This window comes from Herminiimonas sp., from assembly GCF_030655415.1.
Genome location: NZ_JAURVN010000014.1, coordinates 230312 through 691684 on the forward strand (window position 1 = coordinate 230312; position 461373 = coordinate 691684).

Below are 461373 nucleotides of genomic sequence, written 5' to 3' on the forward strand. Positions count from 1 at the left end.
AAGGAGGGGTAAAAATCGATCGCTAAGGACGTGCATACAAGCTCCATAAATCTGCCTACGCAGAATGATTAATGCGCGTGGCGCATCCCGCATAGTTTACCTAAAGCCAGGCCTTTGCAGGCGGCAGCTAATTCGGTGTGACAAATTTTTTCATCTTTGCCGCTGATCAGGCATTGTGCTGCTGCTTGATGCGCAGCTGCCATGGCCTGATGTTGGGCGATGGTTTCTTTCTTGTGCTCTTCTTTGCTTTCAGCATGTGCATTGAACGCTAACAAAGTGCTGATGAGTACTAATAGAGTCTTCATGTTTTTCCTTTTCGTAAAAATCAATGCGAAAGCGTGTTGGCGATATCGGTGCGATAAGCGCGTATCGCTGGTAGCAATGCGGCAATCAAGCCGATACCGAGTGCTACAAGAATTAACCAGAATTCTTCTGCAAGAATGATCAAGCCAGAAAGCGAGATGTTTTGATCAGCGGCAAGAATGTGTCCAAAAATCTCAACCGCGACATGTCCGATCAACCAGCCGAGCAGAGCGCCTGCCAATGCCAACACACAGCCTTCAATCAACAAGAGAACGAACAGTTTTCGCGGTGACGCGCCGAGCATGCGCAAAATGGCGAGATCAGCTTTGCGTTCTTCCAGCGCGTTATACAGCGCAACAAACATCGACAAGGCAGCTGACAGCAAAACGATGATCGCGATGCCGCGCAACACGTCTATCCCGACACCCATCAAGCGAAATAGCTTTGCTGCTTCCAGCGCAGGTTGCGCAGCCTGCAACTCACTTTGACTATTGATAAAACGCGGCATCGTCACTGCGGCCAGCGGCGATGCGTATTGAACCAGTAACGCAGTGAGCTCGCGCGATTCTTCCATCGCTTCTTTTTCTTCTGGATCGCTAGCGTCCAGCCCATTTGTCTTTTCGTGCACTGCCCATACTGACGCGACCGGCGTAACCACTAATCGGTCCAGCACGCTGCCGCCAGGTTTAAGGATGCCGACCACTTTGTATGGCACTCCATCATGTACTTCGCCACCACTGGTCAAACCATGCGAGCCATATAAGTCCTGACCTAATTTGATGCCGGTTCGTTTGGCGACCTGCGCACCAATCACCGCTTGCATAGGTTCTGCAAATAACTGACCTTGGTCAATCACGCCTTGGTAATGTTCGATGTAGCCAAGCGAAGTTCCAACTATGCGAAAGCCTTGATAACTATCACCCAAAGCCAAAGGCATGACGTTCTTGACCATGCGGTTTTTCTTCAAAAGATCTTCGGATGAAAGCGGAATATTGCCGGTCGGCGTATCCACTTGATAGATGGATGACAGTATCAGTTGCAGCGGCGAGCCTTTGGCACCGACCACCAGATCAATTCCTTCGGCATCGCGTGTCGCGCTGTCAGCAAGTTGCGTCGATACCGACAGGATGAACGTCATCATCGCGATGCCGACCGCCATCAACAGCATATTCAACGCCGTCGAAAGTGGCTTGTGACGCAAGGACTTGAGGGCGAGGGTAATCGCGTTGATTTTCATGCTGCTCATTTGCTGTCACCTCGCGCTTGATGCGAAGCTAAATGCGTAGCTAAACGTAGCGTTTTTGCTTGCGGTAATGCCGCTAAGACACGCGCATCATGCGTTGCAATGACCAGCGATGCGCCGATTTCTTCCGCTTGCGAGGTTAATAATTTGATCGCCGCACCACAGGATTCATCATCAAGATTTGCTGTTGGTTCATCGGCCAATAGCAACTGCGGCTGGTTAAACAAGGCGCGTGCAAGCGCTACGCGTTGACGTTGTCCCTGGCTGAGTTCATGTGGTTTGGAAAGCTTCTTTTCTTGCAGACCTAGCGCAGCCAGCAATTGATCCGCACGCGCATGACTTTGATCCCGATTGCTGGCATACGCTGCCAGCAAGATATTTTCCTGCGCGTTTAACGCTGGAATGAGCGCCAGTTTTTGTGGAAGAAAGCCTATTGTTTTGCCGCGCCAGCGATCCGAATCTTGCGGTGGCAGCGCAGATACATCGGTGCCAGCAACCATAATGCTACCTGTTTGAGGCCTCAAGATTGCCGCGATTAAATGCAGCAAGGTCGACTTACCGCTGCCAGAAGGCCCGACGAAAATCCCATGCTCGCCTGCAGCGAGGCCGAATTCAACCTGACTTAATTGGTCGATATTGGAACGAGGGTAGCGATAGCTGATATTTGATATTTGCAACATGGTTGCATATTACGTAAAAAGCTGGAGCCTGCATAGAGTCATCTGAAAATCATCTTCGTTTTGAATGTGGAATCAAGTAATCAAGCATGCAGTAACTCTACGAACGCATTTTTAAGATCGCTATCGTTTGCCCAAACATTGTATTTATAGTTATTGTATAAATTGAACGAAGAGGTTTCTTCTATGGATCACGCCATGCCAGTTAACTGAGCAAGCCAAAAGGAAAACAAGCATGACTATCAATTGGATAGACTTCACGCCATGGGCATCACTCGCAGGTGGTTTGCTAATAGGTTTGGCGGCCGCGCTGTTAATACTATTCAACGGCAAAATTGCGGGTATCAGCGGAATAGTGGGCCGTTTGCTGCGACCAGTGCGGCACGACATCGCTTGGCGCATCTTGTTTATCGTAGGCCTTATTTCCGCGCCTTTGTTTTACCAATTGATCGCGCCATTGCCATCCGTGCAGATCGATGCCAGCACCACAATATTGATTCTTGCGGGTCTGCTAGTTGGCATTGGTAGCCGCTACGGTTCAGGCTGTACTAGCGGTCACGGCGTGTGCGGCCTGTCGCGTGGTTCATTGCGCTCGGTCGTAGCGACCGTGAGTTTCATGCTGGCTGGCTTCGCGACGGTGTTCATCGTGCGCCATCTTTTCTTCTAAGAGGCTCTATGCAAATACTCATAGCGTTCATAGCCGGATTGATCTTCGGTCTTGGGTTGATCTTGTCGGGCATGGCAGATCCATCCAAGGTTTTGAATTTTCTGGATTTGAGCGGCGACTGGGATCCTTCGCTGGCATTCGTCATGGGCGGCGCGATTTGCGTTGGCGTTATCGCATTCCATTTTGCGAAGAAGCGTCAAAAGTCATTGCTAGGTGACGCGATGTCTTTGCCTACCAACACCCGCATCGATCGCCGACTCGTATTAGGTAGTCTTGTTTTCGGTATAGGTTGGGGGCTGGCCGGATATTGCCCTGGCCCTGCGCTTGTGTCGCTGAGCAGCGGCAATTCCAAAAACATCATTTTTGTCATCGCAATGCTTGCCGGCATGGCGATGTTTGAAGTGCTTGAGCGCGGGCGTTCAAACGCAAAGCAATCGTCGTAGCGTGAAGCGCATCTTGTAGCCCTGAATCGAGAGATATGAATGAACCTGAAACCCATACAGTTGTTCGACCCCAAGTCATCCACCTTCACCTACATACTCAATGTTCCAGGTAGTCCTGATGCAGTCATCATTGATCCGGTCGATGTGCATTGGGAGCGTGATTTATTGCATCTGCAAAGGCTGAACCTGAAATTGACATACGTGATGGAAACTCATACGCATGCAGACCATGTGACATCGGCCGGCAAGTTGCGTGAGATGACAGGCGCCAAAGCAGTGGTGCCCAGCGGTTGCGGCATTTCCCCAGCGGATATCCAATTGCGCGATGGCGACGTTATCCACTTTGGCGCTCACGAAGAAATCCGCGCGCTGCATACCCCGGGACATACCTCTGGCAGCATGAGCTACATATGGCGTGGCAACGTTTTTACAGGTGATGCGCTATTGATTAACGGCTGCGGTCGTACCGACTTTCAAGGTGGTAGTGCCGAAGCACTGTACGACAGCATTACCAAGAAATTGTTTGACTTGAATGAGACCACGTTGGTGTGGCCGTGCCATGATTACAAGGGCCAGTCGGTATCGTCGATCGCTTGGGAAAAACGACACAACGCGCGGGTCAGCAAATGTGACCGTGCCGCGTTCGTGAACTACATGAATAAGCTGGATCTACCCAAGCCTAAACTGATTGATATCGCAGTACCTGCTAATCACAATCTAGGATTGCCGCATGGGGTATAAGTGACACGAGTGACAACAGATTAAGCAAACTCACAACATACGAAGGAAGCAAATATGCAAAGCATAGCGACCATTGCGACAGGGCTTGTAGCCATCCTGCATGTCTATATTTTGTACCTGGAGATGTTCTTGTGGGATACGCCTAAAGGCAGAAAAGCGTTTGGTCTTACAGCAGAATTTTCAGCAGCGTCAAAAGTGTTGGCTGCAAATCAAGGCTTGTACAACGGCTTCTTGGCGGCTGGCCTGATTTGGGGAATATGGCTAGGTTCTGCAGGCGATTCAATCAAACTATTCTTCCTCGCCTGTGTTGTGGTGGCGGGAATCTTTGGTGGAGTGACATCCAGTAAAAAGATCCTGTTTGTTCAGGCACTGCCTGGAGCAATCGCTCTAGGATTCGTTTTTTTGTCTAGCGTGCAGAGCTAGGCCTATAAACAAACTCTTGAACCCAGACTGAGGAATTCAGCTCTTGTATGAACAAGGCGTTTTCCGCATAACTCGGAAAACGCCTTTATTTTTATTACGCTGTCAGTTATACGACAGTGAAATCAACGATCAAATTATCGACGTCCCACTCTGTTGCTAGCGAACAATCAAGACAGGAACCTCTGTCGTTGCCAGCACTCGGCTGGTCACGGATCCAAGCACGATAGATCCAAGTGCGCTATGACCATGCGAACCCATCACGATTAAATCTATTTTGTGCTTCTTGGCATATTTTCCGATCTCGAAAGATGGATCGCCTATCTTGTAACCAGCTTGAAAAGCCACGTCTTTTTTGTGCAGTATTTTTTCTGCAACGGCGAGAGCTGCCTCTGCATCCTCTTTGTAATAACCGTCTACTACATCACTACCAAGAAGGGCGCGTGCCCGATGGGTGCTCAAACCAACGGGGATCGGTGCTTTGACATGCAAGAGATGTAGATCAGGTAGCTCTTTACACGAGTCTATGTAGCCAATTAAAAATTGGGCGGCTTTAACTGTAAATTCCGAACCATCTACGGCAAAAAGAATGTTCATGATATCTCCTTGAGTTTTAAAAACTGGCTTTGACTTATAGAGCTATTTCAGACATTCATCGTGACGCGTTTAACTAATAGTGATTTGATTTACATCAACTTTTCTCTCGTTACAGAAAAGTCACGGATGCCAGATGGTGGGCTTGCATAACTTCGGTCTCTATTTGATGTAGATCAATAGTTCGGTGTCGTTCTGCAATAGGATGGATTTGCGGTACTTAGAAGTAACCATCTTTCTAGAGGAGACAATCATGTTCAAGAAAATTTTACTTGCCACCGATGGTTCGGAACTTTCGAACAAGGCAATTCAATCCACTTTGCAATTCGCGAAAGAGCATGGGAGCAAGGTGGTTGGTTTGTCGGTCGCCACAATTTATCCGTATTACCCCGTATATGGGATGGAAGGCATAAGCAGCGAGTTCGTCGTAGCCATCAATAAGGAAGCAACGAAAAACGTTCAGCAAATCGCACTTTCCGCAGCCACATTGGGCGTCGACGTAGAAGTACATGTTGTGGAGGGAACGAATCCCCACGAAGAAATCATCAAGGCGGCTGACGCTTACCAATGTGATGCCATTTTTATGGCGTCACATGGCCGAAAAGGGCTCGATAAATTTTTGCTTGGAAGTGAAGCACAAAAGGTCCTTGTTCATAGCAAATTGCCGGTCACGATATTCAAGTAATTTGAATAAAGTAAAAGTTTAAGGAAGTCCATGTTCAAAAATATTCTGCTCGCAAGTGACGGATCCGATCTTTCCAGGCAAGCGATGCACGAAGCTGTTCAACTAGCAAAAAGCACGGGCGCAAAGATGATTGCTTTGGCGGTGGCGGTCGACTTCAATCCTTATCTTGCGACCGAACTGGTGATGAGCAACGATGAGATGCAGCCGCTATCAGAAATTTTGAAAGACGCAGAAAGCCACGTCAAGGAAATCGAGGAGTTGGCAAAGTCATCTGGCGTTGCGGTTCAAACACATGTCGTTATGGGATATGAGCCGGCGGAAGAAATCTTGAAGATGGCAGAAGAGAAGAGCTGCGATTTGATTTTTATGGCATCGCATGGACGACGTGGTATCGATAAAATTTTTCTCGGCAGCCAGGCTGAGAAGGTTTTGAATAACAGCAAAGTTCCAGTTCTGATTTTCAAATAGGTTAAGCGGAGCAACCCATGCGTTGTTAACCTGGGAGCAGCCGCTACGGAGGGTGTAGTCTGAATCAAAGACGTGACATTGCTGCAGTATCCACCCCATGAGGTTCACACGATGCTAGTTCTGGTACTTAACGCTGGCAGCTCATCGCTTAAATGTAGCGTGTTCGATACGGTCGCCGATCTGCAGCTATTCAAGACATCTTTTGAGCGGCTGGACAATCTCGAAGATGCTTTGCAACAGATACCGGGCTTGCTGGAAAAGGCGGGCGTTACCGATTTCGAAGCAATTGCTCATCGCGTGGTGCATGGCGGCGTCAAATTCCGCGATGCTTGTTTGATTACCGAAGTTGTGATCGAGACAATTGCGGAATACAGCAAGCTGGCTCCCTTGCATAATCCTTGCGCGCTCACTTGTATTAAAACGGCAGGCCAGCTCTGGCCTAAACTCCCGCAAATTGCGGTGTTCGATACCGCATTTCATCAAACTATTCCCGAAAGGGCATTCGTTTATGCCATCCCTAAACCATGGCGGGATACAGGTCTGCGTCGTTATGGTTTTCACGGGACGTCTCACAAGTATGTGATGGAACACGTGGCTGCAGCGCTGCATGCCACGCCGCAGGATATTCGCCTGATCAGTTGCCACCTCGGTAACGGAGCGAGCGTTTGTGCGATCGATAGAGGCGTTTCGGTGGACACTTCCATGGGAATGACTTCTCTGGAAGGACTGGTGATGGGCACTCGCTCGGGCGACGTCGATCCCGGATTGTTTGCTCATTTGGAGCGCACTCTTGGACTTTCCGCTGACGAAATTGAAGACGGCCTCTATCACCGCAGCGGCCTGGCCGCGCTTTCCGATGCGGGCAACGACATGCGTGACATTGAACAACGGGCAGCCGCAGGCGACCGAAATTCACAGCTTGCGATCCAGGTTTATGCATACAGGGTACATAAATACATAGGTGCATATGCTGCCGTGATGGGTGGTGTCGATGTCATCGCGTTTACCGGTGGCATAGGTGAAAATTCGGCGTCGATGCGCAAACGTATTTGCGAAAGATTTGACTTTATCGGCCTGGCTTTTGACGATGATGCCAATACATCCATCAAGCTTGCGGGACATGAGGTCGCAGCTATGCATCAGCCCCATTCGCGATTGAAGGTAGTGGTAACCGCTACGCGCGAACAATGGATGATCGCGCGCGAAGCTGCGCGAGTGCTTGAGAAGGCAAGTACCTTAAGCATCGCGCAGCGCACTGTTCCTATCGCCGTTTCCGCGCGCCATGTTCATTTGACGGAAGCAGCATGTCACGCGCTGTTCGGCGAACCGTACGCGCTTCAAATACAAAAGAACTTGAGTCAACCCGCGCAGTGGGCCACGGAAGAAACCGTGGATATTATCGGACCGCGCGGCGAGCTGAAAGGCGTGCGCATCCTTTGTCCCTATCGTGAAGCAAATCAAATTGAAATTTCCGAAACAGATGCGTTTGTGCTTGGAGTCGATGCGCCACTGCGCTTGTCCGGAGACATACAAAATACGCCGATGGTCAGCTTGCGAGGTCCGTCGGGCACCATAAGCTCACATGGAATAATCGTCGCACAACGTCATCTTCATACGCATGTCAAAGATGCTGCTTTGCTAGGTCTGTCTAACGGACAATTTGTTGATATTGAAGTTGATAGCGCTGGGCGATCCCTGATATTCAAGGACGTCGCAGTGCGCGTAAGCGATCGTTTTGTGACGGAAATGCACATCGATACCGATGAGGCTAATGCAGCACATCTGGAACATGGCGGTAGCGGTGTGTTGATGCTTTAGGAAAGGCGTACTTCCGCTTCAATCTGTTTTGTATCGGATCTGGGTGTCAAAGCGTTCTACCAGAAAATCAATGAAAGCTCTGGCACGCGCCGTTTGATTACGTCGATTCGCGTAATAGACAAACAGATCTGCGGACGGCAGATTGAACTCGGGCAGGATGACTTTCAGTCGCCCGCTTTCAAGATACTTCGCCAAATCCCATTCTGAGCGTATCAAAATCCCATGACCGTCCAGCGCCCAACCGAGGACGATATCGCCGTCATTACTCGACAATGCCCCTTGGACTTTCATCACTTCGTTTTGCTGATTCCGCGTGAAGCGCCAGATGCCGTAGGCTTCGTCATTTTGTCTGTGAATGATGCAGCGATGCTGCGTCAGGTCGGCGAGGGTAGTGGGTGTGCCGTGTTGTTCCAGATAAAGCGGCGATGCACATAAGAAGCGCCGGTTCGTCATCAGGCATCGAGCGTTGAGTCTTTGATCTGGCAGCGCGCCAAATCGTACCGCGATATCAAACCCACCTTCAACCAGATCCACCGGCTTGTCGGTTAATTCAACCTGTACTTCAACATGCGGATGCAGCCGTGCGAATTCCGAGACCAGCGGTGCGATGGTGGTACGGCCAAACCCCAGTGTGGCGTTCACCCGCAACAAGCCGCGCAAATCCGTTTTGCTGCTGGATACGGCGTCTTCCATTTCGCGCAATTGTTCAAAAATGCGCGTCGCATGCGACAGGTAAGTTTCACCTTCCTTGGTCAGGCTGATGCTGCGTGTGGTGCGATTAATAAGGCGCACGCCGAGCTTGGCCTCCAACTGAGCAAGTCGTTTGGTGGCGGCGGGCGGCGTGATGTCCATCGCGCGCGCGGCGGCAGACAGATTGCCATGACGTGCAATCAGGATAAAGAATTCGAGTTCGGAGGCGAGATCGTTTTTCACAGCAAGTTTTTGTCTGGCTATTCACCAAAAGTTAATAATCAACTGATTTTTGGTGAAGTATAAGCGCACTTTGGGCAGATATGCTGGCGTCTGCTTGAAACATGCCGCAGCAGTGAAGTCCCAGAACACTTAGGAGAACCAATGAGAGTCGTCGAAATCCGTGAAAAAACCTTGCCTATCAGCTCGCCCATCCGCAACGCCTATATCGACTTCAGCAAAATGACACTGAGTCTGGTCGCCGTGGTTACCGACGTGATTCGCGATGGCAAGCCGGTGGTCGGTTATGGCTTCAACTCCAATGGCCGTTACGGCCAGGGCAAACTGATGCGCGAGCGCTTTATCCCACGCTTGCTGGAAGCCGATCCTGATTCCCTGATCAACGACGCTGGCGACAATCTCGATCCGCACAAGATCTGGAACACGATGTTCACGAATGAAAAGCCGGGTGGTCATGGCGAGCGTTCAGTGGCGATCGGCACCATCGATATGGCTGTGTGGGATGCGGTGGCGAAGATAGAAGGCAAGCCACTGTTCCAGTTGCTGGCTGATCGCTACGGCAACGGCACGCCAAATCGCGAGATTTTTGTCTATGCGGCTGGCGGTTATTACTATCCCGGCCAGAATCACGACAAGCTCAAGGACGAAATGCGCAGCTATATCGATCGCGGCTATACCGTGGTCAAGAAGAAGATAGGCGGCGAATCGCTGGACGAGGATTTGCGTCGTATCGATTCGATCCTGAGTGTCTTGCAGGATGGGCAGAAACTGGCGGTCGATGCGAATGGCCGTTTCGATCTGGATACCGCGATCCAGTACGCCAAGGCCTTATCCCAATACGACCTGTTCTGGTACGAAGAGGCGGGCGATCCGCTGGATTTCGAGCTGCAGGCAACCTTGCGCAACTATTACAAGAACCCGATGGCAACCGGCGAAAACCTGTTTTCGATGCAGGATGCGCGCAACCTGATACGTTACGGCGGCATGCGCCCTGATCGTGATTACCTGCAATTTGACTGCGCCTTGAGTTACGGCCTAGTTGAATATCTGCGCACGCTGGACATGCTGAAAGAGCACGGCTGGTCGAAAGAGCGTTGCATTCCACACGGCGGCCATCAAATGTCTTTGAACATAGCGGCTGGTCTTGGACTTGGCGGCAACGAATCGTATCCGGATTTATTCCAGCCTTTCGGCGGTTTTCCGGACGGAGTGAAAGTGCAAAACGGCTACATCACGATGCCGGATTTGCCGGGTATCGGTTTTGAAGGGAAGGCCGATCTGTATCAGGAAATGCAGAAGCTGCTGGCTTGAAGTAGTAGGGCACTATGCTGAGATTCTCGGCTTGGCGTTTATAAAGAAGATGAAGATGGTGTAGTGCCTTCAAGAAAGACGCCTATTTTTGATGAATAAAACAGTGATTTAAAACAAGAGAAAAATTTAAAGTGAATTGATTGAATTAGATTATAAGTCTATGATTATTAGATAAATACTATCTTAAAAATAAATCACTTTAAGTATTCATCATCCTGAATACTGATGCTTTTTCGGCGTTGCCTTCAAGTACACATCTTTGATGCAACTACGTGTAGAACATTACGATACGGCTGGCAAAATTGTTGGCAGAAAGTAAAAAGGCTTGCGGATCGCAAGCCTTTTTACGTGGATAAATCCAAGCGACCGACAAGGTCGCGCTATTGATTTTTAAGCTTTGGAAATGTCTGCGACCTGTTGCTCGAGCTTGGCCTTCAGATCTGGATCGAGTTTCAACTCTTTTGCCAATTGATCCAGATAGGCGCGCTCCATGAAGCTTTCATCATCCACGATCAGCAAGCTGGCCAGATACATCTCGGCTGCCATTTCTGGTGTAGTCGATGCACGCGCTACCGCAGAAGGATCGAGCGGACGGGTTAATTCTTCATGCAACCAGCGTTGATCGGCGGCATCGGCTGAAAGCTTGGCCATTTCCTGTTCGAGCAATTGCGTTTCTTCCGCGCCGATATGACCATCGGCCTTGGCCGCGCCTATCATCGCAATCAGGATCGCCGAACTGTGTTGTTCAGCTTGTGGGGCAGGTAAGCGATCCAGGGTTTGTGGTTCGCCAATAGGAGCATTGCCGGTTTGTTTCGCCTGATCACGTTGCCAATCGCCATACGCCTTGAATGCCAAAGCACCCAGCGCCGCCATGCCGCCGTACATTGCGATATTGCCGCCGATTTTGCGGGCCTTCTTGTTACTGAGTAGCATCGCCAACGCACCACCGCTGATTGCGCCGCCGCCAAATCCCGTCAGCAAGGACGACAGACCACCACCGCCTTGACCGTTATTGGCTTGACCACCGCCTAACAGACCGCCAAGTTTGTCCTGCAAGCCACCCAAAGCGCCGCCACTTTGCTGGCCGTTCTGGCCATTGCCCCATTGTTTGGCCAAATCCTGGCCGGACTTCAAAAGTTGATCCAATATAAGACGTGTGCTCACCGAGGGTCCCTTTTAGATGTTGGTCGTGAGTACCATTGACCGAAAAATCGCCGCTTTGTTCAATTATAAAAACTGCATGCGATAGTAAATCTCATCAGTTCTATAGCCGCGAGTTTCCGCTCGTCAAACAAGTTTCTAATCAATCGCGACTCGACACCTCAAGCGCCAAGATCGGTCGTTTCTTCAAGCTGGGTCGGCTACCGGATCGGCGTCCTGCGCCAAACCGGCGATATCGGCCTTGACCTTCCTGATGTCCGGAATGCTTTTGTAGCGCAGGTTTTTATAACCAGCTCTTTGCAAAATCATGTCATGCCTTGCCTCGACTGCTTCCTTGCCTTTGTAGCTGGGGACGTCCGACGTAACGATCGCAATCACCTTGAAGGATTTGTCGCAGATTACAAAGTTGGCTACTTTGCTCTCAAAGGCATTGCGAGTTGCGCGTTTGTCCGCAGCCATCAACGCGGAAAACGCGACCTGCGGTAGCACGATGTGTTCAGGTAATGCTTCCATCAAGCGGAAATACAGGGCCTGTTCTTGCTCACTCAATGGAGATTTCTGGCTGATATTGCCGCCCAGTTTTCTGTTTTGTTTGGTTCCTTCACGCGCCGCCAGCACGGCTGCTATCAACGCCAGCCCCAATATTGCAAAAGTCCAGATCATCACTAGTCCCAGGAAAAAAGCAGAAGGGTAACGTAAAAAACGCTTCTTGTATGCGAAGCTCATGCTCCTCTGTCTGCGCAAAAGAGCACTTTACGCCTGATAAAAAGTCCCAACAAAAAACCAAAAACTGAATGGGTAGTAAAATCTCACCTGTTGTATTGCCAAGAGTTTCCTCTTTGCAAAGTAGTCTTCTGATCAATCACGACTCATCGCATTTAATCTCGCAACATCAGCGCCCCCAACCGGTCAAGCTGTGTTCTTGAATTCTGCTATGCCCACCACCTCGGTGCATAGCGAACATGAAAAAGCGCATGTCATCTTAATGAACATATGGATTAAATAATGTTGAAAAAAACCCACCTAGCTTTACTCGGTTTTGTTTTATCGCTGACGCTGATGCCTTTGCATGCAGCCGAAATCAAAAAAGTAGATGTCATGCTGGTCGGCGGCGGCATCATGAGTTCGACCTTGGGTATTTGGCTCAATGAACTCGAACCGACCTGGACCATGGAAATGGTCGAACGACTCGACGGCGTAGCGCAAGAAAGCTCAAACGGCTGGAACAATGCAGGCACCGGTCACTCCGCCTTGGCCGAGTTGAACTACACGCCAGAAAACAAGGATGGCAAGATTGAAATCGCTAAAGCGATCGAAATCAATGAGGCCTTCCAGATATCCCGCCAATTCTGGGCCTGGCAAGTCAAGAACAGTGTCTTGAAAGATCCACGCTCATTCATCAACTCGACGCCGCACATGAGTTTTGTATGGGGCGATGAGAACATCAAGTACCTCAAAAAACGTTACGAAGCATTGCAAGCAAGCCCATTATTCCGCGGCATGCAGTACTCGGAAGATGCTGAACAAATCAAGAAGTGGGTTCCACTGATGATGGAAGGCCGCGCCGCGAATCAAAAAGTCGCAGCCACCTGGACGCCAATCGGTACCGACGTCAACTTCGGCGAAATCACACGTCAGTTTGTCGGTCATCTTCAAACCAAACCTAATTTTTCTCTGAAGCTTTCGAGCGAAGTGCAAGACATCACACGCAACAAAGATGGCACCTGGCGCATCGCTTACAAGAATTTGAAGGATGGTTCTAAAACAGAAACCGACGCCAAGTTTGTGTTTATCGGTGCGGGTGGCGGTGCCTTGCATCTGCTGCAAAAATCCGGCATTCCTGAAGCGAAAGAATATGGCGGCTTCCCAGTCGGTGGCTCCTTCCTGGTGACTGACAACCCTGCGATTGCCGAACAGCATTTGGCCAAAGCGTATGGCAAGGCATCGGTAGGTTCGCCTCCAATGTCGGTGCCGCATCTGGATACCCGTGTGCTGGATGGCAAACGCGTTATTTTGTTTGGCCCGTTCGCTACCTTCTCGACCAAGTTCTTGAAAGAAGGCTCGCACATGGATCTGTTCACGAGCACGACGACAAGCAATGTTTGGCCGATGGTGCGAGTGGGCGTTGCCGAGTATCCGCTGGTTGAGTATTTGGCTGGTCAGTTGATGCAATCAGATGATGACCGCTTGAATGCATTGAAAGAATACTTCCCGAACGCGAAAAAAGAAGACTGGCGTTTGTGGCAAGCAGGTCAACGGGTGCAGATCATCAAGCGCGATGAAGACAAGGGTGGCGTACTGCGATTGGGTACCGAAGTCGTGGCATCCAAGGATGGCACGATCGCTGGTTTGCTTGGCGCATCGCCGGGCGCATCCACTGCTGCACCTATCATGTTGAACGTGCTTGAAAAAGTATTCAAGGACAAGGTCGCAACGCCAGCATGGCAAAGCAAGATCCGTCAGATTGTTCCAAGTTATGGCACCAAGCTGAACGATCACCCAGAAAAAGTGGTTCAAGAATGGGCGTATACCAGCCAGTTGCTGAAGCTGACGCCGCCACCTGTTATCGATTTGAAAGTAGTGCCGCAAGCACCAGCCAAATCCGGTGCAAGCAAGCCTAAGCGCGAAACAGCCGATCTGGCACTGTAATGTAAGTCGTATCGAATATTGAATTTCGATACGCATCGCTAAAAAGAAAAGGGCCTGGTATAAAAACCAGGCCCTTTTTTCATTTGCTAAACATGACTACATTTTATTCACTTCCTTAGTCACTTTGACATGCAGCATCCTGCGCTGCAGGACTCTCAGCTTTAGTAGTCGGACGAATCCCATTTTTGACCGCAATGATTTCAGCCATTACGCTCACTGCGATTTCCGCTGGCGTTTTGCTGCCGATGTGAATCCCGACCGGGCTATGCAAGCGTGCCAACGATGCATTGGTTTCGTTGAAATGAGTCATCATCCGTTCACGTCGGCTTGCGGCGTTACGAAGCGAGCCGATTGCGCCCACGTAAAAAGCAGGGCTGTGTAAAGCTTCCAGCAAAGCCAGATCGTCCAGTTTTGGATCATGACTGAGCGCGACTATGCAACTGCGTTGGTCAGGCCTGAACGTGACAACGGCGTCGTCGGGCATCTCGGTAACGATCTGCACGCCGGACACAGACCAGACCTTTACGTACTCGGTGCGTGGATCGCACACGGTCACAGCGAAGCCATTAAACACCGCCATCGTTGATAAATACTCGGCCAGTATTCCGGCGCCAATCAACAACATTCGATACTCAGGTCCCAATGTAGATGTCAGATGCTCGCCATCAAAATGCAACGGTTGCGCAGTATCAGTTGGTTCAAGGACGACGCTGCCATCGGCACAAGACACGGTACGACGCATCAGCAAGCCTGACTCCAACCTTTGCACCAATGTATTCAATGCGTCGGGCTCGGGATTGAACTCCAACAATAATTCCAAAGTACCGCCACAGGGCAGGCCAAAACGATAAGCTTCATCGGCACTGACGCCATACTTAACTAACTCAGTGGTTTGCGACGACATGGCAGCTACGCTTTGCGCGGTGGCATACCGCGAGATCAAGTCATCTTCTATACAACCGCCGGAGATGGAGCCGACCGTAAGTCCGTCGTCACGCAAAGCCATCATTGCGCCCACGGGTCTGGGTGATGATCCCCATGTTTTGATAACCGTTGCCAGCAATGCCCGGTGACCGGCGGCGCGCCAGTCACGCAAACTACGTAATACGGTGATGTCTATGCTGTCCATTTTTTCTCTCAGGCGGGATGGTCTGTTCGCACGAATAATTCCTCGGCCTTGGCCAAGTCGTCGACGGTATCAATATCTGTCACCAGCCCCGCGTCATCCAAAACCAGATCGAAGACTTCATGCGACGCACGATATTTTTCCACGACCGTTTTTGCGCCAGCATCGCCAGATAAACCGCACAGCGCCTCAAAACATTCATGACGAAACGCGACCGGATGTCCTTGCTGTTGGCGGTAATGCGGCACGACGACTTTTTGTAAAAGCAGGCCATTGGCTACCAACTGCAAACTTTTGGCCTGAATCATAGGCAAGTCGCCGGGAAGGATTAACCATCCTGCAGCGTGCGGCGTGGCAGACACGCCGGCGGCGATGGAGTCGGCCATGCCGCCGCTGCCCGGCGAGTGCTTGACGACATGCAAATCCAGACCTGCTAATTCAACCGCGCGAAGCACGCGTTCCAACACCGTCGCACCGGCCAAGGATGCGGCTAGCTTGTGCGTCTTGCCGCCGGAGGCGTGGAAGCGTTCTCCTTTTCCAGCAGCAAGTACGATGACGACGGGTTTGGCGGTCATAAGCGTTTAGATGTAAGCAGGCATCTTGCTGATCAGCTTGTCGAGCGTAACGGGGTAGTCCCGCACGCGCACACCGGTTGCGTTGTACACCGCGTTGGCAATCGCCGCGCCGACACCGCAAATACCCAATTCGCCTACACCTTTTGCCTTCATAGGCGATGACATCGGATCGGTTTCATCGAGAAAGATCACCTCTTGATGCGGAATATCCGCGTGCACCGGGACTTCATAGCCAGCCAGATCATGATTCACGAAAAAGCCGGATCGCTTGTCGACGACCAACTCTTCCATCAACGCCGCACCGGCACCCATCGTCATCGCACCGATCACCTGGCTGCGCGCTGATTTTGGATTGAGAATACGGCCGGCAGCGCACACTGCCAGCATGCGTCGGATGCGCGTTTCACCAGTGGCGATGTCGACACCGACTTCGACAAAATGCGCGCCGAAAGTCGATTGCTGATACTTCTTGTCGAGGTCGCCATACTCCATAAAATCTTCAGCAACGATTTCGCCAGCTTCGGCTGCATCGCCTAACTTCACGGAGCGACCGCCCGAGCGTACCAAGCCATCTGTGAACTCAGTATCAGCAGCATTGAAGCCGAATTTTTTCGCGACGATTTCGCGCATTTTCACGCACGCTGCATACACGCCGGCGGTTGAACTATTGCCGCCCCATTGACCACCAGAACCGGCAGAAACAGGGAAGGCCGAATCACCCAGGCGCACCACGACTTTATCCAAGGGCACGCCCATCATTTCAGCAGCAGTTTGCGCGATGATGGTGTAGCTGCCGGTACCGATATCGGTCATATCGGTTTCGACAGTGACCACGCCGTTGCGATCAAGACGGATACGTGCCGCCGATTCCATGACGAGGTTGTTACGAAATGCCGCGGCCACGCCCATGCCGACCAGCCATTGGCCGTCACGCGTTTGGCCGGGCTCGGCATTGCGCTTATTCCAGCCAAAATTCTCTGCACCGGTACGCAGGCAATCAATCAAACGACGTTGCGAAAAGCGTCGATCCGGGTTTTCTGGATCCACCTTGGTATCGTTGAGGATGCGGAAAGTTACCGGATCGATCTTGAGTTTTTCCGCCATCTCATCCATTGCCACTTCAAGCGCCATCAAGCCAGGCGCTTCACCCGGCGCGCGCATTGCATTTCCTTCCGGCAGATCGAGCACCGCCAGACGCATGGCTGTCATTCGATTCGCTGCGGCATACATCAGGCGCGTTTGCGCTACTGCGGTTTCCGGGCCGCCGCCAGGAAGATCGCCCGACCAGGATTCGTGACCGATCGCCGTGATTTTGCCATCACGTGTCGCACCAATGCGGATACGTTGAATGGTCGCGGGTCTGTGCGTGGTGTTATTGAAGATGAAAGGGCGGGGCAGAGCGACTTTTACGGGACGCTTCGCTGCGCGCGCACCGAGTGCAGCCATCAAGGCTTCTGATCGGACGAATAATTTTCCGCCAAAGCCACCACCGATATATGGCGAAACAAGACGGACATTTTCCTTGGGAATGCCTAAGGTTTTTGCCACATCACCGCGACCCCAATCGATCATTTGATTGGATGTCCATAGCGTCAACTTGTCGCCATCCCAGGATGCGATCGATGCGTGTGGTTCCATCATCGCGTGTGACTGGTCTGGCGTACTGTAATTGGCGTCGAGTCGCACTGGTGCGGTCGCAAATGCGCCAGCGAAATCACCCGTTTTACTGTCTTTATCCTTTTTTGGCATGACGGCTGAATCTTTCGCCTTCGCCAAATCGTAAGCACCTTTTGCCGGCGCATACTTCACACGCACCAGATTCGCTGCTGCACGCGCTTGCTCAAAAGTCTCTGCAACCACGACCGCAATCGCCTGATGATAATGCTGGATGTCTGGTCCACCGAGTAACTTTGCAGTATTGAAATTGCCCTTGGCGAGCTTGCCCGCAGTTTCCGCAGTGACGATAGCAATCACGCCCGGCGCCTTGCTGGCTTCGCTCAAATTGATCGATGTGATTCGACCTTTGGCAATCGCAGATCCGACCACGTAACCATACGCGGCGTTCGGTGCAGCTGCATGCTGCTCATAAGCGTAAGGTGCGGCGCCTGTGGTTTTCAGCGGGCCATCAATACGATCAACAGGACGGCCAACAAACTTGAGTTGATCGATAGGATTTGTCGTGGCTGGTGTAGTGAATTTCATGTCTTAGCCTTTCTTTGCTTCAGCCAGCACAGCGGCGAGCGTGCGGTGGACTAAATGAATCTTGAAGGCGTTTTCATGCGTCGGTTTGGCACCGGCCAGCAGTTGATCCGCAACGGCCTTTGCACCATTCGGCAATTTTTTCTCAGCCGCTTCGACCCGCCATGGTTTATGCGCGACGCCACCCAATGCCACTCGACCATTGCCGTCGGGCTGGATGATTGCAGCAACCGACACCAAGGCAAATGCATACGAAGAACGATCGCGAACCTTGCGATAAATATGTTTGCCACCGATAGGCTTGGGCAGATTCACGCTAGTGATCAATTCACCTGCTTGCAATACGTGTTCAATGTGCGGTGTATTGCCCGGTAATGCATGGAAATCAGCAATTGGAATTGTCCGTATCGAGCCATCCGGCTTTACAGTTTCGACCTGTGCATCCAGCACGCGCATGGCGACAGCCATATCGCTAGGATGCGTTGCGATGCAGGCATCACTCACACCAACGACAGCTAGTTGACGACTGAAACCACCTATCGCAGAACAACCGCTACCGGGAACGCGTTTATTGCAGGGCAGGTTGGTGTCGTAGAAATATGGACAACGCGTACGTTGCAGCAAATTGCCCGAGGTCGTCGCCTTGTTACGCAACTGAGCTGATGCGCCTGCCAGCAAGGCGCGTGAAAGGACACCGTAATCACGTCGCACCCGCACGTCAGCCGCAAGATCGGTGTTGCGCACTAGTGCACCGATACGCAGACCACCGTCAGCCATCACTTCGATTTTATCGAGCGCCAAACCATTCACATCTATCAGATGTGCGGGCGTCTCGATTTCAAGTTTCATCAGGTCTAACAGGTTGGTACCACCGGCGATGAACTTCGCGCCGGGTGTGCGCAATGCGGCTGCGGCAGCTTCCGCTGGCGACTGCGCGCGCTGATAAGTGAAGACCTTCATGCTGGCCTCCCTGCGACTTCGGTAATGGCATCGACAATGTTCGAATACGCGCCACAACGACAGATGTTGCCGCTCATGCGCTCGCGGATTTCTTCTGCAGTGATCTTCGGACTTGCGTTGAGATCGCCGCTGACATGACTAGGAATGCCTTGCTTGATTTCTTCCAGCACCGAGACGGCAGAACAGATTTGACCAGGTGTGCAATAACCGCACTGGTAGCCATCATGTTTAACAAATGCTGCCTGCATCGGATGCAATTTATTGACGTTGCCCAGACCTTCGATGGTCGTAATGTTCGCGCCTTCGTGCATCACGGCGAGGCTGAGACAGGAATTAATTCGTCGCCCATCTACGATCACGGTACACGCACCACACTGGCCGTGATCGCAACCTTTTTTCGTACCGTTTAACTGAAGATGCTCACGTAAAGCATCCAGCAAAGTAGTGCGGGTATCAAGATCGAGTTTGTGGACTTCGCCATTAACCTTGAACGAAACGCTGGACGTAACAGGGGACGGACTTGGGGTAGTTTCCATAGAAGTTTGGGCTCCCGCTACTGACGGCACGGCCATCGCAGTTGTGGATACCGCACCTGCAATCAACAGATTGCGGCGGGTGATTTTGATATCGCTGAATTGATTCATTTTGCGCTCATCCTATTTGGCTATAAATACTGGCTGATAGAGATCGACCTGACTTGGCAAGGAACACCGGACTTAATGATCCTCTGAAGACTAGGTTAAGGCCCTAGTAAGATACTCGACTTAAGAAAGACTCGCTGGCGGCGGAATAATTCCCTGTGAAAACAGGAATCTACCCAAAGTGCTTATTCAAGTACGTGATGTGTTGCATTAATACTGTCTTGTTCGAATACGAATTGCACAAGCTCAAGCTTGATTGGGATTTCTCATTCAACGTAACGGATCGCGTCTATCACCAATTGAAATGCGCGGGTCGAATGACGACGGCTTGAGTAGTACGCGTGCAAACCTGGGAACGATGGACACCAATCCTCCATTACGCTGACTAGACGGCCATCCCAGACTGGGTTCTCCGCAAGATCGGCCGTCAAAAATGCCAAGCCTGCTCCACTGAGTGCCGCATTCAACATTTGGTAAGCGCCGGTGCAGATGACCTGGCCGTCAACGCGAGCCTGAATTTCGCGCTCGCCATCACGCAGCTCCCACGCATAAATCCCACCGTTGCTGGATAAGCGCAAGGTAATGCAATTATGTTTAAGCAGGTCTTGCGGCGTTTGCGGAATCGGATGGTGTAAAAAATAGCTAGGCGCCGCGACGATCATCAGACGCATATCCGGCGTCAAGCGAACCGCGATCATGTCTTGCTCGACTTGATCACCATATCGCACACCGATGTCGTACTGCTCCGCTGCAATATCCACCAAGCGATAGTCGGAGTTGATTTCCACTCGCACGCCAGGATTGTCGGGTAACACTTTTGATAACCGTGGCCACAGAACATTGTCGATCACGTGATCAATCGCTGTGATGCGTATTGTGCCAACGGGCTTTTCACCTAATTCACTCGCCGCCGCAATCTGGCTTTCGATTTCATCAAAATGGGGCGCAACGCTATCCATTAATTGTTGACCCGCTGCAGTCGGCGACACGCTCCGCGTTGTGCGCGCCAAAAGACGTACACCCATGCGTGCCTCGAGTGTACTTACAGCGCGGCTCAGTGCCGACTGTGACATCCCGAGTTTAGCTGCAGCGCGCGTGAAACTCCGCTCTTTTGCTACCGCCAAAAACAGCATGATTTCGTTGATATTGTTTTGCACCAAGGTCAGTCCTAAGCTAAAGGTAGTCTGAGGATTCTATCTGCGAATGATCCTTTACTGCTTCGCCATTCTGCCTGTTTCAGCCCTTTATGAATGTCCTAAATTACCTCCTCTGGCGCATAAGCCCATGCATCTGACGGTGTTTTTCTGCAACGAAATTAGCACTAACATCTACGGTGTTCAAATAAGTCATCAAGCGTCCAAGCCTTGCCGGCTCTATGTTTGTCACGTTTTCCAGTCACAGAAAATGCTGGAATCTTGTTCTTGAAAGGACTTTTCGACAGACAGCAAACTAATACTCGCTGATGCGATTAATGATGCACAAGGACTAATGCAAGTCGGGGCGTGCCCTGATTCCTGCATCGTCCATGCGTCAAATATGGGCACGTCTTTTTTACAGATGATTGGTCGTAGCACCCATCGCTTTGAATTCGCTGCTTTTGTGTACTGCCAGCAAGTCATCAACAGAAAAGTGGAGATAGAAAATGATCAAAGCTGCATGGTTGGCATGCGCGTCCCTGGCGATATTTTCGGGGCAACCTGCTCAAGCTCAGGAAAGTCGCGTGAAGATCAGCATCACCATCAACAACGACAGGGTTATCACGGCAACGATGGAAGATAACGAGACCGCACGTGATTTCGTCGCTCTGCTACCGCTGACCTTGGCGCTGGACGATTACAACAAGACAGAAAAAGTCAGCGACCTTCCAAAGAAGCTGACGAAGCAAGGTGCACCAGCGGCCAGCACGCCACAAACGGGCGACATCTCTTATTACGCACCGTGGGGAAACCTGGCGATTTTCTATCGTAATTTTGGCCATTCCCCAGGTTTGATAAAGCTTGGACGTATAGATTCGGGCGTTGATGCTCTGAATATTTCTGGTCCGATTAAAGCAAGCATTGAAGTGCTGAAACAGCCACGCAGATAAATTGAAAAATATGGAAACACTGACGCAACAATCTCTACATAACTCTGAGGCCATCAATAAACAGCCAGCATGGGGCGCAGTACTTGCGCTATCGCTAGGTGCGTTCGCGTTGATCGCATCAGAGTTCATGCCTGTCAGTTTGCTTACGCCGATCGCAACAGATCTGCACATCAGCGAAGGTCAGGCAGGGCAGGCCATCGCGGTCTCCGGCGCGTTTGCTTTACTGACAAGTCTGTTCATTTCATCACTGGCAGGGCAGCTTGATCGCAAGATTGTTCTTTTGGCGCTGACGCTGCTAATGATTGTTTCGGGAACAGTAGTGGCAATCGCGCCAAACTATCTGACATTCATGATCGGCAGGGCGCTGATCGGCGTAGCCATTGGTGGCTTTTGGTCTATGTCGGCAGCGACGGCGATGCGCTTGGTGCCGAATCATCAAGTACCGCGTGCGATGGCAATCGTCAATGGCGGGAATGCGTTGGCTACAGTTATTGCCGTACCTTTGGGAAGCTTTCTTGGCGCCATCATAGGCTGGAGAGGTGCATTCTTTTGCATCGTTCCGATTGCAGCAATTGCCTTCGCCTGGTTAACGATAAGTCTGCCAGCAATGAAGCCCACGATAAAGCCAGAAGCGGGCAATCTATTCAAGCTGCTGAAGCGTCCATCCGTTGCTTTAGGCATGGTGGCGGTCAGCGTTTTCTTCATGGGTCAGTTCTCACTGTTCACCTATCTGCGTCCATTTCTTGAATCGGTGACGCACGTTAATGTTTCCACGCTTTCGTTCATATTGCTTGTCATTGGCGTCGCCGGCGTTGTTGGCACCACGTTGATCGGCGGATTTCTGAAAGAGGGTTTGTACCGAACACTGATCATCATTCCATTGCTGATGGCAGCCATCGCAGTGGCGCTTATTTTATTTGGCGGTTCGGTAACCATGACGACTATTCTGTTGGGCGTTTGGGGACTGATCTCAACCGCCGCTCCGGTAGGGTGGTGGACTTGGTTAGCCAGAACACTACCGCAAGATGCGGAGGCGGGTGGTGGACTCATGGTTGCGATTATTCAGCTTGCGATTACGCTGGGCGCAACTCTTGGTGGCACCTTGTTCGACCAGATTGGCTATCAAGCGACATTCGGTATGAGTTCGGTGCTGCTTGTTATTGCGGCAGCTCTGACTGTGATGGCGGCACGCTCCAGCTCGCGTAACTTGTCAGCATGATCGCCTGTGATTTTCGACGAGTGAGTATGTTTGGTTTGAACTTCAAGTCATTCTGCTGATCAATTACAAAGCGGTATCGCTTAAATGTAGACAGAAAGGCTACGAAGTTTTTGTAGCCTTTTTGTATTTCAAGGAAAGGTAAAAACGTGTTTCATGCTGTCTCTTGTATCATCGCTTTGTATGTCATCTGGCGGCTTGTCCTGCCCTTATCGATACCTAAAGTATTCAAGCTCGTATTAGCGGCGATTGTTCTGTTGGGAGCCGAGCATCAACTAATTACACGGAATTTTTTCGGCAGTATGGCATCGCCGGAAATTCCGTTTGCCTTGTTGATTTCTCTAAGCTGCTTGTATGGGGCGATCTGCTTTACCGGACTTTTGCTGATGCTAAAAGATGCCATCGGCGTGTTGAGCTATTTGCCGTTCAAGACATTTGCAAAACGTCTACTGTCATCAAAGCAGATTCCAGTAGCGATTGCCGTGATTGCTACATCGCTATCCTTAATCGGTGTGTGGCAGGCGGCGCGTGTTCCCGACGTCAAGAAGATGGAAATAGTATTGCCGAATCTGCCGCCGCAACTGGATGGATTCCGGCTAGTGCAGTTGACTGATCTACATGCGAGCAAACTGTTGCAAGCGTCGTGGATGAATGAGGTTGTGACGAAGACAAATGCCTTGGATCCTGATCTGATTGTGATCACCGGCGATTTGGTTGATGGCACACCCGAGGCGCGGCATGACGATGTGCAGCCGCTACGCAAACTTCAAGCGAAGCAGGGTGTGTATGCAATTCCCGGCAACCATGAATACTATGCAGACTACGCAAGCTGGCTACAGAAGTTCGATGAACTCGGCTTGCCGATGCTATTGAATGCGAATGTAAAAATCAGCCATCAAAACGCATCTTTTGTTCTAGCCGGCGTGACGGATACGATAGCGCCGAACTTTCAACAAACTCCGCCAGACTTGGCTGCAGCACTGAAAGATGCGCCAAAAAATCATCCTGTGATTTTGCTTGCGCATCGGCCTATCGATGCAATTGCCAATGCCGCGGCAGGCGTATCGCTGCAGCTTTCTGGCCATACGCATGGCGGGCAGATTCTTGGATTTCATAAACTAGTACAGCGTGCCAATCAGGGATTCGTCTCGGGTCTGTACCAGGTAGATGACATGCAGCTGTATGTAAGTAACGGCACCGGTCTGTGGGCTGGCTTACCGATTCGTCTTGGTCGGCCATCCGAGATCACGGAGATTACATTGCGAGCGAAGTTATAAAAAGGGTAATCGCTAGTCGTAACAATCTGCGTTCAAGAAATAAAAAAGCCTCCGAATCAGGAGGCTTTTTATTTGAGACGCGCTTAATGCACCGTCTAGAAAACATAGTGCAGATTCAGCACCAAGTCAGACCTTGTTTTCAATTCATAATCGACCGAGATATTGCGTGATTAACGCAGGCCAGTAAATATATTTTGTAGCAGGGCGCTTGAGGCAACTAAGAACGCGCCTTTATTACGGCCTTCGACATCCTTCCTTATCCAGAAAATAATTATCTAAGGTTTGTGCAAACTGACGTACAAGACGAAGTCGAAGGTGAGGGTGGAACCAAATTTGTCTAACCAATCAAGCCGAAACGGCGCTTTAGCCCAGTGTTCAGAGATGGACTGCTTGTCACTAACTGAAATCCGATGCAACAGATTGTTCGTCTTACCAGGGAATTTCTTGTCCTTGATAGTCAATGAAATGCGCTCCTTTTTTTGGAGTAAGCATCTTCAGAGCGGTTAGCATTCCACTGACGGATTCTTCAGGTTCAAGCAGGTTGTCAACGTGCGCAGAAAAGGGGTTCGACAATCTTGATCTGACTGTTCCTGGTTGCAAGGCGACGATCATCGCCTCTGGGTTTTTTCTTTGGAGTTCAAGTGCAGCTGTCTGGAGGATCATGTTCATGGCCGCCTTGGAACTTCTATAACCATACCAACCGCCCTTTCTATTATCCGTAATACTGCCCACTCTAGCTGACAGCTTTGCATAGATGCAAGGCCCCGCGGCCAGGAGTGGGGCGAATTGCTGGAGCACTAATGCAGGCCCGATAGTATTGGTTTGAAACGTACGCATCAGATGGTCGTACTGCAGTCCGGCAAGCGATTTTTCTGGTCCGATGCCATCGATGTGCAAAGCTCCGGTTGCATCCACGATGATCTGGTAAGGGCCTCCGGCCTTGCTGATAGCGGCATGCTTAACGATGCTAGAAGGTACGGAAAGATCAAAACGATCTTTCTCGAATCGGGGATCTGAACGCGATATTGTCTCTACATGCAAGCAAAACAAATCCTTCTGAAATGCATCAAAAAAAGCGTTTCCTATAGCACCACCTGAACCAATGATCAGTGCTTTGTAGTCGGTCGATAACATGTTTCCGGTCATTAGCAGACAATCCGGGATGAGTTGGCGTTAAGGCTTTGCCACAAAAAATCTGACAATTTTTTGTAATGCGGGCCGTACGACAAGGAAGCTGCGATATACCAGCTCCATTAGAAACATCATTCCAGGTAAGCGAGAAGTCAGCCCAAGCCAGCGCCAACCAGGCAATCGATTCCAGACAAATACAAAAGCTTCGGCGCCACTGATTATCTCGCCGTCAGGAGTAATCAAATGAAAGCGCCGCAGCAATTGTTCTTTGCTGGTGCCGACTGGAGGTTGAAACTCATCGGCAGAGACATCTATCCAGTTGATTTCTGCCTTCGTCTGTAGTTTTCGATAAATATCAATCTCCAAGCGACAAAGAGGGCATGCGCCATCAAACATCACCTCTGTAGGTCTACCGTCTTGACCAGCCGCGCAGTCTTCCATATCTATTCCTTTCAACAGCAACGACCGAAAAAGACCTAAGACGTGAGTTTGAATATACCTATAACGCTGACCAGTCGCCGGACCTGCTCGCTGAGTGTTGCGGAGATGGCTGACGCCTCTTCAACCATGCTCCTGTTCTGATGCGTCACGGCCTCAATTTCCAGTACGGCCTGATTGACATGCTCAATAGCTGAACTTTGTTCGCGTGCGGCTGCACGGATTTCCGCCATCGTTGCCGTCACACTGCGGATGCTGGCGACGACATCTCCCATGGTTTTCCCTGCTTGCGTAACCAGAATGCCGCCGGTATCAACTTCCTGTGCTGATGCATTGATCAACTGCTTGATCTCTTTCGCCGCTAATGCCGCGCGCTGGGCTAGGCTGCGCACTTCACCCGCCACGACAGCAAAGCCACGCCCTTGTTCTCCGGCGCGGGCAGCTTCCACTGCGGCATTGAGCGCGAGAATATTGGTCTGAAACGCAATGCCGTCAATGACTGAAATGATATCGACGATTTTTTGCGACGACTCGTTGATGGAAGCCATCGTAGCAACGACTTTCCCTACTTCGGCGCCGCCGCGTTCTGCAACTTCCGCAGCAGTTTTTGCGAGCGCGTCGGCATGATTCGCATGTGAAGCACCATTCTTTAAGGTCGAGGTAATCTCCGCCATTAAGCTCGCGGTCTCGGTAAGAGAGCTGCTTTGCTGCGCCGTACGTTCTGCCAATGCATTATTGTTGTTCGCAATCTTTGCGGATGCAGAGTCAATAGTGCTGGTGCCATCGCGGACATCGATAATGGCTTCGCGCAATTCGACCATCATCAGTTGCAAGGCTTTACCGGCATGACTCATGGGTGCTTCTGCCGCGAGACGCAAATCGATGCTGCCGTCGCCAGCACCGGTCATGGATGCGACACGTGTGCGTAGCTCTCCAGCCTGTACTGCATCGCGATAGAGTAGTTGTGCAAGATAGGCGAGCACGGCAGATTCAATCACCACAAATAAAGCGTGCAGCACAACGTTGCCCAAGCCAGGCTTAGTAAAACAAATCACGCCATATCCCCATTCTTGTAGATAGCTGAAGCTGAGGTGATGAATAGCAATGACGACTGCCGCGACTAGGATTACTTTCCAATCTCGGTAGCAAAGTAGAAACGCCAGCAAGACGAAGATGGCGAAATGCATTTCAGTCAATCCAGCCGCTTGATGAATGAAGAGGGCCGCGAAGATCATCAGCGCTGACGCGACTAGAGCGCGGGTAGAAAAAGCCTCGGGTGCACGCCAGATGAAGAGTGAAGGTACGATGGCTGTTGGAAGTCCGATGAGAAGCGCCCAATGCCAAGTTCCGTGTAGTGTGGACAATCCGAGCCCACATAGAAAAAGTAGCCACAATAACGGCAGCATGAGGCGATGAGTCTGCTTGTAATATTGGTATAAAAAGAGCGGCATTGGTATCGAAAGTTATGTGAGCACCCAATACGCTTGCGCGAAAGTTTGCGGCAAAGCGATGCTCGGGACCGAATTTACGCCACCGTAGCAACAATACCTTTGGCTTATTTAGCTGTTTGCAAGCAATGAGCCAGAGCCTACAGTGGCAAGCATATAGTCGATAAATATACCAGAATGAACCATTATTGAACTGTATAATTAAGTTAAATGTCGGTTCAAAATTAACTTAAGAGAAATTAATTTTTAATATTGTCGGTTCAATATAGGTTCATCGTATTTAGTAAATATGCAGTTTCTTGTAATCTGTCTTGCTGACAGTTTGCGCCGCAGCCCATTTCCGCGGTGCTCGATAGCTTGCGGATTTTTTCAGAACGCGTAGCGGCATTTTTATTACCCTTTGATAAGGCTCCCTACATGTCAGATGATAGCGCTGTTGAAATTTCCTCCGTTGCACTGCCGGTATCAAAACGTATCCGCAACCGTTTGGTGGCGAGCAAGGTACGTTTTCATGCAAATGACAATATCGCGCGTTTTATCGAACCGGGCGAGCTCGATGCACTGCTGGTTGAAGTGAGTGAGAAGCTTCAAGGCGTGCTGGAAAGTCTGGTTATCGACACCGCGAGCGACCATAACACTCAGGACACGGGCCGCCGCGTGGCCAAGATGTTTATCAATGAAGTTTTCCGTGGGCGTTACGTCGACATGCCAGCGGTGACCGAATTTCCAAATGCCTCACACCTGAACGAGCTGATGATCATCGGTCCGATCACTGTGCGAAGCGCTTGTTCCCACCATTTGTGTCCGGTCATCGGCAAAGTGTGGATTGGAGTTATGCCGAACCAGCACTCGAATCTCATCGGGCTGTCCAAATACGCACGTATTGCCGAGTGGATTATGAGCCGTCCGCAAATCCAGGAAGAGGCGGTCGTGCAACTGGCCGATCTGCTGCAAGAAAAAATGCAGCCCGATGGTCTTGCCGTAGTGATGGAAGCGGACCACTTTTGCATGCAGTGGCGCGGGGTCAAGGACATGGGTGCCCAGATGGTCAACAGTGTGATGCACGGCTCTTTTCTGAAAGACTCGGCGCTGCGTCGCGAGTTTCTTTCACTGATCAAACGCTAATATTTTTAGAGAGAACAACATGCTAATTCGACTCTTGTACGCCAGTCGCGCCATCGGTGAAAATCAGTGTGGCGATCTGAATGACATCATGCAACAGTCTCATGTTCATAATCCTCATAAAGGTATCACTGGCATTCTTTGCCATAGCGAGGGAGTGTATATGCAGGTGCTCGAAGGCGGTCGCGATCCCATCAACAGGCTTTACGCCAAGATCATCGCCGATCCTCGCCACACCGATGTGGTGTTGCTGCACTACGAAGAAATCAACGAACGTCGTTACGCCGGCTGGACCATGGGCCAGGTCAATCTAGCCAAGGTTAATGTCGCGATCTTGCTGCGGTTTTCAGATCTGCCCGCGTTGAATCCGCACGCGATGTCGGGCAAACATTCGTTGGCACTCATCGACGACCTGATCGCCAACGCTGCGATCATCGGGCGCAAGTAAAACCGCATTTTGTTGAGCGCATGCGGCATGCCTAACTAGTGGGTAGTGGGGTGCTGCGAAGTTCAACATGCTTTAGCAGCTTTGAAAGCGTTCGATAACCCGCCAATGCAATTTTACATAATATAAAGTGAAGCATCCTGCGAAGCGAGTAGCGGTGCGGCTTTCGCGGGTGTTGGTGTCAAAAATAAATTGACAGCGATGAATCCTGTTACCAGAGAGGCAATTGCGGGTCTGAGAAAAGAATGCATTTTTTCAGGTCGCAATTCAGCTTTTTTTTGCGCTACTGCTACCACCATTTCCTCTATCGATACTCCTGCTGCTTTAGCCAAGATTATTGCGGTTGCGCAGTCTGGTAAGTGTTCGCCTTTCATATAGCGATCTAATGACTTCTGAGGGATATCAAGTTCTTTCGCTTTTGCATTGACGCTTGAGTTTCCTAAAACTTTTTTCATTAAATTGTCGTATTTCATCATTTACCCCTTGCGTGTTAAGTCGGTTCTGACTAATATCCATTTTGATTAGTCGCATCCGACTAAGTCTGATATGTCCAATGGCTCCAATGTAGCCGAATATGACTAACTCAACAAGTAAACAAGGGGTACTGCCATGCCTTTCTCACCGTTTGTAACTGCTCATCTTCGTGAGCTACTGGATCAAAACTTTTATTCAATGCGTCTCGCCGATTCTGAGCGTGACGCCTCTATGTACTTTGCCTCGTCCTCTGGTGCTGCTTATTGCATACATGTTCTTGGTGGTATGGCAGGGCAGTGGTAATGCCACGCGCTCAAAAGCAGGACTACACCGTTTGGGTCTATCGCCCTAACGGCTGGCTCCTAACCAAAATTACCGAATCTGCGACACGTTCCGAAGTCGCTGTAGCAAGGGCTAAAAAAGCCATCCAAAAGCAAGGGCGTCTTGCCCATTTTTATACATACGTTCCAAAAACTAATTAAGGAAACTGCCATGTCCGCTGTCGATAACAAACACCTAATCGAAATCATCGCTGTTAATAAAGAATCCGGCATTGCAAAGCGCACCGGCAACCCGTGGGAAATGCATAAGGCGCAATGCGTCGTGCGTGGTCCCGGCAACAGCGTCCAAATCGGCGAATTGATCTTGCCGAAAGATTTAGCCAACACCACGCCCGGTACTTACTTGGCAGAGTTTGAACTGGCTGTGAGTTTTGAACGCATCGTTGTCCCACGCATCACCGTCCTGCACCCACACGGCAAAACAACTGCCGTTCCTGCACCTCAAAAACAAGCTGCTTAAACCGAGGGGGTTGTATGGGTCGCATTTGTGATTTCTGTAGTTTCTCTGTAGAGGAAAACGGCGATTTTGACGAAGGGCCGGATGGTTCGGTCATTTGTTATACCTGCCGCGATGAACTCGAGGAGGGCGCTGATAAGCAATGCGAGATATGCGGCGACTTCAAATATCCCGATCAGTTTGATGATCTGACAACCCCATTGGTTTGCTCTGAGTGCTTGCACGCTTCTGAACATCTGAATTCGCCATAACGGCAAATCCGCTGCCTGTCGGTTACAGGCGAATACCTTAAAAGGAAATTTAAAATGAGCAAACGTCTCTTGAAAAAACTGGCCATTGTTGGCTCGGCATTGCCTCTGGCAATCGTTTCGCAGTCTTCGCATGCTGCTGTAGATGTGACTGCGATCACGGCAGCTGTGGCTGAAGCTGCAACCGGCCTGACTTCGGTTCAAATGGCCTTCATCAGTTTGTCTACCGGCATTCTGGCGTTGGCAATGGTCTACGCGTTCATCCGTCGTCGCGCAGGCGCGTAATGTCGTATCAGGTCGGTCTCTTCTGCTATGCAACTCCTGTTGAGGCAGGGGCGGCTACCTGTGGTCGTTATGACCCGGTGTCCTCTGTGACATCGGGCGGCGATCAAGTAATGACTGTGAGCTGTGAGGGTGTCAATTCTGATACCGGCGCTCTGCTTTTAAAAGTCGCTTCAACGCCTACTAATGGCTCCGCTTCTACATACCGAACAGTCGAGCAAATTCCTGTATTCGCGCCGTGCCAGCAAGCCGATCTTATGGCGGCTGGTATGGAAATATTTTGGGCGTTAGTTGGGCTCATCGTTGTCCCTTACTGCCTCTATAAATTTTTCATGCGCTTGATTGACTACCGTAATTCTCACAGAGGCAATGACAATGCGTAATTTCTTTTATTTCTGCGTCGGTCTGCTCATTTCGGTAGGTCTTTTTTTTGTGCCTTATGCAAACGCTCAAACTTATGTTCAGTGGAATGCAGCGGGAAGCATTGAAGGTACTCTTGCGAATAGCACTCGGCAAACTGTCGTTGACGCCTTTGGTGTCGTTGATAAAACAACTGGCCATATTGTTTTAAAAGGTACTGAAGTCCCTGTATCTGTTGGTGCTAAAGTGAGTAAGGCTGCTATCGCTAAGGCTGCTGGAAAAATTGCAGCTAAAGCTATTCCTGCTGTAGCGATGGCTGAAGTTGTTGTTGAGTTGTGTGATTTATTGTGTCCAAGCGGCGACTATAAAATAAATCCAAACGGCGATTTTCAGCAGAAAGAAAAGCCAGGTATTCCAACTGATTCTCCAGGTACCGGCTATGGCTATAACGCTCCTCCATACGCTGTTAAAAAATCACCTTCTGAAGCTTGTACTTTCCTCGCTAATCACTGGGCGTCTACAGTTCCCAATTACACTGCTCAGGGTACTTTAAACGGTGCTAATGCTTGTACTGTAACTGGATATACGACTGGATATAGCGGCGTTGTTTATAACCAGTTGACTCTTCAAAGAACAACTAATTTTTATGTTCCTGATTACATTCTCGCCACCGAAGTGCAAACCGAAACGGATGTACTTTTAAGGGCGGAGCAGCAAGCTAAATTTAAGCCTCTGTATGACGCGATGATGCGCGATGGTGCTATCTCCGGTCTGCCTGAACCTTATAGTCCTGTAAAAACCAACACGCCAGTTGAGGTCAATGCCCCTCCTGTGACGACCCCTGAAAAAGTCGTCAGTACTACAACCAAAACAAATCCTGACGGTTCCTCCGATACGACGACGAAAACGGAAAAGACAGTTATTACTCCTACTACGACTGGCACCACTGTAGGCGATTCAAAAACCACTTTTCCAAGTCAGACAATAACCACCTCAACGACGATAAATAACGTCACCAACAATACGAGTACTGAGACAACTACTGTCAATCATCCCGGCTCTGCAGATCCCGCTGATCCGTCAGAAATAGAAGATCCCTGTTTGGCAAATCCCTTGCGGGTAGGGTGCGCAGTACTCGGTGATCCTCCTCCTGCAGAGGACATCCCAAAGCTTGATGTTCCAGTGACTGTTACGCCTGTTGTCTTTGCATCTTCCGCTGGTTGTCCCTCGCCTATCACCTATGAGTTATACGGCCTTCGCACTATCTCTTATCAGCCGTACTGCGATCTCGCTGTGTTTCTGCGCTCTATCTTTTTAATGATCGCTGCCGTCACGTCTGCATACATATTTATGGAGGCGTTCAAGCCATGAGCATTGCAGTTTGGTTAGTTAGCCTCGTAGGGCCGCTAGTAATCCGGGGAATCATCGCTCTCGGTTTTACTGCAGTAACCCTTACCGGTTTAACCGCCGCCACTAATGCACTTGTCCAGTCTGCCCAGCAAAGTTGGTCAACTCTTCCTCTCGTTGTTATGCAGCTTGCTTCTCTCTCTGGCGTTCCTGAATCTCTCGGCTTAGTCATGGGTAGTTACGTCGCTCGTATCGCTATTTTCGCGAGTTTGGGCGCTTCCAAATATGTCTTTAAAAAGTGAGGCCGTTATGACGCAAGTAGAAGTCGACTTAATCTTAAATTTAATGCTGCAGACAATCGCTGTGTGTTCGTTCGTCGGCTTCATCTTCGGTTACGCAATGCACGACTTTATTTTTCACTGGCTTGACGTGGCGTTTCGCTTTCTTCGTCGTCGTACCTTCCGCGCTAGTCGTATTCAAAAATGATTATTCTCCGCACTGGTGTACCGGGAGCGGGTAAAACTCTATCGATGGTGCAAGCACTGGCAGAGTTGGTCGCCCGTTGGAAAACACATCCTGAAGAAGCGCGTCCGATCTTCGTGCTTGGCATTCCTGATCTCGCGTTGCCTCATTCTTTGCTGCCGACAAAATCAGTAATCATAGGCAGGGCGCTTGCACCACAAATTGTTCCCGATCTGGAAGCGATCCCAGATGGCTCCTTGATCTTGATCGATGAAGCGCAAGGGTGCTATCCGCCTCGCTCGTCCGCTATGGCACCGCCTGACCACGTTTCAGAGCTAAATACGCATCGCCATCGCGGAATAGACATGTGGCTGACCACACAGCATCCAAAGCTCGTTGATCACGCTGTACGTGCCCTTGTTGGCAAGCACATGCATTACCGTCGTCTCTTCGGTGGCATGCGTGCAATGGTCTACGAATGGGATGCATGTAGTGATTCACTTGCTGGAACAAAAAACGCAGTTGTTAGCTATTGGTCGTATCCTAAAAAAGTTTTCAATTGGTACAAATCTGCCGAGATACACACAAAGCAAAAGTTTAAATATCCTGCGTGGGTATGGCTTCCAGTGATCGCTTTCGGTCTCTGCATTTATACATTTCCCGGTGCTTACGATTCCCTCTTCGGTTCGAAAAAAGCTAAGCCTGAAACAAAGCAATCATCGTCAAGCGCTGTTACGGCCAAGTCATCTCCGCCGCCTAGTACTTCAACTGTGGTTACTCAATCGTCGCCTGAACCTGTTCCCGTTCAGATTGAATACGTAGGGTGCGTTGCTAGTGAGACTAAATGCACGTGCATGACATCTTCCGGCGTAACTATCATTGAGCCGCCGCAATGCAGAGAGTCCGCAAGTGGCTTCGGCTATCTAATCAAGGTTTCTATGACTGCGCACGCGGCACAGCCTTCATACGCCCCTGCCTCATTGGCTGCACCTCCAGCTAGCAAAGAAACTGCGCATACGCCTGTTCAAACGCTTGCTGCTGACGGTTTTGGCGTGCTTGGCGCTCGTAAAGACGGTGTACGTCAGCCAGGTTCTTAATTGGCGGGGTATGGGCTGCAAGGCCCATGTAGACGGTGACTATCAATGGCTATTTTCCTAGTAATGCGCGCACCGGGCACAGCAATGATGCTCACGTTGCCGCGCCATGCAAAACCGCTTTTGAATTCGATGCCGCCGGCCAAGGCGAAGCCGGCCGAGCGGCGCGAAGCGCCGCTTAACTTGTACCTAGGACACTTAAGGAACAACAGAGTGGAAACAAGAAAGAATTAGAAAAATACGGACGTAAAAATGCCGCGTTAGGTCTGCCAACCTTCGCGGCTCGCACATCACCCGCTTAGAGGTATCTGACATGCTTGAAAAGATAGTATCGCAGTTTCAAGATCGTAACCATCCATCGTGTCCACAATACGACGCAGTAGAGTCGAAAGTCTGGAAAACAGTAACGATTCATCAGTTTCCCGATGGTGTTGAGGTCTTCATTGACGAAGCCAAGCGCACCTGGTCGGATGGTGCTGATTTCGATGACCTTGATTTACCTGCAAAGGCGGAGCGCGGGGAAGGGGACAGAGACAGATCGATCGATCGCGCTGCACGTCGTGCAAAAACACAAGTCCGTCGCCGTTGCAAAATGATTCAAGCAAACTGCATGATGACTTTGACTACACGTGAAAATATCCAAGACGAGAAACGCATGCAATCGCTGTTTAAAGCCTTTCGCAAACGTTTAGCTACTTTGGGTAAGTTTCAATACGTTGCCACGCTGGAGCCGCAAGCAAGGGGCGCTCTGCATATCCATATCGCTTGCCAACAGTTCCCAGCATATCTGCGCAATGAACATGGTGTGCGAGTCAAAAGCTACGGACTGATATCGTCAATGTGGTCGCGTGTTATTGGCCGCGGGAATGGTAACGTCAACTTCACGAAACCACGTGGCCGCAATAGCTCTCACCGCATTGCTAGCTACATCGCGAAGTACGTATCTAAGAAAGTCAGCGAAGCCGATTTGAACGCCAAGAGCTACTGGTCTAGCAAAGATATAACTATGCCTAAGCCGGAGCGCATTTGGTACGACGGTGACACGTCCACCTATGACATCGTTGTGCAGCTAGCTAAGCAATTCGCGTTGAATGGTTATTCAGATATTGCGCAGTACGCTGACTCAATGAACCAGTTTCATTGGTTTTCCGCTTCTAAGCCTCCGGTGTAAAATCGCCCTCGTAAATACGGGGGAATGCTTGAATAAACATCTTATTTTTGCTTGCTTAATGCTCGCCTTAGCTCTGTTCTTTCTATGGCTCTATGGTCTCTATACATCTCCATCTGCACGTGTCAAAAGGCTAGCTCCCTTTGATGGGCCATTTGTGGTCGCTAGGCGCAAGCTTATTGTCTCGCTGTTCGGTGACTACAAAGCTGCTGATCGCTTGATCGCGTTTGAACAGTCGAAGGGTTCATGCACATGGCTTGAGGCTGCTATTCGTGCTTGTGAGTCATTAGAGCGTGATCGTTCTCGGAGTTGAGGGCCAATGCAATTAGAGTTGTTTCCGTTCGATACGATTTCTCCCGCTGATCGATATAGCCTCTTGCAGCAGGTTCGGCAAGGGTATTGGCATTTGCGGAATCTTCGTGGCGGACGTTTCGGACTAGCTGCTCGACGTAGACATTACAGATTCATAGCGCGCATAAAAAAACGCCTGCAATTAGCAGGCGTCTCAAGTAGGGATATTTTGGATTTTTTAGCGTGTTGCAGGGGTCAGCGTCTTTGCCAAAAATGTCTTCAGTGCATACCAGAATCTACGGATTCTATTTGACATAATATAAATTATACGAATGCCTGGTAGTTTTCATAGTGTTGCATGTTCTTGAATAACTACCGCAACAATCGCCTGTTAAATGGTATCTTTTAGCGTTGCATATTATTCCACGACTGAATGATTGCTCAACTTTCAGACCCGCTGATTCCATCAAGCTTGTTAGGTCCTGTTCTATTGGATCAACTTGGCTTGCCTCGATACTGGGCGACAATTTGGTCCATCGCTACGGCTGGACATTTGGCGGAATCGACCCATCTCAAGAAACTCAGATACCTAAATAATCTGTATCAACACGCTGATGAGCTCAAAGGTCATGGTGCTTTAGATTTAGCGCTAGGCACGTTAGACGATCATGCGTTAGCCGAGATACTGGAATCTTGGTTCATCTCAATCCGCAACCAACCCGAAACAACCGACGCCGATGAAACTCGTTGGCAAGCAGGACTTAGCTTTGTCATTACGGTCGTCACGTGGATCACGAAAGGCAATTCTGACCAACGATTACGGCCGATCGAAATTCGACTACAACAACTTTCCATACTTTATCGCCAGTTAAAAATAAATAAGCGAAACTCAGCAGAGCCCATTAGATCGCTGCCTGCATCAACTATTGAGACACTATATAAAATTCTCGATCCTGAATCAGAACAAAATCCATTTCCCAGGATTGGAACTCGCTGGCGAATTTACGTTTCATTCATCCTGATGCTTCATCAAGGCTTAAGGCGAGGTGAAATTCTGCTTTTACCCGCCGATGCAGTTAAGAGTGCATACGACATTAAGCTAAAGCGAGTTCGCTATTGGATCAACATTCAAGAAAACGGTTACGAAGATGCGATCAACGATCCACGCCATTCAAAGCCAGGCATCAAAACAAAAGCCTCTATTCGACAGATTCCGGTTGGCGAAACAACCGCACGAATTATTGAGACTTACTTACAAAATTACCGCGCAAAACCGAATCACTCATATCTCCTCAATTCTCAAAATAACAAACCTTTATCAACCGAAGCGTTGACAAAGGCATTTGCCCAAATATCTGAACACATACCAAAGACAGTAATTAAGGATCTTGAAGCAAGAACCGCAAAAACATCTATTACGCCACATGATTTACGTCATACCTGTGCCGTTGTTCGCCTTCAACAACTGCTTGAACAAGGTGATTCGATGGATGAAGCCATTCAAAAGATACGCACTTTCTTCGGGTGGTCTAGGGAATCGACAATGCCCTCCCGCTATGCTCGAGCAGTATTCGAAGATAGGCTTTCAAGTGTTTGGAACAATGCCTTTGATGATCGAATTACATTGTTACGAGCACTTCCAAAGGGGCATTAGATGGATCAACACCCTGCCGATTCTTCATCAGAACTTGCCTGTGCCAAAGATATATTAGGTAAATTCTGTGCTGCTTTGCCTCTGCTGCCGTCCGTTCTCCGATACCGCGACGAGTTCTCCGACACTATTCATTCGATTCGCCACCCAGAGGAGAAAAGTAGCTTTGAATTAATGGTTCATGGAGATTCGCGAACTCTGGACTTCTCTAAGCTCGACTCTGATTGTGCACTTATATTTAAGCATGTGTTCGCGTTCCTCATTGTGCAGAATTTGAGTATAGGAACGGCTTATAACTACATCTTTTATGCTCATCAATTTACCCCCGCAGACGTTGCATTAATTTTGGAGGCTCAGCCATCTGGTATTGCTAATGTCTGGAAAAACCTACGGGGACGTGAATTACAACCACAAGCATACAAAGCCGCAAAATCTTTACTTTATTTACTATGCGCATATAGGTTATACGGTTGGTCCAATGACTATCACGTATTTCTGAGTACTACCCTTCCCCTACCAGTTGTTGATAAATATGCCGCCGTACGGGCTGGCGATGTATTTTTATCGACAGATGAGGAGGCTGTGATTGTTCGCTATATAGATGAGATAGCTCAGCAACCAGGCATCGTCTCGTACAACACCTTGGTAAATACGGGAATGCTAATTTGTGCTTACCAATTTGCAATGCGGCCATTTCAAATCGGAATGCTGGATCAACGTCACGTGAGGATATGGAATGATGAAATATCCAACGAAACCACCGTTCATTTGTCATTTCACATGGCTAAACAGCGCGGTGGAAAGAACCGTATTCTATTAACACGAAGAGTGAAGCGAGAATGGGTACCTATTTTCACACTCCTAAAAACGAAATTAGAGTTGAGCGGTACTGATGGGACTACGAAATTTTTCCAAGCGAAGTCCAGCATGGAAGTTGGTAATCGAATCTCGACATTTGTGCGCAATCTGATTGATTCTGACGATATTGGAACGGCAACTGACTTACGTCATACAGCCGCTCAGCGCTTAGTCGATGCTGGAGCCAGTCATGAGGAGTTAGCAGAGTTCATGGGGCATGCGCAGACAGATACTGGCCTAGTGTATTACGCAACGTCTGCCTCGCATGCCGAACGTGTTAATAGAGCTTTGGGCGCGTCGGAAGTATATCGGCGCGTAGAAAAAATCGCACATGATAAGTTCATCTCAAACGAGGAGCTAACTCAACTAAAGGAAGAGCAGCAGATTGCCGCCGTACCACATGGAATATCTATTGCCGGAATTGGAGGGTGCCAGTCTGGCCAGCCTAGCTGTCCTTACAATCCCATCACGTCTTGCTATGGGTGTCATAAATTCATGCCAGTGAGAGACATTGTGCTTCACGAAAAGGTGCTTGATAACATCCGAGAAATTGTATTGTTCTTTGAACGTAGTTCGCGGGCTGACGTAAAGTCACCAGCGTATATGCAACTGCAACGTACGATCGCAGAAATACAAGTAGTCATCGATGAGATTGAGAAAAATTCACGATGAACCAACATTACACTTCATTCATTAAACTTGGAAAATCGCTCGCCAGCGACAAGGGATTAACATGGGATTTTCCTATTAGTGACGAAGGAAATGCCGTTGATGGAATTGGTTGGAATCTAACCGCATGTATCGGTGATGTCCCACCACCGACGTTCTATTTGCGTGATCTTGGTTATGAGTCGAAGGCAATTCAGCAAATCAATGCAGAACGCGCCGCAGAAAATCTCCCCGTTTTACCTCGGCAAAGGCTCTCCCCTGCGTGGCAAGATTTGATGAAGGCAGCAGTTTCTGAACAATTGTTCTTTAAACGCAATTCGGCAGCACACGTCGCCTCACAAATTGCAAGACCTCTACGTATTTTGGCGACCTGTACTCAGAAGGAGCCTTGGGAGATAACGCTCGATGACCTTCAATATTCAGTTCGCATTGCGTCAATAATTCAAACCTCCGGCAAACTTTCCGAAGTTGTAGCGGGCATAGTCAAGGTCATCTTAGATCAATATCACATCTGTGATGCAGGACAGATGTACAGCATGCTCAGCGTGAAACGTGTTGCATTAAAAAACGTGAAGTCTAAGCACACTATGTCGGAAGATGAACTTCGCACCAACCTTGAAGATCGCAAGCGGGCGGAAAGATTGCCTTCTAAACAGGCGTTCTGGGAATTAGTTCGAATAGTAATGACTGAGCGCCCCAGAACATTCATGGATGAATTACGCTTCGCTGCAGTAAAAACGATGATCTTCACCGGTTTACGTGCTGGAGAAATTGTTCTTCTGCCCATAGACTGGAAACGTGAACGCACTTATCTTGATGCCAAGAAACAACCTGCGGGAAAAGCCGGTGGCTTTTCATCAGCATTGTTGTTGCGTCACTTTGCAGAAAAACAGCAGGAAGAAGAATCGGATAGCCGGATACTGAGGGTAAATGTGCAGCCGATCCCTGAAATGTTTCGTGAGTTACTAACTGACACATTGGAACGAGTTGCCGACATCACCGCCCCATTGCGCGAAACATTGAAACTGCAATGTCAGTCCGGGAGATTGCTTCCGTGGTATCAAAAAAACGAGCTCGTTCCGTTCACCCAACTCTATACGCATATCACTGGGAACCCATTCTGGTTGGCAATCAAGCGAGAACCATTTTTAGACGAATATCGCTTAAATTTTGATGCTGCAATACTGCACAAATTACATGATTTCCAGAAAACGCAATACAGCGTATCAATCAAACAGTTGGACATGTCAATTTACATGTTCGGTAATCGTCTGCAGAAGCAAATGGATAGTAAAGCCACTCTCCTCACTTACCGCACTTCGGATGGCCATCCTATTAGTGCTAATGCTCGAAAATCTTGGGGCGAAACCTATTTGCATATTGGCGAACTGGAAGATCATATTAGGAAAATGACGCCAACCAAAATCTCTGACACATTGCCTCTACCTGCAGAAACTGGAGCAATTCAACCATGGGAATTGCTGTTCATGCATCCCAAACGATCCCTCGCCGAAGAGCGCAATGAAGGTCTTTGCGACATCACTCGATACATCGCCGTGAGTCGACCTGACCCTACTCTAATAGGCTTTGCTCTTGGAGGCCAAAATCAGACACCCTCTTTATTTGCTCAATACGGTGCGACAGAAGAAGATCGAAATCTGAAATTGGAGTCTCACAAACTACGGCATCTACAGAACACTGAGCTTTTTCGGTTAGGGGTCGCAGACACGATTATTTCAAAACGTTTTAATAGAAGAAGCGTTGCACAGAGCTACGAATATGATCATCGCAGCTTGGCTGAAGATCTTGAGCAAATATCCATTCCGGAAGAGATTGAGTTAATGCTCGGTGAAAAGGCGACGACCGTGGCTAAGATGATCAAAGCCGGCAAGGCTAACGGCCCTATCGTTGAGGCATTTCTCCGAATACAAGAAAAAGATGGCGACACTTCTGCTTACGAATATTTACGTGTTGAGGCTGATGGTTTCCACGCGACACCTTATGGGCACTGTTTGAATTCCTTCACAGTAGACCCCTGCCCCAAGCACCTGGAATGCTTTGCCAATTGTCGGCATCTATCTGCCACGGACCTACCTGAGAACAAGAAAAATCTCGTGCGTCTTGAAGAAAAGTTCAAAGTAGCCATCGAAACAATACGATTACGGCCATCGACAAGTATTGGCTGGCGTAATCAGCTTCAACATGCTGAAGAACGTCTTTCTGGAGTTCAAAAATTGCTTGCTACTTCTCCAGGGGAGCTAGTTTTTCCGGATGGTGTTGACCTCTCTAAGCCTCATTCGAGAACGGTTGTCGACGAGTAAACGAGGAGAAATAATGGAAGAAGTTGATTCGCAAATGAGGATAATTCTGGAGACGTTACTCGCGGAAGATGTGAACATTACAGCACGCGCAGTTGCACGTTTACATCCTTCAATTAAGGCAGCCTCATCGATTACTCGCAGTGAAGCTAGGAGTAAGCTTTTAGCCGATTACCAACGACAGCAATTAGCATATCGAGGTTGGCGAAGCCGTGCTGGCAAACAATCTCATCACAGCATGGCGGTTGCCCTTGCCCAAAAAGAGCAACAGATCGCAGAACTTGAAGCCAATCTACGACTTCTTACTGCTTCCCACGTCGCTATGTTGCGTGCAGTAGGGGCTATGGGAGGTTTTAATAAATGGGCACAGTTTTTCGAAAAACATCAAGAAGTACGAACTAAACTAGTAGAGTTAGGAGCTATTCCAAACAATGTTACAGCGATGTAGGGAGAGCCAATCCCGATGAAAGGATTTCGCGCCCGCGAAATTATTGATTAACAAGGATAAATTGAAAAATCATCGTAAGACAGCAATTGAATCTGCGATAAATAACAACGCGATTAGTGGGCTAACGCCGAGTCCGTTTGCGATTTCCATTTTCGAGCAGTGGATATTGGGACATTGGACAACAAATGAGGCCGTGGAATTATTACGCCAATATCATATAGAACTCGAATTAACTTCGGCACAAAGCGATCTACAAGCGTCGCCCAATATGCTTGGAATTACTGATACGACTCGTATGAGACAGGCTGAAGCAGATCTAACAACATTAAGAATGGCTGACATGACTAACTAGGTCGACCGATGGGAGAGCTGCTACATAATCAGCAAAAGTAATATTGCATTGAACAGTCATAGTGATGCGAAGCATGTCAGCGCAATGCTCAACACCTGTTGGCGCGGAAACACACCCGAACAACGTAATCAAGAGGAAGTAACCTCGCAGGTAACGCTAGAAGAATCTGCAGCACTTATTTCTATAACCTTATACCAAAAACTCGCTGGCATTGGGTTCTTGAAATGTCTACAAGCGACGAAATCAAGTGCCCATAAACCTATGGCTAGAGTTTGAGAATTTTTTACCCAATCGTAACGCTCAAGTTGCATAAAATCTTTAACCCTTTGATTCAATAATTCAGAATTTTCGGGAAGATGAAACGGTGCTTCCGCATCCCCAGTCGAAAACTGGGCATTTTCGTAATACCAACTGGATGACCAATCCTGTGTCGGATGCCAAAGTTGACCACACACATTTGAGTAGTCTGTATTACTACCATTTGAAAGCACTTGATATTGCTCACTCAAACCTCTCAAGGAACACCAAGTGGCGATCGTGGGTAAGGTCCACGATGTGCTCATCAATTTTTCTGCGGTATCGGCATCGCCAAATACTTCTAAGTCAATTAAATCATCCGTTGAATCTGTGCTTATTGGAAATGCTCGCTTACGCAAAAAATTAAAGTTAAGCCTATGTGCCAAATCATTCAACCAAGCGTCCAACTGTTTATAGCGTTTGGTAACGACCAGTAAGGTCAGCGCAAGATTGATTTCGACAATATGACGATCAAGCCTAGGTGAAGCCGTAGCATCATGATTGTTAAGCAATACAACTAGTGCATCTGCAATGATCAAAGCATTGCGTTCTTTTTGTTTCTCATCTTCGTCGCTGATTGCCGGCCTAAATGCTTGGCATAGGCCAACGGTTGCCACTAGGCCTATATGTTCAAAAAGTACCAGGGTATATTCGGCATTCTCTCGACAGTAACCGCTCATTCCATCACGAACTGAAAAATGCTTTTGCATTTTTTCAAAATATTCCCTTGAAACTTGCAAGTATGCCTGCCACATATCGGCTAATGCGCTAAAAAAAACCTTTCTATCATCACTTTCATAAAATTGAATACGATGCCATGACCACAAAAGTCCTCGCTCTATTACCCATAGTGCTTGCTTAATATCCCCTTCATTTCTTGCCCAATGTGAACAAACTTGCGCAGCCAAATTTACGCGACGCATGGCCTTCAACATCTGCGTCTGATTGCTAGGTGACGCAATCACGGAACCATCCTCCTGCAAACCAAGCTGCCGCCTTAAAACGTTTAAATAGTCACCAAATTTGTAATCGCGATCACCGCAAAGAGCCAGCGCCTTACGCAAATCTTGCCGATCATCTGATGCGAACAAAGTTTCGTCTAGAAGATATTTTTCTAAAAGCTCTGCTACCTTGTCACCGTGCCAAAAATGAAATGATGCTTTATCGCGATTTTTTTCTACATAACCTGTCCAATTAGGTAGCAACTCTTGCTTCAATTCCCCTGTGGTTGCTACGACCACAACCCTTCGGAGCAATACATATTCATTCGGAATATGTGAAGAAACAAAGACATCTAAAACTTCGTCGAGGCTGGGGCGCAAGTCAGCAGGTTCCGATGCACTCCACTCTCTTCGTCCAATGTTTCCCTGTTTAATTACAAAGAGCAGTATTTCCTTGATGCCATCATCAGGGGAGTGACCAACAGCCGCGAAGTCAACGCCAAATTGTCGGATTCCAGCTTGAGGTTTAGATAATGGCACGTAACCCATTGCAACCAAAAGCTCAGGCAAAAGGCGATCAAATTCGTCTCTCTCCCGTAGAGTCCTTAAGTAATGAGAAAGAATCAACCTCATATAAAAGTCTTCTTAAGCGTGCGATAGTAAAAACCGCGATGATCATTACCAACGGAATCTAATGTATTTCGCCTTGGTAGCTCAATTGAGTATGAAACTGTATGCATGGTGCTAGGCTCACTATACTGCCCATGCGAATGATTAAAGAATCCGCGTCCTGCCTTCACAGGAATTTGAGTTGCAATCTGCCGCATAATGGATTTTTCGGATGCTTTTTCGCGAGCTTGATTCATTTGCTTATTTCTCGCGGCCTGAAACTTTCGCTGTAACTGTGCAGGGGGGCGAAGTTCATTGAGGCGAGGTAGCGCGTCCAATTCTTGCTGCAAAAGTTCTATTTCGACTCGCCATTCCTTAAGAACTAATTGAATACTTGGTCGTGTCTCAGCCTGCTCTGCTTGCTTAAGTGCGTCGACAGTCGTTCCAGGGTAGTCATATCCAATCTCCTCAACTAACAACCATCGCAGGATGGGAATGGTCTTAACCAAGGCGCTATCTTCTACCTGGAGAAACGAAAAAGCGATTGAAATCAGATATTTTGTGCTGTGAACAAATCCGAGAATGCGGGCAACCAAAAATCTCAAGTCGTTTTCGTTCATTTCAGCTAATCTGTCCGCATCTAATTGGATAGTTTCGTAGCCATATACTTCAAGTTCCGAAAGCATGCTCGCGGCAGCACCTGCCAATTGACGGTCATCGTGCGAAAACCAATCTACTACGAGCTTTGCCAAAATAGCTGGTTTACCTGAAATCTTAACCATGCATTCATTAAAATTTTCAGAGAATGCGCTCTCCAATGGCGAGCTTCCGCTGTTGCGCAATGTCCAGGCTGTTAGAAACTTGATTACATCTATTGAGTGAGCACTGTCATCGGCTATATGCTGAGCAAGTACGTAGTCAATTCCGCCGAGGGAATCTTCACCGCTAGGTTTAAGTGCGACTAATAAGGGGAGCCAAATAAAAAAACGATTTTGCGACTGCAACTCGTTTGATCTTTGGAAAAGAGCATTTCCAATTAAAGCAAGAACCTCCTGATCTTCATTTTTTGCAAGTGCAATCAATGCATCATCAAACGTAGTGCAAACATGAAGTACGTTTGTAGTGGCGCGTATCGCTTGCGTCCTTAAAATGCCGGGCCCTTCTTTCAAAGCTGCAAGAATATAGCCCTCAATTTCATTACGCTGCTCAATGGCCAATTCTGTTCGTTGTAGAAGCTGGCCAGCCATCCATCGGCCAACACCTTGCAATCGAGGCTTTGCAGCGTTTATGAGGCTCACACATAGAGACGCGGCCTTATTGATATCGGACTTCGAGATGGCATAAAGGGAAACGCTGATAAAGCTAGCCGTTATATCATCCGTTTCTTCTATCGCTCGTTGATACATTTCGTGTGCGATTTTTGGGCGCAGAGTAATCCATTTTTCGATCGCGTTGTATAAAGTCCCAGACATCAAGTCATTTTTTGTTTTTTCGTGCTGTTCACGAGCAAGAAAAAATAAACTCTCGATATTCAAACTATCTGCATGATGCAAATATGTTTCTAGTACATGGAGAACTCGAAAAGTATTTGGCCCCTCGCCTAGAAACTTCCCGGCAAGTAAAAAGACGTCTGCAATTTCAGATACTTTTAATAATAATCTACCCGCTACAAAATCTTCTCGACCAAATTCTCGGTTATAAAGATCATTAGCAACCGAAAACAGCTCTTTGAAATTTTCAATTTTTCCACTGAAATACTCAGCATAAAGAAATTCAGCCAACAGTTGGTTACGATGTTTTAGTGACTCAAATTTTAGAACCCCAGACACTACTTCGTAACCGTCGCCCACATTCGAGAGAGAGCCATCCCAATTATCAGGAAACGGGATGCTCAATTCTGTGTTCCCTGCCATATGCAGAACCAAAGCTAAATGAGCTGGAGTCACTCGAGATGATGCCAACGATTCGAGGATGAATGAATGTTTCACGTTGAGCCTTCTTTTTTTGAGTGGGGCGTGCCTAGTGCAGCGCTATTACGCTGGATGGCTTACATTCAAAGAAACTCGTACGCGCTTTCGCATTACAAAATAATAGATGCGTCAACTAGAATAAACCTATCAAAGTAATCGATCGCTGTAGTTGGTCAGGAAATGAGAAATCGCTCTTGCAGATACCGACGCAGCGTATTCTTGAAAATCATCGTTCTTCTGCAAATCACCTTTGTCGCATACTGCTTTAAGACTAATCACAGTAATGTGGGGGGCGCAAGATTGAACCGCAGCATAAACACCGTACGTTTCCATATCAAGCCCGACCACGTTCTTGTGCTGTTGTAGTTTAATTCGAGCAGTAATCCGTTCGTCAGCCAAAACAGATGATCCAGTAGCCATCGGTCCTATCACGAGCTTCGGAATCGTTGTTTTATGTTGCACAGCGTCCATTGCAAAAGACTGCCAAAATTGGTTGTCTTTTTTAAATAAAATTAACGGACTACGTAGGCTTTCGCCAATATCAAGTTGATGGGGGGCAATCTGAAATGCATCTTCTCCTGCGGAATCAACGAACTTCCCGCTTTGCCAATCCCAAGAAACATCCGCAGCCACGACATCTCCAATTTCGGTTTTTCCAGGAAGTCCTGCACATATACCGCCCATGATTACGAGCTTTGGATTCAATAATACTAGGCATTTAGTAGTTAAAATCGCAGCTTGGACAGGTCCCATTCTGAGACAAAAAACTGCGACAACTTCCTTCGTTATGCCGGCAGTCTGGAATGTGCCCCTGCGCATAAGATGCTGCTCATCTAAAGGTTCGTATGCTCCCCAAGCGAGAGGTAAAGCTTCAATCGCAGTAAATTCCGGATCGATTAGAGCAGTAATGATCAGCACGTCACATTTCGGCAATACTGAAATGTGACTTTGGGATGATATAAATGCAGCCACCTTCTGTATGCTTTTTAATGCGTTGTCGTCTGTATCGTTGTAAGGAAGAATTCCCCATGGCCGGCCAATAAAATAGCCGTGCGCCAAATCGCTCAATTCTAATGACGAACTTATTGGCAAAATGAACCTAGGCACATTTGCCGAGGTGGCTCTTTCATCTAAGCTCTCAAGTAACGCAATACTGTTACGTTCATGCTTTTCTCCAGCGAGCGACTTTGGTACAACAATGTCTACAATAAATAAGTCATATGTATGTTCACAAAGGAACCTCTCAGCATCATCAGTACAGATCGCCGTATCTATTCTTTCTATAAAGTCACTAGATTCTTGAAGAAATTTTAGTAGTTTTATTTTTTTGGACGGGTCGTCCTCTAGAAGAAGTACTTGCAGGGACATAATTTTATTTGCTCTGATTAATGGACTTATGGATTAATTCGACGAAATTAGATTCCCACGTCGAATACGCTGAATCGAAATATACGGACCCACAATAATTCAATGGAAATTGCCGTTTGAGACGATCGCTAAGCTGTTTAAGATTTAATGCATTTTCACCGTCACCTAATGACGGATATGAGGTGACGACAATGACAGGAGTGTTCAGATCGAACCGGTCCAAATGTTCGAACACCTCGATACCTCCAAATGGTCGAGGAGTGCCACCGCGCTCGCGTCTATCGATGTCAAACGTCGGCAGCGACATATCAGCAACAATCAGGTCTGGTCCCGGTTCTACAATCGAATCTATAGCCGATCGGACAGAGTAGGCAACGCTTGTTTTTAAGTCCGGAATCTCTCGTTTTAAAATGGCTCGAATACTTTCTAACTTTGCATCGCTATCTTCGATAATTAAAATGTGCACGCTCATTCCTTTACTGCGCTATCAACAAATGGCACATAAGAAAGTTCGAATTGAAGATTAAATTTATCTTTTTGAATGAAATCAAAAGAGAGATTGGTATTCTTCGATTGGTGCACCAAGGCTGCCAGTTTGTACAAGCCAGAGTGCTTATTTCGCCTAGCACCATCTACAAACGTTTTTCTCTGAATATCCGCTTTAATAGATTGAAATCTTTGCAATTTATCGGGCTTCCTAGCAGAAGGTGCCGTTTCGCTTGTTATGTCGAACGTCAGTAATGATCGTTCTCGGTCGAAATCAATTAGAAAAGAGATTTTGTTATCCATTTTCTTACCCGAATGTTGGGCGACATTATCGACCGCAACATATAAAGCATCAGAAACGATTGCAAAACCTCTACTGTCAAGCGCAATGTCCGTCTTTATGCATGGCTCTACAATGGGCTTGAACCCTGGCACCTGTCCAGAAACTACTGCTACAGCAATATCAATCGTTTTCCTCAATTCGTGATACTGAGTTTCAAGGAGTAACTTTGGTACACCAACCCAGCTGGCAATCGTGATTGCTCGACGTTCCAGCTCTTCAGCTGCTCGTTGCACAGTAGAGATTACTGTTATATCTACGCCTTGGGTTGTGAGTTCAAGTGAAAATTTTTGGAAAGAAAGTCGCAGAATGCGTAATATTTCTGCTTCAATATCAGGACGAGTCACTTCCAGCTTAAATGATAAAAACATCCAAAATGACGAGATGCACTCTCGCGTAAATTGTTCAAGATGAGTGCAAGTTTGAGCAGCGGATCGAACCAGTGCAATCAACACCGAGTTGATCGATAATTCGAAAACACCACGCGGCTTGGTTCGAGATTTCACATTAAAATAATGATCACGCAAGACCGCAACAAGCTGGTCAATGGACTCTGAAAACCGTGCATTCGCGGCAAAAACGATTTTTTTTTGCTTCGCATTCATTTGCGAACATGCACGCATAACAGTACCAGCAGGCTGATATATTCCGTGATGAATCGTACCAATTAGGTCATCCTTTTCAAGAACTCCGCGTAACTCACTTGAAATAGTGTTGTGCCGGATACGCCGTCCAATAATTATGTCCAATCCAGAAGCGGGGTCGTAAAGAAAACGCTGAAGAATGTTGTTTGTTAATTGCACCAACAAATCATCCGCGTCGTTTTTAGGTATCTGGAATATGCGTGCGGAAGGAGTGTCTATGTATTTCAAAATGTCGTTAAGCGACTCCGCTTGCCCAATGCCACTTGCGACCAATTTTTTGTAACGTTGAAAATCTGCTTGATATTCGGTCGAAATATAGTTGACTACCGCCTCTTCATCGACGTGAACTTTACTGTCATCTAGAACTGAAAGACCATCATCAACCTGAAGCGCATCCTCTAAGCTTTGTGCTTCTGTTTCAAATAAAACGGCACGATTTGTATGAAGTGCTGCAAGGTGTCTCAATAGCGATACGCGAACCCGTCTGACATGGCGAGATTCACCCATTCCAGGAAGCAGTTCTATCGTCGCGATATCACAGACGTTGTATCCAAAGTAGGCAACTACCTCATGATCTATATCTGTCGCTAATTTGGGTATAAGCTCGTCTATTGTTAAACAGCTGTGTTTTGTTAGCAGTTCTTCTGTAGCAAATCGTTTAAAAGTGCGTAATTTTTCGTCGTCAATAACTTTACAAGCATGAGTCAGTGCTATAGCTAGTTCTACTGATGGTCCGAATGTTCGAACCTTTACCCAACGTTTTCCTATAAATAAGTCGCTAAAAGGAAGTAAGGGGAGCAACCGTTCATTGGTCTGCCCTGCAGCTGCGCATATGGACACACATTCTTGCAGTTCGCCCGTTTGGAAAAGTGCATCAGCATAGAGAATCGTCAAAGCATCTTCTACATCTCCACCAACCCCTGTTTTTAGTTCCACTCTTAAGAATTCAACTAACTCTTCTATACGTTGTTCATTACGTAGTTCATAGATACGCCAAAATTTTCGAAGAGCTTGAACTGCATCTTTTGAAAACGGATCTGTATTTTTTGATGTTAACTTCGTATGAAGTCCAATAAGAAATGGGGTGGCAAGTACCGCAGGATCATTAAATAATACGAGTTCGGGCAAAGTTGGAATATTTTGTATTTCACCAATTGCATTCGCCACAGGCAACCAACTCATATTAATGAAAGCCTTCGAAGCTTCATCTGCCTGTAATTCATTGCCTCTTGTAGATAATTGCGCAGCTACTGCGCTCACAGCTTGAACGTCTTCGCAAGAAATTGACCCCTGCTCTGGAGATTGGAAAAAATAATTTAGTACGTTAAATGCGAGATCACTAATCTCATCACATTTTGGTTCAGTGCCAGATGTTTTAAGAGCAAAAGATTTTATCGCCTCGGCAAGAAGTGTAAGTCCCTCTTTCGCCAAATCGACCGTCCTCCCAGAAAAATGGCGACTCTGAGAAAGTACAAGGTTACAAACCTTCGTGAATGTAAAAAACAGGTCTACAAGAGTAGTAGATTGTTCGTATGCAATGATCTCAGCTAAAACATCTGAGCGAGGCTCAATCCATCCATACAAACGAAACTTAAGGTAAGACTTAAGTGAATTGGAAAGCTTGCTATCGTCAATAACTTTTTTGACGGACGATCGAAACCGTAAAGAACTTTGTGCTGGTTCGTTGCGCACACCAAAGTAATAGAAAAAAAACCGCTGGTGTCCTTGACCACCAATTGACAATTTCTCTACCTCACTTTTAAGCTTTTCCACGCCACAGTTCAGTCGCGTTAAAGCCAATTTGCTTTCAACGTACCAGAAGGAGTAGCCCTCTGAATTCTTCACTTCCTCTAACGTACTCAATGCATCTGAATACTGACGTCGTCCGACATTTTCAGCGATTCGTTTTGCCACTTTAGAAAATGAAATAATTTCAGGAATGCAAGTTTTTAAGCGTCGAATACTTGCTTCAAGCTCTTTATCTAAACCACTTGTTAATAACTCTTGTGGCAGCATCCCTAAAGATGGCAAATGTACTCCTAATCCTCCAGAATCTAAATCCAAGGACGGAATAATACTGTCAAGCCACTTATTGAATTTCTCAACATCAGCTTTCGTTAGTCCACTTCTTGCGGATTCAATCGCTTTATTCAAGCGATGAGTTCTGGTTTGCTGAACGTCCCAAATTGAGGTGCGCTCAATTGGAGCAACGTCACCACGTCGCTTAAGAGTTTTTACAGCAGGTTGTAAACTTGCAAGAGCCCCACGAGCAAGGTTTTTCGCATCGTTTAATTTTTTTGGGTGTGCTTTGATATGGCGCATTTCGACTTAGACAATCATTACGTATGCCAGGACATTGAAACATATGCCCTTGGCAGGCTAGGTTTTTTGCAAATTGCGCCTAATCGGCGTTCACCAAGCTTCTTCGTTTAAGGAATTAATCAAAGTGAAATCTGACTGGCACACTATTTTTAACAGCAACATGTCCAGCACTGAAAATGCTAATTGATGTCATCACTTAGAACCGCTGAGCCCAAGTTAGAAAATCCTAAATAGTTATTCTAATAAGATCGTTCGTAGGATTGGTGTACATCGTTTTTAGCCAGCTTATTCTCCTAGGGAAGGATACAGTAGGCCATCCCATGAATATGGTACGGAAACTAGTTTGAATAGGATCGATGACTCAATAGTTTTATCAACTTAGCTAGTGGCTTTAATGAAAATTAATTTATATCAGGGGGACGCCTCAACAAATTGAAGCCAGACCAGTCCGTTACGCGCGATACGAGCAATCCATCATCATTATCGATATACCTTCGAAAATGAGACGCAAGACCTTGGCAAGTTAGATCAGCAACGACTGGCTTAATGGCCCAAAGGGACTTTAGGATACGAATTCCGCCCATTTTTTCTAACTCTTCAATAAGCTTTGGATAATTTCGATCCTTACGAAGATCGTATTCAACAAAAAATATCGCCATTGTGGTCCCCTTAAAAAGAGCCAATCAATTCCCTAAAAACTCCACGTTAATATTCGTGATTCTCTAGCAACGATTCTAAGAACTAAATTGGGACATCGCAAGAAATAACTGTATTTACATACAGGGTTGTTGTTTTGAAATCAAAACTAATAATAACTTTTGAAAACGCTACTCTGTGGCCCCCTTAAGGAGAGATCGGACTCTAACAGCAGGCCTCTTCGGTATAACCAAGGCTCGATAAAATGAAAAGGCCTCACCAGTTGGTGAGGCCTTCGAATACTGGTGGGATTCGAACCCACAACTCCAAGCTTGCGAAGCCCGGCCGGAATCCAATCCGCAGTCGCCCGATCATATTAGCACGGAGCCCCACTTCGATCTCCCCAATGTTGTTAGTACACAATCGATTAACAAACATCTGGAGCAATCAATTTCATTTTGCGGTCAAATTTACAGAATCAAATGACAACAAAAGCTCTACACTTATAATAAAAATCACATCCGCATAAATTTATGCTAAGGTATGCATAAATTTATGCGGAGGTAACTATGTCTATGCAAAACTTAAACTTGCCTAATCTTTTTCAAACGATGTTTCGGCAAGGATCTGCCGAGAATAGCGAGCCTACCGCAGCGGTCGATAGTCGATTGGATGGAATGGTATCCATGACAATTCGCGTTCCACCTGCTCTTCGTAGCTATTATGAAATCCAGGCCAAGGCGATTGGCGCCGCAAGTCCTTCCGCACTCATAGCTATGGCATTGGAAGGTGTACGGCATGAGACCAATGCCTTATTTTCTTCCGATTTGACTTCTAAAGTTTCGCAAGATGCACGCGTAGTTAGAGAACGCCTTTTACATTTGTTTGATGCACATAAATTCAATGCGTTAATGATTGCAGATTTTTTAAAGGAAGATGGATTCACACTAGAAACACTTCAAAACCCTAGCGCATTTACAAGCCTTCTTTCTATCCCGATGCTGGAAAGAATTGCTGATTCTTTTAACGTAAATCGCGCTTGGCTAACAAATACTGTCGATAGTAGTTCGGGACCCAGTACCTGTGTTTGCGAGTGGTACAAAAGACCCGGAGCTGCATGCAAACGCATAGCCGAACTTTACAAACAAAATCTTAAACTACGTATTATTTTTTTGAGAAGGCATCGCGCCAAGTTCCCTCAAGCATTCAAAGAGTCGGAAGATGCCCAATGGGAACAAATTGGCATAATTTGTCAAACCGAACATTCCACTCCATCAGGAGCTAAATATTATAAATATGAACGATGGTCTTTTGATCGCTGGAATAACCCGCGAGGGCGAGAGTCGTTTAAAGCAGTTGCAATGTGGATTGCACAAGTGCGCTTGGTCTTGCACTCTGGAATTTCGCTTGATTCTATCGAAGTTGATGAAAATTTATTAACTGAGCTGGCGAATGGGAAAAGTTTGCCTGCCTTAATTTACGTTGAAAAGAATAAGAAAGGCAGCTGGGACATTACAGATTACTTGCCAGATCCTAGATGGGAGGCGGAACATGAAAAAGATGATGTTCTAGCTGTTGAGAACCATTATGAATTCCATAAGTTGGATCAATATCTAAATGATGTTGGTACTGATAAAGAAAGTGTTGATGCCATGAAAAAAGATTTAGCTCAACGCCGTATTAAATAGCGCAACAGCTATTATTTCCCACGCGCCCTTATCGATTTCCTGTTGCGTCCCAGAGCAGTGATTGCGCAACAATTGGTCGAATGTAGCAAAGCAACATCCAGCAAAGAAAATTTCTTCGCAAAACTGTTTTTTGTCGAGTAAATTGCAGCGACAACGTGACGCAACACGGTGCCGCAAGTACCAAGATTGCGAAGTTAATGATTGTGGATCGGACCTATATAGTGGATACCTCGCACTCTCAAATCGATTACTTCCACCTCCCGCCAGAGCCTCAGAATCAACCACGACAAAGCTTCTAGCGAATACACTCACGATGGTAACGAAGTTGATTGGCTTCAAGTTGATTGACCAAGGAAGTCCGTAACAAAGTAGATCCAGGCGATACAGAATAAATAATGTCTGAATCGTAGCGGGCTATGGAGTTTCTCGTATTGGTAATGGTGTCCTTGATCGCACCGCACTGTTTTGGAGTGATATTGATGTCTTGAATTACGGCTTCATCTTTCATACCAATCTTTGCGCACTCATAGTCAGTAAAGGTCTTTTTACCTTTGCTGTCGACACAAACCTTAACTTGAGCGATTGATTGAAGAGGAAGTAAGACTGCTAGAGCAACTACCAAAAGCGGAAAATTCATATTGTGATTTTGTATTTATAAGTATTTAGTTCACACGGGACCGATTGTTCTGCAACCCGACAAATGCACGTTCGATAGCTTCAAGCTTACCGCAGCCAATTTTGCCAGCTTTAGTATGTTCTAAGGCAATCAATCTATCCGCAGTCTTATCATCGCCACGCAATGCCTTAATTAACCTTTTTCTAGCTTTAACCGCAAGATAAGCCGTTGAAGTATTACGACTCCCCCTGGAATCACGCCTAAAGAATGAAACTAGGGCAGAAATAACGAAAATAGCTATGCAAAGTGATATCCAAAACGTGGATATATCCGTAACCCATTCAGGTAAATCGTGGTGACCTCCTCCCCCTCTTCGCGGCATCTACTACTCCAATTTTTATATTAAGCAGCCAATAAATTGATTATTTATCAGCTTTACCAAAACCCTCAAACAAACCAAGCACCGGCCCGTCCAGCATTATGGTCAAAGGATGATCGCTTGCCGAACTGATCAAACCAACCGCATCCAAATTATCAGACCCTTTATTCACGGGCGCGTCGACTACTGGCGTTAAAAAGTTGGTGGCGCGTGCGATCTCTAGTGAACGTTCGCGGTCGTCTTTGTCGTGATAACCCTCGGCGCTGGTGAAAATGATTTTTCCATTGGCCCAAAATCGCCACCGGTATTTACCTTGGGACGCGGCTAAAGGATCATCCAGCGCGGTTTGCTCGTATCTTTCAAAATACATGATGAGTTTCCCTTTTGAAGACGGCATGCAAATAGCAAATCATTGATCGGCGCTTGGAACAAGCGCGTGCAGGGTAAACCAATATAGCGCATGAACAATACAAAACAAGCGTGTTTAATTGCTTTGATTACTCAGCGCAATTCTGCCAAATGACAGGTATCTGAGGCCATACCATATATATGTGAGCCCTCATTCTGCTTGGCTCCCCATGAGAATGCTCTGAAAAGACTGTCAGCGTCCGTTCTCAGTTAAACGAGCAGACAAGCAAATCAGCGATAATGCAGACCATCCTGCATATTTTTGAATGCGAATATTACAAATGAAGTACCCCGCCGTACTTTCCTTTAGCGAAATCCTGCCGCAACTTGCACAGTTCGACGCCATTATTGATGTGCGCAGTCCCGCGGAATTTGCTGAAGATCATTTGCCTGGCGCGATCAATTGCCCGGTTCTGGACGATGCTCAGCGCATTCAAGTTGGGACAATGTACAAGACCATCAGCGCGTTTGAAGCTAAAAAGCTGGGTGCTGCGTTCGTGGCAAAAAACATTGCGCAGCACATCGAAAACCAGTTCCTCAGCTATCCACAGGACTGGAAACCGTTGGTGTATTGCTGGCGTGGCGGTAATCGTAGCGGCGCGATGGCACTAATTTTTGCGCGTATCGGTTGGCCAGTGACGCAACTCGATGGTGGATATAAAACCTATCGCAATCATGTGAATGCGGAATTGGCTGTGCTGCCGCAGAAATTCAATTTCAATGTTTTATGCGGGCCGACTGGCAGTGGCAAAAGCCGTTTGCTGCAGGTGCTGGCAAGCCAGGGCGCGCAAGTGCTTGATCTGGAAAAGCTGGCCGCACATCGTGGCTCGGTTCTCGGTGATTTGCCTGCAGCGCCCCAACCTTCACAAAAACGTTTTGAAAGTCTATTGTGGGAGCTGTTGATCAAGTTCGATCCGTCGCGGCCGATTTTTGTGGAGGCCGAAAGCAAGAAGGTAGGCAAGCTGCGTGTGCCGGATCTGTTGATGGAAAAAATGCGTGCATCGCCTTGCACTGCGGTCACGCTGTCGATTACTGATCGCGTCGCGTTATTGATGCAGGACTATCCGCACTTTGTCGCCGATCCAGGACTTCTAAATACACAACTCGATTTTTTGACTCATTTGCACGGAAAAGAAAAAATCGCGCACTGGCATCAATTGGCATTAACCGGCAAAACGTCAGAGCTGGTGGACGAGTTGCTGCGCAAGCATTACGATCCGGGTTATCTGCAATCGATACGACGTAATTTCGTTCGCTTGGATCAGGCTAGGTCCCTGAGCTTGCCGGATATTTCGGATGAGACTTTTCAGCAGGCTGCTCGTCAGTTGAATGAAGCCGCGAACAGCCCCCTCCTCGCCTGAATCACCAATACATTTTCAACCCAGGATGCAGATGACGACAGTAATTCCTCCAGCTATTACACCCCCAGCGATTCGATTGACTGAGTTCTCCCACGGTGGTGGCTGTGGCTGCAAGATTGCGCCTGGTGTTTTATCACAAATATTGAAAGGCACGGGTGGCTTTCCGTTGCCGAAAGAACTGCTGGTCGGGATCGAAACATCGGACGACGCTGCAGTCTACAAACTCAACGATGAGCAGGCCTTGATTGCGACAACGGATTTCTTCATGCCCATCGTTGACGATCCTTTCGACTTTGGCCGGATTGCTGCAACCAACGCGATCTCTGATGTGTATGCGATGGGCGGCACGCCTATCATGGCACTGGCGCTGGTCGGCATGCCTGTCAATCAGTTGCCATTAGAAGTGATCGCAGAAATTCTCAAAGGTGGTGAAGCGATCTGCGCACAGGCAGGTATCCCGATTGCTGGCGGCCATACTATCGATTCCGTCGAGCCGATTTATGGGCTGGTTGTGATGGGCCTTATCCATCCCTCCAAAATCAAACGCAACGCCGATGCACGCGCCGGCGACAAACTGATTCTGGGCAAGCCACTAGGTGTTGGCGTCTTGTCCGCGGCATTAAAGAAAAATGTCCTGGACGCAGATGGTTATGCGTCAATGATCGCCAATACAACCAAATTGAATACGCCGGGCAAAAAGCTGGCGCAGATGGATGGCGTTCATGCCTTGACGGATGTGACCGGCTTTGGCTTGTTGGGACATTTACTTGAGCTAACGCGTGGCGCAAAACTGTTGGCCAAGCTGGACATGTCTGCCATTCCATTTTTACCGCAAGTGCAAAAACTCGCAGAGCAAGGTTGTATCACCGGCGCGTCCGGTAGAAATTGGCAAGGCTACGGTCATGAAGTGACATTAGCCGCATCGATCAGCCCGTTGCAGCAAGCACTATTGACCGACCCTCAAACTGCGGGCGGGCTATTGGTGTCATGCGCGCCAGAGTCGGTAGATCAAGTATTGGCCTTGTTCAGGGAAGAAGGTTTTGCCGAAGCCGCTGTCATAGGCGAAATGCATAGTGGCGTGCCGGGTATTGAAGTCGCATAAATTTACATCAAACCGCCCTACTTTTGGGCTCCTTATTAATCAGTTTTCTTTGCATACAAGAATGGGCACTACATGACTCGTTTTTCAATCCCTAAACTTCCTGCCTTGATGGCAGCTGTACTGGCAACACTCACACTGAGTATGGCGAGCTTCGCGCATGCACAGCAAGTCTTGCGCGTATCGGCCATTCCTGATGAAGCGCCAACCGAGTTGCAGCGCAAGTTCAAACCACTTGGTAATTATCTGGAACAAAAACTAGGGATGAAGGTTGAATTTACGCCTGTAACCGATTACGCCGCATCAGTTGAAGGCCTGATCAACAACAAGCTTGATATGGTCTGGTTTGGAGGCTTTACTTTCGTGCAAGCGAATGTACGCAGTGGCGGCAAAGTCGTCCCTTTGGTGCAACGTGAAGAAGATGAAAAATTCAAATCCGTTTTTATCACCACTGATAAATCGATCGCCAAACTCAGCGACCTTAAAGGCAAGAATTTCAGCTTTGGTTCCGAGTCATCGACCTCGGGACATTTGATGCCGCGTTCGTTTTTGCTGGATGCAAAGATCAATCCTGATCTCGACATGAAGCGCGTGGCATTCTCTGGCGCGCATGATGCAACAGTGGCAGCCGTAGCAGGTGGCAAGGTTGATGCCGGCGTGTTGAATATTTCGGTATGGGAAAAACTCGTTGCGTCGGGCAAGGTCGATCCGCAACAAGTCCGCGTGTTCTACACCACACCTGGCTATTACGACTATAACTGGAGTGTGCGTTCGGACATGAACCCTGTCGTGCGTAAAAAATTGACAGATGCTTTCCTTGCACTGGATGCCAAAAATCCACAAGACAAGGAAATTCTGGATCTGCAACGTGCCACACGTTTCATTCCAACCAAGCCGGACAATTACAAGGCCATCGAAGCAGCGGCACGTAATGCCGGTTTGTTGAAATAACAGTCTTGAAATGCTGCTCTGCAATGGTTGCAGAGCAGCGTTCAGGCAACTCTCATTTCCACGGATGACATTTCTTCTTCAACATATCAGCACGCGCCATATCGGCGCAGCCAAGTCATCCTTTGCCTTGCGCGATTTGTCGCTATCGATTCAACAAGGCGAACAAATTGCATTGATTGGTCCATCGGGAGCGGGCAAGACTAGTCTGTTGCATACGCTTGCCTGCGCATTGAAGCCGGAACAAGGCGCACTTCAAATATTCGGCAATGATCCGTGGCACATCAGCAGTGCCGAACGGCATGCGATGCGTGCGCGTTTATTCCTCGCACCGCAGACGCCGCCTTTGCCACCCCGTCAACGTGTCGTGAATGCTGTACTTGCCGGTGCGCTGCCTCAATGGAGCGTGTGGCAAGCCATTCGTTCATTGATCAAACCGGTAGAGATTGATGCTGCATATCAGGCATTGCTACCGTTTAATCTGCAAGACAAGTTGTATGCGCGTGTCGATCGTTTGTCTGGTGGCGAGCGTCAACGCTGCGGGATGGCGCGCGCTTTGGTGTCGAAGGCAGAAGCTTTTCTGGTGGATGAACCGCTGTCCGCGCTTGATCCGACGCTGGCATTGCAAACGCTGACAGTCTTGCAACAAGAAGCACATAAACGCAATGCGACGCTTATCTGCAGCTTGCATCAGGTCGAGTTGGCACGAGCGAATTTCTCGCGCATCATCGCCTTGCGGGACGGTCGCATCGTGTTCGATGCCAACAGCGCCGAGATAAGCGATGCGATGATTGCAGCGCTGTATCAAAATGCGCATGATGATTCCAATTCGAATATCGACAACGCCATCGATCTTGGTGTCAACGATGCGGTTCCACGTTGTTGATGTCCAAATGGGCGCAGTCGTGCGCCTTCTGAACATTCAAACAATATCTATTACTTACCAAGACCAGCCTAATGTCGAGCGCCCCTCTCCTCAGCAAAGCCACAGCAGATCCTGCATGGCGTGGCCGCGTGCTCGGATGTGGTGCCGTGCTGCTGATCCTGTGGCCGATGCTGGTTCAGGCTGAATTCAAGCCGTGGATACTATTCGACAAACAGAGCTTGCGCGCTACGTGGAATTTCGTTTCCAGTTTTTTTCCGCCAGCGCATACGCTGGAATTTTTGCAGATGGTACTGGCTGCAACCTGGGAAACCTTTGCCATGGCGACCGCCGGTATGACGCTGGCATTGCTGGCCGCAATCCCGATGACATTGCTGGCTACCGAGCGCTTATCCATTTCTCGATTAGGTAAAGGTCGTGCATCTTTAGTCTCGACAGCATTTCGTAATCTCATACGCTGGTTGCTGATTCTGTTGCGCAGCGTGCCTGAACTGGTATGGGCTTTGCTGCTGGTGCGCATCGTTGGTCTCGGCCCAACCGCCGGCGTCGTCGCAATTGCGCTGACCTACAGCGGCATGCTGGGCAAGGTCTATGCCGACATCCTCGAATCATCCGACGCGAGCGCATGCAATACCCTTTTGCAAAATGGCAGTGGTCGTCTCGCTGCCTTCTTTTATGGTGCCTTGCCAGAATCCGCGGCCGAGCTGGTTTCATACACAGTTTATCGTTGGGAATGCGCGATTCGCGGTTCGGTCGTGATGGGCTTTGTAGGTGCAGGCGGACTGGGACAACGGATGGATGAATCGATCAAGATGATGGCCGGCGATGAACTGTCGACCATGCTGATCGTCTTTATTTTATTGGTCGCCGCTGCTGATGGCGTATCCGGCATGTTACGCAGGCGGCTGGAATGACGCCGGCACAAACCTACACCTTGCCGCAACGTCCTCGCATGCGATGGTCGACGGTGGCGCTGCTGGCGGGCATCGTGTTGCTGGTGCTTGCCAGCTTTGCTTCTTTACCTTTGAAACTGCATGAGTTCTTCGGTGCAGAAGCACTTCGTACCAGCATTGAATTTCTGCGTGGATTTTCACCGCCTGAAATGGCGCCAGCATTCCTGAAGAAGATCGGGATCGCCACCTTTGAAACCTTGGCAATGTCTGCAGTCGGGACATTGATCGCTGCATTCTTCGGCGTGTTAATCGGCTTGCCTGCCAGTGGTCGATTCGGTGTCACCGCGCGACTTGCGACACGTGCGGTGCTGAATTTTCTGCGTTCTATTCCCGAACTGGTATGGGCATCGATTTTATTGATCGCCGCCGGCCTCGGACCATTTGCCGGAACACTGGCTCTGGCCTTGCATACGATAGGTGTGTTGGGACGGCTGTTTGCCGAGGCATTTGAAAACTGCTCGCCTTTGCCAGAGGAAACCTTACGCACCAATGGTGTCAATCCGATCGCGGCTTTTTTGTATTCGACCTTGCCGCAATGCAGTCCGCAAATGATGTCCTACACGCTATATAGATGGGAAAACAATATTCGCGCAGCCGCAATATTGGGTGTGGTCGGTGCAGGTGGTCTTGGTCAGATGTTGAAGTACCACTTGTCGCTATTTCAAATGCAACAAGCCGCCAGCGTGATTGTTGCGATGCTCTTGATGGTTGCACTTGTCGATGCCGTGAGCTTTATGCTTAGACGGATGATGACGCGATAAGAATACTATTTATGCGGCAACGAAACCTGCATGCTTGTATGACTAAAAAGTGACGAGATGGAGATGCGATGACCTGGATTATTACAAAGTATTTTATTACTGCAGGTGTGGTGGTTCTGATTTCTGAACTTGCCAAACGTAGCGATAAATTGGGTGGCTTGATCGCGGCTTTACCAATGATCACCATATTGACTTTGATATGGCTGTATATCGAAAAACAGCCAGAAGCAAAAATAGCGAATCACGCTTGGTATACGTTTTGGTATGTGATCCCTACTCTGCCCATGTTTCTTATTTTTCCGATGTTGTTGCCTCGTATCGGCTTCTGGCCAACATTGTTGGTATCTGCGGCAATCACGATTTTCTGCTTTTTTTCTTTTGCTTTTCTTGTACGTCGCTTCGGTATCGAGCTGCTGTAAAACAAAAAACCTTTCTTAAAAATGCACTTATCAATGCGCAACTAATACTGCAAGCCAACTGTTGAAATAACGCGGTTGTATTAGTTTCGTAAGTCATTGTAACGTCTGCATAGTGCCGGCTTATGCGTGTTACGTTGAGCATTCAAGAAGGAGAACACCATGCTCAAAATCGAATGGCGAGATAGATGGATTAATACCCTGATCGATGGAGGAATTTCTTCGGTAAAAGCGAAAGATACTTTTCTCCTGCTGTATGGTTTGGATGGTTTTGATAACACGCAAAATCCAGCGCATTCCGCGCACGAGACACTGTTGAAAATTGCAAAAGATAAAGAGCAATAAACGCACTTCACGTAATTTTTCTGAATGGATTTACGCTTGATGCCATTATTATTAAAGTAATAGCATTTACCTTGTTTCAAGCGTAAAAGGATAAAACAGACATGATTAGTGAGTCTAACTCAGTCCTTTGTAGAACCATCCATTCATACAGGAGAATCCAGACATGAAGATCATCCCAATCACTCTCTTGAGCGCTGTTGCTGTGCTCGCAGGTTGCACCGGCTTTTCTACACCGCCGACCACTGCAGAAGCCATCATGAAACCGACGCAGGGTAATACGACAAGTGGTGTCGTGAGTTTTTCGCAGGATGGCGATAAGATTGTCGTGGATGCGCGCATACAAGGTTTGTCGCCAGGCTTGCACGGTTTTCACATTCATGAAAAAGGCGATTGCAGCGCACCTGATGCGATGAGCGCTGGCGGACATTTCAATCCGGCCGGAACAAAACATGGCGCGCCTTCCAATGCCGAACATCATGGCGGTGACTTTGGTAATCTGACAGCCGACGCTGCGGGAACCGCAACGCTGTCCATCGCGATTCCTGCCAGTCAAATCACCTTATCTAAAAGCGGTGCCAATAGCATCATCGGTAAAGGCTTGATTGTGCATGCTGACCCTGATGATTACGCGACGCAGCCGACCGGCAATTCAGGCAAACGCTTGGCTTGTGGCGTCATCAATCTGAATTAGTTGTATTAATAGGTGGTTGAAATTAGCCACCGCTAAGCCAATTTGGAATTTCTTGGCACGACATGAAAAAGCACTCTCGCAGAATGAACTGCCAGAGTGCTTTTTCTATTTGAGCCGTCGGATTAATTGCGATGTTTTAAAAGTACTCCACAGGCGACTACTCGCTTGCCTAGCTTCGGCACTTGGTTTTGTGATTGCTTACAAAAGAAATTATTGCTCTACCTGCAGCGATTTCACGACGAATTCTCCACCAACTTTATCCGCAACAAACTTGATCTTGTCGCCCTCTTTGATTTGATCGATCATCGTCGGCGGCTCGAGTAGAAATAGCATCGTCATGGCCGGCATATTGAGGTTCTTCAAAGGCCCATGCTTGATCGTGACCTTACCGGTTTCCTTATTGATTCTTCTGATTTCGCCTTCACTCATGGCTGCAGTTGCCGACGTAGTAGCTTGTGCTGCTTGATCTTGAGCGTGATCCAGATGCGTGTTATCACCTTGTGAAAACGCCAGCATCGGTGCCATCAACATGGCCACTAAAGCCAATTTTGCTTTATTCATTTTTCATTCCTTGATTTAAAAATATCTAGATCGACGATTTAACGTCGAATGATGGGTCACTTATTTCAATTCGTAAGCCACGGTGCCTTTAGGATGCTTGTACCAACCAGGATCTTTATAGTCGCCAGGCTTTTGATCCTTGCGTATTTTCACGGTCGTGAACATTCCACCCATTTCTATCGGACCATACGGCCCATTACCGCTCATCATCGGCAGCGTGTTATCGGGCAAAGGCATTTCCATAGAGCCCATATCAGCCATGCCGTTCTCGCCCATCGCCATGTAATCAGGAATGATGCGGATGATTTTTTCGGCGATCTTGCGTTGGTCGACGCCTATCATGGTCGGCACGTCATGTCCCATTGCGTTCATCGTGTGATGTCCTTTGTGGCAATGGAAAGCCCAGTCGCCGACATCAGTCGCATCAAACTCTATCGCACGCATCTGCCCGACTGCGACATCCGTCGTGACTTCAGGCCAGCGCGCCGACGGCGGCACCCAACCACCATCGGTTCCTGTCACTTCAAACTCATGTCCGTGAATGTGAATCGGATGATTCGTCATGCTCAAATTGCCGAAGCGTATCCGCACGCGATCGCCCTGCCGACAAACCAGTGAATCGATGCCGGGAAACACGCGGCTGTTCCATGTCCATAGATTGAAGTCGAGCATCGTATTCACTTTGGGTGTGCTGCTACCCGGTTCGATATCGTAGGAATTCAGCAAAAATACAAAGTCACGATCAACTTTATGCAGCTCCGGATTCTTCGGATGCGTGACCCAAAATCCCATCATGCCCATTGCCATTTGCGTGACTTCATCCGCGTGCGGGTGATACATGAATGTGCCCGGCCGCTTGGCTACAAACTCGTAGACATAGGTTTTACCCACCGGGATTTGCGGCTGCGTCATCCCGCCGATTCCATCCATACCATTCGGCAGACGTTGGCCGTGCCAATGGATCGTCGTGTGCTCGGGCAGTTTGTTGGTTACGAAAATACGTACCTTGTCACCCTCCACTACTTCTATCGTCGGCCCTGGGCTCGATCCGTTGTAACCCCACAAGGTCGCCTTCATGCCGGGTGCGAGTTCGCGAATTACAGGTTCGGCGATCAGATGGAATTCCTTCCAACCGTTTTTCATGCGCCACGGCGCGCTCCAGCCGTTAAGCGTCACCACTGGATTGAATGGGCGGCCGGACGAAGGTGCCTTTGGCGGCAAGGTTTGCGCATGTTGAATAATTTGCGCTTCGGGAATCGATGCGGCACCAGCCTTGCTGACAAAACCTGCCCCCAATATCGTGGTCGCGCTTGCGAGAAAATTTCTGCGAGAAATCATGTGTTTTCCTATTTATTCTTGATCAATGTTCGGCTGGCGTTGCCGACGTAGACATCGCGCTTGATGCAACACCAGCGATCGGTGCGACACCGCTGCCATTGATTGCCATCTGTAGATCGGACTCTGCTATCCAGTAGTCGCGTTGAGCCGAGATGGCCGCATTGACCGCGCCGATCTGCAAACGCGCATCGGCCAATAATTCAAAAACGCTGGCCAGCATGCCGTTGTAGCGTAATAGCATTTCTTCCGAGATTTGCTTGCGAAGTGGTACCAGCTTATCGCGGTAATGTGCCGACAGATCGTAGGCGTTGCGATAGGCGGCATAGCTTTTGCGTACTTCGGACCGAGCGCGAACCGCGATGTCGGTGGTGCGATGTACCGATTGCATGTAGAGCGCTTCTGCCCTCGCCGATTTCGCGCTGCCCCAGTCGAACAAGGGAAGTTCGATGCTGATTTCGTAACCGTTGCTGCGCGACTTGCCGGTTTCGCTCTTGTTCATGTAACCGGCATCAATCACATTGATGAAGCGCGTGGCTTTACTTAAACCGAGTGCGCTCGCTGTCGCTTCGGCATCACGCTTGGCCATTTGCACATCCAGCCTTTTCTGCATGGCCTGCGCTTCTAGATCAGCAATCTCCATCGTTGTCTTGGGCAGATCAGGCAGCTTTGAAGGCAAGGTGAATGTATTGTCTGATTGCAGCAGGCCTAAGGTGCGCGTCAGGTGTTCACGCGAGCTGACTGCGCTTTGGCGACTGCGCGCAACTTGTGCGATCGCATCCGCATAAAACATTTGCTCGCGTGCCGTGTCCAGCTTGTTCCAGTTGCCCACCTTGCGCATGGCTAGTGCGAGCTCGGCACCAGCTTCTGCTGATTCTCTGGCTTGTTCCATGAACATTGCGGTCTGTTGCGCGGCGACGGCATTGAAAAATGCACGGCGCGTTTCGGACACAAGAGCGACGACATCCATCGCCGCTTGCAGCTTTGCCTGTTCAAAGCGACCTTTTTCAATTCCGCTACGTAGCGGAATCGTCAGCAAACCGATCAAATCAAACGTCACGCTGCGCTCGATTTCGACATCGCCACCGCCACTCAAGCGGCCGAATGAAAATCCCGGATTACGCATGCGGCCAGCTTGTACCAGGTCGGATTCGGCGATGCCTAAGGCGCTTAACTTGGCTTGCAAGCCTGGATTATTGATCAAGGCAATGTGAACTGCGCTGTCTGCTGTAAGCGGCCGCGATAGCAAATCGCGCACTGTTTTATCTTTCTGAAGACGTTCTTGATCCGTGCTTGTGCGTTGCGCAATTTGACCAGTGCGATCCTTGGTCAGCGCGGCGACATCGTTCATGCCGCCATCTGCTGAAAAGCTGGCGCAACCTGACAGCAAGGCAAGCGACACCAAGACTGCAATTGGAGAACGGCGTTGCAAGCGAATGTGCGAGTTAAATAGAACTCTCATGAAATTCTCGTTTAATAAATGATGAGGAATCGGCGTACGCAAGGCGCACGCACATCAATCGCAACTTGAACAGCAATGCCATTCAAGCAAATTGATTACCGCGATTTAAACGAGAGAAAACTTGGGGGGACGTTTGAGCCCGTCAGGAATATGACCGGGAAACAAGGAAGAAAGCGAAGCAACAATCGGCGTTGAAGCAAGTGGGAAAGTAGGCAATTGCGGCATCACAGGCAACATGGCGATACCAATACAGCATGTTGCGCAGGCACTGCACTTCACGTTGGCGTGCGAATTGGTTTGATGATCTGGCGCTGCGCTCGTATCGACGTTGGCAGCATGCTCAGCCTGCACATTCATCTGATGATGTTGATGTTCCGCGGAAGCACTTTGATGATGAGACTGCACCGAGCTTTGCATCACTGCAGGCTCTGCAAACACATGTTGCATCTGCGGCGCGCAAGACGATTGCGTTACCGCAGCAAAGCCCTGCACTGGCAAAGCCAGCGCGAGCAGCCACAACATCGCAGTCTTGAAAAGTCGGTTCATGGATAAAGTTTAGCACGGCTTGTTTGCCGAGTTGTTGCTATGAATAAGCCCCGCATGCGAGGTAAGGCTGTTACTTCAGGAAAAACTCTACTGCCAATTCCACGATAGGCGGCTGTATCGAATGATTGCCGGCGAATTCGAGGAAAGTCACATCGTAGCCAGCCGCTTTCAACTTCTCTGCATGCGGACGGCCGCTGGTTTCTATCGGCAATTGTTCATCCGACAAGCCATGCGAGATGAATATTCTTGGTGCGCCTTCTTGCATGAAAACTGACATGAAGCCGCCTGAAAACACGATCACGTGCGTGATCAAATCGCCATTCGTAATACCGTTCGACAAAGCATAACTACCGCCATCCGAGAAGCCGGCAAAGCCGAAATGATCTGGATCGATAAAGTAATGTGCCGTTACCGCCGTCAGTGCTTGATTCAAACGCTGCAGATCAGGACCGTTGCCGCCAATAACGATATCCCAGGTTGGATAAATCGATTGCGGCACCAGCAGCAAGAATTGATTGCGCTCTGCGTGCTCTTGCAGGAAAGGCAGCACTTTTTCTGCGCTACCGCCGCCGCCATGAAACATGACAAGTAAAGGCACGGCCACTTCTTCTTCGAGGCCGGTTGGAACATACAGCATAGCATCGCGTTCTTCGGCTATGCCGAGCGGATGCAGACCAGGCTGTAACGGTGATTTGGTAGGAGCTGTCGGCGTAAAGGAAAGCCTGCCCATCAGTGAAGGATCTATCATGCCGTCATCTTACCTTCTTCATTAAAAATTGAAAACGGCCGAGGCTGCACGACGACCAAATTTCGGCCATGTTTTTGCTGTTAAAAATAGGATCTGAATATGAAAAAGCAGGATGCGACTGTAATTAATCGCACCCTGCTTTGATGGTTCAATCAAATAAAACCAGCGCTTGCCTCGCCCACTAATACAAAACGAGGCAAGCAAATGGCTATTACTGAATGCTGCGTTTAACTGGCGGCGTCCATTGATACAGCCAGGTTTCAGACAAGGTTTGTCCATCTGCGGTCAGATATAAACGCAAGTCGATCGGCCCCTGAATATCGTCAGCCACTTTGACGTCGAACATCGCGCGATAGCCTTTGATATCGTCCAGCGGTCTAGCCGATGTGATTTCAATCTCACCTTTGCTCGCAGTGACGACCGCTTCAACTTTGGTATCGCGGCCCAGCAAAGCCAGATCGCCACCGGCGAAGTCCACCGCAAAACGCCACGAAAAATACGAGCGCTGCTTGCCGATCACGCCACCGATACCGGTACGCGTTGCCACGACTGTCGCGGCTTGCGGGCTGACTGGCATCTTGGCGCCCCAATGCAGCTTGTAGCCAAACAATAATTCCTGGCCGGGCTGCGGCGTTGCTTCCGGATTCCAGAAGGCGACGATGTTGTCGAAGGTTTCATCCACAGTTGGGATCTCAACCAATTGCACCGAGCCTTTGCCCCAACCCGATTTAGGCTCCACCCACAAGCTAGGACGTCTGTCGTAAAAGACACCGTCATCCTGATAGTGATCGAAATTACGATCGCGTTGCATCAAACCAAAACCGCGCGGACTTTGATCGGCATAAGCATTGAAGCGCAGGTTTTCTGGATTAACCAAAGGCCGCCAGATCCATTCACCATTGCCCGACCACATAGACAGACCATCGGAATCATGAATCTCTGTACGCCAATCGTTGCCAATGCGTCTGTCGTTTTCTGCGGTCAGGAACATGCTGGTCAATGGTGCGATGCCCATGCGCTCGATCGCTTTGCGCGGATAAAGCGCGACGTCGATATCCATCAACATGGTCGCGCCTGGCATGATTTCAAAGCGATATGCGCCGGCCACACTAGGCGAATCCAGCAAGGCATACACAATCAACTTGCTTGATTGCTTGGCCGGGCGTTCCAGCCAAAACTCAGTAAAACGAGGGAATTCTTCAGGCCGCGACATGCCGCAATCGATCGCCAAACCGCGTGCCGACAAACCGTATTGCCAATCGCCACCGACTGCACGGAAATAGCTCGCGCCCAAAAATGCCGCAATATCGCGCACCAGATCAGTATGGAAATTTACGCGGAAACCCGCAAAGCCAAGATCCTTAGGCAAGTCCGAGCCCTTCAATCCGCTCTTGCCGTAATTGAACATCTCGGGATCGTAGGCCAGCTCGCGTGCCTTGCCATCTTCCAGTTCATGGATTTTGACCGACTGTGTCGCGTACATGCCGAGATGGAAAAACTTGGTTTGAAAGCGCAGCTTCTCCTTGCCCCACAATGCGTGGTCGTCGCGATAGCCGATCGATTGGTATTGATCCCAATCCAGCGCCTTGACCTTGGCTGGAACCTTGTCGACAGTCTGCTGATAAGGCTTGCCCGCCATGTCTCGCGCGCGACCTTTCAGGAATGCGTAATCGAAGAGTTCCGACTTGCCTAGTGTTTTGAGTTTGGCGGGAGCGTTACCAGCGGCGTACAAAGACGGTGCAGAAAATCCGGCCAGCGCGAGCGCGGCGGATGCTTTGAGTAGGTCACGACGTTGCATCAGACTCCTTTATTGATTTGTTGAATGTTGGCAATGAATCACAAACTCTTGGGCATAGGCAAACGAATAACGTTCAATATTCGTGCCATCGTTTGTGCATCAAATCTGCGCACGCTACGTTGAAGAATTTTTTGAAAAAACTGTTTAATCCAATCCATCTTCATAAACCACTGTTAATCTAAATTATTTTATTCAAATAAATCATAAACTTAAATGGATAATTTAAAGCTATACATGCAAATAAAATTAGGGTGATGACGCTATGTAAATTCTATGACATCTTGCAGCTATTTCTGACTTGCAAGAATTAAAACAAATCACACAGAAGACAATTTATCTCATGTTAGTTATCATTTCGGCTTCAGCCACTGAATGGAAAAGGAAGCATCAATGAGCGACACGAATACAAGCGCAGCACCAGTAGAAACCGTTAGCAAAAGTGAAGTTGCTTCATTCTGCCGTCACCTTGGCCGCAGCCTGAAGGGCATCACCACCAACGATACCGCCCTCGCCGTCCATCTGATGCGCGAATCCGAATACCTGGAACGCAATAAATTTAAAGCCGCGTCTGAAATGTTTGCCGCAGTTGCGAAATCTATCGATCCAAATCTGCCAGCTAGCCCTGACGCTTCTTAAGCCAAGGCGGACGATGCGAGATCTTCTTTGCATCGTCCAAAATCCCTCAAAATAAGCTTTTCATACAAACAAGTTATCAGCATTACTGAGCACTGATCGTTAAGGATTATCTTAATTACGCATACGATTTACGCGACGTATTTTTTCTGTTTTCTTGTTCTGTTTACATCTTGTCAGCGTCACCTGCTTAATCAATTTGCATCGGTTACAAAAAATATCGCCGTTGCGACACGATAACCACATACAAGCCCCGCAAACGACGCTATGATCAGCGCCCGTAGCAACTATTTTTTCGAGCGCACATGATCAAGTCTTTTCTCTTTGCCGCACTGGTTACGCTTACCGCATCAGCCTCGGCAATGTCGCTGGCTTCCAAGCACGCGATCGTGATTGATGAAGCTACTGGCAAAGTGCTGTTCGAGAAAAACTCCAGCGATATCGTGCCGATTGCGTCACTGACAAAATTGATGACCGCGATGGTCGTACTTGATGCGCATCTGGATATGCATGAACATATCGTCATCACCGAAGAAGATGTTGATGTATTCAAGTTCAGCTCATCGCGCGTACCAGTCGGCGCCATCTTGACCCGCAACACCTTACTGGAACTTGCCTTGATGTCGTCGGACAATCGCGCAGCACACGCACTCGCTCGTACTTATCCAGGTGGCATTGAATATTTCAAGCAGGCGGTACGCAACAAATCGCATGCACTTGCTTTGCGTCGCACCAATATCGAAGAGCCGACTGGCCTCTCCCCTTTCAACACATCGACAGCAAGTGATTTGGCCAAACTGGCGATGGCTGCTTCGCGCTACCCAGATATCGAAAGAATCACAACCGTATCCGGTGATCTGATCGATGTCGGCGGTTCAGCGCGCCACTATCACAACACCAACAAACTGGTGGGCGACAAAAACTGGACGATCTCGCTGTCCAAAACTGGCTATACGCAAGAAGCTGGACGTTGCATCATCATGCGGGTACGCACTGCCGGGCGCGATGCGATCATGGTTTTATTGAATGCACGTGCCAGTGCCAATCGCACAGCCGATGCCATCAGCCTGCATCGCTTCTTGATGGCGGAACGTCAACAGCCAGTCATGGCTGGCTTGAATATTAAATAAAAGTATCAAATAAGAGTTGGATTTATCTTCAGCGCGAGATCACATTTATGTGTGCGCTGAATGATGGATGAATTACTTCTGGAGCTAACAATCTGCTTCAAATCAGCGAATGCCGACTTAGATATGACGTTGAAACTCTAGAGGTTTAGTTTCCACTTTTGCATCAAGCTTTTTTTCGCTCTTGTCTTGCGCTACAGGCTCGGAACCGCAGCTGGAACAACTGCTGCAGCCGCTACCACAGCCACCACCGGACGAATCGTCGGGCGTCATAAAACTTCCCAACTTGCGCACCAAAAATGAATGCGATGGCTGATTCAGCATTGTTGCGAATGCCAGTTGTCGGCCGCGTACCCATTTCGGCATCAGCTTGCGCAGGACGTACAGAACACTCAGCAAGACAACCAAGCTGATAATCGCATCCTGTACAAATCCATACATCGTCATGAGAGTGCCTTTGAAATGTGATACGTCAAAAACGCCGCTAAATAAGCCAGACCAAACAAGTAGCCGGCTGAAACCGCCACCACACGCCATGAGTTCGTTTCGCGGCGTATCACGGCCAGCGTCGACAGACATTGCGGTGCAAATACATACCAGGCCAGTAATGCCAGCGCGGTCGCTAGTGACCATTGTGCCGCAATTACAGGCCCGAGTTGCGACGCAACTGCTTCTTCACTACCCGACATTGCATACACAGTACCCAAAGCAGCCACCGCAACTTCGCGTGCAGCAAGACCGGGGATCAAGGCAATACAAATTTGCCAGTTGAAACCGATAGGTGCAAATACCGGCTCAATAAATCGACCTATCATGCCGGCCAAACTGTAATCAATCGCCGGTAACGTCGCGCCTTCTGGCGGCGATGGAAAGGTCGATAGAAACCACAATATCACTGTCAAGGACAGGATGATGGTAGTCACGCGGCGCATAAAAATATAAGCACGTTCCCACAAACCAATCACGATATTGCGGGGATTAGGCAAGCGGTAAGATGGCAATTCCATCAACAAAGCATGCTCACTTTTATCCTTGCGCATGCGCTTGATAAACCACGCAACCGCCAGCGCACTCGTCACACCAGCGACATACAGTACAAACAATACGATGCCTTGCAGGTTGAAAAGGTTCCAGACTGTTGTGTTTGGAATAAACGCTGCAATCAACAAGGTATAGACCGGCAAACGTGCCGAACATGTCATCAGCGGCGCGACCAATATCGTTGTCAAGCGATCGCGTGGATCCTGAATACTGCGCGTTGCCATCACCCCTGGAATCGCACAGGCAAAGCTGGACAACAATGGAATAAATGAACGTCCGGTCAAGCCAGCCTTAAACATCATGCGGTCAAGCAAGAAAGCCGCACGTGGCAAGTAACCGGATTCTTCCAATACCAGAATGAACAAAAACAGAATCAAAATCTGCGGCAGAAAAACCAGCACAGCGCCCAAGCCTGCAAATAAACCATCAACTATCAAGCTGCGCAACAAGCCATCCGGCAAAGTCGAAGCGAACCATTCGCCAGTAAACGTCACGCCTTCGGTGATGCCATCCATCAGCGGTTCTGCCCACGAGAACACCGCCTGGAAGATAAAGAACATCACGGCAGCAAGTATCATCAGGCCGAAGATCGGATGCAAAGCCCAGCGATCGATTGCATCATCGACAACCGCCGTTGTGCGCGGCATCGTGACTGCAGAAGCAAGGATGGCGCGCACTTGTGTGTGCAGATCGGCATCGCTTTCGTGGGTTGCCGCATGGACTTCCGGCACAGCCATCTGATCAATATGCGCCACCAGATTTTTTGCGCCATCGTGTTTAATCGCAACCGTCTCGATCACGTCCATGCCGAGTTGACGTTGCAGCTCTTCACGATTGATCGTGATACCACGCTTGCGCGCCGCATCCATCATGTTCAGCGCGAGCACCATAGGTCGGCCAAGACGTTTTACTTCAAGCACAAAACGCAAATGCAAACGCAGGTTGGTGGCGTCGGCCACGCAGACGATCAAGTCAGGTAATTCTTCGCCAGGAATACGTCCCAGACAAATATCACGCGTCACCACTTCATCCGGACTGGTTGCTTCGAGACTGTAAGCGCCAGGCAAATCAAGCAGTTTGAAGACGCGACCAGATGGCGCAGTAAAGCGCCCTTCCTTGCGTTCAACCGTGACGCCAGCATAGTTCGCGACCTTCTGGCGGCTACCTGTCAGCTGATTGAATAAAGCGGTTTTGCCGCAGTTTGGATTGCCGACCAGCGCAATGCGTGAAATACCTGAAATAGCCATGGAATCTAAAAATTAATTGTCGAGATGGATGCTGACGCGCTGTGCTTCTGAACGGCGCAAGGCAAAACGTGTAAAGCCGATTTGGACCAGCAAAGGATCGGCGCCTATCGGCCCACGCGCAACAATACGAACCGGTTCGCCAGAAACAAAACCAAGTTCACGCAAACGTTTGGCAATTGGATCATCGCTCTCAACGTTTGTTACTTGATCGACAACGGCAGAAGTAAAGGGAGGGAGTTCAGAAAGATTCACAGAAAACCAATTTAAATAACAATGATTCTCATTGTATTCTAATTTGCTCGAGCGTTCTACCCGCTCACTCTGAATCAGACGAGAGCGCAGGCTGTTTCAATCCAGAGAAAGTCGCATAGGAAGCATGTCAGATACGACAAAGCCTTGTTTAGCGTAGAACTGCTGCGCCAAATTATTGCTGCCGTCTGTCAGCAAGGTAATGCGCTTGCAAGCACGAGTGCGTGCGAGCGAAATGGCTTCCATCAAAAGCTGCGTACCGATATTTTCGCCACGTGATGCCGAGGCAATAATCATATCTTCCAGCAATGCGACGCGCGCACCAAGCGCAGTGGAAATAGTGAATAGAATATTCACCATGCCGACGATTTTTTCATTTTGGCGGGCAACCAAAACGGCGCCTGTATCCGGATTATTAATGATCATTAACAAGCCTCTGGACTGCGCCTCGCTGTTTGGCGTGAACTCTTGTTCTTGCGAAAACAGTTCTGCTAGCAGTTCATTCAGTGCCGGAATATCAGACGAGATTGCTGCTTCGATGTGCATGTAAAGTTAATACCGAGGTTGAAAACTGATTTCTATCTATTAAAAAATGATCGGACTGTTTCAAGCACAACTGGGCGCCTGCAGTCCGACCATAAAATTTAACGACCAGTTATCAAACTGCTGCGTGCTTCTTCACCCAAGCCACATACAAATCCATCCAGCCTTGCAGGAATTTTTTGCTGCCTTCGCCGATATTGCCGTCTGCGTCGAACAAACCATCTTTGGCTTGAATAAATGCTTCCGGCTGGCCGAGTGTAGGCACATCAAGGTAAGCGAGAATATTGCGCAGATGCTGTTGTGCCAGCGCCGTCCCGATTGCACCGACAGAGACGCCAAGCACGCCAGCCGGTTTGCCAGCCCATGCACTTTGACCATAAGGACGCGAGGCGTGATCGATGGCGTTTTTCAGCACGCCAGGAATTGAGCGATTGTATTCAGGCGTCAAAAACAGCAAGCCTTGCGAGGCTGAAATATCTGCCTTCAAGCGTTGCACTGCTGCAGATGGATTGCCATCGTCGTCTTGGTTATAGAGCGGTAAATCGCCGATCTGCACGTGCTTGAAAACGAAGCCGGTTGGTGCGAGCTTGGCAAGCGCGTTTGCCATTTTGTGATTGAAAGAATCCTTGCGCAGACTACCGACGACCACTGCAATTTGATATTGACTCATGCTGTTCTCCATATTCGACATGTGATTTAAATTTACATTGTTGGCCAGGATGTAGCCGGGAAACGGTATTGCATGCAGGCTAGCAGCATACCCTTATTGGCAAACCATCGCAGCGCTGTAGCAATTCAATTTTTGATCAACAAAGGCAACGCGGCTCGTTGGCGGTTTATCATTTGCCCTTATATAGAACAACGCAAATGCCAGAAATGAATCCAGAACACCTGTCACTGCTAGTCAGTCGCACCATGCCATATGGAAAATATAAAGACCGCCTGCTGGCGGATCTGCCTGGACATTACCTAGGCTGGTTTGCGCGCGAAGGTTTTCCAAAAGGTGAATTAGGCAGTCTGATTGCCCTGATGTACGAGTTGGACCATAACGACTTGCGCCAGTTGCTCGACCCGCTGCGTTCACGCTGAAATGAAATTTTGGCTACGATATTAGACTGAGTAGTACGACAAGATTATCAACTAACCTTGCGAAAAGTCAGATTGATGCGATGTTCTCCGACCAAGGGATGCGTTGCCGTCTTGAGTGCCAACACGCCGTGATAGCGCAATCTTGCACTGCCACCCCACACCACCACATCGCCATGCGCCAACGGTACGCGGATGGCTTTGTCTGCACGTTGCATGCCGCCGAATAAAAACATCGCGGGAATGCCAAGAGAAACAGAAACAATCGGTTGCGTGAAATCGCGTTCGTTCTTGTCTTGATGGAGAGACATGCGTGCGCTGGCTTCATAGCGATTGATCAAGCAGGCATCAGGCAAAAAATCTTGGTAGCCGGCTTGCGCTGCAGCCTCTTGCGCCAGCTTCATAAAAAGCTCCGGCAGCGCAGGCCATGCTTGTCCCCGCTCAGGATCAATCTTAGCGTAGCGATAACCGCTTCTATCCGTCACCCAACCATACGTGCCGCAATTACTCATCGCCACCGACATGCGGAAGCCGCCGGGCGTGACCATGTGATGCAATGGTGATTCAGTCAGGATGTTTTGCAGCGCCGCGAGAATAGCGACGTCGTGTTCAAGCGCGAAACCACGCAGTACGAGTGCACCTTCACACAAGGGCTCTTGCCATGTGCGCCTGTTTTCTTCTTCATCAAACAAGCTCAAGGTCATCATATTGTCAGCCGCTATTTACTTGACGCGTTGCTTTTCCAGCTTGCGCGCCAATGTGCGTCTGTGCATGCCGAGGCGACGCGCCGCTTCTGAAATATTGAAATCTGTTTCTACGAGGACTTCATGGATGCGCTCCCATTCCAGCGTCTTGATCGACGTTGAACGGGCTGTCAATTCAATTTCATTTGCGCCAGCCACGTGGCCAAACGCTGCTTCGATATCATCGGTATTCGACGGCTTTGCCAGATACTGGCAAGCGCCCAGTTTGATCGCTTCAACTGCCGTATTCAAACTGGCGAATCCAGTCAGTACCACGATCAACATCGTCGGGTCATGTTTGTGCAGCATTTGCACGCAAGCCAGACCGGATGTATTTCCTTCCAGCTTGAGATCCACCACTGCATAACCCGGTGAATGTTCACTCAACAAGGCAGTCGCCGCATCCAGGTTCGCCGCCAGCAAGACGGTATAGCCACGGCGCTCGAACGAACGACCTAATGTGCGCGCAAAAGCGGCATCATCTTCTATCAATAACAACAATCTATCAGTCGACATTTATTCTTCCTCGTGCAGACTGATTGCAGTAAGCGGCAAGGTCAATTCAACCAGCGCGCCGCCCTCTTCCCGATTGCGCGCTTTGACGGTGCCGCCAAGTTTGCGCGCGACATTCACTACCAAAAACAAGCCAAGCCCACTACCCGGGCGCCCTTTGCTGGACTGATACGGCTTACCTATTTGCGACAGCATTGCAGGTGCAAAGCCGGGGCCTTTATCTGTGATGTGCATCGTCAAAGTATCGCCTTGACGCGATACATCGAGACTGACGAATTGCGGCGACGCTTCAAATGCATTGTCGAGGACGTTGCAGATCATCTGTTTCAATACCGAGTCAAATACCACCGGGACGTCATACGCAATCCGATTGGTGTATTCAAACGATGCCACTGGTCGGCTTTTACGCCACTCGGTCGCGAGATCATCTAGAAAGGTGCTAAGCGTGGTTTTGACTGATGATTCGCCACGCGCTTCACCAGCAGATAACAGGATGCTGCTGACGATGCTTTTGCAGCGTTGCAACTGGGTTTCCATCTCGGTGATTTCTTCCAGCAGCACTTTGTTATTGGTGAATTCCGGCATGTGCTTCCAGTCACCAAGAATTACGGACAGCGTCGCCAATGGTGTGCCCAATTCATGCGCGGCACCGGACGCCAGCAAGCCCATACGGACGATGTGTTCTTCTTCCAGTGCGCGTTTGCGGAACTCTGCAAGGCGTGCATCGCCAGCGCGTAGATTGCGGCTGATACGCGTCATAAAAAAAGCCAGCAAGACGCCATTCAAGGTAAAGCAGATCAGCATGCCCTGCACATACAAGCTGAAAAAACGCAGCTCGTGGTCGTAAGACAAAGTCAGCGGACTGGAAAAAAGCGTCAGACCAACGAGACAGACACTGGTGATCGCCACAATGCTCCAGGTCGACCAAGCTTCGAGCAACATCGCGCTCAAAATGACCTGCAGCAGATACAGGAAGATGAAAGGATTGGTCGTGCCACCGCTCAAATAAAGCTGTGCGGTCAGGATGCCGACATCAACCAGCATCGCGAGGAACAACTCTTTGTTGGATACGTAAGGCCGCTCGTGCCAGCGCAGATGGCTGGCAATGTTGAAGGCAACCAAACAGACGAGCACTTCCAGCATGTGGCGCACTGGAAGATCGATACCGAAAACAAGAGTAACAACAGCGATCGTGGTGATTTGACCAACCACGGCGATCCAGCGCAGCTGTATCAGTTGCTGCATGTTTTTGTGGCCAGCGGAATTTTCGCCGCGCACAGCGGTGCTTCGAATTTTGAGGTCTTCTTTAACCGAAGGAGTTTCAGTTTTTCCCAGCATCTTCAGTTTCTCGGTCTATACAATCGGCGCGGCTGGCGGCGCACAAGGCACAATTGAATCAACTAATGAATCAACTAATTGAGTCAACCGGCTCGCGCTCGTTTTGCCCTGCGCTCTTCGCGCGTTACCCAAAAGGCCGCGCCTGCCACCATCAAGGCAAGAGCATACCAAGTAAGTGCATAAACCATATGGCTATTGTGAAACGCGATCACCGTGAGCCCCGCGACCGGGCGTATGGTTGATGTATCTGCAGTGCTGGAAGGATTGCTTTTATCGACTTCTGCATCGATAAAGTAAGGAGCAACATTGGTCAGTTTATGCGCTTGTGCCAGTGCTTGAACGTCGCGTGAATACCAGCGATCGCCGACTGGATCATTGCTACGCAAAAAGCCGCCACCTGGCTCATTGATGCGCAATAAACCAGTAACAAGAACGCGCTCGTTATTCCCCAGCAATGTTGAATTTACTTTTGACGGATCGGAAAAAATTGCCTGGCTTTGCGCTTCTGTGATGAAGCCGCGATTGATGAAAACGACAGTGCCATCTTCTGCACGTAATGGTGTCAGTAACCAGTAGCCGGCACCAAGTGCAGTGACTGCTTGAACTTTGCTCGACAATTCATGCAGAAAGACGCCACTGGCATTGACGTGACGGTATTCGTCATTAGCAGCACTGACTTGCGACCAGCAATCCGGTGCAGGCGCAGCAATCGCTGCGGCGTGCACGCGCTGATCTACCCGTTCAATCAGAGCGAGCTTCCATTGCAGACGATAAACCTGCCATGTGCCTAGTGCGACAAAACCGGCAAACAACAGCAGCGCACATACCGCCAATACGATACGGGTTGTGCGTGAACGTAAAGACGGCTCGGTTTCCTGCGAAACCGAGCCGTCCTTGTTTTGCAACTCATGCACCATTATTTATGGTTCATGTGAGGCGTAACAGCTGGATTAGCCGATGGCATAAGCATTTCGCCAGTCGGATCAGCCATGTGCGGCATCATATTGGTATTGAGGTGATACATGACCCAGATCGAACCGACCAGCATGATGACTACCACCATGATGGTAAAGACCAGCGCCAGCATCGACCAGCCACCTTCGGATTTGGTATTCATGTGCAAGAAGTAAATCATGTGAACCACGATCTGAACTGCTGCAAAACCAAGAATAACGAATGCGGTGGTGCTGGAGTTATTGATCACTTTACCCATGACCAACCAGAATGGAATCGCTGTCAGGATGACCGACAGAATGAAACCAATCGCATAGGTTTTCAGGCTGCCGTGATCGACATGAACTTCGTGGCCGTGGTGACCGTCATCGGCACCATGTGCGGTATTTGCGTGATGATCGCTCATGGCAAGACTCCCATCAAATAAACAAAGGTAAATACACCGATCCAGATCACGTCCAGGAAATGCCAGAACATCGACAAGCACATCAGGCGACGTGTATTTTCAGGAATCAGACCGTGACGTTTGAGTTGAAACATCAAGGTGACCAACCACACGATACCAAAGGTAACGTGCAAACCGTGAGTTGCCACCAGCGCGAAGAACGCAGTCAGGAAGCCGCTACGATGTGGACCAGCACCTTGGTGAATCAGATGACTGAATTCATACAACTCCAACGCCAGAAAGGCTGCACCGAGCAAACCAGTGATGCCTAACCAGATCATGGTGGCACGCAGGTTTTTCTTCTGCGATTCCAGCATGGCAAAGCCGTAGGTAATCGACGACAACAGCAGGAAAGCCGTGTTCATCGCCACCAATGGCAAGTCAAACAAGTCGGCACCAGTTGGGCCGCCAGCGTAGTTACGACCCAATACAGCGTAGGTGGCGAACAGACAAGCGAAGATCAGGCAATCGCTCATTAAGTACAACCAGAAACCCAGCAAGGTGCTGCTTTCTGGATGATGTTCATCCACGTAATAACGCGCGCTCGGATCAGCGCCAGCATCAGCGCTTATTGCGCCAGGATAATTTGCAGTAATTTCAGACATGGCTTTCCAGCAAACGTGTGCGAGCTTCTTCAGTACGGGTTACTTCTTCCGCCGAGATGTAGAAATCGCGTTTGTAATTAAAGGTATGAATAATGATGGCTGCCATCATGACAAGGAACACGACGCCAGCACCCAACCACATGTGCCAGATCAGGCAGAAGCCGATCGCTGCGCTCAATGCAGAAATGATGAAACCGGCTGCCGTATTTTTTGGCATGTGAATCGCGGTGTAGCCTTTCAGTGGACGCTTGTAACCGTTCTTCTTCATGTCAGCCCATGTATCATTGTCATGAACACGTGGTGTGAATGCGAAGTTGTAGTCCGGCGGTGGCGACGAAGTCGACCACTCCAGCGTACGGCCATTCCATGGATCGCCTGTCACATCGCGCAATTCCTTGCGACGTTTGAAGCTGACATAGAACTGCATGAACATCGAGCCGATACCTGCGGCGATCAGTACTGCACCAACAGCGGCGATCTGGAACCAGATTTGCAACGATGGATCCTGGAACTGACTCATACGACGCGTCACGCCCATCAGACCCAACACGTACAACGGCATGAACGCCATCCAGAAACCAACCAGCCAGAACCAGAACGAGCATTTACCCCAGAACACGTCGAGCTTGAAGCCGAATGCTTTCGGGAACCAGTAGTTGATCGCGGCGAATACACCGAATACGACACCACCGATAATCACGTTGTGGAAGTGAGCAATCAAGAACAGGCTGTTATGCAACACGAAGTCGGCTGGTGGAACTGCCAGCAACACGCCGGTCATACCGCCAATTACGAACGTGATCATGAAACCCATCGTCCACATCATCGGCAATTCGAAACGAATGCGACCGCGATACATCGTGAACAACCAGTTGAAAATCTTCGCGCCGGTCGGAATCGAAATAATCATCGTGGTGATACCGAAGAACGAGTTGACACTCGCGCCGGAACCCATTGTGAAGAAGTGATGCAGCCAAACCAGATAAGACAGAATCGTAATCACGACAGTCGCGTACACCATCGAGGTGTAACCGAACAAGCGCTTGGCCGAGAATGTCGAGACGACTTCCGAGAACACGCCGAACAGCGGCAGAATCAGAATGTAGACTTCAGGATGACCCCAGATCCAGATCAAGTTCACGTACATCATGGCATTGCCGCCCATGTCGTTCGTGAAGAAGTTGGTATCAAATACGCGATCCAGTGACAACATCGCCAGCACAGCGGTCAAGATCGGGAACGCTGCAACGATCAACACGTTGGTGCACAAAGCAGTCCACGTGAAAACCGGCATCTTCATCAAATCCATACCTGGTGCGCGCATCTTGACGATGGTTGCAATCAGATTGACGCCAGACAGCAAGGTCCCTACCCCGGCCACCTGCAGTGACCAGATGTAGTAATCCACGCCGACACCCGGGCTGGCCAAAATGCCTGACAGCGGCGGATAAGCCAACCAGCCAGTACGTGCAAATTCACCGACGAACAGCGAAGCCATCGTCAACATAGCGCCGAAAGTCGTCATCCAGAAGCTGAAGTTATTCAGGAACGGGAAAGCAACGTCACGTGCGCCGATTTGCAAAGGCACGACATAGTTCATCAAACCGGTAACCAGCGGCATCGCCACGAAGAAAATCATGATCACGCCATGCGCGGTAAAGATTTGATCGTAGTGATGTGGTGGCAGGAAGCCAGGATTGTCGCCAAAAGCGATCGCCTGTTGTGCACGCATCATCAACGCATCGGCAAAGCCGCGCATCAACATGACCAAACCGAGGATCATGTACATGATGCCGATTTTTTTGTGATCGATACTGGTAATCCAGTCGCGCCACAAAGTGCCCCACACGCGGAAATAAGTCATAGCGCCCAGCACTGCACCGCCACCGAGCAATACCATGCCGAAAGTCAGCAGCAGGATAGGTTCATGAAACGGGATTGCGTCCCAGGTCAGACGGCCGAAGATAAGCTTCGTCAGATCAATATGGTCTAGCATCAATTACTCTTCAATAAATTGGTGGACGAGGTACATACCGCCGCGTCGATTTCGGCAACACGTGAGAGGTTTCCTTTACTTTGGAAACTTCTCGCAGCAGCTTCAACCTTCATGCGGTTTGCATCGTCATGCATCATTCTGTCCATGCAGACAGTGCCTTCAGCGACGCAACGATTCAAGATTGCGCCGTACAAGTCTGGAGCGACTTTGCCGTAGTAACGTACAGGCTCGCGTTCGCTAGGCGCTTCCAGCGCGGTGTAGCTTGTGCGATCCAGCGAGTTGCTTTCGGCTTTGACTTTTTTAACCCAATTGTCGAAGTCCACTTCATCCATGCCGTGATACTTGAAGCGCATGTGCGAGAAACCGTCCCCACTGAAGTTAGCGGAGAAGCCGTCGTAGACGCCCTCTTTATTAATAACTGCGTTCAATTGCGTTTGCATGCCTGGCATGGCATAGATCTGACCAGCCAATGCAGGGATGTAGAACGAATTCATCACGGTCGAAGCGGTAATCTTGAATCGCACAGGAACGTCAATTGGCGTAACCAATTCATTGACGGTCGCAATACCTTGCTCAGGATAGATAAACAACCACTTCCAATCGAGCGCAACCACTTCAACGATCATCGGCTGAGACGCTGATGAGATCGGACGATCGGCATCCAGTCGATCCAGCGGACGATATGGATCCAGCTTGTGCGTGCTGACCCAGGTAATTGCCCCAAGAACGATAATAATAAGGAGCGGCGCGCCCCAAATAATTAGTTCGAGCTGTGTGGAATGATCCCAATCAGGATCATATTTGGCTGTTGTATTACTTTGACGATAGCGCCATGCAAAGAAAAAAGTCAGGAAAATCACCGGAACGATGATCAACAGCATAAGTAGCGTAGAAACAACGATTAGTTGTCCCTGCTGAGAGGCTATGTCACCGGAAGGATTGAGCACCACCAAGTCGCAGCCTGCAAGCAACATGAGTGGTAACAGCAATAATCCGCGACGAGGTATCAAAGAAGTCATTCAATGCATTACGGAGGTTGTGGGATCGTGATAATGTAATACAAACAGCGTGCGTTGCCGATAGGACGTTTTGTCCCACCCCTAGAAACTTTTGATGCGGGCAAATGTCAGTACGTTGTTAATAACAATGATCGATATGGAGGCCAAGATTATGGACAGCACTTATAACACTGAACTTCCACCCGATTCGAAACTTGCCTCACCTGGCAATGGCCCTCGCCTATTAAACACCCGACATAGCCAGATCGCCCCTGGCGAAATTGCTATCGGCGTTGTCATAGGCCGCGCTTCCGAGTATTTCGATTTCTTCGTCTACGCAATTGCGTCAGTACTGGTCTTCCCGGCCGTGTTCTTTCCGTTTGCCGAACCGCTAGAAGGCACACTTTACGCTTTTGCCATTTTTTCGCTGGCATTTATTGCACGGCCATTTGGCACCATTGCCTTCATGGCAATTCAGCGCCATTTCAGTCGAGAAGCAAAACTAACCTTGGCGCTGTTTTTGCTAGGTTTCTCTACTGCAGGGATTGCATTCCTGCCAACTTATGCGCACATGGGCGTCACCGCGATTATCGCGCTGTCACTATTACGTATCGGTCAAGGTATAGCACTTGGCGGCTCATGGGATGGCCTACCTTCCCTACTCGCGCTGAACGCACCAGCTAACAAGCGTGGCTGGTACGCGATGCTGGGGCAACTCGGCGCGCCGGTAGGTTTCTTCATTGCTGCAGGTCTGTTCGCGTATCTGATTTCGACAATTTCCAGAGCTGACTTCCTCGACTGGGGATGGCGTTATCCTTTCTATGTCGCATTCGCCATTAACGTCGTAGCGTTATTTGCCCGGCTGCGCTTGGTATCGACACCGGAATACAGCCGTTTGTTGGATGAACAGGAACTGGAGCCAACCGGTGTCGTGGAAATCACTCGCTCGCAAGGTCGTAACCTCGTCATCGGTGCTCTGGCAGCGTTGGCAAGTTATGCGCTGTTCCATCTTGTGACGGTGTTCCCACTGTCCTGGATCAACCTCTACTCGGCGCGTTCCATTAGCGTCTTCCTGCATGTACAAATGTGGGGTGCAGTATTGGCTGCAGTCGGCGTCGTTGCTTCGGGTCTGATTGCTGATCGCTTGGGTCGTCGTACTACACTCGGCACGACTGCTGTATTGATCGCGATCTTCAGCGCCTTTGTACCTATGCTGATGGACGGTGGACCTGAAGGTCAGGATCTGTTCGTGATCCTTGGCTTTGGTTTGCTGGGCTTGTCTTACGGTCAAGCAGCTGGTGCGGTTTCGGCAAACTTCCCTGCCAAATATCGCTACACAGGTGCAGCGTTGACGTCTGATCTGGCATGGCTGGTTGGCGCCGGTTTTGCACCGCTGGTCGCGCTTGGTTTGTCAGCACACTTCGGTCTCGGCTACGTCAGTCTGTATTTGCTGTCAGGTGCATTTGGTTCGCTGGCAGCCTTGAGTCTTAACCGCTCACTGCAGATTCGTAATTAATTTTCTACATTAGCGATTAGCTTCGCAAATAAAAAGGGCAGACACTTTAGATGTGTCTGCCCTTTTTTATTCTGCCAGATTTTGATTGTATGAGTTCTATCGTGATTAAAAATTTAGATGAAATTCAACAGCTTGTCCCCAACGATTGAGCAGTCTGTCCGCTTACGGATTTTTATCACCATGTTTTTGAATGAAAATTGGGCAAGAATGAATAACCATGAAGCTTTCCAAGCAGATAGCACCTTCGTGCATACCGGCTTTTTGCTGTTCATATCAGACAGTTCTGTCCGTATAAGTAACAGTGGGACGACGCGATGAAAAAGGGCTTTGGAGAAATCCGCTGCAAGTTCTGCATGACTTGGCAGCGGTCTGAGGTACAGCACTACGATGAGGAAAGTTTCTTGGCGATCGCGCCGGGAACCGAAGGACAGGAATGCATCAACCCCTGGTGCCTGCAGTGGATTCCGGCGGATAACGACAACTTTCGCTGGCGCACGGTAAAAGTGGTGGAACCGACTTAGCCCTGAGGCTATTCGTCGCACGGCAGGTCATGTCTGCATTACTGTTGACTCGTTGACTGAAGTCGCGTGGCTAGATGACGCCCAATCTATAGCTCCAGCATACGGCTTTCGGCCGTCGCTGAGCTAACAGCTTAGATTCACCATTCTTCGCTTTGGGTCGTAAGCTGACTTCGTATAACTAAACAATCTTCAATAAAAAATCCCGCTAAAGCGGGATTTTTTATTTCAACTTTCATATCGGCATTCGCAACTTAATGAAACAAACCCCGACATGACATACGCTGATTTATTGGTTTGAATTTACTTGTTAACCAACGACTTCGGTTGCAACAATGCGAGAACCGCACCGAGTACCAAAGCGCCCGCAACAAAGTACATACCCGCGTTGGTGCTGCCGGTTACGTCTTTCAACCAACCTACGATCGTTGGGCTGACAAAACCTGCCAGATTACCGACTGAGTTGATCAAGCCGATACCAGCGGCTGCTGCAGCGCCACCCAAAATTGCACTTGGGTACGTCCAGAACACTGGCATCGTCGACAACATGCCGGCGGTACCAAGCGACAACGCCATCAGCGCCAATACGACGTTATCGCCATACACCGTGCTCAGGAACAGACCGAGGCCGCCGAGCGCACTGGCGATGGCAAAGTGCCAGCGACGCTCACGCATACGATCCGCGCTGCGTGCAACCAGCAAGGTAGCAATCACGCCGCAGGTGTATGGAATTGCAGTCAACAAACCGACATCCAGCGCATCCCTGACGCCTGATGCTTTGACCAGTGTCGGCAGATAGAAGCTGATGCCGTACAAGCCCATCATGCAGCAGAAATAGATTGCTGCCATCAGCCAGACTTTAGGATTGGTGAACACGCCAGCGATGGAATGCGATTTGGTTTCGCTGCCATCTTTAGCAATGTTTTCTTCCAAAATCTTTTTCTCATCGTCAGCCAACCATGTCGATGCACGGATGCTGTTAGGCAGATAGAAGAAGGTAACCACACCGAGGATCAATGATGGAATGGCTTCCAGCAAGAACAGCCATTGCCAGCCGTGCCAACCGTTAGCGCCTGCGAAATGATTCATGATCCAGCCGGACAAAGGACCGCCGACCACACCTGCGATTGGAATACCGATCATGAACAATGCGTTCATTCGGCCCCGACGCGATGCCGGAAACCAGTAGGTCAGATACAGCACGATGCCTGGGAAGAAGCCAGCTTCAGCCACGCCCAGCAAAAAGCGAATCACGTAGAACATGGTCGGCGTGGTGACAAACATGGTTGCGGCAGAAAGTATCGACCAGGTCACCATGATGCGGGCGATCCAGACGCGCGCGCCGACTCTATGCATGATGATGTTGCTTGGTACTTCAAACAGGAAGTATCCGATGAAGAAAATACCTGCACCCAAACCATAAACGGTTTCGCTGAATTGCAGATCGTTCAACATCGTCAGCTTGGCAAAGCCTACGTTGACGCGATCGAGGTAAGCCGCGACGTAGCAAAGGAAAAGGAAAGGTAACAAGCGCAGAGTTACTTTTGCGTAGATGCTGTTTTCAAGCTTCTCGCGTGCGCTGAGTGTATTGCTAGGATGAATGGCGCTCATAAAGTAGTGATGTCTTATTCAGATTGTCAGGCCGAGGACCGGAGAAAGACGCTAGTCCTGCCTCCGGTCATGCCGGATGATGCCTCGCCCTAGCGGGCAAGGCCTATATTAATGCTGCAAATGCTGGATAGTCAGATATTTGCTGGGCGCCGATTCGGGATAAAACCGGGCATAGATAAAGACCGGTTTTGCCGGTTTGGGAAATCATAGCACCCGACATTTATCACTACACATGCAAAAAATTCATCCACAGATGAAAATAATGCTGCTTCGCAGCAAAGCGATCTTAGATTATTTTCATGACGAAAACAATCTTCACGCAGACATCTCCAAACCAGATTTCCCTACAGAAATTTATCCCACGCCGGCTCAAGCGTAAAACGCTCTGCCAGAAAATCCATCATCGTGCGCAAAGTCGCCGGCATGTGCTTACGTGAAGCATAGACACCATAAATACCGAATTCCTGCGGATGATAATCAGGCATCAACGCTAACAATTCACCCGAATGAATGAAAGGCGCGACCAGATAAGTTGGCAACAATGCGATGCCCGCTCCTGCCAGCGTTGCCTGCAATAATGAGGTCGCATCGTTCGCACTGATATTGCCTTTCACGGCAACGTTAGCAGGCAGATCGTCACGATCTAATTGCCAGATGCTGCCGTAATACAAGTGAATCAAGCAGTTATGCTGGCTCAATTGCTCGGCTTGCGTAGGCGTCCCGTGCTTGCTCAAATATTCAGGTGAAGCACAAACTATAGAACGACAAACGCTGAGTTTGCGCGCAATCAAATTGGGATCGAGCTCTTTACTGACACGGATCGCCAGATCAATCCTCTCCTCGACTAGATTGACGACGCGGTCCAGCAATAGCATTTCCACATCCACCGCCGGATAACGCTGCACATATTCAGACACTGCTTCAGCCAGATGTGCTTGTCCAAATGAAGTGCTCACCGTGATGCGCAACAGCCCTTTCGGGCCATCTTCAGGCGTCGCCACCGCCGTTTTCATATCGGTAGCCAGCCCCAATAATTGACGACAGCGCGGCAGCATTTCAGCCCCCGCTAAGGTCAAACTTAGCTTGCGTGTCGTGCGGTGCAACAAACGCGCGCCGGCCCATTCCTCCAGCTCGGCGAGGTAGCGAGAAACCACCGGGCGCGACATGTCGAGCTTGTCCGCCGCGGCAGATTGACTACCGCCATCCACAACCTCAACGAACACCTGCATTGCAATCAATCTATCCATAATTCGACCGTTTTTAGAAACAAACTATGTCAAATAATACGCTTTTTCGTATCGCTTTAAGCAACTAAGCTGAAGCCTCATTCAAATCATCAGGAGCAAACATGAGCAAGATCGCCATCATCGGAGCCACCGGTCGCGCCGGTAGTCAGTTACTCGAAGAAGCATTGCGTCGCGGCCATACCGTAACGGCGATTGCACGCAAAGCGTCATCGTTGGGTGCGCGTGCCGGTGTGACCACCAAGGATGTGGATGTACTAGACGCGGCAGCACTGGAAAGCGCAGTCGCCGGGCACGATGCCGTCTTCAGCGCAGCACACTTTTCCGGCATTCCAGCCAGCACAATCATCAATGCTGTGAAAAAAGCAGGCGTAAAACGCTTGTTGGTAGTCGGTGGTGCAGGCAGTTTGTTTGGCGCACCCGGTTTGAAATTAATTGATGCGCCAGGCTTCCCTGCTGAGTACAAAGCTGAGGCGACAGCCGGCAGCCTGTTTCTCGATATCTTGCGTCAGGAAAAAGAATTGGAATGGACCTTCCTCTCGCCATCAGCCGAGTTCGTTGAAGAAGCTCGCACCGGCAAATTCCGTCTAGGTAAAGATGACTTGCTGGTTGATGCCAATGGCAGAAGCTGGATTTCGTTCAAGGATTTCGCAATTGCGTTTATCGATGAGCTGGAAAAACCTGCACACGTTCGTGAACGCTTTACCGTCGGATACTAAATGGCGCGGGCGGCTCGGTGAAGCATTTAAGGTATGAGCGATGATGCTTGCGATCAACCCGAAAACACACTCGGCAAGATCGATCACCATCAACGAGCATCATGAGCAGCATGCATAAAAAAACTGCATCCGGTCTTATAAACCGGATGCAGTTTCTAGCATCACAGAACTAACATATTCTGCCAATGCTCTCCCCTATCTTTCTACCTGTTCCAACTTCCAGTACATCGCAGCAACCAGCATGCCAAATATCACATGCGCGACGACCGTCGCCCAGCCTCGCATTTCAGCAAACCACGAGAAGAATCTGACCATGCCGTAAAAATTAAACAGATACATCACAACTCCGAATACTGCGCCGCTCAACAAGACCATGCCAATACTTGAATCAAAGCGGAACGACACAATCATCGCGGACAAAATCAACGCAAATGCGATCCCAAGCACATAGTGCGTAATCAACGCGACCGCAACAATCATCAAATTGAAGTCGGTAGATTGCAAGGCATCTTGTCCCATCACGATTGCCGCGACCATATGCGATGTTTCCCATGGACTGCTGCCCATGATGATGGTCGACCACAGCAATTCCAGCACCATTAACACTGCACCTGCGGCAAATCCGGCGACAGCAGCTACCGTCCAGTCAGGACTACGTTGTACCCATCGATGGGTATGCATATGAAGTTCCATATCAACCTCCATAAAGAAGCAACATCGAGCTCGTCACCTGCGAACACTGCTCGATTATTGCTGCACAACGGACATCTGATCTACGCAATTAATTTACGCAATGAGCTTAATCGAGCCAATTTTTCGAGTCAGGGAAAAACCGGAATATGTGGCTCTTCACCACCGAACTGCATTTCAGGATGACGCCCAGCCAGCATTTTCTCGATCTCTTCCACACGCCTTGCCGGCACATCCACGATCATCAATATCCGACCTTTTTCCAGATCCGGATAAAACGCTTTCAACTGTGAGTTAGGCACCGCCGCCGCGGCCATGCTCGAAGCCCAACCACCAAATAAAATACCCATCAAGGTTGTGACCAGTACAGTCGCCTGGCCTAATTCGTAATACACGATCAGCAATGCACCAAACGCCATACCAAGAATTGCGCCAACGATCATGCCGGCTGCAGCACCATGCAATACATCTGTCTTGAGTAGGAAGCTGGCCTCCGGCATATCGGGAGGCAAAGGCGCGCTGGAAATAAAGCGAATATGTTGCTGCTCTATACGACTCAGCAACATGTCATCGAAGCTGCGACGTGCGCTGTCGATATCGGGCAGGAAGTAATACAGTCTGTGTCTCATGACGGCTCCTTTACGTTGCCTGTGCATGCTTCAGTATAGGAAGTATGTATCGACTTTCAATGTGTAAATTTATGCTCTAGCCAAGGTTTAGAAGATGGCGAGACGCGATTCAATGCGTCGAGAAAAATTGCCATACTGCATGGTGATTTGCTGTCTAAATCAACCTGCTGGCTAATACTTTCAACTAGATAAAACACGGGGCCAAGATTGAAAAAAGGCGTGTACGACACGCCTTTTTAATCAACATTAACTTAGCAACACTCGATATTTAGAAATCCAATGTGGTCTTCAGCATCACCGCACGCGGATTACCAACCGGGACCCAATTGGCGTTAGAAGCACCCGCGAGATACTCTTTGTCGAAGACGTTCTTGATGTTCAACTGCACGCGATAACCTTGGCCTTGATAACTAATATTGGCATCAGCAACCGTGTACGCTGGCACGATATAGGAAGCACTAGTAGTCGTTTTATCTCCGACATACCGTACACCTACGCCGGCGCCCCAACCTTGAAGCGCTCCATCGAATCGATAGTTCGCCAAAATATTTGCCGTTTTACGCGGCACATTCGACAGCCATTGTCCGACGGTCGCAGCCTGCGATGCTGAGGCTTCAGTGATAACCGCATCCAGCAGTGACAATGCACCCGATAACTGCCACCCATTCTTGAGGTCTGCAGCAATCTCTGCTTCATATCCTTTGGTTCTTTGCTCACCAATCGCGACTTGGAATCCAGGATTTAAATCGTCAGTCTGAGCTAGATTTTTGCGAGTCAAATCATAATAAGCAAAGCTCGCACTGAATCGCTTGTCGTCAGACAGAAACTTCACACCTATCTCCGACTGCTTGCCTTCTTCGGGAGCTATTGGACTACCCCCGACTGTAATCCCGGTCTGAGGAAGAAATGAAGTGGCATAACTGATGTAAGGCGCAACGTTCTGCGTTGCTTTGTAAACGAAGCCAACATGCCCAGTATTCGCACTGCTATCAGTATTTGTCGCAGAACCGGTTTGTACATTAACCGTTTTCAAACTAGCGCTATCGTGACGCAGCGACATACTCACACTCAATTGGTCTGAGAAATCGATGTAATCACGAACATAGAGTCCATTCTGTGCAAGTGTCGTATCAACGATAGACGTGATACCACAAGCTGTAATCGGCCGCCCGAAAACAGGGTTGTAAATATTCTGGGCAGCGATTGCGCACCGTCTGCTATCTCTGTAAAGCTTGTCGTTCATTGCATCGAAGCCGACCATTACATTGTGTTTGAGCCCGCCCCAATTGAATGTCTTTGCTACGTTGGTGTCGATGCCATCAGAACGACCGCTAAAATTTTGGCTCAATACATTTTGGTTGAAATTGCCAGTCGATGCATTTACAGCGCCGGTTGTATTTGCCAGCTGACCAGTAAGGTCCATTTCCAGATGACGATAGGTTTGATTCAATGTCCAACCACTATCAAACCGGTGTGTCAGCGTATAACCTATCGATTTTTGTTCTACATCGTACGGTGCAATCGAGTAGTCACCGCTATTAAAGCTTGTTGGTACTGATATGCCGTTATTTACCAAGGAGCTAGCGGCAAGGGGAAGTCCTTGCTGCCGTACGTAGTTACGTTGATTGATTGCAGTCAGAATGGTGAAATCTGTTCTAGCGCCAAAATCCAGTGACACCGACGGCGCAATGTAGCGATTTTTAAACCAAACATTATCTGTCGGGTCATCGGAATTCATCGCCATACCATTAACTCGGAAGGCAGCTTTTCCGTTTTCTGATTCAATTTTTCGTCCAAAATCGAACGTCCCTTGCAGGTATCCGTAATTTCCTACTGTGAATCCGACCTGATTAAATACTTCGGGACGCGGGCGCTTGCTAATTATGTTGACGGTTCCACCCGGTGTGACTTGTCCAAAGTAAATGGAAGCCGGACCTTTTATGACTTCAATGCGTTCCGCCCCGTAAATTTCTTGAGCAATCCAATTGGCCTGCCCTATTCTTAGTCCATCGAGATACATCGTATCGGATGCACTTTGCCCACGGATGATGAAGTCATCCCAGCCCCGACGACCAAGTGTTGACGAAGTTACGCCTGCGACAGTTTCAATCGCTTCATCAAGGGTTGTAGCCTGTCTGGCATCCATCAGCTCTCGCGTCACAACCGAAATCGATTGCGGTGTTTCGAACAGAGGCTTATCAGATTTAGTGGTTGAAACAGTCTGAGTAGAAAATCCATCCTGATTGACGCCAACCACTTGAATCTGCGGCAGGACATTCTGCTCTGCTGCGGATTTTTGGGAGTTGCTCTCCTGTGCGCTTGCGGTAGAGATAACACCCGAAGTAGAAAGAAGGAAAAGTGCGAGCCGAATTGCAGCGACAGAAGGACGAAGTTGGGTGCTAGAAACGTACATTCAAAATCCAAATAATTGATAACGATTCTCATTATTGTTCATTTGGAGACTTCCGGAAAGCAATTTAGACCATCAGTTGCAGCTCTTCGCATTATTTCTGCGCGCCCAAGATACTTCCAAAAATTTTATAAATTACGCATTGTTGAAATGTAATGAGCCTGCTGTGAGGCAGGCCCATTTTCACTCTTAAATGTTCGACTCTCAAAATTACGCTCCAAAACCACCATCAATCGTCAAGCTAGCGCCGGTAATATAAGCCGCTTCAGGACCGGCAAGATAAGCGACGAAAGAAGCGATTTCTTCTGCTTTGCCATAGCGTCCGACAGCCATCAAACCTTTCAAGCTATCGGCAAACTCGCTGTCAGCTGGATTCATATCGGTGTCGACTGGGCCTGGCTGTACGTTGTTCACCGTGATGCCGCGTGGGCCTAAGTCGCGTGCCAGACCTTTGGTCAAACCGACGATTGCTGCTTTACTCATCGCATATGCCGCGCCGCCTTGGAACGGCATGCGGTCAGCGTTGGTGCTACCGATCGTGATGATGCGACCGCCCGTGCCCATATGACGTTGCGCTTCTTGTGTCGCGACGAACACGCTACGTACATTCACCGCGACCGTGCGATCAAAGTCTTCCAGTTTGAACTCTTCAATTGGACCTAAAGCCAACACACCTGCGTTGTTCACCAGGATATCGATGCCGCCGAAGGTCGCTGCAGCTTGATCGATTGCTTGCTTGACTGCGGCTGCGTCGCTGCTGTCGGCTTTGATTGCCAATGCGCGGCCGCCGCTTTGCTGAATCGCGTAGACCACTTCATTTGCCTTGTCCGGCGAGCTGACATAAGTGAATGCGACTGCAGCGCCATCACGAGCCAGACGTTTGACGATGGCGGCACCAATACCGCGCGAACCGCCTTGAACGAAAGCTGTTTTACCTGCCAATGTTTGTTGTGTTGTGTTCGACATAATTATTCTCCGTTTGGTTAATTAGACTGCAATGAATTGCGAGACGACGGAGTCAGTATCGGACATGAATTATGTTGTGACTAGATAGTAATTCTTATATTCTATTGAAACTAAAAGTTTCAAATTGACGGTCAATCAGATACGCGGAATCGCTATGGAATCAATGAGCAGCATTGAATGTTTTGTTCGCAGTGCCGAGGCAGGAAGCTTCTCGGAAGCCGCACGCCGCCTCAGTCTGACCTCTGCCGCTGTCGGCAAAAACGTAGCCAAACTTGAATCCAATCTTGGCGTCCGATTGTTCCAGCGCAGCACCCGCAGTTTGAAATTGACCGAGGCCGGCGAACTGTTTCTGGCAGAGGTCAGCGGCGGCCTCGCGACCATCCAGTCAGCCGTCGCCAATCTGGCTAGCGCAGATGGGCAACCAGCCGGCACTTTAAAGATCAGCATGGGCACCGGATTTGGTCGTACGTATATCGTGCCGTTGCTAGCCGATTTTTTGCAGTTGTACCCAGCCATCGTCCCTGACTGGCATTTTGATAATCGTCGCGTTGATATGGTGGCGGAAGGATTCGATGCGGCTATCGGTGGCGGCTTCGATTTGCCGCCTGGCGTGGTCGCGCGCGCACTGGCGCCATCGCATGGTGTGCTCGTTGCAGCGCCCAATTACTTTGCCGATAAAACCATCCCACGCGTGCCGGAAGATCTGGCGCAATGCGATGGCATTCTGATTCGGTCCCCGCAGACTGGTCGCGTCCGTTCCTGGCCCTTGCGCAATCGCGCCAATGAGCAGAGGCCGATTACTTTGCGTACACGCATGACGATGAGCGATCCGGATGCGGCTTGTGAAGCCGCGCAAATGGGCTTGGGTATCGCACTCATCTCGATGCCGAACGCACTCTATTATCTGGAAAATAAAAAGCTGATACGTGTCATGCCGGATTGGTACGTCGATATGGGCACGCTCTCGCTCTACTTCACCGCACAGAAATTATTACCTGCGAAAACGCGCGCCTTCGTTGATTTTGTCGTTGAGCATTTCCGTAAAGAGAAACTCGCTAAACGCTTCTCTGCAATTTAAACACACACGCAATGACTTCCACCAAACGAGCACTTTGCACAAAATGTCTGCGTCCACAGCGCACGTGCATTTGTCTGTGGATTACACCGACAGAGAACGAGGTCGAGGTGCTTTTTTTGCAGCATCCATTAGAGATCGACAATGCAAAAGGAAGCGCACGCCTGCTGCATTTAAGTTTGCCGCATAGCCAAATAAAGACAGGCGAAGTATTTGCGGAAGATGAGTTAGGTGAGTTGCTGTACGCACCCTTCCGTCATCAAGATGGCAAGGAACAAACCAACAAAATAATTCAGCCGCTGTTGCTTTACCCCGATACAGCGGAAGACGGCAACATCGTTATTCCGCCAGTACTCGCGCTCGCGCCAGACAACTCAGCCTTTCAATATCGTCTGATCGTACTCGATGGAACCTGGCGTAAAAGCCGAAAAATGCTCTACCTCAATCCGCTACTACAACAGTTGCCGAGCCTGCCTTTAAGCGACCCGCCCGCTTCGCATTACCGTATACGCAAAGCGCACAAAGCAGATCAACTCTCGACCTACGAAGCAACGTGCTATGCCTTGATGCAATTGGAAAATGAAGTGGAGAAGTATCTGCCACTACTCGCAGCATTCGATGGCTTTGTTGAGCAAATCGGTAGCTATGATCCAAGCTCAAAGAAAAGCGAAATCTGAACGAATGAATCTCTGGCTTGATAATCCACTTCCAACCTAAGAGTATGCGATGTAGCGCAACAAGCTCACCCTCACACATCGAACCCAATCGTTCGTCCAATAAAATTCATTCCCTACGAGCAGCCAATTCTTTGTGCTGCTATCAAGTAGGTAAAGGTGTAGCCACAGCAATGGGCAATGACTACACGGGATACTTCAGCACAAGACTGTCTCTTAAAACTTATAGTTTGCCGTCAGCATAACGTTTCTGCGTTCCCCATAGCCGCAATCCTGGCCAACACCGCGACACCAAGAGACGTATTCCTTGTCCGTCGCATTTTGTATGCTGAGCACCAGGTCCCATGGACCCGTCGTATAACCTAGCATGGCGTCTACCATGGTGACGGAAGGTACAACCGGACGCCCGCCAGTCCCCGTAACGTTGCCGACATATCTGCCACCCAGTCCGGTGCGCCATCCCGATGGGAACAAGTATTGAGCCCAAGCCGAAGCGGTTTTTTCAGGAACCGAAGCAAGTCTTTGTTTCGTTACATTATTGATTGCATCAAGAGATGTGTAATTTGCCAGCAGTTCTAACTGACCTACACGCTGGCGCAACGCAAGCTCCCAGCCATCTGTCTTGGCACCTACTTGTTCTAAGCCGCCAGGCGTCGCACCGTTTGCAACGCGATTTTTTTGTTCGATATCAAACCAAGCAAACGTTGCTGACGTCTTTCCAGAAGCGGACAGATATTTCACACCGGCCTCTTTTTGTTCACCGGTAGTCGGTTTAAGAATGCCTGCCGCGGCAGTTCCATCATTCCCCAAATTCGGAGAAAAAGCAGTCGACTTGCTGATATAGGGAGAGATGCCGTTTTCGAAGCGGTACATCAGCCCCAGACGTCCGGTCGTTTCATTGTTGCGTGCCACCGTACTAGCTCCAGTAATGCCAAGTAATGTATTTCTGGCGCTGTCATTTCGTACCGCGCCCGAAACTACCCACGGCCCCCATTCAATGTGATCCATAGCATAAATACCTGTCTGCACAATCTTGTTATCTGGCCTGTCGCCTGTAGGCAGTGCAGCAGGATTAACTAAACCATATACGGGGTTATAGACATTGAACGTTCCCGGAAGAGCAGTTGACATATAGTTTGCCTCTTCCCAAAAGGCATTTTGATAATCAACGCCAATAGAAACGGTATGTTTGGTTGGACCAAAATTCAGGATGCCTTCAAGCCGTACATCCGAAGCGAACACATCGGTCTTCCGATCCGCTGAAGTAGCCGTGCGTGCAATGTTGCCGGCGTTATCCGGCACTTGACCAACTGTCGTATAGATCTCTTTGGTAACGCTGGACGAATTTGTTTGCCTTACGCTCGCAGCAAGTTTCCATGCGTTGGATAATTGCTGATCCCAGAACAAGCTAACCTCGTTCTTTTTTGTGTCATAGCGATCCCAGTTCGGTTCGCCAGCAAATCGACTGCTCGGAATTTGTCCAAGCGGCGCAGGATCGATAGTGCCCTTAGATGGCAGAAACTGAGAAGATACTTTGGATTCGTTCTTCTGGTAGATGTACTGCAGCGTCAGACTTGTGTCCTTATTTGGCTTCCAGGTTAGCGAAGGCATAAATACCATCGCGTCGTCGTTAACATAGTCCACCTGGGTTCCGCTGTCGCGCTTGAGCGCAACGATGCGATAGAGGAAGTCGCCAGTCTCGCTGAGCAGCCCTGTCAAGTCGGCGGCAATCTGTTTGCGGTCATGCGAGCCATACTGGACTTCGATTTCCCTAGCGGCTGTTTTTTGAGGACGTTTGGTCACTACGTTGACGATGCCACCAAGGTCAGCTTGACCGTACAGCACCGAAGAAGGTCCCTTGAGTACCTCGACACGATCCAATGTATATATTTCGGAGCGGACATTATTGTAAGAACCGTATATAGAACGGAGCCCGTCAATATAAGTCGATGGGGACAAGCCTCGGATAGACGCCCAGTCGCCACGCGTATCAAAACCGTACTGGCCTGAGTAAACGCCTGCACTGTAGAGCAGCACATCCTGAACGTTTTTTGCGCCGGCTTCTTTAGCCTGTTTGACGTCAATCACACTCATGGAAAATGGCGTGTCTTGAATGCTTACGGAGCTTTTACCGACAGTTGCAGCTCTGCCCTGCGTCACCAGGCGATCATTTCCTGCATCTGTGCTTACATTAATTGAAGGCAGCGTTGCAGGCGCGGTAGCAGCAACTTCCGCGCTTTTCGTTTCAGCAGGAATGGCTTGAGCATATGAAACGATCGGTATCGCGAAGGCACCCGCAAATATTGCAGAGCAAGCCAAATGAACTGCAACGGCAACAGGACGAAGTTTTGGCTGATTCACGGAGACAGAAATATAAGGCTTTGGCATGATTGGATTTAATTAATTTTTGAAGGAAGACCTAGAAATACAAATGAGAATGATTTGCATTATACAAATAATTAATTTCAATACAAGTTTATTTAAAGCTGATTCGTTGGATTAACTGAAGTTGATACCAAAATGAAACGCATCGTGAATAGCGGCGACAAGGAAGAACTCAGCCGCTATACATAAATGCGTCCGACCTTCAATCAACATGCAAATACGTGAATTTTTCCAGTTCCATAGATGCTCACAACGCATCTTTGATTTCCTGCATATAATCGCTGCACGTTGCTCCGCTGTTTCGGCGTATGACCTCGCTAGACCCTTAGTAACACACACATCAAGGAATTCTCATGACCATTTCTCTGCACGCCGCTTCTGTTCCTGTTCTCAAACAAATGCTTAACAGCGTCAGCGCCCTGCTCACAAAAACTGAAGAATATGCGACCGCTAAAAACATAGATCCGAATGCTTATCTGCAAGCGCGTCTGTATCCAGACATGTTCCCTCTGATTCGCCAAGTGCAAATCGCTGGCGACTTCGCGCGTGGCGTATCGGCTCGTCTGGCTGGACTGGATGTACCGAAAGTTGATGACAGTCTGGCGACCACATTCGCAGATCTGCGCGCAATGATTGCAGAAACGGTCGCGTTTATCGACGGTATTCCTGCAGACAAAATCAATGGTCAAGAAGCGCGCGAAATCATTCTGCGTCCAGGCACTGCAAAAGAAAGAAAATTCACCGGTCAAGACTATCTGGTGCACTTCGGTCTGCCGCAATTCTTCTTCCACGTGACAACGACTTACGCGATCCTGCGCCATAACGGTATTGAAATCGGCAAGCGCGATTTCATGGGCAATCCTTAATCACTGCATTTTTAAACATCGTAGCTAAATGATGTTTAAAGCAAGTAGGATACTGCTGGCGCTGTCGGCTTTTTTTATGGCTGGCAGCGCCAGTAGCGCATTTGCAGATGCAGGCAATGTCGATGTCAAAATCATTGCCTTCAACGATCTGCACGGCCATCTCGAACCACCACGTTTATCCTTGTTCGTTCCTGGCAAAAACAGCGTCGGCAATTATGTCCCGGTCGGCGGCGCGGCTTATCTGGCCAGCGCAATCAAATCACTAAAGCAAGCCAATCCCAATCACGTCGTTGTTTCTGCTGGAGACATGATCGGTGCGTCACCGCTGGTCTCTGCCCTATTCCTCGACGAACCAACGATCGAAGCAGTCAACGCATTCGGTATTGACTTCAATGCAGTCGGCAATCATGAATTCGATAAAGGCTCGGCCGAGTTGCTGCGTATGCAGAACGGCGGTTGCGCCAAGTTCACGCAGCGCGAACCGTGCGCGCTCAACAAACAATTCGCGGGTGCGAATTTTGGTTTTCTGGCGGCGAATACTTTCAAGCCAGACGGCAAAACCTTGTTCCCTGCTACCGGCATCAAATCGTTCGGAAGCGGCGCGCAGCAAGTAAAAATTGGTTTCATCGGCTTAACGCTGAAGAACACGCCGCACATCGTCACACCGGCCGGTGTTGCCGGACTAAGATTCGCAGATGAAGCAAAGACCGCGAACGCATTAGTACCCCAATTGAAAGCGCGAGGTGCCGATGCCATCGTCGTTGTGATCCATGAAGGCGGCATCACCAATGGCAGCAATGACGAATCCTGTCCCAGCCTGACCGGCGATATCGTACCAATACTTGAACAGCTAGCTCCGGCCATCGATGTCGTGGTGTCCGGCCATACGCATCGCTCCTACATTTGCGATTACGGCAAACGCAATCCGGCCAAACCATTCCTGTTAACCAGCGCCGGTCAATACGGCACCTTGCTTACCGACATTAATCTGAGCATCGATACACGCACACACAAAGTCATCTCAAAATCCGCGAGTAATGTCATCGTGCAGGGAGACGGCTTTGTCAATAATGCAGGCGTGACGATCAAGCCATCGGCAGACTATCCACGTTTTACGAAAGACCGCGAGGTCGATGTGATCATCACTCGCTATGCTGATGCCGCAGCCTCATTGACCAATCGCATTGTTGGTCGATTGACGACCTCTATCTCGCGCCGGCAAGTAGCGTCGGGCGAAAGTCCGCTAGGTAATTTGATCGCCGATGCGCAACTCGCTGCAACGCAATCTACAGAACATGGTGGAGCGCAGATCGCCTTGATGAATCCTGGCGGAATACGTGCTGACTTGCACGTACCGAATGGCGGTGGTGAGATTAGCTATGGTCAGATATTCAGCGCTCAGCCATTCGGTAATAATCTTGTCGTAAAAAGTTTTAGCGGCGCGCAATTACGCGGCGTGCTGGAGCAGCAGTTCAAAAGACTCTCAAATAGCGACGACAGTCCACGCATATTATTCCCATCGGCTGGCTTTACGTATTCCTACGATCTGCATAAACCTTCCGGCGCACGTATCAGTGGGATGCGGCTGCATGGCGCGCCCATTATCGACAAGCAAATCTATCGCGTGACGATGAATAGTTATCTCGCGAATGGTGGCGATCAATTCAGTCTCTTCAATCAGGGCGCGCAACTATCTGGCGGCGAGATGGATGTCGATGCGCTGGAAGCCTATCTGCGCAGTCAGTCGCCGATAACGCCACCTGCAACCAATCGGATTACCCGCATAAACTGACGCGGTTTTTAAAGTAGCTTAAAGATTCTGCGGCAAAAACTTGGAACGTCGACTGATCGTGCTATCAGAAACCTTGAATACTCCATCGCCGGTGTAATGAACAGTGGCAGGATATTTAGGCGTGGTCGCCACATGCGCCTTGACGACCTCGAATATGAAATAGTTGTATTTTCCAACCAAGCTTTTATCGAACAAGCAACATTCCAGATTGGCAAAGCATTCTGTGATTAACGGCGCGCTGACCTTCTCTGCTTTCGCAGCGGTCAGGCCAAAACGGTCGAACTTATCCACCTCAGCACCTGAGCAATTACCAATACCGACAATCTGATCGACCAACTCCACAGTTGGTATATTGATGACGCACTCGCCGCTTTTGCGGATCATTTCAAAACTGTGATTGCCGCTCGCGATAACGCAACCGACCAGCGATGGCGTGAATTCCATCACCGTATGCCAGCCCATCGTCATGATATTGGTCTGCTGCTTCCAACTTGATGTGACGAGCACAATCGGCCCCGGTTCAAGGTGACGCCGGATTTCCGCGAGTGGGAGATTCTTCTTTTTGTATGTCTTCATATGGCAGCCTTTGAAAAACGAAAAAATGGACTTGCTAACTTTTCGACTGCGGACTACGCGCATAGTTGCCTAAGTTTCATCAAAATCAGACTGATTGAACGTATTCCGATTTATTTTTATAGATGATGAATAACATCTATTGCATTTATGACGACTAACATCTATTATTCGAGCAAGTTCAATTTTCAAAGTCTGCCATGCCACGCGTATCCAAAGAACAAACTGATCTCAACCGCTCCGCCATCGAAAACGTTTCTGCGAAACTGTTTCGTGAAAAAGGCTTCAACGGCGTCAGCGTCTCAGACCTGATGGCTGCTGCCGGTCTAACGCACGGCGGCTTCTATGGGCATTTTTCGTCCAAGGATGAATTGGCAGCTGTCGCTTGCGCGAATGCCTTCGATCACGCAGTTGAGCGTTGGAAGAAGCGCGTTGAGAGCGCGAAGGATGAAAAGACTGCATTGAAAACTATCGTCGACAATTACTTGTCGTCGAAAAACGTACTGGATATTGGTAACAGCTGCCCCGGCCCGGCCCTTGCAGTAGATGTCGCACGAGAGGCTCATGACAAGCCGGTGCGCGCAGCCTATCTTGCCGGCACCACGGAACTTGTAGAAATACTGGCGTCGCTGGTCGCGTCCACAGATCCAGCAACCCGCAGAAAAATCGCACTGGCGCAATGGAGCACGATGGTCGGCGCCATGATGCTGGCGCGCGCTACGCATGACGATGCGATCGCGGAAGAAATATTGTCTGCCGCTCGCGCGCAATTGCTGGCCGATACAAATGCCTGACGCATCACCTGATACTGCGCTAAACAAATTCTTGCCGAATCACATATAGGATATTCATGTTCGCTCAATCATTGTCCAGATGGCTGGACCGCAAAGGTATCCATTTTTCCTGGGTGATCGTCGCCATCACCTTCCTGACGATGCTGACTTCCGCCGCCGCGCTCGGATTGCCAGGCGTGCTATTACAACCACTTAGCAGAGAATTTGGCTGGACTACCGACCAGATTTCATCCGCAATCGCGCTACGCTTTATTTTGTTCGGGCTGATCGGCCCTTTCGCCGCAATCTTCATGGAACGCTTTGGCTTGCGTAATGTGATAACCACGGCATTGACGCTGGTTGCGTTGTGCCTCGCTTTGTCGACGCAAATGACGCAACTCTGGCAAATGTTTTTGCTGTGGGGCTTGGTGCTCGGGATTGCGACTGGTATGACGGCCTTGGTGTTAGGTGCGGTGGTTGCCAATCGCTGGTTTGAGAAACGCAAAGGCTTGGTGATTGGATTGTTGACCGCAAGTTCAGCCACCGGGCAATTGATCTTCTTGCCGGTCGCTGCTTGGTTAATCGAACATCACGGCTGGCGTATGGCTGTCGTACCCGTATTTTGTTGCTGCGCTTTGGTGGCAGTGCTGGCCTTCATATTTATCCGCAATCGCCCGAACGATATGGGCATCGTCGCTTACGGCGCTGATCCTAGCGTGGTATTGCCTATACAAGCCGCCGCGGCACACATGACCATGCTTGAACCCTTGAAAGTATTGGCCAGTGTTTCGCGCAACCGTACCTTCCTGGTTCTTGCAGGTACTTTCTTTATCTGTGGCCTGTCCACCAGCGGGCTGATCCAGACGCACTTTATTTCTCTGTGTGGCGATTACGGGATGGCTGCGATTCCAGCGGCAAGTATGTTGGCGATGATGGGCGCCTTCGATTTTGTTGGCACCATTTTGTCGGGCTGGTTATCGGACCGCTATGACAATTGCAAACTTTTGTTCTGGTACTACGGTTTGCGCGGCTTGTCGCTGCTGTGGTTGCCGCATTCGGACTTCACTCTGTATGGCTTGTCGATCTTCGCAATGTTCTACGGACTGGATTGGATTGCGACCGTGCCACCTACCGTCAAGCTGGCGGGTGCAGCATTCGGCAAGGAACGTGCGGGTATGGTGTTCGGCTGGATATTTGCGGCGCATCAAATCGGTAGTGCGATTGCTGCGTACGGTGCAGGTTTGTCCCGCACGATGTTGTTGACTTATACGCCTGCCTTGTACACAGCCGGTGCTGCGTGTCTGTTTGCTGCAGGGATTATTTTCTTGATACGCAAACCGACAAAAGCAGATGTATTAGCTAAGGCCTAGCGTTTGCGCCAGACCGATGCAAGCCAGGGTTGCTGCTCACGCGACAATCCTGGTGGTCGGTAGTAATGTTCGAGTTCGATAAATCCGGCATCCGTCAAAAATTGACGCCAGGCCGGTAATTCAAAGTAAGCACCGTAGCGATCGCCATTCCAACCTTCACGATTTTCACCACGCGGATTGGATGTGAAAAGCACCCCACCCGTTTTGAGTGTCGAATTCAACTGCAACAGCACGCGCGGTAATTCCTGACTTGGCACATGAAATAGCGATGCATTGGCGAACACACCGTCGAATCTATTTGCAGGCAAATCAAGTTTTAAAAAATCCTGTTGCCATACTTCGCACTTCGCATAATCGCGTGCCATCTCGGCAAATTCTGCTGAGCCGTCCAGCCCTACCGGCTGATGGCCAAGCTCGATAAACGTTTTCAAATCACGTCCAGGACCACAGCCCACATCCAGAATATGGAAAGGCGCGGCGACTTCTATGTGCTTTAACAACGATTGAATATTCTGGCTGACGTCATGCGTGCGCGTGCCTTCCCAAAAAGCTGCGGCGCGCTGATTGTAATGATCCAGCGTGACATCGGTGATGTGTCCGAGCTCTTGCGCGTTTAGTTTTTGATCGGGATTTGGCATGCGAATATTTACGTTTCAGCTAGCGATTAACGACGATGGATCTTCATGATCTTTTGATGTTCACGCTGCCAGTCGCGATCTTTCTCGGTGTTGCGCTTGTCGTATTCCTTCTTGCCCTTGGCCAGTGCAATCTCGCACTTCACACGGCCTTGCACCCAGTGCAAATTAACCGGCACCATCGTGAAGCCGGATTGATCGACCTTGCTGGTCAAGCGCTTTATCTCGGCTGCGTGCAGCAAGAGCTTGCGGGTGCGTATCGCTTCTGGATGATCGAAGGCTGACGTACTGTTCAATGCGCTGATGTGCGCGCCGAATAGATAAATCTCGTTGTCGCGCGCGATCACATAGGCTTCTTTCAGTTGCACGCGACCAGCGCGGATTGCTTTGACTTCCCAGCCTTGCAATACGATACCGGCTTCGTATCGATCTTCGATGAAGTAATCGTGAAACGCTTTTCTGTTGTCTACTATTGTCATGGCAATCAGTTTGCTAATGCGAGTGGCGCAGCTTCGATCTGGCTTTCCATCGGTGTCAGCGTACGAATCAGCATGATACTCATGTCGCTGAATTCCTTCTGCATGCATTCGGCCAACGTGCCGTGCCATTCAGCTTCAGCGCGCGTCAGGTTTTCCCAGACTTCGGTCGGATGATCTGGCGACACGCCGTTTTCCAACAAATACGCGGCGATATGCGGCGGCATGAACGAACGTGCTGCGTCCCATGGACAAGGTATGACGATCGCGTTGCGTGCGTCGTTCAACACATGCACAAGATGTTTTTTGAATGGTGTTAGATCACCACGACGATGGAAGGTAATGAAGGTGGTTTCATCGAAACAAACCTTGGCGCGCGAAGCGAGAATTTGAGCCGACGAAATACCAGGCAAGCTTTCGACCGGATGGCCGCAAGCGCGCTCGACACGTTCAAGATATTGAAAGCCGCTGAAGTGAATGTCGCCCATGAAGACAACCACGCATTTTTTGCCTGCATGATGGGCTGCCGCGACCAGATCCAGTTGCGCAACTTGATCGCGATAATTCATCAGTACCACTTCAGCGGTAGCCGGGATGACACTTTCCACAACCTTGATGACGGCATTAAAGCCAGCGACAACATCCGCGTCGCGGATCAATTCCGCGCCACGCTGCGTCAGGTAACCGACGTCGCCGGGACCGGCACCTATACAAATGATCATGCTTGTTTCTTCCTTTTTATACAGCTTTAGTTCTGATTGTTTGTTGCGATGCATGCGCCTGATATTGGCGACAAGATCCTAAGCGCCCAGCTATTCCAGTTGCAGGTCTGCTGCACCGAATGCCCGGGCAGTTGCAGAGCGCGGCTGAGGCGCAGATAATACCGGCAGTGTAACGGTCTGCAGAACATTCTGCACTGACTGCCAATGCACACACACTCCACGCGCATGATTTCTTATCTCTTTGTACTTATCGCCGGCTTGATTGCAGGCAGCATCAGCGGGGTCATCGGTACCGGTGCATCGATCATTCTGCTGCCAATATTGGTGTATACCTTCGGCCCCAAAGCGGCAGTACCGATCATGGCAGTCGCCGCCGTGATGGCGAATCTGGCGCGTGTGATCGCGTGGTGGAAGTTAATCGACTGGCGCGCATTTGCCGCTTACTCGATCACTGGGATACCAGCGGCGGCGATGGGCGCTCGCACCCTGCTCGCCTTGCCTGCGAATCTGATCAATATTTTCCTGGGCGTCTTTTTTATTGCGATGATCCCCGTGCGCCACTGGCTGATATTGCGCAACTTCCGCATGCGCTTGTGGCAACTTTCGGTATGCGGCGCTTTCATCGGCTTTCTTACCGGCTTGGTGTTATCTACCGGACCACTTAGCGTTCCAGCTTTTACTGCATACGGATTAATCAAAGGCGCCTTCATTGCAACAGAAGCGGCCAGCTCCCTCTTTCTTTACGTCAGCAAGGTCATCACGTTTGGTGAGTTCGGCGCGATGCCGCCGGATATTTTCATCAAAGGTTTGCTGGTAGGTGGATCCTTGATGATAGGCACCTTCGCGGGCAAATTCTTCATGCTGAAGTTGAGCGATCAGGCACATAGTTACTTGTTGGATGCTTTGCTACTGTTTTCCGGCTTGTCTTTACTGTGGGCTGCGTACAGTAATACGGCCCAGTCCTTTAGTCACTAGGCACCCCTTCACGATCTAGGTTTGCATATACGATGCAGAGAAATTGCCCAAGACTTTGAACCCGTTAAAATTTGTACTTGCCCTCTATTTTGCTAATAGCAAGATAATAAAATCTTAACATTTGAAAGGTGTTACAGTCGGGAAGCATTCTTATCTGCACATCCCCCTGAAGCACCGCTAGCCCATTCCGTTGGAGGATTTTTTTGAACGACCCTGTATTCGGTCTGGCACGCTTGCGACAAGCTACGCAAGAAATTCATGCAGCATTTGAAGTTGAGTTAAAGGTGGCCAAACCAGCCGCCGGGAAAAACGATTACCGAATTTTCATACAGGCGATGTGGGGTTGGTTATCTCCATTTGAAAAAACCTTGTGGCAAGCAGAATGGCCACACGAAATTGATGCCACCAGCAGAACCGATAAATCGTCATGGTTGCTTAGCGACCTGCGCAGCGCCGGTTTGCAAGACGCCGATATAGCCGCTCTACCACTCTCCTCCTGCAATCTAGATTTGACTTCGCCAGCGGCGCGCTTTGGCGTGGCTTACGTACTTGAAGGCGCGCAACTGGGATCGCAAGTTTTGGCGAAGCGTTTAGGACCGGTCTTGCAACCTTGGCCTGCACGCTGGCTTGCAGGTTATGGCAATGAGTCATCTGCCAAATGGCGCCAGTTTATGCAAAGCGCAGAATCCAATCTCGGCAATGAGGAAGCAAGTCGCATCGCGGCCCAATCGGCACGACAGACATTCAGCTCGTTGCAAACCTGGTTTCATTTGCAAGGCGCAGCGTGATTACGCCTATTTCTTTTACCGGCGGCAATGTACCGGTTGATCAGCAACTGCGATCGCGAGCCGATTCACATCCCAGGTTCTATCCAACCACATGGCGCCTTATTGGCATTCCATCGCGATGGCATATTGGCTATACACAGCGACAATGCCAGCGACTTGCTGGGCTTATTGCCAGGCATAGGCGAAGCGCTGGATCAACGCCATCTGAATCCTCAGGTGCGCGAGGCCTTGCAACATGCGCTCGACTCTGACGATAGGCATGATGATCTGTTCAACATCGATCTGGGTACCGGTACCTTCGATGTTATTTTCAGCTTGTCTGGAAATCTGCTGGTGGTTGAGTTCGAGCAGTACCGCAATACGACCGTATCGCTGGAAGCTTTTCCAGCATTGGCGCAACGCGCAATCGAGCGTATTCAGCGCCAGCAAGCTACTCAGGAATTGATCAATGTCGTCGTCAAGGAAATTCATTCATTGACCGGTTTTGACCGCGTCATGGCGTATCGTTTCTTGCCTGATGACAGTGGCGAAGTGATTGCAGAACGCAAGCGCAACGATCTTGAATCCTTCGTCGGCCAGCGGTATCCGGGTGGTGATATTCCAGCGCAGGCGCGTCGCCTGTACGTGCTTAATCCGCTGCGTCTGATTGCCGATGTCGCCTACAAGCCAGTACCACTATTCCCTAAGAACAATCCATTGACGCAAGCGCCGCTGGATTTGAGCCGCAGCGTATTGCGCAGCGTATCGCCGATTCATATCGAGTATCTGACCAATATGGGCGTCGCCGCTTCGATGAGTATTTCCATCGTGGTCAACGGCAAACTGTGGGGGATGATTGCCTGTCACCACACCTCGCCTTACCTGGTACCGCGCGCAGTGCGCATGTCGTGTCAGCTGTTATCGCAAATCGTTAGCGTGCTGGTCGAGCGCACATTGTGGCAAGAACACGTACAGGCGATCGAGCACTCAGCCACCACGCGTATCAAAATCACCGAGCGCATGATGCAGGCGGGCGATATTCTTCATGCACTAGCGGAACAAGAACCTAACTTCATTGATCTGATGGCTTGCCAAGGTGGCGTCGCGACCATCGATGGTCGTACGGAAAACTTCGGTAAAGCGCCAGAGCCGGCGACTATCACCGCGTTGATTCAGTGGCTGGAAGCAAATCAGGTTGCAGATATTTTCGCCACCGATTCCATCCTGCGCGATGCACCTGCGCTGGTAGAAAAAGGCCTCAATGCATCCGGCGTTCTAGCTGCGCGTTTTCATCGTGAACGCAAGGGTTACATCTTCTGGTTCCGCGGCGAACAAATAGAAAACGTACGCTGGGGCGGCAATCCTGAAAAAATCTATACCACCGGCCCACTCGGCGATCGATTGACGCCGCGCGGTTCATTTGCAGAATGGAAGCAGGAAGTTAAAGGCAAGAGTAGTTCATGGCTAGCTAGCGAAATCGAAATCGCAGGCCAGTTCAGAACCGGTTTGCAGGAAATTGCCTTGAGCAAAAGTACGATGTCAGAACGCGCTCGCGATACCTTGTTTGCGACCTTGGGACACGATCTGCGCGATCCTCTGCAAGCCATCATGATGGCTGCGCAAATGCTGGAGCTGCAGGACGATAGTAATCCGACTAAATCTTCGCTGAGCAAACGCATCGTCAATTCCGGCGGCAGGATGAAACGCTTGATCGCAGAAGTGCTGGATGTCAGCCGCATTCAAAGCGGCCAAGGCTTGAATGTCATACCGGTAGAAACCGATATTCACGCGCTGCTGCACGATCTTCGACGTGAAGTGATGACCGCGCATCCAGGCTTGCAGATTGATCTGGAGTGCGATTCGGCTGGTATTGCGTTGATTGATCCGGATCGTCTGAGCCAGATTATTACCAACCTGCTCAGCAATGCACGCCATCACGGTGATAGGGAAAAACCGATAGGCGTACATGCATCAAGTACTGATGAGATGCTGACGATTTCTGTCTCCAACCACGGCGCGGAAATCGATCCGCACTTATTGCCGAATCTATTCAATCCTTTCAAGCCAACTTCACACAATAATCAACGGCATCCGCAAGGACTGGGGCTGGGTCTGTATATCGTTAGTGAAATCGTCAAGGGTCATCAAGGCAACATCGACGCGAGCTACGCAGATGGAAAAATCACCTTCACGATGAGCTTTCCTAAATAGAAAATCGTTTGCTCGTTCTCGGCATTTTGTCGCTTGAGAGTCGTCGATGAAACAAGAATTTTTCATCGCAGATGCTTCGCATTGGCAAGTGATGAAACTTGCACAAGGTTGACGTATATCTGCAAACAGCTATACTCGACCATGTGCGCAACGATTGCGCATACTGCTTAATTTTTAATCATTATCAAAATGACCATCGCGCCAACTTTCCTGTCGAAACGCATCAGTTCTGCGCCGAACGCGGAAGCCTTGCGCGCGAATTTTCTGCTCGCAATGAGCGCCTCTGCCATCGCACACGGTGTGGCAGAGATCTACACACCATCGTCTTTCACAAGAGACCTCGCCTGCGTCTCTTAGGCTCGGCGAGTAACAGCAGGAACGAAATTTCGTTCCCACACATCACTCCCGAGCCACCCGCCTGAACCTTTCCGTTTGTTGATGCTTGCGTAGTCACGCGCATCGATATTGCATTGCCAATTTTGGCCTGCCTTTGATGGTCGGCCATGGAGAACTATTGCCATGAAAAATCAACGTATTCTGAAACAAAACGATGCCGCCATCCTGAGCCGGCTTGCCGAACAATTACTCCGAGTGGGTGACGTTGAATTCAACGCCGGCGAAGAATTGCAAGACATGATTGCGACCTCGAAAATACTCGCGACCAATACGGAACGTAAAGATTGTGCTGCACTGTATTCAACGGTGACCTATACACCAGCGAACATCGACGACAAACGCACGCTGACGATTGTGTGCCCGCACGAAGCTAATCTGCAGTTAGCACGCGTGTCCGTGCTGTCGCCTATAGGCTTGGCGTTGATAGGGAGAAAATCGTTACAGATCATCGACGTTGTCCTGCCCGGCAATCGGTTGGAAAAAATCAAAATACTTGAGTTGAGTAATGCAGACTTTTTGAACAATGCAGATTTGACTAGCGAGGTGGCGTCATCATGAAACGGGCGAACACACTTTATCTGATTGAAAGACGACGACGCATACGCAAATGCATGCTCACAATCATCGCGATATGGACCGCGTGCATTGCTGTCGTAATCACGCTTGAAGTCGCGTTGGAATAAATCGTGTGGTTCTTAAATGATGATGACAAGTCGACCTGAATTCTCTTGTCATCATCATGCAGTTCAACCTATGACTATGCCGGACTCCGCCAACAAACCTAGAATCCCCTGCCAGAGAATTTCAATACCGATGCACAGCAGAATAAATGCCGACAGGCGTAACACCACCATGGTGCCCAAGCGTCCAAGCAACTCAATCAATCTGTTAGCGGAGTTGTAGCAGAGATAAATCACCAGCGCCGTCAGCGCCGCGCCCAATGCTGCGCTGCCGATGGATACCACCCAATCAAGCGCGCGCGTCGGTGTGTTGGCACCTAGCGTGATGGCGGCAGCGATTGAGCCGGGACCAACCGTCAACGGAAAGCTGATCGGATAAAAGCTGCGAACTTTAAAATCTTCGTCCGACCACACTTCCAATTGATTGGTCGCGACTTGCGTGCGAATCGCATCGTGCGAATTGTCGTTCAACAAGCGCCAGCCGGTTGCCATCACCAGGATGCCGCCGCCTATGCGCACGATCGGTAGCGAGATACCGAAGAAGTTCAGCACATGCGAGCCGATGAACATCGCACCCACCAGCATTAAAAAACAGTTGATCGCTACTTGTCGCGCCAGTCGCTTTTGCGCAATCGGACCGATATTGCCGTGCAGGCTGGCAAAAACCGGCGCGTTACCGAATGGATTGAGAATCGGCAACAAGGTAATCGGGATTAGAATCGCTGCTTTTAAAAATAGAATCAACATGCGTGTACTTCCACTGTGTATGCGCAGCGACCAAGCATCGTCTACACAAGAATAATTAATTAACTTAATTCGTATCGACCGAAAAACCGGCCGCGACCCATGCATCTATGCCGCCGGTCAACGGACGTACGCGCGTGTAACCACGTTGCATTAATTTTTTCGCCAGGCGTGCAGCCGATGCTTCATTCGGACAGGCGCAATAAACAATCACTTCAGAATCCGTCGTGGTGTTCATCACCAATGCACTGATGTCGTCATCGGACAAAACCTGCGCGCCCGGGATTTTGCCGGTTTGACGTGACAGATCGGAACGCACGTCGATGATGGTCGGTGGATTACCAGCTTTCAGCAATTGGTCCAGCTCTTCCACCGTGATGCGCGCCATGCGAAGTTCTTTGATGAATGCATGGCGCTGCCACCATTTCTTCGCGATGTAGACCGCCAAGGCCAAAGCGACCAGCACCAGTCCCCATTTACCCAGACTGGCCAGAATATCCAGCAGATCGGCCACCGCAGAACTAAACAGCGAGCCAAGAAAAATCGCCGAGCCTGCCCATATCGCCGCACCTAATGCATCAAACACGATGAATTTTGCGGGACGCGTACCGATCGCGCCGGCCAGTGCACTCGCGACGGAAGCGAAACCTGGAATGAACTTGGCAACCAGCAATGAGGCTGGGCCGTAACGAACATAAATCGATTCGGTTTGCCGCACGCAGGAATCAGGCGATAGAGAAATACGACACAAGCGCGCCATCACGCTTGCACCATAACGGCGACCGGCTTGATACCACGCAAAGTCTGCAATCAAGGCCGCGACAACGGCAGTCAACAGCAGCATAGGGCCGGAATAGTCACCTCTATCCAGCAAGGCGCCGGTGATCACCAGCGTTGGGTAAGCAGGAACCGGCGCGCCTAATTGTTCTATCAATACATTGCCAAAAACAAACAGCAAGCCGTATTGCTCGATCAATTCCAAAAGAAAGCTCATAATATTTTTCAACAATCAGGTCAGCTTTTGCCCACTTATTTGGACAGTGAAAGCATATCAGGCAGATGTGGGGCACGCTTGTCGATTTCAAATTCGTGAGCGATGATTTAGTCTACTGATTCGGCTTTTCGGTACAACATGAATCTTTTGAAAACAGTCTGGTCTCAAAGACAGACTTTATTAACCTGGGGAGCACGAAATGAGTAACGACGGTAAAGCTTGGTTGAAGACAGATAGTGGCGAAAACAAGCCGGGGGAAACAGGCAAAGATATCAGCAAGCCCAAGCAGCCCAGACCACTCAACTCAGAAGATCTGAAGGAAGATGAAAAACTTCATGGTCTGGTGGACGAGGATCATCCATTCCCGTCCAAAGGCAATTGAATTTGAACAAAATAGACGCCCTGCGTACTGGGCGTTTTTTGTTTTAATACGACGTAACCGTAGATGCTTGAAGAAGCGCAGATCCCATAGGCTCGCCAAGTTGCACAGCGCGCTCCGCTGACCAAGCCTGATTGAAGGCCAATGTTTGGGCTGGAAACAGCATCACAACAGTAGAACCGAGCAGGAAGCGACCCATCTCTTCGCCTTTTTTCAAGGCTATGAATTGTTTGTCGTACTGCCATTCGCGCATTACACCTAAACGCTCGGCATTGACGACGCCATGCCACACCGTCTGCATGCTGCCAACGATGGTTGCGCCAACCAGCACCAGCACAAATGGACCAGCCTCGCCTTCAAATACGCAGACGGTGCGTTCATTTCGAGCGAACAAATTCGGCACGCCGCGCGCAGTAGTCGGGTTGACCGAGAACAAATCACCAGGCACATAGATCATGCGCGTCAAACGTCCGTCGCATGGCATGTGGATGCGGTGATAGTCGCGCGGGCTGAGGTACAGAGTGGCAAAGCTACCATTCTCGAATTTGGCTGCCAATTCTTGATCGCCACCAACCAGCATGGTGGTCGAGTAGTTGTGGCCTTTGGCTTGAAAAATCTGATCTTTTTGGATTGCGCCGAACTGACTGATAGCCCCATCGACCGGGCAAATGTAGGGAACATCTGCAATCGGCCGCGCACCACTGCGCAATGCGCGTGTGAAGAATTCATTAAAGCTGGCGTAGCTGCGAATATCCGGATTCGCCGCTTCGCTCATATTGACTTTGTACTTACCGATAAACCAGCGGATCAGCCCGGTCGTTATACGTCCGGCCTTCGCGCCCGCAACGAAGCCGGCGAACGTGGTCATTGCCTTTTTTGGCATCAGGTATTGCTGGAGTACTGGCAGGCGATTGGACACGGTATGGGCGATAACGGGTAAAAAAACAGTGGCGTGATTGTAGCGCTTGTTCGCGCTTATTTTGGTGCGATTACGCGCTTGACGGTAATGCGATCTATATAAAACTCACCGTCTATACATGCACGGTGAGGTACGGCCGCCAGCTCAAAGCCGCGGTTTTCATCTTCCATCCACATTTTTACGAGCGTCTCGAACTCTTCGGGCTCCAGCCGCAACGCCTGCGCCGAGATCACAAATTGCGCGCCGTCCTTTTGCTTATTAACAATATCTTCTACGAGAGCCATAGCACTTCCTATTTCGAAACAAAAACTGCCGACATCATAGCTGCAGTTTCACTTCTATTCCATCAAATGCAGTGTTTCATATCGTCGATTAGCGTTTGCCGGCTTTTGCCTTGCGTGAGAATACTTGCTGGCAAGGATCGGACTCAGGATTCGCGCCGTCCCACAATGAGGTCGCAACGACACTCAGACCGCCGGTAAAAATAGCTGCGCCGACTCTGGCGACGACACCGACGACACCCGCTTCATCCAGGCTCATTTCAGGTTTTACGACTTGTCCGGTAATTTTGACTTCGCTGGCAAAAGTGGAAACGCCTAGATTGACGCCGGAACGTGCCCGCAAGCGACCGTGCAAATCCAGGGTCTGATCGCGCAAATTAATATTGCCACGCGTCAGCAACTGACTCACATCACTACGTGCGCCAACGATCCCTTCACCTTCGGCCAAGCCTGATTGAAATGGCAAACGTGCCGCAGCACAAGCAAGATCAATGCGATCTGAATCTTTGGCTGAAAACAAACCAGTCAGCCAAAATTCCGCTTGGCCGGCTTTCGGTGAAAAGATCTTTGCCTGACTAATTTGAATATCAACCGGACCAGTCAAGGTCGCTGCAAGCTCATTCATCGTATTGCCGAGTGCGGTGATCTTTGCATCAATCTTCATCTTGCCGCCAGCAATGTTGATACTCTTGCCGGTTTGCTTGAACCACTGTTCCAGCGTCGCATCTTCCATTTGCAGATTCAGTTGCACCGCCTTGCGACTACCATCGAAAGATGCATCGCCAGCAGCTGTGCCGCCCAACAATTTGGCCGAAAATTTATTCACCGTCAGCTTATCGTCATTGAACGTCATCTTCGCACTGGCATCCGTCACCTCTATACCTGAGCGCATTTTCAATGAGGCGATATTAGCGTCAACCTTGCCTTGTGATCCATCCAGCGCAACCAGCAAATGCCATGCGAGAGGGTTATCGCGAAATAACTGTCCGGCTTTTTTCGGCGCGAATGGCGGTTGTCCGGCATCGAGGAAAGTCTGAATCATATCCACGCGATCGGCTTGCAGCTGCGCACTGAAGGTAGGCTTTTTTGCGCGAAGATTGATCTGACCTTCACCGGATAAATTCATCTTGCCTAATTGCAGCTTGAAGTCAGTGAAGTCGGTTTTTTTATTGACCGTATGCAGCGTCACGCTGGCTTTCAGCGGCGCTGGCGTGCCTTGTCTCATGCCGAGAAAGCCGAAGAATTCCTGCGTCGATGGTGCGTCGATGTTGACTACTAAATCGTAATTACTCAAAGAAATATCGAGCGGCATGTTACCGCTGACGGTCGCTGACGCTTGTCCGGATTTGGCGTGTATCACGCCGTTACTCACCGCGCCGACTTGCCCCAGAACGGAAAGATCATCGATCTTGCCGTCTATCTGCAATAAATGTTTGTCGCGCTCGAGCTCCATATCGAACTCAACATTACGCAAATCGTTTTGACTTGCAGCGCTCAATTTTTGTACGCGCCATGTCAGAGGTTCATCGTCTGCATTACGAAAACGAAGACGACTGTTTTGCGCATTCAATGAAGTTAATTCCATCGAAAATGAAGACATGGCTTTTGCACGCGGGAAATCCCAGCTGCGACGACCATCATTCGCAATATTGAAATTGGCCCGCAAGCCATCGAAATACAATCCGCTGACTACGACTTTCCCGGTCAACAAAGGCAGGAAGGCAAACTCAACCTGCATATCGGCGGCGTCAATCAGATATTTGTCGCGTGCCCAGTCGGGATTGGAAAGCATGACGTTCTTCGCATGCAATTGCGGATATGGAAAAAGCTTTAACTTGATGTCGCCTATCATCAAATCGCGCGACCACTCCTGGCGCGCCTTGTCGCGTGCCATCTCTTTCAGGCGTTTGCCGTCCATCAGTGTGGACAAGGTAATGCTTGCGATCACGACCACCAGCGCGAAGCCGGCTATGATCCACAGTAACGCTTTACGGCGTTTGTTCATGCCACTATCCCTTGTATGGAAACTCTGTCTTGCAGCAAATTTCAGCTGCAAGTCATTCCAAATCGCCTGCGTGTTTAGTCCGCAGGGATCAGGCAATAAAAGCTATTGATAGTGGACGAGGATATAACAGATAGCACGCGTCGTCACCTCAGACATGACGCGAGCTAGCGTAGGACAAAAGGACTTTAGGCTAAAGAACCGTGCTGTCAGGCGCTTAAGTTCAGCTTGCAGCAAGCAGCGTCGGATTGATTCCATTCAATAAATAATCGATCAATTCACGCACTGGCCGTATCGCGTTACCGAAAGGCAGCGGCTCCGAGCCACGGAAGAACAAGCCGCGCTCAACATCGCCTTTCAATGCAAAGCCGAGTTGGGTATCGATGCAGAACTGCCCTGCCTTGGCGATCCCATCACGCAAACCGCATTGATGCAGGCAATCGAAACCGACTGTGCAATCTTTCGGTCCTGCCTTGCTTTGCAACTTGGCTTCCTTGTCGAGATAATTACTCAGCCATTGTGTCTTCACTGCGCGCGCTGGCAAACCTGCGCAACTCATGAAGGTAACGATATCTTCAGGCTGCGCACCGGTCAGCACATGTTTGAAGTTGATATGCGCATCGCCTTCTTCCGACACCGCAAACGCGGTGCCAAGCTGGACCGCACTCGCGCCCATGCCAAACAGTTCAGCTACTTGCTGAGGACTGTGTATGCCGCCAGCGACGATCAGTGGAATTCTTCCAGGCTCTATGCCTAGTTCTTGGAACAGCTTCAAGGTGCCTTCGAGCACAACAGAAAAAGCAAAGTGCGGATCATTGACGCTATCTATCCCAGCCGCGCCAAGATGACCGGCAGCATATTGTGGGTTCTCGATGACGATGGCGTCAGGCAGACGATTGCGACGCATCCATTTTTTCAATATCAATGCGATGCCGCGCACATCGGACAAGATCGGGATCAATGCCACATTGGGATAATCAGCCGTCAGTTCCGGCAAATCCATAGGCAGACCGGCGCCAACCACGATGGCATCGGCACCGCTCTCGCACGATTGCTTTACGTAGGCTGCATATTCGGCAACTGCGCGCATCACATTGACGGCGATCATGCCATTGCCGGCTGCGATTTCTTTCGCGGCCTTGATTTCTCTATCGAGCGCAATCAGATTCACTGCATCGATCAATTTTTTATCACGCGACTTCTCGGTTTGTTCCATCAGATCGGGATGATGGCGACGCAAATCTACGCTTGAAATCGTACCAAGAGCACCCAATTTCGCGACATTGCCTGCCAGACTGTGAGCAGAAACGCCGACGCCCATACCGCCCTGCACGATGGGCAGCAGTAATTTATTTTTCAGCTTTAATTTCGGGAATGCAGTATCCAGCACGGTCTTCCTTCGCTAGCAATAGAGTTGATCGACTGTAGCAAACGGCGCTGAGAACAAATTGACATGGATCAAAAATGATTCGAACTAAGATGAGATGCTGAATAAGAAAATCGTCTTCATCAACACATGTTTGCCACACTAGAATGCTAAAGTGCAATCAGCATTTAATATAGATTGAGAGATAGCCATGAGTCGCCAGCATCACTCCGAAAACCATCGCAACGATCGTATAGGCTGGTTACGAGCAGCCGTTCTTGGGGCAAATGACGGCATCATTTCGACGGCATGTCTTATGTTGGGGATAGCTGCATCGAATGCTGGACGTAACGAATTGCTGGTGGCAGGTATTGCAGCGCTGGTTGCAGGAGCCATGTCGATGGCCGCGGGTGAATATGTGTCTGTGAGTTCTCAATCGGATACTGAAGAGGCGGATCTTGAACGCGAACGCGGGGAACTACGCGATCAGCCTGATGCCGAACAGCGAGAGCTGGCATCGATTTATGTAAGGCGCGGCCTCACACCAGAATTGGCGACACAAGTTGCGCAACAGCTGATGTCGCATGATGCGTTAAGTGCCCATGCTCGCGATGAGCTCGGCATCCACGAGATAACGGCGGCACGTCCCATTCAAGCTGCCGTCACCTCGGCTCTGACGTTTTCGGCGGGTGCCGCATTGCCTTTGATAACAGCAGTGCTTGCCCCGCCACATTTGCTGACAGTGCTGCTTGCAGCAACCTCACTGTTCTTTCTGGTTGCTCTCGGTGTATTGGCTGCAATGGTCGGAGGCGCACCAATGATGCGGTCCGCTCTGCGTGTTGGTTTCTGGGGCGCACTTGCAATGGCCGTTACGGCAGGAATAGGCCGAATTTTCGGAACTATCATTTAAGCTATTACATGCATAAATACGCATGACGAACACCTGCATTTTTCCTTACATCAGACACACAAGGTTGCAGACATGAAATTCAAGGATTACTACGAAACACTGGGCGTCAAACGCGATGCGACGCAAGACCAGATCAAGAGCGCCTATCGCAAACTGGCGCGCAAATTTCATCCCGATGTATCGAAGGAATCTGACGCAGAGGCGCGCTTCAAGGAGATGGGCGAAGCCTACAAGGTATTGAAAGATCCTGAGTCACGCGCATCCTATGATCGACTCGGAGCAAATTGGCAAAACGGGCAAGACTTTCAGCCGCCGCCAAATGCAGATGCCGGCTTCGAGTACGGTGGTCGAGGTGCTCAGGCAGGTTTCGGTGATGCTTCAGATTTTGGTGAATATTTCGAACAGATGTTTGGTCGTCAAACCGGTTTTGGCCAAGGTCGACGCCGTACCGTGCATGCACAAGGCGAAGACCATCATGCCAAGGTAGAGATCGATCTGGAAGACGCTTATCGCGGCGCAGAGCGCAACATCTCGCTGCGCATGCCGGTCGTCGATGACAACGGCCATGTCGTGACCAAAGATCGTACCCTCAGTGTCAACATTCCAAAAGGAATACGTGCCGGACAAACCTTGCGTCTATCCGGCCAGGGCGGTCCCGGCGTGGGCGAAGGCAAAGCTGGCGACCTCTATCTGGAAATCGTCTTCCGTCCACATCCGCGCTATCGCGTCGATGGTCGCGATGTCTACGTCGATCTGCCGCTCGCACCTTGGGAAGCCGCACTCGGTGCCAGTGTGAATGTGCCGATCCCTGAAGGTTCGGTTGAATTGACGATTCCACCTAATTCGGTAGGAGGTCGCAAGCTGCGTCTCAAAGGAAAAGGTATACCCGGCAAGGAAGCCGGTGACTTGTATGTGGTGCTCACCATCGTCTTGCCACCAGCCGATACCGAAGCCGCAAAAGAAGCCTATCGCAAGCTACAGGAAGCCATTCCCTTCAACCCACGCGCCGTTTAATAAGGACGTTCATCATGAGTAAAACAGTGATCAACTATCTTGAATGCCAGGTCGTCGAAGAAGATATTCATCTGACCTTGTTTGAACTGTGCCAGGCATCGCATGCATCGGAAGAAACGATTACCTCGCTAGTGCTGGAAGGCGTGCTGGAACCGATAGGACAGCAGCCGCAAGAATGGCAATTTTCCGGCCCCTCTTTACGTCGCGCGAAACTGGCTCAGCACCTGACTGAAGACATGGAAATCAACACACCGGGCATCGCACTCGCGCTGGATCTGCTTGAGCGCATAGAGACATTGCAGGCACAATTGGTACGCATGAGTCGGCATTAAGTCGTTTTATTCAGCTGCTTGATTCGAGTAGATGTTTATTCAGGATCAAGCAAGCGCGGACCAGCGCCCTGCGCCGCAAGTACATCCATAGGATTACGCAGCCTGCAATTTTCTATCGACAGGCAACCGCAACCTATGCACTCATTCAACTGATCGCGTAGTTGCAACATCTTTTCAATTCGTTGATCGAGATCCACTTTCCATTTCGCAGAAAGTCGCGCCCAATCCTTCGCTGTTGGCGTGCGTGATTGCGGCAAGGTTGCCATCGCCACGCCGACATCTGCCAATGGTATTCCCAGGCGCTGCGCCACCTTGATGATCGCCACGCGACGCAAGACATCGCGTCCATAGCGACGTTGATTGCCTGGATTACGTCGACTCGTGATCAAGCCCTTGGCTTCATAGAAGTGAATCGCCGACACCGCTAAACCACTGCGACTGGCGACCTCACCTACTGTCAATTCCTTATGTACTTCCTCAACATCGATCGCCATAAATCCTTCTTGACCTTAACTTAAGTTGAGGTTTTACACTGCCTTTCAAGATGAGGCAAGAGGCTGTGAATTTTTAATCACATTCAAGCAAGCTGCGATCAAGGTTCAACAGGTTTCATAAGCATTTCAATTTTGATGGAGAGCAGCAAGAATGAGCGACACAATCAATATGGTCTTGATCTATGGCAGTGTGCGCGACGGACGTTACTGCGATACGGTTGCCAAATGGGCGCATGCCCAAGTCGCCGCGCACAAGGGATTTTCAATCGAAATTGTTGATCCGGCAGAACTCACGCTACCCGCCAAAATGTCACGCAATGAAAGCGGCGATTTGGATAAGTTGAAAGGACTTATCGATGTTGCCGATGCATTCCTGATCGTCACGCCTGAATACAACCACGGCTATCCGGCTGCGCTCAAACACTTGATCGATTCCATCTATAGCGAATGGCAAGCCAAACCGGTAGCCTTCGTCTCTTACGGTGCAGCTTCAGGCGGCTTGCGTGCGGTCGAACAACTACGTCAGGTATTTGCAGAACTGCATATCGCGTCGATGCGCAGCACAGTCAGCTTTGCCAATGTGTGGGAACAGTTCGATGAACACGGCAGATTGCATGCGCCGGACAGGCCAGAGAAAGCGATGTCGATGATGCTGGCTCAATTGCAGTGGTGGGCCAACGCATTGAAGAATGCGCGTGCGCAGATTCCTTATGATGCGGTGGCTAATTAAGGCGAACTACTTTTTTGTCGTGTTATTTTTTTTGCGATTTGACGATCACCGTGCATGTCGTACCGGCTATCAGCTTATGTTCTTTATCCAGATCATCAATGCGTATGCGCACAGGCACGCGTTGCGCCAATCGTACCCAGTTGAACGTTGGATTGATATCGGCCAGCAATTCCTTACCAGTCGCAGCATCCCTATCGGTAATGCCGCGTGAGATACTTTCGATATGGCCTTTCAATGCTGGGCCCCCACTCATCAAATGGATTTCAACTGGATCATTGACGGACAGATAAGGCAATTTTGTTTCTTCAAAATAGCCACTGACATGATAAGAATTACTGTCTATTACCGCCAATTGCGGAACACCTATCGCCGCAAAATCTCCCGCATACACATGCAAATTAGTGACGTAGCCATCAACTGGCGCTTTCACTTCGGTGCGCTCCAGATTCAGTTGCGCGGTTTCCAGCTCTGCCGCTGCAGCCTGGTATTTTGCGCCGGCGATAGAAGACAGTGACGCGGCTGCTTCACGGTTTTCACTGGTGACTATCGATGCATCGAGGCCGCTGCGACGTGCGGCTTCCTTGCTGCGCATGCCCTTCTCTGCTTGCTGCGCAGCCAGCGTTGCTTCTGCCTGCGACACTACATGCGCGTAACGACGTTTATCTATGCTGAACAAAATATCGCCTTTTCGCACGAACTGGTTATCACGTACTGCGACATTGATCACGATGCCAGATACATCCGGTGCAATGTGTATGGTATCGGCCTTGACGCGTCCATCGCGCGTCCATGGCGAGACCATATTGTCATTCCACAAGTAGGCACCGAACAGAATGGCAATCAATAAAAGTGCGCCGGTAATGATGTAGCGTGAGTAGGCAGATATACGCATGAGCGTGATCCTTAGTTTCAGTAAATTATTTTAACAAGTTGCTTTTTAGTACAGCAAGAACGCAAGTGCACCAAATATACAAACCAGCGTACACAAACGAAACAGCGAGCGATGCCATACGTATTGGTAGACACCAAAGTGACCACACAACCAGTCAACGCCGATATTAATTAATACGCTGGCAAAGAAAACGATTAACAGCGATGGCATCAAGATGCCGAACATGGCAATTTCACGCGGCATGATCGAGTGCTCCATTCTGTGTTTCTTCAGTTACAGAATTATTCAATGATTGATCCAGCAAGGACGTATGAATTAAATGCAGGTCAGTTAATGCGCGCTGCAGTTGTGCCGTTTCCTGCGATAACAGATTGGGCTCACCCTGCTGCAACTTGAGCAATAATTCACGCAGCATCTTGCCAGCGAGTTTTGTTTCCGCAATGGCACGTTCACGTTGCGATGCTTCCGGGCGTCGAAAATATTCGGCCAAACTGGCAACGCATTTTTCCTTGGCAATCCGCGCTGGATGCCCAACTTCAAGACGCGCGCTTAAATCGCGCAAATCGATAATCGCGTGACCGAGTTCCAGCAAGGTAATCGCCTGATTCAAAGTCATGCGCGTCGCGGCATCGGCAGTGCCACGTATGCTCATGTTCAACTGATTTAACAGATCGCGGACACGGCTTTCAAAATGATGGCGTAAATATGCGGTATCGCTGCTGATGCAAAGACGTAAAGCTTCACCCCACAACGCGTCCGCGATATGCCGGCGAGAACCTTGTTTGTGCTCAGGCAAAATCAGCGCGAACATCAAAGCGGCAAGTACCAGTCCCAAAACTTGCGCCATGCTGTCATTGAAGAAGCTGACTACATTGAAGCGCATCATGTTCTCGGGTGCGATCATTTGCGCAAACATCAGATTGAAACCTACGCCTATCCCCGCCACCTTGCGCCATGTGCTGAGATACGCACCTGCCATCAAAAACGGCAGCATGGCCAACACCAGCATCGCATACCCTTCAACATGATTCAGCATGAAGAAGGCGCAAACAAAAGCAAACGGTGTTGCAATCGCGAAGCCCAACGTGGTCTGCCGTATCAAGGTTGACGGATCTGGCGACGACGCGGCCAGGCCGCAAAAAATGACCGCAATGATGACCGCGCCACTCGCACTCGGCCAGTTCAATGCATGCCAGGCCAACGCAAGCAGCAACAAGGCCGCAGCGCTGCGCAAGCCTGCCGCAATCGCAATCATCGGCGGTGTCTTGGCGCTATACGACAATATCTTCGCCTGATTTTTTTGATTGATGTTCGAAAGTCGTTTTGGCAAATCGTGATAAATCGATACCAGTTGAAAAAGCTCATCACTGAAGCGCTGCATCAGCTCCAATGCGGTATCCAGATCCAGCCTTTGCTGATCGTTGAATCGATGCTGCGAGAATTCATGCCGTGCATCCAAGATTAATTGCGGCAAGGCCTGATTCAATGCAATCAGCTTTTCGCGCGTCACACCGGCTTCAACCGCATTACGTGCCGGAACATCCGTCACCATCAGCGCCGTCGAAAACGCAGCATACAAAGGCAGCATCACATCCGGCACCAACATGTCACCGCGATTACGCGAGCGTTGCATCAGTTGATGCAAGGTATGGAAGGTCGTCAGGCCGATCATCGCAGCAGAGTTGAACGCATGCAGTTGTTGATTGCGCGTACGCACATCGCCAGCTTCAAAAAAAGCCGCAGCGCGTCCCGATTCCAGCGAGGCAACTTCGGTAGCAAACTGCAGATGCAAGCGTTCTAGCTGTTCAGGGCTAAGACGTCCTTGCATCGCGTCGTGGAACAATTGCGCCATATCGCGATACAGCTTGCGTACAGCAAGTACCAATTGTTCACTTTGATGTTTAGGAAAAATCGCATCATTGATCAGCGCAGCGCACAAGATGCCTAGCGAGATTTCCGTCACGCGCGACACTGCCAGATCAAACACATGCAGCGGCATATCAATTGCCGGCACTGCAATCATGCAAGCGGTGTAACCGGCCAACACAAAACCATAGGAACGCGCGTTGCGCATCAAGGCCGAACCGGCTGTACACAAACCTACCCACACTGCGAGTGCAATGAAAAGCAACGTCGCTTGTTGCGGGAACAAGGCAAGCAAAGTCAGCGCCGCGACACAGCCAATCAAGGTTCCAAGCAAACGATAAATACTTTTTTCCAGCGCCATGCCACTACTAGGCAAGGCAACGATAAACACCGTCATCATCGCGCCGCGTGGCGAATCAAAACCTAGGCGAAATGCAATCCACAAGGCGAGAAAAGCCGCCAACATGGTTTTCAACACGAAGACCCAACGCTGCCCTTCTGTATCTATCCAATCCTGCGCAATCATGCGTGCACGGCGAACTCGTCTAGCCGACGGTCCTTTTGGCAAAGACGGTTCAGAGTTGGCTGAAGCTGATTCGGCAGTAGTGCTCACGACTCAGATGCTTTCGTCCAGATTGATCAACTGTTGCTTGAGCAAGGTCTCATGCGATGCAAGATCCTTGGCATTGATACCTGCATAAGTCTGCTGCAGAATCTTCCAGTACTCAGGCGACACTTGCTCGACGCGCTTGCGACCTGCGCTGGTCAGCGAGATCACAACGCTGCGTCTGTCTTCCTGACTAAAGCGGCGTTTGATCAAGCCTTGTCTTTCCAGATCATTGCAGATGCGCGTCAAATTGGCAGGCTTTTCGGAACAGGCATCGCCCAGATCAGAGGCGCGCTGCGTCTCTTCATCGGAACCGTACAACACCATCAACGCGGTGTAGCTCACACTGGTCAAACCATGATTTTTCATCACGGCATTGAGTTGATCTTGCGTGCGTTTTTGTATGTGATACGCGAGACGGCTCAGCGACACCAATTGCTTGGGATGATCCGGCATGCGCACACCACAACGTTCTATACGGCGAGCGGTACTATCAAAATTACTCATGGTTGCTTACCTCGCGTGTTTTGCGTTTGCGATGATGTCGCGGCGGCAGATGATTCAACTTGTTCGGGGCTGTAACCACCGCCCAATGCCAACATCAGTGCGGCGTGGCTTTCCATCATGCGTGCGGTGATCTGCGCTTGCTGCTGTTGTTGGGTTAATAAAGCGACTTCGCTATTCAGCAGCACCAGGAAGTCTGTCATGCCCGCTGCGAAACCTTTGCTAGCCAGCATGCGCGCTCTACCGGCGGTGGCCAATGCGCCATCGTTCAGATTTTTTTGCTGCTGCAAGGATTGCGCAACGATCAAGGTACTGGCGACGTTTTCCAAAGCATGGATCAATGTGCCGTTATAGCTCTCTACCGCGATATCGTATTCAGCAGTATGCGCGCCCAGGTTGCTACGCAGGCGGCCGCCATCAAATATCGGCAAAGAAATCGCAGGACCGATGCCCCGTATCGCCGATTCACTATTCAGAAATCGACTGAAGCCTATAGATTGAAAACCGACGAACGCCATCAAATTAATATTCGGATAGAAAGACGCTTTGGCGACTTCAATCTTCTTGGCGGCGACTTCAACACCCCAGCGTCGTGCGGCAACATCTGGGCGACGACCAATCAAATCCGCAGGTAATGAAGTTGGTAATTGCAGCCATGTATTACTGTTGAGCGCCAAAGTTGGAAGCGCAATCTTTTCACCCGCTGCCCGACCTTTGCCAGTCAAGGCAGCGAGTTGATTGCGTAAGAGCGTAATCGATTCTTCATGCTGTTCTATCTGCATATGCAAAGGCGGTACTGCGGCTTCGAGTTGTGTGACATCGACCTCAGTGGCCAGACCTGCAGCAAGGCGCTGACGCATTACATGCAAGGATTTTTCGCGATGTGAAAGCGTATCTTCCACAATGTCTTTCAATGCAAACTGCAATGAAAGCTGCACATAGCTGCGCACGATATTGTTTTCCAACGCGAGCCGCGCCATCTGCGATTCGGCAGCCGCGACTTTGACTTCATCCAGCGCTGCCGCCAACGCCTGACGCTGCTTGCCCCACAAATCAAGGTCATAAGTGGCCTCTACCGCAACTCGGTTGTACCAGGCGTAGTTGCCCGCTTCTGGCGGTGGAATGAAATCGTGTTCGGAGAAAAGTTGGCGTGTCATCGAGGTCGATGCACCCACTGTAGGCAAGGTTGCCGATTCGGCCATGCCAGCAAACGCCTGCGCCTGACGTACGCGTGCTTCTGCGATATGCAGACTTGGATTATCTGCAAGCGCGGTCGCAATCAGCATGTCAAGTTGCGGATCCCCGTAAGCGTGCCACCATTCGAGTTGCGGCCATTGCGCGGCGATGGCCGCGCTGGAACTTGCCAACTGTTTGCCGCCATCCAGCGTATTTGCATCCATCTGGCGTGATTGCGGCTTGATGTTGCCCATGTCGGCACATGCGCCAAGCAGCGCGGTTATGCAAGTTAGAGCAAGCCATGTTATCTTTTTCATCATGATGCATAAGCGAATCCGAATCCGAATCCGAAAGTAACGATGAATCTATTTTACTCCGATATAGTTTACTAATGAATTATATTTTTACGAAGGATGTACTTATTGCAAAAATGAAAATATGAATTGGTGCGTCCAATACTTGATCGCCTGGATCAAGCATAGTCTTGCAGTCAGCTAAAGCCCGCCCGAAAATACGAGGAATAGTTGCGACATCGCCGCGTATCAGCGGCGACATTATTGAGTGACAGACTCGCTTAACGACGTGAGGAAACCACAATCCCGCCGACGATCAGCACGAACGCAAACGCATGATAAAGATGCGGCACTTCGCCCAGGAAGGCCGACGACATGATCGCCGCAAACAGAGGAGTCAAATTGCTAAAGAAACCTGCGACGGTCGGTCCGACGCGTTGCACGCCCAGCCCCCAGCAACGCAAGGCGATAATCGCCGGGCCGATGGCGACGAAAGCCAAAGCAGCAATCAGCGGCCAGCCCCAGGTAATGCTTGGCGCGCCTATGCCCCATTCCGCAGCGGCAAACGCGCCCGACCACACCGCGCCGAATGCAACTTGCGCCAGCAAAAAAGCAATCCAGTTGGATCTGATTTCCACCGGATCTTTCGGCAAGGTCAGCAACCAACTGTAAAACGACCAAACGATCGCCGCCAATATCATCAAAATATCGCCAGGCACCAGACGCAATGCCAGCAGCTGACGCAGCTCGCCACGACTCAACACCAGCAACACGCCGGCAATCGACATGGCAGCACCAATCGCCTGCTTGAACGACACACGCACACCGAAAAACAATGAACCTATCATCAGCATCCAGACCGGCATGCTGGCCGCGACCAAGGTGACGTTGATAGGCGATGAAGTTTTTAAAGCGAGGTATTGCAAAGAGTTATACAGCCCGACGCCGAGCAAGCCCAGCAAGGCGAAGCGTCGCCAATGCGTCCACATTGCGCTATCGCGACGAAATATCCAGGTCGCGAACGGCAGCAAAATCAATGCGGCAATCGACCAGCGGAAAAAATTCAAGGTAATCGGCGGCACCAATCCGTTGACCGATCGGCCGACGATTGCATTACCAGCCCACATCAATGGAGCAATCGTGAGTAACAGTGCGGTCGATGGCGTTATTTTTTGATTCATTTACAAGGGTCGATTACAAACTGGCGATGGATTACATCACAAAACCGTGAGAAAACTGCTGAGGAAATATTCAGCAACGAAGGATACTTGATATGACTGACAACGTCCTGACTGAGCAATTGTCGAGCATTGATAAAAATCATTGAACATGATTTGACTTGAATCAAAGTCTTGCTCTATCACTGAATACATACTCAGCTATCGTCTGCAAAGCATGATCGTAACAATATTACGGTTACCTGGAATGCATCTTAAAACCTCAACCCAAGTTAAGGTCAAGCGAGATTTCATCAACATTGATCACGAAGAAGAACATCAGAGATTACTGGTTATAAGAGCAACTGACGCAGTTAAAAGCGCCAGAACACCATACGCACTACAATCTATGCCATCGGATTTTAAGCGGGGCTAATTTGCAATCCATCATTTCGGTCAGAAATCTGACCAAACAATATGCATCCGGTTTTCAGGCGTTAAAAGGAATCGACCTCGACATACGTCGCGGCGAGATCTTCGCCCTGCTCGGCCCTAACGGCGCCGGCAAAACCACGTTGATCAACATCATCTGCGGCATCGCCAATCCCAGCACAGGGACGGTACACGCTGACGGTCATGACATCATTAACGACTACCGTGCAGCACGAGCCAAAATCGGTTTGGTGCCACAAGAACTTTCCACCGATGCGTTTGAGACCGTGTGGGCTACAGTCAATTTCAGTCGCGGCATTTTCGGCAAGCCACGCGATCACGCGCACGTCGAAAAAGTCTTGCGCTCGCTGTCGTTGTGGGACAAAAAAGACTCCAAGATTTTTGCATTATCAGGCGGCATGAAGCGTCGCGTGATGATCGCCAAAGCGCTGTCACACGAACCGCAAATTCTGTTTCTAGATGAGCCAACCGCCGGTGTGGACGTTGAGTTGCGCCGCGATATGTGGGAAATGGTGCGTGGTCTGCGCGAAAGCGGCGTCACCATCATCCTCACCACGCACTACATTGAAGAAGCCGAAGAAATGGCGGATCGCATAGGCGTGATTCGTAAAGGCGAAATTATTCTGGTTGAAGAAAAAGCCGTCTTGATGGCCAAGCTCGGCAAGAAACAATTACGCCTGCATCTGCAACGTCCGCTGTTAGTCATTCCGCAAGAGCTCTCAACATATCAACTGGAACTGACACCAGACGGCAACGAATTGATTTACACCTTCGATGCACAAAGCGAACAAACCGGCATCGCCGAACTGCTGAAGAAGCTGGGCGAACACGGTATCGACTTCAAGGATCTGCAATCCAGCCAAAGTTCGCTGGAAGAGATCTTCGTTAGTTTGGTTCATAGCAAAGATTAACAGCAAAGATTAAGAAGACAACCATGAACCTATACGCAATCCGCGCCATCTATCATTTTGAACTGGCACGCACCTGGCGCACGCTAATGCAAAGTATCGCCGCGCCGGTCATCTCAACCTCGCTTTATTTTGTTGTGTTCGGCGCTGCTATTGGTGCGCGCATGGTGGAAGTCAACGGTGTCAGCTATGGCGCATTCATTGTGCCTGGCCTGATCATGATGGCGCTGATGACTGAGAGTATTTCCAACGCATCCTTCGGCATCTTCATGCCCAAGTACGCTGGCACCATTTATGAAATTTTATCCGCGCCCATCTCATATGTAGAAATCGTCATCGGTTACGTAGGCGCAGCCGCGACCAAATCCATCATCCTCGGCGTGCTGATCCTGGCGACCGCGCGACTGTTCGTCACATTCGAGATCGCTCATCCATTCTGGATGCTGACCTTCCTGATTTTGACGGCAGTGACGTTCAGCTTGTTCGGCTTCATCATTGGCATCTGGGCGACCGGCTTTGAGAAATTGCAGATCATTCCCATGTTGATCGTGACGCCGCTGGCTTTCCTGGGTGGCAGTTTTTACTCGATCAGCATGTTGCCGTCGGTATGGCAAAAGATCGCGCTGGTGAATCCTGTGGTGTATTTGATCAGTGGATTTCGCTGGAGTTTTTATGGCGTGTCGGACGTCAGTGTGGTCATCAGCATGGCGATGACATTGGTATTTTTGAGCTTGTGCCTGTTTGCAGTCTGGTACATTTTCAAAACTGGTTATCGCTTGAAGGTCTAACAGCGAGCGCACAACTGCGGCAGAGAGGAACTGCCCATGTTGACGTTGGGTAAAATATGAAGCAAGCTATCACCGCAAGTTTGCGTAGTTAATTGGCATCAAGCTGACGTCAAACTTACTCGAACGCGACGCCACTCTTATTCATTCTTTTTCGAAAATATAAAATGAAAAAAATCACCTTACTTTTCCTGACCTTGCTTTCATCTTCCGCATTCGCGCAGCAAGTTGATCCTTGCATAGGCAAAGGTTCAGCGCAGGAAATGGGTGCATGCGTAAAAGCCGAATACAAAAAATCCAGTGACAAACTTGACGCTACCTACAAAGCACTCGACGCGCAAATGCCAAGCAAGGATATTGATGGCATTCCTTATCCAGCGGTCAAAAAGCAAATGAAGGTTGCGCAACAAGCGTGGAGTGGATTTGTAGAACAGGACTGCAAAACCATCAGCGTCTACAACACCGGCAGCGCGCTGAAAGAAGTTGAGTACTACAGCTGCTTGCGCTTGCACACCGAAACGCGCAATCAGGAATTGGCTCAATTCCTGGACAACAGAAAAAAATCGAAAACAAAATAAGAAGCTACATCCCGCGACGCAGGCATGAAGATTACGCTAGCTAGAATCAGCGATCCTTCATGCCAGCTCGCATACTGCCGTACGGATCGTCGATGATGTAACGCCACGATCCATCTTCCTGCTTCCGCAAGACTTCCAGCGTATCCACATTCGTTTGCACCAATTGCCCATCAGGCTTGGTGAACGCTAGTTCAGCTTTCATACGATTAGTTGCCAGCGTGCCGTCGCCACTCAAGGTGGCTTTGATAAATGCAATAGTGAACTTCGGCTTCAAGGCAATGACGCCCGCATTGTTTTCACGTATCGCTTCCAGCCCTGTCATTACTTCGCCTGACTTCTTGAACAAGACGGCGCTGGTTTCATACAAGGCAACCGACAATTCGATGTCGCCAGATTCAAGTGCGGCAACCAGCACGCGGCTACAATCTTCCGGTGTACGCACCAGCTTGTTGAGCTCAGCATTCATATTTTTACCTGGCACGAGTGGCCTCCGAATAAGTAATGTTCAAATAATTAATGCAGACAAAATAATTGTCTGCATTAATTTTGCCATGAATGAATTCTACGCATGCACTTGCGGCACTAATCTTCGTCATCGTTTGCTATTTATTTACGCTAGTACATTTGGATGGCGCGCCTGTCGAATGTTGAATGCGCATACGTACCACTAGGCGCAACGTTGGCAATATAGGTTTTATGTTTGCAGACGGAACAGATGAAGTAAGTTCCTTTGGAATCATTCAAGCATGTGGTCGTCGCCTTTTGAGTAACACACATACATTTTTCGTTTTGGCATTGGTATGACATCGCGCTATCCTTCACAGAATGAATCTTCATTCTGTGCTCATGAGATCTCACGTCAGCTTTCACCAGAGACTGTTACAACTTAGGGAATACCATGCACTGAGGAAATGTTGTTTAAATAAGCATCAGTTCTAAAGTAATGCGCCAGACGAAGCGCTATCTTTCGCTTCAAAAGCGGTAAGGTCTTCCACAAAAATCTAGTCGACAAGATAAAATTCGTACGTCTTGCGTAGAATCTTTTCCATCATTGAAAAACATTCTGCTCCCTTGCTCTTCATTCTACTTTTGCTAACAACATGAAACACGTAACACCACAAGAAGACACCGTCCTCCAGCGTTACGAATGGATAGACGATAGCGGTCTGATCGGCTTTGTGGATTACTACGTCTTTGATGAGGTGTGCATGATCATGCACACGGAAGTCTTACCTGCGCTTGCAGGTCGAGGATTAGGTTCACAACTTGCAGGAAAAATGATTGAACACGCCGAAGAATCAGAAAAAAACATCGTACCTATCTGCGGATTTTTTGCGCAATATCTACGTAGAAATTCGCAACATCATGCTTTGGTCACACTCGAAACTCGGCGCATTTTTAATATAGCTGCATAGGCTAATTCAAAAAAGTCGGGCGAAAAGTATTGAGCTTTTCACCCCACTATTTCAATCGGCATCTCTTTGCAAAAACTCAGCGCCGCAAGCTAACTGGATTCCCGCCTACGCGGGAATGACCAGCATCAAGCCAGCGCTGGATAATCCGTATAGCCTTGTGCACCGCCGCCGTAGAATGTTTCTGCATGTTGTGGATTCAGTTCCGCATCCTTGTGCAAACGTGCCGGCAAATCCGGGTTAGCGATAAAAACACGACCAAATGCAGCTGCGTCAGCTTCGCTTGCCAGCACAGCCTGCTCGGCAGATTCTTTCGACAAACCATCGTTGACGATGTACACACCACTGAACAGTTTCTTCAATTGTGGACCAAGACGATCGGCGCCGAGCACTTCGCGGATGCAGACGAAAGCGATGCCGCGACGGTCCAGTTCCTTCATCACATAACCAAAAGTGGCGAGTGGATTGCTGTCGCTGATTGAGTGCGATGCGCCACGTGGCGACAAGTGAAGACCGACACGATCTTTGCCCCAGACGTCTACACACGCGTCTATCACTTCCAGTAACAGACGTGCGCGATTTTCAATCGAACCACCGTATGCATCGGTGCGCTTGTTGGTACTGTCTTGCAAAAATTGATCGAGCAAATAACCGTTCGCACCGTGAACTTCGACGCCATCAAAGCCAGCAAGTTTGGCATTCTCTGCACCCTTGCGATAAGCCGCGACCACGCCTGGGATTTCCGCCAGATCGAGTGCACGCGGTACGACATATTCTTTCTTCGGACGCACCAAACTGACATGCCCTTCCGCCGCGATTGGGCTAGGCGCAACAGGCAACTCGCCATTCAAATAGAGTGGATCGGAAATGCGACCTACATGCCATAACTGCAGATAAATACGACCACCAGCCTTGTGTACGGCATCGGTTACCAGCTTCCAACCTGCGACCTGTTCTTCGGACCAGATGCCTGGTGAATCAGGATAGCCCACGCCTTGTGGAGTGACAGAAGTGGCTTCGCTGAGAATCATTCCAGCTGATGCGCGTTGCGCGTAATACTCGGCCATCAGTGCATTCGGCACGCGGCCTTCGCTGGAACGCAGACGTGTCAACGGTGCCATGAAAACGCGATTAGGTAATTCAAGATCACCAACTTTGATAGGTGTAAAAAGTGTAGTCATGACATGCTTTCTTCAGAATTGGGAAAAAACTGCTTTTACTTCTACTCAATACTTAATATCTATACTTTGCAATTTCTATACTTCAGTTCAAGCAGCGGCAACAGCCGGCACTTGCGCAGCGCCCGCCGCACGGTTTACAAAATGCAGAGAGATACGGATAGCCACTACGGCGCCCAGCGCAAGTACCGCTGCCGCTACAGGAACTGCCTGCAGGCCGAAACCTGCACCGATGACAGAACCGCCCACCCACGCACCGAGCGCATTGCCAACGTTGAACGCGCCTATGTTCAGCGTCGCCACTAAATTCGGCGCGGCTTTGCCAAAGATCATTACGTTGACTTGCAAGCCCGGCACTGCAGCAAACGACACCAAGGCCCACAGGAATAAATTGATTTCAAGCGGGATCAAATGCGGACTGGTCCAGCGCACGATCGCACTGACCACCGCCAGCACCACGAAGATGCCAGTCAACGCAGTGCCGAGACGCCAATCAGCCAAGCGACCACCGATGTAATTACCAATGGTCAAACCAAGACCGATCAAGAACAGCGTCCAGGTAACTGTGCGTGGCGAGACATGCGTGACGTCTTCCAGCAAGGGAGCGACGTAGGTGAACAGTGCAAAGACCGCCGCAGAGAAAAGCATGGTGGTCGCCAACGCTGCCCATAAACCGGCATTGCGCAATTGGCCTATCTCGGCACGGATATCAGTTTTTTCTTCGTCATGTCGCACCGGCATCACGCGCCACAAACCGATCAGCGACAACACACCGAGTACCGCGACTGCCCAGAACGGTGTTTGCCAACCTGCGGCTTGACCGAGCGCAGTACCTAGCGGCACGCCCAATACATTTGCCAGTGTCAAACCGGTGAACATCAAGGCGACTGCGGATGCTTTACGATTCTCGGGCACCAAACTTGCAGCGACGACAGAACCAATACCGAAGAACGCGCCGTGGCACAGCGAAGTGATAATGCGCGCCACCATCAGGAAGGTGTAATCGGTGGCGACCGCGCACAGAATATTTCCGATGATGAAAATCCCCATCAACATCAGCAGAGCGCGTTTGCGTGGGAAGGATGCCGTAGCGACCGCCATGATAGGAGCGCCGATCGCGACGCCGAGCGCGTAACCGCTGATCAGCCAACCTGCGCTAGGGATAGACACCGACAAGCTGCGCGCGACATCAGGCAGCAAGCCCATGATGACAAATTCGGTGGTGCCGATGGCAAAAGCGCTTAGCGCCAAAATGAGTAAAGCTAAATGCATACAGTCTTTCTTGAATATTTTTTGATGAGTGTTCGGACTTGGAAAACAGCGTTACAGATCGTCGTGTATAGCTTCGAGAAATGCCTGAATCGTCGCTTCATTCCGTTTGAAAAATACCCACTGGCCGACGCGTCGTGTTGTCACCAATTCCGCTGCTTGCAAGGTTGCGAGATGAGCAGACACTGTCGATTGCGACAAGCCGCTGCGTTTATCGATCATTCCGCAACAGACGCCAAAATCGAGCGGATGCTCTTGCTCGGCGAAATAGACTTCCGGCGTTTTCAGCCAGGCCAAAATCTGGCGGCGTACTGGATTAGCCAAGGCTTTGTGTATGACATCGTTATCCATGCAGTTTCCTTTTCGACATGTTTCGTTGATATCCGAAACTAATATCGGGTTACTTAGAATTTAATATCGTAATTGTACGATATTAAAAATAAACGTGCTGGCGACGCATTTATCCTGCTTTCAGGAAATTGGAATTAGGTATTTCTCAGAGAGAAAAGAAGGCAATAGCAGCCGAATGTCAATACGGTTTCAGCGCATATCCGGCTAACGAGAATCACATCCGACGTCTGAACCATCCAGCCAATGAGATGCGATCGCGCGTGGCGGGCAGCACTTCATGCAGCATGTCGGCCGACATGAACAACACAAGTCGACTGCCTGTAGGCGTGATGTCTTCGCTAGATTTGCCATCAGGATGCAGACGCAAAGCACCGCCCTGCGCTGGCAACCAATCCGGATTCAGATAGATCACGACGGAAACGGTACGACTGTCATCATCCCGAAATCGATCCAGATGCTTCACATAAGACGCGCCCGGTACGTAAAAAGCAAAGTGACTTTCATACTCATCAAGGCCGAGAAACAGCGTGCGATTCAGTGCGACGCGCAAGTTTTCCATGATTTGCAGATAGCGATCGCAGGCAATTGATTGTCCGGCTTTGAGCCAAACAATCTGGTCGCCGCGCATCGTCGGCCTTACCGCTAGATCATCACCACGCCCGACGCCTGCCAACTTCATTTCGCCGCCATCGTTCAACAAATGACATTCTGCAGCGAGCACAATCGTCAACTCTTCCGTCAGAAAAAAGTTTTGCTGCGACCAGCCGTGCTCAGTCAAATCGTCGCCGATATTAAGGCGCAAGACTTCGCTGAAGTATTCGGGATCAAAGGGAGTTGCTGTAAGCATCGTTCTAGTCTTTTCTGAAAACGTGCTCAAGGTGATCTTAGGCTGAATGCCTGGCCATTGTATTGAGATGCGCTATTGCAATAATCATCGTCGGCCTTGGAGGTGACGCATTATGCGCCGAGAACCTTGAACCAGTTGGAAAATACAAGATGCGCAAATTATAGTTGCATAGCGAACTAAATTATCCTACACTCGCTTCATGTTTGATCACTGCCTCTATTTCAATACGACTGCCCTCGCCCGCGTTCTCGAACGCGAATGGAGCAAGGCATTCAAGCCGTTTGGCCTGACGCCTTCGCAAGCGTTCATGCTGCGCGCGGTATTGAAAAAGCCGGGCATGCTGCAAAGCGAGTTGGCCAAAGAATTGGCGATTTCGCGCTCTACCGCTACGCGCTCGCTGGATGGTTTGCAGCAATTGGGATTGTTGTTGCGACTGGCCACCGGCAACGACGGTCGCGAATCAGCAATTCAAGCAACCGCTGCCGGCATCGCATTGCAAGAACAACTAGACACAGCAAGTGGCGAAGTAACGAAGCGCTTGAAGAAAGAACTTGGTTTGGCCCACTTTGATGAAACCGTCACCAAAGTGAAACAAGTACGCTCAACGATAGCTTGAGCTTTTTTTTTAATAAAGTAGTTGCATAGCAAACTAATTGGAGATTCACATGCCTATCCTCAACGTCAAAGTCAGTGCCGAAAAATCCCCTGAAATGGTCAAGCAAATATCCGACTTACTGCTCGATCTCACTAGCCGCATCCTGAAAAAGAAACGCGAAGTAACCGCCATCGCCATCGACTTTGTAGGACGCGATAGCTGGGTGGTTGGCGGCCATCTTCTCAGCGAGCAAAACAAGAACAGCTTTTACTTCGACATCAAGATTACCGACGAGACCAACACTAAGGATGAGAAGGCGCTTTATATCAAGGAAGCTTTCGCAGGCTTTGAACGTATCCTGGGTAATCTGCACGATGAAAGTTACATCTATGTGCAGGATGTCAGAGCCGCATCGTATGGTTATGGCGGCTACACGCAAGAGTACCGCTACCATCATTGAACTCTAGAGTACTGGCGCGTGATGCGGTCGAAACCAGGTCGCATCACATTAATAAGCGCAACAGAAAAAGTGATATTTTTGCAATTCAGACTGTCAAAAAATACTCGCACAACGGTATGATGAGTGAATTCTCCACCTCACATACACATGGCCACCATCCTCAATAGTCGTCTTGCCAAACTGCGCGCACTCGTAGTCGATGATTTGCAGACCATGCGGCAAAACATTCGTACTCAGTTGGGACAATTGGGTATAGAACAGGTTGATCAAGCCGCCACGCCGGATGACGCAATCAAGTTCATACGCAACGTCAATTACGATGTCATCGTTTGCGATTACAACCTAAACAAAGAAACCAACGGCCAGCAAATGCTGGAATTTTTGCGTTCGAACAAAATGCTGTCGCCGACCTCGATGTTCTTTATGGTCACGGCAGAAAGCAGTTACGACAGCGTCGCCAGCACCGCAGAATTTCAACCGGATGCTTACATGGTCAAACCGCTGACCGGCGGCCGCATCGCAGATCGCATCGAACGCTTGCTCGATAGACAGCATGCGCTCAAACCAATCACCGACAGATTGGATCGCAAAGATCTGACCGGTGCGATTGCCGAGTGCGACAAAGTCGCGCAAAGCGATCCGAAGTGGATAGTCGATGTATTGAAATTGAAATCATCTGCTGCACTTGATCTTGGCGATGTGGAAGCCGCACGTAAAGTCTATGCAGAAGCATTGAACCTGCGGAATGATTTGGTCTGGGCCAAGCTTGGACTGGCACGTTGTCATCAAGCTACAGGCAAACTCGATGAAGCCAAAGTCATTGTCGAAAGCGTACTCGAAAAGAATAATCAATTCATCGGCGCCTATGATTTGCTCGCGCAAATCGCCGAGTCGCAAGGCAAGGATCAAGAGGCGCTTGATGCATTGAACAAGTCGTATGAAGTCATTCCATCCGCACGTCGCAGTCGTCTGGTTGGCGATGCCGCCTACCGTGTCGGTGATCTGGAGCAGGCACGCAGCGCTTTCACCAAGGCCGTCAATCACACCCGCGGCTCGTTGACGGCGCAAGCGTCCGACGCGCTGTCACTGGCGCAAGTGCATGTGGATACGCGCGAGCCGACTTTGGCTTTGACTGTCTTGAGCGTGGCGGCCAAGGACTATCACGACGATCCTTATTTTTCTACCAAACAGGCGATTATCGCCGCGCAGGCTTTTGCCGGTCTGGGCGATATGGAATCTGCCAAGGCTGCATTCGCATCTGCCAAAGAAGCCGCAGGCGAAGTGCGCGCCGATGCCGATACACTCGCTTTGGCGAAGGCCGCATTCTGCATCGGATTGAATGAAGAAGGTGCACGCATCATGACCAAGGCCATCAAGGCCGATCATGAAAACGAACGACTGGTGGCTTTTGCACGCCGGGTGTTGAAAGACACTGGCAACGAAGCGATGATCGAAAAGATCGTGGAAGAGTCGATTAGTGCAGGCGCATTGATCGTCGACGAGGCGACCAAACTGATGCGCAACGGCCAATTTGACGATTCACTCGCCAAGTTGGAAGAAGCCTTGATTGCCACGCCCGACAATACCGGCGTGTTACTCGCCGCCGCCCAACTTCATTTGTTATGGATGAGTCAAAAAGGTTTGGATAGATCGTATGTAGAGCGCGTGAACGGCTATCTGGCGCAACTGGACGGCTTGATGCCGAACAGCGAACGTGTCGCGAAGATGTATCGCTTCCTGCGTGAAACGCTGGTTAAAGTCGCGCGGCAGGCATAAGCATGAATCCACAAATGACCGCAATCATCGTGCACGATTTAAAGAATGCCTTGGGCGTGCTGGAAGGCCAACTATCTGCGTTAACTGCAGATCTCGATCATAAGCAAGCGGTGCAAGCGCATACGACGTGTGTCGCACTGCGTGAAAAGTTAATCGGATTCTTGACGCTATACAAAGCTTCCGAACACGCTTTGACCGCACGTGTTGAAGCAGTCAGCCCGGATGATTTTTTGCAGGCATTGGTGCGTAATCATTTGGTAGAACATTCTGCCGAAGCTCCACAAATACAGATCACCATCAATGACGAAGCCATGCCGGCCATCGCATTCTTCGATGAGTATTTAGCGGGAATGGCTTTGGATGCAGCACTACAAAATGCGTTGCGCTTTGCGAAATCGGAGATCAGTATCGCCTGTGAGAAAAAAAATGGCGAGATCGTTTTCACGATTCAAGATGATGGGCCAGGTTTGGGAACAACAGAGGAAAAACCATCTACCGGTTTAGGCATGGCCTTGTGCGAAGCCATCGCCCGCGCGCATCAAAATGAAGGCCGATTCGGCAGCACGCAATTGCAATCACTGCCGGCAGGCGGCGCGCTTTTTACTTTACGCTTGCCTTAAAAACAAAGCGCTTCATCAAGCACGCTTTTTTAGTGCTGCAGATTAATCTCTTTTACTTCCAGCGTACCGTCACGTATTTTCAAACGCTGCACGCCCGGCAATGCAATCAAGTCTCTATCGTGACAAGCCATGATGACACTGCTGCCCTCGCCTACCAATGTTGGAATCAAGGCGATCACCTGCTCGCGCGCAGCACCATCCAGATTGGCGGTCGGTTCATCGAGCAACAACAATTTCGGCGCCAATACACGCGCCCGCGCTAACGCGACGCGCTGCTTTTCGCCACCGGATAAAAATGTCGGAATACTCTTGCGCAAGTGCGCGATGCCGGCCCACGCTATGGCTTCCTCGACCTTTTCAGCAATGATATTTTTCGCTACACCGCGCACCGTCAAGCCATACGCAATATTGTCGGCAACGCTGGTGGAGAACATCACTGGATGCTGGTGCACGTAGACGATGGCGTCGCGCATCACGCGCGGATAAGGCGACAGAGCGACGGCCTCACCATTAAATTTCACTTCACCCGCATCGGCCGATTCCAGTCCTGCCAAGATGCGCATCAAGGTACTTTTTCCTGAGCCGTTGGCACCAGTCAGCACATAAGCTTGCGCTGCTGCAATCGATAGATTTTCAATGTTCAGCAATTGACGCTGATGAAATTTCTTTTGCAGATTGTGGATAGTTAATAATGCGTCCATCACATATTCCTCGCAGGACGTGTGTCACCTTGCAATAGCATCATGCCGGCGTTGATCAACAAGGCAAACGCTACCAAGACAATTCCCAACGCAATACCTTGAGCGAATTCGCCTTTGCTGGTTTCCAGCGCAATTGCGGTTGTGATGGTGCGTGTTTCGCCGGCGATATTCCCACCAACCATCATCGCGCAACCCACTTCAGAGATGACGCGTCCGAAGCCATTGATCACTGCAGCCATCACACCAAAGCGTACTTCGTGCAAAACCGTCAGCATCACGCGCCATCTGGAAGCGCCATGCACGATTGCCGTTTCAGCCAAACGCGGATCAGCTGCTTGCACAGCCGACAAAGTGAATGCAATCAGCACCGGCAACACGATCAGGATTTGTCCGAGGATGACGCCTGATTGCGTGAACAACCATTGCAGCGAACCGAAAGGCCCTTGACGCGACAACAGCAAGTAGAGCAACAAGCCAATCAAAACGGTAGGCAGAGATAGCGCGGCCTGCGCGATCCAGATCACAATGCGACGCCCGGTGAATTCGCGCGTGGCAATCACATAACCGATCAACACAGCGACCGGCGCTGCAATCAGCAAGCCAACGATCGAAGTTTTCAGCGAGATCCAGATAATTCGCCATAGCACCGGGTCGCCCGAAAAGAGCAAACCGAAAGCAGCCTGGGTGGCGTCAATTAATGGCATGGAGAATGAGGAAGTAAGGCGACGAAACTCATCGCGATTTATTATGCTGGCGCAATTTTAACGCACTCTAAATGTGCATCGGTAGAAGACTTTAGTTTGCGCGGCAAATAAGGTCAGAAGCTGGCGTCAAACGGCGTCAGGCGACGTGTAGTGGAACGTCCAGCAATTCCGGTTCGTAGATCAGACGTTCTTTGCCAGTCACCAGTAAAAAGTGTTTGCCGGTGCAGCGTGCCAGCAAAGTCATGTTGACCTTTTCTGCGACCAGATGTCCCATCTGCGTCGTGCCCGATCGCGAAATCAAAAATGGCATGCCCATCTGCGCGCCCTTGATCACCATCTCTGAAGTCAAACGGCCAGTGGTGTAAAAGACCTTGTCAGCACCGCTGATATTTTCCAGCCACATGATGCCTGCGATGGAATCGACCGCATTGTGGCGACCGACATCTTCGATGAAATACTGCAGTTCACCTTCGGATGAAAACAAGCCGCAACCATGTACTGACCCGGCTTTTGCATAGACCGAATCCTGCGTGCGTATCTTGTTGACGATTTTATACAAGGTGGATTGCTTCAACCTGGCGTCAGGTGGCAAAACTATCGTATCGACTTCATCCATCAAACCGCCAAACATCGTGCCTTGGCCGCAACCTGTGGTCACCACGCGCTTGGCGGTACGTTCTTCAATGTTCTCGATTCCGCCGCGCGTTGTTACCTCAACTGCATGCTTGTCCCAGTCAACATGAATGGACACAACTTCTTCTATCGCGTGCACCAAACGTTGATTGCGCAAATAGCCCAGCGTGAGTGCTTCGGGTGCTGCACCCAAGGTCATCAGCGTGATCAACTCACGACCATCAACGTAGACCGTCAACGGACGTTCAGCGGGAATCGCAATTTGCGAAACCTGCGTAGTTTCATCGACGACGTTAACGTCGTATGTCAGCTTGATAGGCGTACTGGTAAATTCTGGGCGATACGACATGGCGACTCATTTTGGACAGGCGAAAACCCCTGTTCATTATCGGATTCATGTTTTTACATGATGCTTGGCGCGCGACAAAAGGCGAATGTCATATGAACATCGCACTTATTGTTGGCACAGGAGGGATTATAACGGCAAGAGGTTCTCAGGGTTCAGAGCAACCTGCGGCAATCCACCTTGAAGAGATGGATTGCCTATTACGAATGACTGATTATTTTTTTGCGCCAGCGGCAGGAACCGGTTTTGAATCAGCTACACCCACAGTAGATGTCGCGACCTGCAATGCCACATACGGGCCCGGATTGGTACACGCAGGTACTTCAACCGCTGGTTTTGGTTTGCCTTTTTGCTTCAAGTAACTCGCAGCGACTTTATCTTGAGCTTGGCATAACTGATAGGCAGCGACCTTGTCGCTCCAGGCTGTTTTGTTTTTGGTTTCGTCGGCTTTCGCTTTGGCTTCATCGCTCAAGGGCGGCAATTTCGCCGACGCCACGCCCATCACCATCAAGCCCATTACCGCGATCAGCAACTTATTCATCTGTATTTTGCTCATGTTTATCTCCTTAGACAGCCTTGGCCGGGATGCCCAATTTATCCGCGCCTTTTTCAGTACGAACGCGTGGCACTTTTCCACTTTCAATTTCCGCATACCAAATGTCGTGATGCTCTTTCGCCCACGCATCGTCGACATAACCGGTCGACATTGCCTCGTAAGCGCCTTCCATCCCCAGCGTACCGATGTAGATATGCGCCAGCGACGCGCTGAACACAAGTACCGCAGCAACCAGATGAATGATGTTGGCAATCTGCATATTGCCGCGTGTGTACAGAATGCCGGGCACCAGCATGTCGAGCACAAAACCAGATACGCTAACGATCAAACCAAGGAAGACCAGTCCGCCCCAGAACCATAATTTTTCACCGGCATTGAAGCGGCCCGCGCTGGCATGGCCACGTGCACCGCCCAGCTTCACCAACCATTGCCAATCAGCTTTTGTCGGAAAATTATCTTTTACAAAAATCGCGAACATCACTATCAGCGACACAGTGAAAACCGGCCCTACAAAATTGTGGACGTTCTTGCAGGCATACGCGAGCCAGCCGAAAGCCGTATGCCCGAATACCGGTAGCACAACATATTTACCGAACAACATCAGCAGACCGGTAAATGCCAAGGTCAGGAAGCTGATCGCAACCGTCCAATGCGAGATGCGCTCGAAGGATGTAAAGCGCTCGATCAGCCGACCAGTACGGCCACTTTTCAATTTGATCGTGCCAACCGCCAGATAAAAAGCCGCGATGCCTACGACCGCAACAATGATCAACCAACCACCGTAAAAGGTCAGCGGGCCATTGCGATATTGACGCCACGCTTCACCCGCAGTAGTCGCACGTGCTTGCCCGGGGAATTGTGCTTTCGGTTGAATCAAGACGCCGGATTCCAGCGCAGGCAGGCTGGAATAATGTTCCTCGCCCTCTTTGATTTGACGATAAACCGGCGCCATATTACCGCGCTGAACTTGAGTCCGCTCAGCCTGATTTTGCTTCATGTAGAGAATATCGTCGGATTGAATATTCGACATATTCTGTACAGCGGGCGGTGTTGCTTCCGCTTTGGATTCTGCTGCTTTATTTGCAGCAGGTTCAGTCGCTTGGGCCATCGCAAGACCGTTCATCGCAAAGATCAGCGATGAGGCTAAAGCGAGTTTGGCGAACCATTTATTCATGATCATTCTCCTTGCGAATGCATCAATTGGTTTTCACATACTCGTTCTGCGATTGAGCACGGTTGCGCATTTGCGTATCCCATTCGGTCTTGTTGCCAGCGGTCCAGCCCTTGATCACATAGGGATCATTAGCTGCGCCCTTGTATGGCGGAACATCGCCAGAGACGCGCTCTTTGTCTTGCGACTGAGTTTTTTCGCTGCAGCCGAACACTGTCAGCGCAAGTACTGAGATCAACAGAGCGCGCATCATGATTTTTTCTCCGCTGGCGCTTTTGCCTCTGGATTATGCGATTTGCCATATGCAGTGCCCCAACCCCAGACTTCGCTACCTTTGCCACGACGCAGTACGCGAGCGCGGAAGATATCGGCAATCACATCGCCATCACCACCCAGCAAGGCTTTGGTCGAACACATTTCAGCGCAGGCTGGCAACTTGCCTTCAGCCAGACGATTACGTCCGTATTTTTCAAACTCTGCTTTCGATCCATTCTCTTCCGGACCACCAGCGCAGAACGTGCACTTGTCCATTTTGCCGCGCAAGCCGAAGGTGCCGTTGGATGGGAACTGTGGCGCACCGAACGGACAAGCATATGAGCAGTAACCACAACCGATGCAGATGTCCTTGTCATGCAAGACCACGCCTTCATCGGTGCGATAGAAGCAATCGACCGGACACACCGCCATGCAAGGCGCATCGGAACAATGCATACAAGCGACGGATATGGTTTTTTCCTGTCCGATCACGCCATCGTTGATTGTTACTACACGTCGGCGATTCACACCCCACGGGACTTCATGCTCGTTTTTGCAAGCGGTCACGCAACCATTGCATTCGATACAGCGCTCTGCATCGCAGATGAATTTCATTCGTGCCATTTTGATCTCTCCTTAGCTGTTCTTATCAACGTTCAACGATTTGTACTGTCTGATTTCACTAGATGCTTCATTGCTGCTTTCATCCCCGTTACTTTCATCGCTATTAGTTCAGTTGATAATCACGCCGTTGCTTTCTCGATATTGCAAATCGTGGTCTTGGTTTCCTGCATCATCGTGACCGAGTCATAACCATAAGTTGTCGCCGTATTCACAGCTTCACCGCGCACGATAGGTGCCGCGCCTTCTGGGTACGAATCGATCATGTCCTTGCCCTGCCACCATCCAGAGAAATGGAACGGAATAAATGCCGTGTCCGCCCCTACCCGCACTGTCACCAGGGCCTTGACCTTAATGCGCGCGCCGGTCGGCGTACTGACGATCACGTAATCACCGTTGCGTATGCCGCGATCGGATGCTGCTTTTGGATTGATCTCGACAAAGTTCTCTTGCTGCAGTTCGGCCAGCCAAGGATTGGAGCGCGTTTCTTCACCGCCGCCTTCGTACTCAACCAGACGTCCTGAAGTGAGGATGATAGGAAACTTCTCGTACAACTTGGCTTCGATATTTTTGTCTTGCAGCGACTTATACAAAGTCGGCATGCGCCAGAAACCTTTTTTATCCTCATGCGTTGGATATTTGGCGACCAGATCCGGACGTGTGCCGTACAGAGGTTCGCGATGCAGAGGTACCGGATCAGGAAAGTTCCACACCACGGCGCGTGCTTTCGCATTACCCCATGGATGTACGCCATGCACTTGCATCGTTACGCGCTGAATCCCGCCAGACAAATCGGTCTTCCAGTTCTTGCCTTCAGCCGCTTTTTTCTCGACATCGGTAAGGTCGTCCCACCAGCCGAGTTTTTTCATCAGGATGTGATCGAACTCTGGATAACCGGTAGTGATATCGGCATCCTTGCTGTGCGAACCATCTTCCGCCAACAGACTGACGCCATCTTTTTCAACACCGAAGTTGGCGCGGAAATTACCGCCACCTTCCATCATTGTTTTTGATGTGTCATACAGATTAGGAGAGCCCGGATGTTTCAATTCTGGTGTGCCGTAACAAGGCCATGGCAAACCAAAATAATCGCCGGTCATGTCGTAGCCGCTGACGGCATCCTTGCCGCCTTTGCATTTGAGCGTTTTCACATCGAACAAATTCATGTTGCGCATGTGCGCTTTCAAACGCATAGGCGACTGACCGGTATAGCCGATCGTCCATGTGCCGCGATTGATTTCTTCCAGCATCGATTCAGGTTCCGGCTCCATCATGCCGCCCTTGCCTGGAACCAGTTTGATCTTGGCGACCAACTCTTTGCCGAAGCCAAGCTTTTGCGCCATTTGATACATGATCATGTGATCGGTACGCGACTCGAACAATGGCTCGATTACTTTTTCACGCCATTGCAAAGAACGATTCGAAGCTGTCACCGAACCCGATGTTTCGAATTGCGTCGCTGCAGGTAATAGATACACAGCACGATTTGGATTGAGTTCTTGTCCATCGACTTTCATCGCTGCCATCGCTGCGGTAGCAGATGGATATGGATCGATCACGACCAGTAGATCAAGTTTGTCGAAGGCCTTTTTCATATCCAGCCCGCGTGTTTGCGAGTTCGGTGCATGGCCCCAGAACAGCATGGCCTTGACCGTATTTTCCTGGTCTATGTGCTCGCTTTTTTCAAGTACGGCATCGACCCAGCGTGAAACGGTGGTGCCGGATTTTTCCATCATGGCTTGCGAAGCAAACTGCTTTTTCACCCATTCGTAGTCAACGCCCCAGACGGTGCACCAGTGTTTCCATGAACCGGTCGCCAGACCGTAATAACCAGGCAGTGAATCAGGATTAGGACCGACGTCAGTCGCGCCTTGTACGTTATCGTGGCCGCGGAAAATATTCGTGCCGCCGCCGGATTTACCAACGTTACCCAAAGCCAGTTGCAGAATGCAGGATGCGCGCACCATCGCATTACCGATCGTGTGCTGCGTCTGTCCCATGCACCAGACGACTGTTGAAGGACGATTCTTCGCCATTGTTTCTGCGGCTTTGTAGACTTCGGCTTCTGGCACACCGCAGGCTTCTTCGACTTTTTCCGGTGTCCATTTCATGACTTCGTCTCGGACTTTTTCCATGCCGTAGACGCGGTCGTGTATGTACTGTTTGTCTTCCCAGCCGTTTTTGAAGATGTGATACAGCACGCCCCACAGGAACGGAATATCAGAACCTGAACGTATGCGTATGTATTGATCTGATTTTGCAGCGGTACGTGTATAACGCGGATCGACCACGATCATTTTGCAGCCGATTTCTTTCGCATGCAGCATGTGCAACATTGAAACCGGATGGGCTTCAGCGGCGTTCGAACCGATGTACAACGCAGCCTTCGAATTCTGCATATCGTTGTAGCTGTTGGTCATCGCGCCATAGCCCCAGGTATTGGCGACGCCGGCCACAGTGGTCGAGTGGCAGATACGGGCTTGGTGATCGGTATTGTTGGTGCCGAAGAAGGAAACGAACTTGCGTAGCAACGCTGCTTGCTCATTATTGTGTTTGGAAGAACCCACGAAGAAAACAGAATCCGGCCCGCTGACTTTTCTAATATCGAGCATCTTGGCTGTGATTTCGTTCATGGCTTGATCCCAGCTGATGCGCTGATATTTACCATTGACTAATTTCATTGGATATTTCAAGCGGTACTCCCCATGACCATGCTCGCGTAGTGCTGCACCTTTGGCGCAATGCGCGCCAAGATTAATCGGCGAATCGAAGACAGGTTCTTGACGTACCCACACGCCATTTTCGACGATCGCATCAGATGCGCAGCCAACTGAACAGTGCGTACAAATGGTACGTTTGACTTCGATCTTGCTGCCACCGGCTGCGGCTTTTCCGCCTTCTGCAGCTTTGGCTTTTTGAATAAGTCCTAGCTGTGCCGCAGCAATGCCGGCGCCGATACCGATGCCAGAGCGTTTGAGAAAGCCGCGTCTATCCATAGTCGGCAATGCGCGCGACAGGCTATCAGCAAGACTGGATGTGAAGCGGGCAGGCGAACGCTCTGCAGCGTTGCTTTTGCGAGTTAACAGCATGACGTCACCTCGTGATTAAATTGTGGTGGTGCGGTAGTATTTTTTGATGTGCTCCGTCAAACGGTAGCTGTCGCCATCAGGCTCTTGCGGGGACAGTACGTTTTCCAGAGCGGAAGTTGCAGATTCGGGAGCCAGTTTGGCGGCGACGCCAGCTGCGGCGACCATGCCAAGGCCTGCGAAGAAAGTACGGCGGGGAATACGGGATTGCTCGGACATGATCGTCTCCTGTAATTGGATCAGGACGTAATATGCTTTTTAATTCCTATGCACTATATATGCAAAGTTAGCATACCTTTTGGCAACTTGCACGCCCTAAAAGGCTGAAACTGCACCTTTCCAGGGCAAAACAAAGCTATAACTTAAAAATATTGTCGATTTTCTTAAATATATAAATCTGACATGGCTCAGCCATATCAATTAGGCCATATCAAAAGCCTGCATTTCGACTTCAAAAAATATGCGTGCCAAACGTGCTACCGGTTTGTAGAACTTTGCATTCGAACTGGCTTCAATCGCGTTACAGCAATCAACCACCCATGCCCGCATATGCGCATTGAAAAACTTTTCCTGTGCAGCTAGATTCGCGTGCACCACATCGTCCGAAGCAATCAGATAACGCATTACTTCACACAATGAGGCCAGATGATCTTCGCTCTCGACCACATCGTCTGATCGCTGCAAGCCTAGCAGCGACAAATCAGTACGCAGTTCCGCCAGCGGTTTTTCCATCAAAAACCCCGACAGATAAAACGAGCCATACAACATCACTTCCGGCTTGCCGACGCCTACAAACAGCAATTCATATTCTTCACGCACAGCTTCTTGCTGCGCAGTTTTGCATGCGGCGACCAGATCGGCCCACGCATGCTCCAACACACTGTCGCCTGCCAATACAGAATTACCTATCGTATCCAGCAAGGCTTGCGGTGGCGGCGCATACAGCAGCGTCGCCAGCAAACCGTAAAGATCGGCACGCGCAGTTTCTTCACCTTGATCCTGCGATTCAAACTTGATGGATTGCGTGCTTGTCATGTGATCCTGTCAGTACGTTATTCAATTGAATGCTCATTACAAATCGATTGCGAGCTCGCGTTCGCTTACTTCAAATCTGCGATCGACGATTCTGTTTTATTCGCCATCATGTCGACCACGCGGCAATCGGAACACATCTTGAGTCTGTCGATATTGCCGGAGAAAGCGCCATGCAAAGAGAGCTTGGCGACCATGTTCTCAATCATCTTTGCGGTGCCGAATGGTTTCTGGCAACTGATGCAACGATATGGTTCCGCTTCATACAAAACCTGCAGTTCTTTCACCGCATCGGTCAGCAGTAAACGTGGAGCCAAGGTGATAGCATTTTCAGGACAGGTCTTTTCGCACAACCCGCATTGGACGCAATTTTTTTCGATAAAGCGCAGTTGAGGAGAATTGGCGTTATCAGTCAACGCAGATTCAGGACATGCGCCTACGCATGACATGCACAAGGTGCACGCATCCTTGTTCACCATAACCATGCCGTATGGCGCACCGGCCGGCAGCGGAATTTCATCTACCTTGAGTGGAGCGAAACTCTTCAGATGATCGATTGCCAGTTCCAGCGTATTGCGTTTATCTGCGGCTACATTAAATAGTCCACGCTTGGCTGGTACTTGTGCGGGTTCGATTGCAGCCAGCTCAGCATCAAGTTGCGCGGCGCTGGTTGCCTGAATCAGCGAAAAATGCACGCCTTCATAACCGAGACCACTCAATATGGTTTGCGCGATATCGATTTGCTGCGTCAAAGCATTGACGTATTGCGGCGCATCTTGCGTCGTCGTGAGTATCGCCACATGGGTAGCGCCATAAGCAATGGCGGCGAGCCAGATATCGATACCGGTCGATGCTGCGTGATGCAATTCAAACGGGATCAACCGCGCTGGCATACCTTTTAGTTTTCCAGTCGCTTGTGCAAGCCGGCCTAGCTCGCTAACCATTGCAGCGCCCTGCTCCTGATTATGCAAAAGCAGCATAGGTTGAACGCCACCGGCCTTGGCGAACGTGTTCAGCATCGTCTTCACGCGCGTGCCGGTATCGGTCGTGCGCGGATAAGCGTAAGCCAGTGCGCCGGATGGACAAACCGTCGTACACGCGCCGCAACCTACACAAAGATTCGGATTGACCTTGATCAGATTGCCGTTATGGCTAACTGCTTCTGCCGAACAAACATCTATGCAGGAAGTACAACCGACTTTGCCGTTGCGACCATGCGCACAGAGTTTTTCCTTGTAGAGAAAAAATTTCGGCTTGCTGAATTCGCCAACCATTTGCGTCAGCTTCAATGCTTCATCCATTTGTTTATCGATGGATGCACCTGGCGCAAAATAACCTTGTGGCGGTTGATGCAATGCGAGCAAAGGCGCATCAGACAAGTCGAAAATCAAATCAAATTCGCTACTGCGTTCCGTTGCAATGCGTGTGAAGTCGATCGCACCGATTGTGCCGCAGGCCTTCACACAGTCTCTATGCGAGGTGCATTTATTCAAATCAATCTGATAGGTCAGGTCGATTGCATTTTCCGGACAAACTTCTATGCAGGCATTACAGCGTGTACAAGTTTCCAGATCAATCGGATTGGCTTGCTGCCACTTCACTGTGAAAGCGCCCAGCCAACCATTGATTGCAATCTGATCGCCTGAGAAACAAGGAAATTCTCTATCTTGCGCAATTTCGCCAGCGGCATTCCCCGTCAACAAAACGCTGACATCCAATTGTGCGCCTAGCCGTTTCGCCCAGGACAATGCGCGATCTGCCGGCCCGACTATTAATACATGTCCGGCCGATTTGTAATCAACAGTGGGTACAGGTTCGGGATCTGGCAATGCGGCGGCGGCCAGCAAAGCGGCCATTTTTGGCAAGGCGTTTTTGGAGTCCGCGCCCCACCCGCCTGTTTCGCGAATATTCACGAAGCGTAAAGGCGCAACCGAGTTTTTTTGCTGAGCGATTTCAGCGAATAAACCGCGCTCTTGCGTACAAGCCACAACCACATCGTCCACGCCATCCAGCGACGACATATAGGCGCCGACTTCCTTCCTGCAAAGCTCTGTAGCGATGGGCAATGCACCTGTGCCAAGTGCTGCGCCCAACTGCGCGCCTGCCGCAGCGTCCAGCGGCATGGTTCGATTGCAATTACATACTTTGAATTCTGTGGTCATTGGCTGGCTTGTAGAGGCTGGCTATTCGATCAATCCTAAACGTCGTCGACGTCAGGCTTGGCTTTGGGATTTTTTACTTGTAGTTCTTCTTCGCTAGCTTGATCCAACAGGGCCTCGGAGGTTTGAGGCATCTGCTGTTCAGCATAATCTTTTTTAGGCGCTGCATCAGAGGATGCGCTATCGACCTCATCAGTCGTCGCTACCTGCTCATCAAGCGCAAGTACTTCGCCATCCACTGCGACTTCTTTTGTTTCGGGTATTTTTTCCAGCAAACGCATCAACGGCGTTTTGAGTTGCGATAAAGGATCCAGTAATGCCTTCGCGTGATTCAGCGAAGCCAGCAATGCTGGTGTGATCGGTTCAAATTTATTGTAATCATCGATGTAAATATCCAAACCATCCATGATGTTGAAATGTGGATCGGTGAATAATTTTTTCATCGCAGAACGCTTGACCGACTCATCCACCCCTTGCGACATGAAGGCTGAATAATCAGAATCGTGCGTCAGCTTGTCGACGTCTTCTTGCGTAGGCAAGCGCTTGACTTCAGCTTCAGAAGTTGCATGCTCTGCATCATTCGTCCGCGTCTCTGTCGATGGATGCGTTGCGATATCAGTGGCCGCAACTTCACCGTCAACCGTGCTCGGGGCATCGGTTTTCTTTTTAGCCCAACGCGTGAAAAAATCTTCAGCTGCCATTGGGTTCACCTTCGGCGCGCGCCATCTTGTCTACGCCCTCACCGCCTTCAAACGATGGCTTTTTGTGTTTGCGTTTAGGCTCGGGATGATAATAGTCGCGCGTGAATTCGCTCAGGCGTTCCAAGATTTCAGCGGAGGCTGGCAAGGTATCAACGCGCTCGCCGCCATCCATCAAACGTGCGGCTTCGTTGTAAGACAAGGTGACTGATTTAGGAACTGCGAGTTCGACGCCATCGACTTCTTCGATGCGCCACATGATGAACCAGCACGGCGTAGGCGCACTGATATTGAGAAAATAGCCTTCGGATTCACTGCTCGACAAGCTGACGTCGATACCATTGAATAACCAGCGTGTATCGGTCGGATCGTTACGCAGGCAACGCGGTGCGCTCTGCTCCGATACCTGACCAACGATTTCAATCGGCAGCCATTGAAACGGCTGCCAACGATTTGATAATGGTGTGCATTGCATGATGACGCCAATGCGAATTGCTTCTGTCTCCATGTCTCCTCATTTCGGCAGATTTCTGCCTGTCGTTGTAACGATAGCGACGCGTTGACTATTGTGCGCCGAAACTGCAAATCGGATTTCATCTCTGAAAGTCACGTTGCAAACGATGAAGGAAAATCATGAAAAAACTGCGTGAGCAGCTTTTGCTCACGCTTTTATACTTACTTTTATTTACTACCAAGCATTCATACTTTAGGGCAACCATACGCGTAAACACGTATTACATCAAGCCCGCAAGCTTAGTCGTTCTTGACCACGATGGTCGGGAACTTGGACGACATGTCTTTGGCTTTTTCTGCAACCTTGATCGCAATTTTGCGTGCGATCTGTTTGTAGATAACCGCGATAGGTCCATCAGGATCAGCGACGACTGTAGGCTTGCCGGAATCCGCTTGCTGACGAATTGACATCGTCAACGGCAAGGCACCGAGGAAATCCACGCCATATTCGCCGCACATTTTTTCGCCGCCACCTTCACCGAAAATCGCTTCGGCGTGCCCGCAGTTCGAACAAATATGCGTACTCATGTTTTCTACAATGCCGAGAATCGGGATGCCAACTTTCTCGAACATTTTCAAACCTTTGCGCGCATCCAGCAATGCGATGTCTTGCGGCGTTGTCACGATCACAGCGCCGGTAACCGGCACTTTTTGCGACATCGTCAATTGAATATCGCCGGTACCTGGCGGCATGTCGACGATCAGATAATCGAGGTCGCGCCAGTTGGTTTGTTCCAGCAATTGCGTCAATGCTTGTGTCACGATCGGGCCGCGCCAAACCATAGGTTCATCAGGATCGATCATGAAACCGATACTGGAAACTTGCAGGCCGTAATTCTCCATCGGCTCCATGGTTTTGCCATCGGCACTTTCCGGGCGACCGGAAATACCCATCATCATCGGTTGCGAAGGACCATAAATATCCGCATCCAGAATACCGACTTGCGCGCCTTCTGCTGCCAATGCCAACGCAAGATTGACAGACGTCGTCGATTTGCCGACGCCACCCTTGCCTGATGCAACCGCAATAATATTTTTAACGTTGGCCATCAACTTCACGCCGCGTTGCGCCGAATGCGCGACGATGACGGAATGCACGTTGGCAGTCGCGCTGCCTATGCCTTCAATTGTTCGTACCGCAGCAATCGATGCTTTGCGGATACCGTCGATCTGACTTTTAGCTGGATAACCAAGCTCAACGTCGAATATGACGTTGGTGCCATTAATTTGGATGTTTTTTGCAGAACGGCTACTGACTAAATCTTTGCCGGTATTCGGATCTATGACTGTGGACAATGCTGCCTTGACTGCTTCTATCGTGATACTCATTGGTTCTCCTGAATTTTATAGCGCAAGTCTAAACTAATTGCCTGCCGCTCGCTGGTGACTTGCAGCTAAACATTGTCATATTTTCCATATTTTCTCTTGCAAAAACGGCGCGTACGCACCATTTAAGCTAAGTATGCAGCTCGGTAAACCACCAGTCTCAATTCGACAGCCTGGGCATGAAACACTTACAATGTCGGTACTTATACGACTTCCGCCATGACTGAAAAAATCATTCCGCTCGCAGACTTGCGTTATCTGAACAAGATACCGGTCATTCCCGCTCGCCTTGAAGCACCCAACGGCTTGCTGGCGGATACCCTCGCGCGCCCACTGCAGGATTTGCGCATCTCGATCACCGATCGCTGTAATTTTCGTTGCGTGTATTGCATGCCGAAAGAAGTGTTCGACAAGGACTACGCTTTCCTGCCGCAGACATCTTTGCTGTCATTTGAAGAAATCACTCGCATCGCTTCTCTGTTCGTTGCGCATGGCGTAGAGAAAATTCGTCTGACCGGCGGTGAACCACTATTGCGCAAGAATGTAGAAAAGCTGATCGAAATGCTCGCCGCATTGCGCACGCCGGATGGCCGCGAACTCGATTTGACCTTGACGACTAATGGCTCATTGTTGGCACGCAAAGCACAGGCTTTGAAAGATGCCGGCCTGAAGCGCGTCACGGTTTCGCTCGATGCGCTGGACGACAAAGTATTCAAGGAAATGAACGACGTTGATTTTGCTGTCTCCGATGTGCTGGAAGGCATAGAAGCAGCGCATCGCGTCGGCCTCGGTCCGATCAAGATCAATATGGTCGTCAAAGGCGGCATGAACGATCAGGAAATCGTGCCGATGGCGCGCCATTTCAAAAACACGCCTTATATCTTGCGCTTCATCGAATACATGGATGTCGGTGCATCGAACGGCTGGAAGATGGATGAAGTGATTCCATCGTCAGAAGTTGTACGCCGCATCAATGCCGAGATGCCACTCGTAGCTGTCGCACCGAATTACACCGGCGAGACAGCAGGCCGTTGGCGCTACGCAGATGGCGGTGGCGAAATCGGTGCAATTTCCAGCGTGACGCAAGCGTTCTGCAGCGACTGCAGCCGCGCACGTCTATCAACTGAAGGCAAGCTCTACACCTGCCTGTTCGCAACCGGCGGTCACGACTTGCGTGCACTGATGCGCAACGATAAAACGGATGAAGAAATTTCCACCGTCATCGCACATATCTGGCGCGCACGCGGCGATCGCTATTCGGAATTGCGCACTGCAAATACCGACGGTTTGAAATCTGATCGCAAAGTCGAGATGTCTTACATCGGCGGCTAAGTATTTCTTAAGCATTCACTCAACTGATCACACAACTGATATCGGAATAATTCACAATATGGATACCAGTCAAATTACCGGACTCATACTCGCAGGTGGACGCGGTACTCGTATGGGCACCGTCGACAAAGGTTTGCAACAATTTCGCGACGCTCCGATGGCCTTGCACGTATTGATGCGCTTCGCCCCCCAAGTCGGCTATGTGATGATCAATGCAAATCAAAACATCGCGCCGTATGAAGGTTTTAGCGTACCGGTTTGGCAAGATGAAATACAAGGATTCGCCGGGCCACTGGCTGGACTACACACCGGCATGATCCATTGCGAAACCGATTATCTGGTGACCGCACCATGCGACTCGCCTTTTTTACCCAAGGATCTGGTTGCGCGTCTGGCTACAGGACTGGAAGAAGAAGATGCCGACCTCGCCGTTGCTGTCACTGGCACCGATGAAACGCGACAGCCGCATCCGGTGTTTTGTCTGGTAAAAGCTTCACTGCTGCCGCACCTGACTTTGTATTTGCAAGAAGGCGGACGCAAGTTCGACAAATGGTATTCATCGCTGAATGTCGCTGAAGTTCACTTCGACGATGAAGATGCCTTCCGCAATATCAATACGCTGGATGATTTGAAAAAATACGAAGCGAGCGCGTAATGAATCTGCGTTACTCACACATCCTGCGCGACGCCAACCTTTTAGATGACGACGATCCTATGTCCAACGATGTTGATTCCAATTTGAATTCAGATACAAAGCCAGTCGGCAACACGCTGTCCAGCGTAATCAGCTGCCTGTCGGATTACGATCCCGATGCATTGCCGGTCGCAGATGCACAAGCCATTATTCGTCAACTGATACAACCTATCAATGCAGTCGAAAAAATCGCCTTGCGCAGCGCGCTGGATCGCATTCTCGCAGCCGATATCGTCTCGCCTATCAATGTGCCGTCGCATGACAATTCAGCGATGGATGGTTATGCCTTGTACGGCAACGATTTAAGCAAAGATCAAGATTTAAAACTCAAGGTCATCGGCACTGCCTACGCGGGCCGTGCTTACGATGGCGTAGTCAACAGCGGCGAATGCGTGCGCATCATGACCGGCGCGGTGATGCCGGCGCAATGCGATACGGTGATTCCACAAGAATTCGTCATCGACGTCAGCGATACCGGCATCACGATTCCAGTCGGCACGGTAAAGACCGGCGACAATCGCCGCCTCAAAGGTGAAGACCTCAAAGTCGGCACACCGGCACTGCAAAAAGGCAAAATTCTGCGTCCGGCGGATCTCGGATTATTGGCATCGCTAGGCATAGGCGAAGTGCCGGTGCAACGTCGCTTGCGCGTCGCCTTTTTCTCGACCGGCGACGAGTTGCGCTCGATAGGTGAAACACTGGATGAAGGCTGCGTCTACGACAGCAATCGCTACACCTTGTACGGCATGTTGAAGCGCCTCGGTTGCGACGTCGTCGATATGGGCGTCATCAAGGATGATCCCGATGTACTCGAAGCTGCGTTCCGCACAGCTTGCGAAAACGCCGATGCCATCATTACCTCCGGCGGCGTATCAGTCGGTGAAGCGGATTACACCAAACAAATGATGGCGCAACTGGGAGATGTCGGCTTTTGGAAAATCGGCATGCGTCCTGGTCGTCCCATGGCCTTCGGCAAAATAGCATCGAACGGCAAAGAGGCGTATCTATTCGGTTTGCCCGGCAATCCGGTTGCGGTGATGGTGACCTTCTATTTCCTCGCACGCCAAGCCTTGCTGCACATGATGGGCGCATCGGCAGTCGAAGCGCCGCCGCTAATGCGCGTCGTATCGCAAGCAGCCATACGTAAACGCCCAGGCCGCACTGAATATCAACGCGGCATCTTGAGCCGCAACAGCGACGGCATACAGCAAGTACGCATCACCGGCTCGCAAGGTTCGGGCGTATTGCGCTCAATGTCAGAAGCCAACTGCATGGTGGTACTGGAACACGATAGAGATGAAGTTAAAGCCGGCGATCTGGTTGATGTGATTCTGTTTGATGGTTTGGTCTAGGTCGCATTAAGCGCTGCGATACAAATTTGCCGAAAGGACTGGCATGAGCAAGAACAAAAGCAAGAGCAAGAAATGCTGCGAGAGCAAAAAGCAATGTAAGAATTGTCCGCTTAGAAAAAAGGCAAACTGAAGCAAGCAAACACCACGTTTGCCTTTTTATTTCCCTCAAGCAAAAGCATGCATTTTCATTTGAGAAATGCAGGCTTTTTCATGCTAAAAAGCAATAATAATTGCATTAAGCAAATCTTCTTTTTGAATTCACAAAAGATCACATTCTTCTTCTCGTTTTTCCAAAATTTCACATGCAAAATGGCAAGACTAGGTCTACTCTAATCATATAAGAAATAAATAACATATCTGTCATCCGCCTTCTATTGCTTTGTGGAAGCACGAACCAAGGGTCGTACCCAATCTTTCATTGAAGCTTGGCAACGCATACAGCACGGATGATTTGGGGAGAATATTATGCACGAGCCCAAGCCTACACACAGCCATCAAGGAACTACCGCTGAGCTCGCCCGCCCGGTCAACATCCCTCCTCGCCCCGCCTTACTTATTGCACTGCAGCGTGAAATCGCGCACGAAGATCCATCCATTAAAAAAATCGTACAACTAGTCCAACGCGATGCCGCTATCGCAGGAAATTTGCTGGCGATTTCAAATTCGGCCATGTTCAATTTGAATCGACACATTGAAAATGTGCAGGACGCGATTACGCTGATCGGCTTGAACAATTGCAACGCGGTGATCACGCGCTTGATGGCCAGACGCGCATTGGCGCATGGCAGGATGATGATGCCGCGCTTTTGGGATGTTTCAGAAAAACGTTCGTGGGGCATGATGTACGTCGCACGTCAGACCACCAAAGTTGCACCTGAACTCGCATACAACTTCGGTCTGTTTTGCGATATCGGCATTCCCCTGATGATGGCGTCTTTCCTCGATTACGGTGACACACTTACCGTCGCGAATCAGCTCGAACACAACGGCTTTATCGAATTGGAAAATTCACGCCACCGCATCAATCATGCGTTGGTTGGCGCGATGCTGGCAGAACACTGGCACGCAGATCCACTGGTCGTGCTTGCGATTAAAAAACATCATTCGTACGAGGTCATGACCGACTCGGCTTTTGCGCCGGCAGTACGCGAAATGATTGCGGTGTTTTGTTTGGTAGATCAGGCGATACAACAGCACAGACATGCGGTGTCGATCGAGTGGCTGGAAGGGGGCGAGATCGCAACCGAAACCTTGGGTTTAACGACTGCCGATGTAGATGATCTTTGTGAAAATCTGAGAGAAAAATTCTTGCTGCCGAATGCTGCTTGAAAACGATTAGGCTCAAGCCATTTGTTGCGTACAGTCTGATTCGATGCACGCAACAAATAGCTTATCTGTTGAGTGATTAAAGCTTGCCGGCTTTCTTCAAGCGATAGTTCAAACCTTCAACGATATCTTTGTGCCCACCTTGCTGTGCAAAATCGACAGCCGTCATTCCCACATCATTCTTCAACGATGCATCTGCGCCCGCATCGAGCAAGGCTTTGACGGTGTAAATATGACCGCCACGTGCGGCCATCATAACCGGCGTGGTTTTGTTTGGTGACGGCGCATCCAGCACAGCGGATTTAGCCAACAACATTTTCACGATGTCGTTATCGCCTATCGCTGCGGCGTAATGCAAAGCCGTCCAGCCTTCCTGATTCACGTTCGCGCCTTTGGCGAGCAAGGCTTCGACCGCAGGCTTGTTGGCTGAATAAGCAGCGATCATTAAGGCTGTGTCGCCGTTATTCGCTCTCAAATTCAAATCGATGCCACGCGCATTCAACAACACAGGAAATACCTTCATCGACTTTTCGCGCAAGGCGAGAATCAGACCGGAATCACCGCGATCAGGCTCAACCGTGTTTGGGTCAAAACCACGCTGCAACAAGGATGTAATCGTCGCCACATCATCCAGCTTGGCCGCCTTGAAATAATCGTCGTAGGCGCCTGCACGGGCCAGCGTCGGCAAACTTGCCATCGCAACCAAGGCAGCCATCGCTTGCAAAACAAGTCTGCGCATGGAATTCGGCTGACCAATCTTTATGTTCATCATTTGTTCACCGCGCAATCTTGAATAAGTTGAAAAAGTTATCAGTCGTTTGCTGCGCAATCTGCTCTACCGGCATGCCCTTCAATGTTGCCAGATATTCCGCCACATGCTTTACCAACGCCGGTTCATTCACTTTGCCGCGATGCGGCACTGGCGCCAGATATGGTGAGTCAGTTTCTATCAACATTAGTTCCAACGGAACTTCGCGTGCGACCGCTTGCAAATCTTTCGCACTCTTGAAAGTAACGATGCCGGAGAACGAAATATAAAATCCCATTTCCATCGCTGCTTTTGCCACGTCCAGTGATTCGGTAAAGCAATGCATCACGCCAGCCGCACCGCCGGCATTCGTACCCGCACCTTCTTCGCGCATGATGCGTATCGTGTCTTCAGAAGCAGCGCGGGTATGAATAATCAGCGGTTTGCCAGTCGCGCGTGAGGCACGAATATGCGTACGGAAGCGTTCGCGCTGCCATTCCAGATCACCTTCCAAACGGTAGTAATCCAAACCGGTTTCACCTATCGCGACGATCTTTGGTCTATCCGACAAGCAAATCAAATCATCGACGGATGGCTCAGGCGTATCTTCATAATCCGGATGCACCCCGACTGAGGCATAGATATTTGGATGGCGTTCAGCCAATTCCAAAACGCTAGGGAAATTGGGTAAATCAACCGACACGCACAAAGCATGGCTGACTTCGTTTTCGGCCATTTTGCCGAGGATTTCCGGCATGCGCGCGGCAAGCTCGGGAAAATTGATGTGACAGTGGGAATCGATATACATAGGGCTGAATTGTACGCGCCAGAAGGTTTTGCTGCGAGCGCCCGTCCTGAAACGAGATCAGCTCGGACAGAATTACTTATGCAAGACGCTTGCCAACGATCACCAAATCGCGCTCAACGCCATCCAGCGTCGCGACGCGCGGCATATTAGCCCAGCGCTCAAAACCGAAACGTTCAAACAGTTTCAAGCTCGGTTCGTTGTGACCAAAAATCAAACCGACCAGCGTATGAACATTCAGAGTTGGTGCAAAAGCAATCGCTGCAGTCAGCAAATAAGCGCCCAAACCTTTGCCACGCGCCTCTTGCGCCAGATAAATTGAAATTTCTGCCGTATGCGAATAAGCAGCGCGTGCATGGAAATTTGAATAAGAGAGCCAACCCAGCATCTGCCCATTTTCTTCCACGACCCAGATAGGCCGTTTATCTGCCGAATGTTCGTTAAACCAGTTCAGGCGTGACGCGACGGTGACAGGCTCAACATCTGCAGTGACCTGACGTGATGGAATGGTGCTGTTGTAGATAGCGACGATGGCTGGCAAATCGTCCAGAGTCGCAAGACGGTGGGAATACTGCACTGCGGATGCTTGAACCGATGACTGACTAAACGACGGTTGAAGAGACATATGGAAAAGCGACGATTCGGCGTTGATATTTCAGTTTGGATACTGCAGTTTTACAGCGTATGCGTAGCTCGCGACGAACCCAGCGCTGCACCGAGTAATTCTTCTATACGCTGCTTGATGCGCGCACCGCTTTCGTCAGCCGAAAACTGCACACCTATACCCTGCGCCTTGTTATTGTTGGCACCAGCGGGGGTGATCCAGGCGATCTTGCCAGCTATCGGATATTTGGTCGGGTCGTCCATCAGCGTCAGGATCAGATAGATTTCGTCTCCGATTTTGTACTGTTTGGTCGATGGCACGAAGATGCCGCCGTTTTGCAAAAATGGCATGTAGGCGGCGTACAGCGCGGATTTTTCCTTGATCGGCAATGACAATACCGACGGCCGACCCACTGCGGGACTTGCTGCTGCGATCGGGGTATCTGCCATCACTAACCTCTCAGGAAAAAAGCGTCGAATAATCCAGCAACATGTCTTCTATGAACAGCTTGGGTGCCAGCGGATGATCAGCAATTACACGCCGCTCATTGACGCTCTTGATTGCTTGCAGCAGCTTGTCGACCTCGACCCTTGCTGCCAAGGCACCCAGTTCTTTTTTGTAACGTGGATAGTACCGGATTGTGCCGGAAAGTTTGACGGAAAGCACGTCATACAGCCAGCGTTGCAACCAGGAGACTAATTCAGGCACTGGCGTTTTCTGCAAACGGTCAGCTGCTTTCAACGCGCCATCGATGCCGGGCTGCGCCAATTGCTGCAAGAATTCATCCATGGTTTCGCGCGTACCGGCTTGCGACGCATCCAAAGCCGTCAGCGGTGCGCCGCCCTGCTCGGCCAGCCAGCCATCCGCATCTTTGACCTGTTGTTCCTTGAGCCACGCCAGCGCTTCGTCTTTGCTTGGCATCGTCAACGCAAATTTACGGCAACGCGACAGGATGGTTGGCAGCAAGCGATCTATGCTATTCGTCACCAGCAAAAACATTGTGCGTGGTGGTGGTTCTTCCAGCATTTTCAGCAAGGAATTTGCGGCTGCAGTATTCAAGGCTTCCGCTGGATACAAAGTAATGACGCGCATGCCGGAGCGATGCGTAGAAATATTCATGAAATCAGACAAGGCGCGCACCTGATCGATCTTGATTTCTTTCGATGGCGCTTTGGTCGATTTGGCTTTCTTGGTTTCCGCTTCGCCCTCCTCGCCTTCTGCACCTTCGCCTTCATCCAAAATTTCCGGACGTACGCGACGATAATCGGGATGACTGTATTGGGTGAACCAGCCGCAAGCGTCACATGTGCCGCAAGCATGTCCATCTGCCGCAGGCGTTTCGCATAGCAGCGATTGTGCGCACGCTTCCGCAAATGCAGTTTTACCTATGCCTTCCGGGCCGTGAAATAAAATTGCGTGCGGCAGTCGTTCGCGCAGTAATTGCCACTGCTGCCAGGATGCGCCTTGCCAGGGTAAAAGAGTATTCAATGAGCCAGTCCTGCAATGATGTCGCGCAACTGATTCTGTATCGCAGCGATAGTTTGCGTTGAATCAATGATGCGAAAACGCTGCGGGAATTCTGCTGCACGGCGTAAATATTCCGCGCGCGTCGCTGCAAAAAAATCCGCTTTCTCTTGCTCGAATTTATCCAGCGTACGGGTCGCATCCAGACGGGCGCGCGCCACATCGAGCGGCACATCAAACAGCAAGGTCAAATCCGGCTGCAGATGCGGATGCACCCATTGCTCCAGCGCGGCGAGCTTTTGTAAATCCAGCTTGCGGCCGCCACCTTGATAGGCAAACGTCGCATCGGTAAAGCGATCCGAGATAACCCAGTCGCCACGTTCCAGCGCCGGCTCTATCACTTGCGCAATATGTTCGCGTCTTGCGGCAAACATCAGCAAGGCTTCCGTTTCCAGATGCATTTTTTCATGCAGAAGAATTGTGCGTAGTGATTCGCCCAAGGTCGTACCGCCGGGTTCGCGCGTCACTACTACGGTCTTTTTGTGCTCACGCAGCAGGTCGGCCACAAACGACAAGTGCGTGGATTTACCCGCGCCATCGATACCTTCAAACGTAATGAATTTTGCTGTCGTCATGCCACTGCCATAAAGATGATTCGAATGTTTATATTACTGATTGCGCTAATAAAATGCTGGCAAAAACTACTTGCGCTGATACTTGTTCACCGCATTATTGTGTGCGTCCAGCGTTGCAGAAAACTGGCTACTGCCATCACCACGTGCGACGAAATATACCGCATCAGTAACTGCCGGATTCATCGCTGCATGCAAGGACTCAGCACCCGGCAAGGAAATCGGCGTAGGCGGCAAACCGACGCGCGTGTAGGTATTGTGTGGTGTATCGGTTAGCAAATCGCGCTTGCGGATATTGCCTTGATAGCTATCGCCCATGCCATAGATAACCGTCGGATCAGTTTGCAGCAACATGCCTTGGCGCAAACGATTGACGAATACGCCAGCGATCATCGTGCGCTCAGACTTCTTGCCGGTTTCTTTTTCGACGATGGATGCCATGATCAAGGCTTCATACGGCGATGCATACGGCGACTTTGGATCACGCGCTAGCCACGCTTCATTCAGGCGCTTGAGCATCAAGCTATGCGCCTGTTTATAAATTTGCAAATCACTGGAATTCTTCGCGAACATATACGTGTCCGGCGCAAATAAACCTTCCGGCTTGGTGTAATCGCTGGATATCTTGGCCATCAGTTCTTGATCGGACAACGCTGCGGTATCGTGTTTCAGCGAAGGATGCGCGTTAATCGCTTGACGCATTTGCTTGAAGTTCCAGCCTTCGATGACGGTCAATGCTTCTTGTGCAAACTCGCCACGCACCAGCTGGCTGACCAAACCACGCGGCGTCGTGCCCGGCTTCAGCTCGTAAGTCCCGGCTTTCAATTTGGTGCTATTGCCCGTCACTTGCGCCAGCACCACCATCAACATGGGCTGCACCGGCACCAGGGCTTCATCGATCTGCTGCATGCTGCTTCTCAGACTACTGCCTGGAGCAATCGTGAATTCTATCGATGGATGGCCTTCGTCAATGATGGGTTTCTCTGCCCAAAACATGAACGATGCGCCAGCAATGATTGCCAGCAGAAAAGTCCGCCTTAATAATTTTTTCATTAAAACAAGGTCTCGCTAGAATCAAACGCAAATCGGGAATGATCGGACGCGTTTTTCTCACGCCACTATAATCAAAGGCTAATGATAATGGCTGAAGCAGTTTTTGCCTTGATTTTTTGCTCTAATTTATTGATCGAATCTATGACTACATGGTTGAAATTTCTTGCTGAACAGGGTGCGCAATTGAGTGCACCTGCCAGCGAAGACGCGGCATCCGAAGTACTGTTCTTCGGCACGGATGCCTCCGTAGCAACGGCTAGAGACAATTTTGTCGCGCCGCTTACCCACCTAGGCCTGATCGCCGCGGTCGGCGACGATGCCGCTCATTTTTTGCATAGTCAACTTACTAACGACGTCGAACATCTCAGCATTGATGAAGCGCGTCTGGCCGGTTATTGCTCACCCAAAGGTCGTTTACTGGCGAGTATGCTGATCTGGAAAACTGCTGACGGCGTCATGCTGCAATTGCCACGTGAAATCCAGGCTACGGTACAAAAACGCCTGCAAATGTTTGTAATGCGCGCGAAAGCCAAACTGAGCGAAGTCACGCAAAATCAAGTCATGCTTGGTTTATCCGGCCCTGCGGCAGCGACCGCTTTGATGCCTTGGTTCCCGACTTTGCCGATCGCAATTTACGGCAAGATAGAAACCGAAGCCGGCACGCTGATCCGTCATCCAAATGCGTTTGAAGTCCCGCGTTACCAATGGATCACGACCGAAGCGCAAGCTATCGAAGCATGGCCAATGCTGACAAAAATTCTGCAAGCCAGCGGAGCAGCAGCGTGGCGTCTGGCAGAAATCGATGGCGGCGTGCCGCACATCACGACAGTGACGCAAGAAAAATTCGTCCCGCAAATGATCAATTTTGAATTGATAGGCGGCGTCAATTTTAAAAAAGGTTGCTACCCGGGCCAGGAAATCGTCGCCCGCAGCCAGTACCTCGGCAAGCTCAAACGTCGCATGATGCACGCTAGCGTCACGGCCGAAAATGCGGTACCAGGCACAGAAATTTTTTCGATTAACGATCCAGAACAACCATGCGGCATGGTCGTCAATGCCGAGCGCAGCAATGCGCAGGAAATTGATTTGCTGGTTGAGATCAAACTGGCTGCAGCCGAATCTGAGGTCCGCCTCGGCTCGGCGACTGGTCCGGTATTGTCCTTCCAAGCTTTGCCGTATCTACTCACGGATCCGGTTTAATTTCACGGTACGAGCGCTACGCACATGGATCTCTACGTTTATTACCGAGTGCAAGTTGCAGACGCTGCGGTGTTCCTGACAAAAATTACCGAGATGCAGGATAATCTCAGTCGTGAATACGGCGTCCGTACCGCGCTCAAGCGCCGCCCTGAAGAACAGGATGGTTTGCATACGTGGATGGAAGTATATCTGGAGGTCGCGGAAGGTTTTGAAGCGACGCTGGAACAAACCGTTGCGAGTAGTCAGTTACCGAGCATGATTGCCGGCAAACGCCACGTGGAACATTTTCTGGATTTAACTTTATGTGCTTGATCGTTTTTGCCTGGCAAGTCATACCGAATATGCCGCTGCTCGCAGCAGGCAATCGTGACGAGTTCTACGATAGGCCTGCCAGTCCTGCCGATTGGTGGCACGACCATCCGCAAATTTACGCAGGTCGCGACTTGCAAGGTGGCGGCACCTGGATGGGCGTAACGCGCGAAGGACGCTTCGCAGCAATTACCAATATTCGAGCACCATCTGAAATGCGCAGCGATGCACCGACACGCGGCAATCTGGTGTTGAATTATCTGGCGGGTGAAATGACACCGGCCGACTACATCGAGGAAATTTCTGCCTACGCCGCTGACTACAATGGCTTCAATCTATTGGTCGGCAATACCAGTGAGTTGATCTGGTATTCGAATCGCGGTGAAAAAGATGAGCGCAACGGCAAGCCGCTCAAACAAGGCATGTACGGTTTATCGAACTCGCTACTTGATTGTGCATGGCCCAAGGTTGTCAGCACCAAGGCAGAATTTGCCAGTTTGTTGTGTCAGGGCGCGCCTGAAGATGCTTTCTTTGAAATGCTGTCGGATACAACCTCTGCCTCCGATTGCCGCTTACCAAAAACTGGCGTGAGTCTGGAACGTGAACGATTGCTATCGGCAGTCTGCATTGAATCGGCTGATTACGGCACGCGCGTTTCGACACTCGTCAAACTGCAAAACGGCCAGCCACCGGTGTTGATTGAACGTCCTACAGTGGCGATGCCACCGATGCCAGAACGTGCACCGCATCGCGGACAATGTACTAAGGGATTTTGAAGCGCACTTGTCTGTATCTGATAAGCGGCGACCGCACTTTAGTTAGTATTTCATCTTGATCACCGACCAGGCTTTGCTCCTTTCGTCGGCACATCAGAACCCTACAATTATTTCGCCAGTTTCGCCTTCAGCAACTCTCGTATGTGTGGCACTTCCTCGTACGGATCGTAGGGATTACGCTGTTGCAGAATATCTTCCATCCGCTTGCGCGCATTGATCAGTGATGCCGGTTCGGAAAAAATATAAAACTGATCATCGCGCACTGCATCGAAGGTCCATTCAGCAATCTGTGCCGCTGAAATTTTTCCCGATATCACTGCTTTTTCAGAAAATGATTGTGCCGCTCGCTGGCTGACTGTCGGCGCTGCTTCGTTATGCATTTCATCCGGGCGATTGCGCTCTGATTGATGAATAGCAGTCGGCACAAAAAATGGACATAACACTGAAGTACTGATCGCCGACGTCACCAAATGCAAGTCTTGATACAAGGTTTCTGTCAGCGAAACAACGGCATTTTTGGATACGTTATAAATCCCCATCGTCGGTGCATTCTGCAAACCGGCGACCGATGCGGTGTTGACGATATGACCTTCGTAGGATGGATCGCGCTTCGCGCATTCCAGCATCAGCGGCGTAAAGATACGTACACCGTGAATTACGCCGAACAGATTAACGCCCAGTACCCAATCCCAATCCGCTTCAGAGTTTTCCCAAATCAGACCGCCACCAGCAACACCTGCATTATTAAATAACAGATGAACCGCGCCGAAGCGTGCCGTCGTCGCGTCAGCCAAGGCTTGCATTTGTTCAGCATTGCTGACATCGCAATGCACTGCCAACACTTGTGCGCCTTGCTCCAGCAATTCCGCCTCAGCCTTTTGCAAGGCATCTTGCTGTACATCCGCCAGCACCAGCTTCATGCCGAGGCGCGCGCCCAGATTCGCGAACTCGCGACCAAAGCCGCTAGCCGCGCCGGTGATCACGGCAACTCTGTCCTGAAATTGTTTCATGCCTGCTTTCGATTTACAGATGGAGAAAAACTTGGATAAAAATAAGAGTTAAGTTGAACTCAATTTTTTTGCGACATCGGTGCGACGCAGGAACTTGAAAGTACCCGAAGCTTTGGCCACCAGCTTGTCGCCATTCCACAATTCGCCTTCGCAAAAATAAATGCTGGTCGACGCATGCGCGACCTTGCCCTTTGCGATCAGACGACAGCCTTCGTAACCGCCGGGCTGCATGAAGCTGGTTTTCATTTCTATCGTAACGCCACCGCGAATATCCGGTTCCATCGAACGTCCTGCCAGGGACATGACGTTATCCAGCATCGTCATGATCACGCCACCATGCGCAACTTGCCAGCCATTCAGATGGCAAGCCTGCAAGATCAATGCGACTTGCGCCTGGCCACCGCCGGATTCAATCACTTGAATACCCAGTTCTTGCAAAAACGGGATGGTTGGTAAAGCAGCGGATGTGCTCAATGGATTCGTCATCTGGATTTCTTCTATTACAAATGGCGTCATTTTAAGCCATCCGCGTTTCGCTTAAGGATTGTTCTTCAATTAGTCAGTGTTGATAGCCACAGCAGACAACGTTAAAAGAACTTCAAGCACACTATTCATGATCATCTTCATTACATACGCAATGTATTCATTCCAATTTTTTTTATGCTGCAATGCAAAATCGATACATGGAATATGTAAGCGCTATGTAAGCTTGCGCAAGCATCGCGTAAGGTTTGGGTCGCACACTCGGGACGCTTAGCCAATACAAGGAATGTGCCACTGCATTCTATTAATAATTTTAAGGAGACGAGCATGGCCACAGTATCTACAGCCGGTCGCAGCATCACTCCAGAAGAACGGAAAGTTATTTTCGCTTCTTCCCTGGGGACCGTATTTGAATGGTATGACTTTTACCTGTACGGTTCGTTAGCTGCCATTATCGCCAAGCAGTTCTTTGCTGGCACCGATCCAAACACCGCTTTCATTTTCGCACTGCTCGCCTTCGCGGCCGGCTTTATCGTGCGACCGTTCGGCGCGATCGTCTTCGGTCGTCTGGGCGATATGATTGGTCGCAAATACACTTTCCTCGTCACCATCGTGATCATGGGCGCATCCACGTTTATCGTTGGTCTGCTGCCTAATTACAACTCGATCGGTATTGCTGCTCCTATCATCCTGATCATCCTGCGTATTTTGCAAGGTCTGGCTCTGGGTGGCGAATACGGTGGCGCAGCAACTTACGTCGCTGAACATGCACCGCACGACAAGCGCGGCGCGTTCACATCGTGGATTCAAACCACAGCAACCATGGGTCTGTTCATGTCGCTGCTGGTGATTCTGGGTACACGTACTGCAATCGGCGAAGAAGCATTTGCTGATTGGGGCTGGCGCATTCCGTTCTTGCTGTCGATTTTCATGCTGGGCATTTCGGTCTGGATTCGTTTGTCCATGGCTGAATCACCTGCCTTCCTGAAAATGAAAGCAGAAGGCAAAACTTCTAAAGCACCTTTGACCGAAGCATTCGGCCAATGGAAAAACTTGAAGATCGTTATTCTGGCGCTGGTTGGTTTGACAGCTGGTCAAGCGGTCGTTTGGTACACAGGTCAGTTCTACGCATTGTTCTTCCTGACGCAAACGCTGAAGGTCGATGGCCCAACCGCCAACATCCTGATCGCAGCATCCTTGTTGCTGGCAACACCGTTCTTCGTGATCTTTGGTTCGCTGTCCGACAAAATCGGCCGCAAACCTATCATCATGGCTGGTTGCCTGATCGCAGCGCTGACTTACTTCCCTATCTTCAGCGGCTTGACACACTATGCCAATCCAGCACTGGAAGCAGCATTGAAAAATGCACCAGTGGTCGTGACAGCTGATCCTGCAACTTGCCAATTCCAGTTCAACCCAACCGGCACCAAAAAATTCACTTCGTCATGCGACATCGTGAAGGGCAAACTGGCTGCAGCTTCGGTTGCTTACTCGAACGTAGATGCACCAGCAGGGACAGTTGCAACGGTTAAAGTTGGCGACACAGTGATCACGTCTTACGACGCGAACGGCTTGTCGAAAGCAGACGCTGATGCAAAAGGTAAAGCTTTCTCGAAAGAGTTGGCTGATGCGATCAAGGCTGCCGGTTATCCAACCAAGGCTGATTCTTCGCAAATCAATTACCCTATGACCTTGCTGTTGCTGTTCATCCTCGTGATTTACGTCACCATGGTGTATGGCCCGATCGCAGCGATGCTGGTGGAAATGTTCCCAACCCGCATTCGTTACACATCAATGTCCTTGCCATACCACATCGGTAACGGCTGGTTCGGCGGCTTGCTGCCAACCACAGCGTTTGCTCTGGTTGCATTCAAAGGCGATATTTACTACGGCCTCTGGTATCCAATCATCATCGCGTTGATCACCTTTGTCGTCGGTATGCTTTTCGTTAGAGAAACCAAAGACAACGATATCTACGCAAACGACTAAACGCATAAGTATTTCGTTCGAGAAATTCTCGAATAAAGAACTGCCAGATAATTTCTGGCAGTTTTTTTTTGATCAGTCGATTAGCGTTATTTACTCTTAAAAAACGCAGCTAGTATGTAATTTGCCCTGTCCAAACTGATCAAGATTTGTTATTGTCTGTATGCCAATAAAGACCTTCTCAAAAACAATCAGAACGCCCTTCACGTTCACAGAATCCCGTCATGATTAAAAGCAATAAAACTCCTCGCATCGGCACGCCCTTATCTTCCACCGCCACCAAAGTCATGTTGCTCGGCTCTGGCGAACTCGGCAAAGAAGTCATTATTTCTCTGCAACGTTTGGGCGTTGAAGTGATTGCAGTAGACCGTTACGCCAATGCGCCCGGCCATCAAGTCGCGCATCGTTCTTTCGTGATTGATATGACAGACGGCGTTGCTCTCGCAGAATTGATCAATCAAGAAAAACCGGATTTGATCGTGCCGGAAATCGAAGCCATCGCGACCACTGCTTTAATGGAAATGGAAAATGCCGGCATCGTCCGCGTGATCCCCACCGCACGCGCTGCATGGCTCACGATGGACAGAGAAGGCATACGTCGTCTGGCCGCTGAAGAACTCGGTGTCGCCACCTCGCCCTATCGCTTCGCCGACAGCTTGAAAGAACTCAAAGCCGGCGCAGCAGAAATCGGCTTCCCTTGCGTCGTCAAACCGGTGATGTCTTCGTCCGGCAAAGGTCAGTCCAAACTGAACAGCATTGATGATGTGGAGGCAGCGTGGGATTGCGCTGCATCCGGTGGCCGCGTCGACTCAGGACGCTTAATCGTCGAAGGCTTCATCGATTTCGATTATGAAATCACCTTGCTGACAGTGCGTGCAATCGGTGCCGATGGCGAAGTTCATACGCATTTCTGCGAGCCTATCGGCCACGTACAAGTCAATGGCGATTATGTCGAATCATGGCAGCCGCAAGTCATGCATCCAGGCGCATTGCAAAAAGCCCACGACATCGCAAAGAAAGTTACCGACAATCTCGGTGGCTTGGGCCTATTCGGTGTCGAACTATTCGTCAAGCACGATATGGTTTGGTTCTCGGAAGTCAGCCCGCGTCCGCATGACACCGGCATGGTCACCATGGCCAGCCAGGAACAAAGTGAATTCGAATTACACGCCAAAGCCATCCTCGGCTTACCCATCAATGTAGCGATGAAAACGCCGGCTGCTTCAGCGGTCATTTACGGTCAGCACGATGCCAAGGTTGTCGCTTTCGAAGACGTGGCAGAAGCGCTATGCATACCCGGCACCGACGTGCGCCTGTTTGGCAAACCTGAATCGTTTGCACGCCGTCGCATGGGTGTAGCGCTGGCTGGCGCAGCAGATGTAGAGACGGCGCGTACCAATGCCAAAGCTGCCGCAGCGAAGATCAAACCGGTAGTGCCAAACTAATGAAGGAAACACGCCTGCGTGCCATCAACGTATTCGCAGGGAGCGATATTTTTCGTACCGCATCCCTGCTGTTGTATGCCACCTTGGTGTTCCATGTTGTCCTGCTGATTTACGCCAAGCATCTGTCTTTATCACAGAGTGGCATGCTGGCCGCAGTACTTCTCACCGCACTACTCTCGCTCGCCTTCATACGTTACTTTTGGCTGCGTACAGCAATTCTGCTGGATGAAAAATTCCTGCTGTGTGAAGTGACGGTTGCCACCTTCGCCATCGCAACGCTCTCTACACAAAATGCTGCAATGCCGGCTTTACCTATGCCGTGGTTGATTGCGATTGCTGGCGTTTTTCCCTTGGTTTTGCGCAATCGCATTGCGATGGTCGTGATTGCAGTCCTGGCTTTTATCGGTTACCGTATCAACGTGCATCTGGGCGTCACGATAGGTGACTGGTTGCCCGAACTATTTGCGACTATCTGCATAGGCTGGCTCGCCTTGGTACTCGCAAAAACACTGGACATCAATCGCGCTGCCTTGAGTCAGGCACGCACCAACGAGCGCCGCTTCAATGCGATTGCACGCGTAACTCGCCACATCTTCATCATCACCGACGCCGATTATCAAATCAAGTTTGCCAATCCTGCACTGCAGGAAGTCATAGGCTACGATCAGGAAGAAATCATCCGTGATGGTTTGCAAGCAGTACTGCATCCGGACGATGAAGAAGAACACAAGAAAAAACTGCGCCATTTGCGTGACACGCCACACAGCACGATATTCTCGCGCCATCGCACTCAGCATAAAGATGGTCATTGGGTCTGGCTGGAAACGCGCGGCTATAACATGCTGCACGATTCAGCCATCAACGGACTCATATTCAGCCTGGAAGACATTACGCTGCGCAAAGACGTTGAGCTGAAGTTGCAGGAAGAAACCGCCATGCTACGCGCAGTGCTTGATCTCAATCCATCGATGATTTACGTGAAGGATAGAGATGGTCATTTCACCATCAGCAATCAGGTTTTTCAAAAGCATTTTGGCTACGCTAGCGAAGATGAATTGCGCGGCAAAACTGTCTACGATATCTGTCTGAAAATGGCGAATGCCAATGACGAATTCAGTCCCCAGCAAATCGCTGACGACCTTCAGCAGCAAGATTTGCAAGTTATGCAAACCGGTGTGCCATTGCAGGATATGGAAATGCCAGGCTTCTGGCATAGCGATATGCATCTGTGGTTCCACACCAGCAAATATCCTTTACGCGATGCCAAGGGCGAAATAATCGGTATCCTCGGCGTTACTCGCGACATCACCAAACGCAAGACTACTGAAACGCAAATCGAATATCAGGCAATGCATGACATGCTGACCGATTTGCCGAATCGTCGCTATCTGGTCAACACGCTTGCTGCGGCAATGGAAGTCAGTCGCCAACGACAATCCAGTCTGACCATGCTGTTCTGCGATCTGGATTTCTTCAAGAGCGTCAACGACACGCATGGCCACGACTTCGGCGATCAATGTCTGATTGAAATCAGCAAGCGCATCATGAGTGTCTTGCCGGCCACCGATTTCGTTGCACGTTTTGGCGGCAATGAATTCGTCATCCTGACCAACTCATCTCTGGCCGAAGCCAGCGTCAAGGCCAACGCCATCACGCGTGCTGTTTCCGAACAACTGATCTTCGACAATATCGCGGTCAAGATTCAAACCAGTATCGGCATTGCGCAGTTGAGCCCTGATCATGTCGTGCCTGCTGACTTGATACGTGACGCAGATGCAGCAATGTATCAAGCCAAAGAACGCGGTCGCAATCGCGCAGAAATTTACGATGCAGCATTACAAAGCAAATCTGCCAAACATGCGCGTATGGATGTGGCTTTGCGTTTTGCGCTGGAACGTAATGAGCTATCGGTCGCCTATCAACCGAAGGTCTCGCTGGCTGATGGCAGCGTCAAGGGATTTGAATTACTGCTGCGCTGGAACAGTCCTGAGTACGGCGTAATCTCGCCTAACGAGTTCATCCCGATTGCCGAAACCTCAGGCATGGTCGTGCCTATCGGCATGTGGGCGATGGAGCAAGCTTGCAAACAACTCGCAACGTGGCAGGCTAGTTATCCTGCGATGGGTGACATCACCCTTGCAGTGAATGTCTCGATGCGGCAATTGCTGCACACTTCTTTCTTCACTCAAGTACGCGACATTCTTAATAGCAGCGGCGTGATTCCGCGCACGATAGAACTTGAGCTGACCGAAACGTCTGCCATGGCGAATCCTTTGCAAACGATAGAGAATCTATCGCTGCTGAAAAAACTCGGCTTGCGTTTGGCACTAGATGATTTTGGTACGGGCTACTCTTCGCTGGCTTATCTGCAGAAGTTACCGATCGACATATTGAAAATCGACAAGGCCTTTGTGCATGGGCTGGATACCAAACAAAGCGATAGAGAAATTATTCGTCTAGTGATGGCGCTGGCACAAACGCTGAATCTGCAAACCATAGCCGAAGGCGTAGAGACGCCAGGCCATATTCGTGAATTGAAAAAATTGGGGTGCAATCTGGGACAAGGCTTTTTGTTCTCGCCACCGCTGTCAGCCGAAGAAGCAGAAACGCTGATCTGTTCTTCTCACCGCTTCCCGCTAGACTGATCTTTAGTGCATTCAAGATATGAATACGAAGCTGCAATACGAAGTCTGCGAGATGAAATTGTAATGCGAAATTTCTAATACGAAGTTTGTAATGCAAATCTTGTAAAACGTTAAGCAAAAAAAGCGGCGCTTAAAGATGAATTTCCATCCCTAAGTGCCACTCGTACTAATCAAACATCCAGCTTGGTATTCGTCAGATCAAGTATCTTCTCCGGCTCGCTTGCAGCTACCGCAGTTTCGTTATTCAACTGCGCCTGCAAGACATCCATATCCAGTTCATTGACCCACTTCGCAACTACCAAAGTAGCAACGCCGTTGCCGATGGTATTGGTCAACGCGCGTGCTTCTGACATGAATCTATCTATCCCCAATATCAATGCAAGCCCTGCAACCGGCACGTGACCAACGGCCGATAAAGTTGCCGCCAATACGATGAAGCCACTACCAGTAATCCCCGCAGCGCCCTTGGAGGTCAGCAGCAGAACCCCGAGCAGAGTAACTTGCTGCATCAAGCTCATAGGCGTGTTGGTTGCCTGCGCGATAAACACGGCAGCCATCGTTAGATAAATTGCTGTGCCATCGAGGTTGAAGGAATAACCAGTTGGAATCACAAGGCCAACGACTGACTTCTTAGCGCCCAGATTTTCCATCTTGGCGATCATGCGTGGCAAAACGGATTCCGATGAAGAGGTACCAAGCACGATCAGCAATTCTTCCTTGATGTACTTAACGAACTTCCAGATGCTGAAGCCATGCAGACGCGTGACGATACCCAGTATCACGAAGATGAAGAACAGACAGGTCAGATAGAACGCACCCATCATCTTGCCCAGCGACAGCAAGGAACTGATGCCGTACTTGCCGATGGTGAATGCCATCGCACCGAATGCGCCTATAGGTGCAGCCTTCATGATGAAGCCGACGATCGCAAACAGAACGTGCGAAATTTTTTCGATGAAATCAAATATCATCGTGCCGCGCCCGCCGAATTTATGCAGCGCAAAGCCAAACAAGACAGACACCAATAACACTTGCAACACATCGCCCTTGGCAAATGCATCGACCATGCTGACCGGAATAATGTGTAGCAAAAAGTCAGTGACGGTTTCCAGTTTGCCTGGGGCTGTATAGCTGGCAATGCTGGCAATATCAAGTGTATTGACATCGACGTTCATCCCCACGCCCGGCTTCAAGACGTTGACGATGATCAGGCCGACTAACAAGGCTAGCGTACTCATGATTTCAAAATAAAGTAGCGCGAGACCGCCCGTCTTGCCGACTTTTTTCATGTCTTCCATGCCGGCAATACCGATCACGACCGTACAAAAAATCACCGGTGCGATAATCATTTTTATCAGTTTGATAAAGCCGTCGCCGAGCGGCTTCATTGCGGTGCCGCTTTCCGGGTAAAAATTACCGAGCAATACCCCGACAACGATGGCGAAAATAACTTGTACGTACAAGGATTTATAAAATGGCTGCTTATGCATTTTTCTACTCTTTAATTAACAGGATCGTCAGCTGTCCAGGCAGACATCCCTTTGTTGATAGGCAGCCTTTAAATGCGACCTTTACGTGCCTATAATCCTCGTATGCTAGACCTTTTTTCAGAGCGATACACAAGCTAAAAATCATGTTTTGCGACAGCTGAAAATTCAACTATTCTTAACGTTTTTCTCATGCCTTCTGCTGTAAAAGGCCCGTTTTCCTTGTGCAAATTGCGCAGCTTGCCGCTAAATCGAATATAGTCATGGGCAAACTTTTTCTTTAATACGAAACTCTATGAAATTTGATGTCGCAATTGTCGGCAGTGGACTAGCCGGCCTCTCCGTCGCACTCCATCTGGCCGAAACCCGCAAGGTCGCAGTTATTTCCAAACGTTCGCTGCTTGATGGCGCCAGTAGCTGGGCCCAAGGCGGCATCGCTGCCGTGCTCGATTCGCACGATAGCTATGACGAACATGTAGCCGACACCTTGGTGGCTGGCGGCGGTTTATGTGATGAAGCCGCTACTCGCTACATCGTCGAACACGGCCCGGAAGCAATCGCATGGCTGATCAAGCAAGGCGTGCCATTCACGCCCGACTCGACCGCAGAACTCGGTTTCCATCTGACGCGTGAAGGCGGTCACAGCCAACGTCGCATCATCCACGCAGCGGATGCAACCGGCCACGCGGTACAAGTTACGCTGGAAGAAAAAGTCCGCAATCATCCGAACATCACCTTGATGGAGCATCACTACGCCATCGACGTCATCTCTTCGGAAAACCTGGAACGCAAAAAACACGGCCCGCGTTGTCTTGGTTTGTATGTACAAGACGTAAAAAGCGGCAAAGTCCTGACGATTTCAGCGGAACACACAGTCCTCGCGACGGGCGGCGCTGGCAAAGTTTATCTGTACACGACCAATCCCGACACCGCGACCGGCGACGGTATTGCAATGGCATGGCGCGCAGGATGCCGTATCGCGAATATGGAATTCATCCAGTTCCACCCAACCTGCTTGTATCACCCATACGCAAAATCGTATCTGATCACCGAAGCTGTTCGTGGCGAAGGTGGCGAACTGAGATTACCGCCAAATTCCGGCAAAAATTCAGGCAAACGTTTCATGCCTGCGTATGACGAACGCGCCGAACTCGCACCACGCGACATCGTCGCGCGTGCCATTGATGCAGAAATGAAAAAGCACGGTGTCGATTACGTCAATCTGGACATCAGCCACAAATCGACTGAATTCCTGAAAGAACATTTCCCGAACATCATGGAGCGTTGCCTGCAGTTCGGCATCGACATCACGAAAGAACCAATCCCGGTCGTACCAGCAGCGCATTACACCTGCGGCGGCATCATCACCGATCTGGCCGGCCGCACCGACCTACCCGGCTTATATGCCGTTGGCGAGACAACCTGCACCGGTTTGCACGGCGCGAATCGCCTAGCCAGCAACTCATTGCTTGAATGTCTGGTACTCGGCCGCGCAGCTGCAAAATACATCGAAGAACAACCAAAACAAAAAGCCGTCACTCTGCCGGCTTGGGACGAAAGCCGCGTCACCGATGCCGATGAAGAAGTCATCATCGCCAACAACTGGGAAGAACTGCGTCGCTTCATGTGGAATTACGTCGGCATCGTGCGCACCACCAAACGCCTGGAACGCGCGCAGCATCGTATTCGCTTGCTTAAAGAAGAAATCGACGAGTACTACGCCAACTTCCGCATTACGCCGGACTTGCTAGAGCTGCGTAATCTGGTTGAAGTCGCATCGCTGATTGTTAATAGCGCGCTATCGCGCCGTGAAAGTCGTGGCTTGCATTTCAGCCGGGATTATCCTGAGACTTTGCCGAAGGCCTTGCCTAGTGTTTTGCAACCTGATCGGAAATAGGTAGACGATTCTCAGCTAGTTCTTAGCCATTAAAAAGCCGCCGATTGCGAAATTAGCGGCTTTTTAATTGTTGGATGCTTATTTTAGGTTGCTGTTGTTGATGTTTATATTTCTTCGTAGTCGTTCAGTTGCCAGAGGTGGCCCGGCAACTAACCACAAGAGAGAAAAGCATCAGTAACAATAGTTCTTTAGGCTCGCTCCCCACGAATGACAAATCGCACAATAAAAAATGCCGCCCAGTCATAAACCGAACGGCATTTTTAATTAGCAACGCTACTAACGCAAGCTGCAAACTACCAAATCAACCCACCCACTTACGTGCATTCCTGAACATCCGCATCCAAGGCGAATCCTCGCCCCACGAATCTGGATGATAGGACTGCTGCACGCTGCGGAACACGCGTTCTGCATGTGGCATCAAGACCGTAAAGCGACCATCCGGCGTAGTCACCGATGTAATACCTTCTGGCGAGCCATTCGGGTTGTACGGATAGGTTTCGCTTGCATGACCTTTGTTATCAATAAAGCGCATCGCTACGATCGCCTTGTCGATGTCACCGGTCAGCGAGAAGTCGGCATAACCTTCACCATGTGCAATCGCTATCGGCGCTTGAGTACCCGCCATGTCATTGAAGAAGATCGATGGAGAATCGGCCACCTCGACCATCGAGAAACGCGCCTGGAATTGTTCTGCCTTGTTACGTGTGAACTTGGGCCAAGCTTGTGCACCAGGAATAATCGATTTCAGATTACTCATCATCTGGCAGCCGTTGCAAATACCCAAAGCAAACGTATCAGCACGATCAAAGTAAGTGGCGAACTCTTCTGCCAATTGCATATTGAACAGGATCGTTTTTGCCCAGCCCTCGCCTGCGCCCAATACGTCGCCGTACGAGAAGCCGCCGACTGCGATCAAGCCTTTGAAGTCGCTCAGCGAAGCGCGACCGGTGATCAAATCGCTCATATGGACGTCGACTGCTTCGAAGCCCGACTTGTGCATCACATATGCGGTTTCAACTTGCGAGTTGACGCCCTGCTCGCGCAAGATCGCTACGCGCGGACGCGCGCCTTTGGAGATGAATGGTGCAGCGATATCTTCCTGTGGATCGAAAGTGACGACTGGTGTAATGCCTGGATCGAGTTTATCGAGAATGCAATCGTACTCGGCATCGGCGCAATCCGGATTGTCACGCAGACGCGCAATGCGCCAGCTGGTTTCACTCCAGAAGCGATGCAAATCGATGCGCGACTGGCTATAAATAACTTTCGCGTCACGTGTGAATTCGATCATGTCGTCGTCGCTCAACTTGCCGACGATGTGACTGCATGCGCCCAGATTATATTCACGCAGCACATTCATGACATCTGATTTTTCAGCAGCACGTACTTGAATCACAGCGCCCAGTTCTTCATTGAACAAAGCGCGCAAAGTCATGTCGTTGCGGCGTTCTGCAATCTGGCTGGTCCAGTTTTTCGCATCGCCGCCATCGCTGGCGTGTTCGCCTTCCAGCGTCAGAATATCGAGGTTGACCGACAAACCGCTGTGACCGGCAAAAGCCATTTCACACAAGGTCGCAAACAAACCACCATCGGATCTATCGTGATACGCCAGCAGTTTTTGCTCTTTATTCAAACGCTGGATCGCGTTGAAGAATCCTTTCAGATCCTCTGCGCTATCGACGTCCGGTGTTTCGTTACCGATTTGCTGCATGACTTGCGCAAAGCAAGACGCACCCAAACGATTTTTGCCGCGACCCAAATCGATCGCGATCAGTACTGTGTCGCCAGCATCGGTGCGCAGTTGCGGCGTCAGCGATTTGCGAATGTCGTAGACCGGTGCGAAAGCCGAAACGATCAGAGAGACCGGCGAGATAACCGACTTGTCCACGCCGTCGTCCTGCCAAGTTGTACGCATGGACAGGGAATCTTTACCAACCGGGATGCTGATGCCCAATGCTGGGCACAATTCCATACCAACTGCTTTAACGGTATCGAACAGCGCAGCGTCTTGGCCCGGCTGACCGCAAGCAGCCATCCAGTTCGCCGACAATTTGATATCCGAGATATCGGCAATCGGTGCAGCTGCAATATTGGTCAGCGCTTCGCCCACGGCCATACGGCCGGAGGCAGCTGCATTGATCACGGCCAGCGGCGTGCGTTCACCCATCGCCATTGCTTCACCAAGGTAGCCTTCAAAACTCATCGCTGTGACGGCGCAATCTGCAACCGGCACTTGCCACGGACCGACCATTTGATCGCGCACTGTGGTGCCGCCGACTGTACGATCACCGATCGTGATCAGGAAGGATTTATCTGCAACGGTAGGCAGGCGCAAGACACGTATCGATGCTTCCAGCAAATCGATGCCGGTGACATCGACCGCAGGCAATGTTTGTTTAACGTGGCTGACGTCTCTGTGCATTTTCGGCGGTTTGCCGAGCAAGACGTCCATCGGCATATCGACAGGTTCATTGCCGTGTTGCGGATCGATGACCTTCAGTTGACGCTCTTCGGTCGCAGTGCCTACTACAGCAAACAGGCAGCGCTCGCGTTTGCACAGGTATTCGAATTGAGGCAGGCTGTCCGGCGCGATCGCCAGGACATAACGCTCTTGCGATTCGTTGCTCCAGATTTCCTTCGGTGCCATGCCACTTTCTTCGAGCGGCACTGCGCGCAAATCAAAGATCGCGCCGCGTTTGGCATCGTTGGTAATTTCCGGGAAGGCGTTCGACAAGCCGCCTGCGCCTACGTCATGTATAGACAAAATCGGATTGTCATCTTGCATCGCCCAGCATGCATTGATGACTTCTTGCGCACGACGTTCCATTTCTGGATTGCCGCGTTGTACCGAATCAAAATCCAGATCAGCAGTGTTCGCGCCAGTCGCCATCGACGATGCAGCGCTGCCGCCCATGCCGATGCGCATACCCGGGCCACCGAGCTGGATCAACAAACTACCGACTGGCAGATCATTCTTTTTGGTGTGCTTGGCAGAGATACTGCCGATACCGCCGGCGATCATGATCGGCTTGTGATAACCGTTGACTGCGCCAGCGACGTTTTGCTCGTAGGTCCGGAAATACCCACCGAGATTTGGACGACCGAATTCATTATTGAAAGACGCTGCGCCGATTGGGCCGTCAATCATGATTTGCAAAGCTGAGGCGATGCGATCAGGTTTGCCGTACACGTTGGATTTAGTTTTGTCGGTTACCGCGATGGTGACATCGTGATCGTTTTCCCAATGCTGCACGGCATCCGGCAACATCAAATTGGAAACGGTAAATCCACCCAAGCCAGCTTTCGGTTTCGCACCACGGCCAGTTGCGCCTTCATCACGAATTTCACCACCAGCACCAGTCGACGCGCCAGGGAATGGCGAAATCGCGGTTGGGTGATTATGCGTTTCAACCTTCATCAAAATGTGCGTCAACTCTTCCGACGATTGATACACATTGCCGTTCGCTGCGCCACGTGGATAGAATCGCGAAACCGTTGCGCCTTCAATCACCGATGAGTTATCGCTATACGCAACCACGGTACCGCGCGGTGCCAGTTGATGCGTATTTTTGATCATGCCAAACAGGGATATATCCTGCTTTACGCCGTCGATAGTCCAATCAGCGTTGAAAATTTTATGGCGGCAATGTTCGCTGTTCGCTTGCGCAAACATCATCAATTCGACGTCGGTCGGATTGCGTTTGGCTGTGGTGAACGCTGCCAGCAAATAATCGATTTCATCGTCAGACAAGGCGAGGCCGAGCTCCCTATTGGCGCTCACCAATGCCGCTTTTCCGCCTTGCGTGATATCGATGAATGCCAAAGGCTTGGCTTCGAGTTCGCCAAATAAACCTGCAGCGGCTTCTTGGCTGCGCAAGACCATTTCTGTCATGCGATCGTGCAGTAAGGCCTGGACTGCTGCGATGCCTTCGTCGGATAATTTTCTCGCGCCGCCCAGCAAACCTGATTTCAGGTGCACGACATACAAGATGCCGCGTTCGATACGACGAATGTCCGTCATGCCGCAATTGTGCGCAATATCGGTCGCCTTGCTGGCCCATGGGGAAATCGTGCCGAAGCGTGGAATGACGACAAATTCATCGCCTTCGATCTTGCCGTCAAACGGTTCGCCGTACGTCAGCAATCCATCCAGACGTTTGACATCGTCAGGCGCGATAGGCGCAGCGGAATCGATAAAATGCAAAAAACGTCCGGTGACGCTGACGATCGCATGATCGATTTCTTGCAGTTGCAGTAAGAGGCGTTCGGTACGAAAAGCAGACAGGGCGTTGGAACCTGGCAAAATCAGCATGGCGAGAAGGTAGTTGATGCAGAAAAGCAGAGTAAATCGGCTGCCGTCCTGCGAGTTCAGAAAGCGTGATTATACAGCGACAGAGCAGGTTTTAACTGCCCGCTAAGCGCCTAAAAACTGCCTGAATGGCAAGGATGGCTACGCCAGAAATGCAGAAGGGACGCATTTTCATGCGTCCCTTAATTGATACCACGTAGATAAAGCTGCTACTGGATGATGCTCAGGCTAGCTCGCCATCAATTCCACTTGCCGCCACGGCCACCGACGCTGAAGCGACCCGCCCCCAGGAAAACCAGCGCCAGCGCGGTCACCAGGAACATGCCTTGCAGTTCCAGCGCCCAGCCGCCTTGATCATTCAGCGAGGCCAGTTGTTTCATATGGACCAGGAAAATCGCAAACGCCATATTGCCGGCAATGACCAACGCCGCAGGCCGCGACCAAATACCAACGATTAAAAGGATAGGCGCCAGCACCTCGCCTACGTAGACCAGATAAGCCAGTTGCGCCGGTAATCCGGCCGCCGTCACTGAGCTGATGATAAAAGCCGGACCAGCCATGATCTTAGCCACGCCGTGCAACAGGATCAAAATTCCCAGCACTAGCCGCAACAGCAACTTGCCGAAGTCGTCAGTATTTTGCATAGTGTTCATCCTTGAGTATTTGTGTTTGATAGATAGTCGGGTAGCAAGAAAATATACCAACCCACTTTATTGCCAGACACATAATACGCCCGCTGGCAAAAAGCGGGAATGGCCTGTACCGTAAAAACCAAGTAATCAGCAGCGCGGCCTGTTTGCCCTATCCTACTCGCCCAATAATTCAGCAATAACCTGCCAGCCATCTATGTGCTCCGAAATCACTTTGATGATCACGATGATGGGAATCCCGAGCAGCATGCCCCACACACCCCACAGCCAAGTCCAGAACAATAGCGACACAAATACCGCCACGGTATTCATGCGTGCAATGCGGCCTGTCATCCAGGTGGTCACAAAAGTCCCGACGATGGTGGCGACCGCAAGCGTCGCGCCGGTAACGGCCAACACGGACGCGAAGGTGCCAAATTGCATGAAAGCCGAGACGCTGGTAGCCGCAACAATCAGCAAGGGACCGAAATAAGGAATGATGTGCAGGAAGCCAGCAGCAACCGCCCAAGCGCCAGCATTCTCAAGTCCGATCCAACGTAAGGCGATCCACATCATCAAACCGAAAATCACATTGGTGATCAATAACATCAACATGTAATTCTGGATGGACGTATTGATCGCATCCAGAATATGTACGGTGATCTTGCGGGATGAAAGTGAATGGCCGCTGATTCTTACCAGCTTGCGCTTGAACATGTCGCCGGATAGCAAAAAGAAAAACACCAGAAAAATCACCATCAGTGCCTGGCTGGCGAAAGCTACAATCCCCACCGAGCCCGACAATAACCACTGGCTTAAATTAAACACCGACTGATCGCCGCTGGTACTTTTGACTATCGGTCTGGCACCGGTCGCCTGATTGGTCGCTTTTTCAATTTCGGAGGCAGCAACCTGCATTTGCTGAATCGTGCTGGTCTGGTCGCGCTGTAATTGCTTGATGGAGCGCGACAATTTTTGCGTCGCAGTCGGCAAACTGATCAGGATGGAGTTGAATTCATCCCGCAGATTATTCGCCGTCCACAATGCACTACTTAATATCGCCGTAATCACCAATATGGTCCCGACTAGGCGCGGAATACGCACACGCTCCAAGCGAACCACCAAAGGGTTCAAGGTATAGGCAATGAAGATGCCGAATATCAGTGGGATGAAAAATTTATGCGCGGCTGATAGTGCGAAGACAAACGTCACAGTCGCCATAATCGTCAGCGCGACACCGCGAGCATTTACTGGAATATGGATGCGCGCCGTTTCGCCAGTGCCGGAAGCACTGACATCAACGGTAAGTTCATCCGACGCACTCAAGTCATCTTCTTTATCTGTTTTTTTATTATTCATGATTGTGTGCCTGAAAAATTGACTGTTAGATGGCGACATCGATATCGCTGGTCGCCTCTCGTTACAGTCTTTGAAACAGCTGATTGCAAGGAAATTAAAGTGAAGCGATTGTCCCATATGCATGTCTATAAATCATCGTAATTCAGACGACAATTCCTATTGGTGTTTTTATGTGCGCTAACGTACAGATCGGGTTTTGAGAGCAGAGATACACTTGACGTAAAGCTGATTGCAAATCTGTTGGATTGCTGCGATCGCCATTTTTATCGTTGTATCCAAACGATCCCGGCCTAGTTTGCCGGCGATAAAAATGGGAGCTTAACGGTGCCGTAAGCAAGCATTCCAAAATTAACCATAACTCGAAAGGAAATTGCCATGCTCTATACCATTGCAGTCGTACTCGTAATCCTGTGGCTGGTCGGTCTGGTCAGCTCTTATACCATTGGCGGTTTCATCCATATTCTGTTGGTAATCGCTATCGTGATCGTCCTGTTGCGTATCATTAGCGGCCGTAAGCCCTTGTGATAATCGCTTGAAAGCTAGCCCGATATTGGCTGGCTTTTTTGAGAAACCGCGCCGTCTGGCGCGGTTTTTTATTGGCGAATCGACATTAAATTTGCAAACTTTTTCATAACGCAGCCACAAGCTATCGCATTTCAGTCAACTTATTAGCGTTTTACCTTCGTTGTGCTGGCGTATTTACACACCGGCTTGGTAACATTGCACGCTAATTCCAAGAAGGGTAGAAGTAATGCAAGTAGCAGTTGTTGGTGCAGGTGTGATTGGTGTCTGTACTGCCTATTTTTTAGCTGAAGCAGGACATGAAGTCGTGGTCATCGAACGTCGCAATAATGTGGCGGAAGAAGCCAGCTTTGGCGACTCCGGCATCCTTGCTCCTTCCAGCATCGCACCTTGGGCCGCTCCCGGCGTTCCAAAAGCCTTCTTCTCTCATCTGTTCAAAGCAGAATCGCCTTTATTCTTCAATCGCGCACTCGACCCTGCACTGTGGAGCTGGGTGCGACGCTGGGTGAAGGAATCCGACCTGGCGCGCTATCAAGTCAATCGCGAACGCATGCAACGGATTGCTTTTTACAGCAGCGACATCATGCAGCAGCTGCGCGACCGTCATCAGCTGGATTACGAACAAGCCGCTGGTTACCTTCAGTTGTTTCGTTCAGAACGTGACCTGCAACTCGCAAAACCTGGTTTCGACTTTTTGGCAGCGCAAGGTATTCGACACGACTTGCCAGATGCAGATGCATTGCATGCGATCGAACCGGCACTGAATACCAATACGCCGCTGGCTGGTAGTTTGCATTTGCCAGCAGATGAATCCGGCAACTGCCCTCTATTCACGCGTCAGATTCGGCAACTTGCGCAAGCGATGGGCGTGGAATTTCATTTCGGTTGTGACGTTAAATCGATACGCCAGATTGCACGTGGCGTTGATATCCGGATTGATGACTACAGTTTTTCTGCAGACAAAATCGTGCTTGCCAGCGGCGCCGACAGTGCCAAGTTACTGGCACGTATGGGACTGAACCTGCCGGTTTATCCGGTCAAAAGCTATTCCGCTACGGCGACTATCCGCAACTTTGAATCCGCACCGATCGCTTCAGTCGTCGATGAAGCGTACAAGGTTGCGATCACGCGCATGGGCAATCGCATTCGTCTTGCCGGCACCGCAGAATTTGGCGCACGCTCATCAGAACTGCGTCAGTCTGCGTTGAATACTTTGTTGAAAGTTGGCTACGACTGGTTTCCGGATGCGTGCAATTACAATACCGCATCGTTCTGGTCGGGTAGCAGTTTGATGATGCCGGACGGTCCGCCACTGCTGGGGGCAACGTCGGTGAGAAATGTCTATGTCAATCTCGGTCACGGCTCTACCGGTTGGGCGATGGCGGCAGGTTCAGGCAAAGTGCTGGCTGATATCGTTTCTGGTCGCGCGACGGATATCGATCTCGATGGTTTGACTGCAACGCGCTTTAGCTGATCGCGACTTACTGCCGCTGATCTTTTAGTATCTCTTGCAGTACAGCGATGGCCGCCGGAGGCGAATGGAATAGAATCAAGTTAATCTGTGATTGCACCCTGCTTTCACTTGTTTTCCTGATCGCGCCATCCGATGCCAAGTAGCTTCGCACTTTATACCGTCGCAGAAATTCGCCAGATCGAACAAACTGCGTTCGCCACACTCCCCTCTTACACCTTGATGCAACGCGCAGGAACTGCGGCGGCTGATTGTGCGCAGCAGTTATTGGCAGCGCATGCGCCCAATGCTGCAATACTGGTTCTAGTCGGTCCCGGCAATAATGGCGGCGATGCATTGGAAGCAGCCAGCCAACTGGCGCATTGCGGTTGGGATGTAAGCATCCATTTTTCCTGTGATCCAACACGCTTGCCAGCAGATGCGCAACAGGCATGGGCGCGCGCTCAAGCTAGTCCAGCGCACTTCATCGGCGACAACGTTGCAGTGCAAAACCATTGGGCATTGGTCATCGATGGCTTATTCGGCATCGGATTAACACGCGCAATTACGCGTGAAATATCCCTGTTGATCGAACAGATCAACGCTCTTCACTGCCCAGTTTTAGCGCTTGATGTACCAAGTGGATTAGATGCCGATACTGGTGTGATTGTTAGCGCCGATGTCGATGACAAAGGCATTGCCATTCGAGCGACATACACCGTCACCTTCATCGGCGACAAAGCGGGCTTGCATACCTGCGAAGGCCGAGATTATGCGGGCGTAGTGCATGTGAGTGATTTGGATCTCAATGCCGATTTATTTCCAACGTCGTCTTCAAACTTGAATCACATTGAGTTGTTTGCAAACGCGCTGCACTTGCGACGACACAATTCACACAAAGGTAGTTACGGCGATGTCGCAATACTCGGCGGCGCGCACGGTATGGTCGGTGCAGCAGTGCTTGCCGCCAGAACCGCAGCCAAATCCGGCGCTGGCCGCGTTTTCCTTGCATGCAGTGCAGAGTCCTTGAGCTATGACAGCGCCCAACCCGAACTGATGTGTCGTCAGGCTGCCGACTTCAACTTCAATAGCGCCACCATCGTGGCTGGGCCAGGATTGGGCATGTCGCGCGATGCGCATGACTTTCTGGCCAAGGCGTTGGCTGCGCATACGCCTTTAGTGCTGGATGCAGATGCGTTGAATCTCATTGCCGTCGAAGCAGGTTTGCAGCAAAAACTCTTTGCGCGTAAAGCGCCAACGTTAATAACACCACATCCATTGGAAGCAGCTCGCCTGCTTGGCCTAACGACGCAACAGATCCAAGCTGATCGTTTGGCAGCGGCACGCGCTCTTGCAAAAAAATTCAATGCAACAACAATACTGAAAGGTTCAGGCTCAGTTATTGCTGCACCGGACGGCAAAGCTGTGATCAATACGACCGGCAATCCAGCTCTCGCGACTGCAGGTGCTGGGGATGTCTTATCAGGATTATGTGGTGCACTGCTGGCGCAGAACTGGCCAGTGTGGGAAGCGGCGCTTGCCGCAGTTTGGTTGCATGGCAAGGCTGCCGACAATCTGGTCGCAAACGGCATAGGCCCGATTGGGCTTACTGCCAGTGAATTGATTCCAGAAATACGTGCCGCCTTGAATCAACTGGTGTCAGAGCAAAATTTATTGCAGCAACGATAGCCGCGAGCACGCCTTATACCAGCCGGCCCGCGGAAATGGTGATCGTTCGTTTGCACAGCGCCGCAATCGATGGATCATGCGTCACCAAGACCAAAGTCGATTTGCGTTCCTGGTTCAACTCAAACATCAAATTGATCACCGATGCGCCAGTCGCCGCATCGAGACTACCGGTAGGCTCATCCGCAAACAGTAACGGTGGTTCGCTGACGAAGGCACGTGCGAGCGCCACACGTTGCTGCTCGCCACCCGAAAGATACTTTGGATAATGTTTAAGTCGACTCGACAAACCTACTCGTGCCAACATCGCTTCGGCTTTTTCTCTTGCCTTGCTGTCGTTACGTAACTCGAGCGGCAACATGACATTTTCAACAGCGTTCAAATGTCCGAGCAATTGAAAGGACTGGAAGACAAAACCAAGTTTTTCTTTACGCAAACCGGCGCGGCCATCTTCATCCAACGCAAAGATATCCACGTTATCCAGCTTGACCGTGCCGTCGGATGGCGTATCCAAGCCGGCCAGCAAACCAAGCAAGGTGGACTTGCCCGAACCGGAGGCGCCGACGATGGCCAGCGTATCTCCCGCTTGCACGGTAAAATCAACCGCTTGCAGGATGGTCAGTTCACCCGTTGCATCGGCCACGCGTTTAGTCAGATTGATTGTTTCAATTGCAGGATAAACAGTAGAGGATTCAGGCATGCGGATTGATTTCAGGTTTTCGTATCAGATGGGAAATAGAGTAAAAACGATATTAAAAACGCCATTGCGTGCAGTGATGCTGGTCGCTTTAATGTCATTCGGAACGAGCGCTTATTCTGCATCAAAAACCATACTCGTGCTCGGCGACAGCCTGTCCGCAGAATATGGTTTGGTACGCGGTGAAGGTTGGGTTAATCTGCTGCAGAAAAAACTGGAAGCTGAAAAGATCACCGCGCCCATCGTCAATGCCAGTATCAGCGGCGAAACCACCAGCGGTGGCAAGGGACGTCTGCCAGCGCTACTCGCCAAACACCAGCCAGCAATCGTCGTGATCGAACTCGGAGCCAACGATGCACTACGCGGCTTGTCACTGTCTGCGACGCAAGACAATTTGCGCAGCATGATCAACAGTGCCAAAGAGATAAAAGCAAAAGTTTTATTGGTCGGTATGCAAATACCGCCTAACTACGGTGGCGATTACACCAAACAGTTTGCTGCGCTTTTCCCGAAGTTGGCGAAAGAAACCAAATCATCGCTAGTGCCATTCATGCTGCAAGGCGTTGCAGAAAAGCCTGAACTGTTTCAAGCCGATCGCATACATCCAAGCGCAGAGGCTCATCCCACAATACTCAACAATATCTGGCCACAACTTAAACCCTTGATTACCAGTTCCAAATAAAAAAAGCCGCTAATAACTAGCGGTTTTTTTTATTTTTAAAACGTCTGATCAATTATTCAGCAGTGTCTGATTTCTCAACAGCTGGTTTCTTGATTTCGACTTTAGCTTTTTTCTTCAATGCTTCGATATACGCATGTGTTTCTTGCTGTGCCAGTGCGGCGGCGATTTGCTGATGTTCAGCCTGACGCTTTGCGGTGTCTACATTTGTAGGTTGCACCACACGAATCACACGCAGAACAGCGTAACCTTGCGGCGCTTCCAAACCAACATACGATGGCAACTTGCTGGTGTCAGCTTTCATCACAGCCAAAAATGCGGCTGGATTCAGGCCCTGGCTTTTAGCACGTGAAACAACCTGAGTAGCTGAGAAACCACTTGCATCGTCTTTTTCTTTCAATGCTGCCAGTTTCGCTTCGCCAGCTTTTTTCGCCAATGCATGCGCTTCTGTTTGAATCACACGTTCTTGTACTTGGGCTTTAACTTCATCGAAAGGACGCTTGGTCGCTGGCTTGTATTCAATGACACGACCTGCGATCAAGGTATTCGGTGCAACTTCAACTGCTTCTGTATTGCGTTTGTTTTTCAGAGATTCGTCCGAGAACAAAGCCGTCAGGAATTTTTGATTGTTGTAAGGAGCGGTAGGCGCAACAGCAGGATTCACCTGACGCGTCAAAGTACCGGTCGTTTCAATTTTCAATTTCAGTTTGTCTGCAACCGCTTTCAAACTATCTGCCTGCTCGTACACAGTGTTGTTAAACACGTCAGCAGTTTCAGTATATTTTTTGACGACCAATTGCTTTCTGATGTCGCTGGCAATTTCGTTTTTGACTTGCTCCAGCGGCTTGATCGCTGCTGGTTTGATCGCCGTGACTTTGATGATGTGGAAACCATAATCAGATTGCACCAGGTCGCTTACTTCATCCTGTTTCAATTTGTAGGCCGCATCTTCAAACGGTTTAACCATCGTTCCTTTGCCAAAAAATCCAAGATCACCACCGCGCTCTGCAGAACCGGTATCAACTGAATTTTCTTTTGCGAGCTTGGCAAATTCCGCAGGATTCTTGCGCAGGCTTGCCAGCAACTTTTCAGCTTTCGCTTTAGCTGCAGCTTTGTCAGCATCCGGTGCATCCTTGTTGACGCCAATCAGAATGTGGCTGGCACGACGTTGTTCTTCCGTGCCATATTGTTTTGAGTTTTGCTCGTAATACGATTTGATGTCGGCATCGCTTACATTGATTTGTGATGCGAGTGTATCTGCAGTCAGCACGACATATTCGGCTTTGACTTGCTCAGGTATATTGAACTGGTTGCTCTTATCGTAATACGATTTGAGCATGTCATCAGTGACTTTGACTTGCGAAACATAATCCGATGCGCGGAACGCCAATTGCTGTACTTCACGTTCTTGCTCGCCCAATTCGGACAAACGTTTAGCCAGTGAGTCTGGTGCAAATGCCGTGCTTTGAATTGCAGCATTCACTTGCTGCGACGTCAGCTCTTGACGCAGGCGCGCTTCGTAAGTGGTTGGACTCATACCTTGCGCGGCAAGGATAGTTTTATAACGCTCAACATCAAACTTGCCATCTGCAGTCGTCAACCCACCCATATTGATAATGGTTTGCTGCAAGGATTGATCTGATATTGAAAGCTTGCTGCGTTTGGCTTCTTCTGCCAACACGCGTTGCGCGATCAAATTGTTCAAGACTTCTTGTTTGGCTTCAGGCGTATCAAACATTTTGGCGTCGAATTGTTCGCCAAACATTTGACGGAAACGTTCCATCTGTTCGCGTTGTGCCGCATCCCATTCAGGTTGCGTAATCGTTTGACCGCCAACCTTAGCAACTGTATTTGAAGCGTCGCCCATACTAGTATAACTTTCCAGTCCGACGAAAGCGAACGAAGGCAGAATAATCAGCAGTAACAAAAACTGCATCAGGCGTCGATGGGTGCGGATAAATTCAAACATGGCTAACCAATCACAAACAAATTAATACGTCGCATATGAAAAAAGGCGAACTCTCGTTCGCCTTTTTTGCTTTTTTGGCGGAGTGGACGGGACTCGAACCCGCGACCCCCGGCGTGACAGGCCGGTATTCTAACCAGCTGAACTACCACTCCTAAACTACTTGATGATTATTTGCGAGTTTGACTGATGGTGGGTGCTGACGGGGTCGAACCGCCGACCTACGCCTTGTAAGGGCGCCGCTCTACCAACTGAGCTAAGCACCCAAATTGCGCATACTGCTCGCACTTGCTTAATTCAGCCAAACATACAGCGTTGTCACCACGCCGCAAAGGAATTATTTTACAACATCTTGACGCAATTTGCACTACGCTTTTACGCGAACAAATTGCATCAGGTATTTACTTAGTTAACTGCGTCTTTCAGAGCTTTACCTGGTTTGAACTTAGGTACTTTAGCAGCCTTGATTTTGATCGCTTCACCGGTACGTGGGTTACGGCCTGTACGTGCTGCACGTTTGCCAACTGAGAATGTACCGAAACCAACCAAAGTAACTGTGCCACTTTTTTTCAATGTGGTTTTAACTGCGTCGATAACAGCATCCAGTGCGCGCGTTGCAGCAGCTTTGGAAATGTCGGCGGAACCGGCGATGTGTTCAATCAATTCTGTTTTATTCACTTACGTCCCCTCACAAAGGTTAATGCCGCAATATCGCTCTTGCAGAGATGAGCAAAACGACATGCGGTAGCAGAAAAATCTGCAGCAGGTATTAAACAAGCCGCAAAGCCTTGTGTCAAGCGCTTTGCCGTGGTTTTCCCTCTGAAAATTAACATTTGATGCGCTATTTCGATGTGCATCTGCAGCACAATAGTTTGATTGCAAAAAAAAGCGCTCCGAAGAGCGCTTTTTTAAATGCAAGCAACTTAGTGCTTTACAACACCAGAGTCACTTGGTGTCGCTGGTTTGGCAAGTGCTGCTTCAACCACTGCAGCCTCTTCATCGGTCAATGGCACAGGTGCACGTTCCAATGCGATCTCAAGCACTTTGTCGATCCAGCGAACCGGAACGATTTCAAGTTTGTTTTTCACATTGTCAGGAATCTCAGCCAGATCCTTTACGTTTTGTTCAGGAATCAAAACAGTTTTAATTCCGCCGCGATGTGCTGCCAGCAGTTTTTCCTTCAAGCCACCAATCGGCAAGACTTCACCACGCAAGGTAATTTCACCCGTCATCGCAACGTCAGCACGAACTGAAATTCCCGTGAACACTGACACCATCGCCAATGTCATCGCCACACCAGCCGACGGACCATCTTTCGGTGTAGCGCCTTCAGGAACGTGAATATGGATATCGCTCTTCTCGAAAATATCGGCTTTGATACCGAGTTTTCGCGCACGGCTGCGCACAACGGTGCGTGCCGCTTCGATCGATTCCTTCATCACATCGCCCAAAGTACCGGTGCGGATGATACCGCCCTTGCCTGGCATTGCCATGGATTCGATGGTCAGCAAATCGCCGCCAACTTCTGTCCATGCCAAACCGACGACTTGGCCGATTTGATTTTCTTTTTCAGCTACGCCGAAATCGAATTGACGCACGCCGAGGAACTTGTCGATATTTTTCGAAGTAACCGCAACTTTTTTCTCCTGCTTTTTAAGCAGCAGCATTTTTACGACCTTGCGGCAGATTTTCGAAATTTCACGTTCCAGTGAACGCACGCCAGCTTCGCGTGTGTAATAACGAATGATGTCGCGAATCGCTGATTCCGCCACACTGATTTCGCCTTCTTTCAGACCATTGTTCTTGATCTGCTTTGGCAACAAGTAACGCTGCGCGATGCTAGTTTTTTCATCTTCGGTGTAACCCGACAGACGAATCACTTCCATACGATCCAGCAATGCAGGCGGGATGTTGTACGAGTTTGAAGTCGCAACAAACATCACATCCGACAAATCGAAATCGACTTCGATGTAGTGATCGGAGAACGTGTGGTTCTGTTCAGGATCCAGCACCTCCAGCAAAGCTGACGATGGATCGCCACGGAAGTCGGCACCCATCTTGTCGATTTCATCCAGTAGGAACAATGGATTGCGCACACCGGCCTTGGCCATACTTTGCAAAATCTTGCCTGGCATCGAACCGATATAGGTACGACGATGACCGCGAATCTCTGCTTCATCACGTACGCCACCGAGTGCCATACGAATGAACTTGCGATTCGTCGCACGTGCAATCGATTGACCGAGCGAAGTTTTACCCACACCTGGAGGACCGACGAAGCACAGGATCGGCGCTTTCAATTTGTCGACGCGTTGTTGCACGGCGAGGTATTCCAGAATGCGTTCTTTAACCTTGTCTAGACCGTAGTGATCGTCTTCCAATACTTTTTCAGCATTGCTCAGATCGTTGTTCACTTTGGATTTTTTCTTCCAAGGCAAACCAACCAGGGTATCGATGTAGTTACGCACGACGGTTGCTTCGGCTGACATCGGCGACATCAGTTTCAGTTTTTTCAGTTCATTTTGTGCTTTGGCAAGCGCCTCTTTCGGCATCTTGGCAAGCAACACTTTTTTCTCGAGTTCTTCGAGATCCGCGCCCTCTTCGCCTTCGCCCAATTCTTTTTGAATCGCTTTGACCTGCTCGTTCAAATAGTATTCGCGCTGCGATTTTTCCATCTGGCGTTTAACGCGGCCGCGAATACGCTTCTCGACTTGCAGAATGTCGAGCTCGCCTTCCAGTTGTCCGAGCAGATGTTCGTAACGTTTGGCGACGTTGAAAATTTCCAGAATGACTTGTTTCTGTTCCAGCTTCAGCGGCAAATGTGCAGCAATGGTGTCGGCCAGACGACCGGCATCATCAATCCCTGCCAATGAGGTCAGAATTTCTGGTGGAATTTTTTTGTTCAGTTTGACGTATTGGTCGAACTGCTGAACGATCGCGCGACGCATCGCTTCGACTTCAGATTCATCGCCGGCTTCAGATTCAATCGGCGTCAAATCGGCCACGAAGTGCGTGTCGAGTTCGCTGATGTGATGAATACGCGCGCGCTGTGCACCTTCGACCAGCACCTTGACGGTACCATCGGGCAGCTTCAGCATTTGCAGAATGTTGGCGACGCAGCCGATTTCGTAAATATCGTCGGCTGACGGTTCGTCCTTGGCGGCGGCTTTTTGCGCAGCAAGCATGATGCTCTTGCCTTGCTCCATCGCGGCTTCAAGCGCCTTGATGGATTTTGGACGACCGACGAACAATGGGATCACCATATGCGGGAATACGACAACATCACGCAATGGCAACAGCGGCAGTTGGGTTTGTTCAGTGGAAATAGTAGTCGTCATGGCGAGCCTTATCGATAAACGTGTTAATGATGTTGGCGCTAACGGCCAAAACACAAGCCCGGACAGCAACAAAAATCAGCCTGAAAAACAAAAAAAGCCACCCGCGAAGTTGTCTTCGAAGTGGCTTTACGATGTAAGCCTGAATGATCTCTGCTGACTTTATTGTACTGCGTTTTAAATGAAAAACAGGCTCAAAAGAGCCTGTTTTTTGATATTTCCTGCTGTTTTTGCAGAAATTTACTGTTTTGCGCCTGAAACCTTAGGTTGCTCGTGATAGATCAGCAATGGTTTTGCACCGTTGGTAATCGTGCCTTCGTCGATGACAACCTTGGAAACGTTTTGCTCGTTTGGCAATTCGTACATGACGTCGAGCAATGCGTGTTCAAGAATCGAACGCAAACCACGCGCACCAGTCTTGCGTGCAATCGCTTTCTTCGCAATTGCTTGCAAGGCGGCTGGACGGATTTCCAACTCAGCGCCTTCCATTTGCAGCAATTTGGAATATTGCTTGATCAAGGCATTTTTTGGCTCAAGCAAGATCTGGATCAAGGCTTCTTCATCCAGTTCGCGCAAAGTCGCTACGACTGGCAAACGACCTACCAATTCCGGGATCAGACCGAACTTGATCAAATCTTCTGGTTCAGTATCCAGCATGACCTGGCTTGCCGTACGTTCTTCGCGACTCTTAACCGTTGCAGAAAAGCCGATACCGCTCTTCTCGGAGCGCTCGGAAATGATTTTTGCCAACCCGTCGAATGCGCCACCACAAATAAACATGATGTTGGTGGTATCGATTTGCACGAAATCCTGGTTAGGATGCTTGCGACCACCTTGTGGTGGTACCGACGCCATCGTGCCTTCGATCAGTTTCAGCAAAGCCTGTTGTACGCCTTCGCCCGAAACGTCACGGGTAATCGACGGATTGTCCGACTTGCGTGAAATCTTGTCGATCTCATCAATGTAGACGATCCCTTTTTGCGCGCGCTCGACTTCGTAGTTACAGTTTTGCAGTAACTTTTGAATGATGTTTTCTACGTCTTCACCAACATAACCAGCTTCAGTCAGCGTGGTTGCATCGGCGATGACGAAAGGCACATCCAGCGTACGCGCCAGAGTTTGTGCCAGCAAGGTTTTACCGGAGCCAGTTGGACCGACCAGCAAGATGTTGCTCTTGGCCAGTTCGACGTCGTCTTTTTTACCGAGATGCTTCAGGCGTTTGTAGTGGTTATAAACCGCTACAGACAAAATGCGCTTGGCGGAATTTTGGCCGATGACATATTGATCCAGCAACTCGCATAATTCCTGCGGTGTTGGCAGATCCGTACGTGGGCCGGTGCCCAATGTTTCTACACTGGAGGCTTCATCACGAATGATGTCGTTGCACAAGTCGATACACTCATCGCAAATGAACACGGATGGTCCGGCGATAAGTTTTTTAACCTCGTGTTGGCTCTTGCCGCAGAACGAGCAATAGAGCAATTTTTCGCCGCTTGAGGATTTTTTCTCTGACATGGTGCGCGTTATCTATGGTTGATACAGATTGATCTTGGTTGCGGATTGATATTACCTGCGAATTACGGATTCGTCACGTCGTGCACGAAAAGCAACGCCACCGCTATAAGATCACAATGTAAAACGCCCGAACGTTTAAGCGCCCGGGCGTCAGTTTGTACAACAAATACAATACTATCAGGCGCGTGTTGCTAAAACACTATCAATCATGCCGTATGCGACAGCAGCGTCGGCAGACATGAAGTTATCACGATCTGTATCTTTACTGATTTCATCTATCGATTTGCCGGTTCTTTCAGCAAGAATCGCATTCAGACGTTCACGCAGATACAAAATTTCGCGCGCTTGAATTTCGATATCAGAAGCTTGTCCTTGTGCGCCGCCCAGGGGCTGATGAATCATGATGCGTGAATTAGGCAAGGAAAAACGTTTGCCTTTTTCACCAGCAGCCAACAGGAAAGCACCCATCGATGCAGCCAGACCGGTACACAAGGTCGATACATTCGGTTTAATGAATTGCATCGTATCGAAAATCGCCATGCCTGCCGAAACAGAACCGCCTGGCGAATTGATATACAAGGAAATATCCTTGTCCGGATTTTCGCTTTCAAGGAACAGCAACTGCGCAACAATCAGATTCGCCGAATGGTCATTGACCGGTCCGACCAAAAAGATAATGCGTTCTTTCAACAAACGCGAATAGATATCGTACGCGCGTTCGCCGCGACCGCTCTGCTCGATCACCATTGGGACCATACCGAGCATGTCGGTATCTAGAGCGGAAGTACGAGTCATGCTAGTGGTCATGTGCTTTCCTTATGGAGCGCACAAAGCGATTAGCCTTGTGCGTTATTGCCCATCAATTCATCGAACGCAACCGACTTGTCGGTCACTTTGGATTTACCCAACACGTAATTGACGACGTTTTCTTCCAATACAAGAGCTTCTACTTCGCCCAAACGATTACGGTCACTGAAATAATACTTCAGAACCTGAGTTGGGTCTTCGTAGCTCTGTGCGAACTCTTCAACTTGCGCTTTGACTTGTTCTGGCTTTGCTTGCAGGTCGTTAGCTTTAACAACTTCGGCCAGGATCAAGCCTAAACGTACGCGACGTTCTGCTTGTTCGGTGAACAATTCAGCAGGGAAAGGCAAGTCGCTGACTTTCATGCCGCGCTGTGTCATGTCTTGACGGGTCGATTCCATCAAACGTTGTGTTTCTTGGTCGATCAGCACTTTAGGTACGTCGAATTCGCTGATTTTGATCAACGCATCCATGACGCTGTCTTTGGTACGCGCTTTTACGCGGTTGCTGACTTCACGTTCCAGATTTTGTTTGACGTCTGCACGCATTTTGGTCAGATCGCCGTCTTCGATACCCAGCGATTTTGCAAATTCTGCGTCGACTTCAGGCATGTGCGCCCATTCGATTTGTTTCAGGGTGATCGTGAACTCGGCAGTTTTGCCAGCTACATCTGCACCGTGGTAATCGGCTGGGAACGACAATGGGAAAGTTTTGGATTCGCCGACTTTCAAGCCGATCGTGCCCGCTTCGAATTCAGCCAGCATGCGGCCTTCGCCCAATACAAAAGCGTAGCCTTCTGCTTTGCCGCCTTGAAATTCAACGCCGTCGATAGTACCGACAAAATCGATAGTCACGCGGTCGCCGTTTTTAGCGGTCAGATCAGAGCCGCCGTCGCCGTGCGCGCTTTGCTCGCCTTTGACGTGGTAATGCACGCGTTGCTTGCGCAGGATATCGATGGTTTTGTCGATTTCAGCATCGCTGACTTCAACAGTTGTCTTTTCGATTTCTGCTGTAGCCAGATCGCCTACTTTGATTTCTGGGTAAACTTCGAACGTAGCGTTGAAAGCCAGTGTGCCTTCAGCGACATCTTCGTTCTTGGCTTCAATTTTTGGATAACCAGCTACGCGCAGCTTGTTTTCGTTGGTTGCTTCGCCGAATGCCTGACCGACTTTATCGTTCAGCACTTCGTTTTCGATTTGATAGCCGTATTGTTGCGCGACCATTTTCATCGGCACTTTACCGGCACGGAAGCCTGGCGCCTTGACGGTACGAGCACGTACTTTCAGGCGTTTTTCAACTTCTGCTTGTACATCAGCCATTGGCACGGTGATCGTGATACGGCGTTCAAGTTTGTCCAAAGTTTCGACTGCAGTTGCCATGTGAATCATCCAAAAATAAAGAATTCTGTGGTGCGAGGAGGGGGACTCGAACCCCCACACCATTGCTGGCGTCAGGACCTAAACCTGGTGCGTCTACCAATTTCGCCATCCTCGCGGGAATGTGCACTAAGTGCGCGAATACAAAAGCAAAGGGCGACCTGGAAGTGAAACTGTGGGTCGCCCTGCACTGCCTTTTGTATAGGCCGTTCAACTTCAACCCGGGATTTTACTGGATTTTGCAGCGCCTGCGCAGATTTTGACAGTTTGCCTATTTTGAAAGCTACGGTGACGTCCTGAAAATGCCTTATTGCTTTGCTTATCGGCAATTTTGAAGCTTGATTTCAAGATAAACCTCAGCTTTTCGCAAAACGCTTATTTGCTAGCCAGACATCATTTTCATTTACTATGCGGGCTGGCTTTCTGCTCCGTTATAAATATTTTAATAATAGTTTTACGAAGCGATCATCTCTACGCGCACCGAGTCTTTCCATCCATGGCTGTCGATCACTACGAAAATTTCCCTGTTGCCTCTATTTTGCTGCCGGCAAAATTGCGTCCAGCCGTCGAAATCATTTATGCATTCGCGCGTAGCGCCGACGATTTGGCAGATGAAGGCGACGCCAGCGACGATCAACGTCTCGCAGCATTGAATGCATACGAAGATGGACTAGACCAGATCGAGGCCGGAAGCACACCAAACACCGCACTGTTTCGCGATCTGGCAAAAGTCATTGCCGAGTATCAGCTGCCCTTGCAACCATTCCGCGATTTGCTATCCGCGTTCAAACAAGATGTTGTCACAACGCGCTACGTCGTTTTTTCAGCATTACTGGATTACTGCCGTCGTTCCGCCAATCCGGTTGGCACGCTGATGCTGCATTTATACGGCGCGGCCAACGAAGAAAATTTGCGTGATTCGGACAACATCTGCTCTGCCCTGCAGTTGATAAACTTCTGGCAAGACGTCGCGATAGATATTCAAAAAGCGCGTATTTATTTACCGCTAGCCGACATGCAACAATTCAATGTCAATGAAGATCACATCACAGGCCAACTGATTGATGATGCATGGCGCAAGCTGATGCAATTTGAAGTTGCGCGTGCCCGCAGCATGCTGTTATCAGGCGCACCGCTGGCATTGCGCTTGCCGGGTCGCATAGGTTGGGAATTGCGTTTGGTAGTACAAGGTGGCTTGCGGGTCTTGGAGTGTATAGAAGCCGGCGATTACGATGTATTTCAACGTCGTCCCAAATTGGGGAAAAGCAATTGGCTATTGTTGGTATGGCGAGCACTTAGTATGAAAACAAACTTGAGATCCGATTCTGCAAAGTGAGCGCAATACCAAATTCTTTTGCCGCCAGCTTGTATGCGTATCAAAAAATCAGACACGAGACAGCAACATTATTTGTCCCGATTGCCTTAGTCGGCTAGCATAGCGGCTTCATCAGCGCCAAGCGCTCTACCTGCCCTACTTGCCCTACTTTTATGTCACCCGACGATTACTGCCAACAAAAAGCCGCACAAAGTGGCTCCAGCTTTTATTACAGCTTCCTTTTCCTGAAGGCGGATCGCCGTCGTGCCATCACTGCTCTCTACGCCTTCTGCCGCGAAGTCGATGACACGGTTGATGAATGCACAGACGCTGCAATCGCACGTACCAAATTGAGTTGGTGGCGTAGCGAGGTTGCTGCAATGACAGCCGGCACGCCTACGCATCCGGTTGCGAAAGCACTGCAACCACATCTGGCGACATTCTCGCTTGATACGCAGCATTTACTTGCGATCATCGATGGCATGGAAATGGATCTGGATCAAACACGCTATCTCGATTTTCCTGGCTTGCAAAAATATTGCTGGCATGTGGCGAGCGTAGTCGGCATTTTGTCTGCAAAAATTTTCGGCGTCACGAATCCGCAGACATTGGAATACGCAGAAAAACTAGGACTCGCATTTCAACTCACTAACATCATTCGTGATGTTGGCGAAGATGCCCGCAAAGGTCGTATCTATTTGCCGGTTAATGAACTACAACAATTCAACGTCACCGCTGCCGATATCTTGAATGCGCGTCATAGCGAAAATTTTGAAAAGCTGATGCAGTTCCAGGCAGCGCGCGCGCAAAAATATTATGACGAGGCATTTGCCTTGTTACCGAAAGAAGATAGACGCGCACAGCGTCCCGGCTTGATCATGGCGGCGATTTATAGAGCCGTCTTGAATGAAGTCGAACATGACGGCTTCCATGTTTTGAATCAACGTATTTCGCTGACGCCGATACGCAAACTCTGGCTCGCATGGATTACCTATGTGCGTGGTTAATGCGGTTAATGTCTAGCGCACTCTCCATCGCATGAGCAAATCCATTGCTGTCATCGGCGCGGGTTGGGCGGGATGCGCAGCGGCGGTCGAGCTGGCCGTTGCCGGCCACAAAATCACACTATACGAATCGTCACGCACCTTAGGGGGTCGCGCCCGCGCGGTCGAGATTAACGGCAAGCTGCTGGATAACGGTCAGCACATTTTGTTAGGCGCTTATTCAGAAAGCTTGCGTATGTTGCAGCGAGTGGGCGTCGATGAAGAAAAAGCGTTACTGCGCCTGCCCTTGCAAATGCGCTATCCAAATAATGCCGACGGCATGGACTTCGTTGCACCCCGGCTTCCAGCGCCATTTCATTTGATTGCAGCCTTGTTGCGCAGCACAGGACTTGCGGGTGCGGACAAAATGGCGCTGGCTCGTTTCTCATCAGCCGCGCGCTGGATGGACTGGCGCATGCATGACGATTGCAGCGTCAGCGAGCTACTGCAACGCTTCGATCAAACCGATAGGCTGATTAAATTAATGTGGCGGCCGCTCTGTATCGCTGCGTTGAACACGCCGCCTGAACGTGCGTCTGCGCAAATATTTTTGAATGTATTGCGCGATAGCCTGGGCGCGAGTCGCGCTGCATCAGACATGTTGATTCCACGCGTGGATTTAACCGCACTATTCCCGCAACAAGCATCTGCGTTTGTTGAACAGCACGGCGGGCAAATTAAACTAGGCGCAGCTGTTCAAAAAATTGTGCAGAACGATGATCGTTGGATCGCTATGCAAGATAAAACAGAAAATGAAATTTACGACGCGATTGTCGTTGCGACTTCTGCAAGCCAGGCAGCTTCGTTGCTAGGCGATGTAACTATGCCGCCAGATATTCCGTCTTTTGAATACGAACCTATCACCACTTGCTATCTGCAATATCCCGCCGGTACCAAACTAGCTATTCCGTTCTATGCGTTGAATGATGATCCTGCGACTGGATGCTGGGGGCAGTTTGTATTTGATAGAGGTCAGTTGGAGGCGACGCAAAATGGTTTATTCGCGGTCATAGTCAGCGCGTCGACAGAAGCGATTGAATTGGGACATGAAGCTTTGTCTGCTGCAATTGCGGCGCAACTTGCCAACACTCTGAATACGCCACAATTGGCAATGCCGGAATGGAGTCGCATCATTACCGAAAAGCGCGCGACGTTTTCATGTACACCTGCATTGCAACGTCCGCAAGAACAGACCGAGTTTCCTCATCTAGTCTTGGCCGGCGATTACCTGGCTAGTGACTATCCTGCGACGCTGGAATCAGCTGTGCGTAGTGGTGTGAAAGCAGCAAAATTATTAAACGAGAGTTTTACTTAAGTCTGAATAAAGAAAGTTAAAGCTTCTTTATTCATGCTCGCGCACGCGGTTCAACGCTTCATCAATTCGTTCTACCGCAATGATGGTCAGGCCTTCAATTTTTTGCTTGGGCGCATTCGATTTTGGAATCAATGCAATTGAGAATCCAAGCTTGGCCGCTTCGCGCAAACGTTCTTGTCCGCGCGGTGCTGGACGAATTTCACCTGCCAGCCCTACTTCACCAAACACCACTAAACCACGCGGCAAAGGTTTGCTGCGCATCGACGAATGAATCGCCAGCAATACCGCAAGATCGGCCGCAGGCTCGGTGATTTTGACACCACCAACCGCATTGATGAAGACATCCTGATCAAATGCAGCGACACCAGCATGCCTGTGGATCACTGCAAGGAGCATTGCGAGACGATTCTGTTCCAAACCGACTGACAATCGACGTGCATTTGGCAAATGCGAGGTATCCACCAAAGCTTGAATTTCAACCAGTAAGGGACGCGTTCCTTCTTGCGTCACCATCACGCAAGCACCGGGCACAGGATTGTCATGCTGCGACAAGAACAAGGCAGAAGGATTGGATACGCCCTTCAATCCTTTTTCCGTCATCGCGAATACGCCCAACTCATTCACCGCACCGAAGCGATTTTTGATTGCGCGCACCAGACGGAAGCTGGAATGCGTATCGCCTTCGAAATACAAAACTGTATCAACGATATGTTCCAGCACACGCGGACCGGCCAACGCACCTTCTTTCGTCACGTGACCGACCATGATGATGGTGATACCAGTTTGCTTGGCAACGCGCGTCAGTTGGGCTGCACATTCGCGTACTTGGGCAACAGAGCCTGGCGCTGAACTAAGCGCATCCGAATAAACAGTTTGAATTGAATCGATGACCGCCACATCCGGCTTATGCTCAGCCAGAGTATTAAGAATTTTTTCGAGCTGGATTTCGGCTTGCAGCTTCAAGTCTTTTGCATCGACTGCAAGGCGCTTTGCACGCAAGGCGATCTGCGCGCCTGACTCTTCACCACTGACGTACAAAACTTTTTTGATCTTCGACAGATTTGCCAACGCTTGCAATAACAGGGTCGACTTGCCGATGCCGGGATCGCCACCGATCAAGACCACGCCGCCTGCAACCAAACCACCACCAAGTACCCGATCAAACTCTTCTATACCTGTGCCAAAACGCGGTACGTCGGTCGCCTCGATATCGGCCAGACTCAATACGGGGGCTGATTGCGTCAAGCCTTGATGTTGTACTGAAAAGCGATTCGAGCCAGTTTCGACGACTGTTTCCACCAAGGTATTCCATGCGCCGCAAGCTGGGCATTGGCCGCCCCACTTATTGGTAATACCGCCGCATTCGCTACAGGTGTAATTGGTTTTGGCTTTTGCCATCAGGATCTATTTCAAATGGAATGGGTTAAATTATTCAGGGCTGTCAATTTCAGCAATCTGCACGCGGGGCGCGATCGCACACATCAATTCATAGCCGACTGTGCCTGCCGCATTGGCGACTTCGTCAATTGGCAAATCTGCGCCCCACAACACAACTTTGCTGCCAACACGAGCGCTTTTAATTTGCGTTAAATCGACGGTGATCATATCCATCGAGACACGCCCTACCATCCGTGTCTTGATGCCATCAACCACGACAGGTGTGCCGCTGGTCGCATGGCGCGGATAACCATCAGCGTAGCCACATGCCACGACGCCTATCGTCATCGGTTTATCAGCGACAAAGCTGCTGCCGTAACCAACTGCATCGCCAGCGACGATATGCTGGATACCGATAATTTCGCTACGCAAGGTCATCGCAGGTTTCAACCCAAACTCCGCTGCAGTCGTATCTGCTGGCGTTGCGCCATACAGCATCACACCAGGACGAACCCAATCTGCTGCACACTCAGGATGCATTAGATCGGCGGCAGAGTTCGATAAACATCTGTCACCTGGCAGGCCTTCAATTGCTGTTTCAAAACGCTGTACTTGCTGCTGCAGCGAAACACGAGCATTGCTCGCATCTTCTGCATTGGCGAAATGTGTAAGGAAGGAAATATCCCGTACCGCAGATATTGCACGCAAGCGTTTATAAACACCCTTGCAGACAGATGGCACAAATCCCAAACGATTCATGCCGCTATTGATTTTGAGATGTACATCCAGCTTGCCGTTCAGCTTCGCATTTTCCAGTATTTCAAGTTGCTCTATGCAATGCACAACGGTATCAAGTCGGTGTTCAATGATTCCCGGCAGATCAGATGCATCAAAAAAACCTTCGAGCAACACTATCCGTTTTGTCCAGCCGAGCTGACGCAATCTTGCGGCGCTATCGATTTCGATCAGGCCCAAGCCATCGGCTTCAGCAAAACCGCGCATGCTGCGTTCCAGTCCATGCCCGTATGCATTTGCTTTTACTACTGCCAAGACTTTTGAATTCGGCGCACAACGTTTTGCAACGCCTAAGTTATGGCGCAAAGCAGCAATATCGATGGTGGCAACGAGCGGTCTAGGCATAAGCAAATGTAAAGAAAGTTAAATCACAAGCTGGAATCAAGAAGAGTGCCTTATTTTACCGGACGCGTCTCAATGAATGAGGGGCAATTCGTTCGAAGTATTATATTTTCATGGTATAAAGCAAGCCGAAGACACATAGACATTGACATAGATAAGTAGATCAATACGTATGAATCGCGGTTTTTACACCATCATGGCGGCGCAGTTTTTTTCATCGCTCGCCGACAACGCCCTCCTCATTGCGGCTATCGCCTTGTTGACAGTAATGAAGTCGCCCGATTGGATGACGCCATTGCTGAAGCTTTTCTTCGTCCTTTCGTATGTATTGCTCGCCGCTTTCGTAGGCGCATTCGCGGATTCCTTGCCTAAAGGACGCGTGATGTTCGTCACCAATCTGATCAAGATATTCGGTTGCGGCATGATGTTCTTTGATGTGCATCCATTGATCGCCTACGCAGTCGTCGGCTTTGGTGCAGCAGCTTATTCCCCCGCCAAATACGGCATCTTGACCGAACTTTTGCCTGCAGAAAAACTGGTGGCGGCAAATGGCTGGATCGAGGGACTCACAGTTTCTTCTATTATTCTCGGTACGGTGATTGGCGGTGCGTTAATCAATCCAAGTATTGCCGCCAAACTATTGGCTTTCGACATCCCATTTATTGACCTCGGTATTAATACACCTGCAGAAACTGCGCTGTGCATTATTGCCGTGTTCTATATCTTGGCAGCACTTTTCAATCTAAAAATTCCTGACACTGGCGCGCGTTATCCGCACCAGCAACGTAATCCAATCAAATTAATCGGCGACTTTGCACACTGCTTTACGACCTTGTGGAAAGACCGACTCGGTCAAATTTCACTCGCTGTCACGACTCTGTTCTGGGGCGCAGGTGCGACCTTGCAGTTCATCGTCTTGAAATGGGCCGGCAAAGCTTTGGGCATGCCGCTGGATAAAGCCGCCATTCTGCAAGGTGTGGTGGCTGTCGGTGTTGCCATTGGTGCCGTCGCAGCCGCCCGCTTTGTCCCATTGAAAAAATCATTATCCGTGATGCCTTTAGGCGTCATCATGGGCTTCGTCGTCGTCATCATGACGATGGTGCACACGGTTTGGCTCGCGTATCCATTGCTGGTACTGGTCGGTGCTTTGTCAGGTTATTTTGTGGTACCGATGAATGCGCTGTTACAGCATCGTGGTCACGTCTTGATGAGCGCAGGCCATTCGATTGCAGTACAGAATTTCAATGAAAATCTGTCAGTGTTGACGATGTTGTTGCTCTACGCATTGATGGTCAAACTGGATCTGGATATCAACATTGTTATCGTCATGTTTGGCTTGTCGGTATCCGGCATCATGTTCCTGATCATGCGTCGCCACGCGGCAAATCAACGTGAGCATGATTCGCTGTCCTTGATCGGCGAACACAAGCATTAATTAGTTTTAACAATCTGAATCATCGTCCGATTATTCAGATTATTTAAAACATCACTCCAGTAGTTTTATACCGATGGGTGTGCGAGCTTTACTCTTTGTCCAGCGCGCGTGCGCCAGTCATCTGGCACGATAAATCCCCTACTCGCCTCTAGCGCAACCTCTCCACTTATTTCCAGCAAGGCCACCAGTACCGGCATCGTATCGTCGATGAAGTATTCGGCCAGATAATTTTGCAGCTCTTGTTTGTCCATCGTCTGCTGTGCAGGCAATTTTGCAGGAGCGAGCCACTGCAAGCGCGGCAAGATTGCGTAGCACTCGGCGCCTAAATTCATGGTTTCAGAAAGCGTGCACCAGAAGCCTCGGCAATGCGCGGCAGATGTACCGAATAAAGATGTTTGCTGTAATTCATTCTCAGGATAAAAAAGCCACCCTTTCACCAAGGCCTGCGCACGGCTAACAGGTTCGGGCAAATGAATTTGTGCGGCAGGATGTGTGGAAAGAAGTAATTGCCGATCGAGTATCTTGTGCATTTTTGCACCCAGCGTATCTGCCAGATTCGGCCCGACAAAATAATCCGCATCGTCGCCAGCACCGCTGGATTCCAGCAAATAAAATTTGGTAGCAAATTCCCAGTGGATTAGTTGCTCGTTGATCCACAACAAAAAATCGAACTCGCCTATCGTGCTGTTTTTTCCTGCGCGTACTTGCACACCATGTGCAAATAGCACGCCCTTTTGCTCAAGAAAAAACGCCATCAACTTCTCGGCATAACGTCCTAGTCGGGCGAATGGTTGCAGATCAAGATAGTTGTGTAAGGTTTCAGGCTGGCGATCCAGATTTTGCAGCCACTCATCTACGCCATCCAGCAGATATGCGGGTAGCGTCGCGATCTTGTCGTTCCATTGCGGCGCATGCGTATCAAGCAAATCGGGAGCCAGTAATAGCCAGGCCAAGGCGCGCACGTGCGCATCGTTCAACCCGCCGCAGCGCTGGTGGAATTGAGTGTGGAAATTATCCGCAGATTTAAGCGTCTGCACTGCCGGTGTAGGTTTGCATGGCAAGACACAAGTCAGCCCATGCCTTGCCCTTGTCCGCTGGGCTGCGCAACAAGTACGCAGGGTGATAAGTGACGATGACAGGTAGGCCAGCATAACGATGCACGGTGCCGCGCAACTTGCTTACCGGCGTTGCAGGATCAAGTTTCAATAGAGATAAGGCGGCAGTTTTGCCAAGTGCGACGATGACTGTTGGATTGATTAATGCAATTTGCCGCTCGAGATATGGCATGCAGGAGCGCGACTCTTCTCCTGCAGGTGGGCGATCGCGTTTGTTCGAATCCGTCGGGCGACACTTCACGATATTCGCGATGTAGGTATTCTCGCCACGCTTCATGCCCATCGCGACGAACATATTGTCGAGCAGTTTTCCAGCTGGGCCAACGAAAGGTAAGCCTTGGAAATCCTCGTTGCGTCCAGGGCCTTCGCCAACAAATAACCATCGGGCTTTTTGATCACCGACACCGAATACTGTTTGTGTACGGCTTTTGCATAAATCACATTGCGTACAAGTCGAGACCACAGACTTGAGCTGTTCCCAATCCATTTGTGCGACTTCGGTAACCGGGATAGTCGGTTTCGTTACAACAGGCGAAATTGCAGCGATTTTGGCGGGCGCCACATCAGCCCAAGCCGATGACGTATTCTCCGCAACACGTAATTCTTTTTCTACGGGAGCGCTGGCCGTGACGGATGAAATGACAGGCACAGGCGCATCAGCTGGAGCATCATCCTGCTCCAGCAAAGTCGCAGCGCCACGTCGCGACCAGACGGGACCCAAGCCCATTTCATTCAGAAATGCCACACGACGGTTTTGATCGCTCATAGATCCAACTTCATCACAATTGCGTCTTCTCTTTGATTATTCGGCGCTGGATAATATCCTTTGCGAACGCCTATGCGCGCAAATCCATAACGCTCATAAATTTTTTCAGCACGCGTATTCGATGGACGCACTTCCAGTAAAAGTGCATGCAGCTTTCTATCCGACGTAATGGCTTTTGCCTTATCCAATAGTAAAAGTCCAATGCCCTTACCTTGCAAATCACGATGCACAGTGATGTTCAGCAAATGTGCATCATCCACTGATGGCATCAACAAAAAATATCCATTCAATACGCCTGCACCGTCACGCAGTATCCAGGTTTCATAGCCGCTGTTGATGGAATCCATGAAATTTCCTCGGGTCCATGGAAACGGATAAACGTCGTTTTCAATCGCCAGCACATCGCTGATATCCGACGACTGCATACGATAAAAATACAGTTTGAGCGGACGTGGTGGCGGTGATGCCAACGGTGGAATCGGACTTTGCACTGAACTCATGCGGCTGCCTTTGCTGCCTTCTCAAGACGTTCGCTTGTCGTCAATGCAATCTTGTTACGTAAATACAGTGGCTCAGCAGACTTGGCCGGCACGGCCAGTCTTTGTGCAAATGCAATCGCACCCAAATGCGCAATATGCGTCGCGTGCGGTACCCAATCTTTCAGCTCTTCACTGTAAAAAGAACGTGATGAAAAATCGGCTGCATACGCATTCAAGCCATTACCACAAGCGACAACCTCACTGACCGGCACTACGTCCGCTGGCGCTGACAAAGTCGGCGGCACGACTATTTGCCACGTTTGATCAAATCTATACTGCGCCCAATACACTTCGCCCATGCGTGCATCCAGCATCGCCAATACATCGCGTGCACCAGTTTTCTGATAACAAGCTTGCGCTAGAGCCAGCAATGTCACCGTTGGCAAAACCGGAAGATTGGAGCCATAAGCAAGCCCTTGTGCAATTCCGCACGCAGTGCGCACACCGGTAAACGAACCCGGTCCCGAGCCGAACGCAATCGCATCGCAATTTGCTAATTTAATGCCCGCATCAGCGAGTAGTCTCTGCACCATAGGCAAGATGCTTTGGGAGTGCGTCACAACGCCAGCCGCCTCTGCTGACGTCACGACGCCGTCACGCAACAAGGCCGCGGAGGCTAGTTCAGAAGATGTTTCAATAGCGAGAATAATAGACATGGCGGTATTTTACAGCGCGCGCGCTGGAAGACGCTTGGAACGCATACAACTTGATAGAGAAATAATGAGAAGTACTACAGCGCACGAGTGATTCACTCGTCGCCCGAGAGAAACCGGTAAAATACTGTCATGCCAAGTATCACACTACAGCCCGAAAACCAGCGCCAGTTAGCGCAACTCATGAAAGATGACACTTGGGTCGTGGCGTGTCTGTGCGCGGCGTGGTGCGACGTATGCACTAGTTATCGCCCAGGTTTTGATGAACTGGCCGCGCAACATCCGGACAAGCTTTTTGTTTGGATAGATATTGAAGATCGCGCAGATGTAATCGGCGATTTTGATGTCGAGAATTTCCCTACACTTTTAATTCAACGTGGTGACGACGTGATGTTTTACGGAACGATGATGCCTGATCATCGCATAGCGCATCGTTTGATTACATCGCATGCAGATAAAACCGAATCCGAGTTAAAGCTGCAGACACAAAGCAGTGCTGAACATAAAGAGTGGCAGTTGGAACGTAATCTTCGCAAGGCGTTGATGCAAGACTGAGTCTTGGCAACGACACTTCGTCGCTTTTATTTTTTTATTCGCGAAATTTTGGACAAAAAAAATCCCCGGCGAACCGAGGATTTTCTATTTCGCTTGATTCAGCTTAGATAGGCTGAATGTTCGAAGCTTGCTTGCCTTTAGGGCCAGCAGTCACTTCAAAAGAAACGCGTTGGTTCTCTTGCAGTGATTTGAAACCACTCGACTGAATAGCCGAGAAGTGAGCGAACAGATCTTCGCCGCCTTCGTCAGGTGTAATAAAGCCGAAGCCCTTCGAATCATTGAACCATTTTACGATACCAGTTGCCATTGCAATTCCTAATTTCAGTTAAGTTGGGCAGTTGCCCGTTAGATCGTTTCAACCAAGACAGGAATGACAGACATACTGCACCACTAGCTCGAATCTCAACGATGAATGATTATATACCGAAAAAAAATAAAATAGTTAAACTTTGATAATTACGCAATGTTGCATGAAAGCACCTGTGATTTGAGGTATTTAACGAACATTGTTTTTATGAAAATTTGATGATTTTTAAACCACTTCGAATTCTTTGCATTCACTAAATTCAGATCCAACATTGTTGTCAATTTGAATGTGCCCGTTCTTTTTCGGCTTTTTTCTCCAGAATCTCTTTTTGGCGAGCTTCTGAGGCTTTTACTTTTTCCTCGTATTTTTTGATGTTTTCCGCCCGCTTTTGCTCTTCAGCAGCTTCATTTTCTTTCAAATTCTGTTGTTTCTCTGCGTACTTGGCATTTTTATCGGCATAAGCATCTGCTCTAGCCTTGCGTGCAGTTTCCTTGGAAGCGCTATTTTTTTCGCTTTCCAGATTTTTAGCATCGGTTGCCGCTTTGTTCTCACCTGGTGTTTCAGTCAACATCGGCTTGCCCGAATTCTCGGCGGCTTTTTCTGCTAAACGTTTGTCACGCTCTACAACACGGGCTTGTCGTACATAGGCATTTGCTTCAATTTCTACCGGCTTGACCATCAGTAACTCAAGACGGCGACGCTCGGTCGCCTTATTCAAGCATGAAGTCGTAAAGAATTTGGGATAACAAGTACGTTGATCGACCTTGTAACGCGCTTCGATATTGGCACGCGCAGTCGTCACCATCTCGAGCGCACTGGCCGCAGCTTCGTGTGATTGAATTGAACCTGCGGGATACTTGGCGACATCATCTTGCACAGAATAAAAGTGCAAGGCGGTTTCATCCAGAGGCGCAGGAGTTTGCGCCCATGCAAACTGACTGGACAAAAGTACCGAGCCGGCGACTAACATCTTCAAAAACAATTTCATAAATTACAATTTCAATTAAGTTTAATTACGTTCTTGGTGGATTACAGAATCGCATTGCCGCTATGACGACGTTCTGCTTCCATGTATTCGATAGATTGCATCTCGATCAAACGCGAAACGGTGCGCTGGAATTCCATCAGCAACGCACCATCTGTATAGAGCTTATCCATTTCAACCGCTGCGGATATTAATAATTTGACTTTGTGATCGTAGAGCACATCGATCAACCAGATAAAGCGGCGCGCTTCTGAGCCCATGCCGACCGACATCGCAGGCATATCGGACAATACAACGGTGTGAAAACGACTGGCGATTTCCAGATAGTCATTTTGCGAGCGGGGCCCACCACATAATGTCGCGAAGTCGAACCATATTACACCACCCGCCCGTCGTAAGGCCTTGAGCTGGCGCCCTTCAACATTGATGAGTGGGTTTTCATCACTGGTTTCTGCAATCCGTGCAAATGCCGTGCGCAAAGCTTCATCTGATTGCGCGCCTAGTGGTGTGTGATACGCATTAACCTGCGTCAATGCGCGCTTGCGGTAATCGTTGCCGCCATCGACATTCATGATGTCGAGCTTTTCTTTTAGCAGCGCAATTGTCGGCAACATGCGATCTCTATGCAGGCCATCCGGATAAAGCGTATCAGGCTCGAAATTCGAGGTGATGATGAACGACACGCCATTCTGAAACAAGGCCTTGAACAGGTTGTACAGAATCATCGCATCAGCAATATCGGTGACATGAAATTCGTCAAAACAAATCAGTCGGTATTTTTTTGCAAGTCGCCGCGCCACTTCATCCAAGGGATTGGCAATCATTTTTAATTCGTCGAGTTCTCTATGCACGCTGCGCATGAATTCATGAAAATGGACACGCGTCTTGCGCACAACTGGCACGACGGAATAAAAACTGTCCATCAAAAACGATTTGCCGCGACCAACACCACCCCACATATACACGCCACGTGGAATCTCCGGCGGTTTAAGAAACCGCAGAAATGCATTGGCGCGCTGCGCCTTGTACTCTACCCATTCATCGTATGCTTGCTGCAGTCGAACAACCGCATTTCTCTGCGCTTCGTCCGCACTGAATTCACGCTGCAACAAGGCCTGGTCATAAAACTCCTGAACATTCATCCTGTTCAAATCCAATTCTCTTCAGTTTTAATAAGCAAAGTAATGGTCTTGCGCACAGATAAAAATGGGCGAGTCGTGACTCGCCCAAATAATTTCATTGCAGTGCTCTTACTGACCGCAAACACTTATTGCAAACGTTTACTGCGGATACATGTTCACCACAACCCGTGGCGGATAACTGCCACCACCCGTCATGATAGGCAGGCTGAAACCGAGACCTACTCCAACACCGCCGCTACCGCCGCCCAAACCAACGCCCATATTGGAGCCAGAAGCTTGACCCAGCGGCGGCAATCTTAACTCAGACGTGCGATAACCGAAGCGGTTGCAGACTATGCGAAGCTCTCCATTCGCGCTACCCAATTGCAAGGTAGCCGGTGTCGTGATGTTCCAGCTACCTGCACCGGTCATCACAGCACAATTTGCACCGCCAAATTCCTGACCATTGCTGGCGGTCGCAATCGAGACGCGCCCGTCACCTTGCCCGCCGGTCGCACATGCGCCCAACAACAATGATAGAGATAAAGCAGAACAAGTGATCAAGCGCATAAACTGCTCCTAAAAATTCAAAGCCCGGCCATCGACAGCGAGCGCTGCTTCTTTTACCGCTTCTGACAAGGACGGATGTGCGTGGCAAATACGTGCAATATCTTCCGACGAAGCACGAAACTCCATTGCAACAACCGCTTCCGAAATCAACTCAGACGCCTGCGGCCCGATAATATGTACACCTAAAATTTCATCGGTTTTTGCATCAGCCAAAAACTTGACGAAACCCGTTGTGTCACCCAAAGCACGTGCACGACCATTTGCCAGGAAAGGGAAAGAGCCGGCTTTATAAGCGATTTTTTCTGCTTTCAATTGCTGTTCGGTTTTGCCGACCCAGGCGATTTCCGGCGATGTATAAATGACCCATGGAATCGTATTAAAGTTCACATGGCCATGCTGACCGGCAATACGTTCTGCGACTGCAACGCCCTCTTCTTCTGCCTTGTGCGCCAGCATAGGACCGCGTACCACGTCACCGACTGCCCACACGTTTGGCAAGCTGGTTTTGCAATCACCATCTACGGCAACGAAACCGCGCTCGTCGAGTTTTAAACCAACTGCTTCTGCATTCAAGCCGATGGTGTTTGGAATGCGACCAATCGATATGATCAATTTGTCGAACACTGCTTTTTGTGCGGCGCCCTTGTCATCGACATAGTTCACCGTCACATCATTCTTGCCAGCCGTAATCGCACCGATTTTTACGCTGAGGTTAATCGCCAGACCTTGCTTGGTGAATTGCTTGAGCGCTTCTTTCGCGACTTGCTCATCCACTGCGCCAAGGAAGGCTGGCAATGCTTCGAGCACGGTTACTTCAGAACCGAGGCGACGCCAGACGCTGCCCATTTCCAAGCCGATTACGCCCGCGCCGATCACGCCCAAACGTTTAGGTACGTCCGCGATAGCGAGCGCACCCGTATTCGACAGTATCAATTTTTCATCAAAATCTGCGCCTGGCAGTGAGCGCGGATTAGAGCCAGTGGCCACGATCACATGTTTAGCGATGATGCTTTCTTCAGTCGCACCAGCGATCTTGATTTCGTGTCCACCATCGACCGCTTTGACAAACGATCCACGCCCGTGGAAGAAAGTCACTTTATTCTTTTTGAACAGGTACAAGATGCCATCGTTGTTTTGCTTAACGACCGTGTCTTTGCGCCCCAACATTTTCTTCATGTCCAGCGACAGACCTTTGACTTCGATCCCGTGTTCGGAAAATGCATGACCTGCGTGTTCATAATGCTCCGACGATTGCAGCAAAGCCTTGGATGGAATGCAACCTACATTGGTACATGTTCCACCTGGTGCTGCGCCGCCCTTGGCATTTTTCCATTCATCGATACAGGCCGTTGAGAATCCTAATTGCGCTGCACGAATTGCCGCGATGTAGCCACCTGGGCCACCACCTATTACCACCACATCAAAATTTTTCGACATATCTTTATCCCGCGAAGTTTTTCACATAAACAAAAAGACACGGAGGCATGGAACATAAAACTCGATGCGCTCGCGTGTCTTTTTATCTGAGCTATCTTAGAGATCCAGCAACAAGCGAGCTGGATCTTCCAGTGCTTCTTTAATCGCGACCAAGCCCAATACCGCCTCGCGCCCATCGATAATGCGGTGATCGTAAGACATCGCCAAATAGTTCATAGGACGAATCACGATCTGACCGTTTTCAACAACCGCACGATCCTTGGTTGCATGCACGCCCAGAATCGCCGATTGCGGTGGATTAATGATAGGTGTCGACAACATCGAACCGAAAATACCGCCGTTCGAAATCGAGAACGTACCGCCGGTCAAATCATCCAGCGTCAACTTGCTTTCTTTAGCTTTGGCACCAAATTCACCGATTTTCTTTTCAATGTCGGCAATCGACATTTGATCTGCATCGCGCAAGATAGGCACGACCAAACCGCGTGGTGAACCGACCGCAATACCGATATCGAAATAGCCGTGATACACGATGTCATTGCCATCAACGGATGCATTGATGATCGGATATTTCTTCAGTGCAGCAACCACTGCCTTGACGAAGAAAGACATGAAGCCGAGTTTGACGCCATGCTCTTTTTCAAACTTGTCTTTGTACTTGGTACGCAAGTCGATCACTGGCTGCATATTGACTTCGTTGAACGTCGTCAAAATTGCGTTGGTCGCTTGAGATTCCAGCAAACGTTCTGCGATACGTGCACGCAAACGGCTCATCGGCACGCGCTCTTCCGGACGATTCGCAAGCGAGGCTGGCGAATTTGGTGTGGCAACTTGTTGCAATGCTGGTTTGGCGGCCGGCGTTGATGCGGCTGGTTTTTTCTCCAACTGATTGATGACATCACCTTTGGTAACGCGACCATCTTTGCCAGTACCAGCAACATCTGTTGTAGCCAATTTATTCTCGGCCAACATCTTGGCAGCAGCCGGCATCGCAATGCCGCTGGCGTTTGAAGATGCAGGCGCACTTGCAGTAGCAGGAGCGGCGACAGACGCAGCAACAGATGCTGGTGCAGCAGCCGGGGCTGCTGCGGCAGGAGCGGCAACTGCCGACATGTCTGTATCGAGCAAGGCAATGACTTCGCCAGCGACGACAACACTGTTGTCGTCGCGAACGATTTGCGTAATTACGCCAGCGGCTGGTGCCGGCAACTCAAGCACGACTTTATCGGTTTCGATATCGATCATGTTTTCGTCACGGGTGACGGTCTCGCCTACTTTTTTATGCCATTGCAGTAAGGTTGCTTCTGCAACGGATTCCGACAGTTGCGGAACTTTGATTTCTAGAATTGCCATTTAACTCTCCGTTTCGGTTTGTTCATACAACATGCCAGCCTCTGGAATGTCGCAGGGTCATTATTTAGTTTGGATAAAACCTTTTAACTTGCTGAATGCTGTTTCTATCAGCGCCTTTTGTTGCGCGTAATGCTTATCGTAATACCCCACGGCCGGTGATGCACTGGCAGGACGACCTGCGTAAGCCAGCTTTTGCCCATCAGCTAGGTTTTCAAGAATGTTGTGCTGAATCTGGAACCATGCACCCTGATTTTGCGGCTCATCCTGCGTCCAAACCAAATCAACTGCGTTCGGATATTTTTTGAGCTCGGCCGTAAATGCCTTGTGCGGGAACGGATACAACTGCTCGACGCGAATGATGGCGACATCGTTTTGCGCGCGTTCCTTGCGTGCAGCGACCAAGTCGTAATACACACGGCCGGAGCAAGCAATGATGCGTTTCACTTTTTTCGCATCGATGGTCGTATCAACTTCACCGATCACGGTTTGGAATGAGCCTTTGGCAAGCTCTTCCAACGGTGAGCCGGCATCCTTGTTTCGCAACAAGGATTTTGGCGTCAAGATCACCAAAGGTTTGCGGAACTTGCGGATCATCTGACGACGCAGCAAATGGAAAATTTGCGCCGCAGTAGTCGGTTGTACCACTTGCATATTGTTGTCTGCGCACAATTGCAGGAAGCGTTCAGGACGTGCGGAAGAATGCTCTGGTCCCTGCCCTTCATAACCATGCGGCAGCATCATTACCAACCCTGATGCACGGCCCCACTTCACTTCGCCGGAACTGATGAACTGATCGATAACGACTTGTGCACCGTTGACGAAATCGCCGAACTGCGCTTCCCAGATCACCAAGGTATTTGGCTCTGCAGTCGAGTAGCCGTATTCATACGCAAGCACTGCTTCTTCCGACAAGACTGAGTCGATGACACGGAACCAGGCTTGCTGATCAGAGACGTTTTGCAATGGGCAATACGTACCCGCATCCCAACGCTCGCGATTTTGATCATGCAAGATTGCGTGGCGATGTACGAAGGTACCTCGACCTGCATCTTGACCGGTCAAGCGAACGGCATATCCGGAAGCAACCAATGACGCATACGCCAAATGCTCGCCCATACCCCAATCCAGATTCATTTCGCCACGGCCCATCGTCGCGCGATCATTCAATACTTTTTCCACCAGAGGATGAACCTTGAATCCTTCCGGAATCACGGTGATGCGTTGCGACAATCGCTTCAATTCCGTCATCGGAATTGCGGTATCCGCAGCGTCGGTCCATTTGCGATTCAGGAACGGCGTCCAGTCAACTGCGTACTTGCTTTTGAAGTTGGAGATAACCGGATCAATCGTATGCTTGCCGGCATCCATCGCATCGCGATACGCCTTGACCATCTCGTCGGCTTCATCTTCCGCGATCGTTCCTTGCGTCAGCAATTTGTCGGCATACAGCTTGCGTGTACCGGACAACTGGCCAATTTTCTTGTACATCAAAGGTTGTGTCAGCGCCGGCGTATCCTGTTCGTTGTGACCCAGTTTGCGATAGCAGACGATATCGACCACGATGTCTTTGCGGAACTCAAGACGATAATCCAGCGCGATCTGTGCAGCGAAAACCACCGCCTCAGGATCATCGCCATTGACGTGAATCACCGGCGCCTCAATCATTTTCGACACGTCTGTGCAATACAGAGTCGAACGTGAATCGCGCGGATCCGAGGTCGTAAAGCCGATCTGATTATTGATGATGATGTGCACGGTACCGCCTGTGCCATACCCACGCGTTTGTGCCAGATTCAAGGTTTCCATGATGACGCCCTGACCAGCAAAAGCAGCATCGCCGTGAATCAGGATAGGCAGCACTTGTTGCGATGGATCATTTTGACCACGGCGTTCAATACGCGCTCGTACCGAACCTTCCACCACTGGATTAACGATCTCCAGATGCGAAGGATTAAAGGCTAGCGACAAGTGAACCGGACCGCCTTGTGTGCTGATATCGGATGAAAAACCTTGATGGTATTTGACGTCGCCGGAAGGCAAATCTTCAGCGTGGCGACCTTCGAATTCGGCAAACAATTCCTGCGGCATTTTGCCGAGAATGTTGACCAGCACATTCAAACGACCGCGATGCGCCATACCGATCACGATTTCCTGCACGCCTTTTTCACCACCGCGCTGGATGACTTCATCAAGAGCCGCGATAAAGCTTTCACTACCTTCGAGTGAAAACCGCTTTTGGCCGACGTACTTGGTGTGCAGATAGCGTTCCAAACCTTCGGCCGCGGTCAGACGATCAAGAATGTCTTTCTTCTTTTCGCTGGAAAAAGTTGGTGTGGAACGTATCGATTCAAAGCGTTCTTGCAGCCACAGCTTTTGCGCAGGATCGCTGATGTACATGAACTCAGGCCCGATCGAGCGACAGTATGTATCGCGCAAGGCATTCAGCAAATCACGCAGCGACGCTGTTTCGGTACCGAAATGGGTATTGCTGATGTTGAACACGATGTCCATATCCGCATCGGTGAAACCATAAAAAGCTGGTTCCAATTGCGGAATCGATGGACGTTCCTGTCGTTGCAGCGGATCGAGATTTGCCCAGTTATTACCGAGTACGCGATAAGCAGCGATCAGTTGCGTGACAGCGACGCGCTTGCGTCCCATCTCGACGTCTTCTGAAGCCGTAACGGTACGAATGGGACCATGTTTGGCTCGTTCGGCAAAGGACGCAATGACCGAGGCATGCGCCACGTCAGGCTTGCTGGATCCATCGACGGCAGGCACATGCTGCATGGCATCGAAATATGCGCGCCAGTTGTCTGGTACGGATCCGGGATTGTCCAAGTACGCTTCGTACAGTTCTTCAACGTACGGCGCATTGCCTCCAAACAGATAAGAGTTGGATAGACTTTGTTGCATCATCTTGCTCACCTTTCTTCGCGTTTCGCGAGATTAGCGGGTTAATTTAACCTTCCGCGGCACGGCCTGACCGTTTGGCGGATTGCACATCAAGTTGTGGGGAAGGACTTTTTATTCGCTAGCTGTATTCGACTACTGAAATTGATAATGTAAAACTTGATATTTCAAACGAGAATAACATAAAACAAATCTGCAAAAAACGAATCATCAAACTCGTTTTTTGCTCTGTACCGCGACTATTCAAATCAGCCTGGACGCTTTTCCATATCTGGTACATCACGCGCTTTTTCGCCGATGAACAATTGACGTGGACGACCGATTTTTTGCTCTGGATCGGAAATCATTTCGTTCCATTGTGCAACCCAACCTACCGTACGTGCCATCGCGAAAATACCTGTAAACATCGAAACCGGAATCCCCAAGGCGGATTGAACAATGCCTGAATAGAAGTCAACGTTTGGATACAGTTTGCGTGAAACGAAGTATTCGTCTTCCAATGCGATTTTTTCCAAAGCCATTGCCAACTTGAACAATGGGTCGTCATGCAAGCCTAATTCTTCGAGTACTTCATGGCAGGTTTCACGCATCAACTTGGCACGCGGATCAAAGTTCTTGTAAACACGATGACCAAAGCCCATCAACTTGACGCCTGAGTTTTTGTCCTTAACTTTTTCAAGGAACTCGGGAATCTTGTCAACCGAACCAATTTCTTTCAGCATATTCAAGGCTGCTTCATTCGCGCCGCCATGAGCAGGTCCCCACAGACACGCAATACCTGCTGCGATACATGCGAATGGATTTGCACCCGACGAACCGGACAAACGAACGGTCGATGTTGACGCATTTTGTTCGTGGTCTGCATGCAGGATCAAAATACGATCAAGCGCACGTACCAGAACTTCATTAATTTTGTACTCTTCGCTAGGCGTAGAGAACATCATGTGCATGAAGTTGGCGCTGTACGACAAGTCATTACGTGGGTAGACGAAAGGCTGACCAACCGAATACTTGTAAGACATCGCGACCAAAGTAGGCATCTTGGCGATCAGACGAATTGCCGATACTTCGCGATGATGAGCATCGCTGATATCAAGCGAGTCATGATAAAACGATGAAAGTGCACCAACGGTTCCGACCAGGACTGACATAGGATGCGCATCGCGACGGAAGCCGCGGAAGAAAAATTGCATCTGTTCATGCAACATCGTATGACGCGTCACCGTAGTAACAAATTCTTTTTTCTGCGCTACGGTTGGCAACTCACCCTTCATCAGCAAATAGCAGGTTTCCAAGAAGTCACATTTAACCGCAAGTTGTTCAATTGGGTAGCCGCGATAAAGCAACTCACCTTTGTCACCGTCGATATAGGTAATAGTCGAGTTACATGCAGCGGTCGACATAAAGCCTGGATCGTAGGTGAATTTTCCGCTGGCGCCGTAGAGCTTGCGAATATCAATCACGTCAGGACCGATGGAGCCCTTATAGATAGGGAACTCCACTGATGGCGAACCGTCAGAAAACGACAGTGTGGCTTTGGTGTCAGATTGAGATTGTGGCATGGCTCTTCCTTCTAAATAACAAGGGGGTAGTCGACTTAAGAATAAATCGCTAAATTAAAAAATCTTTATTGATGCACGCAAGATTTAGCTTCAATCTTCAGCCTCAATCAGATAGCGCGCAATCTTGTCAGCAGCGCATGAACATGAGGCACATCGGCCTCGTCCTGTGGTTCATTGCGTGCCAACAGCAAATTCAGTAAATCGTTATCGGGCAATTCCAGCAATATCGAAAAAGCTTCCACTTCTTGATCTGTCAGCGTTTCTTCATGCTGATCGAGAAAGCGCGTCAGCAGCAAATCATTTTCAAGCAAGCCGCGGCGGCCGCGCCATCTCAGGCGTGCACGCTTTACGGGATCAGCTTGATGGGTAATCGACATAGCGTTTCACTCAATCTGTTTAACGCTTTTCCACGTCATTTTTGCGGGCACTACTCAGTCAACGACCGAGGAAGAAACAATGTGGAAAATCATCCGATTCGCCACTGCGCGAACACTAAACTGCCCGCCGTACCATCAATTCCTTGATTTTTCCGATTGCGCGGGTTGGGTTTAAACCTTTAGGGCAAACATCCACGCAATTCATGATTGTATGACATCTGAACAATCGGTATGGATCTTCCAGATTATCCAGCCGTTCGCCGGTTGCATGATCGCGCGTATCTGCGATGAAGCGGTAGGCTTGTAACAGACCTGCCGGACCAACAAATTTATCAGGATTCCACCAGAACGACGGGCATGAAGTCGAGCAGCATGCGCACAAGATGCATTCGTACAGGCCATCAAGTTCTTCGCGCTCTGCTGGCGACTGCAAACGTTCTTTCTCAGGCGGGATTGTATCGTTAATCAGATACGGCTTGATCGAATCGTATTGTTTGAAGAATTGCGTCATGTCCACGATCAAGTCGCGGATCACTGGCAAACCAGGCAAAGGACGCAGCACAATCGGCTCTGTCAATTCGTTCAAATTGGTCGTGCAAGCCAAGCCGTTTTTGCCATTGATATTCATCGCATCCGAACCGCACACACCTTCACGGCATGAGCGACGCAGCGCCAAGGAATCATCAACATCGGCCTTGATACGCTGCAAAGCGTCCAACAACATTTTGTCATTCGCCTGCAATTCCACCGTCACATCCTGCATGTACGGTTTTGCATCCTTGTCAGGATCATAGCGGTAAATCTGAAGTCTGAGCGTCCGTGCCATGTTCTGACCTTTTAGAAAGTACGTGGTTTAGGCTTGAAGGTATCGACCGTCAGCGGCTTCATTACCACCGGCTTGTAGTCGAGGCGATTGCCTTCGGAATAAAACAATGTATGTTTCAGCCAATTTTCATCGTCACGCTTTTCGAAATCGCGATGAGCATGCGCTCCGCGTGATTCCTTGCGCGCGGCTGCTGAAGTGATGGTGGCTTTGGCTGTTTCAATCAAGTTATCAAGTTCGAGCGCTTCGATACGCGCGGTGTTGAACACCTTGGATTTATCCTTGAACGACACGTGCTTGCGGCGCTCGTCCAGTTCCATGATTTTCTTGTAGCCGGTTTGCAGCAAATCATCGGTACGGAACACGCCGCAATACTGCTGCATCGTTGCGCGAATATCGTTGGCGACATCCTGCACGCGTTCGCCACCGGTGCTATTTTCCAGATGTGCCAAACGTGACAACGCCAGATCGGCGGCATCGGCTGGCAATGGTTTGTGCTGACGTTGTTTCAAATTACTTTGAACAATGTGATTACCAGCCGCGCGGCCGAACACGATCAGATCGAGCAATGAATTGGTACCGAGACGATTCGCGCCGTGCACCGATACGCAAGCGCATTCGCCGATGGCGTACAAACCATTCACGACGTGATTCGGATTGCCGTTCTTAGGCTCAACTACCTGCCCGTGAATATTGGTTGGAATGCCACCCATTTGATAATGGATAGTTGGCACGACTGGAATCGGCTCGCGTGTCGCATCAACGTTGGCAAATTTATGTGCGATTTCCAGAATCGATGGCAAACGTTTTTGAATTGTTTCTGCGCCGATGTGACGCAAATCCAGCATCACGTGATCTTTGTTTGGCCCGCAACCGCGACCTTCCTTGATTTCCTGATCCATCGAACGCGAAACAAAATCGCGCGGCGCCAGATCTTTCAAAGTCGGCGCGTAACGTTCCATGAAACGTTCGCCCTGGCTATTCACCAGAATGCCACCCTCACCGCGCACGCCCTCAGTAATCAACACGCCAGCACCAGCGACGCCGGTCGGATGGAACTGCCAGAATTCCATGTCTTCCAAAGGCAAGCCGGCGCGCGCCGCCATGCCCATGCCATCGCCGGTATTGATGAAAGCATTGGTCGATGCAGCCCAGATACGGCCCGCGCCGCCTGTAGCAAACATCGTGGTTTTGGCTTCCAGCATCATGACGTTGCCGGTTTCCATTTCCAGTGCTACCACGCCGATGACATCGCCTTCAGCATCGCGCATCAGATCGATGGCCATCCATTCAACGAAAAAGTGAGTACGGGCGCGAACGTTGCGCTGATACAGGGTATGCAACAAGGCATGGCCGGTACGGTCGGCTGCCGCGCAAGCGCGTTGCACCGGTTTTTCACCGAAATTGGCAGTGTGTCCACCAAACGGCCGCTGATAAATTGTGCCGTCTGAATTACGGTCGAAAGGCATACCGAAATGTTCCAGCTCGTAGACAACTTTCGGCGCTTCGCGACACATGAATTCGATCGCATCCTGGTCGCCTAGATAGTCCGAACCTTTGATGGTATCGAACATATGCCAGTACCAATTGTCTTCCGCCATATTGCCTAGCGATGCACCAATACCGCCTTGAGCAGCGACTGTGTGCGAACGCGTTGGGAATACTTTGGATAAGACTGCAACGTTCAAGCCAGCTTCTGCAAGTTGCAACGATGCACGCATACCAGAGCCGCCGGCACCGATGATGATGGCGTCAAAATGGCGTGTAGGAATGCTTGTTTTGAGTGCTGCCACGTTACGCTCTCCAGAGAATCTGTGCCGCCCATCCGGCACAAGCGACTAGCCACACGATCGTGGCGACCTGCAATGCGAGGCGTATAGAAACCGGTTTGATGTAATCCATCCAGATATCACGCATACCAACCCAGGCGTGATAAAACAGCGCGAGGAAGGCGACGAAAGTAAACATCTTGAACCATTGCTGCGCAAACAGTGAAGCCCAACCTTCGTAACTAAAATCGCTGGCAACCAGAAATGCAACCAGCAAAACCAGCGTGTACGCGATCATGATGATCGCGGTCACACGCTGTGCCAGCCAATCCTTGAAACCGTAATGCGCACCGACGACCAGGCGATGCGGGCCGATATTATCTTTTGGCATCAGAACACTCCAAACAGTTTGAGCGCGACCAGCGCGGTTAATGGCAAGCTGATTGCCAACACAACTGCCGCAGATTTTTTCGCTTGTTCTTTATTCAATCCGAAATGGATATCCATAAACAGATGGCGAATACCCGCGCATAAATGGTGCATGTAAGCCCAGCACAGCGCGAGAATGATGAGTTTGACAAACCAGTGAGAAACGACACCCTTGAAATATTCGAAAGAAATTTCAGACATCAGACTTTTATCGAGCAGCAGCAAGATGAATGGCAACAACACAAACATCAAGGCGCCACTGGCTCTATGCAAAATCGACAGTATCCCGGCCAGCGGCAAACGGTAGCGCGCGATGTCCGTAATATGAATATTGCGGAATTCCGGCTTACTGGTTTTGAGTGAATCAGACATGGCGTGACTTTCCCAAACGAGATGAACATGTAATTTTCACCGATTTTGGTGTGCTGCACCAAAATAAATCTTGCTTATTTAAATCCTGCTGAATATTTTTCATCTGCTTGCCTGTTTGACAAATAACATGCATGTGAGCACATCGCACTTCATGCTCAACTCAATTCATTTTGATAGTGATGATTATTTGTCACGTACAAAGAACGTCGTACTTCGACCGCTTTATCTCCGTACGTAAACGAAACGCGATTCACGCTCAACAATGGCGTATTCAATTTCACCGCCAATAAAGTTGATGCGCTTTCATCCGAAACTACAGCGCGGATATTTTCAACCGCGCGAATCATTTGTATACCAAACTCGGTTTCCAGCAAGGCGTACATGGGACCTTTGTATTCCAGCACACGCTCGACCGACAAGCCTTTGAAAATCGCACCCGGCAACCATAGTTCTTCCAAAATCGTAGGCGCTTCGCCAAAAGTCTGTATGCGTTTTATGAAATAAACCGAGTCACCGGTTTTAATATCCAACTGACGTGCGATATCCGCCGGCGCCCGCAAGCGTTTGGCTTCTACAATTTTGTTATCTGGGTATTGTGCGTCGCCGACATCGGGCTTCAAACGTAAGAAACGGAACTGCGCGCGCGCTTCATGATGCGTCGCAACAAATGTTCCCTTACCTTGTCGCCGTACCACCAGGTTTTCTGCGGAAAGCTCATCAATCGCTTTGCGCACCGTGCCTTGGCTAACTTTAAAGCGGTTAGCCAATTCGATTTCGCTAGGGATCAACTCGCCTGGACGCCATTCGCCAGATTGCAGACTTTGCGTGATTAATGCCTTGATTTGCTGATACAGCGGACTGAAAGTCGGCGAAGATCCCGCAGACTGTCCGCCAGGTGCTGGATGTGCCGGATTACTGTTCGACGAGGAATGGGCTGAGCTCATGGATGTGGATTTCACCACAAAACCAGCAGTGCCGTCCAGCAAAAGATTAAAATTAACATGTCTTATATAAGACATAAGATACATATTGACAGAGCAATATCGGAAGTCTAAACTTCCGAATGCATCATTTTGCGCGAGTCCGTTTATTCAGGCAACCGCAAAATCCATGATTCGCTTGTGGATAGCCACGCTGACTTAAAAGGTATTCAACTGTATTATTGCGCCACGCGGAATACTTTCCCAATACCCAATTTCGATTTCATCATACCCTTGGAGATTCAACATGGCTAAAGCCCCTATGCGTGTTGCCGTTACCGGCGCCGCCGGTCAGATCGGTTATTCCCTGTTATTCCGCATCGCTAACGGCGATTTGCTCGGCAAAGACCAACCGGTCATTTTGCAACTGCTGGAAATCGATAACGAAAAAGCACAAAACGCCCTCAAAGGCGTGATCATGGAAATCGACGATTGCGCCTTCCCATTGCTGGCAGGCGTATCTGCCCACAGCGATCCAATGACCGCATTCAAGGACGCTGACGTCGCATTGCTGGTCGGTGCGCGCCCACGTAGCGCAGGTATGGAACGCAAAGATTTGCTGGAAGCGAATGCACAGATTTTCACGGTACAAGGCAAAGCGCTGGATGCAGTTGCATCGCGCAACGTCAAAGTTTTGGTCGTCGGTAATCCGGCCAATACCAACGCTTATATCGCAATGAAATCGGCACCAAGCCTGCCAGCGAAAAACTTCACCGCCATGCTGCGTCTGGATCACAACCGTGCCTTGTCGCAAATCGCAGCGAAGACCGGCAAACCAGTTGCATCGATAGAAAAACTCGCAGTCTGGGGCAATCACTCGCCAACCATGTACGCTGACTATCGCTTCGCTACCATCGATGGCAAATCGGTAAAAGAAAGCATCAACGACGACGCATGGAATAAAGACACCTTCTTGCCTACAGTCGCCAAACGCGGTACCGCTATCATCGAAGCTCGTGGCGTCTCATCGGCAGCGTCGGCAGCCAATGCAGCAATCGATCACGTACGTGATTGGGTACTCGGCACCAATGGCAAATGGGTCACGATGGGCATTCCATCGGATGGTTCATACGGCATTCCGAAAGACACCATGTTCGGTTTCCCAGTGACTACCGAAAATGGCGAGTACAAAATCGTTCAAGGTTTGGAAATCGATGCATTCTCTCAAGAACGCATCAATCTGACCTTGAAAGAATTGACGGAAGAACGTGAAGGCGTCAAACACCTTCTGGCTTAATTTTCGCCATGGGCAAATGACCGACGGGGTCGTTTGCCCTTCCCTGCAGCCAGCCATTTAGCCAGCGCACATTACTCACCATTCATGCACCCTTCAGAAGTTCTCTTTCAAGGCACTTTGCCACCGGTTTCCATTCCGGTCTGCGATCACTATGCAGGCTCAGAAAAACTGATGCGCAAGTCGTTAGCACTGCAAAAAGAACTCGGGCCTGTGTTCGATATCACTTTCGATTGCGAAGATGGTGCAGCACATGGCAATGAACAAGCGCACGCGCATTTAATCGGCAGCTTGATTGCCGGCGAAGAAAATCTGTTCGGCCGTATCGGTGCTCGTGTACATGATGTCACCAGCGAATTTTTCGAATCAGATATAAAAATCATCCTGCAGCACGCCGCACAACGGTTGGCTTATCTAGTCGTGCCAAAAGTTGATAGTGTCGCCGATGTAGAGAACGCGATCAGCCTGATCAACCGCCACGCAAATGGTCGTACCAATTTGCCAGTACATGTTTTGATCGAAACGCATGGCGCATTGAAAGATGCTTACGCAATCGCCGCCCTGCCACAAGTCGAATGTCTATCGTTCGGCATCATGGATTTTGTATCCTCGCATTACGGTGCGATTCCAGGCAGCGCAATGCGTTCGCCAGGACAATTTGAGCATCCATTATTGGCGCGCGCCAAGCTGGAAATTGCTGCAGCCTGTCATGCACACGGCAAGACACCATCGCATAACGTCACAACAGAAATCAATGACACTTCGGTGGTTACCAGCGATGCGCAGCACGCCGCTAGCGAGTTTGCTTATACACGGATGTGGAGTATACATCCGAGTCAGATCAAACCAATTCTGGCGGCATTTGCACCACAGCTTTCTGAAGTGAACGAAGCCGCTGCGATCCTGTCACAAGCGCAAGCCACGCAATGGGGCCCAATCCAGCACAATGGCAAATTGCATGATCGCGCCAGCTACCGTTATTACTGGACGATACTGCAACGCGCACAAGCCAGTGGCTTAGCTTTACCAGCCCCGGCCAACACTATTTTATGAATACCTGTTCGTTTGCAAACCATCAGGCTGCAAACGCATTAACAAAATTTATTGGAGATTTGGAATGAAGAAACTGCTCTACGTTTTACTGTTGGCCGGTATGTCATCGATGATTAATCCTGCTTTTGCACAATCGACCAATGCCGCTCCCAAGAAAGAAGCAGCAAAAAAACCGGTAAAGAAAACCAGCAAAAAAGCTGTTGAAGAAAAAGCGGCGCCGGTAGCTGCAGGTGCCGCAGGTTCCGCTGCTGGCAGCAATGATGACGACGAAGATCTGGGTGAAGCCAATATCGAAGGCTCGACCGTTACGAATTTCAATTGCGAACTCGGCAACAAGATTACAACTTATTCCAACGTCGGCGATGACAAATACATGGCGATCCGTTGGAAAGATAAAGTGCATCGTCTGCGCAGAATCGGCACCAGCACCGGCGCCAATCGTTTTGAAAATCGCAAAGCAGGTCTGGTATGGATCAACATTCCAACCAAAGCCATGTTGCTCGACTCCAGAAAAGGCCAGCAACTGGCTAACGAATGCAGAGATCCAGAACAAACCAAAGCATTCGCCGCTAAAACAAAAAGTTAAACAGTTAAAAACGATGCTGTCATAAATGAAACGTAGCATCGCAGTGACAGCGTCGTGCATTCAGTAATTTTCGTATCGGTTATTTTGTATCAAGGAGAAATATCATGTCGCGCAACACATTGAATACACTTAAAGAATTCAATATTTCAGGCTCAAAAAAAGGCACGTTTTATTCGTTGCCTGCATTGGGTAAAAAACTCGGCGTGAATGTTTCCCGCTTGCCGATTTCGATTCGCATCGTGCTGGAATCAGTACTGCGCAATTGCGACGGCAAAAAAGTAACCGAAGAACATATTCACCAACTGGCGAACTGGTTGCCAACCGCTGCCCGCACCGATGAAATTCCTTTCGTCGTGGCACGCGTTGTATTGCAGGATTTCACCGGCGTGCCATTGCTGGCCGATCTGGCCGCGATGCGTGGTGTTGCGAAAAAAATGGGCAAGGACCCAAAAAATATCGAGCCACTGGTTCCAGTTGATCTGGTCGTCGATCACTCGATCCAGATCGATCATTTCCGTCAAAAGAACGCACTCGACCTCAACATGAAACTGGAATTTCAGCGCAATAACGAGCGCTATCAGTTCATGAAATGGGGCATGCAGGCATTCGACACTTTCGGCGTCGTGCCACCAGGCTTCGGGATCGTACATCAAGTCAATCTGGAATACCTTGCGCGCGGCGTACACAAACGCAAGGATGGCAAAAACGAAGTCTATTACCCTGACACATTGGTCGGCACCGATTCGCACACCACCATGATTAACGGTATCGGCGTCGTTGGTTGGGGCGTAGGCGGGATTGAAGCCGAAGCTGGCATGTTGGGCCAACCAGTTTATTTCCTGACACCTGACGTCGTCGGCGTGAACTTGACCGGCAAGTTGCGTGAAGGCTGCACAGCGACCGATCTGGTACTCACCATCACCGAATTGCTGCGCAAAGAAAAAGTCGTCGGCAAGTTTGTCGAATTTTTCGGCGAAGGCACAGAGTCTTTATCGTTGACCGACCGCGCCACAATCGCCAACATGGCTCCGGAATACGGCGCAACGATGGGCTTCTTCCCTGTCGACGACGCAACCATCGATTACTTCAAAGGTACAGGCCGTACCAAAGCAGAAATCGATGCATTTGAAAACTACTTCAAAGCGCAAGGTTTGTACGGCATTCCAAAATCTGGAGAGATCGATTACACCAACGTAGTCGCACTCGATCTAGGTTCTGTCGCACCTTCATTGGCGGGCCCGAAACGTCCACAAGATCGGATTGAAATCGGCAACGTCAAAGCCAACTTTGCGGAACTGTTTGCCAAACCAACGGCGGAAAACGGCTTCAATAAAAAAGCTGAAGATCTGGATGCGACCTACACCAATAGCGATGGCGTCAAAGTTAAAAACGGCGACGTACTGATTGCCGCGATCACCTCATGCACCAACACATCGAACCCAAGCGTGTTGCTGACTGCCGGTTTGCTGGCGAAGAAAGCTGTTGAAGCTGGCTTGAAAGTGTCACCACACATCAAGACTTCGCTCGCGCCTGGCTCACGTGTCGTAACTGAATACCTGCAAGCTGCCGGCCTGCTGCCATACCTGGAAAAACTTGGCTTCGGCGTCACCGCTTATGGTTGCACAACCTGTATTGGTAACGCCGGCGATTTGACGCCAGCAATGAATGAAGCGATTGTGCAAAACGACATCGTTGCTTCGGCTGTGTTGTCGGGCAACCGTAACTTTGAAGCGCGTATTCACCCGAACATTCGCTCCAACTTCCTCGCATCGCCACCATTGGTCGTTGCATATGCAATCGCTGGCAACATGACGCGCGACTTGATGACGGAACCAGTCGGTCGCGGCAAAGGCGCCGACGGCAAAATACGTGACGTTTATCTGGGCGACATCTGGCCAACTTCGCAAGAAGTTTCCAAGTTGATGAAGTTTGCGATGAACGCCAAAGTCTTCAAAGACAACTACGCGCAAGTCAAAACTGCACCGGGCAAATTATGGGAAGGCATCAAGGGCGTGGCAGAAGGTCAAGTCTACAACTGGCCAACCTCGACCTACATTGCAGAACCACCATTCTTCGATGACTTCACGATGGTACCGAAGGCAGCAGCTACCGGCATCACAGGCGCGCGCGCACTCGGCGTGTTTGGTGACTCGATCACAACTGATCATATTTCGCCTGCAGGTTCGATCAAGGACAGCAGCCCAGCCGGTAAATGGCTCGCTGCAAAAGGCGTGTTGAAAGCGGATTTCAATTCCTACGGTTCACGTCGCGGCAATCACGAAATCATGATGCGCGGCACCTTCGCCAACGTGCGTATCAAGAATTTGATGATCCCGGTCAAACCGGACGGTTCACGCGTAGAAGGCGGCATCACACGCTTCCAGCCTACTGGCGAAGAAATGTCGATCTACGACGCAGCCATGCGCTATGTCGCTGAAGGCACGCCAACCATGGTATTTGCCGGCGAAGAATACGGTACTGGTTCGTCGCGCGATTGGGCAGCAAAAGGTACGCAATTGTTGGGCGTTAAAGCAGTGATTACACGCTCGTACGAACGTATCCATCGCTCCAATCTGGTCGGCATGGGCGTATTGCCTTTGCAGTTCCTCGGCGATGACAGCGTCACGACATTGGGCATCACCGGCGCAGAAACTTTCGACCTGAAAGGTCTTGAAGGCGAATTGCGCCCGCAACAAGAATTGACTCTGGTGATTCACCGTGCAAACGGTCAATCGCAAGACGTCAAAGTTCTGTTGCGTATCGATACACCTATCGAAGTTGACTATTACAAACACGGCGGCATTCTGCCTTTCGTTCTGCGTCAATTACTGGCAGCTTAATGTCAGTCGCATAGCTGTAAAGCCAACTACGCAAAGTCAGTTGCAACAAAAAGCCACATGCAAATGCATGTGGCTTTTTTATTTGTCGCCGAACAAAATAGCATCGCATACAACAGCACTGTCAGCAAACCAGCGAATCAAAGCATCACGATCTAAATTAGATGCAGGCGTTTGTGACGCACGTAATCCACTACAATACAAATTCCATCGCCTTCTTCAGATTATTCCTTCATGCGTCGTCCATCAAAAAATACAAACCATAAACTGTCTGCCGACAGTCAGCGATTGGCTACGCTCGCACAAGCAATCATTCAAGCAGCCAGTCGGCTGGAAGAACGCAACTGGGAACGTCAGCTGGATATGCTGCTGCGCAAGCTGCTAAAGAGCAATCATCAAGACGTTGTCGATGCTGCGTTGGACCACTTGTTCAAACTGGAATCAGCCGCTTACGACGCCTTGATGGAATGCGCAGAAGCCGCCAGCGAATCGTGCCAGATCGAACAGGATGGCGTGACATACGACGCGCTACTGATCGCCCTGCCCATCCTTGCATGGACGCGATTTTCGATTGCCTCAGGCCCGATTTCCGCCGATATGGTGCTGACTTTGTCTGCACATTTGCAGGCGCATGTACTGGCTCCAGATGCAAAAATGACGATGGCACCGAATCTTTTTTCCATCGATCAGTTGCCACGCAGCCATGCAGAAACTTTCGCACTCACGCAACGGATGGGACAAGCTGCGTTGAAGGGCAGTCCATTGAAACAAATTACTCCGCCGCCAGAAACAGCGCCCTTCCTTGCGGATACGCGTTATCTATTGGCGGTGGTTACTGCTGCGGAACATGAACCATTATTTCGCTGGCAAGCATCGGCCAATATGCTTGAGCGCGATGAAGCTTTGTCGCAATGGAATACGCAAGCGATGCCTAACATCACCCGCTTGCTGCCGGGTTGCGGTATCGAACTGTTATTGCCAGAAGCTTATTTCGTCGCATGCCGCGAAGGCGACAAACAAATTCGCCCTGCCTCTATACGCGCTGCCGTGCATTATTTGACCTATACACTGGATGTTGAGCCGAACGAACTTCAAGCAATCATCGGCAGCTTTGGCGAAGAATCTGCCGACTCGCGCGTCGATGAATATCGCGTCAGCTTTGCATTGGCAGAAAACCTGGATGTGATTTACGGCATCGTGTGGCCACTGTACGGGCAGGAAGATGAAGAAGAATTGCAGTACCGCGAACTTGATGTTCCTATCGACCCGGTCATTTCTGCCGATGTAGAACGCAAATCACCAATAGAAGAAATCCTCGCGCTACTGGAGGAATGTGGCGTCACAAACGTGAAGCGCCATACCGAATTATTTGCGATGGAATTTTGTGATGATTGTGGTTCGCCATTGTTCCCGGATATGGATGCAGAATTGACCCATGCGGAAATGCCAGAAGACGCGCCAGTAGGTTCAACTCACTTGCATTAAACCGCCGCAGGCGCAGCGTGTGCTGCGCCGTATATTTCTCACCAGTCAGAGAACGGATTACGTAACAAGTTCGCGTTGAAGTAACGCGCGTCGTCCGTCACTTCTTCTGCGATCCAGTCTGGTTTGGAGAACGCTTGTTCTTCGTTTTCCAATTCAATTTCTGCCACGACCAGGCCTAGATTGTCGCCAAAGAACTCATCGACTTCCCACGTCATACCTTCGTACAGAATACGTGTGCGCGTCTTTTCTATCAAAGGCCGTTCGCATAAGTCATTCAATAATTGATCGGCTTCCGCAAGAGGAATTGCATATTCCCACTCACCACGCGTGATGCCATTGGTACGACCCTTGATTGTCAGTGTCGCCTCGTTATCTTCGATACGCACGCGCACAACGCGATCTGGATTCGTCGAAAGATATCCCTGACGGATGGCGACGCCCTGCCCCAAGGTTTTCCATCCTGATCCACGCACCAGGAATTTTCGTTCAATCTCGACACTCATCGTGCACCGCGCTCTACGTTATGCAGAATCGGCTGCAATATCTCTTTGCCCAGTTGCGCGCTACGTGCGCCGTTCCAACCTACTTTGGGATTCGGGGAACGGGCATTGTCCTTGAACGGCATTTCCAGCGTCAGCGATACGCATTTGAAGGTATGGCCGATATATTTGGATGCCAGCTTCAGCATCTCTTCACGATATTTTCCACTGCCGTAACCGAATTCCGTTTGAAAATCCTCACTGGCACGCTGAAATTGCGTGATGAATGCCTGCTGCTCGTCAGCCTGCTGTTGCGTAAATCCTTCCAGCATTTCGCTGCCAGCCAAGAAGACATAAGGCAAACCTTCATCGCCGTGAATATCCAAAAACAGATCACAGCCGGTTTCATGAATTTTATTCTTCACATGAAAAACTTCCGGGCTGTTTTCCAATGTCGGCGTCATCCATTCACGATTCAGATTGGCCCCTGCGGCATTGGTGCGCAAGTTGCCATTGACCGCACCGTCAGGATTCATATTCGGCACGATGTAAAAGACGGCATGCTTCAACAGCTTTTGTACAATTGGATTTGCCACATCCAGCAATGCATCGACCATCCCTTCCGCAAACCATTCAGCCATCGCTTCACCGGGATGTTGGCGTGCGATCACCCAGATTTTTTTACGCGCACTAGGATCACCGACCACCACCACATTCAAATCACGTCCATCCACCGTAGAACCGAGATCCTCTACACGTGCCAGCGACGACGCTTGCGCACGGCCGAGCAAGTCAAGATGACGTTCCCATGAATACGGTTCAAAGTAGGCGTAGTAGACGCTGTCGAATTGCGGCGTATGCGAAATCGTCATCACACTGCCATCGAAAGCCGTCGGCACGCGAAACCAGTTCTTGCGATCGTAGCTGGCGACCGCTTGATAATCTTTCCAGCCATCTGGATAGGTAGCGTCCCCGGCGTTCAAGAATCGCATCGTGCAGCGTTCGCCACGCGCGCCCTGCAAACGAAAGTAAAACCATTGCGCGATATCCACATGCGTATCTTTACGCAGTTTGAGTTCGATAGTCTGTGCGGTTTCTGCACGCACGATATCGATCGCACCCGCATCGAAATGGGAACTGATTTTAATAGACATTATTTATCCAGGAGATGAAGCTGATCATTGGCTACAGGATAACGTAAATCGAAGTAAGCCTGCAGCAACGTGCTTGTTGCACGCTTTTAATACAGCTTGGGAACTTGCAATGCGGAGAGAAAAAATGAGTGAGAATTTTTTCCTTGTCAGCGTTGATCTGCTGCTTAGAACAAACATGGTATTGAAGGAGTGCCGAGAATGTAATGCTGAGATGCATTACAAGAAATTGGTGCCGGTATATTTTCGAACCGCCGGCTCCGGTAATGATTGAAGTGAATCTTATAGATCATTTCACATCACCGATATCGGACTAGCGCTTAACGCGATGTAGGACAAGCGGAAGTCCGGCAACACATAAATTTTCGAATAATAAAAGATTTAAATCAAACCGAATTCTTTCATAGCAGGCAAAAGATTGGCGTTCTTGTGACCTGAGCGCGTCAGCTTGATCAGCGCAAATCGTTGTAGATCATTCAATGCAGCCCATTGCGCAAGATCTGGTAAAGGTAGTCCAAGCTCTTGCAGAGACTCAATCATGTTTCGCGGCAAAGTTGCGCTGTTCTTCCATGCTGGCGCGGCCTCTATCTCCACCAACTCGATCGCTGCATCCGGGTTATCAGCATGCTGTGCCAGCATTGCGGCAATACGTGTGCGATACAGTTCTTTGTCAGATTCTGATTCGCACGGCATGACAACCAATTCTTCGCGCTCATCGCGGCTTAAGGTTATCCACGCAGTCAGTGAAATTCTGATTCCGCACGCATCCAGATTGAAACGCATGATCATCGGAATACGACGCAAAGGATAACGGCCATCCTGCTCAAACTCAAAAAGTCCTTGCATGATTAAACGCAATCACAAAGAAAATAGCTACTCATCCTGCTTGTATTCATTTTTTTCTAGCTGAACAGATAATTAAATTTTTATAGGCAATCAATATGCGATCGACGATATTGCAAAAGTATGTGTCAGTCGAAACCATGTTTTTTCAAAATATTCTGCGCCTGTTCTTCCATTATAAAACGCACAAAATCTTTCCCGGTATTCGAATGCAAATCAGCGGCAATCCCATAATCACTGCGCACATTGATATCGTCAGCGATACGCGCCAAATTCAAGTGAGGCAAAGCCTTTTTTGTAATCAAGGCATTGGTGCAATACATAATGTAGGCATCAGCCTTGTCGTCTTCAAAAGCCGTAATGTAAGGCAGCTTTTCATCCGCAGTCGACACACTGAAACCGGACAACTTATGCGCCTTTGCATTCAGCGCTTGATAAAAACCAGCATGCGACTTGTCAGCATTTTTGAAGAACTGCCAAGTGTAATCGCCCATAGGGTCATTCACCGGCGTAGAAGTCGCCACTCGCACAGACGTATCACTCAAGACGTCCAGCATATTCTCCGTACTCAAATTCAGCTCAGGCCTCGCGATAACGCAAAGCTCGTTGTGCGTGAATACCAATGAAGGTCCTAGCAACATTTGTCGCGCTAACGCTTGTGTATGCTCGGTTGAAGCTGATGCGAATACATCGACTTTTTCACCCGCCTCTATCTCTTGCCGCAACTTGCCAGACGGACCGTACTTCGCATCAAATACGATTCCACCCTGTGCATGATAAGCCTGAATAATTTCATCCATTGCGGTACGTAAACTACCGGCCGCAACGATCAATGAAGATGTTTTATCCATAGACAAAGGCGATCCTTGTGCTTGCGAAGAGCTCAATGCGCGCCAACCTTGGAAAACAAATTAATCACAAGCACGCCCGCAACAATAAGCACCATGCCGAGAATCGCGGCGGCATCCAGCGCTTGCTTGAAAACGATCCAGCCTATCAATGAAATTAGCACGACGCCGACACCTGACCAGATTGCATAAGCAATGCCAGTCGGGATAGTCTTTAACGCGACCGAAAGGAAATAGAAAGATGCTGCGTAGCCAATGACCGTTACGACACTAGGCCATAGACGAGTGAAGCCATCAGACGCTTTCAAGCAGCTCGTCGCGACAACTTCGAAGAGGATGGCAAGACCAAGAGTGATGTAGATATTCATTTCTAAGGCCTTTTCTTACTCAAATAAAATTGCGTATGCGCTTATTCAGCCGACAGAATGAACTTCATCAAGAAGAAGTAAATCCTGAAAATAAAAAAGGGTTGCAGCCAGTTTGCTGTAACCCTTTATTTAATTTGGTCGGGACGGAGTGATTCGAACACTCGACCCCTTGCACCCCATGCAAGTACGCTACCAGGCTGCGCTACGCCCCGACTAGCGCAAAATTATAGCAGAGCAAAGCTGTATTTTTGTCATGCAAAGATCCGAAAAGCATCTCCTAGGAAAACCGGATTTACTTGAGCAGGGTCAGAATTTCTAGCAGCTCATTACGGATCGCCAGCACGGCATTCGGATCGATTGTGACGCCATCCATTGGCAGGTCGTCATCACCACGCGCATCCAGAATACGGCTGTCGAGTTTGTTGCGTGCGCCGCTGATCGTGAAGCCTTGTTCATAGAGCAGTTCGCGTATGCGGCGAATCAGCAGAACTTCATGGTGCTGATAATAGCGGCGGTTGCCGCGCCGTTTGACAGGCTTCAGTTGAGTGAATTCCTGTTCCCAATAGCGCAGCACATGTGGTTTAACGCCGCACAGTTCGCTGACTTCACCGATCGTGAAGTAACGTTTGGCTGGAATCGGCGGCAATGGCGCCAATTCAGGTTTATTGATCCGTTCGTTCATCTATCAGCTTGTGTGGACAAACGATTCTTGGCTGGACGTATCGACCATGCCTTTGAGTTTTTGGCTGGCGTGGAAAGTGACTACGCGGCGCGCGGTGATAGGAATTTCTTCGCCCGTTTTTGGATTGCGGCCAGGACGTTGCGGCTTGTCACGCAATTGGAAGTTACCGAAACCGGATAATTTTACAGCTTCACCACGCTCCAACGCGTTACGGATTTCATCAAAGAAGGTCTCGACCATATCTTTGGCTTCGCGCTTGTTCAAGCCGACTTGCTCAAACAGCAGCTCAGCGAGTTCAGCTTTGGTCAGTGTCGGCAAATTCTTTTCCGCCTGCGAACGAACCTGCGCTTCCAGCATTGCGCGGTTCAGGTCGGCTGCCAACACGGATTGGAGTTCAGCGGAATTCACATCATTCATATTCGGTATATTCACTGCGGGGCTATATGCTTTCGTATCAGCTTTGGTCTCAGATTGAGTCTTGGCTCAGATATAGCTGGTTATGCACGTAATTTGGCGCTGTGTTTTGTACCGGCGGCGGCTACAAATGCAGCCATTGCGGCGTCGACCAAATCATCTTGCAGGGTAGCTTGAGTATCTTGCAAGGTGAAGCGGAAAGCAAGGCTTTTTTCGTCTGCTTCCAATCCCTTGCCGCGATATTCATCAAATAAAACAACCACTTGCAAAATATTGCAGATTGGATTTACATGCTTTTCAGCAACAAAAACGTCGATTAACGCCTGTGTTGGAATCGCATGTTTTACCACCAAAGCGAGGTCGCGCGTTACCGCAGGGAACTTCGAAATTTCCTTGTAACTAGGCACATCGACTTGCTGCAAAGCATTGGCATCAACCTCGAATAAAACGGGTGCCAAAGGTAAATCGTATTTTTGCTGCCAACGTGGGTGCAACTCACCGATAAAGCCAACGACTTTGCCGGCTAGCAGAATATTCGCGGAACGACCTGGATGCAAAGCCGGATGTTCCAGTTTCGCAAAGGTCAGGGACTTCGGTGCAAACAAGGCTTCCAGATCAGCTTTAACGTCAAAGTAATCGACGTTGCGTGTATCCATGCCCCACTGCTCTTCCACGATAGGACCGTAGGCAATTGCAGCGACGCGCTTAGGCTGGTCGTAACCGGCAACCGACAGCGGACCATCTTGTTCGATGTTATTGCGCAGATACACCGCACCGATTTCAAACAGGCGAATACGGCTGACCTTGCGGTTCAGGTTGTAGCGCACATTGGCGATCAAATTGCCGATCATCGATGAACGCATCACGCTCATCTGGCTTGCAATTGGATTCAGCAATTTGATTGGATTGGTGTTGCCGGCGAAGTCGGCTTCCCACGCTTGCTCGACAAAGCTGAAATTGACCACTTCCTGATAGTCGGAATCAGCCAGTTGACGACGAATCGTGAACAACGAACGCGTGTTCTCAGGACGAATGCGCATTGCATTCGCTGCGACTGGCGGCAAGGCTGGAATATTCTCAAAGCCGTAGACGCGCGCGATCTCTTCGATCAGGTCTTCTTCAATTTCAATATCGAAACGATACGACGGCGGCGTCACCGAGAACACGCCGTCTTTTTGCGTAAATGGCAGCGCAAGACGCGTGAAGATATCGGCGATCTGCGCGTCAGTCAATGCCACGCCGATGACCTTGACGGCGCGAACGGTGCGCACGCTGACAGGATCGCGTTTTGGCAAGTTGATGATATGGTCGTCGATCGGGCCAACCGCAGTTTTATCTTTTTGGCCGCAGATCTCAACGATCAATGCGGTGATGCGTTCGATGTTTTCAACCGTGGTGGCAAAGTCGACACCACGTTCAAAGCGATGCGCTGCATCCGTCGAAAAATTGAAGCGACGTGCACGGCCTTGGATTGCATTCGGATACCAGAATGCGGCTTCCAGATAAATGTCTTGTGTGTCGAGTGAGACTGCGGTTGCGTCGCCGCCCATGATGCCGGCCAGCGATTCGATTTTCTGATCGTCGGCGATCACGCCTATCCACTCGTCGACGGCAACTGTGTTGCCGTTCAAGAGCTTCAGCGATTCGTCTTTTTTACCCCAGCGTACATTCAAGCCGCCATGGATTTTGTCCAGATCGAATACGTGGGTAGGACGACCCAGCTCGAGCATGACGTAATTCGAAATATCAACCAATGCGGAAATCGGACGTTGACCGCTACGTTCCAAACGTTGCTTCATCCAATCCGGCGTATTCGCTTTTGCATTCAAGCCGCGTATGATGCGGCCGGAAAAACGTCCGCATAAATCCGGAGCGGAAATGATGACCGGCAATACATCTTTGATCGTCGCTGCCACTACTTGATAAGTCGGCGCTTTTAATGGCGTGCCGGTCAAAGCTGACACTTCACGCGCGACACCGAGAACCGACAGGCAATCTGCCTTGTTCGGTGTCAGCTTGATCGTGAATTTCAAATCATTGAGCTGATAGTAATCGCGGAAATTTTGGCCGATAGGCGCGTCCGATGGCAAGTCCATCAAGCCGCCCTGCTCATCCGACAATTTCAATTCTTTTGCTGAGCACAGCATGCCTTGCGATTCCACACCGCGCAATTCGCCGACCTTGATTTCGAAAGGTTTGCCATCTGCGCCAGGCGGCAATATCGCGCCAGCCAATGCGCAAACGACTTTCATGCCAGCCCGCACATTCGGCGCACCGCAGACGATGTTCAACAAGGTTCCGGTACCGGCATCAACCTGACAAACATTCAAACGATCGGCGTTCGGGTGCTTGGCGATTTCGCGCACTTCAGCGACTACGACATTCGAGAATGGCGGCGCGACCGGTTCGACTTCTTCGACTTCCAGACCAGACATCGTCAACATGTGCGCCAATTCATCCGACGTCATGTTCGGATCGACCATCGTACGGAGCCAGCTTTCGGAAAATTGCATGATTTAAAAACCTTTTGCCACAGACACCACAAAGAAATCAGAGCACGCGCTTGTTCAGCATGCCCTGCCTTGTTACTGCTAGTTGAATTGTTTCAGGAAACGCAAATCGCCTTCGTAGAACAGGCGCAGATCATTGATGCCATAACGCAGCATCGTCAGGCGTTCAAGGCCGGAGCCAAACGCAAAACCGATGAATTGTTCTGGATCGAATCCCATATTGCGCATCACGTTCGGATGCACTTGGCCGGCGCCGGATACTTCGAGCCAGCGGCCTTTTAACGGACCGCTACCGAAGGCGATATCGATCTCGGCCGACGGTTCTGTGAATGGGAAATACGAAGGACGGAAGCGCACTTGCAGATCGTCAGTTTCGAAAAATGCTTTGACGAAATTGAGGTACACGCCCTTCAAGTCGGCGAAGCTGATGTTTTCATCGATCCACAAACCTTCGACCTGATGGAACATAGGCGAATGCGTTGCATCGCTATCCACACGGTAGGTACGGCCCGGCGCGATCACGCGGATAGGCGGTTTGTTCATGCGTGCATAGCGCACTTGCATCGGGCTGGTATGCGTACGCAGCAGCAAAGGCTTACCTTGCGTATCGTTGCCTTCGATGTAAAACGTATCTTGCATCGAGCGCGCTGGATGATTCTCCGGGCTGTTCAATGCAGTGAAATTGGTCCAGTCGTTTTCGATCTCGGGGCCATCGGCCACGTCGAAACCAATCGAGCCGAAAATCTCTTCAACGCGCTGCCATGTACGCATGACAGGGTGAATGCCACCGGTGCCGCGACCACGGCCAGGCAGAGTGATGTCGATGGCTTCCGCATTCAGGCGGGATTCCATCTGTGCATTGGATAAAGCATCACGACGCGCTGTCAGCGCAGCCTCGATCTTTTCTTTTGCGGAATTGATGACAGCGCCCTGGGTCTTGCGCTCATCCGGCGCGAGCTTGCCTAGGCTCTTCATCTGTTCAGTGATCTGTCCCGTTTTACCGAGGTATTTCGCTTTCGCGTTTTCCAGCGCGGCGGCATCATCTGCGGCGACGAAATCGGTCTGGGCTTGCGTTACAAGTTGTTCTAGGGGATTCATGCGGTTTGTTTTCGTCCTTAGCAAGGAAGCCGAAAAGGAAAGCCCAAAGGCCGTGCAAAAATAAAAACGGGACATAGGTATGAACCCTGCCCCGCTCTCGGATATTGCTGCACTGTCCGAAGACAGTGCATACGATCACAACTTAAGCAGCGATGGTTGTTTTCACCTGATTCACGATTGCCGCGAATGCTGGTTTGTCCATCACAGCCATATCAGCCAGGACTTTACGGTCCAGCTCGATAGATGCGCGTTTCAGACCGTTCATGAACACGCTGTATGTCAGACCATGTTCACGCGATGCTGCGTTGATACGGGTGATCCACAATGCGCGGAAAACACGTTTCTTGTTACGACGATCGCGGTATGCATATTGACCAGCGCGCATAACTGCTTGCTTGGCAATACGGTAGACCTTACTGCGACGACCACGATAGCCTTTGGCTTTGTCGAGGATCTTTTTATGACGGGCCCGTGCTGTGACCCCACGTTTTACTCTAGGCATGATTGCTCCTGATTAATTGAGTGAGGTTAAGCGTTCGGCATCATTGCGCGAACAGAATTCATGTTGGTGTCATGAACACCGACAGAACCGCGCAATTGACGTTTATTTTTTGTGGTTTTCTTGGTCAAAATATGACGTTTGAAAGCTTGACCGCGTTTAACGGTTCCACCTGGACGTACACGAAAGCGCTTTTTGGCGCTGCTTTTCGTTTTCATTTTAGGCATGACACACTCTATCCTTTTAGGGGACAGTTCCATTTTATATGATTGCAGGTGGCAGCAATTTCGCTACACTTGGATGCCTACTCTCACTTGTAATGCAGTGGAATCGAGTCCACTGCTATTTGTGCGAATCGCTCGTTACCGGGCGACTCGTACGAAATTCTATTACTTCTTCTTCTTAGGCGACAGAACCATAATCATCTGACGGCCTTCCATCTTTGGAAACTGTTCAACCTGGCCGTATGGTTCCAAGTCAGCTTTCAAGCGTTCCAACATGCGGAAACCAATATCCTGATGCGCCATTTCACGACCGCGGAAACGCAGCGTGATTTTGGTTTTATCACCATCGTCCAGGAATTTGATCAGATTGCGCAGCTTGATGTTGTAATCGCCATCATCGGTACCAGGCCGGAATTTTACTTCCTTGATCAGAATGACTTTCTGTTTCAGCTTGGCTTCGTGCGCCTTCTTCTGTTCCTGGTATTTGAACTTGCCGTAGTCCATCAGGCGAGCGACCGGCGGTTGCGCAGTTGGCGCAATCTCGACCAGATCGACATTAGCTTCTTCCGCCAAGCGGAAGGCATCTGCCAGACTAACGATACCAAGTGCCTCGTTTTCGACACCACTCAAACGCAGCTCAGGCGCTGTAATTTCACCGTTGATCCGATGCGACTTATCAGTAGCTATTGCAATTTCCTTTTAAAATCAAATAATTAAGCCGTGCTCTTGCGCTATGGGTTTGACCCCTCAGGCTTTGGTTTCCACCTCATTATTGAGGCGTTCTACCAATAAATCGACAGGCATGACACCCAGATCGACATTACCTCGCACTCGCACCGCCACTGTTCCTGCATCCCGCTCTTTGTCGCCAATAACAATAATATATGGCAACTTCTGAATTGAATGCTCGCGTATTTTATAGGTTATTTTCTCATTACGCAAATCGACGTGCACTCTAAACCCTTGTTTCTTCAGGTTTTGTGCAACAGCCTGCGCATAATCGGCTTGCGCGTCAGAGATATTCAACACCGCGATTTGGACTGGAGCCAGCCACAAAGGCAAGGCGCCAGCGTGATTTTCGATCAGCATGCCGATGAAGCGCTCGAAGGAACCCAAGATCGCACGGTGCAACATGACTGGAATCTTCTTGGTGTTGTCTTCGGCGACATATTCCGCGCCCAGACGCGCTGGCATCGAGAAATCGACCTGAATCGTGCCGCATTGCCACATACGGCCAATCGCATCTTTCAGCGTGTATTCGATCTTCGGACCGTAAAATGCGCCCTCGCCCGGCGAAATCTCATACGTGCAGCCGGAGCGATCCAGCGAAGCGATCAATGCAGCTTCAGCCTTGTCCCACGCCTCATCCGAGCCGACGCGTTTCTCAGGACGTGTTGCCACTTTATAAATAACATCTGTAAAACCAAAGTTGAGATAAACCTTTTGCAACAATGCAGTAAAGGCAACGCACTCATCCAGAATTTGGTCTTCGGTACAGAAAATATGACCATCATCTTGCGTAAAACCACGCACGCGCATCATGCCGTGCAGCGAACCTGACGGTTCATTGCGATGGCACTGACCGAATTCGCCGTAACGCAACGGCAGTTCGCGATACGAACGCAAATCCGATGCGAAAATCTGCACGTGACCCGGACAGTTCATAGGCTTCAACGCATACGAGCGGTTTTCCGACTCGGTCGTGAACATATTCTCTTTGTAGTTTTCCCAGTGGCCGGATTTCTCCCACAGACTGCGATCGAGAATTTGCGGAGCTTTAACTTCCTGGTAACCGTTGTCTTGATAGACGCGGCGCATGTATTGCTCTACTTGCTGCCAGACTGTCCAGCCTTTTGGATGCCAGAAGATCAAGCCAGGCGCTTCTTCCTGAAAGTGGAATAGATCCAGCGCACGACCCAACTTGCGGTGATCGCGCTTCTCGGCTTCTTCCAGCATGTTCAGATAGGCTTCTTGCTCTTCCTTTTTCGCCCATGCAGTGCCGTAGATACGCTGCAGCATTTCATTCTTGGAATCGCCACGCCAGTAAGCGCCGGCCAATTTCATCAGCTTGAATACTTTCAACTTGCCGGTCGATGGTACGTGTGGACCACGGCACAGATCTGTGAACTTGCCTTCGCTATACAGCGAGACATCCTGATCAGCCGGAATCGACGCGATGATTTCTGCCTTATAGGCTTCGCCGATAGATTTGAAATACTCGACTGCTTCGTCGCGTGGTAAAACCTTGCGGGTAACTGGCTCGTCTTTTTTCGCCAGCTCGGTCATTTTCTTTTCGATCGCCAGCAAATCCTCTGGCGTAAACGGACGCTTGTACGAAAAATCGTAATAGAAGCCGTTTTCGATGACCGGACCAATCGTTACTTGCGCATCCGGGAACAATTCTTTGACTGCATACGCCAGCAAATGCGCGGTCGAGTGACGAATCACATCCAGACCTTCAGCATCTTTGTCGGTAATGATCGCCAGATCGCTATCTTGCTCGATCAGATACGAGGTATCGACCACATTGCCGTTGACCTTGCCAGCGAGCGCAGCCTTTGCAAGGCCCGCGCCAATATTGCCAGCGACTTGCGCCACGGTGACAGGGGAATCGAATTCGCGTTGCGAACCATCAGGAAGGCGGACTGTAATCATTTTTCTCTCCGTTTCAGCGGGGACTTGCTTGCTGACGCTAGATTAATTGAACAACAAAAAATGCGGACGAAAAAAAACGCGGGCTAGCCGCGCTTTTTCAAATGGTAATGACGAAAAAGAACCCGACTTAGCGTCGCTCGGAAACCAGTGTGGTTGTCGTTCGCGGTGTCATAACCGGGTTTGCCTTTCTCGCTCTTACAGGTTTTACCAATTTTTCGTTGGTAGGCACGATTGGACTCGAACCAACGACCCCTACCATGTCAAGGTAGTGCTCTAACCAGCTGAGCTACGCGCCTAAAGAAGCGAAATTATAGCGGCAAAATATCTTCTTAGCTAGCCCCTAAATGAACTGTTTTAAAACATTCCTTGAAAATCATGCGGGGTCGCGATTTTGCATATTCATCTATAGATACAAATTCCTGCATCTTCCCTCCGCATCAATAACGATTAATCAATGACGTTTGGCTTCGACCACGCCATTTACTTCACTGATCACCGTCAGCGCCTTTTGCAATTGCGCAGTTGAGCCAACCTCTGCGGTGAACGCCATGCGTGCCTGACCTTTTACGCTCTGCGTACTGACGCCGATGACATTGATTTTTTCACGCAGAAAAATATCAGAGATATCACGTAACAAACCTTGCCTGTCGCTAGCCAGAACGAAAATATCCACTGGATAAACAGTCGATAATTCAGGACCGCCCCAACCAGTTTGAATCACGCGCTCGGGTGCCTTGCGCCGCATCTCGGCAAAATTTCTGCAAGTATCACGATGTATCGAAACGCCATTGCCGCGCGTCACAAAACCAACAATCGGATCGGGTGGTGCCGGTTTGCAGCATTTGGCCAACTGCGTCATCAAGCCATCTGTGCCAACCACCAGCACGCCCGTCTTCGCGCCTTGCACTACACTCGAGGCGCGGCTCTTGCGCGGAATCAATGCATCATCAAGCTCGGCTTGTTTCGCGTCACTCGCCTCATCGGCATGCAAAGCATGTTCGACTGTGCGCAAACTGAATTCCTCTTTACCCACGGCAAGGAGTAAATCATCAAGTTTGGAGAACCCCAGCTTGTGCGCCAGCTCTTCCAGATTGACGGCGGTTTTGCCTTCACGCTGCAGGGTTTTTTCAATCAGCCCGCGACCGGTGGAAAGCGTTTCTTGCTGATCAATCGCATTGAACCACGCACGCACTTTGGCGCGTGTACGAGAACTCGCTGCATAACCAGGCGCCAGCCAATCGCGCGACGGGCCAACCGTACCTGTGACGGTACTCACGCCTTTTGCCGTAATGATCTCTACGGTCTGGCCGTTTTTCAAAACAGTATTCAGTGGAACAAGCGTCCCATCAACACGCGCGCCGCGGCAGCGATGTCCGACATCGCTGTGCAAGTGATATGCAAAATCAATCGGCGTCGCGCCATTCGGTAATTCGATCACGCGTGCTTGCGGCGTCAACACATAGATGCGGTCATCCAGCGTAGCGGATTTGAGTTTTTCTACCCAATCGCGATGCACGTCTTCTTGTCCAACTACGGTGTCGACGACTTCGCTTTTCCATGCCAGCAGCTGACGCAGCCAGGCGATTTTTTCATCGTACTTTTGGCCGGAAAAATTCGAGTTGCCAGCTTCCTTGTAGCGCCAGTGTGCCGCCACGCCGTACTCTGCGAAGTCGTGCATGTCATTCGTGCGAACCTGCACTTCCAGCGGTCGGCCATCTTCCGCCATGACGATGGTATGCAGCGATTGATAACCGTTGGCTTTAGGGCGAGAGATGTAATCGTCAAACTCCGACGGTACCGGCGTCCAGATGTTGTGCACGATGCCAAGCACCGTGTAGCAGGTTTTGACATCCTCGACGATCACGCGGAATGCACGCACGTCATACAAATCGGAGAATTCGATTTCCTTGCCGCGCAATTTGCTCCAGATACTGAAGATATGTTTTGGTCGCCCGAATACTTCAGCCTTGATACCGGCGGCAGCCATTTCTGATTGCAGACGCTTGATTGAATTCTCGACGAAGGCTTCGCGCTCTACGCGTTTTTCTTCCAGCATGGAAGCGATGCGCTTGTAGGCTTCCGGCTGCAGAAAACGGAAGGACAAATCTTCCAGTTCCCATTTCAACTGCCAGACACCCAAGCGATTCGCCAGCGGCGCATAGAGATCAAAGGTCTCACGCGCATATTGCCGCGAACGTTCATTCTGTAATTTATTTTCGGCAAAATAACGCAAGGTCGTCACGCGCGTGCCAAGACGTACCAGCACCACGCGCATATCGCTGGCCATTGCCAACAACATCTTGCGGACAACTTCCAGTTGTGCGGAAGCTTCCTGCGCCGCGTTCTTGTTGCGCGCTGCTTCGTGCTGCACGAAAGTCACTTCGTGCAAATGCATCAACTGACGCACACCGGCGACCAGATCGCTTACTTCTTTGCCGAATCGTTCTTCTATTTTTTCTGCGGCGGCCGGATTGATGTTTTCCAGTTCAAACAGCAAGGCTGCGATACGCGTGTCGGCATCTGTTTCCAGTTCTGCGAGAACGGTTGCGACACCTTGCGCAAACTCAAAAGCATCCTGCCCACTTTCAAATGCATCCTGTCCTGCGGAAACGGTTTTGCCAGCATAAAACGGTTTGACGAACGCAAGCGCATCCATCACACGTGTGCTGTCGTGTTCTGTCAAACCGGAGCGTAGAAGCTCGTGTGTGTCACTTTGGGACGATGCTACGGAAACCATGTTGAACCTAGGAAGATGCTGCAACCACAATTATTTCAATCAAGCGCTTAGGATCCGGGAAGACCGCCCCGACAGTTGCCCGCGGCGGCGTATGTCCTTCAGGCACCCATTCATTCCACGCTGCGTTCATGCCGTCGAAATCATTAACGTCGGCAATAAAAATCTGACACGACAAGATACGTGTTTTATCACTGCCCGCTTCTGCCAACAAACGATCAATATGACCCAGCACTTCGCGTGTCTGGCCTTGAATATTTTGCGTCGTGTCTTCAGCAATTTGTCCGGCCAAGTATACCGTGCCATTGTGAATTGCGACTTCAGATAGCGTATCGCCTACGTGCAAGCGTGTGATGTTCATGGTGTTCTACATTTAAAATTATTCGAATACAAATTGGGCATCAATCCGATTCAACAAGAGTTAGCCCAGGAAAAAGTTTTTTGCGATGGTGATTTGCGCCTCACTGAGAAAGGTAGGAGCATGCCCGACACCGGCAAGTTCCACCACTTTCGCTTGCGGCCCACGCTGCGACATCGCCGCGGCAGTTTCACGCGACAATAAATCAGAATCGGCACCGCGTACGACCAAGGTAGGACAGCGAATCGCGTCATAAGCTGCCCACAAACGCTGCTCATCCAGTTGCGCGCTCTGCTCAGTCGTCGCCTTGAATGGCAAAGCAAGACCGGGATCGTAGACAAAAGTCCATTTCCCCTCTGCGTCCTGTCGCATCACATCGGATGCCAGCTTGCGCCATTGCTCATCGCTATGTGCACCGAACGACAGCGAGATCGCCCGCACGTATTGCCAAGCCTCGTCGAACGTATTGAATTGCACTTTCTGTCCAACATATTCGCCTATGCGCGCCAATGCTTCCGCATCAATCGAAGGACCGATATCGTTGAGTAACAATTTGCGCACCGGATTATTCGGCAACGATGCCAGCGCGAGACCAATCACGCCGCCCATTGATGTGCCAAGCCAATTGACCGATGCAACATCCAGACGCGCAATCAGCGTCACCATATCGCTGACGTATTGCGGTATCTGATAATAATTCGGATCACGCAAATGGTCTGATCGACCGCGACCGACTATGTCGGGACAGATCACACGATAATCATTCGACAGTGCATTGGCCAGCGCATCAAAATCATCCGAGACGCGCGTCAAGCCATGCACACACACCAACACATTTGGATTGCTGGCATCGCCCCACTGCTTGTATGCCATCTGGTGCAAACCTGCGGGAGAAATGCATAGCACTTTCTTGATCTGAGCTTTTGTCATAGTGTTCGCATGATGGTGTATGCCGCATTTTAATGGGTGTTACGCTTGCGATGTTACGCGTAAAATCTTATCAAAGATCGCAGCATCTGAACTTCAGACTGAAAGGCGCATCATGCAGAACAATTCTCTTCAAGGCAAAACAGCCTTGGTCACAGGCTCCACCTCCGGTATAGGCTTGGGCATTGCACGCGCGTTAGCCCAGCAAGGCGCACATATCGTGTTGAATGGTTTTGGCGATGCCGCTGAGATCAAGGCCTTGCAAACTGCAATTGAAAAAGACTTTGGTGTCAAAACCATTTATAACGCGGCAGACATGTTGAAGTCTGAGGAAATCACCGCGATGATGCAAGTCGCCAGCGAAAAATTCGGCGGCGTCGATATCCTCGTCAACAATGCTGGCATCCAGCATGTTGCGAACATCGAAGATTTTCCTGTCGAAAAATGGGATGCGATCATCGCCATCAATCTGACATCCGCATTCCACACAACACGCCTCGCTCTTCCTGCAATGAAAGAGAAAAACTGGGGTCGCATCATCAACATTGCATCCGCCCACGGCCTGGTTGGCTCGGCACAGAAATCAGCATATGTCGCGGCCAAACATGGCATCGTCGGCTTCACCAAAGTCACGGCACTGGAAACTGCGCAAACCGGCGTGACTTGCAACGCTATCTGCCCGGGTTGGGTGTTGACGCCACTAGTGCAAAAACAAGTCGATGCACGCGCGAGCAATGAAGGTGTATCGAATGACGAAGCCAAGAAAGGTTTGCTGGCTGAAAAGCAACCGTCGGGAGAATTTGTCACACCAGAACAGCTGGGCGCGTTGGCGGTATTTCTTTGCAGCGAAGGAGCAAGCCAGGTGCGCGGCGCAGCGTGGAGTATGGACGGCGGATGGACAGCGCAATAAATATTTAAGAACGCGCGTCGTTTAAATTTTTTAAGCGACGCGTCTCAAGGATTTTCCAACGCAATCTGTTTTGGTTTTAGCTGAAATTAATGCAGCGCACTTACATCTAGCGGCGCACCTGTATTCGCAATCACTTCTTCTTTCGTCACACCATTTGCCAATTCGACCAAACGCAATCCGCTCGGCGTGATATCGATCACGCCGAGATCCGTGATAATGCGATCGACGACGGCGACGCCGGTCAATGGCAAATTACAAGACGATAAAATCTTCAGCGAAATCGAACCGTCTTTGGCGCGAGCGACATGCTCCATTAGCACGACGATGCGTTTAACACCTGCCACCAAATCCATTGCACCACCCATACCTTTGACCATCTTGCCGGGAATCATCCAGTTGGCGAGATCGCCCTTCTCCGACACTTGCATCGCACCCAGCAAAGCGATATCAATTTTGCCGCCGCGTATCATGCCGAAAGAATCGGCCGAGTTGAAATACGATGAGCCCGGCAATGAAGTCACAGTTTGTTTGCCCGCATTGATCAAATCAGGATCAACTTCATCGTTAGTGGGAAACGGGCCTATGCCCAGCAAACCATTTTCCGATTGCAGCCAGACGTGTATATCCGCGGGCACAAAATTCGCCACCAGAGTCGGCAATCCGATCCCCAGATTGACGTAAGCGCCGTCATGTAATTCCTGTGCTGCGCGTGCTGCCATTTCATCCCGTGTCCAAGCCATATCGCTCTCCGCCTATGCTTCAATTATTTTGATTTGCGTATTGATCGTGTGTTGGTCTTGAACCGTTCATCACAGTGTTCGTATCGTGCGCTGTTCTATGCGTTTTTCAGGGTTTGCATTCAGCACAATGCGATGAATAAAAATACCCGGTGTGTGCACATGATCTGGATCGATTTCGCCAATCTCGACCAGTTCTTCGACTTCTACCACGGTGATTTTTCCAGACATGGCCGCATTCGGATTGAAGTTGCGCGCGGTGTGGCGATACACCAGATTGCCGGCCTTGTCGGCCTTGTATGCCTTGATGATTGCGACGTCTGCAATCAAGGCGCGCTCCATGATGTATTGCTCGCCATCGAATTCGCGTACGTCTTTGCCCTCGGCGACTATAGTGCCGACACCAGTCTTGGTGAAAAATGCAGGGATGCCTGAACCACCAGCGCGCAATTTTTCTGCGAGTGTTCCTTGCGGGGTAAATTCGACTTCAAGTTCGCCCGCCAGATACTGGCGTTCAAATTCCTTGTTCTCGCCTACGTAAGAGGCAATCATTTTCTTGATCTGGCGCGTCATCAGCAACTGACCCAAACCTGCGTCGTCGACCCCTGCATTATTGGAAATCGCAGTCAGGTTTTTAACGCCTGAATCGCGTATCGCAGCGATAAGTGCTTCCGGGATGCCGCACAGGCCAAAACCGCCAACAGCAATGGTTTGCCCATCCTTGACGATATCGGCGAGCGCCGTTGCTGCATCGGGATAAACTTTATTCATAGCTACCCTTCTTTGTGTAGAGTAAACCGGGTGTAGGTGCAAAGGCTACGCAAAGCGCATCTGTCAGCATAAGCTGGCGCAGACAGCCTCACAATACCGTAGAACTACTAGCGCAGTACTATCAGAACCGTGAGTCCTGACGAATCTGAACCACGAGGCATTGCATGACGATATCAGCAAGAATCGATTATGAAAGCATTTTTCAGCATGCACCTGTAGGCATGTGCATTTCACAGCATCGCGTGATTCACGCTTGCAATGATGCGTTGGCAGACATGTTTGCTTACGCGAAAGATGCGCTCAACGAACAATCCTTTTCCATCCTTTATCCAAGCTACGTCGAGTTCGAGCGCACAGGCGCGCGCATCATCCCGATCATGAATGCCAAAGGGCATTATTCAGATGAGCGCATCATGAAACGCGCTGACGGCCAGCTATTCTGGTGTCACGTCAGTGGTCGGGCCTTGGTGGCAGATGATCCGCATGCGGCTGGCATCTGGACCTTCGAAGATTTGAGCGAGAAAAGACCGGTCACAGCAGAACTAACGCCGCGCGAACGCGAAATCGCAGCTCTGCTGGTCGATGGAAAAACCAGCAAAGCGATTGCACGTCAAATTGGATTAAGTCCGCGTACAGTAGAAATGCACAGGGCAAGATTGATGCGGAAATTTGCCGCGACTACTGCCAGCGAATTGCTCAATCGCTTGCTGGGAGTATCGCGACAAATTGAAACGGCAGAGACAAATACAGAACTGTGAATCCACAATAAAAGCGACGGATTTAACTTATCAATTCAATTTAAAATTTAACTTATCAAGTGAATCAATCGTCGCCTTGAATAATTCTTAAGCGATGCTCATTCCATTATCAGCGGTCATGATTGCACCGTTAATGAAATGCGATTCTTCCGCAGCCAATAACAATAACAAACCATCCAGATCTTCCGGTTTGCCGACACGTTTGCGCGGCAGTGCATTCACCAGTTGCTGGCCTTGCTCACTGTTCAAGTAATCAAGATTCATCTCGGTACCGATATATCCAGGGCAGATTGCATTGACGTTGATACCGAACTTGCCCCACTCTACCGCCATCGATTTTGTCATGTGCACGACGGATGCTTTGCTCATGCTATACAGACCGAGTTCTGGCACAACACGCAGGCCTGCAACTGATGCGATGTTGACGATGCGATGCTGCTTGCGCGCGTCACCTTTGTGGCGGGCGATCATGCGTTTCGCAACTTCTTGCGCAACGAAGAAAGCACCGCGTTGATTGGTGTCCATCACAAATGCATATTCTTCTGGAGTGATATCGACCAAACGACCACTACCGGAAACGCCTGCATTGTTGACCAAAATATCGATCGCGCCGGCTTCTGTTTCTGCATGTGCAATCGCGGATTTGATGCTGGCGTAATCGGTGACATCCAAGGTCACGACATGCGCTGCGCCGCCTTCGGCTTCGATCTCTGCGCGTAATTCCTTGAGTCTGTCTACACGACGCGCTGCCAAAATAACTTGTGCGCCTGCCATCGCCAGCACTTTCGCGAAACGCGCGCCAAGTCCGCTGGATGCGCCTGTGATCAGGGCGACTTTGCCTTCAAAATTAACTTCAATGCCCACGAATTTCTCCTGAATTTCTCTTGATTAATTAACGCACCGAAATGAAAAGTGACGTTAGAGACGTTATGATTACACGAAAGCGCAGCAATGCGCGTTTTTGCACTTCGCATTCACTCCGAAACCGGGGACAATAACGGTTTCGCACGCAGATAATTTGACTGTTTTTACCCATGACAACAAACACATCCACAGCATCCAGCCTGCTAGAACAATACGGCCCACGCGAAGCGATGGAATATGACGTCGTGATCGTCGGTGGCGGACCCGCCGGCCTCGCTGCCGCGATTCGGCTCAAACAACTCGCAGCAGAAAAAAATCATGAAGTGTCCGTTTGCGTTCTGGAAAAAGGTGGCGAACTCGGCGCGCATATTCTTTCCGGCGCAGTAATGGATCCGCAAGCACTGACCGAGTTGCTGCCGAACTGGAAAGAGCTGGGCGCACCGCTCAACACTAAAGTCAGCGAAGATCGCTTCCTGTTCCTGACCGAAAGCAAGGCCTACAAGACGCCTAACTTCATGCTGCCGGCTTGCTTCCAGAATCACGGCAACTATGTAGTCTCGTTGGCGAATGTTGTGCGCTGGTTGGGTCAACAAGCCGAAGCGCTGGGCGTGGAAATATTCCCTGGTTTCCCTGCCGCTGAAATTTTGTACAACGACGATGGATCGGTGCGCGGCGTTGCCACCGGCAATATGGGCGTCGATAGAGCAGGCATTCCAACTGCCGCCTTCCAGCTCGGCATGGAATTACACGCGAAGTACACGCTGTTTGCAGAAGGCGCACGCGGCCATCTCGGCAAGCAGTTGATGGAAAAATTTAATCTGAACAAAGGCAAAGCACCGCAAACTTACGGCATCGGCATCAAGGAACTGTGGGAAATCGATCCAGCCTTGCATCAGCCAGGCTTGGTGATCCATACCGCCGGCTGGCCGCTTGCGAGCGACACCTATGGCGGCTCATTTTTATATCATTTGGAAAACAATCAGGTCGCGGTCGGCTACGTGGTGGGCCTCGGTTACGACAATCCTTATCTGTCGCCGTTTGAAGAATTCCAGCGCTATAAAACGCATCCAGAAATCAGCAAGTTCTTCAAGGGCGGCAAACGTTTGTCTTACGGCGCACGCGCCATCACTGCAGGCGGCTTGCAATCCTTGCCGAAGCTGGTGTTCGGTGGCGGTGCATTGATAGGCTGCGATGCAGGCTTCTTGAACGCGAGCCGCATCAAGGGCAGCCATGCCGCCATCAAGAGCGGCATGATGGCCGCAGACGCGGCATTTGCGGCCTTGCAAGACGGCCGTCAGTTCGATGAGCTGAGCGACTATCCACAAGCATTTGAAAAATCATGGTTGCATGAAGAATTGCACGTCGCGCGCAACTTCAAACCGTGGATGAGCAAAGGTTTGTACACAGGTTCATTGATGGTCGGTATCGACCAATTGATCTTCCGCGGCAAAGCACCATGGACCTTGCGCAATACGCACGCCGATCACACTTGCCTGCGCCCTGCTGCCGAGTTCCAGCCGATTGTGTATCCGAAGCCGGACAATACGCTGACCTTCGATCGACTGTCGTCTGTGTTCATCTCCAACACCAACCACGCAGAAGATCAGCCCATCCATTTGACCTTGAAGGATGCCAACGTACCGATAGATATCAACCTGGCGCAGTATGCCGGACCGGAAGCGCGTTACTGTCCTGCTGCGGTATATGAATTTATTAAAACCGATGCGGGTGAAGACAGACTGCAGATCAATGCGCAGAACTGTGTGCATTGCAAAACCTGCGACATTAAGGATCCTAAGCAAAATATCGTGTGGGTCACGCCTGAAGGTGGTGGTGGGCCGAATTATCCGAATATGTAATTTCGAAGATGCAAAACAAAAAAGCCGCTATGCGGCTTTTTTTAAGGTCATCATTTACTGCAACGGCATTAAAACTTCCGTACTAAAGCTTCCACGTTTCGTTCAAAATTTTCTCCAGCCAGAATGCGCCGATCACGGTCTTTACATCGGTGATCTTGCCCTCACGAATCCACATCATCAAATCATCAGGCGTCGCTTTAAAAGTATCGAGAAACTCTTCATCATCCAGCTGACGTTCACCTTCAACCAAGCCGCGCGCCAAATACAAATCAAGATGTTCATCAGCATAGGCGATCGCATTATGGATAGTACAAACAAATTGCCAGTCAGTCGCCGTGTAACCGGTTTCTTCCAGCAGCTCACGTTTAGCGCACGCTAGCGGAGCTTCACCAGGATCGATTTTCCCAGCCGGGAATTCAATGAATACGCGATTGATCGGATAGCGGAATTGCCGCTCCATCAGCACGCTGCCATCGTCTAGCAAGGGAATGATCACCACCGCGCCGGGATGCTTGATGTACTCACGCGTGGTCGGTTGTCCATTCGGCAGACGCACTGTGTCGCGCTGTACTTTCAGGAATGAACCGTCGTAGGCCAGTGTGCTGTCGATGCGGATTTCTTTTAAATGATTATCCATACTTCAGCTCCGAAAACAGGCCACACAAGAATGATGAATTAAATGGAAGCAGAGCAAACGAGAAACGAACTCGAACGTAAAGAACTAGGCGCTTGCGCTCTATCAGTTATGCCGCCTGCGCATGTAGCGCATAACAAAGCCCGGGTAGGCCAGCACAAGAAATAGACAACCGGTCACAGCAAAAAATTCCCAGCCTTGCGGGAAAACGCTGCCGATACGCAATTCAAGTCCGCGTGCGACGAGGCCAACTGCCAGATACAAAACGAAGAGTTCGATCAGACGCAACCATACCGGCTTGAACCCCGCAGGAAGGGGAACAAGCGCGAATAGTCGTTCATTGAAGAAAGGAAGGTTGGCGCTGAACAGCGCCAACAGAATTACGAACCAGCTTGCTAGAGAGACATCCACTCGCTCAGCAAGCAGTCATCAGGAAGCCAGTGTCTTGACGATAGCAGCAGCGCATGCTGTCATCAAAGGACCCGGTACCAGACCGAGCACCAGCAATGCAGCACCGTTGATACTCAATGCGACGGTGACATCTTTATTGGCGACAATTTTTGAATTATCGATAGGCTCGTCAAAGTACATGACTTTGACTACGCGCAGATAATAGAAAGCACCAATCAGCGAGAACAGAACCGCGATGATAGCCAACCAGATTTGACCTGTGCTCAGGACGGCCTGCAAGACCGACAATTTTGCGTAGAAACCGACCACTGGTGGCACACCTGCCAGCGAGAACATCAACATCAAGGTAACCAATGCAAACCATGGGCTGCGTTGATTCAAGCCTTTGAAGTCGTCGATATTGTCAGCTTCAAAGCCGGCACGCGACAACAACATGATGATGCCAAACATGCCCAAGGTTGTCAGCACATAGGTGATGATATAAAACATCGCAGCGCCATAACCGTTGGTAGTCGAACCATCCGCACCAACGACAACACCGGACAACACGCCAAGCAAGATGAAGCCGACTTGCGAGATGGTCGAGTAAGCCAGCATGCGCTTGATATTGGTTTGCATGATCGCAGTAATGTTACCGATTGCCATCGACAGCACGGCAAGGATGGTCAACATTTGCTGCCAATCGATCACCAAGGCTGGCAAGGTTTCGACCAACAAACGGATCGTGATCGCGAACGCAGCCAGTTTTGGTGCGCCACCCAACATCAGAGTCACAGCAGTTGGAGCACCTTGATAAACGTCAGGTACCCACATATGGAATGGAACCGCACCGAGTTTGAATGCCAGACCAGAAACCACAAATACCAGACCGAAAATCAATACAGGTTTGTTGACCGCACCAGTAGAAATAACACGTGCCACTTCAGTCATGTCGAGCGAACCAGTCGCGCCATACAACATCGAGATACCGTACAGCAGGAAACCTGAAGCCAATGCGCCCAGTACGAAGTATTTCATCGCAGCTTCAATCGCTTGCGTATTGTCGCGACGGAAAGCAACCAATGCGTACAGTGCCAAGGACATCATTTCCAGACCGAGGTAAACGATCAGGAAGTTATTGGCCGAGATCATGACCATCTGACCCAACGCTGTGAACAGCGACAAAATGTAGAACTCACCGCCGAGACGGCCATTCACCATTTCGCGATCTTCCAGATACTGGCGCGAATAGACAAAGGTCAGGCCAATCGCGATACAGGTGCAAACTTTCAGCAGGCTGGACATAGGGTCGGAGACCACCATGTTTCCGAAACCGTAGACCGTTGCGCCGGCATTAAAATCACAAAGGCTCAGGCCGCCGCAGACGATTAAAGCCGCCAGTGACAAGACATAAGTAATGTAGCGTTTCGCGTCAGACAGAAACAAGTCGATCAGCAAAATTGCGCAAATCGCAATTGCCAGGAATATTTCAGGAATGACGGATATCAGATTCAAATTATTCATTTTGTCGCAGTTAGTGTGCGTTCAGTTGCGCGATTGCGGAGCCGTTTATTAATTAAGTTTCGAAATCGAGACATGCTTCAGCAGGTCGGTAACCGAAGTTTGCATCGCATCGGTGAATGGAGCCGGATACAGACCCATCGCCAACACAGCAATCGCCAACACGCCAAGCATCAGGAATTCACGCTTGTTAATATCGGTCAGTTCCGCGACGTGATGATTGGTAACGTCACCGAAAATCACGCGTTTAGCCAACCACAGAGAGTAAGCAGCACCCAGGATCAGCGCAGTCGCAGCCAGCATACCGATCCAGAAATTGTATTTAACCGCGCCCAGAATCACCATGAACTCACCGACGAAACCGGAGGTTGCTGGCAAGCCGGCATTACCCATGGAAAACAGGATAAAGAAGGCAGCGAACTTAGGCATCTTGTTCACAACTCCGCCGTAGTCGGCGATGTTACGAGTGTGCATGCGGTCATACAACACACCGATACACAAGAACATTGCGCCGGAAACAAAGCCGTGCGAAATCATTTGTACGATACCGCCCTGCACCGCCATGTCGTTGAACATGAAGAAGCCGAGTGTGACGAAGCCCATGTGAGCGATCGATGAATAAGCAACCAGCTTTTTCATATCGGTTTGAACCAGTGCGACCAAACCGATGTAGATCACAGCGATCAGCGACAAGGTAATCATCAAGCCCGACAAGTAATGACTGGCATCAGGTGTGATCGGCAGCGAGAAACGCAGGAAACCGTAAGCACCCAGTTTCAACATGATCGCAGCCAGCACGACTGAACCACCAGTAGGCGCTTCAACGTGGGCATCCGGCAACCATGTATGTACAGGCCACATTGGAACCTTGACTGCGAACGCCATCAAGAATGCCAGGAAGATCAGAATCTGCGCATCCATCGGCAACGGCAATGTATGCCATGTCAGGATGTCAAAGCTGTGGCCGGACTTGAAGTACAGGTACAGCAAAGCCACCAGCATCAACAAGGAGCCGAAGAATGTGTAGAGGAAGAACTTGATCGAAGCGTAGACGCGATTTGCACCGCCCCAGACACCGATGATGATGAACATCGGAATCAGTGTCGATTCAAAGAATACATAGAACAGCAAGCCATCGAGTGCGCAGAACACACCGATCATCAGGCCCGACAAGATCAGGAACGCACCCATGTACTGAGCGACGCGCTTTTCAATGACTTCCCAAGCTGCCACTACGACAAAAATCGTGATGAAAGCGGTCAGCACGACAAACCACATCGACAGACCATCAACACCAAGCGAATAGTTGATATTAAAAATATCAATCCACTTGAATTTTTCGACGAACTGCATGCCGTGAGCGGCGTTATCAAATTTTGAAACGAGCGGCAAGGTCACCAGGAAACTGGCAACTGCACCGATCAACGATACGGTACGTACAACCTTGGGACTATCGTCGCGACCAAACGCGATCACGAAGATACCGAACGCGATTGGTAACCAGATCGCGAGACTTAGAAGGGGAAATGTTGACTGCATCATGATTTTTATTTGCTCTATTTCGCTAGCTTATTGGGCGAACAATGGACGTATCACAAACCAGCTCACGAAGCCGAGCACGCCCAGAATCATGAAAAATGCGTAGTGATAAATATAGCCAGTTTGCAAGGTACGAACGATGCTCGAGAACCAGCCCACTGCTTTTGCACTGCCGTTCACGATCAAGCCATCGATCAATGTCTTGTCGCCGACTTTGGACAAACCGCCGCCCAGCAAACGTGCGCCGCCTGCCCAGAAAAAGTCGTTGAACTTGTCCATGTAGTACTTGTTTTCCAACAGCGTATGAATAGCGCGGAAGTTCTTGTAGAACCAGGCCGGCACGCGTGGATTGATCATGTAGCAGTAATACGCTGCTGCCACACCACCAAACGCAAGCCAGAACGGTGCTGTCTGCAAGCCGTGGATCGCCATCGCCATCGCGCCATGGAACATTTCATTCAGTTCCGTCATTGCGCCATGCTTAGGATCGACAAAGATCACGCCTTTGAAGAAATCGCCGTGCAACATAGGCTCGATTGCAAAGTAACCGATGATGACCGAAGGAATCGCCAACAGAATCAGCGGCAAGGTCACTACCCATGGTGACTCGTGCGGTTTTTGACCTGGAGCCAGACCGTGATGTTCATCGTGACCATGATCGTCGTCGTGACCGTGCGCATCATGCGAATGAGCATCGTGGTGATCAGCGACTTTAGCGTGTGCATGATCATCGTGATGTGCATGTTCTTTACCGAAACGCTCTTCACCGTGGAATACCAGGAAGTACATACGGAAGGAATAGAACGCTGTAACGAATACACCAGCCAGCACTGCAAAGTTGGCAAAGCCTGCGCCAGTAATATGCGTTGCGTGCACTGCTTCAATGATGCTGTCTTTTGAGTAAAAGCCCGAGAACAATGGCGTACCAATCAATGCCAACGAACCCAGCAAGGATGTGATCCATGTGATCTTCATGTATTTACGCAGACCACCCATGTTGCGGATGTCTTGGTCATGATGCATGCCGATAATCACCGAACCTGCAGCAAGGAACAGCAAAGCTTTAAAGAATGCATGTGTCATCAGATGGAACACGGCAACCGAGTACGCCGATGCGCCGAGTGCAACTGTCATGTAACCAAGTTGCGACAGCGTCGAGTAAGCAACCACACGCTTGATATCGTTCTGGATAATGCCGAGGAAGCCCATGAACAGCGCAGTGATCGAACCGATGATCAGGATGAAGGACAACGCTGTGTCCGACAGTTCGAACAGCGGCGACATACGTGCCACCATGAAGATGCCTGCGGTAACCATTGTTGCCGCGTGAATCAGTGCGGAAATCGGTGTAGGACCTTCCATCGAATCCGGCAACCAGACGTGCAATGGGAACTGAGCCGATTTACCCATCGCGCCGATGAACAGGCAGATACAGGCAACGGTGATCAAGATCCAGTCAGTACCAGGCAAGGTCAAGGTCGCGAGTTGTTCTTTTTTCGCGAAGACTTCTGCGTAATCCATCGAACCAGCGTAAGCCAGCAACAAGCCGATACCGAGAATGAAACCAAAGTCACCAACACGGTTAACCAGGAAGGCTTTCATGTTTGCGAAAATCGCGGTTGGCTTGGTGTACCAGAAACCGATCAGCAGATACGAAACCAGACCGACTGCTTCCCAACCGAAGAACAGTTGCAGGAAGTTGTTACTCATGACGAGCATCAACATTGCAAATGTAAACAGTGAGATGTACGAGAAGAAGCGGTTATAGCCTTCGTCATCCTTCATGTAACCGATGGTGTAGATATGCACCATCAGCGACACGAATGTCACGACGCACATCATCATTGCCGTCAAGCTGTCGACCAGGAAGCCGACTTCAAGCTTGATGCCTGCAACGGTCATCCAGGTATATAAATTACCATTGAAGGTTGCGCCATCGAGCACCAGCGACATCGTGTGCAGCGACAGGATGAACGCGATCAGCACGCCAAGTATCGTCACGGTATGCGACGTCTTGCGACCAATGATATTGCCGAAAAATTTTGTACCAAACAAACCTGCGATCATCGAGCCGGCGAGTGGTGCCAGCGGTACGATCAACAAGAGGTTAGGGTTAAGTTGCCCCGCCATGAGTGAACCTTATCGTTATTGTTCGGAATTAGCCTTTGAGGCTGTCAAGATCTTCGACATTGATGGTATCCAGTGCACGGAACATGGAAACCAGAATGGCAAGACCAATTGCAGCTTCAGCAGCGGCTACCGTCAAGATGAAGAAAACAAAAATTTGGCCTGCTGCGTCACCCAGGAAATAGGAGAACGCGACAAAATTCATATTCACAGCCAACAGCATCAATTCGATCGCCATCAGCAAGATGATGATGTTTTTACGATTCAGAAAAATACCGACTATCGAAATCGCGAACAGGATCGCGCCGAGAATCAGGTAATGTACGAGCGATAACTCCACAACACTCCCCTTATTTTTGTTCTGCTGCAGAAGCAGCTGGTGTTTGATCGTCGCGTGCAACAGCCTTCATCTTCACGATGCGCAAACGATCGCCCGATTTGACTTTAACCGCATCGCCAGGCGAGAAATACTTGCTGTCTTTACGCTTGCGCATGGTCAATGCAACTGCGGCAACCATACCGACCAGCAGGATCAATGCAGCGATTTCAAACGCATACAGATAGTCGGTGTAGATCAGCTTGCCCAATTCCTTGGTGTTGCCGATCATCGCAGATGCTTCTGGTACCACTGAGTGCGATTTCCAGAAACCGCGGAACAGAACTGCTGCCATTTCCAGCACGATCACAACACCGATCGTTGCGGCCAAAGGCAAGTAACCCCAGAAACCTTCGCGTACCTTGCTGAGCTTGATGTCGACCATCATGACCACGAACAAGAACAGCACCATCACCGCGCCGACATACACCAGCACCAAGACGATGGAAAGGAATTCAGCTTTAAGCAGCATCCACAGCGCAGCCGCGGTACAGAACGACAACACCAGAAACAATGCCGCATGAACCGGATTGGAATCAGTGATGACACGTATAGCAGCGAATACCAAAATCGCTGAAAACACGTAAAACAGTACAGTTGTAAATTCCATAAGCAGTCAAAAAAATCAGCAAAAAGTCAGCAAAAAGTCAGCGCAAAAGTAAGCCTAATGCGACTGCCAATACTGTTAAATCAACGATAGGCCGCGTCGGCGGACCGTGCAGCTGCAATTTCAGATTCGTAGCGGTCACCAACGGCCAGCAACATTTCTTTTGTGTAGTACAGATCGCCGCGTTTTTCGCCGTGGTATTCGAAAATGTGTGTTTCAACAATCGAATCAACCGGGCAGGATTCTTCGCAGAAGCCGCAGAAAATGCACTTGGTCAAATCGATGTCGTAACGTGTAGTACGACGTGTGCCGTCTTCACGTTGATCCGATTCGATCGTGATTGCCATTGCCGGGCAAACTGCTTCACACAGTTTGCAGGCGATACAACGTTCTTCACCATTCGGGTAGCGACGCAATGCGTGCAAGCCGCGGAAACGTGGAGACTGTGGCGTCTTCTCTTCCGGGAACTGCACAGTAATTTTGCGCGCAAACATGTAGCGTCCTGTCAGGGCCATGCCCTTGAGCAGTTCACGCAACATCAAACTACCGAAAAAATCCTTAATTGCTTCCATCTTGGCTTCCTTCTTTGCTCAGCCTTGCTGCATTAATTCCAGATATTCCACGGGGTTTTGATCCAGATCGCGACGATCAACAGATAAACCAAAGTCAACGGAATGAATACTTTCCAACCCAGGCGCATGATTTGATCGTAGCGATAGCGTGGGAACGATGCGCGGAACCAGATAAACAGGGTTACGACAAACAATGTTTTTGCGCCGAGCCAGATCCAGCCTGGAATCCATGTGAATGGCGCCATGTCGATTGGTGACGACCAGCCGCCCAGGAACATCAGCGCCGCCATGATCGAAATCAACCACATATTGGCGTATTCAGCCAGGAAGAACATCGCGAACGACATACCCGAGTATTCAACCATGTGGCCCGCAACGATCTCGGACTCGCCCTCAACCACGTCAAACGGATGACGGTTCAATTCAGCCGTACCGGAGATGATGTAGACGACGAACATCGGCAACAATGGCAACCAGTTCCACGACAGGAAGGTCAAGCCCATGTCAGCGAAACGACCACCTGTTTGCTGCGCCACGATTTCAGACAGATTCAAGCTGCCCGATACCATCAGGATGATGACCAGCACGAAGCCCATCGCGATTTCATACGAAATCATTTGTGCTGATGCACGCATCGCACCGAGGAACGCATACTTGGAGTTGGACGCCCAACCTGCGACGATGACGCCGTAGACTTCCAGCGACGTAATTGCCATCACGAACAACAAACCTGCATTGACATTTGCCAGTGCAGTTTCAGGTCCGAATGGAATTACTGCCCATGCCACCAATGACGGCATGATGGTCATCACAGGAGCGATCAAGAACAATGCTTTGCTTGATTTTGCTGGAACAACGATCTCTTTCAACAAGAGTTTCACGCCATCGGCGATCGGTTGCAACAAACCAGCAGGGCCAGTACGGTTGGGACCATGACGGACGTGCATCCAGCCGATGACTTTACGTTCCCACAATGTCAGGTACGCAACCGCACCCATCAGTGGAGCAACAACCGCAATAATTTTTACCAGATTCCATACCAGCGGCCAGTAATAGCCGAGGAAGGATTGACCCGTTGCGTGGACGGATGCCAACAATTGATCCATTACGCTTTCTCCACGCTGATAGCACCAAACATCGCGCCCAAGCCAGCTGTCTCTTGACGTCCGGCAGCAACGCGCACCACATTCGCTGGCAAGTTAGCGGCAATCGCAGCAACCAGAACTGCACTGCCCTCGCCTTGTTTTACTTTGACTTGATCACCGGCAGTGACACCCAGTTTGGCAGCCAGATCAGCCGACAACCACGCTTTAGGCGCAGCTGCGTCGGTAGTTTCTTGCAGCGCTGGAGCACGACGAACGATGGCATCGGTTGAATAAATCGATACGTCAGCAACACGTTCTAGGGACAACGATGGCGCTGCAACTGCCGCTTGTGGCGCTGCTTTGCTGATGTTGTTCAAACGTGATGTCAGATTCGCGTCGGCTGGAGCATTTGTGCCCAGAATTTCATTGCGAATCGCTTCCGATGTTTCGTATTCAAAACCTTGCAAGCCAGCCAGGTTACCCAACACGCGCAGTACTTTCCATGCCGGACGTGTATCGCCCAATGGCTTAACAGTGCCATTGAAGCTTTGTGCACGACCTTCGCAATTGACGAAGGTGCCGGATGTTTCCGAGAACGGTGCGATTGGCAACAACACATCGGCGAAATCCATGCCGTGTTTGTACGGCGACAAGGCGACAACCATTTCAGCCTGATCCAAAGCACGACGTGCAGCTTGTGGATTGTGCGCATCCAATTCTGGCTCTGCGTTCAACAACAAGAATGCTTTACGTGGCTGTGCAAAAATCTGCGTAGCAGCAACGCCGTTTGCGCCTGCCAAATAACCACCAACACTGTTTGCTGCTTCAGTCAGGAAACCGAATTGTGCATCTGTATTTTGCGCGATCCATTGTGCTGCAGCGTGCAATTGCGCTGCTTGCGGATGTTGCAAGACTGCGTTACCGAGCAAGACTGCTTTGGGTTCGCCGGACAGCAGGCTAGCCGCGATTTGTTTTGCTTCTGCCGACGCTTGAATATTGTCAAAGCCTGCTGGTGCTGCAACGCCTTTAGCTTGTGCAACCGCTGCGACAACTTCAGACAACGCTGCCAACCAGTCGGATGGCGCTTTGATCATCTTGTTCGCAACCGGCATCAACAGATCGTCGTCTGTTGCGTGCAAGATGCTAACGCTTGCGCCTTGCTTGACGGCTTGACGCAGACGCGCAGCCAGCAATGGATGATCTTTACGCAGGAAGGAACCGATTACGAATGCGCGTTTCAACGCTGCGAATTCGTTGATCGACATACCCAACCATGGTGTGACCGACGCGTCCAGCGCTGCATCAGCTTGACGCAGGCGAAAATCCACGTTGTTCGAACCCATGCCGCGCACGAGTTTTTGCAACAGGTTCAATTCTTCCAGTGTCGAGCTCGGTGTCGCTACCGCAGCGATCGCATCAGCGCCGTGTTCGTGCTTGATGTTACGCAAACCGTGCGCAACGTATTCCAGCGCAGTTTGCCAATCAGTTTCTTGCCATTTGCCGTCTTGCTTGACCATCGGTGTGGTCAAACGATCGGCGCTATTCAAACCTTCGTAAGCGAAACGATCTTTATCCGAGATCCAGCATTCGTTGACGTCGTCGTTTTCCAGTGGCAGCACGCGCATAACTTTGCCGGCCTTCACTTGAACGGTCAGGTTTGCACCTAAAGCGTCATGTGGGCTGACTGATTTGCGACGTGACAATTCCCAGGTACGAGCGCTGTAACGAAATGGCTTCGATGTCAGTGCGCCTACCGGGCACAGATCGATCATGTTGCCCGACAATTCGGAGTCAACAGTTTTACCAACGAAGGATGTGATTTCTGCGTGTTCGCCACGACCCAGCATGCCGAATTCCATCACGCCGGCAACTTCTTGACCGAAACGTACGCAACGCGTGCAGTGAATGCAGCGGCTCATTTCTTTCATCGAAATCAGCGGACCGACATCTTTCGGTGCGACAACGCGTTTTTCTTCTTCGTAACGCGAAGAAGAATCACCGTAGCCGACTGCCAGATCCTGCAATTGGCACTCACCACCTTGATCGCAAATTGGGCAATCAAGCGGATGGTTAATCAACAGGAATTCCATCACGCCTTTTTGCGCCTTGACCGCTTTTTCGCTATTCGATCGAACGATCATGCCCTGCGAAACTGGCGTCGCGCAGGCTGGCAATGGCTTCGGTGCTTTTTCAACCTCGACCAGGCACATACGGCAGTTCGCCGCGATGGACAATTTTTTGTGGTAGCAGAAGTGCGGGATGTAAGTGCCGAGTTTATTGGCAGCATCCATTACCATGCTGCCCTCTTGCACTTCAACTTTTTTACCGTCTATTTCGATTTCAACCATGGCTTTGCTTTTGTTGACTTCAGTGTTCTCACTAGGTTTATTACGCTAACCAAGTGATCGGCTAAATGTAAGCGGGCACCAAGCAATGTTTATGCTCAATGTGATATACAAATTCTTCACGGAACTGCTGGATCATCGCGCGCACCGGCATCGCAGCTGCATCACCCAGCGCGCAAATTGTGCGACCCTGAATATTGTCAGCAATTGAATTCAACATGTCGAGGTCTTCAATCCGGCCTTGACCATTTTCGATACGATGCACCATGCGATACAACCAACCAGTACCTTCACGGCACGGTGTGCACTGACCGCATGATTCTTCAAAATAGAAGTACGACAGTCGCAACAATGCTTTGACCATGCAACGTGTTTCATCCATCACGATGACAGCACCAGAACCCAGCATGGAACCTGCCTTGGCGACCGAATCGTAATCCATATCCGTTGCCATCATCAGGTCGCCCTTGACGACTGGAACTGACGAACCGCCAGGAATCACAGCCTTGAGCTTTTTGCCGCCGCGTACGCCACCAGCGAGCTTCAACAACTCTGCAAATGGAGTGCCGAGTGGAATCTCGTAATTACCAGGACGCTCTACGTCGCCAGACACCGAGAAAATCTTGGTGCCGCCGTTGTTTGGCTTGCCGAGTCCAGCATAAGCTTCTGCACCCACCTGAAAGATGAACGGCACAGCAGCAAAAGTCTCGGTATTGTTAATCGTGGTTGGCTTGCCGTACAGACCATAGCTGGCAGGGAAAGGCGGCTTGAAGCGCGGCTGACCCTTTTTGCCTTCCAGCGATTCCAGCAAAGCGGTTTCTTCACCGCAGATGTACGCGCCAAAACCATGGAATGCGTGCAACTGGAAGCTGAATTCCGAACCCAGAATACGATCGCCGAGGAAACCTGCTGCGCGTGCTTGCTCCAGCGCTTCTTCAAAGCGATCATACTCAGCGAAAATTTCGCCATGAATATAGTTGTAGCCTACGCTGACGCCCATGGCATAAGCCGCAATCGCCATACCTTCAATCACTGCGTGCGGATTGTAGCGAAGGATATCTCTATCCTTGAATGTACCTGGCTCGCCTTCATCAGAATTACAAATCAGATATTTCTGACCGACGTAATTCTTCGGCATGAAGCTCCACTTCAAGCCGCTAGGAAAACCTGCACCACCACGACCGCGCAGCGTCGATGCCTTGACTTCGGCAATCACTTGCTCAGCCGTCATGCCCTCGGTCAGAATACGCTTCAGTGATGCATAGCCACCGCGCTTGACGTAATCTTCCAGACCCCAGTTATCACCGGTGAGGCCGGCCAAAATCAATGGTTTGATATGACGATTATGCAGACTGGTCATTTCTTCAATTCCTCTACCAGCGTGTCGATTTTTTCATCCGACATGAAGCTGCACATGCGTTTGTTATTGACCAGCATGACAGGTGCATCACCGCAAGCGCCCATGCATTCGCCTTCAACCAAGGTGAATTGGCCATCATCCGTTGTTTGACGATAATCGATACCGAGTTTGTGCTTCAAGTAGTGCGCTGCCTTCTCGCCGCCAGACAATTGGCACGGCAGATTTGTACACACCGAGATCTTGAACTTGCCGACCGGTTTGGTGTTGTACATATTGTAGAAAGTCGCAACTTCTTGCACAGCGATCGCAGGCATGCCCAGATAGTCAGCAATATCTTGCATGACTTCAGGCGGCAGCCAAGTTGTTTCATCCTGAGCAATTTGCAGTGCGGCCATAACCGCAGACTGCTTTTGATCTGAAGGGAACTTGGCGACCTCACGGTCGATTCTTTTATACGTTTGTTCTGATAACAGCATGTCTATGCCTCAATTATTGAGCCGCGATTAGCGGTCAATTTCACCAAACACAATATCTTGCGTGCCGATGATGGTTACTGCATCGGCAATCATGTGGCCCTTAGCCATCTCGTCCAAACCTTGCAAGTGCGGGAAGCCCGGCGCACGAATCTTCATACGGTAAGGTTTGTTCGCGCCATCGGAAATCAGATAGACACCGAACTCGCCCTTCGGATGTTCGACCGCAGCATACGCCTCACCTGCCGGCACGTGGAAGCCTTCAGTGAACAGTTTGAAGTGATGAATCAAATCTTCCATGTTCGACTTCATGCCTACGCGTGATGGCGGCGCAACCTTGTGGTTGTTCGTCATCACAGGACCCGGATTATTACGCAGCCATTCAACGCACTGCTTGATGATGCGATTCGATTGACGCATTTCTTCAACGCGCACCAGATAGCGATCATAGCAATCACCATTGGTACCAACCGGAATATCAAAATCCATCAAGTCGTACACTTCGTACGGTTGTTTCTTGCGCAAATCCCATTCGACGCCTGAACCGCGCAACATCGCGCCGGTGAAGCCCATCGCCATCGCACGCTCAGGCGACACCACACCGATACCAACGAGACGTTGTTTCCAGATACGGTTATCGGTCAACAAGGTTTCGTATTCATCGACATAGGTCGGGAAACGATTGGTGAAGTCTTCAATGAAATCGAGCAAGGAACCTTGACGGTTTTCGTTCAACTGACTGATCGCTTTTGCATTGCGAATGATCGATGCTTTGTGTTGCGGCATGGCATCCGGCAGATCGCGATAAACGCCGCCTGGACGATAGTAAGCAGCATGCATACGCGCGCCAGAAACGGCTTCGTAGCAATCCATCAAATCTTCACGTTCGCGGAACGCATACAGGAACACGCCCATTGCACCAACGTCGAGTGCATGCGCGCCCAGCCACATCAGGTGATTCAGGATGCGGGTGATTTCGTCGAACATCACGCGGATGTATTGCGCACGCAATGGCACTTCGATATTGAGCATTTTCTCAATTGACATGACATATGCATGCTCGTTACACATCATCGACACGTAGTCGAGGCGATCCATGTAAGGAACAGATTGCAGATAGGTTTTTTGCTCTGCGAGTTTTTCAGTCGCGCGATGCAACAATCCAATATGTGGATCGGCACGTTGAATGACTTCGCCGTCCAGCTCCAGCACGAGGCGCAAAACACCATGCGCGGCAGGATGTTGCGGACCAAAGTTAAGCGTGTAGTTCTTGATCTCAGCCATTATTTCGCCCCGTATTGTTCTTCACGAATGACACGCGGCACGTTTTCACGCGGGTCGATCGTTACAGGTTGATAAATAACGCGTTTTTGTTCCGGATCGTAGCGCATTTCAACATAGCCAGAGACAGGGAAATCCTTGCGGAATGGATGACCGATAAAGCCATAATCGGTCAGGATGCGGCGCAAATCGTTGTGGCCTTCGAACAGGATGCCGAAGAAATCGAATGCTTCGCGCTCGTACCAGTTAGCTGTTGGCCAGATATCGATCATCGATGCAACGACAGGCATTTCGTCGTCCGTTGCGAATACACGCACACGCACACGCCAGTTATGCTTGATCGACAACAGGTGCGAAACAACAGCAAAACGTGGGCCTTCCCACACGTCGTCGCCGTACGCTGAATAATCAACGCCACACAAATCGATTAATTCTTCAAAGCGCAAATCAGCATGGTCACGCAAGACACGCATTGCGGACAAATAGTCATGCGACTTCACAACAATGGTAGCTTCGCCCAGAGCCAGCGAAATGCTTTGAAGCTGATCGCCCAGCGCATTGCGCAGAGCAGCTTCGAGGAGTTCAAGTTTGATCGTCATATTAATTATTCTTAGCGAGCGATCGTATTGACGCGACGGATCTTGTTTTGCAACTGCATGATCCCGTACAACAATGCCTCAGCGGTTGGAGGACAACCAGGCACGTAGACATCGACAGGAACAATGCGATCACAACCGCGTACAACAGAATAAGAGTAATGGTAGTAACCACCGCCATTGGCACAGGAACCCATCGAGATTACCCAACGAGGTTCAGCCATTTGATCGTAGACTTTACGCAAAGCTGGCGCCATTTTATTGCACAAGGTACCTGCAACAATCATCACGTCAGATTGACGCGGCGACGGACGGAACACCACGCCAAAACGATCCAGATCGTAACGTGAAGCACCTGCGTGCATCATCTCTACTGCGCAGCATGCGAGACCAAAGGTCATTGGCCACATCGAACCGGTACGAGTCCAGTTGATCAGTTTATCGGCTGTCGTCGTAACGAAGCCTTCATTCAATACGCCTTCAATTGCCATGACTTACTCCCAATCCAGCGCGCCTTTTTTCCATTCGAATACCAGACCGATGGTCAGGATCCCAAGGAAAATCATCATTGCCCAAAATCCCACCATGCCAACTTCACGCATTGCAGCTGCCCAAGGGACAAGAAACGCCACCTCAAGGTCAAACAGAATGAACAAAATGGCGACGAGATAGTAACGCACATCGAACTTCATGCGCGCATCTTCAAATGCTTCGAAACCACACTCGTACGGGGAAAGTTTTTGATCGTCCGGATTATGCGGACCGAGAATGCGACCCAATATCTGTGGTGCAACACCGACGCCGATACCGACCAGGATAAAGAGTAAAACGGGGAAGTAATTTTCGAGGTTCACGATTAGCTGGCTTAAGTTGAGCGATTAATTGGCTGGCAAAAATACGTTGAATCAAATACTAAATACGGCGCATTTATCGATAAATTTCAAACTTCAATTTTGTCGATAAAAAGCCAGCTTAGGCATTCCCTTGCTGGCCTTAAATTTTTTGGTGCCGACGGCGAGACTCGAACTCGCACAGCTTTCGCCACTACCCCCTCAAGATAGCGTGTCTACCAATTTCACCACGTCGGCGCAAGACTTACATTTTAACCTGCTTTGAGGGTTTTATTCAATGTGCAATTGCATGAGAACAAGAACAAAAACAGGTTTTACATCACTTATTTTGGAATCTGATTTGATTGACCAGTTCCAGTCGCCGGTGCAGGCGCCGCAGGTGCTGCTGTCGGTGCCGCCGTCGACGCTGCAGGCACAGTTGGTTCAGCACCAGGAACAGCAGAAACTGGCAAGTTTTCCATCACACCGCCACTTACTTCTGCAGGCTTGTTGCTGATGAAGGCAAGACCCAAAGTCGCAGCGAAGAAAATCGCAGCAGCAATACCTGTGAACTTGGACAAGAAGTTCGACGATCCGGTCGCACCGAACAAACTACCCGATGCACCCGAACCGAAGGATGCGCCCATGTCGGCACCCTTACCATGTTGCAGCAATACGAGACCGACGATCGTCAATGCTGACACTACTTGAACAACAACGATGATGGTATGCAAACTATTCATTTCAATTTCCAGTCTTAGGTAATTCGTAATAAAGCTTAGCGCTTCTTAATACTTTTTTAGTGCTTACGCCGCGCGAATAATCGAGAGAAAATCCGCCGCTTTTAATGCTGCTCCGCCTATCAAGCCACCATCAATATCCGGCATGGCGAGCAACTCTTTGGCATTCTCCGGCTTCATACTGCCGCCGTACAAAATCTTTACTTCGGTTGCCGCCTGCGCATTCTTTACAGAGAGGCGTTTGCGCAACATGGCATGCACTTCTTGCGCCATTTCTGGCGTTGCTGTCTTGCCAGTTCCAATTGCCCAAACCGGCTCGTATGCCACTACTATTTTCGCCAAATCACTTTCTGCAATCAATGACAACACTGCATCGATTTGCTGACCTACGATTTGATCTGTCTGCCCTGCTTCGCGTTGCGCCAATGTTTCGCCGACACACACGATAGGAAGCAATCCTGCATTTAAAGCACGCGCTGTTTTTTGCGCTACCAGCTCATCGGACTCGCCGAAATACGCACGACGTTCCGAATGGCCAACAATCACATAACGGCAAGCAAACTCCAGCAACATGGCTGTCGATATTTCACCGGTATAAGCACCCGCTTCGTGTACCGATACATCTTGCGCGCCAAGTGCAATCGCACTATCCGACAACAAGGCTTGGCATTGCGCAAAATAAGGCGCTGGAACGCATACTGCAGCATCACACGCAGCGTTGCCAAACTCGGCTTTAATTTCCGCTAGCAAAAGAGCATTGGCAGCAATACTGCCATTCATTTTCCAGTTGCCTGCGACGAGTTTGCGGCGCATATGAAACCCAGGATTTTAATAACCCGCTATTCTATCTTGTTGCAGCGAACACGGTCAAACTAGATGCTTGACCGCGGTCAATAAAAAACCGCTCATTGCCTGCGCAGTGAGCGGTTTTTATTACTAAATCAGGCAAAGCCTGATTTAGAGGCTTACTCTTGCGCTGCGGCTTCAGGGCTTTCTTCAGCCACTGCAGCTTTCATCGACAATTTCAAACGGCCGCGGTCGTCTGTTTCCAACACTTTAACGCGAACTTGCTGGCCTTCTTTCAGGTAATCAGCAACTGCGTTGACACGTTCGTTGGCGATTTGGCTGATATGCAGCAAACCATCTTTGCCTGGCATGACTTGAACAATCGCGCCGAAATCCAGCAATTTCAAAACGGTACCTTCGTAGACCTTGCCAACTTCAACAGAAGCGGTCAGTTCTTCGATGCGACGTTTGGCTTCTTGGCCAGCGGCTGCGTCGACGGAAGCGATGGTGACAACACCTTCATCGCTGATGTCGATTTGTGTGCCGGTTTCTTCCGTCAACGCACGAATGACTGCGCCGCCCTTGCCGATGACGTCACGGATTTTTTCCGGATTGATCTTGACTGTGATCAGACGTGGTGCGAAGTCAGACAATTCACCAGTGGTGCCGCTTGGAACTGCTTTTTCCATTTCGCCGAGGATATGGATACGGCCTTCTTTAGCTTGCGCCAACGCGACTTGCATGATTTCCTTGGTGATACCCTGGATTTTGATGTCCATTTGCAAAGCGGTAATACCGTTTGCTGTACCAGCCACTTTAAAGTCCATGTCGCCGAGGTGATCTTCGTCGCCGAGGATGTCGCTCAAGACTGCGAACTTGCCGCCGTCTTTAATCAAGCCCATTGCGATACCAGCCACGTGTGCTTGCATGGGAACGCCAGCATCGATCAATGCCAGGCAACCGCCGCAGACCGAAGCCATCGACGAGGAACCATTGGATTCGGTGATTTCCGAAACCAGACGAACCGAGTAGCTGAAATCTTCTGGAGCTGGCAATGCAGCAACCAATGCACGTTTAGCCAAACGGCCGTGACCGATTTCACGACGTTTAGGTGTACCGACACGACCTGTTTCGCCAGTAGCGAACGGAGGCATGTTGTAATGCAACATGAAGCGATCTGAGTACTCGCCCATCAATGCATCGATCTTTTGTTCGTCGCGTGCTGTACCAAGAGTTGCGATTACCAAGGCTTGTGTTTCGCCACGGGTAAACAATGCCGAACCGTGGGTACGCGGCAAGACGCCGGTACGAATCGTGATTGGACGCACAGTGCGTGTGTCACGACCATCGATACGTGGTTCGCCATCAAGGATTTGCGAACGAACGATTTTTGCTTCCAGATCAAACAAGATGTTGCCGACTTCGGACGAATCCGGAGCAACGCCGCCGACTGAAGTAGCTTCTGCAGCAAGTTCAACATTCACTTCAGAAACTGCATCTTTCAACTTGGCAGTACGTGCTTGCTTGTCTTTGGTTTGGTAAGCAGCGCGCAATTTTGCTTCAGCAAAATGTGCAACACGTGCGATCAATGCTTCGTTCTTAGCTGGAGGCGCCCATTGCACTTCTGGTTTGCCGCCATCACGCACCAAGTCGTGAATCGCATCGATGACTGCTTTCATTTGATCGTGGCCGAAAACGACCGCGCCCAACATGACTTCTTCCGACAATTGTTGTGCTTCTGACTCAACCATCAACACTGCAGTTTCGGTACCTGCAACTACCAGATCCATTTGCGATGTTTTCAGTTGTGTTGAAGTTGGATTCAATACGTATTGGCCGTCGATATAACCGACGCGTGCAGCACCCAATGGGCCTGCAAATGGAATGCCGGAAACCGACAAGGCTGCCGATGCACCGATCATTGCAGCGATGTCCGGATCGATCTCAGGATTGACCGACATGACGTGAATGATGATCTGAACTTCGTTCAAATAACCTTCTGGGAACAACGGACGAATTGGACGATCGATCAGACGCGATGTCAGTGTTTCTTTTTCGGAAGGACGGCCTTCACGTTTGAAGAAACCGCCTGGAATACGACCAGCAGCGTAGGTTTTTTCTACGTAATCAACAGTCAATGGGAAGAAATCCTGACCTGGTTTTGCATCTTTGCGTGCGACTACCGTTGCGAGTACGACCGTATCTTCGATCGAGACGAGTACGGCACCGGAAGCTTGACGGGCGATTTCGCCGGTTTCAAGCGTGACCGTATGTTGACCATACTGGAAAGTTTTAGTGACTTTATTAAACACGGTGATCCTTTCTAATTTTACCGACAGATTTTCAGGCGCTGTCGTTCACCTCACCACAAACGTTCCATCAAGATGATGGTTCGCTTTATTACTCAACTCAGAATTACTGGGTGCTGCATTACTGAAATACGAAACTACAAACTGCCAAAAGACAAAATGCCCGCATCAGAAAACTGACGCAGGCATTTTTACTATGCAAGCCGGATAAAATAACGCAATGAATTACTTGCGCAGACCGAGCTTTACAATCAGATCACGATAACGAGTCGCGTCTTTACTTTTGAGGTAAGACAACAGGCTCTTGCGGCGGTTAACCATCATGATCAAACCGCGACGGGAATGGTGATCCTTCGAGTGTGCTTTGAAGTGACCGTTGAGTTCGTTGATACGTGCGGTCAACAGAGCAACTTGCACTTCTGGTGAACCTGTATCGTTTTGGCCACGTGCGTTATCGGCGACGATAGCGGCTTTGCTTGCTTTTTCGAGAGACATGAGACTTACCTTTCACATGCGATGCGTAGAGTCTTCACCCCACACACCGTGAACAACGATTAATAAAACGGGTCAAATCGACCAGCCCCGGAGTATAGCGGAAATGCCGTGGCGATTCAAACACTTAGCGCAGTTATTTTGAGGAAAGCCCTATGAAACGTATCCAAAAAGCAATATGGCGCGCATTTTTGCTCTTGAGCGTAGTTCTGACCAGCGCCTGCTCAGTCTTGACGCCTGCACAATTAAGCGCTGGCGAGACCGAAGCTGAAGTGGTTGCAAAACTAGGCCAACCGACCGCGCGCATTCCAGACAGCAATGGCTATCTGCTGGAATATTCGCGTAATCCTTGGGGGCAAGCGATCGATATGGCGCGCTTCAGCAACGACGGTCGTTTGATTTCGTACGAACAAGTTCTGACCACCGCGAAGTTTGCCACTATCAAACTCGGCATTTCCAACAAAACCGATGTACTGCGTACCGTCGGCCATCCATCACACACCTCTTACCTGCCCCGCCAGCAACTCGAAGTCTGGACTTATCCCTACAAGGAAAGTGGCGCATGGAATTCATTGATGCATATTCATTTCGACAATGACGGCATCGTTAGAAAAATGGAAAACGGTCAGGATCTGCGTTTTGATCGCGATAGCAAATTCGGCTTCGGCGGCTGGTAAGCTGGTAAATCATCGCTACATACAGAAAAAGGGTTGATGCTTGTGGCATCAACCCTTTCGATTAGTCCATTAGTATGGACTAATTCACTCCGCAGATATTAAGTCCCTGACATCAAGCATCAGGGACAAATCTTAATTATTACGCTGTGACGCGCGCATCCTCTGCTTGCGTAGCTTGTGCAACATTGTTTGCTTGCATGCGTTTGCGCATAGGCGACAAGATCAGTTTGGCCGACAAGCCAGCCAAAATCGTGATGATCGCGGCAACCACAAACACACGGCTCCAGCCGCCGCCTGCAGACAATACCGATGCCAATGGCACCAGCAATGCTGCCGTACCTTTTGCGGTGTAGAGCGTGCCCGAGTTCCCTGCGGCAAATTTGCTACCAAAAGTATCGGCGCAGATCGCAGGGAAAATCGAGAAAATCTCACCCCAGCACAGGAACACCATTGCAGCAAACGCCATGAATGCGTATGGGTTATGACCGTATTTCATCAAGCCCAACAAAGCCAAGCCTTCGCCGATAAAGACGATGAACATGGTGTTTTCGCGGCCGATTTTGTCGGAGATAAAACCGCACAAAGGACGTGTCAAACCGTTAGCAACGTTGTCGATCGACAAAGTCATGGTGAGCAAAGGCAGCGTTGCGCCGAACAAGGTCATAGGCAAGGCAGCGATACCGAAGTCATTCGCGATCGGGCCGATTTGCGCAGTCGCCATCAAACCACCCGAAGCAACCAACACGAACATCACATACAAGACCCAGAACACTGGTGTTTTCAACATTTGCTTGGTGGTGTAATCAACATTCACTGCTGAACCGGCTTTTGCCAATGCAGATTTAGGCGCAACAGGTTTGATCAGCAACATGGACAAAACGAGAATACACACGCCCTGGATGATGCCGAAGGTGAAGAATGTTTTTTCGTAGCCCGACGTTTGAATCATGTTCGCGATAGGAATCACTGTGATCGCAGCACCTGCACCGAAGCCGGCTGCAGTCAAACCAGCCGCCAAACCGCGACGATCAGGGAACAGTTTCAAAGCGTTACCAACGCAGGTACCATATACACAACCCGCGCCAACACCTGACACGACTGCGGCAAAGTACAGCATCGCCAAAGAATCAGCGTAACTATTCATGACCCAACCGAGGCCGGCGCAAATTGCACCGACGGCAACAACCGGACGTGGGCCAAATTTATCAACCAGGTAACCTTCAATCGGCACCAACCATGTTTCGGTCACGATAAAGATCGAAAACGCGAGTTGAATTGCCGCTTTACCCCAATGATGCGCATTGTCGATAGGCGTGACGAACAACGTCCAGCCGTATTGCAAGTTAGCCATAAAAGCCATACAAGCAATACCAATGATGAGTTGCATCCAACGATTTTTGTAACCTGTTGCGCTCTGAATATTCGATGCGCTTGTTTGATTGTTGTTCATTTCTAACTACCTCTCAAGAAGTCATAAAACGTTGAAACGATCAAGGCAATGTCGTGGACAAGCCGATCAGTTTCGAATGTGATTTGTGACTGCAGGCAACGGCAGGACTAACCAGACGTGGTCAAAATCATCCAACGAATATTGACTCGTTGTACATCGTGTTTTTGTGATGACGTTGACCTGCGAGGCTAATCAATGCGCACATAAGCGCACGCATCGTTCACCAAATGCCTGCTACAGGAGAGGTGGAGCGCGAGAGAAGTAGTACGGAGAAACAGCAGAGAAAAATTGCGTGAACGAAGCTTGAGGCTGTTCAATTGCAAGATTAGGTAATTCGAGTAAAGAGAAAGAAGTGGTCAGCCCATTATCGAAATCATCGAAGACCAAATGCGAAACCGCACCGCCATCGAAACAAGCACCATCGTCATACATACACTGATAGTCAACTTGCGCACGCTTGATATTCGTTAACGTATCGGCGAACGCCAGCTGCTGCGCGAACAGCAGAGCAAAGGCAAGCCAAACATTAATGAGAAGACGCGATTTCATTTGAGGTAATGAGGACAACGCTAAGCAAAAGTGAATTACTTGAGCAGAGAGCGGCCTGAATAATTACTGGGGTGAATGAATTATAGATCGATTTTTAGAACCACGTTCGGCAGATATTAATTTTGCGGCTAACTGATATTCGTTTGCCACATATCTTCTTGATTTATTGCTTATTCTTTTGTCTTTTTAAAAAGATTTGTGACTGCACGGATGTAATTTTTGTCTAAACAACATCAGAAAAAAGCAGATGCCATTGATAATGAAATTACAGAAACAAGCTGTATCTAAAGACTTCTAGTCAAAGACACACAGCCAACTTCATTCAATCGCACCCGCTTTTTTCGATCACTGAACCATCATTTGCTAGAAATAATGGCTAGCTACTTACCTTTTATCTTTGCCAACTTCATTACCGATAACACCGCCAACAGCAGCGCCACCCACTGTACCTAGCGTGCTACCGCCGGTGAGAACTGCCCCACCAACTGCGCCAGCACCAGCGCCGATGACAGTACTTCTATCTTGTCGCGACATACCCTCACAACCTGCTGCACTGAATAGCACTGCAGCAGCCAACGTGGAGAACGCAAATTTTTGTATCGTTTTCATGGAAACACCTCATTTTCACAGTATCGATTAATGGGAAATCTCTTTACCCAATACAAAATAATCATGACGAAAACCTGAGTCAGTGCGATAGCCCACTTAAATATCCTCATAGAAATTTAAGCATTTAGAAAGAAATCTAAGATAAGGTAATGAACAAGAAAAACATTGCAGACAAGAATAAAACCGTTGGTTGACACTAATTATTGGGCAGCTTAATTTCATTCAAAATATTAATGCCATGCCATTCGCATTGGAAAAAATATGAAGCGCATAAAACACTTAATTGCATGGATGCTCGCAATGACGGTGCTCGGTTCTGTCATCGCTGCAGAGCCTGCGCCTGAACATATCAAACAGGAAGTAGCGCAAGCACGTTTGGCGGGACAAGGAAGTTTCCGATGGTTTGGGCTGAAGATTTATGATGCGCAATTGTGGGTTGGTGATAAAGGATATCAAGCACAAGCCCCCGCCTCCGCGCCACTGGCTTTGGATTTACGTTATGCACGCAACTTGCAAGGCAAAAAAATTGCCGAAGCCAGTGAAGATGAAATGCGCAAACTGAATCTGGGTTCTTCGCAACAACGAGCAAGTTGGCTGGCTGCGATGGAAAAGATTTTTCCTGACGTGAATGAAGGCACGCATCTGACCGGCGTTTATCTACCCAAGCAAGGTGCGCGTTTTTACCTGAATGGAAAATTCATTGGCGAAATCATGGACGCTGCATTCAGCGAAGCATTCTTTGCCATCTGGCTAGATTCTAAAACCACTGCATCTGGGTTACGAACAGCATTACTGACAGATGCAGGTCCGCACTAATGACCAAATTGACTTCGTCTTCGTTTGTCGCCTATGGCTTATTTGGGCTGCCTCTCGCACTCGTCGCATTACCTATCTATGTATACGTGCCGCAGTTTTACGCGGAACGCTTCGGCCTTTCGTTGACTTTGATAGGCGCCGCATTATTGGCCGCGCGCGTATTCGATGCGTTTATCGATCCCTTGATAGGCTTGTGGATAGACCGCACAAAAAGTCGTACTGGCTATGGCGGCTTCATACTGATTTCCCTGCCATTTTTATCACTAGGATTTCTTGCATTATTCCATCCGCCTGCTTTATTGCACGATGCAGCATTGCTTTGGTTCTTGGGCACGCTGCTGTTGGTCTATGTCGGATTCAGCCTCGCCAGCATTGCGCATCAAAGTTGGGGCGCCGCATTAACGCAGGAATTAGCAGAGCGCTCGCGCCTTACGGCGACGCGCGAAGCTTGCGGTTTAATCGGCGTAGTACTGGCCGCGTCGCTGACTGGATTGCTCGGCTTCGACTGGTTGATCGCGATCTTCGTAATCACACTTTCTATCAGCGCCGCCGTATTAATTAAATTAGCACCCCAGCCTCCCCTCAGCTTCGCTTTGCATGCAGGCTGGTCCGCAATGATCGAGCCATTTCATAACCGACGCTTTCGCTGGCTATTTTCAGTATTGATCGTCAACGGCATTGCTGCATCGATTCCAGCTACGCTATTCTTGTTTTTTGCCAAAGATCAACTGCAGTTGGCCCAATACGCAGGTCTGTTTCTGGTTCTGTATTTCGTCGCAGCAGCATGCTCGATGCCTTTGTGGGTCGCACTGGCGAAACGTCATGGCGAAGCACGTATCTGGCTGATCGCCATGCTGTTATCAGCAGCTGCTTTTATATGGGCTTACGGTCTATCTAGTGGCGCTGCCATTCCTTTTGCAGTGATCTGTGTAATGTCAGGATTGACGCTAGGTGCCGACCTGGCTTTGCCGCCGGCCTTACTCGCAGCGGTCATAGCACGAGCAGGACACAGTGGTCAGCGCGAAGGCGCATATTTTGGCGCATGGAGTTGGGCGACCAAGATGAATCTGGCACTGGCAGCAGGCATCTCGCTACCATTGCTCGAGCAACTAGGCTACGTTCCAGGCACTGTAAGCGGAGCCGGGACGCATGCGCTATCGGTCGCTTACGCTTTGCTGCCTTGCGTACTTAAGCTGGTAGCGGCAAGCATTCTTTGGCGCGCGCCTTTACATGATGTGTGAGTTGCGCTTTACCAAACCCGAGCACGGCAGCAAAGTTTATGGGCTCAATTCACGATTGCTTAAAGCAATACAAATGTAGGGTGGACGCGCCAGCTTTTAAACCACTGGGTCAAATTTTGAGGGATAAAACAGGAAAACTTCTTTAGAAAGCAAAAGGGGTTACGTCTTTTGAACGTAACCCCTCTAATATGCTGGTGCGGCTGGCAGGAATCGAACCCACGACCCCTTGGTTCGTAGCCAAGTACTCTATCCAGCTGAGCTACAGCCGCGAAAAACAAAATTATAGCACCAGTGCAATTCATTTGGGAAGCCCTATTCGCAGACTTTATTCAAGATAGTTGATTATCTGCGAAGCAAGTATGCGTAGTCGCATAAAAACACCAATTGTCTTGCGCCTCTACATATCGTTTTACGAAAAACTTGTGCCCAAGTCAGGCAATAACTTTTACACTCAAACAACTGACAGGCATTGCCGCTCACAAGCACATCAAATAAGTGCGGCCTATTCCACCTTTGCACCGTTGCAACTGCATACTAATCAATCAATGAAACCTGAAGCAAATATCATCAACAAGATGCATGCAGAATGGTTGCCTACCATTCTGCGAGGATCGTTCAGTGAAATTTATGTATTGAATTGCGACACGCTGCGCTTTGAATACGTTAATCCGACTGCAACCAATAATCTGCAATACAGCACTGCCGAGTTGGCAGAGATGGCGCCTACCGAGATCGCTAAAGGCGTAACGAATGAAGCGTATCTACAATGCTTTGAAGAATTGCGCGATGGCAAACAACCTTCTGCCGCTATTAATACTGTTCATACGCGCAAAGACGGCTCGACTTATCCAATTGAGTTTCAATTGTTTTATTTAGCGTCGGATACTGGCCCGGTAATTATTGCCATCGGCAATGACGTCAGCTCGCGCGACAAATCGGACAAGGCATTGCGTGCCAGCGAATCGAGACTCAGTGCGATGGTGTCGAATACGCCGGGCTTGGTTTATCAGTTTTTGTTAAGCGGTGGCGGGCAATTCTCATATCCGTATCTGAGTGATGGTTGCGAAGCTTTGCTTGGGATCACCGCAGAAGAACTACGTGCCGATCCTGCGATGTTCGTCGAATTGATCTTGCCCGAAGACAGACAATCTTATCGGGCTACGATGCTGACTTCCATAGAACAAATGAGTAACTGGAACTGGGAAGGACGCATCTGGATCGAGAAATGGAAAGACGTTAAATGGATCAATCTTCGCGCCACTCCCCGCACGCTGGAAGAACAAGCCGTGCAATGGGAAGGCATCATGACCAACATCACTGCCAGCAAACAAGAGCAGGAAGAAATTGTCAGGTCACGTGCACAATTGGCAGAGTTGTCTGCGCACATTAATACAGTTAAAGAAAAAGAGCGTACGCATATCGCGCGTGAAATTCATGATGATCTGGGTGGCAATTTAACTGCCATCAAGATGGCATTGGCAATGTTGACGCGGCGTATGCCGGGTGACAATCCCGAGTTGATTGAAAAAGCTGATTACGTCGAATCACTGGTTGATCGCACGATAGAAACCGTACATAGAATCGCCGGCAATCTGCGACCAGGCATTCTCGATTTCGGGCTGGTTGCCGCTATCGACTGGCAAGCCAAGGAATTTGAAAAGCAAGTGGGCATTCCCTGCAAATTTTCATCCAGTCTTCCAGATATCGATCTGGATCTGGATCATGCAACCGCCCTCTTCCGCATTTTCCAGGAAGCGCTCACCAATATCGCCAAGCATGCAAAAGCCAGCGTCGTGGATGTCAATTTAATCCATACAAATCAGTATGTGCGGCTGGAGATTATTGATAACGGCCTGGGCATCAAGATGGCAGATCGCACAAAGACAAAGTCGTTTGGCATACGCGGTATGGTGGAAAGATCCATCGCCATGGGCGGCAGTCTGTCGGTCAGTACTGCGCCAAAAGGTGGCACAATCGTTGCTATAAACGTACCGCTGTTAGCACTACCCCACACAAGGGAGCAAAATCAGCATTAAAAACGGATAATATTGGAAAATACCTGACCGAATTTGCCTGTACTGGCCTTTAGCTATCCAGAATTTGTCACATCTAAAAGAACAGCAAGCTGGCATCTGACGCCGCGCAGATCCTTTAAAGCAAAACAATGACAACGAAAAATGTAATAAAAGTCCTGATTGCCGACGATCACGCGATCGTGCGCGAAGGCCTAAAACAAATTTTGGCGGACACCAAGGATATTGTCGTCGCCGGCCACGCAGAAAACGGCAATGAAGCCATCAAGTTATCTCGCGAAGGTTCGTGCGATGTGCTGCTACTGGATATCTCCATGCCCGATCGCAGCGGGATCGAAGTACTCAAACAGGTCAAGAAAGAAACTCCCAGCATTGCCGTCCTCATGCTTTCGATGCATAGAGAAGACCAATATGCGATTCGCTCGCTGAAGGCTGGCGCTTCCGGCTATTTGAACAAACAAAGTGCGCCAGCAGAGTTGGTCAACGCGATTCGCCAGGTTGCCAGTGGCCGTAAATACATCAGCGCAGCATTGGCACAAGAGTTAGCCAACCAGATCAACGACAATCACGAAATGCCGCTGCATGAGACTTTGTCAGATCGTGAATATCAAACCCTGACCATGATTGCATCAGGCAAAACCGTCAGCGATATTGCAGCCGAGCTGGTCTTATCTGTCAAAACCATCAGCATGTATCGATCGCGCCTGTTGCAGAAAATGAAACTTCGACACAACGCCGAGTTGACGCATTACGCTATCAAAAACCATTTGGTTGATTGATTGCCATCACTCTTGCGGCCAGAGCTTGCGTTATTTGCATCCTTTTACTAAATGAATAACAAAGCAGCAAAGTAACAATAATTTGCCACGCTAATTCAATTAACAAATCCGCCTGCCTTGCCCTATTATTCAAAGATAGGTCGATCTCCGGCCATCAACAATAAAGCGCCCGCGCAGTCATGTCAGACAATAAACCAGCACAAAATCCGGCGGAACTTGCTCGCGAAGCATTTCGCCAACTTGCCATACGCAAGATCGCTCCAACACCTGACGCCTACCGCAAGATTTACGACGAAATCGCCGGTTATGCGCAAGAACCGACGCCAGAAGAAATCCTCGGCGAATTTGCCGGCACTCTCGTTACAGCACCTGATGGCGTCGCCCCTATCGGCAAAGCGCTACAAGTAGCCGCTGCGACGCCTTACTGGCCCGATTACGGCAAAGGCCTCGCCGAGCTGGTCAAGCATTATCAAACGCAACTTGCAGCACGTGGCAGTAGTATTGCGAGTCTGGGCACATCGTCATTAATCGACGATCCGCAACCTGCCCTCTTGCGCGACTTGTTAACGCGCACCCTTACCTTGGCGGTTGCGTCGCTCTTGCAAGGCGTGCCAGCGCTTGCTGAAGAAGCTGAAGTATTGGGTCGCTCCATCAAGGAAGCGCAAACAGAACAAGCTCTGCAAGAGGCATCAAGTCGCCTCAAACAACTGTGCTTCAAGATCGAACTGAAAAGCGGCGACATGGCGGAACAGCATGAATTGCTGCTGCGCTTATTCAATCTGCTGCTTGAAAACGTCGGCGGTCTGCTCGACGATGATTCATGGATGCATGGTCAGATCGAAGCCGTACAGAATCTGATCACCGGACCGATCGACGAGATCGCGCTCAAAGAAGTCATGCGCAGCCTCAAGGAAGTGATCTACAAACAAAGCACCTTGAAGCACAGCCTGGTCGATGCCAAAGAAACCGTCAAAAACATGATGGTCACCTTCATTGATCGCTTGGGAGAAATTGCCACCACAACCGGCACCTATCACAAGAAAATTGAAAGCTATTCCAAACAAATCAGTTCGACCTCCGATGTGGGCAAGCTGGGCAAAATTCTCGACGAAGTCATGAAAGAAACCCGCATCGCTCAAACCGAAGCATTACGTTCACGCGATGCGATTCTGGCTGCGCGCAAGGATGTGGAAGATGCAGAAGCACGCATACACAATCTTGAAGCCAAGCTGGAGCAGATGAGCGAATTGGTCCGCGAGGATCAATTGACCGGCAGTCTCAACCGTCGTGGCTTGGAAGATGTGTTCGAGCGCGAACTTGCCCGCTCCGAACGCCGTAGCTCGCCGCTTTGTATCGCGATGTTGGATCTGGATGATTTCAAAAAAATCAATGATAACTACGGTCACACTGCCGGCGATGAAGCGCTGATCCATTTGGTCCGCGTTATCAAGGAAACCTTGCGCACGATGGATGTCATTGCCCGTTTCGGTGGCGAAGAGTTCCTCATCGTATTGCCCGATACGCCACTGGAAGAAGCCGTTCAGACCATCACGCGCCTGCAGCGTGAACTGACCAAGCAAATCTTCATGCACAATCACACGCGCCTGCTGATGACCTTCAGTGCCGGCGTCGCCTTGCGCAAGGAAAAAGAAGATCAACAATCCATGATCAAGCGTGCGGACAGCGCGCTGTATGAAGCCAAACGAACCGGTAAAAATCGCGTCGTCGCAGCGACTTAAGCTTTTACAAACATTTTTCAGCTATTTAAGTTTGTAAAAGCCGCTGTCAAAGCCTGATCAGGCAAATAAATCTGTATCTTTATGCCCCTCACCAAATATTTTTGGCGAGGGGAATTGTCTTTCTGCTCTCGCCGTCTCGAGCCCAATCACATTTCCGCAACAATTATTAACACTTATTTTCAGTCTGCTGGAAGAGCAAAAAATACTAAAAATGATTGTTTTGACAAGCACCCTACACGACAGGATTTTAGAAAAATAAAGGGTAAATGCTGTTTATTTTTGTTTTAAATTTCAAGCAAATTCCTTAAAGATTTTCCATATAGCAACCGTGAAAGAAACTATCTGGCTGCAGTTCGAGCGAGACCGGAAAAAATTTAGTTTTGCTGTAGCACTAAACTTTTTCCGGAATCGTCCGATAAAACTTACAACGACGCTGACTATGCGAAATTACGCAAAACAGACGTTGACAGTGCTTCAGTCAGACTTCCATCGGACTACAACAGGAGAATCATCATGGCAGCAGTCATTAATACCAACACCTCGTCACTGAATGCACAACGCAATCTGACGGCATCCCAGTCTTCACTCGCAACATCACTGCAACGTTTGTCTTCAGGTCTGCGCATCAACAGCGCAAAAGATGATGCTGCAGGCTTGGCAATTTCCGATCGTATGACCAGCCAAATCAACGGCTTGAATCGTGCAGCTCAAAATGCAAACGACGGTATCTCGATGGCACAAACCGCTGAAGGCGGCTTGGGCACAGCATCCGATCTGTTGCAACGTATCCGTACCCTGGCTGTTCAATCCGCCAACGGTACCAACTCTTCGTCAGACCGCGCTTCGCTGCAAGAAGAAGTTAGCCAACTGCAACAAGAGTTGAACCGCGTAGCAAACACAACTCAGTTCAACGGCCAAAACATTCTGGACGGTTCGCTGAGCAACGCCCAATTCCAAGTTGGCGCGAACGCAAACCAAACAATTAACTTCTCGATCTCCAGCGCTCAAGCGTCGGCAATCGGTAACAACAGCCTGGCAGCTGCCAGCGGCGGTACGATGGTCAATGCTGTTGCAGTTGGCGCAACTGTTCCAGCAAATGCTGTTGCAGGTGGCGCACTGACAATTCAAGGTAACGGTACAACAAGCACTGTGACTGTTGCTGCTGCAGCTTCGGGCAAAGTAATCGCAGATCAAATCAATGCTTCTGCTGGTGCAACTGGCGTTAGCGCATCTGCGACCACGACAGCTACACTGGGCGCGTTTGCAGCAGGTACAGTTTCGCTGACATTCCAAGGCACACCAACTGCTGCTGGTGCTGCAAACCCAGTAACAGTTAGCGCTACTTTGGCTACTGCAACTGACGTTGGTAGCTTGGCTAAGGCAATCAATGATCAAGCTGGTACTACAGGTATCACCGCAATTGCTGACTTGACCAATGGCACCATCTCGCTGACACAAGCTCAAGGCTACGACATCGGTGTTACCAACAACACTGCACAAACAGCTATCTCATTCAAAGGTGCGCCAACTACAGACGGCGGTACTGGTACTGCTGTTACTCTGGGCGCAAGCGGTGCAAATGACTCGTCAGTCGTTGGCGCAAAAGTAACGCTGAATTCATCGGAAGCCTTCACAGCTACCTCGGCTGGCGTAGGTATCTTCACTGGTGCAGCAGCAGCGGTTCAAAGCAGCTCATTGTCGTCAGTGGCTTCGATCGACATCACAACTGTTACCAACGGTATCCCTACCGGTGCAAACAGCGCGTTGCAGATCATCGACTCCGCTCTGGCTAACTTGAGCTCGTCACGTGCATCCCTCGGTGCGTTGCAAAACCGCTTCACATCGGTTGTTGCTTCCCTGAGCACCACCAGCGAAAACTTGAGTGCAGCTCGCAGCCGTATCCTGGATGCTGACTTCGCTTCGGAAACAGCTAACCTGACACGTGGTCAGATCCTGCAACAAGCTGGTACTGCAATGTTGGCTCAGGCAAATGCCTTGCCAAACGGCGTACTCGCACTGTTGCGCGGCTAATCACTAGCAGCTGTAGGGTAGAACGGTTCCCCGGCTGCAATTTAGCAGCCGGGGAATTGTCACAATGGGAGTGAATAATGGATATCGGACAAATCAGTAGTGCGACCAAGGCGACTGTCAGAGTCGACCAAGCGATACCTGCTGCCAACACAGTCAATTCCACAGCCAAAGCACCAGCTGCTGTAATGACGGCAAGTGCAGTGCAGCAACCTGATGCCACAGTCTCAGAAAGCCAAGTCGGACAAGCATTACAAAGCATCAACAAGGCATTGCAAAAATTATCGTCTAATCTAGAATTTACAGTAGACGCAGACAGCAATCGCACCATCGTTAAAGTCATGGATACGCAGACGCAAGAAATTATTCGTCAGATGCCATCCGTGGAAGCAATCGAAATCTCCAAGGCGCTGGACAAGTTGCAAGGTTTACTCGTTAGGCAAAAAGCTTAAACTTGTTTTAAACAGGAAGGTAAATGCCCTTCTAACCTTCGCTTGCCATCTTCAGTTGCCGTTTATAGTATGGTTTTTCTCTAGCAGGAGAAGCAAATGGCCGTTTCATCTATCGGCGTTGGCTCCGGTCTACCCCTCGACGAATTATTGACCAATATCATGAAGGCTGAAAGTCAGCCTCTGACATTGATGGCGCAAAAAGAAGCGAGCTATCAAGCCAAGGTGTCCGCTTACGGCAACCTCAAAGGCGCGCTTGCTTCATTTCAGACTGCAATGGCAGCGTTGGGCAAAAGCTCGACCTTCGAAAACCTGCAAACCACAATTGCCGACAAAACGTTTTTCACTGCAACGGCTACCAGCAAAGCTGCTTCTGGAACATATCAAGTCAACGTCACGCAAATGGCGCAGGCACACAGCATTTCATCTGCTGGACAAACCAGCAAGACCGCGCTCATCGGCAGCGGCGCTGATACGACCTTGACGTTCCAATTTGGTACCATTAGTGGCGGTACTCTCACCAATGGCGCATATACCGGCGCTACTTTTACACAAGACGCCAATCAAAAAACCGGCACTGTCGTCATCAAGAATGGCGATAACTCCCTACAAGGTATACGTGACGCGGTCAATGCTGCGAATATCGGCGTAACCGCAACTTTGGTTTCTGATGGTAGCGCAACGCCTGATCATTTGATCTTCACCTCAAACAAAACAGGTGAAGTGTCCAGCATGAAAATCGACGTCGATGGCGATGCTGCTTTGCAAGGCATCCTTGCATATGATCCGGCTGGTACACAGACATTAAAACAAACCAGCGTTGCACAAAATACGCAACTGACGGTCAACGGCTTTTTCGTTAATAGCCCAACCAATGAAGTCAAGGAAGCTGTTCAAGGCGTGACCTTGAACATCCTCAAAACCGGTACTTCTTCGATGACGTTGGCGAAAGACACTGCCGCAGTAGAAGCCAGCGTCAACAGTTTTGTAAAAGCCTATAACGACCTTAATAAAACTATTAAAAGTTTGACTGGCTATAACGCAGATACAAAAGTCGGCGGCCTGTTAGTAGGTGACTCTACTGCGCGTACGATTCAAGACCAGCTTCGCAATACTTTGTCAGCATCCTTATCCGGTTTGAGCAATAGCAATATGTCGTTGCCGCAAATCGGCGTCGCCTTTCAAAGAGACGGTACGCTCGCAGTAGATTCTGTCAAATTGAAAAAAGCGATGGATACCAACTACGGCGATATCGCAGGTCTGTTTGCTACCGTCGGCAAGACTACAGATAGCTTGATTAACTTCACCAGTTCTACTTCCGCTACCAAAGCCGGTAGTTACGACATCGAGGTAACTAAACTCGCTACGCGAGGCAATGTAACTGGAGACGTCAATCTGAATGCGGGCTCGACAACCATCGTCCCGAACACCAAGTTGAGCGTCACTATTGACGGTGTCGCTGCAAAAATTTCGCTGACGGAAGGCACCTATACCTCAGCCCAGCTCGCTGCATTAGTTCAGTCCGCAATCAATGGTGCTTCTGAAATCTCCGCAGCCGGCTCCAAGGTAACAGCAACGATAGACAGCAATGGCTTTTTGAATTTGCAGTCGGATCGTTATGGTTCCGCCTCGAAGGTGATCATTAACTCGGATAGCGGAACACCGGCATCAACTTTATTAGGCACCGTATCTACCGGCACGGATGGTACCGATGTTGAAGGGAAAATCGGCGGGATTGTCGGGGTCGGCTCTGGCCAAATATTAAGTGCAGGTAGCGGATCGAATGCACTTGGCCTCAAAATTGAAATCGTTGGCGGCGCCTTGGGTAGTCGTGGTCGTATTGATTTCTCGCAAGGTTATGCAGATCGCCTGAATAAATTGACAGATCAATTCATAGGCGCCGACGGCTTGATTACTGGCAGCACAACCAGTCTGAATAGCAGCATCAAACGCATTACTGACGACGCTGATGCATTCAAGTTGCGCCTGGCTGATATTGAAACACGCTATCGCAAACAATTCTCGGCGCTGGATTCTATGATTGCGAGTATGCAAAGAACGCAAACTTATTTGACCCAGCAACTCGCATCGATCGCTGCCAATAGCAGCTCGAGCTAATAGAATAGTTTCGGGAGACCTTACATGTTTGGATCAGTACAGAGCGGTGCGAACGCCTATGCCAAAGTCGGCATGGAAACAGGCGTAGTCGCGGCTAACCCGCACAAGTTAATTGTCATGTTGTTTGAAGGTGCGCAAATCGCCCTCAACAACGCTTTACAACATATGCAAGCCGGTAATATCCCCGAAAGAGGCAAAGCGCTTTCCAAGGCGATTGCCATTATCGAGAACGGCCTGCGCGCCAGTTTGGATAAAACGGTAGGCGGAGAGCTCGTGCTAAATCTGGATTCACTGTACGAATACATGAACAAGCAGTTATTGCTGGCGAACCTGCAGAATAAACCTGAGTTCATTCAGGAAGTCCAAGCGCTATTACGTGATATCCAAGGCGCTTGGGAAGAAATCGCACCAAAATCTGCACCATCAGCTCCGGCTGCAACATTGGCAGAACAGACATTGTCTGGCGCCTATGATGCACTCGCACCGACCACACCACGATTAATGAAAGCCTGATCGATGATGAACGAACAAGAAGTCATTTATCTGTACGAAAACGTCGCCACTATTACCGACCAGATGCTGGCTGCTGCACGCGTCGGTGATTGGGAAAAACTGGCTACGCTGGAATCGCGTTGTGCCGACCAGGTCAATATTCTTAAAACCGGCGAACCGCCAGTGCCTTTGACCGGTACCAGCCGTGAACGCAAGGTGGAAATCATCAAGAAGATCCTGGCTGATGATAAAGAAATCCGCAACATCACTGAACCGTGGATGAACAAATTGTCGATGATGATCAATAGCACCGGCACTGAACGTAAGCTCAACCGCGCTTATGGTGCAAATCAATCGGGATAAATAAATGCTGCCACGGGCCGACATCGCAGGGACCCGGCCCGTTGTCCTAGTTGAGGCTAGCATCCCGGTCAATGCACTGGGAAGTGCCCGGCAGGAATCAGTCGACCGGCTGCTCCAGCTCACGCTGGGCAAGGAATATCAGGCGCAGGTTTTATCGCGCCTGACCGACGGCAGCTTTCTCGTTAAAGTCGATGATGCCGTTGCCAGCATGAAGCTGCCAGCAGGTAGCAAAGCCGGCGACACGCTCGACCTCACCCTGCTTTCAACACAGCCGCGCCCTACTTTTATTCTCGGCAAGGCAGAAGCAGGCGCGACAACTTCTCTCAGCAATGCCGGCCGTTTGATCGGCAATATGCTGCAACTAGCCCAACAAGATGGCATGCCCAGCGCTATTGTCGGCAAAACCCCACTGGTCGCAACACCAGGGGCCAGCCCTCCTCAAATTGCCGCCGCCTTACAAAATGCCGTTACCTTCAGCGGCCTCTTCTACGAGTCACACGTTGCGCAATGGGCGGCCGGTTCACGGCCCGCAAGCGATTTATTGCTGGAACCACCCGCTAAACAGACTAATGCGCCACTCACCACGCCAGCAAGTAATGGACAAGCAGCCGCTGCTGACACCAACGGCAATGAGCTAGGTAAATTGCTGTCGAATGTACGTGAATGGGTGGGCGGCGAACGCGCTTTGACGGATTTGCTGCGTACCTCGCAAACCAAGCAAGCCGATGACAGCGCCGTCTCACTGCTCGGTAAACAACAGGATGTTGCCAGCAATGAAGGCGTCAAGCTCATCAGCTTGCAGCTCGACACCTTGGAACAACGCCGCATCATGTGGCAGGGTGAACTATTCCCCGGGCAGCCGCTGGAATGGGAAATTTCCGACGACACGCCGCAGCAAAAAGCAGATCAGGCCGAGCCGGAAAAAACCTGGAACAGCACGGTACGTTTTTCGCTGCCCAGCTTGGGTTCAGTCTCAGCGACTATCCGTCTGACCGGCGACCATGTTCAAGTGCAAGTGAATACCGCCAATGAAGAAGTCGCCACTACACTTAGAAACCACGGCAAGCTACTGGTCGATGCGCTGGATTCTGCGGGCTCGACTTTGGACTCCTTGCTTATCAAGCAAGCGGACAGACGTAATGAATGACTGCAATGGATAACTTCAAGCCACCGCCAAGCGCAGTCGCTCTGGCATATCAGACTGGGGACTCGGCGCCGCGTGTAGTTGCCAAGGGCCGCGGCATGATCGCCGAACAGATCATAGAGCGGGCGAAAGAACATGGCGTAGCCGTCCATGAATCAAAAGAACTTGTGGCCTTACTGATGCAGGTAGAGCTGGACGACGACATTCCGCCAGCACTTTATCGTGCAGTGGCGGAACTTTTAGCGTGGTTATATCGCGTCGAAGCAGCCCAACAACGCGACGGCAATGTATGATGATCGGTTGAAAAAGTTTGATACCGATACCCTGCACTTTGTTTGAAAAGAATAATGACTCTCGCTAGTGAATACGAAAATGATGATTTGAACCCTTTCCGGGTTCGTTCCCGTCGGGAAGTAATCGCCTTGCTGCGCAGCATAGGTGAACGCAATCAGCTTGTCCGGATGCTAATCAATCAAGGACAAGACACAATTGTCACTTCGATTCTGAATATCGACGAGTCAAATGACACGGTTTATCTGGATTGCGCGCCTACGGCGGTAATGAATCAGCGCGTCCTCGATAGCGAAAAATTATCTTTTGAAACGGTGCTGGAAAATATCCGCATTCTGTTCAATTCCCCAGCTGCAGAAAGCATCGTATATGAAGGCTTGCCAGCCTTCATCATTCCCTTGCCTACGAACGTAATCCGCCTGCAACGACGCGAGTATTATCGAGTGCCTACGCCGTATACCAATCCGGTACATTGCACGATCAATGTCAAAATAGAAGACCAGATCATTCCTGTCGTGGCTGCATTGCACAATATCAGCGGCGGTGGAATTTCGATTGTTGACGACAAAAAATTGATCGATACAACGCAAGGTCGTATCTATGAAAATTGCCGTATTGATTTGCCAGGTGGCGCAGTAACTGTAGATTTGCAAATCCGTAACTTGCTGGAAGTCACTCTGACCAATGGCAAAGTCATCAATCGCATCGGCTGCGCGTTTGTGGATCCATCGAATGGAACATTGGGTGCGGTACAAAAGTACATTACCAAGCTCGAACGCGATCAGAATGCAAAGGCAACCGGCCTCGGTTGAGTAGCTAGCGAGAAATCGCAAAAATCTGCAGGAATCGGATTCTAGTAATCAGAAACGTTAGCGCATTAAAAAGGCGACTACACCACAGTCGCCTTATCAACCTTCCAAAATCCTATTCCGCGCTACACCTGCATATTCATCATTTCCTGATAGGCCGATACCAGCTTGTTGCGCACTTGTACCGTTGCCTGAAATGAAATACTCGCTTTTTGCATAGAAATCATCACATCCGACAGATTGACGCTGTCGTCACCTGACGAAAATTTTTCACCCAGTTTGTCGGCGTGATTTTGTGCGCTAGCGACGTTATCCAGTGAGGCCTTCAAGGCCTGCGAAAAGTCTACTTTGGTTGCCGACTTTTCGACTGGCGCAGCAGCGCCCATCAAATTAGCCGCGGGCTGCGAGCGTGCCGCCGCAGCCTTGAGCTGAGCGACCATGGCATCTATTGCCGTTGAATCAATTCCACCGATTTTCATCATTTTCTCCATCAGTGCGAGCCGAGCACTATAATTGCTTCAAGCCATCTATCTGGACTCCCAACAGGGATTCCAAGCTACCTCGCCAAGTTATCACGCACGTCAAATTGAATCAGTCTGATAAGGGACAGAAACATTGCTCTGTTCCAAAGATTGAATTTCCTCGTAGCCTTGACAATTCATGCTACGGAAAAAAGTTTGAAGAGCGAGAATATCGATGAACAATCCAGTCCAATTTGACGATCGCCACGCAGGAGCACAATCATGGCAGTAGTCGTAGCAGCTGAAGGCGGCCTTCCCCAAGGCAGCGAACTGAGCGGGAACAACCCGAACACCATCCTTGACATGGCGAAGTCGCCTAACGGCCGCAAGGTCGTGTTGATGATCGGTATTGCGGCGGTAATCGCGGCGATGATTGGCTTGGTCCTGTGGGGCCAAAAACCTGAATATCGCGTGCTGTTTTCCAACTTTTCGGATCGTGATGGCGGCGCCATCATGACCTCGCTGCAAGCAGCAAATGTCCCGTACAAATTCGCGGAAGGCGGCGGCGCGATTCTGGTGCCAGCAGACAAAGTTCACGAAATCCGTTTGAAGCTCGCGGCTGAAGGTTTGCCTAAAGGCGGTAGCGTCGGCTTTGAACTGATGGAAAACCAGAAGCTCGGCGTTTCGCAATTCCTGGAGCAAGTGAATTTTCAACGCGCATTGGAAGGCGAACTCGCTCGCTCCATCCAATCCGTAGGCGCAGTACAAGCAGCACGCGTGCATCTCGCCCTGCCTAAAGCATCCGTCTTCGTCCGCGATCAGCAAAAACCAACCGCATCGGTTTTACTGAATCTGCACTCAGGCCGTTTCCTCGATCAACAACAAGTCAGCGCTATCGTGCATTTGGTCGCCAGCAGCGTGCCAGAACTGTCGCCCAAGAATGTCACTATCGTTGATCAAGCCGGCAATCTGCTGTCCGAAAACAATAAACCAGCCGGCACCAACACGCTGGATCCATCACAACTCAAGTACGTACAAGAGCTGCAGCAAAGCATTACCAAGCGCATCGAATCGATCATTACACCTATCGTTGGCTTGAATAATATTCGTGCCGAAGCGACTGCAGATGTCGACTTCTCAACCAGCGAACAAGCGGCTGAAATCTACAAACCGAATCAAGTGCCAAACAGCGCCACCGTGCGCAGTATGCAAAGTAGCGAGTCGTCGAATGGCGGCGCCAATGCAACTGGTGTTCCAGGTGCATTGACCAACCAACCTGCCCCAGCCGCCACCGCACCGCTTAACACCACACCACCACCTGCAGCACCTGGCACTCCCGCTGCTGCGGCAGGTACGCCTGGAGCAGCTGGCGCCGCGGCTGCAACAGCTGCTGCAGCCGCAACTGCTACGCCAACACAACGTGACACCACTACTAATTACGAAGTCGACAAAACCGTACGCTACGTTCAACAACCTATGGGCGGCTTGAAACGTCTGTCCGTCGCGGTGGTCGTGAACTACAAACGTGTCATCGGTAAAGACGGCAAAGTCAGCGTCATTCCATTAAGCGAAATCGAGAAAACCCAAATCACCGATCTGGTGAAAGAAGCCATGGGTTACAACAAGGATAGAGGCGATACGCTGAACGTAGTCAACAGCCCATTCGCTGGCGTCGACAAGGAAGAAGCCGTCAAACCGCCACTCTGGGAACGTCCAGAAGTCATTGACATGGGTATCCAGGGCGCAAAGTATCTGTTGCTGGGCATCGTACTTTTGATCTTGTACCTTAAAGTATTGAAGCCTATGCTTAACAAACTGAATCCGCCGCCGCCATTGGCATTGACGGATGAAAGCGGCGAACCGATCGAACAGGTTCAGGAGCTTGAAGGTGAAGTCGGACCGATGGGCGTGCAACAGAATACCTATCAGCAAAATCTTGAAGCCGCTAAAGAGCTCGCCAGAAAAGATCCTAAAGTCGTCGCCAATATAGTCAAAGCGTGGGTGGGAAATGAGTGAAAACGGCATACATAAAGGCGCAGTCTTGATGCTTGCACTCGGCGCGAACGAAGCTGCTGAAGTGATGAAGTTTCTCGGCCCGCGCGAAGTCCAAAAGCTGGGCGCAGCGATGTCGACGATGAAAGCCATCCAGAGTGAAGAACTGGTTGCCGTGCTCAGCGAATTTCGTACCGAGACGGAAAAAAATACCTCACTCGGCCTCGACTCTGACGAATACATACGCGACGTATTGACCAAGGCGTTGGGTGACGACAAAGCATCCTCCCTGCTCAATCGCATTCTGGGTACACGCGATTCCAGCGGCATCGAAAGTTTGAAATGGATGGATGCGCAATCAGTCGCCGACTTGGTGCGCAACGAACATCCACAAATCATCGCCACGATTCTGGTCCATCTCGAACGCGATCAAGCCAGTGAAGTTTTGAATCACTTCACAGAACGTCTGCGCAACGATTGCGTCCTGCGTATTGCCACACTTGATGGCGTGCAACCAGCAGCTCTGCGTGAATTGAATGAAGTGTTGACCAAGCTGTTAACCGGTAACGAAAGCCTGAAGAAAAAACCGATGGGCGGCATACGCGCAGCGGCTGAGATTCTCAACTTCTTCAACGGCGAAAATGAAATTTCCGTCATGGCCAATCTCAAAGGCTACGACAACGACATGGCGCAGAAGATCATGGACGAAATGTTCGTGTTCGATAACATCATGGATATCGAAGATCGTGGCATTCAGTTGCTGCTGCGCGAAGTTCAATCAGAAACCTTGATCGTTGCACTCAAAGGTGCAACACCAGAACTGCGCGAAAAATTCTTCAAGAACATGTCGCAACGTGCTGGCGAAATGATGCGCGAAGATCTTGAATCCAAAGGCCCAGTACGTTTGTCGGAAGTCGAAGCAAATCAAAAAGAAATTTTGGTCATCGTGCGTCGCCTGGCCGACGAAGGTCAATTGACCATCGGTGGCAATGCGGAAGATGCTTATGTCTGACGTCATTCCAAAAGAAAAACAATCAGCGTATCAACGCTGGGAAATGACTTCGTTCGGCGAAGAAAAATCGAACCCGAGCACTGCGCCACAAAACAGCGAAGCCAATATCGCCGCAGCAAATGCAGCCGCATCAGCGCAAATGGCCAATATCGCTGCGATGGCCAAACAGATAGAAGAAGCACGCGCGCAAGCGCATGCAGAAGGTTATGCCAGCGGCATGGAAGAAGGTCGCGCTGCCGGCCTGACAGAAGGACGCGCACTGGCAGAACAAGAAAGACTTAACCTGCAAGAAATCGCCGAAGCTTTCGGCACTGAAGTGGCACAAGCGAATGAATTGATCGCCAACGATATGCTCGATCTGTCATTGGATCTAGCCAAAGCGATGTTAAAAACCGCTTTGAATGTACGTCCAGAATTGATCATTCCTATCGTGCGCGAAGCGATACATTATTTGCCGACTTTGCAGCAACCTACCCTGCTGCATTTGCATCCTGATGATGCAGAAATAGTCACCACCCACATGGGCGATGAATTGAAAACAGCCGGTTGGCGCATTGTTGAAGACATACATATGGATAGAGGCGGCTGCCGCGTCGAAACCGTAACCAATCAAATCGATGCCACCACTTCAACACGCTGGCAGCGCATCGCCGCGACTCTCGGCAAAGATGCCGACTGGCTGATCTAATGTCTGCCAAGCCACCATCAGCCACATCCAAACCGGCTGCGCCCAACAGCAGCCGGTGGCAAGCTTATTTGCGCGATTGCGGCACCCTGCTGGATATCGCCGAACCGATGCTGGTATCTGGCCGCATCACACGCGTTGCCGGTTTGGTGATGGAAGCCGTCGGTTTGAAACTGGCGGTCGGCAGCGCCTGTACGATTCCCCTTTCCAACGGTGCGCGCATCGAAGCTGAAGTTGTCGGTTTTGAAAACGACAGACTATTCCTGATGCCGCAAAGTGATGTCGAAGGCATCGTGCCAGGTACGCGCGTCTATCCTATCGAAGTCGTGCAATCGCTACCCCGTCCGGGTGCAGTCACACATCCACGTCGTCGCCCTAGCGATCGAGGTCGCCATCTTCCTGTAGGTATTGAATTATTGGGACGTGTGCTGGATGGTGCCGGTAGGCCGCTAGACAATCTTGGCCCACTTAATGCAGCACATGCTGCACCACTGAATGTGCGTGCCGCCAATCCTTTATCGCGCGCACCGATCAAAGATATTCTCGACGTCGGCGTGCGTGCGATCAACAGTATGTTGACCGTCGGACGCGGTCAGCGCATGGGTCTGTTCGCAGGTTCCGGCGTCGGTAAAAGCGTGTTGCTCGGCATGATGGCGCGCTACACCACGGCAGATGTCATCATCGTCGGGTTGATCGGTGAACGGGGTCGTGAGGTTAAAGAATTCATTGAACAAATTCTCGGGCCTGAAGGTTTGGCGCGCTCAGTCGTGGTCGCTGCGCCAGCCGATACCCCACCTTTGATGCGCCTGCAAGGTGCTGCTTATGCGACGGCGATTGCCGAACATTTCCGTGATGAAGGCAAAGACGTTTTGCTGATCATGGATTCACTGACGCGCTATGCGATGGCGCAACGCGAGATTGCGCTGGCAATTGGTGAACCACCTGCGACCAAAGGTTATCCGCCTTCAGTGTTCGCCAAACTGCCGGCCTTGGTGGAACGCGCCGGTAATGGCAAAGAAGGCGGCGGCTCAATCACCGCTTTCTATACGGTATTGACCGAAGGTGATGATCAACAGGATCCGATCGCCGATGCCGCCCGCGCGATTCTGGATGGTCACATCGTATTGAACCGTTCCTTGGCTGAAGCCGGACATTACCCTGCGATCGATATCGAACAATCGATCAGCCGCGCGATGCACACGATTACCTCGCCGGAACATCAAAAACAAACACGTAGACTCAAGCAACTGACGTCGCGCTACCAGCGCAATCGTGACTTGATCAGCGTAGGCGCTTATAGTGCAGGTTCAGACCCTGTACTGGACGAAGCGATCGCTTTGAACACCAAAATAGAGTCATTTTTACAACAAGATATTACTGAGCGCAGCGACATAACCGAGAGCTTGGGGCAACTTTCCTCGCTATTCTCGTGATGGAACTCGACTACTAAAAAATATAATTATCAAAAATGGCCACCTCCTCTGCGCTCGACACACTGATAGAACTGGCAACCAAGGAGACTGACGAGGCTGCCGCTCGCTTGGGACGCTGCATGAAAGCGGCCGAGGAAACAGAACAAAAGCTGGCTTTGCTGATGCAATATCGCGACGACTATTCAGCGCGTTTTCAGCAAAACCTGACGACTGGCCTGACCGCAATGGGCTATCGTAATTTTCAGATTTTCATGGACAAGCTGGAGCAGGCAATCAGCGGTCAGCAGTTGGTAGTGCGCGATGCGCATGCACGTGTAGATCGAGAACGATCGGCATGGCAAGCCAGCGAACGCAAACGCATGTCATACGGGACATTGGCAAATCGGGCTTTGAAGGCCAAGCAACTGGCAGAAAACAAGCGCGATCAAAAGCAGACAGACGAACACGCAGCAAGACAGTATTTGTACAAAAGATAAACGACCCAAACAGGCGGCAGAATAATGAATACTTCAGCGATCAATAGTCCACTTGCCGCACTGACTCCAGCGGCGAACAACAGCAAGCAAGATGCATCTGCTTCGTCTGATGCTGGCGCATTCAATCAAGTTCTTACGCGTGAAATCGCTGGCCGCAATAACAATGGCAACAACGCCAGCACAAGCAATGACGTCAACAAAAATACGCAAAAAGACGCATCTGCCAAAGACGACAAATCAGCAAACGGCACCACCAGTAACACAGCGAATTCCAGCGAAACGTCCGACGCAGCAGACGGCGCAAAAGCTGCGGATGACAGCAAAGCAGCCGCACTCGCCGATGCCAAAGATGCCGATGCAATCGCAGCTGGTCCAACCGACCAGATACTGGCTTTTGTCGCTGCGTTGACGCAGGCGAATACCGCAGCCGCACAAACTCCTGTTACCGACGTAGCAGTTGAAACTGCAGCCACTGCCAAGATCACCGATATTGATGCCAAGCTGGATACCACTTTAGGCGTCGGCACTACAGCAACTGCCAGCAGTGAAAAAGAGGCAGTCGGCAAGAAATCAGATTTTGTCGCAGCACTTGATAAAGCCACCACAACTGCCGGCGATAGCAGCAAAGCTCCAGTAGCCGCAGCCGCAAAACCGGCGGCCGACTTGGCTGCAGCGGTCGCTGTAGCAGTACCAAAAACAGTGGAAACCGTATCTGTAGCCAGCACACAAGCCATCGTCGCCGTCGGCACCGTGGCCCTTCAACAGTTGGCAGAAACAAGCGCTGCGCAATCCAACAAACTGGCACCACAAGTCGGTAGCCCGGATTGGAATCAAGCGCTGGGACAAAAAGTAGTCTGGATGGTGCAAGGCGCGCAGCAAACCGCGACGCTGACCTTGAACCCGCCCGATCTGGGCCCTATGCAAGTAACCTTGAACGTCTCCAACAATCAGGCAACCGCCAATTTCACAGCGCATCAGCCTGAAGTCCGACATGCGCTGGAAGCAGCCATGCCGCGTCTGCGTGAGATGCTGAACGACGCCGGCATTCAACTCAGTCAGTCCAACGTGAGCGCCGGTACTCAACAACAGCAAAATGCCTTCAGCGAACAACGTCAGGGTGGCCGCCAATCAGGCTCGAACAGCAATGTAGATGAACCTATCATGCATGTCAGTCACGTGCCAGTTCCGACTGTCGGCAACGGCATCGTCGATACATTTGCCTGATTTTCTGAATAGCCTTCAGTAGCAAAACTGCAAACGCTTTTGTCCGTCCAGGCTGAACTTTTACTTAATGTTCAGCAAGGACGTGGCCACTCAAATAGCTTCGTCTAGCAAGACTAGCTATGCATCTGATGATGGACACTCATACGCCCGCCCAAAATCGTATTGTTTTTTCGTTAGATACGGGTGTCCGTCGCAATTAATAATGGTTTAATAGCACCTTGAGCAGGGATTCTGTAATTGCCAGATGGCTTACGGTATTCGCGGAAAGAAGCGACCACAGGACTGGAAGACGTGAATACGATGATATGCGTCGTGTTCCCCTCTCTTTTCCATGCATCCTGTGTGTCGTTTTTTTTTAATAATGGTATGCATGAAAAAAGCATGCCGTACTTGAGGAAAACAGATGGCAACAAAAGCAGCCCCTAAAGCAGCCAGCGCAGACGAAGCGAAACCAAAAAAATCAAAGACACTTATTATCGTGTTGGCTTTGGTGATTCTATTGGGCGGTGGTGGCGCTGGTGCATGGTATTTCATGACGCAGAAAGCTGCCGCACCTGCGCATGCCCCGGAAAAACACGCAGAGGAAGCGAAGCCTCCGGTGTTCTTGCCGATGGAAGCGTTCACCGTTAATCTGCAAGCCGAAAACGGCGAACAGTTTTTGCAAACGACGTTCACGCTGCAAGTTGCCGATCAGGCTCAAGTTGAATTGATCAAGTTGTACATGCCGCATGTTCGTAGCCGGATGCTGCTTTTATTGTCAGGCAAAAAAGCTTCGGAAATATTGAGCGTAGACGGCAAGAACAAGTTAGCCGATGAAATTCTGGAAATCTTCAAGCAACCGTTCACACCACAAGGACCGACCATCAAGGTAAGCAACGTCTTGTTTACTTCATTCGTCGTGCAATAAAACATGGCCGATAATTTCCTCTCACAAGAAGAAGTTGATGCCCTTCTAAAGGGCGTCAATGGCGATCAGGATGAGACTGGCAAACCAGAAGATTCTTCTGGCGTACGCACGTACAATCTGGCGACGCAAGAGCGCATCGTGCGCGGTCGCATGCCGACACTGGAAATTATCAATGAACGTTTTTCCCGTCTGTTGCGCATCGGCCTGTTCAACTTCCTGCACCGCAGTGCAGAGGTTTCGATCGGTCCGGTGCGCGTTTCAAAATACAGCGAATTCATACGCAATCTGGTCGTACCGACCAATCTGAATCTGGTCCACATGAAGCCGCTGCGCGGCACTGGCTTGATCGTTATCGATCCAAATCTGGTGTTCCTGCTGGTTGATAATCTGTTCGGTGGCGATGGCCGCTTCCATACGCGTGTCGAAGGCCGCGATTTCACACAGACAGAACAGCGCATCATTCAACGCGTACTCGAAATCATTTTCGAAACCTACGCAAAATCATGGGAGCCTGTGTATCCGGTTGAGTTCGAATACATACGCTCGGAAATGAATACGCAGTTCGCCAACATTGCGACACCGAATGAAGTCGTCGTCGCGACGACCTTCACGATCGAACTCGGTCCGGTCAGCGGCGATCTGCATTTCTGCGTGCCCTACTCGATGATCGAACCGATCCGCGATTTGCTGACCAGCAGCATGCAGGGCGAAACACTGGAAATGGATAAGCGCTGGATACGCTTGATGACGCAACAGATCCAGACCGCAGAAGTAGAAATTCTGGCGAATATGGGTTCCGCCAATGTCACGCTGGGCGACCTCCTCAACATGAAAGTCGGCGACGTCATTTCGATCGCCGTGCCAGAGAACATCACTGCAGAAGTTGATGGCGTGCCGGTGATGGAATGTTCATACGGAAAACTGAATGGCCAATATGCATTGCGCGTGGAAAAATTGATCTACAGCGCAAACGACTCACCGCAAGGAGAAGAACATGAGTGAAGAAAACGAAGCGCAAACGGCAGCAGAGGACGATTGGGGCGCAGCGATGGCCGAGCAGGAAAAGAGCGAAGCAGAAGCGCCTCCCATTGCTCCAAAACCTGCAGCGGCAACAGTATTCAAGGATTTTGCCGGCGGCGATATGAAGACCGGTACGCACAACGATATCGATTTCATTCTCGATATTCCTGTGCAACTGACGGTTGAGCTCGGCCGTACCAAAATCGCCATCAAGAATCTGCTGCAATTGGCTCAAGGTTCGGTTGTCGAGCTTGATGGTCTGGCCGGTGAGCCTATGGATGTCTTGGTCAATGGTTGCTTGATTGCGCAAGGTGAAGTCGTGGTCGTCAATGACAAGTTCGGTATCCGTCTGACCGACATCATTACCCCGTCTGAACGTATCCGTAAGTTGAACAGATGATTCGTGCTTTTTCTTTTTTCGTTGCACTGTTTTCGGTAAGCGTAGCGCATGCGCAAACTGCTGCTGTCAGTACAGCGGCGACCACCAGCACATCGACTACTTCAACCGCCGGCAATCTGATGCAAGTGACTTTAGGTTTGCTGGTAGTGCTGGCCTTGATGGCTGCTGCAGCCTGGGTATTGCGTCGTTTTAATACGGCCAAAGGTCAGAGCGCAGCGCAGATCAAAATCATAGGCGGCGTCAGCGTTGGTAATCGCGAACGTGTCATGGTGGTTGAAATAGCTGATCAATGGATAGTCGTCGGTGTTGCACCAGGTCGCGTTAATGCGTTAGCCACCATGGCAAAACAAGAAACCACGATATTCACTGATGCCGCACCGTCGAAAAACTTTTCGAGCTGGCTCGCGCAAACAATCGAAAAACGCAATGCCCAATAATTCATCTACTATGCTGCGTCGTTTATTGAGCTTGGCACTGCCGTTACTGCTGGCTCTGCCTATGGCTGCGATGGCACAGCAAGCTGGCTTGCCTGCATTTACCAGCACACCGACTGCTGGTGGCGGCCAGACTTATTCGCTGAGTTTGCAAACCTTGTTGTTGCTGACCGGCTTGTCATTCCTGCCTGCCGTGTTACTCATGATGACCAGTTTTACGCGCATCATCATCGTGTTGTCTTTGTTACGCCAGGCGCTCGGCACACAAAGTTCGCCACCAAATCAAGTCATCATCGGACTCGCATTATTCCTGACGCTATTCGTCATGAGCCCAGTGCTGGATAAAATCTATGTCGATGCTTACCAGCCCTTCACTGCCAACAAAATCAAGATGGACGAGGCACTGGAAAAAGCAGTTGCGCCATTGAAAACATTCATGGTCAAGCAGACGCGTGAGTCGGATCTGGCGCTGTACGTCAAATTATCCAAAGGTCCAGAACTGCAAGGTCCGGAAGATATCCCATTGCGCATATTGGTACCAGCATTTATCACCAGTGAATTGAAAACTGCATTTCAAATCAGCTTCGCGATTTTTATTCCATTTTTGATTATTGATATGGTGGTCGCCAGTGTGTTGATGTCGATGGGTATGATGATGGTGTCACCGTCGATTGTGGCGTTGCCGTTCAAGCTGATGCTGTTTGTACTGGTCGACGGTTGGCAATTGCTAATCGGTTCGCTGGCGCAAAGTTTTTACTAAGGATTTGCGATGACTCCCGAAAGCGTCATGACGATGGGCCGCCACGCGATTGAAGTCACTTTGATGGTGGCTGCGCCGATGTTGCTGATCGCGCTCGCGATCGGCTTGGTCGTCAGTATTTTCCAGGCGGCGACACAGATCAATGAACAGACACTCTCTTTCATTCCAAAATTGGTCGGCATTTTTGTCGCACTGGTGATTGCCGGTCCGTGGATGTTGACTGTCATGCTGGATTACATGCGCGAAATGTTTACCAATATCCCTCTGCTAGTCAGCTAGCGGCAATGCCGTCTCCCTCGCAGTCACCGATCGCATGATCAGTATCACCAGCGCCGAACTTAATACCTGGATCGCAGCATTGCTGTGGCCGCTAACGCGCATCATCGGTTTGATTTCCGTTGCACCATTGTTCGGCAATGTCAGCGTTCCGGCGCGCGTCAAAATCAGTCTCGCCATCATGCTGGCGCTGATCATTGCACCTACCGTCCCTGCCATGCCTGCGATGGACCCGATATCGTCCACCGGCTTCCTGATTTTGATGCAGCAGCTGCTGATCGGATTGACGATGGGCTTTGCGATGCGGATTGTGTTTGCAGGTGTCGAGATGGCTGGTGAAATTACAGGCATGACGATGGGGCTGGGCTTCGCCAGTTTTTTCGATCCGCAGACGCGTGCGCGCACCTCAGTCATCAGCCAGTTTCTGGCACTGCTGATTCTGATGGTTTATCTTTCCACTAATCTGCATCTGGTTGTCTTGTCTACGCTGGCGCGAAGTTTTGAGCTCTTGCCAATTACTGGCAGCTTTGTTTCGCCTGGAGGCTTGTTCGAAATAGTCAAATGGGGTGGACGTATTTTCAGCGCAGGCGTGCAACTATCCTTACCTATGGTCGCCGCGCTATTGATCACGAATATTGCACTCGGGATTTTGACGCGCGCCGCACCGCAACTGAATATTTTCGGTATCGGTTTCCCGACCACCATAGGCGTCGGCTTCATCATGATAGGCGTCGTGCTGCCTTACTTGATGAATCCGTTCATCAATCTGATGCAAGAAGGAATTGATGCGATGGGGAGAATTACCGTTGCATTCACACCGCTACAGCAATAGGTGTAAATGAATTGAAATGGTTTGTTCTTGCAAGCGCAAGAACAAACCATTTGATCAGGTCAGCATATTGAACAGCGACAAGCCCGAGATTTTGATGAACGACTGGCGTGCTGCTTCCAGTGTGTACTGTTGCTGAGTAAAACTCGAATAGGCTTCTACCGGATCGATTTCCTGCAATTGCTTCAAGGTCGCGGTGTATTGGACTTTTAAATCAGAGCCAGCGGTATCGAGATTATCGATTTCCTTCAAGCGCGTACCGATCGTTGTACGCACAGCAGATATATTCACAAGTGCGTTGGCAATGCTGTTATTCGCAGCCGCTAATCCATTTGCTAATTTGGTTTGTCCTTGAGGGCCGACAGCGCTCGTTGAGATAGTTGCCAACAAATCGGTAATCACCGTGAAAACACTTTGCTTTTCACTTGGCTTCACACTAAAAGTATCACCGTTAGCTGGCACACCTTTAATATCGAATTGCATGCCGCCAAAGCTGATGGCTTGTCCGCTTACATACGGTTGTGGCGTAGCTGGCGTCGCAGGTGGTGGTGTTTCTGTCACCAGATAAGTTGTCACACCCGCGGCATCAATAGAGAAAGTGACTGCATAGTCATGACCGGTCAATTGCGTCTGATCAATCACCGATCCAGTGCTGACCAAACCGGTACCGGTATTAGCCGTACCTGCTGCGGTAACAAAACGCCCATTACCGCTCATGCCTGCTTCAAAAACGGTGGAGCCCGCATCACCCACTGCCATTTGACGCGCTGCGCCTACCTGCAACATGCGTTGCCCCTGGTCACCGCCGTAATTAGCGCCTGTCGCAGATTGGGTATATGGCTGTACGGTTGTTTGATAGCCGGCAAAAATATAATTACCACTGCTATCACGTGAATTTGCCAGCGACATCAACTCGTCAAAATTGCTGCGCAACTGAGTCGCATACATCTTGCGTTGTGCATCATCCAGCGCGCCATTGCCTGCGCCAACCACAACATCCTTGACTGATTGCAAAAGCAAATTGACACTTTGCAAGATACTTTCTTCTTCAGACAAGGCGCTCTTGGCATTGGAACGATTCAGAGCAAATTGATCATTAATGGCCAGCGCCTGATCCATACCCAATGCAGCAGCAGCAGCGACAGGATCATCGGCCGGCGTCAATACACGCATACCGCTGGATACCTGTTGCTGAGTTCTAAACAAAGCAGTCTGCAAGTCGCTAATCTGACGCGAGCCCAACTCATACATTGTGTTTGTGCTGATACGCATGATTTTTGTCCTTATCGACCCAAGGAAGCCAGAATATCAAACATGTCGCTCACCGCCTGCATCACCTTCGCAGCGGCTTGATACGCTTGTTGATACTGGATCAAATTAGCTGCTTCTTCATCCAGATTCACACCGGATTCAGACTGCTGAGCGGTTTGCAGTTGTTTGAGCAAGCCACCTTCGGCTGCGCTATTCACCTGCAATTCGCGTGTCTTGTTACCAACCAGACTGACCAACTGACTGTAGGCAGTATTGTAATTTGCAGTGCCGCCTTGCAAGACATTCTTGGTCTGCAATTCGCCCAACGCCAGCATATTGCGGCTATCGCCCTGACCATTGACGTTTGCGCTGATCTTGAAAGTGTCGCCATCTGCCGGCGCGCCACTCAGTTTAATCTCTGCACCGCCAAAAGAAATTGTCGAACCCGCCGTGTACGGAACCGCTGCACCTGCAGCGTAAGTCGTCGGCACACCGTTCGTCGTCACTGTAACGGGCATCGTGGCTGGGAAGCCCGTCAACGTGCCACCCGTCGAGTTATACGTCAGCGTTACAGGTGTAGCAACAGTCGCAGCAGTAAAGGCAGCCGTAATCGAACCAGCGCTGATTGCGCCCGTGCCCGTATTCGTAGTTGTTGAGCCGGTAACGATAGGTGTCGCTGCCGCTATCGACGATAAATCCTTGATCAACACATTGAAATCTGCTGCGCCATTGACAGTTGGTCGCACCATGTAATGATCACCGGCGGCCATCGGCCCCGATGTCATCGTCAGATCAACACCGTCGATCGTGGCAGTCGGAAATGTTGCGCCGGAATACATGGACGCATTATCAGAAATACGCGTTACGCTGTAATTGCTGCCATCGTATGACACGCGATAATCGCTGGTGGTTAGTGCACTTACATTGCTGATCGTGGCGCCGACAACTGCAGTACCGGTGTTTTTGTAATCAGCATTGACGGCAGGTTGAGCAGAATTGAAAAAATTACCGCCCAAGTTGCCATTTTGATCTTGCCCTAGGCGATGTTGCGCGTTGAAGGTTTCTGCGATGCCCAATGCGATACGACCCAAGGAATTTTGTATTGGGTCCAGCGACTTGTTACGGAATTCAATCAAACCACCCAGTTTGCCACCTGTGATCGCCTCTTCCGGCAAGGTAACTGTGGTTCCATTTGTTGTGTAACCAACTTGCAAACGGCCCAAATCAGTTGACGATGCAACGGTCGTTAATTTGTAGACGGAATTACCAACAACCAAAGGCTGGCCATTGCCGATATACACGCTGTAACCGGTATTCTGCTTGTTAACAGTGACTTTGGCTTCCTTGGCCAATTCACCAACCAGGTAATCGCGCTGGTCAAGCAAATCGTTAGGCGGTTGTCCATTGGCCTGCGCTTTGGCAATCGCATTATTTAACGAACTAATCTGTTCTGCGTAAGCATTGATATTCGTGACGCTAGCGGTAATTTCAGTATTCACGCCTTCGCGTATCGCACGCAACTGACCATCCATGGTCTGGAAACGGGCTGCCAGCGATTCTGCGCCCGACAACATGGCTTGACGCGATGGCGCCGAACCAGGATTGGCGACCAGATCTTGAATACCTTTGAAGAAATCCTGAATCACTGGTGTGAGGCCAGTGCTGGAATCGGCGATCATGTTATTGATCTTGCCAATTTGAGTAGCGTAACTTTGCAGTTGGCTGGTACTACCTTGCGCAGCGACAACCTGCTTTGAGATGAATTCGTTATAGACGCGTTGTACGGTTTCTACTGTCGTACCGCTACCGATATAACCGCCACCCAAATCCTGGCCGCCTAGCGAAGTCTGAATCACCAATTGGCGACTATAACCAGGGGTTTTCTGATTTGCGATATTGTGGCCAGTTGTGGCAAGACCCGCCTGGGCTGCGGCAAGTGCGCTAGTCGCGATACTGAGGATATTGGGCATGGTCTATTTCTTTGAACGCTATATCGTTGTGTACGGCACATCGATGGAAAACTTGAGCCTGCAATTCATTGTCTTGCAACTTGAATAACTCTTGAGTTACCTAAATGAAAACGATCAGGCTGCGAGATTTCGATTGATAAGGTTGGTCAATTTCTCTGCGTACTTGGGATCCGTAGCGTAACCGGCCTTTTGCAAGCCCTGTGCAAAGCCTTTTACATCTGTGGCATTCGCCAATACTTTTTCGTAGCGTGGATTGTCACGCAGCAGTTTCGCGTAATCGCGGAACGAATCTGCATAAGAATCATAGGCACGGAATTTTTCCACACGTTTTTGCGGCACACCATTAATGTATTCAGTGGTAACAGCATCCACGGTCTTGCCTTTCCAGCCGCCGGTTGCCTTGATGCCAAACAGATTGTGGCTAGTGCCGCCATCTGCAGTACGGATGACGTGCTTGCCCCAGCCACTTTCCAGCGCAGCTTGGCCCAGCATGAATTTAGCGGGAATACCGGTCGTCTTGCTGGCCTCTTCCGCATGCGCGGTGAGCTTGTCCTGGAAAGCCTGCACATGCTTGGGCTTGTCAGTTGCTGCGACAACTGCATCGTCAGTGGATGTGCTTTTTGGCGCACGTGCCGCACGCTCGGATAGCGATCGCAGCAAGTCGGTTTTCAAACTAGAGCTCAAGTCATCCGCACCACCATTTTGCGTGGCAGCGTTTTCACTCGCCACGGCGGCATTCATTTGATTGCCAGACAATTGACGTATCAATACATCCGCCAAACCCACACCGCGCGTTGCCATATTCTGGCTCAACTGTTGATCCAGCATCGACGTGTACATTTTGGTTTGTTCGTTATCGAACACGCCTTCTTGCGGTGTCGCTTGGCGCATGCTTTTCATGATCATGTTCATGAAAAGCGCTTCGAATTGCTTGGCCGCAGCCTTGATCGATTCCGGCGAGTTCTGACGCGCCGATTGCTTTAGCGCCTCGACGCCTTTGGCATCGATCGCAAGACTATTACTCGAATTGTCGGCAGGCGTAATCATGTGACGATTAAATAATTTCCAGTTCTGCGCGCAGTGAACCCGATGCTTTCATAGCTTGCAAAATTGCCAGCAAATCCTGTGGTGTCGCGCCTATCGAATTCAAGGCTTTGACGACCTCGGCTAGCGAGGCAGAATTTTTCAGCAAGATGACCTTGCCTGGATCTTTACTGATTTCAATTTGTGATTGTTGTGCGACGACCGTTTGTCCACCCGAAAATGGTGCAGGCTGGCTGATCACAGGTTGCGTGTTAATCACCACTGACAAATTACCATGCGATACCGCACAGGTATCGAGTGTCACCGCTTGATTCATGACGACTGAACCAGTGCGCGCATTCATGATGACTTTTGCACTGACTTGCGCTGGCGTGACGTTGATACTTTCCAAAGCACCGAGGAAGGCAACGCGTGCATTGTTATCCGTAGGTGCATTAACGCGAATCACACGACCGTCTTGCGCAGCAGCGGTTTGTGGACCAAAACGTGCATTGACTGCATCAGCCACACGGCTCGCGGTGGAGAAGTCGGTGTCTTTCAGCTCAAGATAAATCACATCGCCCTGCCCCAATGCAGTCGCTACTGCACGTTCGACAGTCGCGCCTGCGGAGATCCGACCTACGCTCAGATGGTTGATCTGTGCCTTGCTGCCATTCGCAGCCGCACCAACACCGCCAACGACAACGTTACCCTGCGCCATAGCGTAAATCTGCCCATCAGCACCTTTGAGTGGCGTCATCAACAAAGTGCCGCCGCGTATGCTTTTTGCATTACCCATCGATGACACAGTAATGTCCAAATTTTGACCGGGCTGTGCAAATGCAGGCAGCGAAGTCGTCACCATTACCGCAGCGACGTTCTTCAATTGCAGATTGGTACCTTGCGGCAGATTGACGCCCATTTGCTGCAGCATGCTGACGATGCTTTGTACTGTAAATGGTGTTTGCGTCGTTTGATCGCCACTACCATCCAGACCGACAACCAAACCGTAGCCGATCAATTGATTCTGCCGCACGCCTTGTACGCTGGTCAGATCTTTCAAGCGCTCCGCATGCGATGCAGTCATCGGCAGCAACAGGCACGCGGAACAAGCAATGACCTGCAGCGATTTTTTAAATAGGAACGGTGTACTTCTCAAAGTGCTGATTGCGGTTTTCATTTGTATTCCTTGTTGCTTCAATTCCATCAACACAGAATCAGAGCGGCAGTACGCTGAGGAAGAAGCGCGCCAACATCGATGCCACTTCGGCGCCGTCTACAGTACTGTTGGTGCGGTATTCAATTTTTGCATCGGCTACTTGTGTCGACGAAACGATATTGCCGGAGTTGACGGTGCTTGGATCGACTACGCCTGAGAAGCGAATAAATTCAGAACCCTTGTCGAGAGAAACTTGCTTCTCACCTGCGACAATAAGATTGCCATTCGACAGTACGTCGATCACGGTCACGGTCAAGGTGCTGATGAAATTATTGCTGGAAGTTACCGCACCTTTGTCTTCATATTTAAGCGCGTTCGAAGCGCTCGCATTCAAACGTCCAGTAACAGAACTGAACAAGCCAAAAATATTCGGGACGCCTGCGGCAACGGTGCCAGTTTTGCTGGCTGAACTACCTGCCAGTTTGCCCGCCGAACTTTTCTCATTGATGATGATGGTGATGGTGTCGCCGATCAAACGCGCACGTCTATCTTCAAACATCGGACGATAAGCTGCGTTTTGAAAAATGGCGCCATTCGCTGGTGGCGTAATCGTGTTCGATGCTTGAGGACGCGCGGTCAACGGCGTCTGCACGATGGTTTCCGGCATGACTGCACAGCCTGCGAGTAGCGCGCTTGCAGCAACCATCATCGAAAAATATTTTTTCATCATAAATCCTTTACCTCGTTTTACTCTTGCTGCTGCACTGCCTGATTCATTAGCTATGCATACATTTGCACGGCTAATGCATTACATTTGCGTCAGACGCTGCAGCATTTGATCCGAGGTAGTAATTGCCTTGCTGTTGATTTCGTAAGCGCGTTGAGTCTGGATCATGTTGACCAGTTCTTCCACCACGTTGACGTTCGATGTTTCTGTGTAGTTCTGGACCATGATGCCGGCGCCATTGGTACCAGGTGTATTGGCATTGGCATTGCCCGACGCACCGGTTTCCACGTACAGGTTTTCGCCCTTGCTTTCCAGACCGGCCGGATTGATAAAGGTGGCCAATTGCAAGTTGCCAACTTCGGTTGCTGCGACGTTACCTGCCAACTTGACGGACACAATACCGTCGCGACTCACTGTCAAACTCTGGGCATCGATAGGAATCGTGATTGCAGGCTGAATTGGAAACCCGCTGGACGTTACCAACTGACCTTGACTGTCCGTTTGAAACGAACCATCACGTGTGTAAGCTGTTGTGCCATCGGGCAGCAAGACTTGAAAGAAACCCGCGCCATTGATCGCAACGTCTTTCGAATTGCCGGTCAATTGCAAGTTACCTTGTGTATGAATTCGTTCAGTCGCGACTGGACGTACACCCGTACCCAATTGCAGGCCGGAAGGAAGGTCCGTTTGTTGCGACGATGCAGCGCCAGGCTGGCGTATTGTTTGATACAACAAGTCTTCGAACACGGCGCGTGTGCGTTTGAAACCGGTAGTACTGACGTTTGCCAAGTTATTGGAAATGACGTCCATCTGCGTTTGTTGCGCATCCAGACCAGTTTTAGAAATCCATAAGGAACGAATCATTTTTTTCTCCAATATTTCGACAAACTGAAGCAGACATTTCGTCCGTTCTCATTTTGCGCGTAGCTGCATTAATTCAAAGCGAGAAATTCAGTAGCTTTCGCCGCATTGCTCTCGGCATGCTTCAACATATTCATATGAAGCTCGAACTGTCTTGCAAGACTAATCATGTTGACCATGGCATCGACTGCATTGACGTTACTGCTCTCGACATAACCGGCCGCAACAGTAACGTTTGCATCGACGTCAGCCGGCTGGCCATCTTTAGTTACAAACAAGCCATCGTCGGAACGCACCATATTTGCTTGTTCCGGATTGACCAGCTTCATGCGCGCAAGTTGAATCGAAACACCAGGTTTTGAACCGGCTTCCACAGTCGAAATCGTGCCGTCTTTTGCAATCGACAAAACAATGTCTGGCGGGATGGTGATCGGCCCGGCATCGCTCAAGACATTCAAACCGCTTTGTGTTTGCAGTACGCCGTTTTCGTTGATCTTCAAACTGCCGCTGCGGGTATAACCTTCGGTACCGTCGGCACGCTCGACCGCCAACCAACCCTGACCTTCCAAGGCCACATCCAGCGCGCGGCCGGTCTGCTGCAAGGGACCTGTGCGGAAATCGCTGCCGACAGTTGAATCAACCACGAAGGTACGTGTAGGCAAGCCATTGCTGACCACCGGTACCGCACGGAAGGTATCCATCTGCGCGCGAAAACCATTGGTAGAAACGTTGGCCAAGTTATTGGACACCGTCGCCTGCTGTTCCAGGATCTGCTTGGCGCCCGACATCGCGGTATAAATCAGTCTATCCATCTCATTCCTCCTGTGGTCAGCCGCATCAGTTATTCATAGCGCTGATGCGACTACCATTACTGCCAGAGCTGAATTGAACATCAGTTCAGCTCAACTTCAGATCAGTGTCAGCGTATATTCAGTCTTAACGCAAGTTCACCAGAGTTTGCAGAATCTGATCTTGCGTTTTGATCGTTTGCGCATTTGCCTGGTAGTAGCGTTGCGCAGTAATCATGTTGACCAACTCAGCCGTCAAGTCGACGTTGGAATCTTCCACGCGCGAGGATTGGACCGCGCCCAAACCGCTGCTGCCTGGTGTGCTGGTCAGCGGTGCGCCGGAGTCAGCGGTTTCTACCCATTGGTTATCACCGATGTTTTGCAAACCGTTAGGATTGGCGAACGATGACAAGATGACTTGTCCGAGAATATTGCTTTCGCCATTCGTGTAACGGCCAACGATCTCGCCGTTTGTCGCCACGCTGAAGCCGATTAATGTGCCAGCTGGATAACCATCCGGCAGTTGTTTGGCGACGCCAAAGTCTTGTGCGAATTGTTGCGTTCCGGTGCTATCGATCGAAACAGTAAAAGGTGTTGCCGCACCACTGGTCACGGCAATGTTCGCTACCAGAGGCGCTGGCGTGGTACCGGTCAGTACGCCCCCGTTATTGAAGTCCATCGTACCAATCGCAACGGGCGCTGCAGGAGGAACATAGCCAATAGGCACTTCATCAACCGTAGCAAAAACGGTCCATGTTGCACCCGCTGCGCCACTTGCGGTCTTCACGTAAAACGTACGCAAATCATGTGAATTACCGAGGCTGTCATACACTTTGGCTGAAGTTGAATTGGCAAAGGTAGTTGGATCGGTAGCATCAAAGCTGGCTGCAGGCTGAACTGCCTTGCGTGAATCGAGTGTCAGTTTCAATTCGTAGGTACTTGTAGCGGCAGGTGCCAGATCGGCTTTGTCGATGTGTAGTTCGGCCGGCGCTCCAATTGCGACAGTACCATTTGCATTGGCAAGGTAACCGGTCAAGCGCTGACCCGACGCACTTTCGATATAGCCTTCCTTGCTCAGGATGAACTGTCCATTGCGTGAATAGCTGATTGCGCCGTTATCACTCATGCGGAAGAAACCACCACCATTAATCGCCATATCAAGCGGGTTATTGGAGGCAGTCACGTTACCTTGTGAGAATTGCTGAGCAACGCGCGATACCTGTGTACCGATACCGATCTGCGCGCCGCCACCAGAACCAACCAGCGAGTTGGCGTAGACATCGGAAAACTGCACCTGTGATTGCTTGAAGCCGACGGTACCCGCATTCGCGACGTTATTACCGATTGCTTCGAGACTTTTGGTTGCGGCATTCAATCCGCTCAAACCTTGTTGGAAACTCATGTTTATTTCTCCTGGCTTAATTTAATAGGATTGCGCAACATTAAAGATACTGACGAATATCAGACAATTCGAGTTCGCCCAAGCCCGGTACGTTGAGCTTGACGTTCTGACCCGCTGTGGTGGAAACCGTGGCAATCATGCCGAATTGCAGCTCTGTGACTTCAACAGGTTTTCCTGCGAGCGTGGCTTTCACATCAAATGTGTAAGTGCCATTAGGAGCATCGGTGCCATCAGATTTTTTACCGTCCCAGATGATCGGTTTAGAGCCCGCGGTTTGTTTAGGGACGTCGATGGTTTGCACCACATTGCCGGAAGCATCTTTGATCGTAATCACTGCGCTATCAACATCAGATGGAAACTCAACACCCATCAGCGCTTGTTTTTCCGACAGACCGGTTTGGTTGCCCGGTGCGAGCACACCCTTACCGATCAGCGCTGCCGCTTGCAGCGACTGGCTGGACTGGTAACTGCCCATCAATGATTCCACTGTGGAGTTCAATTTATCGATACCGGTAACGGTCGACAATTGCGCCAGTTGGCTGGTGACCTGCGCGTTATCCATAGGATTCAGAGGATCCTGATTTTTCATCTGCGTAACCAGCAGTGTCAAAAAGCGATCCTGCGCTTCCGCTGCGGTCGATGCCGAGGTAGCTGCCTTTGGATTCATCGCGTCAAGTACTGACTGCGGTAAAGTATTCGTAATAGCGGCCATGATTATTCCTTTTTATTATTTACTGACCGAGCGTCAGCGTTTTAAGAAGCATTGTCTTGGCCGCGTTCATGGTTTCGACATTGGTTTGATACGAGCGTGATGCGGAAATCATGTTGACCATTTCCTCGACCACATTGACATTGGGTAGCGCGACGTGACCGGTTTCATCAGCGTTCGGATGCTTAGGATCGAACACCATTTTCAAGGGTGACGCGTCTTCGACGACACGATTGACTTTGACACCGGTTGAAGTTGCGCCGGACATAGGCACTGATTGAAATTCGACTTGCTTGGCGCGATAAGTCTGACCGTTTGCGCTGGTCGTACTTTCGGCATTGGCGATATTGCTGGATACCACATTCAGGCGCTGACTCTGTGCGCTCATGGCCGAACCGGCTACATTGAAGATATTAAATAGCGACATGATTATTGCCCCTGAATAGCGGTAAGCATACCCTTGATTTTGGAAGCCACAAGCGTGATGCCGACTTCGTAGCGCATCGCGTTATCGGTAAATTGATTGCGCTGCACATCCATGTCGACTGTGTTGCCATCGACGTTACCTTGCTGCGTATTGCTATAAAGTAAAGGCGCACCACCTATGGTTTGATTCGTGTTTGAAGCCAGATGCACAGTTGACGTTTTAGCCAGTTCGTTCGCTGATGTTGTGCCGCTACTGCTTTTGGCTAGCGCACCTTGCAATGCCTTGTTAAAATCGACATCACGCGCCTTGTAATTAGGCGTATCCGCATTGGCAATATTCGATGCCAGCAACTGTTGGCGCTGCGCGCGCAGATTCAGGGCGGTTTCCTGAAAGCGCATCATGTCATCAAGTTTTCCGATCATTACGACCTCCGAAGTGTGCATTCAGGGAATCTTCCCCGCGCCTGTAATGGATTTCTATAGCGTTGATCATACGGAGCACTCTGTCACGTCGATCAAACGATAAGAAGACAAAAATCCATGCTATTCACGGTTTTGGCTGAACACGAAGTCAGTAATATGGTCGTGCAATCCAACCACTGGCCGCCATGAAACTCTCCTTCAAATTTGCCCTCGCCGCTCTTGCTATGCCCTTCGCCCTGTCGGCTCCATTCGCCGTCGCGCAAGTCGCGGAACCAGAAGCACGCCAGGATCTTGGCGCGTTGAAGCTGGCGGCTGAACAATTCTTGCGCACCCAGGCTTCCGGCTTACCGGGCGAAGTGAAAGTGACAGTAGGTTCGATTGATCCACGCATGAAATTACCGGCTTGTGCAACGCCGGAAGCATTCTTCCCCTCATCCAGCAAGGCTTGGGGCAAAACCACGGTAGGCATACGTTGCAGCGTGCCGTCGCCATGGACAATTTATGTATCAGCCAAGGTACAAGTGCACGGCGACTATATGGTCGCAGCAGTGCCACTGGCGCAAGGACAAACCATTACAGAAGCTGATCTCGCCAAAGTAAAAGGCGATTTAACAGCGATGCCGGCCGGAATCATTACCGACGCGTCGCAAGCGATCGGCCGCACAGTTGCGAACTCCGTCAGATTAGGTTCGCCTTTGCGTCAGGATGCATTGCGCAATCAGCAGGCAATTCAGCAAGGTCAAGCCGTGCGTGTGATTTTGAATGGCGCTGGTTTTAGCGTATCGAGCGAAGCGCGCGCATTGAATAATGCGAACGAAGGGCAATTGACGCAGGTCAGAACCTCTAACGGCCAGGTCATCAGCGGCATCGCCAAGCTGGGCGGGATTGTTGAATTAACTTATTAATAACGAAATTGCGACACATAATTCCACCTTCGCTCCATTTAGTATTAAAGTTTAGTGCGATAACGCCGATAGAACTGACATGAGATAGGCGTTTTGCCGCACATTAAACGGAGTGATGTCGTGAAAATTGATGACACAAGCAAGAAAACTGCACCAGTAGGCGTCACTACGACGCAAGCGCGCGCAGGCAAAGGAGCTGAAAAAGCCGCTGCCAATAGCCAGGCATCGTCCAGCAATGTCACACTGTCCACACAGGTACAGGCGTTGACTAGCCAGGTTTCCAGTGCCAGCGTATTTGATACGAAAAAAGTTGAAGAGATCAAGGCAGCGATTGCCGGTGGTCAGTTCCAGGTAAATGCCGAGCGCGTTGCTGACGGACTGATGGATACGGTAAAAGACCTGATCTCCGCACGTAGAGGTTAAAACCATCATGAGTTCATCCGATATCAACCCTGCTGACAGCCTGAGTAAAGAACACCAAGCCGTCCGCGAATTGACTCAACTGTTGCAGCAAGAACAAGAACAGTTAGTCGCAGGGGATATCGAAGCCATCAAGGCGCTGACCGAACCTAAAGCAAAAGCTGCCGTACGTATGGCTGAGCTAGCTACAGCACGTCATCAAGCATTGGCCAAAGCTGGCTTTGAAGCGGATGAAACGGGAATGAAAGCGTGGTTGGCAACTCCAGCTGCATCAGAAACCGCGCACAAATCCTGGCACGAGCTGATCGCATTGGCTGAAGTTGGGAAAGAACTGAATCGCATCAATGGCACTTTGATCAACAAACAAATGGTGCGTAATCAGAATGTGTTGAATATTCTGCAGCACGGCAATGTACAAGGTAATGCGGTCTACGGACCGGATGGCCAGACTGCAAACAAGTCTGTCAAACGCCATATCGTTGCAGGCTGATTTTCAAGCCTGACTTTAAAGTCGAATTTTCAAATTCGATATTTTCTTGCAGTGCCGCTCATCTTGAGCAGCGACGGAATGAAGCAACAAGCTTCTTCCGCTGCAATATCAAACTCACCCCAATCAAAATTTCTAAAAATCGTTAGCTATCGCAGCTGATTTCTAGCGACGTGGCGCATAGATATCGCGCCCTGCCTCATCGATTTGACGACGCAAGGCGCGTCGTTCATCCGGCGACAACTTGGGATCGCGGCGCGATTGCTCCGCGTTACGGTTGGCATTATTGTCGTTAGCACGATCAGCCGATTGACGTCTGTCGTCATTCCCACGTCTATCTTGATTTGAGCGATTACGATCATCATTTTGCGAAACATGCATAAAGGATGTTTCGTATAAACGTGATTGAGCAAACGCAGCCGTTGTGCTGGCCAAGGCACTTGCCAGCAACATCATCGTCCCTATTCTTTTCAATGTAATATTCATCGTTATCTTCCGCAGCGTTTTTAACTGATGCACGCTTATCGTTTATCCACGTACAAAGTCTATGCTGCTTTGCCTAAGGCCCTAAGCCCATTTCCGTAAAGGTTGTAACACTTTGTAATGCCTGCATTCCCCGCTATGCCGAGAAGTCTTTCTGAAGTTACCATAGCAAAATGAATACGACAAATGCCCCAATGAAGGAAACGACCCATTCGACCAATTCGCATCAGACCAAAGTATTGGTCGTTGATGATGATGTGCGTTTGCGCGATCTGCTGCGGCGCTATCTGTCGGAACAGGGCTTCAATGTAGTCACCGCAGAGAATGCGCAAGCCATGAACAAATTATGGCTGCGTGAACGCTACGATCTGCTGGTACTCGATTTGATGTTGCCGGGTGAAGATGGCCTGTCCATCTGCCGTCGTCTGCGTGGTGCTGGCGACAAGACACCTATCATCATGTTGACGGCAAAAGGCGAAGACGTCGATCGGATCGTCGGCCTTGAAATGGGTGCGGACGATTACATCCCGAAACCATTCAACCCACGCGAACTGGTGGCACGCATCAGCGCAGTGCTGCGTCGCGTCGGCCCGGATGAAGCGCCAGGCGCACCGTCAGAAACACCGCAAACATTTACCTTCGGCGAATTCACGCTGGATCTTGGTACACGTACACTGAAAAAAAATGACGAAACTGTGCCACTGACAACCGGAGAGTTTTCTGTCTTGAAGGTCTTTGCACGTCACGCGCGTCAACCACTTTCACGTGAAAAATTAATGGAGTTGGCACGTGGCCGCGAATATGAAGTATTCGATCGCAGCCTCGATGTACAAATCTCACGCTTGCGAAAATTGATCGAACCAGATCCATCGACACCGCTCTATATCCAAACAGTCTGGGGTCTCGGCTACGTCTTTATTCCTGAAGGCAAACCGCGCTAAGACCTTGGCCCGCTGATAAACTCCAAGGATGTCGACACCCATACCACCTACGCGCCTGAGCTGGATAAAAAGTGGCCTTTTCTGGCGCACCTTTTTCCTGCTCGCTTTTTTAATCGCAGCAAGTATGGCAGCGTGGGTCGCCAGCTATCGTGTAGTTGAACAAACTCCACGCGCCAATCAAATCGCAGCACAAGTCATTTCCGTTGTTACCATTACGCGTGCCGCACTCACGCATTCCGCGCAGGATCTAAGGCGCGAATTATTGTTCGATCTTTCCAGCAATGAAGGTGTGCGCGTCTATCCGCTGGAAGATACTGACGTAGTTGAACCGCCGATTGAAAATAGCCTAGTGCTCAGTATTCAGGAAAATGTTCGCGCCGCTTTGGGTAAAGAAACGCGCTTCGCCCGCACCGTCAATGATGTGCCTGGATTCTGGGTCAGCTTCAATATCTCCGATGATCAATACTGGTTGATGCTGGATCGCGATCGCGTTGAAGGTACCTTCGGTGTGCAATGGATAGGCTGGGGTGCCGCAACCTTGTTGCTGTCCCTGCTGGGCGCATTGATGATTTCCGGCTTGATCAATCAACCCCTCGCACGACTCACCGCGGCTACCCGCGCGATTGCAAAAGGACAGCGTCCTGCGCCGTTACCTGAGCGCGGTCCTACTGAAATTCGCGAAGCGAATCACAGCTTCAATCAAATGGTGGATGATTTGAATCGCGTGGAATCCGATAGAGCCGTCGTACTGGCGGGTATCTCACACGACTTGCGTACACCGCTCGCTCGCATGCAATTGGAAGTAGAAATGGCTGGCCTCCCCGACGATGCGCGCAAAGGCATGCAATCCGATCTGCATCAAATGGACGCCATCATTGGTCAATTCCTCGACTATGCAAAACCAGTCGATACCAGCCATTTTGAAATCATTGATTTGACTGCATTAACCAGCGATACAGCGCATGAAGCAGCGCGCCTGCCAGACGTGAATATCAACAAAACGATAGAAGAAAATGTCACCGTGCTTGGCAATGCCATCGACATAAAAAGAATAGCCAACAACCTGGTTGAAAATGCACGGCGCTATGGCAAGTTAAGCGATGCATCACATGTCGCTATTGATATCTGCTGCCGCACAGAAGGCGATAAAGTTTTTCTGGAATTTGCCGATCATGGCGCCGGCGTACCCGACGATGAAATCAGTCGACTGTTGCGCCCGTTCACGCGCATGGACAGCGCGCGCGGTCAGGCGAATGGTGCAGGATTAGGCTTAGCCATTGTCGACAGAATCGTCAAACGACACAGCGGCAAACTCAATTTATTCAATCGTGATGGCGGTGGCTTGACGGTGCAAATCGTATTCGCAAATCCAAAGAAAAAACTGGGACCATTTCCGATTTAAAGCAAGATGCAAAGATCTGCATAAATTAAGCGCACAGATAAAATAATCAAAAGCGATCAACCTAATTTGATCTGTAATAAAAAAAACCGCCCATGCTTGCAAGCATGGGCGGTTTTTTTATTACAGCCTAATATTACTCAGACTATTCCTACTTAAACCTTGTCTTTAACCTCGGTCACAACACCGTCAATAATATCGCCTTGCGACGATTGACGATAAGCACGTTCAGTTTCAAAACGCGCTTTCAATGCACGGCGACGTTTATACATCAGCACCGGAATGAGCAACCAGCTCAGCAGTAACACACTGACGATCAGCAGCAAGCCGACCGTCAATACGACACCCAACATCAGCCATGCGAACAAGCGCGAAAAGAAACCGCCCGATTGACTGCGACGGAACATTTGTTGCCAACCTTGTGCGTGCTGACTGAAAAGAAAAGATGCCATGTGATGTCACTCCTGAATTACTTGATAAAGCCGCTCAAACGAAAATGCATAATCACACTATGCGTGAATCCGGCCGATGCTGCAATAGATGGTGACAGTTTTTGAAAATTCAATACTTTTTACAGGATTGTATTTTTTACACCGTTTTGCAGCATTTATTCGTGGTGATCGCCGGTGATCGGGCCGTCTTTGAACAAAGCATCCCGTAACTCTTTGTCCATTTTTGGATCGCGTCTGCGTATCCATTCAAGCACCATCGCGGCGTGCTCTTTTTCCTCGTCACGATTATGGATCAGGATCTTTTTCAGCTCTGGATCAGTGGCTGCATCGACGCGTTGGTTATACCAATCAACCGCCTCCAACTCCTCCATCAGCGAAGTAATCGCCCTATGCATATCCATGGTTTCTGCTGATAATTTATCAACTGGTTCGTGGTAGCCTTCATTCGACATATTTTCATCCCCTTCAAGACGTGTTTTCAGATAAATAATTAATACCTATTCTGTAGACAGGGATAAAGGAAATAAATTTCAACTATTTTTGTCAAGTTTGATAAATCAGCGTAATCGCTTCAGCAGCAATTCCCTCTTCTCTTCCTAAATAGCCCAGTTTTTCATTCGTTTTTGCCTTGATATTCACTTGATTAATCGCAATGCCGAGGTCTTCGGCAATGTTCTCAACCATCTGCTGGATATGCGGTGCCATCTTTGGTTTTTGCGCAATGATGGTCGCATCCACATTGCCAATGCGAAAACCTGCAGCCGCCACACGCTTGGCAGCTTCACGCAATAACACGCGCGAATCAGCGCCAGCAAATTCCACTGCGGTATCCGGGAAATGTCGGCCGATATCACCCAATGCCGCAGCACCAAACAACGCATCGGTAATTGCGTGCAGCAACACATCGGCATCAGAGTGCCCGAGCAAACCTGTCACATGCGGAATCGTGACGCCACCAATAATCAACTTGCGGTCTTCAACCAAGGCATGGCAGTCATAACCTTGGCCGATTCTGAATGGAGTCAAGGCCGGAATCCGGTTGGTCATACAAGTCCTTTTAAATAAAGTTCGGCAAGCGCCACATCGTGCGGCAGCGTTACCTTGAAGTTGCGAGCATTGCCTTCCACCAGTTTTGGTTGCAAGCCCAATGCCTCGACCGCGCTGGCCTCATCGGTGACGGTAACGGCCTGTTCCAATGCGCGACACAATAATCCATAACGAAACATCTGCGGCGTTTGCGCGGCCCACAAGCGATCGCGCGCCACAGTTTCATCGACACGACCACCGCTGCCGGAACGCTTCAAGGTATCGACCACAGGAACCGCCAGCAAGCCGCCGACTTCGTCGTCCTGCAGAGTGTTGATCAAGGCATCAATCAAGGTAATCGTCAGGCCAGGACGTGCAGCATCGTGCACCAATATCCAATCCTCATCAGTGACCTGTTCACGAATCGCGTGCAAGCCGTTTAATACAGACTGATGCCGCGTCTCGCCGCCTACACGCAGCACGCTCAGATGAGATTGATCTACCGGCAACGTCGTATCGATGTACGCATCGTCCTTGCTCACCACGACAAAGGTATGCGTCACGGACTCAGCAATCGAAAACGTATCCAGCACGCGTCGCAACATTGGTTTGCCAGCGATGGCGACATACTGTTTGGGAATTTTTTCGCCCATACGCGCACCAACACCGGCAGCAGGAATCAGGGCGAAATAACGGGGCGAATTCATAAGAAAATAAGGGGAATATGCACGGGTGCGCTCTTTTATAGGGGAAATCGATTTCGGATTGCGCACGCGCCCAAGCAGAGCAGGACTCCACTGCGGGGCTTGGTTTATAATCTCATCATAATTTTTCACTGTCAAATGAAGTGCACAAAGGCAAGCATGCCGGCATTTTTTGACCACCCTGACATGTGCAATGTCGCTATTTGATGTCCTTCGACCTAAAAAAATCTCTCCCCAAGCCCGGCGCTCGTTTTGTCCTGCCCTCAGTTCACGGTTCGGCAGACGCTTACGTATTGGCGCAAGCCGCAGCAGAACTGAAATCGCACAAGCGCATGTTGACGGTCGTCGTCGCCAGCGCCAGCGACGCACAACGTCTGCTCACTGAAATCCCGTGGTTCACCAGCGAAGGGCAGGAAAAGCTGCGCTGCCATCTGCTGCCGGATTGGGAGACGCTGCCCTACGATGCATTTTCGCCGCATCAGGATCTGGTATCCGAACGTTTGGCCACGCTGTATGAAGTATTAAACGGTCAATGCGATGTGTTGATTGTTCCTGCGACCACCGCGCTGGTGCGCATGGCGCCGCCCTCCTTCCTCGCGTCCTATACTTTCTTCTTCAAGCAGGGCGAGAAGCTGGACGAGGCGAAGCTGAAAGCGCAGTTGCAGCTCGCCGGCTACAGCCCGGTCAAGCAAGTCATGTCGCCGGGCGAATATTCCGTGCGTGGCGGCTTGATCGACATCTACCCTATGGGTTCGGTGCTGCCGTATCGCATCGACCTGTTTGGCGACATGATAGACACGATACGCACCTTCGACGCGGACACGCAGCGCTCTTTGTATCCAGTCAAGGAAGTACGTTTGCTACCAGCGCGCGAATTTCCTATGGATGAAGAAGCGCGCACCGCTTTCCGCGGTCGCTGGCGCGAATTGTTCGAAGGCGATCCAAGTCGCTCGGTAATTTACAAAGACATTGGTAGCGGCATCGCGTCCGCCGGTATCGAATATTATCTGCCGCTGTTTTTCGAAGAAACCAAAACGCTGTTCGATTATCTTCCTACCGATACGACCTTTGCATTAGTCGGTGATATCGATGCGGAGATCAAGCGCTTCTGGACGGATACGCAATCGCGCTACCGTTTCCTCAAGTCAGATAGAGAACGTCCTTTGCTCGCACCGGAACAGATTTTTCTCAGCGATGAAAACTTTTTCACGCTGGCAAAACCATATGGCCGCTGGGTCATACAAAGCGAAGATGTCGCGTCCGAGTTGTCGGCTTCATTGCCGAATATCGCCGTCAATCGCCGCGCCGATGATCCGCTGGTCAATCTGCGGGCCTACCTGCTGCAAACCGACAAGCGCGTCCTGATCTGCGCCGAAACCAACGGCCGCCGCGAAACGCTGCAACAGTATTTCAACGAATATGATCTGGCACTCACGCCAGCTGATGGCTTTGCCGATTTCAGCACAGCATCTGCAAAATTAATGTTAGGCGTCGCGCCGATGCACGCCGGCTTCGAACTCGGCAATACACTCGGCGGCCTCGCCTTTATTACAGAAACAGAGTTGTACGCCGGTTCAGGCCGCCGCGTCGGTAGCAAGAAACAAGAAGGCGCAACGCAAGTCGAATCGATGGTGCGCGATCTGTCCGAGCTAAAGATCGGCGATCCGGTAGTGCACATCAATCACGGCATCGGGCGCTACATGGGTCTGATCAGCATGGATCTGGGCGAAGGCGAAACCGAATTCCTGCATCTCGAATACGCAAAGGACACCAAGCTCTACGTGCCGGTTTCGCAATTGCATGTGATCTCGCGTTACTCCGGCGCGTCGCCTGACGATGCACCTTTGCACGCGCTCGGTTCCGGTCAATGGGAAAAAGCCAAACGCCGCGCTGCTGAAAAAATTCGCGACACCGCTGCGGAACTATTGAATCTGTACGCCCGCCGCGCATTGCGCGAAGGCCACAGCTTTGAATATTCTGCACACGATTACGAAGCCTTTGCCGAAAGCTTCGGCTTTGAAGAAACCGTCGATCAAGCCGCCGCCATCAATGCCGTGATCCAGGACATGACCAGCGGCAAACCGATGGACAGGTTGATTTGCGGCGACGTTGGTTTTGGTAAAACGGAAGTCGCCTTGCGCGCTGCATTCGTCGCTGTACTCGGTGGCAAACAAGTCGCGATTCTGGCACCGACGACGCTGTTGGCAGAACAGCATGCGCAAACCTTCGCTGATCGCTTTGCCGACTGGCCGGTGCGCATCGCCGAGTTATCGCGATTCCGCAGCGGCAAAGAAATCACGCAAGCGATGAAAGGAATGGCCGACGGCACGATAGATATCGTGATCGGAACACATAAATTATTGTCGGCCGATACCAAGTTTGCTCGCTTGGGTCTGGTTATCATCGATGAAGAACATCGCTTCGGTGTACGGCAAAAAGAAACGCTGAAAGCATTGCGTGCAGAAGTCGATGTATTGACGCTGACTGCTACGCCGATTCCACGTACCTTGGGAATGGCGCTGGAAGGTTTGCGTGATTTTTCCATCATCGCGACTGCGCCGCAAAAACGTCTCGCGATCAAAACCTTCGTACGCAGCGAAAACGCATCAGTGATACGCGAAGCCTGTCTGCGCGAATTGAAACGCGGCGGCCAGGTTTACTTCTTGCACAACGAAGTCGAGACCATCGAGAATCGCAAGGCGATGCTGGAAGAACTGATGCCAGAAGCCCGCATAGGCGTCGCACACGGCCAGTTGCACGAGCGCGATCTGGAACGCATCATGCGCGATTTCGTCGCACAGCGTTTTAACATCCTGTTGTGTACAACGATTATTGAAACCGGTATCGACGTACCGACAGCCAACACCATCATCATGCACAGAGCCGATAAATTCGGCCTGGCGCAATTGCATCAATTACGCGGCCGCGTTGGTCGCTCGCATCATCAGGCGTATGCATATTTGCTGGTGCATGACGTACAAGGTTTAACCAAACTCGCACAACGCCGCCTTGATGCGATTCAACAAATGGAAGAACTGGGTAGCGGCTTCTATCTGGCGATGCACGATCTGGAAATTCGTGGCGCCGGTGAAGTGCTTGGAGACAATCAATCCGGCGAAATGACCGAAATTGGCTTCCAACTTTATTCCGATATGTTGAATGAAGCGGTACGTTCGCTGAAGAGTGGCAAAGAACCTGATCTGGCCGCGCCACTTTCGACCACGACCGAGATCAACCTGCACGTGCCGGCGCTATTGCCGAGCACTTATTGCGGCGATGTGCACGAACGTCTGTCTATCTACAAACGTCTAGCGAATTGCAAAACACAGGATGCGGTCAACGATTTGCAGGAAGAATTAATCGATCGATTTGGCAAGTTGCCGGATGCGGCGCAAGCCTTGGTGGAAACACATAGATTGCGCGTTGCTGCGGTACCAGTCGGCATCATCAAGATCGATGCGCATGCAGAATCGGCGACGTTGCAATTCGAGCCGAATCCGCCTATCGATGCAATGCGCATCATCGAGCTGATACAAAAGAATCGTCACATCAAATTGAATGGTCAGGATAAATTGCGTATTACGGCAAACATGCCCGACCTCGCCGCGCGCGTATTGCAAATCAAGAACACGATACGCGCACTGCTAACATAACGAGTAACGCCCCGAACAACGATCCATCTTTAATCGACATCACCATGAATTTGATTTTGCAAGGACTAACCGCACAGCGTCATATAGTCGAACAGATCGCTGGCTTCGCACGTCCACGCACCATCGTTGCGATCGGTGAGCACGCGTATCGCTGCATCGATGTCAACTACAACGATGAAGTCAAATCTCAAATAGATATGGCGGCATGGGCGGCAAAACTCGATTACGCCTTCATAGAACGCAGCCGTGCTTTGTCCGACTTCAAACTGGCCGCGATGGATATGGATTCGACGCTGATCACCATCGAATGCATAGACGAAATCGCCGACATGCAGGGATTGAAACCGCAGGTCGCAGAAATCACCGAGGCCGCGATGCGCGGCGAAATCGAATTCAAGGAAAGCCTGACGCGTCGCGTCGCCTTGCTCAAAGGCCTGGATGCAAGTGCCTTGCAACGCGTCTACGACGAACGCTTGGCGCTGTCACTGGGCGCGGAAAAAATGCTGGCTGGCATACAAGCCGCAGGCATGAAGACCTTGCTGGTTTCGGGCGGCTTTACTTTCTTCACTGACCGCATGAAACAACGACTCAATCTCAACTACACACACTCCAATCAACTGGAAATCGTGGACGGAAAATTGACCGGGCAAGTCATAGGTGGCATCGTCGATGGCGAAGAGAAAAAAGCAACCGTCGAACGCGTCTGCAATGAGCTAGCCATTTCCCCACAACAAGCTATCGTGATGGGCGACGGCGCCAATGATTTGCAGATGATGCGGATCGCTGGATTGTCAGTCGCCTTTCGCGCCAAACCAGTGGTGCGCGCGCAGGCAAATGTTGCATTCAATTTCGTCGGTCTGGACGGCCTGTTGCACCTATTCCCAGCTTGAGCACAGGCTGTCGAATATATTTGCACTGATCTCAAGATTTACTTATGCTTGAGAAAATGCAGACAAAAAAACATAAGCAGCACACCGCGTTTCCATTTTAGCTGGCAGACCGCGCGATAATAGTTCGCGGGCTCATCACTGATTTCGAGAATGACGATGAATACTTTTGGCCCACGACAAGTCGAGACATCCAGCTGGCGGCGCTGGATCAAGGAAGCAGTGCATCTCTCCGGTAAACATCTGGCATTGAATGTCTGCATGGTCTTGCTGACCATCGGTTTTTTGAGCCCGTTTCCAACCTTGGTGCTGACTGTAATTTCCCCAGTACTGCTAGGCGTTTTCGTTTTGCTGGCCTACAGCGCCGACACTTCAGAGCCAGTACTCGCTACTCTCAAAGCAACATTCGACAGCCTGCTACGGCTACTGCTCTGTTCCGCGCTGGCAGTTGGTATCCTCATCATGGCCTTGTCGCTCATCATTCTGATGATAAAGGGTTCTGTCGTAGGACCGCATGCAGGTAGCACACCGTATATTGCGCAAGTTCACCAGATCAGCGATTTCCTGGCCGGCTCCAAGATCCTTTTCTCGATAGGTATTTGGCTGCTGGTTATTCTGCCGTGGTTTGCCATCCCGCTGATCGTCTGCACGCCCCTATCGTTGCGGGTCTGTCTGGATCAAACCTTTGCTGCGCTGAACCAGAACAAGTTTGTCGTCATCGTGATCTTCTTGTGTTCGCTGATGATGATGGCAGGCGGGCTGTTTCACGGCCTGACGGTGGTGCCGCTCTATCCAATACTGGGCGGCTTGCTGTATGCGTCCTACCGACATATTTTTCTCGGACTGCCGCCTATGGAACTCAAGTCGAGCAAGGTGAAAAGCGCGGCGCTCAATCCTCGCTTGCAAACCAAGTAATCCGCCCCATCTGCAATGCATGCGTAAGCAGGTCTATGAAACTTTATTGCTGTGCGCTCATCTATATTGCTTTAGGGGAGAACCATGAATCAGGAAGTTGTATTTGATAGTCGCCTGCAATCCGCAAAAAACCTCGCATGGTGGCTTTACATCGCGCACGCTGCCAGCCTGATATTTTCGCTGGGCGCGTTTTCCTTCATCCCGTTGATCATCAATTACGTCAAGCGTGAAGATGCTGCTAGCACTTTTGTTTACAGCCATCACAGCTGGCAAATTCGTTCGTTTTGGTGGTATTTGGTGTGGATGACACTGGGCGGTATTTTGTTCTTGACCTTTGTCGGCATTCCATTTGCGTTCCTGATCTGGACAGTTGCGTGGCTATGGAAGCTCTATCGTTTGATCAAGGGCATCGTTGATTTGAACGATAACAAGACCATGCCTTAATTGTTTTTCAATTCACCAAATAAAAAAGCATCCATACGGATGCTTTTTTATTTTATGCGGCACAGTTTTTAAACGGCTAGCGCTTCGTCAGCATCAGCTTTTGTTACCAGCGGCACGACTGGATTCCAGCATGCCAGCCGTTCACCACCCGCAGAAATAATCGCAGGCCGCTCGCTCAAACAATGCTCGCTCGCATTATCGCAACGTGGTGCAAAGCTGCATCCTGGCGGTAGTGCGGCAAGATTTGGCGGAGCGCCGCGCACTGCAGGCAAAGGCTTGCCGCGATTATCGTGACTGACCGTCGATGCCAGCAAACCCGCTGTGTAAGGATGGCGTGGCGTCGTGACGATGCCCTTGACTGTATTTTCTTCCACGATGCGACCGCCGTACATGACAGCAATGCGATCGGCGACTTCCACTGCGGCACCGATGTCATGCGTGACAAAAATCACGGACATGCCGGTCTCTTTTTGCAGCTCGCGCAACAACAGCAAAATCTGAATCTGTACCGAAGCATCCAGCGCGGTGGTAGGTTCATCCGCCAACAGCAATTTAGGTTTGCAAGCGAGCGCCAATGCGATCATCGCGCGCTGCCGCATACCGCCCGACAATTCATGCGGATACGCATCGTAACGACGACGCGATTGAGGAATTTGTACCCGATCCAGCATCTGCAAAGCGCGCTGCATCGCGGTGTCCTGGCTCACCGATTCGTGGGCTCGTATCGCTTCCGTAATTTGCTGGCCGACCGTATAGACCGGATCGAAAGCCAGTCCAGGCTCCTGGAAAATCATCGAAGTCGTACCACCGCGATACATCTCCAGCGCGCGACCTTTCAATCCCAACACATCTTGTCCATCGACTTCGATATGGCCGCTGATACGCGTCGTGCGCTGCGGATGCAAACGCAACAAGGTACGCAAGGTAACGCTCTTGCCAGAACCCGATTCACCCAGCAAACCCAATACTTCTCCAGCCTGTAAATCGAAGCTGACATTATCGAGTGCATTGGCACGGCGATTGCCATGAAACTCCACGCTCAAATCGCGTACTGATACCAAAGGCTTGTTCATGCAGCCACCTCTTCGATTGCTTTTGTGTGACCGGAAACAGGATCATTCATATGACATGCGACGGCATGTCCTTCGCCATTCGCAACCTGCAATAGCGCAGGAATTTTCGCTGCACAAACTGCCTCAGCATGCGGGCAGCGCTCACGGAAGCGACAACCGCTAGGCGGATTAATTGGATTCGGCGGATCGCCAGCCAGCGGTGAATGCTGAGTGCGATTTTCGGGATCCATCGATGGCACCGCCGACAATAAAGCCGTCGTGTACGGATGACGTGCGCTGCCATAAATCTGCTCGACCGGGCCCATCTCTACGACCTGGCCCATGTACATCACCATCACATCGTCGCTGATGTAATGCACGACGTGCAAATCATGCGAGATGAACAAATAAGTCAGGTCGTGTTCGGCTTTCAATTCCTGCAGCAGATTCAAGACTTGTGCTTGCACTGATTTATCCAGCGCCGCAACCGCTTCATCGAGAATCACCAAGCGCGGCTGGAATGCCAAGGCACGCGCAATGTTCACACGCTGCCGCTGACCACCAGACAATTCATGCGGATAACGCGATGCAAATTGCGATGGCTCCAAACCTACGCGCGCCAATAATGCACGTGCCTGTTCGTTCGCATCCTTCTCGGATACACCATGCACTTGCGGACCGTAGGCAATCGTATCGCCTATCGTCAAACGTGGATTCAATGAGGCGAAGGAATCCTGAAATACCATCTGCAGATTGCGACGGAATTCCTTGAACTCGATGCCACCAAATTCAGCAACACCATCGCCATCAAAAATCATGTTGCCGCTATCCGGATCGATCAAGCGCGCAACCAATCGTGCGGTCGTCGATTTGCCGCAGCCGGATTCACCTACGATGCCTAGCGTCTTGCCTTTGGCGACAGAAAAACTAACGCCATCGACTGCGTGCACGAATTTTTTCTCACGCTGAAAAACACCGCCCCGCACAGGGAAATATTTTTTCAGATTGTTGACTACCAGCAGCGGTTGCGCAGGGCCGCCGCGGTCTACTGGATTGGCAACAGGAAGGGTCATGTCATCAGGTTTCATCGGCGGATATCCATGGCTGAACGAACGCCGTCTGCCAACAAGTTAAAGGCAATCGACGTCATGAAAATAAACATGCCTGGCAATGCGGCAACCCAAGGATTGCGGAAAATTGCCGAGCGCAAAGTGTTGAGCATCAAGCCCCATTCCGGCTCTGGCGGACGTACGCCCAGACCGAGGAAGGACAAACCGGCAGCGAGAATCATGCTGACGCTTAGTAAACCTGTCGCATACACGAACACTGGTCCGAGTACATTGCCAAGCACATGCACGCGAATAATCGAGAACGCACTCGCACCGCTCATGCGCGCTGCTTCGATGTAGTCAAGCTTGCGTACTTGCGTGGTTACGCTTTCTGCCACCCGAACAATTTGCGGCACGAATACCAATGTCAGCGCCAGGATGCTGTTACTCATGCCAGGCCCCAATGCGCCGGAAATCGCAACCGCCAGCAAAACAGAAGGGAACGCGTAGAACACATCGAGTACGCGCATGATGATCATATTGAGTTTGCCACCGACATAACCGGCCAACAAACCTATCGAAGTACCGATACCGAACGCAGCCAATACCGGCAGCACGCCCATCATCAAGGACAAGCGGCCGCCGTACATCAGGCGCGTCAACATGTCGCGGCCGAGTTCATCAGTACCGAACCAGTGACCTTCGCTACCTATCGGTAACAAGCGGCGAATCATGCTGCCTTTGAATGGATCAGCTGGCGCCAACCAAGGTGCAAACACTGCGGCACCGACGATCAGCAAAATAACCAATGCGGCACCCATTGCGACTGGATCTCGTACCAGTTGACGTAAAACTGTGGTCCAGTAACCGCGCGGTTGCGCTGTAACGACAGGCATCGCAGGTTGCGGAAAAAATTGTATAGAAGAAGCCATGGTTTAACCTTTCAAGCGCTTTTCAGCGACCCATGCGGGGATCAAGTAGCGGTTGCAAAATGTCGACCAGCAAATTGAGCGCGACGAAGAACATGCACAGCACGAGGATTGTGCCTTGCAACAGCGGCATATCGCGCTGGAAGATCGCAGTGTTCAGCAGGAAGCCGGTCCCCGGCCATGCGAAAACGGTTTCCACCAGAATTGAACCGCCCATCAAGTAACCAATTTGCAAACCAGTAACAGCCAGCACGGTCGGTGCAGTGTTCTTGGCGATGTGGCGGAAGATCGCGCCATTGCTGAGACCGCGTGCACGCAGCGCGACTACAAATTCCTGCTCCAGCATTTCAGCGACCAGTGCACGTACGGTGCGCGTGATGATGCCCATAGGGATCACCGACAGCGTGATCGCTGGCAGTACCAGATAGCGAAAATGTTCGAGGTCCCACGCCCAATCGGACGAGCCGCCCGGCCCGGCTCCCATCGCGGGAAACCAACCTAGTTGTGTGGAAAAAATAATGGTGAGTACCAGACCCAACCAGTAATGCGGCACGCTGACGCCGATCACAGAAATGAAAGTCGCAATCCTGTCGATCACACTGCCGTGCCAATAGCCTGCCAGCGCACCGAGCACGCAACCTGCAATCACACCGGCCAGACCTGCGACACCTGCCAGCAACAGCGTGTTACTGACGGCGCTCATGACTTCTGTCACGACTTCACGTCCTGATGCAATCGAGGTACCGAGATCACCCTGCACTGCGCGCAATAACCACATGCCGTATTGCACAGGCACCGGCTTATCGAGACCATAGGCGCTCTTCAGCGCGGCGATTACATCGGCAGGTGCATCAGCAGGCGCGATCGCATTCAGCGGATCGCCAGGCGCCAGATACACCAGCATGAAAGACAGGACCGTCACACTCAGTGCAATCGGAATCGCGTACAGCAGACGTTTCAAAATATAGGAGAACATAAACAACTTTCAGCGATACAGCTTGATAAGAAAAACAGAATTCGGTACTGCAGCAATTCAAAAACTAGAATCCTCGGTGCCGTGACGCGATACAGCTTTCGCTGCACCGCGTCCGGGAGGACTTCAAGGGAACAACATCACTACAAAAACTAATTACTAAACAACAGATTTCATCAGTGAACTGCCACCGGCATTACATACGGATGGTGGTCAGATCCTGGAACCAATGCTGTGCCTGCACAAAGCCTTTAACCTTAGGCGAGATTGCATGCGGATTCACATCGTGTACAACCCACAACATCAATGCTTCGTCGACCATGGTTTGATGGACTTGAGCCAGCAGCTTGTCTTGCGTTTTTACATCGAAGCTGGTACGGATTTGATCCAGGGTTGCATCCATTTTTGGATTCGAATAACCACCCCAGTTGACGCCGTTCGGTGCGATGTAACGGCTATCAACGAAGCGTGTCAGCGCGTAGAAAGGATCAGCTGTGACGTAACCCAGATTCAAACCGGTCACGCCTTTGCTGGCGTTGATATCGCCCTTCGCGCCACTACGCCATTTCAGATACAAAGTTTCCAGTTCGACGACTTCAAACTCGACTTGAATACCGACTTCAGCCAGGCTTTGTTGTATGTATTCATTCATAGGCAGCGACAACATTTGACCAGTACCGCCTTGAGCGATTGCGATCTTCGCTTTCAATGGTTTGCTCGGGCCATAACCGGCTTGCGCCATCAAGGCACGTGCAGCAGCCACGTCATACTTGATTTTGAAAGTAGGCTTGCCGAACCATGGGCTGGTCGCATCGAGTTGACCAACTGCAGGTGTTGCCAGACCATTCATCAATGCAACGATGCCGTCACGGTCGATCGCCAAGTTAGCTGCTTTACGCACACGGATATCTGTCCATGGCGAACCTGGGAAAGTACTGAAGTGATATGGCCATACGTGCGGTGTCACATTGGTTACCAGCTTGAAGCCGGATGACTTCAATTGCGGCAAGACATCAGGTGGTGGTGTTTCGATGATGTCGACTTGGCCATTCAACAAAGCATTGGCGCGGGTCAATGCATCAGGGATAGGCAACAAGATGATGCGATCGGTTTTAGCGATGCGGGTCTTGTCCCAATAGCCTGCGTTCTTGACCAGTTCAGCACGTTCGCGTGGAACCAGTTTGTCCAATTTGAAAGGACCTGTACCCGAAGCTTGCGATGCAAACTTGTTCCAGTCCTTGCCGACTTTTTCCCACTGTGCCGGGCTCGATACCAGGAACCATGGCAATTGATACGGGAACAGCGCGTCTACATCTTTGGTGGTAATTTCCACCACGTAATCGCTGATCTTTTTATACGAAGCGATCGATGGAATGCGTGGGCGAACTTGCGCACTTTGCTTGGCATCGAACTGTGGTGATTTGTCGGCCAGGACTTTGTCCAGATTCCAGATCACTGCATCTGCTTTGAAGTCGGAACCGTCATGGAACTTGACGCCCTTGCGCAGCGTGAAGGTCCACTTTTTGTTATCTTTTGGATCAACTTTCCATTCCGTCGCCAAGCCGGGAACCAGCTTGCCCGGACGGGAATCGATGTTCGCTTCCCACGCGACCAAAGGATCATAGATCGTGTGGCCGGTGAATTGATAAGCACCAGCGCCGCGATCAGGCTGACCGGTTGTCAGCGGAATGTCCGCCATTGAAATACCGTAACGGGCGACCGTTTCAGCGTGCAGACCCGAATGCAGCGACAGGGCTAAAGGAACCGCCATCAACAAGCGGGGAATCCATTTATACGAATGCATGGCAATCTCCATTTAAAGGACACAAAAAGGATGTGACATGTCAGATATAAGCATGTCGCATGCCAGTTCATGGCTTTATAGGAAAATCCCAATAAAAGCGCGCTTATTGGGCTATGTTGACGCGCAAATAAGGCTAACTAGCGCTCTGAATCGCACTGTTCGTAAGTTGTTTGTAAGCAAAGGCACCGTTTTGGAACGCATGCGCCCCATCATGGGAGATGGCTATTCACGGTGATTGCAGGAAATGGATTTGGATGAGGCGTGAACATGGATGGCGCAATAATCTTCGTCACAAATAAAAAAGCATCCAGTCGGATGCTTTTTTATTTATAAGAGTTTGAAGGCTTGCTCTATATCGGCGATCAAATCCTGCGGATCTTCCAGCCCGATATTCAAGCGCACTAGTTGCCCTTGATGTGGCCAGTTATTCCGCATGTATTGCATGCGATATGGCACTGCCAGGCTATTCACGCCGCCCCAGCTGAAACCAATCTTGAACAGCTTCAGGCTATCTACAAAGCGATCCGTCTGTGCTTCTGTGTAGCGAGGGTCAAACAAGACAGAAAACAATCCACCAGCACCGCTGAAATCGCGCTTCCATATTTCATGCCCTGGACATTCAGGCAGTGCAGGATGCAAGACCGTCGCGATTTCCGGACGCGTCTGCAACCAGCTGGCGATCTTGCGTGCAGTGGCATCATGCGCATCGAAACGCAACTTCATCGTTGGCAAGCTGCGCAGCACTAGATAACTGTCATCCGCGCTGACGCCAAATCCGAGTCGCATGTGAGCCAATTCCAGCTTGTGATTCAAAGCTTGATCTTGCGTGATCACCGCACCCATCAATACATCCGAACCGCCAGATTGATATTTAGTCAGCGCCTGCATAACAATGTCCACACCGAGGTCGAACGCACGCAAGGCGATCCCAGCCGACCACGTATTGTCGAGCGCGACCAATACGCCTTTTGCATGCGCTGCTTTGCAAATGGCAGGAATGTCAGGCACTTCCATAGAGACCGAACCTGGTGCTTCGGTCCAAATCAATTTGGTATTCGACTGAATCAAATCCGTGATGCCGCTGCCGATCAAAGGATCGTAATAACGCGCGCTGATGCCGAAGTCTTGCTCCAGCCAATTAGCCAGTTCACGATTCGGGTTATAGACGTTATCGGGAATCAGTACATCGTCGCCGCTTTTCAGAAAAGCGAAGTCGACCATCGCAATCGCGGACAAGCCGCTGGGCGCGAGCAGGCAATGCTTGCCATCTTCAATCGCGGCGAGACGTGCTTCCAGCGTGAAGGTAGTTGGTGTGCCGTGCAGGCCGTAGGTATATGCAGTTTTGTCCTGCCAGTTGCGTGAGCGCATGCTGGCTACATCCTTGAACAATACTGTCGATGCGTGGTGTATCGCTTGCGGGAATGCGGCAAATCCTTCCGGCGCCACATAGTCATTGTGTATCAGTGCGGTTTGGAAGGATGGGCGATCTGCCACGCGATTCTCCGATCGGGAATGAATACTTTTCTAGCTAGCTGCGATATTACTGCTTGCTGACGACGCCCTTGCCTGCTTTGGACGAAGTTTGCTTTTGAGCTTGCGGAATAATTTTCAGCGTAAACGGTTTGGTAATCGAGCCGTCAGCCGACATCCAGGTACCTACCAGAACATCACCTTCCAGCTTGCCATCCCATTGGCCGGAAATATCGGTACCGTTGACAGACTCTTCCATGAACAGAACGCCATCTTTCTCGATGTCACCAGCTAACAATATCTTGTGCGAATTACCGAAGATGAAATATTCGCCTTCATGGCCTTCATCGACTTCTGCTTTTGGACGCAGGTTAACTTGTATCTGCACATCACCGACCGTACCGCGCAACGCTACCGGTTTCTGAAAAATGACAGGCGCAGCCGATACCGCTACCGGTGCTGCTGCAGGAACTGCAATCACTGCCACTGGCTTCACGTCTGCAGCAAAACCATTCGCGGCCAAAACCAGCGTTGCAATCAGCGATACGTTCAAAACTTTTTTCATCATGCTTCGGCCCACAGATCATGCGCATCGGCGCCAGTGATTTTGACATCGACGAATTCGCCGACCTTGTATTTGATATGCGGCTCGTACGGTGCTTTGACGTAGACCACGCCATCGATTTCCGGCGCATCCGCACCTGAACGCGCAGTTGCTGCGCCGGTGCGGCTGACTTCATCAACCAGTACGCGCATGGTTTTGCCGACTTTGGCCTGCAAACGTTTTTTGGAAATTTCTTCCTGCAATAACATCACGCGGCCACGACGTTCTTCACGTACTTCTTCCGGCACTGCGTTTGGAATATCGTTGGCGGTTGCACCTTCGACTGGCGAGTAAGCAAAGCAACCCAGCCTATCGATTTCCGCTTCCTTCAAAAAGTCGAGCAGGTATTCGAATTCAGCTTCTGTCTCGCCAGGGAAGCCGGCGATGAAGGTCGAACGAATCGTCAAATCAGGACACATCGCACGCCATGCCTGGATGCGTTCGATATTCTTTTCACCGCTTGCTGGGCGCTTCATGCGCTTCAACACATCTGGATGCGCATGCTGCAAAGGCACGTCCAGATACGGCAGGATTTTGCCTTCGGCCATCATCGGAATGATCGCGTCCACGTGCGGATATGGGTAGACGTAATGCAAACGCACCCACGCGCCGTACGGAGCCGCCAGTTCACCCAGCGCTTCGACCAGTTGCGTCATGTGTGTTTTGACCGGCTTGCCGTTCCAGAAGCCCATGCGGAATTTGATATCAACGCCATACGCGCTGGTGTCTTGTGAAATGACCAGCAATTCTTTCACGCCGGCTTTGAACAGATTTTCCGCTTCCATCATCACATCGGCAATCGGGCGCGACACCAGATCGCCGCGCATCGATGGAATGATGCAGAAGCTGCAACGATGGTTACAGCCTTCAGAAATTTTCAGGTAAGCAAAATGTTTAGGCGTCAACTTGACGCCTTGTGGTGGCAACAAATCAAGGAAAGGTGCGTGCGGCTTAGGCATGTGCAAATGCACAGCATCCATTACTTCGCCCAGCGCGTGCGGGCCGGTAACGGCTAACACTTTTGGATGGACTTTCAAAATGATGTCGTCGCCGTTGGCGTCTTTTTTTGCGCCTAGGCAACCAGTTACGATGACCTTGCCGTTTTCATTCAGCGCTTCGCCAATTGCGTCTAGCGATTCCTGCACGGCGGCGTCGATGAAGCCGCAAGTGTTGACGATGACCAAATCCGCGCCGTCGTAGGACTTGGCGGTGTCATAGCCTTCTGCGCGCAGCTGGGTGAGGATTTGTTCGGAATCGACCAAAGCTTTCGGGCATCCGAGGGAAACGAAGCCGATTTTTGGCGTTACTTGAAGTGCGTTGGTCATGGCGAAAGGCAGGCAAAAAAGCGTGGAGTTTGGTGCAAACTAAGCGAAGCCGCTATTGTACCCTTTTGCCCGCTGAGCCCGCCACCTGATACGGCTGGCTCTGCCATTCTGTGGAGCGTGTTGCTTTACGTCCTACTTTACTTGTCGTTTTACTTATTATTTTTGTCGTTAGGCGGTGTTGGCGGCACAAAAGGGAAAGCGCCGAACATGTTTTTCGATTGCGTTTGCATCTGTTCCTGCATCTGCACAAACAGGTTTTTGCTCTGTTCGATGTAATTGCCCATCATGCCTTGCATCATCGGGCCCTGCACGTTCATGAACTGCGTCCACATTTCCGGACTGAACGGTTTGCCTTCGTACAAGCCTTTGGAGTTTTCCGTCAACTTGTTTTGAATATCGATGAAAGCCTGGATATTTTTTTCCAGATACGAGCCCATCATGCCTTGCATCGCATGGCCGTAATAACGAATGATTTGCGACAGTGCTGCGCTGGAGAACATAGGCGAACCGTTCGACTCTTCTTCCAAAATGATCTGCAACAAAATGCTGCGCGTCAGATCTTCATCCGTCTTGGCATCGACTACTGAAAACTGTTCACTATCTAGCACCAGTTGTTTGACGTCGGCGAGCGTAATGTAAGAACTGGTTTGCGTATCGTACAAGCGACGATTCGGATACTTTTTGATCAAACGCTCGGCGGTTTTTTTAGTACTCGTCATCAGATTTCCCAACTTGTTGCGTCGCAACGCATTTATGTCTATCGTCTCAGAAAGCAAGCGGCGCTCACTTTTGCAACTCATTATAGTGCTAAAAAACAAAGGTTTACGCAACTAGTACTAGGTTTTACATTCCTGCCGCAGCGCAAGAAAAATCAATCATTCATACAGCCAACGCTGCACTTAGCTTGCTTTCACCTTCACGTAACGACCAGGCGCTGCTTCTATCGCCTTGAATTCGGCGTTGCCCAAATTGCGCCTCGCCTTGATTTTTTTGCCGGAATGTTGCGCCAAAAATTCGGCCCAGGCTGGCCACCAACTACCTGACACTTCGGTCGCATCGGCCAGCCATGTCAATGCATCTGCATCGTTTTTGGTTGCTGGCTTATCGTTGATCCAGTAATGCCGTTTGTTCTTGCCAGGCGGGTTGATCACGCCGGCAATGTGGCCTGATGCGCCAAGCACGAAATGATTTTGTTGCGGCTTTTTACGGTTCAGGATATTCGTCGATGCGTAAGCGCTGGTCCACGGCACGATGTGATCATCGCGCGAGCCATAGATAAAACTAGGCGCATCAATTTTTCCGAAATCGATTTTCTTGCCGGCCAGTTTGAATTTACCGAACTGCTTCAGATTATTTTCCAGATAGGTATTGCGTAGATACCAGCAATACATAGGACCAGGAAGATTGGTGCTGTCGGCATTCCAGTACAGCATGTCGAAAGGCGCAGGATTCTCGCCCTTCAGATAATGCGATGTGACGTAACTCCAGATCAATTCATTCGAACGCAAGCTGGCAAAGGCGGCATTGAAATCCAGACCTTTCATCAAACCGCCCTGCCCGATTGCTTGTTCGGTTTCCTTCACTTTCTCTTCGTCGATATACACATCGAGCATGCCCGTATCGGAGAAATCAATGAAGGTCGTCAGCAAAGTCAAACTGGCAATCGGTTTGTCGCCGCGTGCACATGCCAGCGCCAATGCATTCGTCAGCATCGTGCCGCCTACGCAAAAACCCAGCACATTGATTTTTTCCTGAGACGAAACCGATTGCGCCACGGCGATCGCTTTCAGTACGCCGGTTTCGATATAGTCGTCCCAAGTCGCACCTGCAATCGACGCGTCGGCATTGCGCCATGAAATCAGGAACACCGTATGCCCTTGCTCGACCGCATAACGCACAAAGGAATTATGTGGCTGCAAATCGAGGATGTAATACTTGTTGATGCAAGGCGGCACCAACAGCAAAGGCCGTTCGTAAACCGTAGGCGTCAATGGCGAGTATTGCAGCAGCTGAAACAACTCGTTTTCATAGACAACGGCACCTTCGGTGATCGCCACATTGCGACCGACTTCAAAAGCTGATTCATCGCTCTGCGAGATACGCCCTTTTTGTATATCTTCAAACAAATGCTTGAGACCAGTAGTCAGACTTTCGCCTTTGGTCTCTATAATTTTTTGCTGCGCTTCAGGATTGGAAAAAAGAAAATTGGCGGGTGACATTGCGTTCACCATTTGCTCGACTGCAAAGCGAATTTTTTGCTTTGCTTTCGGCGGTACTTGCATCGCATCCGCCATCGCCGCCAGATATTTTCCGTTGAGCAAATAGGCGGCCGCGTTGAATGCGTGCAAGCTACTCGATTGCCAAGCTGGATTGGCAAAGCGTCTATCAGTAACCGCCGGCACTTGTGCGGTCAGCATCTGCTGCCACAGCGTTGAAAACTCTTGTGCATAACGGCCCTGCAATTCTGCGGCAATCGCGGGATCAATTACAGGATCGATATGCATGCTTGCGTCACTTGCGGAGGATTCAGGCGCATCTGTTTTATTCATGCTGGCAATTCTCTTTTCGAGTATCTTTGCGGTTTGAATTTCACTTCAGGCATCCATGTACATTATTGCCATTGCTTGGATCTACGTCGTCTTCATGATGGCGATCATGGAAACCACGGCCATCGCGGGCATCATGACTTTTTTGCTGTATGGCGTGCTGCCGGTAGCGATTATTGTATACGTGATGGGTACAGGCGGACGCAAGCGCAAGCGACGTGCGCAAGAAATACAGCGGCAGGAAGAATTAAAACAGGAAAGATTGAAGCAAGAAGTGCTGCAGAAAGAAATAGACGACGCTTAACTTGCAGAACGCAAGTTAGAAGTTTGAAATGAAAAATTAAAGCTGAATGTAAGTCGAGAATTAAAGCAGTTTTGCTTCAGCTTACTCAAGCCAGATGAATGATCCCATACGGCCAGTCACACCATCGCGGCGAAAGGAATAAAACTTTCCTGGCTCGCTCACCGTACAAGAATTTCCCCCACTGACTTGCGTGACGCCGGCCTTCGCCAACGTCTGCCGCGCCAATTGGTAAATATCCGCCAAGTATTTTCCCGGACGTGTGTCTATCGGTTTGAACGCAGCCTCCATCGCAGCATCTTTCGCAACGAAAACCTGCACAACATCTTCACCGACTTCAAAGTGAAGCGGGCCAATTGCCGGCCCTAAGCAAGCATGCAAATTGCCGGCACCAGCTTCACGCATGGCGGCAACTGTATTTTCCAATATGCCGCCAGCCAAACCACGCCAACCTGCATGAGCAGCACCCACTACTCGTCCTTCTGCATCGGCAAACAACACCGGCAAACAATCAGCCGTCATGATGGCGCACACCACGCCGCGCTGCGTCGTAAAACTGGCATCAGCATCCGGTGCATCCGTCACTTGCGCGGCATCGATCACCGTCGTGCCGTGAACCTGCGTCAACCACGCCGGCTCGCTAGGAAAATATTTGCGTATTTGCGCGCGATTCTTTTGCACATGTTCAATCGTATCGCCGACATGAACGCCTAGATTCAAACCACTTCCACCTGATCCATCGTCATACGGTGACAAACTATTCCCACAGGCACGCGTAGTCTGCAGCGCGCGCACCGATGGCAAAGTTTTTCCCCATTGCGGCAGTATGATTTCCATCGTCAGGTTTTAATTTGAATGTAGATCAGAAGAAAAATCAGCGTAGATCAGGAAGTGCCTAATGAAAAGCACCTCCTCATAAAACACAAATCAATAAGATTTGATGCCGCTACGCGCAATCAGGTCTGCAAAGTCTTGCGGCAATTCAGCAGACCATTCGACAGCTTCGCCAGTTACAGGATGAATTAATCCCAACCGTCGTGCATGCAAAGCCTGACGCGGGAACACCGTAGTCAGATGCTGCTTGCCGTACAAGGCATCGCCCACCAGCGCAAAACCGATCGATTGCATGTGCACACGAATTTGATGTGTGCGTCCGGTTTCCAACTGGCACAGCATCAAGCTGACCGGACGACTATCCAGCATGCCGGTTGCCAGACGCTGGAAATGCGTGACAGCAGGTTTCGCTGTCAGGTTTTCAGAAACCGCCATTTTCACGCGGTCACGCGAATGACGGCCAATAGCAGCATCGATTTTCCCTGCCGCATTCGGCGTACCCCAGACCAAGGCAAGATATTCACGCTTGACGGTACGCGCCTGCAATTGGCGCACCAGATCCGTATGCGCCACCAGGGTTTTCGCTACGACCATCAAGCCGGTAGTGTCCTTATCCAAACGATGGACGATGCCTGCGCGTGGCACACCGGAAATTGCCGGCATGTAATGCAGCAAGCCGTTCAACATCGTGCCCGACCAGTTACCGGCGGCAGGATGCACGACGAGGCCAGACGGTTTGTCCAAGACTAGGATCGCAGCATCTTCATGCGCAATCTTCAAATCCATCGCCTCCGGCTTGAAAGCCTCGTCTTCAGGTGCTGGTTGTGGATAAATGACGACTTTTTCATCGCCATATACGGTCATTTTGGCACGCGCCACTTCGCCGTCCAGATTGACGTGACCGCCATCTATCCATTGCTGCAAGCGGCTGCGGGAGTATTGCGGAACAAGGGTAGAAAGTACCTTGTCCAAGCGTACGCCACAGACTTCTGGCGTTAATTCAAGCTCTATCGGGGCGACGTCAAAGACATCGCCATCAACTTCTTCGATGCTGTCCAAATCAGCGGCTGGCATCGTTTTATTCAAAATCGGTGTTTCAGTTGGGTTCACTGCAAGTCCCATCGGCTATAATCGTTCATTGTCTGGCGGTATCCTCGCAAAATCTCATGCAAAAACAAATGTTAAAACTTACTTACATCTCTCTTGCTTTCCTGTTGTCCGCGTGTAGCCTCACACCGGACCAAATTGACGAGACCAAAAACTGGTCGCCGTCCAAATTATACTCGGAGGCCCGCGAAGAGATGAATGCCGGTGACTTCACCAAGGCAATCGGCCACTTCGAAAAACTCGAATCGCGCTATCCGTTCGGTACTTATGCGCAACAAGCGCAAATGGAAGTCGCCTACGCCTACTATCGCCAAGGTGATCAGCCACAGGCGCTGGCCGCCGTCGAGCGCTTCATCAAACTGCATCCGGATCATCCGAATGTGGATTACATGTACTACCTGCGCGGCCTGATTAACTTTAACGACAAGGTCAGCATCTTTGACTTCGTGTCCAGCCAGGATCCAACAGAACGCGATCCGAAAGCAGCGCGTGAAGCCTTCGACGCATTCAAGCAGTTGACTGAACGTTTCCCAAACAGCAAATATGCACCTGATGCGACAGCGCGCATGGCCTATCTGGTCAACGCGATGGCGCAATACGATGTTCACGTCGCCAACTATTACTATCGTCGCGGCGCCTACCTTGCCGCAGCAAATCGTGCACAAGCAGCCGTCAAGAACTACCCTGGCGCTCCAGCAGCCGAAGGTGCGTTGTACGTCATGATGAAATCATACGAAGCCTTGGACCTGCCGCAATTACGCGACGATGCAGAGCGCGTCTTGAGAACCAATTTCCCGAACAGCGTCTATTTCTCGGGTGGGCCTAAGAAATACGTACCTTGGTGGCAAGTCTGGAATTAAATCGGAGCAAGTAATTAGCTCATTAAAAAGCCTCGCATAGCGAGGCTTTTTAATTGATTAACTATTAATTCGTCTTCTGAAAACCCAAGAGCGTTCGGTTGACGTTGCTTCGTCGTAGGCGTAACCATCGACATCGAAGCTTTTCAAAGCCTGTGGGCGTACCAGCCCTTTCACTGCAGCATAACGCGCCATCAAACCACGTGCGCGCTTGGCGTAAAACGAAATGATTTTGTATTGGCCGTTTTTCCAGTCCTGAAAAACTGGCGTGATCACAGGCACATTCAACAATGCCGGCTTGACGACTTTGAAGTATTCTTCCGACGCTAGGTTGATCAAGGCAGAAGATTTTTGTTCGGCTATCACCTCGTTCAGAGCATGAGTAACGGTATCGCCCCAGAATGCGTACAAATCCTTACCAGCAGGATTCGCAAGTTTGGTGCCCATCTCTAGGCGATAAGGTTGCATCAAGTCGAGAGGACGCAAGCTGCCGTACAGGCCGGATAAAATGCGTATATTCGATTGCGTGTAGGCGAGTTGCTTGTCATTCAAACTGGCCGCGTTCAATCCTTCATACACATCGCCGTTAAATGCGAGCATGGCTTGCTTGGAATTTTTCAGCGTAAATTTGGATGACCACTCGGCATAGCGATTAGCATTCAGTGCGGCCAGAGGATCGGAGATATGCATCAAGCTGGCGATTTGATCCGGCGAATATTCGCGCAGGATAGAAATCAATTCTGCAGATCGCTTGATGAAATCAGGTTTGGTGCTGATCTCCGTAGTGGCGGGCGTTTCATAATCAAGTGTTTTGGCAGGCGATAAAACGATAAGCATGTACAGTTCCGACGAAATAATTTTGCCTATGATACCTAAGATGGTGAACCCGAATATGCTGAATCCGAATAGCGAGAATCCAAAGATGGTCACGCGCATCGTGCTCGATACAAATGTCTGCCTGGATTTGTTCGTGTTCCGCGATCCGCGTTGGTCGCAACTGCATGCAGCATTGAAAGACGGCAGCGTGGAAGCGATCACGCGTGATGACTGCCGGATGGAATGGAGCATCGTGCTGCGCTATCCGCATCTAAAACTGGATGATGCAGCGCGTGTAGAAGTCGCGGCCGAATTTGATGCATTGATACGCTGCACCGGTATGCCACAGGCGAACGATGCGGCATTCAAGCTGCCGATTTGCAAAGATAAAGACGATCAAAAGTTTTTGGAGTTATCGCGCGATATCAATGCGGACGTTTTGATTACCAAAGATAAGGCGCTGTTAAAACTCGCCAGAAAAACGCGGCGCGATGGCTTATTTTCCATCATGACACCCGATGCATGGACGCTAGCGGCCATCGCAATGGCAGAGTCGAATGCATCCGCGATCTCGTAACTTAGCCGCATACAAGCCCAGCCATGCAGACAAATAAACTCGCCTTTACGCCCGCTATAGATTCAAAGTTGCCGCATAGCGGCACCACCATATTCTCTCTGATGTCCGCGCTCGCAGCAGAGAACAATGCGGTTAATCTCGGACAAGGTTTTCCGGATTTCGATTGCGATCCAGCATTGATAGATGCCGTCACGGCAGCAATGAAAAATGGTTTGAATCAATATGCATTGATGCCCGGCGTGCCGTCATTACGCGCAGCGATCGCGCACAAAATTGCGCACTTGTACGGCAATAAATACGATGCAAACAACGAGATCACGGTGACGGCTGGTGCGACGCAAGCATTGCTGACCGCAATTCAGTGTTGCGTGCATGCTGGCGATGAAGTGATTGTGATCGAGCCTGCATTCGACAGTTATTTGCCGGCGATCACGCTGGCAGGCGGCAAGCCGGTCTGCGTACAAATGGAATTAAGCGAGGCTGGTTACGCCGTGCCGTGGGATAAGGTCGCCGCAGCAATCACCCCGCGCACCCGTTTGATCATGATCAACTCACCGCACAATCCAACTGGCTCAGTATTGTTGCAGCAAGATTTGCAAAAATTGGCTGACATCGTGCGCGGCACAAACATTCTGGTTTTATCCGACGAAGTTTATGAGCACATGGTCTACGACGGCAAGCAGCATGAATCCGTATGTCGTCATCCTGAATTAGCGGCGCGTGCGTTCGTCGTCTCCAGCTTTGGCAAAACCTATCACGTCACCGGATGGAAAGTTGGCTATGTTGCAGCGCCCGCCGCATTGACTGCAGAATTCCGCAAGGTGCATCAATTTTCATTGTTTGCCGTCAATGCGCCTATGCAGCATGCGATTGCAAACTATATGGCTGACGCGCGTCCTTATCTTGAATTGCCCGGCTTCTATCAGCGCAAACGTGATCTGTTTCGCGATGGCTTACAAGCGACACGATTCAAGTTACTGCCAGCCGATGGCACGTATTTTCAATGCGTCGATTATCGTCAGATATCTGATTTGCCGGAAATTGAATTTGCGCAATGGCTCACCAAAGAAATTGGCGTCGCCGCGATACCGGTCTCCGCCTTTTACGAGCAGGCAAAAAACTCCGGCATCATCCGCTTTTGCTTTGCAAAAAAAGAAGAAACCTTGAAAACTGCATTGGCAAGACTGGCAAAAGTCTAAAGAAGTCATGAGCTGTGCATGGCAATTTTCTGGATGATGCGTAATCGATGAATGTAAATTTTGCGCAGCCGACTTAATGTCTGCATGGATGCTTGTGTCGGCACAAGGCGTTTACTGTATATTCCCTGACAACGTCCCTTTACGAAGAGCCTTATGTCCGCTGAAATCCAGGCATCGCGCCACGAAGCAACACTCATACTTACGCTCTCCAATCCAGGCGCAAAAAATGCGCTGCATCCGGATATGTTCGCCGCTGCGATTGAAGCATTCTCAACCGCTGAACGGGACGACTCGATTAAAGCAGTGATACTGACTGGCGCCGATAATTTCTTTTGCGCAGGTGGCAACCTCAATACATTGTTAGAGCTGCGTGCAAAAGATCGAATCCATCAGAGTGATGCTGTCGATAGCTTGCGTGGCTGGATAGAAGCCATACGCGATTGCCCGAAGCCGGTGATCGCAGCGGTCGAAGGCGCTGCAGCCGGTGCTGGTTTTTCTCTCGCGCTGGCGTGCGATTTAATCGTCGCTGGCAGCTCCAGCAAGTTTGCGATGTCTTACGTCAAGGTCGGCCTCACACCCGACGGCGGTGCGTCATGGTTCATTAGTCAAATGCTTCCGCGTCAATTGGCGACTGAAATTATGCTGGAAGGCAAACCGGTTCTTGCACCACGTCTACACGACCTGGGCGTAATCAATCGCATCGTCACAGATGGTTCTGCACTCGACAATGCGTTGCAATGGGCGGATGATCTGGCTGCACTTTCCGGCAATGCAGTGGAACGCATCAAATCGCTGTCGCGTGAAGCACGGGATCATTCATTATCAGAACATTTTGAAGTTGAGAAGCAGCACTTTGTCGATAGCCTGAATCATCGCGATTCACTTGAAGGCATCAACGCATTCCTGGAAAAACGCACACCGCATTACAAATGATTGCAGCGAAAAGAAGACGTGTTTATCTAATGCGTCATGGCAGCGTGACCTACTTCGATGAGGACGGCCGTCCTTATCCACCAGACGACGTTCCATTGAATGAAAAAGGTCGCAAGCAAACCAGTGCGGCTGGTCAGGCTTTTGCGCATCAGAATATTCTTTTTGACCGTGTCATCGTCTCCAACCTGCCGCGCACGATTGAATCGGCATTGCGCGTACTCGCAGAAACCGGCCAGCAAATCGAACTCGAACAATGGCCGGAATTCCAGGAAGTACGCGGTGGCGTGCTGGAAGATATTCTGGATGACGATCTGGAAGAAGCCTTTACCAGCGCCTTCTCATGCATGGCGGAAGAACACAAAAAATTTCTCGATGGCGAAAGCGTAGGTCAATTAATCGACCGCATTCATCCCGTCATCGACAGACTGCGCACAGATACATCGTGGGATACGATTTTGCTGGTTCTACATGGTGGCGTTAATCGCGCAGTACTGTCTTACGCCATCACGGGCCAACGCATGTTTCTAGGTAATTTGGAGCAGTCGCCAGGCTGCATCAATGTACTGGATGTCGGTGAGCGCAGCAATGATTGGGTGGTGCAAACCATCAATTACGCACCGTTGTTACCACTGCAGAATGAATCGCGATATACCTCGATGGAAGAAGTGCTGCATCAATATCGTAAATCGCGCGGACTGTAATCCTCTCTTCTGCATTTACATCATCCATCGCAAAACAGTCCTTGGGCATCGCAGCCTAATCGACCAGCCACAGCAGAAAAATTCGAATGTCTTCATAATTGAAAATTCGCATAAAAAAATCGCGAAGACATTTCGCGTATGCGCATGAACATATTTCAGGAGAAAAAATTGATCGACGTTTATTCCACCGCGACACCTAACGGCCACAAAGTCCACATCATGCTGGAAGAATGTGGCTTGCCTTATCGCACACACCACATCGATATTGGTGCTGGCGATCAGTTCACAAAAGAGTTTCTCGCTATCTCACCGAACAACAAGATTCCTGCAATCGTCGATAGCGACGGCCCTGATGGCAAACCAATTTCCTTATTTGAATCCGGCGCCATTCTGGTTTATCTCGCCAGCAAAGTTGGCAAATTTCTCGGCACCACTGATAGAGAAAAATTTACGACATTGCAGTGGTTGATGTTTCAGATGGGTGGCGTGGGCCCCATGCTGGGTCAGGCGCATCACTTCCGCATTTATGCACCTGAAAAAATCGACTACGCCTACAACCGTTACACGAACGAGGCAAAACGTCTGTACGGCGTCATCGATAAACAACTGGCAGACAACGCTTATCTCACTGGCGATACTTACACGATCGCCGACATCGCGACTTTCCCGTGGCTACGCTCGTGGGAGAAACAGGGAATTGAATTATCGGATTATCCCAACGTGCAACGCTGGTTCGACATCATCAACGCACGCCCTGCGGTGAAAAAAGGCGTCACGCTTTTTACCGACTTACGCAAACCGATTGCAGATGATAAAGCCAAGGAAATTTTGTTTGGCGCCACGCAGTACGCGAAGCGCTGATTAGAATAAAACCGGCGGACGTTTTTCATACAAGAGAAACGTCCGTTGAATTGATGGAAATACTTAGTAGTAATGCCGCAAAATCAACTCGGCAACACACACCGGCTTATCCACGCCATCACACTCTAGTGTCACGTCCCACACCATCTGCACGCCACCGGCAATGTCTTCGACTGTTTGCAATGTCATGCGCGCACGTATGCGCTGATCCACTTGCACCGGTGCCGGAAAACGCACGCGATTCAAACCATAGTTCACTGCCAATTTACACGGCGGAAATGTGATCGAAGACTGCAACAACATTGGCAGCAAGGACAAGGTCAGAAAGCCATGTGCAATCGGCGCTCCGTAAGGTGACTCATGGCGGCAGCGTTCGGCATCAACGTGTATCCACTGATGATCGCCGCTGGCTTGCGCAAACATATTGATGCGCGCCTGATCGATTTTTATCCAGTCGGATACAGCGACTTCCTGCCCGACTAAATTCTTTAAATCAGCTACCGATGCGATATGGCGCATAGCATTTCCGATCAATTTACTGAAGCACTTGTTTCAAATGATTTGGTAAGGGCAAGGATACGACATCAATTCCCTCGTCGATCAATTCGGCGCGCTCTTCAACAGTTGCGACGCCACGAATGGCGCGTTCAGATGCTTCCTTGTAATGAATGCGACGCGCTTCTTCGGCGAATTGATTACCTACGTCTTCGGTATTCGCAATCACGCGATGCGTGAATTGCATCATTTGATCCTGCGCGCGATGGCTATCGTCATGCACAGGTGCAGTTGCGCCGGAAATATTTAAACGGGGAGAAGAAGGCAAACGCTTGATCGCATGGTTGCCGCAGAATGGGCATTCGATCAAATGTTGCGAAGACTGAGTGAGGAAGTCATCCTCGGAAGAAAACCATCCTTCGAAGCGATGATCTGTTTCACAGCAGAGGTTATAGACTTTCATGAATTTGGTGCCCGGGGCCGGACTTGAACCGGCACGCCTATTAAGCGAGGGATTTTAAGTCCCTTGTGTCTACCGATTTCACCACCCGGGCATATTCATAATTAACGCACGATTTGAAAGCACGTTTAAAAGGACAACTCTAAAACAATATCTGAAACAAAATAAAAGCGCCCTCGGCGCTTTTGGAAAAACTGGAGGCGGGGGTCGGGATCGAACCGGCGTAAACGGCTTTGCAGGCCGCTGCATAACCACTTTGCTACCCCGCCACGGGTCCGTATTGTACCGCGAAATAAAAAACCACTGTGCGGTACAAACGAAACACTAAAACTGAATTGCCAAACTTATTTACTAAGCTTGATGCTGCTCAAGAATAAAAAAGGAAGCTTCAACAGCTTCCTTTTTTAGAAATCTGGAGCGGGAGAAGAGTCTCGAACTCTCGACCTCAACCTTGGCAAGGTTGCGCTCTACCAACTGAGCTACTCCCGCATGTACGACCGAATTTACTATTTACTACCGGTAAAACCTTGATTGAAATCAGACCTCATTTCAATCAATAAAAAAGGAAGCTGGATCAGCTCCCTTTTAAAAATCTGGAGCGGGAGAAGAGTCTCGAACTCTCGACCTCAACCTTGGCAAGGTTGCGCTCTACCAACTGAGCTACTCCCGCATCAACAACAGGTGCACATTATAGAGGAATGCCTTTCGTTGTCAAGCACTCCGGAGCGCAAACTTACAGCAAATGCCCTGCGCTTTCCTTGATCAAAGGCCACGCCTTGCGTAAATAATAAAACATAGACCATACAGTCAGCACCGCAGCGATTAACAACAGCCATTGGCCCCAGATGCGGGTATCGATGCCGAAGAAATTTTCGTAATACAACAACATTGGAATCGCTACCATTTGCGCGATGGTTTTAATCTTGCCGATCGAACTGACGGCAACCGATTTGGATGCACCGATTTGCGCCATCCATTCACGCAAGGCAGAAATCGTGATCTCGCGGCCGATGATGATGAAAGCGATGACTGCATTCACGCGACCAAATTCAATCAATACCAGCAAGGCACCAGCGACCATTAATTTATCGGCAACCGGATCGAGAAAAGCACCGAAGGCGGAGGTTTGATTCCAGCGGCGCGCCAAGAAGCCATCGATCCAGTCGGTCAATGCAGCGACGATAAAAATCACAGTGGATGCAAGGCTCTTGTCGAACGGTCCCAGCCATGAATCGGGCAGATACAACACGCCCACCATCAGCGGAATCAGCGCGACGCGCAACCAGGTAAGAAGAATCGGGATATTGAAGGGCATATCAAACTTTACATTTTCATGAATGTGCGCAATGCACTCGTTGCATGCGCACCCGTAATCTAATGCAATTGCCTGTAAATGTCTTCAGCCAATTGACGAGAAATGCCTTCAACCGATGATAAATCTTCAACGCTGGCATCCACCACGCCGCGCAAGCCACCAAAACGGGCCAATAACTTCTGTCGCCGTTTCGCACCGATGCCTTCGATCTCTTCCAGGCGGGAAGTCTGCCGCGCCTTGGCACGTTTTGCGCGCATGCCTGTAATGGCGAAGCGATGCGCTTCATCGCGTATTTGTGCGATCAGCATCAAGGCACCGGATTCCTTGCCCAACTCCTGCGCAGGACGGCCATCGACAAAGACCAGCGTTTCCAGACCAACCTTGCGACCTTCACCTTTCGACACGCCGACGATCAGACTGATATCCAGCCCGAGCTCAACGAATACCTGACGTGCCATTTCCACCTGGCCTTTACCACCATCGATCAACACGACTTCAGGCATTACGCCATCGCCATTCGCGACTTTTTCATAACGGCGCATCAGCACTTGGCGCATTGCAGCGTAATCATCGCCGGGCGTAATGTCGTTGATGTTGTAACGACGATACTCGCCATTCTGCATCGCGTGATGATGGAACACCACGCATGAAGCCTGCGTTGCTTCGCCTTGCGTGTGACTTATGTCGAAACACTCCACGCGAAAGGCTTCGATATCTTCCACATCGATCTTCAAGGCATCGACCAACATGCGGGTACGTGTTTGTTGCGAGCCCTGTTCGGACAACAAACGGGCGAGTGAAATCTCTGCGCCCTTTTGCGCCATTTCCAGCCACTGACGCCGCGGCTCTTGTGGTTGAAATACCAGATTGATGCGATGACCGCATTGTTCCATCAGCGCCAGCATCAATTCTGGTTCATCAAACTCGGTGTTCAGCACCAATGTGCCGGGGATGAATTTATCGATGTAATGCTGCGCGAGAAAAGCCTTCATCACTTCCGCCGCGACCGACTCTTCCGCATTCGTCAGCACGTTATCGACATGCGTAGGGAAGTACGCGCGATCACCCAAATGTCGCCCGCCGCGCACCATCGCCAAATTGACGCATGCACGACCGCCCTGCACGATCACCGCAATGATGTCGATATCCGCATCGCCGCCGGTGTCCATACTTTGCTGATGCAAGACGCGCGATAGGGCATTGATCTGATTACGTACCAATGCTGCCTGCTCGAATTTCAGTTCTTCGGCAAAGCTCAGCATCTTGGCCTGCAAAACTTCCAGCACTTCTGTCTGCCGGCCACGCAAAAATTTTGCCGCATTATCAACGTCCAATGCGTAATCTTCTTGAGTGATGTAATTGACGCAAGGTCCGCTGCAACGATGAATCTGATGCAGCAAACACGGGCGTGTGCGATTGGCGAATACCGAATCTTCACAGGTGCGCAGCAAAAACACCTTCTGCAAAATCTGCATCGACTCCTTGACTGCCCAACCGCTAGGGAAAGGACCGAAGTACTGATTTTTTTTGTCCACCGCGCCGCGGTAGTAGGCCATGCGTGGGAATTCCTGGCCGGTGATTTTCAGATAGGGATAGGATTTGTCATCGCGAAACAGGATGTTGTAACGCGGCTGCAAAGTCTTGATCAAATTATTTTCAAGCAGCAGCGCTTCGGCTTCGCTGCGTGTAACTGTTGTCTCCAGACGCGAAATCTTTTCGACCATCAAGGCGGTACGCGGACTGGCGAGATTCTTCAGGAAATAGCTTGAGACACGTTTCTTCAGGTCGCGCGCCTTGCCGACATACAGCAGATTATTGTCGGCATCGAAATAGCGATACACGCCCGGCAGATTCGGCAGCTTGGCTACCGTTTCCAGCACGACTGCACGCGGATCTGGCGGTTCAATTTCAGACATGGTGCGCTACCTGCCGATTATCGAAAATCGAAAAACATCATCAGCCTGCAGCCAGCGACAATGCCGCTTTCTTGGCCGCGATGTAGCGAGCTTCTTTTTGCAGGTCATCCCACGCCAAAGCTGATGCTTGCGGCGTCAATGCTGCGATACGCGCGGCGGATTTTTGCATGGCTTTAGCATCCTTGATCTTCAAGCCAGCCAATAATTGATCGGCTTTGTCTGGTGAGTTACAAATCAAAACCATATCGCAACCGGCGGCCAATGCTGCGTGTGCGCCGTCAATTACGTTGCCTGCGACACTTGCGCCTTCCATGCTCAAATCGTCGCTGAAGATAATGCCGTCAAAGCCGAAATCCTTTCGCAACATGGTCAACCATTTGCGTGAAAAACCGGCTGGATGTTTGTCTACTTTCGGATAGATAACATGCGCCGGCATCACGCCAGCGAGACTCAAACCAAGCCAATCGTAAGGCGCAGCATCTTCAGCAAGAATCTCTTTCAGCTCGCGTTCATCAACGGGGATTTCCAGATGTGAATCTGCTTTGACAAAGCCGTGACCTGGAAAATGTTTGCCGCAATTGAGCATGTCCGCCAGCATCAAACCATGATTCAAACTCTTCGCCAGCAAACTGACTACACGTGCATCGCGATGAAAAGCGCGATCGCCGATTACACCTGATTCGCCGTAATCGAGATCGAGCACAGGCGTGAACGACAAGTCGACACCACATGCGCGTAATTCTGCTGCAAGTACATAACCGACATCGGTCGCCGCTTTAGTCGCAGCCAAAACATCCTTGTCCCACAAGGCACCCAACTTGCGCATCGCTGGCAAATGCGTAAAGCCATCTGTTTTGAAACGCTGGACACGACCGCCTTCATGATCAACGGCTATCACGATGCCTGGACGTGCTGCATGTATCGCTGCAGTTAACGCCGTCAGTTGTGCTCGGTTCTTGTAGTTGCGCGCAAACAGGATCACGCCACCCGTCAACGGATGTTGAATTCTACGGATGTCGTCGGCTGTTAATTCCGTGCCAACCACGTCCAACATGACAGGACCAAAACCATCGGAATTTTTAGAAACCACTGCGTTCATTTTTTCTCCACAATCACAAAAGCAACCGCGTACTCGACTTCATCTGTAATCGAGACTTGCGCGGTCAGTCCATTCAATTCCATATACTCTGCCAGCTTGCCGCTGGTTACGACTATGGGCTTGCCACTGGGCGCATTCAAAATTTGCGCCGAACGCCAGGTCATAGGCATGCGTATGCCCAAACCTATCGCTTTTGAAAATGCTTCTTTGGCCGCAAAGCGCGTCGCCAGAAAACGTAAACCCCGTGCAGCCACTTTGGCTTTGCGTCGATGATATTTTTCCAGTTCTTCGACACCGAGTATGCGTTCGGCAAAGCGATCACCGTGGCGCTCAAGTGCAGCGGCGATGCGATCTATCTTCATGATGTCGGTGCCGACGCCGTAAATCACTTTTGTAACCCATTCATTTTTGCAATCCATTCATTATGCTCGTCCGTTCAAGCGTGCCGCGGTCATGATCGCTTTCATTTCACGCACGGCATTTTGCCAGCCGACGAACACTGCTTGCGCGACGATGGCGTGACCGATATTCAGTTCGGCGATATCTTGAATTGCTGCGATCGCCTGCACGTTGGTGTAATGCAGTCCATGTCCGGCATTGACTTTCAAGCCACGTTTGACCCCTTCCAATACTCCCAGCTTTACACGTTGCAATTGCACTTGCTGTTCAGCATCATCATGCGCATCGGCATAACGACCTGTATGCAATTCAATCACTGGCGCGCCAGCTTCGGCCGCCGCTTGAATTTGTGCGGCATCGGCATCAATAAACAAACTCACGCGTATGCCTTCTGCTTGCAGTTGTTTGATTGCAGCAGATACTTCTGAAAAATATCTCACTACATCCAGCCCGCCTTCGGTCGTTACTTCTTCGCGACGTTCCGGCACTAGGCAAACATCCTGCGGCTTGATACGGCAGGCAAAATCAACCATCGCGGAAGTGACCGCAGATTCCAAATTCATGCGCGTCAGCAATTGCGGACGGATCAATTCAACGTCGGCATCCTTGATGTGACGTCTGTCTTCGCGCAAGTGCAAAGTGATCGCATCAGCACCGGCTTCTTCAGCCAGCAAAGCTGCGCGCAAAGGATCCGGATAGACTGTGCCGCGCGCATTACGCAGCGTCGCGACGTGATCGATGTTGATGCCGAGATCGATGATGGAAGATTGAGGCTGGAGAAAACTCATGGTGAATTGTGTCCGTTAAAGCTGCAACAGGTCGATCAATATCTGGCGCGTATTCAAAGGCGCGCCGTTCAGATGATGCGCGAGCAAAAAACGCATCAGAAATTTGCTTTGCATTTGCGTCGTGGCGTTGCTGTAATCTTCGCATTCCATATCCAGCAGGGTCTTGCCTGCGACCTGCGGCCAGGTATCTGAAGCGCGCGCCGGACGCGGACCTCGCTCGGGATCGATGACGTAATTAATCTCAGCGTTCAAGGGGTTGCGAGTAGTCGTGCAAATCTGCCAATCGCCGGAGACGCCTGTTTCTTTCAACAACGCACGCTCGAATTTTCTTAAAACAATCGCAGCAGGTTCATCATGCGCGAGCTGATTCAAGGCACTGACGTAATGATCGAATAATGCAGGATGCGGATCGTCGCGCGCCAGCAATTTGACCAATAACTCGTTCAGATAAAAACCGCATAACAAAGCCGATTTCTCCAAAGGCAAAAGCCCGCCTACCCATTCTGCAGCAGTCAGTGTGCGCACTTCGGCCTTGCCACTCCAACCCACAGATAGCGGCTGAAAAGTTTGCAGCACACCGCGCAATTTGGAATGCGGACGCTTTGCACCTTTGGCGACCAACGCGATACGGCCATGATCGCGCGAAAATACATCGACAATCAGACTGGTTTCTTTGTAGGGATAGCTGTGCAGCACGAAGCCGGGTTGCTCGGCGATACGTGTGTCTTTTTCTAGGGAACGCGTGCGGCGTGGCGCAGGTTTTGGTGTGGCAATTGACGTTTCCGAAGATTCAGCCGCGGAGACAGAAGAACTCTTTACATCAGCACGCACCGTCGACTTTTCTTCATCTGAAGAATGAGACAAAGAATTGCCGTCGATGATGAGTGCAGTCATCTTTAAATCGATTTTATTCGTAGCCGTATGCGCGCAAGCCGGCTTCGTTATCGGCCCAGCCAGATTTAACTTTGACCCAGATTTCCAGATAGACAGGGCCGCCGAACAGGCGCTCCATATCGAGTCGGGATTGCGTCGAGATATCTTTCAGACGATCACCTTTATTGCCGATGACCATGGATTTATGCGTATCGCGCTCTACCAAAATCGCAGCAAAAACGCGGCGCAGATTGCCTTCCAACTCAAATTTTTCGATCAGGACTGTGCTGGTGTACGGCAGCTCATCACCGACAAAACGGAATAATTTTTCACGTACGATTTCTGCAGCGAGAAATTTTTCGCTACGATCGGTGATGTCGTCTTCACCAAACACGGGCGGATTTTCCGGCAAATGTTTTTTGATTTCGCCTTGCAGATTATCGAGCTGAAAGCGCAATTTAGCGGAAACAGGAACCACCGCAGTGAAGTCACGCTTGGCAGCGATTTGCTGCGCGAACGGCAACAACACGGCTTTGTCTTTGACGCGATCTGATTTGTTGATCACCAGGATGCACGGCACATTTTTTGGAATCAGATCCAGCACTTGTTGATCGGCTTGACCAAAAGTACCCGCCTCAATCACAAACAAAATCACATCAGATGCCGTCAGCGTCGTCGTTACTGTGCGGTTCAAGGTTTTGTTCAATGCATTCGAATGACGTGTCTGAAAACCAGGCGTATCGACATATACAAATTGCGCATCTTCGACGGTTTGAATACCCGTGATGCGATGACGTGTGGTTTGCGCCTTGCGCGATGTAATGCTGACTTTCGCGCCTATCAGTTCATTCATCAATGTCGATTTACCGACGTTAGGGCGACCGACGATCGCGATATAACCGCATCGAAAGTGAGACAGTGCGGTGGATTCAGTCATGCAATTTTGGAATGGGAAGTGGTAGAGGATTTTTTTACGGCATCGTCTGATTCAGTCGATGCAACATCGGATTTAACTTTGGATGAAGTAATTGCTGCAGGAACGATCACTGCGTCAGTTTCCGCAATCAGGCTTTTTTGGCCATCGGATACTTGATCTGCCTCAGATGTGGAATCTGACTTCGTATCTGATTTTGTTTCAAGTTCAGCTTTGGCATCGGCCTTGGCAGTTTTCGCATCCGACTTGGAAATGGTTTTGGAAGCAGGCTTCGCTTCATCCAAAGGGGCATCTGGCTGTACGGTAGCAATACCGGCTAACTTCAGTTGTGCGGTACGTGGTTTGCTTTTGCGGCTAGCACCTGGCGTTTTGACCAATGCAGCCTGCACTGCTTCCAACGCAAGTTTGGCTGCGGCTTGCTCGCCTGCGCGGCGGCTGCCACCGGTGCCGAACACTTGAATATCCAGTTTAGGAACCAGGCATTCGATTTCAAATTCCTGATTGTGTGCAGCACCGTGCGTCGCCACCACATTGTATTGCGGCAGTGCGATTTTTTTACCTTGCAGATATTCCTGCAAAAGGGTTTTTGCATCCTTGCCCAGAGTCTTGGGATCGACGCTATCGAGGATAGGAATATAAAGTGAGCGAATCACATCGCGCGCAGCATTGAAGCCGGCATCGAGAAAAATCGCGCCAAACAATGCTTCCAGCGTATCGGCCAAAATCGATGGACGACGAAAACCGCCCGATTTCAACTCGCCTTCGCCCAGACGCAAAAACTGCGAAAGCTCAAGACGCTGTGCGATTTCATACAGGGATTGTTGCTTGACCAGATTGGCACGCAGACGCGACAAATCGCCTTCATCGATCTTGCTGTAACGATCGAACAGCAAGGAAGCAACCACGCAATTCAAAATGGAATCGCCGAGAAACTCGAGGCGTTCGTTATGTACGCTACTGTGGCTGCGATGCGTCAAGGCCTGCTGCAGCAATCCAGCATCCTTGAACGTATGGCTTAGCCTATTTTGCAATAACGTTACATCCATTTTTCTATCGATTCTTACCTTAAGGTGCTGCTTTTTTCTTCAATCTGTTCTCGTTGGTTGAGCCGGAATAATCAATCAACAAACTAGCCGGTCCCACGAGAGGAATAATTTTCTGATACGCGAAACTGATTTCTACGTCGTCACCGTTTTTGATGATTTCGAGATCCTTGCCGCTGATCGCATCGATGTAACCAACTTCAGCCTGGCGATTAAATGCAGAGCGCATTTCAGGAATACCACCGCCGGATGCTTTAACGCTGCCGATCGCTTTTTTGATCGAAAAGTATTCCGTCACAGTCGGTGTTACTTTCATTGCAAGAACCGCAATCAAGCCAATGATAGCCAGCACCAAAATCAATCCGACCAGGGTAATACCCTTTTGCTTACGATGTGTGCATGCTGCCAATGTCATGTTTGCCATCTACTTGCGCTCCTGACTATGATTATTGAAAACTGCCAATGCGACCAAGGTTATTCGGGAAATTATTCAAATTCAACCACACAACAAATGCTTTTCCGACAATATTTCTATCCGGCACGAAACCCCAATAGCGACTATCCAAACTGTTATCCCGATTATCGCCCATCATGAAATATTGTCCAGCCGGGACTTTGCAGGTAAATCCTTCCGCGTCGTAAGTACACAAATCGCGATTCGGGAAATCGTGCGGATTCGACACATAGGACGGCGCACGCGGATTGTTCAATATTTGATGCGCTACGCCGTTCAAATTCTCGGTCAATAGCTTGGAATAACTGAGTGTCTCTTCATCAAGATAATCAGGCAATGCCTTGTAAGAAACTTGCTCGCCATTAACGATCAGACGCTTGTTACGATACGTCACAGTATCGCCAGGAACGCCGACCACGCGCTTGATGTAATCCAGCGTCATGTTTTCCGGATATTTAAAAACCATCACGTCGCCGCGTTGAGGATCATTTACCTCGATTACTTTTTTATTCAGGATGGGCAGACGAATGCCGTAGGTGTATTTATTCACCAGAATCAGATCGCCAACCTGCAGCGTAGGCACCATCGATGTCGATGGAATCTTGAATGGCTCGTACAAAAATGAGCGCAAGCAGAATACTAATGCGATTACAGGGAAAAAACTGCCCGAATATTCGATCCAGGTCGGTTGGCGCATCAAGCTCGCTTGCAGCGCAGCGCGACCATTGTTATCCGGCTTGACGCCCTCGCCTGCGAGCTTGGCATTACGTGCATCAAATTCAGCCAGCACCGCATCCGCATGGGCGCGGCGTTTTTTCGCCAAATAGAAAACATCCAGCACCCAGACGATGCCCGTTCCTACCGTCAGGATGAACAGGATCAGTGAAAAATTGCCCAACAAATCTTGCAATGTCATTTATCGTCCACTTGTAGAATTGCCAAAAACGCTTCCTGCGGAATCTCGACCGAGCCCACTTGCTTCATGCGTTTCTTACCGGCTTTTTGTTTTTCCAGCAGTTTTTTCTTACGGCTGATATCGCCGCCATAACATTTCGCCAGCACGTTCTTGCGTAAGGCTTTGACGTTTTCACGCGAGATAATATTCGCACCGATGGTGGCTTGAATCGCGACGTCAAACATCTGGCGCGGAATCAGTTCACGCATCTTGGCCGCTACCTGGCGACCGCGATACTGGCTGTTCGATCTATGCACGATGATGGCCAGCGCATCGACTTTTTCGCTGTTGATCAGCATGTCGACTTTGACCACATCCGACGCACGATATTCCTTGAACTCGTAATCCATCGATGCGTAACCGCGCGACGTTGATTTCAATTTATCGAAGAAGTCGAGCACGATCTCGGCCATCGGCATTTCGTAAATCAATTTCACCTGACGACCGTGATAACTCATGTCCATCTGTACACCGCGCTTGGCGATACACAGCGTGATGACGGAGCCGACATATTCCTGCGGCATGTACAGATTGACGGTGACGATAGGCTCACGTATTTCTTCAATCTTGGACGGTTCAGGCATCTTGGACGGGTTGTCGACCTTGATCAGGCTGCCGTCGCCCATGATGACTTCATACACAACGGTTGGTGCCGTCGTGATCAAGTCCATGTCGAATTCGCGCTCCAGACGTTCTTGCACGATTTCCATGTGCAGCAAACCGAGGAAGCCGCAACGGAAACCGAAGCCCAGCGCTTGCGACACTTCCGGCTCGTACATCAGCGCAGCATCGTTCAGCTTCAGCTTTTCTAAAGAGTCGCGCAATGCATCGTATTGATTCGCCTCAACCGGGAACAGACCCGCAAACACTTGCGGCTGCACTTCCTTGAAACCAGGCAAGGCTTCGGCGGCAGGACGGCTGGCCAGCGTAACGGTGTCGCCAACTTTGGCGGCCTTCAATTCTTTAATGCCGGCAATGATGAAACCTACTTGTCCGGCCGACAGTGTCGGCAGCGACACCGAGCGCGGCGCAAAGACGCCGATGTTTTCGACCAAATTGACCGAACCGCTCGCCATCAACAGAATTTTTTCTTTTGGTTTTAATGTGCCGTTGATGACACGCACCAACATCACTACGCCGACGTAATTATCAAACCAGGAATCCACGATCAGCGCTTGCAAAGGTGCATCCGGATCGCCCTTAGGCGGCGGCACTTTGGCGATCAGCGACTCAAGTACATCAGCGACGCCTAAACCAGTTTTGGCGGAACATTGAACCGCATCCGTCGCATCGATACCGATCACGTCTTCGATTTCAGCAATCGCGGCTGGTGGATCTGCATTCGGCAAATCAATTTTATTCAGAACTGGCACCACTTCGACGCCCAGATCCAGCGCCATATAGCAGTTGGCTACCGTCTGTGCTTCCACACCTTGCGAGGCATCGACCACCAGCAACGCACCTTCGCAAGCAGACAGCGAACGGCTAACTTCATAGCTGAAATCGACGTGGCCCGGTGTATCGATCAGGTTCAAATTGTAGACCTTGCCGTCGCGCGCCTTGTACGACAAGGCGGCGGTTTGCGCCTTGATCGTGATGCCACGCTCGCGTTCGAGATCCATGGAATCAAGCACTTGCGCTTCCATTTCTCGATCGGACAAGCCGCCGCACAATTGAATAATGCGGTCGGCAAGTGTCGATTTACCGTGGTCGATATGGGCGATGATGGAGAAATTGCGGATGTTGTTCATTAACCAAGTGACAATTACAAAAAAAGCGCTCTATGCTGGGATGTTTTCCCTAGGCGAGCGCCTTGTTACAGAGGGATGACGGCCCCGGCATTTTACCGGATTTCAGAGGGGAAAGCCCAACAATTCCGGCTCTGCGGGCTGCCAAGGTAAAAATTGTGCACGGTGACGCTTGCATCCCCTGCCGTAAGTCGCTCAAGCTTGGGCAATAAACGCTCTTACCACCGCCTCATCCAGAAAGTAATGGCAAAGCTGCTGTGCCGCTTGCTGATCTTTGCTGGCAAGCAGCACCGGGACCAATTCATCATATTTGGCGACCAATGTCTCGTCGGCATCCACGTCCACTATCGTAATGGAGATCGGTTCGACAATTTCCAGTCCACGCAATGCTGCCAGCATGTCGTCACACAAATGGCAGTAAGTCCGCGAATAGAGTGTGAAATGAATCAAGAATAAATTCCGCGCAAAAGAAAAGGCTGCAAGCTTTTCAGCAGGCAGCCTTTTTCTTGAAAATAATTTTATTGGGCGTGCGGTTTAACGGTCACGAATTGCGAAGAATCGCCACGACGCACTAGCAACAAGGTGGTTTTCTTCACATCCAGTTTTGCGACCAAACCATTGAACTGGCGCGCATCTTTGATATCGGTGTTATTCAACCGTAAAAGAATATCGCCAGCACGCAAACCTGCACGTGCCGCAGAACTTTCAGCCGACTCGACAATAACGCCGCCTTCGATTTTCAATTCCTTGAGTTGCGCTGCATTCAGATCGCTGACGATCAAACCTAGTGTGTTGGCAACTTGTTCAGCCTTGGCTTTTTTCTCAGCCTTTTGCGCAACTTTTTCAGGTTCCAGTTCGGTGATGGTCAATGGCAGATCGCGCATTGCGCCTTTGCGCCACACGGTGATGGTCGAACGCGTACCCGGTTTTGTGGCGCCTACCATACGCGGCAAATCGCTAGCGCGTTCGATGGACGCGCCATTGAATTTCAAGATCACGTCACCTGCTTCGATGCCGCCTTTTTCAGCCGGGCCACCAGCTTCTACGCGCTGCACCAATGCGCCTTGCGCACGAGTCAGGCCCAAAGATTCTGCGACGTCTTTTGTTACTTCACCGATTTGCACACCGATGCGACCACGTGTGACTTTGCCGCTTGCACGCAATTGATCGGAAACGCGCATAGCCTCATCCATAGGCACGGCAAATGAAATGCCCATATAGCCACCGGAACGGCTGTAAATCTGCGAGTTGATACCAATGACTTCGCCGCGCATATTGATCAGTGGGCCACCAGAGTTACCCGGGTTAACGGCAACATCAGTTTGAATCAGCGGCAAATATTCACCTGTATCACGTGCTTTCGCAGAAACGATACCGGCAGTTACCGTGTTATCCAGACCAAATGGCGAACCGATAGCAATCACCCATTCACCGACACGAATCTTGTTTGAATCACCGACGGTCAGACGCGGCAAGTTGCTACCTTCGATTTTGACCAATGCGACGTCAGTGCGTTTATCAGCACCAATGATCTTTGCCTTGAATTCGCGCTTGTCGGTCAAGGTGACATAGACCTCGTCCGCGCCATCGACCACATGCGCATTCGTCATTACATAACCATCTGCGGAAATGATAAAGCCTGAACCTACGCCGCGCGGCACTTCTTCATCGGCATCAGCGTCTGGTTTGCTGCGACCACGCGGTGCAGGTTGCTGTTGACGCGGCGGAACTGGCGCACCGAAGAAGCGACGGAAAAATTCCTGCATCTCTTCATCTTCGCTAGCCGCATTGCCTTGGCTGACTTTGGCTTTTTCAGTCGTACGAATATTGACAACTGCTGCGCCGGTTTTTTCAACCAGATCAGTAAAGTCCGGCAGACCAGCCACAGACGCGGCAGCCATCGCAGGTGGCGTCAAACCGCTAACAGCAGGAATTAAAAATGTGCTCGCAACACCAAGCAAAATAGCAGACAGTTTTTTCTGAACAATGAACATTGTTTTCATACACTCACAAAAGCCTGATTAGGGATGTAATTTAGGATGTCACTAGGATACAACTAAGAATCTAACTGAAAACCCAGACAAGAATCTAATGGAAAGATTAAGGCTGAGCTTTCACTTCTATCGAGTTAGCAACCTGCTTGATCGCTGCGGCTGGTACTTCACCGACAACCGTCAACCAATATTCGCCATGTCGCTTGCCGACAATATTCATCGCACCTTGCTGCATAGAACCTTCGGTACGACTTTGCGATGCAGGTTCAATGAAGACGGAGATCGCAGCCAAACCATCGGAGTAAACAATTTGCGATACTTCACGCTGAGTTGGAGGCGCATTCTCTGCTGTCGCGTTTGCCGGTGTGTCTGTAATCAGGCGCTTCATTTCACGCACCTTCTTGAAACCTGCAGGCATTGCCTTGACTGACCAGCCAGAAAGATTCGCCTCGCTCATGACCGCATTTTCTACGCGCCAGCCCTGAGTATTCTTGAAGCTGGTTTTCACACGGCTGGCATCGATATGACCAATGACCAATTGTGTAAAAGCGATTTGTTCGACGACTGAATTCTTTTCGTTAAGCGTTTGCGCTTTCAACAAAAGACCTGTCGATTTCTCCGACCACAGTTTGTAGCCATAACGCAGCTTGTCTTTAGGCTCAAGAATGATCGCTTGGCAATCGAAGCCGGCAACGCGGCCTGTTTCACCCATTTTCAAATTGTAATGCTCAGCCAGTTCGGTCGGATTAGCGCCCAGAATTGCAGGGAACACATCCTTCGTCACACGCTTTTCTATGCGTATCGATTTACTTTCAGGCACATAGCAAACAATCTCTTCATTGTTACGTATGTATTCACGTGGCTTGCCATCGAGAATTTCAAGTTTTTCTACTTCATTCTTGCCATTCAGAATATGCGTAATGCGCGACGTGCGAACCTGATTACCCTGTTGATAAACAAAGGTACCGGAGTAATTCAACTTCTGTGCCGATGACTGGATTTTCTTTAACCAGGCTTGCGTATCGTGTTGAGCCGTTGATGGCTCAACACTTTCTGCATGCGCAGTAAACGCAATAGCGCTGGATAAAAGAAAGACGAGTCTAAAAATTCCGAATGTCTGCAGCATGTTCAATTATTTATCTGAGTCAACAGCAAATGTGGCCGACCGCGCGTATTGCGCAGTGCTGTAGACCGATGGTGAAAAGCGCTGATGCGCCAGCAGATATTCATCTATACGTGGATCACGCAAAACCTCACCGTCTTGGCTGGCAACGGTTATCTTCTCCGGCGCAGCTGAAGCCAACACGATAGGCGCTGGATTCGATGCAAACGTTGGAGCACTTTGCGTTGTCATCATTTGCGGCACTGTCAGGAAAGCGGCAACGGCAACCGCAGCAACTGCCATACCCGGCATTGCAAAACGCTTCATCACATTTTGCTTTGCAACATGCACGCGCTGCTCTGCTGCCACCATGATGGTCGGCTCCGCATCCAGGCTGGCAAATATGCGGGAGGTCAAACCAGGATTAACTTGCGTGTTCAAATCGTCGGAACGCAAAGCGTCGCCGATCTGATGATAGAGATTCCATGTATCACGTCCTTCTTGCTGACGTAAGGCAGCCAAGGTGACATCGAGATGTCCATCGGACAACTCGCTATCAGCAAAAGCGGAAATCTGTTCGCGCGTCATATTCATCGTATTCATCACTACCTCGAAAAAATTAAGGCTTACCCCTATATTTGCAGCAAAAATTACTTCTTTATTTATTTTTCACCAACGTTTATCGAGTGCCGTATCCAACAGCGGCCTTAATTTTTCTGAGATAGCCTCGCGCGCCCGGAATATCCGGCTACGCACGGTACCGATAGGACAACCCATCGATTCAGCAATCTCGTCGTAACTCAACCCTTCGATCTCTCGTAATGTAATCGCCATTCTTAACTCTTCCGGCAACTCGTCCATCGCGGTATTCAAAGTCTGTGCGATTTGCTTGGTTGCCAACAGCGATTCTGGTGTGTTGATATCTCTTAGGCGGTCTCCGTCGTCAAAAGTTTCTGCTTCTTCGACATCTGCTTCAGTTGATGTCGGTGCACGACGACCTTGCGTGACCAAATAATTCTTTGCGGTGTTGATTCCGATGCGATAAAGCCAAGTGTAAAACGCCGAATCGCCGCGAAATTGCGGCAATGCACGATACGCCTTGATGAATGCTTCCTGCACCACGTCCTCGGCCTCAGCCTGGTCGCGAACAAGCCGCGACACAAGTCGCATCAACTTCCGTTGGTATTTGATCACTAGCAGCTCGAAAGCTTTTTTGTCGCCACGTTGTACACGCTCGACAAGTAGCTGATCAATTTCGCGTTCTGTCGTCAATCCCCATTCCCTTGTTATTTTGCAACACGCACGCGGTTCGCACTATTGACTAGGCGAAACATGATTGGTTCAAAAATTCCAAAATTAATTCTTGGCTTAATGCCTAATATTGGACTCAATTGCATCTGCATGGCGTAATACGATCCAGCGACAGGCTACCAATAAAGCTCTGAAGCTTTCCGTGGAAACCGTATCCGGCAAAATCGTCACGACCGTAATTTGCTGCCGTTCATTCTGCAAATGCAAGAGTAGCAAACCTGACCATATTGTCGATATCGGCAACAGATGAACGAGTTCGCCCTCTGCTGCACCATCAACAATACCGTGTTCATTTCTTTGCTCGGCAGCCAAACGAATCTGACCGGTACCCGAGATGTGAATTACATATTTCGTCTTGCTCGATCTTGCGCGTAAAAATGCGGCAATCGCCAAACTCGCACATATCGCTGCCAAAAAAATTCTTGCGAGCAGTGATAAATTTCCAATAAAACCAGTCGCGACAAGTGCGGCAATACCTAACAAAATCACACTCATCCCGCCAACCAGTGACAGCAAGATTCTGGACGGTTGAATCACGGCAGAGACCGCGATAGACATGAGGGAGTATGAAGTAAAAAATCCGGTCAGCCTGTTAAGGTGACCGGATTTTTATCAGGCTTTACCAAAAACCAGGGTACCGTTTGTACCGCCAAAACCGAAGTTATTCTTCATGGCGTACTGAATCGGCATCTCGCGCGCCGTGTTGGCGCAGTAATCGAGATCGCATTCCGGATCCTGATTAAAGATATTGATCGTTGGTGGCGAAACTTGATGATGTAGCGCCAGAACGGTGAATACCGATTCCAGACCACCCGCACCGCCAAGCAAATGACCGGTCATCGACTTGGTCGAATTCACAGTCAATTTTTTAGCATGTGCGCCAAATGCGGCTTTCACTGCATCTGTTTCATTTTTATCGCCCAACGGAGTCGATGTGCCATGCGCATTCAGGTATTGCACTTGATCGGCGGAGATTTCTGCGCTCTTCAATGCGTTCACCATACTGCGGCGTGGACCATCCATATTTGGAGCGGTGATGTGGTACGCATCGCCGCTCATGCCGAAGCCAAGCAACTCTGCATAAATTTTCGCACCACGTGCTTTTGCATGCTCATACTCTTCCAGCACCATGACGCCGGCGCCTTCACCAAGTACGAAACCATCGCGATCCTTGTCCCAAGGACGAGAAGCAGTCGCTGGATCATCATTACGCGAAGACAGCGCACGAGCCGATGCAAAACCGCCCAAGCCTAATGGCGAAATAGTCGATTCTGCACCACCTGCAATCATGACATCGGCATCACCGTATTCAATCATGCGACCGGCAGCGCCTATCGAATGCAAACCGGTAGTACATGCAGTAACTATTGCCAGATTCGGCCCTTTCAGACCGTAGGTGATCGACAGATGACCTGAAATCATGTTGATGATCGAAGCCGGCACAAAGAACGGGCTGATGCGGCGCGGGCCGCGATTAACCAATTCAGCGTGCGTGTTCTCGATCAGCGGCAAACCGCCTATGCCCGAACCGACGATAACGCCGATACGCTCGGCATTTTCTTCAGTGACGACCAATCCGCAATCTTGCCATGCTTGCATGCCCGCTGCCACGCCGTAGTGGATAAAGGTATCCATGTGACGCGCTTCTTTACCAGGAATGTAATCCTCGATATTGAAGTTTTTTACTTCTCCAGCAAAGTGCGTGCTGAAGGGGCTCGCATCAAACTTGGTAATGGTTGCTATGCCGGATTTACCAGCAAGAACGGCATTCCATGCATCAGCAACAGTGTTACCAACGGGAGAAACACAACCAAGACCAGTGACGACGACACGACGGTTACTAGAGCGGCTCAAGCAATTCTCCTGGAGTCGTTCAACAAAACTTAAGCTGCTTTGACGTGTGCCTTGGCGTAATCAATCGCCTGCTGCACAGTAGTGATTTTCTCAGCTTGTTCGTCAGGGATTTCCATTTCGAATTCGTCTTCGAGTGCCATCACGAGTTCAACTGTGTCCAGCGAATCAGCGCCCAGATCGTCAACGAACGACGATTCGATTTTGATGTCTGCTTCGGCGACGCCCAGTTGTTCAGCGACGATTTTCTTAACGCGTTGTTCGATATCCGACATGTTTTAACTCCAATGAGTGGTTACAGAAAGTGCGCGCATTTTAGCAGATTTGCGCACCGAAAATTCACTTTTAGCTTTTGTAATCAAGAAACTTGAAACTTCCGCTAAAAATACCTAATTACAACTTTAACTCATGTACATACCGCCGTTGACATGCAAGGTGGTTCCAGTAATGTAACTCGCCTGTGGCGATGCGAGGAAGCTGACCGCTGACGCGATATCTTCCGGCACACCCAAACGGCCCAAGGGAACCTGTTGCAGCAAGGCAGTAATTTGTTGCTCGCTCAGCGTCTTCGTCATATCGGTATCGATAAAACCAGGCGCCACGCAATTAACAGTAATGTTACGGCTACCAATTTCACGTGCCAGCGCACGGCTCATGCCGGCGACACCTGCTTTGGCAGCAGCATAGTTCATTTGTCCGGCATTGCCAGTAGAGCCGACAACCGACGTAATGTTAATGATGCGACCGTGTTTGGCCTTCATCATCCCGCGCAAAACAGCGCGCGACAAACGCGCTACGGATGTCAGATTGGTAGCAATGACGCTGTCCCATTCTTCATCCTTCATGCGCATCGCCAATTGATCTTGCGTAATGCCGGCATTGTTGACGAGGATGGTGACAGCAACACCGAATTCTTTTTGGATTTCATCGATCAGAGCGATAGCGCGCGCGGCGTCATTGACGTCCAGCACGACACCTTTGCCACCATCAGCCAAATATTCAGAAATCGCCGCAGCGCCGGCTTCCGACGTTGCGGTACCGATTACTTTAGCGCCCTGCTTTGCCAATGAAACTGCAATTGCACGTCCGATGCCGCGCGATGCGCCGGTTACCAGGGCCACTTGGCCCGTCAAATCAACTGTAGTCATTATTTCAAAAGCTCCAAGACAGCGTCCAGCGACGCTTGATCGACAATCGCGTGACCCGTGAGTTCGCCATTGATACGTTTAGTCAAACCGGCCAATACTTTGCCAGGACCGCATTCAACCACATCCGTCACGCCTTCGGCAGCCATTTTTTGTACGGACTCAACCCAACGAACCGGGTTCGCAGCCTGACGCACCAGCGCATCCTTGATGCCATCTACATCGCTGACAATCGCGACGTCGACGTTATTGATCAATGGAATTTGCGGCGCACTGAAAGTCACTCCAGCCAAATATTCACGCAGGCGATCTGACGCAGGTTTCAACAAAGAAGAATGGAAAGGTGCAGAGACTGCCAGCACCAATGCGCGCTTGGCGCCCTTGGCTTTAGCCAGTTCGCAAGCACGTTCAATGGCGGCCTTGTTCCCAGCGATCACGACTTGCGCCGGCGCATTGAAATTAACCGCTTCGACTACATCGCCTTGCGCCGCTTCTGCACATACTGCAAGCACATCCGCATCAGACAAACCGAGAATCGCTGCCATCCCGCCTTGGCCAACCGGAACCGCTTCCTGCATTGCTTTCGCGCGAAAACGTACCAGCGGTACGGCATCTTTGAATTGAATAACACCGGCAGCTACCAGCGCTGAATATTCGCCCAGACTATGACCCGCGACCAGCGTTGGAATTTTGCCGCCAGCAGCAATCCATGCGCGATACATCGCAACTGCTGCTGTCAACATCACAGGCTGGGTATTGGTGGTTAGATCGAGTTCTTCTTTAGGACCATCTGCAATCAGCTTGGCCAGATCGAACTGCAATGCGTCCGATGCCTCTGCCAACGTTTGTTGCACCACGACGTTGTCGGCAAAGCCGTTCAACATACCGATCGCTTGCGAACCTTGTCCCGGAAAAACGAATGCGAATTTGCTCATGTTATTTTTTAATTTGAATGATCAACTGATTTGCGTGTGTGCGGAATTACATGCGTGCCAGCACGGCACCCCAGGTAAAGCCGCCGCCTACGCCTTCCATCATGACGTTCTGACCCGGCTTGATGCGGCCATCGCGTACGCCGACGTCCAGCGCCAGTGGAATTGATGCAGCGGATGTATTGCCATGCTGATCAACTGTCACGATCATTTTATCCATGCTGAGGCCAAGCTTTTTCGCGGTGCCTTGCATGATGCGGATATTCGCTTGGTGCGGGACGATCCAGTCAATTTCGGATGCGTCCATATTTGCAATTTGCAAAGCCTCGGTGGCAACTTTATCCAATAATCCGATCGCCAGCTTGAAGACCGCTGGACCATCCATATACATGAAAGCGCTGCCTTCAAGTACACCATTGCTGATTCTGCCAGGCCCGCAAAGAATATCGCCATAACTACCGTCTGCATGCAGCGCGGTCGCCAGCACGCCAGGTTCTTCAGACGCAGTCATAACGACCGCACCAGAACCGTCTCCAAACAAGACGCAGGTCGTTCTTTCTTTGAAATCGATAATGCGCGAAAACACCTCAGCGCCGATCACCAAAACATTTTTGTGCGAGCCCGACTTGATGAATTTATCAGCTGTCGCCATCGCATATACGAAGCCACTACAGACTGCCTGCACATCGACGGCGGCACATCCATTCGTGATGCCCAATTTGCGCTGCACTACACATGCGGTACTTGGGAAGCCACCGAAAAAATCAGGCGTCGAGGTCGCTACAATAATCAGGTCGATATCGTTAACCGCCACTTGCGCCATGTCCAACGCACGCTTTGCAGACTCAACCGCCAGATCGCTGGACTGCATATCTGCATCGGCGTAATGGCGCGCGGAAATTCCGCTGCGAGAAACAATCCACTCATCGGATGTTTCGATGCCATCAAGAGCGAGCCGCTCTATTAAATCCTGATTCGTGACACGATTAGGCGGCAGAAAGCTGCCCGTACCGATAATTTTGCTATAGAGAGTCATGCGGTTTTCTGTTCTATTGTTTCTGTTGCAGTAACTGGATTTTCGGAGGGCGGCGTCAATGCCGATTGCGGCATCAGATCAGCGATTTTTGTCGAGATACGCGCCAGCACATCATATTTGGCTGCATCAAAAGCGCGTTTGATCGCCCATTGATAACCGTATGCATCCGCTCCACCGTGGCTTTTAAATACCAAACCGCGTAGTCCAAGCAGGCTGCCGCCATTGTAGCGGGAAGGATTCAAACGTTGTGAAATTGCTTTCAATGCCGGACGTGCAATCAGTGCGCCCAACATCGTCAGCGGAGTCCGCTTTAATTCGGTAGTCAAAACGCTTTTCACGAAACGCCCCAAGCCTTCCGACGCTTTCAAAGTCACGTTACCAACAAAGCCGTCGCAGACGACAATATCCGTTGTGCCTTTAAAGATATCGTTGCCTTCTACATTGCCGTAGAAATTCAAGGTGCCGCGTGCATGATCAGCGCGTAGCAATACAGCCGTCTGCTTGACGATGTCATTACCCTTGATATCTTCTTCGCCGACGTTCAACAAACCGACCGTTGGTTTCGGCTTGCCTTCCATCGCGGATACCAACGCAGAACCCATCAACGCAAATTGATGCAAATGCTGCGGCTCGCAATCGACGTTAGCGCCGAGATCGAGCATGTAGGTAGGACCGTCTTTTTGATTGGGGAGAATACTGCAGATCGCAGGTCTATCAACGCCAGGAATTGTCTTGAGCACGTAACGCGAAATCGCCATAAGCGCGCCAGTATTACCGGCTGACACGCATGCGTCGGCCTGCCCTTGCTTGACGAGATTGATGGCAACGCGCATAGAAGAATCCTTCTTGCGGCGCAATGCAACTTCCAGCGAATCGTCCATCGTCACAACTTCAGTCGCGTTAACGACCGACAGACGCGGATGCTCGCTTGCCTTGTGTTTTTTTAGTTCGGCCAAAAGCTGATCTTCCAGCCCGACTAAAATCAGCTCGGCGTCTGGCTCGCTTTCGACAAACGAAATGGCCGCGGGAATAGTAACTGCCGGGCCGTGATCGCCACCCATGCAGTCTATGGATATTTTTATTGTCATTGGTTTGACTCGTGCCTCACTCTAGCCACAATTATGGGCCAAACTTGGCTTGATTCAAAATGACGCACTGTGCTGTCTTGGCACATGAAAAAAACGGCGCAAAGTTTACACTCATCGCGCCGCTTTCTTCGCCTGAACGACAAACAAATTATTCGTCGTTTTTGGTTTTCAGTACTTTACGACCACGGTAAAAGCCGTTTGGGCTGATGTGGTGACGCAGATGCGTTTCACCCGTGGTTTGCTCAACGCTCAGTTGCGGAGCAACCAGGAAGTCGTGCGAACGATGCATACCGCGTTTCGACGGTGTCTTTTTATTTTGCTGAACAGCCATGATAACTCCTAAACCTTAAGTTCTAAAATTCTAACACATTCGGTTTGTAAACTCACCGCAAACCGACAATCTTTACTACACAATTACGAACCGCCCGCTCTTACAATAGCGACCGCAAAAATCTATTGCTTCAAGCCTTTAAGCACAGCGAAAGGCGAAGCTTTCTTTGTACCCATTAAATCATTCAGTGCTGCATTATCCGGACAGACATCATGCTTGGGAGCCAGCGGTATCGCCAGCAAAGCTTCATCTTCAATCAGCTCCATGATATTCATTGCCTTCGAAGCGACGATGACGTCAACCGTGTCATCTGCCAGCAAAGCGTCGATTTCATCTGCACGCTCATCGGTTTTGGCGAGAATCAATACAGACTCTGACTCAACCGCAAACTTCAATGGCGTCATGCAACGCTGGCACATCAACTCAATCGTGCCCGAAACTGACAATATCAATTGCGGATGATTCAGCGTATCTGCGCCGCCTTGCAAACTCCAATGCAAGGACGCCGATTTATTCACAGACTCGGCCGAAAGTCTTGCCATATCGGCGATAGAAACATCGCCTTCACGTCGCTCTTTAAGCCGACTGAACTCGAAGGCATCGATTACAAAAGCGCTCATAGGCTTAGCTGAACCCGGAAAACCTGCGATAATAACAGGCTTTCCCTTTATTCGTCAAAGCGTTAGAGCACTTTTATTGAGCGGTCATTCAAATAAACATCAAATAATGCCTACGCCAACCTCTCAACCAAGACTAATACTCGGTTCCAGCTCGATTTATCGCAAAGAGTTGCTATCCCGTCTACACCTTCCGTTTGACGTGATGGTGCCGAATATAGACGAAACACCTGCCGCTAATGAATCACCGGATGCAACCGCGTTAAGGCTAGCGCAAGAAAAAGCCACCGTGATCGGTTTAAAGAACCCAAACTCGCTGGTGATTGGCTCCGATCAAGTCGCGACACTGGACGGCGAACAAATCGGCAAGCCCGGCACACACGAAAACGCACTCAAACAATTGCAGAAAATGCGCGGCCGCAAAGTAGTCTTTCACACCGCCCTATGCCTGTTTGATTCGCGCGCCAATATTGCCGCGCCACAAATCCAGCTGGAAAACGTCCAGACTTTTGTGACCTTTCGCGATTTACCTGACGCCGAACTCGATGCTTATTTACGCATAGAACAACCATACGATTGCGCTGGCAGTGCAAAAAACGAAGGCCTGGGAATTGCCATTATCGGAAAAATTGAAAGCAGCGACCCAACTGCGTTAACCGGCCTGCCCTTGATCGCACTGACAACGATGTTGCGACGTGCGGGTCTGAGTTTTTTCGGCATCTAGCAAAATTCATCAAGAAGCTTTATTTCTCAGCCTAGCATTTATTCATATTTATATATAACCAGCATATGCCCGGCATTCTTTACCTCATTCCAAATACCCTAGGCCAGACCGAAGTTGATGGCGTCGATCCACTCGCGCATATTATTCCAACTGACGTTCAGTTACTGACGGCCAAACTCGATTACTTCATTGCAGAAAACGCCAAGACCACACGCGCTTTTCTCAAGCTGGTCGGCACACGCAATACGCTGGCCAAACCGATACAAGAAATCCAGATCGCGGAACTCAACGTCAATACCGATGCAAAGAATTTACCAGCATTGCTGGAACCAATTTTGGCTGGGCAAGACGCAGGTTTGATCTCTGAAGCAGGCGTACCGGCGGTTGCGGATCCGGGGGCTAATCTTGTGCGCTTGGCGCATGCGCAAGGTATTCAAGTCAAACCTTTAGTCGGCCCATCTTCTTTATTGCTTGCCGTCATGGCGAGCGGTCTGAGCGGACAAAATTTTGCGTTCAATGGTTATCTGCCCATTGATGCCGCAGCGCGCATCAGGCGTATCAAGCAACTTGAAGAACGTTCGCGCGCAGAAAAGCAAACGCAATTTTTTATCGAAACGCCCTATCGCAATGCGGGCATGCTGGAAACGCTGGCAGCGAATTGCAACGGCAATACATTGATCAGCGTCGCAACCGATTTGACTTTGCCATCCGAACAAATTCAAACCAAAACTGCAGCAAAATGGAAAGCCGAATGTTCATCAGGCAAAGCACCAGACTTTCACAAAAAACCGACTGTGTTTTTACTGCTCGCAGAGTAAGTAAAGAATAAGTACGGAATGAATATGTAAACGCAAAACGGCGGTGTTTCACCGCCGTTTTGCCTGCTTCCGTAGGAAGCATGAGGAGAGGTCAAAGGACCTACAGTTTGTACTGCGACACGTCACCAAAATGCGAGCGGTTACAACTTGTTAGTTGCAGACGTTGTTGCATTCACATCTTCAGATGTCGGTAACGCTTAACCAATATAGTCGAGCTCAATCAAATTACAAGCCGATTTTCAAATGAGAGAAAAAGATTTTTCTCTCATTTCAATAGAGCAAACTATTTAAGGCTAGGTGTCGCTTCCAGAGCGAAAGTCTTGACTGCCGATGCGCCCGCTGCTGCGCCAAATTTTCTCAGTACACGATCAGACAAACCTTCGCGTTGCGTGTAGTCAACGATGTTAGTTGACTTGAATTCTTCACGCGCTACGCTTTCGACTGTACCGAAGCCATCAGCCAAACCAAGCTCAACCGATTTTGCACCACTCCAGAAAAGACCAGAGAAAATTTCTGGTGATTCTTTCAAGCGTTTGCCGCGACCTTTGCGTACTACATCAATAAATTGTTGGTGAATTTCATCTAGCATGCCGAGCGCATACAGTTTTTGCTTTTCACTTTGCGGACTGAACGGATCCATGAAGCCTTTGTTTTCGCCTGCGGTCAACAAGCGACGTTCAACGCCGAGTTTTTCCATCGTTCCGGTAAAACCGAAACCATCCATCAACACGCCTATCGATCCTACGATGCTGGCTTTATTAACGTAAATACGATCGGCAGCCACCGCAATGTAATAGCCACCAGACGCACAAATCTCATTCACCACAACATACAAAGGCTTCTTCGGATATTGCTTGCGCAAGCGTGTGATTTCATCGTTGATGATGCCGGCTTGCACCGGGCTGCCACCAGGGCTGTTGATCTGCAAAATAAGGCCGACCGAGCCAGGATCTGCATATGCTTTGGTCAATGCAGAAATCACTGTTTCAGCATCGCCAGCACCCTTGGCTTCGATGGTGCCGTCAATCTTGATCAACGCTGTATGCGGACCTACGTTTTCCATGTCGCTAACACTAGGGCCGAAGCTGGTCCACAACGCGAATGCGATCAATGACAAAGTAACGAACTTGAAGAAAATTCCCCAGCGGCGACGTGCACGCTGTTCCTTGATGGTTGCGAAGGCCAGTTTCTCCAGCACCTCACGCTCCCAACCCTCTTTTCTCGGCGCGGCTGCACTCGGCGTTACAGGCTGCTGCCATGATGGAGGTGGATTTGTTTGATCGTTATCGTTGCTCATATTTGTCATCACTGTTTTTTTTCGACGCTGCTTATGCTCGCGCCGGTCTTACATATTCGTCTGGCTGCCAGAATACCTGATTATCTTTTTCCGTGATTGCTATGCGTCGCAAACTGCGACCACGGCATGGGCCACCTTCGCAACGACCGGTTTCTGGTGCATAGACTGCACCGTGCGTCGCGCAAATCAGATACAAACCGCTGGACTCAAAGAAGTCGCCTTCATTCCAATCCAGCTCCATAGGCACATGTGCACAACGATTCAAATAACCTTGCACAAGGCCGTTGAACCTGACCACAAAACCTGTTGCATCTTCACTACCTGCTGTAACGGGAAATCGCACACCCTTGCCTCGCTCTTCCAGCGCACTTGCATCGCAAATTGGAATCAGCTCGGCGCTCAATTTTTATCCGTTTGCATCCAGCCATGCATGCAGTTCGGAAACCGAATTGGCAGCATACAGCGGACTTAAGGCCTGCAATTCTGACGGCGTATGCGCGCCGTAATTGACTGCAACGCCGGATGCACCGGCGTTTTGCGCCAGCAGCAAATCATGCGTGGTGTCGCCTATCATCACAGTGCGTTTCATGTCTTGCCCCAGTTCACGCGTCAGCTCTTGCAACATCGCAGGATGCGGCTTGGAAAATGTCTCGTCGGCGCAGCGCGTTGCATCGAACAGCGACAACAATTTAGACGCATCCAGCGCACGATTCAAACCAACGCGACTTTTACCGGTTGCAACGGCAAGAAAATATCCCTGTTGCGACAAATCATTCAGCATCTCGCGCACGCCGTCGAACAATACCAAACCACCATCTTGATTCAGGTAGTGATGGCGATAACGCTCAATCACACGCGGATAATATTTTGGATCGATGCCAGGCAGCGCGACTTCCATTGCATTTTGCAAGCTGAGACCAATGACATGCGACGCAGCCTTCTTGTCAGGTATCGGCAAACCAAGATCCTTGGCTGCTGCTTGTATACTGTTGACGATCACCGCGGTGCTGTCCATCAGGGTGCCATCCCAATCGAAAACGATGAGATCAAATTGCTTTCTTGCCATGTAGCCTGACAGCACGCGCTGCCAGCTCCTTTTCCAATATCTATGAGCCTTTAAAAGCTCGCGATTAAATTAGTTAACTAGTTAGTTCGATGTCTTTTTCAAACTTTTGAGAAAGCGCTCACACTCCGGCGGCAATGGCGCGTTTAGCGTCACCGGTTTGCCGCTCTCAGGGTGAATAAAAGTAATTTGGTGCGCGTGCAAAAACATGCGTTTTAATGCGACGCGCTCACCATCTGCTTTTTGCAAATCGCGATTCAATGCAAAATCACCGTACTTGTCGTCACCAGCGATTGCAAAACCACTAGAAGCAAGATGCACGCGAATCTGATGCGTGCGACCGGTTTTCAATTCCGCCTCCAGCAAGGCAAATTCGCCATAACGCTGAATCAGATTGAAAATCGTGTGCGACTCCATGCCATCGGCTTGAACGCGAACACGACGCTCGCCATCGGCCGTCGAATATTTATGCAAGGGCAATTTAATATGCTGACGCGCATTCTTCCAATCGCCACGCACTAAAACAAAATAACGTTTGTCCGGTTCACCGCCACGGATCTGCTCGTGCAAATTTGTCAACGCCGAACGTTTCTTGGCCAAGACCAACACGCCGGAAGTATCGCGGTCGAGTCTATGTACCAACTCAAGGAATTTCGCATCCGGACGCGCAGCACGCAATTGTTCGATCACGCCATAACTGACGCCCGAACCGCCATGCACGGCAACGCCGGCTGGTTTGTCGATCACCAGCAAGTGATTATCTTCTAGCAATATTTTGAATTCGGCGCCTGGAGCATTCGACGGAGCTTTTTCCGCAATCCGAATTGGCGGGATGCGAATAATATCGCCTTCGACCAAACGATAGGTTTGATCAATGCGACCTTTATTGACGCGCACTTCTCCCGAACGTAGCACTCGGTAGATATGACTTTTTGGCACGCCTTTGCAAATGCGTAGCAAATAGTTATCTATACGCTGACCGGCTTCTTCTTCGGAAATGGTAACAAGCTGAACTTGGACCGGAACTTGGGATTGGACCTGTGACGAGCGGGTGGGGGATGGCATTTCAGCCTGTTTCCCTGAAAATCTCGCTAAGTCCTTCATTTTGAATATATAATCGTTTCGCAATGGTCACAAACCATTGCTGGTGTAAGAATAAAAAGCACATTCTACACAGGGGCGTCTCCATCGGCCTCGCCAATTTGCAAATTCGATGGAAAAGATGTGTATGCACCGCCCCTGTGCGAGTCAAGGTTGCACCGTTGTTGTAATCGGATAACGCGCAAGGGTGTTGGTCAAGAATGTTTGGATCGTTAGGATAAAGTCCGGCAAGCTCGCCGTTTTAAAAGTGAGCTTGCTGGTTGATGTAGTTAAACTGTTTGCCGATTTTGCCTATGTTTTATATGGCTCAACCACTGTGTTCACCACCCGCGACTTTCGTTGCGCTCGATTTATTCGACGCGCACGATGCGGATCATGTGAGCGCTCGGCGTCCGTTTTCCTGCATCCGCGCCCCGTTGTGAATACAGCGCGTCTGCGCTAAGTATCACACACCAAGGCAATTTCCCTCCCCAAGCACTCCTGCCCCGCGTACATCCCTGTACTGTTGCTATAGATGGCGCATAGTGCCTTCAATGCAAGATAGAAACGCTCAGTGAGCCGCAATTCGCTGCGATTTTCCCCGATAGCCACGCTATCGCCGCAAATCGCTTCACGCCGGCCAGCAAGCAGCAATTTACTCTTGCATGTGATGTCACTATGTAAAGCTACGGCATTAAAACGGCCTTCGGGTCACGGAGCACTTACATGAAACGCATGTTATTTAATGCAACGCAGCAAGAAGAATTGCGCGTTGCGATTGTCGATGGACAAAAACTAATCGACATCGATATCGAAACAACCGGACGCGAACAGCGCAAGTCCAATATCTACAAGGGTGTTATCACCCGCATCGAACCCTCGCTCGAAGCTTGCTTCGTCAGCTACGGTGAAGATCGCCACGGTTTCCTCCCATTTAAAGAAGTCGCACGCACCTATTTCAAGGAAGGCGTCGATGTTCGCAGCGCATCCATCAAGGATGCATTGCGCGAAGGCCAGGAAATCATGGTCCAGGTCGAGAAGGAAGAACGCGGCAACAAAGGCGCGGCACTGACTTCATTTGTCTCGCTGGCTGGTCGTTACCTGGTCTTGATGCCTAACAATCCACGCGGCGGCGGTGTATCGCGTCGCGTCGAAGGTGAAGATCGCCAGGAACTGCGCGAAACAATGGACAAACTGGATCTGCCACAAGGCATGTCAGTTATTGCACGCACCGCCGGCATCGGCCGCAACGTCGATGAACTGCAATGGGATTTGAATTACCTGATGCAACTCTGGCGCGCGATTGAAGGCGCAGGCCAAACCAGCGCTGGAGCTTTCCTGATTTATCAGGAATCGTCACTGGTTATCCGCGCGATCCGCGATTACTTCCAACCGGACATCGGCGAAATCCTGATCGACACTGACGACATCTACGAACAAGCTCAGCAGTTCATGAGCCACGTCATGCCGGACATGGTCCATCGCGTTAAACGTTACAACGACGACGTACCGCTGTTCTCGCGTTTCCAGATCGAACATCAGATTGAAACGGCATATTCGCGTACCGTGCCGTTGCCATCCGGCGGCGCGATCGTGATCGATCACACCGAAGCGTTGGTTTCCGTCGACGTCAACTCGGCGCGTGCAACACGTGGTAGCGATATCGAAACCACCGCATTCCATACCAACTGTGAAGCCGCTGAAGAAGTAGCCCGCCAATTGCGCTTGCGCGATTTGGGCGGTCTGATCGTCATCGATTTCATCGATATGGAGAATTCGAAAAATCAGCGCGAAGTCGAAACCCGACTGAAAGACGCGCTGCACTATGATCGTGCTCGCGTTCAAATGGGCAAGATCTCGCGCTTCGGCTTGATGGAATTGTCGCGTCAGCGCCTGCGTCCATCCTTGTCCGAAGGCAGCCATGTAACCTGCCCACGTTGCAACGGCACTGGCCACATCCGCGATACAGAATCGTCCGCATTGCAAGTCCTGCGCATCATCCAGGAAGAAGCAATGAAAGAGAACTCGGCATCGATCCACGTGCAAGCGCCGGTCGATGTTGCAGCTTTCCTGCTGAATGAAAAACGCGGTGAAATCCTTAAGATCGAAACGCGTCATCGCGTCTCTGTCATCCTGATCCCGAACAAGCATTTGGAAACGCCGCACTACAAACTGGAACGTATCAAGCACGACGACCCACGTTTGGAAGAAACACAAGCCAGCTACGCGATGACCGAACAAGCGGACACCGACATCAGCTACGGCAAGCGTCAAAAAGAAGACGTCAAGCCTCGTCAGGAAGCGATGGTCAAAGGCATTACGCCTGATCAACCAGCGCCTATCGTCGAACGCAAAGTGGTCGAAGCTGTAAAAGCAGCACCTGCTGAAAAAGGCTTCTTCCAAAAACTGATGGCTTTCTTCGGCGCTGAGCCGGAACAAGCTAAAACGGCAGCAGTTCCTGCCACACCGGAAGAAAAGAATTCACGTAACCGCGAACGCGGCGAACGTAATTCCAACGGTCGCAATCAACGCAATCGCAGTCGTGGCGGCCGTGGTGGCCGTGATCGTGGCGAAGGCGAAGAAGCTACAGCCAAACCGGCAGCAGCAGCGAGCGAAACACAAACTGCACGTCCACCGCGCCCTCCTCGTGAGCCACGCGAGCCGCGTGAACCACGTGAAGGCAATGAAGCGCGCACCGAAGGTCGTCGTGAACGCACACCGCGTCCACCGCGTGAAGATCGCAACAAAGAAGTTGTTGCAGAAGATCCATCGTTGTTGCAAGTCGCGTCGGTTGCCAATGCTGCTCAGACCAGACATGCTCCCAAGGCAGCTATAGAATCGAGTGCTGAAACGGCAGTCGTACTGGATGAAAATGGCATTCCGGTCGAAGCAGTCGAAGGCGAAGAGCAACCTCGTCGTCGTCGTCGTCGTGGCGGTCGTAATCGTAATCGTCGCGATCGTGACAATACCGAAGGCGGTACTGAAAACGAAAGCAATGAAGATGGCGTAGACGCACTGCAAGAACAAAGCTTGCAAGACGAAGCAGCGCAAACACCAAACACTGCGCATATCACCGCAGCAGAAGTGGCAGCGACCATCGTCAATACGCCGAAGCATGAAACATTTGTTCGTATAGCTGAAATCAGTGAAGCAGTTGAAGCACCGGCCAGCGCCCTAACCTCCGCAATCGCTGCGCCAGTCGCGCCGCAAGAAGTGGCACGTCAGGTTGAGCCTAGCCCGGTTGTTGCTCCTGCGACTATAGCTCCAGAAGTTGTAGCGCCAGCGCTTGCTGTCACTGCTCCTATCCCGGTTCCAGAACCAGTAGTTGCCGCAGCACCTGTCGTTGAATCAACTCCGGTTGTTGAAGCGCCAGTGGTTCAAGCAGCGCCAGTTGCACCTGCACCAGCAGCACCAGCAGCACCAAGCAAAGTCGAAGACTTGAGCGAAGTATTGCGTAATGCCGGTTTGCAGCTTGCTGCTACCAACCCGGAGAAACTGCGTGCTGCGCAGGCAGAGGCGGCCAGTTATGTAGCACCGGTACGCGTGCCACGTGAACGCAAGCCATTGCCTCCGCAATCGTCTGAGCCATTGGTTCAGATGGAAACGAAGCGCTAAGACTCACTCATCCTGCCAACTCAGGATGAGCAGTCGCAAAAAAGGGAGCCTCGGCTCCCTTTTTTATTTTCCGACTTTTACATGTTTGTAATGCTGATGCACTTCTTGAAAACCTTGCCTAAGCGAGGTATCCAACAAGAACTTATGCAGCGATGCGATCCTGTGTAAGTGCGTCAATTTGTTGCAGACGTTTGATGGTATCTGCACATGCGTGCGCGGCTTCTTTTCCCTTGACCAAAAAGTGATCATAGAAAAAGCCTTGATGCTCATCGTGCGAATGGAAATGATGCGGTGTCAGCACAGCTGAAATGACAGGCACTTCGGTTTCCAGTTGAACTTGCATCAACCCGCTGATGACAGCCTGAGAAACAAATTCGTGGCGATACACACCACCGTCCACCACCAGCCCAGTACCGACGACTGCAGCATACCGGCCGCTCTTGGCGAGCAATTTGGCATGCAATGGAATTTCGAAGACGCCTGCAACTTCAAAGAAGTCGATCACATCTTCTGAGTAACCGCGCGTAGCCATTTCTGCCACGAATGCGATACGGCATTGATCGACGATTTCCTTGTGCCAGCTGGCTTGAATAAAAGCGATACGACGTGTTGCGGCTTTTGTTTTGATATCGATAGCGTGTTGCATGTAAAGCTCCTGTGTACAAATGAAAGTACAGGGCAATTTGAATATCAAGCGGGAATAGCAAACGCACGTGACCATAAAATGTCAGTGAGTAATGAGTCATCCCGTTCTCTATCATCCGGACTATGACCGTCGGCCTCGGGATCACACCGAGTCTGCTGACCTTGTAAAGCAAGCCGAAGAAATCGGCTGGAAGCATCAACAAGCGCTCGCGGGCTAAACACAAAATAGTAAAACTCTGCGTCATTACCGCCGGTGGGGAATTTCACCCCGCCCCGAGAACGTACTGATGAATTGATGTGTTGAAAATTCAGCGCATCACTTCATCAGTGAGACGTGAATTTATCATGATTTAAAAAACGTTGCTGGCGACGAACAAATTTCTACTCTTTGTCGTCCAGTAAATCGCCCAAAGGCAAATCCACGCCTAGCAGCTGTTGTGCGGCCTCGCTAGGCAATGCCTCTACCGACTTCAATTTGCGTGTCATCTGACGGCTTCTAGTCTCGGCCTGTTCGATGTTCTTGGCTGCGCGCTCCAGCGTTGCCTTGGTCGCTGCCAGCACATCGCCAAATTTGCCGAACTCGGTTTTGACGGCGCCCAAGACTTGCCAGACTTCTGACGAACGTTTTTCCAACGCCAGGGTGCGGAAGCCCATTTGCAGACTGTTCAATAGTGCCGACAAGGTTGATGGGCCGGCGATACTGACTCTATGCGTGCGTTGCAGATCGTCAGCCAAACCAGGCCGGCGCATGACCTCCGCATATAAACCTTCAGTCGGCAAAAAAAGAATCGCAAAATCAGTAGTCAATGGCGGCGACAGATATTTCTCGGCGATTTTTTTCGCCTCATTACGCACTACCGTTTCCAACTCACGTCCGGCCTGTAGCACACCATCTGCATCGGCACGATCTGCCGCATCGGCCAAGCGTTCGTATTGTTCCTTCGGAAACTTCGCATCGATAGGCATCCAGACTGGCGTATTACCATTGTCTGAACCCGGCAATTTGATAGCGAATTCCACACGGGCACCGCTACCCGGAATCGTTTCCACATTCTTCGCATACTGGTCTGGCGTCAGCACTTGTTCCAGCAACATCTCAAGCTGAACTTCACCCCAGGTACCGCGAGTTTTGACGTTGGTCAGCACGCGCTTCAAATCGCCAACGCCGATTGCCAGTTGCTGCATCTCGCCCAGACCCTGATGTACTTTTTCCAGTCGATCGGAAACCAGCTTGAATGATTCGCCCAGACGTTGTTCCAGCGTCGCATGCAATTTCTCATCGACGGTCTTGCGCATTTCTTCCAGACGAGCGCCGTTATCAGTTTGCAGATCCTTGATCTTCGCTTCCAGCGTAGCGCGCACTTCTGCCATGCGCTGCGCGTTGGATTCCGTCAGCGTCGTCAACGTCTGATTCAAGGTATCGCCGAAGCGCTTGAGCGCTGTTGCCTGTTCTTCCCTGCCGGTTTGTGCCTGCAGAGTAATCGCCTGACGCATGGCTTCCAGCTGCTGCGCATTTGCTTCATTCAACTTGGAAAGTTGCTGCGCGAATGAATCGATCTGATTGTTTTGCAGCGTCGCCACGCTCGTCAATTGCGTCGCCAGTGCCTGCTGGAACTGCATGAAATTACTACCCAATTCCTGACGCGTGGCTTGAGCGGTTGATTGCACCTGTTCGCGCAACTCTCGCTCGATACGCTCGCTACCTTGTTGCTGATAGCGTTGCAATTCGTTTTGCAAATTTGCGAGTTGCGGCGCGATATCCACCGCACGATTGCGCAGCATCGCGACGATCTGCAGCGCAACGATGACGACTGCGGCAAGTAGCAAAATAATGAAGTGCAGTTGTGTCATTGGCTGTGTTGGTCCGGGAATGAAATCCAATCGGGAATCTGCAAGAATGTTATATAAAATCGCGCTACATCTGCTTGAATCTATTAACCATGCGTGTTGCGCATCCAGTCGGCAGTTTCGGCAAAAGATTTTTGCAGATGTTCTTGTAGCGATGGAACGATGCCGACGTCGTTCATAGCCATTTCCATGCAACGCAACCATTGGTCACGTTCGTCAGTCGCAATCGCATACGGCAAATGGCGTGCGCGCAAGCGCGGATGACCAAAGCGTTCTACAAACAAATTTGGGCCGCCAGTCCAGCCGGACAAGAACCAGAACAGCTTGTCGCGCGAGCCGTCCAAGGTAGTCGGATGCATGGTGCGTATGCCGGCGAAGGCTGGCTCCAGATCCATCAAATCGTAGAAGCGGTCGACCAGCGCGCGTACGCCCGTTTCACCATCCAGAAGTTCGTACAAAGTGCGTTGTTGATTATCTTCAGTAGTCATAGCCTGCATGATAACGCATCGCACCTGTTTTTTACTGCTGCAGCGCCCCTCGCCTGACCTCTAATATCAGAGTTTTAGGTTGATCTGGGAACTCATAGCTAAAGCTCTGCTCTACAAAACAACGATCACCATTTGGAGCAGTACGATGTTATTGAGCAAGCACCTGAAAACCCGGCATAAAAAATCCCGCATTCCACTTCTAGTTTTATTTTCAGCAAGCAGTTTGCTTGCATCCACTTATGGACATGCAGCCGTCGTTACCCTCAACAATGGCGATCAAATTACCGGCGAACTGCATCAATTAAATGATGGCGTGTTGACCTTCAAGTCTGGCGTATTCGGCGAGGTAAAAATTCCATGGGGGAATGTCGCCAAACTGGTATCTGATGATGGTGTCCGCGTTCAACTGGACAACGGCGCAATGGTGACAGGAAAAGTAAGCGTTGATGAGAGCGGCAAAGTTGCGCTCGAACAAACAGATACACCTCAAACACAAACACTGGCCCGTCAGGACATCGCCGCATTAAATCCGCCAGTTGTCGATGATTCCACAAAATACTCGGGGAAATTTGATCTAGGCGGAGCCTTCAATCGCGGCAATTCACACGACGATCAATTGCATACCAACGGCGAATTTGTGGCACGCAATCCTGATGATCGATACACGATCAACTGGGAACTCAACGAAGCCACATCAGCCGGCATCGCAACCACATCGAATCGTCGCCTGTTAGGGCAGTACGACGTATTTCTCGATCCCAAAAACTACCTGTTTGTGAATGCAAAGGCAGAACGCGACGAACTGGCTGACCTTAATTTGCGTAGCGGCGCAGGTCTCGGTTATGGTCGACAACTTGTCGATACCGACGTGACCAAGTTATCCAGCGAAGTGAGCGTGAATTACATCAAGGAAGACTACAACGTCTCAGAAGATCGATCGTTTCCGACGCTAGGATTTGGTTTCAAGTACGAACAAAAATTCTGGGATAAGAAACTGGTCTACTTCAACAACTTCAATGCAGATGCCAATTTGAGCGATACCAGCGATCTACTGCTGCGCAATCGCATGGGCATACGCATACCCATCGCCGCCGGCCTCAATCTGAGCACGCAGTTCAATATCGACTACGACAATGAACCGGCAATTGACAAGAAAAAAATGGATACCGCGCTGATCTTCAGTGTCGGCTATGCATTCTGATTAGCCTCAACGAAATATCTCCGATTCAAACTCGGCAATTCATAAAGAATTGCCGGCTAAATAAAATCAGGCTTCACGCAGTGTTTGCAAAGGCGGTTGATTCAACACATTCCGCAGGCCAACCCAACCACCGATAAATGCACATGCGGCACCAACTGCAAAACCGGCAATCCAAACGACCGGACTGAATTTCCATTCGAAGTCAAAGACGAAATGGGCGAGCGACCAGCCGACTGCTGTCGCACCTGCAGCTGCCAACAAACCAGCGAGTCCACCTACCAAGGCAAACTCTATCCACTGCGATTGCGATAACTGTTTGCGTGTCGCGCCTAGCGCACGCAACAATCCCGCCTCACGTGTGCGTTGATCTTGCGAACTGGCGAGCGCAGCATACAAGACCAGCACACCCGATGCGAGTGTGAACATGAACAAGAATTCGACCGCAGTGACAACCTGATCGATCACATCCTGAATCTGTTTAACCACGCTACCGATATCGACCACGGTCAAGTTCGGATAATCGCGCGTTAATTGATTCTCGAAGGCGGTGTTGCCTTCTGGCAGATGGAAGGATGTGATCCACGACTGCGGCATGTCTTTCATCGCGGCTGGATTGATGATGACGAAGAAGTTTACCTTCATCGAGCCCCATTCCAGTTTGCGTAAACTGGTGATCGGCACTTCGACGGTTTCGCCGGCGATTTCGAATTTCAGTTTGTCGCCTATCTTCAGCTTGAGCGTTTCTGCCAAACCAGCCTCTACCGATGCTTCCGGCTTGCTGCCGTCGAACCAGCGACCTGCTGTGATTTCATTCGATGCGGGAATCTTGCTCATCGTCGACAGATTGAATTCTCTATCGACCAAACGCTTGGCTCTATCTTCGACAAAACTTTCGCCATTGATATCGACGTCATTAATCGCCAGCAAACGGCCACGTATCATCGGGAATAAATCAGCGTCGGCAATTTTGTTCTGCGCGAGGCGCGCTTCAAATTCAGCTTTTTGGTCCGGTTGAATATTGATGACAAAACGATTCGGCGCATTCGGCGGCGTCGCGCTACGCCACGCATCAACCAGATCACCGCGAATGACTGTCAACAGCAACAAGGCCATCAAGCCGAGTGCCAATGCGACGACTTGTACTATCGTCGCACCAGGACGCCGCTGCAAGGCTGTCACTGCAAAACGCCAGCTCGCGTTATTGATCGCACCGCGCAAGGATTGCAAGGACTTCAACGCCAACCAACCAATCAACGCAAAACCGGCAAGGCCGCCGACAAATCCTGCCGCCGTCAACAAACCAAGTTTGATATTTCCTGCCTGCCACAACAGCAGACCTATGAACGTTGCAAGACCTAGCGCATAGGTAGCTATCGTCATCGGTTGCGGCATATCCTGCTCGCGTCGAATCACACGGTTATGCGGCACATTGCGCAATTGCAGAATAGGCGGCAATGCGAAGCCAACCAATAGCAGCAAGCCGGTCGCAATGCCCTGCACCGCTGGCAAGATCGATGCTGCAGGCAAGTCATTCGTGATCAAGCGTCCCAACCATTCGATCAATACAAAATGCGCAGCAAAACCGACTGCTGCGCCAATTGCACTACCGATCAAACCCACCACGAAAAACTCAATTAAATACAGCGACGTCACCTGATTCTGTGTCATGCCCAGGCAACGCAACATTGCGCAGGCGTCGACGTGACGCAGCATGAAGCGACGTGCTGCCATTGCCACTGCGACTGCGGCCAACATCGCCGACAGCAAACCAACCAGCGACAAGAACTCTTCCGCGCGCTGCAAGGTTGCGCGCATTTGCGGCTGGCCTGATTCCAGCGACTCGGTACGTACGCCTTTAAGATTTTCTGTTTCGATTTTGTCTTGTACCCATTTATCGAACTTGTCGACCTCGACGGCCTTACCTGCGACCAGCAAGCGATAGGTAATGCGTGAGCTAGGCTGGATCAAACCAGTCGCCGCCACATCGCTGGCGGACAGCATCACGCGTGGTGCAAAGTTCATGAAGCCTGCGCCACGATCTGGTTCATTGGTGATCAACTTGGCGATGGTAAAAGTCTTGTCGCCCAGTTTGAGTGGATTGCCGACTGCGGTATTCAGGCTGGTCAAAATACCGGCATCCACCCATACCGTACCCGGCTCGGGGATGGTCTTTGCGGCAATGCCTTGGCCGTCGATCTGTGTCGCTACTCTGACATTGCCGCGCAAAGGATAGCCGGGAGTCACAGCCTTGATTGATGCCAGTTTAGAAACCGCTTGATCACCCTCGCCCACAATCGCCATGCTTGGAAAGACGACCGTTTCCGCCAGTTGCAAACCACGCTTTTCGGCTTCCGCTTTCCATGCAGGCGCGATCTTGTCATCTGTCCGTATCAACAGATCCGCACCGAGCATTTGATGTGCATCGCGATTCAAACCGGTACGCATGCGATCAACGAAGAAACTGACCGAGGACAGTGCCGCGACCGCCACTACCAACGCAACCAACAGGAAGCGCAACTCACCGGCGCGCCAATCGCGCTGCGTCATACGAAAAGATTGAACAAACATCAAGTCATTCGCTTTCTGGATATATCCGGCCTATCGCGCAATATGAAGAAAATTTGGCGCGACCAGCCAGACAACAATAAGGGGAAAAATTGTAATAGCGGATTTACGCTAACAAACCCGCATAAGACTAGCGTAAAAGCGCATGTGCCGCCGAGGCGGGAAGAATCGCAGCGCTCCTATGATTCAATCCGGCTCAATGCGCAAAGAAAGCATCGACTTGCGCCAGATACTTTTGCTTCAGATCGGCATCAATAAAAGCCGCGCTAAAACTGTTACGCGCCAGTTGCTGCGCATGATGTCGTTGCACAGGCAAGGCTTCGACAACGGCGACAAAATTGTCATTCATATAGCCGCCAAAATACGCCGGATCATCTGAATTGATCGTGATCACCAAACCCGCATCCAGCAAAGTCAGCAGATTATGTTGATCCATTTTTTCAAACACGCATAACTTGATATTCGACAAAGGACACACCGTCAGCGGCATGGCCTCACGCACCAAGCGCTGCATCAACACCGGATCTTCTATGCAGCGCACACCATGATCGACGCGTTCGACTTGCAATAAATCAAGCGCCGTTTCGATATACGCTGGTGGTCCCTCTTCGCCTGCGTGTGCGACTAGATGAAATCCCAATTCCTTGCAGCGAGCGAACAAGCGCGCAAACTTCTCCGGTGGATGGCCACGTTCCGAAGAATCCAATCCTATGCCAATGATGTGTTCGCGATAAGGCAAAGCTTGTTGCAAAGTGAGGAAAGCTTCTTCTTCCGATAAATGGCGCAAGAAGCACATGATCAAGCCGCCTGTCATGCCCCATTTTTTATACGCATCCTGCAGAGCACGCGCTATGCCGTTGACGACGACGCCAAATTCGACACCGCGCGCGGTGTGCGTTTGTGGATCGAAGAATAATTCTGTGTGTAAAACATTGTCGGCGTGAGCGCGCTCTAGATACGCCCAGGTCATGTCGTAGAAATCCTGCTCGGTCAGCAAGACGCTTGCACCGGCATAGTAAATATCAAGGAAGGATTGCAAATCGGTAAATGCGTAGGCCGCCCGCAAGGCCTCTATCGATGGATAGTTCAGCACGACGCCGTTTCGTTGCGCTAGTGCAAAGATCAACTCGGGTTCGAGTGAACCTTCGATATGAATATGCAACTCCGCCTTCGGCATATTTTTCACGACGTCTATCAGCGCATTATTCATATCATTTCCCTTGTTACTCCATGTGGTAAGCGGGCACATTATTTCATGTTACTGACCGGGAAGTACAAGGACAACATGGACATAAGCCAAGTGCAAATGCATAAAAACAGTAAATACCGGATAGTTAACATAAAGAAAACATCAAGAAAATGGGAATCTTTGTCAGATACCTTAGTCAGTATTATAGTTAGGCAGCTAAATGCCCATTTCCAGAGTAGCGCAACAAGAATAATCGTAGAGAAAAGCGCACCGACAATTGTCATGCAACACCATGGATTCATTCGATAGAAATGGAAAACAAGGTATGCCTCAAATCAGTATTTCAGTTTCGCCTGAAGCACATCAAAATTTGCTGAAAAGTTTTCAGCAAACAGTTGATGCGACGCCATCGGGTGCCTTGCGTATCAGCTTCGACGACTGGTTGCTTGCCCGAATTTCTACAGAACCGAAGACAGAATCATCTTCAGCAGAACTCAATGATATTTATTCATTCAACGCGATCGAACGCATGGTGACGCGCTTGCATAAGCATGGTTACGGCTTGGCTTGTTATCCAAAAGCAGAGGTCAAGGCAGAGATGTCTGCCGCCGTGCTCGCGAGCGCTATTGTCAAAGATTTAAAGCTGACAACGCCGTATGTAAAACGCCTGCAGGATTTGTTCAAGCATTACCAGAAAGATGCAAAAGAAATTGCAGATGCTGCGCAGGTCGGCATTACCAATCGTGCTTACGGCGCGATCAGCGAAGCCTTTAGTCTGTTGGTTGCGCGTACTGAAAAAGCTGAAGAAAATTTGGATGACGAGCGAGCACTCGGTCGGGTCGAAGGTGGGATTGCCATGCTAGTAAATCTAGACATCATGACACGTGTGAATGCCACTAAAAAAGCAGCTGAATTCAAGACGAAATTCATGACAGAGGAAAAATCCGAGCCTAAAGACAACTGGGTCAACAAGGTTTTTCGTACAGCGAATACAAGAAAATAATCGAAAGGAAAGCCGCATGCAACTCAACAAAAATCAGTTCGGCGTGCCGCAGTACCCAATTGACGACGCGCGCCGCTTATTCGTTCTTGCATCAGCGATTGATTTGCTGGAGCGTCCCACGTCTACTGCTATTGATGATTTGACTGGCATAGACAAAACTACCATCGATAGCGAGGTCGATAAATTGCGTGAACAGTACGGCATGGTGATTCATAAATTCGGCGAAATTTATCGCATAGAATCGTGGGGGAAAGTGCTGAATAAGGAAAGCGTCGCGCAGGCGATGAAGGCGGAAGAATAAAGTCGAATGGTGATTATTCAGTTCACTCACCACTCAAACTAAGCCTTATCCGCGCTTGTCTTTTTTCTGCTTTTTTCCAATAATTTAAGCACCAGGATTTCATCAGCATTCAGCTCATCGTCTGCGCTTAATGGAGTCTTGCTTGTGGCTTTTCGCTTCGACATCTGCGCCAAAGTCCCATCAAGATAAGCGTCAATCACCCCGGGATGAACATAGCATTTGCGGCAGATGGCTGGCGTGTTACCCAGCTTTTTCGCGACACTCTCAATCGCCTGGACTATATTTTTCTTGGCCTGTGCTTCCGATTCGAAAACCAAGTTTTCCTGCAACGCAGTCATTGCCAATACTGTGCCAGCCCAGGTTCTAAAATCCTTGGCGGTGTAATCGTCGCCGCATAATTCGCGCAGATACTCGTTCACCTCGGATGAACCTATTTTGTGGCGCTCACCATCTTCACCCACATATTGAAACAACTCTTGACCGGGCAAATCTCGCGTACGGCGAATAATGCCGGCGAGGCGTCTGTCTTGTAGTTTGATTGAATGGCGCACGCCACTTTTCCCGCGGAATTCAAACTGAATCACAGTGCCATCAATGCGCACATGTTTTTTACGCAACGTGGTCATGCCGAAAGAATCATTGGTGCGCGCATATTCGCGATTACCAATCCGCATCAGCGTGTTTTCCAACAGATAAACAACCGAGGCCAATATCTTTTCGCGCGGTAAACCGCTCAATGACAATGCAGCATTAATTTTGCTACGTATGCCTGGCAAGAGGCGACCAAATGCAAGCATGCGATCGTACTTGGATTCGTCACGTACTTTGCGCCAATGCGCGTGATAGCGATATTGTTTTCGGAGTTTTGCATCACGACCGGTTGCTTGAATATGCCCGTTATTCCAGCGACATATCCACACATCAGTCCATGCTGGTGGGATAGCTAAAGACTGAATGCGTTTGCGTTCCGATTCATCCTTGATCAACGCGCCCTTCTCATCCAGATAGCGAAAGCCATCCTTGTACGGTTTTCTGCAAATGCCGGGTAAATGGTCATCGACGTAACGCAGGCCTACCGATTTTGCATCTGCTAACGCTTCGCTATTGACATTGTCGTCTCTCATGATTGTGCTCTCGCCAAAAGCCGTTAATGGCCGCGACTCTTTTATATGGTCGCTATGCCAGATGCTAATCATGCTACGCAAAAAAGATGAGAATGGCAGTCAGAGAAAAGAGGAAGGATACGTCAGCAAAATCTCACAATGTTTACACCGTGAGCAGTGCATCTTCAGCGACGTAATGGCTTCACGACAGGATGCGGCGTTCCCGTCCATGTGAGTTCATATACCGAGCCGCGTCGTACGTTACCGACCAGTGCTGGCCGAAAGCACGCCAGATTAGTGCCGCCTACATGCCTTACGCTGGGATAGATAATGCCCAGCGAGCCCTCATCCAGCAATTGTGCAGCCAGTTTTTGTGATGCGATGTAACTATCCGGAGCCAGAGATTTTGCATGGCCTTTGGCATTACGTAAATCATGAAATTCACTATTGAAATCGGCGAATAGATTTTGATAACGAACGCTATCGTCGAAGCGATCGATCTCGTAATACTCGACCGTTTTGTGGAAGATGATTTCGTCTAATGCAGTTTCAATATCGAAGGCGCAATACCAGGCGCCACGTTCATCGTTATTGAAACGACTGCCTTCCGGCCGCGCATACGTGTAAGCGGCATTAATCATGCGGAAATTCGGAACACCGAATACAAGCTCATCCACACCAATTCCACTCGCGCGTCCATGCTCGGCGATCAGTCGCTGGTTGGTTGCATTGTCTAGTTCAAAAATGTCGGCAAGGTGATCTGCGTTTTCAGAAAGCGGCATCAGCACCGAATCTTCTTTATCAACGAAACGTGATGGAATTAATCGACAAGTATCAAATTGGCGAAGCTGAATTACGGGTAACGCCGCCATTACAGACCACCGCGGCGTGCATCCAGCAATTTGCGCACAGTTTGCATCGCGAGCAAGCCACCTGCCTGCATGAAGGCCAATGGTGTTTGACCTGAAAAGATACTGTTCTTGTTGGCAAGGCTGATCCATTCGTCGGCCAGCTTGTCGCCGTACAGAATATGCAAAGCCTTGTAGATACCGATCAGATAGGAAATACGCGTGATGCGATCCACCTCAAGCACGCGCTCAGGATTCTTTTTCCATTCGTAGAAAGTACTGCTGGATAGCCCGCCCAATAATTCGCGCGCATCTTCATCGCGTACCTTCCACGCATCGGCAAGGCGAAAGAAGCCCTTCAGCGCAGAGCTGGAAAGACGTTCGCGTTCTGACTTGGCGTTGAGGTCAACCAGTCCGGCTGGCTCAAATCGACTTTTTGGGTAAGCGTAAGCTGCGCTCATAATATTCTCCGTTTATGGACATAATATACTCCATTTACGGAAAATCAAGTATTCAGACGCGGGTGAGCTGTTCTTGAGTCCGCAGAGATATTAGCGACTTAAATACAAAGCCTGTTCAAACCAGCTCTCTATCGATATACAAGCGACCTTGTCGCAACGCATAGGCTGCAGCCTCTTCAGAGGAATCGAACAAGGTATCGATAGCGGCAATGCTGATGGTCGGTACGCCATGCTGTGCAATATGAAAACTGCCACTCCATTTACCGGTATCCAGCTTTTCGCTGGTGCCATGGACGGTATAACCGTGATGCTGTTCGAGATCGGTATGACTCATGATGCCTCCCTTTGTTTTAGATCGTAAAGCTGGGCTGAACAAGTTTTAGATTACTCCGCTTTACTGCGCTGCGCCTTCATCCGGAATACTGTAAGTCGCCTGTAATAACGCAATCAAATCCGCAATCGCCGTGATGCATTCATCGGTCTGCACACTCCAATTATTGCCGTTGGCATCGCGTGGGTGCCAGACGACATTTATTGCAGAGCCATCGCAATCAACTTCACATTCTGCCGCCAGGCACAGCAAATTAACGATAGTCGCCTTGTCGCGCACGCGTCGTCCGTATGCATCGATGGGAGCCGCCAGATACTGGCTCCTGTCATTTGAAGCGTCATCTTTGGTTTCAAACGTGCAAATGGACGCTTCGTTAGGTCCGAAGAAATAACTATCTTTCAGCTTCATCCATTCCCATCGACCGTTTTCCTGCTGATGCAAAAGTGCCTCGTTCATTGCTTCTTCAGGCGCGGCATGTTGCGCTTGTTCAACTGCTTGTTCCAGTGCTTGATTAAATGCTCCGTTAACTGTTTCACGTCTCGTCATTGCAACCTCGCTCATTCACCTTGATGCTAGTTACGATTATGACAATAGAGAAAAGTTCGATGACAGTAAGAATTGGAAATCTCCCATATTCATGGGAGATTTTTTTTGACTCTAAAGTGATAGCGTCCTATGTGTCTCTCGCATGTTTCTTTCATACAAGAGTCCACGGCAAACGGAATTCGGTTAGCCCATTAAAGAATTTATTTCAAAAATAAGGGGATTCGAATGTTCGCAAACATGAAAGTAGGCAGCAAGTTAGGACTGGGCTTCGGCATCACCGTTTTACTCACCTTAGTGATTGCTGTTTTTTCGCTGATCAGAATTACCCAGATCGATGACGTGATTGTCGAACAGAATTCCATACGCACCGAACAGCTGGAGCGACTTTATACCGCCCGCGAAGCACTCGGACAAACCGGCCTGGCAGCGCGCAATGCCTACGTCTTTACCAGCGATGCCGATGCAAAAAAAGAGCTGGATATACTTGATCAGCAAAAAGCGATCTATGTCGATGCATTGAACAAGATGGAACCTTTATTCAAAGGCAACGCAGAGTTCGATAAAGTCAGCAAGGGATTGCGCGCGATGGCCCAAGAATTGATTCGACCACGCCAATATCGTGACTCAGGAAAGATGGAAGAATTCGGCAAATTCCTCGTCACAGAATGCAGCCCACTACGCCGCCAGATCGTTGACGACATGGCCGTCGTCGTCAAGTCGGTACAAAATACCGTCGAGCAAAAAAGTGCCGAAGCCAATCAGACTTCCACACAATCTGTGACGATCATTCTCACCATTACCGCCATTGCTCTTTTACTGAGCATTGCCCTCGGCTTCTTTATCACGCGCGCGATTACGCGGCCTTTAAACCAGGCGGTAACAGTTGCACAAACCGTAGCTGCCGGCGACCTGACCAGTAAAATCGATGTTGTCGGCAAGGATGAAACGGGCCAACTTCTGCAAGCGCTTAAAGACATGAATCAAAGTCTGATCGGCATCGTTAGCGAAGTACGCAGCGGCTCCGCCACCATAACGATTGCATCCAACGAAATCGCCAGCGGCAATATGGATCTATCGAGTCGAACGGAAGAACAAGCCAGCGCCCTTGAAGAAACCGCATCGTCGATGGAAGAAATCACCTCCACCGTCAGGCAAAATGCCGAGAATGCAAAACAAGCCAACAGCCTGTCATTGACAGCATCAGAAGTCGCGATGAAAGGCGGCGAAGTCGTCAGTAAAGTTGTCGACACGATGAACGGTATCAACGAATCCGCCAGAAAAATCGTCGACATTATAGGTGTGATTGACGGTATCGCATTTCAAACCAATATCCTGGCATTGAATGCAGCAGTCGAATCTGCACGTGCCGGCGAACAAGGTCGCGGCTTTGCAGTAGTCGCAACCGAAGTGCGTAATCTGGCGCAGCGTTCTGCTTCAGCCGCAAAAGAAATCAAGTTGCTCATCGATGACTCCGTTGGTCGAGTCGATGTCGGTAGCAAGCTGGTCGCACAAGCGGGCGAAACGATGACCGAGGTCGTCGCCAGCGTCAAACGCGTCACTGATATCGTCAGCGAAATTAGTGCTGCCAGCGGCGAACAAAGCAGCGGCATCGAACAGGTAAATGAAGCGATTGTGCAGATAGATCAAACCACGCAACAAAATGCTGCGTTGGTAGAACAAGCTGCTGCCGCTGCTGCGTCATTGAAAGAGCAAGCAAGCAAACTGGAGCGCACAGTCGATGTGTTCAAGATAGATGGCATGTCGTCTTCCACAACCGCGACTGTCGCCACTGATGCGAAAAAACAGAACAAGGTTGCTGCAACACGCTCTGCTCTAAAACCTTCAGGACGCCTTATTCCAGAACCTCTTCCTCGTCTTGCTACACAACCGGTAGGCGGCGATTGGGAACAGTTTTAATCTACGAATAAACCGGTAACTCGCGATAATACTTATGAGTTATCTGTAATTTTTTTTAATTCAGTAAATAAAAAAGAAGGGCAAAGCGAATTCGCTTTGCCTTTCTTTTTTGCCATCAATTAATTTATCAAAAAATTTACTGAAAAATTTATTGCGGACTTATGGAAGAATTTATTGTTATTGAGAATCGCGCTTCTCTTCACGTAATTCATTCACCGCAAATTCAGATTCTGTATCCAGATTTTTCTTCGGCAGCGCTGCATTTTCATTAGCACCTGATTGCTTGCCCGAATTATCTTTTTTATCGACAGATTTATTTGTCTTATCAAACGATGTGTTGTCTTGCTTAGCCATGAAATTCTCCTTTTGTTGATGAATAGTCATGTGTTTGATACTAAGTGACAGCTGGAATTACACCAATCAGACAAACGGGCATTCGAACGTAGGAGCGCAAGTAGGCTCGCCAGCGCATTCCTACGCAGCTAAATTTTGCAGGAAAAGAAATCTCTTTAAGTTCAACGACATACGACACTAGCGCAACGGTTATCCACAGGACTATCCACATAATCCGTGGATAACTTATTCCAAAAAATAAGTGCGGTTAGGTGGAGTAGAAATAAACGATGCGGCATTTCTCAAATCAATTGGCAACAGTTAAAAGAGAGAAATCATTTCAATAAAAAAGAGCCCACTCAATCGAGTGGGCTCTTGACTAGAATTGACTCAAATATCTGAGTCTGTAGCTATCTAAGATTAGTATTTATCTTTAGCTGGAGCGCTCTTGGTGTTGGGAGCAGGAGTTTTTTGATACGCACTATCAGATTCGCTTGCGCCATCTGGTGTTGTGCCTTTTTTATGCATGGTTTTAGATTCATGCTTTACATCTGAACGAGTTTTTCCAGAGTTCGCATCAGTAGCAGAAGCACGTGACTCTTCATTTTGCCCTGGCTTCAGTACTTCTGTAGAACCAGTTTTAGCTTCGCCCTTTACTTCAGCACGTGATTTCGACGAAGCACCAGCAGGTGCTTTTGACTCAGAACTAGGAGCAGGCTTGGTAACGACTTCACTGTTTGACTGCGCCATCACACCAGCAGAAAACAACATTGCAGAAACGAGAGTAGCGACTTTTACGGATTTAATCATTTTGATCTCCTGTATGGTTGAACGCTTTTTTGCGCACAACTGTACGACTGAAAGATCAAAATGAAGTTCTCGCATTTGGGTGTGTTACCTAACAGAGCAAGTCATTTAAATAGTATTCAATCTTTGCTGCAACTATTGAGATACAAGGATAAATTACCATTTATCAATGCACGCCTAAGCAATACATACAGCCTGCGACAAAGAACGTTCTGACCCTGCATCAGGTCGAATCATTTATCTAATTCCCTCACGGAGCGATCATGACAACTGAATTGTATTTACTTGCTGGCACCCTGGTCTTGGCCATAGTACAAATCATGCTGGCATCAATCCTCCGCACGCACGAAACCGGTGGCGCTTACAATACCGGTCCGCGTGATGATGAAGGTCCTCCGGTAGGCAAGCTCACGGGCCGCATGCAACGCGCACAGAAAAATCTGTATGAGACGCTGCCGCTCTTCATGGGCGCGGTATTGATCGTTGCAATCGCTGGCCGCGAAAGTACCTTGTCTTTGTATGGCGCCTGGATTTATTTTCTGGCGCGCATCGTATATGTGCCTTTATATGCGGTCGGCGTTCCAGTGCTCCGGACCCTGATCTGGTTGATCTCGCTGATCGGCATGCTGATGGTGCTTGCTGCTGCCCTACTGCCTTTATAAGCCGCTATACCTTATTTAATAAATTGCATTTCACTGTTTAGATTGGCTTGCATGTATTCACTGTTCACCGACTTTCGCTTCCAATCTCGCTACACCGCTGTGTCGACTGCCGTCAAACGCGTGGACTTCGATCGTGTCATTGCAGCGCTGCTGGTTTCCTTTTCATTGCTGTTTTCTGTCGGACTTTCTCAAGCTCAAGATGACAAAGCGATTGCGGTAGATCAGAGGCTTGATAGTTTGCGCAAGCAGATCACGCAGATACAAGAAAGCATAGAAGGCAAGGCAGAACTGGATGATGCCAAGCTGTCACAGATGAAATCCGACGTGCTGGCAGCGAGTACCGAGGCAGACAATATTGCGAAGGAACTGACACCACAATTGACTAGTGTGCAGGCACGGTTGGCGGAATTGGGCATGCCGGCTAAAGGCACTAAAGAAGCTGCTGATGTGATCGGGCAGCGTTCGCAACTGGACCGCGACAACAGCGCACTCGATGCGCAAGTCAAACTAGCGCGTCTGCTGATAGTTGAAGCCGACCAGCTTTCCGAACAAGTAACTACAGTGCGTCGCGCGCAATTGCAGGCGCGTTTAGGCGAACGTAGTGCATCAATTCTGGCCGCGCCCTTCTGGCTGCAATTGCAAGCCGAATTTCCGCAAAATGCACAGCGCCTGCGCGCGCTGATGATTGAAATTGGTAGCGCCGCAAGTAGTACCCCGACCATGGTATGGGCGGCTTTGCTGGCCGGCATGCTGACCTTTCTGCTATTACGTATTTGGGCCGGACGCTATCTGATGAAGCTGACGTCCACTCGCGTACCGCACGGCCGCCTGCGTCGTTCCGTGCATGCGTTGACACTCACTTTGCTTGCTGTCGCTACGCCGTTTTTGATTGCTGAACTACTCAAGCTGGGCCTGCGCTGGAATAGCGTGTTGTCCGAAAAAACTTCAGCCTTCCTCGGCAATAGCATCGGTGCAATCTGTTTCGGTGGCTTTGTTGCTGGTCTTGGTTATGCCTTGCTTTCCCCGGGTCGGCCATCATGGCGCCTGTTGCCTTTGCATGATCGTGTGGCGCATCGCATGCGGCATTTCCCCGCTGCTTTTGCCAGCATCATGGTGCTGGTGTGGATCGCTGAGAGTCTGTCCGCTGTCATCAATACAGGCCTGTCGACTGCAGTCGCTATCAACTGCATCGTTGCATTGCTTCTAGGTGCGACCATTGCATTCGGACTGCGACGCGCCAGTCGAGTATGGAAAAAAGTCAAACTTGAAGATCCGGAACATGCCGTGCCCACGCCGATCTGGTTGCGGGTCGCGGCAATCCTGCTGTGGTTGGCGCTGGCAACCAGCGTTATCAGCTTGCTGGTCGGCTATGTCGCCTTCGGCAGCTTTGTCGCCAAGCAGGTTAGCTGGATACTGGTGATCGTCAGCGGCACGTATTTGTTCGCGGTGTTGGTGGACGATGTCTGCATGTTGTTGTCATCGACTGATCCTGACCCCAACCAAAAAAATCCGGTGCTTGCCACACCACAGGCGCGTGACCAAGCCGCAGTGCTGCTATCCGGCGCGGGCCGCGTCATCGTCGTCTTGCTGGCAATCATGCTACTACTCGCACCGTTTGGAGAGGGTCCGGCAGAACTCATACATCGCATAGGTCAGCTCGACGACGGCCTCGCCATCGGTGAAATCCTGATACGGCCAGGCTCAGTCATTCAAGCCATGATGGTGATGGCCTTCAGCTTTTTCGGCCTGCGATTACTCAAGCACTGGCTGGAAACGCGCTACCTGCCAACCACTAAACTCGATAGCGGCATGCAGGTTTCTGCCGCGACCTTATTTGGTTATGCCGGCGGCGTCATTGCCGTGGCTCTGGCGCTTTCCGCACTAGGCATCGGATTGGAACGCATCGCATGGGTTGCGAGCGCGCTGTCAGTCGGTATCGGCTTCGGCCTGCAAGCAGTCGTGCAGAACTTTGTGTCTGGCTTGATCTTGCTTGCAGAGCGTCCGGTCAAAGTCGGCGATTGGGTCTCGCTGGGCGGAGTCGAAGGTGATATACGCCGCATTAATGTGCGCGCGACGGAAATCCAAATGGGCGACCGCTCCACAGTCATCGTGCCAAACTCCGAGTTCATCACCAAGACTGTCCGCAATGTGACGCACGCCAGTCCGCTAGGTCTGGTGCAAATCAAACTGCCACTGCCCTTGGATATCGATGCGGAACAAGCACGTGCGTTGATACTGCAAACTTTTATCGACAACAAAGACATTCTCGCCACGCCAGAACCCAACGTGCAATTGGACGGCATAGACAATGGCTACCTGATGTTCAACGCCACTGGCTTCGCCTCCTCGCCGCGACTCGCATACGGCGTGCGCAGTACCTTGCTGTTTGAATTGCTCAAGCGACTGCGCACTGCGGATATGCCGATATCCAAACCCAACACAATGATGTTGAGCACGGCGCCGGCGATAAGCGGCACGCCGCTGAGTACACCGAACCTGCCAGGAACTCCACCGGTATCAAGCTAAAGTAGTTGCAGGAGTCAAAAAAATACCCGCCTAGTGCGGGTATTTTTACGTTTATCCCAAGTTTATGGGATAGAAATTAAAAGAAAATCTTGCTCTAATGCATTTAGTGCCCTTGATCCGGGCACGTCCTTCCCTTAACCCGTCCATGAGGCGGGTATTTTTTTGTCTACCGACATGGATGTGAGCATTTAAACAAAGCCAAAAATTCCCGTGTTTCAGGAAAAGTTAAAGCCACGTAATAGGGAAATAATGAAACAGATTTCGTTTGAAATCCGCTTTGATGTTCTGGCGGAAGCGGTGAGATTCGAACTCACGAACGGGATAAACCGTCGCCAGTTTTCAAGACTGGTGCCTTCAACCACTCGGCCACACTTCCTTTTGGATAACGACAGATGAACTAAATCGGTCCGATTCAAACCTTGTTGCGCAGGGCGTGCAAGCTATCGGTGATCTTGTCCATCAACTTCCAAGAGGTCGCATTATACCTAAATCTCTCTGGAATGCCGACTACCGGCCGATAATTTATAACTAATCAGTTAAAAACATTTGTTGCAGATCATTCAAGAAGCGCTGACCCAGCTCGGTCGGCTTGATGGTCTTGTAGTCGCGATACAGCAAGCCTTTGGCTTCTGCGTCGTTCAAGGCGCGTTCGATTGCGTTTAGCGGCATGCCGGTGCGTTCGGCGAAGAGATTCACTTCCACGCCGTTGGTCAAACGCATGGCGTTGAGCATGAACTCGAAGCCTAATTCTGAGCGCGTAATTTCGGTTTCTTCCTGTACCGGATTGCCGAGCCGCATTTGCTCCATGTACGACTTCGGCTGTTTGTAGCGCGCCTGCCGAATCACGCGATGCGGGAAAGATAATTTTGTGTGCGCGCCGGCACCTATGCCGAGGTAATCACCGAATTCCCAATAGTTGATGTTGTGACGTGCCTGCCGCTTCGGCTGCGCATAGGCGGAAACTTCGTAGTGCTGATAACCGGCGGCAGTGGTTTCTTCCGCGATCATGTCTTGCATGTCGGCGCTGGCGTCGTCATCCGGCACCACTGGCGGATATTTGGCGAAGACGGTATTCGGTTCCATCGTCAGGTGATACAGCGATAGATGCGGCGGCGCGAATGCGATTGCGGTCTGCACATCTTGCCGCGCTTCTTCCAATGTTTGCGATGGTAATGCGTACATCAGGTCGAGATTGAAGTTATCGAAATTCGCCATCGCGATATCGACCGCGCGACGTGCTTCATCGCCGTCATGAATACGTCCCAAGGCTTTCAAATGTCTGGCGTTAAAACTTTGTATCCCTATCGATAAACGATTGATGCCACTGTTGCGATACGACTTGAACTTCTCTGCCTCAAACGTCCCGGGATTGGCTTCCATCGTAATCTCGACAGCGCCATCCAAAGGTAGCAGGGTGCGGATATCCGACAACAGGCGATCCAGCCCTTTTGCCGACATCAAACTCGGTGTGCCACCGCCGATGAAAATCGTATAAATCTTGCGGCCCCAGATCAGCGGCAATGCTTGCTCAAGATCGGCTCGCACCGCAGACAAATATTCGTCTTCGGGAAAACCACCGGTCGCTTCATGCGAATTGAAATCGCAGTAAGGACACTTCTTCACGCACCACGGAAAATGCACATACAAGGACAACGGCGGCAGCGCCGTTAAATTAAGCGCACCTGGTTGAAGATAGGCGGTAGCGGCGCGTGCAGGTTGTGAATTATCGAGATTGAAAGCAGCGTCATTACCGATCGGTTTGATCGGGATCATCGCAACTTCTCAATTAGCGCGCGCAATGCTTGACCGCGATGTGACAGACGATTTTTTTCTTCTGAGCTTAATTCGGCTGCAGTTTTTTGCAATTCTGGAATCCAGAAATATGGATCGTAGCCAAAGCCGCCCTGCCCGCGCGGGGTAGCTATCATTTCACCATTCCAGCGACCATCGGCAATCACAGGTTGCGGATCATCAGCGTGACGCACGAACACCAGCACGCAATAGTAGTAAGCGGATTTATCTTCATGCGCGGCAAGATCGGCAATCAATTTTTCATTGTTGCTCTGATCGGATTTTGGCTCGCCTGCATAACGTGCGGAATACACGCCGGGCGCGCCACCCAATGCGTTAACGCAAACGCCGGAGTCATCTGCCAACGCCGGCTTTCCAGTCAATCGTGCAGCGTGGCGCGCCTTGGCAATTGCATTCTCAACGAAGGTGACGTGCGGCTCTTCCGCTTCCGGCACATTGAATTCGGATTGCGTATGCAAATCGAAATTGATAGGCGCGAGCAGCGCGCTGAACTCTTTCAATTTACCGGCGTTATTGGAGGCGAGGATAAGAGTACGCGTCATGACAATCTGAACAATTCAAGAATTAAAAATATAAAAAAAACGATAAAAAAGATACAAAAAGCCCGGCTTCAACCGCAGCCGGGCTTGTGCAAATAATGCAAATTCTGCAAGGCGACGACTTGGGCAAGAATGCTGATAAAGACCTGAAAAGCGATCTAAAGCATTTGCCCAGCCGCTATTTTACGCAGCAATCGCCAAAGCCTGTTTTTGCATCACGATCAAATTGCGAATACCGTCTTGCGCCAGATCGAGCAAACGGTCCATAGTCGCGCGATCAAACGCTGCGCCTTCAGCCGTGCCCTGCACTTCGATGAAGTGACCGGCATCGGTCATGACGATGTTCATATCCGTATCGCAATCGGAATCTTCAAGGTAATCCAGATCCAGCACAGGCTGACCTTTGTACACGCCGACCGAAATCGCCGCGACGAAGTGCTTGAGTGGAATTGCTGGAATCACGTTTTGCGCAACCAGTTTGCTAAATGCGTCATAGGCCGCAACCATGGTGCCGGTAATCGCGGCAGTACGTGTGCCGCCGTCGGCTTGAATCACGTCGCAATCCAGATGCAGAGTGCGTTCGCCAAATGCCTGCAAGTCGAACGCTGCGCGCAGCGAACGGCCGATAAGGCGTTGAATTTCTTGCGTACGGCCGGATTGCTTGCCGCGTGCGGCTTCGCGGTCCATGCGGGTGTGTGTTGAACGCGGCAACATGCCGTATTCCGCTGTTAACCAGCCTTGACCTTTACCTTTCAAAAAGCCAGGCACGCGATCTTCAATACTCGCGGTGCAAATGACTTTGGTGTCACCGCATTCGATCAGTACCGAACCTTCGGCATGCTTGGTGTAATTGCGGGTGAGTTTGATGGCGCGCAGTGCATCAGCGGCGCGTCCGCTGGGACGATTTTCATACGACATGAGACATTAATTCCTAGAAGTGATTCGAGATGATTTATCGATGGCGTTGCGGATTTCTTCAATCGCTTTTTCGATATCCGAATCGTTGTAAGTGTCCGCGTTTTCCAGATCGAGGTGCCGAGGCGCCTGGATCGTGGTGGTCACGCTGCCGACCGGTAAGGTATGCGTGGTGATGGTGCTGTTGCCTTGCAGGTCTTCGCTGCTTTCCCACATCATCGCCAACGCGGTGACATTATCGCCGGTTTTGCCGGCGATGCCAGTGGCGGTTGTCAGCAATTCTGGGACGGCACGCACGATCGTATTGCTGTGCAGGCGTTGAGCAAGTTCATGATCCGGCAAAACCGACCACAAACCATCCGAGCACAACAACATAACGTCGCCTGCTTGCAAACTGGCGCGACGCGAGATTTCAACGATAGGCATATTCGGCGCGCCCAGGCAGTTGAACAGCTTGTTGCGATCAGGATGCGTATCGCGTTCGGATGCATCGACCTTGCCTTGCGCAATCAAGGTTTCAATACGTGAATGATCACGTGTACGCGCCAGAATCTGACCACCGCGCATCCAGTACAAACGCGAATCGCCGCAGTGCGCCCACATCGCATTGTTATGCTGAATGAGGCAGGCCACGATCGTTGTTCGTGGTGTTTCCGGCAAATTGTTGATGGCACGATAGCGATGAATCTCGCGATGCGCAGCGAAGAAAGCATCTTCCAGAAAACGTTCGGGTTTCTTCACATACGGCGTGGCATTTTCCTGGAACAGCGAAGCGATAGTTTGCATCGCGATCTGTGCCGCCATTTCGCCCATGATGTGGCCGCCCATGCCGTCCGCTACCAGTAACAACAAGGCATCGCGCGTGAAGCTGTAGCCCATGCGGTCCTGGTTGTTCTTGCGACCGCCGATGTGGCTTTCTTGATAGACAGAGAATCGCATAGCGTGATTGGGTTAAAAGTTATCGCGGTTAATCAAGATGACAGCTCAAAGCGTACGACTAAAAAATTAACGCGTGTGTTCTTGTATGGTCGTGTTGACGTTCAGCGCCTTCTTGTTCAAGCCGCCAAAAATACTCTTCAACTTGCGTGTGACCTGCTGCAATTTCACATTGCCCTGATTTTCGATAACAGGCTCGCGTAAAGCTTTCTGCAAAGCGAACACGCTTTGCGGACGCTCAAGCGGATCGATCATCAAACTCCAGCGTATGACCTTGATCAAATCAGATGAATACACGCCTTCCAGTTTATTGAAATGGCCGTCCATTTTGTCATTCAGTTTACGCTGATCTGCAGGTTGCGGCGGCGCGCCAACCATGCAGGCAAACATCGATGCACCGATGCTATAAATATCTGTCCACGGACCGAGATTGCCATTCTTTAAATACAGTTCTGGCGGCGCAAAACCCGGTGTGTACATAGGGTACAACTTCGGCATATCCGCCTTCAAGGTTTGGCGTGCTGCGCCGAAATCCAAAAGGATGGGCGTGCCATCAACGCGCAAATAAATATTCGCCGGCTTCAAATCCAGATGCAGCAATTTGTTGGTATGCACTTCGCGCAAACCGTTCATCACATGACTGAACATCTTGCGGATAAAGCGTTCGGACACCAACGGCTTTTCACCTTTATCACGGCGACGCAAAATGTGATCCTGCAGTGAACGACCGGATTCGTAACCCATGACCATGTAGACGGTTTCATTGGCGCGGAAAAAATTGGTCACGCTGACGACATTCGGATGCGCGATACGCGCAAGCGCCCTGCCTTCTTCAAAGAAGCATTTCAAGCCGATACGGAACACAGGCAGATTTTCCGGTGAAATTGCCGGCACCAGTTCGCCCGGCTGACGCAATGCCAGCGAGCTAGGCAGATATTCCTTGATAGCGACGGCATTGCCATCTTCGTCATAGGCCAGATAGACAATACTGAACCCACCGGACGCAATCTTCTTTACAATGCGATATCCAGCGATTTCCAGTCCATCCGGCAACGGAGCATTGTTTTGCGCAGCCATGTCTTCCTAAGTAATCTCGATCGTACCGGTTGATAAACGCGGCAAAAATTGGAATGGCAATATTGTCTGCCTCTAGTCTTCCTCTACCCTACGCGACCGTCATCCGGTAGCGAGGTTCGTTGTGGATTGTGTGGATAAATCGCCGCTTTGTAAAGAAAAACGAGGAACTGATTTTGACCATTTGCAGCATGACCGGTTACGCGGTCAACACCCATGAGACCACCAACGGCACATTGACGATCGAAGTCAAAAGCGTCAATTCGCGTTTTCTCGATTTGCAATTTCGCATCAACGATGACTTGCGCGCTCTTGAGCCTGCACTACGCGAAGCGATCATGGCCCGCGTCACACGCGGCAAGGTTGAATGCCGTCTGAGCTTTGGCCGCAAGGTCGCGGCTGGCGCCACGCAGGCGCTGAATGTAACGACACTCACCGCGCTGTCAAACTTGCAAGCAGATCTGCGTCGTCAATTTACCGATGCGGCACCTTTATCCGTTGGCGAATTACTACGTTGGCCAGGCGTGATTGAAGAAGCCGAAATGGGCCAGGACAACTTGCCAGCCGAAGTCGCCGCGGCAATGAAAACCACGATGGAAGCGTTTGTCGAAAGCCGCGCCCGCGAAGGTAATGCGCTTCAAACAATGTTGCTTACACGCGTCAGTGACATGGAAGAAATCGTCCAGCGCATCACGCCACTGATCCCGCAAGTCGTCGCACAATTTCAGCAAAAAGCCACCGAGCGCATGCAAGAAGCGTTAGGACTCGCGACCAAAACTGGTGACTCCAATACGCAACCAACCATCACCCGCGAAGAAGCGCTAGACAGAATTCGCCAAGAAGTCACCTTGTACGGCATCCGCGTCGATGTCGCAGAAGAACTGACACGCTTGTCTGCACATTTGAACGAAACCCGTGCCATTCTGAAAAAAGGCGGCCAAGTCGGCAAACGCCTGGACTTCATGATGCAAGAACTGAATCGCGAAGCCAACACAGTCGGCTCCAAAGCCGCAGTCAAGGAATTGTCCGACGCATCGATGGCGATGAAATTGCTGATCGAACAAATGCGTGAACAAGTACAAAATCTGGAATAAAAATCTGGAACAAGTTGGCTGCAAATCTCGACAGGCGGCGCTACAATCTCGCTGCCTGTAACGAGCTTATATAAGCGACACCAAAGCATGACCGCGATATCAAATCGTTACCGATATCGCCATTCAAACCATTTTCATCGTTAGCTCAGGGATAACAATGTCTGATCAAGCCACTTCTTCCGGCAGCCTGTTTTTAGTCGTCGCCCCATCCGGCGCAGGAAAATCGAGCCTGGTCAACGCGCTGCTGCAACAAGAACCATCGATCAAGTTATCGATTTCATACACGACGCGCCCACCGCGTCCGGGTGAAGAACACGGTCGCGAATATTTCTTCGCAACTGTCCCTGACTTTCTTGAGCGTCGCCAGGCGGGCGAATTCCTTGAATCGGCTGAAGTATTTGGCAACTATTACGGCACCTCACGCATACAAATTGCGGAGCAAATGGCGGCCGGCGTTGATGTTTTGCTGGAAATCGACTGGCAAGGCGCGCAGCAAGTGAAGAAGCAATTCCCGCATGCAGTCGGGATTTTCATCCTGCCGCCATCGATTGCCGCGCTGGAAGAACGTTTGAAAAAACGTGGCCAAGACGATCACGACGTGATTACACGCCGCATTCTCGCTGCGGGCGGCGAAATCGCGCACGCTTCAGAGTTCGAATATGTTATTATCAATCAAGAGTTTACAGTCGCTTTAGCTGAGTTGAGTGCGATTGTGAAAGCCACTCGTTGTCGCTTCGCACAACAGTCAACTCGGAACGCATCCCTGTTCGCCCAATTGGGCATTCATGCCAATTTAAGCTGATATCGCATTTTTAGGAGCACGTATGGCCCGCATTACTATTGAAGATTGCCTCAAACAAATTCCAAACCGTTTTCAACTGACTTTGTCCGCGACTTATCGCGCACGTCAATTGCTGCAAGGCCACACGCCTAAAGTTGACGCAAAAGACAAGCCAACTGTTATCGCCCTGCGTGAAATCGCTGCTGGCCATATCGGTATCGAAATGTTGAAAAAAGTCCCAAGCAATTAATTACCGCCATGCGGCTGATAACTAATCAGAATGAGCTTGATACCTGCAGATTCAACTCTATCCGTCGCTCCAAATAACCGAGCGGTTCCCGACCGCTCGGCCTCCAAAGTTACAACGAACAAACCCCCTGCTGCTGCACCAGCCCCGGTTCCCGGCGTGGCGTCTGTTACGCAACTGACCAACAAACTCGCTGAATACCTGACTCCTTCTGAACTGAAGAAGATCAAGGAAGCCTATCGCTTTTCGGATGAAGCGCATCTTGGTCAAATGCGCATGTCGGGTGAGCCATATATCTCGCATCCTATCGCTGTCGCCGAAATTTGCGCCGACTGGAAGCTGGATGCCCAAGCGATCATGGCAGCGCTGCTGCATGACGTGATGGAAGATCAGGACGTACGCAAAGATGAGTTGATCGAACGCTTCGGCGCGCCGGTCGCGAATATTGTTGACGGCTTGTCCAAGCTAGAGAAACTTGAATTCCAAAGCCAGATTGAGGCGCAAGCGGAAAACTTCCGCAAGATGCTGCTGGCTATGGCACGCGATGTCCGCGTCATCCTCATCAAGCTGGCCGATCGCCTGCACAATATGCGTACGCTGGGCTCGATGTCTGCCATCAAGAAACGCCGCATCGCACGCGAAACGATGGAAGTCTATGTGCCGATTGCGCATCGCCTCGGCCTGAATAATATTTATCGTGAACTGCAAGATCTGGCTTTTTCGCATCTGTATCCGATGCGTTATAAAACGCTAGGCAAAGCAGTCAAGGCAGCACGCGGTAATCGCCGCGAAGTCGTCAGTAAAATTCTAGAGTCGGTGAATAACACGCTTGATGCCACCGGCATTCCAGCGCAAGTCTACGGCCGCGAAAAAACCTTGTACGGCATCTATACCAAGATGCTCAACAAACGCCTGACCTTCTCGCAAGTACTGGACGTCTACGGCTTCCGCGTGGTGGTCGACAGCTTTGCGAATTGTTATGTCGCGCTCGGTACATTGCACGCGCTGTTCAAGCCGATGCCAGGCAAGTTCAAGGATTACATCGCGATTCCAAAATTGAATGGCTACCAGTCTCTGCATACGACATTGATCGGCCCTTACGGCACGCCGGTTGAGTTCCAGATCCGCACCCAAGATATGCACCGCGTGGCAGAGTCCGGCGTCGCTGCACATTGGTTATATAAAGACGATGAAGGCAGCCTGAACGACCTGCAACAGCGTACACACGCATGGCTGCAATCGCTGCTGGATATTCAAAAGCAAACCGGCGATTCAGCTGAATTCCTTGAACACGTCAAAGTCGATCTGTTCCCGGATTCAGTTTACGTCTTCACACCTAAATCAAAAATCATCGCCCTGCCGCGCGGTGCGACCGCACTCGATTTTGCTTACACGATTCACACTGATGTCGGCGATCAAACGATTGCCGTCAAAATCAATCTGGAACAAGTACCTTTACGTACGGAATTGCGTAACGGCGACATCGTGGAAATCATCACCTCACCGAGTTCGCGTCCAAGTCCGAACTGGTTGAGTTTCGTGCGTACCGGCAAGGCGCGCTCGGCAATCCGACATCATCTGCGCACGATCAATCTGGTCGAATCCATAGAACTTGGTCGCAAGTTGCTGTCGCAAGCACTCAGCACGCTGAACCTGAATACAGAATTACCTACTCCCATCACCGAACGTTTGCTGAATGAATCCAGCGCGAAATCTCTGGACGATTTGTACGCTGATATCGGCGTCGGCAAGCGCATGGCGGCACTGGTGGCGCGTCACATCCTTGGCATGATGGAAAATGATCAACCGCTGGAAACTCCGCTGATCGATGCCAACGGTGAAATCATGCCGAAGAAAATCGACCCGGTCGTTATCTATGGCAGCGAAGGTATTTCAGTACAGTTGGCCTCGTGTTGCCAACCGATTCCAGGTGACGCAATTATTGGACAGATGAAACGCGATCAAGGCTTGGTGATACATACCAACGATTGCGAAGTCGCAAGAAGACAGCGTTCGAAAGAGCCTGACCGCTGGATAGATGTGATGTGGGGCGAAGAGATAGATCGTCGTTTCGACTGCAACATCACGCTATTGGCGCGCAACGAAAAAGGCATTTTGGCACGTGTCGCTGCTGAAATCAGCGAGTCCGATTCCAACATCACGCATGTCGGTATGGATGAAGATAAAGATCACATGATTACGTCGCTACACTTCACGGTACAAGTTGAAGATCGCGTGCACTTGGCGCGTCTGATGCGCAATCTGCGTGCTTTGCCAGGCGTGACACGCTTGTTGCGCAACAAAGGTTAGCGCTTAACTTTAGCCTCAGTCCTCAGCGCCTGTATTCGCAGGCGCAGGATAACTCACTTCCAGAATCACCAATTCTTCAATCCCGCCTGGCGTTTTCAACGTAACGGAATCGCCTTCGCGTGCCTTCGTCAGAGCGCGTGCAACTGGCGAAATCCAACTAATCTTGCCGTTCAAGGGATCGAGTTCATCGATACCCAATATAGTGACTGTATGTTCTTCACCAGACTGCGTTTCGTAACGCACAGTTGCACCGAAAAAAATCTGATCGCTACCGTAATGCACAGTTGGATCGACGATTTCTGCCAAATCAAGACGTTTGGTTAAGAACCGAATGCGTCCATCAATCTGACGCAAGCGCCGCTTGCCATAAATGTAATCGCCGTTTTCGGATCGATCGCCATTCGATGCGGCCCATGACACGATCTGCACCACTTCTGGTCTATCGACGTCTATCAACTTCAGCAATTCATTTTTCATGCGCAGGTGTCCCTGCGGCGTCATGTAATTTTTCGCGCCTACAGGAATCGGAGGCGCGCCACCGTCTTCATCATCGTCGCTATCAGGAGTAGTTGCTTGATTCATCATGACCTATTTTAACGTCATGTACGGATGACGTTTGCAACAAACATCGCACGCGTCAATCAACGCGTGGAACATTAATTTGGAATTTATATGGGAAAGAAAATACTGAAGTAGAAAACGTAATCCATTAGCACCGATTACTTTTACCAAAGCGTCATGGTCGTAGCAGTCTGCCTGACCTTATTTGACGCGCGACACGTTGTTGCTCCAATCGAATGCCGTGAGTTGCAAGGCGTACAGATCTTCGATGGAAAGGTCCAGCTTCTTCAAGGTCGGCATCAGCAAGGTGCCGGTTTTTTCTATGCGTTCTATGTATTCAGCAAGCTTGAGCAAGTCACCGTAGAAGCCGCGACGGTAGAGCAAGGCATCGCTGACATCATCGACCACCGCGACCTGCGCCAGAATGTCTTTCATCGATTGACCGAACAGAGTGTCCATCAAGGACATGATACCAACGGTGAAGGCGGTATCTGCCATCGCACGTTCGCCAGGCTTGAGCGTTTCTGTAATCAGTTCAAGCAGCTTGCCACGCGTGGTTGCCAGTTGCAAAAGTGGCGATGCGAAATGACTACCTTTGTGATGTTCTGCGTAGAGAATAATCTGCAGCCAGCGTTGCAATTGACGACGACCTAGCACCGTCAAAGCCTGGCCCAGCGAATCGATGCGTTGCGTAATGCCCATACCCGGCGTATTGGTCAGACGCAGCAAGGTCAACACCAGCGACGCATCTTTCTTGATTGCAGCTTCAATTTCAGCTGTCTCTGCATCAGCCACAATCAAGCTTAATAACTGCATGATTGCCAACTGCGATGGAGCGAGTTTTTTGCCGGAAAGAATAACCGGCCGCGCGAAATAATAGCCCTGGAAATAATGAAAACCCAAGTCCATACAATCGGTAAATTGTTCTATCGTCTCGACTTTTTCTGCCAGTAATAATTTTCCTGCCTTGCCAAAATGACTGACCAGCTTGGCCATTTCATCTTTGCTCATGCCGGTGATGTCGATCTTGATGATTTTCACCAGCGGCAGTAATTTTTGCAGAGATTCCGAATGCGAAATGACATCATCCAGCGCAAAGGTAAATCCCTGCGCCGCCAGTTCCGCCACACGCGCTACCAGCTCAGGCGTGACTTCTACTGTCTCAAGAATTTCAAGCACGACCTTGTCGCAGGGTAAAAAATTCACGAAGTCGCACATCAACACTGCTGCGTCTACGTTAAAGAATCCGAGCGAAGCGCCGATCACATTCGAGATACCTAATTCGGAAGCGTGCGCGATCACAGATGCGGTCGCAGCCAGATCATCGATCACATTGGCTGGACCGGTTGAAGCACGTCGGAATAGAAGTTCGTAAGCAACCAGAGTCTGGTCGCTATTCAATATGGGCTGACGCGCGAGAAAAAACTCTTTCACACGTGGAAGGTCATCAGGAAGTTGCTGATTGAGATCTGTGATCATCAAGATGCTTGTCTCTGTATTTCTAATAAAGCGTGAACATCAGCGGTATCACGTGCTGAATCAACTCTGACGAAACGACCGCTGCGATCGCTAGTTCAAAATTCAATTCATTGTCACCGTAGCTTGATTTTTATTCTGTGCTGCTACTGCTAGAACTGCTATTACAAATACTGCATCTACTCTTTATCTGCAGAAACAGGATATTCCTATTTGCCGTCGGCAAATGAACAATCCGTGCAAACTATTGTTAATTAGCGTTGCTCATTATTCCGTTAATATTTCTATAATGCAAGCGTGCTGCCCGACCCGTGTTTCATAAGCGATGCCATGTGACATATCAGCATTTTTTAACTTGCAAAACGCACGCTTGCTTCAGGCTTATACGCGACGCGTTCCGGTGTTGGTCGCAACGGTTTGACCAGATTCCAATGTGAAGCCCGCTCCTGAATCTCCGCCCAGCGTTTTGACCAGATACGGCATCAATTCACGCAACATGGGCTCCAATGTCCACGGTGGGTTGTGCACGAACATGCCGCTGCTATGCAAACCAAATCCATCCGGTGATGGCGTCGTTACCGACAAGGTCACATTGAGCCAGCCGTTGGCTGTCAAGCGCTTCAATTTTTCTGGCAAGGTACGCGATTCCAGACGATTCAATACTGGATACCACACTGCATAAGTACCAGTCGCAAACCGCGTCAACGCATCAGAGACCGTCTGCACCACAGTACGATAATCAGTCTTGTCTTCATACGGCGGATCGATCAGTACCAGCGCGCGGCGTGATGGTGGCGGCAGCAACGCTCTCAAACCTTGAAAGCCATTACCGCGCTCGATCATGATGCGCTTGCCACGTACCGTTGGACGTTTGCCCTGCTCTGCTGCATGTGCTTCCAACTTGCGGAAATTGTCTGCCAGATTTTTGCTGTCAGCTGGATGCAATTCAAACAATCGCAATCTGTCTTGTTCGCGCATGATGCTGTCCGCGCAATATGGCGAGCCAGGGTAATAACGCATCTTGCCGCTAGGGTTGAGCGCCTTCACAACTTGCATGTATTCCGCCAGCGGCACTGGCAAATCCTTACGATCCCACAGCTTGGCAATACCCGTTTCAAACTCGGCATTTTTCGCGGCGTAATTACCATCAAGCGCATACACACCAGCACCGGAGTGGGTGTCGATGTACATATACGGCGTGTCTTTTTGATTCATGTACTTCAGCAATTGAATCTGCACCAGATGCTTGAGTACATCGGCGTGATTACCTGCGTGGAAGGCATGGCGGTAACTCAACATAGGGAAGGTCTAACTTGGCAAGAATGAAAGAATGGAGACCGCGCAAAAGCAGCAGTTCCGGGAATACGCCATTCTAACAATTCCCGGCTTGAAACCCTACCATTACCGCTTCTAGCGCACTCGCGACTGTCTTTGCGAATTAACGAATCGAGCTTCAGGAATAGAAAACGGGCACGAGGAATAATCCGCGTGCCCGTCTTGATCGACTGAATTGCATCAGTCCACGCCTGGTTTAGGCCTGTACTGATATAGCTTATCGAGGCCGCATATTACAGAGCCGCGACCTCAGCGCGCAAGGTACGGGCTGCAAGCACCATGTTTTCCAGCGCTACCGTCGTCTCTGGCCAGCCGCGTGTTTTCAAGCCGCAATCCGGATTGACCCACAACTGCGCATCAGGAATCACACCGCGCGCCTTGCGTAACAGACGCTGCATTTCTTCCACACGCGGCACACGTGGCGAATGAATATCGTAGACGCCAGGGCCGATGTCGTTTGGATAAGCAAACTCGCCAAAGCCGTCCAGCAATTCCATATCCGAACGCGAAGTTTCGATCGTGATCACGTCAGCATCCATCGCGGCGATCCACGGCAGAATGTCGTTGAACTCCGAATAGCACATGTGCGTATGAATCTGCGTGTCATCCTGCACGCCTGATGCGGTGATGCGGAAAGCTCTGACCGCCCAGTCCAGATAATGCGGCCAGTCGGCAGCTTTCAATGGCAAGCCTTCTCGGAATGCAGGCTCATCGATTTGAATCATGCCGATGCCGGCTTTTTCCAGATCGACGACTTCATCACGTAAAGCCAAAGCGATTTGCAACGCAGTCGTATCACGCGGCTGATCGTCACGTACAAACGACCATTGCAACATCGTGACCGGGCCGGTCAACATGCCCTTCATCGGCTTGGCGGTCAGGCTTTGTGCAAATTCGCTCCAGCCGACGGTCATTGCTTCCGGACGATACACGTCGCCATAGATGAATGGCGGTTTGACGCAACGTGAACCGTAGCTTTGAACCCAGCCGTTCGCGGTGAAGCCGTAGCCCCACAATTGTTCGCCAAAGTATTCGACCATGTCGTTACGTTCCGGCTCGCCATGTACCAGCACATCGAGGCCGATTTCTTCCTGCTTTTGCACGACGAGGCGCACTTCATCACGCATTTTTTTCAGGTAATCGAGATGACCAATTTCGCCACGTTTGTATTGCGCACGCGCTTGACGAATGTCAGTCGTTTGCGGGAAGGAACCGATGTTGGTCGTCGGGAAAGCCGGCAGCTTGAAACGTGCTTGCTGCTTGACGATTCGATCTGCAAAAATATTGTTACGTGCAGCAGAAATGGTGTTGATTTCGCTCAGACGTTTTTGCACCAATGGGTTATGAATACGCGACGACGTATTGCGCGCAGCAACTGCCAAAGCAGCGGCGTTGAATTGCGCGGCAACCGCATCCTTGTCGCCATTCAAGGCATGTTTCAGCGCCGTGATTTCATGCGTCTTTTGCGTGGCGAATGACAGCCAACCTTTGAGCTCTTCATCCAGCTTGTTTTCATTCGCCAGATCGACAGGCACGTGCAGCAATGAGCAGCTCGCGCTGACCCACAATTTGTCGCCTAGCTTTTCCTGCAATGGCTTCAATGCAAGCAAGGCTGCATCCAGGTCAGCGCGCCAGATATTACGACCATCGACAATACCAGCCGACAGCACGCGATCTTGTGGCCAGTCTTTCAAGAAGTCATCCAACTGCCCAGCACCACGTACCAAATCCAAATGGACGCCATCGACAGGCAAGCTGCGCAACAAGGCGCTGTGTTCGCGCACTTGATCGAAGTAAGTGGCCAGCAATAATTTAGGCGCGCCAACGCTCAGTGCTTCGTAAGTTGGCGCGAACGCGTTGCGCCAAACTGCTGCCAGTTCCAAAGCCAAAATCGGCTCATCAATCTGTACCCATTCCACACCAGCAGCTTGCAAACGCTGCAACACGTTTTGATAACCGGCGATGACTTTTGGCAGCAGATCGAGTTTATTCGTGACGCCTGATTTGATCTTGCCGAGATACAGCAAAGTCAGTGGGCCGACCAATGTGACCTTGGTTTTGTGACCGAGCGCAATGGCTTCCGCGTTTTCTTCAAACAGCCAATCAACGCCGCCATCAAAGCGCACATCCGCCGTGAATTCCGGCACCAGATAGTGATAGTTGGTATCGAACCATTTGGTCATTTCCATCGCGAAGTGCTCAGGATTGCCGCGCGCCAACGTGAAGTAGTCGGACAGCGTCAGTTTTTTTGCATCGAAGTTGAAGCGGGTTGGCACGGCGCCGAGCAAAGCCAGCGTATTCAACACCTGGTCGTACCAAGCGAAATCGCCCACCGATACGAAATCCAGACCGGCATCAGCCTGTACCGCCCAATGGCGCTGGCGCAAGCTTGCGCCAGTCTCCTGCAATGCTGCCAGCTCGGTGTCGCCGCGCCAGAACGATTCGACGGCGAACTTCAATTCACGCTGCGCGCCTATGCGGGGAAAACCCAGGATGTGTGCCTTTGCCATGCTAAAACTCCAATAACGATTTCGAGGCTTGCCATATTGGACTTCGGAGGTCTATGATTCAAACGATAAATATTAAGAATCATCTTGAATTAAATTCATACAGAGAATTAGCATGCAATCCATTCTTGAACTACGCCACCTCAAAACCCTGATAGCGCTGCGCGAAGCCGGTAATCTGCTACGCGCCGCTTCGCTCCTCAACGTCACCCAATCCGCCCTCTCGCACCAGCTCAAACAACTGGAAGATCATCACGGCACGCAGCTATTCGAGCGCAAGTCGATACCGGTGCGCTTTACGCCAGCGGGAGAACGCCTGCTGAAATTGGCGGATACAGTTTTGCCGCAAGTCGCGGAAACCGAACGTGATCTAGTGCGCCTGGCGCAAGGCGTCGCTGGACAATTGCGCATCGCTGTTGAGTGTCACACCTGCTTCGACTGGCTGATGCCAGCGATGGACGTCTTCCGCGGCCGCTGGCCGGAAGTCGAGCTGGATATCGTCTCCGGCTTTCAAGCCGATCCGGTTGGTTTGCTATACGAACATAAAGCCGACGTCGCCATCGTCGCCGAAATCGATACGGATGAAACGGTCGACTACCACGCGCTATTCCGCTTCGAGATCGTCGCGCTGGTCGCGCACGATCATCCTTTAGCCGATAAGGAATTCCTGGTCGCCGAAGATTTCATAGGCGACACGCTGATCACTTATCCGGTACCGGACGACATGCTGGATGTCGTGCGACAGGTGTTGAAACCAGCTGGCGTAAAAGTCGAACGCCGCACGACAGAACTCACCGTCGCAATGCTGCAACTGGTCGCCAGCAAGCGCGGCATTGCCACTTTGCCGGTGTGGGCTGCGCAGAATTATTTGAACCGGGATTACGTGAAGGCCAAGCGGATCACGGCAGATGGTTTGACCGGACGTTTGTATGCGGCTTGTTTGCCGGAGGTTTCGGAGAAGCCTTATCTGGCGGATTTTGTGACGACTACGCGGGAGAGTTGTTATTTGAATTTGGATAGTGTGGAGTTGCTATGATCATCTAGTAACTGGTGTTGATGCAGTCACAATCCATTGAGCAGTGCCAATCGGCATCTGAACGACAATGTGATGATTCAAGGAAGACATGCAACTGCAGGATTTCTTCAGAAAACTATCAGGCAAAAATAGAACGCATCGCGCCAATCAACAACTCGGCGTAGCACTTGCGTTTGTTGCCGGAGCCGTCAATGCCGGCGGCTTTTTGGCGGTACATCAATACACCTCGCACATGACAGGCTTCATGTCTGCAGTGGCCGACAATCTAATACTCGGCAATGCACTATTGGTCATCGCAGGTATCGGATCAATGATCTCGTTTGTCAGCGGTTCAGCAGCGACTTCGATCATCGTCAACTGGGCGCGGCACAGAAATTTACACAGCACCTATGCCATCGTGCTCGTCGCAGAAGCCACGCTGCTACTGGTGTTTGGTTTGCTAGGTGCGAACCTCGACGCCTATCTAGACATCACAGTACCGCTCACCGTGATCCTGCTCTGCTTCATCATGGGTCTGCAAAACGCCGTCATGACCAAAATGTCCGATGTCAGTATCCGCGCCACACACCTAACCGGTGTCGTCACCGATCTCGGTATCGAACTCGGAAAAATGCTTTATTGGAATCACAGACATACCAGAAATGCCGAAGGCTATGTACGCGCACGACATGAAAAAGTGATCTTCTACAGTGCGCTTCTTGCGATGTTTTTTATCGGTGGGATTTTAGGTGCAGTTGGTTTCAAGTACGTCGGCTACAGCACTGTGTTACCGCTCGCGCTCGTTTTGTTTGTGATTGCGTTGATGCCGCTGATTGATGATGCAATGGTGCGATTTCGCGGTGTTAGTACCTGACACCTTTAGACTCTACAAAGATAAAACTTAATGTAGTCTTAAAAAATAATATGATCGCACTTAAAGATGAAAATGAATTCAGGCGAATATTACATGGCCTTGCGGATGACGTTATTGACGCGCATGTTCATTACAAACTTTATAAAGATTTGTATAAAGCTCACGACGAATTTCCGCTTGTGATGCAGCAATCAAATTCTTTCTGGCAAACGACATTAAAAGCGCACCTAAATACGAGTATTTACGCGCTTACAAAAGTCTATGACCAACATGCCGGAGCACTACATCTCTATAGTTTTCTTCAAACAGTAAAAGCAAATTTCAGTCTATTCACCGAAGAAAAATTCAGAAAAAGAAAAAAAGATAATCCGTTCGTTGATGATTTAGCGCAAGAAAATCGCGTTCCCAATCTAGCAAGCCTTGATGCCGACATTAGCGCTTGCTCTGACAAGGATTTTCTAGTGAAATTACTTTTAAAACATCGCGGAAATTCTCTAGCGCACCGAAATGCAAAAAATACCGCTAGTGGGAAATTGCTTGGCGATACATATCCCCTAACATTTGAAGATTTTGAAATTTTACTCAACCGATCAATTGACATCTTAAATCGCTACAGCCAATTCTTTGAGGCCAGTTCCTATTCAACACATCAAATTGGTGCAGATGATTTTCGTTTTATATTCGAATGCGTTACTGCCAAAGTAGAACAGTAAAGTAGCTAAAAAATGCCTAAACAACTACATACATCTTAACTTTTAGGTTGAGAAAATAAAAATTCGAACACACTCAAAAATCCGTCCGCATCGGATCTCACATCAAACACAATTACCGAACTTAGTGCTGGCTAGGTAAAACCTTACAGTGCAGGCAAAGCCAATCCTACGAAGAAAGCAAAATTCTAAGAGACTCTCTCCAAAAACAAGGGACGGCTCCGATATAACTCAGAACCGTCCCTAGACTTCGGCGCTTTACTGAATCGTCACTAACTCTTCACAAACGCCAACTCCCCATTCTCAACGCTGACCTTAATCACATCCTTAGGCCCAAACTTCCCTTCCAGGATCGCCTTCGACAATGGATTCTCGATCTGGTGTTGAATCGCACGTTTCAACGGCCGTGCGCCATACACGGGATCGAAACCGGCTTCGGCAATTTTCTGCAGGGCTTCCGGGCTGACGTCCATGGACATATCCATCCGCGCCAAGCGTTTTTCCAGCGTGGCCAACTGTATCTTCGCAATCGAGCCGATGTTCTTTTCATCGAGGGCGTGGAAGACGACGATCTCATCGATACGGTTGATGAACTCGGGACGGAAATGTCCTTGCACTTCGGCCATTACAGCCATCTTGATCAAGGCCGGGTCGCTGCCTTCCATGGACTGGATTTTGTGTGAACCAAGGTTGGATGTCATCACGATCACGGTGTTCTTGAAATCCACCGTACGGCCCTGCCCATCCGTCATGCGACCGTCGTCCAGCACTTGCAGCAAGACGTTGAACACGTCTGGATGCGCCTTCTCGATCTCGTCGAGAAGGATCACGCAGTATGGTTTACGACGCACGGCTTCTGTCAGATGACCGCCCTCTTCATAACCGACATAGCCAGGCGGCGCGCCGATCAGACGGGAGACCGAATGCTTCTCCATGAATTCGCTCATGTCGATGCGGATCAGCGAATCTTCGGTATCGAACAGGAAGGATGCGAGCGCCTTGCATAACTCGGTTTTACCAACGCCGGTTGGGCCGAGGAACATGAACGAGCCGTATGGTCGATCCGGATCGCCGAGGCCCGCGCGTGAACGGCGGATCGCGTCTGATACGGCGACGATGGCTTCATGCTGGCCGACTACGCGCTTGTGCAATGCGTCTTCCATCTGCAGCAGTTTTTCGCGTTCGCCGGTCATCATGCGCGAGACTGGAATACCGGTTGCGCGCGAGACGACTTCGGCGATTTCTTCTGCGCCGACTTGGGTGCGTACCAGTTGTGGTTTGCCTGCACTGGCTTCGCCGGTGACTGCATTTTTCAACTGTGCTTCCAGCTCGGGCAGCGTTTTGTATTGCAGTTCGGAGACCCGCTGCCAATCGCTTTGACGCGTGGCTTCTTCCATCTGAAGACGCGCTTTCTCTATCGCTTCCTTGATGTGCTGGCTGCCTTGCGCGGCGGCTTTTTCAGCTTTCCAGATTTCTTCCAAATCAGCGTATTCACGACTCAAGCGTTGAATTTCTTCTTCGATCAATGCGAGGCGTTTTTGTGATGCTTCGTCTTTTTCTTTCTTGATCGCTTCGCGTTCGATCTTCAACTGAATGACGCGTCGGTCCAATCTATCCATCACTTCTGGTTTGGAATCGATTTCAATCTTGATCTTCGCCGCAGCTTCATCAATTAGATCGATAGCCTTGTCGGGCAGGAAGCGATCGGTAATGTAGCGATGCGACAATTCTGCCGCGGCAACAATCGCTGGATCGGTGATGTCGACGCCGTGATGGACTTCGTATTTTTCTTGCAGACCGCGCAGGATCGCGATGGTTGCTTCGACGGTTGGCTCGGCAACAATAATTTTCTGGAAGCGACGTTCGAGAGCGGCGTCCTTCTCGATGTACTTGCGATATTCATCCAGAGTGGTCGCACCGACGCAATGCAGCTCGCCGCGCGCCAATGCTGGCTTGAGCATATTGCCCGCATCCATTGCGCCTTCGGCTTTGCCTGCGCCGACCAGCGTGTGCATCTCGTCGATGAAGACAATGGTTTGGCCTTCGTCTTCTGCGAGTTCGGTCAACACTGCTTTCAAGCGTTCTTCAAACTCGCCACGATATTTTGCGCCAGCCAGCAAAGATGCCATGTCTAGCGACAAGACGCGTTTGCCTTTGAGGTTCTCTGGTACTTCGCCGTTGACGATACGTTGTGCAAGACCTTCGACAATCGCGGTTTTACCCACGCCTGGTTCGCCGATCAAGACCGGGTTATTTTTGGAGCGACGTTGCAGAATCTGGATCGCACGACGAATTTCATCATCGCGTCCGATCACTGGATCAAGCTTGCCGGCGCGCGCACGCGCGGTCAGATCCATCGTGTATTTTTTTAGTGCTTCGCGCTGGCCTTCGCCGTCTACCGAATCGACTTTCGACGTGCCGCGCACCGCTTTGATCGCGGCTTGCAAAGCCTTGCGCGTCAAACCGTTTTCGCGCGCGATCTTGCCTGCGTCTGATTTGTCTTCGGTGAGTGCGAGCAAGAGCATTTCGGTGGCGATAAATTCATCGCCATGCATTTGCGATTCTTTGTCGGCCAGATTTAATAGCGAGGTCAGGTCACGACCGACCTGCACCTGGCCGCCATTGCCGGATACCTTTGGCAAGCGCTCCAGCGCACTTTTAAGCGCGGTCACCATGCCGTTGATATTTGCCCCTGCGCGTTGCAACAGCGAGCGCGTGCTGCTGTCATCCTGGCTCAGCAGCGCAACGAGTACGTGGACTGGTTCTATGTATTGGTTGTCGTTGCCAACCGCATGACTCTGCGCATCGGCAAGGGCTTCTTGCAACTTGGTGGTCAGTTTATCGAGACGCATTGCATTTCTCCTTCGGGTATATCGTTGATGCAGAGGGAAATTGGGTCAGTGCGGCCCTTTTTCAAGTATGGCATTGCACCATATGCAATAAGTGTGACGGAAATTCTGGGGGATTATTTGCGCTGTATCAAATTCAGGCAAATGCCTTGTACGTCGCAAAACCTGCAATACAAAACAGAATCGAGCCTACCAGATGCAGCATGATGTGCCCCAGCGCCCAAAGGTAATCCCCGCGCTGCAGCAACACAACAGCTTCTGCTGAAAAAGTTGAAAAGGTCGTCAGGCCACCAAGAAATCCAGTGATCGCAAACAAGCGCCATTCCGGCGGAATACCGGGATGGCTGCTGAAAAATGCTACCGCGATTCCCACCATGTAGCCACCTCCCAGATTGGCAAACAAGGTGCCGAGCGGGATCTGCGGATTGAGCAGGTTAAACCAGAGCCCCAACCACCAGCGTAACCAGGCACCAATTGCGGCACCTGCGCCAACGGCCAGCCAACTCATCATTTGAGCTGATCCATTTCTTTATTTTGGACAACAGCCCATTTCGCCAGCGCGGTATCGTCGGTAGTTCGCGCATCAACCCAGCGCGCGCCATCTGGCGTTTGTTCCTTCTTCCAAAACGGCGCATCGGTTTTCAGATAATCGATGATGAACTCGCAAGCAGAAAATGCTTCGCCACGATGTGCAGACGTTACCGCGACCAAAACGATTTGATCCAAAGGCAGCAAAGGCCCAACGCGATGGATCACCAGCGCGTCGAAAAGCGGCCAGCGTGCTTTCGCTTGCTCGACGATATTCTGCAAAGCTTTTTCCGTCATGCCGGGATAATGTTCCAGCTCCATCTCGGCCACGCTGGAACCATCGTTCATGTCGCGCACGGTGCCGATGAAGGTCACGACTGCGCCAACTTGCGGACTGTTCGCACGCAAGTCTGCGACTTCTTGGCTGACATTGAAATCTTCAGTTTGAACGCGAATCGGCATGGTGTTTTCTCGGTCTCGCTTGGCTTGTTTGCTATTTATTTTATTTGAATCAACCGCCAGTGACAGGCGGGAAAAATGCCACTTCGCCGCCATCCTGAATAGGCGTAGCAGCGTCAGTCATATTTTGATCGTAGGCCATACGCAGTGAACGTTTGTCGGCCAACGCTTCTGCCCACACGCCGCCGCGCTGCTGCAAGAAAGCGCGCACGTCGCCAACGGTGGTCACGTTTTCCGGCACGGTAACGGACTCTTGCGTGACGCCCAATGTTTCGCGCACGCTGGCAAAAAATCGAAGTTGAATTTTCATGTTCAGTTAACTCTTATATTCAACGCATAAATTCAGTGCATCAAATCACTGAAGGAAATAAAGCGCACCACATCGCCTTTTGCAATCGCCTTGCCAGGTGGATTGTCGATCAAGCCATCGCCCCACACTGTCGACGTCAACACGCCAGAACTTTGGTTCGCGAATAAATCGAGGCCGCCTTCGGCATTGATTTTTGCACGCAAAAATTCATTGCGTCTATCGCCTTTAGGCAAATCGAAATCGGCGCGCATCGCATACGCTTTAGGCGCGACATCCGCCACACCTTGCAAACGCAAAATGAAGGGACGTACGAACAGCAGAAAGGTAACGAAACTGGACACAGGATTGCCCGGCAAGCCGAGGAAAAATGCAGTGTCAGTTTTACCCGCGCGATTGACCTCGCCAAACGCGAGTGGCTTGCCCGGCTTGACGGCGATCTGCCACATATTGATATGACCTTCGGCTTCTACCGCTGGCTTGATGTGATCTTCTTCACCGACCGATACGCCACCGGATGTGATGATCAGATCATTCTCGGCTGCAGCGCGACGCAAGGTGTCACGCGTCGCGGCCAAGGTATCTGGCACGATGCCGTAATCAGCAATCTCGCAGCCGAGATTTTCCAGCAAGCCGCGCAAGGTAAATTTATTCGAGTTGTAAATCGCGCCCGGCTTTAATGCATCGCCCGGCATTGCGAGTTCGTCACCAGTGAAAAACACAGCGACGCGCAATTTGCGCAAGACCGGCAATTCTGCCAAACCGACCGATGCAGCCAAGCCCAATTCTTGCGCACGCAGACGCTGACCTACGGACAGAATGGTGCTGCCGGATTTGATGTCTTCACCAGCGCGACGTATCCATTCACCTGATTGCGGCGCGTGCTTGACGGTGACCAGATCGCCGTCTGCATCTTTAGAAGCGACGCAGACTTCTTGCATCACGACGGCATCTGCGCCTTCAGGAATCATCGCCCCTGTAAAAATACGTGCGGCGCAACCGGCTTCCAAAGGCTGACCAACATGACCGGCAGGAATACGCTGGCTGACGCGCAAAGTCGCTACACCGCTAACGCAATCTGCTGCACGCACTGCGTAACCATCCATCGAGGTGTTATCGACAGGCGGCACATCCAGCTGCGAAGTTTGTGCGACGGCGAGTATGCGGCCATTCGCTTCCAGCGTCGGCAGGATTTGCGTTTCCGTAATTTGTCTCGCTGACGCAAGCAGAACAGCTAGCGCTTCGGCGACGGTCAACAGCGGTTTTGGTTCTGGCATTCGCGGCTCGATTTACAGTAAAAATTTACGGCAGAAATTACAGCCCAGTGTGCGCAACGATGAAGGCTTTCATCTTGTCGATGTCATTCGTCATTACGTCAAAACGTTGCGGCAAATCTTCAATATTTTCAAAACCGGCTGGGCGTTCTGCATCGCGGCCCAGGGCTTCCCGTATCGTTTCATTGAACTTGGCTGGCAAGGCTGTTTCCAGCACGATCATAGTTATGCCTGGTGTCAGATGTTCACGTGCAACCTTGACGCCATCGGCGGTGTGCGTGTCTATCATCAAGTCGTATTTGGCTTGCAGATCACGTATGGTCGCGAGACGATCCGTGTGTGTCGATTTGCCGGAGACGAAACCGAACTGTGCAATATTCTTGAACTCGTCGCCATCGCTGCCCGGCTTGCCGGACAAGTCGAAGCCGCCGTGCGTTTCCACTTTACGGAACAATTCGCGTACACGCTCGCCATCGCGATTCAGCAAATCAAATACAAAACGTTCAAAGTTCGACGCCTTGCTGATATCCATGCTTGGGCTGGTGGTGTGATAGGTCTCTGCAGACTTACGCACGCGATACACGCCGGTGCGGAAAAATTCGTCCAACACGTCGTTTTCATTGGTTGCGGCAACCAGCTTATCGATAGGCAAGCCCATCATGCGCGCAATGTGACCAGCACAGATGTTGCCGAAATTACCCGATGGTACGGTGAACGATACTTTTTGTTCGTTGCTGGTCGTCGCGCTCAAATAACCACGGAAATAATAGATAACCTGCGCAACGACGCGCGCCCAGTTGATCGAATTGACGGTGCCGATTTTTTGCTGCTGCTTGAATTCCAGATCGTTCGAAACAGCCTTGACCATATCCTGGCAATCATCGAATACGCCATCAACCGCGATGTTGAAAATGTTCGGATCTTGCAGGCTGAACATTTGCGCAGTCTGGAATGCGCTCATTTTTTTGAGCGGCGACAGCATGAAGACGCGTATGCCCTTCTTGCCGCGCATCGCGTATTCCGCAGCGCTACCGGTGTCGCCTGAGGTCGCGCCGAAAATATTCAATTCTGCATGTTGCTTGGCCAGCGTGTACTCGAACAGATTGCCTAGCAATTGCATCGCCATGTCCTTGAAGGCCAGCGTTGGGCCATTCGACAGCGCTTGCAGCATCAACTTGCTGCCGTCTTTTTCTTCAACCAAACGCAGAGGCGTGATGCGCGCAGCTTCTTCGCCGTGACGCACATTGCGATAGACATCGGCGGTGTAGGTCTTGTGCACCAGCGCATGCAAATCCGCTTCTGGAATATCGGTAGCGAATTTTTTCAATACTTCAAACGCCAGATCCGCATACGACAGCGTGCGCCATGCATCGAGCTCGGCGCTCGTGACTTGCGGATATTCGGCCGGCAAATACAGGCCGCCGTCAGGCGCAAGACCACCGAGCAGGATTTGAGAAAAGGATTGGGCAGCGGACGCACCGCGAGTCGAGATATATTGCATGTCGTGAATATTCCAAGGCAGAAAAGCAAGCCATCATTATAACTGCAGCCTCGTTCTCTTTCTGCGTTTTGCTCAGAGAGTATTGAGATCGGACGCAGATCTAAGGCAGATGCAAAAAAGCGCTCAATTGAGCGCTTTTTATTTCCCTGCAGATTCTTGATTACTGCGTTGTTGCATCTAGTAAAAAATCAGCTCAAATGTTCAAGACGGATCTTGGTGACTTTGCCCAAAACGGTAGGCAAGGCTTCGATTTTCTTGATTGCGGCTTCGACGTTTTTCTCTTGGGTCTGATGCGTCAACATGATGATGTCGGTTTGCGTTTCGCCCAGCGCTGGTTCTTTTTGCAACATGGCATCGATGGAAATCGTCGATTCCGCCAGGATGCTGGTGACATTGGCCAATACGCCCAGTTTGTCGGCTACATGCATGCGCAGGTAGTAACTGGTCGTCACTTCCGAGATAGGCAAGATAGGCGTATCGGTCATCGAATGCGGCTGGAATGCCAGATGCGGCACGCGGTGCGCTGGCAATGCGTCGGCCAGACGTGTGATATCGACCAAATCGGCAATCACGGCTGAAGCGGTAGGTTCTGCGCCCGCGCCTTTGCCGTAATACAAAGTTGCACCAACTGCATCGCCCTGCACCAACACTGCATTCATAGCTCCTTCAACATTGGCGATCAAACGCTTGGTCGGGATCAGCGTCGGATGTACGCGCAGCTCGATGCCTTGCGGCGTGCGTTTGGCAATGCCCAGCAATTTGATGCGATAGCCGAGTTGTTCCGCGTAACGGATATCGACCGCTTCCAGCTTGGTGATGCCTTCCACGTGCGCTTTGTCGAATTGCACTGGAATACCGAATGCAATCGCCGCCATCAGTGTCGCTTTGTGGGCTGCGTCTATGCCTTCGATATCGAAAGTAGGATCAGCTTCGGCGTAACCGAGGCGTTGCGCTTCTTTCAAAACGGTGTCGAAATCCAGGCCCTTGTCGCGCATTTCGGACAGGATGAAATTGGTGGTGCCGTTGATGATGCCAGCGATCCATTCGATACGGTTTGCGGTCAAGCCTTCGCGCAAAGCCTTGATAATAGGAATGCCACCAGCCACGGCTGCTTCATAGGCAACCATCACGCCTTTTTCTTGCGCAGCCTTGAAAATTTCATCGCCGTGGATTGCCAGCAAAGCCTTGTTGGCGGTGACGACGTGCTTGCCATTGGCAATCGCCTTCAAGACCAAATCCTTGGCGATGCCGTAGCCGCCTATCAGTTCGATGACGATGTCGATGTCAGGATTGTTGACGACCAGATTGCCATCATTGACGACTTCGCATTGCGCGCCGACCAGTTCTTTGGCGCGAGCGACATCCAGATCTGCCACCATCACGATTTCAATGGCACGTCCGGCGCGACGAGAAATTTCTTCCTGATTGCGCTTCAAGACATTGAATGTACCTGCACCGACGGTGCCGATTCCTAGCAAACCTACTTTGATGGATTTCATAATTTCTACTTGATTAAGTTCAGGTGAAGCGGATGACGAATACATCACGCGTCTGCTAAAAAACGAACGCGTTGCTAGCGGCGAAAAGCTTAGCCGAGGCGTTTGCGATAGCCTTCGAGGAAATGCGCAATGCGGCCGATCGCCAATGTCAGATCATCGGAATTCGGCAGGAATACTACCCTGAAATGGTCAGGCGTCGGGCAATTAAAGCCTGTGCCCTGCACGATCAATACGCTTTCTTCCTGCAGCAATTGATAAGCGAAATCCTGATCATCCTTGATCGGATACATCTGCGGATCAAGACGCGGGAACATGTACAAAGCCGACTTTGGCTTGACGCAAGTCACACCTGGGATTTCGGTCAACAGCTTGTGCGCCAAATCGCGCTGACGCAACAAGCGTCCGCCCGGGCCAACCAAATCATTGATGCTTTGATAGCCACCCAGCGCTGTTTGAATTGCATACTGACCAGGCACATTTGCGCACAGACGCATCGATGCCAGCATGTTCAAGCCTTCAATGTAATCCTTGGCGTAACGCTTCTCGCCCGAAACGATCATCCAGCCGGCGCGATAACCGCAAGCGCGATAATTTTTCGACAAACCGTTGAAAGTGATGAACAGCACATCGTCGGCCAGTGAAGCCAGCGAGGTGTGTGTCGCGCCGTCGTACAAAACTTTGTCGTAAATTTCATCAGCGAAAATAATCAGCTGATGTTGACGCGCGACGTCGACGATTTGCTGCAGCAATTCAACCGGATACAAAGCACCGGTCGGATTGTTCGGATTGATGACGACGATTGCCTTGGTATTCGAATTGATCTTTTTCTTGATGTCTTCAATATCCGGGAACCAGCCAGCCTGTTCATCGCAGACGTAATGCACAGGTGTGCCACCAGACAAACTGACGGCGGCTGTCCACAGCGGATAATCAGGCGAAGGCACCAGCACTTCGTCGCCGGTATTCAGCAAAGCATTGACGCTCATCACGATCAACTCGGATGCGCCGTTACCCAGATAGATATCGTCGATGGTGACGCCGGCGATTTTCTTTTCCTGCGTGTACTGCATGATCGCCTTGCGTGGCGCGAACAAGCCTTTGGAATCGGTGTAACCCGAGGCGTTCGACATATTGCGAATCATGTCTTGCACGATTTCATCAGGCGCATCGAAACCGAAAGTGGCGAGATTGCCGATGTTCAGCTTGATGATCTTGTGACCGTCTTCTTCCATCTGCCGCGCTTTTTCCAGCACGGGTCCACGTATGTCGTAACAAACGTCAGCAAGTTTTTTCGATTTTTGGATCGGTCGCACAGCGGTGTTCCTTGTTATTTTTTAGAGCGATCGATCAAGATCCGATCAGCTCTAATGAAAACGCCGGTTCGTCACAGCAGCCGATACAAGATCGACAACCGGAGCCCGGCGAAAATGACGTCTGCAAGCTTGCAGCGCGAAAGAGATCCATTTTGCCGAAAGCGACCGATTTTATCAATCGCTAAAGGCGGATTTAAAGCTGAAAACGTTACAATAAGCGTTCTTTATCTTCTAACTATCGGAATTAGGCTCTGTCGATTCCGATTTATATTCTTCCTATACCGTTATGAAGCTCCACAGCAGCAATACCCAGCAATATCAGACCGTCACCTCGTACGAAGACAATGGTGTAGAGATCAACCTCATTCCATTCAGCAATAGCCTCATCGTTTTGCCTGAAATCGCGCCCTCAGCCTGGCCGGTCACGTCTTTCGATGCGCTGACAATTGAGCATTTCGAACAAATCAATGCAATCTCACCGGATGTTGTGATCCTCGGTACCGGCAAGCGTCAGCGCTTCGTGCATCCGCGCCTGACCGCGCCACTGACAACGCGTCGCATCGGCGTTGAATGCATGGATAATCAAGCTGCGTGCCGCACTTACAACATTCTGATGACTGAAGGTCGCAAGGTCGCGCTGGCGTTGATATTTGACGTAGACCCAACACCTGCAACGACAGCTTGAGGCGATTGCTCCACGCGATTTGATATCGCTTGATGTGTGGATGGCCAAGCTGATTTTAGCCGTGCTTCTGCGCTTTCAGCCAGCATCAAGCACGCTTGAACCATCACACAAAACTATTGTCTTTTGTATAGTGCCGAGTCAGACTTGATGAAGATTTTGATCCGAAGTGCTGGATGAAAAAAATTTCAGGTTTAATTGCTTGAAGGACAAAAACTCGCCCCCATGTTCGGTTCTGGCCGCATTATTTGTCTTCATCCGCATGCCGGAATGACAACGAATCGATAGGCTAGCGTGCGCTGCTCACAGCGCCGACACCATCGACAAAGAGAGTGATAACAAATGGATCAAGACATCGCCGTGGTAGAGCGCCCTTCCGTACTGAACAAGATAGTGCCGGATTTTTCCGCCGCGATGACTGGTGATCAGACATTTCAACTATCTGATTACAAAGGGAAAAATATTGTCTTGTATTTTTACCCGAAGGACAACACACCAGGCTGCACCACGGAAGGCATACAATTCCGCGAAATGTATCCGCAATTCCAGCAAGCCAATACCGAGATTTTCGGCGTTAGTCGCGACAGCATCCGTTCACACGAAGGCTTCAAGGCCAAACTGGACATGCCGTTTCAGTTGATTTCTGATCCAGATGAAACGCTGTGTTTGATGTTCGATGTCATGAAGATGAAAAATATGTATGGCAAGAAAGTGCGCGGCATCGAACGCTCAACTTTTATCATTGACGAGTCGGGTAAATTGGTGAAAGAATGGCGTGGAGTGAAAGTGCCTGGACACATCGATGAAGTACTGGAGTTTGTGAAGGCTCTTGCATAGGTTTGCAGAAACCCATTGAATTCAAAAGAATTTTTCTTCAAGAAAGCCGTTTGCGGATATGGCCACGAGCCTGCCCAAACGGCTTTTTTACTTTTCGATTTGTATCGTCTTCGTTTTTCTCCTGCTGCATCCGTCGTTTCAACCCTCCCTCAATCTGTTTTTCGTACCTTTGTCACCGTTTGTACCCGTTTTCATGTTTCCAAACTTACTAGATCGAGGTCCTGATGCCACTGCCTAAATTACCGAGCAAGCCTGCCGCATTGCTGTCACCACAAGATTATCCGAAGGCGGACAAGGACAAGATTGTCAAAGCACTGACATTGATTGAGCCGAGAGCGCGCGCTAACCCGCCTGCCCCGGCTCCCGTCCGCGCCAAGATCGTGGAAAAAGCACCGGCTGAAAAACCGCGCGCAGTATCTACACAAACCGTGGCAGTTGCACCGAAATCCGGCACCCGCCGTCCAGTCGACAAGTCCGGCATTAAAAAATTGTTTGTGCTGGATACCAATGTATTAATGCACGATCCAACATCGCTGTTCCGTTTTGAGGAACACGACGTCTATCTGCCTATGATGACGTTGGAAGAGCTGGACGATCACAAAAAAGGCATGTCGGAAGTTGCACGCAGCGCGCGTCAAGTATCCCGTTCGCTGGATGCACTGGTCAGCGGCATTGAAGAGAATGCGATCGATGATGGCATTCCTCTTTCGAAGCTGGGCAACAAGGACGCCAAGGGTCGTCTCTTCTTCCAGACCAAACTGCAAAACGTCACGCTGCCTGAAGGCCTGCCTATGGGCAAGGCTGACAATCAGATCCTCGGTGTAGTACGCGCGCTGGAATCGCAATATCCAGGTCGTCCTATCGTGCTGGTATCCAAAGACATCAACATGCGCATCAAGGCGCGTGCGATGGGCTTGCCGGCTGAAGAGTACTTCAACGATCACGTGCTGGAAGATACTGATCTGCTCTACTCGGGCATCATGCAATTGCCGGATGACTTTTGGATCAAGCATGCGAAGGGTATGGAGTCGTGGCAAGAAAACAAGCACGGTAGCGGCTATACCTTCTATCGGTTAAGTGGCCCGGTCGTGCCGGCGATGCTGGTGAATCAGTTCGTCTTCATGGAACCAAAGAACGGTGAAGCATCGTTCTACGGCCAGGTACGCCAGATCAATGGCAAGACGGCTGTTATCCAAACCTTGCGTGACTACGCGCATACCAAGAACAGCGTATGGGGCGTGACAGCACGTAACCGTGAACAGAACTTTGCGCTGAATCTGTTGATGGATCCAGAATGCGATTTCGTCACACTGCTCGGTCAAGCCGGTACTGGTAAAACACTGTTGGCATTAGCAGCAGGTTTAGCCCAAGTACTGGAAACCAAGCTCTACAGCGAAATCATCGTGACCCGCGTTACGGTGCCCGTCGGCGAAGATATCGGCTTCTTGCCAGGTACCGAAGAAGAGAAGATGTCGCCGTGGATGGGCGCGTTCGATGACAACTTGGAAGTGCTCAACAAGTCCGACAACGATGCTGGTGAATGGGGTCGTGCCGCAACGCAGGATCTGATTCGTTCACGCATCAAGATCAAGTCGCTGAACTTCATGCGCGGTCGTACCTTCGTCAACAAGTTCTTGATCATCGATGAAGCGCAAAACTTGACGCCGAAACAAATGAAAACACTGGTCACCCGCGCAGGTCCGGGCACCAAGATTGTTTGTCTCGGCAACATCGCGCAAATCGATACGCCTTATTTGACTGAAGGTTCCAGTGGATTGACTTATGTTGTCGATCGCTTCAAAAGTTGGGGGCATGGCGGGCACGTCACATTGGCACGTGGTGAGCGTTCACGTTTGGCTGATCACGCTAGTGAAGTTTTGTAAAACTGGTTGTCAGACGCGTGTTTTAAAACATGCTCGTTGGATACAAAAAAGCCTGCTGAATCAGCAGGCTTTTTTTATTGGATTTGGGGGTTTTGATTTGTAGTTTTGGTTTCTTGGTATTAAGACGGTATTTTCTTCTGGCTGACTCAGTATGCCGGGGGTAGCCCGGCGGCTACTCACTTTTCTTGCTTCGCCAAGAAAAGTAAGCAAAAGAAGGCGACCGCGAAGCCGCTGCCCTTCGGGTTCCCGTCGGTGCAAATCAAAAAATGGGAAGCGAACGAAACTCGCTACGCTCAGACAGCGTTCACTTCTTTTTCCATTTTCTGCTCCGCACAAACGGCAGCGTCAGAGCGGGGGAAGTTCAACGGCTAGATCAACTTCAAGGTCGTAATTCAACTGCCGCAACATAGTTGGAGAACAACTCAAAATGCATCTGTACTGAAATAGTAATTTTGTTTCGATGGCCATTTTTTGGTTTTGGTTTTGGTTTTGGTTTTGGTTTTTCAAGTACGCCTTTGACCTTAACCGCATGTGACGTTGCCAAGGCAAGCGGTCGTCAGGCGGATAAAGAGCGCAAACCTGTTTGAGCGCAGCGAGTTTGTTTGTGCTCCCGACTGATGATCGTTTGACTTGGGTACCCGCAAAGCGGGCAACGGCTTCTGCGTCGCCTTCTTTTGCTTACTTTTCTTGGCGAAGCAAGAAAAGTGAGTAGCTGCCGGGCTACCCCCGGCAACTCACCGAGAAAAGAGAAAAGCATCAGCAACAACAAAACAAAACCAACCCCAGAATAAAAAATGCCGCTCAGCTAACCCCTGAACGGCATCTCCACTTTAAGCGGCAATTGCAAATAGCAATTACATAATCATCGTACCTATCCACCAAGCAATAGCCGCAACGAAAGCCGAAGCAGGAATCGTGAAGATCCAGGCCCACACAATATTGCCTGCAACACCCCAACGCACTGCTGACATTTTCCGCGAAGCACCGACACCGACAATCGCGCCGGTAATCGTATGTGTGGTCGAAACCGGAACACCAATCGCCGTCGCCAGGAACAAGGTAATCGCACCACCGGTTTCCGCACAGAAGCCACCGACTGGTTTTAGCTTGGTGATTTTTTGTCCCATGGTTTTGACGATACGCCAGCCACCGAACAAGGTGCCTAGGCTGATCGCGCTATAGCAGCTGATGATGACCCACCATGGCAAGGCATCTTGTGCAGTCGATACGCCAGCGGCGATCAACAACATCCAGATAATGCCCATGGTTTTTTGTGCATCGTTACCGCCGTGACCCAGGCTGTACATTGCTGCCGAAACCAGTTGCAGACGACGGAACCATCTATCTACGTTGCGCGGTGTCGAACGCACAAACAACCACGACACCAAGATCATCATCAAGGAACCGAACAGGAATCCAAGCAAAGGTGACAGGACGATAAACAGAATGATCTTCAGCAAGCCGGATGCGATCAATGCGTCGGTACCGGACTTGGCAACTGCAGCACCGACCAAACCACCGATCAGTGCGTGCGACGACGAAGATGGCAAACCGAAATACCAGGTCAAGGCATTCCAGAAAATTGCTCCCATCAAAGCACCGAACACGACGTAATGATCTATGACTAGCGGATCGATAGTGCCGGTGCCTATGGTCATCGCGACTTTAAGATGGAAAACACCGATCGCGATAAAGTTGAAAAACGCCGCCATCATTACCGCGTTTTGCGGCTTCAAGACACCGGTCGACACCACCGTCGCAATCGCGTTTGCTGCATCGTGGAAGCCATTCATGAAATCGAATACCAGCGCCAGTGCAATCAGCGCGGCGAGGACATAAATGCTCATGGTAAGAGTTTGCATGGAGTTTTAATTTCTGTTCTATCTGCACGTGGAGCCAACGATGTTGGCAACCGCAAAACCTGCAATACGTGGCTCGGCAAACATCCCCGAGCCAGCTGCAATGAAAATACGTTTAAATTCTCAAGCGTTTTCTACGATGATGCCTTCGATAATGTTGGCAACATCTTCGCAACGATCGGTGACGGTTTCCAGCAATTCGTAAATCGCTTTCAGCTTGATCAAATTGCGGACATCCGGTTCTTCACGGAACAGTTTGGACATCGCAGCGCGCATCACGTGATCGGCGTCGGATTCCAGGCGATCGATTTCCTGACAGATGGCCAGAATTTCGCGTGAGTTATCCATGTTGTGCAACAAAGCTACTGCTGCTTTTACTTTTTCGGTACACGCCAGACACAGTTCAGCCAGACGTTTTGCTTCTGGTGTGATGGCCTTGATGTCGTACAGCGAAATGGTTTGTGCTGCATCCTCAAGCAAATCGAGAATGTCATCCATGCGCGTAATCAATTGGTGAATATCGTCGCGATCCAGCGGCGTGATGAAAGTCTTGTGCAGCGCATCCAGCGTTGCATGCGTGACTTTGTCGGCCTGCTTTTCAATACCTTCGATTGCATGTACGCGAATTTCAAGATCGTCGAAGTTGGTCATTAATGCGACCATCTCTTTTGCACCCTTGACACAAAATTCCGCGTGCTCATTGAAGAGATCGAAAAATTTGCCTTCTTTCGGCATAAGTCGTCCAAACATGATTGCTCTCTTTGAATATTAAAATGTTGAAATGAGGTGGTGCGCACAGAGTGTTCTGGTGCCGCTGACAAAATTTAAAACAGTTGAGATCGTCTTCATCAATAACGCTGCATCAATCACCCTGATATAGCGCGGCCGAACCAGTGTAGTTTTCGAACTTGGTATATTGGCCGAGGAAGGTCAAGCGCACACTACCGATCGGGCCGTTACGCTGTTTACCAATGATGATTTCCGCCGTACCTTTGTCAGGTGAATCGGGGTTATACACTTCATCACGATAGATAAACAAAATCACGTCGGCATCTTGTTCGATAGCGCCGGATTCACGCAAATCGGACATCACAGGACGTTTGTTCGGACGCTGCTCCAGCGAACGGTTCAACTGCGAAAGCGCAATGACCGGGCAATTCAATTCTTTGGCCAAACCTTTCAAGCTACGCGAGATCTCGGAAATTTCCGTCGCGCGATTTTCACCTGAAGAATTGGCGGACATCAGTTGCAAGTAATCGATAATGATCAGGCCAAGCTTGCCGCATTGACGCGACAAACGGCGTGAACGTGCACGCAGTTCGATCGAATTCAGCGCAGGCGTTTCATCGATGTACAACTGCGCATCGTTCATTTTTTGAATCGCATGCGTCAGGCGCGGCCAATCTTCATCAGCCAAACGACCGGTACGCAGACGATGCTGATCCAGACGGCCAACAGAACCCAGCATACGCATCGCCAACTGGGTGCCGCCCATTTCCATCGAGAAGACCGCGACCGGCAAACCGCTTTCGATCGCGACCGTTTCGCCGATGTTAATTGAGAACGCTGTTTTACCCATAGAAGGACGGCCGGCCACAATAATCAAATCACCAGGCTGCAAGCCCGATGTCATGCGATCCAGATCGGCAAAGCCGGTTGGTACGCCTGTGATATCACTCGTGCTGTCGCGGTTGTACAGTTCATCGATACGTTCGACGACTTGCGTCAGCAAAGGCTGGATTTCCTGGAAGCCTTGCGCACCACGTGCGCCCTCTTCCGCAATCGCAAAAATCTTGGACTCGGCTTCGTCCAGCATCTGCTTGACTTCCTTGCCTTGCGGATTGAAAGCCTGGCCGGAGATTTCATCTGAAACGGTAATCAGTTTGCGCAGCACACCGCGGTCGCGCACGATTTCTGCATAGCGACGGATATTGGCTGCGGATGGGGTATTTTGGGCCAGCGCGTTCAGATACGAGACGCCGCCGACTTCTTCCGCTTTGCCGCTGTTGGTCAGCGCTTCAAAAACGGTAATCACGTCAGCTGGACGAGAGCCATTGATCAGTCTAACGATGTGCTGAAAAATGATCCGGTGATCGTAGCGATAAAAATCATCCTGATGGACGAAATCGGCGATCCTGTCCCACGCGGCGTTATCAAGCAACAAGCCGCCAAGCACAGATTGCTCAGCTTCTATGGAATGCGGAGGGACGCGGAGGTTATCGACTTGCGGATCAGCACGGTTGTTCATGGCGCGAATTATACCTGCTACGAGTGAACGCTTAAGAAAAATGGGCAATAAAAAAGCCGGGAAAACCCGGCTTTTTTTCGGCAACTAGTGCCAAACAACTTTTTAACAAACTTACGCTTGTTCGCCTACTACCAAGATCGTGACGTCAATCACAACATCTGTATGCAATGCGACCGAAACGACGTGCTCGCCAGTGGTTTTCAGAGGGCCGTTAGGCAAGCGAACTTGTGCTTTTTCAACTGCGAAACCTTGCTTGGTCAGCGCTGCAGCAAGATCAGCATTGGTAACGGAACCGAACAAACGGCCGTCAACACCTGATTTTTGCGAAACTTGAACAGTTTGACCGGTCAATTTTTCGCCTAAGGCTTGCGATACTTGCAATTTTGCAGCGGCGATGTTTTCCAGTTCTGCGCGTTTGACTTCAAATTCAGCAAGCGCAGTTGTCGTCGCACGACGAGCTTTGCGTTGTGGAATCAGGAAGTTACGTGCGTAGCCGTCTTTAACTTTAACGACTTCACCGAGGTTGCCGAGATTAACGACTTTTTCTAACAGAATGATTTGCATGTTTTTCTCCTATTTCAGTCGCTAATTAAGCGTGGTGCAAATCGGTGTACGGCAACAACGCGAGGAAACGTGCGCGTTTGATTGCTGTATCGACTTGACGTTGATAGATTGCTTTGGTGCCGGTCAAGCGTGCTGGCATGATTTTGCCATTTTCTTGAACGAAATCTTTCAGTGTGTCCACGTCTTTGTAGTCAACTTGTTCTACGTGTGCAGCTGTGAAGCGGCAGAATTTTTTACGCTTGAACAAAGGGTTTTGTTGTTTGCGTTTTTCTTTGAGTTTGCTTTTGTCGAATTTTTTACCGAATGCCATTTTGGGCTCCTGTATCTAAATGTGGGTCTCGAAATCTGTGAGATGGAAAACAAGGCTTTTGCTGTTACGGCTCTTACGTGCCAGAAAACCGGTGAACTGAAATGTTCCGCCTAACTCGGCTTGATTAAATCTGCCTGAAATTTCTCCCGCGGCAATCGCGGCAATTTCAAACTCGACCAATCGTGGAACACCTGCTTCATTTTGTTGCGAACTGTGCAGCAAAACTGCTGACACAATCGGGACACCGGCCGGTGTGTAGCGCAAAATTTCACGCTCGGCGATGGTGGCTACAAACTGAAGTTGATTCACTCTCCTGATACGTCGTTGCAATAATTAGGCAGCAGGTGCCTCGGTACGATGGCTCTTGGCAGCATCTTCCTTCTGCACAGCCTTCATCATTGGCGATGGCGTTGTTTCAGCCTTCTTCAATTTCACTGTCAGATGGCGCAGAACGGCATCGTTGAATTTGAAGCCGGTTTCGATTTCAGCCAGTGTTTCGCCATCACATTCGATGTTTAGGCAGACGTAGTGGGCTTTAGCCAGTTTTTGGATCAGGTACGCCATTTGACGGCGGCCCCAGTCTTCCACGCGATGAACAACACCACCGCGTGCGGTGACGATGCCTTTGTAGCGTTCGATCATTGCGGGTACTTGCTCGCTTTGATCCGGATGGACGATAAATACGATTTCATAATGACGCATGTAAGCTCCTTTTGGACGGATTTGAAAATTGCCCACCTCGGCGTCAAGACGAGTGTGGGAAGAGGAAAACGCGCAATCATACGCCTTCACACCAAAAAACTCAACGCTTTCAAGCATTTATCGCGCAACCGCCCGCATATTCCTTGAAAAAATTGGCGAATTTGCTTGCGTTCCGGCATACACTGTATAAAAATACAGACTGTCTATATAAACAGTTCTATAGACGCCCTACTGTAACGCGCTATCTATCAATCGATAATCGCTACCTCACGCAAGACTCAAGCTAGGCCATGCAATGATCAAACTAACTGCACGCCAGGAACAAATCCTGAATCTGATCCGCGACGCGATTGAAAACACCGGTTTCCCCCCAACCCGGGCTGAAATTGCAACGGAACTGGGCTTTCGCTCCGCCAATGCAGCTGAAGAACATTTGCAGGCACTGGCACGCAAAGGCGCAATTGAAATTTCACCAGGTACGTCGCGCGGTATCCGCTTGCGCGATGTTGGCAGCAATGGCGAAGAGCGCTATCCAGGCAGACAGATGGCCTTGCCGCATCCGGCGCTCATGCAATTGAGCTTGCCGCTGGTTGGTCGCGTTGCCGCCGGCTCACCGATACTGGCGCAAGAACATATAGAAGCTACGTATAACGTTGATAAATCGCTATTCTCCGGCAAACCCGATTACCTGCTGAAAGTACGCGGCATGTCTATGCGCGACGCGGGTATTCTGGATGGCGATTTGCTGGCGGTGAAAAAAATCGATAGCGCAAAAAATGGCCAGATCGTGGTGGCGCGCCTAGGTGAAGAGGTCACCGTCAAGCGCTACAAAAAGACTGGTTCCTTGATTGAACTGTTACCTGAGAATCCTGACTTCCACCCTATCCGCGTCGATCTTGAGCACGATGATTTTGCGCTGGAAGGATTGGCCGTTGGCTTGATGCGTAGCTGGCACTAATTTTGTATTGATCGCGGTGCTGCTGCTTATTTTTTAAATTATTAGCGCCGCGAGTTACATCTCATCAGCATCTGCGCATCACCATTTGCATCTGCGTCCGACAAGATGAAGTGAATATCTATTTTTTACACTTTGCCAAAATCTGCTTCGCAATCCCCCGCAGAATATTGACCTCTTCCGTTTCCAGCTGAGTACGTGAAAATAGTCGCTTCAAGCGCGGCATCAGCTTCTTCGGATTATCCGCGTCCAGAAAATCGATGGCCACCAGCGCCTGTTCCAGATGAGCGTACATGCCTTCGATTTGACTCATGCCCGCTGCCTCGCCCTGAAAACCGATAGATGTATCAAGCGTAAGCGTTTCGCCGATACCGGCCATGCGCGCCTCATAGGCCACTACTTGTATAGCTTGCGCCAGATTAAGGGATGAGTAATCCGGATTGGCCGGGATATTGATCAGCACATTGCATTTTTCGACAATTTCATTCGGCAAACCGAAGCGCTCATTGCCAAAGACCACAGCCGCGCGCAAAGTCTTTTCCTCATTCAGCCGCGTCGCCAAAGTACGCGGAGAAATAACCGGTGGCGAAAACTCGCGCAGTCGAGCCGTCACAGCCGCCGCATAGTTGCAATCAATCAGCGCTTCCTCTATCGACCCAACGATGCGCGCGGATGCCAACACATCATTGGCGCCACTGGCAAAAGCGACGGCTTCTTCCTGCTGCTGCGCATCTGCAAAACGAGGATTCACCAGCACCAGTTCCGAAAAACCCATGTTTTTAATCGCTCGCGCAGCCGCGCCTATATTGCCGGGGCGGCTGGTTTCGACCAGCACAAAACGCAGGCGATTGAAAAGAGGCGTGTCAGTTTTTGGCAGGTTCATTTAAAATAGCGGCATTGCGCGGTAAGAATCATGTCGAAATGGCAGTTCTATACCGCATCGCTCATTAATTTCAATTTAGGTGGTGCCCTCTTCGCTTACGCGATGGCGCCGCCATTTTAACGGAATCTCTATGCATCCCATGCTTAATACGGCGGTTAAAGCGGCTCGCCGTGGCGCTGCCATCATCAACCGCGCATCCTTCGATCTTGACCGCGTCAAGGTTACGGAAAAAAATCCTAACGACTTCGTCACTGAAGTCGATCAGGCTGCTGAGCAAGCGATCATTGAGGTTCTGAAAACTGCCTATCCGGATCACGCGATCCTCGCCGAAGAATCCGGCGCTTCCGCCAATCTGCACGACGACAATGAAAACGTCTGGATCATCGATCCACTCGACGGCACCACCAACTTTATTCACGGATTCCCACAATATTGCGTATCGATCGCCTTGCAACAACGAGGTCAAATCACGCAAGCCGTGGTCTACGATCCAACGCGCAATGACTTGTTCACCGCCACCAAAGGCGCTGGCGCATACCTGAATGAAAAACGCATACGCGTTACCAAACGAGACAAGATAGCTGATGCGTTGATTGGTACCGGTTTCCCGTTCCGTGCGAATGATGACATCGACCAGTACCTGAAAATGTTCAAGATCATGTCGCAAAGCTGCGCCGGTCTGCGTCGTCCAGGTTCGGCTGCACTCGATCTGGCTTACGTTGCTGCAGGTCGTTTGGATGGCTTCTTTGAAAAAGGTTTGAAACCGTGGGATCTGGCAGCAGGCTCATTGTTGATCACCGAATCCGGCGGCATCGTCGGCACCTTTGAAGGCGAATCGGATTATCTGTACAAAGGCGACATCCTTGCCGGCACGCCGAAAGTATTCGCACAAATGGTTTCCTTGTTGAGCCCGTTTGCAAAATAAGTTTGTATTGAGTTAGCGGATTATTGCGATCTCTAACAATCTCAATTTTTCGCAAATTATGAAAAGAAAAAAAGCGCCCGATTCATCCGGCGCTTTTTTCATTTTTCTTTTGTGCTGTAGATGGTCAGATAAACACCACACCAAGTTAAGCGCCAACTATTCCGCGGCATACAGCGCGCTGCTGTTATACTCGCCGCACGCGGCACCTCTCCAGTCACCTTGCCGCTGTCTCACGACTTCCGTATTCCAATCCCGTTTGCCTGCGACTGGCGCCCTCTGCGGCGACAGGCCGATATTTTTCTATTGAGTCCTCATGTCTTTTACTGACCTCGGCCTGGCCGAAGGAATTGTGCGCGCTGTTACCGAAAGCGGTTACACCACTCCAACCCCAATTCAAGCACAGGCGATTCCCGCCGTGCTCGCTGGTGGCGATTTGCTGGCCGGCGCACAAACCGGCACCGGCAAAACTGCTGGCTTCACGCTACCGATTTTGCATCGCCTTGCAACCAGCGGAGTACCACATGCTTCGACAACCGGTGCACGTCCTATCCGCGCATTAGTCTTGACACCAACGCGTGAACTCGCCGCGCAGGTTGAAGAAAGCGTACGCACCTACGGCAAATATTTGAACCTGAACTCCGCTGTTATTTTCGGTGGCGTCGGCATCAATCCTCAAATCAAAATGCTCAAGCATGGCGTCGATATTCTGGTCGCCACACCTGGCCGCTTGTTGGATCATATGCAACAAGGTACGGTCAACCTGACCAAAGTTGAAATTCTGGTTCTCGACGAAGCAGATCGCATGCTCGACATGGGCTTCATCAAAGACATTCGCCGCGTACTTGCGGTATTGCCTAAGACTCGCCAGAACTTGCTGTTCTCCGCGACCTTCTCGAACGAGATCAAGGCACTTGCTGATGGCTTGCTGAATTCACCAGCCATGATTGAAGTTGCACGCCGCAATTCGACCGTCGAAGTCATCGAACAAAAAATCCATCCGGTTGATCGCGACAAGAAGCACCCTATGCTCGCGCATTTGATCAAGACCAATAACTGGTCACAAGTGCTGGTCTTCACGCGCACCAAGCACGGCGCTAACAAACTGGTTGAACAGCTGGAAAAAGACGGCATCAGTGGCATGGCGATCCACGGTAACAAGAGCCAGTCAGCACGCACGCGCGCACTGAGCGAATTCAAAGATGGCAGCCTGCAGGTTCTGGTCGCCACCGACATCGCCGCGCGCGGTATCGACATCGATCAATTGCCGCACGTCGTCAATTACGATTTGCCAAATGTGCCGGAAGATTACGTCCATCGCATCGGCCGTACCGGTCGTGCTGGCGCAACCGGTGAAGCAGTATCACTGGTATGCGTTGATGAACTCGACATGTTGAAAGACATCGAAAAACTGATCAAGCGCAAACTGGCTTCAGAAGTCATTCCCGGTTTCGAACCAGATCTGAACGCCAAACCGCAACCGATCCAGCGCCGCAGCAATGACGCGCCGGGCCGCAGACCGCAACAAGGTCGTGGCAATGCGCCAGCGAAATCAGCCAAGGCTCCGGGTGCCAAACCAAGCGGTTCGACCGGTCCACGCACTTTTGGCGGCAATTCCACAGCACGCCCTGCAGCGCCGCATCGTTCAGGCGGCCGCGGTCGATAAAAATAAAGCGGCAGATGAGCTTCATCTGCCGCTTTATTTCCTTTTCAAACCAAAACTTAAATAGGGTTGCACAATCCTGCAGCCGAACCTGATTCAGAATTTAAGTTGAATCTAATTTCCTTAAAATAGATTCAAACATCCTTCTTTTTTCATCTCATCATATCGTTGCGCCACAAATCATTTTCATCCTGATTTTCGCGACCACACACCAACTCAGCACCTTCCTTCGCACTATTCAAGACAACAATCTTGTCACTCAATAATCACTAGCTGATTTTTGCAACACATTGCTGCGCTCAGATTGAACTTTCATTGCTGGCGATAAACTTGTGCTATACCATCGACCACATTCTGCAGACACGTGTTCAACACAGTGAAAGCAAGCTCTCTGCACAAATATTTCCACATAGAAACATGATCACTTACGCCCTTCAATTCGAAAACGTCGTCAAACGTTATGAGAAAAAAGTCGTGCTAAAGGGGATTGATCTGAACATCGTTCGCGGTGAATTTTTCGGTTTGGTCGGAATGAATGGCGCGGGCAAAACCACGTTGATCAAATGCCTGCTCGATTTTTGTGCTGCGGATTCTGGTTCTATCGAAATTTTCGGCAATAGCAATCGCCTGCCGCAATCTCGTGCTCCGCTCACATTTCTTCCTGAACGTTTCATGCCACCTTACTACCTGACCGGCGCCGACTTTCTGAAGTACACACTCAAGCTGCAGTCACTGCCTTACCAAGCGTCAGAAGCAGAGCATATGCTGGAAGCTTTGGATCTGGACGTAGCTGCGCTCGTGAAACCGGTGCGCTCTTATTCCAAAGGCATGACGCAAAAGCTGGGACTGGCTTCCTGCTTTTTGGCCAATAAGGATTTGTACATATTCGACGAACCGATGAGTGGACTTGATCCGAAGGCACGTTCTTTGCTAAAGGCTAGTTTGCAAAAGCTGCGCACGCGCGATTGCACCTTGTTCTTCAGCTCACATGCGTTGGCGGATGTTGAGGAAATCTGTGATCGCATGGCCATTCTGCATGAGGGACAACTCCGTTTTGTCGGATCGCCAGCTGAATGCAAGCAACAATTTGAATCCCTTACGCTAGAACAGGCGTATATGAAATGCATCAGCATTCAATGAATACTGATCTTATTTTTCTCAATATGTGATTCGAGTGACGCCGTCTACAGCGTCTTTCGTGAATCTTTAGGCAAGCACATGTATCTGTCTCACTTCGGACTCAATCAGGCACCTTTTGCGATTACCCCGAATCCGCATTTTTTTTATGCGGGGAATAAACGCGGCGCCATCCTTGAAGCCTTGATTTATGCGGTTCTGAATGGCGAAGGCATTATCAAGGTCACAGGCGAAGTGGGCAGCGGAAAAACCATGTTGTGCCGCATTCTCGACGGCATGTTGCCAGAGAACGTAGAAGTCATCTATCTGGTCAATCCGACACTGAATCGCGATGAAGTTATCTATGCCATCGCCGGTGAACTAGGTTTGGCGACAGAAGGCTTGCGCGCAGATGAAATGATTCGACTTCTGCAAAGCGAATTGATTGCCAAGCACGTGGCTGGTAATCAAGTAGTGCTACTGGTTGAAGAAGCGCAAGCAATGCCGCTCGACACACTAGAAGAAATTCGCTTGTTTTCAAATCTGGAAACAGCGCATCACAAGCTGCTGCAAATCGTATTGTTTGGGCAACCAGAACTCGACGAAAATCTGAGTCTGCCGCGCATGCGTCAGTTGAAAGAACGCATCACACACAGTTTCAAAGTGCCGCCACTTGAGCCTGCTCTATTGCCTGAATTTTTGATGTTTCGCATGCGAGCTGCTGGTTACCATGGCCCGGACATTTTCACCAAAGGTGCACTCAAGCAAATGGCTAGGGTCTCGGAGGGCATCATTCGTCGTATCAGCATCCTTGCCGACAAATCGCTGCTTGCAGCATTTGCGGACAATACTCATACAATACAAAGCAAGCACGTCAAAGCAGCGATCGAGGATAGTGAATTTTCCTCGCACAGTCGCACACGCTTTTGGCGTAATGCACTGATCGCGACCTCCATCGCGCTCATCGCAGTTGCAGCGACGGCAGGTACTTGGGCTGTATTGCAAAACAAGGGCGCTCCGCAAGCGCGACAATCGGTGGCGTCATCCGTCACTGTCACGCAAAAAACAATCGCACCAGCCGAAGCAACACCCGCTATACCAGTTGCCAGCACACCAGTCACAGCGCCAAGCGAAGAAGCTGTTTCAGCAAAAGTGATAGAGACAACGGCAACATCTGCTCCATTAAAAAGTGTCACAGAAACGCCGCAATCAAAACCTGAGGCAGAAGTAGTCGTGAGCACGTCAAAACAGGTCATCATTGATCCTGTGCTGAAAAAAATGTTGAGTAAATCCAAATACTGGCTCACCAATCAATCGCCTCCGACCTTCAGCCTGCAACTTGCACTCATTGAGGCTGACGCCTTACAAATCAATCGTTATTTGCACAAGATTCAAACGCAGATGCCAGCACAAGAGATCTATCTGTACCCAACACGCATTGGAGATAATGCGCGCATTGGCATCCTGTACGGAAGTTTTGCCAATCGGTTAGATGCAGTTCTGATGCAAAAGAAGCTTGCAGAAATACATGACCATCCACCTCAATTGCGAACAATGACCGGTATTAAAACCGAGATAGAACGCACAAAGAGTAATGACCTATGGCCAACTGAGCGGATTTAACAATCTGCCATAGTTGAAACATAGCAATATGACTTAGAATTCTTTCGAAGTACTTGGAAGTAGCCTGTTAAACATGACTGACCCGATGATAAAAGTTGCCCTCACTCTTACTACCTGTGTTTTACTCAGCGCTTGCGGCACCAGGGCAATTGCGCCGTCAACCAGTCATTTACGCGAAACACCTCAAGCGCAAGGCAGCATTCCGGAACCGGTGCGACAAAGTGCAACCTTAGCGCCGCCAAAACCGACTGCAAAGTTGGAAACCTTCAGCGTAACCGTCTACAACGTACCAGTGCAGTCCCTGTTGTTTGCGCTCGCCCGCGATGCCAAACTGAATGTCGACGTACACCCGGGCATCGAAGGCAACGTCACGCTGAATGCCATCAACCAAACCTTGCCGCAACTGCTGACACGGATCAGTCAACAAGTTGATATGCGCTATGAGATCAGCGGCCCCAATCTGATCGTGACACCAGATACGCCCTACTTGCGTAATTACAAAATTGACTACGTCAACATTGCACGTAACTCTGAAAGCAAAGTCAGCATTGCCACTCAAATTTCGTCAGCTGGCGGCAATGTCGTAGGCGGCGGTGGAGGCACTGGCGATAACAACTCAACGACTTCTGTCACCAACACATCCAACAACCGTTTCTGGGAAACCTTGGTACAAAACATCAAGGACACCTTGCACGAAACCGACAAAACGTTCCCCGACAATGCAGATGGCAATGCAGTCGCTGCAGAGCCCGTGGTGACGGGCAAGACCAACGCACCAGCTGCACCACGCACTCCAAAGTTCAGAGAAGCAGCATCGGTCATTGCCAACCCAGAAGCCAGCTTAATCACGGTACGAGCCACCAGTCGCCAACACGATAAATTGCAAGAATTTCTTGATCTCGTGATGAATAGCGCCAAGCGTCAGGTATTGATTGAAGCAACGGTCATCGAAGTGCAATTGAACGAGAATTACCAACAAGGGATTAACTGGCAGAGCTTGCGCACAACAGGCGCAGGTGAAGGTTTCCAATTTTCACAAGGTAAGGTTGGAACCACTCCATTGCCTAGCGGAATACAACAGGGCATCAGCCCTTCTATATTTGGGATTACTTATTCAAATCCCACTTCAGCGCTCGGCAATATAGCGGCAGCAATTACTTTGCTTGAATCATTCGGCAAGGTAAAAGTTTTATCCAGCCCGAAGATCAGTGTCTTGAACAACCAGACTGCTTTGCTGAAGGTTGTCGATAACGAAGTTTATTTCCTGATTACCGCAACCACCACGGCGGGAACGATAGGCGTACCCGCCACTTCCGTCTACACATCTGAACTGCGCACCGTCCCAGTTGGATTTGTAATGAGCGTAACGCCGCAAATCTCTGATTCAGATGAAGTGTCTATTAGTGTGCGTCCTAGCATTTCACGCATCATCGGCTACGTTCAAGATCCGAACCCAGCACTTGCGGGCGCCTCACCTCCTGTAGTCAGCCGTATCCCTGTCATCCAAACACGTGAGATGGAATCGATACTCAAGGTGCCAAGTGGCCAGATTGCAGTCATGGGCGGCCTGATGCAAGATTCAATCAACAATCTTCGGGACGGCATTCCACTCATCAGCCGTATTCCTGTCTTCGGTGATGCATTTAGCTACAGGAATGAAACCACCACCAAATCTGAACTGGTGATTTTCATGCGTCCCGTTGTCGTAAAAAGCGCCAGCATCAACGGTGACTACAAAGATTACCGCTCCTTCTTGCCTGACGACCAACCGCTGAATTCAGAACCGTATACCGAAACACGCCGTACAGGAGCATCCGGTTCATGAGCCTGTTAATGCAAGCGCTTAAGAAAGCTGAAAACGCCAAGCAAAAGCAAGGTGATCAAAGCGATGCGCCTACCGCTACTGATCCTGTTGCCACCGCAGATACACCAACACCACCATACGACTTGGAGGCAATGCCTTTAACCTTGCAACCTCAGGAGCCATCTTCTGTCGAGCAGCAAGAAGCAATCTCAGCAGCAGCGCAAGAAAGCAGTAAGGTCTCCACTTCGTCTCTGGATTATTTTTCTACTCCGCCGACTAAGGAACTGAGCAAAGCGGAACAGCAAGCTGCGCTCGAAGCCGATTCGGGCCTGGCACCGAAACCACCTGAAACACCTTCTGCTCCGGCTGCCGAAGTCCCACCGCAACCGACACCTGGCGTTTTACGTGCAAAAGAAACTGCCACTGGCGGTGGAACGCACGGAAAACTCAAAATCGGTCTGGATGAAAAACAAAGTGCTGCGATAGAAGCAAAGAAAAAGCTGGCAGCACGCAATGCCGCAAAATCGGTATTCGATGCAAAACAGAAATCTCCAAATCGCCGAGCAATCGTCATCGGGCTGCTTGGCTTGATTATTCTTGCCAGCGCTGGCGCTTACACTTATCTAAGCATCGTCGGCATCGACCAGAAACCATTAATGAATGTGGCTGCAGTTGCACCGGCAGCACCTGCTGTAGTAACACCTATGGTCGAACCCGTTACAGATCCATTTGCACAGACGTCGGAAACAAAAACTGAAATATCGCCTGACGCACCGTTGGTCGCTGGCAGCCCAAGCATTTCGACAGAATTACCTGTCGTCCCTGCAACAAGCATGAGCACTATGCCGGGAACAACCACCGTTGCAGTCATACCGCAAAATCGTAACGCTTTGGCAGCGCCATCGCCTGTAGTTACTGCACCTGCGCCCCTAGCACGTGCAACAGCAGCACCTGCCACACGCCCTCTAACATCTGCACAACCACCTTTGTCCAGCATGGCAATGCAAAGTGATTCCATCCAGATTCGGCGTACCAATGCATCCTTGCAGCTAAACCCTACGCTATCCAGCGCCTATCAGGCTTTCACAGCGGGCGACCTGAATTCGGCAAATTCACAATACCAAAAGGTCTTGCAACAAGAGCCGAATAATCGCGATGCATTGCTTGGCATCGCCGCCATCGCGATCAATCGCGGACAAAATGCCCAGGCTGGCTCTTTCTACAATCGTTTGCTGGAACTTGATCCAAATGATGCAGAAGCTTCGGCAGGAATTGCCAGCCTCGATCAGAACGATCCGTCGCGTGCAGAAAGTAGATTGAAAAAGATACTGAGCAAGAATCCGAACTCTGCACCAACCTTGTTCACGCTGGGCAATGTCTATGCAGAACAATCGCGTTGGTCCGAAGCGCAACAATTTTACTTCCGCGCTTTTGGTGCAGCGCCAGGAAACGCGGACTATGCCTACAACCTGGCAATCAGTCTGGATAAACTGGATCAACCACGGCTTGCACTTGAGTACTATCAACGCGCGTTGGAAATTTCGCAAAAAAGTGGCGGAAATCTGGATAAGACTACCGTAATTAATCGTATCCAAGCCTTGCAATCAATGCCGCAAACATAATCATTTTCATGGCAATGAAGATGCAGCGCCCAAAAATTCATTTGATGAAAAGCACCCCGTTTAAACATGGCTGAAAAACCGAAACTGCCGCTAGGCACACTGTTGATCAGTAAAGGTGTGATTAGCGAAGATCAATTGCGCATCGCACTGATCGAACAACGTCGTAGCGGTGATCCTTTAGGGAAAATGCTGATCAATCTGGGCTTCGTTACCGAAGCGACAGTGCGGGAAGCATTGAGTGAAAACCTCAACCAGCAAAGTACAGATCTCTCGCATATTTCAGTTGATGCCACAGCCATCAAGTTAATTCCCAAGGATGTCGCGAAGCGCTACAAAGTGTTTCCGATGGTGTTCGACAAAACTGATCGTACACTTATGCTGGCCATGGCAGATACCAGCAACATCATTGCGCTCGATCAAATCAACGCAATGCTGGGCAAGGATATTACGCTCACGCCCATGCTGGCCGGTGACTCGGAAATCAACCGTGCGATCGATCAATACTATGGCTTCGAGTTATCCATCGACGGTATTCTGAGCGAGATCGAAACCGGGCAAGTCAATTATCAGAGTTTGCAATCGGTATCTGATGAATACAGTCAGCCTATCGTGCGCCTGATGGATGCCTTGCTAGTCGATGCGGTACAGCACAACGCATCGGATATTCACTTCGAACCGGAAGAATTTTTCCTGCGCATTCGTTATCGGATCGACGGCATCATGCGGCAAATCCGCAGCCTGCATAAAACCTATTGGCCAGCGATGGCCGTCCGACTCAAAGTCATGAGCAATATGAATATCGCCGAGACGCGCGCACCGCAAGATGGTCGCATTGCGATCAACTTCTCTGGTCGTCAGATCGATTTTCGTAGTTCCGCACAACCGACCGCGCATGGCGAAAACTTTGTGCTGCGTATTCTCGATCGCCAGAAAGGCATCGTCCCCCTCGATAATCTCGGCTTAGAAGACAATGAACTGACCTTGCTCAAACTGATGATCGCCAGACCCGAAGGCATCATTTTGGTCACCGGCCCGACCGGTAGCGGCAAGACCACAACGCTGTATTCGATTCTTAATCACATCAACACCGACAGCGTCAACATCATGACGCTGGAAGATCCGGTTGAATATCCAATGACCATGATTCGCCAGACCTCGGTTAATGAATCAGCAAAAATGGGATTCGCCAACGGTATCCGATCGATGATGCGACAAGATCCAGACATCATTCTGATTGGTGAGATTCGCGATAACGAAACTGCACAAATGGCGTTCAGTGCTGCCATGACCGGCCATCAAGTGTATTCAACGCTGCATACTAATTCGGCCGCCGGTGCTATCCCGCGCTTGCTCGACATCGGTATCCTGCCTGACATCATGGCGGGAAATATCATCGGTGTTATTGCGCAACGCTTGATTCGCAAACTGTGTCCGCACTGCAAAGAATCGTTTCAGGCAGATTCGATAGAACGTAAACTTTTGGGTCTCGCGGTCGATGCGCCTGAGACTACAATTTATCGTGCGGTTGGTTGCGATCAATGTCAGCACCAAGGTTATGCCGGTCGTCTGTCGATCATGGAAATGCTCAAGATGAATAGCCAGTTGGACGATTTGATCGCACGTCGCGCTACTGCAAGCGAACTCAAAGCCACTGCAATTTCTATGGGCTTTAGACCGCTAGTTGAAGATGCGGTACGACGCGTATTAGATGGCTCTACTTCGCTCGATGAAATTTCACGTGTCGTAGATCTGACTGACAGGCTCGTGTAATGGCGATGTACTCCTATCAATCGATGGATCAAAACGGCAAGACCGTTCGCGGCATGATGGACGCTGCGAACATGCCTGATCTGGAAATGCGCCTCAAACGCATGGAACTCGATCTGATCGATTGCAAGCCTGCCGAACAACGCACCTTTACACTCGGCCGACGCAAGATCACACGCAAGGATTTGATCAATTTCTGCTTCCACATGGAACAGTTGACTGGCGCTGGCGTGCCGATTCTGGAAGGTCTGGCTGATCTGCGCGATAGTCTGGAACAACCACGTTTTCGCGAAGTCGTGGCCGACATGATCGAAAACATTGAAGGCGGTTCACAACTGTCGGAAGCCATGCTGAGACATCCGTTGGTTTTCGATAAAACCATGAGTAGTCTGATCATGGCAGGTGAGCAAACTGGACGCATTTCTGAAGTATTCAAGAATCTGAGTGAAAGCTTGAAATGGCAAGATGAATTGGCATCGCAAACAAAGAAGATCGTCATGTACCCTGCCTTCGTTGGTACGATCGTTTTGGGTGTCACATTTTTCCTGATGATTTTTCTGGTTCCGCAACTCACAGGTTTTATCAAAAACATGGGGCAGGAATTACCGTTTCATACCAAAGCGCTCATCTTTGTTTCAAACATCTTTGTCAATTACTGGTATGTGGTTCTCTCATTACCGGTCGTGATTTTCGTCATCATCCAGGTCACGCTGAAAAGCAGCGAACGCGCGCGTTATCTGGCTGATGAATACAAATTGCGTGTATGGATGGTTGGCCCAGTCATACATAAAATTATTCTCGCCCGCTTCGTTACTTTTTTTGCGCTGATGTATGCGTCGGGTATTACCATTCTTGACTGCATACGTCTGTCAGAAGAAATCGTCAACAATCGCATGATCGCGCGCGCTTTGCAGCAGGCAGGACAGTTAATCGCCGAAGGACAAGGTGTTACTGCGGCATTTCAGATGACTGGTATGTTCCCGCCTCTGATTATCCGTATGTTGAAGGTAGGTGAAGCCACTGGTTCGCTCGACACCGCGCTGCGCAACGTTGGCTATTTTTATAACCGCGATGTCAAAGAAATGATCGAACGCGTGCAGGCCTTGATCGAACCTATCATGACGGTTCTACTTGGCGCGCTTTTGGGCTGGGTCATGCTTTCCGTACTAGGTCCAATTTACGACACCATCAGCAAGATCAAGATGTAATGAATACCACTGCTCAACCATAAGGCTACCGTGCGCAAGCAGCTGTTTTATCTCACCAATCACGAACTCACCGCTTATTCGTGGAACAGCAAGAACGCTTTGCTGGAAGACATTTTCGAAAATGACGAAAATGGCTGGCAGCGCTTTGCCGAGTACGTTGCAATTCGAAAAAATCTGCCTGCTGAAATTTTAGTCGACCTGATCGAAGAAGACTTCCAGCGCGATACCATTCCGCACACAGTTGGTAAGGGGCGACGCGCATTAATAGAGCGCAAGCTGACACAACTCTATCGCGATACCCCCTTTCGCCACGCGACACCGCAAGGACGTGAGAAAACAGGGCGTAAGGATGACCGCATCCTGTTTAGCGCATTAACTAATGCGGAGTTACCCAAACCCTGGCTGAATGCACTACTGATACATACGGTTCCGGTAATCGGCATTTATTCGCTGGCGCTACTTAGTCAAGTCCTCTTCAATAAATTGAAGTTCGGCACAGCGCCGGTGCTGCTGGTGACGCATCAATCGAGTGGCTTGCGACAAAGTTATTTCCATGAGGGGCATCTACACTTCAGCCGGCTCACTCCGTTACTGGATCAAGCACCAGAGCTGTTGGCAGAATCACTGATTTCTGAAAGTCTGAAAACCAGGCAATACTTGGCCAGCACACGCGTACTAGCGCGTGGAGTACCCGTACAAGTAGTCGTCATTGCAGAAGCACATAATCTTGTAGCAGTGCAGGAACAAGCAGCAAACAATCCAGATCCCAACGCCGAGTATCGTTTTCTTCCAATCGACGAAGTAAGCCAGCAACTCAAGCAAGGGTCTAGCGAACTCAGCGAAGATTGCGATGAACTCTTGTTGTCTTTACTTGGCAAAGAACGTGTTTCTAGTCACTACCCACTGCGCGAACAAAATCGGTTTTATCAATTATGGCAAGCGCGCATTGGACTCTATGTATTAAGTATCTTGCTTGGATTAGCGGCACTGGCATGGGCCGGTATTGATTTGATGACTATATTTGAACAGCGACGCGAAACGACTCGCTTGGAACAGGAAGCACTCGCGGCAGAATCCAAATATGAAATCATTGTAAAAAACATGCCGAGCACGCTCGTCACACCACACAACATGAAATCAGTAGTCAACATTGAGCGCATGATGGTGCAAAACGTCGCTTTGCCGAATGAGTTGATGTCAGAAGTCAGTCGCGCACTCGATGCTTTGCCGCAAATAGTCATTAAGCAGCTGCAATGGAAAATTGTTGATCCCGCGATGCTGAGCGCAACTGTCGATCCGAACTCCCCGCCGCCGCCGATTGATACAGGAGCGCAACCGATTATTCTCGGTTTACCAGACAAACCTGCCGAGATATTACTGATCGATGGAGAAATCCAACCGTTTGACGGCGATTATCGTGCCGCATTGGATAGCGTGCGTATGCTAGTTGCGACCTTACAAAAAAATCCACACCTAAAAGTAACGGTCACACTGCAACCTATTGATACCAATCCAAGCGTCAAACTTGAAAATAAAGCAGGCGACCCTGCCGCGGATTTGATAGCAGCGTTCTCAATCAAATTGGTCCGTACCCCATGAACATGGATCAAAAAACACCCGTCGCAGACAAGCAAGGCACTGTCAAACTCAAGACCGTCGCTGCGCCTTATACGTTCGCCAAAGATGGCTACCCGCTTATCCGCAAAGCCTTGATCACTTTCGGCATTGTTTGCGCAATAAGTATTGCAATTGTCGCCACCTGCCGCTTCGTGCTACTCAGAATCGAGCCCGATAGAGAGCAAGCGCAAGCGCTACAAAATGCCGCCAGCGAAAAATTCCGACAGGCAGAGAGTGAACGTATAGAAATACGCGACTTTCAACCTAAATTCACGCAATTACGGGAACGTGGTTTTTATGGGGAAGAAAATCGCTTGTTCATGCTGGAATTGATTAAAAGCATTCAGCAGAATCGCCGCCTGTTACCTATCAGCTATGAATTCGCGCCCCAGCAATTGCTGCCACTAGACCCGAATTTGCTGACAACATCGCTGGAATTACATGTCACAAGTATTGTCGTGCGTATGGGGCTATTGCATGAACTCGACCTGTTTCACTTTCTGGGCGACTTGAGGGATAAAGGATTTTATACTGCAAAGGAATGCACGCTTACTCCAGTCACTACAATTGCCACGGAAGCATTGGCACCGCGTCTAAACGCAGAGTGCACGCTGTATTGGGTTACCGTAGGTGAACCGGCGGCGGCAAATACTTCCGCGGCACCGCAATGAACTGGCACCGATTGATGATGCGACACTCTATTTTCGCCTTTGCACTGACAGCACTGCTGCCACTCACTTCCAACGCAGCTGAACTGCAAGTCGGTCGCCTGTTCATGACGCAGCAAGAGCGCACAGAACTGGATCGCGTGCGTATGGGCGGAGCACCACAAGTAAAAGAAGAAGGCAGCACAGCGCCCTTGCCAGATGCTAATCTGACTGTAAATGGTTACGTACAGCGCAATGGTTCGGGTAAATCGACAATCTGGATCAACTCGCAAGCTCAGTACGAAAATGAACGTACCGATGGTGTCACTCTACTATCAAGCAAAGGCAAGTCTAGCGCTGTGGCCTTGCAACTCCCGTCGGGCCGAAATGCCCATTTGAAAGCAGGCCAAAGCATAGACATAGCAACCGGACAAGTACGCGAAGGGTATGAAACAGGTTTGGTGGTATCCGATATCCCGCCGGCATCCTTGCCACGCGGCAAACGCTGATTGCGTGAAAGGTAAATAATGCGCGCACCCTCACTATCCTCGCTCGTCAAACATATGGCTCATGATACAAAACGTTCGAGCCAAGGCTTCACCTTGGCTGAGATGGCCATCGTGGTCTTGCTAGTCGGTATTTTGCTGACCTTTGGGGTTGGTTTGGTCCAATCGCAACTGGAAAATTCTGCCATCAACGTAACTAAGAAAAGACAAGAAGCCATTCGCGATGCATTGATCGGTTATCTCGGTAAGTATCATCGTTTGCCCTGTCCAGAAAGTGCGATCACGCCACCTCCAGCACCGAATGTGAGCTTTGACGGCATTGAGGATAGAGCAGGCGGCACCGCGGGTACACCGCCAGTACCCAATCCAGCGACGCAATGCGTCGTCACTTTCGGCACACTGCCATTCGTAACTCTAGGCCTGTCGCGTGAAATGGCCCTGGATGGCTGGAATAACTTTTTCACTTACCAAGTCAGCAACACACCTTATGACTGGACCCGCAGCGCTAGTTTCAACACGGGCAATCAGGGTGGCATCGTGGTTAATGACAGACCCAACATTTCACTAGTCCCTTATCCAATCCCAGCTGTCGTAGTCTTGGTATCTCATGGTAAAAATGGCGCAGGCGCATTTACCATCAAAGGAACGCGCAATACTCTACCGATAGCAGCTGATATAGATCAACTCGACAATACCAGCAACGATGGCGTCTTCGTTCGCAGGGAATTAACCAACAGCGACACTGCTCCCGGCGGCACCTTCGACGATATCGTTGCCGTCTTCTTGCCATCCGATTTGGTGACAACCACAGTACAAAACAAATCCACGCTTTCTTTCGATGAACAAGTCAGCCAAGCAAACAAGGATATAGAAAACATCCAGTTGGCATTGATAGGCTATGTCATCAGGAACAATCGATTACCCTTCGCCGATAGTAATAATGATGGACTGGAAGATAGTGGTGCCTTTACTGGAAATATTCCGTGGCAAACCTTGGGTGTAGCAGCGAATGATCCATGGGCCATAAGCTCACCACCCGCAGCGGTCGCCGTTGCCAATCGTTACCGCTATCGCGTTACTCCAGCACTTACAGCGACGACGAGTAAAGCAGATTTCATTACTCAAGTTGGCAATATAGTTGTCAACGATGGCACTGGCACAATACTGACATCGACTGCGCCATTCGTCGTGTATTCGCGCGGACGTAACAATGTGGCCTTCTTCAATAATGGTGCTGGCAACGGCGCGCCATGCACTGCGGCCGCACCTTCAACACCACTTGCACCAGTCGCGCCAAACTGCTTGGGTACAAATGAGATCAACAACTTCGCAGGCAATGCACCTTTCGTCAAAGCTGCGATGAATCTACCGCCATTTTTCACCACGAATTTCCCGCCAACTGCAGGCTATGACGACATTGTTGAATTTGTCGCTAAAGGAGCCATCGATGCCAGACTTCCATAAATTCAGCGTCCGAAATCCTTTGGCACCAGCGTGTCAAAAAGGATTTACGCTAGTCGAAATCGCTGTCGTACTGGTCATCATCGGCCTACTACTGGGCGGCATTCTACAAGGGCAATCCCTGATTAGAGCCATGCGCGTCAAGGATATTGTCGCGACAGCAAAGGATCTGAGCATCGCATCGCAACAGTTCAAGGATAGGTATCGCTATCTACCTGGTGATTGGAAATACACTGCAAACGAAATTCCAAACGTAACTGTTGGTGGCGATGGCAGCGGCATCATCAATACGACTACCGAATCGAATAATGTTCCGGTTCATTTATTCAATGCCAGCTTTATCCGTTCGGCACAACTACAATCGGTTTACGGCACCGTGCGTGTGCTCGGCAATACTGCAGCTGCAGGTTCTGTGGTGGCTAGTGGCAGCAACCCGATTCCTGCTGCAATACTGAATGTAATCGAGTTTGCCAATCTACCTTGTGACGTAGCCGTCGAGGTCGATCTCAAGCTGGATGATGGCGACATTACAAAAGGAACCTCGCGTGCATCCATCACTTCAGCCGCATGTGCAATAGAGAATACCGTCGTACCTGGATTCGCCACACCTTTGTGATCTGCGTCCCAATCGGCGACGTCACGCACACACTTTACTGATAACAACGTCACTCATGTTTCGACAAATACGTACCATCGCTTTTTATACTTTCATCGAAGCATTGCGCAACCATTTGGTTTGGTTAATCTTTGCCGTCGCACTCATTGCAATCGGCTTGAGCGGCTTCTTGAATGAATTGGCAATCACTGAAAGCCGGCAAATACAAATTGCGCTAATCGCCGCGTTTTCACGCTTCGCCGCAGTTTTTCTGATTGCGACTTTTGTCGTCACCAGCATGGTGCGTGAATCCAATGACAAAGGTCTGGAATTGATACTGGCTTTGCCATTGCCTCGTGCGGGCTATTTGCTGGGAAAGTTACTGGGCTTTGGCACACTGGCCTTAGTACCAACTTTGTTATTTGGTGCGCTTGCATGGATATTTTCACCGCTGGCGCAAGCTGCATTGTGGACCGTGTCGCTGCTTTGTGAGTTGTGGCTGGTTGCTGCTTTCAGCCTGCTATGCGTACTCACATTTAGTCAGGTAATGACAGCATTGAGTGCTGTCATGGCTTTCTATCTCGCAGCACGTTCTGTCAGCGCTTTTCAGTTGATCGGACAAGACTTCGCAGGTAATCACTCGCTCTCACAAGATGTGATTAGCACCGTCATCAATGTTATTGCTGCGGTGCTTCCACATTTCGATCAGTTCACACGTACAGAATGGCTCGTTTATCAATCCGGTAATTGGAGTAACTTGCCAGCCATTCTCGCGCAGAGCGCGATCTTCCTCGCGTTGATTACTGGCGCAGCGTTGTTTGATTTGTACCGCAAGAATATTTAGCCATGCGTGAACGTCCCGTTTCATTTGTCCCAAAGACAGTATTAGCATTACTTATGCTTGCATTGGCAGCGCAGCTAGGTTGGCATAACTACGCTCCAGCCCCACAAGCCAAAGCAGAAAATTTCGGCGCGCCCCCTACTCTTACGACCCTCAAGATTGCCAGCCTAGCAGAGCCCGTCGCGCTCGGTAAGTTACTGATGCTGTATGTACAGGCATTCGATAACCAGCCCGGTGTGCGTTTGCCGTTCCAGTATCTCGACTACGACAATCTGCAGCAATGGTTGGACCGTATTCTGGATCTAGATCCTCACGCGCAATACCCTTTGCTCGCAGCCAGTCATCTGTACGCTGACGTACAAGATGATGCAAAGAAAAGAATCATGCTGGATTTTATCTATCGTCGCTTTCTGGAGGATCCCAATCATCGCTGGCGCGCAATGGCGCACGCTGCTTTCATCGCGCGCCATCGTCTCAAGGACCTTCCGCTGACATTGAAATATGCCCGTGCGCTCAGGTTATATGCGACAGACAAAAGCATACCGAGCTGGGCAAGACAGATGGAAATTTTCCTTTTGGAAGACATGAATGAACTCGAAAGCGCCAAAATCTTACTCGGTGGTCTGATCGCGAGCGGCGAAATTACCGACCCGCACGAACTGCGCTTTCTTGATGAGCGACTCAAACAGATGAATACTGCGGTGCCGAAAAAATGACCGTGCGTGCTGGAGAAATTTTACTGGTCGAAGACGATCCAGCACTACGCACGATGTTGCGTGGTGTGCTCGAGTTGCACGATTATGTCGTCAGCGAAGCGCAACAACGGGAGCCGGCACTTGAACTGCTACGGACCAATCCCGCAATCCGTATCGTGATACTGGATTTCGGTCTGCCACCCCATGCGCATGACATTACCGAAGGACTGGCAACATTAAAGGCCATCCAGTCAGAGATCATGGCAGTCAAAGTTATCGTCTTAACCGGACAGGACCAACAAGCTGCAGCGCTAGAAGCAATCCGTGAAGGTGCTTTCGATTTTCTTTCCAAGCCATCTTCATCAGAGATCATACTGCGCGCTATCGAACGTGCCTTTCTATTTCTTGAAAAGGAAAATGAATTGAGCCAGCAAGGCATCACGCGAATCGCGGTCAATGCCCAGGTTTCGGATGGTCTCAAAGGTATACGAACCGATGCGGAAGAACGACTGGTAAGGCAGATTTTGAAAGAAACCGGATTCAATGTGTATCAAAGCGCAAAACGACTTGGTGTTAAACGCGAGAACATCTACTACTTCATGAAGAAGTTCGGTATCGAACGCGATGATTGAACAAATCTATTTAGCCTTCATCCTGATCGGCATCACTATTGCTGCTGTAGTCGCAGCATTGTGGTTTCAGGCTCGCAAAGCTAGCCGTATCAATCTTGGCCTGATTAGGCTTAATGAACAACACAATTTCGACACACCGATTTTTCTTGAACATGCATGGCCGCTATTGGAGCAAGCGGGCCTGCTGGGTCTGAATTGGCGGCTGGATTGGTTTGGCATTGTCAAACAAGGCAGTTACGGCCGGCATGTCAATGCCTCGACATACAAAGAAATCGAAGTTGCTGAAATGAAGCTGACGATGAATTTTTATCAGCGCGACAACCGTGGCGAACAACGATATTTTGAAGAAACGCTGATTGCGACCTTCCTGCTTTTACTACGTACCGACATGCTCATCAAGGCCAATGCCATTGATGCGACCTTCGCCCACATGTCCAAGCTGAATTTATTTTTACAGCATGATATGAAAAATATTGCGCAGTTCATTCAACTCATGGCGGACCAACTTGCTAGCGTCCCTCCCGGCAAGGAAGCGCAAGTGTTATCGCACCTGCGCCGCGCAGCTCCTCTGATTCGCAATCGTGCTGATCGCATCGTCAACACATTGACGGCGGGCTCCAATCCTGACGAACCGCTCCGTGAAATTCATTTACACGAAGTGCTTACAGGCCTCTGCGAACTGTATGAAATGGATGCGCAAATCGAAGGCGATGCCTTGATACACGCCGCCGGCACGACGATCGATACAGCTTTAGACAATATTCTGAAGAACTATCACGATGCGAGCGTACGGGAAGAAATCAGCAAACCATTGATGGTGATCGCCATCGCGACGCATGCGCAACAGGTCAGCATCACGATAGAAGCCAGCAATGGCGCAAGCGCCCCTGCACCAGAACGGCTGTTCGAGCCGTTCTGGAGTAGTGACGCAGCAGGCTTGGGCATAGGCTTGTATCAAGCCAAACAGATGTTGGAAATGCAAGGTGGTTCATTGCAAGTTATACAAGATAGCGTCACTCCACTACGCTTCAACATTATCTTCCCTATACGAGCCTGAATATTTGTCGTCATTTAACCCGTGTACAAAATTTAGACACTGGTAAATATATTGCGCTATGGTAATTTGATGATGTGCTGAAACGATTTCCGATTTCAGTTAATTCTGGAGCTAACATGAAACAAATTAAACGTAATCAAAAGGGTTTTACCCTTGTTGAGATTGCCATCGTACTGGTCATCATTGGCTTGCTGCTGGGCGGCGTGCTGAAGGGTCAAGAAATGGTTGAAGGCGCACGTATTAAATCTGTTGTTAACGATTTAAATGGCGTATCCGCTTCCTACAATACTTATATAGATCGTTATCGTTCACTGCCTGGCGATGATACTGCCGCTACATTGACAGGTCGTGGCTGGGTCGGCGCTATTGCAGGTAACGGCAATGGCGTACTGAACTTACCAATTGCAAATACTTTCACCAGTGCCGGTGAGCAACCTGCGTTCTGGAGCCAATTACGTGCTGCCAACATCGCTGCAGGCGACTCAACAGCAACTGGCGCGGCTGCTTTGCCACGTGCTGGCACAGGCGGGATTATTGGCGTAACTCTCGGTGCATATGCGATCACATCTGGTCCTACCGTTTGCATATCAAATCTTACAACAGCACAAGCTGCGGGCGTTGACACAACACTTGATGGCAAACTCCCTGCAAATAATACTGGTAATAACGTTGGTAACGCTCGCGGCGCCCGCGGCGCGGCGCCATTAGCTCCTGTAGCTGCAATTCCAGCTGCAAGCGTTTATAACGATACTGCAGCGACAACACCATGGACGCTTTGCCGCCAGATTTAAATTAAGCAAACTGCACTGCTCCGATAATTCGGATGCAGAAAAAAGCCTCGATTCTATCGAGGCTTTTTTTATTTCCGACATAGTTTTTACAACAACGCCTTCACCGTTTGGTAAGCGGGCTACTTCACGGCCGCTACCTAGCCACCACAATATAAGCATTCTGGTGCTCTAATAACAATTTCAATGAGCATTTGGTAACACGATAATTTCATTGAAAACTGCACCATATATACTCCATACTGCCTGCTGCAAATCGCTCCCGGCATCAGGACATCCTAAAGCGCATTACACCGCTGTAAATGTCGCCGAAAATATTCAAACTTTTTAACGCAATGACAAAAAAAGAAATCGCAGAAAAACCGCAGCATTCACCCTACATGCAGCAGTATTTACGCATCAAAGCCGAGCATCCAACGACCTTGTTGTTTTTTCGTATGGGCGATTTCTACGAACTGTTTTTTGACGATGCGGAAAAAGCGTCGCGCTTGCTGGGCATCACGCTGACCGCGCGCGGCACATCCAACGGTAATCCGATCAAGATGGCTGGCGTACCTTTCCACGCCGCCGACCAATATTTAGCCAAGTTGGTAAAGCTCGGCGAATCCATCGCCGTGTGCGAACAAATTGGCGATCCAGCGACTAGCAAAGGACCTGTAGAACGCAAGGTCATGCGCGTCATTACTCCTGGCACGCTGAGCGATTCCGATTTATTGCCGGAAAAATCCGAGCAACCTTTGCTCGCGCTCTACAGCACCACACAACGCAAAACCGTCACCATCGGCATGGCGTGGTTATCGATGGCGAGTGGCGCCTTGAAGTTGATGGAGTTTTCCACTGATGCCGAAAATGCCGATACGCGTCTGAAGCATGAACTGGAACGTATCGCACCGGCAGAAATTTTATTGCCCGGCAACGTCAACGATCTATTTAATGAATTCGCCTTTGTAAAAAACACGACCGCTCCTGACTGGCACTTCGATATCGCACACGGTACAAAAGCTTTGTACGAACAATTGAATGTTGCCGCCCTCACCGGCTTCGGCGCGGAGAATCTCACCGCGGCCATAGGCGCTACCGGCGCATTATTGCGTTATGCACAAGCTACGCAAGGCAAAGGCCTGCAGCATGTGCGCACGCTGACGGTAGAAACAGAAAATGAATTCATCGGCCTCGATGCTGCCACGCGTCGCAACCTTGAACTGACAGAAACCATACGCGGCCAAGATGCCAATTCAGGGACCCTCTTTTCGCTGCTCGATCATTGCCGCACCGCGATGGGTTCACGCTTGCTGCGTCATTGGTTGCATCATGCACGCCGTGATCAAGCAGTCGCGCGCGCACGTCACGCAGCGATCAACGCATTGATGCGTGCTGATGCATGCACCGGTATTTCTTCCACATTGGCATCGGTACCTGACGTAGAACGCATCACCACACGCATCGCCCTACAGTCTGCACGCCCACGCGATCTGGCCGGTATGCGCGGCGGCTTGCAACAATTGCCGTCATTGCGCGCTTACGTATCGATGTGCAACAAGGATGCCGATGCGCCTTTGCTGAAAACGATACACGACGCGCTGGCGACGCCTAATGAATGTTTAGACTTGGTTGAACGTTCAATTGCGATGGAGCCTGCCGCGATGGTCCGCGATGGCGGCGTAATCGCGTACGGCTACGATGCCGAACTGGATGAACTACGCGGCTTATCAGAAAACGCCGGGCAATTTTTAGTCGATCTGGAAACACGCGAACGAGCACGCACAGGTATCAATAATTTGCGCGTCGAGTACAACAAGGTGCACGGTTTTTACATCGAAGTGACGCACGGTCAAACCGACAAGGTGCCAGACGATTACCGCCGGCGCCAAACCTTGAAAAACGCCGAGCGCTACATCACGCCCGAACTGAAAGCATTTGAAGACAAGGCCTTGTCCGCGCAAGAACGTGCGCTGTCTAGAGAAAAATATCTGTACGACCAAGTGCTGCAGCAAATGGCACAGCACATTGCTACGCTACAAAACATCGCGCATGCGCTGGCGCAACTCGATACGCTAGTCGCTCTGACGGAACATGCCTTGCGTCACAACTGGTGCGCGCCACAATTGGTCGCTGATCCTATGATCAAGATCGAACAAGGCCGTCACCCGGTTGTAGAAAATCATATCGAACGCTTCATCGCTAACGATTGTCTGTTGAGCGATGAAAGTAAACTGCTGCTGATTACCGGCCCGAACATGGGTGGTAAATCGACTTACATGCGTCAGGTTGCGTTGATTACTTTGCTCGCTTATGTAGGCAGCTTTGTACCGGCGGCCAGTGCTTCTATCGGACCTATCGATCGCATCTTCACGCGTATCGGTGCAGCCGATGATCTGGCCGGTGGTCGCTCTACTTTCATGGTGGAAATGACAGAGTCGGCCGCGATTTTAAATGGCGCTACCGAGAATTCTCTGGTGCTGCTGGATGAAGTCGGCCGCGGCACATCGACCTTCGACGGCCTCGCGCTGGCGTGGGCGATTGCCAAGCATTTGATTGACACGACACGCAGCTTTACCTTGTTTGCCACGCATTATTTTGAACTGACGCAGTTGCCAGATGTCCATTCATCAGCCGCCAACGTGCATTTATCGGCGGTTGAACACAAAGACAAGATTGTTTTTCTGCATGCGGTGGAAGCAGGCCCTGCGTCACAAAGCTATGGCTTGCAGGTCGCTCAGTTAGCTGGTGTGCCGCAAACAGTAATACGCGCGGCACGCAAACATCTGGCATCGCTGGAAGCCAGTTCGATGCAGACGACACCGCAGTTCGATTTGTTTGCCGATTCGGGTACAGCCACAACAGCAAGCGATGACGAAGATTTTGCAAAGCCGTCCTTGGTTGAAGATGCACTTGCAGACATCAATCCAGACACCTTGTCGCCACGCGATGCATTGGACGCACTTTACAGACTGAAGGAACTGAGCAATCAGCATAAAGAATGAAGAAATATGTAGCTCCCTTGCTGATGACTTTTGCGTTGCTGCAGCCTTTGTTTGCGCACAGCACGCAGTCCGGCCCGTTTAGTTTTGGCGTAATCGCCAAACCGCTCAAGGCAGCAGCGGGAGAAAACATGGTGCGCGATGCGATTGCCGAAAGCGATGCAGATAACCTCGCCTTTGTTGTCGCGAACGGCGTCAAGGCCGGTGATGAAAGCTGTAGTGATGATGTTTATAAAAATCGTCGCGGCCTGTTCGATGAAGCAAAAAACGGTTTGATCGTATCAATCACAGCAAGTGACTGGGCACAATGCGTCAACGCCAAGAATCGCTCTATTTCCGCTGAGCGCTTGAGTCGTTTACGCGATGTATTTTTTGCCGATGAATTCTCTTTTGGCGATAGCAAAATTCAGTTGGTGCATCAATCCACGATGCCGAAATTTCGCGTGTATGCGGAGAACATGCACTGGCGCATAGGCGACGTGATGTTTGCGACAGTTAATCTGCCTTCAAACAATAATAATTTTCAGAATGCAGCCGGTCGCAATAGCGAATTCGAAGATCGGCAAATCGCCAACAACGACTGGCTCAAGCGCATTTTTCTCACAGCAAAAATCAGCAAGCTGGATGGTGTTGTGATTTTCTGTGACGGTAATCCACTGGTGCATGTTGAACATTCATCGTTTTTCTCATCAGCCAGCAAACGCGAAGGCTTTGCCGATATCCAAAAACAGATCGCTGCATTTGCAGGAAAATTTCAGGGCAAGATTCTGATTGTGCATAGCGATCTCGACGCGCGTCGCATGTCCAACGCCACAGGTATCGATTGGAAAGGCAACATCGGCACGCTACACACCGAAGCGCCGTGGATCAAGATTACGGTAGATCCTGCGCAGCCGCAGTTGTTCGCAATGAAGAATCCAGCTGTAGCTACGCAGGCAGCGCGTCGCTAAGATTGCGCATCCAAGGCACTATGAAATAACCCGATAAAAAAGAACTTCAAAATAAAAAAGGATGCGTTGAACGCATCCTTTTTTTATTTACTAATCTGTTCTTTCAAACAGACTACCCTCAACGATTAATGAATCGGGTGCGTACGGAAATGATCGCCTTCTTCGCCGTCGTCATCTTCCACGCCGTGATGATGACCATGCGCACCATGTACGTGTTCATGTGCGATTTCTTCTTCGGTTGCTTCACGTACGTCGGTTACTTTCAACGTAAAGCGCAAAGCCATACCTGCCAGCGGATGATTGCCATCCAACACAACTTTGTCGTCCGCAATATCGGTCACTGTGAAGATCAACGGTTGTTCATCTTCATCTTCTGTTTCCGGCGAACCTTCGAATTGCATACCAACTTCCAACGGTGTAGGCAGACGGCCACGTGGTTCGATTTTTACCAAGTTAGGATCGTAGTCGCCGAATGCATCTTGCGGCTCAACCTGGATCGTGTCTTCAAAACCAACTTCCTTGCCGTCCAATGCTTCTTCGATCTTAGGCAGAGTGTTTTCATAGCCACCGTGCAGGTAGACCATCGGGTCACGGCTTTCTTCAATCAAATCGCCTTGCGCGTCTGACAATGTGTAATCAACGGTCACGACCGTATTTTTGGCAATCTTCATGATGATCCTTTCATTTTGTGTGGTCGCCATTATACCCGTGACGATATCAGATGAATACCTTGCTTCTGCGCTGGAAGGCCAGCCTATATAATGACGCCATGAAAAAATTGACTCTTTTAGGCGGTATTACCGCTACAGAATTCTTGCGCGATTATTGGCACAAAAAACCACTGGTGATTCGCCAAGCCATTCCAGATTTTAAAGCGCTGCTGTCGCGCGAAGAATTGTTCGATCTGGTGCAACGCGACGATGTTGAATCGCGCTTGATCACGCACGAAAAGCGGCACTGGAAGATGGACAACGGCCCTTTTGAGCAAGTTCCACCATTGACGCAGAAAAACTGGACGCTACTGGTGCAAGGGGTGAATCTGGTTGATGAATCTGTTGATGCCTTGATGCGGCAATTCGACTTTGTGCCGGATGCCCGTTTGGACGATTTGATGATCAGCTACGCGACGGAAACCGGTGGAGTCGGTGCGCATTTTGACTCTTACGATGTATTCCTGCTGCAAGCACACGGACATAGGCGCTGGCGCATTAGTGCGCAAACTGATTTGACACTGGTCGAGGACGTACCACTGAAGATCTTGAAGAATTTTAAAGCCGAAGAAGAATTCATTCTGGCTCCCGGCGACATGCTGTATCTGCCGCCGCAATACGCGCACGAAGGCGTGGCAATGGATGAGTGCATGACTTATTCGATAGGCTTTCGCGCGCCGTCATATCAAGAGCTGGGCGAGGCATTTCTCGAGTCAATGATAGAAACGATAGACCTGCCTGGCCGCTATGCAGATCCTGATTTGAAGTTACCGAAACACAAAGCTGAAATCAGCAATACCATGCTGTCGCGCGTTAGCGCCGAATTGAACAAGGTCAGCTTCACGCAAGAAGATATCGCATTGTTCTTGGGTGAGTACTTATCCGAACCCAAGGCACACATCTTTTTCGACGCGCCGGAACCGCTTTTGACAAGCACCCGTTTTGTGCAAAAAGCCAAGAAAAATGGCGTAAAACTATCGCGTAAAACCCAGATGCTGCACCGCGACAATTATGTCTTTATCAATGGCACTTCTTTTGAAGTTGGTCCTGAAGATTTGGCAACTCTTCAAGTGTTAGCCAATGAGCGCGCTTTGACGGATGCAATGGTAGCCTCAGCATCTGAAGATATCGTTGAGGCTCTGCATACTTGGTACAAGGACGGCTGGCTGACTTTGCAATAGCGTAAATAGCCCGAACTTGCCGGAAGTAATTAATCCGGCAAGCGTCTGAAATCAGGCATCTCAGTGCTGTTTTGCCCGGAAACAAATATTATCAAGGTGCCACACTTACCAAAATGTAAAAGTGTTGTGTCACAAGCAAAAAGAAGCGCTATAATTATCGGTTAGGAAGGTTTCGTTTCATCGCACCGCAGCATTTGGTTCGAATTACGTACGAAGCAACCTATAGAGCGATAATTACCGGTAATTATTCATCGCAATTTAATATCAACCCTGACTCATTATTGAAAGATAATCATGACAAAATCCCTGTTGCTCGCATCCCTGTTGGCTATCGCTTTGACCGCTTGCTCGAAAAAAGAAGAAGCACCTGCACCAGCAGTTGAAGTTGTCGTTCCAGCTGCACCAGCTGCTGAAGCTGCTCCTGCTGCACCAGCTGCTCCTGCTGCTGAAGCTGCTCCTGCTGCACCAGCTGCTGAGCCAGCACCTGCTGCTCCTGCTGCTGAACCAGCACCAGCTGCAAAATAATCCAGTTTCTTGGATGAAAAAGCCGACCTTCGGGTCGGCTTTTTTTATGTCTTTTCACTTTGCAATCAGAATATATTCGAAGTACTGCCAGCTCTATCTATCAGCAACATCGACCCAGCCAAATCCCTCTTCCTGACAAGCAATCATCACTTCGATGCTATCCGCCACGACGTCTGTCAACGCGTTCCGTGCTAGCTCGGGCGTATTGTTTTTAAGACTTAGATGCGCACCGACGATACGTTTCAAGTGCGACTTGTTTAGTTCGCTTAAGATTTCGCCAGCTGTCTGATTCGACAAATGTCCGTAATCACCGCCTATGCGGTGCTTCAGTGATGGCGGGTAGCTGGAATCGCGCAACATCTGGCGGTCATGATTGCATTCGAGCATCAACGCATCGCAAGCGCCCAGTGCGGCGATCAAATGCGCAGTCGCATGACCTGCGTCAGTCAACACACCCAACCTCAACGCGCCATTGCTCGCCACGTACTGCACCGGTTCGCGCGCATCATGCGGGACGGTGTACGGTGACAGCTCCAAATCGCCAATCGCAAAAGCGGCACCATCGCGACAAAAGTGAATCGCAACATCTTCGCAGCGATCACGCGTGGCTTGATAGGTACCGAAGGTAAGCCAAACCGGTAGCCGATGACGGCGCGCGAATTTGAATACGCCGCCAATATGATCTTGATGTTCGTGAGTAACGATGATTCCGCTTAGATCAGCGGGCGTCATGTGGAGTCGTTCGAGACGACGTTCGGTTTCCCGAATGCCGAAGCCGCAATCCAGCATGACCGTTGTGTTGGTCGTGCCGGATTGGGTAGAAATGAGTAAGGCGTTTCCTTCGCTGCCACTGCCGAGACTGGCAAACTTCACCTACATACCTCGACAGTCACAGGAAGAATCAAGTCCGCGCTTACTTCAGTTGTTCATTCAACAAAGTCAGGATTCTTTCGCCGGTTTTCGACACTTCCGGTTTGCCATCGTTGTTCAACACAGAAATCTGGCTGGAATCGGTGGCACCTTTGACGGAGATGCGATAACGGGCAGCAGCCTTATCTTTTTCAGCTTTCGAACCACCGAAGCTGAACAGATTGCTGAAGAAGCCTTTTTTCTCTGTGTTCTTGGCGTCGTCGCCTTGATCAACATAGCGTACGAAGTACAAACCTTGCGTACGGTCGCGATCTTCAACGGTGAAACCAACGCGATCCAGCGCCAAACCTACACGACGCCATGCACGATCAAAGCTTTCATCGACTTGAACGTAACTACCGTTCGCGCCCTTGATCATTTTTGCACGCGACGATTGCGCAGCGACGTTCGCTACAGCGGCTTTGGCACGCGTACCTTCAACACCCAATTGCATCATCAGACGCGACAGGAATTCAGCTTCCAGATCAGGATCAGAAGGACGTGCGGTCCAGACTGTGGTTTCCTTGTCGGTACCGGTCAAGACTTCTTCGGCACCACGGTGGCTGACATAGACTTCAGTCGCGCCATCGCCACGACGTTCAAGACGGGTACGGAATTTATCGCGTTCACCGGTTGAATACAGTGAGTCGAAAATTTTGCCCAGCGAATTGCGGATGAAATCTTGCGGAATCTTTGCACGGTTTTCTGCCCAATCAGTTTCCATCACGCCGGTTTGCGGTGCATCGAGGCTGATCAGGAAACCATTGTCTTGCCAGAAATCCTTGATCTGCGGCCACAACACTTCAGGCGTCTGATTGACGACCAACCAGCGTTGCGAACCATCGCGCTCTACGCGTACATCCGACAATGCCTTAGGCGCAACGGTCGCAGCCTGCTCGGCTGGACGCGTGGTTTGTTGTTGGTTGTAGGCAGACGCAGTCGCTGTGCCGCGATTGGAATCCGGCAATGCATAACGATTTTCACGTTGCAGTTGTGTCAGATCAGGCGGCACTTCCAGCGTAGGCGTCTTTTTGACCTCGCTTTTGTAATCGATGCGACCTGGTTCCAGCATTGAATTAATGGAGCTGCAACCAGCCAGGCCGGTGAGCGCGAGCACGTAAATCATTCCACGTTTTGCGAAGCTGCTTTGAGCCATGTAAGAAATCTTCCGAGTAATAATGTGAATACTTAAAAAGTCTGTTCAGCAGGTAACTTCAGATGCCGACGCTAAAATCGAGGCTTATTGTAATACACCCGATTCACGCATCGCCGCGCGCACGATATCGTGGTATTCCGCAGCCAGCGGCACGATAGGCAAACGCATGCCTGGTGGAATAAGACCGATTTCTGCCATTGCCCATTTCAATGGAACAGGGTTCGGTTCGACGAAGAGCTTATTATGCAATGGGAAAAGCTTGTTATTGATGGCGATTGCTTCGGCGACGCGTTGATTCATCGCTGCATCACAAAGTTCATGCATGCCGCGTGGAGCAATGTTTGCCGTCACTGAAATATTGCCTTTGGCGCCGCAAAACATCAATGCCATTGCGGTGGCATCGTCGCCGGAATAAACCGCAAATTCTGCTGGTTTCAAACGCATCAGGTCTGCGCCACGAGCGATGTTGCCGGTTGCATCTTTAACGCCAATCACGCCTGGAACTTGTGCTAGACGCAGAATCGTTTCATTCGCCATATCGGCGACAGTACGG

Annotated in this window: 454 protein-coding genes, 12 tRNA genes and 1 riboswitch (2 of these 467 only partly in view); of the genes, 181 read left to right on the plus strand and 285 right to left on the minus strand. The window is 50.2% G+C overall.

Going from position 1 to position 461373, the window contains the following annotated elements; all coding sequences use genetic code 11:
* The 4 genes in view from Q7T66_RS10175 to Q7T66_RS10190 are tightly spaced (at most 32 nt apart) and all read right to left on the minus strand, a layout consistent with a single transcriptional unit that may run on beyond the window.
* Positions 1–36, minus strand: partial view of a DUF3299 domain-containing protein gene (locus Q7T66_RS10175; protein WP_304933221.1) — the beginning only. It extends 489 nt beyond the left edge of the window; only the first 36 of its 525 coding nucleotides appear in the window; the start codon lies at positions 34–36; the stop codon falls past the left edge of the window.
* A 32-nt stretch (positions 37–68) separates the two neighbouring features.
* Positions 69–305 (minus strand): hypothetical protein, encoded by a 237-nt coding sequence (locus tag Q7T66_RS10180; RefSeq protein WP_304933222.1) that lies wholly within the window; start codon positions 303–305, stop codon positions 69–71.
* Between the two features lie 20 nt (positions 306–325).
* Positions 326–1549, minus strand: a complete 1224-nt coding sequence (locus tag Q7T66_RS10185) for an FtsX-like permease family protein (RefSeq protein ID WP_304933223.1) — start codon at positions 1547–1549, stop codon at positions 326–328.
* A complete protein-coding gene (locus Q7T66_RS10190; protein ID WP_304933224.1) occupies positions 1546–2226 on the minus strand; it encodes an ABC transporter ATP-binding protein in 681 nt (226 codons plus the stop codon). Before Q7T66_RS10190 ends, Q7T66_RS10185 begins: the two co-directional genes overlap by 4 nt.
* 187 nt (positions 2227–2413) lie before the next feature.
* Here Q7T66_RS10190 and Q7T66_RS10195 point away from each other — a divergent pair, with 187 nt between their 5' ends.
* From Q7T66_RS10195 to Q7T66_RS10210, 4 genes are read left to right on the plus strand one after another with little or no spacing between them, the layout of a single operon-like run.
* A complete protein-coding gene (locus tag Q7T66_RS10195; RefSeq protein ID WP_304933752.1) occupies positions 2414–2890 on the plus strand; it encodes a YeeE/YedE family protein in 477 nt (158 codons plus the stop codon).
* A gap of 8 nt (positions 2891–2898) precedes the next feature.
* Complete coding sequence (locus Q7T66_RS10200) at positions 2899–3333, plus strand: YeeE/YedE family protein (protein WP_304933225.1); 435 nt, start codon at positions 2899–2901, stop codon at positions 3331–3333.
* 39 nt (positions 3334–3372) lie between these two features.
* Complete coding sequence (locus Q7T66_RS10205) at positions 3373–4074, plus strand: MBL fold metallo-hydrolase (protein WP_304933226.1); 702 nt, start codon at positions 3373–3375, stop codon at positions 4072–4074.
* A gap of 54 nt (positions 4075–4128) precedes the next feature.
* Positions 4129–4497: a DUF1304 domain-containing protein gene (locus tag Q7T66_RS10210; protein WP_304933227.1), complete on the plus strand. Its 369-nt coding sequence runs from the start codon at positions 4129–4131 to the stop codon at positions 4495–4497.
* A 156-nt stretch (positions 4498–4653) separates the two neighbouring features.
* Here Q7T66_RS10210 and Q7T66_RS10215 read toward each other — a convergent pair whose 3' ends face one another.
* Positions 4654–5091, minus strand: coding sequence for a universal stress protein (locus Q7T66_RS10215; RefSeq protein ID WP_304933228.1), 438 nt, complete (start codon positions 5089–5091; stop codon positions 4654–4656).
* 250 nt (positions 5092–5341) lie between these two features.
* On the opposite strand from Q7T66_RS10215, the gene Q7T66_RS10220 reads away from it, so the two are divergent.
* The 3 genes from Q7T66_RS10220 (at position 5342) to Q7T66_RS10230 (ending at position 8059) form a co-directional block, all read left to right on the plus strand.
* Positions 5342–5773, plus strand: coding sequence for a universal stress protein (locus tag Q7T66_RS10220; protein ID WP_304933229.1), 432 nt, complete (start codon positions 5342–5344; stop codon positions 5771–5773).
* A gap of 30 nt (positions 5774–5803) precedes the next feature.
* On the plus strand, positions 5804–6241 hold the full coding sequence (locus Q7T66_RS10225) for a universal stress protein (protein ID WP_304933230.1): 438 nt from the start codon (positions 5804–5806) through the stop codon (positions 6239–6241).
* A 111-nt stretch (positions 6242–6352) separates the two neighbouring features.
* Complete coding sequence (locus Q7T66_RS10230) at positions 6353–8059, plus strand: acetate/propionate family kinase (protein ID WP_304933231.1); 1707 nt, start codon at positions 6353–6355, stop codon at positions 8057–8059.
* Between the two features lie 18 nt (positions 8060–8077).
* Here Q7T66_RS10230 and Q7T66_RS10235 read toward each other — a convergent pair whose 3' ends face one another.
* Positions 8078–8992: a LysR family transcriptional regulator gene (locus Q7T66_RS10235; RefSeq protein WP_304933232.1), complete on the minus strand. Its 915-nt coding sequence runs from the start codon at positions 8990–8992 to the stop codon at positions 8078–8080.
* 141 nt (positions 8993–9133) lie between these two features.
* Between Q7T66_RS10235 and Q7T66_RS10240 the strand changes: the two genes are divergently transcribed.
* Positions 9134–10300: a mandelate racemase/muconate lactonizing enzyme family protein gene (locus Q7T66_RS10240; protein ID WP_304933233.1), complete on the plus strand. Its 1167-nt coding sequence runs from the start codon at positions 9134–9136 to the stop codon at positions 10298–10300.
* A 390-nt stretch (positions 10301–10690) separates the two neighbouring features.
* Here the strand turns inward: Q7T66_RS10240 and Q7T66_RS10245 are convergent, their stop codons facing one another.
* Both Q7T66_RS10245 and Q7T66_RS10250 read right to left on the minus strand, forming a co-directional pair.
* Positions 10691–11464, minus strand: coding sequence for a tellurite resistance TerB family protein (locus tag Q7T66_RS10245; protein WP_304933234.1), 774 nt, complete (start codon positions 11462–11464; stop codon positions 10691–10693).
* A gap of 183 nt (positions 11465–11647) precedes the next feature.
* Positions 11648–12124, minus strand: a complete 477-nt coding sequence (locus Q7T66_RS10250; RefSeq protein ID WP_304933235.1) for a DUF2726 domain-containing protein — start codon at positions 12122–12124, stop codon at positions 11648–11650.
* 342 nt (positions 12125–12466) lie between these two features.
* Between Q7T66_RS10250 and mqo the strand changes: the two genes are divergently transcribed.
* The gene (gene mqo, locus Q7T66_RS10255) at positions 12467–14110 is read left to right on the plus strand and encodes a malate dehydrogenase (quinone) (protein ID WP_304933236.1); all 1644 of its coding nucleotides are present in this window, start codon (positions 12467–12469) and stop codon (positions 14108–14110) included.
* 115 nt (positions 14111–14225) lie between these two features.
* Here the strand turns inward: mqo and Q7T66_RS10260 are convergent, their stop codons facing one another.
* From Q7T66_RS10260 to Q7T66_RS10285, 6 genes are all read right to left on the minus strand, one after another.
* The gene (locus tag Q7T66_RS10260; protein ID WP_304933237.1) at positions 14226–15239 is read right to left on the minus strand and encodes an XdhC family protein; all 1014 of its coding nucleotides are present in this window, start codon (positions 15237–15239) and stop codon (positions 14226–14228) included.
* An 8-nt stretch (positions 15240–15247) separates the two neighbouring features.
* The gene (locus Q7T66_RS10265; RefSeq protein ID WP_304933238.1) at positions 15248–15811 is read right to left on the minus strand and encodes a nucleotidyltransferase family protein; all 564 of its coding nucleotides are present in this window, start codon (positions 15809–15811) and stop codon (positions 15248–15250) included.
* A gap of 6 nt (positions 15812–15817) precedes the next feature.
* Complete coding sequence (gene paoC, locus Q7T66_RS10270) at positions 15818–18013, minus strand: aldehyde oxidoreductase molybdenum-binding subunit PaoC (protein ID WP_304933239.1); 2196 nt, start codon at positions 18011–18013, stop codon at positions 15818–15820.
* 3 nt (positions 18014–18016) lie between these two features.
* The gene (locus tag Q7T66_RS10275; RefSeq protein WP_304933240.1) at positions 18017–18970 is read right to left on the minus strand and encodes a xanthine dehydrogenase family protein subunit M; all 954 of its coding nucleotides are present in this window, start codon (positions 18968–18970) and stop codon (positions 18017–18019) included.
* Positions 18967–19614: an aldehyde dehydrogenase iron-sulfur subunit PaoA gene (gene paoA / locus Q7T66_RS10280; protein WP_304933241.1), complete on the minus strand. Its 648-nt coding sequence runs from the start codon at positions 19612–19614 to the stop codon at positions 18967–18969. The genes Q7T66_RS10275 and paoA overlap by 4 nt, the downstream gene beginning before the upstream one ends.
* A 263-nt stretch (positions 19615–19877) precedes the next feature.
* A complete protein-coding gene (locus Q7T66_RS10285; protein WP_304933242.1) occupies positions 19878–20771 on the minus strand; it encodes a LysR family transcriptional regulator in 894 nt (297 codons plus the stop codon).
* 482 nt (positions 20772–21253) lie between these two features.
* Here Q7T66_RS10285 and Q7T66_RS10290 point away from each other — a divergent pair, with 482 nt between their 5' ends.
* The 3 genes from Q7T66_RS10290 (at position 21254) to Q7T66_RS10300 (ending at position 24190) form a co-directional block, all read left to right on the plus strand.
* Positions 21254–21697, plus strand: coding sequence for a cyclophilin-like fold protein (locus Q7T66_RS10290; protein ID WP_304933243.1), 444 nt, complete (start codon positions 21254–21256; stop codon positions 21695–21697).
* A 10-nt stretch (positions 21698–21707) separates the two neighbouring features.
* Positions 21708–22916 (plus strand): MFS transporter, encoded by a 1209-nt coding sequence (locus Q7T66_RS10295; RefSeq protein ID WP_304933244.1) that lies wholly within the window; start codon positions 21708–21710, stop codon positions 22914–22916.
* 146 nt (positions 22917–23062) lie between these two features.
* Positions 23063–24190 carry a metallophosphoesterase gene (locus Q7T66_RS10300; protein ID WP_304933245.1) on the plus strand — a complete coding sequence of 376 codons (1128 nt, stop codon included), beginning with the start codon at positions 23063–23065 and terminating at the stop codon, positions 24188–24190.
* A 429-nt stretch (positions 24191–24619) separates the two neighbouring features.
* Here the strand turns inward: Q7T66_RS10300 and Q7T66_RS10305 are convergent, their stop codons facing one another.
* Genes Q7T66_RS10305 through Q7T66_RS10315 form a run of 3 tightly spaced genes read right to left on the minus strand, consistent with a single transcriptional unit; the run spans position 24620 to position 27165 of the window.
* Entirely contained in the window at positions 24620–25324 is a 705-nt protein-coding gene (locus Q7T66_RS10305; protein WP_304933246.1) for an SDR family NAD(P)-dependent oxidoreductase, read from the minus strand.
* A gap of 39 nt (positions 25325–25363) precedes the next feature.
* Positions 25364–25762: a thiol-disulfide oxidoreductase DCC family protein gene (locus Q7T66_RS10310; protein WP_304933247.1), complete on the minus strand. Its 399-nt coding sequence runs from the start codon at positions 25760–25762 to the stop codon at positions 25364–25366.
* Between the two features lie 35 nt (positions 25763–25797).
* Positions 25798–27165, minus strand: a complete 1368-nt coding sequence (locus Q7T66_RS10315; protein WP_304933248.1) for a methyl-accepting chemotaxis protein — start codon at positions 27163–27165, stop codon at positions 25798–25800.
* Positions 27166–27624: 459 nt separating this feature from the next.
* Between Q7T66_RS10315 and folE the strand changes: the two genes are divergently transcribed.
* Together folE and Q7T66_RS10325 are read left to right on the plus strand one after the other, a co-directional pair.
* Positions 27625–28332, plus strand: coding sequence for a GTP cyclohydrolase I (folE, locus tag Q7T66_RS10320; protein WP_304933249.1), 708 nt, complete (start codon positions 27625–27627; stop codon positions 28330–28332).
* 19 nt (positions 28333–28351) lie between these two features.
* Positions 28352–28777, plus strand: a complete 426-nt coding sequence (locus Q7T66_RS10325; protein ID WP_304933250.1) for a BLUF domain-containing protein — start codon at positions 28352–28354, stop codon at positions 28775–28777.
* A gap of 113 nt (positions 28778–28890) precedes the next feature.
* Here Q7T66_RS10325 and Q7T66_RS10330 read toward each other — a convergent pair whose 3' ends face one another.
* Positions 28891–29247: a helix-turn-helix transcriptional regulator gene (locus Q7T66_RS10330; protein ID WP_304933251.1), complete on the minus strand. Its 357-nt coding sequence runs from the start codon at positions 29245–29247 to the stop codon at positions 28891–28893.
* 303 nt (positions 29248–29550) lie between these two features.
* Between Q7T66_RS10330 and Q7T66_RS10335 the strand changes: the two genes are divergently transcribed.
* The 6 genes from Q7T66_RS10335 (at position 29551) to Q7T66_RS10360 (ending at position 32585) form a co-directional block, all read left to right on the plus strand.
* The gene (locus Q7T66_RS10335; RefSeq protein WP_304933252.1) at positions 29551–29730 is read left to right on the plus strand and encodes a hypothetical protein; all 180 of its coding nucleotides are present in this window, start codon (positions 29551–29553) and stop codon (positions 29728–29730) included.
* 10 nt (positions 29731–29740) lie between these two features.
* Positions 29741–30049 (plus strand): hypothetical protein, encoded by a 309-nt coding sequence (locus Q7T66_RS10340; protein ID WP_304933253.1) that lies wholly within the window; start codon positions 29741–29743, stop codon positions 30047–30049.
* A 302-nt stretch (positions 30050–30351) separates the two neighbouring features.
* The gene (locus Q7T66_RS10345; protein WP_304933254.1) at positions 30352–30579 is read left to right on the plus strand and encodes a hypothetical protein; all 228 of its coding nucleotides are present in this window, start codon (positions 30352–30354) and stop codon (positions 30577–30579) included.
* Complete coding sequence (locus Q7T66_RS10350) at positions 30579–30959, plus strand: hypothetical protein (protein ID WP_304933255.1); 381 nt, start codon at positions 30579–30581, stop codon at positions 30957–30959. Before Q7T66_RS10345 ends, Q7T66_RS10350 begins: the two co-directional genes overlap by 1 nt.
* Entirely contained in the window at positions 30952–32307 is a 1356-nt protein-coding gene (locus tag Q7T66_RS10355; RefSeq protein ID WP_304933256.1) for a virulence factor TspB C-terminal domain-related protein, read from the plus strand. Before Q7T66_RS10350 ends, Q7T66_RS10355 begins: the two co-directional genes overlap by 8 nt.
* Entirely contained in the window at positions 32304–32585 is a 282-nt protein-coding gene (locus Q7T66_RS10360) for a DUF2523 domain-containing protein (RefSeq protein WP_304933257.1), read from the plus strand. Before Q7T66_RS10355 ends, Q7T66_RS10360 begins: the two co-directional genes overlap by 4 nt.
* 40 nt (positions 32586–32625) lie before the next feature.
* Here the strand turns inward: Q7T66_RS10360 and Q7T66_RS10365 are convergent, their stop codons facing one another.
* Positions 32626–32763 (minus strand): hypothetical protein, encoded by a 138-nt coding sequence (locus Q7T66_RS10365; RefSeq protein ID WP_304933258.1) that lies wholly within the window; start codon positions 32761–32763, stop codon positions 32626–32628.
* A 2-nt stretch (positions 32764–32765) separates the two neighbouring features.
* On the opposite strand from Q7T66_RS10365, the gene Q7T66_RS10370 reads away from it, so the two are divergent.
* The 7 genes from Q7T66_RS10370 (at position 32766) to Q7T66_RS10400 (ending at position 41594) form a co-directional block, all read left to right on the plus strand.
* Positions 32766–33842, plus strand: coding sequence for a zonular occludens toxin domain-containing protein (locus Q7T66_RS10370; protein ID WP_370691640.1), 1077 nt, complete (start codon positions 32766–32768; stop codon positions 33840–33842).
* 310 nt (positions 33843–34152) lie between these two features.
* Positions 34153–35010 carry a hypothetical protein gene (locus tag Q7T66_RS10375; protein WP_304933260.1) on the plus strand — a complete coding sequence of 286 codons (858 nt, stop codon included), beginning with the start codon at positions 34153–34155 and terminating at the stop codon, positions 35008–35010.
* Between the two features lie 721 nt (positions 35011–35731).
* Entirely contained in the window at positions 35732–36952 is a 1221-nt protein-coding gene (locus tag Q7T66_RS10380; RefSeq protein ID WP_304933261.1) for a site-specific integrase, read from the plus strand.
* Complete coding sequence (locus Q7T66_RS10385; RefSeq protein WP_304933262.1) at positions 36953–38479, plus strand: site-specific integrase; 1527 nt, start codon at positions 36953–36955, stop codon at positions 38477–38479.
* Positions 38476–40797 carry a hypothetical protein gene (locus Q7T66_RS10390; RefSeq protein WP_304933263.1) on the plus strand — a complete coding sequence of 774 codons (2322 nt, stop codon included), beginning with the start codon at positions 38476–38478 and terminating at the stop codon, positions 40795–40797. The genes Q7T66_RS10385 and Q7T66_RS10390 overlap by 4 nt, the downstream gene beginning before the upstream one ends.
* Positions 40798–40810: 13 nt before the next feature.
* Positions 40811–41242, plus strand: a complete 432-nt coding sequence (locus Q7T66_RS10395; protein ID WP_304933264.1) for a hypothetical protein — start codon at positions 40811–40813, stop codon at positions 41240–41242.
* A 61-nt stretch (positions 41243–41303) separates the two neighbouring features.
* Entirely contained in the window at positions 41304–41594 is a 291-nt protein-coding gene (locus Q7T66_RS10400; protein WP_304933265.1) for an antitoxin VbhA family protein, read from the plus strand.
* Between the two features lie 128 nt (positions 41595–41722).
* Here the strand turns inward: Q7T66_RS10400 and Q7T66_RS10405 are convergent, their stop codons facing one another.
* The 6 genes from Q7T66_RS10405 to Q7T66_RS10430 all read right to left on the minus strand — a co-directional run bounded on the left by Q7T66_RS10405 (position 41723) and on the right by Q7T66_RS10430 (position 51230).
* On the minus strand, positions 41723–43465 hold the full coding sequence (locus Q7T66_RS10405) for a hypothetical protein (protein ID WP_304933266.1): 1743 nt from the start codon (positions 43463–43465) through the stop codon (positions 41723–41725).
* The gene (locus Q7T66_RS10410; RefSeq protein ID WP_304933267.1) at positions 43462–45429 is read right to left on the minus strand and encodes a hypothetical protein; all 1968 of its coding nucleotides are present in this window, start codon (positions 45427–45429) and stop codon (positions 43462–43464) included. Before Q7T66_RS10410 ends, Q7T66_RS10405 begins: the two co-directional genes overlap by 4 nt.
* Before the next feature lie 129 nt (positions 45430–45558).
* Positions 45559–46779 carry a hypothetical protein gene (locus Q7T66_RS10415; RefSeq protein WP_304933268.1) on the minus strand — a complete coding sequence of 407 codons (1221 nt, stop codon included), beginning with the start codon at positions 46777–46779 and terminating at the stop codon, positions 45559–45561.
* Between the two features lie 4 nt (positions 46780–46783).
* On the minus strand, positions 46784–47245 hold the full coding sequence (locus Q7T66_RS10420; RefSeq protein WP_304933269.1) for a response regulator: 462 nt from the start codon (positions 47243–47245) through the stop codon (positions 46784–46786).
* Positions 47246–47247: 2 nt separating this feature from the next.
* Positions 47248–50571, minus strand: coding sequence for a hypothetical protein (locus Q7T66_RS10425; protein ID WP_304933270.1), 3324 nt, complete (start codon positions 50569–50571; stop codon positions 47248–47250).
* A gap of 401 nt (positions 50572–50972) precedes the next feature.
* Positions 50973–51230 (minus strand): hypothetical protein, encoded by a 258-nt coding sequence (locus Q7T66_RS10430; protein WP_304933271.1) that lies wholly within the window; start codon positions 51228–51230, stop codon positions 50973–50975.
* Positions 51231–51776: 546 nt separating this feature from the next.
* Here Q7T66_RS10430 and Q7T66_RS10435 point away from each other — a divergent pair.
* On the plus strand, positions 51777–52895 hold the full coding sequence (locus tag Q7T66_RS10435) for a hypothetical protein (protein WP_304933272.1): 1119 nt from the start codon (positions 51777–51779) through the stop codon (positions 52893–52895).
* A gap of 295 nt (positions 52896–53190) precedes the next feature.
* Here Q7T66_RS10435 and Q7T66_RS10440 read toward each other — a convergent pair whose 3' ends face one another.
* A complete protein-coding gene (locus tag Q7T66_RS10440; RefSeq protein ID WP_304933273.1) occupies positions 53191–53532 on the minus strand; it encodes a hypothetical protein in 342 nt (113 codons plus the stop codon).
* 401 nt (positions 53533–53933) lie between these two features.
* Complete coding sequence (locus Q7T66_RS10445; RefSeq protein ID WP_304933274.1) at positions 53934–54260, minus strand: DUF1508 domain-containing protein; 327 nt, start codon at positions 54258–54260, stop codon at positions 53934–53936.
* A 319-nt stretch (positions 54261–54579) separates the two neighbouring features.
* Here Q7T66_RS10445 and mnmH point away from each other — a divergent pair, with 319 nt between their 5' ends.
* From mnmH to Q7T66_RS10490, 9 genes are all read left to right on the plus strand, one after another.
* Positions 54580–55659 carry a tRNA 2-selenouridine(34) synthase MnmH gene (mnmH, locus tag Q7T66_RS10450; protein ID WP_304933275.1) on the plus strand — a complete coding sequence of 360 codons (1080 nt, stop codon included), beginning with the start codon at positions 54580–54582 and terminating at the stop codon, positions 55657–55659.
* 31 nt (positions 55660–55690) lie between these two features.
* Positions 55691–56761 carry a selenide, water dikinase SelD gene (selD, locus tag Q7T66_RS10455; RefSeq protein WP_304933276.1) on the plus strand — a complete coding sequence of 357 codons (1071 nt, stop codon included), beginning with the start codon at positions 55691–55693 and terminating at the stop codon, positions 56759–56761.
* 72 nt (positions 56762–56833) lie between these two features.
* A complete protein-coding gene (locus Q7T66_RS10460; protein WP_304933277.1) occupies positions 56834–57709 on the plus strand; it encodes a putative selenate ABC transporter substrate-binding protein in 876 nt (291 codons plus the stop codon).
* A 64-nt stretch (positions 57710–57773) separates the two neighbouring features.
* Positions 57774–58592, plus strand: a complete 819-nt coding sequence (locus Q7T66_RS10465) for a phosphonate ABC transporter ATP-binding protein (protein ID WP_304933278.1) — start codon at positions 57774–57776, stop codon at positions 58590–58592.
* Between the two features lie 71 nt (positions 58593–58663).
* Positions 58664–59503 (plus strand): ABC transporter permease, encoded by an 840-nt coding sequence (locus tag Q7T66_RS10470; RefSeq protein WP_304933279.1) that lies wholly within the window; start codon positions 58664–58666, stop codon positions 59501–59503.
* Positions 59500–60303 carry a phosphonate ABC transporter, permease protein PhnE gene (phnE, locus tag Q7T66_RS10475; protein ID WP_304933280.1) on the plus strand — a complete coding sequence of 268 codons (804 nt, stop codon included), beginning with the start codon at positions 59500–59502 and terminating at the stop codon, positions 60301–60303. Before Q7T66_RS10470 ends, phnE begins: the two co-directional genes overlap by 4 nt.
* Before the next feature lie 68 nt (positions 60304–60371).
* Complete coding sequence (locus tag Q7T66_RS10480; protein WP_304933281.1) at positions 60372–60722, plus strand: DUF3147 family protein; 351 nt, start codon at positions 60372–60374, stop codon at positions 60720–60722.
* A 159-nt stretch (positions 60723–60881) separates the two neighbouring features.
* Positions 60882–61064 (plus strand): hypothetical protein, encoded by a 183-nt coding sequence (locus Q7T66_RS10485; RefSeq protein ID WP_304933282.1) that lies wholly within the window; start codon positions 60882–60884, stop codon positions 61062–61064.
* Positions 61065–61227: 163 nt separating this feature from the next.
* Positions 61228–61755, plus strand: coding sequence for a superoxide dismutase family protein (locus Q7T66_RS10490; protein ID WP_304933283.1), 528 nt, complete (start codon positions 61228–61230; stop codon positions 61753–61755).
* A 210-nt stretch (positions 61756–61965) separates the two neighbouring features.
* On the opposite strand, the gene Q7T66_RS10495 is transcribed toward Q7T66_RS10490, so the two are convergent.
* From Q7T66_RS10495 to Q7T66_RS10520, 6 genes are all read right to left on the minus strand, one after another.
* On the minus strand, positions 61966–62316 hold the full coding sequence (locus tag Q7T66_RS10495; RefSeq protein WP_304933284.1) for a copper-binding protein: 351 nt from the start codon (positions 62314–62316) through the stop codon (positions 61966–61968).
* A 60-nt stretch (positions 62317–62376) separates the two neighbouring features.
* Positions 62377–63654 carry a multicopper oxidase family protein gene (locus Q7T66_RS10500; protein WP_304933285.1) on the minus strand — a complete coding sequence of 426 codons (1278 nt, stop codon included), beginning with the start codon at positions 63652–63654 and terminating at the stop codon, positions 62377–62379.
* 22 nt (positions 63655–63676) lie between these two features.
* Positions 63677–65113 (minus strand): TolC family protein, encoded by a 1437-nt coding sequence (locus Q7T66_RS10505; protein ID WP_304933286.1) that lies wholly within the window; start codon positions 65111–65113, stop codon positions 63677–63679.
* Positions 65114–65218: 105 nt separating this feature from the next.
* Positions 65219–65659: a hypothetical protein gene (locus Q7T66_RS10510; protein WP_304933287.1), complete on the minus strand. Its 441-nt coding sequence runs from the start codon at positions 65657–65659 to the stop codon at positions 65219–65221.
* 70 nt (positions 65660–65729) lie between these two features.
* Complete coding sequence (locus tag Q7T66_RS10515) at positions 65730–66407, minus strand: alpha/beta hydrolase (protein WP_304933288.1); 678 nt, start codon at positions 66405–66407, stop codon at positions 65730–65732.
* A gap of 211 nt (positions 66408–66618) precedes the next feature.
* Positions 66619–68205 carry a glucan biosynthesis protein gene (locus Q7T66_RS10520; protein WP_304933289.1) on the minus strand — a complete coding sequence of 529 codons (1587 nt, stop codon included), beginning with the start codon at positions 68203–68205 and terminating at the stop codon, positions 66619–66621.
* Between the two features lie 390 nt (positions 68206–68595).
* On the opposite strand from Q7T66_RS10520, the gene Q7T66_RS10525 reads away from it, so the two are divergent.
* Complete coding sequence (locus tag Q7T66_RS10525; protein ID WP_304933290.1) at positions 68596–68841, plus strand: hypothetical protein; 246 nt, start codon at positions 68596–68598, stop codon at positions 68839–68841.
* A gap of 302 nt (positions 68842–69143) precedes the next feature.
* On the plus strand, positions 69144–69968 hold the full coding sequence (locus Q7T66_RS10530) for a D-alanyl-D-alanine carboxypeptidase family protein (protein WP_304933291.1): 825 nt from the start codon (positions 69144–69146) through the stop codon (positions 69966–69968).
* Between the two features lie 117 nt (positions 69969–70085).
* Here the strand turns inward: Q7T66_RS10530 and Q7T66_RS10535 are convergent, their stop codons facing one another.
* The 5 genes from Q7T66_RS10535 to Q7T66_RS10555 form a co-directional block, all read right to left on the minus strand.
* Entirely contained in the window at positions 70086–70412 is a 327-nt protein-coding gene (locus tag Q7T66_RS10535; RefSeq protein ID WP_304933292.1) for a DUF6587 family protein, read from the minus strand.
* A complete protein-coding gene (feoB, locus tag Q7T66_RS10540) occupies positions 70409–72253 on the minus strand; it encodes a ferrous iron transport protein B (RefSeq protein ID WP_304933293.1) in 1845 nt (614 codons plus the stop codon). The genes Q7T66_RS10535 and feoB overlap by 4 nt, the downstream gene beginning before the upstream one ends.
* Positions 72254–72265: 12 nt before the next feature.
* A complete protein-coding gene (locus Q7T66_RS10545) occupies positions 72266–72505 on the minus strand; it encodes a FeoA family protein (RefSeq protein ID WP_304933294.1) in 240 nt (79 codons plus the stop codon).
* 96 nt (positions 72506–72601) lie between these two features.
* A complete protein-coding gene (locus Q7T66_RS10550; RefSeq protein WP_304933295.1) occupies positions 72602–73048 on the minus strand; it encodes a GNAT family N-acetyltransferase in 447 nt (148 codons plus the stop codon).
* A gap of 112 nt (positions 73049–73160) precedes the next feature.
* Entirely contained in the window at positions 73161–73715 is a 555-nt protein-coding gene (locus tag Q7T66_RS10555; RefSeq protein ID WP_304933296.1) for an NADPH-dependent FMN reductase, read from the minus strand.
* 206 nt (positions 73716–73921) lie between these two features.
* Here Q7T66_RS10555 and Q7T66_RS10560 point away from each other — a divergent pair, with 206 nt between their 5' ends.
* Entirely contained in the window at positions 73922–74134 is a 213-nt protein-coding gene (locus Q7T66_RS10560; RefSeq protein ID WP_304933297.1) for a DUF3820 family protein, read from the plus strand.
* A 47-nt stretch (positions 74135–74181) separates the two neighbouring features.
* Here Q7T66_RS10560 and alkB read toward each other — a convergent pair whose 3' ends face one another.
* The 8 genes from alkB to cyoA all read right to left on the minus strand — a co-directional run bounded on the left by alkB (position 74182) and on the right by cyoA (position 81744).
* Positions 74182–74838: a DNA oxidative demethylase AlkB gene (gene alkB, locus Q7T66_RS10565; protein ID WP_304933298.1), complete on the minus strand. Its 657-nt coding sequence runs from the start codon at positions 74836–74838 to the stop codon at positions 74182–74184.
* Positions 74839–74853: 15 nt separating this feature from the next.
* Positions 74854–75390: a response regulator transcription factor gene (locus Q7T66_RS10570; protein ID WP_304933299.1), complete on the minus strand. Its 537-nt coding sequence runs from the start codon at positions 75388–75390 to the stop codon at positions 74854–74856.
* Positions 75391–76725, minus strand: a complete 1335-nt coding sequence (locus tag Q7T66_RS10575) for an ATP-binding protein (RefSeq protein ID WP_304933300.1) — start codon at positions 76723–76725, stop codon at positions 75391–75393. It lies immediately after the preceding gene.
* An 83-nt stretch (positions 76726–76808) separates the two neighbouring features.
* Positions 76809–77642 (minus strand): SURF1 family protein, encoded by an 834-nt coding sequence (locus Q7T66_RS10580; RefSeq protein WP_304933301.1) that lies wholly within the window; start codon positions 77640–77642, stop codon positions 76809–76811.
* Positions 77642–78085, minus strand: a complete 444-nt coding sequence (gene cyoD / locus Q7T66_RS10585; RefSeq protein ID WP_304933302.1) for a cytochrome o ubiquinol oxidase subunit IV — start codon at positions 78083–78085, stop codon at positions 77642–77644. Before cyoD ends, Q7T66_RS10580 begins: the two co-directional genes overlap by 1 nt.
* Positions 78082–78729 (minus strand): cytochrome o ubiquinol oxidase subunit III, encoded by a 648-nt coding sequence (gene cyoC, locus Q7T66_RS10590; RefSeq protein ID WP_304933303.1) that lies wholly within the window; start codon positions 78727–78729, stop codon positions 78082–78084. Before cyoC ends, cyoD begins: the two co-directional genes overlap by 4 nt.
* The gene (cyoB, locus tag Q7T66_RS10595) at positions 78722–80725 is read right to left on the minus strand and encodes a cytochrome o ubiquinol oxidase subunit I (RefSeq protein ID WP_304933304.1); all 2004 of its coding nucleotides are present in this window, start codon (positions 80723–80725) and stop codon (positions 78722–78724) included. The genes cyoC and cyoB overlap by 8 nt, the downstream gene beginning before the upstream one ends.
* Positions 80725–81744, minus strand: a complete 1020-nt coding sequence (gene cyoA / locus Q7T66_RS10600) for a ubiquinol oxidase subunit II (protein ID WP_304933305.1) — start codon at positions 81742–81744, stop codon at positions 80725–80727. Before cyoA ends, cyoB begins: the two co-directional genes overlap by 1 nt.
* Before the next feature lie 151 nt (positions 81745–81895).
* Between cyoA and Q7T66_RS10605 the strand changes: the two genes are divergently transcribed.
* Both Q7T66_RS10605 and Q7T66_RS10610 read left to right on the plus strand, forming a co-directional pair.
* On the plus strand, positions 81896–83239 hold the full coding sequence (locus tag Q7T66_RS10605) for an MFS transporter (RefSeq protein ID WP_304933306.1): 1344 nt from the start codon (positions 81896–81898) through the stop codon (positions 83237–83239).
* A gap of 314 nt (positions 83240–83553) precedes the next feature.
* Positions 83554–83760, plus strand: coding sequence for a hypothetical protein (locus tag Q7T66_RS10610; RefSeq protein WP_304933307.1), 207 nt, complete (start codon positions 83554–83556; stop codon positions 83758–83760).
* 300 nt (positions 83761–84060) lie between these two features.
* Here the strand turns inward: Q7T66_RS10610 and Q7T66_RS10615 are convergent, their stop codons facing one another.
* Positions 84061–85368 (minus strand): MFS transporter, encoded by a 1308-nt coding sequence (locus tag Q7T66_RS10615; RefSeq protein ID WP_304933308.1) that lies wholly within the window; start codon positions 85366–85368, stop codon positions 84061–84063.
* A gap of 344 nt (positions 85369–85712) precedes the next feature.
* Positions 85713–86615, minus strand: coding sequence for a LysR family transcriptional regulator (locus Q7T66_RS10620; protein WP_304933309.1), 903 nt, complete (start codon positions 86613–86615; stop codon positions 85713–85715).
* A gap of 101 nt (positions 86616–86716) precedes the next feature.
* Between Q7T66_RS10620 and Q7T66_RS10625 the strand changes: the two genes are divergently transcribed.
* Positions 86717–87331: an NAD(P)-dependent oxidoreductase gene (locus Q7T66_RS10625; protein WP_304933310.1), complete on the plus strand. Its 615-nt coding sequence runs from the start codon at positions 86717–86719 to the stop codon at positions 87329–87331.
* A gap of 195 nt (positions 87332–87526) precedes the next feature.
* Here the strand turns inward: Q7T66_RS10625 and Q7T66_RS10630 are convergent, their stop codons facing one another.
* The 4 genes from Q7T66_RS10630 to Q7T66_RS10645 all read right to left on the minus strand — a co-directional run bounded on the left by Q7T66_RS10630 (position 87527) and on the right by Q7T66_RS10645 (position 92026).
* Positions 87527–88024: a hypothetical protein gene (locus tag Q7T66_RS10630; RefSeq protein WP_304933311.1), complete on the minus strand. Its 498-nt coding sequence runs from the start codon at positions 88022–88024 to the stop codon at positions 87527–87529.
* Between the two features lie 128 nt (positions 88025–88152).
* Positions 88153–88650: a DUF1269 domain-containing protein gene (locus Q7T66_RS10635; protein ID WP_304933312.1), complete on the minus strand. Its 498-nt coding sequence runs from the start codon at positions 88648–88650 to the stop codon at positions 88153–88155.
* A 268-nt stretch (positions 88651–88918) separates the two neighbouring features.
* Complete coding sequence (locus tag Q7T66_RS10640; RefSeq protein ID WP_304933313.1) at positions 88919–91063, minus strand: TonB-dependent siderophore receptor; 2145 nt, start codon at positions 91061–91063, stop codon at positions 88919–88921.
* A 207-nt stretch (positions 91064–91270) separates the two neighbouring features.
* Positions 91271–92026 (minus strand): 3-oxoacyl-ACP reductase family protein, encoded by a 756-nt coding sequence (locus Q7T66_RS10645; protein ID WP_304933314.1) that lies wholly within the window; start codon positions 92024–92026, stop codon positions 91271–91273.
* Positions 92027–92180: 154 nt separating this feature from the next.
* Here Q7T66_RS10645 and Q7T66_RS10650 point away from each other — a divergent pair, with 154 nt between their 5' ends.
* Positions 92181–93104, plus strand: a complete 924-nt coding sequence (locus tag Q7T66_RS10650) for a LysR family transcriptional regulator (protein WP_304933315.1) — start codon at positions 92181–92183, stop codon at positions 93102–93104.
* A gap of 11 nt (positions 93105–93115) precedes the next feature.
* The gene (locus Q7T66_RS10655; RefSeq protein ID WP_304933316.1) at positions 93116–93778 is read left to right on the plus strand and encodes a tRNA-uridine aminocarboxypropyltransferase; all 663 of its coding nucleotides are present in this window, start codon (positions 93116–93118) and stop codon (positions 93776–93778) included.
* A 213-nt stretch (positions 93779–93991) separates the two neighbouring features.
* Here the strand turns inward: Q7T66_RS10655 and Q7T66_RS10660 are convergent, their stop codons facing one another.
* On the minus strand, positions 93992–96163 hold the full coding sequence (locus tag Q7T66_RS10660) for a TonB-dependent siderophore receptor (protein ID WP_304933317.1): 2172 nt from the start codon (positions 96161–96163) through the stop codon (positions 93992–93994).
* Between the two features lie 350 nt (positions 96164–96513).
* On the opposite strand from Q7T66_RS10660, the gene Q7T66_RS10665 reads away from it, so the two are divergent.
* Both Q7T66_RS10665 and Q7T66_RS10670 read left to right on the plus strand, forming a co-directional pair.
* Positions 96514–97026: a DUF1993 family protein gene (locus Q7T66_RS10665; RefSeq protein ID WP_304933318.1), complete on the plus strand. Its 513-nt coding sequence runs from the start codon at positions 96514–96516 to the stop codon at positions 97024–97026.
* Positions 97027–97057: 31 nt separating this feature from the next.
* Entirely contained in the window at positions 97058–98818 is a 1761-nt protein-coding gene (locus tag Q7T66_RS10670) for a bifunctional UDP-sugar hydrolase/5'-nucleotidase (RefSeq protein WP_304933319.1), read from the plus strand.
* 18 nt (positions 98819–98836) lie between these two features.
* Here the strand turns inward: Q7T66_RS10670 and Q7T66_RS10675 are convergent, their stop codons facing one another.
* A complete protein-coding gene (locus tag Q7T66_RS10675; protein WP_304933320.1) occupies positions 98837–99394 on the minus strand; it encodes a flavin reductase family protein in 558 nt (185 codons plus the stop codon).
* A 197-nt stretch (positions 99395–99591) separates the two neighbouring features.
* Here Q7T66_RS10675 and Q7T66_RS10680 point away from each other — a divergent pair, with 197 nt between their 5' ends.
* Both Q7T66_RS10680 and Q7T66_RS10685 read left to right on the plus strand, forming a co-directional pair.
* Complete coding sequence (locus Q7T66_RS10680; RefSeq protein WP_304933321.1) at positions 99592–100185, plus strand: TetR/AcrR family transcriptional regulator; 594 nt, start codon at positions 99592–99594, stop codon at positions 100183–100185.
* A gap of 56 nt (positions 100186–100241) precedes the next feature.
* Positions 100242–101534, plus strand: a complete 1293-nt coding sequence (locus tag Q7T66_RS10685) for an MFS transporter (protein ID WP_304933322.1) — start codon at positions 100242–100244, stop codon at positions 101532–101534.
* On the opposite strand, the gene Q7T66_RS10690 is transcribed toward Q7T66_RS10685, so the two are convergent.
* From Q7T66_RS10690 to Q7T66_RS10700, 3 genes are read right to left on the minus strand one after another with little or no spacing between them, the layout of a single operon-like run.
* Positions 101531–102172, minus strand: coding sequence for a bifunctional 2-polyprenyl-6-hydroxyphenol methylase/3-demethylubiquinol 3-O-methyltransferase UbiG (locus Q7T66_RS10690; protein ID WP_304933323.1), 642 nt, complete (start codon positions 102170–102172; stop codon positions 101531–101533). The two genes, Q7T66_RS10685 and Q7T66_RS10690, sit on opposite strands and share 4 nt — an antisense overlap.
* A 26-nt stretch (positions 102173–102198) precedes the next feature.
* Positions 102199–102648: an SsrA-binding protein SmpB gene (gene smpB / locus Q7T66_RS10695; protein WP_304933324.1), complete on the minus strand. Its 450-nt coding sequence runs from the start codon at positions 102646–102648 to the stop codon at positions 102199–102201.
* A 5-nt stretch (positions 102649–102653) separates the two neighbouring features.
* On the minus strand, positions 102654–103421 hold the full coding sequence (locus Q7T66_RS10700) for a cobalt-precorrin-7 (C(5))-methyltransferase (protein WP_304933325.1): 768 nt from the start codon (positions 103419–103421) through the stop codon (positions 102654–102656).
* Between the two features lie 171 nt (positions 103422–103592).
* Between Q7T66_RS10700 and Q7T66_RS10705 the strand changes: the two genes are divergently transcribed.
* From Q7T66_RS10705 to Q7T66_RS10725, 5 genes are all read left to right on the plus strand, one after another.
* Entirely contained in the window at positions 103593–104342 is a 750-nt protein-coding gene (locus Q7T66_RS10705) for a sulfite exporter TauE/SafE family protein (protein ID WP_304933326.1), read from the plus strand.
* A 203-nt stretch (positions 104343–104545) separates the two neighbouring features.
* Complete coding sequence (locus tag Q7T66_RS10710; RefSeq protein ID WP_304933327.1) at positions 104546–105130, plus strand: biliverdin-producing heme oxygenase; 585 nt, start codon at positions 104546–104548, stop codon at positions 105128–105130.
* A 27-nt stretch (positions 105131–105157) separates the two neighbouring features.
* On the plus strand, positions 105158–107320 hold the full coding sequence (locus Q7T66_RS10715; protein ID WP_304933328.1) for an ATP-binding protein: 2163 nt from the start codon (positions 105158–105160) through the stop codon (positions 107318–107320).
* 189 nt (positions 107321–107509) lie between these two features.
* Positions 107510–107677, plus strand: coding sequence for a hypothetical protein (locus tag Q7T66_RS10720; protein ID WP_304933329.1), 168 nt, complete (start codon positions 107510–107512; stop codon positions 107675–107677).
* Between the two features lie 162 nt (positions 107678–107839).
* Positions 107840–108274 (plus strand): GreA/GreB family elongation factor, encoded by a 435-nt coding sequence (locus tag Q7T66_RS10725; RefSeq protein WP_304933330.1) that lies wholly within the window; start codon positions 107840–107842, stop codon positions 108272–108274.
* Between the two features lie 188 nt (positions 108275–108462).
* Here the strand turns inward: Q7T66_RS10725 and Q7T66_RS10730 are convergent, their stop codons facing one another.
* Both Q7T66_RS10730 and Q7T66_RS10735 read right to left on the minus strand, forming a co-directional pair.
* Positions 108463–109143 carry a MarC family protein gene (locus tag Q7T66_RS10730; protein WP_304933331.1) on the minus strand — a complete coding sequence of 227 codons (681 nt, stop codon included), beginning with the start codon at positions 109141–109143 and terminating at the stop codon, positions 108463–108465.
* Positions 109144–109207: 64 nt separating this feature from the next.
* Positions 109208–110134 carry a DedA family protein/thiosulfate sulfurtransferase GlpE gene (locus Q7T66_RS10735; protein WP_304933332.1) on the minus strand — a complete coding sequence of 309 codons (927 nt, stop codon included), beginning with the start codon at positions 110132–110134 and terminating at the stop codon, positions 109208–109210.
* A gap of 199 nt (positions 110135–110333) precedes the next feature.
* Between Q7T66_RS10735 and Q7T66_RS10740 the strand changes: the two genes are divergently transcribed.
* The gene (locus Q7T66_RS10740) at positions 110334–110516 is read left to right on the plus strand and encodes a hypothetical protein (RefSeq protein WP_304933333.1); all 183 of its coding nucleotides are present in this window, start codon (positions 110334–110336) and stop codon (positions 110514–110516) included.
* 43 nt (positions 110517–110559) lie between these two features.
* Here the strand turns inward: Q7T66_RS10740 and asd are convergent, their stop codons facing one another.
* The 4 genes from asd to Q7T66_RS10760 all read right to left on the minus strand — a co-directional run bounded on the left by asd (position 110560) and on the right by Q7T66_RS10760 (position 115105).
* On the minus strand, positions 110560–111432 hold the full coding sequence (gene asd / locus Q7T66_RS10745) for an archaetidylserine decarboxylase (protein WP_304933334.1): 873 nt from the start codon (positions 111430–111432) through the stop codon (positions 110560–110562).
* Positions 111433–111488: 56 nt separating this feature from the next.
* Positions 111489–111716 carry a hypothetical protein gene (locus Q7T66_RS10750; protein WP_304933335.1) on the minus strand — a complete coding sequence of 76 codons (228 nt, stop codon included), beginning with the start codon at positions 111714–111716 and terminating at the stop codon, positions 111489–111491.
* A gap of 88 nt (positions 111717–111804) precedes the next feature.
* A complete protein-coding gene (locus tag Q7T66_RS10755) occupies positions 111805–113718 on the minus strand; it encodes an AsmA family protein (protein WP_304933336.1) in 1914 nt (637 codons plus the stop codon).
* Between the two features lie 220 nt (positions 113719–113938).
* The gene (locus Q7T66_RS10760) at positions 113939–115105 is read right to left on the minus strand and encodes a nitronate monooxygenase family protein (RefSeq protein ID WP_304933337.1); all 1167 of its coding nucleotides are present in this window, start codon (positions 115103–115105) and stop codon (positions 113939–113941) included.
* Positions 115106–115292: 187 nt separating this feature from the next.
* Between Q7T66_RS10760 and Q7T66_RS10765 the strand changes: the two genes are divergently transcribed.
* The 3 genes from Q7T66_RS10765 (at position 115293) to Q7T66_RS10775 (ending at position 117337) form a co-directional block, all read left to right on the plus strand.
* The gene (locus Q7T66_RS10765) at positions 115293–115991 is read left to right on the plus strand and encodes a VIT family protein (RefSeq protein WP_304933338.1); all 699 of its coding nucleotides are present in this window, start codon (positions 115293–115295) and stop codon (positions 115989–115991) included.
* Positions 115992–116063: 72 nt separating this feature from the next.
* Positions 116064–117005: a DnaJ C-terminal domain-containing protein gene (locus Q7T66_RS10770; protein ID WP_304933339.1), complete on the plus strand. Its 942-nt coding sequence runs from the start codon at positions 116064–116066 to the stop codon at positions 117003–117005.
* A gap of 14 nt (positions 117006–117019) precedes the next feature.
* On the plus strand, positions 117020–117337 hold the full coding sequence (locus tag Q7T66_RS10775; RefSeq protein ID WP_304933340.1) for a chaperone modulator CbpM: 318 nt from the start codon (positions 117020–117022) through the stop codon (positions 117335–117337).
* A gap of 35 nt (positions 117338–117372) precedes the next feature.
* On the opposite strand, the gene soxR is transcribed toward Q7T66_RS10775, so the two are convergent.
* Complete coding sequence (gene soxR, locus Q7T66_RS10780; RefSeq protein ID WP_304933341.1) at positions 117373–117831, minus strand: redox-sensitive transcriptional activator SoxR; 459 nt, start codon at positions 117829–117831, stop codon at positions 117373–117375.
* 151 nt (positions 117832–117982) lie between these two features.
* On the opposite strand from soxR, the gene Q7T66_RS10785 reads away from it, so the two are divergent.
* Positions 117983–118561, plus strand: a complete 579-nt coding sequence (locus Q7T66_RS10785) for an NADPH-dependent FMN reductase (RefSeq protein WP_304933342.1) — start codon at positions 117983–117985, stop codon at positions 118559–118561.
* Between the two features lie 22 nt (positions 118562–118583).
* Here Q7T66_RS10785 and Q7T66_RS10790 read toward each other — a convergent pair whose 3' ends face one another.
* The 6 genes from Q7T66_RS10790 to Q7T66_RS10815 form a co-directional block, all read right to left on the minus strand.
* Positions 118584–119453 (minus strand): HlyD family secretion protein, encoded by an 870-nt coding sequence (locus Q7T66_RS10790; RefSeq protein WP_304933343.1) that lies wholly within the window; start codon positions 119451–119453, stop codon positions 118584–118586.
* Positions 119454–119498: 45 nt separating this feature from the next.
* Positions 119499–119696, minus strand: a complete 198-nt coding sequence (locus Q7T66_RS10795) for a DUF1656 domain-containing protein (RefSeq protein ID WP_304933344.1) — start codon at positions 119694–119696, stop codon at positions 119499–119501.
* On the minus strand, positions 119686–121932 hold the full coding sequence (locus Q7T66_RS10800; protein ID WP_304933345.1) for an FUSC family protein: 2247 nt from the start codon (positions 121930–121932) through the stop codon (positions 119686–119688). The genes Q7T66_RS10795 and Q7T66_RS10800 overlap by 11 nt, the downstream gene beginning before the upstream one ends.
* A gap of 3 nt (positions 121933–121935) precedes the next feature.
* The gene (locus Q7T66_RS10805) at positions 121936–122433 is read right to left on the minus strand and encodes a MarR family winged helix-turn-helix transcriptional regulator (protein WP_304933346.1); all 498 of its coding nucleotides are present in this window, start codon (positions 122431–122433) and stop codon (positions 121936–121938) included.
* Positions 122430–123923, minus strand: coding sequence for an efflux transporter outer membrane subunit (locus Q7T66_RS10810; protein WP_370691641.1), 1494 nt, complete (start codon positions 123921–123923; stop codon positions 122430–122432). Before Q7T66_RS10810 ends, Q7T66_RS10805 begins: the two co-directional genes overlap by 4 nt.
* A 257-nt stretch (positions 123924–124180) precedes the next feature.
* Positions 124181–125080 carry a DMT family transporter gene (locus tag Q7T66_RS10815; RefSeq protein ID WP_304933348.1) on the minus strand — a complete coding sequence of 300 codons (900 nt, stop codon included), beginning with the start codon at positions 125078–125080 and terminating at the stop codon, positions 124181–124183.
* Positions 125081–125493: 413 nt separating this feature from the next.
* Here Q7T66_RS10815 and Q7T66_RS10820 point away from each other — a divergent pair, with 413 nt between their 5' ends.
* The 3 genes from Q7T66_RS10820 to Q7T66_RS10830 all read left to right on the plus strand — a co-directional run bounded on the left by Q7T66_RS10820 (position 125494) and on the right by Q7T66_RS10830 (position 127780).
* Positions 125494–126420: an ABC transporter ATP-binding protein gene (locus Q7T66_RS10820; protein ID WP_304933349.1), complete on the plus strand. Its 927-nt coding sequence runs from the start codon at positions 125494–125496 to the stop codon at positions 126418–126420.
* Between the two features lie 23 nt (positions 126421–126443).
* Complete coding sequence (locus Q7T66_RS10825; RefSeq protein ID WP_304933350.1) at positions 126444–127205, plus strand: ABC transporter permease; 762 nt, start codon at positions 126444–126446, stop codon at positions 127203–127205.
* Between the two features lie 164 nt (positions 127206–127369).
* Positions 127370–127780, plus strand: coding sequence for a lysozyme inhibitor LprI family protein (locus Q7T66_RS10830; protein ID WP_304933351.1), 411 nt, complete (start codon positions 127370–127372; stop codon positions 127778–127780).
* Between the two features lie 46 nt (positions 127781–127826).
* Here the strand turns inward: Q7T66_RS10830 and Q7T66_RS10835 are convergent, their stop codons facing one another.
* Complete coding sequence (locus tag Q7T66_RS10835) at positions 127827–128261, minus strand: hypothetical protein (protein ID WP_304933352.1); 435 nt, start codon at positions 128259–128261, stop codon at positions 127827–127829.
* Positions 128262–128880: 619 nt separating this feature from the next.
* Here Q7T66_RS10835 and Q7T66_RS10840 point away from each other — a divergent pair.
* Positions 128881–129195 carry a GNAT family N-acetyltransferase gene (locus Q7T66_RS10840; RefSeq protein WP_304933353.1) on the plus strand — a complete coding sequence of 105 codons (315 nt, stop codon included), beginning with the start codon at positions 128881–128883 and terminating at the stop codon, positions 129193–129195.
* A gap of 125 nt (positions 129196–129320) precedes the next feature.
* Here Q7T66_RS10840 and Q7T66_RS10845 read toward each other — a convergent pair whose 3' ends face one another.
* From Q7T66_RS10845 to Q7T66_RS10860, 4 genes are all read right to left on the minus strand, one after another.
* Positions 129321–130373: an alkene reductase gene (locus Q7T66_RS10845; RefSeq protein ID WP_304933354.1), complete on the minus strand. Its 1053-nt coding sequence runs from the start codon at positions 130371–130373 to the stop codon at positions 129321–129323.
* 87 nt (positions 130374–130460) lie between these two features.
* A complete protein-coding gene (locus Q7T66_RS10850) occupies positions 130461–131642 on the minus strand; it encodes an MFS transporter (protein ID WP_304933355.1) in 1182 nt (393 codons plus the stop codon).
* Positions 131643–131693: 51 nt separating this feature from the next.
* Complete coding sequence (locus tag Q7T66_RS10855; RefSeq protein WP_304933356.1) at positions 131694–131990, minus strand: helix-turn-helix transcriptional regulator; 297 nt, start codon at positions 131988–131990, stop codon at positions 131694–131696.
* Positions 131991–132204: 214 nt separating this feature from the next.
* The gene (locus Q7T66_RS10860; RefSeq protein ID WP_304933357.1) at positions 132205–132837 is read right to left on the minus strand and encodes a 2OG-Fe(II) oxygenase; all 633 of its coding nucleotides are present in this window, start codon (positions 132835–132837) and stop codon (positions 132205–132207) included.
* Between the two features lie 199 nt (positions 132838–133036).
* Here Q7T66_RS10860 and Q7T66_RS10865 point away from each other — a divergent pair, with 199 nt between their 5' ends.
* The 4 genes from Q7T66_RS10865 to Q7T66_RS10880 all read left to right on the plus strand — a co-directional run bounded on the left by Q7T66_RS10865 (position 133037) and on the right by Q7T66_RS10880 (position 136288).
* Complete coding sequence (locus Q7T66_RS10865) at positions 133037–133453, plus strand: MarR family winged helix-turn-helix transcriptional regulator (protein WP_304933358.1); 417 nt, start codon at positions 133037–133039, stop codon at positions 133451–133453.
* 49 nt (positions 133454–133502) lie between these two features.
* Positions 133503–133892, plus strand: coding sequence for a 4-oxalocrotonate tautomerase family protein (locus Q7T66_RS10870; RefSeq protein ID WP_304933359.1), 390 nt, complete (start codon positions 133503–133505; stop codon positions 133890–133892).
* 147 nt (positions 133893–134039) lie between these two features.
* The gene (locus Q7T66_RS10875) at positions 134040–135668 is read left to right on the plus strand and encodes a tetratricopeptide repeat protein (RefSeq protein ID WP_304933360.1); all 1629 of its coding nucleotides are present in this window, start codon (positions 134040–134042) and stop codon (positions 135666–135668) included.
* Positions 135669–135670: 2 nt separating this feature from the next.
* Positions 135671–136288 (plus strand): sensor histidine kinase KdpD, encoded by a 618-nt coding sequence (locus Q7T66_RS10880; RefSeq protein WP_304933361.1) that lies wholly within the window; start codon positions 135671–135673, stop codon positions 136286–136288.
* 29 nt (positions 136289–136317) lie between these two features.
* Here Q7T66_RS10880 and Q7T66_RS10885 read toward each other — a convergent pair whose 3' ends face one another.
* The 14 genes from Q7T66_RS10885 to apbC form a co-directional block, all read right to left on the minus strand.
* Positions 136318–136989: an energy-coupling factor ABC transporter ATP-binding protein gene (locus Q7T66_RS10885; protein WP_304933362.1), complete on the minus strand. Its 672-nt coding sequence runs from the start codon at positions 136987–136989 to the stop codon at positions 136318–136320.
* On the minus strand, positions 136989–137693 hold the full coding sequence (locus Q7T66_RS10890) for an ABC transporter permease (RefSeq protein WP_304933363.1): 705 nt from the start codon (positions 137691–137693) through the stop codon (positions 136989–136991). Before Q7T66_RS10890 ends, Q7T66_RS10885 begins: the two co-directional genes overlap by 1 nt.
* Positions 137694–137829: 136 nt before the next feature.
* Positions 137830–138675 carry a formate dehydrogenase accessory sulfurtransferase FdhD gene (locus Q7T66_RS10895; RefSeq protein ID WP_304933364.1) on the minus strand — a complete coding sequence of 282 codons (846 nt, stop codon included), beginning with the start codon at positions 138673–138675 and terminating at the stop codon, positions 137830–137832.
* Positions 138676–138886: 211 nt separating this feature from the next.
* Entirely contained in the window at positions 138887–139228 is a 342-nt protein-coding gene (locus Q7T66_RS10900) for a hypothetical protein (protein WP_370691642.1), read from the minus strand.
* 10 nt (positions 139229–139238) lie between these two features.
* Entirely contained in the window at positions 139239–140402 is a 1164-nt protein-coding gene (locus tag Q7T66_RS10905; RefSeq protein WP_304933365.1) for a formate dehydrogenase subunit gamma, read from the minus strand.
* A gap of 22 nt (positions 140403–140424) precedes the next feature.
* Positions 140425–140652 (minus strand): hypothetical protein, encoded by a 228-nt coding sequence (locus Q7T66_RS10910; RefSeq protein ID WP_304933366.1) that lies wholly within the window; start codon positions 140650–140652, stop codon positions 140425–140427.
* A complete protein-coding gene (fdh3B, locus tag Q7T66_RS10915; RefSeq protein WP_304933367.1) occupies positions 140649–141278 on the minus strand; it encodes a formate dehydrogenase FDH3 subunit beta in 630 nt (209 codons plus the stop codon). The genes Q7T66_RS10910 and fdh3B overlap by 4 nt, the downstream gene beginning before the upstream one ends.
* 119 nt (positions 141279–141397) lie before the next feature.
* Positions 141398–144364: a formate dehydrogenase subunit alpha gene (locus tag Q7T66_RS10920; protein WP_304933368.1), complete on the minus strand. Its 2967-nt coding sequence runs from the start codon at positions 144362–144364 to the stop codon at positions 141398–141400.
* 15 nt (positions 144365–144379) lie between these two features.
* Positions 144380–144580 carry a hypothetical protein gene (locus Q7T66_RS10925; RefSeq protein WP_304933369.1) on the minus strand — a complete coding sequence of 67 codons (201 nt, stop codon included), beginning with the start codon at positions 144578–144580 and terminating at the stop codon, positions 144380–144382.
* Positions 144581–144781: 201 nt separating this feature from the next.
* Complete coding sequence (locus Q7T66_RS10930; RefSeq protein ID WP_304933370.1) at positions 144782–145396, minus strand: molecular chaperone; 615 nt, start codon at positions 145394–145396, stop codon at positions 144782–144784.
* 65 nt (positions 145397–145461) lie between these two features.
* Positions 145462–147555, minus strand: coding sequence for a 4Fe-4S binding protein (locus Q7T66_RS10935; RefSeq protein WP_304933371.1), 2094 nt, complete (start codon positions 147553–147555; stop codon positions 145462–145464).
* A gap of 35 nt (positions 147556–147590) precedes the next feature.
* On the minus strand, positions 147591–148253 hold the full coding sequence (locus Q7T66_RS10940) for a DUF3306 domain-containing protein (RefSeq protein ID WP_304933372.1): 663 nt from the start codon (positions 148251–148253) through the stop codon (positions 147591–147593).
* Positions 148243–148758, minus strand: a complete 516-nt coding sequence (locus Q7T66_RS10945; protein ID WP_304933373.1) for a DUF3305 domain-containing protein — start codon at positions 148756–148758, stop codon at positions 148243–148245. Before Q7T66_RS10945 ends, Q7T66_RS10940 begins: the two co-directional genes overlap by 11 nt.
* 245 nt (positions 148759–149003) lie before the next feature.
* Complete coding sequence (gene apbC, locus Q7T66_RS10950; protein ID WP_304933374.1) at positions 149004–150092, minus strand: iron-sulfur cluster carrier protein ApbC; 1089 nt, start codon at positions 150090–150092, stop codon at positions 149004–149006.
* 216 nt (positions 150093–150308) lie between these two features.
* On the opposite strand from apbC, the gene moaA reads away from it, so the two are divergent.
* The 4 genes from moaA (at position 150309) to Q7T66_RS10970 (ending at position 154796) form a co-directional block, all read left to right on the plus strand.
* A complete protein-coding gene (gene moaA, locus Q7T66_RS10955; protein ID WP_304933375.1) occupies positions 150309–151421 on the plus strand; it encodes a GTP 3',8-cyclase MoaA in 1113 nt (370 codons plus the stop codon).
* 58 nt (positions 151422–151479) lie between these two features.
* Entirely contained in the window at positions 151480–152076 is a 597-nt protein-coding gene (mobA, locus tag Q7T66_RS10960; RefSeq protein WP_304933376.1) for a molybdenum cofactor guanylyltransferase MobA, read from the plus strand.
* A 59-nt stretch (positions 152077–152135) separates the two neighbouring features.
* Positions 152136–153467: a gephyrin-like molybdotransferase Glp gene (glp, locus tag Q7T66_RS10965; RefSeq protein ID WP_304933754.1), complete on the plus strand. Its 1332-nt coding sequence runs from the start codon at positions 152136–152138 to the stop codon at positions 153465–153467.
* A gap of 465 nt (positions 153468–153932) precedes the next feature.
* Positions 153933–154796 carry an HDOD domain-containing protein gene (locus tag Q7T66_RS10970; protein ID WP_304933377.1) on the plus strand — a complete coding sequence of 288 codons (864 nt, stop codon included), beginning with the start codon at positions 153933–153935 and terminating at the stop codon, positions 154794–154796.
* A 76-nt stretch (positions 154797–154872) separates the two neighbouring features.
* On the opposite strand, the gene Q7T66_RS10975 is transcribed toward Q7T66_RS10970, so the two are convergent.
* The 7 genes from Q7T66_RS10975 to mltG all read right to left on the minus strand — a co-directional run bounded on the left by Q7T66_RS10975 (position 154873) and on the right by mltG (position 160099).
* Entirely contained in the window at positions 154873–155532 is a 660-nt protein-coding gene (locus Q7T66_RS10975) for an ankyrin repeat domain-containing protein (protein WP_304933378.1), read from the minus strand.
* A gap of 37 nt (positions 155533–155569) precedes the next feature.
* On the minus strand, positions 155570–156349 hold the full coding sequence (locus Q7T66_RS10980) for a TatD family hydrolase (RefSeq protein WP_304933379.1): 780 nt from the start codon (positions 156347–156349) through the stop codon (positions 155570–155572).
* Between the two features lie 76 nt (positions 156350–156425).
* Entirely contained in the window at positions 156426–156971 is a 546-nt protein-coding gene (locus Q7T66_RS10985; protein ID WP_370691643.1) for an N-acetyltransferase family protein, read from the minus strand.
* A 50-nt stretch (positions 156972–157021) separates the two neighbouring features.
* Positions 157022–157399, minus strand: a complete 378-nt coding sequence (locus tag Q7T66_RS10990; RefSeq protein WP_304933381.1) for a PilZ domain-containing protein — start codon at positions 157397–157399, stop codon at positions 157022–157024.
* 10 nt (positions 157400–157409) lie between these two features.
* Positions 157410–158438 carry a DNA polymerase III subunit delta' gene (locus tag Q7T66_RS10995; protein ID WP_304933382.1) on the minus strand — a complete coding sequence of 343 codons (1029 nt, stop codon included), beginning with the start codon at positions 158436–158438 and terminating at the stop codon, positions 157410–157412.
* Complete coding sequence (gene tmk / locus Q7T66_RS11000; RefSeq protein WP_304933383.1) at positions 158435–159049, minus strand: dTMP kinase; 615 nt, start codon at positions 159047–159049, stop codon at positions 158435–158437. The genes Q7T66_RS10995 and tmk overlap by 4 nt, the downstream gene beginning before the upstream one ends.
* 66 nt (positions 159050–159115) lie before the next feature.
* The gene (gene mltG, locus Q7T66_RS11005; protein ID WP_304933384.1) at positions 159116–160099 is read right to left on the minus strand and encodes an endolytic transglycosylase MltG; all 984 of its coding nucleotides are present in this window, start codon (positions 160097–160099) and stop codon (positions 159116–159118) included.
* Between the two features lie 141 nt (positions 160100–160240).
* Here mltG and Q7T66_RS11010 point away from each other — a divergent pair, with 141 nt between their 5' ends.
* Genes Q7T66_RS11010 through Q7T66_RS11020 form a run of 3 tightly spaced genes read left to right on the plus strand, consistent with a single transcriptional unit; the run spans position 160241 to position 162384 of the window.
* A complete protein-coding gene (locus tag Q7T66_RS11010; RefSeq protein WP_304933755.1) occupies positions 160241–161299 on the plus strand; it encodes a folate-binding protein YgfZ in 1059 nt (352 codons plus the stop codon).
* A gap of 24 nt (positions 161300–161323) precedes the next feature.
* Entirely contained in the window at positions 161324–161611 is a 288-nt protein-coding gene (locus Q7T66_RS11015) for a DUF4936 family protein (RefSeq protein ID WP_304933385.1), read from the plus strand.
* Positions 161602–162384 carry an NRDE family protein gene (locus Q7T66_RS11020; protein WP_304933386.1) on the plus strand — a complete coding sequence of 261 codons (783 nt, stop codon included), beginning with the start codon at positions 161602–161604 and terminating at the stop codon, positions 162382–162384. The genes Q7T66_RS11015 and Q7T66_RS11020 overlap by 10 nt, the downstream gene beginning before the upstream one ends.
* A gap of 107 nt (positions 162385–162491) precedes the next feature.
* Here the strand turns inward: Q7T66_RS11020 and Q7T66_RS11025 are convergent, their stop codons facing one another.
* Positions 162492–163394 carry an SDR family oxidoreductase gene (locus Q7T66_RS11025; protein WP_304933387.1) on the minus strand — a complete coding sequence of 301 codons (903 nt, stop codon included), beginning with the start codon at positions 163392–163394 and terminating at the stop codon, positions 162492–162494.
* 48 nt (positions 163395–163442) lie between these two features.
* The gene (locus Q7T66_RS11030) at positions 163443–163880 is read right to left on the minus strand and encodes a PaaI family thioesterase (RefSeq protein WP_304933756.1); all 438 of its coding nucleotides are present in this window, start codon (positions 163878–163880) and stop codon (positions 163443–163445) included.
* A 324-nt stretch (positions 163881–164204) separates the two neighbouring features.
* Between Q7T66_RS11030 and Q7T66_RS11035 the strand changes: the two genes are divergently transcribed.
* From Q7T66_RS11035 to Q7T66_RS11045, 3 genes are all read left to right on the plus strand, one after another.
* A complete protein-coding gene (locus tag Q7T66_RS11035) occupies positions 164205–165866 on the plus strand; it encodes an MFS transporter (RefSeq protein WP_304933388.1) in 1662 nt (553 codons plus the stop codon).
* 221 nt (positions 165867–166087) lie between these two features.
* Complete coding sequence (purT, locus tag Q7T66_RS11040) at positions 166088–167308, plus strand: formate-dependent phosphoribosylglycinamide formyltransferase (protein WP_304933389.1); 1221 nt, start codon at positions 166088–166090, stop codon at positions 167306–167308.
* On the plus strand, positions 167308–169953 hold the full coding sequence (locus Q7T66_RS11045; RefSeq protein ID WP_304933390.1) for a bifunctional diguanylate cyclase/phosphodiesterase: 2646 nt from the start codon (positions 167308–167310) through the stop codon (positions 169951–169953). The genes purT and Q7T66_RS11045 overlap by 1 nt, the downstream gene beginning before the upstream one ends.
* 170 nt (positions 169954–170123) lie before the next feature.
* Here Q7T66_RS11045 and Q7T66_RS11050 read toward each other — a convergent pair whose 3' ends face one another.
* Positions 170124–171443 (minus strand): dicarboxylate/amino acid:cation symporter, encoded by a 1320-nt coding sequence (locus Q7T66_RS11050; protein ID WP_304933391.1) that lies wholly within the window; start codon positions 171441–171443, stop codon positions 170124–170126.
* A 292-nt stretch (positions 171444–171735) separates the two neighbouring features.
* On the opposite strand from Q7T66_RS11050, the gene nadB reads away from it, so the two are divergent.
* Positions 171736–173337, plus strand: a complete 1602-nt coding sequence (nadB, locus tag Q7T66_RS11055) for an L-aspartate oxidase (protein WP_304933392.1) — start codon at positions 171736–171738, stop codon at positions 173335–173337.
* A 301-nt stretch (positions 173338–173638) separates the two neighbouring features.
* On the opposite strand, the gene purL is transcribed toward nadB, so the two are convergent.
* The 3 genes from purL to Q7T66_RS11070 form a co-directional block, all read right to left on the minus strand.
* Positions 173639–177649, minus strand: coding sequence for a phosphoribosylformylglycinamidine synthase (purL, locus tag Q7T66_RS11060; protein WP_304933393.1), 4011 nt, complete (start codon positions 177647–177649; stop codon positions 173639–173641).
* A gap of 236 nt (positions 177650–177885) precedes the next feature.
* Positions 177886–178290, minus strand: coding sequence for a DoxX family protein (locus Q7T66_RS11065; RefSeq protein ID WP_304933394.1), 405 nt, complete (start codon positions 178288–178290; stop codon positions 177886–177888).
* A gap of 162 nt (positions 178291–178452) precedes the next feature.
* On the minus strand, positions 178453–179634 hold the full coding sequence (locus Q7T66_RS11070; protein WP_304933395.1) for an AI-2E family transporter: 1182 nt from the start codon (positions 179632–179634) through the stop codon (positions 178453–178455).
* Positions 179635–180009: 375 nt separating this feature from the next.
* Here Q7T66_RS11070 and Q7T66_RS11075 point away from each other — a divergent pair, with 375 nt between their 5' ends.
* The 3 genes from Q7T66_RS11075 to Q7T66_RS11085 all read left to right on the plus strand — a co-directional run bounded on the left by Q7T66_RS11075 (position 180010) and on the right by Q7T66_RS11085 (position 183295).
* Positions 180010–180159: a lmo0937 family membrane protein gene (locus tag Q7T66_RS11075; protein ID WP_112992551.1), complete on the plus strand. Its 150-nt coding sequence runs from the start codon at positions 180010–180012 to the stop codon at positions 180157–180159.
* A 226-nt stretch (positions 180160–180385) separates the two neighbouring features.
* Positions 180386–181630 carry a D-amino acid dehydrogenase gene (locus Q7T66_RS11080; protein WP_304933396.1) on the plus strand — a complete coding sequence of 415 codons (1245 nt, stop codon included), beginning with the start codon at positions 180386–180388 and terminating at the stop codon, positions 181628–181630.
* A gap of 132 nt (positions 181631–181762) precedes the next feature.
* Complete coding sequence (locus tag Q7T66_RS11085; RefSeq protein WP_304933397.1) at positions 181763–183295, plus strand: NAD(P)H-hydrate dehydratase; 1533 nt, start codon at positions 181763–181765, stop codon at positions 183293–183295.
* 13 nt (positions 183296–183308) lie between these two features.
* Here Q7T66_RS11085 and Q7T66_RS11090 read toward each other — a convergent pair whose 3' ends face one another.
* Positions 183309–183992, minus strand: coding sequence for an ABC transporter ATP-binding protein (locus Q7T66_RS11090; protein WP_304933398.1), 684 nt, complete (start codon positions 183990–183992; stop codon positions 183309–183311).
* A gap of 28 nt (positions 183993–184020) precedes the next feature.
* Between Q7T66_RS11090 and Q7T66_RS11095 the strand changes: the two genes are divergently transcribed.
* On the plus strand, positions 184021–184671 hold the full coding sequence (locus tag Q7T66_RS11095; protein ID WP_304933399.1) for an arylesterase: 651 nt from the start codon (positions 184021–184023) through the stop codon (positions 184669–184671).
* A 52-nt stretch (positions 184672–184723) separates the two neighbouring features.
* Here Q7T66_RS11095 and Q7T66_RS11100 read toward each other — a convergent pair whose 3' ends face one another.
* From Q7T66_RS11100 to Q7T66_RS11140, 9 genes are all read right to left on the minus strand, one after another.
* Complete coding sequence (locus Q7T66_RS11100; protein WP_304933400.1) at positions 184724–186637, minus strand: SurA N-terminal domain-containing protein; 1914 nt, start codon at positions 186635–186637, stop codon at positions 184724–184726.
* Positions 186638–186712: 75 nt separating this feature from the next.
* A tRNA-Asp gene (locus Q7T66_RS11105) sits at positions 186713–186789 on the minus strand.
* 35 nt (positions 186790–186824) lie between these two features.
* Positions 186825–186900 (minus strand) — tRNA-Val (locus Q7T66_RS11110).
* Between the two features lie 139 nt (positions 186901–187039).
* Positions 187040–187312, minus strand: a complete 273-nt coding sequence (locus Q7T66_RS11115; protein ID WP_112992545.1) for an HU family DNA-binding protein — start codon at positions 187310–187312, stop codon at positions 187040–187042.
* 245 nt (positions 187313–187557) lie between these two features.
* A complete protein-coding gene (gene lon / locus Q7T66_RS11120) occupies positions 187558–189972 on the minus strand; it encodes an endopeptidase La (protein ID WP_304933401.1) in 2415 nt (804 codons plus the stop codon).
* Between the two features lie 237 nt (positions 189973–190209).
* Complete coding sequence (gene clpX, locus Q7T66_RS11125; protein ID WP_304933402.1) at positions 190210–191484, minus strand: ATP-dependent Clp protease ATP-binding subunit ClpX; 1275 nt, start codon at positions 191482–191484, stop codon at positions 190210–190212.
* Positions 191485–191661: 177 nt separating this feature from the next.
* Positions 191662–192291, minus strand: a complete 630-nt coding sequence (gene clpP / locus Q7T66_RS11130; RefSeq protein WP_304933403.1) for an ATP-dependent Clp endopeptidase proteolytic subunit ClpP — start codon at positions 192289–192291, stop codon at positions 191662–191664.
* Positions 192292–192320: 29 nt separating this feature from the next.
* Positions 192321–193667, minus strand: coding sequence for a trigger factor (tig, locus tag Q7T66_RS11135; protein WP_304933404.1), 1347 nt, complete (start codon positions 193665–193667; stop codon positions 192321–192323).
* 28 nt (positions 193668–193695) lie between these two features.
* Positions 193696–193782: transfer RNA gene (locus tag Q7T66_RS11140), tRNA-Leu, on the minus strand.
* A gap of 378 nt (positions 193783–194160) precedes the next feature.
* Between Q7T66_RS11140 and hpnC the strand changes: the two genes are divergently transcribed.
* From hpnC to hpnE, 3 genes are all read left to right on the plus strand, one after another.
* Positions 194161–195000, plus strand: a complete 840-nt coding sequence (hpnC, locus tag Q7T66_RS11145; protein WP_304933405.1) for a squalene synthase HpnC — start codon at positions 194161–194163, stop codon at positions 194998–195000.
* Between the two features lie 152 nt (positions 195001–195152).
* Positions 195153–195986, plus strand: coding sequence for a presqualene diphosphate synthase HpnD (gene hpnD / locus Q7T66_RS11150; RefSeq protein WP_304933406.1), 834 nt, complete (start codon positions 195153–195155; stop codon positions 195984–195986).
* 31 nt (positions 195987–196017) lie between these two features.
* A complete protein-coding gene (gene hpnE, locus Q7T66_RS11155; RefSeq protein WP_304933407.1) occupies positions 196018–197337 on the plus strand; it encodes a hydroxysqualene dehydroxylase HpnE in 1320 nt (439 codons plus the stop codon).
* Between the two features lie 27 nt (positions 197338–197364).
* On the opposite strand, the gene radA is transcribed toward hpnE, so the two are convergent.
* Positions 197365–198735 (minus strand): DNA repair protein RadA, encoded by a 1371-nt coding sequence (radA, locus tag Q7T66_RS11160; protein ID WP_304933408.1) that lies wholly within the window; start codon positions 198733–198735, stop codon positions 197365–197367.
* Positions 198736–198765: 30 nt separating this feature from the next.
* Positions 198766–199854, minus strand: coding sequence for an alanine racemase (gene alr / locus Q7T66_RS11165; protein WP_304933409.1), 1089 nt, complete (start codon positions 199852–199854; stop codon positions 198766–198768).
* Between the two features lie 169 nt (positions 199855–200023).
* Between alr and lplT the strand changes: the two genes are divergently transcribed.
* Positions 200024–201286, plus strand: coding sequence for a lysophospholipid transporter LplT (gene lplT, locus Q7T66_RS11170; RefSeq protein ID WP_304933410.1), 1263 nt, complete (start codon positions 200024–200026; stop codon positions 201284–201286).
* A 65-nt stretch (positions 201287–201351) separates the two neighbouring features.
* Here lplT and Q7T66_RS11175 read toward each other — a convergent pair whose 3' ends face one another.
* The 4 genes from Q7T66_RS11175 to tsaB form a co-directional block, all read right to left on the minus strand.
* Positions 201352–202248, minus strand: coding sequence for a DUF1853 family protein (locus tag Q7T66_RS11175; protein ID WP_304933411.1), 897 nt, complete (start codon positions 202246–202248; stop codon positions 201352–201354).
* Positions 202249–202309: 61 nt separating this feature from the next.
* Positions 202310–203167, minus strand: coding sequence for a uracil-DNA glycosylase family protein (locus Q7T66_RS11180; RefSeq protein WP_304933412.1), 858 nt, complete (start codon positions 203165–203167; stop codon positions 202310–202312).
* On the minus strand, positions 203164–203667 hold the full coding sequence (rimI, locus tag Q7T66_RS11185; protein WP_304933413.1) for a ribosomal protein S18-alanine N-acetyltransferase: 504 nt from the start codon (positions 203665–203667) through the stop codon (positions 203164–203166). Before rimI ends, Q7T66_RS11180 begins: the two co-directional genes overlap by 4 nt.
* Positions 203664–204362, minus strand: coding sequence for a tRNA (adenosine(37)-N6)-threonylcarbamoyltransferase complex dimerization subunit type 1 TsaB (tsaB, locus tag Q7T66_RS11190; protein ID WP_304933414.1), 699 nt, complete (start codon positions 204360–204362; stop codon positions 203664–203666). The genes rimI and tsaB overlap by 4 nt, the downstream gene beginning before the upstream one ends.
* Positions 204363–204491: 129 nt before the next feature.
* On the opposite strand from tsaB, the gene Q7T66_RS11195 reads away from it, so the two are divergent.
* On the plus strand, positions 204492–204914 hold the full coding sequence (locus Q7T66_RS11195; protein WP_304933415.1) for a thioredoxin family protein: 423 nt from the start codon (positions 204492–204494) through the stop codon (positions 204912–204914).
* Positions 204915–205017: 103 nt separating this feature from the next.
* Here the strand turns inward: Q7T66_RS11195 and Q7T66_RS11200 are convergent, their stop codons facing one another.
* From Q7T66_RS11200 to Q7T66_RS11265, 14 genes are all read right to left on the minus strand, one after another.
* Positions 205018–205221 carry a cold-shock protein gene (locus Q7T66_RS11200; RefSeq protein WP_009665193.1) on the minus strand — a complete coding sequence of 68 codons (204 nt, stop codon included), beginning with the start codon at positions 205219–205221 and terminating at the stop codon, positions 205018–205020.
* Positions 205222–205498: 277 nt separating this feature from the next.
* The gene (locus Q7T66_RS11205; RefSeq protein WP_304933416.1) at positions 205499–206209 is read right to left on the minus strand and encodes a hypothetical protein; all 711 of its coding nucleotides are present in this window, start codon (positions 206207–206209) and stop codon (positions 205499–205501) included.
* Positions 206210–206250: 41 nt separating this feature from the next.
* The gene (gene zapE, locus Q7T66_RS11210; protein ID WP_304933757.1) at positions 206251–207348 is read right to left on the minus strand and encodes a cell division protein ZapE; all 1098 of its coding nucleotides are present in this window, start codon (positions 207346–207348) and stop codon (positions 206251–206253) included.
* A 138-nt stretch (positions 207349–207486) separates the two neighbouring features.
* A complete protein-coding gene (locus Q7T66_RS11215; protein ID WP_304933417.1) occupies positions 207487–207897 on the minus strand; it encodes a hypothetical protein in 411 nt (136 codons plus the stop codon).
* Between the two features lie 9 nt (positions 207898–207906).
* Positions 207907–209334 carry a dihydrolipoyl dehydrogenase gene (gene lpdA, locus Q7T66_RS11220; protein WP_304933418.1) on the minus strand — a complete coding sequence of 476 codons (1428 nt, stop codon included), beginning with the start codon at positions 209332–209334 and terminating at the stop codon, positions 207907–207909.
* 96 nt (positions 209335–209430) lie between these two features.
* On the minus strand, positions 209431–210687 hold the full coding sequence (gene odhB, locus Q7T66_RS11225) for a 2-oxoglutarate dehydrogenase complex dihydrolipoyllysine-residue succinyltransferase (RefSeq protein WP_304933419.1): 1257 nt from the start codon (positions 210685–210687) through the stop codon (positions 209431–209433).
* A 60-nt stretch (positions 210688–210747) separates the two neighbouring features.
* On the minus strand, positions 210748–213606 hold the full coding sequence (locus Q7T66_RS11230; protein ID WP_304933420.1) for a 2-oxoglutarate dehydrogenase E1 component: 2859 nt from the start codon (positions 213604–213606) through the stop codon (positions 210748–210750).
* A 242-nt stretch (positions 213607–213848) separates the two neighbouring features.
* Positions 213849–215162, minus strand: a complete 1314-nt coding sequence (gltA, locus tag Q7T66_RS11235) for a citrate synthase (RefSeq protein WP_304933421.1) — start codon at positions 215160–215162, stop codon at positions 213849–213851.
* Between the two features lie 107 nt (positions 215163–215269).
* Positions 215270–215539, minus strand: coding sequence for a succinate dehydrogenase assembly factor 2 (locus Q7T66_RS11240; RefSeq protein ID WP_304933422.1), 270 nt, complete (start codon positions 215537–215539; stop codon positions 215270–215272).
* A gap of 115 nt (positions 215540–215654) precedes the next feature.
* Positions 215655–216365 carry a succinate dehydrogenase iron-sulfur subunit gene (locus Q7T66_RS11245; RefSeq protein ID WP_304933423.1) on the minus strand — a complete coding sequence of 237 codons (711 nt, stop codon included), beginning with the start codon at positions 216363–216365 and terminating at the stop codon, positions 215655–215657.
* 11 nt (positions 216366–216376) lie between these two features.
* On the minus strand, positions 216377–218155 hold the full coding sequence (sdhA, locus tag Q7T66_RS11250; protein WP_304933424.1) for a succinate dehydrogenase flavoprotein subunit: 1779 nt from the start codon (positions 218153–218155) through the stop codon (positions 216377–216379).
* Position 218156: 1 nt separating this feature from the next.
* Positions 218157–218522 (minus strand): succinate dehydrogenase, hydrophobic membrane anchor protein, encoded by a 366-nt coding sequence (gene sdhD, locus Q7T66_RS11255; protein ID WP_304933425.1) that lies wholly within the window; start codon positions 218520–218522, stop codon positions 218157–218159.
* Entirely contained in the window at positions 218522–218932 is a 411-nt protein-coding gene (sdhC, locus tag Q7T66_RS11260; RefSeq protein ID WP_304933426.1) for a succinate dehydrogenase, cytochrome b556 subunit, read from the minus strand. The genes sdhD and sdhC overlap by 1 nt, the downstream gene beginning before the upstream one ends.
* A gap of 155 nt (positions 218933–219087) precedes the next feature.
* The gene (locus Q7T66_RS11265; RefSeq protein WP_304933427.1) at positions 219088–219876 is read right to left on the minus strand and encodes a GntR family transcriptional regulator; all 789 of its coding nucleotides are present in this window, start codon (positions 219874–219876) and stop codon (positions 219088–219090) included.
* 283 nt (positions 219877–220159) lie between these two features.
* Between Q7T66_RS11265 and Q7T66_RS11270 the strand changes: the two genes are divergently transcribed.
* The 5 genes from Q7T66_RS11270 (at position 220160) to Q7T66_RS11290 (ending at position 227107) form a co-directional block, all read left to right on the plus strand.
* Positions 220160–221149, plus strand: a complete 990-nt coding sequence (locus tag Q7T66_RS11270) for a malate dehydrogenase (protein WP_304933428.1) — start codon at positions 220160–220162, stop codon at positions 221147–221149.
* 84 nt (positions 221150–221233) lie between these two features.
* Positions 221234–222199, plus strand: coding sequence for a CoA ester lyase (locus Q7T66_RS11275; protein ID WP_304933429.1), 966 nt, complete (start codon positions 221234–221236; stop codon positions 222197–222199).
* Positions 222200–222263: 64 nt separating this feature from the next.
* A complete protein-coding gene (locus Q7T66_RS11280; protein ID WP_304933430.1) occupies positions 222264–222785 on the plus strand; it encodes a hypothetical protein in 522 nt (173 codons plus the stop codon).
* A gap of 104 nt (positions 222786–222889) precedes the next feature.
* The gene (acnA, locus tag Q7T66_RS11285) at positions 222890–225625 is read left to right on the plus strand and encodes an aconitate hydratase AcnA (protein WP_304933431.1); all 2736 of its coding nucleotides are present in this window, start codon (positions 222890–222892) and stop codon (positions 225623–225625) included.
* Between the two features lie 231 nt (positions 225626–225856).
* Entirely contained in the window at positions 225857–227107 is a 1251-nt protein-coding gene (locus Q7T66_RS11290; RefSeq protein ID WP_304933432.1) for a DUF2863 family protein, read from the plus strand.
* 38 nt (positions 227108–227145) lie between these two features.
* Here Q7T66_RS11290 and Q7T66_RS11295 read toward each other — a convergent pair whose 3' ends face one another.
* From Q7T66_RS11295 to Q7T66_RS11380, 18 genes are all read right to left on the minus strand, one after another.
* The gene (locus Q7T66_RS11295) at positions 227146–227610 is read right to left on the minus strand and encodes a CYTH domain-containing protein (protein WP_304933433.1); all 465 of its coding nucleotides are present in this window, start codon (positions 227608–227610) and stop codon (positions 227146–227148) included.
* Entirely contained in the window at positions 227607–228740 is a 1134-nt protein-coding gene (locus Q7T66_RS11300) for a M14-type cytosolic carboxypeptidase (RefSeq protein WP_304933434.1), read from the minus strand. The genes Q7T66_RS11295 and Q7T66_RS11300 overlap by 4 nt, the downstream gene beginning before the upstream one ends.
* 378 nt (positions 228741–229118) lie before the next feature.
* Positions 229119–229583, minus strand: a complete 465-nt coding sequence (locus Q7T66_RS11305) for a nitrate reductase associated protein (RefSeq protein ID WP_304933435.1) — start codon at positions 229581–229583, stop codon at positions 229119–229121.
* 125 nt (positions 229584–229708) lie between these two features.
* Positions 229709–230431, minus strand: a complete 723-nt coding sequence (gene modA / locus Q7T66_RS11310; RefSeq protein ID WP_304933436.1) for a molybdate ABC transporter substrate-binding protein — start codon at positions 230429–230431, stop codon at positions 229709–229711.
* Between the two features lie 32 nt (positions 230432–230463).
* The gene (locus Q7T66_RS11315; protein ID WP_304933437.1) at positions 230464–230796 is read right to left on the minus strand and encodes an SMR family transporter; all 333 of its coding nucleotides are present in this window, start codon (positions 230794–230796) and stop codon (positions 230464–230466) included.
* A gap of 135 nt (positions 230797–230931) precedes the next feature.
* Positions 230932–231008 (minus strand) — tRNA-Pro (locus Q7T66_RS11320).
* 80 nt (positions 231009–231088) lie between these two features.
* Positions 231089–231478, minus strand: coding sequence for a MerR family transcriptional regulator (locus tag Q7T66_RS11325; RefSeq protein WP_304933438.1), 390 nt, complete (start codon positions 231476–231478; stop codon positions 231089–231091).
* A gap of 3 nt (positions 231479–231481) precedes the next feature.
* Complete coding sequence (locus Q7T66_RS11330; RefSeq protein ID WP_112992508.1) at positions 231482–231895, minus strand: integration host factor subunit alpha; 414 nt, start codon at positions 231893–231895, stop codon at positions 231482–231484.
* 80 nt (positions 231896–231975) lie between these two features.
* Positions 231976–234405 carry a phenylalanine--tRNA ligase subunit beta gene (gene pheT, locus Q7T66_RS11335; RefSeq protein WP_304933439.1) on the minus strand — a complete coding sequence of 810 codons (2430 nt, stop codon included), beginning with the start codon at positions 234403–234405 and terminating at the stop codon, positions 231976–231978.
* 78 nt (positions 234406–234483) lie between these two features.
* Complete coding sequence (pheS, locus tag Q7T66_RS11340; RefSeq protein WP_304933440.1) at positions 234484–235500, minus strand: phenylalanine--tRNA ligase subunit alpha; 1017 nt, start codon at positions 235498–235500, stop codon at positions 234484–234486.
* A gap of 142 nt (positions 235501–235642) precedes the next feature.
* Entirely contained in the window at positions 235643–236002 is a 360-nt protein-coding gene (gene rplT / locus Q7T66_RS11345) for a 50S ribosomal protein L20 (RefSeq protein WP_112992505.1), read from the minus strand.
* A gap of 26 nt (positions 236003–236028) precedes the next feature.
* Positions 236029–236226: a 50S ribosomal protein L35 gene (gene rpmI, locus Q7T66_RS11350; protein WP_076591540.1), complete on the minus strand. Its 198-nt coding sequence runs from the start codon at positions 236224–236226 to the stop codon at positions 236029–236031.
* Positions 236227–236388: 162 nt separating this feature from the next.
* Positions 236389–236910 carry a translation initiation factor IF-3 gene (infC, locus tag Q7T66_RS11355; protein ID WP_083781003.1) on the minus strand — a complete coding sequence of 174 codons (522 nt, stop codon included), beginning with the start codon at positions 236908–236910 and terminating at the stop codon, positions 236389–236391.
* 60 nt (positions 236911–236970) lie between these two features.
* The gene (thrS, locus tag Q7T66_RS11360) at positions 236971–238878 is read right to left on the minus strand and encodes a threonine--tRNA ligase (RefSeq protein WP_304933441.1); all 1908 of its coding nucleotides are present in this window, start codon (positions 238876–238878) and stop codon (positions 236971–236973) included.
* A 219-nt stretch (positions 238879–239097) separates the two neighbouring features.
* Positions 239098–239174 (minus strand) — tRNA-Val (locus Q7T66_RS11365).
* Positions 239175–239329: 155 nt separating this feature from the next.
* Positions 239330–241615 (minus strand): bifunctional (p)ppGpp synthetase/guanosine-3',5'-bis(diphosphate) 3'-pyrophosphohydrolase, encoded by a 2286-nt coding sequence (locus Q7T66_RS11370; protein ID WP_304933442.1) that lies wholly within the window; start codon positions 241613–241615, stop codon positions 239330–239332.
* A 7-nt stretch (positions 241616–241622) separates the two neighbouring features.
* Positions 241623–241973: a RidA family protein gene (locus tag Q7T66_RS11375; protein ID WP_304933443.1), complete on the minus strand. Its 351-nt coding sequence runs from the start codon at positions 241971–241973 to the stop codon at positions 241623–241625.
* Positions 241974–242033: 60 nt separating this feature from the next.
* Positions 242034–242900, minus strand: a complete 867-nt coding sequence (locus Q7T66_RS11380; RefSeq protein WP_304933444.1) for an alpha/beta fold hydrolase — start codon at positions 242898–242900, stop codon at positions 242034–242036.
* Between the two features lie 112 nt (positions 242901–243012).
* Here Q7T66_RS11380 and Q7T66_RS11385 point away from each other — a divergent pair, with 112 nt between their 5' ends.
* Positions 243013–243807: a 3-hydroxybutyrate dehydrogenase gene (locus tag Q7T66_RS11385; RefSeq protein ID WP_304933445.1), complete on the plus strand. Its 795-nt coding sequence runs from the start codon at positions 243013–243015 to the stop codon at positions 243805–243807.
* An 86-nt stretch (positions 243808–243893) separates the two neighbouring features.
* Here the strand turns inward: Q7T66_RS11385 and Q7T66_RS11390 are convergent, their stop codons facing one another.
* Both Q7T66_RS11390 and Q7T66_RS11395 read right to left on the minus strand, forming a co-directional pair.
* On the minus strand, positions 243894–244547 hold the full coding sequence (locus tag Q7T66_RS11390; RefSeq protein WP_304933446.1) for a CoA transferase subunit B: 654 nt from the start codon (positions 244545–244547) through the stop codon (positions 243894–243896).
* Between the two features lie 69 nt (positions 244548–244616).
* Positions 244617–245315 (minus strand): CoA transferase subunit A, encoded by a 699-nt coding sequence (locus tag Q7T66_RS11395; protein WP_304933447.1) that lies wholly within the window; start codon positions 245313–245315, stop codon positions 244617–244619.
* A 164-nt stretch (positions 245316–245479) separates the two neighbouring features.
* Here Q7T66_RS11395 and Q7T66_RS11400 point away from each other — a divergent pair, with 164 nt between their 5' ends.
* Complete coding sequence (locus tag Q7T66_RS11400; RefSeq protein ID WP_304933448.1) at positions 245480–246073, plus strand: PAS and helix-turn-helix domain-containing protein; 594 nt, start codon at positions 245480–245482, stop codon at positions 246071–246073.
* 87 nt (positions 246074–246160) lie between these two features.
* Here Q7T66_RS11400 and Q7T66_RS11405 read toward each other — a convergent pair whose 3' ends face one another.
* Positions 246161–246937, minus strand: coding sequence for an SDR family oxidoreductase (locus Q7T66_RS11405; protein ID WP_304933449.1), 777 nt, complete (start codon positions 246935–246937; stop codon positions 246161–246163).
* Between the two features lie 230 nt (positions 246938–247167).
* On the opposite strand from Q7T66_RS11405, the gene Q7T66_RS11410 reads away from it, so the two are divergent.
* The gene (locus Q7T66_RS11410; RefSeq protein WP_370691649.1) at positions 247168–248796 is read left to right on the plus strand and encodes an electron transfer flavoprotein-ubiquinone oxidoreductase; all 1629 of its coding nucleotides are present in this window, start codon (positions 247168–247170) and stop codon (positions 248794–248796) included.
* An 82-nt stretch (positions 248797–248878) separates the two neighbouring features.
* Here Q7T66_RS11410 and Q7T66_RS11415 read toward each other — a convergent pair whose 3' ends face one another.
* The 21 genes from Q7T66_RS11415 to rpsO all read right to left on the minus strand — a co-directional run bounded on the left by Q7T66_RS11415 (position 248879) and on the right by rpsO (position 268862).
* Complete coding sequence (locus Q7T66_RS11415) at positions 248879–249433, minus strand: NUDIX domain-containing protein (RefSeq protein ID WP_304933451.1); 555 nt, start codon at positions 249431–249433, stop codon at positions 248879–248881.
* 102 nt (positions 249434–249535) lie between these two features.
* Positions 249536–249841, minus strand: a complete 306-nt coding sequence (locus tag Q7T66_RS11420) for a DUF2818 family protein (RefSeq protein WP_304933452.1) — start codon at positions 249839–249841, stop codon at positions 249536–249538.
* Between the two features lie 18 nt (positions 249842–249859).
* On the minus strand, positions 249860–251344 hold the full coding sequence (gene nuoN / locus Q7T66_RS11425; protein WP_304933453.1) for an NADH-quinone oxidoreductase subunit NuoN: 1485 nt from the start codon (positions 251342–251344) through the stop codon (positions 249860–249862).
* A gap of 48 nt (positions 251345–251392) precedes the next feature.
* Complete coding sequence (locus tag Q7T66_RS11430) at positions 251393–252883, minus strand: NADH-quinone oxidoreductase subunit M (protein ID WP_304933454.1); 1491 nt, start codon at positions 252881–252883, stop codon at positions 251393–251395.
* Between the two features lie 27 nt (positions 252884–252910).
* Positions 252911–255010 (minus strand): NADH-quinone oxidoreductase subunit L, encoded by a 2100-nt coding sequence (nuoL, locus tag Q7T66_RS11435; RefSeq protein ID WP_304933455.1) that lies wholly within the window; start codon positions 255008–255010, stop codon positions 252911–252913.
* 28 nt (positions 255011–255038) lie between these two features.
* Complete coding sequence (nuoK, locus tag Q7T66_RS11440) at positions 255039–255347, minus strand: NADH-quinone oxidoreductase subunit NuoK (RefSeq protein ID WP_304933456.1); 309 nt, start codon at positions 255345–255347, stop codon at positions 255039–255041.
* Between the two features lie 10 nt (positions 255348–255357).
* A complete protein-coding gene (locus Q7T66_RS11445) occupies positions 255358–255993 on the minus strand; it encodes an NADH-quinone oxidoreductase subunit J (protein WP_304933457.1) in 636 nt (211 codons plus the stop codon).
* 80 nt (positions 255994–256073) lie between these two features.
* On the minus strand, positions 256074–256562 hold the full coding sequence (gene nuoI / locus Q7T66_RS11450) for an NADH-quinone oxidoreductase subunit NuoI (protein WP_304933458.1): 489 nt from the start codon (positions 256560–256562) through the stop codon (positions 256074–256076).
* A gap of 32 nt (positions 256563–256594) precedes the next feature.
* A complete protein-coding gene (gene nuoH / locus Q7T66_RS11455; protein ID WP_304933459.1) occupies positions 256595–257668 on the minus strand; it encodes an NADH-quinone oxidoreductase subunit NuoH in 1074 nt (357 codons plus the stop codon).
* Complete coding sequence (gene nuoG / locus Q7T66_RS11460; protein ID WP_304933460.1) at positions 257668–259995, minus strand: NADH-quinone oxidoreductase subunit NuoG; 2328 nt, start codon at positions 259993–259995, stop codon at positions 257668–257670. The genes nuoH and nuoG overlap by 1 nt, the downstream gene beginning before the upstream one ends.
* Positions 259996–260056: 61 nt before the next feature.
* Complete coding sequence (gene nuoF, locus Q7T66_RS11465) at positions 260057–261352, minus strand: NADH-quinone oxidoreductase subunit NuoF (RefSeq protein ID WP_304933461.1); 1296 nt, start codon at positions 261350–261352, stop codon at positions 260057–260059.
* Complete coding sequence (gene nuoE, locus Q7T66_RS11470; protein ID WP_304933462.1) at positions 261349–261828, minus strand: NADH-quinone oxidoreductase subunit NuoE; 480 nt, start codon at positions 261826–261828, stop codon at positions 261349–261351. Before nuoE ends, nuoF begins: the two co-directional genes overlap by 4 nt.
* Before the next feature lie 27 nt (positions 261829–261855).
* Entirely contained in the window at positions 261856–263109 is a 1254-nt protein-coding gene (locus tag Q7T66_RS11475; RefSeq protein WP_112992482.1) for an NADH-quinone oxidoreductase subunit D, read from the minus strand.
* Positions 263109–263705 carry an NADH-quinone oxidoreductase subunit C gene (locus Q7T66_RS11480; RefSeq protein ID WP_304933463.1) on the minus strand — a complete coding sequence of 199 codons (597 nt, stop codon included), beginning with the start codon at positions 263703–263705 and terminating at the stop codon, positions 263109–263111. Before Q7T66_RS11480 ends, Q7T66_RS11475 begins: the two co-directional genes overlap by 1 nt.
* Positions 263706–263716: 11 nt before the next feature.
* Entirely contained in the window at positions 263717–264193 is a 477-nt protein-coding gene (locus Q7T66_RS11485) for an NADH-quinone oxidoreductase subunit B family protein (protein WP_304933464.1), read from the minus strand.
* Positions 264194–264196: 3 nt separating this feature from the next.
* On the minus strand, positions 264197–264556 hold the full coding sequence (locus Q7T66_RS11490; RefSeq protein WP_304933465.1) for an NADH-quinone oxidoreductase subunit A: 360 nt from the start codon (positions 264554–264556) through the stop codon (positions 264197–264199).
* Between the two features lie 149 nt (positions 264557–264705).
* Positions 264706–264790: transfer RNA gene (locus tag Q7T66_RS11495), tRNA-Leu, on the minus strand.
* Positions 264791–264876: 86 nt separating this feature from the next.
* On the minus strand, positions 264877–265275 hold the full coding sequence (gene secG / locus Q7T66_RS11500; RefSeq protein ID WP_304933466.1) for a preprotein translocase subunit SecG: 399 nt from the start codon (positions 265273–265275) through the stop codon (positions 264877–264879).
* Positions 265276–265338: 63 nt separating this feature from the next.
* Positions 265339–266085, minus strand: coding sequence for a triose-phosphate isomerase (tpiA, locus tag Q7T66_RS11505; protein WP_304933467.1), 747 nt, complete (start codon positions 266083–266085; stop codon positions 265339–265341).
* Between the two features lie 152 nt (positions 266086–266237).
* Positions 266238–268370: a polyribonucleotide nucleotidyltransferase gene (gene pnp, locus Q7T66_RS11510; protein ID WP_304933468.1), complete on the minus strand. Its 2133-nt coding sequence runs from the start codon at positions 268368–268370 to the stop codon at positions 266238–266240.
* A gap of 222 nt (positions 268371–268592) precedes the next feature.
* Complete coding sequence (gene rpsO / locus Q7T66_RS11515; RefSeq protein WP_112992476.1) at positions 268593–268862, minus strand: 30S ribosomal protein S15; 270 nt, start codon at positions 268860–268862, stop codon at positions 268593–268595.
* Between the two features lie 152 nt (positions 268863–269014).
* Here rpsO and Q7T66_RS11520 point away from each other — a divergent pair, with 152 nt between their 5' ends.
* Complete coding sequence (locus Q7T66_RS11520) at positions 269015–269536, plus strand: hypothetical protein (RefSeq protein ID WP_304933469.1); 522 nt, start codon at positions 269015–269017, stop codon at positions 269534–269536.
* A gap of 139 nt (positions 269537–269675) precedes the next feature.
* Here the strand turns inward: Q7T66_RS11520 and oxlT are convergent, their stop codons facing one another.
* From oxlT to Q7T66_RS11535, 3 genes are all read right to left on the minus strand, one after another.
* Positions 269676–270986 carry an oxalate/formate MFS antiporter gene (gene oxlT / locus Q7T66_RS11525; protein WP_304933470.1) on the minus strand — a complete coding sequence of 437 codons (1311 nt, stop codon included), beginning with the start codon at positions 270984–270986 and terminating at the stop codon, positions 269676–269678.
* Between the two features lie 234 nt (positions 270987–271220).
* Positions 271221–271535, minus strand: coding sequence for a hypothetical protein (locus Q7T66_RS11530; RefSeq protein WP_304933471.1), 315 nt, complete (start codon positions 271533–271535; stop codon positions 271221–271223).
* Positions 271536–271919: 384 nt separating this feature from the next.
* The gene (locus tag Q7T66_RS11535) at positions 271920–272144 is read right to left on the minus strand and encodes a glycine zipper 2TM domain-containing protein (RefSeq protein WP_304933472.1); all 225 of its coding nucleotides are present in this window, start codon (positions 272142–272144) and stop codon (positions 271920–271922) included.
* A 261-nt stretch (positions 272145–272405) separates the two neighbouring features.
* Between Q7T66_RS11535 and Q7T66_RS11540 the strand changes: the two genes are divergently transcribed.
* Complete coding sequence (locus Q7T66_RS11540) at positions 272406–272960, plus strand: chalcone isomerase family protein (RefSeq protein WP_304933473.1); 555 nt, start codon at positions 272406–272408, stop codon at positions 272958–272960.
* Entirely contained in the window at positions 272960–274201 is a 1242-nt protein-coding gene (locus tag Q7T66_RS11545) for an MFS transporter (RefSeq protein WP_304933474.1), read from the plus strand. Before Q7T66_RS11540 ends, Q7T66_RS11545 begins: the two co-directional genes overlap by 1 nt.
* Before the next feature lie 192 nt (positions 274202–274393).
* On the opposite strand, the gene Q7T66_RS11550 is transcribed toward Q7T66_RS11545, so the two are convergent.
* Positions 274394–274470: transfer RNA gene (locus Q7T66_RS11550), tRNA-Arg, on the minus strand.
* 276 nt (positions 274471–274746) lie between these two features.
* Between Q7T66_RS11550 and Q7T66_RS11555 the strand changes: the two genes are divergently transcribed.
* The 11 genes from Q7T66_RS11555 to Q7T66_RS11605 all read left to right on the plus strand — a co-directional run bounded on the left by Q7T66_RS11555 (position 274747) and on the right by Q7T66_RS11605 (position 286449).
* On the plus strand, positions 274747–276237 hold the full coding sequence (locus tag Q7T66_RS11555; RefSeq protein WP_304933475.1) for a histidine kinase: 1491 nt from the start codon (positions 274747–274749) through the stop codon (positions 276235–276237).
* 128 nt (positions 276238–276365) lie between these two features.
* Positions 276366–277013, plus strand: a complete 648-nt coding sequence (locus tag Q7T66_RS11560) for a response regulator transcription factor (protein WP_304933476.1) — start codon at positions 276366–276368, stop codon at positions 277011–277013.
* 179 nt (positions 277014–277192) lie between these two features.
* The gene (locus Q7T66_RS11565) at positions 277193–278752 is read left to right on the plus strand and encodes a GGDEF domain-containing protein (RefSeq protein ID WP_304933477.1); all 1560 of its coding nucleotides are present in this window, start codon (positions 277193–277195) and stop codon (positions 278750–278752) included.
* A 513-nt stretch (positions 278753–279265) separates the two neighbouring features.
* Complete coding sequence (locus tag Q7T66_RS11570; RefSeq protein WP_304933478.1) at positions 279266–280783, plus strand: flagellin; 1518 nt, start codon at positions 279266–279268, stop codon at positions 280781–280783.
* A 77-nt stretch (positions 280784–280860) separates the two neighbouring features.
* Complete coding sequence (locus Q7T66_RS11575) at positions 280861–281232, plus strand: flagellar protein FlaG (RefSeq protein ID WP_304933479.1); 372 nt, start codon at positions 280861–280863, stop codon at positions 281230–281232.
* A 96-nt stretch (positions 281233–281328) separates the two neighbouring features.
* Positions 281329–283347, plus strand: coding sequence for a flagellar filament capping protein FliD (gene fliD / locus Q7T66_RS11580; protein ID WP_304933480.1), 2019 nt, complete (start codon positions 281329–281331; stop codon positions 283345–283347).
* A gap of 24 nt (positions 283348–283371) precedes the next feature.
* Positions 283372–283860 (plus strand): flagellar export chaperone FliS, encoded by a 489-nt coding sequence (gene fliS / locus Q7T66_RS11585; RefSeq protein ID WP_304933481.1) that lies wholly within the window; start codon positions 283372–283374, stop codon positions 283858–283860.
* A gap of 3 nt (positions 283861–283863) precedes the next feature.
* Positions 283864–284202: a flagellar protein FliT gene (locus tag Q7T66_RS11590; protein WP_370691644.1), complete on the plus strand. Its 339-nt coding sequence runs from the start codon at positions 283864–283866 to the stop codon at positions 284200–284202.
* A 4-nt stretch (positions 284203–284206) separates the two neighbouring features.
* Positions 284207–285349 carry a flagellar hook-length control protein FliK gene (locus tag Q7T66_RS11595; RefSeq protein ID WP_304933482.1) on the plus strand — a complete coding sequence of 381 codons (1143 nt, stop codon included), beginning with the start codon at positions 284207–284209 and terminating at the stop codon, positions 285347–285349.
* Positions 285346–285639: an EscU/YscU/HrcU family type III secretion system export apparatus switch protein gene (locus tag Q7T66_RS11600; RefSeq protein WP_304933483.1), complete on the plus strand. Its 294-nt coding sequence runs from the start codon at positions 285346–285348 to the stop codon at positions 285637–285639. Before Q7T66_RS11595 ends, Q7T66_RS11600 begins: the two co-directional genes overlap by 4 nt.
* A 54-nt stretch (positions 285640–285693) precedes the next feature.
* Positions 285694–286449: a flagellar brake protein gene (locus Q7T66_RS11605; RefSeq protein ID WP_304933484.1), complete on the plus strand. Its 756-nt coding sequence runs from the start codon at positions 285694–285696 to the stop codon at positions 286447–286449.
* 122 nt (positions 286450–286571) lie between these two features.
* Here the strand turns inward: Q7T66_RS11605 and fliE are convergent, their stop codons facing one another.
* Positions 286572–286925 (minus strand): flagellar hook-basal body complex protein FliE, encoded by a 354-nt coding sequence (gene fliE, locus Q7T66_RS11610; protein ID WP_304933485.1) that lies wholly within the window; start codon positions 286923–286925, stop codon positions 286572–286574.
* 264 nt (positions 286926–287189) lie between these two features.
* On the opposite strand from fliE, the gene fliF reads away from it, so the two are divergent.
* From fliF to fliR, 13 genes are all read left to right on the plus strand, one after another.
* Positions 287190–288923 (plus strand): flagellar basal-body MS-ring/collar protein FliF, encoded by a 1734-nt coding sequence (gene fliF, locus Q7T66_RS11615; RefSeq protein ID WP_370691645.1) that lies wholly within the window; start codon positions 287190–287192, stop codon positions 288921–288923.
* Entirely contained in the window at positions 288916–289911 is a 996-nt protein-coding gene (gene fliG / locus Q7T66_RS11620; protein ID WP_304933486.1) for a flagellar motor switch protein FliG, read from the plus strand. The genes fliF and fliG overlap by 8 nt, the downstream gene beginning before the upstream one ends.
* Complete coding sequence (fliH, locus tag Q7T66_RS11625) at positions 289904–290599, plus strand: flagellar assembly protein FliH (RefSeq protein WP_304933487.1); 696 nt, start codon at positions 289904–289906, stop codon at positions 290597–290599. The genes fliG and fliH overlap by 8 nt, the downstream gene beginning before the upstream one ends.
* Entirely contained in the window at positions 290599–292029 is a 1431-nt protein-coding gene (gene fliI / locus Q7T66_RS11630; RefSeq protein ID WP_304933488.1) for a flagellar protein export ATPase FliI, read from the plus strand. Before fliH ends, fliI begins: the two co-directional genes overlap by 1 nt.
* Positions 292030–292064: 35 nt before the next feature.
* A complete protein-coding gene (gene fliJ / locus Q7T66_RS11635; RefSeq protein ID WP_304933489.1) occupies positions 292065–292505 on the plus strand; it encodes a flagellar export protein FliJ in 441 nt (146 codons plus the stop codon).
* A gap of 24 nt (positions 292506–292529) precedes the next feature.
* On the plus strand, positions 292530–293729 hold the full coding sequence (locus Q7T66_RS11640) for a flagellar hook-length control protein FliK (protein WP_304933490.1): 1200 nt from the start codon (positions 292530–292532) through the stop codon (positions 293727–293729).
* A 403-nt stretch (positions 293730–294132) separates the two neighbouring features.
* Positions 294133–294636, plus strand: coding sequence for a flagellar basal body-associated protein FliL (gene fliL, locus Q7T66_RS11645; RefSeq protein WP_304933491.1), 504 nt, complete (start codon positions 294133–294135; stop codon positions 294634–294636).
* Between the two features lie 3 nt (positions 294637–294639).
* Positions 294640–295638 carry a flagellar motor switch protein FliM gene (fliM, locus tag Q7T66_RS11650; RefSeq protein ID WP_304933492.1) on the plus strand — a complete coding sequence of 333 codons (999 nt, stop codon included), beginning with the start codon at positions 294640–294642 and terminating at the stop codon, positions 295636–295638.
* Positions 295631–296056, plus strand: a complete 426-nt coding sequence (gene fliN, locus Q7T66_RS11655; protein ID WP_304933493.1) for a flagellar motor switch protein FliN — start codon at positions 295631–295633, stop codon at positions 296054–296056. The genes fliM and fliN overlap by 8 nt, the downstream gene beginning before the upstream one ends.
* Positions 296053–296493: a flagellar biosynthetic protein FliO gene (fliO, locus tag Q7T66_RS11660; protein WP_304933494.1), complete on the plus strand. Its 441-nt coding sequence runs from the start codon at positions 296053–296055 to the stop codon at positions 296491–296493. The genes fliN and fliO overlap by 4 nt, the downstream gene beginning before the upstream one ends.
* 10 nt (positions 296494–296503) lie before the next feature.
* On the plus strand, positions 296504–297250 hold the full coding sequence (fliP, locus tag Q7T66_RS11665) for a flagellar type III secretion system pore protein FliP (RefSeq protein ID WP_304933760.1): 747 nt from the start codon (positions 296504–296506) through the stop codon (positions 297248–297250).
* Between the two features lie 9 nt (positions 297251–297259).
* A complete protein-coding gene (fliQ, locus tag Q7T66_RS11670) occupies positions 297260–297529 on the plus strand; it encodes a flagellar biosynthesis protein FliQ (RefSeq protein ID WP_304933495.1) in 270 nt (89 codons plus the stop codon).
* Positions 297530–297563: 34 nt separating this feature from the next.
* Positions 297564–298358, plus strand: a complete 795-nt coding sequence (fliR, locus tag Q7T66_RS11675; protein ID WP_304933496.1) for a flagellar biosynthetic protein FliR — start codon at positions 297564–297566, stop codon at positions 298356–298358.
* Positions 298359–298412: 54 nt separating this feature from the next.
* On the opposite strand, the gene flgL is transcribed toward fliR, so the two are convergent.
* The 11 genes from flgL to flgB form a co-directional block, all read right to left on the minus strand.
* The gene (gene flgL / locus Q7T66_RS11680; protein WP_304933497.1) at positions 298413–299627 is read right to left on the minus strand and encodes a flagellar hook-associated protein FlgL; all 1215 of its coding nucleotides are present in this window, start codon (positions 299625–299627) and stop codon (positions 298413–298415) included.
* A gap of 11 nt (positions 299628–299638) precedes the next feature.
* The gene (gene flgK / locus Q7T66_RS11685) at positions 299639–301576 is read right to left on the minus strand and encodes a flagellar hook-associated protein FlgK (RefSeq protein ID WP_304933498.1); all 1938 of its coding nucleotides are present in this window, start codon (positions 301574–301576) and stop codon (positions 299639–299641) included.
* 114 nt (positions 301577–301690) lie between these two features.
* Positions 301691–302623: a flagellar assembly peptidoglycan hydrolase FlgJ gene (gene flgJ / locus Q7T66_RS11690; protein WP_304933499.1), complete on the minus strand. Its 933-nt coding sequence runs from the start codon at positions 302621–302623 to the stop codon at positions 301691–301693.
* A gap of 7 nt (positions 302624–302630) precedes the next feature.
* The gene (locus tag Q7T66_RS11695) at positions 302631–303686 is read right to left on the minus strand and encodes a flagellar basal body P-ring protein FlgI (protein WP_304933761.1); all 1056 of its coding nucleotides are present in this window, start codon (positions 303684–303686) and stop codon (positions 302631–302633) included.
* A gap of 130 nt (positions 303687–303816) precedes the next feature.
* Positions 303817–304485, minus strand: coding sequence for a flagellar basal body L-ring protein FlgH (locus Q7T66_RS11700; protein ID WP_304933500.1), 669 nt, complete (start codon positions 304483–304485; stop codon positions 303817–303819).
* Between the two features lie 81 nt (positions 304486–304566).
* The gene (flgG, locus tag Q7T66_RS11705; RefSeq protein ID WP_304933501.1) at positions 304567–305349 is read right to left on the minus strand and encodes a flagellar basal-body rod protein FlgG; all 783 of its coding nucleotides are present in this window, start codon (positions 305347–305349) and stop codon (positions 304567–304569) included.
* Positions 305350–305417: 68 nt separating this feature from the next.
* Positions 305418–306158 carry a flagellar basal-body rod protein FlgF gene (gene flgF, locus Q7T66_RS11710; RefSeq protein WP_304933502.1) on the minus strand — a complete coding sequence of 247 codons (741 nt, stop codon included), beginning with the start codon at positions 306156–306158 and terminating at the stop codon, positions 305418–305420.
* A 124-nt stretch (positions 306159–306282) separates the two neighbouring features.
* Complete coding sequence (gene flgE, locus Q7T66_RS11715; RefSeq protein WP_304933503.1) at positions 306283–307536, minus strand: flagellar hook protein FlgE; 1254 nt, start codon at positions 307534–307536, stop codon at positions 306283–306285.
* 40 nt (positions 307537–307576) lie between these two features.
* A complete protein-coding gene (flgD, locus tag Q7T66_RS11720) occupies positions 307577–308248 on the minus strand; it encodes a flagellar hook assembly protein FlgD (protein WP_304933504.1) in 672 nt (223 codons plus the stop codon).
* Between the two features lie 19 nt (positions 308249–308267).
* On the minus strand, positions 308268–308672 hold the full coding sequence (gene flgC, locus Q7T66_RS11725) for a flagellar basal body rod protein FlgC (protein WP_304933505.1): 405 nt from the start codon (positions 308670–308672) through the stop codon (positions 308268–308270).
* 2 nt (positions 308673–308674) lie between these two features.
* On the minus strand, positions 308675–309094 hold the full coding sequence (gene flgB / locus Q7T66_RS11730) for a flagellar basal body rod protein FlgB (protein ID WP_304933506.1): 420 nt from the start codon (positions 309092–309094) through the stop codon (positions 308675–308677).
* 185 nt (positions 309095–309279) lie between these two features.
* On the opposite strand from flgB, the gene flgA reads away from it, so the two are divergent.
* The 3 genes from flgA (at position 309280) to Q7T66_RS11745 (ending at position 310909) form a co-directional block, all read left to right on the plus strand.
* A complete protein-coding gene (flgA, locus tag Q7T66_RS11735; protein WP_304933507.1) occupies positions 309280–309999 on the plus strand; it encodes a flagellar basal body P-ring formation chaperone FlgA in 720 nt (239 codons plus the stop codon).
* A 120-nt stretch (positions 310000–310119) separates the two neighbouring features.
* Positions 310120–310422, plus strand: a complete 303-nt coding sequence (gene flgM / locus Q7T66_RS11740; RefSeq protein WP_304933508.1) for a flagellar biosynthesis anti-sigma factor FlgM — start codon at positions 310120–310122, stop codon at positions 310420–310422.
* Positions 310423–310429: 7 nt separating this feature from the next.
* On the plus strand, positions 310430–310909 hold the full coding sequence (locus Q7T66_RS11745) for a flagella synthesis protein FlgN (RefSeq protein WP_304933509.1): 480 nt from the start codon (positions 310430–310432) through the stop codon (positions 310907–310909).
* A 162-nt stretch (positions 310910–311071) separates the two neighbouring features.
* Here the strand turns inward: Q7T66_RS11745 and Q7T66_RS11750 are convergent, their stop codons facing one another.
* The gene (locus Q7T66_RS11750; RefSeq protein WP_304933510.1) at positions 311072–311392 is read right to left on the minus strand and encodes a hypothetical protein; all 321 of its coding nucleotides are present in this window, start codon (positions 311390–311392) and stop codon (positions 311072–311074) included.
* A gap of 170 nt (positions 311393–311562) precedes the next feature.
* Between Q7T66_RS11750 and ompR the strand changes: the two genes are divergently transcribed.
* Together ompR and Q7T66_RS11760 are read left to right on the plus strand one after the other, a co-directional pair.
* Positions 311563–312330 (plus strand): two-component system response regulator OmpR, encoded by a 768-nt coding sequence (ompR, locus tag Q7T66_RS11755; protein ID WP_304933511.1) that lies wholly within the window; start codon positions 311563–311565, stop codon positions 312328–312330.
* A 28-nt stretch (positions 312331–312358) separates the two neighbouring features.
* Positions 312359–313732, plus strand: coding sequence for a sensor histidine kinase (locus tag Q7T66_RS11760; protein ID WP_304933512.1), 1374 nt, complete (start codon positions 312359–312361; stop codon positions 313730–313732).
* Between the two features lie 152 nt (positions 313733–313884).
* Here the strand turns inward: Q7T66_RS11760 and Q7T66_RS11765 are convergent, their stop codons facing one another.
* The 4 genes from Q7T66_RS11765 to ispD all read right to left on the minus strand — a co-directional run bounded on the left by Q7T66_RS11765 (position 313885) and on the right by ispD (position 315914).
* A complete protein-coding gene (locus Q7T66_RS11765) occupies positions 313885–314181 on the minus strand; it encodes a hypothetical protein (RefSeq protein WP_304933513.1) in 297 nt (98 codons plus the stop codon).
* A 155-nt stretch (positions 314182–314336) separates the two neighbouring features.
* Positions 314337–314633, minus strand: a complete 297-nt coding sequence (locus tag Q7T66_RS11770) for a ferritin-like domain-containing protein (protein ID WP_304933514.1) — start codon at positions 314631–314633, stop codon at positions 314337–314339.
* A 91-nt stretch (positions 314634–314724) separates the two neighbouring features.
* Positions 314725–315228, minus strand: a complete 504-nt coding sequence (ispF, locus tag Q7T66_RS11775) for a 2-C-methyl-D-erythritol 2,4-cyclodiphosphate synthase (protein WP_304933515.1) — start codon at positions 315226–315228, stop codon at positions 314725–314727.
* Positions 315225–315914 carry a 2-C-methyl-D-erythritol 4-phosphate cytidylyltransferase gene (gene ispD, locus Q7T66_RS11780; RefSeq protein ID WP_304933516.1) on the minus strand — a complete coding sequence of 230 codons (690 nt, stop codon included), beginning with the start codon at positions 315912–315914 and terminating at the stop codon, positions 315225–315227. Before ispD ends, ispF begins: the two co-directional genes overlap by 4 nt.
* Positions 315915–316117: 203 nt before the next feature.
* Here ispD and mfd point away from each other — a divergent pair, with 203 nt between their 5' ends.
* The 4 genes from mfd to Q7T66_RS11800 all read left to right on the plus strand — a co-directional run bounded on the left by mfd (position 316118) and on the right by Q7T66_RS11800 (position 321810).
* Positions 316118–319564: a transcription-repair coupling factor gene (gene mfd, locus Q7T66_RS11785; RefSeq protein ID WP_304933517.1), complete on the plus strand. Its 3447-nt coding sequence runs from the start codon at positions 316118–316120 to the stop codon at positions 319562–319564.
* A gap of 44 nt (positions 319565–319608) precedes the next feature.
* Entirely contained in the window at positions 319609–320454 is an 846-nt protein-coding gene (gene serB, locus Q7T66_RS11790; RefSeq protein WP_304933518.1) for a phosphoserine phosphatase SerB, read from the plus strand.
* Between the two features lie 156 nt (positions 320455–320610).
* A complete protein-coding gene (locus Q7T66_RS11795) occupies positions 320611–321366 on the plus strand; it encodes a hypothetical protein (protein WP_304933519.1) in 756 nt (251 codons plus the stop codon).
* Between the two features lie 84 nt (positions 321367–321450).
* The gene (locus Q7T66_RS11800) at positions 321451–321810 is read left to right on the plus strand and encodes a hypothetical protein (protein WP_304933520.1); all 360 of its coding nucleotides are present in this window, start codon (positions 321451–321453) and stop codon (positions 321808–321810) included.
* A gap of 68 nt (positions 321811–321878) precedes the next feature.
* Here the strand turns inward: Q7T66_RS11800 and Q7T66_RS11805 are convergent, their stop codons facing one another.
* The 10 genes from Q7T66_RS11805 to Q7T66_RS11850 form a co-directional block, all read right to left on the minus strand.
* On the minus strand, positions 321879–322883 hold the full coding sequence (locus Q7T66_RS11805) for an ABC transporter ATP-binding protein (RefSeq protein ID WP_304933521.1): 1005 nt from the start codon (positions 322881–322883) through the stop codon (positions 321879–321881).
* On the minus strand, positions 322880–323935 hold the full coding sequence (locus Q7T66_RS11810; RefSeq protein ID WP_304933522.1) for an ABC transporter ATP-binding protein: 1056 nt from the start codon (positions 323933–323935) through the stop codon (positions 322880–322882). Before Q7T66_RS11810 ends, Q7T66_RS11805 begins: the two co-directional genes overlap by 4 nt.
* An 11-nt stretch (positions 323936–323946) precedes the next feature.
* Positions 323947–324843 (minus strand): ABC transporter permease, encoded by an 897-nt coding sequence (locus Q7T66_RS11815; protein WP_304933523.1) that lies wholly within the window; start codon positions 324841–324843, stop codon positions 323947–323949.
* Positions 324844–324865: 22 nt separating this feature from the next.
* On the minus strand, positions 324866–325816 hold the full coding sequence (locus tag Q7T66_RS11820; protein WP_304933524.1) for an ABC transporter permease: 951 nt from the start codon (positions 325814–325816) through the stop codon (positions 324866–324868).
* A gap of 193 nt (positions 325817–326009) precedes the next feature.
* Positions 326010–327617 (minus strand): ABC transporter substrate-binding protein, encoded by a 1608-nt coding sequence (locus Q7T66_RS11825; RefSeq protein WP_304933525.1) that lies wholly within the window; start codon positions 327615–327617, stop codon positions 326010–326012.
* A 327-nt stretch (positions 327618–327944) separates the two neighbouring features.
* Positions 327945–329111 (minus strand): cystathionine beta-lyase, encoded by a 1167-nt coding sequence (locus Q7T66_RS11830; protein ID WP_304933526.1) that lies wholly within the window; start codon positions 329109–329111, stop codon positions 327945–327947.
* Between the two features lie 46 nt (positions 329112–329157).
* Positions 329158–329655 carry a hypothetical protein gene (locus Q7T66_RS11835; RefSeq protein ID WP_304933527.1) on the minus strand — a complete coding sequence of 166 codons (498 nt, stop codon included), beginning with the start codon at positions 329653–329655 and terminating at the stop codon, positions 329158–329160.
* On the minus strand, positions 329652–331016 hold the full coding sequence (gene rimO, locus Q7T66_RS11840; protein ID WP_304933528.1) for a 30S ribosomal protein S12 methylthiotransferase RimO: 1365 nt from the start codon (positions 331014–331016) through the stop codon (positions 329652–329654). The genes Q7T66_RS11835 and rimO overlap by 4 nt, the downstream gene beginning before the upstream one ends.
* 149 nt (positions 331017–331165) lie before the next feature.
* The gene (gene phaR, locus Q7T66_RS11845; protein ID WP_304933529.1) at positions 331166–331735 is read right to left on the minus strand and encodes a polyhydroxyalkanoate synthesis repressor PhaR; all 570 of its coding nucleotides are present in this window, start codon (positions 331733–331735) and stop codon (positions 331166–331168) included.
* A gap of 180 nt (positions 331736–331915) precedes the next feature.
* A complete protein-coding gene (locus Q7T66_RS11850; protein WP_304933530.1) occupies positions 331916–333565 on the minus strand; it encodes an alpha/beta hydrolase in 1650 nt (549 codons plus the stop codon).
* Positions 333566–333620: 55 nt separating this feature from the next.
* Between Q7T66_RS11850 and Q7T66_RS11855 the strand changes: the two genes are divergently transcribed.
* Positions 333621–333866, plus strand: a complete 246-nt coding sequence (locus Q7T66_RS11855) for a hypothetical protein (RefSeq protein WP_304933531.1) — start codon at positions 333621–333623, stop codon at positions 333864–333866.
* 81 nt (positions 333867–333947) lie between these two features.
* Here the strand turns inward: Q7T66_RS11855 and pgeF are convergent, their stop codons facing one another.
* Entirely contained in the window at positions 333948–334700 is a 753-nt protein-coding gene (gene pgeF, locus Q7T66_RS11860; protein ID WP_304933532.1) for a peptidoglycan editing factor PgeF, read from the minus strand.
* 90 nt (positions 334701–334790) lie between these two features.
* On the minus strand, positions 334791–335819 hold the full coding sequence (locus Q7T66_RS11865; protein ID WP_370691646.1) for an RluA family pseudouridine synthase: 1029 nt from the start codon (positions 335817–335819) through the stop codon (positions 334791–334793).
* A gap of 44 nt (positions 335820–335863) precedes the next feature.
* On the opposite strand from Q7T66_RS11865, the gene Q7T66_RS11870 reads away from it, so the two are divergent.
* Positions 335864–336664 carry an outer membrane protein assembly factor BamD gene (locus tag Q7T66_RS11870; protein WP_304933533.1) on the plus strand — a complete coding sequence of 267 codons (801 nt, stop codon included), beginning with the start codon at positions 335864–335866 and terminating at the stop codon, positions 336662–336664.
* Between the two features lie 57 nt (positions 336665–336721).
* On the opposite strand, the gene yaaA is transcribed toward Q7T66_RS11870, so the two are convergent.
* Complete coding sequence (yaaA, locus tag Q7T66_RS11875) at positions 336722–337498, minus strand: peroxide stress protein YaaA (protein WP_304933534.1); 777 nt, start codon at positions 337496–337498, stop codon at positions 336722–336724.
* Between the two features lie 55 nt (positions 337499–337553).
* Between yaaA and Q7T66_RS11880 the strand changes: the two genes are divergently transcribed.
* The 5 genes from Q7T66_RS11880 to Q7T66_RS11900 all read left to right on the plus strand — a co-directional run bounded on the left by Q7T66_RS11880 (position 337554) and on the right by Q7T66_RS11900 (position 341748).
* Entirely contained in the window at positions 337554–338054 is a 501-nt protein-coding gene (locus Q7T66_RS11880; protein ID WP_370691650.1) for a putative toxin-antitoxin system toxin component, PIN family, read from the plus strand.
* Positions 338055–338077: 23 nt separating this feature from the next.
* Positions 338078–339253: a pyridoxal phosphate-dependent aminotransferase gene (locus Q7T66_RS11885; protein WP_304933535.1), complete on the plus strand. Its 1176-nt coding sequence runs from the start codon at positions 338078–338080 to the stop codon at positions 339251–339253.
* 153 nt (positions 339254–339406) lie between these two features.
* Positions 339407–340186 (plus strand): oxepin-CoA hydrolase, alternative type, encoded by a 780-nt coding sequence (locus tag Q7T66_RS11890; RefSeq protein WP_304933536.1) that lies wholly within the window; start codon positions 339407–339409, stop codon positions 340184–340186.
* Complete coding sequence (locus Q7T66_RS11895) at positions 340183–340887, plus strand: histidine phosphatase family protein (protein ID WP_304933537.1); 705 nt, start codon at positions 340183–340185, stop codon at positions 340885–340887. The genes Q7T66_RS11890 and Q7T66_RS11895 overlap by 4 nt, the downstream gene beginning before the upstream one ends.
* A 168-nt stretch (positions 340888–341055) precedes the next feature.
* Positions 341056–341748: a glutathione binding-like protein gene (locus tag Q7T66_RS11900; RefSeq protein WP_304933764.1), complete on the plus strand. Its 693-nt coding sequence runs from the start codon at positions 341056–341058 to the stop codon at positions 341746–341748.
* Between the two features lie 63 nt (positions 341749–341811).
* Here the strand turns inward: Q7T66_RS11900 and Q7T66_RS11905 are convergent, their stop codons facing one another.
* The 31 genes from Q7T66_RS11905 to Q7T66_RS12055 all read right to left on the minus strand — a co-directional run bounded on the left by Q7T66_RS11905 (position 341812) and on the right by Q7T66_RS12055 (position 365637).
* Positions 341812–342267: a MaoC family dehydratase gene (locus Q7T66_RS11905; protein ID WP_304933538.1), complete on the minus strand. Its 456-nt coding sequence runs from the start codon at positions 342265–342267 to the stop codon at positions 341812–341814.
* A 16-nt stretch (positions 342268–342283) separates the two neighbouring features.
* A complete protein-coding gene (locus Q7T66_RS11910; RefSeq protein ID WP_304933539.1) occupies positions 342284–342706 on the minus strand; it encodes a DUF1178 family protein in 423 nt (140 codons plus the stop codon).
* Positions 342707–342711: 5 nt separating this feature from the next.
* A tRNA-Leu gene (locus Q7T66_RS11915) sits at positions 342712–342797 on the minus strand.
* A gap of 101 nt (positions 342798–342898) precedes the next feature.
* Positions 342899–342972 (minus strand) — tRNA-Cys (locus tag Q7T66_RS11920).
* Positions 342973–343116: 144 nt separating this feature from the next.
* A tRNA-Gly gene (locus tag Q7T66_RS11925) sits at positions 343117–343192 on the minus strand.
* Between the two features lie 105 nt (positions 343193–343297).
* A tRNA-Gly gene (locus tag Q7T66_RS11930) sits at positions 343298–343373 on the minus strand.
* A gap of 63 nt (positions 343374–343436) precedes the next feature.
* Positions 343437–344018, minus strand: coding sequence for a CDP-diacylglycerol--glycerol-3-phosphate 3-phosphatidyltransferase (gene pgsA, locus Q7T66_RS11935; protein WP_304933540.1), 582 nt, complete (start codon positions 344016–344018; stop codon positions 343437–343439).
* A 59-nt stretch (positions 344019–344077) separates the two neighbouring features.
* Positions 344078–345934: an excinuclease ABC subunit UvrC gene (gene uvrC / locus Q7T66_RS11940; protein ID WP_304933541.1), complete on the minus strand. Its 1857-nt coding sequence runs from the start codon at positions 345932–345934 to the stop codon at positions 344078–344080.
* Positions 345935–345974: 40 nt separating this feature from the next.
* Complete coding sequence (gene nagZ / locus Q7T66_RS11945) at positions 345975–347033, minus strand: beta-N-acetylhexosaminidase (RefSeq protein ID WP_304933542.1); 1059 nt, start codon at positions 347031–347033, stop codon at positions 345975–345977.
* The gene (acpS, locus tag Q7T66_RS11950; protein ID WP_304933765.1) at positions 347030–347422 is read right to left on the minus strand and encodes a holo-ACP synthase; all 393 of its coding nucleotides are present in this window, start codon (positions 347420–347422) and stop codon (positions 347030–347032) included. The genes nagZ and acpS overlap by 4 nt, the downstream gene beginning before the upstream one ends.
* Positions 347423–347455: 33 nt before the next feature.
* Positions 347456–348220 (minus strand): pyridoxine 5'-phosphate synthase, encoded by a 765-nt coding sequence (gene pdxJ / locus Q7T66_RS11955; RefSeq protein ID WP_304933543.1) that lies wholly within the window; start codon positions 348218–348220, stop codon positions 347456–347458.
* Between the two features lie 15 nt (positions 348221–348235).
* A complete protein-coding gene (recO, locus tag Q7T66_RS11960; protein ID WP_304933544.1) occupies positions 348236–349114 on the minus strand; it encodes a DNA repair protein RecO in 879 nt (292 codons plus the stop codon).
* 13 nt (positions 349115–349127) lie between these two features.
* Positions 349128–350030, minus strand: a complete 903-nt coding sequence (era, locus tag Q7T66_RS11965; protein ID WP_304933545.1) for a GTPase Era — start codon at positions 350028–350030, stop codon at positions 349128–349130.
* A complete protein-coding gene (rnc, locus tag Q7T66_RS11970) occupies positions 350027–351073 on the minus strand; it encodes a ribonuclease III (protein WP_304933546.1) in 1047 nt (348 codons plus the stop codon). Before rnc ends, era begins: the two co-directional genes overlap by 4 nt.
* 19 nt (positions 351074–351092) lie before the next feature.
* The gene (locus Q7T66_RS11975; protein WP_304933766.1) at positions 351093–351485 is read right to left on the minus strand and encodes a DUF4845 domain-containing protein; all 393 of its coding nucleotides are present in this window, start codon (positions 351483–351485) and stop codon (positions 351093–351095) included.
* A gap of 31 nt (positions 351486–351516) precedes the next feature.
* Positions 351517–352440 (minus strand): signal peptidase I, encoded by a 924-nt coding sequence (lepB, locus tag Q7T66_RS11980; RefSeq protein WP_304933547.1) that lies wholly within the window; start codon positions 352438–352440, stop codon positions 351517–351519.
* Entirely contained in the window at positions 352437–354230 is a 1794-nt protein-coding gene (gene lepA, locus Q7T66_RS11985) for a translation elongation factor 4 (RefSeq protein ID WP_304933548.1), read from the minus strand. Before lepA ends, lepB begins: the two co-directional genes overlap by 4 nt.
* Before the next feature lie 192 nt (positions 354231–354422).
* Positions 354423–354677: a glutaredoxin family protein gene (locus Q7T66_RS11990; RefSeq protein ID WP_304933549.1), complete on the minus strand. Its 255-nt coding sequence runs from the start codon at positions 354675–354677 to the stop codon at positions 354423–354425.
* 68 nt (positions 354678–354745) lie between these two features.
* Positions 354746–356221, minus strand: coding sequence for a DegQ family serine endoprotease (locus tag Q7T66_RS11995; RefSeq protein ID WP_304933767.1), 1476 nt, complete (start codon positions 356219–356221; stop codon positions 354746–354748).
* 106 nt (positions 356222–356327) lie between these two features.
* A complete protein-coding gene (locus Q7T66_RS12000) occupies positions 356328–357347 on the minus strand; it encodes a MucB/RseB C-terminal domain-containing protein (RefSeq protein ID WP_304933550.1) in 1020 nt (339 codons plus the stop codon).
* Between the two features lie 6 nt (positions 357348–357353).
* Positions 357354–357926: a sigma-E factor negative regulatory protein gene (locus Q7T66_RS12005; RefSeq protein ID WP_304933551.1), complete on the minus strand. Its 573-nt coding sequence runs from the start codon at positions 357924–357926 to the stop codon at positions 357354–357356.
* A gap of 66 nt (positions 357927–357992) precedes the next feature.
* Positions 357993–358595 (minus strand): RNA polymerase sigma factor RpoE, encoded by a 603-nt coding sequence (gene rpoE / locus Q7T66_RS12010; protein ID WP_112991507.1) that lies wholly within the window; start codon positions 358593–358595, stop codon positions 357993–357995.
* A 96-nt stretch (positions 358596–358691) separates the two neighbouring features.
* Positions 358692–359192 carry a protein YgfX gene (locus Q7T66_RS12015; RefSeq protein WP_304933552.1) on the minus strand — a complete coding sequence of 167 codons (501 nt, stop codon included), beginning with the start codon at positions 359190–359192 and terminating at the stop codon, positions 358692–358694.
* A 54-nt stretch (positions 359193–359246) separates the two neighbouring features.
* Positions 359247–360488: a beta-ketoacyl-ACP synthase II gene (gene fabF / locus Q7T66_RS12020; RefSeq protein ID WP_304933553.1), complete on the minus strand. Its 1242-nt coding sequence runs from the start codon at positions 360486–360488 to the stop codon at positions 359247–359249.
* Between the two features lie 29 nt (positions 360489–360517).
* The gene (gene acpP, locus Q7T66_RS12025) at positions 360518–360760 is read right to left on the minus strand and encodes an acyl carrier protein (protein WP_011871492.1); all 243 of its coding nucleotides are present in this window, start codon (positions 360758–360760) and stop codon (positions 360518–360520) included.
* A gap of 126 nt (positions 360761–360886) precedes the next feature.
* On the minus strand, positions 360887–361633 hold the full coding sequence (gene fabG / locus Q7T66_RS12030) for a 3-oxoacyl-ACP reductase FabG (protein WP_304933554.1): 747 nt from the start codon (positions 361631–361633) through the stop codon (positions 360887–360889).
* Positions 361633–362565, minus strand: coding sequence for an ACP S-malonyltransferase (gene fabD, locus Q7T66_RS12035; RefSeq protein WP_304933555.1), 933 nt, complete (start codon positions 362563–362565; stop codon positions 361633–361635). The genes fabG and fabD overlap by 1 nt, the downstream gene beginning before the upstream one ends.
* A 46-nt stretch (positions 362566–362611) precedes the next feature.
* A complete protein-coding gene (locus Q7T66_RS12040) occupies positions 362612–363598 on the minus strand; it encodes a beta-ketoacyl-ACP synthase III (protein ID WP_304933556.1) in 987 nt (328 codons plus the stop codon).
* Complete coding sequence (gene plsX, locus Q7T66_RS12045; RefSeq protein ID WP_304933557.1) at positions 363595–364686, minus strand: phosphate acyltransferase PlsX; 1092 nt, start codon at positions 364684–364686, stop codon at positions 363595–363597. The genes Q7T66_RS12040 and plsX overlap by 4 nt, the downstream gene beginning before the upstream one ends.
* Positions 364687–364834: 148 nt before the next feature.
* On the minus strand, positions 364835–365017 hold the full coding sequence (gene rpmF, locus Q7T66_RS12050) for a 50S ribosomal protein L32 (protein WP_112991500.1): 183 nt from the start codon (positions 365015–365017) through the stop codon (positions 364835–364837).
* A 122-nt stretch (positions 365018–365139) separates the two neighbouring features.
* A complete protein-coding gene (locus Q7T66_RS12055) occupies positions 365140–365637 on the minus strand; it encodes a DUF177 domain-containing protein (protein ID WP_304933558.1) in 498 nt (165 codons plus the stop codon).
* Positions 365638–365743: 106 nt separating this feature from the next.
* Here Q7T66_RS12055 and Q7T66_RS12060 point away from each other — a divergent pair, with 106 nt between their 5' ends.
* The gene (locus tag Q7T66_RS12060; protein WP_304933559.1) at positions 365744–366358 is read left to right on the plus strand and encodes a Maf-like protein; all 615 of its coding nucleotides are present in this window, start codon (positions 365744–365746) and stop codon (positions 366356–366358) included.
* A gap of 65 nt (positions 366359–366423) precedes the next feature.
* Complete coding sequence (locus Q7T66_RS12065; protein ID WP_304933560.1) at positions 366424–367176, plus strand: SAM-dependent methyltransferase; 753 nt, start codon at positions 366424–366426, stop codon at positions 367174–367176.
* A gap of 283 nt (positions 367177–367459) precedes the next feature.
* Here the strand turns inward: Q7T66_RS12065 and Q7T66_RS12070 are convergent, their stop codons facing one another.
* The 4 genes from Q7T66_RS12070 to Q7T66_RS12085 form a co-directional block, all read right to left on the minus strand.
* Positions 367460–368473, minus strand: a complete 1014-nt coding sequence (locus Q7T66_RS12070; protein WP_304933768.1) for a S49 family peptidase — start codon at positions 368471–368473, stop codon at positions 367460–367462.
* 31 nt (positions 368474–368504) lie between these two features.
* Positions 368505–368876 carry a Rieske 2Fe-2S domain-containing protein gene (locus tag Q7T66_RS12075; protein ID WP_304933561.1) on the minus strand — a complete coding sequence of 124 codons (372 nt, stop codon included), beginning with the start codon at positions 368874–368876 and terminating at the stop codon, positions 368505–368507.
* 3 nt (positions 368877–368879) lie between these two features.
* Positions 368880–369539 carry an HAD-IA family hydrolase gene (locus Q7T66_RS12080; protein WP_304933562.1) on the minus strand — a complete coding sequence of 220 codons (660 nt, stop codon included), beginning with the start codon at positions 369537–369539 and terminating at the stop codon, positions 368880–368882.
* Positions 369540–369620: 81 nt separating this feature from the next.
* Positions 369621–370640 (minus strand): RluA family pseudouridine synthase, encoded by a 1020-nt coding sequence (locus Q7T66_RS12085; RefSeq protein WP_304933563.1) that lies wholly within the window; start codon positions 370638–370640, stop codon positions 369621–369623.
* 702 nt (positions 370641–371342) lie between these two features.
* Here Q7T66_RS12085 and Q7T66_RS12090 point away from each other — a divergent pair.
* Complete coding sequence (locus Q7T66_RS12090; RefSeq protein ID WP_304933564.1) at positions 371343–374231, plus strand: Rne/Rng family ribonuclease; 2889 nt, start codon at positions 371343–371345, stop codon at positions 374229–374231.
* A 142-nt stretch (positions 374232–374373) separates the two neighbouring features.
* Here Q7T66_RS12090 and Q7T66_RS12095 read toward each other — a convergent pair whose 3' ends face one another.
* The 3 genes from Q7T66_RS12095 to Q7T66_RS12105 form a co-directional block, all read right to left on the minus strand.
* The gene (locus Q7T66_RS12095) at positions 374374–374877 is read right to left on the minus strand and encodes a 6,7-dimethyl-8-ribityllumazine synthase (protein WP_304933565.1); all 504 of its coding nucleotides are present in this window, start codon (positions 374875–374877) and stop codon (positions 374374–374376) included.
* Between the two features lie 99 nt (positions 374878–374976).
* Positions 374977–375161: riboswitch (FMN riboswitch) on the minus strand.
* Positions 375162–375257: 96 nt separating this feature from the next.
* Positions 375258–376727: a DNA recombination protein RmuC gene (gene rmuC / locus Q7T66_RS12100; RefSeq protein WP_304933566.1), complete on the minus strand. Its 1470-nt coding sequence runs from the start codon at positions 376725–376727 to the stop codon at positions 375258–375260.
* Positions 376728–376810: 83 nt separating this feature from the next.
* Entirely contained in the window at positions 376811–377212 is a 402-nt protein-coding gene (locus Q7T66_RS12105) for a group II truncated hemoglobin (protein WP_304933567.1), read from the minus strand.
* A gap of 223 nt (positions 377213–377435) precedes the next feature.
* Here Q7T66_RS12105 and Q7T66_RS12110 point away from each other — a divergent pair, with 223 nt between their 5' ends.
* The gene (locus Q7T66_RS12110; protein ID WP_304933568.1) at positions 377436–378413 is read left to right on the plus strand and encodes a YdiY family protein; all 978 of its coding nucleotides are present in this window, start codon (positions 377436–377438) and stop codon (positions 378411–378413) included.
* Between the two features lie 66 nt (positions 378414–378479).
* Here the strand turns inward: Q7T66_RS12110 and Q7T66_RS12115 are convergent, their stop codons facing one another.
* Positions 378480–380981, minus strand: a complete 2502-nt coding sequence (locus tag Q7T66_RS12115; protein WP_304933569.1) for an ABC transporter permease — start codon at positions 380979–380981, stop codon at positions 378480–378482.
* 193 nt (positions 380982–381174) lie between these two features.
* Complete coding sequence (locus Q7T66_RS12120; protein ID WP_304933570.1) at positions 381175–382188, minus strand: adenosine deaminase; 1014 nt, start codon at positions 382186–382188, stop codon at positions 381175–381177.
* Positions 382189–382492: 304 nt separating this feature from the next.
* On the opposite strand from Q7T66_RS12120, the gene Q7T66_RS12125 reads away from it, so the two are divergent.
* Positions 382493–383170: a hypothetical protein gene (locus Q7T66_RS12125; protein WP_304933571.1), complete on the plus strand. Its 678-nt coding sequence runs from the start codon at positions 382493–382495 to the stop codon at positions 383168–383170.
* Between the two features lie 16 nt (positions 383171–383186).
* Complete coding sequence (locus tag Q7T66_RS12130; RefSeq protein ID WP_304933572.1) at positions 383187–383471, plus strand: hypothetical protein; 285 nt, start codon at positions 383187–383189, stop codon at positions 383469–383471.
* Between the two features lie 38 nt (positions 383472–383509).
* Here Q7T66_RS12130 and Q7T66_RS12135 read toward each other — a convergent pair whose 3' ends face one another.
* From Q7T66_RS12135 to Q7T66_RS12155, 5 genes are all read right to left on the minus strand, one after another.
* Positions 383510–384595, minus strand: coding sequence for a DNA topoisomerase IB (locus tag Q7T66_RS12135; protein WP_304933573.1), 1086 nt, complete (start codon positions 384593–384595; stop codon positions 383510–383512).
* Between the two features lie 164 nt (positions 384596–384759).
* On the minus strand, positions 384760–385446 hold the full coding sequence (locus Q7T66_RS12140; protein ID WP_304933574.1) for an RES family NAD+ phosphorylase: 687 nt from the start codon (positions 385444–385446) through the stop codon (positions 384760–384762).
* Positions 385446–385883 carry an antitoxin Xre-like helix-turn-helix domain-containing protein gene (locus Q7T66_RS12145; protein ID WP_304933575.1) on the minus strand — a complete coding sequence of 146 codons (438 nt, stop codon included), beginning with the start codon at positions 385881–385883 and terminating at the stop codon, positions 385446–385448. Before Q7T66_RS12145 ends, Q7T66_RS12140 begins: the two co-directional genes overlap by 1 nt.
* 115 nt (positions 385884–385998) lie before the next feature.
* Entirely contained in the window at positions 385999–386217 is a 219-nt protein-coding gene (locus Q7T66_RS12150) for a hypothetical protein (protein ID WP_304933576.1), read from the minus strand.
* Between the two features lie 60 nt (positions 386218–386277).
* Positions 386278–386760 (minus strand): hypothetical protein, encoded by a 483-nt coding sequence (locus Q7T66_RS12155; RefSeq protein ID WP_304933577.1) that lies wholly within the window; start codon positions 386758–386760, stop codon positions 386278–386280.
* A gap of 225 nt (positions 386761–386985) precedes the next feature.
* Here Q7T66_RS12155 and Q7T66_RS12160 point away from each other — a divergent pair, with 225 nt between their 5' ends.
* Complete coding sequence (locus Q7T66_RS12160) at positions 386986–388677, plus strand: methyl-accepting chemotaxis protein (RefSeq protein ID WP_304933578.1); 1692 nt, start codon at positions 386986–386988, stop codon at positions 388675–388677.
* Between the two features lie 177 nt (positions 388678–388854).
* Here the strand turns inward: Q7T66_RS12160 and Q7T66_RS12165 are convergent, their stop codons facing one another.
* Together Q7T66_RS12165 and Q7T66_RS12170 are read right to left on the minus strand one after the other, a co-directional pair.
* Entirely contained in the window at positions 388855–389031 is a 177-nt protein-coding gene (locus Q7T66_RS12165) for a hypothetical protein (RefSeq protein ID WP_304933579.1), read from the minus strand.
* Positions 389032–389430: 399 nt separating this feature from the next.
* Entirely contained in the window at positions 389431–389820 is a 390-nt protein-coding gene (locus Q7T66_RS12170; protein ID WP_304933580.1) for a hypothetical protein, read from the minus strand.
* A gap of 260 nt (positions 389821–390080) precedes the next feature.
* Between Q7T66_RS12170 and Q7T66_RS12175 the strand changes: the two genes are divergently transcribed.
* Together Q7T66_RS12175 and Q7T66_RS12180 are read left to right on the plus strand one after the other, a co-directional pair.
* Complete coding sequence (locus Q7T66_RS12175; protein ID WP_304933581.1) at positions 390081–390479, plus strand: MAPEG family protein; 399 nt, start codon at positions 390081–390083, stop codon at positions 390477–390479.
* A gap of 51 nt (positions 390480–390530) precedes the next feature.
* The gene (locus Q7T66_RS12180) at positions 390531–393005 is read left to right on the plus strand and encodes a DUF3772 domain-containing protein (protein ID WP_304933582.1); all 2475 of its coding nucleotides are present in this window, start codon (positions 390531–390533) and stop codon (positions 393003–393005) included.
* A gap of 286 nt (positions 393006–393291) precedes the next feature.
* On the opposite strand, the gene Q7T66_RS12185 is transcribed toward Q7T66_RS12180, so the two are convergent.
* From Q7T66_RS12185 to Q7T66_RS12210, 6 genes are all read right to left on the minus strand, one after another.
* A tRNA-Ser gene (locus Q7T66_RS12185) sits at positions 393292–393381 on the minus strand.
* 152 nt (positions 393382–393533) lie between these two features.
* Positions 393534–394778, minus strand: coding sequence for a radical SAM family heme chaperone HemW (hemW, locus tag Q7T66_RS12190; protein ID WP_304933583.1), 1245 nt, complete (start codon positions 394776–394778; stop codon positions 393534–393536).
* Complete coding sequence (gene rdgB, locus Q7T66_RS12195; RefSeq protein ID WP_304933584.1) at positions 394775–395359, minus strand: RdgB/HAM1 family non-canonical purine NTP pyrophosphatase; 585 nt, start codon at positions 395357–395359, stop codon at positions 394775–394777. Before rdgB ends, hemW begins: the two co-directional genes overlap by 4 nt.
* A gap of 180 nt (positions 395360–395539) precedes the next feature.
* A complete protein-coding gene (gene rph, locus Q7T66_RS12200; protein WP_304933585.1) occupies positions 395540–396274 on the minus strand; it encodes a ribonuclease PH in 735 nt (244 codons plus the stop codon).
* A 6-nt stretch (positions 396275–396280) separates the two neighbouring features.
* Positions 396281–397210 (minus strand): PP2C family serine/threonine-protein phosphatase, encoded by a 930-nt coding sequence (locus Q7T66_RS12205; RefSeq protein ID WP_304933586.1) that lies wholly within the window; start codon positions 397208–397210, stop codon positions 396281–396283.
* A gap of 66 nt (positions 397211–397276) precedes the next feature.
* The gene (locus Q7T66_RS12210; RefSeq protein ID WP_304933587.1) at positions 397277–398284 is read right to left on the minus strand and encodes a serine/threonine-protein kinase; all 1008 of its coding nucleotides are present in this window, start codon (positions 398282–398284) and stop codon (positions 397277–397279) included.
* A gap of 188 nt (positions 398285–398472) precedes the next feature.
* Here Q7T66_RS12210 and Q7T66_RS12215 point away from each other — a divergent pair, with 188 nt between their 5' ends.
* The 4 genes from Q7T66_RS12215 to Q7T66_RS12230 all read left to right on the plus strand — a co-directional run bounded on the left by Q7T66_RS12215 (position 398473) and on the right by Q7T66_RS12230 (position 402713).
* On the plus strand, positions 398473–399375 hold the full coding sequence (locus Q7T66_RS12215; protein WP_304933769.1) for a YicC/YloC family endoribonuclease: 903 nt from the start codon (positions 398473–398475) through the stop codon (positions 399373–399375).
* Positions 399376–399532: 157 nt separating this feature from the next.
* On the plus strand, positions 399533–400177 hold the full coding sequence (gene gmk, locus Q7T66_RS12220; RefSeq protein WP_304933588.1) for a guanylate kinase: 645 nt from the start codon (positions 399533–399535) through the stop codon (positions 400175–400177).
* Positions 400178–400199: 22 nt separating this feature from the next.
* A complete protein-coding gene (rpoZ, locus tag Q7T66_RS12225) occupies positions 400200–400406 on the plus strand; it encodes a DNA-directed RNA polymerase subunit omega (protein ID WP_304933589.1) in 207 nt (68 codons plus the stop codon).
* A 30-nt stretch (positions 400407–400436) separates the two neighbouring features.
* The gene (locus Q7T66_RS12230) at positions 400437–402713 is read left to right on the plus strand and encodes a bifunctional (p)ppGpp synthetase/guanosine-3',5'-bis(diphosphate) 3'-pyrophosphohydrolase (protein ID WP_304933590.1); all 2277 of its coding nucleotides are present in this window, start codon (positions 400437–400439) and stop codon (positions 402711–402713) included.
* Between the two features lie 15 nt (positions 402714–402728).
* Here the strand turns inward: Q7T66_RS12230 and greB are convergent, their stop codons facing one another.
* The 4 genes from greB to metE all read right to left on the minus strand — a co-directional run bounded on the left by greB (position 402729) and on the right by metE (position 408595).
* Positions 402729–403295, minus strand: a complete 567-nt coding sequence (gene greB, locus Q7T66_RS12235) for a transcription elongation factor GreB (protein WP_304933591.1) — start codon at positions 403293–403295, stop codon at positions 402729–402731.
* Positions 403296–403475: 180 nt separating this feature from the next.
* Positions 403476–404753: an EAL and HDOD domain-containing protein gene (locus tag Q7T66_RS12240; RefSeq protein WP_304933592.1), complete on the minus strand. Its 1278-nt coding sequence runs from the start codon at positions 404751–404753 to the stop codon at positions 403476–403478.
* A 378-nt stretch (positions 404754–405131) separates the two neighbouring features.
* A complete protein-coding gene (locus Q7T66_RS12245; protein ID WP_304933593.1) occupies positions 405132–406049 on the minus strand; it encodes a 23S rRNA (adenine(2030)-N(6))-methyltransferase RlmJ in 918 nt (305 codons plus the stop codon).
* 269 nt (positions 406050–406318) lie between these two features.
* Entirely contained in the window at positions 406319–408595 is a 2277-nt protein-coding gene (gene metE / locus Q7T66_RS12250) for a 5-methyltetrahydropteroyltriglutamate--homocysteine S-methyltransferase (RefSeq protein WP_304933594.1), read from the minus strand.
* Positions 408596–408707: 112 nt separating this feature from the next.
* Between metE and Q7T66_RS12255 the strand changes: the two genes are divergently transcribed.
* From Q7T66_RS12255 to Q7T66_RS12265, 3 genes are all read left to right on the plus strand, one after another.
* The gene (locus Q7T66_RS12255; protein WP_112991446.1) at positions 408708–409628 is read left to right on the plus strand and encodes a LysR family transcriptional regulator; all 921 of its coding nucleotides are present in this window, start codon (positions 408708–408710) and stop codon (positions 409626–409628) included.
* 88 nt (positions 409629–409716) lie between these two features.
* Positions 409717–410481, plus strand: a complete 765-nt coding sequence (locus tag Q7T66_RS12260; RefSeq protein ID WP_304933595.1) for a YoaK family protein — start codon at positions 409717–409719, stop codon at positions 410479–410481.
* Between the two features lie 50 nt (positions 410482–410531).
* Positions 410532–411194, plus strand: a complete 663-nt coding sequence (locus Q7T66_RS12265) for a hypothetical protein (RefSeq protein ID WP_304933596.1) — start codon at positions 410532–410534, stop codon at positions 411192–411194.
* 269 nt (positions 411195–411463) lie between these two features.
* Here the strand turns inward: Q7T66_RS12265 and clpB are convergent, their stop codons facing one another.
* From clpB to Q7T66_RS12305, 8 genes are all read right to left on the minus strand, one after another.
* Positions 411464–414043 carry an ATP-dependent chaperone ClpB gene (gene clpB, locus Q7T66_RS12270; RefSeq protein ID WP_304933597.1) on the minus strand — a complete coding sequence of 860 codons (2580 nt, stop codon included), beginning with the start codon at positions 414041–414043 and terminating at the stop codon, positions 411464–411466.
* A 133-nt stretch (positions 414044–414176) separates the two neighbouring features.
* A complete protein-coding gene (gene crcB / locus Q7T66_RS12275) occupies positions 414177–414548 on the minus strand; it encodes a fluoride efflux transporter CrcB (protein WP_304933598.1) in 372 nt (123 codons plus the stop codon).
* A complete protein-coding gene (gene moaE, locus Q7T66_RS12280; protein ID WP_304933599.1) occupies positions 414548–415030 on the minus strand; it encodes a molybdopterin synthase catalytic subunit MoaE in 483 nt (160 codons plus the stop codon). Before moaE ends, crcB begins: the two co-directional genes overlap by 1 nt.
* A 49-nt stretch (positions 415031–415079) precedes the next feature.
* On the minus strand, positions 415080–415337 hold the full coding sequence (moaD, locus tag Q7T66_RS12285) for a molybdopterin converting factor subunit 1 (protein WP_304933600.1): 258 nt from the start codon (positions 415335–415337) through the stop codon (positions 415080–415082).
* A gap of 32 nt (positions 415338–415369) precedes the next feature.
* The gene (gene glp, locus Q7T66_RS12290) at positions 415370–416611 is read right to left on the minus strand and encodes a gephyrin-like molybdotransferase Glp (RefSeq protein WP_304933601.1); all 1242 of its coding nucleotides are present in this window, start codon (positions 416609–416611) and stop codon (positions 415370–415372) included.
* Positions 416612–416648: 37 nt separating this feature from the next.
* Positions 416649–418109: a threonine synthase gene (gene thrC, locus Q7T66_RS12295; RefSeq protein WP_304933602.1), complete on the minus strand. Its 1461-nt coding sequence runs from the start codon at positions 418107–418109 to the stop codon at positions 416649–416651.
* Positions 418110–418297: 188 nt separating this feature from the next.
* Entirely contained in the window at positions 418298–419608 is a 1311-nt protein-coding gene (locus Q7T66_RS12300; RefSeq protein ID WP_304933603.1) for a homoserine dehydrogenase, read from the minus strand.
* Positions 419609–419697: 89 nt separating this feature from the next.
* Positions 419698–420921 carry a pyridoxal phosphate-dependent aminotransferase gene (locus Q7T66_RS12305; protein ID WP_304933604.1) on the minus strand — a complete coding sequence of 408 codons (1224 nt, stop codon included), beginning with the start codon at positions 420919–420921 and terminating at the stop codon, positions 419698–419700.
* Positions 420922–421207: 286 nt separating this feature from the next.
* Between Q7T66_RS12305 and Q7T66_RS12310 the strand changes: the two genes are divergently transcribed.
* The 4 genes from Q7T66_RS12310 to Q7T66_RS12325 all read left to right on the plus strand — a co-directional run bounded on the left by Q7T66_RS12310 (position 421208) and on the right by Q7T66_RS12325 (position 424910).
* On the plus strand, positions 421208–421606 hold the full coding sequence (locus Q7T66_RS12310; RefSeq protein ID WP_304933605.1) for an Mth938-like domain-containing protein: 399 nt from the start codon (positions 421208–421210) through the stop codon (positions 421604–421606).
* 339 nt (positions 421607–421945) lie between these two features.
* Positions 421946–422440: a peroxiredoxin gene (locus Q7T66_RS12315; protein WP_304933606.1), complete on the plus strand. Its 495-nt coding sequence runs from the start codon at positions 421946–421948 to the stop codon at positions 422438–422440.
* Between the two features lie 224 nt (positions 422441–422664).
* Positions 422665–424323 (plus strand): PhoH family protein, encoded by a 1659-nt coding sequence (locus tag Q7T66_RS12320; protein ID WP_304933607.1) that lies wholly within the window; start codon positions 422665–422667, stop codon positions 424321–424323.
* 410 nt (positions 424324–424733) lie between these two features.
* Entirely contained in the window at positions 424734–424910 is a 177-nt protein-coding gene (locus Q7T66_RS12325) for a hypothetical protein (protein ID WP_304933608.1), read from the plus strand.
* 267 nt (positions 424911–425177) lie between these two features.
* Here the strand turns inward: Q7T66_RS12325 and Q7T66_RS12330 are convergent, their stop codons facing one another.
* The 7 genes from Q7T66_RS12330 to rpsF form a co-directional block, all read right to left on the minus strand.
* Entirely contained in the window at positions 425178–426185 is a 1008-nt protein-coding gene (locus tag Q7T66_RS12330) for an inorganic phosphate transporter (RefSeq protein ID WP_304933609.1), read from the minus strand.
* A 120-nt stretch (positions 426186–426305) separates the two neighbouring features.
* Positions 426306–426932, minus strand: coding sequence for a DUF47 domain-containing protein (locus Q7T66_RS12335; protein WP_112991431.1), 627 nt, complete (start codon positions 426930–426932; stop codon positions 426306–426308).
* Between the two features lie 112 nt (positions 426933–427044).
* Positions 427045–428430, minus strand: coding sequence for a replicative DNA helicase (locus Q7T66_RS12340; protein WP_304933610.1), 1386 nt, complete (start codon positions 428428–428430; stop codon positions 427045–427047).
* A 111-nt stretch (positions 428431–428541) separates the two neighbouring features.
* Positions 428542–428994, minus strand: coding sequence for a 50S ribosomal protein L9 (gene rplI, locus Q7T66_RS12345; RefSeq protein WP_304933611.1), 453 nt, complete (start codon positions 428992–428994; stop codon positions 428542–428544).
* A 25-nt stretch (positions 428995–429019) separates the two neighbouring features.
* Complete coding sequence (gene rpsR / locus Q7T66_RS12350) at positions 429020–429304, minus strand: 30S ribosomal protein S18 (protein ID WP_076591749.1); 285 nt, start codon at positions 429302–429304, stop codon at positions 429020–429022.
* A 15-nt stretch (positions 429305–429319) separates the two neighbouring features.
* Positions 429320–429613 carry a primosomal replication protein N gene (priB, locus tag Q7T66_RS12355; protein WP_304933612.1) on the minus strand — a complete coding sequence of 98 codons (294 nt, stop codon included), beginning with the start codon at positions 429611–429613 and terminating at the stop codon, positions 429320–429322.
* A gap of 24 nt (positions 429614–429637) precedes the next feature.
* Positions 429638–430006, minus strand: coding sequence for a 30S ribosomal protein S6 (rpsF, locus tag Q7T66_RS12360; protein ID WP_304933613.1), 369 nt, complete (start codon positions 430004–430006; stop codon positions 429638–429640).
* A 295-nt stretch (positions 430007–430301) separates the two neighbouring features.
* Between rpsF and lexA the strand changes: the two genes are divergently transcribed.
* Complete coding sequence (lexA, locus tag Q7T66_RS12365) at positions 430302–430964, plus strand: transcriptional repressor LexA (protein ID WP_304933614.1); 663 nt, start codon at positions 430302–430304, stop codon at positions 430962–430964.
* Positions 430965–431082: 118 nt separating this feature from the next.
* On the opposite strand, the gene Q7T66_RS12370 is transcribed toward lexA, so the two are convergent.
* A complete protein-coding gene (locus Q7T66_RS12370) occupies positions 431083–431844 on the minus strand; it encodes an RNA methyltransferase (RefSeq protein ID WP_304933615.1) in 762 nt (253 codons plus the stop codon).
* Between the two features lie 139 nt (positions 431845–431983).
* On the opposite strand from Q7T66_RS12370, the gene Q7T66_RS12375 reads away from it, so the two are divergent.
* From Q7T66_RS12375 to Q7T66_RS12470, 20 genes are all read left to right on the plus strand, one after another.
* Positions 431984–432769 (plus strand): inositol monophosphatase family protein, encoded by a 786-nt coding sequence (locus Q7T66_RS12375; protein ID WP_304933770.1) that lies wholly within the window; start codon positions 431984–431986, stop codon positions 432767–432769.
* A 313-nt stretch (positions 432770–433082) separates the two neighbouring features.
* Complete coding sequence (locus Q7T66_RS12380; RefSeq protein WP_304933616.1) at positions 433083–434432, plus strand: DEAD/DEAH box helicase; 1350 nt, start codon at positions 433083–433085, stop codon at positions 434430–434432.
* Positions 434433–434846: 414 nt separating this feature from the next.
* On the plus strand, positions 434847–435569 hold the full coding sequence (locus Q7T66_RS12385) for an ABC transporter ATP-binding protein (protein WP_304933617.1): 723 nt from the start codon (positions 434847–434849) through the stop codon (positions 435567–435569).
* A gap of 78 nt (positions 435570–435647) precedes the next feature.
* A complete protein-coding gene (locus Q7T66_RS12390; protein ID WP_304933618.1) occupies positions 435648–437168 on the plus strand; it encodes an AAA family ATPase in 1521 nt (506 codons plus the stop codon).
* 73 nt (positions 437169–437241) lie between these two features.
* Positions 437242–438993, plus strand: coding sequence for a pilus (MSHA type) biogenesis protein MshL (gene mshL, locus Q7T66_RS12395; RefSeq protein WP_304933619.1), 1752 nt, complete (start codon positions 437242–437244; stop codon positions 438991–438993).
* Entirely contained in the window at positions 438990–440594 is a 1605-nt protein-coding gene (locus Q7T66_RS12400) for a lipopolysaccharide assembly protein LapB (RefSeq protein WP_304933620.1), read from the plus strand. The genes mshL and Q7T66_RS12400 overlap by 4 nt, the downstream gene beginning before the upstream one ends.
* A gap of 66 nt (positions 440595–440660) precedes the next feature.
* Complete coding sequence (locus tag Q7T66_RS12405; RefSeq protein ID WP_304933621.1) at positions 440661–442364, plus strand: GspE/PulE family protein; 1704 nt, start codon at positions 440661–440663, stop codon at positions 442362–442364.
* The gene (locus tag Q7T66_RS12410) at positions 442364–443569 is read left to right on the plus strand and encodes a type II secretion system F family protein (protein WP_304933622.1); all 1206 of its coding nucleotides are present in this window, start codon (positions 442364–442366) and stop codon (positions 443567–443569) included. Before Q7T66_RS12405 ends, Q7T66_RS12410 begins: the two co-directional genes overlap by 1 nt.
* Before the next feature lie 30 nt (positions 443570–443599).
* Positions 443600–445168 carry a hypothetical protein gene (locus tag Q7T66_RS12415; protein ID WP_304933623.1) on the plus strand — a complete coding sequence of 523 codons (1569 nt, stop codon included), beginning with the start codon at positions 443600–443602 and terminating at the stop codon, positions 445166–445168.
* A 2-nt stretch (positions 445169–445170) separates the two neighbouring features.
* Positions 445171–445857: a hypothetical protein gene (locus tag Q7T66_RS12420; protein ID WP_304933624.1), complete on the plus strand. Its 687-nt coding sequence runs from the start codon at positions 445171–445173 to the stop codon at positions 445855–445857.
* Positions 445858–445871: 14 nt separating this feature from the next.
* A complete protein-coding gene (locus Q7T66_RS12425; RefSeq protein WP_304933625.1) occupies positions 445872–446342 on the plus strand; it encodes a hypothetical protein in 471 nt (156 codons plus the stop codon).
* A 54-nt stretch (positions 446343–446396) separates the two neighbouring features.
* Positions 446397–447803: a type II secretion system protein gene (locus Q7T66_RS12430; protein ID WP_304933626.1), complete on the plus strand. Its 1407-nt coding sequence runs from the start codon at positions 446397–446399 to the stop codon at positions 447801–447803.
* A complete protein-coding gene (locus tag Q7T66_RS12435) occupies positions 447787–448416 on the plus strand; it encodes a prepilin-type N-terminal cleavage/methylation domain-containing protein (protein WP_304933627.1) in 630 nt (209 codons plus the stop codon). Before Q7T66_RS12430 ends, Q7T66_RS12435 begins: the two co-directional genes overlap by 17 nt.
* Positions 448417–448471: 55 nt before the next feature.
* Positions 448472–449239: an ABC transporter permease gene (locus Q7T66_RS12440; protein WP_304933628.1), complete on the plus strand. Its 768-nt coding sequence runs from the start codon at positions 448472–448474 to the stop codon at positions 449237–449239.
* 53 nt (positions 449240–449292) lie between these two features.
* On the plus strand, positions 449293–449952 hold the full coding sequence (locus tag Q7T66_RS12445; protein ID WP_304933629.1) for a hypothetical protein: 660 nt from the start codon (positions 449293–449295) through the stop codon (positions 449950–449952).
* Complete coding sequence (locus Q7T66_RS12450; protein ID WP_304933630.1) at positions 449949–450563, plus strand: response regulator; 615 nt, start codon at positions 449949–449951, stop codon at positions 450561–450563. The genes Q7T66_RS12445 and Q7T66_RS12450 overlap by 4 nt, the downstream gene beginning before the upstream one ends.
* A complete protein-coding gene (locus Q7T66_RS12455; RefSeq protein ID WP_304933631.1) occupies positions 450556–451620 on the plus strand; it encodes an ATP-binding protein in 1065 nt (354 codons plus the stop codon). Before Q7T66_RS12450 ends, Q7T66_RS12455 begins: the two co-directional genes overlap by 8 nt.
* Positions 451621–451736: 116 nt before the next feature.
* Positions 451737–452411, plus strand: a complete 675-nt coding sequence (locus tag Q7T66_RS12460) for a prepilin-type N-terminal cleavage/methylation domain-containing protein (RefSeq protein WP_304933632.1) — start codon at positions 451737–451739, stop codon at positions 452409–452411.
* Between the two features lie 332 nt (positions 452412–452743).
* Positions 452744–455392, plus strand: coding sequence for a DNA mismatch repair protein MutS (gene mutS, locus Q7T66_RS12465; protein WP_304933633.1), 2649 nt, complete (start codon positions 452744–452746; stop codon positions 455390–455392).
* Positions 455389–456339 carry a hypothetical protein gene (locus tag Q7T66_RS12470; RefSeq protein ID WP_304933634.1) on the plus strand — a complete coding sequence of 317 codons (951 nt, stop codon included), beginning with the start codon at positions 455389–455391 and terminating at the stop codon, positions 456337–456339. Before mutS ends, Q7T66_RS12470 begins: the two co-directional genes overlap by 4 nt.
* A gap of 125 nt (positions 456340–456464) precedes the next feature.
* On the opposite strand, the gene Q7T66_RS12475 is transcribed toward Q7T66_RS12470, so the two are convergent.
* Positions 456465–457010 carry a peptidylprolyl isomerase gene (locus tag Q7T66_RS12475; protein WP_304933635.1) on the minus strand — a complete coding sequence of 182 codons (546 nt, stop codon included), beginning with the start codon at positions 457008–457010 and terminating at the stop codon, positions 456465–456467.
* A gap of 98 nt (positions 457011–457108) precedes the next feature.
* On the opposite strand from Q7T66_RS12475, the gene Q7T66_RS12480 reads away from it, so the two are divergent.
* A complete protein-coding gene (locus tag Q7T66_RS12480) occupies positions 457109–458230 on the plus strand; it encodes a cupin domain-containing protein (protein ID WP_304933636.1) in 1122 nt (373 codons plus the stop codon).
* 294 nt (positions 458231–458524) lie between these two features.
* Positions 458525–458755 (plus strand): hypothetical protein, encoded by a 231-nt coding sequence (locus Q7T66_RS12485; protein ID WP_304933637.1) that lies wholly within the window; start codon positions 458525–458527, stop codon positions 458753–458755.
* A 93-nt stretch (positions 458756–458848) separates the two neighbouring features.
* Here the strand turns inward: Q7T66_RS12485 and Q7T66_RS12490 are convergent, their stop codons facing one another.
* The 3 genes from Q7T66_RS12490 to dapA all read right to left on the minus strand — a co-directional run.
* Entirely contained in the window at positions 458849–459628 is a 780-nt protein-coding gene (locus Q7T66_RS12490; protein ID WP_304933638.1) for an MBL fold metallo-hydrolase, read from the minus strand.
* A 40-nt stretch (positions 459629–459668) separates the two neighbouring features.
* On the minus strand, positions 459669–460820 hold the full coding sequence (gene bamC / locus Q7T66_RS12495; RefSeq protein ID WP_304933639.1) for an outer membrane protein assembly factor BamC: 1152 nt from the start codon (positions 460818–460820) through the stop codon (positions 459669–459671).
* Positions 460821–460904: 84 nt separating this feature from the next.
* On the minus strand, positions 460905–461373 hold the 3' portion of the coding sequence (dapA, locus tag Q7T66_RS12500; protein ID WP_304933640.1) for a 4-hydroxy-tetrahydrodipicolinate synthase. The gene runs 410 nt beyond the window's last position; only the last 469 of its 879 coding nucleotides appear in the window; the start codon falls outside the window, past its right edge; the stop codon is at positions 460905–460907.

Excerpts from the sequence above, each read along its gene's own strand:
- Q7T66_RS10180 (WP_304933222.1), bottom strand. The coding sequence starts at position 305 with ATGAAGACTCTATTAGTACTCATCAGCACTTTGTTAGCGTTCAATGCA.
- Q7T66_RS10185 (WP_304933223.1), bottom strand. The coding sequence starts at position 1,549 with ATGAGCAGCATGAAAATCAACGCGATTACCCTCGCCCTCAAGTCCTTG.
- Q7T66_RS10190 (WP_304933224.1), bottom strand. The coding sequence starts at position 2,226 with ATGTTGCAAATATCAAATATCAGCTATCGCTACCCTCGTTCCAATATC.
- Q7T66_RS10200 (WP_304933225.1), top strand. The coding sequence starts at position 2,899 with ATGCAAATACTCATAGCGTTCATAGCCGGATTGATCTTCGGTCTTGGG.
- Q7T66_RS10205 (WP_304933226.1), top strand. The coding sequence starts at position 3,373 with ATGAACCTGAAACCCATACAGTTGTTCGACCCCAAGTCATCCACCTTC.
- Q7T66_RS10210 (WP_304933227.1), top strand. The coding sequence starts at position 4,129 with ATGCAAAGCATAGCGACCATTGCGACAGGGCTTGTAGCCATCCTGCAT.
- Q7T66_RS10215 (WP_304933228.1), bottom strand. The coding sequence starts at position 5,091 with ATGAACATTCTTTTTGCCGTAGATGGTTCGGAATTTACAGTTAAAGCC.
- Q7T66_RS10220 (WP_304933229.1), top strand. The coding sequence starts at position 5,342 with ATGTTCAAGAAAATTTTACTTGCCACCGATGGTTCGGAACTTTCGAAC.
- Q7T66_RS10225 (WP_304933230.1), top strand. The coding sequence starts at position 5,804 with ATGTTCAAAAATATTCTGCTCGCAAGTGACGGATCCGATCTTTCCAGG.
- Q7T66_RS10230 (WP_304933231.1), top strand. The coding sequence starts at position 6,353 with ATGCTAGTTCTGGTACTTAACGCTGGCAGCTCATCGCTTAAATGTAGC.
- Q7T66_RS10240 (WP_304933233.1), top strand. The coding sequence starts at position 9,134 with ATGAGAGTCGTCGAAATCCGTGAAAAAACCTTGCCTATCAGCTCGCCC.
- Q7T66_RS10250 (WP_304933235.1), bottom strand. The coding sequence starts at position 12,124 with ATGATCTGGACTTTTGCAATATTGGGGCTGGCGTTGATAGCAGCCGTG.
- mqo (WP_304933236.1), top strand. The coding sequence starts at position 12,467 with ATGTTGAAAAAAACCCACCTAGCTTTACTCGGTTTTGTTTTATCGCTG.
- Q7T66_RS10260 (WP_304933237.1), bottom strand. The coding sequence starts at position 15,239 with ATGGACAGCATAGACATCACCGTATTACGTAGTTTGCGTGACTGGCGC.
- Q7T66_RS10265 (WP_304933238.1), bottom strand. The coding sequence starts at position 15,811 with ATGACCGCCAAACCCGTCGTCATCGTACTTGCTGCTGGAAAAGGAGAA.
- paoC (WP_304933239.1), bottom strand. The coding sequence starts at position 18,013 with ATGAAATTCACTACACCAGCCACGACAAATCCTATCGATCAACTCAAG.
- Q7T66_RS10275 (WP_304933240.1), bottom strand. The coding sequence starts at position 18,970 with ATGAAGGTCTTCACTTATCAGCGCGCGCAGTCGCCAGCGGAAGCTGCC.
- paoA (WP_304933241.1), bottom strand. The coding sequence starts at position 19,614 with ATGAATCAATTCAGCGATATCAAAATCACCCGCCGCAATCTGTTGATT.
- Q7T66_RS10290 (WP_304933243.1), top strand. The coding sequence starts at position 21,254 with ATGATCAAAGCTGCATGGTTGGCATGCGCGTCCCTGGCGATATTTTCG.
- Q7T66_RS10295 (WP_304933244.1), top strand. The coding sequence starts at position 21,708 with ATGGAAACACTGACGCAACAATCTCTACATAACTCTGAGGCCATCAAT.
- Q7T66_RS10305 (WP_304933246.1), bottom strand. The coding sequence starts at position 25,324 with ATGTTATCGACCGACTACAAAGCACTGATCATTGGTTCAGGTGGTGCT.
- Q7T66_RS10310 (WP_304933247.1), bottom strand. The coding sequence starts at position 25,762 with ATGGAAGACTGCGCGGCTGGTCAAGACGGTAGACCTACAGAGGTGATG.
- Q7T66_RS10315 (WP_304933248.1), bottom strand. The coding sequence starts at position 27,165 with ATGCTGCCGTTATTGTGGCTACTTTTTCTATGTGGGCTCGGATTGTCC.
- folE (WP_304933249.1), top strand. The coding sequence starts at position 27,625 with ATGTCAGATGATAGCGCTGTTGAAATTTCCTCCGTTGCACTGCCGGTA.
- Q7T66_RS10325 (WP_304933250.1), top strand. The coding sequence starts at position 28,352 with ATGCTAATTCGACTCTTGTACGCCAGTCGCGCCATCGGTGAAAATCAG.
- Q7T66_RS10330 (WP_304933251.1), bottom strand. The coding sequence starts at position 29,247 with ATGAAATACGACAATTTAATGAAAAAAGTTTTAGGAAACTCAAGCGTC.
- Q7T66_RS10335 (WP_304933252.1), top strand. The coding sequence starts at position 29,551 with ATGCCACGCGCTCAAAAGCAGGACTACACCGTTTGGGTCTATCGCCCT.
- Q7T66_RS10340 (WP_304933253.1), top strand. The coding sequence starts at position 29,741 with ATGTCCGCTGTCGATAACAAACACCTAATCGAAATCATCGCTGTTAAT.
- Q7T66_RS10345 (WP_304933254.1), top strand. The coding sequence starts at position 30,352 with ATGAGCAAACGTCTCTTGAAAAAACTGGCCATTGTTGGCTCGGCATTG.
- Q7T66_RS10350 (WP_304933255.1), top strand. The coding sequence starts at position 30,579 with ATGTCGTATCAGGTCGGTCTCTTCTGCTATGCAACTCCTGTTGAGGCA.
- Q7T66_RS10355 (WP_304933256.1), top strand. The coding sequence starts at position 30,952 with ATGCGTAATTTCTTTTATTTCTGCGTCGGTCTGCTCATTTCGGTAGGT.
- Q7T66_RS10360 (WP_304933257.1), top strand. The coding sequence starts at position 32,304 with ATGAGCATTGCAGTTTGGTTAGTTAGCCTCGTAGGGCCGCTAGTAATC.
- Q7T66_RS10370 (WP_370691640.1), top strand. The coding sequence starts at position 32,766 with ATGATTATTCTCCGCACTGGTGTACCGGGAGCGGGTAAAACTCTATCG.
- Q7T66_RS10375 (WP_304933260.1), top strand. The coding sequence starts at position 34,153 with ATGCTTGAAAAGATAGTATCGCAGTTTCAAGATCGTAACCATCCATCG.
- Q7T66_RS10380 (WP_304933261.1), top strand. The coding sequence starts at position 35,732 with ATGATTGCTCAACTTTCAGACCCGCTGATTCCATCAAGCTTGTTAGGT.
- Q7T66_RS10385 (WP_304933262.1), top strand. The coding sequence starts at position 36,953 with ATGGATCAACACCCTGCCGATTCTTCATCAGAACTTGCCTGTGCCAAA.
- Q7T66_RS10390 (WP_304933263.1), top strand. The coding sequence starts at position 38,476 with ATGAACCAACATTACACTTCATTCATTAAACTTGGAAAATCGCTCGCC.
- Q7T66_RS10395 (WP_304933264.1), top strand. The coding sequence starts at position 40,811 with ATGGAAGAAGTTGATTCGCAAATGAGGATAATTCTGGAGACGTTACTC.
- Q7T66_RS10405 (WP_304933266.1), bottom strand. The coding sequence starts at position 43,465 with ATGAGGTTGATTCTTTCTCATTACTTAAGGACTCTACGGGAGAGAGAC.
- Q7T66_RS10415 (WP_304933268.1), bottom strand. The coding sequence starts at position 46,779 with ATGTCCCTGCAAGTACTTCTTCTAGAGGACGACCCGTCCAAAAAAATA.
- Q7T66_RS10425 (WP_304933270.1), bottom strand. The coding sequence starts at position 50,571 with ATGCGCCATATCAAAGCACACCCAAAAAAATTAAACGATGCGAAAAAC.
- Q7T66_RS10430 (WP_304933271.1), bottom strand. The coding sequence starts at position 51,230 with ATGGCGATATTTTTTGTTGAATACGATCTTCGTAAGGATCGAAATTAT.
- Q7T66_RS10435 (WP_304933272.1), top strand. The coding sequence starts at position 51,777 with ATGTCTATGCAAAACTTAAACTTGCCTAATCTTTTTCAAACGATGTTT.
- Q7T66_RS10440 (WP_304933273.1), bottom strand. The coding sequence starts at position 53,532 with ATGAATTTTCCGCTTTTGGTAGTTGCTCTAGCAGTCTTACTTCCTCTT.
- Q7T66_RS10445 (WP_304933274.1), bottom strand. The coding sequence starts at position 54,260 with ATGTATTTTGAAAGATACGAGCAAACCGCGCTGGATGATCCTTTAGCC.
- mnmH (WP_304933275.1), top strand. The coding sequence starts at position 54,580 with ATGAAGTACCCCGCCGTACTTTCCTTTAGCGAAATCCTGCCGCAACTT.
- selD (WP_304933276.1), top strand. The coding sequence starts at position 55,691 with ATGACGACAGTAATTCCTCCAGCTATTACACCCCCAGCGATTCGATTG.
- Q7T66_RS10460 (WP_304933277.1), top strand. The coding sequence starts at position 56,834 with ATGACTCGTTTTTCAATCCCTAAACTTCCTGCCTTGATGGCAGCTGTA.
- Q7T66_RS10465 (WP_304933278.1), top strand. The coding sequence starts at position 57,774 with ATGACATTTCTTCTTCAACATATCAGCACGCGCCATATCGGCGCAGCC.
- Q7T66_RS10470 (WP_304933279.1), top strand. The coding sequence starts at position 58,664 with ATGTCGAGCGCCCCTCTCCTCAGCAAAGCCACAGCAGATCCTGCATGG.
- phnE (WP_304933280.1), top strand. The coding sequence starts at position 59,500 with ATGACGCCGGCACAAACCTACACCTTGCCGCAACGTCCTCGCATGCGA.
- Q7T66_RS10480 (WP_304933281.1), top strand. The coding sequence starts at position 60,372 with ATGACCTGGATTATTACAAAGTATTTTATTACTGCAGGTGTGGTGGTT.
- Q7T66_RS10485 (WP_304933282.1), top strand. The coding sequence starts at position 60,882 with ATGCTCAAAATCGAATGGCGAGATAGATGGATTAATACCCTGATCGAT.
- Q7T66_RS10490 (WP_304933283.1), top strand. The coding sequence starts at position 61,228 with ATGAAGATCATCCCAATCACTCTCTTGAGCGCTGTTGCTGTGCTCGCA.
- Q7T66_RS10495 (WP_304933284.1), bottom strand. The coding sequence starts at position 62,316 with ATGAATAAAGCAAAATTGGCTTTAGTGGCCATGTTGATGGCACCGATG.
- Q7T66_RS10500 (WP_304933285.1), bottom strand. The coding sequence starts at position 63,654 with ATGATTTCTCGCAGAAATTTTCTCGCAAGCGCGACCACGATATTGGGG.
- Q7T66_RS10505 (WP_304933286.1), bottom strand. The coding sequence starts at position 65,113 with ATGAGAGTTCTATTTAACTCGCACATTCGCTTGCAACGCCGTTCTCCA.
- Q7T66_RS10510 (WP_304933287.1), bottom strand. The coding sequence starts at position 65,659 with ATGAACCGACTTTTCAAGACTGCGATGTTGTGGCTGCTCGCGCTGGCT.
- Q7T66_RS10515 (WP_304933288.1), bottom strand. The coding sequence starts at position 66,407 with ATGATAGATCCTTCACTGATGGGCAGGCTTTCCTTTACGCCGACAGCT.
- Q7T66_RS10520 (WP_304933289.1), bottom strand. The coding sequence starts at position 68,205 with ATGCAACGTCGTGACCTACTCAAAGCATCCGCCGCGCTCGCGCTGGCC.
- Q7T66_RS10525 (WP_304933290.1), top strand. The coding sequence starts at position 68,596 with ATGAGCGACACGAATACAAGCGCAGCACCAGTAGAAACCGTTAGCAAA.
- Q7T66_RS10530 (WP_304933291.1), top strand. The coding sequence starts at position 69,144 with ATGATCAAGTCTTTTCTCTTTGCCGCACTGGTTACGCTTACCGCATCA.
- Q7T66_RS10535 (WP_304933292.1), bottom strand. The coding sequence starts at position 70,412 with ATGACGATGTATGGATTTGTACAGGATGCGATTATCAGCTTGGTTGTC.
- feoB (WP_304933293.1), bottom strand. The coding sequence starts at position 72,253 with ATGGCTATTTCAGGTATTTCACGCATTGCGCTGGTCGGCAATCCAAAC.
- Q7T66_RS10550 (WP_304933295.1), bottom strand. The coding sequence starts at position 73,048 with ATGCACATCGAAGCAGCAATCTCGTCTGATATTCCGGCACTGAATGAA.
- Q7T66_RS10555 (WP_304933296.1), bottom strand. The coding sequence starts at position 73,715 with ATGAGTCAATATCAAATTGCAGTGGTCGTCGGTAGTCTGCGCAAGGAT.
- Q7T66_RS10560 (WP_304933297.1), top strand. The coding sequence starts at position 73,922 with ATGAATCCAGAACACCTGTCACTGCTAGTCAGTCGCACCATGCCATAT.
- alkB (WP_304933298.1), bottom strand. The coding sequence starts at position 74,838 with ATGATGACCTTGAGCTTGTTTGATGAAGAAGAAAACAGGCGCACATGG.
- Q7T66_RS10570 (WP_304933299.1), bottom strand. The coding sequence starts at position 75,390 with ATGTCGACTGATAGATTGTTGTTATTGATAGAAGATGATGCCGCTTTT.
- Q7T66_RS10575 (WP_304933300.1), bottom strand. The coding sequence starts at position 76,725 with ATGCTGGGAAAAACTGAAACTCCTTCGGTTAAAGAAGACCTCAAAATT.
- Q7T66_RS10580 (WP_304933301.1), bottom strand. The coding sequence starts at position 77,642 with ATGGTGCATGAGTTGCAAAACAAGGACGGCTCGGTTTCGCAGGAAACC.
- cyoD (WP_304933302.1), bottom strand. The coding sequence starts at position 78,085 with ATGAGCGATCATCACGCAAATACCGCACATGGTGCCGATGACGGTCAC.
- cyoC (WP_304933303.1), bottom strand. The coding sequence starts at position 78,729 with ATGTCTGAAATTACTGCAAATTATCCTGGCGCAATAAGCGCTGATGCT.
- cyoB (WP_304933304.1), bottom strand. The coding sequence starts at position 80,725 with ATGCTAGACCATATTGATCTGACGAAGCTTATCTTCGGCCGTCTGACC.
- cyoA (WP_304933305.1), bottom strand. The coding sequence starts at position 81,744 with ATGACTTCTTTGATACCTCGTCGCGGATTATTGCTGTTACCACTCATG.
- Q7T66_RS10605 (WP_304933306.1), top strand. The coding sequence starts at position 81,896 with ATGGACAGCACTTATAACACTGAACTTCCACCCGATTCGAAACTTGCC.
- Q7T66_RS10610 (WP_304933307.1), top strand. The coding sequence starts at position 83,554 with ATGAAAAAGGGCTTTGGAGAAATCCGCTGCAAGTTCTGCATGACTTGG.
- Q7T66_RS10615 (WP_304933308.1), bottom strand. The coding sequence starts at position 85,368 with ATGAGCGCCATTCATCCTAGCAATACACTCAGCGCACGCGAGAAGCTT.
- Q7T66_RS10620 (WP_304933309.1), bottom strand. The coding sequence starts at position 86,615 with ATGGATAGATTGATTGCAATGCAGGTGTTCGTTGAGGTTGTGGATGGC.
- Q7T66_RS10625 (WP_304933310.1), top strand. The coding sequence starts at position 86,717 with ATGAGCAAGATCGCCATCATCGGAGCCACCGGTCGCGCCGGTAGTCAG.
- Q7T66_RS10630 (WP_304933311.1), bottom strand. The coding sequence starts at position 88,024 with ATGGAACTTCATATGCATACCCATCGATGGGTACAACGTAGTCCTGAC.
- Q7T66_RS10635 (WP_304933312.1), bottom strand. The coding sequence starts at position 88,650 with ATGAGACACAGACTGTATTACTTCCTGCCCGATATCGACAGCGCACGT.
- Q7T66_RS10640 (WP_304933313.1), bottom strand. The coding sequence starts at position 91,063 with ATGTACGTTTCTAGCACCCAACTTCGTCCTTCTGTCGCTGCAATTCGG.
- Q7T66_RS10645 (WP_304933314.1), bottom strand. The coding sequence starts at position 92,026 with ATGTCGAACACAACACAACAAACATTGGCAGGTAAAACAGCTTTCGTT.
- Q7T66_RS10650 (WP_304933315.1), top strand. The coding sequence starts at position 92,181 with ATGGAATCAATGAGCAGCATTGAATGTTTTGTTCGCAGTGCCGAGGCA.
- Q7T66_RS10655 (WP_304933316.1), top strand. The coding sequence starts at position 93,116 with ATGACTTCCACCAAACGAGCACTTTGCACAAAATGTCTGCGTCCACAG.
- Q7T66_RS10660 (WP_304933317.1), bottom strand. The coding sequence starts at position 96,163 with ATGCCAAAGCCTTATATTTCTGTCTCCGTGAATCAGCCAAAACTTCGT.
- Q7T66_RS10665 (WP_304933318.1), top strand. The coding sequence starts at position 96,514 with ATGACCATTTCTCTGCACGCCGCTTCTGTTCCTGTTCTCAAACAAATG.
- Q7T66_RS10670 (WP_304933319.1), top strand. The coding sequence starts at position 97,058 with ATGTTTAAAGCAAGTAGGATACTGCTGGCGCTGTCGGCTTTTTTTATG.
- Q7T66_RS10675 (WP_304933320.1), bottom strand. The coding sequence starts at position 99,394 with ATGAAGACATACAAAAAGAAGAATCTCCCACTCGCGGAAATCCGGCGT.
- Q7T66_RS10680 (WP_304933321.1), top strand. The coding sequence starts at position 99,592 with ATGCCACGCGTATCCAAAGAACAAACTGATCTCAACCGCTCCGCCATC.
- Q7T66_RS10685 (WP_304933322.1), top strand. The coding sequence starts at position 100,242 with ATGTTCGCTCAATCATTGTCCAGATGGCTGGACCGCAAAGGTATCCAT.
- Q7T66_RS10690 (WP_304933323.1), bottom strand. The coding sequence starts at position 102,172 with ATGCCAAATCCCGATCAAAAACTAAACGCGCAAGAGCTCGGACACATC.
- smpB (WP_304933324.1), bottom strand. The coding sequence starts at position 102,648 with ATGACAATAGTAGACAACAGAAAAGCGTTTCACGATTACTTCATCGAA.
- Q7T66_RS10700 (WP_304933325.1), bottom strand. The coding sequence starts at position 103,421 with ATGCATCGCAACAAACAATCAGAACTAAAGCTGTATAAAAAGGAAGAA.
- Q7T66_RS10705 (WP_304933326.1), top strand. The coding sequence starts at position 103,593 with ATGATTTCTTATCTCTTTGTACTTATCGCCGGCTTGATTGCAGGCAGC.
- Q7T66_RS10715 (WP_304933328.1), top strand. The coding sequence starts at position 105,158 with ATGTACCGGTTGATCAGCAACTGCGATCGCGAGCCGATTCACATCCCA.
- Q7T66_RS10720 (WP_304933329.1), top strand. The coding sequence starts at position 107,510 with ATGACCATCGCGCCAACTTTCCTGTCGAAACGCATCAGTTCTGCGCCG.
- Q7T66_RS10725 (WP_304933330.1), top strand. The coding sequence starts at position 107,840 with ATGAAAAATCAACGTATTCTGAAACAAAACGATGCCGCCATCCTGAGC.
- Q7T66_RS10730 (WP_304933331.1), bottom strand. The coding sequence starts at position 109,143 with ATGTTGATTCTATTTTTAAAAGCAGCGATTCTAATCCCGATTACCTTG.
- Q7T66_RS10735 (WP_304933332.1), bottom strand. The coding sequence starts at position 110,134 with ATGAGCTTTCTTTTGGAATTGATCGAGCAATACGGCTTGCTGTTTGTT.
- Q7T66_RS10740 (WP_304933333.1), top strand. The coding sequence starts at position 110,334 with ATGAGTAACGACGGTAAAGCTTGGTTGAAGACAGATAGTGGCGAAAAC.
- Q7T66_RS10750 (WP_304933335.1), bottom strand. The coding sequence starts at position 111,716 with ATGGCTCTCGTAGAAGATATTGTTAATAAGCAAAAGGACGGCGCGCAA.
- Q7T66_RS10755 (WP_304933336.1), bottom strand. The coding sequence starts at position 113,718 with ATGAACAAACGCCGTAAAGCGTTACTGTGGATCATAGCCGGCTTCGCG.
- Q7T66_RS10765 (WP_304933338.1), top strand. The coding sequence starts at position 115,293 with ATGAGTCGCCAGCATCACTCCGAAAACCATCGCAACGATCGTATAGGC.
- Q7T66_RS10770 (WP_304933339.1), top strand. The coding sequence starts at position 116,064 with ATGAAATTCAAGGATTACTACGAAACACTGGGCGTCAAACGCGATGCG.
- Q7T66_RS10775 (WP_304933340.1), top strand. The coding sequence starts at position 117,020 with ATGAGTAAAACAGTGATCAACTATCTTGAATGCCAGGTCGTCGAAGAA.
- soxR (WP_304933341.1), bottom strand. The coding sequence starts at position 117,831 with ATGGCGATCGATGTTGAGGAAGTACATAAGGAATTGACAGTAGGTGAG.
- Q7T66_RS10785 (WP_304933342.1), top strand. The coding sequence starts at position 117,983 with ATGAGCGACACAATCAATATGGTCTTGATCTATGGCAGTGTGCGCGAC.
- Q7T66_RS10790 (WP_304933343.1), bottom strand. The coding sequence starts at position 119,453 with ATGCGTATATCTGCCTACTCACGCTACATCATTACCGGCGCACTTTTA.
- Q7T66_RS10795 (WP_304933344.1), bottom strand. The coding sequence starts at position 119,696 with ATGCCGCGTGAAATTGCCATGTTCGGCATCTTGATGCCATCGCTGTTA.
- Q7T66_RS10805 (WP_304933346.1), bottom strand. The coding sequence starts at position 122,433 with ATGAGTAATTTTGATAGTACCGCTCGCCGTATAGAACGTTGTGGTGTG.
- Q7T66_RS10810 (WP_370691641.1), bottom strand. The coding sequence starts at position 123,923 with ATGAAAAAGATAACATGGCTTGCTCTAACTTGCATAACCGCGCTGCTT.
- Q7T66_RS10815 (WP_304933348.1), bottom strand. The coding sequence starts at position 125,080 with ATGAATCAAAAAATAACGCCATCGACCGCACTGTTACTCACGATTGCT.
- Q7T66_RS10825 (WP_304933350.1), top strand. The coding sequence starts at position 126,444 with ATGAACCTATACGCAATCCGCGCCATCTATCATTTTGAACTGGCACGC.
- Q7T66_RS10830 (WP_304933351.1), top strand. The coding sequence starts at position 127,370 with ATGAAAAAAATCACCTTACTTTTCCTGACCTTGCTTTCATCTTCCGCA.
- Q7T66_RS10840 (WP_304933353.1), top strand. The coding sequence starts at position 128,881 with ATGAAACACGTAACACCACAAGAAGACACCGTCCTCCAGCGTTACGAA.
- Q7T66_RS10845 (WP_304933354.1), bottom strand. The coding sequence starts at position 130,373 with ATGACTACACTTTTTACACCTATCAAAGTTGGTGATCTTGAATTACCT.
- Q7T66_RS10850 (WP_304933355.1), bottom strand. The coding sequence starts at position 131,642 with ATGCATTTAGCTTTACTCATTTTGGCGCTAAGCGCTTTTGCCATCGGC.
- Q7T66_RS10855 (WP_304933356.1), bottom strand. The coding sequence starts at position 131,990 with ATGGATAACGATGTCATACACAAAGCCTTGGCTAATCCAGTACGCCGC.
- Q7T66_RS10860 (WP_304933357.1), bottom strand. The coding sequence starts at position 132,837 with ATGCTTACAGCAACTCCCTTTGATCCCGAATACTTCAGCGAAGTCTTG.
- Q7T66_RS10865 (WP_304933358.1), top strand. The coding sequence starts at position 133,037 with ATGTTTGATCACTGCCTCTATTTCAATACGACTGCCCTCGCCCGCGTT.
- Q7T66_RS10870 (WP_304933359.1), top strand. The coding sequence starts at position 133,503 with ATGCCTATCCTCAACGTCAAAGTCAGTGCCGAAAAATCCCCTGAAATG.
- Q7T66_RS10875 (WP_304933360.1), top strand. The coding sequence starts at position 134,040 with ATGGCCACCATCCTCAATAGTCGTCTTGCCAAACTGCGCGCACTCGTA.
- Q7T66_RS10880 (WP_304933361.1), top strand. The coding sequence starts at position 135,671 with ATGAATCCACAAATGACCGCAATCATCGTGCACGATTTAAAGAATGCC.
- Q7T66_RS10885 (WP_304933362.1), bottom strand. The coding sequence starts at position 136,989 with ATGGACGCATTATTAACTATCCACAATCTGCAAAAGAAATTTCATCAG.
- Q7T66_RS10890 (WP_304933363.1), bottom strand. The coding sequence starts at position 137,693 with ATGCCATTAATTGACGCCACCCAGGCTGCTTTCGGTTTGCTCTTTTCG.
- Q7T66_RS10895 (WP_304933364.1), bottom strand. The coding sequence starts at position 138,675 with ATGTCGTATCGCCCAGAATTTACCAGTACGCCTATCAAGCTGACATAC.
- Q7T66_RS10900 (WP_370691642.1), bottom strand. The coding sequence starts at position 139,228 with ATGAGCAAAATACAGATGAATAAGTTGCTGATCGCGGTAATGGGCTTG.
- Q7T66_RS10905 (WP_304933365.1), bottom strand. The coding sequence starts at position 140,402 with ATGAATAAATGGTTCGCCAAACTCGCTTTAGCCTCATCGCTGATCTTT.
- Q7T66_RS10910 (WP_304933366.1), bottom strand. The coding sequence starts at position 140,652 with ATGATGCGCGCTCTGTTGATCTCAGTACTTGCGCTGACAGTGTTCGGC.
- fdh3B (WP_304933367.1), bottom strand. The coding sequence starts at position 141,278 with ATGGCACGAATGAAATTCATCTGCGATGCAGAGCGCTGTATCGAATGC.
- Q7T66_RS10920 (WP_304933368.1), bottom strand. The coding sequence starts at position 144,364 with ATGCTGTTAACTCGCAAAAGCAACGCTGCAGAGCGTTCGCCTGCCCGC.
- Q7T66_RS10925 (WP_304933369.1), bottom strand. The coding sequence starts at position 144,580 with ATGTCCGAGCAATCCCGTATTCCCCGCCGTACTTTCTTCGCAGGCCTT.
- Q7T66_RS10930 (WP_304933370.1), bottom strand. The coding sequence starts at position 145,396 with ATGACAAGCACGCAATCCATCAAGTTTGAATCGCAGGATCAAGGTGAA.
- Q7T66_RS10935 (WP_304933371.1), bottom strand. The coding sequence starts at position 147,555 with ATGACCACAGAATTCAAAGTATGTAATTGCAATCGAACCATGCCGCTG.
- Q7T66_RS10940 (WP_304933372.1), bottom strand. The coding sequence starts at position 148,253 with ATGGCAGCTGAAGATTTTTTCACGCGTTGGGCTAAAAAGAAAACCGAT.
- Q7T66_RS10945 (WP_304933373.1), bottom strand. The coding sequence starts at position 148,758 with ATGGAGACAGAAGCAATTCGCATTGGCGTCATCATGCAATGCACACCA.
- apbC (WP_304933374.1), bottom strand. The coding sequence starts at position 150,092 with ATGAGTATCACGATAGAAGCAGTCAAGGCAGCATTGTCCACAGTCATA.
- moaA (WP_304933375.1), top strand. The coding sequence starts at position 150,309 with ATGACTGAAAAAATCATTCCGCTCGCAGACTTGCGTTATCTGAACAAG.
- mobA (WP_304933376.1), top strand. The coding sequence starts at position 151,480 with ATGGATACCAGTCAAATTACCGGACTCATACTCGCAGGTGGACGCGGT.
- glp (WP_304933754.1), top strand. The coding sequence starts at position 152,136 with ATGTCCAACGATGTTGATTCCAATTTGAATTCAGATACAAAGCCAGTC.
- Q7T66_RS10970 (WP_304933377.1), top strand. The coding sequence starts at position 153,933 with ATGCACGAGCCCAAGCCTACACACAGCCATCAAGGAACTACCGCTGAG.
- Q7T66_RS10975 (WP_304933378.1), bottom strand. The coding sequence starts at position 155,532 with ATGCGCAGACTTGTTTTGCAAGCGATGGCTGCCTTGGTTGCGATGGCA.
- Q7T66_RS10980 (WP_304933379.1), bottom strand. The coding sequence starts at position 156,349 with ATGTATATCGATTCCCACTGTCACATCAATTTTCCCGAGCTTGCCGCG.
- Q7T66_RS10985 (WP_370691643.1), bottom strand. The coding sequence starts at position 156,971 with ATGTCTCTTCAACCGTCGTTTAGTCAGTCATCGGTTCAAGCATCCGCA.
- Q7T66_RS10990 (WP_304933381.1), bottom strand. The coding sequence starts at position 157,399 with ATGGCAGATACCCCGATCGCAGCAGCAAGTCCCGCAGTGGGTCGGCCG.
- tmk (WP_304933383.1), bottom strand. The coding sequence starts at position 159,049 with ATGACGACAGCAAAATTCATTACGTTTGAAGGTATCGATGGCGCGGGT.
- mltG (WP_304933384.1), bottom strand. The coding sequence starts at position 160,099 with ATGAAAAAATTATTAAGGCGGACTTTTCTGCTGGCAATCATTGCTGGC.
- Q7T66_RS11010 (WP_304933755.1), top strand. The coding sequence starts at position 160,241 with ATGACTACATGGTTGAAATTTCTTGCTGAACAGGGTGCGCAATTGAGT.
- Q7T66_RS11015 (WP_304933385.1), top strand. The coding sequence starts at position 161,324 with ATGGATCTCTACGTTTATTACCGAGTGCAAGTTGCAGACGCTGCGGTG.
- Q7T66_RS11020 (WP_304933386.1), top strand. The coding sequence starts at position 161,602 with ATGTGCTTGATCGTTTTTGCCTGGCAAGTCATACCGAATATGCCGCTG.
- Q7T66_RS11025 (WP_304933387.1), bottom strand. The coding sequence starts at position 163,394 with ATGAAACAATTTCAGGACAGAGTTGCCGTGATCACCGGCGCGGCTAGC.
- Q7T66_RS11030 (WP_304933756.1), bottom strand. The coding sequence starts at position 163,880 with ATGACGAATCCATTGAGCACATCCGCTGCTTTACCAACCATCCCGTTT.
- Q7T66_RS11035 (WP_304933388.1), top strand. The coding sequence starts at position 164,205 with ATGGCCACAGTATCTACAGCCGGTCGCAGCATCACTCCAGAAGAACGG.
- purT (WP_304933389.1), top strand. The coding sequence starts at position 166,088 with ATGATTAAAAGCAATAAAACTCCTCGCATCGGCACGCCCTTATCTTCC.
- Q7T66_RS11045 (WP_304933390.1), top strand. The coding sequence starts at position 167,308 with ATGAAGGAAACACGCCTGCGTGCCATCAACGTATTCGCAGGGAGCGAT.
- Q7T66_RS11050 (WP_304933391.1), bottom strand. The coding sequence starts at position 171,443 with ATGCATAAGCAGCCATTTTATAAATCCTTGTACGTACAAGTTATTTTC.
- nadB (WP_304933392.1), top strand. The coding sequence starts at position 171,736 with ATGAAATTTGATGTCGCAATTGTCGGCAGTGGACTAGCCGGCCTCTCC.
- purL (WP_304933393.1), bottom strand. The coding sequence starts at position 177,649 with ATGCTGATTTTGCCAGGTTCCAACGCCCTGTCTGCTTTTCGTACCGAA.
- Q7T66_RS11065 (WP_304933394.1), bottom strand. The coding sequence starts at position 178,290 with ATGCAAAATACTGACGACTTCGGCAAGTTGCTGTTGCGGCTAGTGCTG.
- Q7T66_RS11070 (WP_304933395.1), bottom strand. The coding sequence starts at position 179,634 with ATGAATAATAAAAAAACAGATAAAGAAGATGACTTGAGTGCGTCGGAT.
- Q7T66_RS11075 (WP_112992551.1), top strand. The coding sequence starts at position 180,010 with ATGCTCTATACCATTGCAGTCGTACTCGTAATCCTGTGGCTGGTCGGT.
- Q7T66_RS11080 (WP_304933396.1), top strand. The coding sequence starts at position 180,386 with ATGCAAGTAGCAGTTGTTGGTGCAGGTGTGATTGGTGTCTGTACTGCC.
- Q7T66_RS11085 (WP_304933397.1), top strand. The coding sequence starts at position 181,763 with ATGCCAAGTAGCTTCGCACTTTATACCGTCGCAGAAATTCGCCAGATC.
- Q7T66_RS11090 (WP_304933398.1), bottom strand. The coding sequence starts at position 183,992 with ATGCCTGAATCCTCTACTGTTTATCCTGCAATTGAAACAATCAATCTG.
- Q7T66_RS11095 (WP_304933399.1), top strand. The coding sequence starts at position 184,021 with ATGGGAAATAGAGTAAAAACGATATTAAAAACGCCATTGCGTGCAGTG.
- Q7T66_RS11100 (WP_304933400.1), bottom strand. The coding sequence starts at position 186,637 with ATGTTTGAATTTATCCGCACCCATCGACGCCTGATGCAGTTTTTGTTA.
- lon (WP_304933401.1), bottom strand. The coding sequence starts at position 189,972 with ATGACGACTACTATTTCCACTGAACAAACCCAACTGCCGCTGTTGCCA.
- clpX (WP_304933402.1), bottom strand. The coding sequence starts at position 191,484 with ATGTCAGAGAAAAAATCCTCAAGCGGCGAAAAATTGCTCTATTGCTCG.
- clpP (WP_304933403.1), bottom strand. The coding sequence starts at position 192,291 with ATGACCACTAGCATGACTCGTACTTCCGCTCTAGATACCGACATGCTC.
- tig (WP_304933404.1), bottom strand. The coding sequence starts at position 193,667 with ATGGCAACTGCAGTCGAAACTTTGGACAAACTTGAACGCCGTATCACG.
- hpnC (WP_304933405.1), top strand. The coding sequence starts at position 194,161 with ATGGCTGTCGATCACTACGAAAATTTCCCTGTTGCCTCTATTTTGCTG.
- hpnD (WP_304933406.1), top strand. The coding sequence starts at position 195,153 with ATGTCACCCGACGATTACTGCCAACAAAAAGCCGCACAAAGTGGCTCC.
- hpnE (WP_304933407.1), top strand. The coding sequence starts at position 196,018 with ATGAGCAAATCCATTGCTGTCATCGGCGCGGGTTGGGCGGGATGCGCA.
- radA (WP_304933408.1), bottom strand. The coding sequence starts at position 198,735 with ATGGCAAAAGCCAAAACCAATTACACCTGTAGCGAATGCGGCGGTATT.
- alr (WP_304933409.1), bottom strand. The coding sequence starts at position 199,854 with ATGCCTAGACCGCTCGTTGCCACCATCGATATTGCTGCTTTGCGCCAT.
- lplT (WP_304933410.1), top strand. The coding sequence starts at position 200,024 with ATGAATCGCGGTTTTTACACCATCATGGCGGCGCAGTTTTTTTCATCG.
- Q7T66_RS11180 (WP_304933412.1), bottom strand. The coding sequence starts at position 203,167 with ATGAGCGATCAAAACCGTCGTGTGGCATTTCTGAATGAAATGGGCTTG.
- rimI (WP_304933413.1), bottom strand. The coding sequence starts at position 203,667 with ATGAGTTCAGTGCAAAGTCCGATTCCACCGTTGGCATCACCGCCACCA.
- tsaB (WP_304933414.1), bottom strand. The coding sequence starts at position 204,362 with ATGTCTATTATTCTCGCTATTGAAACATCTTCTGAACTAGCCTCCGCG.
- Q7T66_RS11195 (WP_304933415.1), top strand. The coding sequence starts at position 204,492 with ATGCCAAGTATCACACTACAGCCCGAAAACCAGCGCCAGTTAGCGCAA.
- Q7T66_RS11200 (WP_009665193.1), bottom strand. The coding sequence starts at position 205,221 with ATGGCAACTGGTATCGTAAAATGGTTCAATGATTCGAAGGGCTTCGGC.
- Q7T66_RS11205 (WP_304933416.1), bottom strand. The coding sequence starts at position 206,209 with ATGAAATTGTTTTTGAAGATGTTAGTCGCCGGCTCGGTACTTTTGTCC.
- zapE (WP_304933757.1), bottom strand. The coding sequence starts at position 207,348 with ATGAATGTTCAGGAGTTTTATGACCAGGCCTTGTTGCAGCGTGAATTC.
- Q7T66_RS11215 (WP_304933417.1), bottom strand. The coding sequence starts at position 207,897 with ATGCGCTTGATCACTTGTTCTGCTTTATCTCTATCATTGTTGTTGGGC.
- lpdA (WP_304933418.1), bottom strand. The coding sequence starts at position 209,334 with ATGTCGAAAAATTTTGATGTGGTGGTAATAGGTGGTGGCCCAGGTGGC.
- odhB (WP_304933419.1), bottom strand. The coding sequence starts at position 210,687 with ATGGCAATTCTAGAAATCAAAGTTCCGCAACTGTCGGAATCCGTTGCA.
- Q7T66_RS11230 (WP_304933420.1), bottom strand. The coding sequence starts at position 213,606 with ATGATGCAACAAAGTCTATCCAACTCTTATCTGTTTGGAGGCAATGCG.
- gltA (WP_304933421.1), bottom strand. The coding sequence starts at position 215,162 with ATGCCACAATCTCAATCTGACACCAAAGCCACACTGTCGTTTTCTGAC.
- Q7T66_RS11240 (WP_304933422.1), bottom strand. The coding sequence starts at position 215,539 with ATGTCGATTACCCATCAAGCTGATCCCGTAAAGCGTGCACGCCTGAGA.
- Q7T66_RS11245 (WP_304933423.1), bottom strand. The coding sequence starts at position 216,365 with ATGGCACGGACGCTCAGACTTCAGATTTACCGCTATGATCCTGACAAG.
- sdhD (WP_304933425.1), bottom strand. The coding sequence starts at position 218,522 with ATGCCAAAAGATAATATCGGCCCGCATCGCCTGGTCGTCGGTGCGCAT.
- sdhC (WP_304933426.1), bottom strand. The coding sequence starts at position 218,932 with ATGTCTGATTCACTCAAAACCAGTAAGCCGGAATTCCGCAATATTCAT.
- Q7T66_RS11265 (WP_304933427.1), bottom strand. The coding sequence starts at position 219,876 with ATGAGCTCAGCCCATTCCTCGTCGAACAGTAATCCGGCACATCCAGCA.
- Q7T66_RS11270 (WP_304933428.1), top strand. The coding sequence starts at position 220,160 with ATGGCTAAAGCCCCTATGCGTGTTGCCGTTACCGGCGCCGCCGGTCAG.
- Q7T66_RS11275 (WP_304933429.1), top strand. The coding sequence starts at position 221,234 with ATGCACCCTTCAGAAGTTCTCTTTCAAGGCACTTTGCCACCGGTTTCC.
- Q7T66_RS11280 (WP_304933430.1), top strand. The coding sequence starts at position 222,264 with ATGAAGAAACTGCTCTACGTTTTACTGTTGGCCGGTATGTCATCGATG.
- acnA (WP_304933431.1), top strand. The coding sequence starts at position 222,890 with ATGTCGCGCAACACATTGAATACACTTAAAGAATTCAATATTTCAGGC.
- Q7T66_RS11290 (WP_304933432.1), top strand. The coding sequence starts at position 225,857 with ATGCGTCGTCCATCAAAAAATACAAACCATAAACTGTCTGCCGACAGT.
- Q7T66_RS11295 (WP_304933433.1), bottom strand. The coding sequence starts at position 227,610 with ATGAGTGTCGAGATTGAACGAAAATTCCTGGTGCGTGGATCAGGATGG.
- Q7T66_RS11300 (WP_304933434.1), bottom strand. The coding sequence starts at position 228,740 with ATGTCTATTAAAATCAGTTCCCATTTCGATGCGGGTGCGATCGATATC.
- Q7T66_RS11305 (WP_304933435.1), bottom strand. The coding sequence starts at position 229,583 with ATGCAAGGACTTTTTGAGTTTGAGCAGGATGGCCGTTATCCTTTGCGT.
- modA (WP_304933436.1), bottom strand. The coding sequence starts at position 230,431 with ATGGATAAAACATCTTCATTGATCGTTGCGGCCGGTAGTTTACGTACC.
- Q7T66_RS11315 (WP_304933437.1), bottom strand. The coding sequence starts at position 230,796 with ATGAATATCTACATCACTCTTGGTCTTGCCATCCTCTTCGAAGTTGTC.
- Q7T66_RS11325 (WP_304933438.1), bottom strand. The coding sequence starts at position 231,478 with ATGAACGAACGGATCAATAAACCTGAATTGGCGCCATTGCCGCCGATT.
- Q7T66_RS11330 (WP_112992508.1), bottom strand. The coding sequence starts at position 231,895 with ATGAATGATGTGAATTCCGCTGAACTCCAATCCGTGTTGGCAGCCGAC.
- pheT (WP_304933439.1), bottom strand. The coding sequence starts at position 234,405 with ATGCAATTTTCCGAAAGCTGGCTCCGTACGATGGTCGATCCGAACATG.
- pheS (WP_304933440.1), bottom strand. The coding sequence starts at position 235,500 with ATGAATCCCCTAGAACAACTTGTAACGCAAGCCCAGACCGATTTCGTC.
- rplT (WP_112992505.1), bottom strand. The coding sequence starts at position 236,002 with ATGCCTAGAGTAAAACGTGGGGTCACAGCACGGGCCCGTCATAAAAAG.
- rpmI (WP_076591540.1), bottom strand. The coding sequence starts at position 236,226 with ATGCCTAAAATGAAAACGAAAAGCAGCGCCAAAAAGCGCTTTCGTGTA.
- thrS (WP_304933441.1), bottom strand. The coding sequence starts at position 238,878 with ATGATTACAGTCCGCCTTCCTGATGGTTCGCAACGCGAATTCGATTCC.
- Q7T66_RS11370 (WP_304933442.1), bottom strand. The coding sequence starts at position 241,615 with ATGGTTTCCGTAGCATCGTCCCAAAGTGACACACACGAGCTTCTACGC.
- Q7T66_RS11375 (WP_304933443.1), bottom strand. The coding sequence starts at position 241,973 with ATGAACATCACACGCTTGCACGTAGGCGATACGCTATCTGAAGTCGCA.
- Q7T66_RS11380 (WP_304933444.1), bottom strand. The coding sequence starts at position 242,900 with ATGACAAAAGCTCAGATCAAGAAAGTGCTATGCATTTCTCCCGCAGGT.
- Q7T66_RS11385 (WP_304933445.1), top strand. The coding sequence starts at position 243,013 with ATGCAGAACAATTCTCTTCAAGGCAAAACAGCCTTGGTCACAGGCTCC.
- Q7T66_RS11390 (WP_304933446.1), bottom strand. The coding sequence starts at position 244,547 with ATGGCTTGGACACGGGATGAAATGGCAGCACGCGCAGCACAGGAATTA.
- Q7T66_RS11395 (WP_304933447.1), bottom strand. The coding sequence starts at position 245,315 with ATGAATAAAGTTTATCCCGATGCAGCAACGGCGCTCGCCGATATCGTC.
- Q7T66_RS11400 (WP_304933448.1), top strand. The coding sequence starts at position 245,480 with ATGACGATATCAGCAAGAATCGATTATGAAAGCATTTTTCAGCATGCA.
- Q7T66_RS11410 (WP_370691649.1), top strand. The coding sequence starts at position 247,168 with ATGGAATATGACGTCGTGATCGTCGGTGGCGGACCCGCCGGCCTCGCT.
- Q7T66_RS11415 (WP_304933451.1), bottom strand. The coding sequence starts at position 249,433 with ATGGATAATCATTTAAAAGAAATCCGCATCGACAGCACACTGGCCTAC.
- nuoN (WP_304933453.1), bottom strand. The coding sequence starts at position 251,344 with ATGAATAATTTGAATCTGATATCCGTCATTCCTGAAATATTCCTGGCA.
- Q7T66_RS11430 (WP_304933454.1), bottom strand. The coding sequence starts at position 252,883 with ATGATGCAGTCAACATTTCCCCTTCTAAGTCTCGCGATCTGGTTACCA.
- nuoL (WP_304933455.1), bottom strand. The coding sequence starts at position 255,010 with ATGGCGGGGCAACTTAACCCTAACCTCTTGTTGATCGTACCGCTGGCA.
- Q7T66_RS11445 (WP_304933457.1), bottom strand. The coding sequence starts at position 255,993 with ATGGAATTTACAACTGTACTGTTTTACGTGTTTTCAGCGATTTTGGTA.
- nuoI (WP_304933458.1), bottom strand. The coding sequence starts at position 256,562 with ATGGAAGCAATTAAGGATTTTTTCGGTAGTTTGATGTTGCGTGAACTG.
- nuoH (WP_304933459.1), bottom strand. The coding sequence starts at position 257,668 with ATGGATCAATTGTTGGCATCCGTCCACGCAACGGGTCAATCCTTCCTC.
- nuoG (WP_304933460.1), bottom strand. The coding sequence starts at position 259,995 with ATGGTTGAAATCGAAATAGACGGTAAAAAAGTTGAAGTGCAAGAGGGC.
- nuoF (WP_304933461.1), bottom strand. The coding sequence starts at position 261,352 with ATGACCAGTCTGCATAATCGTCATATCAAACCATTGATTTTGGCCGGC.
- nuoE (WP_304933462.1), bottom strand. The coding sequence starts at position 261,828 with ATGCTGTTATCAGAACAAACGTATAAAAGAATCGACCGTGAGGTCGCC.
- Q7T66_RS11475 (WP_112992482.1), bottom strand. The coding sequence starts at position 263,109 with ATGGCTGAGATCAAGAACTACACGCTTAACTTTGGTCCGCAACATCCT.
- Q7T66_RS11480 (WP_304933463.1), bottom strand. The coding sequence starts at position 263,705 with ATGACGATCAAACTTGAACTCCTCGAAGCTGCTCTGCGCAATGCGCTG.
- Q7T66_RS11485 (WP_304933464.1), bottom strand. The coding sequence starts at position 264,193 with ATGGCAATTGAAGGCGTATTGAATGAAGGCTTCGTTACGACGACAGCC.
- secG (WP_304933466.1), bottom strand. The coding sequence starts at position 265,275 with ATGAATAGTTTGCATACCATCATCGTTGTTGTTCAAGTAGTGTCAGCA.
- tpiA (WP_304933467.1), bottom strand. The coding sequence starts at position 266,085 with ATGCGCCGCAAACTCGTCGCAGGCAACTGGAAAATGAATGGCAGTATT.
- rpsO (WP_112992476.1), bottom strand. The coding sequence starts at position 268,862 with ATGTCTCTCGAAAAAGCAAGCAAAGCCGCTATCGTCGCCGATAACGCA.
- Q7T66_RS11520 (WP_304933469.1), top strand. The coding sequence starts at position 269,015 with ATGAAACGTATCCAAAAAGCAATATGGCGCGCATTTTTGCTCTTGAGC.
- oxlT (WP_304933470.1), bottom strand. The coding sequence starts at position 270,986 with ATGAACAACAATCAAACAAGCGCATCGAATATTCAGAGCGCAACAGGT.
- Q7T66_RS11530 (WP_304933471.1), bottom strand. The coding sequence starts at position 271,535 with ATGAAATCGCGTCTTCTCATTAATGTTTGGCTTGCCTTTGCTCTGCTG.
- Q7T66_RS11535 (WP_304933472.1), bottom strand. The coding sequence starts at position 272,144 with ATGAAAACGATACAAAAATTTGCGTTCTCCACGTTGGCTGCTGCAGTG.
- Q7T66_RS11540 (WP_304933473.1), top strand. The coding sequence starts at position 272,406 with ATGAAGCGCATAAAACACTTAATTGCATGGATGCTCGCAATGACGGTG.
- Q7T66_RS11545 (WP_304933474.1), top strand. The coding sequence starts at position 272,960 with ATGACCAAATTGACTTCGTCTTCGTTTGTCGCCTATGGCTTATTTGGG.
- Q7T66_RS11555 (WP_304933475.1), top strand. The coding sequence starts at position 274,747 with ATGAAACCTGAAGCAAATATCATCAACAAGATGCATGCAGAATGGTTG.
- Q7T66_RS11560 (WP_304933476.1), top strand. The coding sequence starts at position 276,366 with ATGACAACGAAAAATGTAATAAAAGTCCTGATTGCCGACGATCACGCG.
- Q7T66_RS11565 (WP_304933477.1), top strand. The coding sequence starts at position 277,193 with ATGTCAGACAATAAACCAGCACAAAATCCGGCGGAACTTGCTCGCGAA.
- Q7T66_RS11570 (WP_304933478.1), top strand. The coding sequence starts at position 279,266 with ATGGCAGCAGTCATTAATACCAACACCTCGTCACTGAATGCACAACGC.
- Q7T66_RS11575 (WP_304933479.1), top strand. The coding sequence starts at position 280,861 with ATGGATATCGGACAAATCAGTAGTGCGACCAAGGCGACTGTCAGAGTC.
- fliD (WP_304933480.1), top strand. The coding sequence starts at position 281,329 with ATGGCCGTTTCATCTATCGGCGTTGGCTCCGGTCTACCCCTCGACGAA.
- fliS (WP_304933481.1), top strand. The coding sequence starts at position 283,372 with ATGTTTGGATCAGTACAGAGCGGTGCGAACGCCTATGCCAAAGTCGGC.
- Q7T66_RS11590 (WP_370691644.1), top strand. The coding sequence starts at position 283,864 with ATGATGAACGAACAAGAAGTCATTTATCTGTACGAAAACGTCGCCACT.
- Q7T66_RS11595 (WP_304933482.1), top strand. The coding sequence starts at position 284,207 with ATGCTGCCACGGGCCGACATCGCAGGGACCCGGCCCGTTGTCCTAGTT.
- Q7T66_RS11600 (WP_304933483.1), top strand. The coding sequence starts at position 285,346 with ATGACTGCAATGGATAACTTCAAGCCACCGCCAAGCGCAGTCGCTCTG.
- Q7T66_RS11605 (WP_304933484.1), top strand. The coding sequence starts at position 285,694 with ATGACTCTCGCTAGTGAATACGAAAATGATGATTTGAACCCTTTCCGG.
- fliE (WP_304933485.1), bottom strand. The coding sequence starts at position 286,925 with ATGAAAATCGGTGGAATTGATTCAACGGCAATAGATGCCATGGTCGCT.
- fliF (WP_370691645.1), top strand. The coding sequence starts at position 287,190 with ATGGCAGTAGTCGTAGCAGCTGAAGGCGGCCTTCCCCAAGGCAGCGAA.
- fliG (WP_304933486.1), top strand. The coding sequence starts at position 288,916 with ATGAGTGAAAACGGCATACATAAAGGCGCAGTCTTGATGCTTGCACTC.
- fliH (WP_304933487.1), top strand. The coding sequence starts at position 289,904 with ATGTCTGACGTCATTCCAAAAGAAAAACAATCAGCGTATCAACGCTGG.
- fliI (WP_304933488.1), top strand. The coding sequence starts at position 290,599 with ATGTCTGCCAAGCCACCATCAGCCACATCCAAACCGGCTGCGCCCAAC.
- fliJ (WP_304933489.1), top strand. The coding sequence starts at position 292,065 with ATGGCCACCTCCTCTGCGCTCGACACACTGATAGAACTGGCAACCAAG.
- Q7T66_RS11640 (WP_304933490.1), top strand. The coding sequence starts at position 292,530 with ATGAATACTTCAGCGATCAATAGTCCACTTGCCGCACTGACTCCAGCG.
- fliL (WP_304933491.1), top strand. The coding sequence starts at position 294,133 with ATGGCAACAAAAGCAGCCCCTAAAGCAGCCAGCGCAGACGAAGCGAAA.
- fliM (WP_304933492.1), top strand. The coding sequence starts at position 294,640 with ATGGCCGATAATTTCCTCTCACAAGAAGAAGTTGATGCCCTTCTAAAG.
- fliN (WP_304933493.1), top strand. The coding sequence starts at position 295,631 with ATGAGTGAAGAAAACGAAGCGCAAACGGCAGCAGAGGACGATTGGGGC.
- fliO (WP_304933494.1), top strand. The coding sequence starts at position 296,053 with ATGATTCGTGCTTTTTCTTTTTTCGTTGCACTGTTTTCGGTAAGCGTA.
- fliP (WP_304933760.1), top strand. The coding sequence starts at position 296,504 with ATGCTGCGTCGTTTATTGAGCTTGGCACTGCCGTTACTGCTGGCTCTG.
- fliQ (WP_304933495.1), top strand. The coding sequence starts at position 297,260 with ATGACTCCCGAAAGCGTCATGACGATGGGCCGCCACGCGATTGAAGTC.
- fliR (WP_304933496.1), top strand. The coding sequence starts at position 297,564 with ATGATCAGTATCACCAGCGCCGAACTTAATACCTGGATCGCAGCATTG.
- flgL (WP_304933497.1), bottom strand. The coding sequence starts at position 299,627 with ATGCGTATCAGCACAAACACAATGTATGAGTTGGGCTCGCGTCAGATT.
- flgK (WP_304933498.1), bottom strand. The coding sequence starts at position 301,576 with ATGCCCAATATCCTCAGTATCGCGACTAGCGCACTTGCCGCAGCCCAG.
- flgJ (WP_304933499.1), bottom strand. The coding sequence starts at position 302,623 with ATGATTACGCCTGCCGACAATTCGAGTAATAGTCTTGCGATCGATGCC.
- Q7T66_RS11695 (WP_304933761.1), bottom strand. The coding sequence starts at position 303,686 with ATGACTGCATCGCATGCGGAGCGCTTGAAAGATCTGACCAGCGTACAA.
- Q7T66_RS11700 (WP_304933500.1), bottom strand. The coding sequence starts at position 304,485 with ATGAAAAAATATTTTTCGATGATGGTTGCTGCAAGCGCGCTACTCGCA.
- flgG (WP_304933501.1), bottom strand. The coding sequence starts at position 305,349 with ATGATTCGTTCCTTATGGATTTCTAAAACTGGTCTGGATGCGCAACAA.
- flgF (WP_304933502.1), bottom strand. The coding sequence starts at position 306,158 with ATGGATAGACTGATTTATACCGCGATGTCGGGCGCCAAGCAGATCCTG.
- flgE (WP_304933503.1), bottom strand. The coding sequence starts at position 307,536 with ATGAGTTTCCAACAAGGTTTGAGCGGATTGAATGCCGCAACCAAAAGT.
- flgD (WP_304933504.1), bottom strand. The coding sequence starts at position 308,248 with ATGGCCGCTATTACGAATACTTTACCGCAGTCAGTACTTGACGCGATG.
- flgC (WP_304933505.1), bottom strand. The coding sequence starts at position 308,672 with ATGTCGCTATTTAATATCTTCAATGTAGCCGGTTCGGCCATGAGCGCA.
- flgB (WP_304933506.1), bottom strand. The coding sequence starts at position 309,094 with ATGATCGGAAAACTTGATGACATGATGCGCTTTCAGGAAACCGCCCTG.
- flgA (WP_304933507.1), top strand. The coding sequence starts at position 309,280 with ATGAAACTCTCCTTCAAATTTGCCCTCGCCGCTCTTGCTATGCCCTTC.
- Q7T66_RS11745 (WP_304933509.1), top strand. The coding sequence starts at position 310,430 with ATGAGTTCATCCGATATCAACCCTGCTGACAGCCTGAGTAAAGAACAC.
- Q7T66_RS11750 (WP_304933510.1), bottom strand. The coding sequence starts at position 311,392 with ATGAATATTACATTGAAAAGAATAGGGACGATGATGTTGCTGGCAAGT.
- ompR (WP_304933511.1), top strand. The coding sequence starts at position 311,563 with ATGAATACGACAAATGCCCCAATGAAGGAAACGACCCATTCGACCAAT.
- Q7T66_RS11760 (WP_304933512.1), top strand. The coding sequence starts at position 312,359 with ATGTCGACACCCATACCACCTACGCGCCTGAGCTGGATAAAAAGTGGC.
- Q7T66_RS11765 (WP_304933513.1), bottom strand. The coding sequence starts at position 314,181 with ATGGCATCTTTTCTTTTCAGTCAGCACGCACAAGGTTGGCAACAAATG.
- Q7T66_RS11770 (WP_304933514.1), bottom strand. The coding sequence starts at position 314,633 with ATGTCGAATGAAGGCTACCACGAACCAGTTGATAAATTATCAGCAGAA.
- ispF (WP_304933515.1), bottom strand. The coding sequence starts at position 315,228 with ATGACCAACCGGATTCCGGCCTTGACTCCATTCAGAATCGGCCAAGGT.
- ispD (WP_304933516.1), bottom strand. The coding sequence starts at position 315,914 with ATGAATTCGCCCCGTTATTTCGCCCTGATTCCTGCTGCCGGTGTTGGT.
- mfd (WP_304933517.1), top strand. The coding sequence starts at position 316,118 with ATGTCCTTCGACCTAAAAAAATCTCTCCCCAAGCCCGGCGCTCGTTTT.
- serB (WP_304933518.1), top strand. The coding sequence starts at position 319,609 with ATGAATTTGATTTTGCAAGGACTAACCGCACAGCGTCATATAGTCGAA.
- Q7T66_RS11795 (WP_304933519.1), top strand. The coding sequence starts at position 320,611 with ATGAATACTTTTGGCCCACGACAAGTCGAGACATCCAGCTGGCGGCGC.
- Q7T66_RS11800 (WP_304933520.1), top strand. The coding sequence starts at position 321,451 with ATGAATCAGGAAGTTGTATTTGATAGTCGCCTGCAATCCGCAAAAAAC.
- Q7T66_RS11805 (WP_304933521.1), bottom strand. The coding sequence starts at position 322,883 with ATGAACAAGCCTTTGGTATCAGTACGCGATTTGAGCGTGGAGTTTCAT.
- Q7T66_RS11810 (WP_304933522.1), bottom strand. The coding sequence starts at position 323,935 with ATGACCCTTCCTGTTGCCAATCCAGTAGACCGCGGCGGCCCTGCGCAA.
- Q7T66_RS11815 (WP_304933523.1), bottom strand. The coding sequence starts at position 324,843 with ATGGCTTCTTCTATACAATTTTTTCCGCAACCTGCGATGCCTGTCGTT.
- Q7T66_RS11820 (WP_304933524.1), bottom strand. The coding sequence starts at position 325,816 with ATGTTCTCCTATATTTTGAAACGTCTGCTGTACGCGATTCCGATTGCA.
- Q7T66_RS11825 (WP_304933525.1), bottom strand. The coding sequence starts at position 327,617 with ATGCATTCGTATAAATGGATTCCCCGCTTGTTGATGGCGGTTCCTTTA.
- Q7T66_RS11835 (WP_304933527.1), bottom strand. The coding sequence starts at position 329,655 with ATGATGAAAAAAGTTTTGAACGTATCGCTGATTGCAACGCTGGTTTTG.
- rimO (WP_304933528.1), bottom strand. The coding sequence starts at position 331,016 with ATGACCAACGCACTTCAAGTAACGCCAAAAATCGGCTTCGTTTCCCTC.
- phaR (WP_304933529.1), bottom strand. The coding sequence starts at position 331,735 with ATGACGAGTACTAAAAAAACCGCCGAGCGTTTGATCAAAAAGTATCCG.
- Q7T66_RS11850 (WP_304933530.1), bottom strand. The coding sequence starts at position 333,565 with ATGAATAAAACAGATGCGCCTGAATCCTCCGCAAGTGACGCAAGCATG.
- Q7T66_RS11855 (WP_304933531.1), top strand. The coding sequence starts at position 333,621 with ATGTACATTATTGCCATTGCTTGGATCTACGTCGTCTTCATGATGGCG.
- pgeF (WP_304933532.1), bottom strand. The coding sequence starts at position 334,700 with ATGGAAATCATACTGCCGCAATGGGGAAAAACTTTGCCATCGGTGCGC.
- Q7T66_RS11865 (WP_370691646.1), bottom strand. The coding sequence starts at position 335,819 with ATGGGACTTGCAGTGAACCCAACTGAAACACCGATTTTGAATAAAACG.
- Q7T66_RS11870 (WP_304933533.1), top strand. The coding sequence starts at position 335,864 with ATGCAAAAACAAATGTTAAAACTTACTTACATCTCTCTTGCTTTCCTG.
- yaaA (WP_304933534.1), bottom strand. The coding sequence starts at position 337,498 with ATGCTTATCGTTTTATCGCCTGCCAAAACACTTGATTATGAAACGCCC.
- Q7T66_RS11880 (WP_370691650.1), top strand. The coding sequence starts at position 337,554 with ATGCTGAATCCGAATAGCGAGAATCCAAAGATGGTCACGCGCATCGTG.
- Q7T66_RS11885 (WP_304933535.1), top strand. The coding sequence starts at position 338,078 with ATGCAGACAAATAAACTCGCCTTTACGCCCGCTATAGATTCAAAGTTG.
- Q7T66_RS11890 (WP_304933536.1), top strand. The coding sequence starts at position 339,407 with ATGTCCGCTGAAATCCAGGCATCGCGCCACGAAGCAACACTCATACTT.
- Q7T66_RS11895 (WP_304933537.1), top strand. The coding sequence starts at position 340,183 with ATGATTGCAGCGAAAAGAAGACGTGTTTATCTAATGCGTCATGGCAGC.
- Q7T66_RS11905 (WP_304933538.1), bottom strand. The coding sequence starts at position 342,267 with ATGCGCCATATCGCATCGGTAGCTGATTTAAAGAATTTAGTCGGGCAG.
- Q7T66_RS11910 (WP_304933539.1), bottom strand. The coding sequence starts at position 342,706 with ATGAAAGTCTATAACCTCTGCTGTGAAACAGATCATCGCTTCGAAGGA.
- pgsA (WP_304933540.1), bottom strand. The coding sequence starts at position 344,018 with ATGCCCTTCAATATCCCGATTCTTCTTACCTGGTTGCGCGTCGCGCTG.
- uvrC (WP_304933541.1), bottom strand. The coding sequence starts at position 345,934 with ATGTCTGAAATTGAACCGCCAGATCCGCGTGCAGTCGTGCTGGAAACG.
- nagZ (WP_304933542.1), bottom strand. The coding sequence starts at position 347,033 with ATGAACGCAGTGGTTTCTAAAAATTCCGATGGTTTTGGTCCTGTCATG.
- pdxJ (WP_304933543.1), bottom strand. The coding sequence starts at position 348,220 with ATGAGTTTTCTCCAGCCTCAATCTTCCATCATCGATCTCGGCATCAAC.
- recO (WP_304933544.1), bottom strand. The coding sequence starts at position 349,114 with ATGACTGCACTCATCATCGACGGCAATTCTTTGTCTCATTCTTCAGAT.
- era (WP_304933545.1), bottom strand. The coding sequence starts at position 350,030 with ATGACTGAATCCACCGCACTGTCTCACTTTCGATGCGGTTATATCGCG.
- rnc (WP_304933546.1), bottom strand. The coding sequence starts at position 351,073 with ATGGATGTAACGTTATTGCAAAATAGGCTAAGCCATACGTTCAAGGAT.
- Q7T66_RS11975 (WP_304933766.1), bottom strand. The coding sequence starts at position 351,485 with ATGACATTGGCAGCATGCACACATCGTAAGCAAAAGGGTATTACCCTG.
- lepB (WP_304933547.1), bottom strand. The coding sequence starts at position 352,440 with ATGACATTGCAAGATTTGTTGGGCAATTTTTCACTGATCCTGTTCATC.
- lepA (WP_304933548.1), bottom strand. The coding sequence starts at position 354,230 with ATGAACAACATCCGCAATTTCTCCATCATCGCCCATATCGACCACGGT.
- Q7T66_RS11995 (WP_304933767.1), bottom strand. The coding sequence starts at position 356,221 with ATGTTCATTGTTCAGAAAAAACTGTCTGCTATTTTGCTTGGTGTTGCG.
- Q7T66_RS12000 (WP_304933550.1), bottom strand. The coding sequence starts at position 357,347 with ATGCTGCAGACATTCGGAATTTTTAGACTCGTCTTTCTTTTATCCAGC.
- Q7T66_RS12005 (WP_304933551.1), bottom strand. The coding sequence starts at position 357,926 with ATGAATACGATGAATATGACGCGCGAACAGATTTCCGCTTTTGCTGAT.
- Q7T66_RS12015 (WP_304933552.1), bottom strand. The coding sequence starts at position 359,192 with ATGTCTATCGCGGTCTCTGCCGTGATTCAACCGTCCAGAATCTTGCTG.
- acpP (WP_011871492.1), bottom strand. The coding sequence starts at position 360,760 with ATGTCGGATATCGAACAACGCGTTAAGAAAATCGTCGCTGAACAACTG.
- fabG (WP_304933554.1), bottom strand. The coding sequence starts at position 361,633 with ATGACTACAGTTGATTTGACGGGCCAAGTGGCCCTGGTAACCGGCGCA.
- fabD (WP_304933555.1), bottom strand. The coding sequence starts at position 362,565 with ATGAGCAAATTCGCATTCGTTTTTCCGGGACAAGGTTCGCAAGCGATC.
- Q7T66_RS12040 (WP_304933556.1), bottom strand. The coding sequence starts at position 363,598 with ATGACTCTCTATAGCAAAATTATCGGTACGGGCAGCTTTCTGCCGCCT.
- plsX (WP_304933557.1), bottom strand. The coding sequence starts at position 364,686 with ATGACAATAAAAATATCCATAGACTGCATGGGTGGCGATCACGGCCCG.
- rpmF (WP_112991500.1), bottom strand. The coding sequence starts at position 365,017 with ATGGCTGTTCAGCAAAATAAAAAGACACCGTCGAAACGCGGTATGCAT.
- Q7T66_RS12055 (WP_304933558.1), bottom strand. The coding sequence starts at position 365,637 with ATGAGCGCTTTTGTAATCGATGCCTTCGAGTTCAGTCGGCTTAAAGAG.
- Q7T66_RS12060 (WP_304933559.1), top strand. The coding sequence starts at position 365,744 with ATGCCTACGCCAACCTCTCAACCAAGACTAATACTCGGTTCCAGCTCG.
- Q7T66_RS12065 (WP_304933560.1), top strand. The coding sequence starts at position 366,424 with ATGCCCGGCATTCTTTACCTCATTCCAAATACCCTAGGCCAGACCGAA.
- Q7T66_RS12070 (WP_304933768.1), bottom strand. The coding sequence starts at position 368,473 with ATGAGCAACGATAACGATCAAACAAATCCACCTCCATCATGGCAGCAG.
- Q7T66_RS12080 (WP_304933562.1), bottom strand. The coding sequence starts at position 369,539 with ATGGCAAGAAAGCAATTTGATCTCATCGTTTTCGATTGGGATGGCACC.
- Q7T66_RS12085 (WP_304933563.1), bottom strand. The coding sequence starts at position 370,640 with ATGAAGGACTTAGCGAGATTTTCAGGGAAACAGGCTGAAATGCCATCC.
- Q7T66_RS12090 (WP_304933564.1), top strand. The coding sequence starts at position 371,343 with ATGAAACGCATGTTATTTAATGCAACGCAGCAAGAAGAATTGCGCGTT.
- Q7T66_RS12095 (WP_304933565.1), bottom strand. The coding sequence starts at position 374,877 with ATGCAACACGCTATCGATATCAAAACAAAAGCCGCAACACGTCGTATC.
- rmuC (WP_304933566.1), bottom strand. The coding sequence starts at position 376,727 with ATGACACAACTGCACTTCATTATTTTGCTACTTGCCGCAGTCGTCATC.
- Q7T66_RS12105 (WP_304933567.1), bottom strand. The coding sequence starts at position 377,212 with ATGACTACTGAAGATAATCAACAACGCACTTTGTACGAACTTCTGGAT.
- Q7T66_RS12115 (WP_304933569.1), bottom strand. The coding sequence starts at position 380,981 with ATGTTTGTTCAATCTTTTCGTATGACGCAGCGCGATTGGCGCGCCGGT.
- Q7T66_RS12120 (WP_304933570.1), bottom strand. The coding sequence starts at position 382,188 with ATGAATAATGCGCTGATAGACGTCGTGAAAAATATGCCGAAGGCGGAG.
- Q7T66_RS12125 (WP_304933571.1), top strand. The coding sequence starts at position 382,493 with ATGCCTCAAATCAGTATTTCAGTTTCGCCTGAAGCACATCAAAATTTG.
- Q7T66_RS12130 (WP_304933572.1), top strand. The coding sequence starts at position 383,187 with ATGCAACTCAACAAAAATCAGTTCGGCGTGCCGCAGTACCCAATTGAC.
- Q7T66_RS12135 (WP_304933573.1), bottom strand. The coding sequence starts at position 384,595 with ATGAGAGACGACAATGTCAATAGCGAAGCGTTAGCAGATGCAAAATCG.
- Q7T66_RS12140 (WP_304933574.1), bottom strand. The coding sequence starts at position 385,446 with ATGGCGGCGTTACCCGTAATTCAGCTTCGCCAATTTGATACTTGTCGA.
- Q7T66_RS12145 (WP_304933575.1), bottom strand. The coding sequence starts at position 385,883 with ATGAGCGCAGCTTACGCTTACCCAAAAAGTCGATTTGAGCCAGCCGGA.
- Q7T66_RS12150 (WP_304933576.1), bottom strand. The coding sequence starts at position 386,217 with ATGAGTCATACCGATCTCGAACAGCATCACGGTTATACCGTCCATGGC.
- Q7T66_RS12155 (WP_304933577.1), bottom strand. The coding sequence starts at position 386,760 with ATGACGAGACGTGAAACAGTTAACGGAGCATTTAATCAAGCACTGGAA.
- Q7T66_RS12160 (WP_304933578.1), top strand. The coding sequence starts at position 386,986 with ATGTTCGCAAACATGAAAGTAGGCAGCAAGTTAGGACTGGGCTTCGGC.
- Q7T66_RS12165 (WP_304933579.1), bottom strand. The coding sequence starts at position 389,031 with ATGGCTAAGCAAGACAACACATCGTTTGATAAGACAAATAAATCTGTC.
- Q7T66_RS12170 (WP_304933580.1), bottom strand. The coding sequence starts at position 389,820 with ATGATTAAATCCGTAAAAGTCGCTACTCTCGTTTCTGCAATGTTGTTT.
- Q7T66_RS12175 (WP_304933581.1), top strand. The coding sequence starts at position 390,081 with ATGACAACTGAATTGTATTTACTTGCTGGCACCCTGGTCTTGGCCATA.
- Q7T66_RS12180 (WP_304933582.1), top strand. The coding sequence starts at position 390,531 with ATGTATTCACTGTTCACCGACTTTCGCTTCCAATCTCGCTACACCGCT.
- hemW (WP_304933583.1), bottom strand. The coding sequence starts at position 394,778 with ATGATCCCGATCAAACCGATCGGTAATGACGCTGCTTTCAATCTCGAT.
- rdgB (WP_304933584.1), bottom strand. The coding sequence starts at position 395,359 with ATGACGCGTACTCTTATCCTCGCCTCCAATAACGCCGGTAAATTGAAA.
- rph (WP_304933585.1), bottom strand. The coding sequence starts at position 396,274 with ATGTCGTATGAAAATCGTCCCAGCGGACGCGCCGCTGATGCACTGCGC.
- Q7T66_RS12205 (WP_304933586.1), bottom strand. The coding sequence starts at position 397,210 with ATGCGATTCTCTGTCTATCAAGAAAGCCACATCGGCGGTCGCAAGAAC.
- Q7T66_RS12210 (WP_304933587.1), bottom strand. The coding sequence starts at position 398,284 with ATGGCTGCGCAAAACAATGCTCCGTTGCCGGATGGACTGGAAATCGCT.
- Q7T66_RS12215 (WP_304933769.1), top strand. The coding sequence starts at position 398,473 with ATGACCGGTTACGCGGTCAACACCCATGAGACCACCAACGGCACATTG.
- gmk (WP_304933588.1), top strand. The coding sequence starts at position 399,533 with ATGTCTGATCAAGCCACTTCTTCCGGCAGCCTGTTTTTAGTCGTCGCC.
- rpoZ (WP_304933589.1), top strand. The coding sequence starts at position 400,200 with ATGGCCCGCATTACTATTGAAGATTGCCTCAAACAAATTCCAAACCGT.
- Q7T66_RS12230 (WP_304933590.1), top strand. The coding sequence starts at position 400,437 with ATGAGCTTGATACCTGCAGATTCAACTCTATCCGTCGCTCCAAATAAC.
- greB (WP_304933591.1), bottom strand. The coding sequence starts at position 403,295 with ATGAATCAAGCAACTACTCCTGATAGCGACGATGATGAAGACGGTGGC.
- Q7T66_RS12240 (WP_304933592.1), bottom strand. The coding sequence starts at position 404,753 with ATGATCACAGATCTCAATCAGCAACTTCCTGATGACCTTCCACGTGTG.
- Q7T66_RS12245 (WP_304933593.1), bottom strand. The coding sequence starts at position 406,049 with ATGTTGAGTTACCGCCATGCCTTCCACGCAGGTAATCACGCCGATGTA.
- metE (WP_304933594.1), bottom strand. The coding sequence starts at position 408,595 with ATGGCAAAGGCACACATCCTGGGTTTTCCCCGCATAGGCGCGCAGCGT.
- Q7T66_RS12255 (WP_112991446.1), top strand. The coding sequence starts at position 408,708 with ATGCAATCCATTCTTGAACTACGCCACCTCAAAACCCTGATAGCGCTG.
- Q7T66_RS12260 (WP_304933595.1), top strand. The coding sequence starts at position 409,717 with ATGCAACTGCAGGATTTCTTCAGAAAACTATCAGGCAAAAATAGAACG.
- Q7T66_RS12265 (WP_304933596.1), top strand. The coding sequence starts at position 410,532 with ATGATCGCACTTAAAGATGAAAATGAATTCAGGCGAATATTACATGGC.
- clpB (WP_304933597.1), bottom strand. The coding sequence starts at position 414,043 with ATGCGTCTCGATAAACTGACCACCAAGTTGCAAGAAGCCCTTGCCGAT.
- crcB (WP_304933598.1), bottom strand. The coding sequence starts at position 414,548 with ATGAGTTGGCTGGCCGTTGGCGCAGGTGCCGCAATTGGTGCCTGGTTA.
- moaE (WP_304933599.1), bottom strand. The coding sequence starts at position 415,030 with ATGCCGATTCGCGTTCAAACTGAAGATTTCAATGTCAGCCAAGAAGTC.
- moaD (WP_304933600.1), bottom strand. The coding sequence starts at position 415,337 with ATGAAAATTCAACTTCGATTTTTTGCCAGCGTGCGCGAAACATTGGGC.
- glp (WP_304933601.1), bottom strand. The coding sequence starts at position 416,611 with ATGCCAGAACCAAAACCGCTGTTGACCGTCGCCGAAGCGCTAGCTGTT.
- thrC (WP_304933602.1), bottom strand. The coding sequence starts at position 418,109 with ATGCAATATATCTCGACTCGCGGTGCGTCCGCTGCCCAATCCTTTTCT.
- Q7T66_RS12300 (WP_304933603.1), bottom strand. The coding sequence starts at position 419,608 with ATGAAATCCATCAAAGTAGGTTTGCTAGGAATCGGCACCGTCGGTGCA.
- Q7T66_RS12310 (WP_304933605.1), top strand. The coding sequence starts at position 421,208 with ATGAAGCTCCACAGCAGCAATACCCAGCAATATCAGACCGTCACCTCG.
- Q7T66_RS12315 (WP_304933606.1), top strand. The coding sequence starts at position 421,946 with ATGGATCAAGACATCGCCGTGGTAGAGCGCCCTTCCGTACTGAACAAG.
- Q7T66_RS12320 (WP_304933607.1), top strand. The coding sequence starts at position 422,665 with ATGCCACTGCCTAAATTACCGAGCAAGCCTGCCGCATTGCTGTCACCA.
- Q7T66_RS12330 (WP_304933609.1), bottom strand. The coding sequence starts at position 426,185 with ATGCAAACTCTTACCATGAGCATTTATGTCCTCGCCGCGCTGATTGCA.
- Q7T66_RS12335 (WP_112991431.1), bottom strand. The coding sequence starts at position 426,932 with ATGTTTGGACGACTTATGCCGAAAGAAGGCAAATTTTTCGATCTCTTC.
- Q7T66_RS12340 (WP_304933610.1), bottom strand. The coding sequence starts at position 428,430 with ATGAACAACCGTGCTGATCCGCAAGTCGATAACCTCCGCGTCCCTCCG.
- rplI (WP_304933611.1), bottom strand. The coding sequence starts at position 428,994 with ATGCAAATCATTCTGTTAGAAAAAGTCGTTAATCTCGGCAACCTCGGT.
- rpsR (WP_076591749.1), bottom strand. The coding sequence starts at position 429,304 with ATGGCATTCGGTAAAAAATTCGACAAAAGCAAACTCAAAGAAAAACGC.
- rpsF (WP_304933613.1), bottom strand. The coding sequence starts at position 430,006 with ATGCGTCATTATGAAATCGTATTTATCGTCCATCCGGATCAAAGCGAG.
- lexA (WP_304933614.1), top strand. The coding sequence starts at position 430,302 with ATGATCAAACTAACTGCACGCCAGGAACAAATCCTGAATCTGATCCGC.
- Q7T66_RS12370 (WP_304933615.1), bottom strand. The coding sequence starts at position 431,844 with ATGAACCTGCCAAAAACTGACACGCCTCTTTTCAATCGCCTGCGTTTT.
- Q7T66_RS12375 (WP_304933770.1), top strand. The coding sequence starts at position 431,984 with ATGCTTAATACGGCGGTTAAAGCGGCTCGCCGTGGCGCTGCCATCATC.
- Q7T66_RS12380 (WP_304933616.1), top strand. The coding sequence starts at position 433,083 with ATGTCTTTTACTGACCTCGGCCTGGCCGAAGGAATTGTGCGCGCTGTT.
- Q7T66_RS12385 (WP_304933617.1), top strand. The coding sequence starts at position 434,847 with ATGATCACTTACGCCCTTCAATTCGAAAACGTCGTCAAACGTTATGAG.
- Q7T66_RS12390 (WP_304933618.1), top strand. The coding sequence starts at position 435,648 with ATGTATCTGTCTCACTTCGGACTCAATCAGGCACCTTTTGCGATTACC.
- mshL (WP_304933619.1), top strand. The coding sequence starts at position 437,242 with ATGACTGACCCGATGATAAAAGTTGCCCTCACTCTTACTACCTGTGTT.
- Q7T66_RS12400 (WP_304933620.1), top strand. The coding sequence starts at position 438,990 with ATGAGCCTGTTAATGCAAGCGCTTAAGAAAGCTGAAAACGCCAAGCAA.
- Q7T66_RS12405 (WP_304933621.1), top strand. The coding sequence starts at position 440,661 with ATGGCTGAAAAACCGAAACTGCCGCTAGGCACACTGTTGATCAGTAAA.
- Q7T66_RS12410 (WP_304933622.1), top strand. The coding sequence starts at position 442,364 with ATGGCGATGTACTCCTATCAATCGATGGATCAAAACGGCAAGACCGTT.
- Q7T66_RS12420 (WP_304933624.1), top strand. The coding sequence starts at position 445,171 with ATGGATCAAAAAACACCCGTCGCAGACAAGCAAGGCACTGTCAAACTC.
- Q7T66_RS12425 (WP_304933625.1), top strand. The coding sequence starts at position 445,872 with ATGATGCGACACTCTATTTTCGCCTTTGCACTGACAGCACTGCTGCCA.
- Q7T66_RS12430 (WP_304933626.1), top strand. The coding sequence starts at position 446,397 with ATGGCTCATGATACAAAACGTTCGAGCCAAGGCTTCACCTTGGCTGAG.
- Q7T66_RS12435 (WP_304933627.1), top strand. The coding sequence starts at position 447,787 with ATGCCAGACTTCCATAAATTCAGCGTCCGAAATCCTTTGGCACCAGCG.
- Q7T66_RS12440 (WP_304933628.1), top strand. The coding sequence starts at position 448,472 with ATGTTTCGACAAATACGTACCATCGCTTTTTATACTTTCATCGAAGCA.
- Q7T66_RS12445 (WP_304933629.1), top strand. The coding sequence starts at position 449,293 with ATGCTTGCATTGGCAGCGCAGCTAGGTTGGCATAACTACGCTCCAGCC.
- Q7T66_RS12450 (WP_304933630.1), top strand. The coding sequence starts at position 449,949 with ATGACCGTGCGTGCTGGAGAAATTTTACTGGTCGAAGACGATCCAGCA.
- Q7T66_RS12455 (WP_304933631.1), top strand. The coding sequence starts at position 450,556 with ATGATTGAACAAATCTATTTAGCCTTCATCCTGATCGGCATCACTATT.
- Q7T66_RS12460 (WP_304933632.1), top strand. The coding sequence starts at position 451,737 with ATGAAACAAATTAAACGTAATCAAAAGGGTTTTACCCTTGTTGAGATT.
- mutS (WP_304933633.1), top strand. The coding sequence starts at position 452,744 with ATGACAAAAAAAGAAATCGCAGAAAAACCGCAGCATTCACCCTACATG.
- Q7T66_RS12470 (WP_304933634.1), top strand. The coding sequence starts at position 455,389 with ATGAAGAAATATGTAGCTCCCTTGCTGATGACTTTTGCGTTGCTGCAG.
- Q7T66_RS12475 (WP_304933635.1), bottom strand. The coding sequence starts at position 457,010 with ATGAAGATTGCCAAAAATACGGTCGTGACCGTTGATTACACATTGTCA.
- Q7T66_RS12480 (WP_304933636.1), top strand. The coding sequence starts at position 457,109 with ATGAAAAAATTGACTCTTTTAGGCGGTATTACCGCTACAGAATTCTTG.
- Q7T66_RS12485 (WP_304933637.1), top strand. The coding sequence starts at position 458,525 with ATGACAAAATCCCTGTTGCTCGCATCCCTGTTGGCTATCGCTTTGACC.
- bamC (WP_304933639.1), bottom strand. The coding sequence starts at position 460,820 with ATGGCTCAAAGCAGCTTCGCAAAACGTGGAATGATTTACGTGCTCGCG.